Here is a 461,373-nt window from a genome sequence, read left to right as displayed (position 1 = left end):
CACGGGATAGAGCAGATCCACAGCGAGATTGATGATCACGAAGGCGAGCGCCGAGAGAACGACGATGGCCTGAAGGACGGCAGCATCCTGGCTGCCGACGGCGCGCTCGGTGAGGCCACCGATGCCGTTGAGTCCGAAGACGGTTTCCGTCACCACGGCCCCGGCGATCAGTTCACCGAAAAGCACGCCCGCAATGGTTAGTGTCGGAAGGAGCGCATTCTTCGCCACATGCCGCCAGAGGATCCAATGGCGATTGGCACCCTTGGCGCGAGCGACGCCGACGAAGGGCCGCGTCATCACCTCGTCGATAGTGCGAACAAGTACCTGGGCGAGTGGTGCAGAAATTGGCACCGCGAGCGTGACGACGGGCAGGATCAGTTCCTGCCAGGGCCCGGGATTGATGACCGGAACGAGCTTCAAGCGGAAGGAAAAGATCTGGATCAACATGATCCCAAGCCAGAAGGTGGGGATCGAGATGAAGAGAGAAGGGACGGATTGCAGCGCGCCGCGCAGCCAGGTGAACGGCGTCAGGCTGGAGAGGAATGCGATCACGACCGCCAGCACGGAGGCGAGCAGGAAGCCAAGCGTGGCAAGCTTCAAGGTTGCCGGCAGATGGGCTGCAAGCAGGGTGCTGACCGGAACGCCGGCCTGAACGGAGTATCCGAAGTTGCCGGTCAGGAATTTGCCAATCGTCTGCACGTACTGAACGAGAACGGGGCTATCGGCGGCATAGGATGAACGGATCTCGGCAACCTGTTGCGCCGTCAGTCCGAGATCGGGGTTTTGGAACTTGATGAGGATCGCGTCGCCGGGCATCGCCTGCAGCAACACGAAGGAGATCGTGAATGCGGCCCACAGGACGAAGAGCGCCTGTCCGACGCGATTAAGCAAATAGGCGGACATGATCCATTCCTCTGCATGCGAATTTCGGGGAGTAGCGGCCACCGCAGGCGCGGTGGCCGAGTGTCGATCAATGCTCGGCGAGCCAGGTGCTGTAGAAGCTCGGGCGACCGACTGCCTCGAAGGCAACGCCCTGGACATAAGGTGCGCCGGCGTAAGCCTGCGGCTCTTCAAAAATCGGGATGGCATACGCCTGGTCGACGACGTAGTCCTGGATCTCGCCGGCGATGGCGAGGCGCTTCGCACGGTCCGGCTCGGAGGCCAGAGCCTCAAGCAGGCCGTTCAGCTTGTCGTCGACGAAGCTCTGGACCTTATCGCTGAGCCCGCCCTTCTGGCGCAGCACGTCGCGGTTCTTCGGATAGTATTGGCTCTTGATCACGTCGGGATCGGCGCGGCCGACCATCGCCGGCGAAACCGGCGTCTTCAAGGGATCGAGATCATCGACAGTCCTGCTGCCGCTATCCCCGGCGAGCACATTGAGCTTTACACCCACCTTGCCCCATTGCTGGGCAACGAGCTGCAGCGTCTCCTTGTTCTGTGGCTGCGGCAAGGATTCATAGGCCGTCAACACAAGCTCCTTGCCGTCCTTCTGGCGCAGGCCATTGGAACCGACTGACCACCCGGCCTCGCTAAGCAGTGCCTTGGCTTTCTCCGGATCGAAGGCAAGCTTTGCCGAGATATCCTTGTAGCCGAGCGCAGAGGACGCGATGATCGAGGTCGCCTGCGGGTAGTTGGCCGAAAACAGCGTCGTGACGATTTCTTTGGCGTCGGTTGCATGCAGCAGTGCCTGGCGCACCTTCACGTCGGCCACGAGCGGATTGTCAGGCCTGAAAACGACGCTGTTGTTCACGCCGCGTGTCGATGGTGCATAGATCTGGTAGTCCTGCGCCTCGACCTGGCTCTCGTCATAGGCCTGGACCTGGCGGATGAAATCCGCCTGGCCGGCAAGCAGCGCGCCGATACGCACGCTGTCTTCGCCGGTGACGATATAGGTGATGCCGTCGAGATAGGCGCGGCCCTGATGCGCGAGCTTCACCGGTCCCCAGTTGTATTCCTCGCGCGCCTTGAGACTCAGTTCCTTGCCGATCGTCTCGCTCTCGACCACGAAAGGACCGGAGCCGATGATCCTGGTCGCATCGCCAAGCTCTTCGAAGGGGAGCGCGAGTGTGCTCGCCGCCACCAGACCGGAGCCGATAACCGATGTTCCCTGCAGGAAGCCCGGCGACGGCTTCTTGAAGTAGAATTTCACCGTCAAGGGGTCGATGACTTCGCTACGCTCGTAGTTGTTGATCACCTCGGAAACCGGGTGCTTCAGCGCTTTGTTGCCGAGACCGAAGACGTCGTAATTCTTGGCGACAGCCGCCGCATCGAGAGGCGTGCCATCGGAGAAGGTGACGCCGGGGCGGATCTTGAACGTGTATTCGGTCGCGGCCGCGTTGACCGTCCAGGATTCGGCGATCCACGGTTCGATCTCAAGCGTCTTCGGGTTCTGATAGGTCAGCTTGTCGGTGATCTGATTGAGGATACCGCCGTTCGGATAAAAGCCGCCTGCCGGGGGATAGAGATTGGTGTGGGCTTGCTGCTCCAGATAGACCAGGGTCCCGCCTTTGACCGGCTCCGTCGCGCCTTCGGCGCGAGCGCCGACATGGGGCAGGCCAGTCGCTGCGAGCGTCGCGAGGGTGAGCGCAAACCGTTTCAGTTTCGTCGTCATGAGAGCCTTCCTTCAAAAATCCGAAGGCAATCGTACGACTGTCACCGCCATTATCAATTAAATCTAGTAAATTAATATGCTATATGTTCTGCCGGATGGGAAAGAAGCATCTCGCTCGCAGGCAAGCCTGAGATAATTGTCCCCGATGCGGATTTTCACGTCGATATCGACCTGCGGCCGCGCGCATCACGTTTGTGGAAAAATGGGCTCCACGCCCACCCGCCACACACGCGACATGGATACGTGTTTGATTGCAGCCGGCATTGACAACCCCGTCATTATCCGTTGAAAAAACTCGGCAATTTCTTTGAACCTCCCAGGGATCGAAAAGCATCATGGAAAGCAACAAAGTTCTCGTCGTCGGCGGTGCCGGCTATATCGGCTCGCACACCTGCCTCGAACTTGCCAACAAGGGGTTCGAACCCGTCGTCTACGACAACCTGTCGAACGGTCACGAGGAATTCGTCAAATGGGGCGTGCTCGAAAAGGGTGATATCCGCGACCGCAAGCGGCTCGACGAGGTGCTTGCCCGCCACAAGCCGCGCGCCATCCTGCATTTTGCGGCGATGATCGAAGTCGGTGAATCGGTCAAGGACCCGGTCTCCTTTTACGACAACAACGTGATTGGTACCCTGACCCTGCTTTCAGCAGCACTTGCCGCCGGTGTCGAGGCCTTCGTCTTTTCGTCGACGTGCGCCACCTACGGCCTGCCGGAAAGCGTGCCGATCGACGAACAGCACCGCCAAGCGCCAATCAACCCCTATGGCCGGACAAAATGGGTGTGCGAGCAGGCACTGAAGGACTATGGCCAGTACAAGGGCCTGCGTTCGGTGATCCTTCGCTACTTCAACGCGGCCGGCGCCGATCCGGAGGGCCGCATCGGCGAGTGGCATGAACCCGAGACGCACGCGATCCCGCTTGCTATCGACGCGGCCCTTGGCCGCCGCCAAAGTTTCAAGATCTTCGGCACGGACTACGACACGCGCGACGGAACCTGCGTGCGCGACTATATCCACGTGCTTGATCTGGCCGATGCGCATGTACGCGCCGTCGAATATCTGCTTGCCGGCGGTGACAGCGTCGAGCTCAATCTTGGCACTGGTACGGGCACGACCGTCAAGGAGCTTCTGACTGCGATCGCCGACGTCTCCGGCCGCGAGTTCAATATCGATTTGGTCGAACGTCGCGAGGGCGATTCCACCACCCTTGTCGCCAACAACGACAAGGCCCGCGACATTCTCGGCTGGGTTCCGCAATACGATCTGCAGGATATCACCCGGACGGCCTGGAACTGGCATTCGCGTCGTAACCAGGGCGCCTGATGCGTTTAGGTGCGGCGTTTCAAGCGCCGCACCGAAAAGCCTTAAGCCGCCTGCTGCAGTGGCTTCGTTACGATCCGAGACCGCAAACGTCGCGTCAGCGGTTTTTCGAGAAGCAGATAGGCGGCGACGCCCAAGGTCGTCCCCGCTACGACGGCGACAAACGCCGATGGGGTGGGGTCCACACCCGCCATGGCACAGGCCTTCACCACAACCGATATGGCGAAGGTGTGCCAGAGATAAATGGAATAGGACGCATCGCCGAGAAGCATCGGCAGTCCACGCGGGCGGAACCATCCACGACCTTCGACGGCCAAGGTGCCGACGACAAGGATGACGGCCAAGGGCCCAAGCACGAACTCGTCGAAAGGCAACCGAAACACGGCTAGCGCCGAAAGGCCTGAAATCGCGATTGCGACGAGCAACAGGCCGCAATTGCTTCCCGGCACCCTGCCCCGCAGCCAGAGCGCGGCAATGATCATACCGGCCACGAATTCGAGAATGATCGGCCGGGTATAAGTTGCAAACAGCGCATTGTTACTGTCGATAGCAAAGCCCAACCCCACCAAAAGCAGGAAGCAGGAGGTGATCGCCAACAGCCGCCGCGAGCGCGGCAGCAGCAGGGTCAATGCGAAGACGGCGTAGAAGAACATTTCGTAGTTCAGCGTCCAGCCCTGGACGAGCACTGGCCAGACCTCACCGGTGCTGGGGGATGGCATCGGGACGAACACGAGCGACGCCACCACATGGCCGGGGGTGAGCACGAGGTTGGGGAAAAGCCCGGCAAGGCCGCCAAGAACCATGACGGCAGTCGCCAACCAATAGACCGGCGCGATCCTTTGAACGCGGTCGCGCAGGAAAGAGACCGGCGACATCGGCCGACGCTCGCTGAGCACCCACATGATGAAACCGCTGATGACAAAGAAGATATCGACGCCGGCAGCGCCAATCGCGAAATGATGCCCGGTGCGCTCGGCCGCATGAAAGACGACGACGCCGAGCGCGGCTACAGCACGCAGGTACTGGATCCCGTAGATTGTGGTCAACGAGCCTGCGTTGGTCCGATCCATCAGTACCTCAGCTGTGCCATGCTCTCAGGCACGATCCGCGCCCTGTGGACCTCAGCTAGGCGCGCTTCCGGTCGGGTTTGCGGCAAGGTCAGCTTGCCAGCGGCGAAATAGAGCAGGAAAGACCCGACATGGTAGGGATTCATGATGTCGATCTCGACGAAAGACCGCACCAGCAGCAGCATCGCGATACCAAAGAGCACCGAGGACTGGATGTCGTGGTCCTCCGTCAAGAGGCGCTTGATATGGCCGAGAACGGTCGCAAGCAGGATGCCCGATAGCAGGACAAGCCCGATCGCACCCGTTTCGACGATCGCCTCGATGAACGTGTTGTGGAAGTGGAAACCCGAGCGCGTCGAGATGAAGAATTCTTCCCAGAGGCGTTCGGCCTCCGAGAAGCCCTGAACCCAATAGGCCTGGTAGCCGACGCCCACCACCGGCGAGGCCATGGCTGCTTCTATGCCCTGCTGCCAGAGATACGTGCGCCCGGTCAGCGTCGAATCCTTGCCGAAAAGCCCAAGCACCAGATCGACGCCGCCGCCATAGATGCCGGCGACTGCAACCAATGCGCCGCAGATGACGGCGGCAAGAAACAGACCCTTGCGGTGGCCGGGCGAGAGCAGACCAACGATCCGCATGCCAAGCCAGAGGCCGATGATCACGGCCGTGGTCAACACGGATGTGGCCGATTGCGAAGCGAACAGCGAATAGGCCGCAAGCAGCCCGACCGCGCCGGATGCCAAGAGCCACGTGCGCCGCTCGCCAAGAGCTACAGGGGCAATGAAGGCGAAGTAGATGCCGAGCGAGGCGTAGAAGCCCAACTGGTTCTTGGAGGCGAATGCCCCGACAAAACTGTATGTGCCGTCAAGCGGATCGAGATGGTAGACACCAAAGAGCAGGGAATAGACGAGCACGATCCCGATGCCTGCGATCCCACCGCGCGTCAGCGTTCTGATGTCGATGAGCCTCATGGCGATCAGGGCACAGACGACATGCGACAGATACTGGATCCCGGTGCGCGCCGTCATCGAGGGTGCTGCCGACCAGAAGACCGACAGGCAGGCAAAGACGGCAAAGCCGAGAATCCACAGACGCTTACCATAATTGCCGAGCACGCGACGGTAATCGACGAGCACCAGCGGCAGCCACAGTGCGTAATAGAGCAGGATCGACGCCTGCCCGAAACGAGACGAATAGGCAAAGACGAAGAACGACAACGCGACCGCAACGGTGCCATAGGCACCATTACGGTCAGGCGATATCAAGCTCGACTTCGCAATTCTCACGCTCGATCCTACTGTGTCGCGAGGTTGGCGTGGACCTTGATCAGGTCGCCAGGCAAGACAGGCGTGTTTTCATCCGCAGCAATCTCGGTCGGTTTACCGTCACGCTCGCGGATGATCGAATAGGCAATGACGGCGTCCGCCGTATTGTCCTTCGATTGTGCCGCATCGGCCGATTGCAGCAGAGCTTCGGCCATCAGATCGCGGCTGGTGCCGAGCTTGATCTGGAGGGTGTCGAGTTCCGCTTCGGTGTTCTGGAGATCCTGCGCAAGCTGGGCATCCCAATCGTTGCGAAGATTGGTTTCGTCCTGCGCCGCCTTGCTAACGTCCTGCTTCGCCTTCAGCGAAGCCGTGTCGATGTCAAGCAGAGCAGATTGCAATTCTGCCACGCGCTGCTCCAGCGAGAGCTTGCGCTGGCTGAGCGCCAACCCCTTTTCTGCCAGGCTCTCGACCTTCTGACGGTCTTCCGCCGCGAGCTCCATCTGGCGGTTCTGCGTTTCCGACTTCTTTGCCAGCGACTGGATTTCGCTCTCCAGCAGTGCCTTCAAATCGGCGAGCGATTTCAATTGCAGCTTCTGCTTCCGGTCGCGTGAGGCCATCAGGGCCGTTTCATTCGCCAGAAGCTTGTCGATGCCAGGAACGCCCTGCAGATCCTTCGGCAACTCGACGCCCTGCTTTTCGGCCATCTCGGCCTGGAGGCGGGCGCGCCGGATCAGCAGCCTGTTGCGTTCGGCGGTCTGAACGCTCGAATCGCCGTGGGCGTTGATGTAGTCGCGCGCGAAACGTTGGCCGCTTTCGGAGCGACGCAATCCGCCGCCGAGGCTTATCGCCTTCAGCACGGTCAGATTGGGCGCGAAGGGATATTCGCCAGGCTTTTCGACCTCTCCGGAGAGATAAAGCGGACGGTATTGCGCGAGTTCTACCGAGGCGGACGGGCGGTCGCGCAAACCAAACAGGGTCTGCATCTTCTCGCTGATCGCTTCTCCGACCTCGGTGGTCGTCTTGCCCGCCGCCGGCAGATCACCAATGAACGGCAACGAAAGCGCGCCGGACGGCCCGACGGTATACTCGCCGGTCACAACCGACCAATCGCGCACCGAGCCTTCGGCGGTTTGCCACTCGGCGACGCGAATCTTGAGCTTGTCCATGGTGCCAAGCTGATATTCCTCGGCGCGCGCTTGAGCTGCGCCGAGGACCACCGCGGCAACCAGGGCCGTGTGGTGAAGGAAACGAGACACCTTGCGGGAAATCCGGGATTTCCCAGTCGGAGCGTGGTTGTTCATTTGAGCTTCCCGTTAAAAGACGCCGATCCCGCAGTCGACCTTTCGGCCGCGCGGGTGCGAGGGCGCTGATCCGTCAGTAGCTGCCGCGTGAGAAGCAAACGGCAGGAATGGTCTTCGCGACGATGGAGAAGTCGCGCAGCATGGACCAGTTCTGGACATAGTGGGTATCGAACGCGACGCGCGCCGCATAGGAAACGTCGTTGCGCCCGCTGATCTGCCACAGGCCGGTAAGACCGGGGCGCGACTGCAGATAGTAGACGGCAGCCTGGTCGTAGAGCTCCAGCTCGTCCTGAACCACCGGCCGGGGGCCGACGATGCTCATTTCACCCCTGATAATGTTGATGAGCTGCGGCAGCTCGTCGAGGCTCAGCTTGCGCAAGACGCTGCCGACGACGGTGACCCTGGGGTCATCTTGCAACTTGCGCGACGCGCGCCACTCCTCATATGCGGTAGGACTGTTTCTGAGATGCTCTTGCAGAATCCGATCACCGTCCGTCCGCATCGTACGAAACTTCAGGCAACGGAAAGACTTCCCGTTATGACCGATACGGCGATGGCCATAAAAGATGCTGCCGCCGTCGGAGAACTTAACAAGCGCAACCAGCATCAAAAAGAGCGGGCTCAGAAAGACGAGCGCCAGTGAGGCGGCAAAGATATCGAAGCCACGCTTCGTTATGCCACCCACGGGCGGGAGCGCTGCAGTCTCTGCGGCACTGAAAAACGGCGAACTGGCCGATCGAGTCGCAGACTTCATAGAGATAACTCCATTTACGTTGGCGAATGGTCGGTCCCTCGAAAGGGAACACTCATATTCAAGAAAGAGTGTGTGGTGAGAATTTGTCTTTTGGGGGCAAAATAATGGCGGGTACCCAGTATGCGCCCAACGGACGAATATCACTGATCTCTGATATGTAATATTACCGTCCCGCGGACCGATATATTATCAGACGGCAAAGTCTTACGTTTGGAGCTTTCGTGTATTGCATCGACGGCTCGCAATTTCATTGCCGTAAAGCGAATATATCTTGCTATCTGTTATGTTTGGCTTCATCTGCAAGCGCGAGTCTTGGCCCCGATGAAAATTGACAGGCGTCAGTCTTTCCAGCGAAATGCTGCATTGCGGCAAGCTTTTGCGCCGCACGCAGGGCGGGACACCAAAAATTAATTTCGTAACAAAAGGTGATCTCAATAGTTACCCGGGCAGCAACCAACAGTGGCGTGGCCATGATGGCGCGCCGAGAGGTGGAGGAAATGCCGTCGAATTGCAGCGCAAACCCGAGGCCCGAATCGGGTGAAGTAGAAAGGTGATCAATTTGGATCACATGCCGGTGTCCTAAACACGACATAAAGACTTTGACGGCACAGTTGCCGCAGGGCGCGGCGTTTGACGGTTGAAGCGAAACGGCGCTGCCAATATATTGGAACTCTGAGGAGGAAAGGCCGAACTCCGATGACAACACCGACGACAGAACCGGGTTCGAGGTAGCACCATGTACGCACCGCGCGCTCTTGTGAGCATGCTCGGCGCCTTGGCCGTGTTTGCGATCGTTACCTATTTCCTAAACGGATCGCTGGCGTCGACGCTTATCCAGACCCTGATATGCGCCGTCCTGATGCAGGTCGGCTATTTTCTCGCCGTGCTTTACCTTGTGTGGAAGAAGGCGCGGGAAAAGGAAAAACAGGCCTCCGAGATGGCGAAATTGGCAGGAGACGACAAGACAGCCGGAAATGCCGCGCCCCGCCCTCTCCAGCGCCCCGGACATTTCAATCGCTGATCACGACTGATCTTTCCGCTCGGCGGGCCACACCGAGCACCCGATAAAATCTCAGATTTGACGCGTTTGCGACACGATCGCCCTGCATGGTCCGGCCGTCGCCGCCCTGGCGACGTTGCGTGGCCACGGCTAACCCAGGAAGCGGCGCCACGCTGAAACTGAAACGCCGCAGCGCTCACAAAAGAATAGCGCGCTGCCCGTGAGACACGATGCTGGAGGCCCCCATGACCACAGACGTCTGCGTCATCATCGCCGCGAAGAATGCCAAAGCAACCATTGCACGAGCCGTTGCGTCCGCCTTGGCGGAACCCGAAAGCGCCGAGGTAGTCGTGATCGACGACGGCTCGACGGACCACACCGAGGCCGCCGCGCGTTCCGCTGACGATCTAAGTGGGCGCCTGACGATCGTGCGCTTCGAGGGTAATCGCGGACCATCAGCTGCCCGCAACCACGCCATTTCGATCAGCCGTTCACCGGTGCTTGCAATCCTCGACGCGGACGATTTCTTCCTGCCGGGTCGCCTGGGCCGGTTGCTCGCGGAGGATGATTGGGACTTTATCGCCGACAATATTGCCTTCATGGACGAGGCCGCAGCGACCGACGTCGCCCGGAAGATCGCAGACTTCGAGCCGCGCCCCAGCTTCCTCGGGCTTATCGACTTCGTCGAAGGCAACATCTCCCGACGCGGTGCGAAACGCGGCGAGGTCGGCTTCCTAAAGCCGCTGATGCGCCGCGACTTCCTGGAGAAGCACCGGCTCAGCTACCGGGAAACGCTCCGATTGGGCGAAGACTACGATCTCTATCTGCGCGCCTTGGCAAAGGGCGCACGCTACAAGGTCATCCGGAGTTGTGGCTATGCGGCGATCGTGCGCAGCAACTCATTGAGCGGGAGCCACCGCACCGAGGATCTCAAGCGCCTCTACGAGGCCGACCGGATGATCCTGACGACAAACACACTGGAGAGGGAGGCTGCCGCCGCGATCCGAAGGCATGAGCGGCACATCAAGGGCCGCTATCAGCACCGGCACTTTCTAGATCTGAAACGGGAATGCGGTGCGCTGGCCGCGGTCGGCTACCTGCTGCAACGACCCAATGCGCTCCCCGCCGTCACCATCGGCATCCTTTCCGACAAGACCGAGCGCTTCAAACAGCCGCGCGCGGATGCACCGGCCGCGCTCGGCGGCGCCGGCGGACTGCGTTATCTCCTTCCCGCAACTGCGGACGGCCGCGGGTAACCTTTCGTGCCACGGCACGGTTTCCGTGCCGTGGCGATATCGTCAGAAGTACGCCCGACGCACGGCCGCCAGAACCTCTTGAAAACGGTCCTTGCGCTCGGCAAGTCGGTCGTCGTTGCTCAATTGCGGCGTCGCTCGAAGTGCCTGCCACAGTGCGAGCGTCGAAGGGGCGGCTAAAACCTGCTTGGCGGCGCTGCGCAAGAAGGTCTGTCTCGGCTCTGCCGCCACCATAACATCGTGATCGACGGGCCGCAGGTGCGGGGTCTCAGCCACCGTCTGCGCCTCGAAGCCCATACCCCAGAAACGCTCGCCCTTGATCATGGCTTCGGCGCGGCTCGAAACCGGCACGTGGCGAGGCTTGTAGTGGACGCCGACAGTGCTTGCCCAGTCGTTCCACTTGAAACTGTTGATGCTCTCGGACGTCGTCACGGCCACCCACGGCACGCGAAACGCGTCCGCGAGTATCGCGCCATGCATCGATTCGGCGATGATGAGTTCCGACTGGGCAATCTCGCGGATTACGCTTTTGGCATCGCCGCGCGGGTCGATGTAGTTCAGGCCAACTGTACCGCAGGTGATCGGCCACATGCCGGCTATGGCACTTTCCCAATGCGGCACGAAGCTGCGTTTGTGAAGCTTCGGCAGGTTCTGGAACCCCGGCATCTCAGCGACCATCACGGCGGGATCGACGATGCCCAGTCCAGGCGCGATGCCGATCTTCTCCGCCGTCAGCGGTCCCCGAACACAGCGGATGTCCCACTCGTTCGGGTCGCTCATGTCTGGCAAAGTGCCATAGCCAAACCCGCTACCGATCACGAGCTTCCTGACGCCGTCGGGCAAAAGTGCCCGGTTGAGCACGGTGCCGACCCCGACCAGCAGAATTTCCGCGCGAACGTCGCGAAACCCCGGCAGCAGGAAATCCCAAAGCCAAAGATTGAGGTCGTCACCGAAATTGCCGTGTTGAGATTCCCAGTAATAGGGTTTCATGGGCAGTCCCTTCTTTCAAATGCTGAATATGTCCGGATGCCGCGCCAGGCGGCCTTTTTCTTCCTCCTCGAAGGAGCACCTCTGTTGATCAACGCGCGCGTGAAAGTTTGCCGACGGCGAGTTCCAACGCGCTTTGCAGGAGCCTTGGATCACGCAGGACCCACCGCGCCAGCAAACGGAACTGCGGCGACTTGCGTCGCTTGAGCCGACGCGCCTGGCTCCACAGAGCCTGGCGCCGCGCCGTATGTTGATAGGAGCGGATCGAGGCGATTGCCGTCGGTTTGCGTGAGAACCGGCCCTCGAGCGTTTCCAGAGCAACAAGGGTATTGAATTGCTGCTGCAGAAACTGCGGTGAATCGTTGTCGATTGAATGGAAGATGTTGATGCCCTCGCCGCGCTCGGCGCCCGCTTCGTCGCAAAGCACGACACGTTTGGCGGCAAGAATGCAATCGCAGAAGAACAGGACGTCCTCCGCCGCCAATCTCAACGCCGCATCGAAGCGGATCCTCTGAAAAAGGTTGCGCCCGATCACCATGCAAGAGAGATGCAGGAAGCTCCAGTTTCTGAGCATGACACTGGAAATGTCGGGAATTTCGACGACCAGCGGCGCCTCTTGCAACCTGACGACACTGTGGCTTTCCGTAAGTTCGGCAACATCGAAATGGTAGTAGAACGCCTCGCCACCGGTGATCGATGCCCAATAGCAGTCAGCGCCGAAGCGGCTCATGCTTTCATAGGCATTCTTCAGATGATCCGGGGTCCATTCATCGTCGGAATCAAGGAATGCGACGAACTCGGCATCGTCGGAAACATGGTCCAGTCCGGTGTTGCGCGCGCCGCCAGGCCCCTTGTTGGGCTGGCGAATCACGGTCAAACGGGCCCGATCATCCGCACTTAACGGCTTCAACTCCTCATCGATGGAATAGGGGGAGCAATCGTCTATCACCAGAACGTGGAAGTCCTGAAACGTCTGGGCAAAGACGGAGGCAAGTGCCCGCCGAAGAATACCCGGCTCCTTCTGATAGTAAGGAATAATAACAGTCAGCTTCGCCATCTTTTCGCCCCTGCGGTTTCTCTAATAGGGTCTTGCGTGGTCTCCTCCCACTGGGTCGCGGCCTTAGATCTAGCCCTACTCCTTTGTCGGAAATCCTTCAAAGGCATCATAGGATGCTCGCTATGCCCTCAACCGTAAATGCCAGATCCGTGACACGGAATGTCGGCTGGAGCGTCCTTTCAAAGACAGGTACTTTCGGGCTGAAATTTGTCACCGTGCCAATTCTGGCGCGTATCCTGACGCCGGAAGAGTTCGGGACGGTGGCTGTTGCGCTGACCGTCGTGCAGTTTCTGGCGATGATTGGCGGTGCCGGTCTCGCCTCTGCATTGATCGTTCAGCGCGACGAAGACATGGAGCTCATCCACTCCGCTTTCTGGGCCAATCTCGCTGTTGCGCTTTTGATGGCGCTGGCACTTTTCGTCTTCGCCGATCCGCTTGCGAGCCTGCTCGGGGCACCCGAAGCGGGTTATCTGCTCCGGATTATGAGCCTTTTGATCCCGCTTCAGCTCGGTGGAGACGTCGCCTATTCACTTCTCGCCCGGAGGATGAATTTCAGCAAGGACGCGGTCTGGACCATGCTCTCCGAAACCGTCGGGGCGCTTGTTGCCGTCGTCGCCGCCCTTCTCGGCTTCGGCGTCTGGTCCTTGTTGGCGCAGCTTTTCGTCTCTGCTTTCATCCGGCTTGCCGGCCTCTATGCGGTATCCGGCTATCTGCCCCGGCTCGTCTTTTCCCCACGCCGCGTTCTTACGCTGAGCCGGTTCAGTTTCGGCATGATGGGATCGGAGATTGCCAATTTCGTCACCTTCCAATCGCCCATGGTTGTGATCAGCCGGTACCTTGGGCTCTCCGACGCGGGCGCCTATTCGGCCGCGAACCGCTTCTCCAGCATTCCGAACCAGATCGTTCTTTCAGCCGTCATGGGGGTGCTGTTTCCCGCCTTCAGTCATATGGGCGAAGATCGCCAGCGGCGATCACAAGCGCTGATGGTGAGCACGCAGGTCACGACCGTGCTGTTGGCACCGATGATGTTTGGCCTCTGGGCGCTCGCGGAACCTGCGATGCTCGTGCTCTTCGGCCGACAATGGGCAGCGGCCTGGCCGGTTCTTGGGCTGCTTGCGTTGTCAAAGGGGCTTCTGACGCCCTGCAGCACCTACGTCCCCTACCTGAAGGGGATCGGCCAGGGGACCATCCTCTTCTGGTGGGCTATCATCCGCGCCGCGATGACGACCGCGGCTGTCGCCTACGGGGCAATCGGCGGTTCGCTCGTGGAAGCGATGATTGCACTCTGCATCGTCAACCTGGCGACGCTGATCGGATATTCCTGGGTGGTGTTTCGGGCCGATCGCCTGCCGTTCCTGCGCGGCTTCCTGATCTCGATCAGGCCGATGATCGCGGCATTCGCCATGGCTGTCGCCGTCAGGCTCTTGCTGGACTTTTACGGCGCGCTTGTGCCGAGCGCTGTTCTCCAGGTGCTGATTGGCACGGCAATCGGTGGGTCGATCTATCTCTTGTTGATGTTGCTCATTGAGCGCCCGTTGTTGGCGAAACTCTACGGCATGATCCGCAACCACGGTGCCGCTCGAGCCGCGCCCGCGGCAGCAGAATGACCGATTTTAGCGGCCGAAAACTGCCTCACCCTCGCCGCATTTCGGGGCGGCTGGCGCCTGTGTTGGCCGTTTGTCGCATGACAAAAGAGAAAAATAGAACAATTTTGCCGCGAGCCATAGCGCGAGACACAAGTAAAAGCATCAGCAAATAAGTAGCTGATAATATTCCGCAAGCGCCGATGGCATAGGCTTTTTTGCCCGGCATCGGCGCACAAATGGGCAAACATTCCTAGAATACGGGGGAAGCTGAATGTTGCGTCGCAACAAAGTGCGACCGATTCGTTTGTTGCGGCGCCATATTTTCATCCGTGCCCGGGCCTAGCCTTTAGCACAATGAATGCGGGCTCTGGTCTGCTCTGTTGAAACGGTCGCCTGGAAATGGCGCTGGCAGATAGGGGTGACGGACATCGTGGATGTGAACGCGAACATCTCGTCGCGGATCAATCTGATGCGCATCGTGCTGATCTCCGGCATCGTCTTTGTGCATGTGCCGCATGATCCGGCCACGAGCCCGTATGTCGGTACCTATGGGGCGCTCGACTGGCTGCGCGTCTTTCTTGGCGACAGCCTCTTTCGTGTCGGCGTCCCGTGCCTCAGCGCGATCTCCGGCTATCTCTTGTTTCGCCGTGGCATCGACAGCTTCGACTACGGCAAGACGCTCAAGACCAAGGCCAGAACCGTCCTGTTGCCCTTCCTCCTTTGGAATATCGCTTTTCTCGCGTTGGCCTTCATTGCGCAAAAAAAGGGTATCGGCTTCGGCTACTTGCCGGATGTCGTGGACGCAAACGTTCGCGAATGGCTGAACCTCGCCGTGGCGCTTGAGGATCTGCCAATCAACGTTCCGCTCTACTTCCTGCGCGACCTGCTGCTTTGCATCGTGCTCTCACCTGTCTTGGCTTGGCTGATCAAGCGCTATCCAATGCCGACGCTCGCAGTACTGTTCGCCTATGCCGTGCTGCCGCTGCCAAACGGCATCTTCCTGAAGAAGTCGATCCTCTTCGGCTTCAGCGCCGGCATCTATATGAGCCTGCATCGCGTTGACGTTCGCAGCCTCGATCGCTTTTCGTGGGCGATCACGATTGCAGTCTTTGGCGCCTCCCTGCTGCTTTCGGTCGTGCTCTATCAATATGGACCCGACTTCCCGGTCTGGGTCGACATGCTGCGCAGCCTGACTGCGCTGTCCGGCATCCTCGGCTCCTGGGCCGTTTCCGAACTGCTGGTTCGCACGCGCTTCGGCGCATCTCTTGCGCGCGGCGGCGGGCTCAGCTTCTGGATCTTCTGTACCCACTATCCGCTGCTTGTTCTTTTCTGGATGATCTGGAACCGCACGGGCTTTGGATACTACCCCGCCTTTTACTACACGGTTCCGTTCATCACGATCGCAATCCTTGTCGCCGCCTACGGCCTTGCCGGTCGCAGGCTTCCGAACCTGACCGCAATCCTGACCGGCAGCCGCGCTTCCGCCGCCCGCGGCGCAATTGCGCGGCCGGCGGAAGCGCGCGCCGAACTTTCATCACAGCAAAGGACCTGACCATGAGATCTTCTGGACCTCACTGCCTCGCCCTGTTGAGCCTCCTCGCTATTGGCCTTGCCGGGCCAGTAAAGGCCGAGGCTACAGCAGAGGCAACGTCCTTCATCGACAACTTCGACACCCTCGACACCAGTATCTGGTACGTCTCTGACGGCTGGAACAATGGCGCCCATCAGAACTGTACCTGGTCCAAGAAGCAGGTGAAGGTCGAGAACGGCATAGCGCACCTCTCTTTCACGGAAGGAAAGCTTGGCGAGCGCAACTACGCCTGCGGCGAAATCCAGACACGCAAGCGCTTCAGCTACGGGACCTACGAGGCCCGTATCAAGACGGCTGACGGTTCCGGGCTGAACTCGGCGTTCTTCACCTATATCGGCCCGGCCGACAAGAAGCCGCATGACGAGATCGATTTCGAAGTCCTCGGCAAGAACCCTGCAAAGGTTCAGATCAACCAATATGTCTCTGCCAAGGGCGGCAACGAAAAGCTTGCCGACGTGCCCGGCGGCGCCAACCAGGGCTTCAACGACTACGCCTTTGTCTGGGAGAAGGAACGTATCCGCTACTACGTCAACGGCGAACTTGTCCACGAAGTGACCGATCCCGCAAAGATCCCAACCAACCCGCAGAAGATCTTCTTCAGCCTTTGGGGAACCGACACGCTTTCGGATTGGATGGGCGCCTTCTCCTACAAGGGACCATCGACAATGCAGATCGACCGGATCGCTTTCACCGCGCCGGGAGACAAATGCCAGTTTGCCGAGTCGGTCGCCTGCCGAACGAACTAAGCGGCACTCCGAAGCCGCATCCATAGGCGACGCATTCAAACCACGAAACGCAATGTTCTCCATGCTCGGCTTCGGCCGGGCAGAAAACCGGGTATTCATGCTGCAGGTACTCTATTTCGCACAGGATCTTGCCGACCCCGCCGTTCGCCGGCGCGTCCTGATGCTCCTTGCCGGGGGCGCAAGGGTCAAGCTTGCCGGGTTCCGGCGCAACGCCAACCCGCTGGCGGCGATCGAGGGCATCGAGCCCATTGAGCTCGGCACGACACATGACGGGCGTTTCGCCCAAAGGATCGGCGCGATTGCCAGGGGATGCTTTTCACTCAGGCAGGCGCTGCGCCATGTCGAGCGCCCGGACGTGATCATTGCGCGCAACCTCGACATGCTCGCGATCGCCAGGAAGGCTCTCAGTGTCTTCGGCGGTGACGTACCGATCGTTTACGAATGCCTCGACATTCACCGCCTGCTATTGCGCCCCGACATCGCGGGCAAGACGTTGCGGGCAAGCGAGGCGTTTCTCGGGCGTGATGCCCGGCTACTGATCACCAGTTCTCCTGCCTTCGTCGAGCACTACTTTCGGCCCCTGTCCGGCATCTCGGCGCCGACCATGATGCTGGAAAACAAGGTTCTCGAACTCGACGAGACCACGGCTCGACCGCTGGTTCCGGGCGCAACGCCTCCAGAGGATGGCCCGTGGCGGATCGGCTGGTTCGGGGCACTGCGCTGCCGCAAGTCACTGGCACTTCTGTCGGCGTTTTCCCGCAGGATGGAAGGACGCTTCGAAATCGTAATGCGCGGCCGGCCCGCCTATTCCGAGTTCGACGACTTCGAAGGCTTCGTGCGCAACGAACCCTTCATGCAGTTCCATGGGCCCTATCGCAGCCCCGAAGATCTTGGCGCCATCTATTCCGACGTGCACTTCACCTGGGCGATCGATTTCTTCGAGGAAGGCCAGAACTCGAAATGGTTGTTGCCGAACCGGCTCTATGAAGGCTGCCGCTTCGGTCGGGTTCCGATCGCGCTGCGCGGTACCGAGACGGCCCGCTTCCTGGCCATCCGTGGCCTCGGCATGCTGCTCGAGGAAGCGGCGCCGGAGGCTCTCGGCGCCCTGCTCGGCTCGATCGAACCCGAGCGCTATCTCGAGGCATCGGGACGGATCGCGACTTGCGCGGCTGATACCTGGATTTTCAACCGCAACGACTGCGAAAACCTTGTGCGCCGACTATCGGCGGTCACGTCGGCGGCTCCGCCGCGGATCGCGCCGAACCTTTCCCCAACTCCCCAGAAGGAAGGCGGATTGTCATGACCGAAAACAGGCTGGCTTCGACACGAACCCTTATCGTCATTCCCTGCCTCAACGAGGCCGAGCACCTAGAGGGTCTGGTTGAAGGACTACTGCCGGCAGCGGCGCGTCTCAACGGCGCCATTCTGATCGTCGATGGCGGCAGCACGGATGGCACGCGCGAGATTGCTGCCCGCCTCGTCAAGGCGAATGCCCCGATTCTTGCCCTCGACAATCCCAGGCGAATCCAGAGCGCAGCGATCAATCTTGCCGTCGCCGAACACGGAGCATCGTTTAATTACCTGATCCGCATCGACGCGCACGGGACCTATCCCGACGATTACTGCGAGCGCCTTGTCGAAGAGGCGCTCGATACCGATGCGGACTCCGTCGTCGTCGCGATGCAGACGGTCGGCTTCACGCCCTTCCAGAAGGCGACGGCCTACGCCCAGAATTCCAAGCTCGGCAATGGCGGCGCCAAACATCGGCTGGGCGCCACGAGCCATTGGGCTGATCATGGGCATCACGCGCTGATGCGCATCTCCGCCTTTCAGGCGATCGGCGGCTATGACGAAATCTTCAGCCACAACGAGGACGCCGAGTTCGACTACCGCTTCCGCCAGGCCGGCTATCGCATCTGGATGACCGATCGGACGAGCATGGTCTACTATCCACGCGCCAAGGTCGGCCCACTTTTTCGCCAATACTTCGGCTATGGACGCGGGCGCGCGCGCAATGTCCTGAAACATCGCGCCTGGCCGGACCTGCGGCAGCTTCTGCCGCTCGCCGTGGCACCCGTCGCGATTGGCGCCCTGCTCGCTGTCATCAACTGGCTCGCCGTCGTGCCGGTGGCGCTCTGGGCCGCGGCCTGCATCGGCTACGGCATGTGGATGGCCCTCGGGCAGCGGAACCCCTACGGCCCGCTTGCAGCCCTTTCGGCCATGGTGATGCATTTCGCCTGGTCGGCCGGCTTCTGGCGCGAGCTGCTTGCCTTGCGAAATCGGAGGGTGACGCCATGACCGAAACGCTCCTTCGAAAACATATCGATATAGCGGTGTGCACCTTCCGCCGTCCCGAACTTGCCGAAACGCTGCATTCGCTGGCGCTCATCACGGTACCCGCCGACGTCGACATCCGCGTCATCGTTGCCGACAACGATACGACCCCGAGTGCCGAGGCGCTGGTCAACCAGATGCGCCCGACCATGCCCTTCGAAATCCTCTACGTGCATTGCCCGGCGTCGAACATCTCGATCGCGCGCAATGCCTGCCTCGACAACAGCGCCGGCCACTATCTCGCCTTCGTCGATGACGACGAGACCGTGTCGAGAACTTGGCTTCTGCAATTGCTCGATACGGCTCTTACGACCGGGGCCGACGTCGTGCTGGGCCCGGTTCACGCCGAATACGCACTATCGGCGCCGAACTGGATGCGGCGCGGCGACTTTCATTCGACCCGGCCGGTGTGGGTCGATGGCGAAATCCGCACCGGCTACACCTGCAATGTCCTGCTCGATCTCACCCGCCCAGTCCTCTTCGGCAGGCGCTTCAACCTGGCGCTCGGCCAAACCGGCGGCGAGGACACGGAGTTCTTCCGCCATATGCATGCGGCCGGCGGACGCCTCGCCTATGCCGCCGATGCGCTGGTCTTCGAGACGGTTCCCGAAAGGCGCGCGCGCCTTGCCTGGCTCGCCAAGCGTCGCTTCCGCTCCGGTCAGACCCATGGGCGCCTGTTGAGTGCAAGCGGCCAACCCGGCAGGCAGATGGTGGAAATCGCCCGCGCGATGGCCAAGTCCGGGTATTGCGCTGCTGCCAGCCTGCTTCTTCTTGGATCGACCGTCGCCCGCTCGCGCTACGCGCTGCGCGCCATCATGCATGCAGGCGTCGCCAGTGGCCTTTTGGGCGTGCGCGAACTCCAGCAATACGGGGCTGCGACCGCCTGATGACGCTCCCCGCACCCAAGGTCAGCTTTGTCGTCGCAGCCTATAACGCCGCGGACACGATCCGGCGCGCTATCGAGAGCGCGCTGGCCCAGGAGAATGTCGATCTGGAAGTGATCGTCGTCGACGATTGCTCCACAGACGACACTTGTGCCGTGGTCGAAGAGATCGATGATCCGCGCGTGCGGCTGTTGCGGCTTGCGAAAAACCGTGGGCCCGGCGGAGCGCGCAATGCCGGGCTTGAAGCCGCACGTGGCGACTGGGTCGCCATTCTCGATGCCGACGATACGATGAGCCCCCGACGGCTCTCCCGCATGATCGAGCTGGCGTCGTCGGCGAGCGCTGAGATTGCCGTCGACAACATCGACGTCGCGAACCTCGACGGGCGCATCGAGCGGATGTTTCCCGAAGCCCTGCTCGAACACCACCGGATGCTGACGCTTGCAGCCTTCATACAATCCAATGTGCTTTTCCGCTCGACTTACAATTTTGGCTACATGAAGCCGATTTTCGAGCGCCGTTTCCTGGAGAAGCATCTCCTTCGCTTCGAGGAAACCATCCGGATCGGTGAAGACTACATCTTGCTGGCGTCTGCGCTCGCGCATGGCGGACGTTGCATCGTCGATCCCTCGGCCGGCTATTGCTACCACATTCGCGAGGGTTCGATCTCCCGCGTGCTCGAACGTTGCCACATCGAGGCGATGATCGCAGCCGACAGGGTCTTCCTCGCAAATCACTCGATCGATCCCGAAGCGATGACTATGCAGCGTCGCCGCGACAGGAGCCTGCGCGAGGCGCATGCCTTTGTGCGTCTCGTCGATCATCTGAAATCCAGATCGTTGGTTGGGGCCACCCTAGTGGCTCTCTCCAACCCCCGAGCGCTTCGGCACCTCAGGATGCCGATCGCCGTGCGGCTGCGCCGTTTGCTTACGCCATCCGCACGATTGAAGTCCGCCACTTCGACGGTGGCGGCTGAACGATCCACCTCGGGCAATAGCCCTCACGCACGTAAAGGATAAAGCTATGGACCGTATCAGGACCGTCAGGAAAGCTGTGATCCCGGTCGCCGGCAATGGAACCCGGTTCCTCCCCGCGACAAAGGCGATACCCAAGGAGATGTTGACGATCGTCGATCGTCCGGTCGTGCAATATGCGGTCGATGAAGCCCGCCAGGCGGGCATCGAGCACATCGTTTTCGTTACCAGCCGCAACAAGCAGGCAATCGAGGACCACTTCGACGACACGCCGGAACTCATCTCGTCGCTGACCCGTTCCGGCAAGGATGCCCAGGTTTCCGAGTTGGAGGAGATGCTGCCGCGCGCCGGCTCGGTCAGCTTTACGCGACAGCAGGCACCGCTTGGTCTCGGCCATGCTGTCTGGTGTGCGCGCGACGTGATCGGCGACGAACCCTTCGCGCTGCTCCTGCCCGATATGCTGTGTCACGGCCAGCGTGGCTGCATGGCTGGTCTGGTCGATCTCTACCATCAGACTGGCGGTAACGTCGTTGGCGTCGAACAATGCGCCCCGGAAGATGCCTCGAAATATGGCATCGTCGGTAAGGGTGCGACCGTTCCCTACGGTTTCAAAGTCACGAAAATGGTCGAAAAACCACGTGCCGGCGAAGCACCGTCAAATTTTTATCTGAACGGACGCTACATTCTTCAACCGGAGATCTTCGACATTCTCGCCCATCAGCAACGCGGTGCCGGGAACGAAATCCAGTTGACCGACGGGATGCTGAAACTCTCGCAAAATCAATCGTTTCACGCCCATCCCTATGAAGGGCGCACCTTCGACTGCGGCTCAAAGGAAGGCTTTATCGCTGCCAATGTCGCCTTTGCGCTCGCGCGCGCAGATCTCGGCGACACGGTCTATGCCTCGGTCAAGGACATGGTTCTGTCTCATGAAGGCCGCATCCGCGCGGCATAGAGCTGGTTTGGCGCCTCTTTCGAAAGAGGCGCCAGCCGTCGAACCAAAAAAGGGAAACGGACAGAGCGACCCAATGAATCAAAGAAGTCTCCCCTTCAACAGCGTCGTGCCGCGGGAAATGGAGGAGCCCGATAAATTCATCGACCTTGATCGGCTTTTCTCGGTCATTGTCCGCCGCGCCAGGCTGGTTGGCGCGTTCGTCGTGCTGTTCCTTGCGCTTGGCGCAGTCTATCTCGTGTTTGCGACGCCGTTTTATACGTCGATGACGCAGGTTCTCCTCGACGAGAACCTCTCGAAGTACGCCGAGGAGCAGGCGACGCCGCAAAACAGCCAGCTGCTCGACACCCAGATGGCGAGCGCCGTCGAGATCCTGAAATCCGGTGAACTTGCCTTGCGGGTCGTCGACAAGATGAAGCTCGACGACAACGACACGGTCCTCAATCCGCCGCGATCGCCCTTCGGGGTCGTGAAGGATTGGCTGAGGTCCGTGACCGGCATTTTTTCATTCGGCTCAGAGATCTCGGAGGAGGCTGCGCGCAACGGCCGGCGCCAGAAGGCGGCCGCACTTATCCAGCAGGGGCTGGCCGTCGAGCGCGTCAACAGAAGCTCCGTCATTTCGCTTGCTTACCGCTCAAGCGACCCTCAACTCGCCGCAGCCATCGTGCGCGGCTATGCGGATGCCTATCTCAACGATCAGCTGAACGCCAATTTCGATGCAACGGAGCGCGCCTCCGTCTGGCTGCAGGAGCGGCTTGCCGATCTCAAGCAACGCTCGCAGGCCGCTTCGCTTGAGGTCGAGAAATACCGCAGCGAGAACGGCCTGACGCTTGCCCGCGGCGAACTCATGTCCGAACAACAACTGGCGGACCTCAATAGCCAGCTCATCATCGCACAAGCCGACACGGCTAGCGCATCGGCGCGCTTCAAGCAGTTCCAGGCGATCGTCGACCAGGGGCCCGAAACCGCGGTCAAGAACGCCACGATTTCGGCCAAGGAGGGCGACAACTCCGTCATCCGAGAGCTGCGCACCCGCTACCTTGCGGTCAGCAAGCGCGAACAGGAAGTCACGCAGAGCTTCAGTGCCGACCATCCCCAGGCAGTGTCGCTGCGCAAGGAGAAGTCCGATGTCGGCCGGCAGATCTTCCAGGAGCTGCAGCAACTCACAGCAAGTTACCGCAACGAATACGAGGTCGCCCGATCGCGCGAGGCTTCGCTTCGTGAAAACATCGAAGGCACGACCGGCCGCAACTCGGATGCTAACCTTTCACTGGTGCACCTGCGCGAACTCGAGCAGAAGTCGGCAGCGCTAAAGACGCTCTATGAGACCTACCTGAACCGCTACGAGCAGGCCTCGCAGCAGCGATCCTTCCCGATCGCCAAGGCCCGGGTGATTTCCACGGCTGGCGTTCCGACCTCGCCATCCAGCCCGAAGAAGACCCTGGTGCTGGCACTTTCGGCAGTGCTGGGCATGATGGCAGGTGGCGCGTTTGCCGCGTTCCAGGAATTCCGCGAGCGAACCTTCCGGCTCGAAAGCGACGTGCGCTCGATCCTCGGACATAGGTCCTTCGGCTACGTTCCGCTGATCGGTCCACGTCAACCAACCACAACCGACCGGGTTCGCGCGCGGCTGATGAAGGGCAAGATGCCACCACCGACGACACAGGCCGCGATACCGTTCGAACGGGTCAGTCGCATCGTGCTCGACGCGCCACGCTCATCCTTCGCCGAGACCTTTCGCAACGCCAAGCTCGCCTGCGACCGGATGCTGCACGGCAACGGCTCGCGGGTGATCGGCATCGTTTCGGCCGTCCCGGACGAGGGCAAGTCGATCATCGCGGCCAACTTTGCCGCCCTGCTCGCCGCGAGCGGCAAGAAGACGTTGTTGATCGACGCCGACATCCGCAAACCGGGGTTGAGCAAGATGATCAACCCGCCAGCAAAGACCGGCCTCGTCGAAGCGCTGATTGGCGAATCCTCCTGGCCCGCCGGCATCAAGATCGACCAGAAGACAAAGCTGGCGATCTTCCCGGTCGGCGGGGAAGCTGGGGCAAAGAGCGAGCCCTATGACAGCCACGAGCTGCTCGCCTCGCCGGCGATGGCAGACCTCATCGAGAATGCCCGAAAATCGTTCGATTACGTGATCGTCGATCTCGCAGCACTCGCTCCGGTGGTCGATGCCAAAGCGTTCTCGCCGCTTGCAGATGGCTTCATCTATGTCGCCGAGTGGGGTCGAACGCCGTCGCGCCTGGTGCGTGACCTGCTCCATTCCGAGCCGCAGATCAACAGCAAGATCCTCGGCGTGATCCTCAACAAGACGGACATGGACGAACTGGCAAAGTACAGCGACTTCGGTGGCCCCGAGCATTATCGCCACCGTTTCGAGAAGTACTATGTCGAAAACTCCGCAACCTATCGCAGGACCGAGGCGGCCTGAGGCATCCTCCCCCCCGCCAAACTGAGAAGCCTCGGACAGGAGGCGGTTCGAGGCTTCTCAAAATGGATGGTAGTGGCTTGCAGGCTTGGGAATGTCATCCACCGATCGAGCGACACCCCCCCGCATCCCTACACAATGCCGGTCGCAACGTGTTGGCGCAAGCTGCCTTGCTTCACGCGCACGTTTCACGAAAGCGACAGCGCCTACGCTCAGTTGAGTATCGGCTGAGGAAAATCATGATTCCAGACGAAATTGCCGCAATGGCCTGGATGCTTTCAGCCCAACACCTGGCACGCGGACAACGTGACCCTACGTTGATGGTTGCGGAGGCGATTGCGTTAGAGCGGCAACGCTGTTTGGACATTGCCACTGAATGCTGTGGCGAAAACAGCGACATCGCCAGAGAGATACGATGCACTGGCAGTTAAGGCACATCTTTCCGATCGGCAAACGCCGAGGTTAAGTGGCTTTCATATCCTGACGCCGTTAGCCGTGAGGTGCAGTCCTATGATCGACTGGAACCACGTGCGCCCGGTGAGCAATGCACCGGCAGGAGGCGCACAGGCGACGATTTGAAAGGAAACAGCGATCGACCTCAATCCTTCCAGAAGAGCGGCGTCAGGATGACGAGCACCGTCAGGATTTCCAGGCGGCCGAGCAGCATCATAACCGATAGGAGGTAAAGGGCGGGGTCCGACAAGGTCGAGAAATTGCCGGCCGGCCCGATGATCGGCCCGAGCCCGGCGCCGACATTGGAGAGCGCCGTGGCAACGGCGGATGCGCCCGTGATGAGATCATAGCCGATCGCGCCCATCGCCAGGCTGCCGAACGCCCAGATGAACATATAGGCGGTGAAGAACATGAAGACCGCGCGCTGGACATCGATGTCGACGAGGCCCTTGCCGTAACGCACCGTGTGCACCGCATTCGGATAGATCAGCTTGAAGAGGCCGGCCCGAATGGAATTGAAGATAATGATGAAGCGGTAGGCCTTCATGCCGCCCGCCGTCGAGCCGGAGCAACCGCCCATGAAGGTTGCGGCGAAGGCAAGCGCAACGATGAACTCCCCCCACAACATGTAATCGTCACTGGCAAAGCCCGTCGTCGACAGGATCGACGAGACCGTGAAGAACCCGTGCGCAAGCGCATCGCTCGCAGCGACGCCATTGGCTAGTCGCTGATAGAGGCTTGCCGCCAGCGCAAGCACGGTCAGATAGGACAGGAAGACGATGATCTGCGGATCTTTCAACGTATCGAGGCGACCACGTACGATGAAGAGAATGAGCACCGAAAACGGCAGGCTGCTCAAGGTCATGAAGAACGTGGCGACCCAGAGGATCGGCACGCTCTTGAAGTAGCCAAGCGACGCGTCATGGGTGGAGAAGCCCCCTGTCGCGATCGTCGACATCGCATGGTTCAGTGCGTCGAAGCGGCTCATGCCGAGATAGGAGTAGATAATCGTGCAGGCAACTGTCAGCACCACGTAGATGAGGATGAAGGCGCGCGTGAAGGTGACGATCCTGGCGAAGGGTTTCTCGGTCGTATCCGAGGATTCCATCTTGAAGAACGACATGCCGCCAACACGCAGGTAAGGCATGACGAAAAGCCCGAGCGCCACGATCCCGATACCGCCCAGCCAATGCAGCAGCGAGCGCCAAAGCAAAATACCCGGGGGAGCAAAATCGAGACCGGTGATGACCGTCGAGCCCGTCGTGGTGATGCCGGAGACGGATTCAAACAGGGCCTTGGCGAAATCAAGGTTCAGCGATGAGAACCAGAAAGGCACCGCACCGACGAGCGAGATGACGACCCAGAGCAAGTTGACGACGAGGAAACCCATCTTGCGGCTAAAGGGTGGAGGACCGCCCTGCGTCGCGGCGATCGTCAGGAGCGATATCCCCCCGGTGATGAAGGCCGAAACAGCAAAGATCCGCCAATCCGGATGCCCATAGAACAGGTCGACCGCCGCCGGAAGAAGCATCGCCAGCGACAGGTAGAAGGCTGCCTTCGCAGCGATGTTGATCGCGGACTGGTAGAGAGTTGCATGCAACGGTCGACGGGCCTCAGTGCGTTGTCCCGAAAGCCCGAATCGACTTTTGGGATAGGCAGCCATTCAATCTGAAAGACGCGCGATTCGCACCCGCCACGCCTGACACACTCGTCGGGCATCGAATATGCGCCATGTCTTGTCGTATATTCTGCGTACGTCTTCACTGCCGGCGGAGGGACGAGCCGCTGCAAACACTGGTGCTCTGCGGTTTCCACAGCCGTTCTGCGGCATTTTGCCCATTCAACTCTAACTCACGAAAAGATCAGGGCTTTCGGGCGCGACAAGTCATCACCTTGACTTATTTCGGCGTGTAAAGCCTGCTTCATCCATTCCACACGTAACTTTGAGCACGACCGATGACACCCGCCCGTTTCACCCAATGCCTTCTCGTTCTTCGTTGGACGCCGATCAATCTGGCGAGCGCCCTCCATTGCAACCTGGCGTGGATCGAGGCGATGGAGACCGGCGAAGAGAAGGTGCCGGACGAACTGGCGAACTGGCTCGAGACGCTGGCGCGGGCCCACGAAGAGCTCGGCATCCCCGTCACCTACCGCGGCAAGGGCTTGGAGCCGGCGGCCAGCCGTACGGCGCGCCGCTGACGGACGCGGTCGGGCATTGATCCAATAGGCACTCTGCGCAGTGGGGTTTAGTTATCCCTTGGAGTGATGGCCAAGGCACCAGCCGGGCTGAGCGTGCCGCACCGCCAGAGCCGATAGGCCTGCTGCGTGTCCCAGTCATAGTAGTATGCCGCATCCAGTCGTTTGGCCCTGGCCATATCGGAAAAGACGGTGCGCATCGCGGCCATCGCGCCTTCGCGCTGGCTGTCGTCGACAGGACAGGTGCGCGCGGTGTTTGCGATCCCCCACTCCGTCACCCAGCATGGCCGGCCGCTTTCCGCCGGCTCGCAGAATTCGAGGAGCTTGGTGACGACGGATTTGATCGCTTTCGGATCCTTGCGGGCGGGGTAGATGTGAATCCCATAGGCATCGACATGCTGGTCCATTCCTCGTTCCCGCAGAAGTGTTATCACCTCAGCCGGATCGATCCGCTCCATGCCTTGTCGGTCCGCTTCCTTGGCGCTCATGTCGGAGAGGCCGGCAGAAACGATGACGGCGTCGCCGCTCTTGGCACTTTTACGCACCTCGTCCCGGGTTATCTGGAGCACCTCGATGTAGCGGTCGAGGCCTTCTTCGAAGGCTGAGCGATCCGTGAGATCGGCAACGGTGCGTGGCGTCTGCTGCCCAGGCTTCGGATAGACGGCAAGGTCGCCGTTATAGCCGGCAAGGTTGATCTCGTTTCCAGGCTCCACCGCTTCGAGGCGAACACCGAGCCCATCCAGCCGCGTGAGCGCTTCGCGAAGGCCCAATCGGTATCGGTCGAGATCCAGATCGGACAGGCGGTTGATATCCCAGATGCGTCCCTGGCCGCTCCTCGGCCGAACCGCATCGGCATAGTAGCTTTTGTTCGAAAGCTGGATTTCAAGCAGGATATGCAGTCCCAATCGGCTGGCCATGGCGACCGCCTCAATGCTCTTTTCGACCGGCCGCGACAGGGAAAGGCGCACATGGGTGGCGCCGCTACCGGCGATCTCCTTGAGCACGCGCTCCTGTTCGGCCTGATCGAGCCAGGCGAGGTTGAGCCGATTGACGCCGTAGCGCGCTAAAGCCGCGTCTTCGGCCAACGCTGGCGATGCGCAAGCGATTGCCGCCAGGCAAAGCTGGCCGGCAAGGAGCAGCGCCCATGGCGCTGCTCTCATCCTGCGGCGATTAGATGCCAACCTGTTTGAGCGCACTTTGGAAGTTCGCCTCGCATGCCGAGTACCGCTCGGTGACGGCTTGTGCATCGATCTTGGACAGGAAGTTGGCAAGATGGGCGCGCTTGTCGCCTTCACGATTCCACACGCTCGCCTCGATATAGGGGAAGCCGATGAATTCAAGCATTTCCCGCATGCGGTCGTCGACGGCAATCATCAACGACGGCGTCCCCGCCTGCATACCGATGACGCAACCGTGGAACCGCCGGCCGATGCAGAGATCTCTCGACGACGACCAGGCGCGCCACTGGTTGGTGTCGAAGAACACCATGAGTTCGTTCTCTCTTTGCCACTTCTCCTGGTGCTTGTACTCGGTCTTGCCGGTGATGCGTCCGCTCGAGCGGTCATAGACCGGCGCGTTGTCGTCGACGGGAAGCGTCAGGTTATAGGCAACGACCTCGTCCTGGATAACGTAGCTTGCGACACTATCGGGCTTCAGCAGCGCGTGGGCATCGACGATCGTGTCGGCGACGCTGCCGAGATATCCTCCGAGCGCCAGCTTCTGGGCCGATGCCAGGTCCGCGTTGGCAAGAGACGTCAGCGAGCGTCGCATCTCGTTCGGTGCGAAGAAGAGCGACGGGCAGCCGGTCGGCTTGACGAACTTCATGCCCTCGGCCCTCAAGAACTCCGCGGTAAAATAGCCACGGGTCAGGAAGAAGCTCTCCTTCTGCTTCAACACCTCGAGGAACCGCAACGTGCCGGCCGGCAGGTTCTCCTTGAGCCCTTCGCGCTTCTGGATGCCGATGCCCATCACCAGCACGGGCATCTTCAGTTTCTCGAATACATCGGCTTCGAGATCGGCGGAATATCCCGGGCGCAACAGGTTCGCCGAGGCGAACACGCACATGTCGAATTCCTTGTTCAGGGCATCATAGACATCGTTGGCGCCGCGGCTGTTGACCAGGTGCCAGAAGGGCACATAGGTCACGTCATGTCCGCGCAAGGCGTAAGCTGCGCCCTCGCCGATCAGGTAGTTACCGGTGTTGGCGATCTTTTTGACCTGGTCGATCAGTTCCTTCTTGCTTCGGATATCGTCGAAGTAGGGCTTGTGATGGACCGTCGCACCGGAAACACGCGAGACGGTACGCTGGAGATAGGACGGGATTCCGGTGAGCAGGATACGCATCGATACACCTGGTTTGTGGGCTGGCCGACTAAGTTGACAGAAAGCGAGTGCGGGATGAGGAGGCGTCTGTGCGGTCTTCCTCATCCCGCCCGAAAGTTATGGAAATGACCGCATTCGTGCCTCGGGTGGGGCGCACCCGAGGCGTCAGCGATTTATTGGCCGATACCGATTTCGCGCAGCACCGAACGGAAATTGCGTTCGCGATCGGAGTAGCGATCCACCAATTCGGATGCGTTCAGCCCGGCCAGATGGCTGGCGACGAATTCCGCCCGGTTTTCGGCTTTTTCGAGTTCCTGCACCTCGACCGACGGCAGGCCGGTAAAGCCCAGCATCTCGCGCATCCGGTCGTCGACCGCCACCATCAGGCTCGGCACACCCGCCTGCATGGCGATGATCGAGCCGTGGAACCGTCGACCGAAGTTGAAGTCCATGTGCGAGGCCCAGGCGCGCCACTGGTTGGTATCGAAGAAGGTGCGCACGTCGAACGGCACCTTCTGGCGCTCAGCGCCCGGAAAGGCGAGATCGCCAAGCATTTTACCAGAGCAGGAATCGAAAACTCTGCCATCGGCATCGGGCTCGACCTTCATGTCGAAGTGCAGGAATTCGTCCTGGATGACGTATTGCGGCTTTGCCCCCTCGGGGTTCAGCGCAATGGCATCGACGATGCAATCGTGATTGGCACCGAGATAACCCGAGAAGATCGTCTTTGCCTGGCCGATCTTGACGTTTGGCAGCTTCTTCATCGACGCGCGCATGTTGTTCGGTGCGAAGTAGACGGAGGGGCAGCCGGTCGGTCGAACGTATTTGAAGCCCTGGTCCTTCAGGTAGCCGGCCGTCTCATAGCCGCGGGTCAGGAAATAGTGTTCACGGTCCTTGAGCACGTCGAGCAGCCGCTTGGTTCCCTCCGGCAGGCCGGTTTCCAGGTCCTTGCGGTTCTGATGGCCGATACCGAGCATGACGATCGGCATCTTGAGCTTGCTCAACACATCGGCTTCGGCATCCGCCGACAGACCCTTGCGCAGGAGATTTGCGCAGGTGAAGACGCAGATGTCGAAGTTGTTGTTGAACTCGTCGAAGCCGCTGCCGTTCTTGTGGGCGTTGTAAAGATGCCAGAACGGGATCTGCTTGGCATGCGGAGCGATGGCACGCAGAGCTCCCTCACCGATCAGATAGTTGCCGGTGTTGCTGATGTTGCGAAGCTCCTGAAGAAACTCGTCCTTCGATTCGGGCTGTTTCTGCCGTTCCGAATAGGAAACCGACAGGCCATTCGCGCCATTGGCGAGGCGCGTATAATGACCAGGAATGCCCGTCAGGAGGATTCTTGGACGCATGCGTAAGTCCCTTCTAGTTGAAAAGTCGCCCGGCGCGCTCAAACTGCAGCTGCAACGCCGGTATTGGATGTCTCACGCACACGAATGACCTTGGCGCGCGAAAGAGATGAATTGCTCACGGAGGTGTCGCACCAGCCAAGGAACTCCGCGAAAGAGTTGGGCCAGGCACGGCGCGCCGCCGTTCTGAGGCAGCCTTCCATGATGGGGGCGAGCAGGTTGCGGTCACGGGCGACCTCGGTGATCGCTTTCACCATGTCCCGCACCACCTGCGGGTCAGAGGGTGCGTCGATCAGGATGCCGTCCTCACGGTCAACGATGAGTTCGTCGACGGCCCCGACGGCGGTCGCGATCGGGACGCATCCAAGCTGCTGCGCTTCCGCGATCATCAAAGGCGCACCTTCCCAGCGCGACGGCATGACCAGCACGTCTGCCCAACCGAGCGCCTTGATCAGATCTCGGCTGGCAAAGACTGGCGGGCGCACATCGACGCCAAGCTCCTTGAGGCGGTCCGTCCAGGAGAAGCTGGCGTCGGCGAGAATCTCGCCGCCGATCGCCCGCGCGTCGAACAACACATGTGCCGCGCGCAGCTCGGAAATCGTCGCAGCGAGCCGGTCGATGCCCTTTTGCTGGTCGAGGCGGCCCATGTAAAGAAGCCGCAACCGGTCGTCCTTGCGTTCGATCCGCCGGACCTGCAACACCTCTGCAAGCACCTTGGGCGGCACGGAGAAGCTTGCACCGTTCGGAACGGCAAAGATCTTCTCGAGTGGAACGCCGAAGCTGTGCAGATAGAACTTGAGCTGTTCCGAGCAGGTCAGGAAAGCATCGTAGCAGTGCTCGTGCGCGATCGCTGCAAAAGGCTGTCCAGCCGGCCGCTTGAACGGCGTGTTGTCGACGACATGCAGGTAGCACGCCGTGCGCGTGCCTTCGGACCGCAGCCGGGCGATCAGCGGATGCATCGCCATGACGTGGTTGTTGATGACGAGATCGAAGCCCGAAAGCTGGCCCTTCAATGCGCCCCAGTCGACCTCGTGATGTTCGGCGATGAAGTCCTGTCCCAGGAACGAGCCGGAACCGCCCCAGGCCGGAATGCCCTGATCCCAGAAATGCACGTAGTCGAAGCTCGCGTCGAATTCGTCGATCACGTCCATCCGGCTGGTGCCGAGCACGAACAGGTGCGTCTCGTAACCCGCGGCGCGCAACTCGCGGGACGCAGCATAGATAACTTTTTCGGCGCCACCGAAGGAGGCGTTCGGCACGAGTAGTGCTGCCGTCTTCTTTCCGGCCTCGCTGTGCCCGAGCGGCAGCACCGGCGAGCCGCCGATCTCCGTGCGCAGGGCTTTATGCAAATCGGAATAGGGCATGAGCCGCGGCGGGCGCCAGGTCCAGCGGCGGCCGGCGGTGCGGCGCAACGGGCTGGTGGCGATTGCGTTGACGCAATTGATCATCACCTGTTGCGGGGTGATGAGCGTGCGGCGCGGTAAAGCCCTCGGGAACGGGAAGCGTACATTGAGGACCGCCGATGTCGGCCAGACCTGCTGGCTGCCGATCGAGGCGAACCAGTCGAGCGCATTGTTGCGAATGACGTCGCGCAGGAGCGCCGTCGAAATAAAGATGAGATCGGGCTGGCCGACGTGCTCGGATCCGGCATCGAGGAACGTCGGCTCGATCTTGCGTTGCGTGGCGTCGTTGCCGAGGTGGACGAAGACGACGTTTGCCTTCTCGCTCAACCGTTCCAGATGGCAAAGCACGTTCGGCAACATGCGCGAGCGCAAGAGCAGATCGATCGTCGCGCCGCTGCCGGCCATCACGAATGGCGGAAAGTGCACGTTGTCCGGCTCGCCGGTGTTTGCCCAGAAGGCCGGAATGATATCGTCGAGACGCAACCTCTTCGGCTGCTTGGTCGGATCGGTGAAGAACGAGATCGCAGCGTCTTCGGTGCGCGCGAAGAGATAACGGGGGCACTCCTCGTGTTCGAAGTCGACGAGCATCGGCCGCTGGAACAGCGCCCTGTGGCGCTTCCTGAGGAAGCTGACGGAGGTCGCACGGTCGCGGTTGGCTTCCTTGAAGCGGCTTTCCGCCCGCAGGCGATATTCGAAGGTCGTCTCGTGGCAAGGCGTGCCGACGAAGCCGTGCTCCACGCAGGAAAGCCAGAACTCCCAGTCCTCGAAACCGTTCTGCCGGTCATCGTTGAAGCGAACGCCCGCCCGAAAGACGTCGATGGAGATCATCGAGCCGGTGTCGCAGATGTTGTCGGTGATGCAGTGAACCAGCCTGGAATAGTGGTTGCCATAGTGCGCCCGCCAGCTTACCGAGAAGGTATCAATGTTGGTATAGACCCAGCCCGCGCCGCTTTCACGCAGTTGGCGGTAAAGGGTTTCGATCGTGCCCGGCAGAACGCGATTGTCGGCATCGAGAAAATAGACGGCCTTCGCTTCGGGCAGGTTTTCGAGCACATAGTCGATGGCGCGATTACGTGCGCCACCCGGCCCCGCATTGCGGCCGAAGACCACATGGATGTCGGGATAAGCAGCGGTGAACAGCAGTAGTTGATCGAAGGTCTCATGCCGCGGGTCGCCGTCGACCGAGACGACGATGGCGATCCGGCAATCTGAAAGCGCCGAAGCCAGTGCGGACTCGATTGCCTCGAGTGCCAGTGCCGCATGCCCGTAAAGCGGCATGGCAATCGCGATCAGGTCGCGTGGATCGCTATTGCTGAACATGAGACGCACCACCCGACTGCTTTACCATCCGGAAGCCCGATACCTTTAGCCAGGAAAAATCGACGGAGTCGGTCACTGCCCGACTGAGGATCATCAGATCCATGGGCTGACGCACCGGCTCGTCTAATTGGAAGTTGATGTTGATCGGCTGCTGGTTCGTGACCTCGCGCCATCCGCTGAAGAATGCGGAAGGCTTGACCGAGCCCTTGCGGGCGAGTTCGGCGACTTCCGAGCGTGGGTTCGAATTCGCTGGAGCGAGCAGGAAACTGACGGCCGCTGGCGCTCCCTTCGGGTGATCGACGATGGCGCTTGCTGAAAACGATATGGTTCCCGGCTCAATCGCGCGACCGATCGCGCCGGCCGACACACCGCTCGCCAGCGGATGGCAGACTACTGCGTTGTCGTGCTCAAGGAAGCGTACCGTTTGAAACTCAGGAACGACCGGGGTGACGGAGACGTCAACGATCTGGCTGAGCAGATCCACCGACAGCCGGTAATCCTCGATGAAGTGACCGTCGAGCAGTGCCGTCGGCGCGATCATGTTGGGCATGCGTGTCGGCTTGACGCCGGGAAGGCCCGTGTAGACGCGAAACGCGAGCGGACGCAGATCAAGGTCTGCGTGACGCGTTTCTGAGCGTGCCGTGTAGTGCTCGCTGGCAATGGGGTAGCCGAGCGAAAGGCCAATGGTTTCCGAGCCGGTCGTCGACACCCTCACCCGCACGGTTCTGGCACCGCCGCCGCAGGTGCGCGGCAAGGCGAAGAAGTTCCAGGTTGGAACCAGCTGTGAAAACGGAACGGACCATTCCGCAACGCCCTCGCCGCTTTCGACATAACTGAGGACAACGACCAGTTCACCACCGTCTCTCGGAACGGAATTGAAGTGGAGCGCGATGCCTGCGACGCCATGACTGGAAACCGGCAGGAGCTGCTCGACAAAAGCATTGGCGATCAGATGGCCGATGCCTTCATCCTTGGGGTCGACATAGGGATCGTGCGCAAAGACCTCGGTGACCGGCTCCCAATTGCGGGCCTGGAAGGCGTCTTCGAGCGCACGATAATTTTCGAGCAGCGTTTCGCGCTCGCGGCGCAACAGAGCAAGTTCCGACGTGATCGCACTCGAAAATCGCGCAAGGCGCCCGACACCGCCATCGACCAACGCCTGAATGATGGCGGCACTTTCTGCCGCGGTGTGCGCACTCAACCGCTTGACCGGGAAATCCGGCACAGTGCCAAGCGCACGCAAGGACACGAGCCTTTCCGCAAGGTCCTCCTCCCCCTCTTTCGAGAAGGCGAGCCCGATCAGCGGGAATACGTTTTCGAGAGTGGTCTGGGCCCGATCGCCCGTGGGAAGGAAATGAACCAGGTGCTCGATGCCGCTACCTTCGACACTCGCCCTGTCATGATCAGATGCCACCACCAGCTTTCGCTTCGCCTGCGAATACCTCACGCCAGAAGACATCAACTCTTGCACGCGCCACCCTCAAATATGAACAAGTTCCCTCTGAAGTTGAATTCGCCGAAACGAAATACATCGGCGAATTCAAGATCATACGAGAAGCATATCAAGGTTATTTGCAGTGCACAATAAGTGATATTTGCGTTTTTCGTGAAATAATACTTCAGATTTTGAAGTATTATGCAGATGAAACCAGTGAGATATTAGAGGTAGAAGCACTGTTTGTCGCCTTGTCCAGCAACATCACCTGCCGCGCGATACAATCGCCCAACCGGAACCGCTGTTCGATCGTCCGGCGGGCAGCCGCGCGCATGTCGGTATACTTTTCCGGGTGACGCAACGCATCGGAAACAGCACCTGCGAGCGCGTCCGTATCGAAGAATGGCACAAGCACGCCGTTGCGTCCGGAACTCACGACTTCCTGCATCGGGGCCGTGTCCGACCCGATGACAAGTGCGCCGCAGGCCATGGCCTCCAGCACCGACCAGGAAAGAACGAACGGATAGGTCAGGTAGATGTGCGCCGCCGAAATCTGGAAGAGCTGTCGCAACACGGCATGCGGCACCACGCCCGGAAACAGGAACCTGTCGGCCGGCACATCCAGGGACTGAAGCAGGTGCTCCCGCCAGGAGCCTCCGCCAGGCGGCGGAGCGCCGTAGCTGACGCCATCGCCGCCTACGAACACGAAGAGTGCATCGGGATGTGCCCGCGCGACTTTCGCCGCTGCCGCAAGCGCCTGCGGAAAGCCGCGATAGGGCTCAAGATCGCGGGCGACGAACGTGACGATCGGCGGAGCGCCGGCCTTAAGCACCCGCCCATCGGGGAGCTTGAGAGAGGCCGATGCATCCGGTCGGAAGACGCGCGTATCGACGCCCTCATGGCAAACGGCGATGCGTCCGCGATGTTCGGCCGGATAGAGGCTCCTTTGCCAATGGGTCGGACTGATACCCCCATCCATCGCCTCCAGCGACAGGAGCTGGGCCATATTGCGCAGGCGCAGCCGCTTTCGCGTGTCCGAATCGGGCTGGTCGTCCGGGGCAAAACCGATGTCCGCCCCGTCAGCGCGATAGAAGAACTCGCAGTAGCCGAGCGCTGGAACGTTCGGCAGCACGTCCTTGACGAACATCATGCTGCCCCAGCCCGTGTGCCCGACGATGACATCGGGCACCTGGCCCTGCTTCGCCATCGCCTCAAAGGTCTCAGCGACCCGGTGACCTATCCGGACATGATGGTCCGGGACACTCAGATGCCTTGCCATTTGCGCGTTGGCCCGTGGCCCTGGCTCGGCTCTGTGGCGAACGACCCGCGTGGACGGAATCCGTTGATCCACGGTTTCCGTCACCAGGGTCACTTCATTTCCGGTTTGCGCCAAATGAGCCGCGAGCGCGGCGAACTGGCAGAAGCCGCGCCGGTGTACAAATGCTACGTGCATGTTCCTAGCCTTTTACCGATGAAAGGACAGCGTTCGCGCCGCGGCTCAGATGCCGTAGCGCGTCGCATTCCCCCAAACCAGCTCAAGCCGGTGCAGCGTTTGAAATGCGGTTTCGAGATTGCGCCGGTCCTGCTCACCGTGGCTGAGCACCCGCTCATAGGCACCGGCAGCCTTCCTGAGTGATTCGCAGAGCTGCCTGCCTTTTTCCGAAAGCCGAATGCGCGCCGAGCGCCGGTCACGCTGCGATGCAGCCCGGTCGATATATTCCCCATCGCCCAGTTGCTTCAGATAGTAGGACACGTTGGAACCGACATAGTGGCCGCGATCCAAAAGCTCGGCCACGGACACTTCGGCATCGCCAATCGCGAGCAGGACCATGGCTTGCGCCGGGCCAATGTCGTCGACACCAAGCTTCGTCAACTCGGCGCGCAACAGGCCGGTAAACCGCCTGCTTGCTCGCTCCATCATCCGCGCAAGCTCGAAATAGCTGACCATGGAGGCTTCGCTCTCCTGGCCAATATCTTCGTGTTCAGCGGCACCACCAACTGCGTCATCCCCGGGGCGGATGGCAACAGCGCCGCCGAAATCTGCGAACGGATAGAGAATCTTTTGATTCATCCCTCTCTCCAACTAAGCATTACTACAATATTCAAAAACTACTTCAAATTTTGAAGCAATTTTTGGCCCCCTTTACTCCCCCCGAATACGACTATCTTGAGCATTCCACCATTATTGTGTCACACTTATCACGGCAACACTGTGATTTAAGTGATAACAAACAAAATAGCTTCCTCAAGACCCCAACGAACTTATCCAGAAAATCGCCACGCGTGACAGCAAACGAGGCAATATGATTAGCAAGAACCAAATTGGGCCAAAGACGGCGCAAAATGGAGCAAACGATCCACGGCTGCTTATTTTGAAGGCACGCCGCGTGTTCGTTTTGGCACTTATTTATGCAGCGCTGCTGAGCGCCTGCATCGGCATCTTGCAGCTCTCCACGCCGCTTTACATGATGCAGGTCCACGACCGGGTCCTCAACAGCCAGAGCATGGACACGCTGACCATGCTGACGATTCTGGTGATCGGCGCGCTCATCATCTATGGCGTGCTCGAATACATCCGGGCGCTGACGTTCCAGGCGATGGGCAGTGCGGTCGTGCGTTGGCTGAACCTGCCGGTTCTGACAGCAGCGGTACAGGCGGCGGCCGATCAAGGGCTGACCCGCGCGACCCAGTCACTACGGGATCTGGCTGAACTGCGCAGCTTTCTCACGACCTCCGCCGTCAGTGCGCCGCTTGATGCCGCCTGGTCGCCGATCTTCCTCGGTGTGCTCTTCGCGTTGCACCCGATGTTCGGCCTTCTTGGCGCCATTTCGATTGCCCTGCTCGTGTGTTGTGGATTGCTGACTGATTTGCTGACTCGCCGGCTGATGAAAGAGGCCAATCAAGCCAATATCGAGGCGGTCTCGAAAATTGGTGCAAGCTTGCGCCACGCCGAAGCGATTGAGGCAATGGGCATGCTCCCGGCTCTCGCCCGCCGGTGGCGGGCGGCACAGCTGCATGCGCTGGATGCGCTCGAGGTCAGCGGCAGCCGAAGCAAGGCGATGGCCTCCATCACCCGCTCGATACGCTTCATGATCCAGGCGGCAGCGCTGGCGACAGGCTCGATTCTCGTGATGAAGCAGGAGATCTCTCCCGGCGCGATGATGGCGACAACCATTCTTGTCGGCCGCCTTCTCGCCCCATTTGATTCGATGATCGAAAACTGGCGCCAATGGGTGCTCGCGATTGCAAGCTGGCGCCGGATCGAGGCGGCACTCAAGGAAGATCTCGCCGTCCGCCAGACGATGCCGCAGCCTCGCACGCAAGGCGATCTCGTTGTCGACAAGCTGGTCTATGCCGCTCCCGGTCTCGATGTGCCGATCATCAAGGGCATCGGATTTTCGCTTTCGCCGGGCGAAGTGCTCGGCATCGTCGGGCCGTCGGCTGCGGGCAAGTCGACGCTTGCCCGTCTCCTTGTCGGCATTTTGAAGCCGACCACGGGCGGCGTCTTCCTGGATGGCAACAACGTCTATCTATGGGAGCGCTCCTCGTTCGGGCAGATGACCGGCTACCTGCCGCAATCCGTCTCGCTGCTCGAGGGCACTATTCGCGACAACATTTCACGCATGGAGGAAGGCGAGCCTCAAAAGGTGCTCGAGGCCGCTCGCCTTGCAGACGTGCACGACATGATCGGTCGCCTGCCGCTCGGCTATGATACACCTGTCGGCGATGGCCATCTCACACTCTCCGGCGGCCAGCGGCAACGCATCGCGCTTGCCCGCTGCCTGTACGACCGCCCTCGCCTGATCGTCCTCGACGAGCCGAACGCCAACCTCGACTCGATCGGCGAGCGGGCATTGATCCGTGCGATTGACCGCGCCCGCAACGACGGCGCGATCGTCATCATGATCGCCCACCGGCCAACCATCATGCAGGCGGCAGACAAACTGCTCGTCCTTGAGAACGGTCGGATTACACAGTTTGGACCGCGCACCGACGTGGTCGCATCCATGACCCCCGGCGAACCGAGACGGGAAGGCGTTTCCGCATGACAAACAAGCCAAAACTGCCGATCGCGCGCGATGCGCGGAGCGTGATCACGACGGGTGGCCGGGAGAACCTCCCCGCCATCATCGACAGACCCAATCCTCTGCAGGGGCTCGACACCGATCTGGAAAAGAGCGCAACGGCTCCATTGCGCGGCGTGGTTCTGGCGGGCCTCACGACCATTCTCGTCGCCTTTGGCGGGTTTTTCGGCTGGGCCTTCTCGACGGAGCTGAGCAGCGCCTCGGTCGCAAGCGGCACCATCGTGGTTGATTCGAAGCGCAAGACCGTCAGCCATTTCGAGGGCGGCATCTTGAACCGGCTCCTGGTCCAGGAGGGTGACCGTGTCGTTGCCGGCCAGCCGCTGCTCAAGCTTGAGGACACGCGCGCCCGCTCTGACCTTCAGGCGCTGCAAAGTCGCCGCATTGGCCTGATCGCAAAACTTGCGCGCCTGCGGGCGGAGCAAACAGGATTGCAATCGATCGCCTTTCCGAACGACCTGACGGCAACATCTGACGCTACGGCCGAAGACGCGATCAAGGCCGAAACGAACTTCTTCGACAGGCGGCGCGAAGCCAAGACCGGTCGCCTGGAGGTTCAGCGCAAGACGATCGAGGAGTTTTCCGAAAAAGCGAAATCACTGGCGGAGCAGATCCGCGCAACCGATCGCCAGATCGAACTGATTACCGAACAGCGCACGTCAATCGCGACGCTGGTCGAGAAGGAATACGCGCAGCGCTCGAAGCTGATCGAGATCGACGCCAAGCTCAGCGAATTGGCCGCAACCCGCGGCGAGCTCGCCGGCAACAAGGCCCAATCCGAAAAGGCGGAAGCCGGCGCTGAACTCGGCTTGACCGGGATCGAGAATGAATTCCAGTCGGAAATTGCCGGAGAAATCACCACGGCCCGACTTGAACTTTCCGATGTTGACGAGCGAATGGTGGCCGCCAAGGACGTCCTGACGCGCCTCGACGTCCGCTCGCCTCAAACGGGCATCGTCACCAATATTCAGCTCCGCACGCCGGGTAGCGCCGTCTCGGCCGGCCAACCGCTGCTCGACATCGTGCCTGAGGACGAACCGCTTCTCGTCGAGATGCATGTCGGCACGCGCGACATCGACAGCATCGATATCGGGTCGAAGACGCAGATCCGGCTGACGGCCTACAATCAACGCACGCACCTGCCTCTTGACGGCGAGATCAGCTATGTCGCGGCCGACCAGTCGGTGGATGAGAAATCGAACGTCTCCTACTACGTGGCGCGTGCCCGCATTGCGGCTTCGTCCCTTAGTGCGAACCCCGATATTCGGCTTTATCCCGGCATGCCTGCCGAAGTCCTGATCGTCCACAAGCCACGCTCGGCGATCGACTACATGGTCTCCCCAATTGCCGACAGCCTGAACCGCGCATTTCGCGAAGACTGAACCAGAGCGTCAAACAACACTCCAAGCCGGCGAAATTCAATTTCGCCGGCAATTTATTTCTAAATTTGAATTGAATTCCAAGTAATAACGAAGATACTTACCCCTTATATCCCAGGGATAATCATCAAAATGACACACAATATACATCTGCGGTAGCAGTTTATAAGACAGTACATCTGTATTTATTTTGTTTTTGCTGTTGCCATATGTTTTTTTGCAGTGCAATGTCGCCGCGCTCATCCAAGGTTTGAGGCCAGAGATGGGCGTAAGCAACAACTAAGAGGAGTAGCATATGGCCACGTTGGAAGGCGGCGCGTATGACGACGCCCTTTTTGGCTCCAGGTTTGGCGATTTCATTCATGCCCATGGCGGCGATGACTTCGTGACCGGAGGCAATGGCAACGACACGATCTTCGGCGACGAAGGTGATGACCTGCTGTTCGGCGGCAACGGGAACGATACCCTGTTCGGCGGCTGGGGCAGCGATGTTATCCATGGTGACAACGGGAACGATGTCCTGTTCGGCGGCCATGGCGACGACCTGCTCTACGGCGACAAGGGTAACGACATCCTCATCGGCGGCGACGGCAACGACCTGCTCATGGGCGGCAAGGGTAGCGATATCCTGTTCGGTGGTGCCGGCAACGACATCATCAACGGCGGCCAGGGCGACGACGTCATGACCGGTGGTACTGGCAGTGACGTCTTCGTGTTCGACGGCGGTGGCGGCAATGACGTCATCCTCGACTTCACGGCTGGCGAAGACCTTCTCCAGATTTCGAAGCATATCAACGGCCTCGATATCTCGTCTCCGGAAGATTTGGCATCGCGCGTCACCCAGGTTGGCGGCAATGTCGTGATCGACTTTGGCCATGGCGACACGCTGACGCTCGTCAATGCGGACGCCGACGACATCCAGGCCAACCCGAACCACTACTTCACGATCCATTGAGATTGACCGGCGCGCCCCACTTCCTCCCGTGGGGCGCCCTCCCTTTTCGTCCTTCAGGAGTAGCGCGTGACGGCAGACGACCGTATCAGGAGCCACAGCCCGGAATTCGCAAGTGCTGTGGCATTCAGGCTCAGCCTTGATGTTGCTGTGCTGATCTGGGACGCACCCGCAGACCTGCCGGCGAAAACCAAATACGCGCTTTCTGCATCGCGATCCCTCGTCCCTCTTGTCAGCATGACCGTTTCGCGGGCTGACGGTGGCCAACGGGTCTTTTGGGCCATGCGTCCCGGAAACGAACGCGAGCTTGCGGAAATTGCGGTCGATCATGACGTCCTTCACACGGTCGTCCTCGAGCCTGCTGCCAGGCTCCCGTTCCTCGATATGGCCGCGCAGTTCGCGAGCCTCATGCCGGAGGGACGCTTCAAGTTTCTCAACACGCTGCTTACCGTCTGGCGCAGCGCATTCCGCCTTTCCCGCGACGAGTTTTTTACCGGCCTGGTCGATGATGCGATCCATGCCCTGAACCTTGGCCACCGCCCCGCTGCGATCGCGTGCCGGCTTGCCCATGGCCGCTATGTGGCGGAAACGACCGTCGCCGCCGAATTTGGCGAGATCAGCGCGATCTATGCACTCAGCGCCGACGCAGTCCTGCCCTTGCCGCAGCAGTTTGCCATCACCGGTCGGGCCGAGCGCGGCTGGCGCCGCTGCCACTTCGTGCTTGAAACGCCGCGGGCGCCGCAGGCGCTCTCTCTGATGATCATGGGCAAGCGTGGCGTTGCCATCCGCGAGGTTGCCCATCGCGGCGCGCGCTATCCGAGCGTCCAGGAGTGGTGGCCCGAACATGGCGCCGCCCCTGGTCTCAGGGAATTTGTCGTTCGTTGTCTCTCTGCGATCCCTGAAAACGGGACGGCGCTCGCAACCGACCTGCAGCTTCGTTCGCCATTGCCGGCGCGCCAGGCCGGGAAATCGCCGCTTCACCCCGGTGCGGAGATAGACCTGGCGCTTGCTCTACCCGATGGGCTGCTAGTCGGTGGCTGGTTTCGTGACCCGTCCGGCGTGCTATCGGGCATCGACTACGTACAGGAAGACGGCACCACGTTGCCGCTTGACGGCAACTGGTATGAATTTCCCGGCTGGGCCCGTGGTGCGGAAGAAGGTTCCAAGACCGATGTAACGGGCTTCGTCAGCTGGCTGCCGATGCGCGAGCCGCTCGGCGCCCTGCTTCAGCCCCGTTTCCAGATGCGACTTGTCTCCGGTGCCACCAAATCGCTGGTGCCGAAGCCGCAACCCTTCGACCCCGCAACACAGCGCAACCGCATCCTCAGGGCCGTTCCGCCACAGCACGCCATCGATGCGGCGTTCCGAACGATCCTTGCGCCGGCGCTCAAGGACGTGGAGCAAAGACTGGGAAAGACGATCAGGGTCGATCAGACGAAGGACTTCGGGCCGATGCTGGAGGCGCCTCTGGTCTCGATCGTCGTGCCACTCTATCGCGTTCTCGATTTTCTGCGCTTCCAGCTCTCTGGCCTTGCGACCGACCCTTTTGTCGCCGCCAATGCCGAGATCATCTATGTGCTGGATTCCCCTGAGATCCACGACGAGACGGAGCACCTGCTAGGCGGCCTTCATCTGCTGCACGGACTTTCGATGAAGCTCGTGGTGATGAACCGCAACGGTGGATATGCCCGTGCATGCAACGCCGGCGCGCGCTATGCCCGCGGTGCGGTCGTCGTCATGCTGAACTCGGATGTCGTTCCCTGCGGGCCGGGCTGGCTGGAGACGCTTGCACTCCCTGTGCTCAAAGAGAAGTCGCTCGGCGCCATCGGTCCGAAACTCCTCTTCGAGGACGGTTCGCTGCAGCATGCGGGTCTCTATTTCGCCCGCAACAAGCAGGACATCTGGCTGAACCACCATTTCTACAAGGGCATGCCCGGCGCCTATGCGCCCGCGCAACAGGCGCGAACTGTGCCGGGCATTACCGGCGCTTGCCAGGTGATGCGTCGGGAGGTCTGGGAACTCGTAGGCGGCTATGCCGAGGACTTTGTGATCGGGGACTACGAAGACAGCGATCTCTGCCTGAAAATCCGGCAGGCCGGCTTCGACATCGTCTATGAACCGGCTGCCTGCCTCTACCATCTCGAACGGCGGTCGATCAGCCGCAGCCAGGATTACACGCGCGGCGTCGCAAGCCAATACAATGCATGGCTGCACACCGAGCGCTGGAACGAAGACATCAGCACGCTGATGCCAGCCTACCTCGGCGCCGAAGAGGCGGCAGCGTCGAGCGGTCTCAAGTCTGCCGCCAGGAGCGCCGCATGAACCAACCCGCACTTCGCCACGCAGACAGCCTGCAAACGGCCTGGCAGCCGAATGAGAACCGCATCGACGGGATGCTTCAAACGGTCCTGAATAATCGCTTCCTGCCACAGCCCGACAGCAACAGCGTGTTTGTCGGAGACGGCAATTACCGGGCGGTTGGCGCCGAGTTTCTCGGCCATTTCATCCGCATGGGCGGATTGCGGCCCGAAAACAGCGTGCTCGATATCGGGAGCGGTATCGGCCGGATGGCGGTTCCGCTCACGCAGTATCTCGAAGCCGATCGCGCCCGCTATGTCGGCGTCGATCCGGTCGAAGGCGGTGTTGCCTGGTGCCGCAAGTCCGTCACCCCGGTCTACCCGAACTTCACCTTTGAGCACGTGGACATTGCCCATGAGCTCTACAATCCCTTGGGCAAGATCAACGGCAAGGCGCTGAGGCTCCCCTATCCGGACCGCACGTTCGATTTCGCAATCATGACGTCGATCGTCACCCATCTGCCGCCCGATGAAGTGCTTGTCTATTTCAGCGAGATCAACCGGATGCTGAAGCCGGGTGGCCGGCTCTTCGTGACGGCGTTCGTGGTCGATCAGGTGGCCGCAAAAAATGAAAACGGCAGGCGGGATCCACGCCTCGGCTTCAACCGCAGCGGCGATGGTCCCTGCTGGTTCGTGCCGGGCCTGCCGCCGCTCGCGGCCGTCGGTTTCGATGACGGCTTTCTCGATCGGGCGCTCGAACGCGCGGGCTTCTCGACCATCCTGAAATCACTCGGCCATTGGCGCGGCCAGGATGCCGGCCATTACCAGGACGTCTTCGTTGCCGAACGCCGGGGTGCAAACGGATGAAGAAGCGCATTCTGGTTGCCGCGCACAATCATCCGGCACTCCATCCGGGCGGTACGGAGATTTTCGCGCACGACCTCTTCCGCGCCTATCAACGCGCCGGCCACGAGGTGCTCTTTCTCGGCGCCACCAATCAGATTCACCGGCAGGTGCGCCCAGGCACGAGCTTCCAGGCGATTGGTCCTGAGGGCGACGAGGTGCTGCTGTGGTCCGGTCATTTCGACCGCTTCTTCATGAGCCAGATCGACGTCTATGGCGTCGTGCCTGATCTGACCGAGCTCTTGCGAGATTTCCAGCCGGATGTGGTCCACATTCACCACCTGCTGCTGCTCGGCGCCGAGTTTCCGCACATCGTGCGCCGGACCTTGCCCGAGTGTCGCATCGTGATGACGCTGCACGACTACTACCCGCTTTGCCACCATGACGGGCTGATGGTGCGAACCAGCGGCAAGGAGCTTTGCCACAAGTCGACGCCCGACCGCTGTCACGCCTGTTTCAAGGATATTCCGCTCGACCGCTTCGTGCTTCGCGAACAGCATCTGAAAGCGCTCTTACGCACCGTCGATCGTTTCGTATCGCCCAGCCAGTTCCTGCGGCAGCGATACATCGACTGGGGCCTCGATGAAGAGCAGATCGATGTGATCGCCAACGGCCTGCCGCGGCGGGACCTTCCGACCCGGAAGGATCGACAGGAAAACGACCGGCCGATCTTTGGTTATTTCGGCAACCTCAATCCCTGGAAGGGCATCACCGTGCTGCTTGAGGCCGCACGACAGCTTATCGACGAGGGCCTGCGCTTCGAACTCAGGGTCCACGGCGGCGCACCGTTCCAGAGCGAAGGTTTCAAGGACGAGATCGCGCGCCTCTTCAAAAAGACGGCCCCCATCGTCCAGCAGCGCGGCGCCTACCGGCGCGACGACATTGCCGGTCTCATCGCCGCGGTCGATTGCACCGTCGTGCCGTCGATCTGGTGGGAAAACGCGCCGCTTGTCATCGGCGAGGCGCAATCCCAGCGCAAGCCAGTGATCGCGAGCAATATCGGCGGCATGGCCGAAATGGTCCAGGACGGCGTGAGCGGCCTGACCGTTACGCCCAACGACCCGCGTGCGCTGGCCGCCGCCATGCGTCGTATCGCGGAGAACCCGGATCTCAGGCGTCGCCTTTCGGCAAACGCCCGCAAACCCGACGATATCGACGCAACTGCCCGCCGCTATCTCACGCTCATCGACAAGATAGAGCCGGCACGAACTGCCGCGGCCTAGAGGAAAAACCATGTCTGTAGCAGCCGACAAGCCAGATGTCGCACCGGAACAAAACAATGCCAAGCCCCTGAAGGGCCGGGTAGACGCAATCGACCAGGGCCGCGTTTTCGGCTGGGCATTCGATCCTGAGACGCCGGAAAAACGGCTCGCCATTCGCGTGCTGCTCGATGGCAAGGTGATTGCAGAGGCACTGGCCGACCGCAACCGGTCCGACCTCAAGCGAAACGGGATCGGCGATGGCAACCACGCCTTCGAAATCGCGTTGCCTGACATGGCGAGCGCCCGCACCGGTGAACTGGTCGTCATGGCCACGACGGAAAAAGGCGGCGAGCTGCCGCTTCGCGTCCCAAAGCCGGACGAGCAGGCGGCCGAAGCCCTGATCGCCGCCCCGCTGGCAAAGGTCCTCGACAAGCTCGACGTGTTGATGGCGGCACAGCGTCAACTCCAGGTCTCACAACGCTCAGCCATCCGGCAAAAGCTCGATGAGGCCGAGGACGGTGAAGCGCCCGGGCTTGCGGCTGTCAGCGACGACGTCGCCAGCCTCCGCACGGAAATCACCCAACGATTGACCGATCTGGACGTGCACCTGATGCGTCTCGATGGGGTTGTGGCCGGCATGGAGAAGAGCCTCAATGCCTTGAAGCAACGCTCGAACGGAGACTTGAAACCGGCGTTCCTGCTTCTCTTCGTACTTGCGGGCTTTACCGCAGGTGCGATCCTGACGCTTCTTCTCCGGAGCTGAGGGCGTCTCATGCCCAATCCGGAGCTTTCCCTTTCGCCGAGCCCTGCGCCACTTGCCCGGATCATGCGCAGTGGACGTGTCGTGGTGTGCCCGATCGACGAGGCGCTGCTATTGGTAATCGGTGCCGGCGGCCCGATGGCCGATCAACTGCCGGTCGAGCTCGATGAAGACCCCGAGACCCGGGCGATCGCTGCCATCATCGGCTGGCGGCTTTCCGCGCCACAGTCATCGGCCACCCACGGTTTCGCCGCGCTCATCCCCGTCGATCGTACGCGTAGCATGCCGGCAACGCTGCGCTTTGGAAAGGAAGGCGGCGGCAAACGCTACATCGCTGCGCCTCGCACCGTGTCGACAGGTGATGTCGCCTCGATGCTGAAGGAGCTCGCCGGCCCGCAGGTCATCCACGTGCTTGGACGCCTCGTGGACGTATTGGTGAAGCCGCCGCTCGATCCGGGCAAGCTCACGACAATCACAGCCCTGCTCAAGGCGGGAACTGCGAAAGACGGCTACATCGAACTGCTCGCTGAAAGCCACGATGGTGCGATCGCACTCAAGGGCTGGGCGCACGACATTGCCGCCGGCGTTGGCCGGATCATCATCCGGGCGGAAAACGCGTCGGTCGCTGAGTGCAGCGTCGCGGTTTTTCCGCGCAACGACGCACCGGAAGATGCCACCGGCTTTCTGGGCCTGCTATCTGCGGATGATCTGCCGCGGGCGCGCGACATCCAGGGCATTTTCTATCGTGGCCGAGGCGCCTGGCGCTATGCGGCCGTCCATGAGCGCAAGTTCTTAGCACCTCCCCTTGAAACGCCCGGTCATATTCGCGCGGTACTGCTCCAAAGCCAGAGCTCGCCACAGGTGCTGTTGCGCCTGCGCGAGGCGGCCAACGGCTTTGACGGCACAGAAACGATCTCAAGTCTCCCTGTCCCTGTCAGGCTCGGGGTTGACGCGCTCTATCAGGCCGATGAAGGCACCTTCCTGATCTCGGGCTGGATGCTCGATCCTGACGATCATGTGCAGAGCGTTCGGCTGCGCAGAGGACGGGGAGAGGCGCGACTTGACGGCGCCTGGACCCGAACCGAGCGGCTGGACGTCGAAGAGGCCTTCGTCGACCGGCCGGAATTCAAGGGGGCGATATCCGGATATCGCCGTTCGCACGGTTTCATCGCCTTCGCGGACGGCCTCGTCGACGATCCGGCAGCACCCTTGTATCTTGAAGTCACCCTTCGCGATTCTCGCCGCGCCTATATGCCGCTTCACCCCACACGGCTTTCGGCCAGGCATTCGGCGCTGCGGCTGCTGAACGCGATCGATCCGACCAGTTGGGCCCTGCCCGATATCGTCGATCGCCAGATCGTTCCGTTCATCACTGCAGCGCGCGCTGACGTTCCGACCATTGAGACCGTCATCGACATTGGCCGCTTCGGCGAGGCTGTGGGACCGGCGATCCTTGTCGCCGTGGGCGAGGTCGAGGAGGATTTCGCCGCCCTGTTGGGGCTTCTGGCACTCGATCCGGATACGCGGCAGGCGCCGATCGTGCTCGTCCTGCAGTCGGAACAGTTTCGACGGCGCGCCGCCGGCATCCGGCGGCTTGCAGAATTCTATCGCCTGCCGCTGCGTCTGGTCTCGGTCGAGGGTTCGAGCGATGCAACCGACCTGGCACGGACTGCGGCGCAGGCAATCGACAATGAAACCGTCATATTGCTCTCTGCGTCCCTGACACCCGCCAATCCCGGCTGGTACCAGACGCTTGTTGCAAACCATGAGACCAGGAGCGGCAGCATCATTTCGCCGACCCTTGCCTATGAGGATCATTCGATCCGCTGGGCCGGCAGTTCGTCGCTCGATCGTGCGGATCCTCTGCAGACGAGCCGTTATGCCGGTTATCCGGTCGGCGCTGTCAACCGCCTGAAGCTGACGCGGGTTGCATCCGCATCGCTCGAATGCTGCATCATGCCCCGCAAGGCGCTTCTCGATGACACCAGTGCTGCGCCCGCCTATCTCGGTGCGTCTCTCAACGGGCTGGATCTCGCCTTGCGGCTGAGCCGCAGGGGCTACGAATCCTATTGGCTGCCCGTCCTGCAGATGCTCGGTTCGGATGAGGCGTCCGGGACTGTTTCGGCAGCCACGGCCAGATACGTGGAACGTGTCGATCAGACGCTATTCCGTGGCCGCTGGATGCAGACTGTCGAGACAGAAAACACGCCCCACAACGAGGTTTCGGCATGAGCGACAAACTCCGCGCGCTGGTGATCTCGCACGGCCACCCGACCCATTCCTTGGGCGGTGCCGAGATCGCTTCCCATGGCTTGCACAAGGCGCTGAACGGCCTGCCGGGAATTGAATCGATCTACCTTGCCCGCGTCGGCAATCCCGTGCCGCGCCACGGTGCGTCGGCGCTGATGAGCCTGCGCCTGGCGATGGACGAAGTCCTCTACCACGCCGAGGACTTTGATCATTTCTTCCTGTCCAACGGCGATACCGACGCGATCCGCCGCGACCTCTTGCGCTTCGTAGGGGACATCAAGCCGGACATCGTCCACTTCCACCACATCATCGGATTCGGGCTGGAAGCGCTCTTTGCTGTGCGCGACGCCCTGCCGAAAGCGCGCATCGTCGTGACCTTCCACGAGTACCTGCCGATCTGTCACAACCACGGACAAATGGTAAAGCGACCCTCGGGCCAGCTTTGCAATGGTGCTTCGCCGATCAGCTGCCACACGTGCTTCCCGGAAATCCCGGTGTCGCGGTTCGTTCGCCGCGAGCAATTCGTGCGGGGCATGCTGAACCTTGCCGACGCCTTCATCGCGCCGAGTGCGTTTCTCGCCAATCGCTACGTCGAATGGGGCATCGCCGCCGAGAAGATCTTCGTGATCGAAAACGGCATCGTGATGGGTGAAAAGACGCCAGCGCGCGAATTGCCGGCGCCGACGGCGCGTCGCAATCGTTTTGCCTATTTCGGGCAAATGACCCCCTTCAAGGGCGTTCACGTGCTGATCGACGCGGTATCGCGCGTGCCCGAAGATGTTTGGGGCGACGATTCCACGCTGATGATCTTCGGCGGAAACCTCGAGCGACAGCCGACCGAGTACCAGGACCGGGTCGCCAAACTGATCGAGGACGCCGGCCGCCGCGTCCGCTTTTATGGCGCCTACCAGAACCAGGACATGCCGCGGCTGATGCGATCGGTCGACTGGGTGGTGATGCCTTCCGTCTGGTGGGAGAATTCCCCGATCGTCATCCAGGAGGCCTTGCACCATGGCCGGCCGATCCTGTGTTCCGATATCGGCGGCATGGCCGAAAAAGTCCGCGACCGGCTGGACGGCTATCATTTCCGCGCCGGAAGCGCACAAGACCTTGCCGATCGGCTGATCGATGTGCTGAGCACGCCAAGGTCATGGGAGAATCTCAGGGCAACCCTCAGGCGGCCGATGAGCCATGTCGACTGCGGCCGCGAACATGTCGCGCTCTACCGGAAACTGCTCAAGGAAGAGCAGCCGGCTCACCCAAGTTCTGCTGTGGCCTGAGTAGTACCGCGCGCAGCCCCCATCACTCATCCGGCTACCGCGAACGACGAGCTTTCCGCCTTGATGGTCATTCCATTGCATATATTAAACAATGGAATGACGAGGATCTTTTAAAATTCAACTTGAATGGTGAAGCCGGTACAAGGCTAAGACACGGATTAGGTGCCACTCGGGTCCCACCACTGGTGGAAGTGGTGAACCGGTCCCCGCCCCTGCCCGATCTTGAGCGCCGATGCAGCAACAAGCGCCTCATGCAGATAGGTCTTGGCGGCGATAACCGCATCTTCAAGTGTCTGCCGATGGGCGAGACCTGCCGCGATCGCGGCCGAGAGCGTGCAGCCGGTGCCATGATCATTCCTGGTTTCAACCCGCGGACGCGACAAACGTAAAGACGTATCCCCGCTGAAGAGGATATCAGCCGCTTCGGCGCCCTTGGCATGCCCGCCTTTCATCAGCACGGCGCGTGCACCAAGCTTCAGGAGCATCTCCGCCTGGCGGGCCACCTCCGTCTCGCTCTCGGCAACGCTGCAACCCGTCATCAGCGCCGCTTCGGGCAGGTTCGGCGTCACTATGAGGCCAAGCGGCAGCAATTCCTCCTTGAGCGTCGCGATCGCACCGGGACGCAACAGTACGTCACCCAAGGTGGCGACCATCACCGGATCGATGACAGCCATCTGCCCATGTCGTTTCAAACCGGACGCGATCGCCGCAATCGTCTCCTCCCGCGACACCATGCCGATCTTGACCGCGCCAACCGCAAGATCCGAAAACACCGCGTCGATCTGGGCTGTGACGACAGCCGAAGAGATATCCTCGACCGCCGTTACCCCTCTGGTGTTTTGCGCAGTGATGGCCGTGATCACGCTGGCGCCATAGACGCCGAGCGCCGAAAACGTCTTCAGATCCGCCTGGATACCGGCGCCACCGCCGGAATCCGAGCCAGCAATCGTGACGGCGATGGCGGTCATGCCCGCCTCCACCAGCTCAGGCACGCACGAACTGAGGTGGGCCTCGACGGATCGAGCCCTTGGGCCGATCGTCTCGCCTCCCAGAATTCTTCGTCGCTACATTCTAAACGGCGTACTGGCACCAACGATCCCCCGAAACCTATATCACGGAGATCCAGACGAACGGCGAAGACGCGGGAGTGCCAGATTAGCCCTTGCCGTTCCTACGCCGGTATGATCCGGATCAGGTTCAAGGGTCTGGCTCATTACCATCTCAGCACCGTCCGATGCGCCCCTCGGCGAGATGGATCTTGGTGAGTAAGAACAGGGATGTCAATTGCCCGCGGCCCTCAGTTGGATGTTAAGCTCTGTAATCACACGGTGAAGCGGCGTCTGCATTGAAGGGAGGTGGAGAGTGAAGGGCGCGCGCCATAGCCTATCACTTAATAGCTATGAGCTTTTTAGGGAGCCGCTCAAGTTAGGCGCTTCTACTTGATGTGTCCCGGTCGCGCCAACGACCGGGCAATGTCGATGATGTCATCGCGAGATGCGGTTGGATCCTCTTTATTCCAGGCGACACCAAGCCCGATCTTGAGATCGACGCCGCGCACGGGTATAAGCTCGAAATTGCGATTCGGCAGTTCCTTCGTCCATTCCGGCGCGAAACCGATCCCAAGACCGGCTGAGACGAGCGACACCAGCGAGAAGGTATCGTCACCGCTATAGGCGATGTTGCCGGTCAGACCATGGGTCTCGAACATCTCGGAGAAATAGCGCTCGGAATAGGAAAGGTTCTGACGGGAAAAGGCGATGATCTTCTCTGAGCGAAGGTCTTCGATATCGATCTCGCTTCGAAGCGCCAGCGCGCTCGTCTTTTCGACCGCCAGCAGATAGCGCTCGTGCGCGATCGAGAAGAAACGCAAGGAGCCGATGTTTTCGACCGGACGGATGAAGCCGAGGTTGATCTGGCCGTTCTCGATCGACCGGATGATGTCACTGGTCGAGCCGCTCGTCACATGCAGCGCGACATCGGGAAACTTCCGGCCAATGCGCGCGAGAAACGCCGGCAACACCCCGATGGTCGCCGGATAGACGGTTCCGATCTTGATCGTGCGCGCCGCCTTGCCGGCAGCAGACCGCGCCACATCCATCGAAAGTCCGACATCGCCAATGATCCGCACCGCCCGATCGTAAAAGAGCTCCCCCGCCCGCGTCAGCTCGACCCGCCGCGTCGACCGCTCGAGCAGCCGGACACCCAACTCCTTCTCGAGCGCCTGGATGTGCGCGCTCAACGCCGGCTGGGCGATGCACATTCGCGCAGCTGCCCGATTGAAGTGCAGCTCCTCGGCCACAGCCACGAAATAGGAAAGCTGACGTAGTTCCATGTTCGGCTCCGCTCCCTAACGCCGGTTAACATTACAATTTGCACTACACTATGTTCCTATAGCACTCCATATCGTTCGTGGCTATATTTGTGTCTCTAGGGAACAATTTGTTCCCATGGAGACGCTCGCGAGACGATTGCAAGAACGGGCCCGGCAATTGGGCATTTCGAACGCCGAAGCAGCGCGGCGGACCGGGCTCGATGAACGTCGCTACGCGCACTACGCCTCGGGCCGCAGGGAACCGGACCTAGCAACACTTGTGAGGATTGCGGACGCTTTGGGGGCGTCGCCGAACTGGCTCTTGGGAGTGACCCTCAGCACTTCGGTTGACCCCCAGCTTGCGGCCCTTGTGGAGCGCTTTGCAAATGCCACCAACGGGATGACCAAAGGAGAGATTGAACTCTGCGTCATTCAGGCTGAAGCCATCGTCGCTGCCAAGGCGCGCAGGTAACCAATTCCCGTGGACTGCATGCGAAGGCGCGTCCAAAGTGAACGGCCACGTTGTCGCGTCGCTCGCATTCTCGCCTTGCGCGAGGTCTTCAGAGTCGCGCTTGCGCGTCTAGCCCGACTCTGGCGCAAGTTGCTAATACAGCCACCAATCGTAGTGCATCAAAGTACAACTTGTAACACTTGATCCGAATGTCGAGCCAGCAGAGGTATGCATCAGGCAGAGATTGCCGGTTCGCGGGCGCCTGCCCAACGCGCCCGTCGCACTACCAGCGCATGCTCGCCTTTTCGTGGCTACTCCCGCCCAGTTTATTGCAGTTTATTGCACAGCTCCGCGGCAAGGTAGCCGTCCATTAGCGTTGGTTTATGGAAAAACCTTGCACAACGACAATGCCAATCTGAACGTCAGCTTACGGGGGTGAGGTATTCATTGCCCACATTGCCGGTTGACTGACGGTGGTCCTGTCAATCTATGCTCGCGTTGAAGCCGTCCTTTTGGGGTAACTTCGTGTTCACGCCAGAAGGCGCGCCTCGTGCATGAGAGGAACATTTCTCTGTTATCAACACTTCTTCATACTGTTGAGATTGAGCGATCGCGCTCGACAACTTCTAAGCGATCTGGTTGCAGACATTGCCCTTGATGTTGCAGCTTGGATCGACAGCAGAGAGGAGCGACGAAGGCTCCGCAACCCAACGCTCGATCGAAGTCACCCCAGCGATGCCTGTAACTCCCACAAGGACCATCAGGGCTGGCGCATCACGCAGTAGCGATCGTTGCCGACGTAGCGGAATTCTGCGGTGCTGATGGCGCATGTCTCCCCCTATGCCATCGCGGTTGCAAAGGGATTGAAAGGCAAAGTTGCAAACGCGCACAAGTAACACCTAACATAGATAACCCTTGTAGTTCCGAATGACCGCCCCCAGGCCGCTGAACACGCCTCGTTGACTCTCGCGACAACGAGAACATAATAACAACATTCAAATGAAGTACCGAAAATGTGCGACCGAAGGCAGCTCAACAAAAAAGACCGAAAGCGGCCCTGTCACGCACCTCTGCGAGTATCCAGGCTGCAAGAAGTGGGGAGGTTTCGGCTTCGCCAGCGGGAGAGCGGAGCCGAACTGGTTCTGTTTTGAACACCGACCTGAATCGAAGAAGGCCAATGCCTAAGGGCGGCGCATGGTGGCTGTCCGAGCTCGTCTTCAAGGTGCAGATCGAGTGTGAATGCGGGCTCAAGAAGCGATACGACGCCAAGGCCCTCCTGGATCGCATTGGCGATCAGTCGATGCCAGCGCTTCTACCCCGGCTTGCTCGCGCCAATGGCTGGACCAAGACGGAAAACCAGTTCCGCGATCGCTGCAAGCTTCACTACACCCACATTTTGCCGTCGGAACAACCTGCCTCCCGACGGCCCCGGCCGGCAGTAGCGCGGCGCCGGCCGGGAAGCCAGAGGAAATCACCTTCGCCAATCTACCCGAATGGTACGACCTATTTTGCCATTGCAAACGTTGCGGGTGCGTGCGCCGAATAGACCGATATGAACTCGCTCGCCGCTTCGGCAAGACGCAGTCGATTCTGGGCCTGGAGAGGCGCATGCGTTGCAGGACCTGCCGGAACAGCGACGGCAATACGATCAAGGTCGGAAAGCTCAAGCGCTAAGCGTTGGCGTCCAGTCGGTGCGGCGCCACTGAAATTTCGGCTGGTAGGGTTCGGTTATGGGTTGTACAGCTCCCGTGCGGCGGCTTTGCAGATCTTTCGCCAAACGCTTCCGCCAAGTAGGGGTATCCGGAGCAGTTCGGCCGATGGCACATTCTTCAAATCTTCTGCCGTCTCAAATCCGAGGATTTTGAGTTCCTGAAGGAGCCAAGGGTGTAAATTCAAGTCTGAGAGCTTTGTGGTCATGCCCGCATCAGATCAGGCTTCTGCACCTCGCGCAATTTGTAGGATTCGACATATCTGCGCGGAACCAGTCGCCACGATGGCGGTTTACAATACGAGCCCGAGTGGTCCCCTTCCCCCAGCTAGGGTTCGTTGGAACAGTACCTCTCTCTTTGGCCCCTCGTGACGGGGGCCATTTCTTTGAGGAACCTTTCGGACGGCACCCCGTTATTACGCTTACCGATGATCCAGGATCCCTCCGGGTCAAGGTGGAGCTCCATCGACGTAAACGGGCGGAGGTGGGGCTCTTCTTTTGCCGCACTTCCTGCAGTCGGTTTTGCTACGTTAAAACTGCAACTTCTGAAATATACTTGAACGAGTGCAGAACGGTCGCGGCACGAAAGAGGATCGAATGGCTGCCTATCACCCAAGCGATGGATGAACATACGTGAACGTCCAGCTAAGCCACTGGGCGGGCAGAGTAATTGTCAATCTAGGACTTAAGTCTGACTCTTTTGAAAATGGTCCGAATTGCGTTGCCAAACCTAAGTGGCTTTGCCATTGCTAGTTGAGCGTCAAACCGCACCATTGACGCTAGGCCTCCAGAGCGCGCTACCCGCCCCAAGCACTGCCGCGCTCTGGGGGCCGCTGCGTCAGTCGGTCCGCATTGACGCCAGGTGGCAGCGATGTACGCTGCCAGTCATGTCCCTCACCACCGCCTTCATCTCCGAGCTCGTCTGGGCGGCCAACCAGGTCGAACACCTGACCAACTTCGAAAAGCGCCGGCTGCTCGAGCGTGCGGTGGTCACCATCCGTGAAATGCGCGAACAAGTTGGCATCCCTCAGAGCAAGACCGAGGTGGACCCGGTGATCGACCTCCAGACGACTGCGGTGGGCATCGAGCTTCGCACGCATAATCAGGTAAAGGCCGCGCTTCTTGATGCGGCCGACATGATCCGGATTCTGCGGATTATCCTGGATGGGAAGGAGTGAAGGTCGGCATCATTGGAAGCGAAAGCGAGGAAGCACGTGCTGGGAGGCCTCATGAAGCTCCCAGGTCAGCGTCGAGCGCATTGCCTCAATTGGGCGCGTTCCAGCCCTGTCGATCAGAAACTGTAGCCACCAAACTCGATTTCTTCGCCGAAACGGTCGATAACCATCGCCTTTAACTCATCATCATAGAACTCTCGGTAGCTACGTTTGCCGCTGGCGTTCCGGTGGTTCAAAGAAATATATGGCAAATTCAGATCTCGACAGAGTGTTCCAAAATCCTCCTGAAGGGCCTCAAATCTCAATACGCGGTCGATATCTCCGTCCAGCTCGCCTTTGTCTGAAAGACATGCCATCTCCCGGAAAGTCCCCTCTGTCTCAATGATCCGAATGAATTCATCCCGATTGAATTCAGGAGACGCTCCCTGGGCAATTCGGTGTGGAGAGAAGTAAGCGCTGACAAGCCTAGCATATGGGTTTCTTAAAACGGAGAATTTAAACAGTCTTTCAAATACATCCTTCGGGATTCGCTCTCTGTACTGACGAAGCGGTGTGTGTTTATTTGTCCCGTAGCGGCGACTGAAAATACCAAACCGGTCTACACCATCCTGAAACGATGAATCTACTGTCTTCTCGTCCTCCGACAACGACAAGAGTGCTTCGTTGATTGAATTACCCCCGCTTTTCCCGCGGTGAATAAACAAAAAATTGTATTTCTCTGAAATCATGCCGGCTTTCCCCTCAAAATTGAGGGGACGCTAACTCATCCCGCGCATTGGAGCAACTATCGCCTCGGCTGCCCTCCTCCGCTCTTGTTAGGGGTGCGAAACCAGGCCCCATAAGCAGCGCCGGAACAATAAGAAACAAGCGATCTGCAGCAACAAAAAAGGCCCTCCCCAATTAAGGAGAGGGCCTTGATTAGTTCGACGTTCGGCGGCTGGAAGTTCTGGTCTCGAATACGCGATCCATACGCTCCGTCAGCCCTTCAATGCGGTTGCCGACACCTTCGATGGCGCGAAGCAGTTGCGCGGTCTGCTCCTGAAGTCCAGCCTTAGTGGCGAACGTTTCAGAGACATGCAACTTGTACGCAGCCAGATCAGCGCTCGCCTTCTCAGCCTTGTCCTCGGCCGAGTTGATCTTGCTCTCGACGCGCCACCACACACCCGAGATCGCGCCGAAAACGGTGATGATGAAGCCTACGAGCTCAGCGGTGATGTTCATGGACGGACCCCAGATTGCGGATAATGATACGTTGTGCTCTCATTGATCGTCGCAACTTCTGGAGACGTTTCGTGTTCGAACAGCAAGAGATCGGAATCCCCTGCCCCGAGTGCGGCGAGAAGACCGAAAAGAGCATCGCTTGGATAAGGTCGAACGATAACTTCGTTTGCGATGGTTGCGGATCCGCTATCAACGTCGAAGCGGACAAGCTCCTCTCCCGAATCAAGAAGGCCGAGCAAGCCGTCGCGAACTTCAGGAAGTCGCTTGGCAAGCCCGGAAAGCGCCGATAGCTGGGCCGGCAGTCCGCCAGCGTCCAGTATGAAACTTACAGCTTTGGTCGCCATCAAACACCACCCCGCAGTGCGTCGTCACGATCGACTGTGAGCGCAACGAATGGCCCACGGCTTTCGTGATTGACTGTATAGGTTTCTGGCTCTCGGTCAGAACTTCTGCTTTGCCCGCTTCGGCATAAAGTAGGTTCGGATATTGACGAGTGCTTCGGCGACGTCAGCAGCATCCTGGCGGGTCGCTTTCCGTTTTGCCTCGCCGAGCCTGCGGATGGGCGCGACGATATCGCCAGTCCCGGCATGACCTCGAAGGACCGGCTGCCAAAGCCTCGGCGCGTACCTTGTTCCTAGCAGAAAGCAGAGGTCCCAATCGAATGGATCAAAGGTCTGATCATCGATCCTGGTGAACTTGGGCCGGTGGTCTTTCGGTGTTTCGGAAAGGCTGGCCGAGATGCGGTTATATTCCGCAACGATCGTCTGCACGGCCCGATGTTCGGTTGTTTCCATCGGCATATTCAGGGCCTCTGGGCCGGTTAGCTCCGGGATCCACTGACGTGGGTCGATGAACTTTGGGCCGATGATGAGAGCCGTGAGATAGCCATCGAGACCGCTCATTGACCAGATTGGCGATGCCGGACGACGTGCCCTGATAAACGCCTCGAACGCCACATCATCAAGCTTCGGTCGTGCGGTCGTCGTCCCCTGGCTGTTGTGCGTCATGCCGCCCGTCGCTCCTGCTCTGTCAGCGCCTCGCGCTCAGCCTTCCAGTTCCACGGCAAAAGGCCCTCCATCTCGCTGGCTTTCACTTTGCCGGAGATGATGCGTTCCAGCACATCGGCTAACCAGGCCTCGGGGTCAACACTATTGAGCTTTGCTGTGTTGACGAGCGATGCCAGGACCGCGAAGGTCTTGCCACCGCGCTCATTGCCCACGAACAACGAGTTCTTCCTCGTCAGGGCCACCGATTTCATCGAACGCTCGACCACATTGGAGTCCACTTCGATCCGACCATCCTCCAGGAAGGCTGCCAGCCCGCTCCAGTGATTGAGCGTGTAGGAGACGGCCCTGCCCAGCGCCGATTTTGCCGACACCTCGTCGCTCAGTTCGGTGAGCTGGACCTTCAGTTCGCTCATGATGGGTGCTGTCTCGCGGCGCCGTACCGTAAGCCGGGTCTCGGCACCTTCGCCGCGCAGTTTCGCCTCGATGCGATAGACCTCGGCGATCCTGGCCAAGATCGACAGCGCCTCCGAGGAGCCGGTCAGCTTGACGACATCGACGAACTTGCGTCGCGCATGGGCAATGCAGAAGGCCAGCCGCATGGGGGCGACATTGCTCTTCCCCCGGCGTTTGGCCAAGGTTTTATAGGCTTGATAGCCATCGACTTGAAGCACGCCGGCAAACGACGACAATTGCCCCTCGACCTCACGAGCGCTGCGGCTTTCGGCAAAGATATAGGCCACTGCCGGCGGCGCCGGACCATTCCATGGCCGATCGTCGACCGCCTGCGCCCAAAGTTGGCAAAGCTTGGTGCGTTTGCGCCCCGGATCGAGCCGCGGAAGCGGCGTCTCGTCGCAGAACACCCTCGGCTGGGAGCGGATGAAGGCGGTAAGTGCGTCGTAGAGAAGCTCGAGCCACCAGGCGACCCGCGTCACCCAGGCGCCAAGCGTGCCGCGATCGATGATCACGCCGCAGGAGGCAAGCATCTGCGCCTGGCGATGCAGCGGCAAATGCCAGGCAAACTTCGAAACGGCGACATGGGCAGCGAAGGCTGTGGTCACCATGCCGCCGTCCATCACACGCGCCGGCGCGGGCGCTTGCACGATGACGCTTTCGCAGGCCCGGCAGGCATAGCGCGGCCGGAGCGTCCGTTTGACCCGGACAACCGCCGGCACGATGTCGAGCGCCTCGCTGACATCCGTGCCGATGCAATGCAGTTCGAACGAACAGCACGGGCAAAGCTTGCTCTCCGGCTCGATGACCTCGTCATACCGCGGAAGGTGCTTGGGCAAACGGCCGATGTTACGCGACGGCGCCCGTCGAGCCTGCGTTGTCTCCTCGGCGACGGGCGCAACATCATCATTGGCCGCCTCGGGAATGTCGCTGAGATCGCCAAGATCGAGCGTCACCTGCGCCGGGTCGAGCGTCGTCATTTTCTCCGATTTCGGCCCAAAGAGCTGCTGCTCCAGGAAGGCAACGCGCGCCTTGAGGTCGGCATTCTCTGCATCGAGCGAGAGAATGATCCGGCTCAATTGCGCGGCATCCTGAGGCAAGGGGTCGGGTCGAAGCGGCATGGCAGACCCTACCATACAGGCCTGAATCTTCAAGCAAAACCAATAGGATCAGCCTGCTTTCGTCGGCCGCTTTACGGCGTTTCGTTTGACCCGCGTCCAGTCAATGCCGGCAAGCAAAAGCGAGAACTCCTGGCTACTCATTTGCATCCCGCCATCGCGGATCGGCGGCCAAACGAACTTGCCCGCCTCAAGCCATTTCGTCGCCAGGATCATGCCTGATCCGTCCCAATAAATGCAGCGAAGGCGATCGAGACGCTTGGCGCGGAACACGAACACGTCGCCACAATAGGGATCAGCCGAAAGCGCTGACGCCACCAGGGCCACCAGACCATTCATGCCGCGCCGGAAGTCGACCGGCTGTGTCGCCACCATGATTTTCACGCCATTCGGCGAAAGTCCGATCACCGGCGTGCTCGCAAAGCCGCCACCATCGCCTGCGCCAACTCGGGCGCCACCGAGCCGATCACGGTCATGCGTGCCCCGGCAAACTCGATCTCAATACGACCCGCGGCGTAGTGGGCGACATCCGATGGCGAGCTCTCGGGAGACGTTCGATCGCCAACCACCGTCACCGGCACGAACATGGCCTGCTGCGCGCAGGTCTTGGCAAAGCGACGAAAGGTCAGCCCAGCTTCCCGACGCCAGACGTTCAGCAAGCCGCGATTGACGCCCCAGCGCCGGGCAACGGCCGAGATGTTCACGTCGGGCTCTGCGCTTTCCGCAAGGATCCGCGCCTTCTCCTCGTCAGTCCAATTCCGCCGCTGGCGTCGACCGGTGATCACCTCGATCCGACGATACTTTCCCTCATGCCTGGCTTCATGCATGCCTTCATCCATGACTTCAAGCATGGCATCAGCGCGATCTCCAACCATCCCGTTCCGCTCCTATCGATGAAGGAGCTTATCTCGCGGCCTCAATCACAAAAGGAAAGGTGGGATGTTCGTCGCGCTCACGATCGACTACGAAATCGCGCAGCGCCAGGTGCCGGCGATAGCACTCCAGCAGGCGCCGGCGGTCAGTGATCCACAGCCGCTCAAGTTGCGCCTGCGCAAGAGCGCCCTCGCCCAAGGGCGGCGCGGTCGTAGCCGCGGCTGTCGATGGCGCTATAGATGAGCCAGAGCGCGAATACGGCAGCCAGTGCGCCAAGCACATAGCCGGCGGGCTTACTGAAGCCAATCATGCGCGCAGCCCTTCAAGGCATAGCTCGAGTTCGCCCATGCGGTTCGCGTCGCCGAACTCGCGCTGAAGCTTCAGCACGCGCACGACCTTGCCGCCTGCACGATTGAACCGTGTCACCGCCTCGCACGCGCCGCGGTGGTCGCCGGCCTTGGCCAGAAGTGCCGCAGTCGAGTTGCAAATGGCGCCGACGCCGACGTTGTAGGATGCCGACAGCAGCGACGCCTGCAGGCTAAGCGGCAGGCCGGTGTATCCAGCGATGCACTTCGTCAGTGGCTGATAGAAATCCTGCTCGACGCGATTCAACAACATGGCGTCGCACTCGGCATTAGTCTTGACCATGCCAGGCTTCACGCCCTTGGTCTCGCCGTCGCATATCGTCCAGACGCCGACGATGTCAGGGTACGCCTTCAGCGACCGCTCCTCCCACGGCTGTATCAGCGCCGTGATCGCAAGCGAAATCGCGCCGGCGGCGCCCGCAAGCGCCTTCGCGGCTCGTTTACTCATTCAGGTCTCCTGTGGTGGTCGGTAGCGTATCGACTGGTAGCGGTCCCGAGATAGACGGATGCTCCACGCATAGCGAAGCACCGCCCGCTAGTTGGCGATCGGGGTCATTGTGATTTTCCTTGTGGGAAAGGGCCAAAACGCAGATTTGAATAAGCGTCGACTAATCGACTCTCGGTTGCTGTCCTGCTCTATGTGCTCACTGGCAAACATCAGTGAGGTCTAAAATGTTGCTATCGAGGGAAAAACGAATCCTATTTGTAAAGGGCGTTAAGGTCGCCGGCACGTCGCTTGAGGCGCTGCTCGCGCCCCAACTCGAAGGCAGTGCGGTTGTTACGCCGATTTTCCCCCCTGGGCCGGATAGCCACATCCCGCGAAACCACGACGGTTTCTTCAACCATATGACCGCCCTTCAGATCCGCGACGTCTTGGGGGATGAGTTCTTTACCTTGACAAGGTTCGGCGTCATCCGAAACCCATTCGAGAAGATCCTCTCGTTTTACTTCATGCAGCTGGACCGCAGCGGCTCGTCCTATTCACTGGATGACGCCATTTCCGACTGTCAACCGGAACAGTCCCGCTACTGCGACGAGAGCGGGAATCTGCTCCTAACCGACGTCTTGCGCTACGAAAGCCTTGCAAGTGATCTTCCGCGCTTTCTTAGCCGTTTCTCGCTCTCGGCTGATGGCTTTGGGGATATCGGCCTCAAGCGCGAACATCGCCGCAATTACAGCGGACCTCCGGTGCGATTCACCGACGACCAGTGGGAACGCGTTGCGGAGAAATTTACGTTCGACCTGTCTTTCTACGATGAAGAAAATCGCAGCTATTGGCGGACAACAGCTGCCGCACCGGCGGCAAATGTTTTGGTAGCTTCGTAGATCTGTAGGGCGTCTTCAGAGTTGAACTTTCTGTCAGGGTGCATGGTTGGATTACGCCAAGCATCCTTGACGCATCGGAATGCAGCCCGACCTCGGACCATGCAGTCTTTTCAGAACCAGACATCATCTTGATTTTCGTATCGAGTACCTCGGTAGCCTTACTCCACACGATCGGTTCTCATACCTTGTTCAAGATGTCTCCACCCGCCTCGGCGACGACCTTACGAAGAATGAACTCCATGGCCCGCATCAAATGAAACACCGCCGCGGTATTGCGGTTGAATGCCAGACATCGGCCCGCTTCTGCCAGATCGTCCATAGCATCAGGAAACTGACCCCCGGTCACTTCCCTGAACGCAGTCGACGCCCTCTCAAAGAGCACAACCTCTTTGGCATTTAGAACGAACACGCTCGGAAGGGCGTCTATGTCGAGGTAACCCATCGCCACGGCAGGCTTGGAGCCAAACGCGCCCCAATTTTGCGCTAGCCATTTCCGCCCTGCGGAGCCCAGATGACCGTCGTATTTGGGGATCAGATTGGCGTGCAAAATGGCCTGAATCCGACCCTTCGTTCGGACAAGCTGCGCCAGCACACCCATGCGCTCGGCAATTTGTCGCCGCCGCACTGTCGTACTATCGTCGGCCACCCATACCTCCGGCAGCAGGCCACCGGCGTGGAGCCTTGCTAAGGTGGCGGCGTCAACTTTGTCTGACTTGACCCGAGCCCAGGCGATGGCCTTCACGAGACGGGGAGTTCGCCACAATGACGCGTTTCACATATGGCCGTAAGAGCCGTTCGACCGCCGTGCTGTTACCGGTTGCCTCGATCACGACCTCGTCGTCCCCTCTTAGTGACGCCGCAAATCGAAGAAATCGATCTCGGACGAGTTCGACGCGCCGCTCGCTGACGATGCTGCCGTTGTCCAAAATCGCGACTTGGGCGAACGAACGATGAATGTCCATTCCAACCACGCGCATGTTTCATCTCCTTCCGGTAGTGGGAGCCGGTGGAAAACACGACATCTACGGATTCGCACTCGCAGCGCAGCCGGGCAAGTCGTAGGGGCGGCCAAGTAACAACTCGAGTTCGCAACTCACTGTCAGGACGGCCTGCCACCGTTTCATGCTCCCAGCGCCCCTATCCCGGTGCCCGATCGTACCTCATGTATTTCTTCGGATCACCGAGGGCGCCGCAAACACCATACCCTTTGACAATGCTGCCGAGCGGGCACTGCGAGGCTTTGCACTTGGAAGGAAGTCATGGCTCTTCGCACGGGTTTAACGGTTTAACTTGTCATCGCCCCGACGCACCTTTGTACCTCCTGGGCGCGGCGGCAGAAGAACCCTGAGCATTGAAGACCTTAGCGCTATGCTGGCCACTTGCGCTACGCAAGAGATCTTCACGCCCCACGCCAGACGCGGGGAGATGGCGCGCACGATCTCGCGATCATGCTGGAGGCGATCACGCGATGAACAATTCGACGTTGGGCGCGAAGTCAATGAGCCCAGCGCGTGATAGCCGGGTGGCAATCTCTAAGCCTGGTCATTCAACCCCATGAGCGCAGCACCAGTAAGACCGTAAATGCGGCACGGTCAAAGGCACCAGCATCCCTTGGTGAAGTTACAGGCTGCAATGCCTCTATTGCCGAGGCTACTATTTCTGCAGGAGCCATCGGAAAGTGCGCTCTAACCCCTCTTCGAACTGCGTCTGCGGCTCCCATCTTAGCGACTGTCGCGCACGGCCCACGTCAAGTACGCTGATAGGGACATCAACCATACGCCCTTCGCGGCGGATCACCCGACATCGCCTGCCCGTGACAGTTTCCAAACTTTCGATGACTTCATTGATAGTACGCGCGACTCCGCTTCCAATATTGAATATTTTGTCCTCACCGACGTGCTTTGCGGCTAGAACCAGCGCGTCGGCAACATCCTCGATATAAACATAATCTCGCGCGACGCTACCGTCGCCCCATACTTCCACCGGTTGATCTGAAAGCATCCGACGGAGGAACGCCGCAATGACACCTTGATTTTTAGATGCTACTTGGAACGGCCCGAATGGATTTGCAATTCTCACAACTCGGTAGTCGATCCCGTAGAGGTAAGAGTATAAGTGAAGGTAGCGCTCAACCGAGAGCTTAGAGATTCCGTACGACGTCAAAGGCCAACAAGAAGCATCCTCCGGGGTCGGAAGTATCTCGGGAATTCCATATATTGTACCGCCCGAGGAAGCAAAAATGACACGTTTAACATTCTGCGCTCTGCACACTTCCAGCATTTGAAGGGATCCGGTGACGTTCAACCTGACATCCGCCACCTTGTCGACGTTCGCGCTCGCGGGCGTCGTAGCATTCACAAGATGAAAGACAACATCACAACCCTCAATCGCCGCGGCTAAACTTGATGGGTCGTTGAAATCCCCTTGAAACCAGTCCACATCCTTCAATACCTCTGGGAAGCTCTGGCGGCGTCCAAACGCTTTCAAACCTGCGACCTTACCTTTCAACTTCCGACATAGATGGGTACCTATAAAGCCACCTCCTCCAAGAACGACACATCTCATGTCTGATAAGGGACCAAATTCCATTTCTTGACCTATGCTAATTGTTGTGCGGTATTGCTCGATGGCGTCGCAGCGCGCAAGTTGTGCTCGCAATCTTGCGCTCGAAACATAGACTATCACGTTTTCCGTGCATTAGCCCGGCGGTCCGTGAGAGTTGATATTCCTAACCCAGTTCCGCATCAAACGAAGAGTGCCATCGCCCAAACGAGCAGCAGCCGAGTGCGAGCCGACGTCACTATAGAAGCAAACCATGAGACGTTGTGCCTGCGTGCTCGAAATAAGGTGTGCGTCAAGGAGACCTAAGTCGCAAACTATCGGCTCCGACGAATGCATCTTTGCGGCACCTGCCGATCTCGTTCAATGCCCTTCGAATGAGTTTCATGTCTTGGTTAGTGAACAATAGCTTAATCCTCGAAGCGTCTGCGATGGGCTACCGCAAACTGACTGCTAAACGATTAGGCATGGGCAACTTTAAGCAAAAAACTGGAGTAGAAAACCACCTTGTCGGCGATGGCAAATATCGCCGGTTTGGCTGCAAGGCAATACCTACAGAATGGAGTGCCCCCCATTTCGCCAGACAAGTCAGCTATTGAGACAATGCTTTGATGAATTCCCTTGGGGATGCCATTTTCAGCGCTGAATGCGGATGGATTTCGTTGTAATCCTCGATCCATCCATCGATGTTCCGGAGCGCTGTGTCGGCGTCGGGAATGGGTGAGATACGTATGTAGTCGCGTTTCAGGGTTTTGACGAAAGCCTCCGACATACCGTTTGATTGAGGGCTGGCGACCGGCGTGAAGCACGGGACCAGATTGAGGGCCTGAGCAAACAGCCTGGTTTCCCTTGCTGTGTAGGCGCTGCCGTTATCGGACAGATGTTCGATGGCATGTGGGGCACGCGTGCCACCGAAGCGTTTCTCGACTGCTTCCAACATCATATCGCGGACGTCAGAACCGGAGATCCCGGCATTGGCGACCGCCGCCCACGAGATGATCTCTCGATCAAACGCGTCGATGATAAAAGCAAGGCGGACCACCTCGCCATTCCAGCAGGTGAACTCCAGGCCATCGGAGCACCAACGAAGGTTCGACCGCATCACCATGACCTTGCCGTCGTGGACGCGGCCCTTGCGCACGGCGGTGTGCTTCTCAAGGATCATGGCGTGGTTGGCCATGATGCGGTGGACCCGCTTGCGGTTGACGACCGGCTGATCGGCGGCCCGCCGCTGCCTGTTGAGAAGGGCAGCGATCCGCCGATAGCCATAAGTTGGCCTGGCATCCACCAGCTTGCGAATGGCAGGCAGCAGCTCGGCATCGTCCGCTTTGAGGTAGGGTCCGCGAGGCTTGGACTTGCCCTTCAGACGTTCGGAGAGATTAGAACGCGACACGTGTAAGGCCTCCGCCACCGCCTTCATCGGGAACCGCCCTTCGGCAACAATATCGGCCGCGATATCGGTTTTTTTGACTGGGCTTTGGAAAGGGCTTCGCGAAGAATCTCGTTCTCCAGCGTCTTGCGTCCGAGAATGCGCTCAAGCTCGCGCACTCGATCTTCCAGCTTCTTCACCTCAGAATTGCCGATTACCGGCTCGTCGGAGTCCACCGCCACCGCACCTCCCTCGCTCAAGAGCCGACGCCAGCGATAGAGAAGGTTTGGCGCAACTCCATGCCGCCGAGCCGCAGAGGAAACCGTCTCCCCTGGGGCATAGCTCTCCTCGATGATCTGTGACCTGAGACCCTGATCTTCCTCCAAATTTTGGTAGAGTCCGTCACGGCGAGGAGACGGGCATGAAGCATTCACGGTTCACGGACGAACAGATTATCGGGATTTTGAAGGAGCAGGAGAACGGCTTGAAGACGGCCGATGTCTGCCGCAAGCACGGTATATCCGAGGCGACCTTCTACAAATACAAGGCGAAGTTTGGCGGCATGGAGGTTTCCGATGCCCGCAAGCTGAAGGCTCTGGAAGATGAGAACGCCAAGCTGAAGAAGCTGTTGGCCGAGACCATGCTCGATAATGCCATTTTGAAGGATGTTGCCGCAAAAAAATGGTGACGCCCGATGTGAAGCGGGATGCTGTAGCTCATGTCTGCGAGAAGCATGGTGTGAGCCAGCGTCGGGCGTGCGAGGTTTTGTCCATTGATCGGTCGAGCGTGCGATACCGCAGCATCCGGCCCGATGACGGTCATATCCGTGAAGCTATGAAGATGGTGGCGTCCGAGCGCCGTCGTTTCGGTTATCGGCGCATTCACGTCATGCTGGATCGGCAGGGGATCGTCATGAACCTGAAGAAGCTCCGGCGTCTCTATCGGGAAGAGAAGCTGACCGTGCGCAAACGTGGCGGTCGCAAGCGTGCCTTGGGCACGAGACGGCCTTTGGCATTGCCGTCGCGTCCCAATGAGCGCTGGAGCCTCGACTTCGTCAGCGACGCTTTCACGGATGGTCGTCGCTTTCGGGTCCTGGCTGTCGTTGACGACTTCACCCGCGAATGCCTGGCGCTGGTCGCCGACACATCGCTCTCAGGGGTGCGGCTTGCACGGGAACTGGATGCCATCATCGCCCGGCGCGGAAAGCCACGGATCGTTGTTTCCGACAACGGCACGGAGATGACGAGCATGGCCGTTCTCAAGTGGTGCCAAGGCACGCGCGTCGAATGGCATTACATCGCACCAGGCAAACCGATGCAAAACGGTTTCGTGGAAAGCTTCAATGGCAGCTTCCGTGACGAATGCCTCAACGAAACCCTGTTCTCATCGCTGGCACAAGCGCGGATAGACATCACCGAATGGAAGGAGGACTACAACCGAAATCGACCACATTCCTCTCTGGGCAATATCACGCCCTATGAGTTCGCAATGAAAATCGTTCTGGAAAAACAGGCCGCATGAGGCCAGATTGAAAACCCAAGACTCTCCCGAAAACTGGAGGGAACAAGGGTCTCAGGTCATCTGCAGTTTGCGTTCCGTTGTCCAGCGCCGCCGCCGGACGTCACCGATCATCAGGTCAACCTGTCGAAACTCGTTAGACATAAGCCTATCCTCAAGCCTGTGCTTGAGCCTTCCTGCTTATGCTGAGTGTCCGGTCGAAAGTGGGGGCAGTTCACAGAAACGTATGCGACGTCCACGCCCCATCGCTTTTTCGGTTGCAGCGATCTGAGGTTATCTACGAGCCGTCAAATGAGCTCACCGAAGAGTACCTGACGAGCTCATTGTGAGGCCTTGATGCGGGCGGCATAGGCCCATGGCATCAGGGCATCGATGTCTTTGGCGAGGTGGCCGTTTGCGAGGCGGGTGAAGAGGTCGCACAGATAGGCGTAGGGCTCAACGCCGTTCATTTTACAAGTGCCGATCAGGCTGGCAAACCGGGCCCAATTGCGGCCCCCTTCATCGTGCCCCGCAAAGAGCGCATTGCGGCGGTTCATGGCCGGTCGGCGGATCGCGTTTTCCACCAGGTTGGAGTCGATATCGACGTGGCCGTCGTCCAGGAACCGCCGGAAGCCGTCCTGTCGCGTCAGCATATAGGCCAGGGCTTTTCCGAGGTCAGACTTGCGTGAGACGCGCTTGGCTTGCGCTGCCAGCCAGGTGAAGAACTCGTCCACCAGCGGGAGGGACAGGTCCTGTCGAACTGCCCGGCGATGTCCGGGATCTGAGCCCCGGATACTGTCTTCGATCTTGTAGAGCGCGGCGATCTGCACCAGCGCCTCGTCGACGATGGGCGATCCGCTCTTTGGCGTGGCCTTGATCAGCTTTCTGCGCCCGTGCGCCCAACAGAAAGCCAGCTTCAAGGGATCGCCACCCATCCGGTCCGACGTGGCGAGGTGAGAGTAACCACCGTAGGCATCCACCTGGATTGTGCCGTTGAAGCCGTCGAGGATTTCAGCGGCATATTCGCCTTTACGCCCGGGCCGGTAATGGAACACCACGCCCGACGGCGCGGAGCCATTCCAGCCGCGATCGTCACGCAACACGGCCCATAGATAGCCGGTCTTCGTCTTGCCTCGCCCCGGATCCAACACCGGAGCCGTGGTCTCATCGACATAGAGCCGCGTGCTTTCCCACAGCAGCCGTTTTGCCATGTGGTCGACCACCGGTGCGATTTCGCTGCCCGTCCTGCCCATCCAATCGGCCAGAACCGTGCGGTCTATCGGCACCCCGTGTCGCGCCATGACCTCGGCCTGCCGGTTGAGCGGCATATGTTCGGAATGCTTGGAGACGGCAATCTCAGCCAGAAGGGCTTCCGTCGGCCAGCTCCCTTCCAGCAGATGCGCCGGCGCTCTGGCCTGGACGACGCCCGTTCGACCCTTGGGGCAGGCGTATTTCGGGCGGATCGTGACGATCACCTCGTAGCGCGCCGGAATCCGGTCGAGCCGTTCCGTCCGGTCTTCGCCGATCCGGACCATATTGCCGCAACCGCAGGGACAAACGATGCTCTCGGGCTCGATCACTCTCTCGACCCGCGGCAGGTGTTCGGGCAGTGCACGGGCCTTACGCTCCTTGCGAGGAACGGCCTTGTCCGGATCGGATGCGCTGGCTTCGATCTTTTTCTCGACGGCGGCGATCCGCGCCTGTGTTTCGGCAATTGCCGTTTCAAGGTCTTCCAGCGCCAGTTCCATCTGCGTCGGATCGAGCTTTTCCGATTTCGGCCCGAACTTCGTGCGCCGATAGTCGTGAACCTGACCTTCAAGCTTCTCGACCAGTTCCTTCAGCTCGGCGATGAAGGCGTCCTTTTCGGCAACCACAGCCTGCTCATGCTGACGTGCAGCACGCTCGACCGACAGTTCGAACTGCATCGCCGCAAACGCCTTCACCACCTCTGGCGGAAGGTCCGGAAACAGGCTGAGATCAAGGGGCGACGACATGCGGCCTTATAGCAAGGCAGCACAAAAAAGCCAAATAAAACAATGCAAAGACCGTCGGATATTCACCCTGCCGCCGACGGCGCGATCACCCGTTGCGCCATGACTCGCCGCCAGTCGAGCCCCTCGAACAAAGCCTCGTATTGCCCCCTGGAAAGGCGCATCGTCCCATCCTGCACCTTGGGCCAGGCAAAGCTTCCATGTTCAAGAATTTTGTAGGTCAGCACCATGCCGGTGCCATCCCATACCAGGATTTTCAGACGATCACCGCGCTTCGACCGGAAGATCACCGTCACCCCGGAATGCGGGTCGAGCTTCAACTCGGTCTGCACCATCAGAGCCAGCGCCTGATGCCCGCAGCGGAAGTCCACCGGCCGCGTTGCAATCAGGATCGGCAGTCGTTGGCCCGCGACGATCATGCCGTCCCTCGCATGGCGCGCACCAAAGCGGCCACACGTTCAACCGGCACATCGACGGGAACCCGCATCACAACGTCCGGGCCGATCGTGAGCGTCAAGACTGACGAAACCGCCTCCCGCAGTTTCGGCGGCGCCAAAACATTCACCGCCTCGCTCGGCTCTGCCGCAATCGCCAAAGGCACAAATGCAGGCTCGGCATCGCCGCTCTCCGACAGGCCCGGCATAGACTCAAAAGGCAGCGTCAGAATGCCCTCGCGCACTTGCCGGCGCCACAAGGAAAGCTGGTGCGGAACAACGTCATGACGGCGCGCGACATCAACAACACGAACACCAGGCTCAAGGCTTTCCGCCACGATCCGCGCCTTCACATCATCTGGCCAACGCCGGTTTCCGCGGCGCGGCTCGACAACTTCGTAGCGCCCAACAAATCCATCATCTGCCATGCAAATCTCCAGATAGTCCTGGAAACCTTCTCGCACGCCCGGCCAGCCTCAAAATACAGCCTATCCAATGGGGCGGAGACGGCGCTTACACAGAAACTACGTTTCGTAGCCACGGCTCGGCCACAGATGTCTGCGCCGTTAAGCGCTACGAACCTTCCAATGAAGAGATCTTATGGCTAGCGTCAGCGCCGACGCCGAGCTCTGCTTGGCTGATGATGCACGCTTCTTCAGCTTATGCTGTCTTTAACGCTGGCGATGAAGAGCGAAAGTATCCCCCACGCAATCAAAAAACCAGCAAAGGCCAGCGCCGTGTACGGCAGAGTCCTCGGATAACTTGCGCTGTCCGGTTTAGAAGGGCGCACGACGGTTACAAGATACAAGTCCTGCTGCTCCAACTTCTGTCTTACGCGCTCATAGCCGCTACGCGCTAGTTTATACATGTATTCTGAGAATTCCGATTGAATCGTCAGCAGCTCGAAATCCCTGAGTTGCGACGAGACAGTACCTGCGGCTCCATGCCCTGTTAGCATTGTGTTGAGCTTTTGAAGCTGGGCTTCGACGGCCGATAGCCGGGCACGAATCTGAATTTCACCTGGCTTGTTCGCCAACCGCATGGATGCCGACGTGGCGAGTTCGTTCTCTAATGCAGTTTTCTGTAGAGTAAGTTCCGATATCAACTTGAGCGTTTGCTTCGCAGTTTCGACGGGATCGATCGTCTGGTTCGACTGCTGAAACTTTAGCATCTCTGACCTTGCCTCAGCCAATGTTCTGCTGGCAAAATCGACCTCCTGCTTTGCCCGCATCACCGCATCATTCTTGCTTCGAAGTGAAATTGCGTTAATGAGCGACTCGCTTCTTTGGATAATGTCTGACGCCAGTGAAAAAGATTCGTTGGGCGAATAGGCTCGTACACGCAGAGTGAGGATTCCCGACATTGAATCGACGGACGCGGTAACGCGTGATTTCCAGTATTGCCACATCTGCTCCAAATTTTCGTCCGCCGCCAACCTCGACAGTACGTCGATATCGGCCCTACCATATAACTGTAACAGCTTCTCTCTGCCGCCGACATCCTCAATGACTGATCTGCTTTTAATGTAATCCATGACTATCATCGAGTTTTGGGCGCTGTCTCCGGATCTGCCTATGCTTAGCTGCCCAAGGATCGAACTCCCGGTTTTTTCAACGCCTGCCGGCTGGATCGCATCACGAACAGTAAGCTTCGCCTCCGACACGAACACACCGGACGCTATGAAGGCGAAATAAATGAAGGTGGCCACGGTCGGCGCCAAAACGAAGAGCAGGAAGCTTTTGAAAAGGAGCCCACCTCCCCGGCCAAACGCTGCGACGTCCGCCGAAGGCACAAGCCCTGAACCAATCCTTTGGAGGGGTCTGGCGACCGCCATTCCCAAAGTACTGATCACTGCGCTTACCCGGCGCACTTCTTTGCCGACTGGGGTCGGCTTCGGACCTTGGTCGACGTCGGTGTTAGCGCTGATGGAGTTCCTCAAAGATCTCAACAAAGGCGCCTTCCGTGATCGTTCACTATTGGTCACGGCTACCCTCGAATACAATTTGCGCTTCGCCATTTCCCGTCTGATCGCTGAGGGCCACCGCGATGGCCTCTGATGCGAACGAATACAATGCCATATCTTCATCTAATATGTCCGCAATCATTCCAATTTTCCTCAGAATGACCGCGAGATCGTTAACTCCCGGCACGCTCTCAAATTGGACGCGATCGAAAATTGGAACGCCGATCAAAGTATCCGCCAAGACTGCGAAGTCGGCTAATCGTTCGCGCGTTCCAACGAGATCAAAGTGCGAGAGATTGTCCAGTGCTATACTTACGTTTCGCCGCTGGACCTCTTCTTCAGGGTAGCAGCCGAAAGCTGCAGTCATCGGCGATCGCAGAAGGTTGTACTGCTCCGGCGCCAAGCCTCTGAAAGCAGCCAGGATCGATCGATCATCCTGGAACTCCACAGTCTCCACGATATCCAGCAAAACGGAATGATGTTTCAAAAATGGATGCAATCCAGCATTCTTGGACCACTTCTTCATGTGCGCCAAAGTCAACAATCGTTCGGCAAGTTCCTCAAATGGATCCCTTAAGATGGCGGTTGTAAGAAAGCCGCGCTCCCTCAACGGACTACCATGTCGTTGCCAATTAGGATAACCAGAAATGAACAAAGATTGCGCATGCGCTCCAATTATTGATGAAGTAGTTTCAAGAGAAAAGCGCTCGATTGCCGGATAGGTCAGATCGAACAATGCCATCATTTCTTTCAACAATTTAACTTGCGGAAATGCGCCAACTTCCATCAACAGGAGCTTTTTCGGAACCGCTGCTCCAAACACATTCCGGCGGAAAATAGCAAGGTTGCTTTCGGCCTCGACAAGCGTAATTTGCGGAACATCGGGAAGGTCGTCTATCAACGATCTGTCGATCTGGAAACCGGCAAGGCCGGTGCTGTGAAGACCATGGTCCTTTAGGTCCGGGCGGAGCACGTTTGCCCTAAAAGGGATGGGTTCGCGACCTGGAATCTTGATGACCACCTCCGGCACCAAAGACGGATTATCCAATACGATCCAACCTGCGATCATGTCCCCCTGATCGGTATCAATAGCGAAGTACATTTGTTGTCGCTCTATTTGGCCATATGGTCGCGCACGAGGAATGTTACTCCGACCGATACGGCAGTTAGAATCGCAGATATGGCTGAGATGCCCAGCCACATCAAAAACCTCCGAGGATAAATCGCCTCGTCGGCCAGCGACGGTTTCACATAGGTGAGAAGGTAGGAGCGTTGGCGCTCCGTAGTAAGGCGCGCAGTCTCGTAAGATGCCATGGCGCCTGCATATTCTTCCTTGGCGATGGAGAGCTCGATCTCTTTTTCCTGCATCTTGGTGGCAATGTCAGCAAGACTTGCCCTCTGGGAGCGATCGGAATCGATTCCTCCGGCCATCGCTTTTTCGTATTCGCCAATCTGCGAGCGCAAGGCGTTAGCCCGGTTGACCAACGGCTGCATCTGTGGTGCATCAGCCGCGGTTGTTTTGATGATTAACTCCTGTTTGGCCAACTCCAAGCGCAAATCCGTGAGAAGCTCACTGTAAGCCTTCGCGGTCATGCCGACGTCAAGGATGCCGGCGCTATTCCGGGCATCCCGCAACTCGGACACCATTCGCTGTAGCTTTTCGCGCTTTAGCCGGAGTTCGCTCTCCGTTCTGGCGAGGGTGTCCATCTCACTTTTTCGCGTGAGTTGGTTCACCATCTTCTCAGCTTGCAGAATGACGCTGTTCGTCAATGCAAGGCTTTCTTCGGGAGTAAACGCACGTAAACGAATTGTGACCAGGCCAGAGCTTCGGTCGACCGAAACATCTAACTGCTTGCCCCAAAACTTGATCAATTCTTCCTCAGAATCCGCAGGAGCAAACCTTGCGAGAAAATCGTACTGCGGCCTCGAAAAAATGTCTCGCAGAGGATACTGATTGCCAAGAGCCTCCACCATCGAGCTACTCTTCACGTAGTCAGCTATTATAAACCCGTCTCTTGCCTGTCCGGTATCGATGAAGGACGAGAGCGCTGAAAGGCCGACCACGGATGCATCGCTGCCGGATCGTACAGCAAAGCGCGCCTCAGTGACATATTGATCAGCTGCGACCAGACCGTAATAGATACTCGCGCCAAATACCGGAACAAGGAAGGAAGCGGCAAAAAGCAGCATCAAAAGCGCGTGAAAATAGCGGTCACTTTTGCGCGCTCGAAAACCACCCCCCCCCCTAAGAACGGGTTGTGGCGCGCGCGCCTTTCTTGCCGCCTTTCGCAGTTCCCGTGATATAGCCTCGGTCGCATCTCGGTGGAGGGCAGTTCGCTTCTTAGCATCTAGCAGAGATGTCTCCGACATCAAGAACCACTCCGCCTATTGATTGAGTTTCTTATACAGTTCAATTGCATCATCTATATTCGAGAATTCGTACATTACACCATGGGCGAGGACTACCGCCCGTTTGCAATAGCTCTTAATTGTTTCCATGGAATGCGATATCATAATGATATCGGATTTTGTCCTGCGCTTATCGAATTCTGCCTGACAACGCGCCTGGAAACGCGCGTCCCCAACAGCCGTAACCTCGTCAATCAAGTAACACTCGAAATCGATCGCCATTGACAACCCAAAGGCGAGCCGCTGCATCATTCCGGAGGAATAGGTGCGGAAAGGCTCATCGATATAAGCTCCGATTTCCGCAAAGTCTTCGACGAAATCAACGACTTTTCTTGGTTTCTGGCCGTAAATACGCGCCACAAACTCAACGTTTTCTCGCCCCGTCAACGCCCCGTGCAATCCGCCCGCAAACCCGAGCGGCCACGACACCCTTGCCTTGCGTACAATCTTACCCGAGTTTGGCAACTCAGTACCGCCAAGCAATCGCATCGTGGTAGACTTTCCCGCGCCGTTAATCCCCAGGATAGCATAGGAAGTTCCGGCACGGAATTCAGTCGATACGTGGTCTAATATGATTCTAGGCCGACCATTCGTCCGATAGAACTTAAATACATTGGATAAGCTGATCATGATGCGAGCAATTTTCCGCGAATGAAACGCTCCCCGAGCAACCCCAAAAACAGGCAAACTGTGGCAAGGGAAACCAAATAGCCTTTTGAAAGCAATTCATCACCATATCCTTCGTAGTATGCAGATCTAAGCCATTCGACACACTGAAAAATTGGATTAAACCACATAATATTCTGGACTGACGCTGGAAACGTACTTGGAAGAACAAATATACCCGCAGTAAGATATAGGGCCAACATTACCACGATGAACAATATACTCCAAAATTTCACAACCGACGATATAATCGTATTCAATATTCCAACCGATATCGCGAAATAGACGGTGGCCAAAATCGCCGTAGCGCCGGTTTCAACATCCAATGGCGTGAGGTCGACCCCGGCAAGGAAAGCGCAAAAACCAAACAGGAAAACAACAACGAACGCGGTCAGAAATTCAACGATTGCTCTCGAAATCATCAAATCTAAAGCCTTGACGGCTGGGAAAAGAAACAAAGGTTTGTTGCTGTCAATCGAATATCCCATCATGCGCGAAGGATACAAGCACAAGACGTAGGGCACGACCCCGGTCGCGATGAAAACTGCCGGATCGCCCCCCAAAGGCATTAACTTGTTGACATAGGTCATGACAACCACAATCCCGCTGAGATGCACTAGCGGCCAGGCTATCGCGATCAGGTATCCCAAATAGGAGCGCCCGAATCGAGTTCGCATGTCCCTTAACATGAGAGCGTAGATGACGGTCCACTTGGCGCGAAGCGTCTGCGAAATCATTGGGCTTCCTCTCTGGCTGAATGGGTACAGCGCAAAACTCGCCGTTGCTCGGTTACCTACCAATCGTTCCATTTTATGGCGAGCAGCATCACCCACGAACTTTTAGCAGACGCTGACCAACCCGCAAGGCTCATAGTCTGGGATAGACTTGGTAAACCTGGACTACGGCAAGTCGCGCAAGCTCCAAAACGACCCCACACGTTCAGGTACTCCCCTCGAACACCACGTTCGAATCCCTTTGAGCTACACCCTCTCCAAAACGCAATAGACCAAACGCCCTCGCCCAAGCCGAACCGTGTCCGTCGGGGATTTTCTGCACGAAACATGCGGCGCACCTCAACGGCGCGGTTCCACACATGCGGCTTGCCACTCGGCGGGCCCGGTCCGTCCCCGTGTTGCACACGTTGAAACGCCATCTCGACGGCACGCTCGCCCGCATCAGCGGCAAGAGCGAGTTCGCCAAGGCGATCCGCTGTGCCGCGTTCCGCTGGTAGGCATTCACCGTCTATGCGACTTACGGCCGCCTCGAGATTGCCAACCTGACTTTGATCATGGTGATTCTGCAGGACTCGCAAAATGGAAGCACCTTGGGCGGCTTCGCCCCGGTCAACATCGAGGAGGTCTCCCTTGATCCCGAAGAGGTTTGGCCTAACGTCAATCCGCTGCGATTCACCTCGCGAAAAAATAGCCTGTTCGCCTGCAGCGATGGCGGGGACGAACCCGGCGACGCTAGCCACCCTATTGCAGACACGTAAAACGCATAGCGCCGATCCACTCGACTGGCGGGCGGAGCGACTGACCTACTTTGCTCAAACCGTAAGCATCCGGCGAAGGCCGCAGGCTGAAGGCTTTTGGATTTTTCGGCGTGATTTGCGGTCCGCGTTGCGGCCGGATGGCCGGCATCTTCAGGCCGCGTGCATGTGCGCCGCTGGCGACGCGCTCTTCCAATTCCAAGGCAAGAACTCATCGATCCGATGCGCGGGATAACCGGCGATGCGGTGAAGTACGTCGGCGAGCCAGGCTTGCGGATCGACGCCGTTCATCTTGGCCGAGACAATCAAGCTGTACATGGCGGCGGCGCGCTGGCCACCGCGGTCCGATCCGGCGAATAACCACGATTTCCTACCCAAAGCTATGCCGCGCAGGGCGCGTTCGGCGGCATTGTTCGAGAGGCAAACACGCCCGTCATCGAGGAAGAGGGTGAAGGCCGGCCAGCGGTTCAGCAGGTAATCGAAGGCCTTGGCGAGATCATGATCGCGCGACAGCTTGGCACGCTGAGCCTTCATCCACGCTTCCAGCTCCAGGACCAAGGGTTTGCTGCGCTCCTGACGAACCGACTTTCGGAACTCCGCGCTCTGACCGTTGATGTCGCGCTCGATGTCGAACAGGGCATCGATTCGCTGCACCATCTCCAGGGCGATCGGCGAGATGACAGCCGGCGTCTTGCCCTGCGCTCGTCGGCGCGCATTCGCCTCGACGTCGGCCATCGCGTAGAAGGGCCGCCTCGCATGGACCCAGCAGGCTGCTTCCGTTATCGGGCCGGGCCGTCGATCCGGAAGATAGAGCTTGGTGTATCCGCCATAGGCGTCCGCCTGCAGAATGCTGCTATAGCCGGCGAGATGCGCCTGCGGGTGCTCGCCCGCGCGGTCACGGGAATAGTAGAACATCGCCGATGGTGCAGCCGTGCCGCCGAACGGGCGATCGTCGCGGACATAGACCCAACTTCGGGCAATATCGGTCTTTCCTGCCGCCAGGACCGGAACCGTCGTGTCGTCACCGTGCAATCGCTCCGCCGCAAACGTATGGGCTTCGATCCGTTTGAGGAGCGGAGTGAGTGCGGCACAGCAAGCTCCGATGCTGTCGGCCACCGTCGACAGGCTGAGCGGAACGCCTTCGCGTTCGAAGCGCTCGACCTGACGGTTGAGCGGCAGGTGCTGGCCGAACTTGTCGAACAGGATCATCGCCAGGAGATTGGGGCCGGCCCATCCACGCGGGATGGCATAGAAAGGGGCCGGCGCCTGGCTGATCTTTTCGCAATCGCGGCAGGTGAACTTCTCGCGCACCGTCTGGATCACCTTCCATTGGCGCGGAACGACCTCGAGGGTCTCGGTGATGTCCTCGCCCAGCTTGCGCAGTCGGTCGCCACCACAGCACTGGCAGCTCACGGGACCGGGCACGACGACGCGTTCGTGCGGAAGATGCTCGGGCAAAGGCTTCTTCACCGGCCGGTTGCGGGTAAAGCCGGCGACATTGACGGTGGCCGCCACCGCCATTTCGGCCGCGAGTTCGTCCTCGGTCGCCGCCATCTCCAACTCCGCCAGTTGGAACTCCATCTGATCGATCAGCCGGGCGCGACGCTCTGCCTTCGGGCCGTAAAGCTGCCGCTCGAGTTTTTCGATGCGCAGCTTCTGCCGGGCAATGACAGCAAGATCGTCGGACGCTTTGGCTTTGGCAACGGCAAGTTCAGCCTCGATCTGGGCGCCCTTGGCGCGTGCCGCGATGAGCTCTGCTCGCAGGGCGGCAACATCGTCGGGAAGCAAATCGGGGCTGTTTTCCATGCCCGAAGTGAATCACAGAAGCCCTGATTTGCCTAGCATTTCAAAGAACTTGTTGCGGAGTAATCGCCCTTCAGACGGTCACCCGGCACTGGTCGGGCGCCAGGTCTGTTGCGGGTTTCGCCAATCAATCCCCTCCAGCAGATAGGACATCTGACCGGCGGTCAGCGCGATCGCACCATCCTCCGTCGCCGGCCAAATGAAGCGGCCGCGCTCGAGCCGCTTCGCGTACAGCGATAGGCCGATCCCATCATGCCAAAGGGCCTTTATCAGTCGGCCGCTGCGACCGCGAAAGACGAAGACGTCACCCTTAAACGGATCGCGGCCGAGGCCCTCCTGCACCAGCAGTGCCAGACCCTGCATGCCCTTGCGCATGTCGCAGTGACCGCTCGCGATCCACACCCGCACCCCGGAACTGATCGGGATCATTTGAGCGCTCGCATGACCGCGGCTGCCAGCTCGCATGGCGCTGCCGCGCCAATCCTCACCTTCACGCCACTCGGGAAGTCCACGCACACGGCCGGCTCGGCCGCATCACCATTGTTCGGAACGTCAACGAGCTTGGCCGGGACGAACGCCGGACCGGCTTCCGGCGCCAAAGCTTGCCGTCGCCAAGTATAGATCAGCCCAGTCGCAACCTCGAAACGGCGCGCGACTTCGCAAACCACCGCGCCTGGCGCGAAAGCCTCGGCCAGTATCTGGGCGCGATCTTCCAACGACCATCGCCGACGCCGCTCCGGCCCCGTCAGCAAAACTGCATGTCCCATGCTCAATGCACTCTTAAGTCCACTCTTAAGAGTGCAGACTCACGGGAGACGCGGAACTTCGCAAGGCGGTTCACGCCGGAGGGATACCTCAAACCCGCCCTTGTGCCCTCAAAACTCAGGTCTGGCGCCGTCAGCTAACCGCGCATCAACCAGGAGATCGCAGGTTTGAGCAATCACCCACTGCCACCGGTCCACATCGCCAAAAGTATGCTCGCGTTGTCCGCCCCTCGGCCCCCCCGATTAAACCATCAAACTTGCCCGGATGAATGCTTTAGTAACACCAAACCTAAAAATTGGTACATCCTGCCGCGGCGTAGCGACAGAGATAGGTGATGTCAAAAAAATGCCGAGGGCGGCGCGGCGCCGGCGGACTTCGAACTACTCACCATGGAAGCGTCCCGTTCTTTTGCGTAAACGTGCCAAGTCAACCCTTAGGTTGAAAGACAAATTTGCACGTCTAAGTTCACACACATTAAGACACCTTCTTTTCCAGGTAGGTGTATATCTGCACAGCCAACTCGTCCGGATCCGTTCCAATGGTCTTCAGATGCACTTCCGGGCCATCCGGACTTTCATAGGGAGAGCTTATACCCGTAAAATTTCCGAGTTCGCCCCGCATTGCCTTCTCATACAGTCCTTTTGGATCACGCCGCGCGCATTCTTCAATCGGAGTATCCACAAATACTTCAATGAACTCTCCCTCAACTGCGAGCGAGCGAGCGAGTTCTCGCTCGGCGCGGAAGGGAGAAATAAAGGACACAATTACAATCAAACCGGCGTCGGCCATCAATTTTGCGACTTCTGCAATCCGCCGAATGTTCTCCACACGGTCTTCATTTGTAAAACCGAGATCCCTGTTAAGTCCATGGCGAACGTTGTCACCGTCAAGAATATAGGTGTGGCGCCCCTGAGAGTGTAGGATTTTCTCGAGTCTGTTGGCTATCGTGGACTTGCCCGAGCCGGACAAACCGGTGAACCAGACTATTGCCGCTTTTTGGTGCTTCAACGCTGCCCGAGCAGCGCGGTCAATCTCCAGCTTTTGCCAATGTACATTCTCAGCCCTGCGAAGTGCAAAGTCAATCATACCTGCACCGATTGTACGGTTACTCATCCGATCAATTAGGATAAAATTGCCCGTATTTCGATTTTCGGTATAGGGATCAAATACAATGGGTGCTCTCGAAGCCACGTTGCAGACCGCGATACCATTCTTATGTAGGGCCTTTGCGGCCAGTCGCGTGAATGTATTAACATCGACCTCGTATTTGAGGGAGGTTATTGTTGCCTCAACGCTATCTGTCTCGTTGCACAGTATGTAGCTACGGCCTGGTATCATTGGTGTAGCATCGAACCAGAGAATATGGGCTTGGAACTGGTCTGCGACGGTCGGACGAGCACTCGCCGCCACCAACATATCACCGCGAGACACATCGAGTTGGTCTTCGAGGACCACCATTACGGCTTGTCCTTCCCCGGCGCGTTTGAGCGATTGTCCGCGCGTGACGATCTCCTTAACCCGAGAACACTGCCCAGATTTAGCGACGCTCACCATGTCACCAACGGCGACGAAACCACCCGCGACCTGACCGGCGAGGCCCCGAAAATCGAGGTTAGGCCGGCTCACATACTGAACAGGAAGTCTTAAAGGCTTGCTCAAGTCAGACGCCTCAATCGAAACCGACTCCAAGTAATGAAGTAAATTCGGCCCCGTGTACCAAAGCATATTTTCTGATGAAGTCGCTATGTTGTCGCCAAACCGCGCAGAAAGCGGTATTTGAGTAATTGCGGAAAATCCCAGGTCCTTGGCGAACTCGTTATATTCACCTGCAATTGTTTCAAACACGCCTTGATCGTAACCAACTAGATCGATTTTGTTAACTGCGAGAACGACTTGACGGATGCCAAGCAGCGAGACGATGTGCGAATGTCGTCGAGTTTGCTGAAGTATTCCCTTTCGAGCATCAACAAGTAGTACAGCTAGATGCGCTGTGGACGCACCTGTTGCCATGTTACGAGTGTATTCTTCGTGGCCTGGCGTATCAGCGACGATGAACTTGCGGCGATTAGTCGCGAAGTATCGGTATGCGACATCTATTGTAATGCCCTGCTCCCGTTCCGCCTGCAGTCCGTCGAGTAGGAGTGAAAAATCTAGGTCCTCACCCGTTGTGCCGTGTTTGCGGCTGTCTTGTTTTAGGGAAGCAAATTGATCATCTAAGATTTGATTGGAGTCATAAAGAAGGCGACCGATTAAAGTCGATTTCCCGTCATCGACAGATCCGCATGTGATCAGCCGTAGCAACGGCATTCCTTCCTGCGCGCGAAAAGGATCGAAAGTGCCAACGGCTCGCGTTGCGCTGACCATCAAAAATATCCCTCGCGTTTCTTCTTTTCCATCGAACCGACCTCGTCGTTGTCGATTTTCCGCCCTGCGCGTTCTGAGGTGCGTGTAGTCAGCATTTCTTGTACAATGTCCTCCGGCGTCGCGGCCTCGGAGTCGATGGCAGAGGTGAGCGGATAGCAACCAAGAGTCCGAAAGCGTACCATTCGCTGTTCTATTCTTTCGGTACTCTCAATTGGCATGCGGTCGTCGTCGACCATAATCAGCGAGCCATCGCGCACAACGACGGGCCGGCGAGCCGCGAAGTAGAGCGGCACAACCGAAATGCGCTCCTTCAGAATGTACTGCCAGATGTCCAGTTCAGTCCAATTGGACAGCGGAAAGACCCGGATCGTTTCCCCCGGAGCTACACGGGTGTTGTAAGTCTTCCACATTTCCGGACGTTGGTTCTTGGGATCCCAAGTATGCGCCGCACTTCGGACTGAAAAGATTCGCTCCTTCGCTCGAGATTTTTCTTCGTCACGCCGGGCACCCCCGAAAGCGGCGTCGAATCCATATAGGTCGAGGGCTTGGCGTAGCGCGACCGTCTTCATAATATGTGTGTGAATGCTGGAGCCGTGTGTAAAAGGCGAGATACCTTGCTCGATTCCTTCCTGATTAATATGGACCAGAAGGTCGAAGCCCAATTCCGCTGCCATGCGATCCCGAAAGGTAATCATCTCTCGGAACTTCCAAGTCGTATCGACGTGTAGCAACGGGAAAGGCGGTTTGGCCGGATAAAAGGCCTTTATAGCCAAATGGAGCATAACTGAGGAATCTTTGCCGACCGAATAGAGCATCACGGGCTTTGACAACGTCGCAGCGACTTCCCGTATGATGTGAATGGCCTCCGCCTCCAAGTATTCCAGGTGGGTAAGTTTAACTGCTTTTGGCAAGGGTCAACACTCCTCCACGCTCAAGCCGCGTCTGTTAGCCATTCCGAGTCGCCCCAAAAGCATTGGGATCAGAATTCCAATTGACGGTTTTGGAATTTACACGGCGACCAATAGCCGAATGGGCTGTGCGGGTGAAGTGTCTATCAGCGTTCAAATTACAATGGTGAATGATCGATGACGGCTTCGGCGATCGGTCGTTACACTGGGCTGCGTAATTCGAATCGTGTCGAGAATGGGGGAATCAGGCGAATCGAAGAAAGAAGCAAGGCGTTTGGCAAAAAATGCAAACGCCCGCTCTAACGAAACGGCGTCTGCACCTCGCCTTCGTCCCGGTCCGTAGTTAGATCGCTGGGGAAGGGTCCGGCCGAATATGATTGCAAATATTCCGCTGTCCCCTGTCAACCGCACCGGCCTAATCAGACACAATATCGTCATTGTTTGCGCCCACCTGCTCCTCGACAGCAAATTGCTTAGATACGCTGCAATCGACCCACCCGTCGTATCCTTGCTGCAGGGCTTTTAGCGGGAAAGGTGTTGTCCTCAATAACAGGATCTGGATCGCACCTCAGTTTGGTCTGATTAGCGACCTGCTGGCTGTTTTGTAAGGGTCTGAGATTTCGAATTGACCGCGACCTGCCCATCGGAGTACTCGTTTGCGCCTCGTCCTCGCTGGTTGGCCGTAGCTCGTACGCCCCGCAGTACTGTAGAGTGAAGCGTTCAAGTTCCGGGACTGGCTACGTCCCAAGCGAACCGCAGAGGTAGTAATGATCAAGCTCTCCATGCATCGCTACATAACGAAGCCCGCAAGGATAAAGTCCGCCTTTAGGCGCCTCGTGTGGAATTTGGTCGGCCGTACTTCGCGGGGGGAATTGAGGGCAATTCGTGACACGGGTCTGCTCGATCCCGAATTTTACCTCACAAAAAACCCCGATGTTGCGGCGTCAAAGATTGATCCCGCGGTCCACTACCTCAACTTCGGTTGGCGCGAGGGCCGAGATCCGTCCGCGCGCTTTTCCACTAAGGACTATTTGGCCGAGAACCCTGACGTCTCTGCCTCTGGCATAAACCCACTGGTGCACTACTCCGTCTACGGGAGATGGGAGAAACGAAAGATAGGTAGTCGCCGCATTGGTGGAAGTGGGCCAAGCGGCTTCACCCCAAGTAAAGGACTAGGAAAGTACGCAAATCCAAGTGGCGGAAAGACCGCCAAAGCTGTTTTCGTCGTGCACGATCTAAACGTAGGCGGGGCTCCAAACCTATTGGCGAGCATCGCACGTTGGTTTCAAAGTTATACGAGCTTTGATGTCAGAATTGTAGCCATGACAGGCGGCCCGCTAGCGTCCAAGATGGAGAAAATTGCGCCGCTTTACATCGTCGGAGCGAAGGATATCCACGATCACTTGGTAGATAATATTCGAAGCGGGCTGATGGGTTTCCTAGGAGATGAACCTGCATTCACTTTCGTGAATTCAGTGGTTGCCGGAGAATACTTAAAAATAGATCCCTATAACGCGCCAGTCTTTTCTTACATACACGAGATGCCGGCTATCCTGAAGCTGTTCGACGGTAAGCTGCGCCGGGTTCTTCAAGGCTCAGATCACGTCTTTTGCGGCGGCCATGCGGTTCATAGCCATCTCTCGCGAATGGATGGGATTGCTGATGTCAAGCTCTCGAACGTCCCTGCCTTCGTCGATGAGCCGGGTATCAACTCTCTCCTGTCGAAAACTGACAAGAGCATTGTTCGCAAAAGACTGGGCCTTAGTTCTGAAAGCCGACTGGTGGTCGGCTGTGGTGTTGCTCACTGGCGGAAGCAACCGGACGTTTTCGTTCGGATGGCTGCCCAGATTGCGTTGGGCCGTGCACGTGATGTGCGCTTCGTTTGGGTTGGCCATGGGGAGGATATCCCAAAACTAAAGAAGCTCGCGCGTAGGCTGGGTGTTGCAGATCGTGTCGACTTTGTTGGCCATCGAGAGGATTTCCGGGACTTCCTTCAGGCGGCAGATGTTTTCGCTTTACCCTCTTCTGAAGACCCCTTCCCACTTGTGTGCCTTGAGGCGGGCCTTGCAGGAACCCCCTCGGTAGTATTCCGTGAAGCAACCGGTATGACCGCAATGATTGAACCTGAGGGCCAAGCGCCAGCGGGCATCGCGGTCCCTCTCGGGGATGAACCGGCCTTCTTCGAAGCAGTAGAGCAACTTCTGCTAAACGAAAATCTTCGGTTGGCAATGGCAAATGCCGCCAGAGAAAGAATACTCTCATCTTACGTCACTGACGTGGGCTGTTCCACGCTACTAGCAACCATTCGACAGGTAGCAAACCTTGCACCAGCGGTGTCCGTCATCGTCCCTAACTACAATTGTGCGCCATATTTGAAGCAACGGCTTGATAGCATCGCTAGCCAGACATTTCGCGATGTAGAGATAATACTCTTAGACGACGCCTCTACGGATAATAGTCGCCAGATATTGACGGAGTTCGCGAATGCACACGTCGAGGCGCGGTTACATTTGGCCGAAACAAACGGCGGCTCCGTGTTTAAGGCATGGGAGCGTGGTATCGAACTAGCCCAAGCCGACCTCGTATGGATAGCCGAAGCTGACGATTGGTGTGAACCCGATTTTCTAATGAAGGCTGTCCAGGCATTTTCTCCTTCCGGTGTGCGCCTCGTTCACGGCCGATCAATTCCAGTCGACTCTGGAGGGGTGGTCGCAGGTGATTGGAACGCGCTTTACCTCGATCGCATTTCTCCTGGTCGTTGGACGAGTTCTTTCACGGCCCCTGCGTTCAAGGAAGTCCACTCGACATTAGGTCGAGCCAACACAATTCCAAATGCTAGCGCTGTCGTCACGCGCCGTTCAAGCGCTCAACGAGCCGTAAGGATTTCTGCCCAGTTTAAACTTGCTGGAGACTGGGCATTCTATCTGTTAGCGGCGGCCGGCGGACGTATCTCGTATTGTCATGAGGCAGTGAATTATCACCGGCGCCACGATACAAGCGTAACGGCTAGCATAGAGGGCAAAGAGCCGTACTTTCAAGAACTTAAGACTGTCGGTTCGCTGATTGATAGCGTCTACGGGGTAAATGCATCCCGACGTGCCGCATTTGAGAAGCATATGGAGCAAGAGGCCAAGCGATTTGGTTGGAGAGGACCTTTGCCAGCGCCGCGGGCTTTGCACGGAATCTCAGAGTCTCGTGACCCTGGGGTCCTCTACTGTGTGGGTGATTTGTCGGGAGGCGGGGCACAAATGTTTGCCGCCCGGTTTGTAAACCACTGGACTGCGCTGCCCGCTCCCGCTGTATTGTTCGTTGCGGAACACGAGATCGACAACCCCGCAACCATTAGGAGCGTCTCTCCAGAGGTCGCCATTATTACCAAGAGTGACATAGATGAAGCGGGCGGCATCATCGCATTGATGGACGACTGGGGACTCGATCTCGCGGTAAGTGGGCATTGGTGGGGCGATAGGGCGATAAGTAGAATGATCTCGGAGGCGCCGCAAACAATTCCGTGGATAACCATTATGCACGGGTGCCACGAGAATGTTCTCAGCAGCCCCAAGTCGTTTCCGACTCTGCGCGACGATCTGCGGCGTGCTGAAAGCTACTGCGATCACTGGGTCTGGACGGCAGAGAAGAACAAGAAGATATTTGATGAGGGCCATGTGACGCCAAGGCGAACTTCCCATATCATAAATGGATTTGCGCCCACTTCTCAGTTTCGTCGAAAGCGGTCCGATTTGGGAATTGCGGATGACGCCCTCGTTTTCACGTTGGCGAGCCGCGCGATCGAATCCAAGGGATGGAATGTTGCTTTATCTGCGTTCAAGGAGTTGCAGCGATCGTCAGGCCACATCGTCGATTTGCATCTGGTGATGATTGGCGACGGCCCGGTTGGCGACGCGTTGAGATCAAAGGCCTCATTGAAGGGCCTCCATCTGCTAAGACATACCTCTCACTTGGCGGATTACATCCATATGAGCGATGTATGCCTGCTGCCTAGCTGGTTTCCAGGAGAGTCGCTTCCCCTCGTGCTCATCGAGTTTCTGGCGCAGGGAAAGCCGGCAATAGTATCCGACATCGGCAAATGCGCGTGGGCAATTGGTGAGGATACCCTGGAGCCTCCGGCCGGATTCGTGGTTCCAAGAGAAAGTACGACAGGAAAAGTTCCAGAACGAGCGCTCGTAAACGCCATGAACCGATTTATTGCTCAGCCCACACTCAAAACGGCTTTAAGAGAACAAGCTCGCCAAGCATTCTTGAAATTCGATATGGATCAAATGATTGAAGCATATCGCAAACTAGCGAAGGATCTTGTAGAAGGCGGCGCCAAGGAAATCTCGTTGCCAAGCTATACCACAGATTTCGCCCAGAGAGATTGAAGACATCCCGGAGAAGAAGCGTGTCCAGCGCCTACGAAGACGTTCTATTCGACCCAGCGCTCAATCAGAACTGGCACATGCAATTCAGCGAAAGAGCTGCGTTGTTGCACGTGCTTTCGCGCCTACGGCCGGAGATTAGCATCGAGATCGGTACGTTTCAGTGCGGAAGTCTCCGTCCGATTGCTGCAGCCAGCAAGCGTGTGTTCACGTTCGACATCGATGAGAACCAGCATAGGATCAGCCCACTTTTTCCTAATGTGACTTTCGTAACTGGAGATTCGGCAACGACGCTTCCTCCGATTATCGACCAGTTGAATGAGGGACGTGAAGACGTCAATTTCATTTTGGTAGACGGCAGCCATGAAGAATCCGGCGTTAGGAGCGACTTGCTCCAATGTGCTCGCTATGTGCCAAAACGACGGCCAACTATGATTCTTGCTCACGACAGCGCCAATCCGATCGTGCGAACAGGAATATTAACTGTCCCTTGGAACGATTTTCCCCATGTACACACGGTCGACCTCGATTTTGTGCCCGGCATGCTCTACGACAGACCAGATATCAACGGGCAGATATGGGGGGGACTTGCGGCTGTTCTGATGATGCCTGAGCGGCGCGAGGGGCAAGTCATGATAACCACTCAGTTCGAACCATCGCGGCAAGCGTTACTGGAAAAATCTGTATATCGAAACTCAAATACGAATACATAATTCCAAACTGCTGGCGTCCGAGGACGCATAGACACTGCAACTCACAGTGACCTGAAGTTTAGGGCAAATCTTCTCGCGTCCGCCCCAAGGAGTATCAAGATGAAAGGCATAATTCTCGCAGGAGGATCCGGCACCAGGCTCCACCCGGCAACCCTGGCAATTAACAAGCAACTGCTTCCGGTCTATGATAAGCCGATGATATACTATCCACTTTCCATTCTTATGATGGCTGGAATTCGGGATATCCTCCTAATCTCCTCACCCGACCACATCGGCAGTTATCAGCGATTGTTTGGCGCCGGAGAAGCCTGGGGCATTCGCATCTCCTATGCCGTCCAACTCAGCCCCGACGGACTTGCCCAAGCGTTTACCATTGGCGAGGAGTTTATCGCTGGCGACAACGTGGCGCTCGTCCTGGGTGACAACATTTTCTTTGGCGCAGGGATGAATGACCTGCTTGCCCAGGCAAGCGCGCGGAGAACGGGAGCGACTGTATTCGCTTACGAAGTTGACGACCCTGAGCGGTATGGCGTCGTGGAGTTGTCGGAAGATGGATATGCAATTAGTCTTGAAGAGAAGCCGCTGCACCCAAAGTCACGTTTTGCAGTGACCGGCCTATATTTCTATGACAATCGTGTTGTCGATTACTCGAAGAGTTTGAAGCCGTCAGCGCGTGGCGAGTATGAGATTACCGACCTCAACCGTATCTACATGGAGGCCGGGTCTCTGTTCGTAGAAAAGATGTCAAGAGGGTTTGCCTGGCTTGATACGGGCACTCACGATAGTTTGTTGGAGGCTGGGGAATTCGTGCGGGTGATCCAGCATCGACAAGGAACAAATATCGCGTGCATTGAAGAAGTTGCTTACCTCCAGGGCTTCATCAGCAGGGAGCAATTGATAGAGCAAGGCGAGCGCTTCTCGCGCACCTCATATGGTCGCTATTTGCTTAAGATCGCGGGTTGAGATCATTGGAGAGCTTCGCGTTTGGCTGAGCCGCTGCCCATTGCGCGGTCGAGCGCGGCAGCAGAGCAATCAAAGAAATTCATGAGGGTAAGCCGTCCAAACGTGATGGCGTCAAACCTTCATTTTGTAACAGGAGACTGTCCTGCCTGATGAGCCCGTTTGTCGCCCCGAGATAGACTGGCGGCAGTCATTTCAAACCTGTTGCTTGGGGATTTTGCGGTTGAACTCAGCTAGTGAGGCTGCTAGATGCAGCAACTACTGCAACAACAAGATATCCCAAGGAAAGCCTGACCGAGCTCGCCTTCTGAATATGGCGTATCTCTTTCTCGGTCCGCAAAGGCAAAAAGTGACGGATACATCGGTCAGCTTGAGCCGACTGGATGGCGGGCACCTAGCCGAATGAGGAGATTCACGCTTCCGGCAAGCAAGCGTTCAAGTGGTGCTGACCGTGTGTGATAGCAAGTTGGGTGGCACTGCCATCTGCCTGACACTAAAGAGCGTTGTGGAAAAGCCGCACCTCTTTAGCAAACTACAGCCTGAGAGTACTTCGCCGTACCCTGGAGAGGGTGCTTGAAGTTTGAACCATTGTCTTGAGTGTGCGGAAGATGAAATTTAAAGACAGCGATAACAGTACCAGTGTAGCACCTCTTCTTTTTGTACACTCCCTATTTCGGTCGGGGAGCACATATTTTTTTAACGCTATCAAGCGGACTGAAAAGTATTACCCCTACCACGAGCCCTTTCACGAAATAATTGGTCACTTGGATAATTCATGGTCCGCTACTTCCGATCGATCGGACCAGATAAAAGCCGGCCTACGCCATAATTTCATGAAGGGCGGCTACTTCGATGAATACTCGAGGATCCTCCCATATTTGAAGAAATATTACAGCGAGCGCCTCAGCTATGAATATTTCTTTCTCGATCGCAGGGCTCTCGCTGAAGATCTGACCACCTACATCAAGACTCTCATTAACGCCGCCCCGCGCCGTCCAATCCTGCAATGCACGAGAACTATTGGGCGCGTTCAGTGGCTCAAGTCGAACTTTGAATCCAAGCATATATTCCTACTCAGAAATCCCTGGGATCAGTGGTATTCATATAAAGTCGACAAATATATATCTTCAACACCCCAGATTATTGTTTCCCAGTCAGACACCCCCGAAGTACTGACTGACGTTGCAAGCCACCGAGGCGTACTTCCGCTGCAAGGGACAAATGTCAACGAAAAGCTAGCGTTTGCCTACACACACCCACTTCCTCCAGAGTCCGACTACGCGTTATTCTTTGCGGTGTGGGCTTATTCTTTTGTGTTGAGCAAACGCCACTGCGACGTTATTGTTGATATGGATTCGATATGCTCAGATCCCGCTTATCGAGGCGCCGCGCTCCAAGCGTTGGCTGAAGTTGGGCTCGAGGGAATCGACCTTTCCGATGCCGATCTTCCCACCGCCATGTTTGAGCCGCGAGAACAGCGGTTCTACGAGCTGGTTGAGGATCAAGTTTTGGAAGTGTTCCGGAACCATGATTTCAAAGCAGAGGAAATCGGGGAAATCCGATCCTATATCGATGGCCGGAGGACGGCGTCGTTCTGCGGCGCAGGGTCGGCAAATGAGGCTGCCCGCATTCGCGACGTCCTCTTGGCAGGAGATCGTCATATCGCCTCGGTCACCGCTGGGCTGACAGAAGCAGTTAGAATTCGTGACGGTGAGATTGCCGAAGCTGCCCTAGATATAAGAAGTACCCGCGAAGAGGTTGAATCGCTTCGCGCCCAAATCGGCGACACGCTGGACAAATATCAAAAAAGCGTGGAAGACGTGCAGGTATATTCTGATTTATACAACTCAAAAGCGATGGAGCTGGCCGCTGCGCAGGGCGAATTGGATCGCTTGAGCGTATTTGAGAGCGCGCTAGCCTCGCAAGGGGAAGAGTTGGCGAAGGCGCACAATGCTGTCTCGCGCCTGGAAGAAGAGAGGACTCGATACGAGAGCCTCGTGCGAGAGTTATCGTCATTGCGTGATGAGGCCGACGTCCAACACAAGACGCTAGCTGCGGATCACGACGCGTTGTCAAAAGAATTGGCCAATGCCAAAGATGAGCAGTCGCGGCTTGAAACTGCGCTGTCGCAGTCGGAGAACGCATTGTTGCAGTCACGACAGCAAAGTAGCGCACAGGACCGCCTTGAAAGGCTACTACAGCAAGATCTAGCTGCTGCAAATCAGGTAGTTGAAATCTATCAGAATCGCGTCGCCACAGAGATCGAGAGGGATATTCGACGCCAGCGCGGCGTGGCAGGACGGATGCTAGGGTTGGTGCGTGGTGGTCGGCCCGACCGGTTCGGACGCATGGATGCCGACGCCAGGAAGATCGAAGCCTTTCTCGATCAGTTTTCCGACGCCCAGCTCGGTGTACCGCGCAATGGAAGGCGCCAGCGGATCCTGCGTTATCTGGCAGGAGTCACGTCTGTCGTCGATGATTTTCCTATATTTGATCGTGGCATCTATGAACTTCTTTATCCCGATGTGGCTTCGTCGAAATTGGATGCTTTCGTGCATTTCATAGATTTCGGCCGCCGCGAAGGCCGAATAGTGCACCCAATCATAGACCGCGACTACTACGTTAACCAGTATCCGGAAGTCGGAGTTCTGGACATGTCGGCAGCCGAACACTTCGTTCGATTTGGAGCTGACAAGGGATACAATCCCTGCGCCCTGTTCGATGTAAAGTGGTACCACGAAAGATATCCGGATGTGAAAGTGTCGGGTTGCAACCCGGTGCTACACTTCCTCCGACACCCTCGCTGTGCTCCGCATCCACTATTCGATGCAGACCACTACCTTTGGATCTATCCTGATGTGGCTGCCAGCAAGCTTAACCCGTTGACCCACTATTTGATTTATGGGGCCGGAGAAGGTCGCAATCCCAGTCCGTGGTTCGATTCCCGTTTCTATATGAAACATAACCCCGACCTGCCGTCTAATATGAATCCCTTGTCTCACTACGTAGTAGCGGGCCACAAAGAGGGACGGCGTCCAAACTCCGATTTCAACCCCGCACGGTATATCGAAATTGCGGGTGATCTCGGAGGTCGCAATGTGCTTGAACATTACATTTACGTTGGCCGCTTAGCAGAACAGTCCGCTCCCATTTCGTCGTCAAGACGCGTTGGTGTGAGCGTTCCCAACCTTGAAGTCACTACGCTGACCGCGAGTGCAAATGCCCCCGATGCCGCGAGGCGCAAGATAGTACTCATGGTCAACACCTTCTATCCACATCCAGATGAAGATGCTGGATCAATGGAACAAGTCAGTTTTGCCCGCATATTTCAAAGCCTCGGCTACGAAGTCGCCTACGTTGGCCTGCTCGACTTTGCTACGAAGGACAGGTATCGGGATGATCTAGAGGCTATGGGCGTTCATTGCGTCTCATCTGATCATTATAGCAATCTCGAAGAATATCTCTTCCTAAACGCCGAATTGCTCGAAATTGCGTTTATGTCCCGCGTCCACTGGGGTGGCGCCTGGATAGATCGTGTAAGGCTCTTCTGCCCTAACGCCAAAGTCATCTTCAACACGGTTGACTTGCATTATATCCGGGAAGAGAGGCAGGCCGCCTTGACAGGGGATGCTGCAGGTCTTGCCGAAGCGCAAAAAACAAAGGAAGCGGAATTTAAATGCATTCGCTCCGCCGACCTTACCATTGTGCTGTCCACGACAGAACTGGATATTCTGAACAAAGAAATTCCGGGCGCCGCGGTCACGATCGTGCCGATTATGCGCGAAATCGGGGAATATGATTTCGCAGATTTTTCCGAACGCCGAGATATCGCCTTTATAGGTGGCTTCCAACATCAGCCGAACGTAGATGCCGTAGAGTATTTCCTCTCCGAAGTTTGGCCGCTAGTACTTAGGAATCTGCCAGACTTGCGTATCCGGATCATAGGTTCTCACCTACCTGAGGCACTATCTAGCCGCCCGGACAGGAACGTCGAATGGGTCGGCTATGTGCCGGAGATTGACCCTGAGCTAGACCGCTTGAAGTTGACGGTCGCCCCGTTACGGTACGGGGCAGGTGCAAAGGGCAAGGTGGTTTCGAGCCTGGCACGTGGTGTGCCTTGCGTCGCTAGCCCGATCGCCGCTGAAGGCATGGGGTTCGAAGATGGGTTGAACATCGTTGTCGGCAAGACGCCGGCCGAATTCGCGAACGCAATCACCCGTTTATACGAGAATCCAGCACAGTGGGACCGTCTGTCGCGCGAAGGCTTTGCCCTTATCCAGCGGGACTATTCGCTCGACACCGGCGCGCGCATCGTGAAGGAACTCTTGGCTCAAAATTAATTGGGCCCTTAAGAGGGCCGCACGCCAATCGAAAGAATACGAGCATGCCAATGAAACGCCAACGCCCAAGCATCGCGGTTGTCATCCCCCTTTACAATCACGCTGATTACATTTTGGCTGCCCTACAAAGTGTGTCGGATCAGACGCTTTGCCCAGACGAGATCATCGTGATTGACGATGGTTCCAAGGATAACGGCTACAAGATCGCTCGTGATTTCCTAAAGAACGCACCCGGCGCGACAGTCCTGAAACAGAAGAACCAGGGTGCCCATAACACGATCAACCGCGCGATAGGGATGGCGAAGACCGACTATATCGCCGTTCTGAACTCGGACGATATTTTTAAGCCCCAAAAGCTTCAACGTTGTATCGAGATGTTCATGTCTCGACCGGACATTGGCCTTATTGTCGGTGAAGTTGCCATCATGGATTCCGAGGGCGTCGAGGTTACGAGCGGGATCACGATTGATTGGTTGGACAGGGCCAAGCAGTTCCTAACACAAAGCGGCAACTTGCCGATGTCATTGTTGCATGAGAATTTTGCAGCCACTACTTCGAATTTTGTGTTCTCAAAGGAGCTTTGGGAGCGCAACGGCCATTTTCAGCCCCTGCGTTATTGCCACGACCTTGATTTTCTTATGGCATCGTCCAGAAATTCCGATATTTACTTCGATAAAGGCTTCGAACACATTGTCTATCGCGTTCATCCGACGAACACGATCAAAGAGAACATCAACAAGGTCCGCATTGAAATCGCGGGCGTAGTTACACAGGCGTTGGATCGTTTGAGCCTCAGGCTCCCGGAAGAGTATTTCAATTCCGCGTCCTATTCAGACCTGCAAGTGCTGCTCGCGACAAAAAATCTTACCAGCCTAATTGCATCCTTCGTGCCGGTAAGGGGCGACTTCAGCCACCGGCATGACTTTTACGAACGGATCACCTCGGCAGAATACTTTGCGAGCTTTGAACAGGTTCTGAACAATCAGATCCCTACCCCTTTGCCTGCGATTACCACAAAGGTCGGGCTCACCGAGCCGTTGGTAGCCGCGATAGAACTGTCAGGCTTCGACAAAGGCGGTCTTGAAAAAGTCGTTCTTGATTGCGCCTTGGAGTTCCAAAAATTTGGGATTACTCCCCTTATCTTTTCTGTCAACAAGGTCGGCCATCTAGGCGAAGTCGCCCGACGACACGGTGTGCGTGTTGTACAGTTGCCAGAGCAGGATCGCGACAAATTCTACAAAGACATTCTCGTTCGGGAAAATGTCAAAATCTCCATGTCGCACTTTTCCTCTGCGGGATACAAAGTCTTCCGCGAACTGGGTATTCCCAACATAACATTCATCCATAATGTCTATGCCATGCTTTCCGGCGAAGCACTTGCCAACTTTTTAGCCAACGACATTTTTGTTGATCTGTATATATCAGTTTCACAGAAAGCGACGGACTACGCCGTTGGGAAGCTTGATATCAGCGCAGCAAAAATTATCACTGTTCCCAACGGCCTGATTATCGAGGAACATGATGCGAACTTTCGCAAATCTTCACCCGTTCCCCGCGAGAGCCTCGGGTTGAAGCCTGAAGACTACGTATTCCTGAACGTCGCATCCTACAACCTACATAAGGCACACTACCTCATGGCCGACGCCATGAAGCTCATCCTGAAAAAGCGCGACGACATCAAGATTGTCTGCATTGGCAACGAAATATACCCGCCGCACGTAGCTCAGTTGCGCCACGACCTTTCCGATTGGCAATTGGACAAACATATTCTCATGCCCGGGTATTTTTCGGACATCGGACCGTTCCATAAAATGAGCGATGCATTTCTTCTGCCGTCCTTAATCGAAGGCTGGAGCATCGCCATGAATGAGGCCATGTATTACGGCAAACCGATGATTCTCACTAACACGGGCGGTGCGCCGGAAGTCATCGAGAACAACGACATCGGAATTATTATCCCGAACGAATATGGTGACACCCTGAATTTGGACTCACCACTACTTGACAGGATAGGCTACGAGCAGCGCCAATTTAGTACGGCGCCCTATCTTGCCAATGCGATGGTCCAATTCGCGTCAAACAAGGAGTATTGGGCAGCTTCTGGACGTGATGGGTATGTTAAAATTAAGGAAAAATTCGACTTCACGCAAACTATTGGAAAGTACATTTCAATAATCGAGGGAATTATCAGATAACGAGGGAGATTATGCTCCAATATATACAGAAAAGCCTTATTCCGGCATTTCTATTTTACCTGGGAAATCACCTGTTCATGAACTGGACGCCATATTTTTTAAGAATATGGTACCTAAGAACTTTTTGCAACGTACGTATTGGCAAAGACACCAGCATTGCCATGGGTTGCTTCGTTACTGGATACGAGATTAAGATTGGCGACAATTCTGTCATAAATCGCTGTACGTACCTGGACGGCCGAGGCCCCCTCTATATCGGCAACAATGTCAGTGTCTCGCATCATACCCTTATTCATACCGTTACGCACGTTGTGAACTCTCCTTACTTCCATGCCGTGGCCAAGCCGGTTGTCATAATGGATGACGTCTGGATCGGAGCTCGGGCGATTGTTCTTCCCGGAGTTACCGTTGGAAGAGGCGCCGTGATTGGCGCTGGAGCGGTCGTAACGAAGGATGTACCGGCCTACGCAGTCGTGGCAGGCAATCCGGCTCGCAAGGTAGCAGAACGCTGTCGTAACCTTGAGTACAAGATGAAGTACTTTCCGCTTTTCGACACCGATATTCAGTGAAGGTCTCATGACATTGATTATTGCCGGCGCCACCGGCTACGTGGGCGCAAGACTTTACGAGAAGGCCTCGAGAACCTTCGAGGTTATCGGGACGAGTTCATTGAGACGATCCGGTCTCCCGCACCTGGATCTGCAGGCGCCCGGGGACTTTGATTACGGCCTCATAAAGGCTAAGGACGTGATTGTTGTAGCGGCAGCCATATCCGCGCCAGATGTTTGCGCGTCACAATATGACTACGCCTATTCGGTAAATGTCACGGGAACATCGGAATTTATCGAAAGGATCTTTGAGCGCGACGGCAGGATTTTATTCCTCTCAAGCGATACGGTATATGGCAGCTCGGAGGAGCCGGTTACGGAAACCTCCCCATGTCATCCCGCTGGAGAATACGGGATAATGAAACATGATCTGGAAAAGCGCTTCCTTGGTGATACGCGCTTTAAAGCGCTCCGATTGTCATATGTGTTTTCCCGCGAAGACAAGTTCAGCAAGTATCTGGAAAATTGCGCGAAGTCGGGCGCCAGGGCGGACATATTCCATCCTTTTTTCCGGAGCGCCATATACCGAGACGATGTGATAGCAGGTATATGCTCGCTTGCGCGCGATTGGGATCGGTTTGAATATCCAGTCGTCAATTTCGGCGGCCCGGAGATGGTGTCACGCAAAATGATAGCGGACAGCTTGCAAGCCTTGGCTCTCCCGGCACTCAGGTATGATACAACCGAACCGGCCGAACATTTCTTCCGGAACCGTCCCCGCTATATAAATATGAGGTCGGATTTATTGCCAACCATCATACCCAATGCTACACACACGATAAAACAAGCGATCATCGCAGACTACGGGCATGAAGTATAAAACATGAAAAAGCGCGCTTTTATAACCGGCTTCACAGGCATGGTCGGCTCACACTTGGCAGACTTCCTGCTAGAAAACACAGACTGGGATATATATGGCTTGATCCGGTGGAGAAGTCCTCTGGACAACATTGCGCATCTACTTACGCGCATCAACAATAAAGACCGTGTACACTTGGTTTATGGCGACTTGCGAGATTCGCTGTCTATCGATCATGCGGTTAGGGAAGCAGAGCCAGACTTCGTGTTCCACTTGGCGGCACAGAGCTATCCTAAAACCAGCTTCGAGGCTCCAATCGAAACCTACGATACCAATATCGAAGGCACGGAGCGTCTCCTTTCCGCATTGCGCAAGCATGCCGCGGGTGCGATCATCCATGTGTGCGCTTCGTCGGAGGTCTTCGGTCGGGTACCAAAGGAAAAACTTCCAATCGACGAGGAATGTACGTTCCATCCGGCATCTCCATATGCCATATCGAAGGTCGGCACAGATCTCATCGGTCGCTATTATGGCGAAGCCTACGGCATGACGGTTATGACCACCCGCATGTTTACACATACCGGCCCCCGTCGTGGTGATGTTTTTGCGGAATCGACATTCGCGAAGCAAATTGCCATGATCGAAGCTGGCATTATTCCACCAGTGGTAAAGACCGGGAACCTGAACTCACTGCGGACATGGGCAGACGTTCGCGACGCTGTGCGGGGTTACTACATGCTGGTAACCATAAACCCAACTCCCGGGGCATACTATAACATTGGCGGCCCCTTCACTTGTTCTGTGGAGGATATGCTGAAGACGCTGATTTCAATGTCCACGCTCAGGGATTCAATTCGCATAGAAACTGATCCTGCTCGTCTACGTCCTATCGATGCCGATCTTCAGGTGCCGAACACCACCAAGTTCAAGGCGGTCACAGGGTGGGAACCATTAATTCCATTTGAAACGACGATGCTTGACCTTCTCAACTATTGGCGCGAGCGCATCGGCCAGGGAGAACGATTCTTGGTTCGGTAAACAAGGTTGCGAAATCCGTTTCACAGCTGGCATTGGCTTTTGAGATTGATCGGCAGAGTCTATCAACCGGCATAAGGGTTGGCACACGATGTGCTGACGACCCCAGCCGTGGGACAACGGGTTTTCGAACTGCGTCTTCAAGGTTCGTTGACGAAGGCGCAGACTCGCATGCGAACACCATTGGCAAGATCGATTTCGATCACGTGCGGTGGTGTAACGTCGGCCCTTTAGTCAGCAAGGCCGATTTTGGCTGCGCCGAACTTCTCCACTGAGGGAAAGGTAGCGGCGGGGCGACCGGTATTGTCATCACTGGTCCTTCGTCATCGCCTCCGCCAAACAGCCGGAACGGAGTCCAGGGTGAGTTTCGGCAGAAGACAGGAATCCTGTGTGTTGCCGATGTGGTAGAAGGGTTGCGGGCGGGAGGCCGTCGGTGGCTGAGAATAGTGGCACGCAAAAACCAAACATGTAATAGAAGCCTCTCAAACGAGGGGGCGAAATTAATGCGTGACGACCTAGGCGCCGGCACTTCGGATCTGCTTCAGCAGACATTGCAGGCTGCGGTTCAAGATCAACGGACAGTTGATGAAGAAGGGCGCAGCACGGCGCCGCTGCTCGATGGCATGTCGTTCTACGAGAGTATCCGGCATCATGACGACCGGGGAAGCGTAACCGAACTCTTCGACCCACGATGGGGATGGCATCCCGATCCACTCGTCTTTTCTTACGTATTCACGGTCCGTCCTGGAATGGTGAAAGGATGGGGCCTGCACAAGCAACACGAGGACCGTTACTTCGTTTTGAGTGGCGAATTGGAGCTCGTACTATTCGATCCGAGGCCAGAGTCGAGCACGTGCGGCAAGGTCTGCAAGATCTACCTGTCCGGTAGTCAGCCGCGCCTTGTCAACGTGCCTAAGTTCGTTTGGCATGCTGACCGCAACATCGGGTCTTCGGACGTCGTGGTAGTGAATTTTCCAACGATCCAATACGACCATTCGAAGCCTGATAAATACAGACTTCCGCTAGATACCGACTTAATTCCATACAGCTTTGGGGATGCCAAGGGATGGTAAGCGGGCCGCTCGTCTCGATTTTGATGCCCACGCATACCCGGGTGGATGTGATTGGATTCGCGATCCAGTCGGTGCTGGCGCAGACGATGGGCGACTTCGAGCTGCTTGTGGTAGGTGACGGGTGTGTAGCCGGCACCGCGGAAGTCGTCGCAAGCTTCGACGATCCTCGCATCCGCTTCTTCGACCTTCCTAAGGCGCCATACTTTGGCTACGCAAATCGAAACGTTGCCCTCCGGGAGTCCCGAGGAAAGTACATAGGCTTCGCGGCCGACGACGACCTCCTGTTCCCCGACCATTTGGAGCGGCTGTTAAGCGGGCAGGACGCGGGCGGCGCACTGGCGTATAGTCAGGCGCTTTGGGTGTCTACCGACGGAATCGCCGCTCCATTTCTGACGAACTTAACGGCTACCGATGAGCTGAACACTTTTTTGCAACAACGGAACAGCATTCCAGCGAGTTGCTTTCTCTACCGAGCCGATGGCCTTCCGGTCCGAGATGTTTGGCCTGAGGATGTTGCATCGGCCGCTGATTGGCTTCTCTGGGGAAGAATAATTCGAGAGAACTCAAGTCGGCCCATTTTCTATTGTCGCACACCAACTGTCCTCCACTTCAGCGCCAAGAGAATGACGTCTCGGTATGCGCGAATGCCCGAGTTCGCGACAGCGTTGGATATTGCTGATCGCGCGTGCTGGTGGCCAACTCCGTTGCGCGTTTCAATTCCGGACGGTGAAACTGAACAAAGCATCTACGCCGACCTGATGCGTGCGGATCCGCAGGGGTGGAGCGATATAGTTCGGAGCGCGACAAACGATTTGATCGCGCGGCTGGCCTGGGAAGACATTCAGATTGTGCGGCCCGCGTATGCGGAAAATGAGGGGCAATTATCTGCCGTTCGAGCTGAACTCACTGAGCTCCATGGCCAACTATCAACAACACTCGAAGAGCTCGCGGAGGCGTTGGATCTTGCCAATGCCTTCAAGCACGACTTTTCGGTGCTGGAAGACAAGTCTCATGCCCTCAGGCTCGCAAATCAGCAAACGAATGAGCTTCTTGCTGACGCCAACGCCAGAGTTGTGGAAAAGTCGCATGAGATTGACGCAATGCGGTCAACCGTGGCTTGGAAGCTTCATGAGTCGCTCCAGCGCGTGCTTTCACGCTTTCGCTTTTAGTGACACAGCCCGTGACTCCGTCCCATCCAAGATGATCCGAAGGCAGGAACCTGAAACGATTGTCTCCGCGCCTGTATGTTAAGATTTTCCGGAACTCGGCGCTGTCGTCTCCCAGGCGGAGGTAAACATGGACAGCGGTGTCCGAATATTTCCGCAGTCCTATGGCAGACCCGAACATTGAAAGCTATATCGAGCGCTTTGCCCGCTATGACCGAGCGGATGAATGTTTACCTGGGGCCTGGGAGCATCTTTGCAAGGAGGCGATGAGACTGATGGATCGGCCGACCTCGAACCATCACGAAGGCGTCAGAATCGTAGCTTAGATCCACGGGACGACCTGGATCACGCCCCAAATGTACCAACCGACACCCTGGCGATAACTCCCCTTGAAACGACCTCCCGCTTTGACAATGATCTCTGCGTTCCCGCCGCCAACGAGACGATTGGGGCCGTTGCCGCCAACGTCATTCCAATCGCAATTCAGGATCACGTCGGAGACGTTGACGTATACCGTTATCTCTTGCTTGTCGTAGCCGCCAGTGATCGCATTCAATGTCCCGCCGCCGTTAAGCAGGAAGGTGTCGTTCCCAATAGCTGAAAAGTTAGGAGTGGATTTGCCGATCGCTGACGTTTTGTATTTCGATGCCTTCACGGCCATGCCGGACGGATAGTCACCATTCAGAGGGCGTACGCTGTCCACGCTAACGGTGGATAGATCACCAACCACTTCACAATTGCTATATGTCGCGTACCCATCGGCGCCGCTTTCGATGCCGACGCCATAAATGCAATTGACGGCTCGGATATCGAGCCTGATGTTCACGAAATTGACGATGCCCCTGAACGTCAGGGAAACTGAACCGTAGGCGGCCGTTGCGTTGGCGGGAGTGCTACCGCCAGGTGTCGTGACCATCGTCACGGTATTGCCGACCACGGTCCCGACATAAGCGTTTGCTGGCATGCCTATGCCCGTGATCTTCTGTCCGGGCTCCAGAAAGAAGCCTGTGCCGCTATTGACCGTAACCGAGTTTGATCCTTTCGTAATGGAGCAATTTCGCACGGCTGGCCCGGTGGCCGAGAAACGCGCAGCCTCGTCGTTCTGGTTGTTATAAACCTGCGCACGGATATCAATGTTCGCGAGTGTCCCGCCGAGGTCTAGGCCGATTTGGATACCTTGATGGGTCGGGAACCAGACTTGAATGTCCGCCACCATATCGCTCGAAACATCAAAGCCGAAAAGGCCAGCATACCAAATCTGACCCTGCGCATAGATGTTCGTGCTTTCAGCGTCCAAGAGTGAACCATCTTCACCGATACCAAAACCGTCGAACGCGGCGTTGCGGTTATCGTAGAGCAGGAAGTTCGTCCACCGCGCCGTATGGTTTCCAAAATGCCCGAAGAGGAATCCGCCTTCTCCCCCGCCAATGCTCCCAGGTCCGTTGTAGATGCGATAGGGTGGCACCCCCTTGTTTGCTTCAAAGCCGTCACCCACGACATTGAAACAATGACCGACGAATATCCCTACCCAACCTGTGCGATATACGCTCAGTCCACTGTGATCCAGGCTGGTGACGCCTTCCAAATTGGCGCCTGACCAACCGCAGTTTTCAATTCGACCGCGCACAGCGATATCTGAGTTCGCCCACGCTCCACCGTTCCGGCTGATGTCAATGCCGGTGAACGAGACGTTTTCGATGGTGGCATCAAAGATGAGGTCATTGACAGCCGCAGCGTTGCGGGCGCCATAAAGCCAGAAATTTGAAGTAGTGATCGAGCTGCCATCGAATGTAATGCCGCTATCCACGCGAAAGTCTGAGCAAAGGCGAATCATCATGTTCAACCCATCGCCGGCCGCGCTGTCGTTGAACTTGTCGGCATCGCTGTTGAAGATCGCTTTGAAGGTGCCGTGGCCGATAAGCCGGGTGCCCGGGACAGGTAGAAGCCGGCTCTTGGTCAGATAGGTGTACTTCAGGGTATCGATGATACCGCCGGTCGCGAGTGCAGAGTTGATGTAGCTCGTCAAATCCTGAGTATTCGTCCCGGCGATGATGCACGCGTGGAGATCGAAGGGAATGAAATCAAGCAACGATTTCCGCTCGCGTGCCTTGTCCAGCGCGGTCCGCACCACAGCGCCAGCTTCAGCCCTGACGAAGCCGATCTCGGTACCGGACGCCCCAGGCTGCAGCGCCCTATCAGCTTTGAACCCTTGCTCTGCCGTTGCGAAGCCCGCATGGTTGATGAACTCGGCCGGATCGACGTTGGCGAGTCTCCCTCCGCGCCAACCCAGAACGCGATTGTCCTGAGGGCCGGGCACCGCAGCCGGCGGGTGATGGAACTGCACCTTAAGGGCGCGATCGAGATCGCGACGCAGTTCCTGCAGCACGGTTGCCTGTTTTGACAGCTCCTTCTCCAGAGCCGTCATGTCGAGCATGGTTCCCTTCTTGACGCCGACGGCGCGTTCGGCCACTCGCTCGGACGAGACCACGAATTCCGTTGTCGCAGGCACGTTCGCCGCAAACGTGATCGTGAAGAAGTCGAAGGAAAGCCCGCCAACCTTGGCAACAGTGACCGCCTCTCTCTCAAAGGCAGCCGCAGCGCTGCCGCGCGACCAGACGACCACGTCCTCGGTGTCGAAGATCTGAAACCCGTCGAAGGGCCCGTATACCTTGCCGCCGTTGCCGACGAGCACATCAGTCTGCCGAGAGCTGCGGGGGATGGGATATGGATTGGTCATGGCCGTCCTGCCGAGATCATCGATCAGGTCAGAATAGAAAGACGCACCATTGGTTAAATGCGCGGCGCTATTGTCCGCCGCCGCCAGCATTCCAACCTGAAGGAAAGATCGCCGCCGCATGAAACCTCCTGTTACCTCCAACTGCTGCAGGCAACACGAGATTCGTGACAATGAAAAGGCTAATCCGTCTGACGGAACCCCATTTCGCCGGGCTCCGACCAGAAACGCGACTTGCCTTTCTGCGTCTTGAAACTCTTGTCCGCGTCCGGATCCGTTAGCCACTGCAACTGGTCGACGAAGGCGCGGCGTTGCCTGGTGCGCATCGGCGGGTCGTGGCCGACATATTTCTCGACCCTACGGCCGAGCTTCTGATCCCCTCAGCCCGGGACGATCGCGCGGATGGTCTTGAGCGTGAGATCCGTGGTAGCGCCGATGACGGCGCTACTGTTTCCGCACAACTGGTCGGCCAGGCTCTGCCTGAAGCGGTTTCGACCTTGTTGACGAAGTCTACGAAGAGCCCGCCGCAGCCACCCTTTATGAAGCGATGCGCCAATAAGCCGGATATCCGTCTTGTCCTCAGGATCCCTGCCGTTCAGAACGTTACTGATCTGCCTTTAGACGCTGTCTCCCATCACCGACGGCATCGCCACCGAGGCGAAGTGCAAGCACCGTAGGCGATCTTGCCCCCTTGGGGCGGGCAAGCATCGCAGAAAGGTAGATCACAGAAATACGGAGGGCTGATCGCGCAACGGTCGCTCGATTAGCCAGAAGAGCAGGCTAGTCGAAGCCATACCACTTACGTACTCACCCTGGGGGCGGGCGCGCTCTCTGCATAACGTCCGCTTCGAGATAGATCCAACACCGTAGAAAGCTCCATCAGGCCACGTGCCATCGCCAAGATCGACGCCCAAGCTCAATAGGGTCGAGCCGTCGGTCTAACTGACTGATAATGTCCGTGGAAATCAATAGCTATCTCAACAGCAAGATCAATCAATGTCTGGCCCGCAGGGGCGGTGGCCTCAGAAGGCCGCCTACACAGGAACAATGAGCGATCACAATTGATCTGCAGCGCGCCAGGGCATCGTATATCGGAACTGCGTGGAAACGGCCCAGATCACAGTGCGCCTGTCCCATGCGCAGCCGTTTCGCTTAACCTCACATAAACCGGCGAAAATGTCGATCTGGACCGCCTGAAAGCCAATAGTCAACGCTTGCTGAATACGCTTCAGTGACGGAATTGTTTTGACAATACTGCGCTGAAAGGACAGCACAGTATTCAGTGCTATGACCGCGATGGCCGGATTTACTTTGGACCCCCTCAAGCCCGAGACAGAAAACACTCTTGCCTTATCCAATCCTATGCTTGCTATCAAAAGGCAGGTAACGCCAGCTTGCCAAACCCTCCAATGTTAACTTGCAAAGGGTTGGGCGCGCGTTTGTGTGGGCTGCAATGGCTGCCTCTAGGCGCGGCCGGGCATCGGGATCAACTATGAACATCGCAAATCCCCCCCCTCCGGCGCCAGATAGCTTGCCAGCAAGTGCGCCATTGTTCAACGCGACTTCGAAAAGCTTTTCGACGTCCGGCGTTGTCACGCTGGCAGATGTGCGCTTTTTTGCCTCCCAACCAGCTGCGAAGATTTTTGCAACCATGCCAAGATTGCCAAAAAGCAGCGCTTCCTTCATCCGCGATGCCTCTGCCTTAAGCTCATGCATAGCGTCAAGTGACTTTCCACCCGAACTGACGGATTGCGATTGTGACAATATGATCTTGTCGGACTCGCGCGACACCCCGCTAAAAGTCAACAAGATCGACGATTCCAGCTCGTTGTGAATATGTGAGCGGATACGAAGCGGATTCACGATTACCCGCTCGGAGGCCAAAAATTCCATAAAATTGAAGCCACCAAAGGTGGCCGCATATTGATCTTGCCGACCGCCTGCCAATCCAAGGTCGATGCGCTCGATATCAAATGCCAAACGCGCAATTTCATATTCACCAAGTGGCAAATGAAGCCAGTTCTGAAATGCACCGACCATCGCAACAACAAGCGCAGATGACGAGCCCAAACCCGAACCCATCGGCGCATCAACATGCGTGGTCAGCGTAATTGCAGTCGGACCGATACCAAACTGCTCCATGATGCGCTGATAGACCCCCCGATGCAACTTCAGCTTAGCCGTTTCCGGAATCTTGTCAGAAACGTCAAAGGTCTCAGAGAAGCCCAGATCCACCGAATCGAAGACCACCTTGTTGTCAGTGCGGAAGCGGATACTAGCATAGGCATAGCGATCAATTGTGACATTGATGATGGCACCGCCATATGCATCTGAATAGGGCGACACGTCAGTCCCTCCCCCTGCGAGTCCAAGGCGAAGAGGGGCACGCGCGCGTATAACGAGATCGTTCATGTTTCCTACCGGCCGTCAAAAATCAAGTTTGAGAGTGTTCAGGTTGCCGCCTGTATACAGCAACCCCATTATGCCAGCAGCTTCTGCCGCCGCTACGTCGGTTAATTGGTCGCCGATCATGACAGCCTGATCAATATCGAGGTCGTGGTCAGAAATTGCCTTGATAATCATGCCGGGATTGGGTTTTCGGTCGGGATGGTCTGCGTGCCAGTAGCGATCGATTGAGGCGTCCTTGTGGTACGGGCAGTAGTAGAAGGCGTCTACAAACGCCCCGTTTTCATAAAGGCATTCCTGCATATATCGATGGAGGACATGGACGTCCGCCTCGGTGTAGAGGCCTCGTGCTACTCCGGCTTGGTTGGTAATGACAATCACGGCGCGACCGATGTCGTTGGCGCGCCTTATCAGCGAAATGGCACCTTCCACCCACTCGAAATCCTCGATACGGTACAGATAGCCTTTGTCGATATTCAAGACGCCATCGCGATCCAGGAACAGAACCTTGCGCCTGCGCTCAGGGAGTTCGCGCCGCGCCATCTGCAAAGTATCAGGCAAGCCTATATCCAAGAAATAACCTGTCGAGACGACACCGCCAAGTTTTCCCTCTTCCGCAAGCAATGGAAACAGGTCGCTTTCGATCGATGACGCCCCTTCAGGAAGTCGATCTATCGCGGTCTTTCTTAGGGAGTAAATACCACCATTGATGAGACCGGCGACGGGTTTCGTCGCGACGTGCTTCTCGGCAAACCTGACGACCCCTCCCTCGGCGTCAAGGCTAACCTGCCCATAACGACTGGAGTCAGCGACGTGCCTTAACGCCAGAACCCCTTCTGTCGTCGCATCGACGTGTACCCGATGATCGACGGCGCGCATGTTGATGTCGAAAAGTGTATCCCCATTCGCAGCCATAAAGGTGGGTTGCAAATGATCATAGGCAAAACGGAAAGCACCACCAGTGCCCATGGCTTCCGGCTCTATAAGCACAGTTATCCGCGCCGCGCCTATGATTTTCCCATGGTATCGTTCGTAAACCTGTTCGCCTAAATAGCCCGCCAGCAACAATATATCGACGAACCCTTGCCGGACGGCGTTTTCTAGAAAATAGTCAAGAAACGCCCTCCCTTCATTAATTTCCAACAAAGGTTTAGGTGTGATTTTCGTTGCCTCGCCGAGACGCGTGCCACGCCCTCCGACGAGGACGACAAGCTGCTTCGAAAACATAAGGTTGTTCCTTGGTCGTCAGGCGGCAATCCTGAAAAGTTGGTCAAACGCGCATACAATGTGGTAAAAGGAGCTTGCTGGCGCGTCCTCTTCGACCCAGGTACCATCTGCGTTCAGTCTGTCGTGCCATATACCCGCCACGGGGGCATTCAGATAGGCGCACAAGCCGTTGTAAGCCCTGACGATTTCTGACGCTTCGCCTTCTGATCCTAAGCGTTGATACCGCGCGACCGCAGCTTTCAATCGCTCAGTCTGGGGCCACAGCCTTGCTCCTCCGTCGCGAACGGACCCGTCGAGATAAACCTCGTTTATCGCGACGCCTCTTTCTTCGTTCACGCCAAAACGTCGAGCGAAATTGACTAGGCTGTCCGAAATCGCTGCTCCGTGTCCGTTTGGAAGTCCCACCTCAAACAGCCAAGCCCACTCCAGGCAATGTCCGGGTTCGACGATATCGCCTTCGCCCTTGGGTAAACGAAGCCAGTTCTGATCGAAATATTCTGTGACCGCCCCTGTCGAAGGTTCTTGGAAACGCACTAGGAAGAGATGCTGCAGGCGTTGAATCAGGTCCTCCCATTCCCGCCTGCCAGTGACTTCGTAGTTGACCACTGCCGCCTCGAACATGTGCATATGCGGGTTCTGTCTAAAGGGGGGACAAGGAGTGAGTTCGCCTTCCCAGAACCCGCCTTCCGGACGCCACCACTCCGCCATCATACGTGTAAAGACATCGTAAGAGAGGTCACTCAGTTCGGACCGCTTTAGCACGCGTGCTGCGTGTGCCAGAGCAAACAGACCGAAGGCATGGTCGTAGAGATCCTTGGCGCGACTGATTACCTCGCCGCCGGAATTGAACAAGTGAACAAAATAGCCGTTGTCGCCGACCGCTTTTTGCAGAAACTGACTAACAGCGCCCTCGAGAACAGGTTGCCAAGGGCCCTCCCAGCCGAGACTCCCAATGACGCTGAAGCAATAGATTTGCCGTGCCTGAACCCGCATACGACGATTCATGGTAGACGCAGGCTTGCCGTCCAATTTCATGCGTTCGGCAAACATGCCGTCACTCAGGACACCGGCAGTTGCCCACAACGGGGCCGCATGCGTCAACAACCACTCACGGGCGTGCGCCTGGACGCCTGCAATGGAAGTATGGGTGCCAAGCGAAAATTTCGTGGAATCACTTGCGTTATGCTGCATCGTAGTCCGCATTTGACGGAAATATCCTCGCAGGTCGAGAGTTTGTATGGTCCATCTAAAACTGCTATAACCGGTGAGCGCAAAAAGAGCCATACCACAGGCCGTCTGTCACGCGAGCCAAACTGAATTAGGTCGCTTGCCAATGTTCGCCTTCTAGTAGATCTACAGTCGGCCGCTCCGGCTCGTCACCCTGCACTTGCGATGCGCGTTTCGAGCGTCCGAAAATGCAATGCCCTCATGGCCGTCCGTACCCTCGCCAGCTAGGAAAAGCACCAGATAACTCAGGCCAAAACAGACCAACTGAAGTGGCGCAGCACCTTAGTTTTTACAGATTCTCGCTCGGTCCAAGGTGTGCCTTGGCGCTGCAACGTATGCCGCGTCACTATCAAAGGAACATCAGGGCAATCGGCGAACTTCAAGGCTGCTCGTACCCTCTTCCCTATTCTCCACTTGAAATAGACTCAACTACCGGCTTCAAAGCGTCAACCCAGTTGCGCGGCTCCAACGCAAAGTCTCGCCGCACCTTTTCAGTTGAGAGTCTGGAGTTCGCCGGGCGGCGAGCAGGCGAAGGGTATTGACTTGTGGCGATCGGCTCCAAAGAAGGGACCAAAAATCCAGCGTCCTTGCGCTGCCTGAAAATTTCCTGTGCAAATCCAAACCAGGTTGTCTGGCCGGAGTTAACGAAGCCGTAGGTTCCGGTAGGAGCATGCGAACGCTCAATCAACAAATTAGTGATAGTCGCGACCGCCATCGCAATATCAGAAGCTGCCGTCGGAGAACCAATTTGATCATCAACCACCCTGATCAGTCCTCCTTGCGCACCCAATCGTAGCATTGTTTTGACAAAATTTGTTCCATGGGCGCTAAAGACCCATGCGGTTCGGAGAATGACGTGCCGAGGATTTCCGGTCCGAACGGCTTGCTCGCCCGCCTCTTTGGAGGCTCCGTAGACACCAAGCGGCGCAACCGAGTCCCCCTCAAAATAGGGACCATTCTTGACCCCATCAAACACGTAGTCCGTGGAGAGGTGCACGAGCGGAATACCGATTCGCTTAGACGCGGCGGCAATTGCAGCAGGCGCCAAAGCATTGACCTTCCAAGCCGTCACGACGTCGCTTTCGGCGCGATCTACCGCTGTATAGGCACCCGAGTTTATAACGGCGGAAAAGTCGCCCGTCGAAATGTATTGGTCGATGCTGTCGCAATCGGTGAGGTCCAGTTCATGCCGGTTCGGTGCGACCAGTTGAATATCTTCTGGCCACGGATACCGTAGCAATTCAGTCCCGACTTGCCCAGTGCCGCCAGTAATGAGGATCCGCCGATTGCTCATGCGCCTAGCCCTCGCCGCTTCGCGGCCTGGTCGCGAGCAAGCACCCCAGTCCACCACTCACGGTTGCCAAGATACCACGCCACCGTCTTTTCAATTCCGCTTTCAAAGCTCTCAGCCGGTTTCCAGCCGAGCTCGTTGCCAATCTTTGTTGCATCGATCGCGTATCTCTGATCGTGACCGGGGCGATCGGCTACGTAGGTAATCTGCCCGGCGTAGGATTGACCATCGTCGCGCGGATTCAAGCGGTCCAAAATTGCGCAGACCGTTGTCACGACATCGAGGTTGCGACGCTCAGAGTTGCCGCCAACGTTGTATGTCTGCCCCACAGCTCCCTTCTCAAACACGCATTGCAGGGCACGAACATGGTCTTCCACATAGAGCCAGTCGCGCACGTTCGTGCCGTTTCCGTAGACGGGAAGTGGTTCGCCGGCGAGGGCCTTCACGATCATCAGCGGAATCAGTTTTTCCGGGAAATGATACGGGCCATAGTTGTTCGAGCAGTTGGTGATTAGGACGGGCAGACCATAGGTGTGTCCCCAGGCAGAAACAAGATGGTCCGAGCCGGCCTTGGACGCAGAATAGGGCGACCGGGGATCATAAGGTGTCGTTTCGGTGAAATATCCCGTCTCGCCGAGAGAACCGAAAACTTCGTCCGTCGATATATGATGGAAGCGGAATGCCTGACGGCGATCAGCTGGGAGCTTCCGCCAATAGTCCAAGGCAGCAGCCAACATAGTGTACGTGCCGACAATATTGGTTTGAATGAACGCACCAGGGCCGTCAATCGATCGATCAACGTGCGACTCTGCTGCCAAGTGCGTAACGACATCAGGTTGGAATTCCTCGATGGCAGCGGCCACCGCACGCTCATCGCAAACGTCGCCCTGCTTGAAGCGATACCGCGGTGATGAGGCGACGAGTGATAACGACGTCAATGTACCGGCATAGGTAAGCTTGTCGAAATTCAGCACCTCATGATCGGTGTTCCCAATGAGGTGCCGAACGAGAGCCGATCCGATAAAACCGGCCCCGCCTGTGACGAAAATGCGCATGGTCAGTCCTTCTGAAACTTACATTTCGACCAGTTCAAGCGGATCGCCGTCGTAGTCGAAAGGGCTGTCAAAATCACGCAGCAGCGGCTGGCGCTCATCCTTGGGGCTCAAGAGTGGCGGAACGCCATCGGGTAGAGGCCATTCGACCCCGATCTCAGTGTCATTCCAGAGGATTCCACCGTCGTTCTGGGCTGAATAAAGATTGGAGACTTTATAGGTTACTTCGGAAGAGGGTTCGAGTGTCACGAAACCGTGGGCGAAACCAACGGGGACATAAAGCTGGTTTCCGTTTTCCGCAGATAGCGTCGCGCCAACCCACCGCCCGAAGGTCGGCGAATTCCGGCGGATATCCACGGCGACATCGAAAATCCGACCGCGAATGCACCGAACGAGTTTCGCTTGTGCGAAAGGTGGAGTCTGAAAGTGCAAGCCTCTCAATGTCCCGGCGGGAACCGAAAGCGAGTGATTGTCTTGAACGAAGCGGTCTCCGATACCATAACCGTCGAAAGTCTTCTCGTTGTAGACTTCAGTAAACCATCCCCGATCGTCCCCAAATCGCTTGGGACGAAGTAACATAACCTTGGAATTCATTCGCGATACCCTGCATGCACAGAGGGCCACCGGCCCAGCAAAATATGCGACTTCGCATCTACGCTTGTCGCTGCTTAAAGAGCTCAAGACCCGTATCCGCTGCGGCGGTCATTTGCAAGACCGCTTGCCGCGTGGCAGCCGAAGCCTTTCGGCGCAACTCTAAGTCGTCAACAAGTCGTTCCACCGTGCGACGCCAAGTATCAATGGCGTACGGCATTCTTAATTCGCTGGTGTCGGTCGCCGACGAACCATATGCCTCCCCCTCGGAGAACACCCCTGCCGCCCTATATCGCGCTACGTCAATCCGCTTGGTCGGTGCGCGACTGTCGTTCGCTTGCGAAGGTCCTAGTGGAACAAGCATGATATCGATGCGCCGGACGTTCGCGTCGGCCAGATACTCCATCCATGGCATTGGTTCCCGGACCTGCACGCGTTCGAGGCCCTGCCAGATTGCCCTAGCGCGCCGATCGGCAAATACTTCAAACCGAACCTGCGGCCTTTCCCGAAGAACTTCAACAATGATTGGCCTGAGGAAACGATGCTCCTCCAGGTGCACCCCGGTCGCATGATAGCCGATCAAGACCTCCTGGTTTGATTGATGATACATCTCTTCATTACCTCGCGCCGCCTGCCAAAGCGCCAAGGGTGGCGCCGGCGGCAACACCACGGCCTTCGCCCCCGCCAGTCGGGACGCGAGGTGCGGCGTCGAAGCCCAGACGATGTCGAGATGGCGGTTCAGGCGTCCGAGTGGCCAAAGAGCGCGATACCAAAGGAATACCCGATAGAAGAAGTCCGCGTCCGTGCCGGTCACAACCGCGGGAATGTCATCGTCGAGGAACAACCCTACACCGGAGAGGCGCTCTTTGCTTCTCTCGATCCAGCGCAGCACGTTAGGCGATGCATAACGACATAGGATGACGAAGGTCCCGTCGGCTTCAAGCGAAGGAACTTCACCGCCTCTGATGTCGGCCACTTGATACGGTGGCATGTCCCGCGCCCCAAGGCGCGCGGCTAGGTAGTAGTCGAACGTCGGGTTCGGTATGCGTCCGAAAACGATGATCCGCTTCACCGGCAATCTCGGATAACCGGAGGCCCCTTCACGCAGCTGCGGCTTAGGCAACCGCCGCTCGATCCAGCGGGCCAGACGATCGCGCACTCTGCTCAAACTCCCGACCTCGGAGCGAGATTTCTCGGATGCGCTTCGAGAACGAACTCTTCGGCGACCAGTGAAAGGTTCGGATTGTGGTAGAGGTCAGCTTTCAAGATATCGCCCCAGCGCTCATCCATAGTTCGCTCCTCGCAGGCGAGGCGTTGAAACTTCTGCGGCGTATCGTCGGCGCCGCGCGAGACGCTCTCTCTATGCAACATCGCCGCCGCCGGCGTCCAGACAATACGGAAGCCTGCGTCTCGTAGTTTCAGGCAGTAGTCCACATCGTTGAACGCGACCGTCAGTTTCCGCTCGTCCATACCGCGAAGGCGGTGCCATAGATCCTTTCGTGTCAACAGACAGGCGGCGGTCACGGCCGACATATCACGACGTTGGCTCAGTAGCCCGTTGTCACCGTCGCCCTTCGGGTCGAGAAAGTGGAAGCTGTGTCGCGCGACTGTCCCCGCCCCGAGCGTCACGCCGCCATGCTGGACGAAACCATCGGGAAACAGCAGCAAATTTCCTGCGGCGCCGACCGTCGGATCATCGAGCTCGCCTGCCAGGCACTCGAGCCAATGGCAATCAATCGGCTCAACATCATTGTTCAACAAAAGGATGAGGTCGTGCCGGGCGGCATCGACGCCGATATTGCAGGCGCGGGAGAAGTTGAAGGCTCCAGCAAGAGGTATCCGACGGATGCGTCCGGACTGCTCATAGCGCGCGAACAAGTCCAGCGTGGCTGGTTCAGCGCTATCATTGTCGATGACGATGACGTCAAGGTCGGCCGGTGCCGTGTTTTCGAAGAGACCTTTCAGACAGGCCTCCAGCAAATCGGCCCTGTCGCGCGTCGGAATGATGACGCTGACCGCCGGGCGTTCGCGTCTCGGCTGAAAAATCGTGTCGTGACGGTCGCTCCGACGGCAAGATAGCCCCCGATGCAGCAGCACTCTCGGCAGATGCATGATCGCACCGGACGACACCTGCGCCATCGCGAGGACAATTTCGGCTGTGGATGCGCTTTGCAGAGAAACGCCATCCGGGATGCAGGCTAGGCGAAGAAGGGCGCCTTCCAGGGGAAGCCATCCCGAGCGAGCGAGTGGTTCATTCCAGGCTGGTTTGAAGAAGGGGGCGGCTCGTGCGCCGCGGGCGTCGATATGGTCTTCGTCGCAGTAAACGACCGCGACATTTCTAGAGAATGCAAACGGACGCGCCAATCGCTCCAAGGCCTTTGGGGCAACGCGCATTCCCGCCGGAAGCCGTAGCCATAAGAGCTCGTCGCTCGCCTCGCCCGGCTCCAACAACTGTTCGATCTCTGCCGGAGACGCTTCATGGAACTCTCGCCATGTCTGGGCTTCAAGCGATTGTCTGGTCTCCGCGACAGCGGCCGCATTGGTGCCTTCGATCGAGACGAGAATCCGTGGCCCTCGGGGCCACGCACGCGCATCGTCTCCCGTCTCGCCTGCCTCCGCCAGCGCTTGGGCTTCGACCCAGTCACTATAATCTGGGCCGGAAAGGGCGTCGCATTGCCGCACGAACCGAAACTCGGCTCCCTTTCGGTTGCCAGCGAGGAACAGTCTGACAATCTGCAGGAACGCTAGGGTCCGCCGGAATGCGATCAAGAGTGCCGCCTCGGTGAGGGACAGACGTCGAATATTGATCTGCGGTTCAGTGCTTGCTGTGTCGCTTGCTGTCGCGACGTCGGGCACCAAAGCGACTGCCTCAAGCTGCACCGGCGTCCAACCGTAGAAGCGCCCTCGCCCTCGCCGATCGAGCAGGAATGAACGGACGACCGTATCTGGTGTCCTGTCACGACGCTTGAAGGCGAGCTGTGGCCGGCGACCAAGGCGGTTATCGGGATCGTAGACTGAAAGCGTAATCGGTCGATCCGCGTAGTGTGCGGCGCCTCGCCTCAATGCGACTTCGATTTCGTCATGAGATGGCTCGACCATCTGCTCCAATCCATCACCGCCTGGCGGGTATTCACTTCCCAGTTGAGCCATTGCCATCGCAGAAAAATGGATTGGAACGCAAGCCGCCTCAATCGGCAGCAGTGGTCTCAGCCGCTCCCGTCACGCTCGGCGCCTTACGCAAATTCAGCGCCGGCGCCTCGCCTTCCAGCACCTCCACACGCCGATCATAATTCGGCGCAATCGTGCCCATTACCCGATCCCAGAACGAGAAATAGTTCGCGTAGTTGTATTTGAACTCCGCGTGGTGCTGGTCGTGATAGGTCGTGCAAAGCATCGGCCAGGGATAGCGTGCGGTGCGCGAGGCGAAATATTCAAAGCCCGCGTGGCCGAAGGTACCGTTGATCTGGTCGAAGAGCCGGTGCGCCAGAAGAATGATCGGCGGGAACGGCACGAGGAAGGTGATGACGGCGTAGTAGCCCTGCGACAACGCCGTATCCACAAGCCCGATCGAATCATTGCTCCACACGCTCGGCGCGACGCTGCGGTGGTGGAGCAGATGGTACTTATAGAAGAGCTTGGTGTGCAGCAGCCGGTGGGCGAAGTAGAACCAGGCGTCGAAGAGCACCATGCAGAGCAGGAAAAGCGGCACTGCCGTCCACCAGCTAAAATCCCAGGGCGAGAAGAAGGTCCAGCCCTGGTGCTGGGCGAAGAGACCGATTGCGACGGACGTGCAGGTGACAAGGATCGAGGCTATGCTCTGGCGGATTTCGATGGCCTTGCGCTTTTCACCGCGCCGCCCCTTCTGGATGCGGCGTTCAGGATTGCGGTCGTTGAGCCAGGTGATGCCATAGCCCAGAATGAAATAGACCAGCACCGTTGCCGCGTAGATTGCGGTCAGCAAGGCAACAAAGGTGAGGCTGTCCTCGAGAAGGGCGCTCAAATCGAAATCCGCTTGTGGAGGGAAGTTACGTTTTGCGCGGGACTATACCAACCGCCCTCCCCGACGCAAGCGCGTCCGGCGCTAATTGCGCTCCAGCTCGGTCAGAAACGTTCTGAGCTCCGCCCGATCGATGCCCACGAGTTGCCGCTGCTCCGGATAGGCGCCGGACCGAACATCCTCGGCGAACTCGGTAAACGCCCCGATCCGCTCACCCTGGAGGCGATCATATTCAGCCGCGAAGTTGCGATAGGTCTTGGCGTGGCGCGGCACATGGCCACGGTTGCTGCCGAGCACGTCACTCGCGAAGAGATATTGGGCGTCGCAGCCGGAACCCGCCCCCATCGAAAGCATCAGCATCGAAGTTCGGGCGCTGATCGCCGATGCGACGTCGCCGGGCACGACCTCGATTTCGGCGGCAAAGGCGCCAGCCTCCTCAAGAGCCTTCACCTGCCGCCAGATCTCGAGCGCGCTTGCCGCGGTCTTGCCGACCGCGCGGAAACCACCGGTCCAGGTGGCCTTGGAGGGGATGAGCCCGACATGGCCGCAGACCGGAATGCCCTCTTCCCGCATGCGCCTGACAGTCGAAAGACCGGCGGCGCAATAGACGGCATCGCCGCCGGCCTTCAGCGCCTTGAATGCCGCGCGGATGTATTCTTCCGCGGAAACGTAGTCGCCATATTCCAGACCTGGAAACGCAAAACACGTCGGTGCCACCTCCCGAAACTGTGGCCCCAGAAGCGCCGGCGGCACGGAGACGAGGTCGATGCCGGCAGCTTCCGCCGCTTGCGCCTCGTCAAGCGTTTCCACACGCAACATGGTGAGTTGGCGCTTGCCCTTCATCGAAAGGAGGTCAGCAACAGTCGGGCGGCGGCTTTTCATGAGAAGTCTCCGATATCAGTGAACACGTGTGGGAGGCGCGATAGGCACTCGCACTAGGCGGCAAGCAGGGCCTTGAGTTTGCTTTCAGGCGAAACGAGCGCCTGAGGGTCGGGCCGCTTTCCGGCCGCGATCAACATTTCGGCAAGCCGAATGTCGCGCGCGACGGCATTGCCGGGGCCGATGCCGGAAGCGGCAAGCAACCGCCCGGTGTCGTCCAGATGAAAAAGAATGAAGGCTCCGTCGGCGATATCGCGCCGCACCGTTACGGTCGCGCCGTCTGCAAGTCCGGCAATCTGCAAAGTCAGGTCATATTGGTCGGACCAGAACCAGGGCACGCTGGTTATCGTTTCGTTCGCACCCAGCAGATTGCCGGCGACAAGTGTTCCCTGGTCCTGCGCATTGCGCCAGGCCTCGAGACGCACCCGGCGGTCGCCATAGTGACAGATCGGATAGGAGCAGCAATCGCCGGCCGCGAAGATGTCGGGATCCGACGTCCTGAGCGTCGCGTCGACGGCAATACCATTGTCGACCACAAGGCCAGCGGCTTCTGCCAGCTCCGTATTCGGCGCTGCACCGATGCCAACGACCAGGAAATCTGCATCGACCGATTGTCCGTTCGCAAGCAGGATCAGCACGCCGTTCTCGTCGGCATCGATGCGATCGATTTTCGTGTCGGACCTTATATCGACGCCTTCCGTGCGGTGCCGTTCTGCCACGACAGTCGCGATCTCGGCCGGAACGCCGCGCGAAAGGATGCGTGGCAGCCCTTCGATCAGGACGACGTCGGCGCCGAGGCCGCGCGCCGTTGCCGCGAGCTCCAGCCCAATAAATCCGCCGCCGATGATGGCGAGCCTCCGCCCGGGCGTAAGTTCGCGGCGAATTTGCTCGGCGTCAGCATGCGTTCTGAGGGTGCGAATGCGCCGAGATCCATCATCGGTTCCGGGTATCGTCCGTGCGCGGGCGCCGGTCGTCAGCAAGAGCCGATCGTAGGAAATGCTGCCGCCGTCGATGAGTTCGACGCGCTTGGCGACGCGGTCAATGGCCTTGACCGGGCTGTCGGTCAGCACCGCAATCCCAGAGGCCGCATAGCGCTCGGCATCGGCGACATATTTCGGTTGAACCTGCTCCTTGAGACCGTCCTTCGAAAGCGGTGGCCGCTCATAGGGAAGATGTGGTTCGGCGCCGATCAACGTGATTGAGCCGACGTAGCCCTTCTCCCTCAGGGCAAAGGCGGCTCTTGCGCCGCATTCGCCCGCACCAATGATGACTACTCCACTCATCTCAACCTCCCTGCCCGCTCCCGCCGAACTATTCCTGTTGAAGTCGCCATCAAGCGATCGCGATGAACACGCTTCCTGCCTCAACCTTCACCGGATAGGTCTTAAGGTTGACGCAGACCGGAGCGCCCTTGGCCTGGCCGGTCTTGTAGTTGAAGCGACCGTTGTGCTTCGGACATTCGATGATGTCGTCCATCACGAGACCGTCCGACAGATGGATGTGCTCGTGCGTGCAAAGCCCGTCGGTTGCGAAGTACTCGTCATCCGGGCTCCGGTAGACCGCGAAGGTGCGCCCTTCATGATCGAAGCGGATGACGTCTTCCTCGTCGATTTCATCGGCCGCGCAGACTTCAACCCAGTTTCCGCTCATGACTTCCTCCCATTTGCTAAGTTCGTTGGTTATTCCGCTGCGTGCACGATCGCGTCGCTGTGAAACTCTTCCCGATAAGGCTTCGCCGTCGCCGGCAACTCGCGCTTCAAGAAATAGTCTTCATTGCGCAACTGCCGCAGGAAGGCCGGGATCATCTCTCGATAGCCGTGCAGCATCGACGGGTTCGGCCCCGGCAGATCGTGCTTGATCATGGCGTGAAGCTTCGGAAGCGCGTGATAGGGCACCATCGGGAACATGTGGTGCTCCACATGGTAGTTCATGTTCCAATAGACGAAGCGGCTCACCGGGTTCATGTAGACCGTGCGGCTGTTCAGCCGATGATCGGTCACGTTGTCGGCAAGACCGCCATGCTGCAGCAGCCCGGTCAGCACATGGTGCCAGGCACCGTAGAGCCGCGGCAGGCCGATCAGCATCAGCGGCAGGATCGAGCCTAGGTAGAGCGAGAGCGCGATGGTTGCGGCGTAGATAGCGAACCAGACGCGAGCAACGAGGATCGCCTTCGGTTGTTCCATTTCCGGGATGAACGTCGCTTCCTCGGCACTGATGATGCCAAGCGTGTTGCGAACCATGTCGACGATCGCGTGCCAGACATCGAGAATGCCGAAGAAGTTCAGTACGAGGCGCAGGAGATCCGGCGGCCGCATGACGGCGATTTCAGGATCGCGACCGACGATGACCGTATCGGTGTGGTGGCGCGTGTGGCTCCAGCGCCAAGTCACGGGATTGCGCATGATCATGAAGCAGGCGATCTGGTAGACGGCGTTGTTCATCCACATCGTCTTGAACGCGGTGCCATGCCCGCATTCGTGCCAACGGCTGTCAGAAGCCGAACCGTAGAGAACGCCGTAGGCGAGGAAAAACGGCACGGCCCACCAGGTGCCCCAGAAGGTGACGCCGAGCCCACCGAAAAGAACGAGGCAACCGAGCCAGATCGCGGTGTCGCGAATGGCGGGACCGTCCTCACGCTTCATCAGTTCCTTCATCTGCTTGCGCGGAATTTCCGTGTGATACCACTCGGCAGCCGAGAGGCCATTGGCGACAGCCGCCTGGGCGTCGCGCCCAAGGAGACTGTAATCTCGCTTCGTTGGAACCATCGCCATTTGCTCTCCTCCCTGCGATCCGGCCAGTTTGGCCAGGAACGTCCGATGTCGTGCAATGACGATAGGTTGACTTTTGCCAGGTCTCAATGCAGCAATGATATATTCTCTCAAATGATGGCATTCACAGCAAATCATTCGTGATGCAAACCTATCAGGAGAAGCGATGAGCAACCGTCCGACCATTGCCGACCTTGCGCGGACCGCCGGTGTCAGCGTCGCGACCGTCGATCGCGTCCTGAACGGACGGCATCCGGTGCGAGAAGAGACTGCACGACGTGTCTACGAGGCAGCCAAATCCATAGGCTACCATGCCGTTGGCCTCATCCGGCAGCGCGTCTTCGAAGACCTGCCGCAATACAGACTTGGCTTTGTGCTGCAGAAACCGGAGCAGTCCTTCTACAAGGCCGTTGCCAAGGAGATCGAAAACGCGGCGCTTTCGCTTTCAAACGCGCGCGTTTTCGCCCAGGTCGACTTCGTAGCAAATTCGACGCCGACGGCGATTACGGAAAAGCTTCGTGCGGCTGCGGCGCGAAACCAGGCGATTGCGCTCGTCGCTCCCGATTATCCGGCGGTAACGGCCGCAATCGAGGAGCTGAAGGAGCGCGGGATCCCCGTCTTCTCGTTGCTTTCCGATTTCGCAGCCGGTGTGCGTGAAGGTTATGTCGGGCTCAACAACCACAAGGTCGGTCGTACGGCGGCGTGGATGATCGCCAAGGCGGCCAAGCGCCCCGGCAAGGTTGCGGCCTTCGTCGGAAGCCATCGCTTCCTCGGCCATGAACTTCGAGAGATCGGGTTCCGCTCTTATTTTCGCGAGCATGCACCGGAATTCGAAGTGCTTGATACCATGGTCAATCTCGATACGGCCGAGATTACGCACGAAGCAACGCTGAACCTTTTGCAACGCCACCCGGATCTGATCGGCTTCTACGTCTGCGGGGGGGGCATGGAAGGTGCGATCTCGGCCATACGCGAGGAAAAGCTCGAGGGTAAGCTCATCGCCGTGGTCAACGAACTGACGCCGGAGTCCCGGGCGGCCCTTGGAGACGACGTCGTCACGCTCGCGATCTCAACCCCGACGGCGACCCTTGCACGCGACACGATCAATCTGATGATCCAGGCCATCGACAAGGGCCCGACGGGCGCCCCAGGGCAAACCTTCCTTCCCTTTGATCTTTTCACGCCTGAAAACATCTAGCCGCGAATGATAGATTTCCGTCATTGACGAAAGGCAATCTTGCAGGAATGCAAGTCCTTTGGGCCACTCGCTCTTTAACTGTCCTCCAGCCGTTGGTGAAATGTCAGCGACGCTGTAAATGGAATGAACGTTCTATTTGCAACGCATGACCCATCCCACTGGAGGAGACATTCCCGTGACAACCCTGCCCTTCGCCCTCAATCATATGACGACGCCCGGCCTTCCGCTCGGCACCTTCTTCGAACTTGCCAAATCCCTCGGGATCTCCTCCGTCGAAATCCGAAACGACCTTTCGGGCAATGCCATCATCGATGGCACGCCCGCAAAGGATGTAGCGGCACTCGCCAATCGCAATGGCATTACCATTATTTCGATCAACGCGTTGCAGCGTTTCAACGAGTGGAATCCGGGTCGTCAGAAAGAAGCGGGAGAACTGATAGCCTATGCTCGCGACTGCGGCGCCAAGGCCCTCGTGCTCGTGCCCGTCAACGATGGCTCTGGCCAGGCGGACGGAGAACGGCAGGCAAACCTCCGCGAAGCGCTTACCGTGCTGAAACCGATGCTCGAATCGGCAGGAATCATCGGCCTTGTCGAGCCGCTGGGCTTCGAAATCTGCTCGTTGCGCTCGAAAACCGAAGCTGTCGAGGCGATAAAAGCAATTGGCGGAGAAAAGACCTTCCGGCTGGTCCACGACACGTTCCATCATCATCTCGCGGGCGAGGCCGCAACCTATCCTGAAATGACCGGTCTTGTGCATATTTCCGGCGTTACCGACGGTCGGGTGGCCGTTTCCGATCTCCGCGACTCGCATCGCGTTCTGGTCGATCAGCACGACCTTCTCGACAATGTCGGCCAGATCCGTCGCCTGCGTGCCGAGGGCTATGCAGGACCGCTTTCCTTTGAACCGTTTGCCGCCGAAGTTCACGCGGTCGCGGATCCGGCTGCGGCGATCCGGCAGAGCGTGGACCACATCCAAACCCGGATCTGACCCTCTGCGGCGGACAACGGGAAAACGATGCGGGGCGCCGCAACAGGTCTTGACGGCGCCCCTATAAAATGGAATACATATTCCGTAATCGCAATTTACTGGTTCGTTTATTCCGTTTTATCGAGAGCGTAGCGGGAGTGGCGCTTTCGGCGTGAATGAGCGCAATCCGACAAGGATCGCGCTCCCGGCAGGAGAAGGTGTCGCCGGGCACCATTGTGGAGGAGAAAGACAATGAAGAAATTCGTGCTGGGTACAGCGCTGGCTGTGATGATGTCGACGGCCGCTCACGCCGAGACCATCGGCGTGTCGATGGCCCTTTTTGATGACAACTTCCTCACGGTCTTGCGCAACGGCATGTCCGATTACGCCAAGACGCTTAACGGCGTTGAGCTGCAGATCGAGGACGCGCAGAACGACGTTTCGAAGCAGCAGAGCCAGATTCAGAACTTCATCGCAGCCGGCGTGACCGCAATTATCGTCAACCCGGTTGATACCGACGCAACGGCAGCCATGTCGAAGATTGCAGCGGACGCCGGCATTCCGCTCGTTTACGTCAACCGCGAGCCGGTCAACGTCGACACCCTGCCGGAGAAGCAGGCTTTCGTCGCATCGAACGAGCAAGAATCCGGCACGCTGCAGACGCAGGAAATCTGCAAGATGCTCGGCGGCAAGGGCAAGGCCGTCGTCATGATGGGCGAACTGTCCAACCAGGCCGCCCGCATGCGCACGAAGGATATCCATGATGTTCTGGCGACCGACCAGTGCAAGGGTATCGAGATCGTCGAAGAGCAGACTGCCAACTGGTCGCGTACGCAAGGCTCCGACCTTTTGACGAACTGGCTGTCGGCGGGCGTTGAATTCGATGCCGTCATTTCGAACAACGACGAAATGGCGATCGGCGCGATCCAGGCTCTGAAGGCCGCCGGCCGCTCGATGGACTCCGTTGTCATCGGTGGCATCGACGCGACGCAAGATGCACTCGCAGCCATGGCTGCCGGTGACCTCGACGTGACGGTGTTCCAGAATGCCGCCGGCCAGGGCAAGGGTTCGGTCGACGCGGCGCTGAAGCTCGCCAAGGGCGAAGCCGTCGACAAGAAGGTCTACATTCCCTTCGAGCTGGTGACCAAGGAAAACCTCGACACGTATCAGACGAAGAACTGATCGCCTCTATCGAGAGCGCGGGAGACCCCGCGCTCTCGTTCAAATGCAAGTCCCGCCGCAAATGCTGCGTCCAATGGACATCGCATGCGGCAAAATAGGCTGGTCACCCGCCAGCGATGTGGACTTTCCGCGACAGCCGGAAACGATGGGGGAGGCAAGGAACATGACGCTCAGTCCGACAACGATGGCAGCCGTGCGCGCCAGCGGCGCGGTGCCCAAGGCTGAATATCTTCTTTCCGCGGAAGGCATCCGCAAGGAGTTCCCGGGTGTCGTCGCACTTGACGATGTCGAGTTCAAGTTGAAGCGCGGCACGGTCCATGCGCTGATGGGCGAGAACGGCGCCGGCAAGTCGACACTGATGAAGATCCTCGCCGGCATCTACACACCCGACAAGGGCGAAATCCGGTTGAAGGGTGTCGACATCCGGTTGAAGTCGCCGCTCGATGCGCTCGAAAACGGCATCGCGATGATCCATCAGGAGCTCAACCTGATGCCGTTCATGACGGTGGCGGAGAACATCTGGATCCGCCGCGAGCCGAAGAACCGCTTCGGCTTTGTCGACCACGGCGAGATGAACAGGATCACGGCCCGGCTGTTCGACCGCCTGAAGATCAAGATCGACCCGGAAATCGAGGTCCGCCACCTATCGGTGGCAAACCGGCAGATGGTCGAGATCGCCAAGGCGGTCTCCTATGAATCCGACGTTTTGATCATGGACGAACCCACCTCGGCACTGACAGAACGCGAGGTCGCCCATCTGTTCGAAATCATTCGCGACCTGCGCGAGCAAGGGATCGGTATCGTCTACATCACCCACAAGATGAACGAACTGTTCGAAATTGCCGACGAGTTCTCGGTGTTCCGGGACGGCAAGTTCATCGGCACGCATGCCTCGAGCGACGTCACCCGCGACGACATCATTCGCATGATGGTTGGCCGCGAAATCACCCAGATGTTCCCGAAGGAAGAAGTGCCGATCGGCGACGTCGTTCTTTCGGTCAAGAACCTGGCGCTCGACGGAGTGTTCCGCGACGTAACCTTCGACGTGCGCGCCGGTGAAATCCTCGGCATTGCTGGTCTCGTCGGCTCCGGCCGTTCGAACGTCGCTGAAACGCTTTTCGGCGTGACGCCTGCAAGCTCAGGCACGATTTCGATCGACGGCAAGACGCTTTCGGTCGACAGCCCGAACACGGCGATCAGGAACCGCATGGCGTTCCTGACCGAAGACCGCAAGGAAACCGGCTGTCTGCTGATCCTCGACATCCTCGAAAACATGCAGATCGCGGTGCTTCAGGATCGCTTCGTCAAGGGCGGCTTCGTTACCGAAAAGCAGATTACCGCAGCTTGCGAAGAGATGAGCCGCAAGCTGCGCGTCAAGACACCGAACCTGCAGGAGCGCATAGAAAACCTTTCAGGCGGCAACCAGCAGAAGGTGCTGATCGGCCGCTGGCTGCTCACCAATCCGCGCATCCTGATCCTCGACGAACCAACACGCGGCATCGATGTCGGCGCCAAGGCGGAAATCCACCGCCTCGTCACAGAACTCGCGCGAAACGGCGTCGCCGTCATCATGATTTCTTCGGAAATGCCAGAGGTGCTCGGCATGAGCGACCGCATCATGGTCATGCACGAGGGCCGTGTCACCGGCTTCCTCGACAGGGCGGAAGCAACCCAGATCAAGGTCATGGAGCTCGCCGCGAGCTGAGCGGGAAGCGACCCGACGAAAGGGAGGAATGAAAATGGATACCAATGTCGCCGCACAGGGCGCGAGCACATCGTTTGCCGGCGCTAAACGCCGCCTGCCCCCCGAATTTAACATCTTCCTCGTATTGATCGGCATCGCGCTGGTTTATGAGGTGTTGGGCTGGATCTTCGTCGGCCAAAGCTTCCTTATGAACCCGCAGCGCCTGACGATCATGATCCTGCAGGTTTCGGTGATCGGCATCATCGCCGTCGGCGTCACCCAGGTGATCATCACGGGCGGCATCGATCTTTCGTCCGGCTCCGTCGTCGGCATGACCGCGATGATCTCGGCAAGCGTCGCCCAGGCATCCACCTGGCCCCGCGCACTCTATCCGTCGCTGACCGACATGCCGGCGATCGTTCCGATCGGCCTTGGCATCGGCATCGGCTTGCTCGCCGGCTTCATCAACGGCCAGCTCATCGCCCGCACCAAGATCCCGCCCTTCATCGCGACGCTCGGTATGATGGTGTCGGCACGCGGCATCTCCAAGTGGTACACCAAGGGCCAGCCAGTCTCGGGCCTCACAGAGCAGTTCAACTTCATCGGTACCGGCATCTGGCCCGTCATCGTCTTCCTTGCCGTCGCGATCATCTTCCACATCGCGTTGCGCTATACCCGCTACGGCAAGTTCACCTATGCGATCGGCGCCAACGTCCAGGCGGCACGCGTCTCGGGTATCAATGTCGAAGCACATCTGATCAAGGTCTATGCCATTGCCGGCATGCTGGCGGGCCTGGCCGGCGTCGTGACCGCTGCCCGCGCCCAGACGGCACAGGCCGGCATGGGTGTCATGTACGAACTGGACGCCATTGCCGCGACCGTCATCGGCGGCACCTCACTGACCGGCGGCGTCGGCCGCGTCACCGGCACGGTGATCGGCACGATCATCCTTGGCGTCATGACCTCAGGCTTCACCTTCCTTCGGGTCGATGCCTACTACCAGGAAATCGTCAAGGGACTGATCATCGTCGCCGCAGTCGTCATCGACGTCTATCGACAGAAAAACCGCAAGAAGGCTTGATCCTCCAAAGAAAAACTCTCCTCCCAGTGAAGCCAACTGGCCGGGTTGATGAAAATCATCCCGGCATTTTGTTTTTGAATGGCAGGTATTTCTCCTGGCTTGGAGCGTTTTCCACATATGCTTGGCACGCAGAGCTGCCCCAGCGTGGGCGCTCTGGCAAGATCTCCGCCAATGCACTATATGCCAGACGTCCAAAACTATCGGAGACTTATCATGTTGTCGCAGCGCAAGCTTGCGAGCCAGTTTCAGCCGCGTTTCGTTTTCCAACTCTGGAGCGCGATGCTGCGGGTACAGACCCGCGAAACAGCTTCCCTCTTCGGCCAGCGCGGCCGCTAAGCAAGACAATCAAAAGTGCCGCAGCCATTTGCGCGTGTCGCCTTGACCGCCTGCAAATGGCTTTTGCTCATCCGGCCCGCAACCGCGGCGCCGCAAAGAGCTGGTGCGTGACTAGCCCGCTGGAAAGAGGATGGTCACCTTGAGGCCTTTTCCATCAGCGCCCTCGCCGAGACGGGTCGTCGCCCCGTAGAGTTCGGCGATTTCCTCGACGATCGGTAGCCCGAGCCCTGAGCCCGGCGCTTCGCTGCCTCCGCGCTCAAAGCGCCGCAGGACCTTCTCGCGCAACTCGGCCCGAATGCCCGGGCCATTATCCTCGACGATGAGCGACACCGATCCTGTGTCTGCGAGAACGCGCGTCGTCACTTCGGCGCCTGGGCCGGCATAGAGCAAGGCGTTGCCGATCAGGTTCTTGAGCATCTCGGCCACCAGCAATGGCTCGGCGCGAATGAACGCTTCGCCCTCGCCCTCAAAGCCGAGATCGATATCGGCCTCTCCCGCCGCCGGTACGTGTTCCGCCGTGATTTCCCGTGCGAGCTCGACAAGATCGACACGTTCGAGCATTCGGGCCTCGTTTTTGCCGGCTGCGTCAATTTTCGCCATCAGCAGCAATTGCCCGAGAATGCGTTCGGCATTGGCGACCGCTTCGTCGGCTTTCTTCACCGCGCCATGCGTTTCCTCGATCGACCCTGCACGCTGCGCCAAAGCGAGTTGGGTTCGAATGATCGCAAGCGGCGTGCGGAGTTGATGGCTGGCGTTGCCGGTAAAATTGCGCAACGCATCGAGCGCTGACTGCAGGCGTCCCATGAAAGAATTGACGGTATCGACGAGCCCTTGGACTTCGTTCGGCACTCGTTCGCCAATCGGATGGAGATCATCCGGATTACGCTCGGCGATCGCATCTCCGAGACGATAAAGCGGGCGTAGCGAAAATGTGACGGCGATCCAGACGATCACCGCTGCCCCCGCGATCATCATGCCGAGGCGCAGCGCCGAGCGAAAGAGGATGGTCTGCGCCAGTTGCCGCCGCGCGATCGTCGTTTCGGCAACGGTCACGACAAAGGGTACCGAATTGATCCCGGTCGAGGCTGAACGGCGAAGCGCTGCGATACGGATCGGTTCGCCGCGAAAGGTCGAGTCCGCAAACGTCGTGGATGTCCCGGGCTCCTCCGCAAGCGACGGAAGCGTCTGGTACCCCGTGATGAACTGGCCCGGCGGTCCGTCGACGCGATAGAAGACGCGGTCTTGCGCCGCAGAGGTCAACATCTCCAGCGCAACATAGGGAATATCGACCTCGAGCGAGCCGTCTTCCGCAACGACCACGCGCTCCGCGATCGCCAATGCGGAACCGGCGAGCACGCGGTCGGAAACGACGTTGGCGGTGGTGACCGCCTCTCGATAGGTGTCCACGAGCGCAATAATGCCGATGACGACCGTCGAGATCAGCAGCCAACCAAGCAGGCGCCGGCGGAGGCTGTAGACCGTCCCTCTCATTCCGGCCCCGCCATCTTGTCGAGGTAATAGCCGATGCCGCGGGCGGTGCGCACGGTGAGGCCATGCGGCGCCAACCGCTTGCGCAGCCGGCTGACATATTGCTCGATCGCGTTGGGGCTCAAGTCATCGTCAAAGCCGGTCAGCGATTGCATGATCGCGTCCTTGGCGACCACCTTGCCGGCCCGCATGAACAGAAGTTCGAGTAGTCCGAGTTCGCGTGCCGGGATCTCGATGGGCACTCCGCCCGACGAGAAGCTGCGCGTATTGAGATCGAGCGAGACATTGCCATAGCTGACAGTCGACGCCCTGAGGCCCGCCTGCCGGCGCAGCAACACGCGCACCCGCGCTTCGAGTTCGCCGACGTCGAACGGCTTGATCATGTAGTCGTCGGCGCCGAGATCGAGCCCCTTGATCTTTTCCTCGGGCGCACCCCTGGCCGTCAGGATCAAGACTGCAGCGCGGTTCTGCCGCGCGCGCATCGCCCGCAACACATCGAGCCCGTCCATCTCCGGCAGGTTGAGGTCGAGAATGACCAGATCGAAGGTTTCAGTTGCTGCGACCGCATGCGCCGACGCGCCATCGCTGACAACGTCGACGGCATAGCCGCTGCCACGCAAAATGGCAGACAGGCCCTCGGCCAGGTCCTGATTGTCCTCAACAAGCAAGATACGCAAATATCGTCACTCCCCGAACCACCTTATCCGCGGACGCCTTGCTTGTGAACGGTGACACACTGAGGCATTGTGGATTCATGCGGTTCTTGATTTCTCTTCTTTTTTTCGCGCTTTGTCCGCGGCTGCTCCTTGCGGCGCCGATCATATTTCCAGCCCTTTCCGGCAACTCCGATGCACGCACGCTCGTGGTCTATTCGTCGCTTGACGAGCCTCTCGCAAAGCCGATGATCATCGGCTTTCAGCGGGCCAATCCGGATGTCACTGTGCGCTACGAAGACATGCTGACCGGGGAGATCTACGACCGCATCGTCAAGGAGACGGATGCCGGAATGAAAACGGCGGACTTCGCCTTTTCTTCCGCCATGGACCTGCAAGTCAAGCTCAGCAACGATGGCTATGCCCAGCGTAGCGACCTGCCCATGAGCGATCGTTGGCCCGCCTGGGCGAACTGGCGAAACACGGCTTACGCGCTCACCTTCGAGCCGGCCGTCTTTGTCTATCACAAGCCAAGTTTCACGACAGAAAAGCCGCCGGCCACACGTGCCGAATTTGTCGACTACCTGAAGCGCCAGGGAGCCAACGTCTTCGGCCGTATCGGAACCTACGACATCGAGCGCTCCGGCGTCGGCTTCCTTTTCATGTCACGCGACCAGGAGCAGTTCGGCGATATCTGGGACGTCATCCAGGCGATGGGTGCCGCCGGCGTCAAGCTCTATTCCACCAGCGAAGCCATCCTTGAGCGTGTCGCCGACGGTCGCTTCGTGCTCGGCTATAATATTCTCGGCTCCTACGCGGCGGACTGGGCGGCACGCCATCCGGATGTGGGCATCGTCTTGCCGAAGGACTACACGGTGGTGATGTCGCGAATTGGTCTTGTTCCCCAGGCGTCGGCCTCTCCAGACCTCGGCCGCCGCTATCTCGAATTTTTCATGTCCAAGGAAGGGCAGACGATCATGGCCCGCGAACTGCAGATCGCCGCCGTCAGCCCGGAGGTCGCCGGAGAAAACACCGCAAACACCATGCAAGAAATGCTTGGGGCTCAATTGCGTCCGGTTCCGGTCAGTCCTGGACTGATGGTCTATCTCGACCAGGTGAAGCGAACGCGTCTGATCGCCAAATGGAACGAGGTCCTGCGGCTCCACTGAGATCAAGGCGCGCCAACTGGGCGGCGCCTTGATCGGGGACTTTAAATCTTCTTCCGGGATCGGCCGCCGCGTTCGGCTTGCACCGACAGATTCGAGTCCACGGCTGCCTGAATGAGGGCCTTCAAAGCGTCTTCGTCGATCTTTTGGCCCTCATGGATATCGATCGCCCGACGGGTATTGCCGTCGAGGCTTGAATTGAAGAGACCCGCGGGATCTTTCAGCGACGCGCCCTTGGCGAAGGTCATCTTGACCACTGCCTTGTAGGTCTCGCCGGTGCAGATGATCCCCGCATGCTCCCAAACCGGAACGCCTCTCCACTTCCATTCCTCAACAACCTCAGGATCGGCCTCCTTGATGAGCGCCCTCAATCGGGCAAGCATCTCTCCGCGCCAGTCATTCAGTTCTGTTATTCTGGCATCGATCCGGTCGGAGGCAGGCGCTGCAGTCTTCGCCATCGTTTCCGTCGCCTTCTTCATGTCTCTGGTTCTCCATGCCGGAACACCGGTATCACACGCCACGGACGATACCACCCCTTGTTCCCATGGGGTGCTGCCAGCATCGCCCCTCACATGCGTTCACCGGGCAATTGGCTCGCCTGTTTCACCCAATCAATGAATTGGTCCTCATCGATCACACGCAGTCGTCCGTGTGACGCCCTCCCTTGAGTCGCGCTTAGACCTAGCCTTGGCGATCTCGGAGTTGGCTGCCTTGCTCATTGCTCCATCCTTTCGAGCAGGTCGAGGGCCGGTCGGGCGGGACACTACCGCGGCTTGCTGTCCAGGCGGCATGAATGCCCTCATACGCGGAACCAGTCCTGCGGCCCCGGGGCCTCGATTCGTCATCCTCCCGGACGATCGCCCCCTCCCAATTCGATCATGCAGGCTGACAATGACACTGGCCCTCTCGTCAGCGTGCCCAAGAGCCTAAGATTTCGTAAACACCACCCCTCGAAAAGCGCATTCGGGACTTGATGTCAGCTAAATGTCAGCTTTCTATGTTGCCTTAGGGTCACTGGCACCCGTGGAGGCGGGTCGCCAGTTGCGCACTGGGAGGAAGCCACCATCTTGGTCAAGCGACAAGGGTCGAAAGAACCCGTCGCGTCTTCCCGTTCGCACGCAGAAACAACGTGCGCGGTGAAAACGCGCCTCACGGAGGACTGACCTTGAAACACTTTTTCCTCGCAACGATTCTCGCCGGCGCCATGTCGCTGCCGGCAGTTGCCGCTGACTACACCATCATCGCGCCGGCAAACCCGGGCGGCGGCTGGGATCAGACGGCTCGCTCGCTCCAGACGGTCATGCAGCAGGAAGGCATCTCCGGCAACGTCCAGGTTCAGAACGTACCGGGCGCCGGCGGCACCATTGGCCTTGCCCAGTTCGCAAGCCAGCAGAAGGGCAACGCAAACGCCCTGATCGTCGGCGGCTACGTCATGGTCGGCGCGATTCTTACCAACAAATCCCCGGTCACGCTCAAGGACGTCACCCCGATCGCACGCCTCACCGGCGAATACGAAGCGATCGTCGTTCCCGCATCGTCCGAGATCAAGACGATGGCTGACCTCGTCGAAGCGCTGAAGAAGGATCCGGGTGCGGTTTCCTGGGCTGGCGGCTCGGCCGGCGGTACCGACCACATCGCCGTTGGCCTGATCGCCAAGGCTGCGGGCGTCGACCCGACCAAGATCAACTACATCGCCTACTCGGGCGGCGGGGAAGCGCTTGCCGCGATCCTCGGCAGCCAGGTCACCGCAGGTGTCTCAGGCTACGGCGAGTTCGAATCCCAGGTCAAGGCCGGCACGCTTCGCCTGCTTGCCGTTTCCGGTCCTGAGCGTATCGCAGGCGTCGACGCTCCGACGCTGAAGGAATCCGGTCTCGACGTCGTTGTCGAAAACTGGCGCATGGTCGCAGCTGCTCCGGGTCTTTCCGACGAGCAGAAAGCTGCCGTTTCGGCCGACATCGAAAAGCTTGCCAAGTCCGCAGGCTGGCAGGAAGTGCTGAAAACCAAGGGCTGGCAGGACAGCTATCTCGCCGGTGACGCCTTCAACACCCAGCTCGACAAGGATGTTGCAGCCACCGAAGGTGTTCTCAAGGACATTGGGCTGGTGAAATGAGCAAGGGGCATCACCCTTCAACCGCAACGCGTCGCCCGGATCGGGCGGCGCTCTTCATCGCGGTGGTCCTCGCCGCTATCGCTGGACTCATTTTCTGGGATGTGTCGCGCCTGGCTGGCGCTGCCGGCTACTCCCAGGTCGGGCCGACGACGGTCCCCTATGCGATCGCCTTCTGTCTTCTCGGTCTTGCGATCTGGACAGGCTTCGAGGCGTTTCGAGGCGACTTTCCGGAGCGTGAGCAACAGGAGGTGGCCCCTGTCATCTGGATCGTTGGCGGCCTTGCTGCCCAGATGCTCCTGCTGAACGTCGCGGGCTTCTCGATCGCCACTGGCATCCTGTTCGCACTGACCGCACGTGGCTTTGGCAAGCGCAAGCTCTGGGTCTCAATCCCGGTCGGCATCGCGATCTGTTATGTCGTGTGGGTCATTTTCGCCAAGCTCCTGCAACTGTCGCTGCCCGCAGGGCCGCTTGAACGCCTGTTCTTCTAAGAGGGCCGACGACCATGGCTACTTTTGAATTCCTGATGCAGGGACTGCTGGTTGCTGCGCAGCCAATGAACCTGCTCTACGCTCTGATCGGCGTCACGCTCGGAACTGCTGTCGGCGTTCTGCCCGGCATCGGCCCGGCGCTGACCGTGGCTCTGCTGCTGCCGGTCACCTATCGGCTCGATCCCGGCGGTTCTTTGATCATGTTTGCCGGTATCTATTACGGCGGCATGTATGGCGGCTCGACGACGTCGATCCTGCTCAACACTCCCGGCGAAAGCGCGTCCATCGTGACTGCACTCGAGGGCAACAAGATGGCACGTGCCGGACGCGGCGGCCCGGCGCTGGCGACAGCCGCGATCGGCTCCTTCGTAGCCGGCCTCATCGCGACGCTCGGCCTTGCTTTCATCGCGCCCTATATCGTCAAACTGGCCCTGGTCTTTGGTCCGCGCGAATACTTCGCCCTGATGGTGCTGGCATTCGTCACCGTCTCGTCGGCATTTGGAGACTCTACCCTTCGCGGTCTGACGTCGCTCTTTGTCGGCCTAGCACTTTCCGTCGTCGGCATCGACCAGTTGACCGGCCAGGCGCGCCTCTCCTTTGGCGTTCCGGAACTGCTTGACGGCATCGAAGTCACGACGCTTGCCGTTGCCATGTTCGCCATAGGCGAAACACTCTTTATTGCCGCCCAGGGCGACAAGGGTCCCGACAAGGTCGAGGCCGTGCGCGGCTCGGTCTGGATGAACGCCACCGACTGGGCGCGTTCGTGGAAGCCTTGGCTGCGCGGCACCTTCATCGGCTTCCCGATCGGCGCGATGCCGGCCGGTGGCGCCGAGATCGGCACCTTCCTGTCCTATGCAGCAGAAAAGCGTCTGACGAAGCATCCGGAAGAGTTCGGCAATGGTGCAATCGAGGGCGTCGCTGGCCCCGAGGCCGCCAATAACGCGTCGGCCGCCGGCACGCTCGTTCCGCTGCTGACGCTCGGCCTGCCGACGACTGCAACGGCTGCAATCATGCTCGCCGGCTTCCAGCAATACGGCCTGCAGCCAGGCCCATTGCTGTTTGCGACCAATCCGCAGCTCGTCTGGGGTCTCATCGCCAGCTTGCTCATCGCCAACTTCATGCTGCTGGTCCTGAACCTGCCACTGATCGGTCTCTGGGTGAAGCTGTTGACAATCCCGAAGCCGTGGCTCTACGCCGGCATCCTGCTGTTTGCGACGCTTGGAACCATCGGCGCCAACCCGTCGGTCTACGAACTCGGCATGCTGCTCGCTTTCGGCCTGCTCGGCTACGCCATGCGCATCTTCGGTTATCCGATCGCCCCTGTTGTTGTCGGTCTGATCCTCGGCCCGCTCGCCGAACAGCAGCTCCGCCGGGCGCTCGCGATAAGCCAGGGTGACTTCAGCGTGCTGTTCACCTCACCGATCGCCGCTGTGCTCCTGGTCATCGCTGCCGCCGCACTGATCGTACCGCTGATCCTCAGGGCCCGCGGTCGTGGCGAGGTTCTCTCGCAACTGGCAGCCAACGAAGACTAAGCCATTGGGGCACCGGCTCCGGAATGGCCATTCTCGGAACTCTTCGAAATAGCGACTCCTCCCAAGGAGTATCCGCAGGCCTGGTCGGTTTGACTACCGACCGGGCCTGCTTTATTTGCATGGCTGCGGTGTCTAATTGTGCATTGCAAAAAGACCGTAGAGACCCCATCTTTTGCTCATCAGAGAGAAAACGGAAGCGAGCAAGAAGATGGCCACTACAACTTATCACAAGGGTTTCATCGGTCGTGCATTCGCAGTTCTCGGCGCTGCTAGCGCTGCCGCCGCCGCTGTCGAAGGTCACCGCCGCCCGAAAGCAAGCGACCTGCGCACCCTCGGCATCGACCCGGCAAACTTCCCGGACACGCGCCGCGGCTAATCAATTCCAGCGCGCCTGACGCGCGCCCTATCCTCCCAAGGGTAAAAACGGCTCGGGATCGAAGGATCGCCGGGCCGTTGATATGTCAGGAATGTGCGTCACTCACTCAGCGGGGGGGGCGTCAAAGTTGCAACGCGGTGACGGCGCGCACATAACGACGTGCAGAATTACGTCGCCTCATCTCTTCGCGCGATAGATCAATACCGGTATCGTCGAATGAGCCAGCACCTTGGCAGCTACGCTGCCGAGCACCAGGCTTCCGACGCCACTACGACCATGCGATGCCATGATGATAAGATCGGCATCTTTATGTGTAGCCTGGTCGATGATAGCGCGGTAGACCTCGTGGCTGCTGACCTGCTCCGTCTGGCATGCCACGCCTTCCGCTTCTGCCTTGCGCGCCAGAGCCGCCAGCATTTCCGCAGCATGCTTACGGGCCAGCGCCTCGTATTCGTCGCGCGTACCCGAAACTTGCTCGGGATCCACTGAAAACAGATTGAAGGGCTCGGTAACGGCAAGGATGGTCACATTTGCGCTGACCTCCTTCGCAAAAGTTATGCCTGCATCGACCGCAATTGTTGCCAAGGGCGAACCCTCGGTGGGTATGAGAATATTGCGAAACATAGGATCCTCCTTCTCCAAGTTTCATTCAAGCCTACTGTCGTCAGCGGCTTCTTCCTTGATCCCGATCAACGTCCGGATTTCAGCAAGTTGGCGTCGAGTGAAGGCCTAAAGGGGTGCCTTGCCATCGCGAGGATAAAGCGGCCCGCGATCGTGAGATCGTTCAGGGTCTTGCCCTTGATGAGGTCGCTTAGCGAGATTTGCCGAAACGGAAGAAGTCCTGCATTCGCCGGCGCAGGATGTAGGACCAGGGCACGTCAGCATCGATCGCCTCGTAGCCCGCTTGCGTCAACGAGAATTCGACACGGCCGTCGTCCAGTTCTGTTCGCGTAAGGTATTGCATGTTCAGGGCGCGAAAGACCGCCGGATGCAGTTCCCGTGGCCAATAGATTTCGTCTGCCGGCACCCGGTAGGCACCAGCCTCGTAAAGCTCCTCAAGCACATTCCTTAAATCACTGGCCAGCATTGAATGCTTTATCGGGCGTGGCGCGCGGTTTGGCAATGCGCGCAACACCCAATAGACAGGCCGAGGTCTCCGGCGAACGATCGCGCCATCAGGACCTTTCGATGTCCGCCATTATCCTTTGGGGCCAAGATCGGAGCGCCAGGGGGCGGAGTCGTATCTGAGGCATTGACGGAGGCTCTTACCGATTAAGGTCACTTGGTGAATTTTGAGAGGCATGGCGACGAATATGAAACCGCGACGCGACATTTCGCTCCATCGAATGATGCGCACTGCTCCTCACATTGACCAATTCTCGCCTCAATCGCACAATCTGACGCACCTGCGTCAGTTGGCTGAGGTTGGAGACCAGCGCCTTGCTCCTGTTTGGCCGCGTGACAAACAACGCTACGTAGCGTGGTACAATCTTTGGCAGCGAAGCGTCCACGGCCGCAGCCTATTGTGCGCTTTGTGCCTGGACCGATGGCCGACACTATGGCTTCTGGTTCGAAGTGTTGCTCCGATTGAGAAAGCGCTGGCTTATGTAGCCCGCGGCTACATCCTTGGCGTCGGCCCTTTCCGGCCACCGCTCTCGGTCGTGCCCCGCGGAACAAAGCCCACGGAAAAGCCGAATAGGCTACCGATCCTCTGAAGTGTCTCGACGGTTGGATTAGCCTTCCCCGTCTCGATCTCCGCGACCTGCCGCTTGGTAATCCCGGTGAGCGTTGCGAATTGCGCTTGTGTCAATCCAAGCGATTTACGGATCTCGACCACCCCATCCGGGAATCGGAGCTCCCCGGACGCAGCCCTTTCACGGAGGCGGGCGCGAAGCACGCTGATCTCGTCCTTCGTCGGCTTCTTCCACCTCGGCATGTCCGACTCCCTTCATCCTCGGCGCGGTCGTTCAGCCGCACGCGCCGATAGCTCTCTTGGCAATGACGGACGCGTTTTGCATCGCCCGGTCGATGACCTCCTGCGGAATCCCGAATTCGCAAATGCGATCAACCACGTCGATCAGGCGCTCGCCAAAATCGACGATCTCATCCAGCAACCCGTCAGCGGTCTCGGGACTTCCGGGAAAGACGGCTCGGCACACCTCCGCCCAGTCTGGCGCTGTGTCGCGATGCATGTCCCGCATGACTACCCAACATCGACACGCCACCCAGCGGCCCTTTCTAGATCGCGGTGTTCCGACCGTGATTATCCGGATTTCCGAATGCCTGATTGGCGATGTCGCGCTTCACGTATTCGGCGATATCCCCGTATGGATCGGTCGCGTATTTCCGCAGGACATCGATATAGTCCTCATGGTTCGCCAGGTGTCCGTACGCCGCGACACCGATTGCAGATACCATGCTCTCTTGACCGTATCGAAGCATCGCTCCATCCGTGACCTCGCGGTCGAACCGGGGGATCGTGAGAACGCCCTCGGCGTATGTCGACGGCTCACGAACCTTGAGGCTGAGTTCACGGGCAATGACAGAGTATCCAGCCTCGGCTTCGAGGATCAACCGGTCACGCTCTTCACGGCTCCTGAGGAGCTTTACAATGACATGACGGACTGCCTCTTCGTCTTGAACGAACGCGTCAGCGTAGTAGAGACCATCGTTAGCCATTGTCAGTGCAACCTTGGGCCATTCCCCCTGAAGTCCGCTCGAACCCGACGCGATCATTCCGAACCGATCCACGATTTCGATAAACCGTTCGGTCCTGCCGAGGATATCGTCTTTCGTAACTCCCGCTCGTTGTACCGCGGCCAAGCGCTCCCGCTCGGCGACAGGGGCTTCGCGGACGCGGATGTTTCCGATCGGATTGCCGGCCGCACGCATCAGCAACGGAACGTCCGACGCGCGATCGTCAACACCCAGCCGCATGTGTTCCGCCAGCTTCCGGCGCGCGTGGCCCTGGGGCATTAAGTCCAGTAGAAACGGCGGCCAGGTCGGGAGGTACCGGTTCTCCAAATCGACCGGATATCGGACGGAAAGCGCACGGGCATCATGGATTTCTCCGTAGGCGTTGCGGCGAATGCAACGAAGTAGTCAAGGTCGTGCTCGACGACAGAGGGGTCGAGATGGCCTCTGTTTTCTTCGAGCAGAGTGAGGCGCGCACTCGGCCGCCACTCTCCCTGCCAGAACGTCTCGATCGTCAAATCCACGTAATGGACCCCTTTGCTGGGTTTTTAATAGCACTTTCCTAGCTTAATACAACCATTAAAAGGGTTTATAGATTCTATCGACCTGTTTCTTTTGTTCCCAGATTGGAGTACGCCTCGATCCATTCGCTATCTCAATCGTCGCGAATCGGTGGAAATGTCGCCGTCAGACTAACTGGGGGTCCGCGGTGCGCCCTCACGACAAGACAGCCGCAACCGGAGAGGCAACTACCTTTCAGATTCAGAAGGGTTCGCTTCCAGGGAGTAACCCATTGATCTCACCGTGCGAATGATGTCCGGTCTATAGCGATTCAACGCCCGCCTTACATCGTTGTGGAGGCCTTCGACGCGTTACTGCGCATTGCACAGAATTGGCGTCGCGCCACCCCCAAGCTCCCGTAGCATTGGTCATCCGTTGGACGTGATATAGATTTCTGTTGCGCGAAACCGACCATCCTTTCGGGTGCATTGGACAATGACGTCGATCGATATCCTCAACAAGCTATCGATGTCTTCGCGATCCAGATTGCGTCCGCCTTCGGATTCCTTCACGAGAAGCGTCAACTGTTGCAAGGCGAGCTTGGCGGAATCGGCATGCACGGTGGTGATCGATCCAGGATGGCCGGAGTTGACATTGCGGACGTAGTAGAAGGCCGTCCCGTCACGCAGCTCCTGCAGCAGTATTCGGTCCGGCCGCATCCGGAGACTGGATTCTAGCAGGTCTCTTGGGCCTGCACCCGAGAGTCCCTGAGCGCCCTTCGAATAGAAAAGGCGTACGTGGTTGGGCTGCGGGATAACCAGTTCGGGAGTGTCCTCGATCGAAATGATCCGCTCATGAATTGGAATGTGCTTGATCAACGCTTTCGACAGTGTCGTCTTGGCTGATCCGGTTGCACCGGAGATGATGATGTTCTTTCGAGCGATGACGGCTTCGCGCAGAAAATCCTTGAAGCGACCGGCTCGGTACAGCGCCAGCAAATCAGGGTCCTGCGTCGTGTTGTCGTCGTCCGCTGCTCGCGTCTCGGAGAAAAACTCTCTGTCTTCCAGATCATCGAGCGTGAACGTAACCGAAGACGGCTTTCGTATGGTGATGCTGACCGTGTTCCTGGTGGTGGCAGGCGGAATGACGATCTGGATCCGTTCGTCCCCCGGTAATGTTGCCGACAGGATCGGCCGCGTTTCATCGATAGACTGATGGGAAAAACTGGCCACGGCTCGGGCAAGGCGCAACAGCCTTTCGAAGGATAGCTCCGGCAGATCATGGGTCCGCCAACCGCAGGAACCTTCCGTCAACACCTGCCCGGGCCGATTGACGATCACTTCGTAGAGCGAAGGATCATCGAGGAACGGCGTCAACGGCAACAGCAGCTCACGAACGACTGCTGCGTCAGGACCTTCGGTCATCGGCCCAGCCTATTTCGTAACGAGCGTCGACTGTGAGCTGAAGTCCCCGAGTACCGCCCTGTCGAGGACCTTGCTCTTCGGCTCAGTCACCCGCAGCCTGTAGACACCGGAAAAGTCGAGATCACGCGCCACGAAGATCGTGACAAGCTCGCCCTGATGTTTGTTGAGCGTCGGAGGAATGTTGATCGATTGCTCGACAGCAATGGCTGCCGCTTGCTGGCCCGCGCTTGTCGTGTTCTCAGCGTCGACGTCGCTGTCCCGCAGGCGGCTTTTGGCATAGCTCGTGGCGTCGCCGACGATGGACAGGAGAAGCGCACTCCCGAACCGCTCCCACCAGTGGGTGTCGACATAGCCGTCGACGCCAGCCCGGCCGAGCGCATCTGTCGCCGGCGAAGCTAAAGTGACGATGACGCCGTTCGGGGTCTTCGCACGGTTCCAGAGCACGAAGAGGCGCTTCTGTCCTCGCTGGAGGCCGCCGCGGTACTCGCCGACTACCTGCGTGCCCTTCTCCATCAGCACGACCCGGCCACTGTCCGAGAGGACATCCCGGCTGATCACGCAGCTTGTGAAGCCGGGCTGATCAGATGCCATGGCAGTTTCCAGGACACAGGGTATCGAGGTTCCCATAGCAGCTATGAAGTTCCGATTGCCCAGCGTGCCGGCGCGCGAGCCCTCAATCTTGGTCGGCCGTAGCAGCCCGGTGAACCGCTGTTCATCGGCATTGGCCGCATTCTGGCCCATCGTGTTTCCATCAAGCTGCAGGAAATTGCTGTCCGTCGACATGGCCGGATCCATAGTCTCACGGTACGATGTCGTGTTCTTCTGCCCGCCGCTGAAGGCCATGACGGGTGCCCGGCGCGCTGAATCGAGCAGTGGATCTTCCTCCTTCGCCTCTTCTGCGACGACAGGGGTCGGCAGCTTCACTGCCGGTACCGACTGAATCGGTTCCACTTTCTCCTTGGCCGGTTCGAAGTTGGTCGTCTGCCGAATAACCACCCGCTCGGCTCGAGCATTTTGCTGTTGTTGCTTTTCCCCACTCATCGACCAGAACGCGAAGGCGACGAAGGCAACGACAGCGAGCGCAACCGCGCTGCGCTTCAGAACGGGATTGCTGTCGATTCGTCTGCCGGTAACTGTCTCGGCCCGCTCGCCCGGTATCCGGTTTTCGTCTTCCTGAACCATGACAGCCTCCAATGAAAGAACGCAAGGGGCACAGCGCCGCCATTTGGGGCTTTTCCTTGGGTTCGGTTGTAATTTGATGGGCATTCGCGCCCCTTCGTTAAATCTCTCTCGTCCGCAGGACGGTGCTGTCCTTCGGTTCTTGAACCATTCTCCAATCCGTGACCCTGACGTACACGGCTTCGGTCACACAGTGGCGTTCGGCTCCCGGTTTCCATTCTTCTAAAGAGCGCAGCCCAGTCCTGCTGGGCTCGCTAGGCTGTCATCAGGACAACCGGGATATAGTCGACGCGCCTTCCATAGTGCTGGTGCCGCGAGGCTCGTAAGCGCGCTGGTCACGCAGGATCTGGAAGGCGATCGCCAAAAGCTTGCGCGCGATGGCCACACGCGCTTTGTTCACTCCTCTGATCTTCAGATGCTCGTATTGGGCGCGCAACTGCGCATCACTGGCGATGGCGGGAGCGACGGCTTCAACGAAAGCCCAGCGCAGCCACTTGTTACCCTGTTTGATGATCTTGCCGTGAAAGGTCTTGCCGCCGCTCGAGTAGGTCGAGGGTACAAGCCCGGCATAGGCGATAAGCTTCTTCGGGGTGCGGAACCGCGATATGTCGTCGATCTCCGCGTCGATCAGCCTTGCGAAGAACTCGCCGATACCAGGGACTGTCTTCAGCAGCTTCACATTGGCATTGGCCTTGGTCATCGCCCGGATCGTCGCTTCCGACTGCTTGATTCGCTTATTGATGTCACCGATGAAATCGAGGCCACGATCGATCTGGATGCGGTCGATCTCTGAGACGTTGACCTGCGCCAGCTGGCTGCGGCCGGCCCTGCCGAACAGGTCCCCGAGCGTCGTCAGCTGTGCCGTCTGTTCCGGATAACGATCAAACACCGTGACGATGCGGTTCTTCGTCATCGTGCGCAGACGCACGTAAAACATCCGCTCGCGCAGCGCGACGCGCAGCTCGCGGGCCTTGTCGCTCGGTGCCCAGGCCTGCGGCACCAGGTCGGCCCGCAGCAGATGCGCCAAGACCGTCGCGTCGATCTTGTCGGTCTTGATCTTGGCGTCGGCGATCGCCTTGACCTTCAACGGATGGGCGAGAACGACATCATCACAAATGTCGTCGAGCCAGTCGTAGATCACCATCCAGTTGCGCGTCGCCTCGACCACCGCATGGCTGTTCTCAGGGTAGCGTTCGAGAAAGCTGCCCGGCGACTGGCGATCGTTCTTCACCCGACCGGATCTGAGCGTCTTGCCGCCCGAATCCTGCACCACCAGATGGCTGTAGGATTTGTGGTAGTCGACCCCGATATGGTAATCATAGGACGCAGTCATGCTTCCAACTCCCGTGTTGAGATCTGCAAAACCCCAACAGGATAAGCCGAAAGGCTGGAAGCGTGACTGTCCCTCGATCATCGTCGCCATCTCAGCGATCCCTTCTCTCAGCGGACGCGGTCTCTTTCATGCCACCTCCTACTGCGCCGCGACTTCGGTCTTCACGACGCGCTCGACGGACGGCGAGGTCGTGTTGGTGTCCGGATTAATGCCGGCTCGATCGTAAGCCTCGTTGAAGACGCAGAGCACGTCCCCACCCCTCCGCAGGATGAACTTCCGGCTGATCGCATGGACTAGGACAAGATTGCCATCTACGGATTTCGGCACCAGGCTTTCACTGCCATCCGAGTTCTCGATGTAGATCACGGGCATTTCCTGATTTCCGACGAAGGCAAACGTAGTGACCTTGCCATTGTCGTAGACCGAGTGCGGCTCCACCGCCTGAGAGCCTTGCGCCGAGTAGCGCCAATTTCGCGGACCATAGGCCTCATGAATGGCCAGCACGTCGTCGGCCTCCTTCGCCTGCGCAGCAATCGCTCGGGCCGCCGCGGCCTGACGCCGCCGTTCAACTTCGTCGGCCGGATAGCGGTATTTGACGTAAAAGTAAGTGTTTTGACCGACCTCCACCTTCCCATCCCGTACCGTCAGCTCCATCTGGTAGCTTCGGGTCGATCCGTCGCGCCGGGTGGTGACGACAGAAATATTGGTGACCGGCTGATTTTCCCGCGGTTTGAGAAACAGGATGTTGCCCGCCGGCGCGACCTCCCAGGCGACGCTGTTGCCAAGCGCAACATGCGCTATCTCCTCGTCGGCCGCGAACTCCACCTGCACCGACGAACGCAATGAGCCGATGATGCGAGTGATGTTGTAGGGCTGGTAATCGACGAAACGGACGCGGCTATCCTGCGAGGCGCCGCGGGGGATTTCGAGGGCAAGCGCCGTGGAGGCGGAGGCCGTAAGGAGAATGGTGGCGATGAAGATAGTCCGCATCAGTTGATGGCCTCCGGATCGGCTCGGTATTCGCTGACTGCAAAACCGAGGGGATTCACCAGCCGATCCGTCGACGACATCGGCGCGTTTGCATAGGAGAATGTGAGCGTCGCAACCCAATGGGTTGTCCGGACTTCTTCCCCGCGGGTGATCAAGCGCATGTAGCGGACGGATACGACATGCGGATTGATCAGCGAGATCGAGGCGATGCTGATGCGCGCAGTAGCGCCGCGACCATAAGTGTTCTGCGGCGACTCCGGATTGCTACCGCGATAGAGCGCCGAAAAACGAGTTTGCTCCGGCGGGGTCGACAGCAAGGCGACAGTGCGGAAGCTCTCCTCCGCCTCGCTCCAGACGTAACCCTCCCGCGCGCGGACATATTTCGCGGCGAAGTATTTGGTCACGGCCTCGTCATACGTGCCGGCCGTCGATGTCAGCGCTGAGACTACGTCGACGATGCCAGTCGAATTATCGACCCGCACGACAAACGGCTCGACCGTTTTCAGTGGTGTAAGGCCGGCGACGGCGAAGATCGAAGCGCCCGCAAGGATGCCGGCTATGATGGCAACGGACCAGGCGATGCGTGCCGAGCGTTCGACCTGGATCATGCGATCCTGATCGAAGCGCCGCGCCCTCTCGAAATATCTCTTGAGTTCGTCCCCCGAGACCATGGCGTCAACCCCCGCAAGGACGATAGGATGCATCGAAGCCGAGATGGGCGAATGCGGGAGGTTCCCTGCTCTCATCGACATAAGCGGTGGCGACGGACGGAGCGGCCGCCTGTCGCGCCTCCGAGTGCTTCTGTTGAAGGTTTTTATTGTCCTGCCACTCCCACATCGAACGATTGAGGGGCCGGCGTGAATAGCCGTCGCATTTCGGGAGCGGATAGGTCAGCGACGCGCAGCCACTTAAGGCGACCGCCATGCAGAGCAGCGGAAATGTTCTGAGCATTCCTGAAGAGCCTTTTCCTTGTTCGTGCGAAAAGCGTCATGATCCGGAGCCTTTCGAGGTGAAGGTTCGCCCGACGGCGCGGACACCGCGCCCGGCCTCACGGGCGGTATGGGACGCCGCCCAGGCGAGCGTGCTTTCGTGGGCGTCGCGTGCAGCGCCGTAGCCGTAGGTCAACGACGCGCCGCCGGCGGCAAGCGCTGAAGCGATGTTCGGAAGCTGATAGAAGACATAGAGAGCGGCGAGGCAGATGGCGCACAGCGCGGTTGGACGCATCAGTACGTCGCTATATCCTTGAATAGCTGTGAAGGTTGTATCTATGCAGGTGATCAGCAGAGAGCCGACCGCGACGACGAGCACCTGCAGGATCACGAAGTTCGCAAGCTGTCCGATCCAGGCCTCGGTGAAGCGTCGCGTCGTCTGGAACATGGCCAGGGCCACGAAGATCGGCCCGATCGCGAGCACGATGGCGAGCGCCAGCCGCGCATAGAGCGAGACGATATAGCCGATCGCCGCAACGATGAAGCTCGCGCCAATGACCATCATGCCGCCGATGCCAGTCACGACATCGACCGGCCAAGAGGCGCGGGCCCAGATCTCCTTGGCACACGCGTGCCCCTTGTCGAGCAAGCTGTCGAAGGTCGAGGCGCTTGGTGCTGCGCCGGCGTTCAACGCCTGCGAAATCTCCCGCGGCAATCCCTCGAAGAAGATGTTGGTGACATAAGTCTGGTATTTGTCGGCGTGCCTCACCAGCATCACGATGATGGCGAGCTTGATCGCCCGAAATGCGAAGTCGACGATCGGTTCCTGGACCGAGCCGCGGAGCACGAGATAGCCGTAAAGCACGACATAGAGCGTGATCGCTGCAGTCAGGGGCCCCGAAATCCACTCGGAGATGTTCGAGGTCCCGTCGGAGACGAAGGTCTCCAGCGGAGCCTTGAACTGCTCGTCGACGAAGGCAAAGACCTGATACATGCCTCAATCTCCAAGTACCTTTCACATCCGTTTAAGACGGGCCTTGAAGTCTGCGGCCGCTGCGTTTTGGCAATTCGGGGTATTGCCTAATTCACCAGGGTTGTTGCGACACGCCGCGATGATTTGGGACAGCAGGGCCTCGTCGGCGATGAGTTCGTCGACAGTGTGGGTTCGCTCGGCTTGCTCGGTGCAGCTGACCAATAGGACAGCGAGAAGAAAGACAAACTTCTTCATTGCAGCGCCGCCCCCATTGCATCCATGCGCTGGCGCCAGTCTTCCGCCTTGCGCTGCTCGTCGACCTGTGCCTGGGCTTGCTGTACCATCCGAAGGGCCTCCATGCGCAATATATCGGTCTGGAGGAAGGCTGTTTCGGCCTGAAGTCGCGCTTGAAGGTCGGCAATATCCTTGGCGTCACCTGCCGTCGAAATCTTCTCGCGCAGTTGGTCAATGCCATCGACGCGCTTGACCGCGGCATCGTAGATATGCTGCGCTAGGCTCATCTGCCCGGCATTCTTGTTCTGGATGCGCGAAAGCTCCTGTGCATAGAAGTCATCTGCGCTGGTCCGATAGGCCGAATTTTCATCAAGGAACTTTGAGGCCGTATCGCCGAACCCGCCCGTGCCGCTTCCCTTGAACAGTCCCTCCATAACGCTAAAGTCCTCGGGCAGCGCCTTGCGGACGGCAGGATCGTTCAAGACGCCGGCAACATCCGCCATGTCGGTGATCTTGTTGAGCGAGCCGTAGAGCTGCTGCGCCTGCCCGATCTGCTGGTTGAGCGCATCAAGCTGGGCTTTCAGTTGCGCGATACTCTCGAGGTGCTTGGCGATCGCGGTCCGGTCGATCACCGGGATCCCCTGCCCGGCTGCCGTGCCGGCGGAAAGGATGAGCGCGGCGGCTATTGCCGCGCCGTGAATTCGATAGGAAGCCATTAGCTCAAACTCCTTCGTTGCTGAAAAATCGGAAGCCAATCCGCGGGCCGGTTGCCGACCTCTGCGCGGATCGTATCGGCGAGTTCGACATTCGCAGTGCGGCCGGAGAGGATGGCGAGCTCGTCGTCGAAACCGCCGAGGTTCAGTTCGGCGACGACGCTGTTATGCCCCTGCTTCAATATGAATCGGCGGCTCTCGACGGAGAGCTCGCGTGCAATGAGTTCGTACTCTCGCTCGGTGAGTTTGAAGCCGTCGACATAGTCGGCGTGGTTGCCGCGGGCATTCGGCAGGAAGATCTGCGTCGGGCATTGCTCGATGATCGTATGCGCAATCGGCGAGACGATCGCATCGCGCGGGCTCTGTGTAGCAAAGAGCATAAGGCCGTTCTGCTTGCGAATCGTCTTGAGCTTGTTCTGTGCGAGGTCGCGAAACCCGTCGTCCTGGAGCGCCTTCCAGAACTCATCGATAACGATGATGATGCGCCTGCCATCGATCATCTGCTCGACCCGGTGGAAGAGATAGGCCATCAGGGGCGTGCGGATTTCCTCGTTATCGAGGAAGTCGGTCATGTCATAGCCGACGAACTTGCCGCCGACGCCGATGTCCTCAATGATGTTATCGAAGACCCAACCGAGCGGCCCTCCTCTCTCCCACCGCCGCAGCCGCGCGGCAATGCCTTCGGGATCGGTGTTGTTGAGGAATGTCCTGAGAGCGCCGATCGTCCGGCGCTCCACCGGCAAGTCGGCAAGGCCGTCGATGGCGGAGGCGATGTCGCGGAGTTCGGTCACAGTCAGCTCCCGTGTTGCCGAGCCGACAAGCCTGCCGACCCAGCGCGTGAGAAACACCTTGTTCTCCGGCGTCAGTTCAAGTGCCTTCAGGGGAGCGCACCCGGTCTGGATCCCATTCTTGAGCGGCAGATAGGTGCCGCCGGCGGCGCGCACGTAGAGATCCGCGCCCCTGTCCTTGTCGAAGAACACAACATGCGGGTCATGTTTCTCGAGCTGTGACAGCAAGAAGTTCAAAAGCACGGTCTTGCCGGCACCGGACGGTCCGCAGACGAAGGCGTTGCCGAGATCGCCATAATGGAAATTGAAGTAGTACGGTGACCCCGACGCCGTCTCGAAAAGGGCGACGGCAGGTCCCCATTCGTTGCCGTCCTTCCGACCGATCGGGTAGGAGTGGAATGGCGCGAGCGCCGCGAAGTTGCGGGACGTGATCGCGCCGGACCGGGCGCGAAAGCGGAAATTACCCGGCAACTGCGCCCACCAGGCAGCCTCAAGGCCGAGATCCTCCCGCGCAACAACTGCACCACCACTGGTCAGACCAGCGCGTGCCTTGGCGAGATTTCCGGTCAGCTCCTTCATTGACGGAGCAAAGACGGCAAGCGTCAGATGGTGTTCGCCAAGTACGAACCGATTGGACTCCAGATCGTCCATCGCTTCATCGATCTCCTCGATCTGCGAGAACGCCTTGTCGCCGCTGCTGACCATCTGGTTCTGCTTGCGGCCCATGATGACGCGGGCGTCCGCCTTCGACACGAAGGAGAAGGATTGCGCCAGAACAACTTCGAAAGGACTGGTGAGCACACTGTCGAGCATGCCGGTCCGAGTTCTGGCCGGATATTCCTTGAAACTCAGCATGCCGGCAAAGCGACTTTCGGCCTCGTGGCGAATCTCGACCGTCTCGCGGCCGAAGATGATCCGGTCGGAGTAGATCACCGAGGCGATGCGACCCTCTGTCAGTGGAACCGGCTCCCGCCGGCCGCCGACGAGCTGGTGCAGCACCTCGCTCGGCTCCGAGAACAACAGACCTTCATGCTCGTAGAGGGACAGCACGCGGGGCTCGAAGCGTTTCAACGCCGCCGTAACGTCGACGACCTTGTCTCGAAGCTGCTTGAGGGCCTCCTCATCCAATTCGACGCCCGCCCGACGGGACCGCAGCAGACGCGACAAGAATGTCGCTGCCCTGTCGGCCGGATCGCGGGCCGGAGACCAGTGGATGGTAAGATAAAGATCGTTGCGGAACAGATCTTCGCCCACCATGCGCTCGCGGTATTTGTCGTTGAGCGCGGCCGAAAATGCGGTCGCGAAAGCGCCCACGGGATAGTCGCCGTCCCGGCGGCGAATGAGATGGGTCCACAAGGCGAGCCGCTCGTCGGCGATGTTCCGATAGAGCGTATTGAGGTCGCGGTTGAGAGCGTTCAGGTCGAGGGCGTCCGCGGTCTCGAAAGAGACGCCCTCTAGCGCGATCATTACCATCAGTGCCCGGGAATCGAGCGCGATTGTCGACTCGTCGACGTGGCGGACGTAGGGGATGAAGGCCTCAGGACCGAGTTCGCGAGATCTGAGTATGGCGAGGTTAGGCAAATCCGAGATCCCTTTCGTCGTATTTGCGCGCGAGCTTTAGGGGGCTAAGCGTCGCTCCGCCCCAATAGCCGCTGTTGCGGGACCGACCGCGTGTCTCCACCCAGGCCAGCAAGATGCGGAACATGCTGTGGTCGTGTTTGACGAGTGCGCGGAACAGCAGATGGAAGACGACGCCGACGAGCGCATAGGCGATCGAGCCTGCGACGATGTAGAGGATGGTCGTAAGCATGATATTCATGCCCATGGCTTCCATCGTCACGCCGGCGATCATCGCCGGGCGGGTGCAGGCGATGAACAGCGTGTCTTCCTCAAGGATTGGCCGCGAAGTCGCCATGGCGTCAGCTTCCGACGATGGTGTTCACGAGTTCGGTAGCGCCGAAGATGCCACCGATGCCAATGATCCAGAACCCTGCGCGCCTCAGATCCATGTAGCCGAACATCCAGGCAATGCAGATCACGATCACCGCGATGACGGCGAGCAACTTGGCGATGTTGCCGGTCAGCATGTCGACGATGTTCTGCAGCACTGTCTCGATACCGGCGGCCTGCGCGAAGGCAGGTTCGACCATGAATGCCACGATGGCCGCTGCCATGACGGCGGATGCGGCGATCGGGCGGATACGGGCACTGAAAGTCATTCACTCTCCTCCATTTGATTGTCCTGAAACACGAGGACGGAGGACCTCCGTCTCGAACTGAAAACGTCCCAGGACGGCACCGACACCGTTTGATCAGCCTGGGCCTCGTCCTTGTCGGAATCGACGATCGCCTCGACAAGACGCGCTTCGTTGAGCCCCCTCTCCTGCCCGCCATCTCCGAGCACGAGAGTCTTGATGGTTCCGGCGAGCCGCCTTCTTTCCTGGCGGACCTGTTCGTCGTACTTGACCATCGCGCCGATGGAGGGATCGTCCCGTCCGTAGTAGGACTGCAGCATCACCTGTTCGGCCCGGTTCGGGTCCGCACCGGCTTTCACCGCCAGGCGGTAGTATCTGTCGAGGAGCGTCGCCGTGGCCCGAAGGTTGAGGCACGGGTCGAAGGCGTCTGAAATCGAGAGCTTGAGCTTGCGGAGTTCTTCGATGCCGATGCCGCCGAGACCGAGCTGGATACCCTGGCGACCGGCAGCCAATGACGTAGCGATTGCGATCGCCTCCACCTTGGTCGTGGGCTGCTCCGAGAGAGGCGCGCCGCTGTTGACCCGGATGGCGAAGGGTTCGAACCGGCTTTCAAGGCTGACGACGGCGGCGAGTGTCTCGGCAGCAACTATTGGTGCGCACGTTGGCGCTAGATCCAGGAAAGCAACGGGCATAGTCAGTACCAGACTCTTTGCTTGCCAACACCGTCGATGGTCACGTCGATGTAATGGGGTTGCGGGCGGATGTTCGGTCGCGTCGTCACATAGCGCCGGCATTGCGTCCGGTCGTCCCGCCGCCGCCAGGCTGCCGACGTGGTTATCCGATCATCGTTGGAGTAGCATTCAGCGTCCGAGACAGTCTGTGGCGGGGTCGAGATACAACTCGCTTCGAGCCCGCGATCTCCATACCGCGTTGTCAGGCGATAACCGTCATTGCAGTAGTAAGGCTCGAATCGAGGACGCGAGGTCTGAAACCCAACGCCGCTGCAGGTGGGAAAGGAGCGCCCTTTTGCAAGTGAGCGCCAGAGCCTGTGGATTGGCGGCCGGCACTCCGCATATTGCGTTGGACCGCTCGGATTGGAAAGACACAGGATAACCTGGCAACCCCATTCAGCCGCTCGCGCTTTACTGTCGAAAACGAGATAGAATGACGCTACACTGGCTGCAGCGACAAATGCCCGTGCAAGAGACTTGTTCATGACCACCACCTTCACCGACGCGATTGTGTCCACCCCTAACAAGCGTCACAATTCCGCGACGCTTTTTACACTCATATATATGACAGTATAAAAAATGACAAGCGCACTCAATGCTCATTGGCAGAGCCAGCTGTTTTCGGCTTACGCTCTGCAAGAAGTTTTCGACAAACCGGTGGAGGGAGAGACGCCACAATCGCGTTTGAAGCAGGTCGGGATGATGACGGTGCTCTATATGATGCATCAAAACCACGAAAAGCTAACGCTCTCGAATATAAGCCAAATTACCGGCCTAACCCGAAATGCAGTGGCGGAATCGATCGATCCGCTCATTGAGCGAGGCATATTGAGTGAAACGATTGTGAAGAACTCGATGGGACGAGGAACTGCGAGGCAGTTTGAGTTCTGCCCGGACGTTTTCGATCGCCTAAGGTTGAGTCCGGAGCAGCAAAAACCTTGAACGTAGTGATTTTTTTGCGACACTAACAGCGGCACACTACGGCGGCGTTGAGCTAGTCCGGGCTGACCTTTGCTTCTGACCATTCGAAAGGCGTGGCAACCTCGAGCAGCTTCGTGGCTGTCAAGAAGGCGTCAATATGGAGGGTCAAAAACTTCAATTCGGCCATCCGAATCTGCTTCCCGACGGCCGACGGGCGAATGTTGCATCGCATTGTTCGCTTACGAACGCAGACCCCCAAAGAGGTAGTTATTCCTTAGCCGTGTGCAGCAGCCCTTCCAGTAGCGGTCGCAGTTTGTGCTTGCGCCGGTGCTGTTCGATGAGCCCTTCAAGGTGCTCAAGCCACTGGTCGGACCGTCCGCAAACCTTATGCGCGCGTGCGGCAATGCCGAGCCACAGCGCGGCCGTCTCATAGCGACTTGATCTTCCCTCAGACATAATCGGATCGGCCATGCGGCACGCAAGGACAATCACCCAATCGGAGTGATCCGCCAATGCGCGTTCAGCAAGCCGACCCAGCGTCGGGTCACGCGGACTGAAGAAGCGCGTTTCCTGCGGGTTTATGCAAGCAACGGCGTCGGCGACCAAGTCCTCGTCGAGCAGAATTTCGATCCGCTCATTGGCATAAGGTGCCGCCCTCAGCGCCGCAAGCAGCGTTCCGCGCAATTTCAGCCATTCCGACGGAGACGCTAGTTTCTCGGCCATACGGAAATCTTCACGTGAAAGGCTCTCTTCGAAGGCTACGCGCGCTGCCCTGAGCATCATATCCCGGTTGGCCGCCTCATGAGCCGCCTCGCGCAGCCAGCGGGCCAGCATTGCCCGGTCCGTTCTGTAACGCCAATTTTCGCCACCTTCGCCGCGCCCGTCTCGCGACAGCCCCCAGGCGGCAAGGTCGATGGCGGCTTCCACCCGGCCGACAGCAGCGGCAGCCTCGGCAAGCCGCAAGATGTCACCATGCGTGGTTAGGCGCAAATGGGCGAGCGCGACCGCCTCATCGACGCGCCCCGTCTGCGCCAGCTTCACACCATGGTCGCAATGGAATCCCGCAGCACGGGAAAGGTTGAGGAAATGCTCACTGCGTCCCATTGCTTCGAGCGCGGCGAGTCGAGCCTGCGTCAGATGGCCATCGAGCGGATCGCTACCTCCCCCGGGCGGCCAGCTCTGCCAAAGCCCTGCGAGCGTCGCCTGAAGGCCCGGCTCGTCCCAGCCCTGCATGCAAGCTGCAATCGCAGTAGCAAAGGCATCGTCGGCGCCAAATTTTGCGAGTTCGCCCTGCCAGTCGGCCAGTTCGCCGGCGAGGTCATCGCGCGCCTCCTGTGAGACACCATCCATGAGGGCGGCTTGAGCGATCAATTGATCAAGCCGGGGAAAGAACTCGTGCAGGGTTTCATCCCAATCGGCGTTTTCCGGCCAATATGCGGCCAGCCCCGAGGCCACGGGCTTCAAGATCGTCAGTGCATAGGCGCCGCGCCCTGCGGCAAGAAAGGGTCCAGCCTCGTCAATCAGTTGTTCGAGTGCCGCTTCATCGATACCCGCAGCCCGTTCGCCCCAGCTGTGCCGATGCCGCCCCGAACCGGTCGAAGAGAAAAGCGCTTCGGCGCGACGACGAAACGGCACCGGATCGAGCAACGCGCTTGCCTCGTCGGCCACCGAAACCGCGAATTTGGCATCCAACCAAAGGGCAAAGCCCTCGTCCCTCTCTGCGCGTTCGAGCACAAGCGCCTCAAGCCGTTCACGCGAAATCGTCCGTAGAATCTCTGCGCGCTTGATGTCCGCCTGCTCCATCGGTACTCCTCAAACTTCGACTTCAGATGCTCCCCGACAACACGCCTGGCTTCAAATCAGCTTCAGCTTCGTTGCGAGCGCCGTCGCCTGCGGAAGCGAGTAGGCATTGAGCTTCCTGCGCGCATTATTCATGTGAAAATTGACGTTCCAGTAAGTCATGTTCTCGATGTCGGCGATTTCTCTCATGGACTTGCCCTCGGACGCCCACTTGAGCATAAGCGCCTGTCTAGCGGTCAGGCCGATGCTCGGTTTTGCTGTGGGTTCAATGTCCGTTTGCTCGATCCGCACATGAAGCTGGGCGACCGCCATGGCGGCAGCAACCGGATCAATATCTCGTTTGAACGAGAGGTAGGACTTGTGGGAGGCCATGGTCAGCATTGCCATGCGCCTGAATGCAGTCGCGACAGGAATGGTGATGCCCGACCGAATGCCGAAACCGGCGGCATCCAGATAAAATTGCCGAACACGCCGCGATCTGACAGTCCTTGAATTTTCGGAAGACCAGGTGAACGCTTTCATCGTGGCCCTGGCAATCTGGATTATCGGATCGATCTCGTTGAAGCGCTTGGAGAAATACCAATCCTGCCATTCGGGATGATAATTCGAAACGGCGAATGTTCCGATCGGTTGAAGATTAAGATAGGCATAATACTCGAAGCCGAGTTCTTCAGCGAGCTCGGTGAGCGCTTCGTTGAACATCTCCTTCGTGCGTGCCACGGTGGAAACATCGGTTAGCTTCTGAAACCAGCTCTTCACCTTTTCCTCCTTTTTCCTCTCGTCTTACCGATCCGGCAATGATTCTGGGCCTTTTGGAAAGCCGCCGGCAACTTGTGCTCGTGCCTCGACCCGCCTTCAGTGTGAAAGCCCACGAACCGTCATCGCCAAGCTCTGGCGGCCTCCGCTGCCCTTATCTATCCTACTCGCCATGCGCCGGAAGACCGCGCTTGGTGTTGTTTCTTCCGAAATGGTCGCCCACAGCTTTAAGCGATCTCGATGCCGCTGCCAGCGTGCGGGCAATTTCTACAATCTCTTCACGGTTCGCAGTAGGATCCTCCTTGTTCCAAGCAAGCCCCATGCCGATCGTGAAATCCACCCCCTTCACTTCTCGAAGACGAAACGACTGGTGGGGCAAGTCCCTGGTCCATTCCGGCACGAAACCCACCCCCATCCCAGCAGCGACCAGCGAAACCAGGGAGAGCGTGTCGTCGCAACTACAGGCAACCTGATCGAGAAGGCCAAATTTTCTGAACTGCTCGAAGAAGTACTTTTCCGTGTAAGATAGATTTGAGCGGGAAAAGGAGATGATCCGCTCCCGCTTCAAATCGCTCATCGTGACGGTTTCCGCAGTTTCAAGCCGGCTACCAAGTGGCACCGCCAGAAGATATCGTTCGTTGGCGATGCTCTGCCAACGGAGAGAACCGATGTTTTCGACCGGCCGGATGAAGCCAAGGTTGATACGGCCCTTCTCCAAGTCGCGGATGATTGCATCCGTGGAACCGCTGCTCACGTGAATCTGAATATCGGGAAACCGCTTGCCGAGCTTGTTCAGAAAGAGCGGCAAGACACCGAAGGTCGCGGGATATATGGTCCCAATGGTGATCCGATCGACATTCTTGCCCGCAACGGCCCGGACGACAGCGGAACTGCTTTCGATCTCCCGCAGAACACTGATGCACCGCTCGTAAAAAACTTCGCCGGCTTTGGTTAGTTGAACACGACGCGTAGAGCGGATGAGAAGCTGCACGCCGAGCTCCTTTTCCAACGTTTGTATCTGCACGCTAAGGGCGGGCTGCGCCATGGAGAGCGTCGCCGCGGCGCGACCGAAATGCAACTCCTCAGCCAGGGTTGCAAAACACCTCATCTGACGGAATTCCATTTGCCTGTCCTCTGCATCCACGCTAGCCAATCTACAAGGACACATATCATTCATTAATCGCAGAATTAGATCAATCTGTTATTTTTTAATAACGCGAAACCCATGAATTCGTGCAGTAGACGGCGAATCGTCTTTATCCTATCGATTGAGTATGAAAACGAGCCTGGAACATCTTCCCGAGAAGAAGCAGCGCGAGCTTGCTCGCGTCGTGGAGATCATTCACGAGGAGTTTGCCGATGCGCTCGAGGGTGGCTCGGCCGACTTCAAGAAGCGCGGGCGGATCCTGAAGATCATCCTCTTCGGCTCCTACGCCCGCGGCACCTTTGTTGACGAACCGCATACGATGAAGGGCTATCGCTCGGATTATGATATCCTCGTCATCGTCAATTCCAAGAAGCTCGCAGAACCGGAATATTGGGACAAGGCGACCGACCGGTTGATGTGGGACAAAGGAGTCTCGACGCCGGTGGGGCTGATCGTCCATGGCGCCCGGGAGGTGAATAACTTCCTTGCGGACGGACAATACTTCTTCGTCGACATCCTGCGCGAGGGCATCGTGCTCTACGAACTCGACGACCGCCCACTGGCAGAGCCGAAACGACTCTCGCCTGCCGACGGGCTCAGGGTGGCAAAGGAGCATTTTGAAAGGCATTTCGCGAATGCAACGGACTTCGTGGATGGCAGTCGTTTCTACCTCGGCAAATCAAATCTCGCCCTCGCAGCTTTTGTCCTCCATCAGGCTGTTGAGACGGCATATTCGTGCCTTCTCCTGACGCTAACCAACTACAGCCCGCCGTCGCACAATATCAAATTTCTCCGCGGTCTCGCCGAGGATCGTGATCAGCGGCTGGTCGAAGCCTGGCCGCGCGATCAGCACCGCTTTAGCGCCTGGTACAACATTCTCAACGAAGCCTATGTGAAGGCACGTTACTCCAAGCACTTCGAGGTCACCGAAGAGGCGCTCGCTTGGCTTCTCGAGCGAACCGAACATCTCCACCGCCTCGTCGAGGCGATCTGCACGGAGCGGCTGGCGGAATTGGAATGGGGCTCAGCCTAGCTTCCACATGTCTGCATCTCGGTACGGCATGGGTTGAAATGAGCTCAGGCGCGATCGACCTCGGGGTAGCATCGCTCGAAGGCGCCCTTGACGATGCCCGAGACGTCGTTGTCATCGTCGATGCCGTCGGACGCCCCACATTTGTGCGGCGTCCATAGTGCCGCGCCTCAGGACTTCGTCAGCGACGAGGTCCTGAGAGACGTCCTGTTTGCAGGATGCATCAATTAGCCACCCGCCTGGTGCAGTGGTTCTCTCGCTTGATGCAGGCGATCTCCACTGTCGAGCACTCGGCAATGCCGTTCACGACAACGCAGTGTGAGCATTGATCGGTGAACTCCAGGCAATCCGGATTGGCCTTGATGAAATCCTTAAGGCTGGCATTCTCGGTCGACTGCGGCTCAGGAACAGCATCCGCGCCGGGTGTATCGGCCGCGTGAGCGGTCGCCATCCCCACCATGGCAAGCGCCAGGCAAAGGGCGACTCGAAAGCTGGAGTGCCTCATCCCCTGGTCCTCCTAAGGGCAAATCAATGCACGGCGCGAAACGGCTCTCCGTCCGGGACTGCACATTTTCAGAGAGTGTCGTCACAACGGCCGTCGCGCAAGCGGCCGTCCGTCACCGCACTCACCCCAGCTGATTGCGGATCGCCCGCACGAAGACCTTGGCGCCGATGCCGATCAGATCATCCGGAAAATCATAGTCCGGATTGTGCAGCCGCGCGTGGTCTTCGCCGGCGCCCAGGAAAAACATCGCCGATGGCGCCACCCGGCCGAACAACCCGAAATCCTCGGACCCCTTCATCGGCAACACGCCCTCACCGCGATCGTGGCTGACGCCCTCCTCGTCCATGGCCCGCTCGAGCGCGCTCACGGCGACTTCCGCATTGCTGCACTGGTGGAACACGTCCTCATAACCGATCGTCACCTTCAGCCCCGCAGCGTCCGCCTCCTTCGCGACCAGCGCCTCGGCGCGGGCGACGAGATCGGCCATACGTTCGTCGGTGAGCGTGCGGAGCGTCGCCCAGATCTCGGCATAGCCGGGGCTGATGCCGAAGGCCGCCTCGCCGATGCGCGCATGCGTCACCGTCACCAGTGTATAGTTTTCATCAAGCGGCCCGTTGTTGCCGAGCGCCGTCAGGCCGGAAAGCAGCGCGGCAACAGCAAAGGTCGGCGCAATGCCGTCCTCCGGCGTCGAGGCATGCGCCGTCTTGCCGGACAGCGAAATCCGCATGCCGCGCGAGGCGCAGTTGACCGGTCCGGTGCGAAGGGCCGCGTGGCCAAAACTTAATCCCGGAAAATTGTGCAGCGAGAAGACCAGGTCCGGCCTGATCTCGGCAAATTTCGGATCGGCAAGCACGGCCGCAGCACCCGCCCCGTTTTCCTCCGCCGGCTGGAACATCAGGATCGCGCGGCCCCTTGCCGGGCGCTCGCGTCCAAGCCCTTTGGCCAGCGCCATCAGGATCGTCATGTGCCCATCATGGCCGCAAAGATGCCCCTTGCCCGCGATCTGCGACCGGTGGCCGATTTCCGAAATCTCCTCGATCGGCAACCCGTCGAGCTCGGCCCGCACCATCACCGTCGGCCCCGGCTCTTGGCCCTGATAGATCGCCGCCACCCCATGCCCGCCAAGGCCTGTCATTACCGCATCCGGCTTCGTCTCGGCCAGAGCCTTGAGGATCGTTTGTGCCGTCTCCCGCTCCTCCCCCGAGACTTCCGGCCGCCGGTGCAGCTCGCGCCGAAAGGCCGTCAATGCCTCAAGTTCACGGTCGATCAGAAACATTCACGCCCCTCCGCTTCTTTATCCGGATAGAAGCTCCAGTTTCCGGCTCCACTGCTCACGCCTCTGGACAACGCATGATCCTGGCCTTCAACAGTCTCCCAGCCACGACCTTAGACCATCTTCGCTATTGAAAGAGAAGAGCGAAAGACGTCCTTGGACACAGCTGCAGCGGATCGACTTCAGTACCATCTTGCACTTGCTTTGCCGATCGCACTGGAACGTGTTCGCCCCAGTCGCAATCAAGAAACTGGTTGCTCGAAACTGCGCCCAAAGTACGCACGGCTCTCGGTCTTCAAGTGAAGCCTCCAACTTGTCGCGTTGAATAGTCGGTTAGGCGGCTTCAGACGCGACACGTCTTTCGTCAAACTGCACAGAGCTTGTCGCGCAAGCTGCGTCATATCCGGTTGAATGGCGTACCACACCCCAATTGCTGCAAACTCCAACTTCCCCTACATTGACCAAGTGGTAAAAAAGACGCACGCAAAACGCGCAATCAATCAGAGGGGAACTTAATGCAAAGCGATTCCTTCAATTTTGCCATTTCCAGAAGAACCCTGATCAAAGCTGCCGGCGCCTCCGCCGTGGTGGCGGCGACGGGTCTGCCGAGCCGTCTGCTCGCCGCGGATCCGATAAAGGTGGCGGCTATTTATACCGTTCCGGTCGAGCAGCAGTGGGTCAGTCGTATCCACAAGGCGGCGAATGCAGCCAAGGAGCGCGGCGACATCGAATATGTCTATTCGGAAAACACCGCGAACAACGATTACGAGCGCGTCATGCGCGAGTATTGCGAGGCGGGTCACAAGTTGATCCTGGGCGAGGTTTTCGGCGTCGAGGATGCTGCCCGCACGGTTGCCAAAGACTATCCGGATGTTGCCTTCCTGATGGGCTCGAGCTTCAAGCCAGATGCCGCCGTTCCGAACTTCTCGGTTTTCGACAACTATATCCAGGACGCATCCTATCTCTCCGGACTTGTCGCCGGCGCAATGACGAAGTCCAAGAACATCGGCATGGTGGGAGGTTATCCGATCCCAGAGGTCAACCGGCTGATGAACGCATTCATGGCCGGCGTGAAGGAAGTGGCCCCGGATACCAAGTTCCAGGTCGCCTTCATCGGCTCATGGTTCGATCCGCCAAAGGCCAAGGAGACCGCATTCGCCCAAATCGATGGGGGTGCGGACCTGCTGTATGCCGAGCGTTTCGGTGTGTCCGACGCCGCCAAGGAGAAGAAGGTCCTGGCCATCGGCAATGTCATCGACACCCAGGCGGACTATCCCGACACCGTTGTCGCGTCCGCATTGTGGCATTTCGAACCGACGCTCGACAAGGCGATCAGCCAAGTGAAGGCCGGCACTTTCAGGGCCGACGACTACGGCATCTATTCCTTCATGAAGAATGGCGGCTGTTCGCTGGCGCCTTTCGGCACCTTCGACAGCAAGGTTCCAGACGCCACCAAGGCCAAGGTCGCGGAGAAGGAAAAAATGATCAAGGACGGCTCGTTCACCGTCGAGATCAACGACGCCGAACCGAAGTCGACCTAACCCTCCTTCCTCGCGTTCGTGGGAGAGATGGTCGGAATGCCGGATGAGGGGTTACACTTCGCCGACAGCGACCATTCTCTCCCTGGACGGGAAAGGAAGCTCCCCCCACAACGCCACTTCCGGTCGCCGACGTGTCAAGTAAACCCGCCCTTCGTCTTTCACGCATTAGCAAGCGTTTCGGCCCGCTCAGGGCCAACGACGCCATTTCCTTCGACCTCAAGCGGGGCGAAGTCATTGCGCTTCTCGGGGAGAACGGTGCGGGTAAGACGACCCTGATGAACATTCTCTTCGGCCACTACGTCGCCGACGAAGGAACCGTGGAGGCCTTTGGCAAGCCGCTTCCGCCAGGAGATCCGCGCGCCGCCATTGATGCCGGCATCGGCATGGTCCACCAGCACTTCACCCTCGCCGACAACATGACGGTGCAGGAAAACATCGCCCTTGGCACGCAGAGCCTTTGGCGCCTGCGGCTCGACCGGGCCGCAGCGCGGCGGCGCATTGAACAATTGTCCGCCGATTTCGGTCTCACCGTCGATCCCGCAGCCACCTTATCCAGCCTTTCAGTCGGTGAGCGCCAGCGGGTCGAGATCCTGAAGGCCCTTTATCGCAAAGCCCGGATCCTGATTCTGGACGAGCCGACGGCCGTCTTAACCCCCGCCGAGACTGAGGCACTGTTCCGGACGCTGAAGCTGCTCGTCGTCAAGGGCCTATCGATCATCTTTATCTCTCACAAATTGCACGAAGTGATGGCTGTCAGCGATCGTGTGTTGGTTCTGCGTTCCGGCCAGCTCGTCGGCGAGCGCGAAACAAGTTCGACTGATCGCAAAGAACTGGCAGCTCTCATGGTTGGGCAGGAGATCAAGCCAGCGGACGTGAGCCCATTGAAACTGGGAGCACCGCTGCTGGCGCTCGAGCATGTCTCCGCGACGCCGTACAACGGGGCGGGCCTCGACAAGGTGTCGCTCACCCTCACGGCCGGTGAAATCACCGGCATTGCCGGCGTTGCCGGTAATGGTCAGGCTGTCCTTGCTGCCCTTATCGCCGGCATACGGCGTCCAACCAGCGGCAGCATTTCCATCGCGGGGCAGGACGTCACCGACTGGTCGCCACGCGCCGCCCTCGCCCATGGCGTGGCCCGCATTCCGGAAGATCGCCACGCGGTAGGCAGCATCGGCGACATGAGCGTGACGGAAAATGTCATCGCCGAACGCTACCGAAGCCCTCGGTTCAGCCACCTCGGCTTCCTAAATTGGAAGGCCGCCGGGCGTTTCGCCGAGAAACTCATTGCCGACTACGACGTCAAATGCCCTTCGCCCGAAGCACGCGTACGCCTACTCTCGGGCGGCAATATGCAGAAGCTCATCCTCGGCCGGGCACTTGATGGTAACCCGCAGATCATCCTAGCAAGCCAGCCAACACGCGGCCTGGATATCGGCGCCGTCGCCTATGTTCACCGCATGCTGCTTGAAGCGCGAGATCGGGGCGCCGCGATATTGCTGATTTCGGAAGACCTCGAGGAAGTCCTGGCATTATCCGACCGCATCCTCGTTATGTTCAAAGGGCGTCTTTCCACGCCGTCTGCAAGGGGCGAACACAACATTCGGGAACTGGGGGAACTGATGGCAGGCCACAGCTGGGAGCGCGGCGATCATGCGGCTTGAACCGAAACCCGCGTCGTCCTTGGCGATCACCTTGCTATTTCCGCTGGCGGCCGCAGGCACCACGCTGGTGCTGACGTCGATACTGGTTCTCATCGCCGGCGCTTCCCCACTGTCCGTCTTCTATCTTGTGGCGAAGGGGGCGGCCGGCTCACAGTTCGCCTTCCTGGAGACCTTGACCCGGGCGACGCCACTGATCTTCACGGGTTTGGCGATCGCCGTCGCCTTTCGGGCAAAACTCTGGAACATCGGCGCCGAAGCCCAACTCTACATCGGTGGCGTCGTCACCGTGGCGCTGGGAACCGGCGCACTGCCCCTGCCTTCGGTCGTGCTCATCCCGGTAATCATGGTCGCCGTCATGGCCGCAGGCGCCTTGCTTCTCCTCGGCCCAGCCGTGCTGAAGACGCGTTTCGGTGTCGACGAGGTGGTCACCACGTTGCTGCTCAACTTCATCGTCCTGCTGTTCGTATCTATGCTACTCGAAGGTATGCTCAAGGATCCGATGGGGCTCGGCTGGCCGCAATCGCAGAAGGTCATTGCCGAAGCGCAACTGCCGCGCCTCATCCAGGGCAAGCGCCTGCACTGTGGCTTCGTCATCGCCCTTGCTTCGGCCGTTCTTATCTGGGTCGTCATGAAAAAGACGGTTCTCGGCTACGAGATGCGCGCCGTCGGCTTCAATCCCGAGGGCGCTCGTTTTGTTGGCATTCTGGTCGACCGCACACTAATGAAGACGGCGTTGCTTTCGGGGGGATTGGCCGCTCTTGCGGGTTTTTCCGAAGTCTCTGGGCTCAAGGGCAACCTGACGCTCGACCTGTCGCCAGGCTACGGCTACAGCGGCATCGTCGTTGCCATGCTTGCCATGCTGAATCCGCTGGGCGTCATCGCCTCGGCCATCTTCGTCGCCGGCATCTTCGTCGGCGCCGATGCCATGAGCCGAGCGGCCAAGGTGCCGAGTTACATAGCCGACGTCATGGTCGCCACCTCGCTACTGACCATGGTTGTCGCGATCCTTCTGACGCGATTCCGGATCAGGTGGAGGTGACATGGACGCGCTCGAAATCCTCTTCACCGCCTCTTTCTGGGTTGCCGCAATCCGCATAGCATCCCCGCTGATCTTCGCGACCATGGGCGAGTTGATCTGCGAGCGCGCGGGCGTTCTTAACCTCGGCATCGAGGGGATCATGACGGCAGGCGCTTTCGCCGGCTGGTTTACCGTATATTCTGGCGGCGATCTTTGGGCCGGCTTGCTGGTCGCTGCCCTTTTCGGTGCCATGTTCGGCCTGCTGCATGCTACGCTCACGGTACCACTCGGCCTGTCGCAACACGTCGTTGGCATCGGTATTACGCTACTTGCCACGAGTCTTACCTATTTCATCTATCGCCTTGCGCTGCCCGAGGTGACGTCGCCGCCCAAAATCGAGCCGTTCCAGCCCCTGCCGATCCCGGTTCTGTCCAGAATTCCGGTCGTTGGCGAGGCACTGTTTACCCAGACGCCACTGACCTATCTCGCATTCATGTCGGTCGCCGCCGTTGCCTGGATCCTCTATCGCACGCCCATCGGTCTCGCCGTTCGTGCTGCCGGGGAAAATCCGTCAGCGGTCGAAGCGCAGGGCATTTCGGTCACTGGCATCCGCATGGGCGCCGTCGTCGTCGGTAGCGCGCTGATGGCGGTCGGCGGCGCCTTTCTCACCACCTCCGCTTTCAACTCGTTCTTCTTCCAGATGATCAATGGACGCGGCTGGATTTGCATCGCACTGGTCGTCTTTGGCTCGTGGCGGCCAGGAAAGGCGCTGATCGGCGCCGTCCTCTTCGCCGCCTTCGATGCCTATCAGGTTCGCCTGCAGCAGATATCGGGTGGCCTCGTGCCCTATCAGGTTTTCCTGATGATGCCCTATGCGCTGTCGATCCTGGCGCTGATCCTGGTCGCACGTCGTGCCGCCTATCCCAAAGCTTTGATGATCCCGTACCAGAAAGGCGAAAGATGAGTTTTGACCTGATCGTAAAAGGTGGCACGCTGCCCGATGGAAACGTCGCCGACATCGGCATCAAGGGCGATAGGATCGCCGCGATCGAGCCACGCATCGATGCAGAGGCTCGTCGCGTCATCGATGCCTCCGGCGACCTCGTCAGTCAGCCCTTTGTCGATCCGCATTTCCATATGGACGCAACATTGTCCTACGGCCTGCCACGTATCAATGCCTCAGGTACGCTGCTCGAAGGGATCGCGCTGTGGGGCGAACTCAAGCCGCTCCTGACCCACGAGGCCGTCAAGCAGCGGGCGCTGGCTTATTGCGACTGGGCGGTCTCGATGGGCCTCCTCGCCATCCGCACCCATGTCGATACCTGCGACGACCGTCTTCTTGCGGTGGAAGCGCTGCTGGAGGTCAAGAAGGAGATCGCGCCCTATATCGACCTCCAGCTTGTCGCCTTCCCGCAGGACGGGTTCTATCGCTCGCCGAATGCGCGCGAGAACACCATCCGCGCCCTCGACATGGGCGTCGACATCGTTGGTGGTATTCCGCATTTCGAGCGGACCATGTCCGATGGCACGCGTTCCGTTACCGAACTATGCGAAATCGCGGTCAAGCGCGGCCTGATGGTCGACCTGCATTGTGACGAGACGGACGACCCGTTGTCGCGCCATATCGAGCAGCTTGCCTATGAGACCCAGAGGCTCGGCCTGCAAGGCCGGGTGGCTGGCTCGCACCTCACCTCGATGCATTCGATGGACAACTATTACGTCTCGAAGCTGCTGCCACTGATTGCAGAATCCGGTGTCTCGGCAATTCCCAATCCGCTCATTAACATCATGCTGCAGGGGCGGCACGACACCTATCCCAAGCGCCGTGGCCTGACGCGAGTGCCCGAGATGCTAAAGGCCGGCATCCGCACCGGCTGGGGTCAGGATTGCGTGCTCGATCCCTGGTACTCCCTCGGTACAGCCGATATGCTCGACGTCGCCTTCATGGGATTGCACGTGGCCCAGATGTCCTCGCCCACAGACATGCGCACCTGCTTCGACATGGTCACCAAGATCAACGCCGAAATTATGGGCCTCGATCATCTCGGTCTAGCCGTGGGCAAATCCGCAAGCCTCGTCGTACTCGATGCGGGCAACCCCATCGAGGCGGTGCGCCTGCGCGCTGAGCGGATTTGTGTCGTCGCGAAGGGCAAGGTCGTGGCCGAACGCGAAAAGCGCGATACGGCCCTGTCCATCAAGGGCCGACCCGCGACCATCAACCGCCGCCACATCCTGCCACGGCAATCGTGAGTTACGAATAAAATTCGTCAGGCGAGCAGCCAAAGTAGCTACGCCAGGATCTCTTCCGCATTGGCCCAAAGGCCTCCAAGGGATCGATCAACGATGTCGGCGGAGAATTTTGACTTCTCCCTGAGCGGGAAATAAGCTAAGATTCAACCTGCTCGATATGAGTGGCACCGTGTGTTTCCGGACGACGCGATCTTCGCTGTGAGACCGTCCGGCCACATTTCCCCTGCCGGACTCTCAAAGGAGAGTCGCCATGTCGAAGCCATTGAAGAATATACTGGAACCGTCAAACGAGGCGGATGCGCAACATGACGTCGCGGTGGCGGCGGCTGTGGAACTTGCAATGGAGTTTTACGGCTGCGACGCGGTGACCGCCGCGGCCAAGCGCGCGTTCGAGGCCAGGGACCTCAATCGCGAAAGCCATTACCGGTTCTGGCTTCATATTTTCAAATCCCTGAAATCCAATCCAAACCTGATCAACGAAATCTGCCAGCCGGGGTGACGGAGCGGCTGCCTGTGGCAGCGCGTATAAACCCAACGCTCGGATTCATAGAGCTTGAGGCACTCAAGACCGAATCCGATGCAAGCCGTCCGCCAGCTCAGCGAATGCAACACCATTGATATGATTTCCGTATCAATACCGGGAAATCAATATTGGAGATCGCAAGACTGGCGGGCGCAATGTCACCGAACCGACAACACCAACAAAGGGGATCGTCATGAGGTACACTGCGCTGTGCGCGCCCGCGATCGTATCAATGGTTTTGGCTGCGAACGGCCACGCCGAAACGCTCATCGTCAACAGCTATGGCGGGCCGTACGAAACCATCATTCGGGAGCGGATCATTGAGCCTTTCGAGTCCAGGTTCGGGATCAAGGTAATCTACGACGCCGTCGGTTCGGCCTCCCAGGATTACGCCAAGATCAAGGCCACCAACGGCCGCCCTGGCTTCGATGTCGTCGTAATGACCGCTTCCCAATCGCTCGAAGGGTGCAAGGAGGGCCTGCTTGAGGAATTCTCACCAGAGGAAGTTCCCAATCTTGAGCATCTGTCATCGGTGATTGCCGGCGTTGCTGGTCCCTGCGGCGCGGTTCACGAAGTGCAGTATCTCTCGCTTCTTTACCGGACGGACAAGCTGGCAGGGCGTCCAAATTCCTGGAACGCGCTCTTGGATGATGGCCTCAAGGGCAAGATCATCCTGCCGACATTCCAAAACGTGATGGCCGCCTACCTGATGGAGATCTTCTCGGTCGCCCATGGTGGAGATCTGCTCGAGAACGTCGATCCCGGCTTTGCCGCCATGGCCAAGCTCGCCGGGCAGTCGATCGGCTTTGAGCAATCATCCTCGGTCATGGAAACGTACCTCAAAGGGGGCGACGTCTGGGCGATGCCCTTCTGGAACGGGCGCGCGCAGCTGCTCGTCGATAGCGGTTTGCCGGTCGACTATGTTCTGCCGAAGGAAGGCTCGATCCCCTTGGTCGCAACCCTGAACGTGCCGAAGCACGCGGCGAACCGAGACGCCGCTCTCAAGTTCGTCAACTTCTTTCTCGAGAAATCCAGCCAGGAGGCATGGGTCACCGGCTACAAGGTCGGCAGCGGTAGGATCGACATCGAGGTGCCCGCCGATATCCGTGCCAAGCAGATCACCACCGAGGCGGATCTGAAGGCCCTTCTATTGCCCGATCTCGCTGCGGTCGCGACACGGCTCTCCGCCTGGGGCGAACGATGGGAACGTGATGTCGTCGCGGCGGCCAAGTGAGGTAGATCATGGCCGTCATAATTTGCTCCACTCCGACAAAGCCGCTGCGCGCTGTGGTCCCTGTCAAGGGACTTCTGCCGCTCATAGCCCCATCGCTCGTCCTGGTGCTCTTCTTCGCGATTCCGATGGGCATGATGATCGGGATCAGCTTTCAAAGTCAAACGGAGGGCAGGCCGACACTTGCGAGCTATAGCCGCTTCTTCAGCAACGACCTGGTCCTTGCGGGCCTGGCCCGCACCGTCGTGATGTCCGGCCTCGTTGCGCTCTGCGTGACCGTCCTAGCCTATCCCCTCGCCTACTATCTGGCACGCGCCACGTCGCGCTGGCGAACGTTCATCTTCGCGCTTGCCATTGCGCCCGAATTGGCGGGGGTCGTGCTTCGCACCTATGGCTGGCTCATCATTCTCGAAGATCGCGGCTTCATCAATTCCGCGCTGATATGGACCGGATTGATCACGGAACCCTTGCCCTTGTCGAAGAACCTTTTCGGCGTCGTGGTTGGGCTTACTCACGTCATCCTGCCGTTTGGCGTGCTGTCGCTTCTGACGAGCCTCCAGGGTATCAACCCCAATCTGGAAAAATCTGCGCAAATTCTTGGCGCGTCACGTCTTGCTGTTATCCGGCACATCATCCTGCCGCTCTCCGTGCCGGGAATCGTAAGCTCTTTCTTGATTGGCTTCACCATGGCCGCAAGCGCATATGCGACCCCGGCCCTCCTTGGCGGCGCCGGCTTCAAAGTCATGGCCACAATGGTCTACGAGCAGGTGCTGTTCTATCTCGACTGGCCCTTCGCGGCGGTGATGGCGAATGTTCTGCTCATCCTGATGCTGGCCGCCGGCTTCATCGGATCCAGGCTGGAGTCGCGCCTCCACCAGAAACTTCACCTTTAATGTCGGGAGGCTCCAATGAACCGACTGCTCACATATCTATTCAGGACGGCGCTTGCCGCCATTCTTGCCTTCATCACCCTTCCGCTGATGGTGGTCGTCGCGGCCTCTTTCAGTCCAACTTCGACCGTGACGTTCCTGCCAAGCGAATGGACCTTGCAATGGTACGCTGCGCTCTGGGACAGCCGTTGGCTCGATCCGTTTCTACTCAGCGTCGAACTTGCCGTCATCGTGTCGCTCGCAAGCGGACTGCTCGGCGTCCTTGGGGCCTACAGCGTCGCCTACGCAAAATGTCCGGGGCACACCGCCATCATGGCGTTCCTCTTGTCACCCATGTCGGTCCCGCAAATCGTCAAGGGCGTGGCAGTCGTCCTGTTTCTGTCCTCGATTGGACTTTACGATCTGCTCGGAACGCCCGGCCTTGTCATGGCTCACATCATCCTGACGTTGCCCTACGTCGTGCGCATGGCGGCCACCGCGATGTTCGGTTTCGACAAACGGCTTGACCGCGCGGCACGCATACTGGGCGCCAGTGTCACGCAGAGGATCCGATATGTGCTGTTGCCGCTGATCCGCTCCGGCCTCTTCTCGGGGATGACTTTCGCCTTCATCATTTCCTTCAACAACATCCCGCTCTCCGTTTTCCTGGTCAGACCCGGCCAGACGACACTTCCGATTACCGTCATCAACCATCTCGAATACAGCCTGGATCCGGTGCTTGCGGCAGTGAACGTGGCGTCACTCCTCTTCATCCTTGGCGCAATCATCCTTTTCGAAAAGATCGGCGGCTTCTCCGCCCAATTTCACGGGGGTAGCAAATGACCACCATCGATATTGAACTCCTTTCCGTCAGCAAGCAGTTTGGTGCAAACCGCATCGTCGACGATATCAGCCTTGCCATCCCGAAGGGAAAATTCGTCAGCATTCTTGGCCCGTCCGGATGTGGCAAGACAACGACCCTGAACATGATCGCCGGATTTGAAGCGCCCTCAAGCGGGCAGATCCGAATTCGCGGCCAGGATCAGGCAGGCGTCCCGCCGGAAGTCCGGAAAATCGGGCTGGTCTTCCAGAGCTACGCACTCTTCCCGCATATGACGGTCGCCCAGAATGTCGGCTTTGGCCTAAAGATGCAGGGCCGATCCCGCGAGGAAATCACCGATGGCGTGTCACGGGCGTTGAAAAGTGTCCACCTCGAAGGCTTTGAGGATCGCTATCCGAAGGAACTGTCGGGGGGCCAGCAGCAACGGGTCGCGGTCGCTCGGGCGATTGCTCCCTCACCGTCGGTGCTGCTTCTCGATGAGCCGCTCTCAAACCTTGACCTCAAGCTCCGGGAAGCAATGCGCGTCGAACTGAAAGAGATCCAGGAAGATCTCGGCATGACCTTCATCTATGTCACACATGACCAGGAAGAGGCGATGGCCATGTCCGACCGGATCATCGTCATGCAGGGCGGAGTGGTGGCGCAGGAAGGAGCGCCTGCGGACATCTACGGTCACCCGAGAACCTCCTTCGTGGCGGACTTCATCGGCAAGTCCAATATCCTCCCGGCATCCGCAGAGACTGGGACCGATCGGAACCTGAAGGTATCCCTCGGCGCGGGAAAGGCGGTGCTCACAGCCGCGCGGGGAGACGATGTTGCTCCTGACAATGTGCGCTTCTGCTGCATCAGACCGGAGGCCGTCAGGCTCGCAGATGCGGCAGGGGCTCTCGACGCACCGTCAAACCGCCTGACAGGCACCGTCCAAAAGGTCGTCAATCTGGGTGCCTATCTCGAGGCCTGGATACTCGTCGATGACGGGATCACCTTGAAGTCCATGATCCGCTCGACCCGCCTCGATAAGCTCGCGGCCGGCTGCCGAGTAGACCTCGCCATCGCCCATTCCGCTGTCCAACTGCTGGAGCAATAGCGACATTTATTATCATCCATTATCAATGCGAAAGAATTGATATTGGAATGTCGATTTATCACTCCGCTAAGCTCGACGTGATCCCGAACCCGGGATCTTCCCACACGGAGGCGAAAGATACACATGAAAACAAGAGTTTCGGCAATCCAGAATGACAGCAACGTCTGCGCAGACATCGTCGGGTTCGATTTCTCCGGCTACGACGACGCGGACATTGCGGCGGTTCGATCCTACTGGCTGCAATATGGCATCATCCGCTTTCGGGCGACCGATATCACAGACCAGCAGCAGGTCGACTTCTCCCGCCACTTCGGTGATTTCGTCATTCATCCCAAGCAATTGCAGGAAGGCGGACACCCGATCCATCGCGAAATCCTGGTGATCAGCAATGTGATGAAGGACGGCAAGCCGAGTGGCGCGCTCGGCAACAGCGAAGCGACGTGGCACACAGACACATGGTTCTACGAGCGCCCACCTGCCGGCGCCATCCTCAGGGCGATCGAGGTTCCCCCTTCCGGCGGCGACACGTATTTTCTGTCAACCTACCAGGCTTTCGAAACGCTCCCCGAGGAGCTGCGCAGGGCCGTTGAGGGGCGGCAGATCTTCTTCCAGAATGTCTACGACAAGACGGGCAAATTGCGCCTCGGGAAAAGCGAACCGACGAGCACGGATTTTCGCGAGTGGAGCGGCGTCGTCCATCCGTTGGTCAGAACTCATAGCGAGACCGGCCGCAAAGCACTTTATCTTGGTGGGACGTCAGAAGGGTCGTGGATCGTCGGCATGCCGCTCGATGAAAGCAATGACCTGATCTCAAGGCTTTGGGAGCACACCACCAACACGCCTGAAGTCTTCGTCCAGAAATGGAGCGTGGGCGACATCGTGATGTGGGACAACCGTTGCACGATGCACCGGCGCGATTCATTCGACCCGAATACCATCCGGATTATGCATCGGACGACGACATCCGGCGAGCGCCCGGTCTGATTTGTGAACCATAGGGCAGATCGGAGTTTCGTCGATGACCCAGTCATACAAGATTAAGAAACAACCTGAAGCGATACCAGACACACTGCGAACACTGCTGGAGGGTGTCGAAACCGCAACCATCGGCCACTTCGAATATCTTGGATTTGTTGGGGCAGAAATTGCGCCGGTCTTTCCGGCCAAGGCCATTGGAACGGCAGTCACGGTCGCCGCGCCCGGCCGCGATGGAGCCGTCATCTACACGGCAATCGATCTGCTCCGCCCGGGAGATGTTCTCGTCATCTCCCGGGTCGATCGGGACGACGTTGCCTGCGTCGGCGGCGGTGTCGTTGCTGCTGCCCGAGCGCGTGGCGCCGTCGCCATTATCGTCGATGGTCCTTGCACCGACATCGAGGAGATCCGCACCAGCCGCTTCCCGGTCTGGTGTCGCGGAGTCTCGTCCAAGACGACCAGCCGCCGGCACCAGATCGGTGGCGCGATCAATGTCCCGATCGCCTGCGGCGGGGCTGCCGTGCTGCCCGGGCATGCGGTCCTGGCAGATACGGAGGGTGTCTTCGTTGCCGATCCCTCCGATATGCGCCGCATCGCCGACGTCGCCCTCGAGCGCCAACAGCGTTCCCTAAAGCTCCGGCCCTACCTTGAGGCCGGCCATTCCATCTTCGAATTGGATCGGATCGTATAATGAAGATTTCCCTCGTCCAGATGAACTCCCAGCCCGATCGCGACAGCAATTTGCGCGCGGCCGAGAGCCTGATGCTTCAGGCAATCGCACGCGATACACCCGATCTCATCGTTCTTCCGGAACATTTCGACTGGTCCGGCGGGGCGGCGGCAGAGAAACTGGCGGCGGCTGATTATATGCCGGGCGGCGACGCCTATCGCATGTTGCAGGCGGTCGCCGCCCGGCAAAAGGTGTGGATCCACGGCGGTAGCTTGCTCGAAAGGGTCGATGGAAGTTCGAAGATCTACAACACAACGGTCGTCTTCGACCCAGAGGGTAACGAGGTCGGCCGCTACCGCAAAGTTCACCTGTTCGACATCGAGACGCCAGATGGCAAGATCTACCGAGAATCCGCCACCGTTGCGCCTGGAGAGAGCCTGTTCGTCTATGAAGCCGGCGGTTTCAGGATCGGCTGTGCCATCTGCTACGACCTTCGCTTCCCCCGACTCTTTGATGCGCTCGCAGACGTCGGCGTCGATGTGGTCATTCTACCCGCGGCCTTCACGTTACAGACGGGAAAGGACCACTGGGAAGTGCTCTGCCGTGCGCGCGCGATAGAGCAACAGGTCTATTTCGTCGCCTGTGGTCAGTGGGGAGGCTACACTGCAGCGGACGGAGATCGCCGTTTCACCTACGGCAACTCTCTCATCTGCGACCCCTGGGGACAGGTCATAGCCCGCGCCGTCGATCAGGTCGGCGTGGTTTCCGCCCACCTCGATCTCGACCGCGTGGCGGCAGTTCGCAAGCTCATTCCCGCCGCGTCGCACAAGGTTTCGTTTGTCGATCAGGCACGCGTCTACCGAGGTAGCAGCTGCGGTGAGCGCTGCAACTCCTCCTGCATCTCGCTTGTGCAGACCTTCGGGGCACCAATTTCTTCTAGTAGCACGTAGACAACGCCCCCCTGAAAATGGACCTCCAATCTCCATCCTCGGGTAATCGGACACCAGATATGACCGCTTTTGTCACGCAAACGCTCGGCAGCTATATCGCCGAGGAGGCACTCGCCCGTGTTCCCGGCGACGTCATCGACAAGGCCAAGCTTTGCCTCCTGGACTCGCTTGGCTGCCTGTTCGGAGGGCATCAGCTGCCGATGGCTGGCATGCTGGAGGTACTGCGGGCGGACGGCGAGGTCGCCCCCTCCTCCGGCACACCTGTCAGCGGCTGTGCCGCACCGGCGGCTGCCGCCTTCGTCAAGGCAACTTTGATCAATGCGCTCGACTTCGACGACATCTACGAGAAGGGCCACCCTGGAGCCACGGTGATTGCAGCAGCCTTATCGGTCGCTGAGTACACGAAGTGTTCGGGCACAGAATTACTCGAGGCCGTGATCGCCGGCTATGAGGTGAGTTGCCGCGTTGGCATCTCGCTGGCTCACGTCCAGCCCAGAAAGGCGATTCACGGCCATGGGACTTGGCAGATATTCGGTGCAGCAGCCGCGGCCGCGAAACTCATGCGTCTCGACGCCGGGCGAGCGGCGCATGCAATCGCGATCGCCGCTGCGAATGCGCCAGTCGCGTCCGTCATGAAGACCGTCTACGGAGACACGCCATCGATGGCGAAGAACAACTTCGGCATGGCCGCGCAAATGGGCGTCTTGGCCGCGCGCCTTGCCGCTGCCGACTACGAGGGGCCTTTGGATGTTTTCGAGGGGGAGACAGGTTTCTGGCGGATGGCGGGCGCCGACGAGTGTCGTTTCGATCGATTGACCAACGGCTTGGGTGGCGCCTACGAAATTCTCCGGGTTGGCTTCAAGCCCTTCAGTTGCTGTCGGCTCATCCAAAGCAGTGTCCAAGCCAGCCGCGACGTCGTCCGGATGGCCAGCATTGATCCCGCCGACGGCTTGCATGCCAAGCTAGTCGTGACCGCACCTCCGATCGTATGCGAACCGCCATTTAGCGAAGCGCGTCCGCGCCACATGTGGGCAGCGCAGTTCAGCGCACCGCACGCTATCGCTATGGCAGTGTTCGGCGTTGAGCCGGGTCCCGACTGGTTCGTGGATGACTGGCTCAATGACGAGATCGCCGGGCGGTTCCAAGACAGTATCGAGCTGAGGCCACATACTATCCACGCCTCACCTCAAAGCGTTCACGCCGCAAGCGCTTACTTGCAGTTGCGCGACGGGCAGAGCTTCGAAAGGCACGTAGACGTTGCGGAGGGAGAGGCAAGTAACCCCATGCGGAAATCAGCTCTCGAGGCCAAGTTCCTGCGGCTTGCAAGCCCTGTCGTGGGAGACAGCGGTGCTTGCGAAGCCATTGATAACGTGTACGCGCTGGATAAAGCGGGATCGCTCCGGCCGCTTCTCCGTTTATTGGTCAGCTGATACCGGCATGTTCCGGCATGCTAAGCCTGCAACCGCAAATCAGCACTGCGGGGACGGAGTTCCCCACCGCCCTTCCCGCTGACCTGCATCACGACCTCAGCGAAGACGTGCGGGCAGCCAAATTCTCCAGTCATTCGCTGCGCGCCGCTTGGCCTCGTCGGCCGAAGTCGACAAGCGCCACGTGCAAAAGCAGTTTGGCCATGCGCGTGCGGAAATGAACCACAGGTACCACCGCCGACGCGACCGATTTAGGGTCAATCTGACGAAGGCCTCCGGGCTGTAGGAATCTTACCCCGCCAGCATGCGCGCGAGCATATTTCTGATGTGGTCCTGCGCGCCATAGAAAATTGCCGCGACAACGATTGCGCGGCTATGCTCCACCGGAAGAAACCAAATAGCCGCCTTGTCCCGCCGAAGAAACCGGATTCCGGGATGATTTGCAAATGCTGCCGCGGCCGCTCCCATCCCCATCCCGCCAGGTGTCGCGGCTGCGCGCGCCTCTCCCCACTGCTCGCGGCGCGAAATCTCCAGGTCACAATCTACGGTTCGGCTCTTAGCGCCAGAAGTCGTTCATCAAAAGACGACAAAAATGTATCCGAACCTTTCCTTTAATCCCTGCGCTCCAGATGGGAAATTGCTCCCCGTCGCATGACGTCGACAATTCCACGGAGAATGGTGATGGAGAGCACACCCAGATACATTTCACTTGCGGAAATGAAGCGCCTCGGCGTCCGTCTCGAGGCATCCGCGCTCCACGATGCTGCCAGGGCAGCTTGGTCCGACATCCGCTTGGGCCGGGCCCATGGCCTGAAATCTGTTTTGTCCTTTCCCGAAGCCGACTTGTGGAACCAACCCCAGTTTGAAGCTTACCGGGATACGTTGCAAGGCGAGCGATTAGGCTGGAAGCTCTCTGCGCTCTCCAGCGTCGGGACCAGATACGCCGCCGTCAAGGTGGTCGGTGCCAATGCGATAAACCGTCGATTGGGTCGGCCTCGTTCGACGTCGACGATCCTGCTGCTCGACAACTTCACGCTGCGCCCGCTTTGCGTGATGGACGGAACCGATATCTCAGCCGCAAGAACGGCAACCTATGCCTCAATGGCGCTTGAACTTTTCTTTCCCAAAACAGAAGAACTTTCCGTCTTCCTCTTTGGAGCAGGCCCCATCGCCGAGCAGATCATCAGAGTGCTCGGTCATTTCGGAGCCGGCATCGTCTCGAAGATATTCGTGCGCAGCCGCTCAGGCGCTTCCGCGCACCAACTCGTTAAAAGACACAGACAGCCGCCCGGAATTCGGCTTGAAGCTGTCGCGGATAATCAGAGGCTGCGTGATTGCCGGTTTGTCATCACCGCTACCAATGCCAGCGCACCGGTGTTTGATACCGCAGAGATTTGCGCAAATGCCGTTGTCCTGCATCTTGGGGGAGACGAGACGCCATCCGGCCACATCCAAGAAGTTCTTCGGTCCGGACTGGCGCTCTGTGACGACATTTCCATGGTGTCGCGGCGAAACTCCCAAAGCCTGGCGCTCTACTTCTCACGCAAGGGATCAACATTGGAGCAGCTTGGCCCAGTGCTCGGTGTCTTGAACTTAAAGGATTTCTGCGACGCGGGCGGCGGATCGGAATTCCCGATCCTCATTACGTGCGTGGGCCTGCCTATGCTCGACCTTTACGTCGCCGCTCATGTTTACGAAACCTGGTTCTCGGCAGATGTTGGCACGGCGTCATCCGTCCACTCATCTAACACAAACTGATGGCCGGCAGCCCAAACTTTACGGAGGGCACGGATGTATGTCACCGAAACCTTCTCAGAGTATCTGGCGACCTATTCTTCCGCTGCTCTGCCGCCCGATCTGAGGTTAAGTGCGGCCTGTTGCATTGTGGATGCAGTCACCGCGTACGTCGTCGGCTGCGATGTTCCAAGTGCTCGCGCAGCCCGCGAGGTCGCAAGGTACGATTTTAAAGCCGGTCGCGCATCGGTCTGGTTTACGGGGGAAAGTCTCGGTGTCATTGCCGCGGCGTTCTGTAATGCGGCATCCGTCTCCGCACTCGATTTCGACGACGGTCACCGCGCCGCGCGTGGTCATCCCGGCGCGGCCGTGATACCGGTAGCACTCTCCGTGGCATCTACCATCGGCGCATCCGCCGACGACCTCCTAACTGCAGTCGCTCTCGGATACGAGACCGGAATTCGCATTGCCGTGGCGCAGAACCCGCAAGCGATCAAAAGCCGGCAATCGGGACGTTGGACCGGCTACGCAGCTGCGGCCACGGCAGGCCGCCTCTACAGAACCGCCCCCCCGGCACTCGCCCACGCACTCGCCGTGGCCGGAGTGCTCGCACCGAACCAGGAGGCAAACGGAAGCTCCGGCTATGCTGACCTCACCGGGAACGACGTCAAGGAGGGTATTCCCTGGAGTGTCGTGACGGGCCTGACCGCATTGCGCCTCGCAGAGGGGGGATTTACCGGACCGCAAGATTTGCTCGATCATACGTCGCACTTCGACTGGAAGAGTATGATCGCGCACTTGGGTGATCCAACGGAGATCTCGAGGGTCTATTTCAAACCCTATTCCTGCTGCCGCTACATCCATCCCGCTCTTGATGCCTTTGCTGCGCTTTCGGAAGTTGCTGACATCAGGACTGAACAAATCGCATCAATCGAAGTTCAGACCTTTCAATGGGCTCTCCGACTCTCAAACACCGTGTCTCCCAGGACATTGACGGAGATCCAATACAGCTTGCCCTATTGCATGGCGATTGCTGTTGTTGACGGGCCTGCGGCACTGGCGCCAGTCGGTGATGCGCAGCTGGATAGGCCCGACCTCCTCGAATTCGCCCGCAAGGTTCATCTCTCGGTCAATCCTGAGATCGACGCACGCTTTCCGACAGACACCCTTGCGCGGGTATGCCTGCAAATGATCGACGGCAGATTGATCACCTCTAAGGTAACCTCGCCGCGCGGGGACAAGGCGCGCCCCTTAGTCTGGGAAGATCTCATCAATAAGTTCTCGGCAACAACGCGGGGCAAGCTTTCTCCCAAGGCACAAAATACTGTCCTGCAGGCTTTTGAGGCTCTGAAAAAAGGAGATGCTGCTCCCCTCCTCCAGCGCCTGAGGATGCGATTGATCGACTGACATGTCGACCACTGCCCCCTGTGTCAGTCGGATCATCCGTCGGCGATATCTCGTAATTGCGGCCGCGGCTGCACATCGTCGGCGTCGGCGCGAGAGCCAAGCTCTGGCAGAAGCCGTCAGACAAGACGGCCATTCCTGACAACTATACAGCCTCCAATCACGACATGCCTGACGCGGCTCAGATTAACGTGGTCGACAACGATCAGGTCTGCACGCTTGCCTTTTTCAATCAGCCCGCGGTCACCGGCCATTTGAGTGAAGACGCGCGCGACATTCCCGGTCGCAAGGGCAACGGCCTCTGCCGCAGACAACTGCTTCTTTCTGACCACCCGCTGGATCGCTTCAAGAATTCCATCCCAATGCCCGCCGGCAAAATCGGTCGAAATCGTATCGACACAGCCCGCGTCGATCAGCGCATCGAGGTTGGAGGGATCGTTGCGCCAGCGGGTCCCGATACAATCCAATGTCGAAACATCGATGATAGCCCCCTTTCGTCTCAGGTTCTGAGCAATCGAGACTGCCTCGTCCGGAAGAAAGCTCGGGTGATTGCTATGACCGGCGACGAAACGTGCCTTCGGGTGCTTCTCGACCACGGCGATCAAACGCTTCGCAGATGGCGCCGCGTTGTGGAAGATCGCGGGATATCCGACCCGCTCGGCTTCGCGGGCGATTTGATCGAATCCGGCCAGCGAGAGGGCAACCGAAGGCATCACCGATTGCGTAATGATGTCGCGAACGCGATCCGCTCCGGTGACCCCGGAAAGACCGCAACGCTCCAGCTCGTCGATCAGTGTCAAATTCGCTAGGCCGTCTACCGGATCGAGATAGCGGCCAAGGACGGCGCTCTTCAAGCGCCTCGCGGCTGCGGGCGTCACTTCGACCCCGAACTCCTGCAAGAACGCTTGCGGGATGAACCTGTATTCTTGCGCGCCACCACCCAGTGTCTGCCCGCCACCTGCCTCACCAAGCGCGACCGCGCCGGAGGCCAACAGGTCATCTATCGTCGCACTCAGGTGCCGTGCCGAAAGTCCCTTGCCGTCGACCACAAGCGCCGCCTCGATGTTTTTCGGAGTGTGAGCCGTGGAAATGCGGATATCCATTGCATGAGGTTCAGCCTCGTTGACATCTACTTCGTCAGCCATGGCCAGGCCGCAGACGTTGAGAAGGGTCGTTGTTCCCTGAAGAAGATGGCGGTTTCGGAAGTAGGCGACATCTTCGCCTTCAAATGGCTTCGAACCGCTCGGCATGGAAGGCCCCCGAATACATCCATGCGCATGTGCGTTTATGAGACCTGGCATAACGATGCCGCCGGCTGCATCGATGGTTTCTCGCGCCGCGATTTCAGCGCCTGCGGCAACCTCCGCGACTTCGATACCGGCGATCCTTCCCTTCCGGACATAGACGGCAGCCCGTTTGTGAAACGTCTTGCCGTCGCCGGTGATTAGACCCCCATTTCGGATTACCAGATCCATGACAGATGTTCCTTTTCGTCAGCCGGGATGCTGTCCTAGTCGCCGGTCCCTTCGCCCGGCCGATCCGCCTTGTGCTGCGATTGCTCCTGACTGGAACCATCGAGCATGTAGCCGGACGATCGAACCGTTCGGATGAGATCAGGGCCACCGGCCACGCTAAGCGCCTTGCGCAGTCGACCAATATGGACATTGACCGTCTTGAGGTCGACGAAACGACGCTCGGGCCAACCAGCTTCGATGAGTTGTGCGCGACTGCACGTCTGCTCGCGGTTCTCCATCAGGAACTGAAGCAATCGGAATTCGATCGGTCCCAAGTGGACGTTGATGCCCAAACGCCTGACGCTGTGCCTGTTGGTATTCAGTTCAATTCCTGCACAGGCGAGAATATGACCGTCGCTCGCCATTGGACCCGACGCGTGCGGAAGGAGGATACGGTCGCAAAGGAAGCTGAGTAGCTTGGAAGGAGCAATCGGTCTTACGAAATTCTCGTCAATACCGGCCTTCAGCAGATCGATAAACCGACTTTCCGCACCAGGTCCAATCAATCCGACCGTCGTGATCCCGAATGTCCGCGGCTCCTGTTTCAGCTTTACACAGGCTGCAGGAGCCCAATCTTCTCCCGATCGACAATCGAGAAGGATGGCTCCGACATCGTACTCGCCTGCAAGATGGACAATCTCCTCGACCCCGGAACCAAGAATGACCTGATATCCCTCGGATTCCAGGATATGGACGAGCAGCAAGTAGTAATCTGGATCGGTCGAACCAATCAGGATCTGGCGCCGCGCTGAACTCAAAGACTTCTCCTCTTTAGGCTTTACGTCTGTTGTTGATCACAGCACGAATCCGAGTGAGACTTCCGACATCTGCAGAAAGAACTCCTGCTACGGCCATCGTGTTGCCAATGGAGCACGGCCGGCCAAGGCGCCGCATTGGCCACTCAGCGCGTTTCAGAATGCGCTCGAAACGCAAGTCAGTGGCCGTGACGACCTCGCGGTAGCCGTTCGCCATCGACCACTCGATGATGCCGGCGAACATCTTCAGCGTGGTCCTGTGGAGATGCCCCTGCGTCCTGCCTTCGTCGAGCGCAGTGTCGACACAAAAGCGCGAGCTTTCGACCATGCCCGCGTGAGCGTCCAGCCGTCGCGATGAGAGGAGTTGCGGGAAGGTATTGGCGAGCATCGTCGGCCCGGTGGCAGGGAGAAGCCTCGCGCAACCCGCTACCGCACGCGTGGCCGTGACAGCCAGGATATAGGTAGGATTGAATTGATCGTAAGCATCGGATTCACGACCGTCCCTTATGTCTACATCCCAGCCCAGCCTGTCGCCAAAGACGCGGGCACGCAACCGATGCATCGAGTCGATCAGGTCCGCAAATTCTCCGCGCCCTGCGGCAGGTACATCCAGTATCTCCATCACCAATCTCCGAAGAAATCTCCGTCGCTGGCTACTGGACACGAGTTTTGCCGCTCGGACGACTAATAGAATCAGCAGTCGTGTGCTCGCCCCAACCGTGCATGAATATCGCAGATGTGAGTAGTTCGATGACGAGCGAACTGCGTCGCACCGCCGAAATAGGTGCGAATCCACACGTGAAGCAACAGGGCGCGGAGCCGCCGAAGAGCCGATTTCCGGGCTTGGATGGCGCAGATTGGAGGCCACGAATTTCAATGTACAAGCACACCGCCCAAGCCTACGTACCGGTCCCGCATCCGGAACGGGTCGCGGAAACGGTCTGCGCGCGTTCCGGAGACTATTGCCGCTCGATCGACGATATGGGCGCCGATAGGTTGCTCGACTTCGGCGACGCGCGTGCGATCCTGAGGCTGACGGATGAAGGTCTGCACCTCCAAGTCGACGCGCAGGACACCATCACCTTCTATGGCATCAGGACACTTCTGCTGGGAAGCCTGTGCGCCGTCGCGAAGTTTTCAGGTGAAAACGTTGAGTGGCACTCGGCCGGCAGCGTGCCTTTCGGCGCGATGTAAGGATGCCGCGCAAGCGGTGGCCCGCCTTGGACCTTTGCGGGTACCCTTTAGTCGCTCAGCATGGTTGTCCGCACGGGTTCGCAGTTCTGGCAAAGCGCCCTTTCCCGCATAGCCCCATTTTCGGTCCCCGACGGCAGACAATATCCTCGCCACCATCAGACGTCTCTGCGGCAAATCTTCGAAATCAGAAAGTGCATTTAAAATCATACATTACCGCCTCACTCTGATGTAACGTGAACACGGCAATCGATGAGAAAGGGCTTTGCGACAGATAGCGCGCACGGCATCGGGCTCTATTGAATTCGCAGCCCTCGCTCGCGCTCCACGCGATGAGACTGGATTCTCAGAGGCAAATGCACTAAGTATAGCCAAGTTAGCTAAACGGAACTCCCATGCAAGTTACAATCCATAACGCCAAAACGAATCTGTCCAAACTCATCGAGGCGGCAAAGGCTGGCGAAGAAGTTGTCATCGCGAAGGGCAAGACCCCTGTTGCCCGGATCGTTGCTATTCCACAAAGCAAGTTCACCGTCGGGCTGCTGAAGGGCAAGGTCACAGGGCAGGGACCGGATTTCTTTAAGCCGATGAGTGAAGATGAACTCGCTCTTTGGGAAGGCGCGGTGTGACAGCTGTGCTTCTGGATACCCATGCTTGGGCATGGTCACTAACGGGCGATATGCGCCTGTCCACCAAGGCAACCGCTCTCATCACGGAGGCTGACAGCGTTTTTGTCAGCCCCATCAGTTTCTTCGAGATTGGGCAGAAAGTCCGTATCGGCAAGTGGCCGGAGATGGAACCATTCATCAATGACTTGCCGAGCTTGCTGGCTGAACAGGGTGGCAGAGTTGCGGCATTGGCGCCGGAAGTGTGTTTAAAAGGGGCGACCCTCGCCTGGGAGCATCGCGACCCATTCGACCGATTGCTGGCGGCGACCACGCTCGCTCTTGGAATCCCGCTGATTTCAGCGGACGAAGTTTTCGACACGCTCCCGGATATTAGCCGATTGTGGTGACTTCTGCCCCAGACGTCTCTGGTCCGATGGTACGCCTCCAAACATGATCGAATCAATTACTTGACGGGCAGTTGGCAGCGCCACCCCGCTTCACCGAAGAGCAGGGCCAGTACCTCGCCTTCATCTGGGCCTATAGCCAGATCAACGAACGTGCGCCGGCCGAGCGTGACCTGCAACGCTATTTCGGCGTCCCCCCCACCATCTGTCCACCAAATGATGCTCACCCTCGAGCGGGCCGGCTTAATCCGAAGGAAACCCGGCGTGGCCCGAAGCATCGCACTGCTCGTCAATCACGCCAGCCTACCCGCGCTGCAACCCAACCAACCCGTCAAATCCTCTGTGCAGAGGTACTAAGGCCTGAAACCTTGCCGCTTTTCCTGGGAATAGATGCCGGCGAGATTGATGCTCCCAACTCAGTGGCAAGGAATGTTCAGCAATTCGGAACATCCTTCGCTGTGCTCGGGCGGCGGTGCGGCCGAGATAGATCGTGTTCCGGTGCACAATGGCGCCGATGTGCGCGAGGATCGTAAGATGGCGACCGCCGCGCGAAATGCCCGCTTCAGCATGAGCGCTGACGCAAATACCCCCTTTGACACAATCTGCAAACCAGGCCACCAACGTCGCGCATGCCGGGCTTGGTCATCTCTTCAGCGTTACGGTGAAGTTGGCTAACGCAATCTGATCCTTGATGACCGCCCGGTGGCGATCTCAGTACGGCCGATCGATCGTAAAGGGTTCATGTTCAGCTTGCGCTTCTCCTTCTGCCTTCTTCAATGCGCTCCGCTAATTCAACGGGCGCGGTCGATGACGCGCCGCTCACGCTCCGAAATGATCTCCTGACTGCCCTGCACGCGAACCGTCTGCTGCAAGACCTGCAGCCGATCCCGCATCGCCTCCAACGCGCGGCGCTGCACCGGCGACACGCGATTGATGACGTCCTTCTCGCCACGCAGGATGGCGTTTCTGCCGAAGCGCTCGTCGAGCGCCCGGCTGACGGAGACGAATTCTTGGGCGATGCGCGGATCGAGAAAACCCGCGGCAATCTCGATCTTGCCCTCCCTCTTCTTCATCTCGGTCGTCAACTGCCGCAGCGCGCCCTCAGCCTGCTGCGACAGACCGGGAATAGCGACCGCCATACGCCGGCGCTCGTCGGCAATAGCCTGGGTTTCAGCCTCAAGCGCAGCGGCATAAGACGCTCCGAGGGAACGGACACGGCTTGTCGCTTCGGGCAGAGCCTGAAGCGCCGCCTTCCGCTCGCGGCCGACAGCAAGCAACTTGTCAATGATGCGATCGGAGCCACGCAGCGCGCCATAGGCCGCCGGATCGTTGCTGACGGCTGCGGCAACCCGCTCGCCGGCAAAGCCCTTCACGACAAGCTCCTCGATCTTGGCGACCGCGCCGGCCGGATCGCGCCAGATGCGCACTGCCGCCTCGGCGAGGACGGCGCGATGATGATTGTAATGGGGAACGGCAAGCGCCCTTTCCCGCGCTTCATCGGCAATCGATGTCTTGAACTCCGTGACGGCGGCAAGCATGGGCAACAGGGGCACTGTCTCCTTTCTGAACTCGACACTTGCGCCGGCGACGATTTTCGAGCGATCCTGCTTTTCTGCGAAATGCTGCTCGTCGCTGAAACGCCTGACCCCCTCGAACAGGCGCACTAGCGTTTCACGGTGGTCAGTGGTGAGATCTGCCGGCATGCGCTCGGCAACATTTCGCTCGGCGATCGGATCGGCCTTCGCGGTGAAGGCAGACCAGCCAAAGCGTGTGGTCAAAGCCTCGTTGACGGCCTTGACCTCCTGAACAAGCAAATGGTCCTCCACGGCATAGGCGAAGGCAGTCTTGTAGGCATCGGCCCCGCCGCGCTCCCGGACCGCCTCGACTTCGACGAGACGCGCCATCGCCTGTTTCGAAAGCGCGGGAATGAACAATGACATATCAGCGCGCCGCTGTCGCTCGCGGATGGCGAAGCGCTCGGCCTGCCTGCGGAACTCGGTTGCGTGCGCGCGCGCCAACGGCAGCAGCTCCGATAAGGCGGCCATGGCAGCGTTGCGCTCGTCGCGGGCGGCGCGGCCATCGATCATCAGATTGGATCCGCACAGGCGGCCAAGGCGGTCGGGCGCCAGGGCAAGATCTTCTGCAATCTTGCGCGGCTCGACGCCCGCACCCGACGCCAGAGCGTTGAGCGCCGACAGCGCGCCATCGGGGTCGCGATAGATTTTCTGCAGCACTGTCCGAAGTATTTCCTCCCGCTCCTTCCACCGTTCCGAGGAGAGCTGCGCAAGACGCGCATCCTCTTCAACGCTGCGGGGGAATTCGGTGGCGGGTGGAATCAAATAGTTCCCACCCAACGGGTTACCGGCGGCGAAGGCTTCTCTGCGTTCCTCCCTGTAGGAGACGCTCCGTTCCCGTTCGATCGCGAAATCGAGCGCAATGCTCGCCCTCTCCCAGATCTTCGCCAGCTGCGACCGCTTCTCCGCAAGCCACGCCGACCGTCGCACCGCGACCTCCTCTAATTCCAAAGTGACCCGGGCGAGCGTCTCGATGCCGCGCCGCCGGGCAAAATCACGGACATGCTCCCGATAGCCTTCCTCGCTTTCGAAATCGAGCGTCGTTGTCTTGGCGCCAGATCGTCCAAGGCGCTCAACAAGCCGCTTGAACACATTCGGCCGATGGCTTTCTTGCTCAATCCTAGCCTTGCGCGCATCGGCAGTTTCGACTTGGGTTCCAGTCCAGACGTTGCGCTCGACCTGACGTTCCTCGAGGCGCTTCTTGCCGGTCTCTTCATCTATGACGGACACCTTTACCGTGACCGTTTCGACGCCATCTTTGCGGAGCGTCACGGTATCGCCTGTTGAGATTCCACCCTGCTCAAGTGCCTTTGGCAGGCTCACGCCCCAAAGTCGGTGAACGGTTCCGTCGTCCGTCTTAACATCGGCGTACGGGCTTTCCTTTGCATCACCATCCTGCGGCCGGAACTTGGCCCACCCGGTGTCCACCAATTCACCGGTGACGCCGGATGCGTGATCGACACGCGGCCTGCGCCCCCATTCCGGCTTCGGTTCAAAATTCTCCCGCGCAGCGTAGAGATCGGCGCGGTTCCGATGCCGGGTCATCGCCACATAGGTCAGATGCCGGTCCATCATTCCGGTGGCGAGCACGAAGGTCCGATCGATGGTCGAGCCTTGAGATTTATGGATGGTCGCGGCATAGCCATGATCGACATTGCGGTAGCTGTCCTCGCTGATCACGACGTCGCGGCCATTATCGAGATGCACCGTCAGCAGCGCGTCTACGCGTTTGTCGCCAGTCGAAATGACCGTGCCAAGCATACCGTTCTTCACATATTGGGGACCAAGCCGCCTTGCGCGCGGTTCGAGGAAGCGGGCGTTTTCGAGGAAAATGACCCGGTCGCCGGCGGCAAACTCGCGAAGTCCACGTGCCGTCTGGAATTGCCGCGCTCCTGTCAGCGCGCTCTCGTCGATCATAACCTTGCGTAAGGCCTCGTTCAGCTTCCGAACGTCATTGTTGGTGTGGGCGAGAACAAGCAGTTCGTCACCGCGAAGACGTTCCGCACGTTCGCCCGCAGCCGATTTGTGCAGCAGTTGACGACGGGCATCGGCCCAATCGGCAACCATGCGGTCGATGATCTCGGCCCGGGTTTCGGTCTCGACAATACGGCCCTGCTGGGCGTAGGCGTCGAGGCCCTCTTCGACCTTGCCGCGGGCGAATAGTCGGGATGCCTCGCGCGCCCACGCATCACGCTGGCGGCGCACACCGGCAAGTTCCGCAAAGCCGATCCGTTCTGTGATTGCCCTGAACGCCGCACCCGCTTGGATCGGTTGTAGCTGCATTGCGTCACCGACGAGCACGACCTTCGCTTCTGCCTGCTCGGCAATTCTCAGGACGCGCGCCATCTGCTGCGAGGAGACCATGCCGGCCTCGTCGATCACCAGCACATCGCCACGGCTGAGCTGCTCACGCTCAGCGGCCCAAGCTAATTCCCACGAAGCCAGCGTGCGCGACCGGATGCCGGAACTGTCCTCCAACCCTTCGGCGGCCTTGCCGGCAAGGGCCCCGCCGATCACCCGCCGGCTCTCGCTTTCCCAGGCAACGCGTGCGGCAGCAAGCAGCGTCGACTTGCCCGCCCCCGCAAGACCAACGACGGCGGCGATGCCGTCGTCACGCGTGACATGACGAACGGCATCGACCTGCTCGGAATCGAGCCTGAAGGACTTTTCCGGATCGGCCGTTTCAATGCTTCGGACGGCGGCGGAGACCTTGGCAGCGCAGACGGCGAAGCCCGTTCGCACTGACAGAACCTCGGCAGACTGCGCCATATCATATTCGAGGCGCAGGATTTTCCGCGTGGTGAACACCGCCGGCTCTGTCGCCTTGCCCGTTTGGGTGTCGACCTGCTGCGGCTTCAGCAACACGAGATCGCCCGAAACCATAAGCCGCGCGCGGATATTGGCGAAGTCCACTGGATCGTCGACATAGCGGTGCAGCGCCTTGGCGATATCGCGCTCATCAAAGGTGGAGCGTTCGTTGCCGAGCTGCTTGAGGAGAAGCTCCGGATCGGCAAGCAGCCGGTCGGCCATCTCCTGCCGCCGCGCCAGATCAGCCGGCGCGAAATACATCTCGACACCCTTGCGCGCGAGCGCCGCCTTCTCCGGACCGAGGTGTTTCTGTGCGATCCCTTCGAGGCCTTGCTCAGCATAGGAGCGGCCGTCGAGACGGATCTCATGGCCGGCCAGCGCCAGGTGACGGTTGACCGTTTCCGACCAGGCGACCTTCCATGCCTTCATGGTTTCCTTGTCGCCGGCCCAGAGCTTGTAGACGATCTTGCCGTTCGGCCTGTTCGGCGTGACGACACGCAACGGCTCCCCGTCATCGCCCAGGACCGGCACCTTCTTCGGCCCAAACCCCTCCTCCGTGAGGGGCCTGAGCGCCGTCATCAGATGGATATGTGGATTGCCGTCCTTGTCGTGAAACACCCAGTCGGCGATCATTCCTTTCGACGTGAAGTTGTCGCGGACAAATTCACGAACGAGCGCGGTATTCTCCGCTCGCGTCAGCTCTTCCGGCAAAGCAATGATCAACTCCCGCGCAAGCTGTGCGTCCGCCCGCGTCTCAAACGCATCCACCGCATTCCAGAACGCCTCGCTTGCCGCGGCGACGGTCTTCCCCGCCATCGCCGCCCGCAGCCAGCCCGGGATATCGTCCGGCAGCGCCAGTTCCTCATGCACCAGCTCCGACGCGCCGCCACGGTAGCTGAAGGACGTTCCGGCCTGCTCGTCCGTCATCCGGGCGCGATGGCGGTAGGCGGCGGCCGAGACAATACTGCGTCCCGCTCCCCTGCCGATAACCTGCGCTCTGACGAACATGATCGCCACGACTGTCTCCGTCCTCCGAGCAAGTCGCGCCAGCGACGTATATTGCGCCCTCAAACCGGTCGGACCGAAGGACCGATGCCGCGTCTCCGGACGGCGGCCGACGGTCGGAATTCCGGCCGCAACGTTTTCGGGATGGTGCACACTAACCTAGTTTACTATCATTTTACAGACAGTATAATCGACGCAAGTCAGATTTCTCAAACACGGAAGGACACCATGATGGCGACAAAATCATCGATTTCCGATATCGACGCCCAGATCGAGAAGCTGCGTGATCGTAAACGAACGCTGATAGTAAAATCCGCTGAGCGGTTTGCGCGTGCCGCAACAAAATCAGGTCTGGCGGAAATGGAGATCACTGACGAGGAACTTGACGCGGTCTTCGGGGAGATCGCTGCTCGATTTCGCAAAGGAGAGAAGGAAGGGGCCTTTGGCTCGACTGCTTTGCCGCGTCGACAGGCAAGTGGCGGGTCTGGAACGACGGCGGAGGTTTCTCATGACGAGTGAACGAAAGCGCGAGTCCCGCGAGAAAACCCTGCTCGGTGGCATTGTTGCGAGAGCGGGTCTCACGAAGGCCGACCGGGCGTTTCTACTCGGCGGTCTCATCGAACTTGCAAGCGTCGTGCCGGGCACTGCCGAGCATCGGCGCCTGCGCGATATCGGTGAGGAAGCATTCAAGATTCCCGCGTCAAAGGACGGATCACCTCGTATCGCGGAGACGGCGTAATGGCACTGAAGTCAAAACCGCATCCGAGCCTTTTGCTCATTCTCTTGCCCGTCGCTGTCACCGCCTTTGCGGTCTATGTCGTGGGCTGGCGCTGGTCGGTGCTCGCCGCCGGACTGTCCGGGAAGGCGGCATACTGGTTTCTACGAGCCTCACCGCTAGTACCGTTTTTGCTCGGGCCGCTCGCAGGCCTGTTGACCGTTTGGGCCTTGCCGTTGCACCGGCGAAGGCCGGTAGCCATGGCGAGCCTCGTTTGTTTTTTGACAATCGCCTGCCTTTACGCGCTGCGTGAATTCGGCCGACTATCCCCATCCGTGGAAAGCGGCGCGCTATCATGGGATCGGGCGCTGTCCTATCTCGACATGGTCGCTGTCGTCAGCGCAGTCGTTGGCTTCATGGCCGTGGCTGCGGCCGCGCGCGTTTCCGCTGTGGTCCCCGAACCGGTAAAGCGCGCCAGGCGCGGCGCCTTCGGGGACGCGGATTGGCTGCCTATGTCGGCGGCGGGAAAACTGTTTCCGCCGGACGGCGAGATCGTCGTCGGTGAGCGCTACCGCGTCGACAAGGACATCGTCCATGAACTGTCCTTCGATCCAAATGATCGGGCGACATGGGGCCGGGGCGGCAAGGCCCCGCTGCTCACCTACAAACAGGATTTTGACTCCACGCATATGCTCTTCTTCGCCGGCTCGGGTGGATACAAGACCACAAGCAATGTCGTGCCGACGGCACTGCGTTATACCGGGCCGCTGATCTGCCTCGACCCTTCCACCGAGGTCGCGCCCATGGTGATCCAGCACCGAACCCGCGTGCTCGACCGCGAGGTGATGGTGCTTGATCCGACGAACCCGATCATGGGCTTCAACGTGCTCGACGGGGTCGAGAACTCGCGACGAAAGGAAGAAGACATCGTCGGCATTGCCCACATGCTCTTGTCGGAGAGCGTGCGCTTCGAAAGCTCGAGCGGTTCCTACTTCCAGAACCAAGCACACAATCTCCTGACCGGCCTGCTCGCGCACGTGATGCTGTCGCCGGAATATGAAGGGCGGCGAACCTTGCGCAGTCTTCGGCAGATCGTCTCCGAGCCGGAGCCCTCGGTGCTGGCGATGCTGCGCGACATTCAGGAGCACTCGCAATCGGCCTTCATCCGCGAGACCCTCGGCGTTTTCACCAACATGACCGAGCAGACGTTTTCAGGCGTCTACTCGACAGCATCGAAGGACTGCCAGTGGCTGTCGCTCGACAGCTACGCCGCACTCGTCTGTGGCAATGCTTTCAAATCGAGTGACATCGTCTCGGGCAAGAAGGACGTCTTCCTCAACATCCCGGCATCGATCCTGCGCTCCTATCCGAGCATCGGCCGCGTGATCATCGGCTCACTGATCAATGCCATGATCCACGCCGATGGCGGCTTCAAGCGTCGCGCGTTGTTCATGCTCGATGAGGTCGATCTTCTGGGATACATGCGCGTTATGGAAGAGGCGCGCGACCGCGGCCGAAAGTACGGCATCTCAATGATGCTGATGTACCAATCGGTCGGCCAGCTGGAGCGGCATTTCGGGAGGGATGGCGCGACGTCGTGGATCGACGGCTGCGCCTTCACGAGCTATGCCGCGGTCAAAGCGCTGGACACGGCGCGCAACGTCTCCGCCCAATGCGGTGAGATGACGGTCGAGGTGAAGAGGAGTTCCCGTAACGTTGGCTGGGACACAAAAACCGCCAGGGCCCGCCAATCCGAAAGCGTAAATTTCCAGCGCCGGTCGCTGATCATGCCACACGAAATCACCCAGTCGATGCGCAAGGACGAACAGATCATTATCGTGCAAGGTCATAGCCCGATCCGTTGCGGGCGCGCGATCTATTTTCGGCGGAAGGATATGGATCAGGCAGCTAAGGCAAACCGCTTTGTCCAGGTTTAACGTTCCACGCCAAGCCGTACTCATGCTTACTGCGCCGGCCGAACGCGGGCGCATCGAGGCTGGGAAGGAGACCCGTTCGAACAGAGTTGTGCATGACCGTCTACGACGTCTACGGCGAAGTAACCCAGAAAGGGGCATCCGGCTTGAGAGACGGCAGCGCCAGCCGATGCGAGCCAAGTTATGTTCGAGACGCGAGCGGAAATGTCCTTGGGGGGTGGGGCGAATGTCGTTATCTTCAGCGAACGGCTCGAAGGCGAGAATCGGATCGAAGTCAATGAGCCCGAGGGTAGTGTCCCGCGTAATCGGTCGAGTTGGGACCGGTGAACCCCAAATAGATAGTCCGTGAAAATTCGGGGCCCCTTATGCCACTGAGTTAGCGGAACACGTTGCCTTCAATGCACGCCGCTTGGCACCGATGTCTTTTCTGCCAATGAGAACCGTCACGGAAACTGGCGTTTGTTGCATGCGACTTGATATAACCGACGACCCGTCCCGGTAGTGACGTGAGGCGACCTGCTCCACCTGCGAAGGTCGTCCCGACGGCAAACGAAGCCGAAGCCCTGCGGATCAATCGTAACCAACGTCCTGCCGTTTCCTGAAGAGCTGACCATCCGCAAGACCGCGCAATTTGCCTTGTACCGAACTATTCAGACCTCAACGAGCCCCGTCCGACCATTCGACAGGATGCAGACTGTCCCAAAGCGCGCCGTCAGCGGTCTAGACATAGCTATGGCCTCCCTTAGAAGGGAGGCTTGGCATCGATGCGGCCCTCCTGTTCGGCGATTGCCACTTCCAATTCCGCCAGTGCCAGTTCGAGCTCCGCTGCGATCTGAGCGCGCTCGGCCGGGTCGCAGCAGTTCAGCTCGCGGCGCAGTTCCTCGATTTGGTCTTCCAGTGCAACCGTCATTGCCGTCATCTCCTTGGATAATGTGAAAGATGGCGCCCGGTGGTCGCGAGGATCGGGCTGGGTCAAGGATCGCGGGACGCGACCGGCGGAGCCGGCGGGCGGGGGAGCCAAAATGCGAAGCATTTCGGGGGGACCACTCGTCCTTGAGGCGGCAGGATTGCTCGTGACAGACTTGGCTCCCTGAGCAGATAGTTTTTGATCTCGTGTGGCAGGGGTAGCGGACCCGGTGCGGGCTCGATGCCCGCACCGGGTCCTATCGACCATGAACAGTCCGCTTGGGCCGAACGCGTTCAGGGCGCCGGTCCCGATTGGTCGCGACCGGCGTTGGCGGATCAGTTCGGATTATTCCAGAGGATCACCTTGCGGTTCGGATCACCGCCCGGCGCCTGCGCAAGGTTACCGAAGATCACTCCGATCTCCGGAGCCTCCAGCTTCACCGAGAGGTACTCCTCTCCGGTCTGGCGGGCGATACGGTTCCAGGCCGCGCCGATTTCAAAGCCGGTCTTGCGGTGAATGACGCGGTAGTCGGGGGCTTCTTCGCTTGCCTTGTTGGCGTTGGGGATGATGGCGATAGGGGCGTTGACCCGGATCGTGGCGAAGACGCCCTCGAGAGTGCCATCGGTCTTCTGCGTCAGAGCTGCGATCGTGGTTGCCATGGTATTGTCTCCTTCGGTTGCTCGGGACCATTCCCGATGACGCGCGAAGAGACGGCCGATCTGCTGCGGTCATCTCGCACGAAAATTCTGCGAAAATTCTATTTTCCGCAAATAGGCGGGCGCGCTTCGTCCCGCTTGCCGGAAGAAGTGCAAGAAGCCCGCATGAAGAATCCAAATCGAATTTCGCTGAATTTTCGTGCGAGACGTACCCCTTTAGGGGTTGACCGCGAAAGCAGGCGGTCGACTAAAGGGCGACATAGAAACGGGAATGGTCTTGTTGCAACCGAAGCCGGTGACAGACCGTTCAGGCCACCCGGTTCGGCACTGTTTAAGACCGCCGGCACATTGCAACGTGGGCACATCACATCGGTTTGCGCTGTGCCCCCTCGCCCATCTCTGCCAATCGAAAGCAGCAAGGAGCGTCGACTGCCGCCACATCTCTCGGGTGCACGTTGAGACGACAGCGGTGGACCATATTGCCGGAAAGCCGTACTGCAATATCTCGAGACGCTAGGCCCCGCCGAGATCGAACAAGTCGATCTTCGACAATCTTGCCGCCGTCCGGTCTTGGCAGGAGCACAGTCCCCCGACAGATTACCCGTCTGCTTCGATCAGTCGGTCCTGAGCAATCCGGGCTGGCATCGCTTGACGATATCCGGGGTCGCCGACCTGCCTGATCGCCGAGGGCGTCACGCTTCTGGATCTGCAACGCTTTCGAGCCCAGCGCGGTATATAGCGCCGAGCAGTGAAGCTCCTGCCCGCGAGAACTCACCGAACGCAAGGGATCGTCAGGTCGTCAAGGCGCGAAGACTGGTGCAGGCTTCGTGCAGTCGGCTCGCCGGCGAAACAGTGCCCGCTCGGGCAGATCGCCGGATGCGAGTGACCCGTCCTTCCTGGACTGAGGGTCAAAAAGCCGTATATACGCCTCTGTAGATACATAACGGAGGCGACCATGCCCCATCTTGCACGGGTATTCCATTTCGGAAACTCCCAGGCCGTCCGCCTGCCGAAGGAATACCGCTTCAACCTCGAACGCGTAGAGATCGCGCAAGAGGGCGATGCTCTCATTGTCCGCCCGCATATCGAGGCGGGCGAGCCGTGGTCGTCGCTGAAGGCAGCGCTGGCCCGCGGCATGAGTGAAGACTTCATGGAGAGCGGGCGCGAGCAACCGCGCTATCGTCGTCAAGGTTGAGCGCTAACGACGAGGTGACAACCCGTGACGTCGGCAACACGCTGTGCTGTTGTCGGTTCACTGCGCTTTAGCTGTGACAGATGCAGCCGACGGGCCGTTTTGTTTAAGCGTATTCGCATTGTCTCTGTCCGACATGACGCCCGGAGAGCGCTCGTAGCCGAGCGTGTTTCCGCCGATATCTTCGGACGCGTGCTTTCGCAGAAAAACATCTTCCTCCACCGTTGTTGCACGGCGTCCCACTCTATACTATCATATTTCAGATAGTCTGCACGACAGATCCGTGCTACATCGTGACCGACCCTTACAGGCCCCTTGGATGGGCGGCGGAGATGCAACGTGCGACGGTTTCTGATCGGCGACAGGTCGTTCGAAGAGGAATCGAACGAATTCCAGGCTATTCTTCCACGTGCTTACGAACAGGGGCTCCGGCCGCATTGTCAGTGCAAGGAGCCGCCGGTTCCGATGTATATCGCGCAACTTGAGGGCCAGCATTTCGTCAAACGCATGCCGCTTTCCGGGCGCGATCACGACCCGGCTTGCCCCTCCTACACCCCCCCTTACGAGTTGTCCGGCCTCGGTCCTTTAATCGGCAATGCCATCCAGGTCGATGCGAACGGCCGCGCAATCTTGAAGATAGATTTTTCGATGACGAAGAAAGGTCCGCGACCGGCCGCATCTCAATCGGCGGGTCCGTCAGAGCGCGCCATTCGCAGTGAGCCGCAGAAGCTATCGTTGCGCGCAATGTTGCACTACCTGTGGGAAATGGGTGAATTGACCGAATGGCGTTGCTCCTGGGCCGGAAGGCGCGGCTGGGGTCGGGTCCGCACGAGCCTCATGAACGCCGCGTCGCAAATGACGACTCGTGGCGGTCAGCTCAGCGATATGCTGTTTGTGCCGGAAACTTTCCGTCAGGAGGACAAGGAAGCAATTGCCGCGCGCCGAGCGACCGCACTTGCCGGTGCGCTAGCGTCCGGGACAGGACCGCGCAAACTGATGATCGCAGTGGCGGAAGTGAAGGAGTTCATACCCGCACGCGTGGGGCATCGGATCGCGCTTCGGCATCTACCCTTTCCCCTCATGCTTGAACACGAAGCATGGAAACGGCTCAACGCCAAATACGAAACGGAACTGGAGTTATGGCGTTCGAACGATGAGCTGCATCTCGTTATGATTGCGACATTTGGGATTGCGGCATCCGGGGTCGCTGCCGTCGAAGAAGTGGCGATGATGGTGGTGAACGAGAACTGGATCCCATTTGATAGCGTCCACGAACGGTATCTCCTGGAGAAACTGGCTGCGCTGCGACGCAAGTTCGTCAAAGGGCTACGCTTCAATCTCCAGCAGGAGCAACCAATCGTGTCGGTCACCTTGCCGGAAAAGCGGCCCTCCCCGGTCGCGATGTTCATCATCCCGGCCGGTGCAAGTGGGGACTACCAGCGGGCATTGGCGGAAATGATCGAGGCGAGACCAGAGATGACACCTTGGATTTGGTGCATCGCCGAGGGGGACATGCCGAAATTGCCGTGATCGCCAGACTGCAGGAGGGATGGTTATTGTCTTTGTTCAGAGCAAGCTCGTTAGATGGTGAAGGAAGCAGCAAATGAAGGCGTTCATTTCGTAAAGTTCAAAAACAGGCACTGCCTTTCCGGTAGCGCCGCTCAATCTGGTCGAAATCAATCTCAGTCAAACGATAGATGCAGATTCTACGGACAGAGAAAGCGCACGGCGCCACGAGCCACAGCCCATTGCATCCTCGGCAACTTCTTTTCCGCTAAAGGCTGCCAGAAAGCAGAGGCCGTCATGCGGCGAGCCAACAGAGCTCGCTTTGCCGGACGTCCTTTCTGGCCGATTGCCGCGCTGTCGGCAACCGGCAATTCGAAAACTGCTTCCCTGCCGCCGCGGCCGGCCCTCCCAAGCATCACCTCGCAACTTTTCGCTCGCAAGGTGATGATCCTTGGCTGTTCTTCTTGAAAGGGGCGCCTATGCGGCGCCCCGGGCCTCATCCTGCTGGGCCTGTTGTGCATGCATCCAGTCGGCGATCTCCTGGGCTTTGCTGGCGGCAGTGAAGATTGCGCGCCTGTCGGAATTCATCACCTCGATCCACGAGGCAATGTAGCGGGCATGGTCGGGCCGCGGCTCGACGCTGAGGCCCAAGTCGGCGCAAATCATCGCACTCAAGAGCTCGACCGTGCATTCCTCCATCGCATAGGCAGCCGTCCCAAAACGTCCGGAGAGATCGCGGCCCAGGCGGTGGCTGGCGCCAGAAGCATGCCCGCATTCATGGAGCAGCACGGCGTAGTAGGCGACCGCGTCGCGGAAGCACGCGAATCTTGGCATCTGCACCTGGTCCGTAGCCGGGCGGTAATAGGCCTGCGAGCCGCCGTGGCGGATGTCGATGCCGAGAGCCGCGCAGAACCGTTCGGCCCGATCGATCCGCTCAGCCTCGGCCAACACCGGCATCACGGGCGGTGTGTAGCCGTCGACTTGGGCGCAGTTAAAAACCGAATAGCCGCGAGCGAACATGCGGCGTGCGGGCTCGTCAGTTTCGCGATCGCCGTCTTGGTCATCCGCTTTGTCGCGATCGCTGGCCTTCCAGAACACCACAAGGTGGCCGTGCTCGCCCTTGCGAACCTGGGCGCCGAGCGCCTGCCATTGGCGGTAGGTGCCCCAGATGCCGGTGGGGTAGCCCGCCGCGTGCGCCGCGGCCCAAAGTGAGAGAATGTTGATGCCGCGGTAGGTCTTGGTTGAGGCGATATTGACGGGTGTGGTGATGGCCGATCCGTCGTGATGCCAAGGCATCCGGTAGTCGCCAGCGCCGGCCTCGATGGCAGCGATAATCTGGCTGGTGACGCGCTCGTAGATATCGACGGGTGTTTTGCGTGTGCGATCTGTGGTCATGGGTGCCTCCTTCAGTTCGCCCTCTCCGTCGAGGGCGAGGCGGCAGGGGCAGACGCGGGGAGCCTGCCCGTCATACCCTGTTCTCGGTGCTGGTGCGGAACAGGGTTGACGGGCTGGTAGCGTCTGCCACACCCGAGCCCTGCCTCGACGGGCGAGCTTAAGGAGGCGCATGCCATGATCGGCCGCGCGGAAGAAAACGGCCGGGATGATGCGCGCCTCTCAGCCAGCGTCGTCTCGTGGCGCGATTCAGGGGGAAACCCCGGCGTTACCGGAATGGGCCAGTGCCGCAGATCCTCTCGATGACGGCATTCCGGCCGGCGTCCTGCAGCGTCAGCACCTGGCTGTACGGGGCGGGCGTGTGGACGAGGCCGCGCAATTCGGCGATCTCGGTCCCGCGCATGGCTCGAAGCTCGGCTTGAGCGCGCGGACGCGCTCCTTGAGGGCTTTGAGTAGTGATCGCCGTGGGCGGGATTCGGCAGTGCGGAACTCGGCGAGAAGGCCGACCGCACTATTCGCCGTCGCCCGGCTGACGGCGGCTTCGTACGCCAGATTGGAGACGGTGAGCGCCTCATCTGTGCGCTCGGGGCGGCCATCGAGCAGCCGTGCCATCGCTGCCCGCAACGCCGCCTCGCTCTTTGCGCCGAGCGCGCTCATGCTCCGCCCTCTATCTGGGGAGCAATCAGCCGCCACTTGCGTTCATTGTCGCTGCGGCGGCTTCGCGTTGCAACGGCAACAAGGCCTGATTGCATCGAACGATACCAAAGAGCTAATTTACTCAACCAATGAGGGTATTAATGCAAATTATACTATTGAAACAATTCAATTTGTCCTGCAAAATATGGTACATGCATGAAATGCAGGACAAAATCCAATGGTTGAGTACACATCCCCGTATTCAGATGAGCAGCAGCGTGTTCTGATCAATATCGAACAACACTATGATACCTGGATGGCAGCCGAACGTGCTGCGACAGCACTCCCATATGGAATGAAATGGGCGGAAAGATCGGGTAAGGAGTACCTCTATCAGGTCTTAGACCGCATCGGTCATGCCAAGAGTTTAGGCCCGAGGTCGCACGAGACAGAGACTGCCATGGCGAACTACACGTCATCCAAAACCGAGATCAATGAGCGTCGGCAAGCCAGTGCTCAGAAGCTCACAGAAACTTGCGCTCTTTATCGCTCCTTGCGTCTGCCAATGATCCCATCCGAAGCAGCCAAAATTCTCCGCGAGGCGGACCGGCGATCTATGCTCGGCAGCAAGTTGCTTGTGGTGGGCACGAATGCGATGCCTGCCTACAGCATCGAGGCGGGTGGTGAGATCAATGACGCTCCGACCGAAACCGACGATTTCGATATGGCGTGGTCAGCCCTCGTCAAAGAGGACGCAGACCTAGGCGTGATGGCAATGTTGAAAGGGGTGGACAGCACCTACACCGTGAATACAGAACGAACCTTTCAGGTTAGGAATTCAAAAGCATTTGAATTTGAGCTACTGGCCGCCCCGTCGACGGTAGGCAACATGATCAGCAATGACAGGCCCAGCCCGTTGCCGCTAGAGGAACAGGAGTGGCTGCTGTTAGGAACGCATCTGAGCCATGTTGTCGTTGCCCGTGATGGGACTCCCGCTCGTTTGGTAGTACCCGATCCTCGGTATTTCGGCTTGCAAAAACTTTGGATGTCGGTGCAAGAGAAGCGCGACCCACGGAAAAAGCCGAAGGACCGCAGGCAAGGCATGGCAGTGTTGTCGGCAACGAAGGCGGCAATGCCGCATATTTCAATGGATGAAGAATTCGAGAAGACGGTTCCAGCAGAACTCCAACCTTTCTATGAGGCGTGGAAGGTGAACTATATCGAGCCACCAACGCCCCGCTGGAGGTAGCATCGTGCGCTACGATCAAAGTCACAAAAATCCGCGCATCTGGCATTGACGCAGCAGAAACCTTTGATCTGGTCCGATGCGAAACGTTTCCGATCGTAGCTTTCTTAATGGAGACTCTGGTATCTTGTCCAAATCTTAATCTACTCAAGGCTTTAAACCTTGAGTAGATTCTGCTTAATTTTGATTGGGAAAGTTCAAAAGCATGTGGCCAACAGCACCGACGGACGCGTCCGCCGGGTCCATTGTCACATCTTGAGATGTTATCAGGCGCGCAGTCGCTGCTCAGAATCCTTCGTTTCCACCTGCTCCAGTTCGCGTTCGCGCTTGTTGTAGCGGATCGACGACCAAAGCGAGATGCCGATGAGCGCCGCACCACCAAGGCCGGTAATCACTTCCGGAATGTGGACCAGGGTCTGGAAGTACATCACGACCGACAGGATCAGGATCGCATAGAATGCGCCGTGTTCGAGGTAGCGGTACTCGCTGAGCGTTCCCTTCTCAACCAGCATGATCGTCATCGAGCGCACATACATGGCGCCGATGCCGAGGCCAATTGCGATGACGAAGAGGTTCTGCGTCAGGGCGAAGGCGCCAATGACGCCGTCAAACGAGAAGCTTGCGTCAAGCACTTCGAGGTAAAGGAAGGCGCCGAAGCCGCCTTTTGCCGCCGCACTCATGGTTTGTTGTGAGGCATCGAGCAAGCCGCCGACCACCTCAACCACGAGGAACGTCAGAAGGCCGTAGATCGCCGAATACACGAACGTGTGGACCTCTGCTGGTTCGAGCAGCGTCGAAAAGCCAAGAATAAGGGCGAGAACGAAAGCGATTTCGATGCCCTTGATGGTGGCAAAGCGCGCCATTTTGCTTTCGACCCACTTGATCCAATGCACGTCCTTTTCATGGTCAAAGAAGTAAGTCAGGCCCACCATCATCAGGAAAGTTCCGCCGAAGGCTGCGATCGGCAGATGCGCGTCGTTCATGATGCGCGCATATTCTTCAGGCCTACTTGCGGCGAGAACGATCGCTTCGATCGGGCCGATCTTCGCCGCGATAACGACGATTAGCAGCGGGAACACGATGCGCATGCCGAAGACGGCGATGATGATGCCCCAGGTCAGGAAGCGATGCTGCCACTCGGGCGTCATGTCCTTGAGCTTGTTGGCATTAACGATCGCGTTATCGAACGACAGCGAGATCTCGAGCACCGCAAGCACGGTGCAGATGAAGAAGACCGAGGCCATACCGCCGATGGTTCCGGTCGATTGCCAACCGAGCCAGGCGCCGAGCACCAGGCCCACCACTGTGACAATGAAGGCCCATTTGAAATAGCCGAGTGCGCTCGTATGCGATTGAGGCTGTGTCATCGACGGGCCTCCTTCGCGCGAACGACGCCGGATTCGGTGAAGAAATGTGGCTTTAAAACGGAAATGCGCACGGCCGAAGGGGCACATGCGTGAGGCATGAGATCAGTTTTCATTGGAGCTAATCCGCCGGCTAATTTGCTGGCGGTACCGACATCACGAGAGCGCCGTAAAAACTCTCGCCAGAGGGGCCCGGCACCAGTGTTCATCCCGCGTGCGATGTCTTAAGGGCGGGACCGCTTTCTAATTAGCAGCGTGCGGTGGAACGTCAAGAGGGCGCCTCTTGCTTTGGTGCGCTGTTCGCGCAACGGCGAAATGTCCCGGCTCCTCCAAGGCAGCAAAGTGCCCGCGCCTCAAGGCGCGAAACGTTCTCGGGCGGAGGTGCGGCGTCAGCTTGTCTTGGCCAAGGTGGTTGGACCCGCGCACCACGCAGCGCCGCCGATACCGGTCTTGATGAACCCCTCTTGCTGCTGCGTCTCTCAGATCACAATGCCCTTTGCCATTATAGCGCGAATTATCCGTTGCCGACCCATTGGACGATGCATAAGCTCTGAAGGCGGCGCGGCGTTCAGCCAATGAGGTTACGGATGCCGCTACAAGCCGCCTCAGAGAAACTCCCAAGGGCCAAGAACAACAACCATGACAGTCGCCATCCCCACCATGACGCGTCCCAAGACGCATCTTGCCGTGCTGGTCATTCTGGGTCTCACCCATCTCCTCAATGACCTGATGCAGTCGCTGATCCCGGCCGCCTATCCAATCCTGAAGGATGCCTATGCACTGGACTTCGTGCAGATCGGCATGATCACCATGACCTTCCAGATCGCCGGGTCGCTGCTGCAGCCGGCAATCGGCATGGTGACAGACAAACATCCGGCGCCCTATTCGCCTGTCGTGGGGATGATGTTTACGCTCTCGGGACTAGTGAGCCTCGCTTTTGCCCACAGCTATGCGGTGATTCTCGTCTCGGTCGCCCTGATCGGCATTGGATCGTCCATCTTTCACCCGGAAGCGACACGCATGGCGCGTTATGCCGCAGGCGGCCGGCAGGGATTGGCACAGGGATTGTTTCAGGTCGGTGGTCAGGCGGGTGGCGCGCTCGGCCCTGTCTTCGCTGCGTTGATCATTGTTCCCTGGGGACAGCCGAGCCTCGCCTGGTTTGCCGTTCTCGCGTTGATGGCCATGGCGCTTCTGGTTTGGATCGGCAGCAAACAGCGCGAGATCAGCGCGGCATTCATGGCGTTGCGGGCAGAAGGCAAGAAGGCGGGTGGCGCCGTCCGTCACGCGCCAGCGACGATCGGGGTAGCGCTCGTGGTCCTGACACTGCTGATGTTTACCAAGAACGCCTATGGCGAAAGCTTCCGCTCATTCTACACCTTCTATCTCATGGAGAAATTCGGTCTCTCCATCCCGTCCGCGCAGATGATGCTGTTCATCTTCCTTTTGGCGTCGACCGCGGGCGCGCTGATCGGGGGCATCGTCGGCGATCGCATCGGGCGCTACCGCATTATCTGGATCTCGGTTCTCGGGCCGCTTCCGCTGACGCTGATCCTGCCCCATGTCGATCTCTTCTGGACCGGCGTACTGACGGTGATGATCAACCTGATCATGGCGAGCGCTTTCGCATCCATCCTGATCTACGCCATCGAGTTGCTGCCGCACCGTATCGGCCTCATCGGCGGTCTGTTCTACGGCTTGAATTTCGGTCTTGGCGGCATTGCCGCAGCTCTTCTTGGAATCCTGGCCGATCGCTACGGCGTCGAAACGGTCTACTACGTCTGCTCGTTCCTCCCGCTTGCGGGGCTTCTCGCATGGTTTCTTCCGAAGATTGAAGAGGGCCACCACTGAAGACAACGCAGCGCTGCGTCTTGTGACGAGCCCCGTCGGATCCGGCTCAAGCTCACGAAAGGCCCCGGGGGCCGGCACCTCCTTCATCGGAAGACGCCTTGATCCCCGACCTCCCCATCCCGGAAGGGGAGGCCGGGGGTTCACGATTGCCAGTCGTGTTCGACCGGCGGGGCGAAGCGCACCCAGACCCATTCATTCGTAAATCTTATGATTCCATATGCACACGGCAATGGATCAACCGGGCGGAATGTGTCATGGCGTGCGCAACTTGCTGAAGGCCCCAACATGACCGTGATCACTGCCCCCCTAACCGCCCCGAACGCTGAGCGAACCGGCGTCCTCATCATGCTGCTCGGCATGCTGATGTTCTCGCTGAACGACGTCATGGGGAAATGGCTGGTCGCAACCTATTCCGTCAGCCAATTGATGGTTATCCGTAGCATTGCAGCACTCCTGTTCCTGTCGCCCTTCATCCTCAAGCGTGGTCTGCGCTCGATGTTCAAGGTGGAGCGGCCGGGTCTGCAGGCGCTTCGCTCGCTGCTTTTTGCCATCGATGCCTCCGCCTTCTATTTCGCCGTCGCCTATATGCCCCTTGCCGATACCATGACCTACTGGCTGGCGGCGCCGATCTATGTGGCTGCCGCCTCGCCGTTCCTGCTGGGCGAAAAGGTTGGCTGGCGGCGCTGGACCGCGATCCTCGTCGGCTTCGCTGGCGTGTTGGTTGCGCTCGAACCCTCCAAGGAGAGCTTCAGCCTGCCGGCGCTGATTGCGCTTGCAGGCAGCACTGCTTTCGCCTTCGCACTGATGCTTGGCCGTACGCTGCGCTCGACGCCAGACACCACTCTCGTCTTCTGGCAGATCGTTGGCGCGTTGATCTTCTCGCTCGTCGGCGTTGCCGCCAACCCTTCCGGCTGGGCGCCTGTCGATGGCGAGGCGCTCGTGCAACTCGGCATGCTCGGGATCGTTGCGATGCTGGCGCACATCCTGGTCAACCGCTCGCTCAAGCTTGCCGATGCCGCCACCGTCGTGCCCTTGCAGTACACACTGCTTTTCTGGGCCGTGGTCTTCGGCTGGTTCTTTTTCGGCGACACCCCCCGCCCGACCGTGATCGTCGGGGCGGCATTGATCGTCGCCTCGGGCCTCTTCATCTTCTTCCGTGAGCAACAACTGAAGAAGCGGCAGGCGAAGGCCTGAGCAATCAGGCGGGGTTTCGTTGAGCATCACACTCTGCTACCCGCCCGCAACAAACGCTGAAAGAGAGGCAGATGGCTAAGGTGATCCATTCGATGATCCGGGTTCTCGACGAGCAGAGGTCGGTCGATTTCTATCGCCTGGCCTTTGGGCTTGAGGTCGCCGAAAGGCTGGACTTTGAGACCTTTACCCTCGTCTATCTCAGCAATGAGGAAAGCGAATTCGAGCTCGAGCTGACGATCAACAAGGATCGAAGCGAGCCCTACGCACTCGGTGATGGCTATGGCCATCTGGCGCTCTCGGTCGACGATCTCGATGCAGAACATCAACGTGCCGCCGATGCGGGGCTCGACCCGGGCAAGATCGTCGCATTCAACCGCGATGGCGCACTGCTCGCGCGTTTCTTCTTCCTGGTCGATCCCGACGGCTACAAGATCGAGGTGCTTCAACGCCACGGGCGTTACAAGTGACACTTCAGCGAAACTGGCAATCAACCAAAACAATACCGGTTATCGCGCCTATCTATTTCGCTTATAGGCCAGAGCGACATAGTCTTCCCCAGAAGCATCAAGAATGATGCAAACAAAGGGGAACGCGAATGAAGAAGCAGATTGCAGCAGCCATCCTGGCCATCATGGCAGCGACCGCGTCGTCGGCTCAGGCCGCAGAAAAGATCAAGATCGGCACGGAAGGCGCCTACCCTCCCTTCAACTTCATTGATCCAGCCGGCAAGATCGGCGGCTTCGACGTGGATATCGGGCTTGCGCTCTGTGAGCACATGAAGGTCGAGTGCGAAGTCGTCGCCCAGGACTGGGACGGCATCATTCCCGGTCTGCTTGCCAAGAAGTACGACCTGATCATCGCCTCGATGTTCATCACCGAAGAACGCAAGAAGCAGGTCGCCTTTACCAATCCCTACTATCTCGCCGCAATGACGCATGCGGCGCCTAAGGGCTCCGGTATCACCGAGTTCACCAATGAGGCCCTCAAGGGCAAGGTGATCGGCGCGCAGTCCGGTACCACCCAGGCCGAGTACATCACCGCCACCTATCCCGATGCCGAGATCAAGCTCTATCCAACTCAGGACGAAGCCAATCTCGATATGGTCAATGGCCGCCTCGACCTGCAGGTCGGTGACATGCTGCCGCTGTTCGACTGGGTGACGAAGAACGCAGATGGCAAGAACTGCTGCGAACTCATCGGCGAACCGATTACCGACAAGAAGTTCGTCGGCGATGGTGTCGGTATCGCCGTTCGCCAGGAGGACAATGACCTGCGCGAAAAGCTCAACAAGGCGCTCGACGAAATCCGTGCCGACGGCACCTACAAGAAGATCAACGACAAATACTTCTCGATCGACGTCTACACGATGAAGTAAGGGCCTGGCCTGGGCCAATTCCTTGAGAAATCCGACCGCGCCCCTCATGGGCGCGGCCGGCATATAGCAATCACGCGTCGCACGTTGGCGCGTGACCACGCCTAGTTCAGGATGGTGACTCCAGAGCACGTCGCCGTCCACACCCTCAGAGCCTGAATGGTAGATGGGATCCGCGGTTGGCGGATAGAAAAACAGGCGCTAAACCTCGTTCCTGAGCGATCTGATTTCACTTCGACCGGGAAACAATAGGGACCGAGGGGTTGGCATGTTTAATCTCACCGGAAAGACGGCGCTGGTCACCGGCGGTGGTCGCGGGCTCGGCCTTGAAATGGCAAAGGCACTCGCCGGAGCCGGCGCTGCGGTTGCGATCAACGGTCGCAACCGCGAGACACTTGAAGCTGTGCGCGGGCAGCTTGCCCAAGATGGCATCGCACTGGATGTCGCTGCGGGCGATGTCGCGACGGATGCGACACAGATCGTCGACGCGGCTGTAGCAGGGAAAAGGCAGCTCGACATTCTGATCCATGCGGTCGGCGAGCGCGACCGGCGTGGTACCGATGCCATGGATCCCCCCTCCTTCGCTGCTCTGATCAACGCGGATCTGACAGCCGCTTACGGGATGGCGAAGGCTGCGCTTCCCTACCTTCGCCGCTCCGTTGCCGGGCGGCTGATCTTCGTTACCTCCATCGCCGCCTTCGCCGCGCGCCCCGGCGACCCAGCCTACACCGCCGCAAAAGGCGGTCTTGAAGCGCTGACCCGTTCGCTTGCAGTCGAACTCGGCTCCGACACATTGACAGTCAACGCGATCGCGCCCGGCTGGTTCGCGACGGAAACCAATGCGGCGCTGGCCGGCGATCCGGCGCTCCAGGCATTCGTTGACATCCGCATCCCGCTGAAACGCTGGGGCCGACCGGAAGAGATTGCGCCAGCGGCCGTGTTCCTGGCTTCGCCCGCTGCAAGTTTCGTCAACGGCATCACACTGACAGTCGATGGTGGCATGACCGTACAAATGTAGCCGGCGTTCGCCCCAAGGCAGCTTTATGGCCCGCTGCCCTCATTCGGCAATCCTTCTGCGAGAAGCATCGCGAGACTGGAGGCAGCCTTGTCTGCCTTCGGCTTCAGCCGCAGGCTGAACTCCGCCTTCGGCAGCGCCGGCAACGAAAGAGCTTGGGGCGCGATTGTGACCCCCTCGCCGACAAATCGCGCAGTCCGCGCCGTGATCGCGATGCCGCTGCGGACCGCGGCACGTAACCCGGAAAGGCTCGGACTCGTCGCAGCGATACGATAGGCACGCCCGGCCTGATCAAGCGCACTGGTGGCCGCAGAGCGGAACCCGCAGGGCGGGTCGAGGACCGCGATCGGCAATTCACCACCGGTGGGAACCGGATCGGCGGATGCTGATAACCACAGCATCGGCTCGCTCAGCACCGCAATCTCGTCTGGTTGCGCCCCTTCCCGCATGACGACGAGGACATCGACCGTTCCCTGGTCGTAAGCTGCAGTCAACTCTCGCGACCGCCCGACCCGGAGATCGAGGCGCACGCGCGGATGCGTGCGCGCAAACAGGCGTAGCAGTTCGGGCAGGTTACTGTCGGCAAAGTCCTGGGTGCAGCCGAGCGTCAGGCGACCGTCGGCCTTGGCGCCCTTGAGGCTGAGCCACGCATCCCGATGGACCTCGAGTATCCGCGTCGCATGAACGCGCAGTTCCTCCCCGGCCGGTGTCAGGACACGTCCTCTTCCCGATTGAGCAAGAAGCGGCTCTCCCACCATCGCCTCCAACCGCTGCATCTGAGCGGTGACCGCCGAAGCGGTGCGGCCCACCGCGCTGGCAGCATGAGATAGCGAACCTCCTTCGGTAAAGGCAAGGAACGTTCGGAGCAGGTCAGGATCGAAGGCTTGCATCACTTCAATATATTTGAAGTGTTCATATAAAACAATTGGATTTTTTCTCATCAATGTAAGTGGCAAATTGAACTCAGCAACGGATCACGATCACCAAAGGGAGCCTTCCATGCCTATCATCAATATCACCGTCAGCGGCAAAGCCGACGCGGCCCTCTCTTCGAAGATCGCAGCCGCGGTCAGCGAATTGACGGCCACACACCTGCGCAAGGACCCGACGATAACCGCGATCGCCGTCGCCTACATCGATCCCGTCCATTGGTTCGCCGGCGGCAAATCGCTGGCAGAACAGGATCTGAACAGCTTCTGGCTCGACATCAAGGTCGTCGACGGCACCAACACGAAGCCCGAAATGGCCGCCTATCTGGAAGCGATATATGGCCGCTTCGAACAACTGCTCGGCAAGCTGCATTCCGAGAGCTACATTCTCGTGCACGAAGTGCCGGCCGCTGCCTACGGCTATGGCGGCAAGACGCAGGAGTTCCGGTACATCAGCGGGAAGCTGAAAGTCACCGCATAGCTGCAGACACCCTCTCATATGGACGCCCTCCGCACAGCCCAGGCTTGCGCGGAGGCGTCGACCCGTTTCAGCACTCAGACAAGCGCAAGCGCAGAGCAACTGTTGGCCGGAAGGAACAATCCTTCGACCAGACCGGTTGACGCTGAACCGATACCAATAGCGCGGGGCCGCGGCGCTGAACCTGACAGTGGCTGCACCTAGGATGAGCGCATCCAACGCGCCTGCTGTGCACGATCAACGAAAGTCCCTACCTATTGCCGCGCATTTGCATTGAAGACTTGGCGGCGTCCTTCTGTGATCTCCAAGTCACGCACAGCCGACTTCGCCGCATCGAGGTCTGCTTGCATCTGCAACACTCTCTTGTTCATGTTGAGTACTGCTGTCGAAACCACGACAATATCGGCGATCACGATGACGCCCGCCCCGGCCAAGCCTCCGATACCAAACAGGATCAATGCGGCAGCGCCGATAAGGACTGCGATCGCGCCGCGTCTGAGACCGCGGCCGCCCCTTAAGAAGAGGAGTGCCGGAAAGGTCGCCAGCAGGACCTCCACGACCCCGGACTTTTCTGCAATCGCCTGCGAAGCAAATTCGATGAGCGTATCCATAGCTACCCGCGGCTCGCTGAGACAATTCAAGTCTGTAGTTTGATCAACCGCGAGTTCCACGTCGAAACACGTCGGTGCTTTCATTGAAGGGCATTCATCAAAGCATCATCGCAAATTGCTAAGGTGCGAGGGCGACGGCCTTTGGCCGCTGGACAAGCCTGCACTGGCTTCACGATTACCATTTTGAGGCGCCGGTCGTCAGCAGTCTCATCCGTGTATGGCCTCAATGCACCTACCACAATAGCGGTACGCGCTATTCGCCTTTTGGCGTTGTCTTCGGCCAAAAGTGCTGACCGCCTCATCCAATGCTTCAACATCGTACGCACTAGTGCTGATGGCACGAATATTAGCGAACCTGATATGTTCTCGGTCGGCCGGCAGTTTGATCGGTCAACGGCGGAGCAAGTTCACTTGGACGTGTAGCAATTTGGGGCCCAAAACCCCAGCTTGCCGCGTGTAAGTGCGACTGACCGTTAGCTCCCTAACGTTCAATACTGCAGGCTTTCCGCTGGTGCAGCACCGGCGGACCTTATCATTGCGGATATTTGAAGGGATTTGAAGATGCAGAGCTCGACCGACCGTGTGATCGTAACACCGGAACCGGCGCTGCTCGATGTGAGGGAAATCATCGATTTTCTTCGCCGGCGTTGGAGGTTCATCTCGTGTACTGCCGCGCTGACGCTTGCAGTATTCGTTGCAATTTCGCTCGTAATCACACCGTCATATACGGCCTTTTCCAGGATTCTGCTCGACGCTCCCAAGGACTACATCTTGTCTCAGGATGCAGGGCCCGAACTGCGCGACAATTCCACCTTCATCGAAAGCGAAATTGCCGTCCTGACGTCCGCCTCACTGCTGGAGAAGGTTGTTGAAAGCGAAGGATTGGCGGAAGAAGACCCCGATCTTGGCGCCGGCGCCCTGGCATGGCTGGAAGGCGCGCTCGAAGTTTCGCGCGTCGGACTGGCCGATGTCATCGAACTGTCCGTCACCTCGCATGATCCGGAAGAGGCAGCCCGTCTCGCCAATGCTCTTGCCGAGGTCTACGTGCAGGACCGCATCGCCTCCCGGTATGAGGGCGCCAAGAAAGCGTCCACCTGGTTGAGCGAGCGGGCCGGAATTCTACGCGAGGAGCTGAGCCGCTCGGAAAACGCTGTCCAAAAATTCCGTGCCGAGCACAATCTCCTGGCAACGCAATCAGGAAGCCTGACCGGGCAGCAATTGTCCGAGTTGAACATAGCTCTCATCAACGCCCGCGCCGAACTGGCAACAAAACGCTCGAAGTTCGAGCAGGCAGAAAAAATCCTTCGCACTGGCGGCGACGCCCAGACCTTGCCGGACGTGCTGCAATCCGATGTCGTGAGCGCGCTTCGCACTCAGGCCAGCGTGATGACGCGCAAAGAGGCAGACCTGCGCCTGCGCTACGGCGAACAGCACCCGGAGGTCATGACGGTTCAGGCGGAACGCCGCGATATTGAACAGCAGATCTCCGCCGAAACTCAGCGTCTTATCGGCAACCTTAGAAACGAGGTGGAAGCCGCGGAAGCGCGCGAAGCTGCGCTTTCTCGGGCGCTCGCATCAGTCTCTGGCCAGTCGGCGGTCGAGGATCAGGTTGGTGTGCAGTTGCGCGATCTGGAGCGGATCGCGGCCGCAAACAAGGAACTGTTCCAGACATTCCTGTCGCGGGCCAAGATCGCCGAGGAAAAATCGACGCTGCTTAGCAGTGGTGTGCGCGTGATTACGCATGCTGGTGTCCCGCTCGCACCGAGCTTTCCAAACAGGCCACTTTTCGCGGCCGTGGGTCTCGTTTTTGGCGCCGCGTTGGGGGGCGCCGGCGCCCTTGTACGCGAGCTGTTTGCTTCCGGCTTTATGGCAAGGCGTCAGGTGGAAGAAACCTTGTCTTTCCCAGTTCTGGCCTCCCTGCCCAGAATGACGGAATGGTCGAGGACGAAGTCGAGGGTGCAGCCGGTTGCATATCTGGAGCACCGTCCGTTGTCGCGCTACAGCGAAGCCGTGAGAAGGCTGCGCCTGGGGCTGGGCGGGATATCCGAAGAGGATCACTCGCGATCAATCACTCTTGTCACCTCGGCCATGCCTGGAGAAGGCAAGACGACCCTTGCCCTGAGCCTCGCTTATTCCGCCGCTGCCGATGGTGAACGCGCGCTGGTAATCGATGCCGATCTTAGGGTTTCGGCGACCACCGCTTTCTTTGGGATGGCGGAGAATGTTGGCCTGGTCGATCTTCTGACGCTCCCCATTGATCCCGCCAAGGCAATCCACCTGGATGAGCGGTCCGGCATTCATGTTCTGCCGGCCGGCGGGAAGACCCTAAATCCACCCGCCCTTCTCGCCTCCGCACGCATGCGGGCGATCCTCGAAGAGTTCCGGAGCACCTATGACACGGTGATCATCGATGCCCCGCCGGTTGGACCCGTGGCCGATGCCGCCATTCTGGCGGGCCATGCCGACAGGGTGGTTTTCGTCGTGAAATGGCGTGACACGTCGCGCGAAGCCGTCGCCGAGGGCATTCGATATCTCGGCAACCGATCCAAGATTTCCGGAATTGCTCTGACGATGGTCGATGGGCCGAAGCTACCCAAATACGGTCGCTACGCGTCTCTCGACGGCAACGGATACGACAGCCGCTACTTAAATTGAGAAATGGGAGCACTGCGATTTAGCGGTGAATATATTTCGCCGCCAACAACATGGTTAACGCTCAAACAACATCGATGAAAAACAAGATAATTGGATAAAAATACAAAGCCTTACTGTCTGTAATTCGAACATTTTCAATAATATACAAAACAGAGGTGTAGAAATGCTGACTGACAACTCACACGGCGGTTCGCCTGTAGCGCTGATGGACGATAAACACGATACTGAGCTTGAACGCTGGTACGTCGTGCAGACACATCAACACTGCGAAAGCCTGGCTGAAAGACATTTGTCATCACAAAACTTGCGGACCTACCTGCCGAAAAGGCATCGAACCGTTCGCCACGCGCGCACCATTAAGACCGTGTGCTCGGCCTATTTCGACGGCTACCTCTTTGTCTCGCTGGACATTCAACGGCAACGATGGTCGCCCATCAATTCGACCGTTGGCGTACGCAAGCTCGTCATGAGCGACCGCAAGCCGATACCCGTCCCTTTCGGGATTGTCGAAGCTTTGATCATGGCAACCGACGAGAACGGCTTCCTGCATCCAAAAGATATATTTGAGACTGGGAAAACAATTAAGGTTTCTAGCGGGCCATTTGCGGACCAACTAGGAATACTCGATTATGTAGGCCGGTCTGGTGCTGTTCGCGTCCTGATGGATATTATGAATCGCGCCGTTCCGATTTATATAGACAGAGATAAATGCGTAGTATTAAATTGAGTTTGGACGTTTGTTCTGCGTACCTGTTTGTTATCCTTCTTATTAAGTAGAATTTATACGTAGGTTATGAGTCCGATCGACTCACCTTCGGTGCGGTAGCCTGCGAAGAATTGGCCGAAGCCAGCGTTGGCTCGAACGTCCCACAACATCACATCATGGATTTTCAATTATGACGCTCCCGACAATCGATTGCGACGGGCTCCCTTGGCCATGCCCAACTGGGCCGAGAGGGTCGAACCACACTTTCTCAAAGGTGTCTGCGGCGCCGAAAGGCCGTCGTGAACCGTTGCGGTGGCTCCCATGAGCTCACAGCCTATGTCCGCTTGGCAAGGAAACATCGTTGCGAGGGATTCGACGCCGTCTACGGCGAACGGCCTGGACCAGGCGACTGTGTTGCGCAGCGACCCAACTTCATGCGCATCGCAGCCTCTGGTTCCGCCGCTGGCGGCTGCTGCTGAACTCTTTGCAGCACTGGATGCAGCTTCCATCCGATATGGACTGATCCAAGACATGGCAAGCCTGCCGGAAGCGCTCGCCGGCCGTGACGATATGGACATGTTGCTCGACAAGCAGGACTATCCGGCCTTTTGCGCGATCATGGCTCGATTGCACGGCCTGCGCAGCGTCAGCCTCTCCTGCTACGACAATTCCTGCGCCGGCCGGGAAGACTGGTTTGTCCCTGACTTTTCACGCAGTGCCTATCTTCATATCGATCTTCATGTTGGCATCCGCGTCGGCTGGGAGTTCCGCAAGCGTTATCTGGCGTTCGATTACGCGACAATCGAGCAATGGGAGCGCCTGTCTATCGCTGGGGTATCCGTACCGGTCGCCTCGCCGGAGGCTGAGATCGGATTGGCGATCGGCCGTTTCGCCTTTCGTCTGCGAGCGTGGCCGTGGACTAAATGGCTGGCTTTACCTGGCGACTGGGGTCAAAAAATCGCGCAACTGCCCTTTCAATCGGGCAAGCCGGGAGAATGCGTCATCGAATATGATGGCGGCCGTAACGGCATAGTAACCTGCAGAATACGGCCGAGCGAAAGCGGCATCGAGGTGCATCGCGCTGATCTGGCGCGGCTGAGGCGCTCGATCCGTCACCGGTGCGGGTTTTCGAGCGCAAGCGGTCTGGCGGATGCAACAATCCACGGGATCCGCAAGGCTTCCTATCTTTCGTTGAGGGTCCTTGGACGCCTGTTGCCGGGTAGCGTTCCGGCCAAAAGGCGCGCATTGACCGGAGGGCTCGTGGTGGCTCTCGTCGCACCGGACGGACTTGGCAAGAGCACTCAGACCAATCTTTTGGCGCGGACCTTCGCTTGGAAGTTCGGCTGTGCGCAGGTTTATGTTGGCACCGGAGAGGGAAATGGATGGTGGTTCCGCAAAGGACTGCAGAGCCTGCTTGCCCCCCGCAGACGCCATTTCAAGGCGATGATCCAGCGTGATCGGAAGGAGCCACGCGGCGGGGCGAAGAGCAAGGCACTCGCGGCCGGCCTGGCTCTGTGGGGCGTGCTCATTGCGATCGAAAGATACGGGGTCGTCAAGCGCGCGCATCGGTGGGCGACACGCGGCCTCATCGTCGTCTGCGATCGGTGGCCACAGACGCTTCAAAAGGGCTATCTGGACGGGCCGATGATCCCGTCGAACCTGCCCGCCGTTCCAGGCCTTGCCGCCCTCGCCCGGTTCGAAGAAATGCTTTACCAGAAGATGAACGAGTGCAAGCCAGACCTGACCCTTCACCTCGTATCGGATTTCGCGGTCTCGCAGAGCCGAAAGCCTGGCGAAATCAGCAAGGAAGGTTTTGAGGCGCGGATGTCGTTGATGGCCGAGCTTCGCGCGCTCGACAAGGACATCAGGGTGGTCGACGCAAGCGCCAATACCGAGACCATCAATCGAAACCTTTTCAAGCAAATCTGGCTGTCCCTGTAGCCGCCCTCTTCCTCCCGACAACCCCGGACAGACCAAAACGCGTATCACGCCTCCGGCGGGGACCCACTCCATGTTCCCTTGGATCGTCACAAGGACCCTACGCGGGCAAACGCCGCCGTTTCCCAGACCATGACCCCCGTCTGCAGGATCAGCCAGCAGTCATTCATGTCGCGGAGATACACAAAGATGAAGATCGTTCACGTGTTAACCCGCCTGTATCGCGCAGGTTCGGAGGAAAATACGCTGGCCTGCTGCCACGCTCAGGTGAAACACGGCCATGAGGTCTTGCTCGTTCATGGCAACGAATACGATCCCAGCCTGCAGGCGTCGGTCGCCAAGACCATGCGCGTCGTTGGCCTTGACGCGCTTGTCCATCCGATATCCCCCTCCAACGATTTCGCGGCCCTGAGGCAGCTCAGCCGTTTCTTCCAGGAATTGCGCCCCGATGTCGTCCATACCCACCAGAGCAAGGCCGGCATCATCGGTCGGCTCGCCGCCAGGCAGGCGAATGTTTCAGGCATCATCCATGGCGTCCACATCATACCTTTCGTGCAGGTCGGCAGCGCGCAGAAGATGACGTTCCTGGCGGCCGAACGGCTGACGGCCAGGTACACCCGTGCCTTTATCGATGTCAGCCAGTCGATGCGCGATATCTGCATTTCCCACCGTATCGGCAATCCCGCCCAGCACCATGTCGTTCATTCTGGCTTCGACCTTGCCCGCTTCTCCCACGCAAAGTGGCCAAAGGAGGCGCCGCGGCTTCTTGGCATTGCCCCCGGCGAACCCAAGCCACCGGTCGTCTTGATGCTGGCGGCGCTCGAGCCCAGAAAGCGCCATATCGAGTTCATTGAAGAATTCCCGCAGGTTGTCCAACGCGTTCCCGACGTGCGGTTGATCCTCGCTGGCGAAGGGTCGGCACGTCCTGATATCGAAGCTGCCATTGCGCGATCGCCGGTGGCGAAGAGTATCCACCTGATCGGATATCATTCCGAGCCGGAGCAACTGATCAGCTTGGCCGATGTCTGCGTGCTAACGTCGATGCGTGAAGGACTGCCGCGCGTTGTCATGCAATACCTGGCCGGCGGCCGGCCCTGTGTCGTGTCAGAGCTGCCAGGGCTCGGCGAAGTCGTCAAGCACGGGGTTAACGGCGTCGTGACGCCGGCGGGTGATGTGGGCGCAGCGGCAGCAGCCGTTGCCGATCTTCTCCAATACAAACCGCTTCGCGCCCATCTGGCCGAAGGAGCAAGACGCACCGATCTCACATCCTGGGGGATTGAGGCGATGTGCGACAGCGTCGAGACGGTCTACCAATCCGTTCTCGCGACACCCCTTAAGCACCGGCCTGCCGGCGCGCAGGCTTACCACTAGCGACCGCAACAGCGCAGAAAGCGCTCGCAGACTTGATGCAACGACCACGACGCCGCCGTCTCTGCCAGGTCCGGCGTCCACTCCTTTCTTTCAAAGGCAATAGGTGCGTCCCGTTTCCCCTGGGGAGAGATATCGTGACTCAAATACCCGCCTCATCCACCCGTCCCTGGCACAGGGCAATTTCGCTCCCGATGGAGCAAGTCAAGAACCGCTACGTGCTCAGATGCCTGTTGTGTTCCTTGGCGATGCTCAGCGACCTATGCATGATCGTTGCAGCAGCGATCGCGGCCGACCTCGCCACCGTCGAGCTGACCGGCTTCGCCCACGGCCCGAAGCTTGCCTATGTCGTCTTGCCCACCTACCTGGTCGCGGCCTGGAACCTTGGCGCCTACCATTTGCCGACCTTGCGTTCGGCCGAGAACTCTATCAAGAGCTGCCTCGCCTCGCTGGCTGCGGCAACCGGCTTCTCGCTGTTGGCTGCGCACGCCTTCAATGTCATCGGCAACTTTTTGTCGCGAGAAACGCTTCTCTTTCTCGGCCTTGCAGCCGTTGGCCTCACAGTCCTTCATTACGGCATAGCGGCGGGATTACGTCGGCGAGAGGATCAGACGGAGACAAAGGTCGTTTTGCTCGGCGACGACAGTGTGCGTTCAAATCGCCAGCGTAAAGTCGCAGCGACGATCAACGTGAGGACATGCGACTGGCATCCGGTGGAAACCGACCCGAATTTCCTCAATGATCTGGCGCTGGCCGTCGCCGACGCGGACCGGATCGTGCTGTCGTTCAAGGCTTTCAAGGAACAGTTGAAATGGGCGAAGCTGCTCGGCGAACTCGGATTTGAAACCGAGTTGCTCGAACCAGGTCTCGCTGGCCTGAAGCCATTGGCACTGCGCTATCTCGACTCTACTCCAACGCTGGTTGTTTCCACGGGACCGCTGACACTGCACAAGCGCGCCTTCAAACGGGCGTTTGACCTGATGCTCGTGCTCCTGGCCGCGCCGGTGATGGTACCCCTCGTCGCCGTTATCTCCATTCTCGTGCGCGCGGACTCGCCCGGTCCAGTGTTCTTCGTGCAGAAGCGCATCGGCACCAACAACAGATACTTCAATTGCATCAAGTTCAGGACCATGCGTACCGACGTGACAGATGCAGCCGGCAATCACCTTACCGAGCGGGACGACCCCCGGATAACACGGCTCGGGCATTTGCTGCGCCATACCAGCCTTGACGAGCTGCCGCAGCTTTGGAACGTTTTCCTGGGGCAGATGAGTCTCGTCGGTCCGCGGCCGCACGCGCTTGGCGCCTCCGCCGAGGGCGCGCTTTATTGGGAAGTGGTGCCGGATTACTGGCATCGTCATTCAATGAAGCCAGGCCTGACGGGTCTTGCCCAGATCAGGGGCTATCGGGGCCCAACCGAAAAGCGATGCGACATCGAAGGCCGGGTCGCAGCCGATCTCGAATACATCCACACCTGGTCGCCATGGCTGGATGTGAAGATCCTGTTCAGGACGATGCGCGTCCTTGTGCACAGCAATGCATTTTGAAGTGTTTCGAGTATCGTCACGCCGAGAGCGTTGACGAAGGAGGAGGCGATGAAACGGTGTGTCGATCCAACCTATGTCTCAGTTCCATTCGGACCCGAGGACCGGGTCTTCCGTCGAGCTGTCAACGGGATTGATTGCGGCCGCCTTCTGCTGCAAATCCTCGCGCTCGCAATCAGTTTATTCGCCGCGAACGTCGCCCGCGCAGACGGGTATCTCCTCGACACCGGCGATGTGGTGCGTGTCTTGGTCTTCGGGGAGCCGGCCTATCCTTTGGAGGTTGTCGTCGACGATCGCGGCTCGATCGCGCTTCCGCTACTCGGAGACGTTCGGGCGCGTGGCCTGACGGCCGCCGCCCTATCCCAGGATATCCGTAGCGCCTACCAGCAACGGAAGTTGATCCTCGATCCCTACGTCAAAGTCGAGATCGGGCAATACCGGCCGTTCTTCATATCCGGCGCCGTCGCCCATCCCGGCTCCTATCCGTTCCAGCCGGGAATAACCGTCCGGCACGCCTTGGCTCTCGCCGGCGGCTTCCGTCCAACGACTGCCGGGGAGACCGTGCCGGCGTTGCAGATCGCGGACCTGCGCAGCGAGCGGGCAAACCTGATGATCGAGGAGTATCGCCTGAAGGTTCGCCTTGCCCGGCTTCACGCCGAGAGCAAACTCGTCGACAGCATTCCTGTCCCGACCGATCCTCCGGCTGAACTTGGCCAGAGCTTGATCAACGAGATCGTAGCAACCGAGCAGGCACAGCTGACGGCTCGGCTAACCGCATTCCGCGACGACATATCGTATCTTCAAGCCTCTCTTGCACGTTTGAAGAAGGAAGCCGAAATGTTGGCCGGCGCCAAGGGCGAACGGCAGCAGACGGTGAAGAGCCAGCTCGACGAACTGGAATCGGTCAGGACCCTGCGCCAGAAAGGTCTGATCACCAACTCGAATGTGATGGCATTGGAGCGCGCTCACAACAACTACCGTCTCGACCTCGCCCAATTCGAAATGCAGCAGACGCGACTGCAGCAGGATCTTCTCAACATGGAAAGCGAGCTGCGCAAGAAGCACCAGGAGCACGAGTTCCAGTTGATTTCGGATACGCAGGAAACACAGGTTCAACTGGCGAAGCTGGCAAGCCAGCTACGATACCTGTCGGATAAACTGCTTTTCGTCTTCGAATATGGCGAGCATCGGACACTCGAAGACCTGCAGGGCTCCGTAAAGATCCTGATCTTCCGGCGCGGCCAAAAGACGGGCCAGGAAGTTGCCGCAGACGAGAACACGGACGTCAATGCCGGTGACGTCATCGAGGTCTCGGTGGTGGCGAGCAAGGGCTTCTATTCGTCGGCGGCGTCCCGTCCAGACCCGGCGGCCGACATGGAGAAGAAAGCCTTCTGAGGTGAAGCTGAGCCAGTATCCACCGTTTCAGCGGCCGATTCACGCGTTTTGCGCCTTGGGGGCAGCACCAGAAAACCGGTCAAGGAACCCAGCTGCACGGTCATAATGGCGAGCAACGTCAGCAAAATCACAGGGAGAACACTGACGATTTCCCGATATTGCACCAAGTAAATCGGTGCGCTCAGCAATACGACCACGGACGAAAGGAAGATCCAGGCAACCCGCCTGAAGCATCCTCCGAAGAAACCAACCGTCAGAAGGATTGCGAGCTCTAACACCGGTCACTCCTCACGCTGAGCTCTTCATCGAAAGCCACAGTCTGAGTCTGGCGCAAATATCGCAGCAACGATCGACGAACACAATGACAGTATTACAACAGTCTCACAAGTTTCGGCATGCCGATCGTTGCTTTCCAGCCCTTTGTGCGGCCGGGATGGGCTAGACATGGTTTTCAGCGGGCCAAATATTGCCGGCATTCTGACCCTCCTTTCCGGTGCGGCCGTCGTCTTTGGGGGAAGTCGCATGCGTGCAGCTCCTCGCCGCCAAGCCGCACCGGCGAAACAGGCGCATCTCTTGCGCGGGCAGCGGCGCCAAACACGCCCAAGCCCCGCCCCGATCACAAGCTTGCAGGTGCTCGGCGCGTTTCTGTTCGCGCTCGCACTTGGCCGGTTCGCGTTCGAATTCTTGCCGACCAGCAGCGCGTGGAAGACGGCACGGACCGAGCTCTCCGTCGTTCCGTGGCGCGCCTGGATGGAGAGCCTCAACGCAAGCGCCTTCATCATACGAGATCAGCTGACCAAGCTGACCGGTATTGCCGTGGATGGCACTCTACTTTGGATGGCGATCACGGCACTTGGCCTGCTGCTGATGATTGTCCCACGGCGGCGAAGGGTCAAACTGGCCGTTGCCAACACGTCGCGGGCCATGCTTTTGGCCGCTCAGCGTCCCGCGCCTGGTACGGAACTAGCGAGCGGTTTGCGTTCCTGCCGTAGCGCACTTGTAGGTGTCGCGATCTTCAGCGGCGTCAGCAACATCCTCATGCTGAATGGCGCGATTTTCATGCTGCAAGTCTACGACCGCGTCCTGCCGAGCCGGAGCGTGCCAACACTTGTCGGCCTGTCAATGCTGGCCGCTGCACTCTTCCTTGGACAAGCGATCATCGATCTCCTGCGCGGCCGGATAATGACGCGGATCGGCGCTGAGCTGGACGAAGCAGTCTCTGGACGGGTGTTCAGCGCTATTGCGCGCCTGCCTCTCCTCGTCGGACAACAAGGCGAAGGTCTGCAGCCCCAGCGCGACCTCGACAGCATTCGCACCTTCCTCGCCAGCCCGGGTCCCAATGCGCTTTTCGAGTTGCCGTGGCTGCCCTTCTACATCGCGATCATCTGGGGTTTTCACCCGATCCTCGGATTGACCGCGATCGGCGGCGCGATCGTCCTGGTAACACTGACAATCACGACCGAGATGCTGACGCGAAAGCCTGCGAGCGCGGCGACATCTTCGGGAATCCGCCGCAACAACCTGGCGGAAGCCAGCCGCCGCAATGCCGAGGTATTGGCGGCCATGGGCATGCGTCGGCACATGCACGACCAATGGCGGGAAACGAGCCGCGAACATATCGTTCAACAGCAACGCGTCAGTGACGTCGTTGGAGGGCTTGGCAGCCTGTCGAGGGCGTTGCGACTGATGCTGCAATCGGCGATGCTGGGCATCGGGGCGTGGTTGGTGATCCATGGTGAAGCGACGGCCGGGGTCATTATCGCGGGGTCGATCCTCGCAGGGCGGGCCCTTGCACCTGTCGATCTTGCAATTGCCCATTGGCGCAACTTCATCTCGGCGCGCCAAAGTTGGCGCAGACTGAGCCAGTTGCTCGCGCGGCTGCCTGAGGAAGTCGCACCGATGGCTCTTCCCGCACCGCGCTCCAACCTCACGGTAGATAGGGTCGCCGTTAGCGCGCCCGGCACGCAACGGCTGATCGTCCAGGGCATTGAGTTCGATCTCAATGCCGGGGTCGGGCTTGGGGTTATCGGCGCCAGCGGCTCCGGAAAATCAAGCTTCGTGCGCGCCCTCGTCGGCGCCTGGCGACCGACCATCGGCCGCATAAAGCTTGACGGTGCGGCACTCGAACAATGGCCGCAGGGATATCTCGGGCGCTACATCGGTTACCTGCCGCAGGACGTTGAGCTTTTCGCAGGAACGGTGGCGGCCAACATCGCGCGCTTCGAACCGGATGCCGATGCCGATGCCGTTGTCGCTGCCGCCCGTGCTGCAGGTGTTCATGACCTGGTCGTCAGCCTGCCCAACGGATACGAGACCCAGATTGGCGAGGGCGGGGCAGCGCTGTCGGCCGGACAACGTCAGCGCATCGCACTTGCCCGCGCGCTCTATCGCGATCCATTCCTGATCGTCCTCGATGAGCCGAACTCCAACCTTGACGCAGATGGCGAGATTGCCCTTGGCGATGCCATTAGAAAGATCAAGGCCCGCGGCGGAATCGTCGTCATCGTCACGCATCGGCCGAACATCCTCGCCGCCGTCGACCTGGTGATGGAAATGAAAGAAGGGCAGATGCTGATGTTGGGCCCGCGAGAACGGGTGCTTTCCAAGCTGGTCCCGTTGCAACCGGCCAACAATGACGGCGTGAAACGCGTCGCCGCCCTGCCCAAACCATCGAATTGAAAGCCGAAGACAACTGTCGACTGTCAGATGAACGCGACACACTCCCACCGACGTTCCATTCGCCGCAACCTTCTGGGCGGGGTGACTGTCATCGCCCTGCTCTTCGGCGTCGTCGGTGGCTTTGCTGCAACCATTGAAATTTCAGGCGCAATCATCGCCCACGGCGTGGTGGTCGTCGCGTCCAATGGCAAGAAGGTCCAGCACCCGACTGGCGGCATCGTCAGCAAGATCCTTGTGCACGACGGTGCGCATGTTGAAGCCGACGATCTCCTCGTGCAGCTGAGCGACGTGGTGCCCCGCGCCAATCTGGCCTTCGTGACCAAGAGCCTGGACGAGCTCTACGCTCGAAAATCACGCCTTGAGGCCGAGCGCGATGGCGACCAGCAATTGAAACTCGCCCCGACACTCACCGCACGGATAAGCGAACCGGAGGTCGCGGCGCTGGTCGCAAGCGAGCGGCGATTGTTCGAGATACGTCGCCTCGAGCGGTCCGGAAACAAGGCGCGGCTTCGCGAGCGCATCGAGCAACTGCAAAAGCAGATCGAGGGCTACCTGGCCCAGGGCCGGGCCAAGAGACAGGAGATCGAGCTGATCAGCCAAGAACTTGCGGGTATTCGCGATCTTGTCGAGAAGAAACTGACGCCGCTGTCGAAGCTGACGGCCTACGAACGCGATGCGACGCGGATCGAGGGCGAGCGGGCGCAGTTGGTCGCCAGTACTGCCCAGGCGCGAGGCGCAATCGCCGAGGTGCTTCTCCAGATCCTGCAACTGGACAAGGAGTTTTCGAGCTCGACCGGCAGCGAGTTGCGTGACGTCGACGCCAAGATCGCCGAATTCGAGGAACGCGAGGTAACGGCCAGGGATCAACTGCTGCGCATCGATATACGCGCGCCAGCAAGCGGCACCGTCCATCAGTCTACCGTGCACACCATTGGCGGCGTGATCGGCGCAGGCGAGCCGATCATGATGATCATTCCGAATCACGATGTTTTGGCGATCGAGGCAAAAGTTGCCCCGCAGGACATCGACCAGGTTCGGGTTGGCCAAAGCGCCCTCCTTAGGTTTACCGCCTTCAATCAGCGCATTACGCCGGAGTTCCAAGGCGTCGTATCGCTGGTTGCGGCCGACGTCACGCACGACCAGCGTACGAACGAGAGCTTTTACGTCGCGCGGATCACGCCGACGCTCGATAGTCCGGCACACGCAAGTCGCCTGGCCCTCGTCCCCGGAATGCCCGCCGAAGTGTTCATCACGATCGGGGATCGGACCATGATGTCCTATCTGATGAAGCCCTTGTCGGACCAGATGATGCGCGCTTTCCGGGACCAATAGGCGCACCCCAGGCTGGGCCATCATTGCCGTTTTTAAAGTCCGGTATCTCCAGAGAACGAGGTTTGCCGTGATCGCGACCAAACTCAGGCCCCCGATTTTCCTGATCGGCAACTATCGGTCGGGAACGACCATCACACAGAAATTGATCGGCCTGCATCCGGACGTAGTGACCTGGTATGAGCCACGGACGCTCTGGCTCTACGCGGATCCCGGGCGTCAGAACGACGTGTTCACCGAGCGCGATGCGACGGAAAAGGTTATCCGCTACATCCGCGGCCGCTTCCTCGAATTTCAGGTGAAGAACGGCGGCCGGCAGATCATGGAAAACACCCCGTCCAACGTCCTTCGCACATCCTATGTGCACGAGATTTTCCCGGAAGCGACTTTCCTTTTCATCACGAGAAATCCGTTCTCCTACATCAGTTCCATGGAACTGAAGTGGCAACGAACGAAGACGATGAAGGGCATAAGGCGAACGCTTTCAACCACTCCGATAACGCAGCTTCACCACTATGCCGGCGTGTTCATCCGACAAATGTTCGCGAAGAAGATCCTGAGGAAGAAGTATGCGCCGATCTACGGACCGAAATACGAGGGGATCGATCAGGATCTGAAGGCACACAACAAGCTGACGGTGATTGCACGCCAGTGGGCACGCGGCAACCGCCGGGCCAGGGAAGATCTGGCCAGGCTCGGAGACGACCGGGTGCTGACCTGTCGTTACGAGGACCTGATGCAGGACACGGAAACGACCTTGCGCCGCATCTACGCCCACTGCGGCCTCGCCTTGAGCGACGACATCCTTCGTGCCGCCAAGGAAATGGTCGATCCAACCCGCCAGGAGAAATGGCTTCGCTTCGATCGCGAGCAATTGCGGTCGATCCTGCCGGAGGTCGAAGAAGAGATGCAGGTATACGGCTACGATATCCCTCTACCGCTTCGATGAGGGACGACCGTAGCAATATCGAGAGTTCGGTTCGTTCGCCTGGGGAGAGCAAGGCGTGAGTAACATCCGACAGGGACTGGCAAAGCGTAGTGTCGTGGGCATGTTTTGGACGGGGCTGTCCATGGGGGCGCTCGCTTTGGCGGAAGCTGCCGCGCTGCTTGTGCTCGCCCGACTGCTGTCTCCCAACGAATTTGGGCTTTATGCCGCCGCCCTCGTCATCATCAAGCTGGCAACCATCTTCGAAAACCTCGGCGTCGCGCCGGCAATCGTGCAGCGGCCCGAGCTTGACGAGCGTCATCTGCGGGTCGGTTTTACCCTGTCGCTGATCCTCAGCCTGCTGATTGCCGGGCTGGTCTGGGTTATCGCACCGGCGATCGCACATGCCATGCGGTTGGCCGAGCTCGCACCCGTCGTCCGCGCCACCAGCGTGGTGTTCCTGTGCCAGGGCGTGGCGCTGGTGGCGCAGGCCGTCGCCCAGCGATCGCTACGGTTCGAATGGCTGGCCGCCGTCGATGCGGCCACCTTTGCGGTCGGCTTCGTGATCGCAGCACCGGTCTTTGCGCTCGCCGGTTTCGGCATCTGGGCGCTCGTTGGCGCGCTGATGACCCAAAACCTGCTGCGCACGATCGTGCTGCTCATCGGCCAGCCGCATCCCAAACGGCTGTTGCTGGAGCGGCGTGCGATTGGCGAATTGCTCTATTTCGGTGGCGGTTTCACAGTAGCGCGCGTGTGCAACTACCTCGCAACCCAAGTCGACAAGCTCATCGTCGGGCGCACGCTCGGAGCGGGAGCGCTCGGTATCTATTCGCTTGCCTCACAGCTCATGACCACGCCGGCGGTCATCATCGGCCAGATTCTCGACCGGGTTCTGTTTCCAACAATGGCGCTCGTGCAGCAGGAGCCTGCCCGTCTCGCCCGCGCCTATCGCAGCGCGGTTGCCGCCTGCGCTCTTGTGGTGCTGCCGGCAAGCGTCGTCGTCGCGATCACGGCGCCCGAACTTGTTTTGGTCCTGCTCGGCCGGGGGTGGGACGCGGTCGTCGCTCCCCTCCAGATTCTGGCCGTCGGCATGTTGTTCCGTACAAGCTACAAACTCAGCGACTCCATCTCGCGTGCGACCGGTGTCGTCTACGCAAGGGCATGGCGGCAAGCGATCTTCGTGGTTGCCGTGGCGACAGGCGCGTTCTTCGGACAATTCTGGGGCGTGACGGGCGTGGCGGCTGGCGTCGTTGCGGCAGTCGCGACCAATTTCATGCTGATGGCGCATCTGAGCCTGCGCGTTACCGGCATCAGTTGGTCCGAGTTCATCGGGGCACATGCGCCAGCGTTTGCCTTGGCGAGCGTGGTCGGCGTCTGTTCCTGGATCACGGTGGATCAACTGCGCCAGGTTCACGTGACGCCGCTTATCCTCCTTCTCAATGTCGTGATTGCCGCCGGTGTGACAGGCCTGGTGTCATGCTGGCTGCTACCGTCACTGTTTCTTGGACGGGACGGGCAGTCGTTGCTTCGCCTGGTCGCCGGGCTCGCACCCGCTTGGCTGCGGCGAAGTCGACCAGGATAGGGAGGCACCCCTCCCACTATTCGGCGGCATGTGCCGACCGACGATGCATCAGCATTCTGAATTCCATCCCGCGAACTGATCGGGCGACGCCGCCTCCAACGACGTCGCTCCTTCGGGCGCGGGCTTCGGCATTCCCCATGGGTGCCCGCTTTGACAAGCACCCGCACGATCGTGGACCTGCAAAGGCCGGCTGAAACAGCCGCCTCGATAAAGGAGATACGACATGACCAGCTTGGCTCGGTTTCCTAGCGTCAAACAGCTCTTGGCAGATATCGACATTGACTACGGCCTCAAGGGCGATGGATTGACCGATGACGGATCTATGGCACTGACCGGCATCCCCACTCCAGATTCATTGGCTTCATTTCTGCAGAACATTCTGCGGGCGACGGTCTCGTTCGAGGGGATCGGCGACTGGGAGCTCCGGCCCATGGGCCCCAACGACGGCGCTGGAGGCGCGACGGCCCCTGCCGAAAGCGGAGTGACGAACCAGGCTGAAACCAGCGCATCACCAACCCTGACGTCCGACGGAGACGGCGAAGCCGCCAAGACGATGAGCGGTGAGAGTTTTGCGCTTTCGAGCAGCAGCACGCCGACGACTTTCGAGACCCGCGTGTCGGGCGCCGCCGATGACGCCGAGGAAAAGAGCTCGGGATCGATCTCCGGCAACATCAACGATCTGGAACTCGGCTTCGACGACAGCACGCGCCAGACGGTCGGATTGCGCTTTGCCGGCATCAACATTCCCAAGGGCGCGATCATCACCAACGCCTATATACAGTTCACCACCGACGAGGTGAGCACCGGGTTGGCTTCGCTGGTGATCCGTGGTCAGGATTCGGACGACGCCGCCGAGTTCACGACCGCAAAGTTCAATATCTCCTCGCGACCGATAACGGACGCATTGGTCAACTGGTCACCGGCGGACTGGACGACACGTGGCGAGGCCGGCACCGGGCAACGTACGCCGGACCTGAAGGCGATCATCCAGGAGATTATTGATCGTGGCGGCTGGGCGGCATTGAATGACATAGCCTTCCTGGTCACAGGGACCGGCACCCGCACCGCCAAGTCTTTCGATGGCAATGCTGGGGCCGCGCCGTTCCTGCACATCGAATATTACATCCCAACGGCAAGCGCCCCGGTCGCCTTCAATTCTCCGGTCGATGCCAACCCGTTAACCAACCAGATCGCGGAACTGGCGGCCGCCGGAACGGCCATCGGCATCACCGCTTCGGCAAGCGATCCCGACGCTGGCGATACGGTGAGCTATAGCGTAGACGATGCACGTTTCACCATCAACGCTTCGACCGGCGTCATTACCCGATCGGGCGTCGGTAGCCTCGACTTCGAGACCCAGACTTCCATCACTCTGACGGTGACCGCGACCTCATCCGATCAGAGTACCGCCACCCAGACTTACACTCTCAATATTCTCAACAGCCAGGAGCCTGTCGCCTTCAGCAACCCGGCCGATGCCGATACGGCCACAAATCAGATCGTTCAGAATGCAGCCGCGGGCACCAAGATCGGTATCACTGCTTCAGCGGCGGACCCGGATGCCGGCTCGACCATCTCTTACAGCCTGAACGACACCCGCTTCGCCATCGATGCGAACGGCGTCATCACCCGCTCGGGCACGGGTACACTCAATGCCCAGTCCCAGCCGTCGATCACCTTAACCGTCACCGCCACGTCGTCGGACGGCAGCACCGCCAACCATGACTACAGCGTCAATGTCACCTCAGGCACCCCCAGCCCACCCACGTCGGCAACGCTCGTGCATACCGTTCTGACCTCGCAGTGGTCACCGGCGAGCCCTGACCCGTCGGGCATCACCTACATCTCCCATCTCGGAACCTTGATGATTTCCGACGGTGAAGTCGATGAAATGTCGATATTCCAGGGCAAGAACCTCTTCGAAATGAGCCTAAACGGCAGCTTGGTCAGATCGCTTACCACCACCAGTTTTTCAGACGAGCCGAGTGGTGTTGCATACAACCCGACCAACCGGCACCTCTACTTCTCCGATGATACCGGCACGAAGAGCATCTACGAACTCAACCCGGGAGCGGACGGACTTTACAACACGGCCGATGACACCGTGACCTCGTTGAAGACGTCCGCCTTCGGCAGCTCCGACCCTGAAGGCATCGCCTACGACACCAAGCGAGGTGTCCTCTATCTCGCGGACGGGGCGGCAAAGATCTACACGATCAACCCGGGCGCAAACGGCAAATTCGACGGCGTGGCCTCGACCGGAGGCGATGACGTGGTGACGAGTTTTTCGATCGGGACCCTATCCAACGGGGATCCTTGCGTAGAGTACGACCCCGTTCACGACCTGCTTTATGTCGTCAAGTCGCGCACCCAGGTGGTGATGATGTCAACGACCGGGCAGCAGTTGGGCACACTCGATATTTCTTCGGCTAATGCCCGCAAGGTTGCGGGTCTGGCGCTGGCGCCGAGCAGCGACGATGCAAACCAGATGAGCCTCTACATCGTTGACCGCGGCACCGACAACGATTCCAACCCGAACGAGAACGACGGCAAGCTTTACGAGTTCCGGCTCGACCACTGGCTGCTCGCCTGACCGGGAAGAAAATTGCAGGATCGGCCACTCGGTCGAAACCTGAAACGACATCGCCTCGCAACCGTCGTTGCGAGGCGGCGTAGGGGCGACCGCGTCCACCGGCTAGCTCCGACTATCCGCAAGCCGCGGAAAGGAGGTTGGACATGTCGAAGTTGTCCCGCATTCCATTTGGGCTAGACGACCCAAAACTGCTCTCGATCGAGTTCGGATTGAGTTTTGGCGTCCACGGCTACCTGTTCGATAATGATGCCGAAGGTCCGATCTGGGCTGTTCATTCCGTCGGGATCGATCCACGATCGGCGACCCATCTTGGCTGGAGCTGGGACGAGGACGGGGCCGCCAAACGCGGTAGCCACGCCTCCGTTGGCAGCGCCGTTGAGAACCAGGGCTCTCCTCCGGACACCACCGGCAACACGGCGGCCTCCAGCAACGACGCGCCGGCAGATACGCTGCGCTCATCCAACGCAGCCACCCTGAACAGCGCTGCCGCCAGCACGCTTGCGGTCGGCCCGATTTTCGAGGCAAGGGTTTCCACAGCCGCCGATGACATCGAAGAAAAGAGCTCTGGCTCGATATCCGCCAACATCAACGATCTGGACATGGGCTATGACGGAACCACGCGCCAGACCGTTGGGCTTCGCTTCACGGGGATCGACGTTCCCCGAGGTGCGGTGATTACCAACGCCTATATCCAGTTCACCTCCGACGAGATTAGCAGTGGATTGGCGTCGTTCCTGATCCGCGGCGAGGACGCAGACGAGTCGGCCGCATTTACCGCGATCAAGTTCAACGTCTCCTCGCGCCCGACCACGGACGCATCCGTTACCTGGGACGTAGCAAGCTGGACGGTCCGCGGTGAAGCCGGCGCTGCGGAGCGAACGCCGGACCTCAAGGCGATCGTTCAGGAGATCATAGATCGCGGAGGCTGGGCGGCGCTCAATGACATGGCGTTCATGCTCACCGGCACCGGCACGCGCACAGCGAAATCTTATGAAGGCAGCGCCGCCGGCGCACCCCTGCTCCACATCGAATACTACGTTCCCGTCGCCGGCAGCCCGGTCGCCTTCAACACCCAGGCCGATGCGGATCCGGCCAACAACCAGATTGCCGAACTTGCCGCAGCAGGAACCGCGGTCGGCATCACCGCTTCGGCCAGTGACCCCGATGCCGGCTCGACCGTCACCTACAGTGTCAACGATCAACGGTTCGCCATCGACAGCAACGGCGTCATCACCCGGTCGGGCACAGGCACACTGGACTTCGAGACCCAGACTTCGATCACGCTGACGGTAACAGCAACCTCCTCCGACCAGAGCACCGCCACGCAGACCTACACCGTCAGCATCCTCAACAGCCAGGAACCGATCGCCTTCAAGACGCCGGCCGATGCGGATGCGGCCACCAACCAGATCGCCGAACTTGCCGCTGCAGGAACCGCGGTCGGTATCACCGCTTCGGCTGGCGACCCGGACGCCGGCTCGACTGTCACCTACAGCCTCAGCGATAACCGCTTTGCCATAGACGCCAACGGCGTTGTTACGCGCTCGGGCACCGGCACCTTGAATGCCCAGGCCGAGCCTTCGATCACGCTGACGGTGACGGCCACGTCCTCCGATGGCAGCACGGCAACTCAGGCGTTCACCCTCGGCGTGCTCGGGAGCCAGCAGCCCGTCGCCTTCAACGCGCCAGCCGACGCCGATGCGACCACCAACCAGATCACCGAACTCGCAGCAGCGGGCACGGCCGTCGGTATCACCGCATCGGCCAGGGATCCCAATCCAGGCGATACGATCACCTACAGCATTGACGACCCGCGCTTTACCATCGACACCAATGGTGCGATCAAGCGCTCCAACGTCGGTACGCTCGACTTCGAAACCCAGACTTCGATCTTGCTGACGGTAACGGCGACCTCGTCCGACCAGAGCACCGCCACCCAGAGCTACACCCTTAACATTCTCAACAGCCCGGAACCGGTCGCCTTCAAGACGCCGGCCGATGCAGATCCCACGACCAACCAGATTGTCGAACTCGCCGCAGCCGGGACCAAGGTCGGTATCACCGCTTCGGCCGGTGACCCCGACGCCGGTTCGACCGTCACCTACAGCCTCAACGATACGCGCTTTGCCATCGACAGCAACGGCGTCATCACCCGCTCCGGCGTCGGTGCGCTCGACTTTGAAACCCAGACCTCGATCACGCTGACGGTAACGGCAACCTCGTCCGACCAGACCACGGCCACCCAGGCCTACACGCTCAGCATTCTCAACAGTCAGGAACCGGTCAGCTTCAGAACGCCGGCTGACGCCGATACGGCCGCAGATCGGATCGCCCAGAATGCTGCCGCTGGAACCAGGGTCGGGATTACAGCCTCGGCAAGCGACCCTGACGCCGGTTCGACCGTGACCTACAGCCTTACCGACACCCGCTTTGCCATCGATGCAAACGGCGTGATTACCCGTTCGGCCACCGGCACGCTCAACGCCCAAACCGAACCGTCGATCACCCTTCACGTGACGGCGACATCGTCGGACGGCAGCACGGCGACGCATGACTACGCCCTCAATGTTGCCGCTCAAACAGGGCCGCAAACCCTCTACCGCTTTGCCATCTTCGGCGACTACGGTGATACCAACCTCAACGGAGAAAAGGCGGTTGCGGCGCTCATTCACAGTTGGAACGTCGATTTCGCCCTCACCGTCGGCGACAACGTCTATGCGCCGCAGACAATGGATGCGGCCATAGGTCAGCAATACCACGACTACATCGGCAACTATCAGGGCGCCTATGGCGCCGGCAGCGCCATCAACCGCTTCTTCCCGGTCCTGGGCAATCACGAATATGACGACGGAAACCTGACCAACTACCTGAATTACTTCACCCTGCCCGACAACGAGCGGTATTACGACTTCCAGATCGGACCGGTGCATTTCTTCGCGCTGAACAGCAACAAGCAGGATCCCGACGGCCGCAGTTCGACGTCGGTTCAGGGCCAGTGGATGCACGCCACACTTGATGCCTCGAACGCGAGCTTCAATGTCGCCTACTTCCACCACACGCCCTACAATCCAAGCGGCAGCACGACGACCATGCAGTGGCCCTTCGAGCCTTGGGGCGTGAACGCGGTGTTCGCCGGCCATCAGCACAACTACTACCGCGAAAACCGCGACGATAACGGCGACGGCGTCCAGCTTCCCTATACCACCACCGGGCTTGGCGGTTCGGGCCGCGATGTTCCCAATGTCGGCACCAGCCTCGTGACGGTCACCGATCAGGGCATGCTGATCGAATTCTACAAGGTCACCAGCTTCAACGGGACCACAGTGACCAGTTCGCTGACGGACTCATACTTCATCTCGACGCCCGTGGGCCGCGCCCCGACAATCGCCAATGGCGCTTATGTGCTGAACGGCACCACCGGTGCTGATTACCTCTGGGGGCTCGGAAGCAACGCGACGCTGACAGGCGGGCGCGGCAACGACACGCTGGTCGGCGGCAAGAACAGCAACCTCTTCGTCTTCCACACCGGCGATGGCAACGACACGATCTTGAACTTCCGGGCCGGCGCCAGCACCGGAGACGTGCTGGACCTGCGTGACTACGGTATCGACAGTGCCAGCAAATTCCAGCAGGTGGCCACAAACCAGGGCGCCAACGTCGTGGCGAACCTGAGCGGGACGGACCACCTGACGCTCGTCGGCCTCCACGCAGATCAGCTCCATGACGACAACTTCGTCCGCACAGGACTTCTTGTCTGAGTGACTGGATTTCATCGGCCGTCTGCGGCTGGTGAAATCCGCCCTCCAACGGAGGCAATTTCTTCCAAGGAAATCCCGTCCCCGACCGTCTCCCGCAATGGGCGCCGCGGCGGGTGTAGAAGCACCGGCTTTCACCGGCCGGTCCCACTTGTCCGCAAGCCGCGGAAAGGAGATTGGACATGTCCAAGCTGTCCCGCATCCCGTCCGGCCTCGACGACCCGAAACTCCTCGCAATCGAGTTTGCGTTGAGTTTTGACGTCGACGGCAATTACCTGTTTGACGATCTCGCCGCGGATCCGATCGTCTCCATCCGGTTGACGGCGGCTCACCCGCGTTCATTGAGTGACATGTATGGGAACTGGGGCTCTTCCACCTCCACCGATCGCAGCGACCATCTCTTCCCCATTGCAAGCAACGATGACCAAGGTTCTGTTGTCGACACGAACAGCGCAGCTACGCCTGTCGGCGGGGCCGGGCTGAAGGGAGACGCGCAAGAGAACACGCTGCGGCCATCCGGCGCGTTGGCAACGGGGCCGACGTCGGACGCCGCCGATCCCGGCACGGCGACAGCCAACAGCGCCACATTCGCCGCACTTGCAGCCGATCCAGTCTTCGAAACCCGGGTGGCCTCGAGCGCAGACGATGCGGAGGAACGGTCAAGCGGTTCGACGTCCCTGACCAGTAGCGACCTCGAATTGACGGTTGACGACGGTGTCGGCCAAACTGTCGGAATCCGCTTTACCGGCATCGATATCCCCAAGGGCGCAATCATCACCAATGCCTACATCCAGTTTACCGTCGATGAGGTAAGCACGGGGACGATCTCGCTCTTGATCCGCGGCCAGGACGTGGACGACGCTGCGGCCTTCACGACGGCCAAGTTCAACGTCACTTCGCGCCTGACAACCGACGCGTCCGTGGCCTGGGCACCTGTGGACTGGTCAACGCGCGGTGCGGCAGGCGCTGCGCAACGTACGCCCGACCTCAGTGCAATCATCCAGGAGATCGTCAGCCGTGACGGTTGGGCGGCGCTCAACGACATGGTGTTCTTGATCACCGGCACCGGCACGCGTACGGCAAGAGCCTATGACGGCAGCCCGACGGCTGCGCCCCTCCTGCACATTGAATACAGCGTACCGCCGACCGGCGATCCGGTTGTCTTCAATTCGCCTACCGACGCCGATCCCATCACAAACCAGATCGCCGAGCTCGCAGCCGCCGGCACGGCCATCGGCATTACGGCGTCGGCGACCGATCCCACCCCCGGCGACACCGTCACCTACAGCATCGACGACGCACGCTTTGCCATCGACGCAAATGGCGTCATCACACGGTCAGGCGTCGGCACGCTCGACTTCGAAACCCAGACCTCGATCACGCTGACGGTGACGGCCACGTCTTCGGACCTCAGCAAGGCAAACCAGACGTTCACAGTCAGCGTCCTCAACAGCCAGGAACCGGTCGCCTTCGCCAACCCGGCCGATAGTGACCCGACGGCCGACCGGATCGCCCAGAATGCCGCCGCCGGGACCAGGGTCGGCATCACAGCTTCGGCCGGCGATCCCGATGCGGGCTCGACCGTGACCTACAGTGTCAATGATCCGCGTTTCGCCATCGACGGTAACGGCGTCATCACCCGTTCCGCGATCGGAACACTCAATTCACAAAGCGAGCCGACGATTACGCTCCAGGTGACCGCGACTTCGTCCGATGGCAGCACCGCCATGCGCGACTACACCATCATCAACAGTCCGCCCGCCACCAACAGCATGATCTTCGAGAAGAGGGTTCTCGCCAGCCTCGACGATGTCGAGGAAGCGGCCTCCGGCGCGGTCTCGGCCAATAGCAGCGACCTGGAACTGACGGTCGACGGCGCCAAGGTGCAGACGGTCGGCATGCGCTTTACCGGCATCGACATCCCCAAGGGGGCGATCATCACCAACGCCTATATCCAGTTCACCGTCGACCAGGTGAGCACGGGGGCGATATCGTTGCTGATCCGCGGCCAGGATGTCGATGACGCCGCCGCCTTCACGACCGCTCAGTTCAATGTGTCTACCCGTGCCATAACGGATGCATCGGTCGCCTGGGCCCCGGCGGACTGGACGACGCGCGGTGCGGCGGGGCTTGCGCAGCGCACACCGGACTTGAAGGCGATCGTCCAGGAGATCATCGACCGGGGCGGCTGGGCAGCGCTCAATGACATGGTGCTCCTTGTCACCGGCACCGGCACCCGCACCGCACGAGCCTTTGACAGCAACGCCGCGGCAGCGCCGCTACTGCACATCGAGTATTACGTGCCGCCGGCAAGCGCTCCGGTCGTCTTCAACACGCCCACCGACGCAGATCCGGCCCTCAATCAGATTGCAGAACTGGCTGCCGCCGGCACAGCCATCGGCATCACCGCTTCGGCGGCCGATCCGGATGCCGGTTCGACCGTGACCTACAGCATCGACGATCAGCGCTTCTCCATCGGTTCGAACGGCGTCATCACCCGCTCCGGCGTCGGCACACTCGACTTCGAAACCCAGACCTCGATCACGCTGACGGTCACGGCAACATCGTCCGACCGAAGCACCGCCATGCAGACCTACACCCTGAACATTCTCAACAGCCAGGAACCGGTCAATTTCAGAACGCCGGCTGACACCGATACGGCCACAGACCGGATCGCCCAGACAGCTGCCGCCGGCACCAGGGTCGGCATCACCGCCTCAGCGAGCGACCCCGACGCCGGCTCGACCGTCACCTACAGTCTTGCCGACACACGATTTGCCATCGATGCCAACGGTGTCATCACCAGATCCGCCACCGGCACGCTCAATGCGCAAACCGAACCGTCGATCACCCTTCACGTAACGGCAACATCGTCGGACGGCAGCACGGCCACACACGACTACACCGTCAACGTTGCTGCCCAAGCGGGACCACAGACGCTGTACCGCTTCGCAGTCTTCGGCGATTTCGGCGATACCAGCCTCAATGGAGAAAAGGCGGTCGCAGCGCTCATTCATAGCTGGAACGTCGATTTCGCCCTCACCGTCGGTGACAACGTCTATGCGCCGCAGACAATGGATGGCGCCATAGGTCAGCAGTATCACGACTATATCGGCAACTATCAGGGCGCCTATGGCGCCGGGAGCGCCATCAACCGCTTCTTTCCTGTGCTTGGAAACCACGAATACAACGAGAACAATTTCACCAACTACTTGAATTACTTCACCTTGCCCGACAACGAACGGTATTACGACTTCCAGATCGGGCCGGTGCATTTCTTCGCGCTGAACAGCAACAGCCAAGAGACGGACGGCCGCAGTGCGACGTCGGTCCAGGGCCAATGGATGCACGCAACGCTCGATGCGTCGAACGCGAGCTTCAACATCGCCTACTTCCACCACACGGCCTACAATCCAAGCGGCAGCACCAGCACAATGCGTTGGCCCTACGAGCCATGGGGCGTAAACGCAGTCTTCGCCGGCCACGAGCACAACTACTACCGCGAAAACCGCGACGATAACGGCGACGGCCTTCAGCTTCCGTACACCACCACCGGTCTCGGTGGCGCGGGGCGTGACGTTCCCAATGTCGGCGCCAGCCTTGTGACGATCACCGATCAGGGCATGCTGATCGAATTCTACCACGTCACCAGTTTCAACGGGACCACCACTACCAGCTCGCTGACGGACTCCTACTTCATCTCGACTCCCATGGGTCGCGCTCCGACGATCACCAATGGTGGTTATGTGCTGAACGGTACGACCGGTGCCGATTACCTCTGGGGGCTCGGAAGCAATGCGACGCTGACTGGCGGGCGCGGCAACGATACGCTGGTCGGCGGCAAGAACAGCAACCTCTTCGTCTTCCAGACTGGTGATGGCAACGACACGATCCTGAACTTCCGCGCCGGTGCCAGCACAGGTGACGTCCTTGACCTGCGCGCGTTTGGCATCGACAGCGCCAGCGAATTCCGGCAGGTGGCAACAAACCAGGGCGCCAACGTGGTTGCCAATCTGAGCGGCACGGACCACCTGACATTGCTCGGCGTCAGGGCGGAGCAACTCCATGACGACAACTTCGTCCGGTCAGGCCTGCTTGTCTGAAAGAACTGACCTCTGCGACGTTCCGGCCGGTAAAGTCGCCCTCCGTTGCCAGCGAAACAATGATGAAACGAAAGAAGCCGGCATTTCTGCCGGCTTTTTTTCGATAACGAAGAGATTACCGCGTCGTATTAAGGCGCCCGCCTTCGCTCGTTGCGGGTCATTTCTTGTGCTTGCCAAGATCCAGGCTGGCGAGTTTCTTCACTTGGCCGCGCGGCCCCGAGTGGGCGTGCTTCTTGTCTCCCCATCCCTTTCCCGAGTGCGCCTTCTGTTTAGGGCGCGATCCACAGGACTTGGCAATGGCACGCGAGCTCAGGCTCGTACCAAGCAATAATGTTATTGCAGGCGGCGTTATTGAAGCAAATTTTCCCGCCTTCAAAAGAAAATTCCGACGCGCCTCAGATTCAGTGTTAAGCTGTTCCGGCATTTTTTCTACATCTTGGTGAGAATTTACAGACATGAAACTCCCCTTGTCGGCGCTTTTGGATTATTTTAATATATTATCATTTTACAAAAGACAACGCAACCGCCTGTTATTACGAAGAGATACTTCAGACCTTCGAGCGAAGATTTTTGTTTAGAAGAACGATCGCGATCCGGTGAGCAAGATGAACTGGATCGTGGCGCGCGAGGTCACGCACGCGGGAAAACCGCCTTGCGCCCCACAACAGGTTGCCAGCGAGGCGCAACGGCCAGCCCAGGATCGGATGAGACGAAGCAAACACCCGCCTCCAATGCTGAAACCGGATCAGCGCCCGCTCTCCGCATTCGCGCGGTATGCTCGTCCCGAAGAAGCGATAAAGGGCTAGCAACTGTGTATCGACGGCATTGCGCGCGCTCTTGTCCGGCAGGGACGCTCGAAGCCCAGCCCAGTCGACTGGTTCGCTTTCGGCAAGCTGCGCCAGGTCAAAAATGTGCCGGAGATCGATCCTTCCTCGCCAGTAGTCGCCTTCCTTGAGAAGGTCATGCGCGATCCAGTGCAGGCAGCGAGACTGAGGCGAAGGGATTTTCACCACGTAGTCGCCCTGCCGGACCAACTTGGGACGCGCAAAGCCATCCGCACGATACGATCGCAACTCCAGCACGCCGACGTCGAGATCGCGCACCAAGCCGCGGCCGTCGGTCAAGGGAACGTAGCCAAGCTCTTCCAAACGGGCTTGAGCCAATGCCTCGTCGCGCGCTGCAACCGCCAGGTCGAGATCACTCGTTATCCGGTCGAGCGCAACTTGGGAGCGAAACAGCGGAACGGCACCCTTCAACAGAACCGGAGCAACGCCAATTCCGTTGAGAGCAGCAACGGCTTCATTCAACTGCGACCGCAGCCGCACATTGCGCTCTCGATTGCAATCGCGGATAAACTGAAGATAGTCACGCTCATCACCCGGCACGCGCTCTAGGAGACCTGCCCGCTCAAGTGATGTGAACAAGGCCGGCGTAAGCAAGGTTTGGTTCGCCAGGGCAATCATCCCCTGCCAATCCGGCTGATCAACAATCCTGCCGCGCAGGCCCGCGATCAATGCGTCGAGCGTGTTCGAGGCGGGCTTCATGCGCATGCCCGCTCAATCAGCCCGACCGCTTCATCGAGCCCGGAATAGGTCAGACGATAGGCCTTCACGGCCCCTATGACACGAGCCAGCACGTCGAAGCCGGTGTCGCCAAGTTCCCCGCCGGGTGCGAAGGCGCCGCCAACAAGGCCTCTTAAGACATCCACCGGGTCGATCGCATAAAGGCCCGGCTGCGCAGCGCGATCTCGATGGAGGAGAATGACTGAGCCCACAGGCCAGGATTCAGTTGTCACGGAGGTGGATGCGTTCGGGGCGAGATAGCGCACACGCCGGTTGTCCGGGCGGCGGAAGGTCGGCGCGGCGTCGAGGTCCGGAAAGTAATCCGCAAGCAGCGGCCACGCGCCCGACTTGACGGCAGGTGCAAACGGGAGGCCGACACAGCGCCCATCAGCATGCAGCAGCGCGACATCGTCCGACGCGAAACCGAACCCGGCATGGACCAACGCCAAAGTCAGGGTTGTCTTGCCAGCCCCCGGCTCGCCGCAGAGAAGGACCAGGCGCTCGTTTTTAAGGAGCGCGGCCGCGTGAAGCGCCAGTTCGTAGGTGGCGGCCCTGAGGACATCGTTCAGCATTTCCCCCTTCAGGATTGTCGCCATCTCGTTTGGAGCAGACGCCACGATCCATTCGCCATTGCGAAACAGGTGGAGCCGGCCACCGTGCGCCACCAGCTGGAACACGACGTCGGCATCGCCCTCCCCGACCTCGAGATGCCTGAATGTAGCCATCGTCGGAAGGGCGTGGGCTTTGGGATAGAGGATGCGCGTGCTGCGACCGGCAACGCGCAGCGTCTGGCTCACATGCCCCTGTGCCGCAACATCGCGCGGCGAGATGTCGGGCCTGATCAATCCCAGACGCTGCCAATCCCCCAGCGCTGCCCTGACCTGTCCTTGCGCATCGCGGGCGCCGAAGCTGTCGCGCGCAATGCCGCGCGCGACAGCTTCGGCGGGCTTTCCTTCCTCCAGGAGCCGCCAGATATCGGCGGCGGTATCGTTGAGGGCGAAGATCGCGTGCTGCGAAGCACTGAACAGAACATTCTGCCCCCTAATGCGCACGAGCCGCGCCTGGGTAACGAAGCGCGCCGACGCACCGTCGCCCGGCGCTCGCAAATGGCCCTGCATCGGCATCCCCCCTCAACCCGCGGCACTGGCGGCCGCACACCCTCACTCGGCCGGCGCCCCGGCCAATCCGGCAAATACCTTGGGATCACGCACCATTCGCCAACGCAACCAGAGCCCAGTGCCAAACGAGGTCAGGATCGACGCCAGCACGAGGGCCGTGAACATCCGGCCGTCGATGATGCCAGCGGCGTGCGCCACGCTGGCAAGCACGATGCCTGGCCCGCCGCGCGTGTTCATGGCGACGCCATAGTCGAATGCCCTCGCCCAGTCGCAGTCGGCCGTTCTCGCGGCAAGCGTGCAACTCAAGAGCTTGATTGCCGTACTCATGCTGATGAACAGAACAGTCAAACCGGCATCGAACTCCTGCGCCAGGTTTAGCCGTTGCCCGACAAGTGCGAAGTAGATCGGGACGAAAAACCAAATCGCGATGTCGGCGATGTGCTGTTTGACAGGAGCGAGGTGCCGCGAGGGAAACCGGGCCATAACAAGGCCCGCAACAAGCGCTGCAAAAACGATGTTCACATTCAACAGGCTCGCCACGGCGACAAAGATCAAGCACAGCAACATGGTGTAGCCGGTAAAAGGTGCCTCGCTGAATTTGCCGATGATCCAGCGGCGGAGCGCCCTGACGACTGCGGGCGCGAAGAAGAGAGAGGCGAGCACGAAACCGAGCGTGATGGCGACCACTCGCCCAATGCCGACGGCATTCGCCGCCTCGCCATGCTGGACGGCGGTGGCGACGGCGAGGATCGTCCAGAGGATGAGATCCTGGATCGTGGCGGCACCGATGACGTTGCGTGCGAAAGGCGTTCCCATCAAGCCCAGATCGAGGAATATCCGCGAAATGACCGGGATCGACGTGACGGCGGCAGCTATGCCCATAACCAGTTTGAAGGCGAAGGGATCGCCAAGCTGGGTATCCGCGAAGAGCGAAGCGCCCGCATAACCGAACGCAAACGGGATCATCAGCGCGCCGACCACCAGCGCGACAACAATCCGGCCAGCTCCACCCACTCCCTCTGCCTGTACTTTGAAGCCGGCCGTGAACATCAGAAGGACGAGGCCGAACCAATAGAACGCAGTCAGCAGCGCGGTCTGCGCCGGGAAAGCCGCAAACAGCGACTTGTGTGCCTCGGGCGAAATCGCGCCGAGCACAGACGGGCCAAGCACGATGCCCCCGGCTATCTCGCCGATAACGCGCGGCATCTTCAGCCGCTCGAACAGTTGACCGCCAGCCAGCGCTGCAACGAGCAGCAACACCAGGGACAGGAAGAAACGAGCAGTTTCGGCATCGCTCATGACGCAGCCTCGGATATCGGCGCGACCGGACGGTCAACGATGGAGCCGCGCATGTCACGCACGACCGTCAATCCTGGTGTAGGTGGCGACGACACGGGCGGCCAGTTCATCGAGCGAGTGGAGTTCCGTATCGAGAACGAAGTCGGGGTTTTCCGGCGGCCGGTAGGTAGTGTTGTAGCCGATCAGGGTATCGATCTCGCCACGCATGGCCTTGCCGTAGAGGCCCTTCGGGTCTCTCTCTGCGCAACCCTGAATGGAGCAGGCAACATAGCCCGTCGTCAGGTTCCTTACATTCTTGCGCACATATTCGCGTGCATCCTCACCCGCGGTGAGCGCCGCGACGACCACGTTCAGGCCGGCCTCGGCCGCTTTGTTCGCCAGATGCGCCAGCACCGATACGACAAGGAGCCGGCTTTCTGCACCGAAGCCGAGCTGAGTACCGAAGAAGCCGCGTACCTCATCACCGTCGAAGAGAATGGCGGGAATCCCGGCCGTCCTCAGATCGGCGACCACGCGTGTTGCCAGCGTGGTCTTGCCGGCCGATGTTGGTCCAAGCAGCCATAGGACCGTTCCGGCCTGCGGAAGAGAGCGCACGTGCCGGTTTTCGGGCTGTAGATGTGTCCTTGTTTGCACAGTCTATCCTCCCCTTCCTGGCGCTATTCCTGGAACAGCGCGTGTTTCATCATCAGCTCTGCCCGAACGACATCCTGCACCTCGGAGCGCATCATCCAGTTCGGCAATGCTTCGCCCGCCTTCAGCGCGCGCCTGATCTCGGTACCGCTGATCGGGCTTGCTGTTCCGCAGGCACTCAAGTCGACATAGCGTTCGGATTGGGTGTCGTAACCAACCGCGTCGAAGAAGATCGGTTCGATGCCGATATCACCGAGTTCGTCGAAAAGCTCGCGACCGGCATTTGCTCCGTAGAAGTCGCCGACGCCGGAGTGATCGCGTCCGACAATGATGTGGCTACAGCCCATGTTCTTGCGGCAGAGCGCCGTGAAAACGGCCTCGCGGGGGCCAGCAAATCGCGGATAGGTGATGAAGCTTGACAGCACCACCTTGCCCGCCGGGTAAATGCCGTAGTCCAGCATGGCCTGATAGCCATCGAGGATCAGATGCGGCAGGAAGTCTCCGCGGCTGGTATGCCCGACAATGGGGTTGATCAACAGGCCATCGGCATAGGTGCGTTCCAGGGCCTCGAGCTGGATCATCTCGTGACCGCGATGAACGAGGTTGCGGCCGTGGAATGCGACCACCCGGTTCCAGCCCTTGTGAGCAAAAACCGTCCGGAGTTGCGACGGGGTCAGGTCATAACGCCGGCAGGGCAATTGCAGCGGCTGCACGAGCGTGACGTGGCCGGCGAGAAAATGACCACCGCGCGCGAGGACGCGAGCGACGCCGGGATGCTCGCTTGATGCCGTGCCGAACCATTTGCGCGCGAGATGCTCAGGTTGGAATTCGTAGGTTTCGGACACATCGAGTACGGAATGTGGCGATCCGCCTTGCGCGGACAACAGGATGCGGTCGCCCTTAGCGTAGCGGGTCGCTGTTTCTTTCGGCACGGCCAAAAGAACCGGCATTGTCCAGATTGGCCCGCCAGGCAGCCGCTTTTCCTCCAGAACGCTCTCCAGGCAGGCCCTGTCCATGAAACCGCGCAGTGGTGAGAAGGTGCCGCGAGCAATTTGCTCTACGTCGGTCAATTCTTCGTCAGCGACCATGATCGCCGGCAAATGCTTGATGTCGCGAATTTCGGCCGGGCCCACCGCCTGATAGACGAGGCGCCCGCCATGGGGCTCCACCCCCGGAGTGAGCGCCGATGGTCGCACGCGGATGGGCCGCCCGCCATTATTGGCGTTCCGCAGGAATTGCTGGGCGACCTTTGTCACCATCCGCGCGCAATTGACCGGATACTGACCGATCGCAGTCTCTGCCGCCAGAACAAGACCATCGGCGCCATCGGCCAACGTGTTATAGATATCGTTGACTTCGGCGCGTGTGGGAGTGGGCGCGCTGGTCATCGACTCGAGCAGGTTCGTTGCCACATAGGCCTTGGCGCCATGCGCCTTCGCCTGGCTGATGATCATTTTCTGTATTGCCGGGATCTGTTCGATCGGAACTTCGCGCGAAAGGTCGCCGCGATCGATGAGGATCGCCTGAGACCTTTCGGCAATGGCTGACAGATGACGCAGTCCACTGAGGCACTCTATCTTGGATATAATCGTCGCGTCGCTACCGGCATGGGAGCGGATGATATCCACGTCGGAGGCACGGTGGGCGAAGGAAAGCGCAAAGTGGCGGATTCCCATTCGCCGGCCGATAGCAATCGCGGCAATGTCCTTTTCCGTTAGCGGCGGCATCTCGATGGTACGCTGAACCGTCACGGCCTTGTTCTGCCCGATCTCTCCGCCGTTCAGGACCCGAAGAACAACCTCTTCGTCGCGCTTCTCAACAACCTGGGACAGAACCGCATTGAAGTCGATGCTGACGAAGTCGCCGACTTCGAGCTTGCTGACGATGTAGGCCGGGTAGAGGCTGATGGCGGACTGGTCACCCGAGACCGGCCGGGCATGCGCCGTCAAAAATCGATTTTCCCGCACGGTCACCTTGCCGTCGGCAAATGGCCCCGTGCGGACCTGGGCGCCTTCTGTGTCCAGACAAAGCGGTACGGATGTACGCTGCTTGATGAAGCCGATAATGCGCTCGATATCTTCGACCTTGGTGTGCGACAGGTTGAGACGCAGGAGCGATGTGCCTGTCCGCTCAAGCCAATGGATCACCCGGTCGTTGAGCGACGCCGGACCCAGAGTGCACAGCAGCTCGACTTGTCTTGCTTTCATGGCTTTCACCTCTGATCGGGTTCGATGCATTTAAGGATCATGAGCGCGCTTGTCAGATGCCCTGCCCGGCACATCTCGCGCATTCGGTTTGGAGCCGTCACAGTTCGTCATCGAAAAATCGGGGAACTTCCGGATGCGCGGTGATCCATTGCCGCCGGGACTTGTTCCAATAGTCGCGGGCGTCATTGCCCGTCAGCAACTCAAAGCCTGCGGATGGAAGCGGCAGTTCTGGCGGGATCGGTTCATCAGGTAGCCACAAAAGCATGTTGCCGTGGCTTTCAGACACTCTTTGCCAGGTTCGTTCCAAACGCCGAAATCCGCGCATCTTTGGCGAAGTAAGCGCGAACACCGAGTTCGTAATTTTCAGCTGTGGGGATACGTCGGAGGCTTTGACAGGCGCTTGGTGGACTATATCGCCTTTGGCAAGGTAAGCCTGCATGCGGATCAGTGATCGATCTACCGTCACGATCCCTTTGCTGCCATCGCGATCATTTGATGCCGGGTCGAGACTTATGCCCGAAAAGCAGCCGTCGAACAGGCAATCTTGAATGACACCGCCGAGAAGATAGTCATCTTCCACTGCATCGTCCCTGATCTCGCTCAGCCAGCAGCTCTTGAGGAGAAAGCCGTTCGCTTGGTCTGTCAGGCGAATGCCATCCCAACAACGGCGCGCCCGCAGGCCCTCGATTGTCGGCCGTGTCGTTCCGTCTTTGACGAGCAGGCCGGCACTGTTGCAGTAGGTGTGCGCCCAGTCCGTATCAAGCGGCACTTCGCCATTGATGCGCCCGCCGACGAAATGAACCTCGGGGCAATCGCGAAGGACAACCGGATAGGGGTTGACCGGCTGCATACCGATATCGCAGCCAAGGATTGCATTCGGAGCCGTGTTCCGGCTGTTGGCGACAGTGAAAAGTGCCCGCGTGGCATCAACGGTGGTTTCGGGCGGAAGATTGCGCAACGTCTTCTGCGCGTAGCCGAATTCGCCGCTTAGCACGACGCGTGTGCCTTCCAGATCGTCTTCGTCGACTGGTGCCCGCCGGTCGTCGCTCACGGCAGATCCGGTCAACAGTGCGAGGGCGGGACCAACGCCAGCAAGGCGCATGAATGAGCGGCGATCGAGGTTCATGTTTGGCCTCCCGGTTCGATGGCGCTATGCCGACGCTGGTAGGTCAGAAGCACTGCTTGCAACGTCTTGTCCGCCACCTCGTCCGGCGAGGCAGAGGCCATCATGTCCACGACTGCAAACATCGGCATGCCGCGCGCTGCGGCCTGTGTCTTCCAAAGGTCGGCCGCGATCGCACAATAGGCGCGTTCCGCCTTGGTCCAGAGCGACAGCTGGCCCGTTGAAGGCTCGCGTTGCAGCCTGGAGGCGCGATCATCCCTGCCTCGAACCCGATTGAGAGCAAGATCGGTGCTACCGCGCAAATCGACGAAGACGATATCGTCCAGCCCGATTGCAGACATGATATCCAGCCAGTGCTCTGAAGTACCCCTATGTCGGCTCTTCAGCAGAACGGACCAGAAGCCTTGCAGCAGGCCCTGATCAAGGATCGTGACGTCCACATCCTTCGATCGCTCTTCGGCAAGGTAGGCGGCGACCGACCACAGATTCCAAGTCCAGCGCATCAGGTCCGCAGGCGCCTCCTGTCCATCCTCGGCGACATACCTGGCAGTTCGCAACGCGATCGAGCGAAAGTCATGATTGCGCAATCTTGGTAGGACAAGGCTCAACCTGTTTAGCTGGCGCGCGACGAGCGGCTTGTCTTCCCACGTCATCCTCTTTTCATCGACGCGTGAACCGGTGCGCCGCAGCCTTTCAGCCAACAGATGGGATGCGGTTGTCTTCCCGATTCCCGGAAGACCGAAGAACTCGATGAAACGAATACCCGCTGGCAGCGGTCGAGTGCCGATAGCCTGCCGTTCGCCTCCAGACATCGCTTCCAGCCGCGGCGACCCCGTACGGTCCGTATCCAAGGCGGCCGCCCTCACGTTCCCAACGTCTGCGCAGCGCCCGGGATGGCCTCGTAGTAAGTCAAGCGGCGCTCACCGATCTCTGGCGTCGGCGATCGCTGCATGCTGCGATAGGCGATCAGCAGTGCCAGCGGGATCCAGAAGAACGGCGCCGTCGACGGGCCGAAGGAGTCGCTCATCTGGTTCGCCACAAGATAGTTCCAAACACAGACTGCAGACCCAAGCAGCATGGCGTTGGTGCTGGCGTACTTGCTCTTGCCTTGGCCCAACAGGGTGGGAACAACAGCACCGACGAGGATGACAACGACCAGCAACACCATGATGGTGATCAGTCCGACACCGGGAACACCCAGCGTGCGAAAATACTCGATGAACAGGTTGTGGCTGTGGGGGGCGATATCGCCGATCGGCTGGCCCGCGCCGACACCCGTGAACGGATGCGCAAGGCCCAGGTCAATCGAGATAGACCACAGCCGCTCGCGCGAGATCATCGAATGCGCCTCGCCGCCCGACAATTGGGTCATCAGCAGCCTGTGCGCACGTGGATTGAGGGATTGCAGGATGAACAGGGCCGCCTGGAGCACCAAGGGTGCCGCAATCACCCCCGCGATGACCGTCAACGGACGCTGTCTCCTGACTGCGAGATAGACAGCATACAAGGCAAAGAAAAGCCCGAGGCCACTGACGCCGACGACGAAATTCGTCTTGGAACCGGACTTCACCAATCCAAGCAGTACCGCAACCAGGCAGCCGGCGAGCAACATCCGGTGTTTTCGCGCGGTGACCAGCCGGGCGCCGACAAGTGGCAGGCCAGCCGAAAGTGCTATTCCCAACTGGTTTGCATGCTTGAAATAGCCTTCTGCCCTATCCGCGAACTTGGCGCCGCCGAGCCCGGCGATAACGATGCACGCAGTTGCGACGCTCATGATGATCATCGCCGAAACCAGCCGATCGATCAGAAGGCTGCCGTCCGGCCTGGCCGAGAGTGCAGCAATCGCAGGGATCGTGGCAAAACCGAAGATCTGCGCGAAGATCGCGCGCATGGTTCGCATCGGATTGTCGGCGTGGAGCATCGACAACAGGGACAGAATGATGATCAGGCCCGCTGTCGTAAGCAATGCCGTTGCCAAGGTCGCCTCGGTTCGGTGGATCCGCTTTCCGAGCGCGCCATACGATGCAATGCCCACCACAGCGCAAAACAGAGCCAACAGGAAGGAAAGCGAGCCATCCGTCCCGGCAATCCGCGTGGCGCCCGGAAACCAGATCGACCCAATCAACAACAGGAGGGAGACTTGCAGCAAAGTTCACCTGGGCGAAACAGGGGCACGGTAAAGTCAAACGACAGGGTGACGGGGTTCTGTTTGAACGACGGGAGGGCAGCGTCTCAGATAGCCGACCTTCTCAACAGCCGACGTCTAGCAGGAACTAGATTGTCATTCGATCGCTGTTCGGAAAATCTAAATACGCTACCGCACTGCAGGTGAGTATCCCCTGCATTTCCGGTGCGTTTTCGCTTTCGGCGCCAGCAGGATAACATTACCGCCAATGGCGCAACTGCTGAATTGCCAGAACCCTTAGAATAGGCGGTAGCCTTTACTTATGCAAGAGAACTACGTGCGAAACAGGTTCACAGATTGAAACGCAGCAAGTACGCATCTTGGTATCGTGCAGCGCACGCCGCGCCCGCGAATGTCTCGTCAGCGATGCCGACCGCTTGTGTCGTCTGTCAGACGGTCACCAGGAAACAGATCGTTTATCTTGTAAGCAACTTCGGTCCTGTTCGTGGCCTTGATCTTTTTCATGATGTTGCGGATATGAACCTTGACGGTGCTCTCGCGGAGGTTGAGTTCATAGGCGATGATCTTGTTGGCCTTTCCGCGCCTGAGGGCTTCCGCCACTTCAGCCTGGCGGGCTGTGAACATGCCAGCAAGCGGCCGCGCGGCCGTGCCGCTCGTCTCCAGCAACTGCCGCATGGCAAGCACGCTGCTGGCAGGAACGAATATGCCTCCCGCCAAAGCAAGGTAGACCGCCTCTATGCATACGTCGATGTTCACGGAAGAAGGAATATAGCCCTTCGCCCCACATTCGAGCGCCTTCATGATCTGACCAAGTTCGTCCGTGTCGGCCAATACGATGACCGGCGCTGGCTCGAATTCCGACGATAGCCTACGAACTTCTTCAGCGACGGCGAGCTCCGAGACCTTTCTGCTTCCTATGTTCAACAGTATCGCGGACAATCTGGGCCGTTGACCGCGTTGCTGCCGCCATTCCTCGATTGATCCAAGAGCCAGCACACGCATGTCCGATTTTTGAGCAACGATGCTCTGCGCCAGGCATTGCCGGTCAAGCGCACGTCCATCGATGATCACGAGCAAGCGTTCTTGCTGTGTTGACGGCGCTGGCGGATTGACGGCTTCGAAGTGTTCGCTGGACAAAGGTTGCGTGGTATTGCCAGCGAATTGCTTTGCGTTCGATGCCTTTGAGATCATAATTTCAATGCTCCCCGACCCGAAAATATTAAGACCACGCGCTGCAATGAAACCCTCAGGTTGCGCTACTCGGCCATACGATATACTTCGGAAATACTTGGAGAGCAAACTCGCGCATTAACTTGACTGCGGCTCTCCACTGTCGCGAAACACGCATACTCTACAGCGGTCGACAAATTGCAGCCTACTACAAAGGTCGTCTCTGGAATACGATCAAATTGGGCTGTTGCGAATGAAAATGGAAGTACGCCATCCGTATATGCTACGATGATTTAGGTATCGAATATCCCACCTACGTGGTATGCGGCGACAGGATGAGATGACCACCGAGGTGTGTCCATCTCAGCGACGCGCATTGCGTTTCGGAGCAAATTTTGACGTACCCCACGACGGGCCCCAAAGGCGCGTTTTTTTTGGAATCGCCTGCGTTTTGCTTGATTTTTTCGTGCTACACGGACGCTGTGCGACGTTTTTGAAAGTGGTTCACGCTTTCTCTATTCGCGTATGTCGCGGTCGTCTTCGCCAGCGATGTTCCCTCGATGGAGGCGACGCTTAGTGTTTTCATTCCTTCGTTCACCTTCGGCAGCAGCCATGGCGCTCGTCGCTGTCATAACGGTGTGCTCGCGGATCCCCTCATCGCCATTATGACGATAATGGCCGTTCACCGCGAAGTCCTCGTCGCCGGTTATAGCTTGAGCGATAAGGAGGCCGCCGATATCTGCGACCGCGCCGTCCAGGCTGATTGCGCGCACCGCAGACCGGCTACGGTTCATCGGTCGCTGTTGCTGCGTGGTAGGGTTCCAGGAAGCGATCGGCTGGCCCAGCCAGCCGCCATTTTAGCATTCCGTCGCCACAGGCGACGTCGACCGTCGCGCTCAGCGCCTGCGCCACACTGCGCCGCAGCACCACGGCTCCGAAACCGGATTGCGGAATGCTCGGACCTTTGCTTCCCGGCAAGACGTGTTCGTCCCAGGTGATCGAGAAGCCGCGGATCGGCCCCCTTTCTGAGAGCGTCCACCGCACGGAAATCAACCCGGCACCCTCTTTCAGCACGCCGCCGCGCAGCGAATTCAGCGCCAGTTCGTGGATCGCCATACCGAGATTCTCGATCGCGACGGGCACCAAAGCCAGAGACGGCCCGTTGACCTGATAGATGTCGCCCGGATGAAAGGGGGCCATCTGCGTCTCGACTAGATCACTGAGATCGGCCCCCTTCCAGTCGGCTGACGCAATCAGATCGTGAGAGGCTGCCAATGCCCAGATGCGCTCTTCGATACGTTTCTGGAAAGTTGCGGCATTGGATGCCTCGACGCGACTCTGCCTGATCATTGCAAGGATGATCGCATACTGGTTGCGAACCCGATGGTTGACCTCACGTAGAAGAAGGCGAATGCGGCGCTCCTTTTCTTTGGTAGACGTAATGTCGCGCGCAACCACCGACGCACCCACGATCTTGGCCACGCCGTTGCGAATAGGCGAGACCGTCAGCGAAACCGTCACATATCTTCCGTCCTTGCGTTGGCGCACCGTCTCGAACGGTTCAATCCGCTCCCCCTGCCTCAGGCGGCTGAGCAGTCTCATCTCTTCTTCGTGAAGATGCGCCGGGATGATGGTGAGGATGGAGCGGCCCATCATTTCGTCGGCCGGATAGCCGAAGAGCCGTTCCGCGGCACCGTTCCAGGTACGGACGGTGCCGTCCAGATCCTTGCTGACGATGGCATCGAAAGACGATTCCACGATCGCCGCGAAACGCGCCCGAAGGACATCGTCGGCGACTGCGTCCTCATCGAATGGCCGTGACGTCATCGGTTCTGCTCGCTTCCGTCCGGGCATTCATTTGCGGATTCATGTGCCCCGGCCCAACTAGTACGTCCGACCTCCCAAAATGTTCCGCTGGTGGCAACTCGAAGCCCGAACTCAGGGGCGTCAAACCTGGAAGTACGGAGTGTGGGCGAATACGACCGGCACACAGACAGGTGCCCCGGGGGCGGTGCTCCGCATTTTGCGGCTCACCGAGATCGGGCGGTTTTCTGTTCATTGCCGAAACCAGTGCCGCTCGCATCTTTCGAGACAGCCACCTATTGCCGGGGGCGCACCACCCCGGGAGGGCAATTTCCTCGCATCCCGCCTTGCCAAGCACGGCAATCCATCGTCACTGGCTTAATTTCATGAAGAGGTATAGATTGACCGGCCGGTCGCCGACCGATGGCCGACGATCAGGAACGACTGCGTGGGAGATAGGACAATTGAAGCTTGTCTTCCCGAAGAGGCTCCGCGGGTTGAAGCGAACATCAGCGATACCCCGCGTGAAACTGAAAGCGTCAACTGGAAGATGGGCCGGAACCACGGCCGCCAGGGAGGTTTCAATGCAGTGGGCAGGTAATGATCTCAATGGCCAATGGAATGCAACCGAGCTTGAAATGCTCCAGCGCACCTTCGACCGGGTCTGCCTGTGGCAGAACATCCCTGCGAACAGCCAGCGCGCCGGACGCCTGGTTCGGTATCTGACAGACCAGATTCGCGGCGGAATCTGCGACGAGGGTACCCTGTTTGAAAACGCCATGTTGCTGGAGCGATCGCGCTCGGAGGCGACATCCTTTCCGCGACGCGGTGCGCCGATGCGCGTGCTCAACTAGCTCTGCACAGTGGATGGACCCGTGCGAACTGGGGAATGATCTGCTTCGGCGGGAGCAGAAGGGTTAAGGCGTTTGGTCAGTTTGTCGATTTTGAAGGAACCTGAACGTCGGGTCGTCGTTGGTTGCCGACCTTTCAGTTCTCAGCAGACCATCATACCCGAACGATGGTGCGCCGCCCCGCCAAACAGTGGAGTGAGAGTAGGCTCGGACAGCAGGAACCCCTGAACGTGGGTTGCGCCGGCGGCCTGTGCAGCTTCGAACTGCGCGTAGGTTTCAACACCTTCGATGACCACTGTCCGGGCGACACAAGATGCCAGGCCGACCATGTGCGAAAGAAAGCGCTCCGCGGCCCCCGGGCCGCGGCGTAGGAAGAACCCGTCAATCTTCACGATGTCCACCGGCAAGGACAGCAGCGCCTCCGGCGTCGAGAACCCCGTGCCGAAGTCGTCAACGGCAATCCTGTAACCAAGGGCCTGCACACTTTGAAGAAACCGACCTACGGTCGGAAGAGCGGAGATCGGCACGCTTTCCGTCAACTCGAGGACGAGGCGCGATGCAAACCGCGCGTTTACAAACAACAGGTCGAAGAGAATGTCCCTGTTGCGTTCGTCGGAGATGCTCTGGACCGAGACGTTGCACCCGAGATCACCGGAGGGGTGGCATGCGAGCCAGTCAAACGCAAGGGTGAGCATATGCCTGTCGAGTGCGGCGATACGGCCCGCAGCCTCCAGATAGCCTATAAACTCGCTGGCTGTCGCAATCTCGCCATCCGGTCTGACGAGTCGTCCCAGGCATTCCGAATAGAGGACGCTGCCGACGTCGGCGACAGCATTGATATGTTGAAGTGAGAAGCCGACGCGCCCCTGTTCCACTGCGTCATCGAAGACTTCCGCAACACGATCAAACATTCTCACTCCGCCTGGTTGGCAGCCGGTCCGGCAACAAGGCCGACCGGCCGCCTGCTCTTGGCTTTACTGGGCGAGTTCTGCGTCCGGATCCGTCTCGTCCGCCGGCGCTGGCGGGAGTGTTTCGCGGATTTCATCGATCTTTCCGACCGCCGGGCCAACGCCGAGTATTCCCTTGGCTTCATCGACCATGTCGTCAGTCACCACCCCGTCCTTGGTGAACCCGGCGAGCGCATCGCGCAGCGCCTCGTCGCTCAGCGCCGGGTCCGTGGGAACGACATCCTCGCCGTTTTCAGCCTCGAACTCGGCGTACGCGATCGCATAGGCCCTAATCCCGGCCATCTTCGGATCGTTTGAATTGAGGTAAGCGTGGTAGTTGCGGTTGAGCGAGCGGAAGCCCGGAGTACCCCCGGGTGTCACAGGTTCGACCACCGGCACAGGTTCGACCACTGGAACAGGCTCGACCACCGGATCCGAAACCAGCGGCTCAGACTTGACCACCTTTTCAGCCTTCTTCGGTTTATGCGCCTTTTCCTTACCGCTCGAAACGTGGGATTTCTGCTGCGACTTCTCGCCGGACTTGCCCTTCGTCTCCGTGTTGCTGCCACGCGCGTTATCGGATTTGCCGTGGCCGGAGTTGCCATCGCGGTCATTACCGTGGCCACCGCCATGGTCGCTGCCACCACCATTGCCACCACCGTTGCCGCCACCATTGCCTCCCTTGGCATAGGCGGCGTCGACGAGACCAAAAGCAACGCCAGTCACAGGCGCGACAGCCAGCGTAAGTGCCATGATGCTTCGGGCGACGAGATGAGTCATAGCCATGATATTCTCCTTATTCCAACGTGCCGTTCACTTCCTTCTCGTGGACTCAAGCGAGCGGCGTTTGATGCCAAGACGATATCTGCGCCCTCGATACGGCGCCACCGGGCCCCGACCATTGCCTCCGCGCCCGGGACTTAGGTCTGAGCCGGGAGCATCAAAGGTCCGATCAAAACGTCCGAGGTGACCGCACCATTGACCGCACCTCCAGAGTGGATAGGTTGGACCAGCCTTGCTACAATCGTCGCGCCGTACGAGCCGGCGGCCGATCCGAGAGACCTGGTGCGCGTCAACAAACTCATCACCCGCTGGAATTCTCAATCTCTTGCCCGGCAGTTTCTGCTGATCGGGGGATTGGTCGCTGCTTGCGCCATGGTGTTGGTTGGCGCCTTCGTTTCGAACAGGATCGAGGATGCGGTCACCCGAAACTCAGCCGCGACTACGGCTCTCTATGTCGATAGCGTGATCGCGCCGCTGCTGCCCGACATGCAGAAGAACGAGGTGCTCGACGAAACCGTGGCTCGCGCGTTGGACGAGACGCTCGGCCAGGGTGCGCTGGGCGTTCGGCTTCTTTCGTTTCGCCTTTGGCGGTCGGACGGCACACTTCTCTATTCGAGTGATCGGGCCACTGTCGGCACAAAGGTTGAACTCAGCGGCGAGCTACAAACGGCATTTTCCGGAAAGATGGCCGCACGTTTCGATGAACAAGGCGATGTAGCGACTGACGAGGGTCGGAGCGTGCCTACGCTTGCAATCTACAATCCCGTTCTGCAGCCTTGGTCCGGGCAGGTCGTTGCCGTATCGGAGTTCCATGAGGTCGCCAACGACTTCCAACAAAGCCTCAATCAAGCGCGCATGCATACCTGGTTGGCGGTCGCAGCCTTCACTCTTGCCTTCTTTGTCGTGCTGTCGGCCATCGTACTTCGCGGAAGCAAGACGATCGAGAGCCAACGTCATGCCCTCAAACAACGCGTCGACGAGCTTTCGGCATCGCTCACACAAAATGAGACATTGCGTGGTCGCCTTCAGCGCGCTTCACAGCGTGCCACCGCTTTGAACGAGAGCTATTTGAGGCGCATCAGTGCGGACCTGCACGACGGCCCGGCTCAACTTGTTGCCTATGCCTCCCTAAGGCTGGACAGTGAAACGTTGAAGCGAGCCACCACGCCGGCCAGCACCCGGGAACGTGAGATTGGCACCATAAAGGCCAGCTTGGACGAGGCAATGCAGGAGATCCGCACGATCTGCGGCGGTCTGGTCCTGCCGCAGATAGAGACGGCGGACCTGGCCGATATCCTGCGACGATGTGTGAAGGCCCATCAGCAACGGACGGGTTGTCCGGTCGAGCTGCGCCTGACGAAGCCTCCGGAGCGCCTCTCGCAGGCCGCGAAGATATGTATCTACCGCTTTGTGCAGGAGACCCTCAACAATGGCTTTCGCCATGCAGGCGGCGTCGGCCAACGGGTGTCGCAGTGGATGGACGGCGACCGTGTCACGATCGAGGTCGTCGACAGTGGACCGGGCTTCGACCCTGACACAGTTCTGCCCACAAGTCTTGGTCTTGCCGGCTTGAGAGAACGGATCGAAAGTCTCGGCGGGACGTTCGAACTTAGAGCTGCGGCGACCGGTACCACCGTTCGCATGACGACCAGCGTCAAGGAGATTTGACAGTCATGGTGTTTCCAATTCGCGTTGCCGTGGTGGACGATCACCCCCTTTTTCGGGAGGGCGTGACCCGCAGCTTGTCGGAGATCGAAGGCTTTGAGATCGTCGCCGAGGGAAGCTCGAAGGACGACGCGACCCAAATTGTGAAGAGCCTCGGACCAGACGTCATGCTCATGGATATCTCCATGCCCGGTGGCGGCCTGGAGGCGATACCGGCGGTCTTGGAGATTGCCCCATCACAGAAGATCATCATGCTCACCGTTTCGGAAGACGGCGACGACGTGACCACGGCGCTCGACCGAGGTGCCACCGGCTATGTGCTGAAGGGCGTCGGTGCAAGGACGCTCGCCGATGTCATTCGCACGGTCGCATCGGGAGAAAAATACGTAGCGCCGACCTTGTCGGCGAAGCTCCTGTCCAGCCGGGCACCGGCGACATCAGGCAAGTCAGCCCTGGTCGCCAGCTTGACGCCTCGCGAAAAGGAAGTTCTGCAATTGGTGGCAGCCGGCATGAGCAACAAGCATGTTGCGATAGAGCTGGACCTGCAGGAAAAGACGGTCAAACATCATATGACGCAGATCATGACGAAGCTGGGGGTCGCGAACCGAACCGAAGCGGCCATGGTACTGCGCGATGCGCGCAAAGCGTGATCGGCGCTCGACGAGGACAGTACATCGGGACTTGTGTGCCCTTTTTGCCTAAAGCAGGGCCGACCACTGCTTAATGCAGGAACGAATCTATGCGCTTTCTATCGTTTGCAGTGGCGCGGCGATTGACGATGATACGTCCGCGGGCATCCTTCATGATGTAACGGCCATTCGCAATTTCTTCGGTAATGCCGCCTTCGTGGCGAATACCGACATCGTTCGCATTGGATTTTGCCTTCCCGCGGTCGGAACTGTTGGAACGCTCACTGCTGGAATTGGAGCGACCGCCGCCGCTTCCGCCGCCGTTGCCACCACCGTTCCCACCGCCTCCGCCGCCGCCGTTTCCGCCGCCATTGCCACCACCGTTCCCACCGCCGCCGCCACCGTTGCCATTGTTGGCGAAAGCGGCCGTCTTGACGAGCGAAAGCCCCGCGTCCGTCAAGACGGGGCTGTAGGGCAATGCGATGGAAACCGTGCAGACTGCGGGCCAGAAGGCCGTCAGAAAAATCCGACGCGTGATCATAATATCTCCTGGCGCTGTTTTCGTGCGCACTGCGCGCACGGCGCGACCGGTAACCAACTGACTGTGCCCTCGATCGAGACGCTCGGTCAACTCGCGTTAACAGAGATCGCCCAGCCGCAGGACCTTTTCCTCAGAGCGGTCGGACATTTGTCTTACCTGCACCAGACCAAGGTCCGAGAAGGCGATATGGCTGATGGCGGGTGCAGCGGCTCGGTTGTCCGGGACCTTTACAGCTACATCATTGACAACCACTGGGTCGGAACAAAAAGACGGCTCCAACGAGGGAGCCGGTGAGGTGAGGAATAAGGTCGAAGGCGCCTTCGACAATTGTTTCTGCGACAAAACACTCGGGCTCCGGCCCCCTCAATGAGCGCCGGCACCGCCAGCTGCGCCAAATCGAAGAGTGCCTTAAAGTTTAATGCAGCGTGAAAGTTTCGGCCATCGGACCTCAGTCCCACGCCTTCCGGCAAAGGTCTTAGTTGCGATGTCGTCCATCGCTTTCGTTCTCTTATTCGTTTCGGGGATCCCGACCTGGTCAGGAGCGCTTAAATAACAGCGCCATGGCGTTTTACGAGCCAGCGGCCGGTGCCAGTTGCACAAGACATATCTCTTGGCCCCGTTGTCGGGAACTCTGCCTCCATAGGACCTTAGTCTGACTTAAGCCGGCAAAGGTCTTACTTGGCTTGTCGCACGATTAAATCTCAGAATATCCTAATGCAACCATGGCGTCATCCACCGCCACGGCCGCAAAAGTGGTCCCAGAGTTGCCCGTGACGCCCTTCCGGGCCACTCTGGGCCACAATTAGCTGCTCGCAGGCGCATCAATTAAGAAGCGAACCTGCCCTTGTCATCTCTGCTTCCCGCAGGAGCATTTACGACCAAGGATTCAACCACTATCATGCACCTGCAACACTATCGATAAACCTAAGTGCAGCCGATCCGACTTTGAAGATCAACACCGCGTTTCCGATAAGTTCCGTCGTCTCGTAGAACCAGTACGTCGCATGCGAAGTCAAAGTCTACATCCAAAAAGCGTTTTGAACGAAGAGAGCGGGCGCGGGCCGGCTCATCCTGCGTGTGTTTGTGGTCATGGACCAGGAAGCGAGCCCAAATGAGCGAAGTCCGTTCGCTCGAACGCGCAGACATCCCGGCGATCGCGGGCATGTTTCAGCGGGTGTTCCGCAACGACCAGCGCACGCCGCCTCCCACGCTTGCCCCCTATATGCAGCATCTCTACCTCGATGCACCCGGCTGCGATCCGGAGATCCGCCCGCTGGTGCACGTCAACGACAGGGGTGTCATTTCCGGCTTTGTCGGCGTCAACGTCCTGCCGATGGTCCTGAATGGCCGCCGCCTGCGCGCGGCCATTTGCGGCTCTCTGATGGTGGAAGATCACGAGAACGACCCCCTGGCCGGCGCCCGCATCCTCAAGGCCTTTCTGGCCGGCCCTCAGGATCTCTCTTTCAGCGAGACCGCAAGCGACGTCTCCGCGCAGATGTGGACGCGTCTTCGCGGCGTCGTCCTGCCGCAATACAGTCTCGATTGGGTGCGGGTCATCCGACCGGCGTCCTTCAGCCTGAGCGTCGCGTCGAGCCGCATCAAGCTTGCGCGGCTTGCCGCACCCTTCGCGCAAGCCGCTGACAGCGTCTACCGCAAGTGGATGGCGCCTGGTGAGCAACGCTGGTCCGCAGTGTCGGCGACCGGCACCAACCAGACCGGTTTAACGACGCAGGAGACCGACCGCAACGGCTTTGCCGCTGTGGTCGATCGCTTCATCGCACAGTTTCCGCTTCGCCCCGAATGGGCCGAAGGGCAACTCGACTACATCCTCGGCGATGCGGAGCAAAAGCCCGAACAGGGCGAGCTCGTCTATGCCCTGGTCACCGCTCGCACCGGCGCGCTCGTCGGTACGTTTGCCTACTACGCCAAGGCGGGTGGAATCGGGCGGGTGCTACAGTTGCTGGCACTGCCGGGCCAAGCCGGCCCGGTCATCGACTGTCTCATCGATCACGCATCCAGGCGCGGGCTTCCCGGTCTGCGCGGTCGGACGCAGCCGGCACTCATGGAGGCAATGCTCGGACGCCGGATCGCCTTCCTGCACGTAGCCTCGGCCGTGCTCCACTCCCGCGACCCGGCAATCGTCCAGGCCTGCCGCGACGGACAGGGCTTCTTCAACGGAATTGCCGGAGAGCATTGGTGCCGACTGATCGCTGGCCACTTCGGCTGAAGAGCCGGCTCTCGCACCAAGTTGAAATCTTTCGTGCATAACGGTCTTGCCCGGTTAGTTCTGGATAGACCGGCGCCAAGCCGCGGAATTCTTGGCGCTCCGAAACCGGATCACGCCGATGCGTTGAGCTCTGACATGCGAGATTACTCGCAGCGACGGGTTAGCTTGGCGACAGATCACCGAACGCAAAGCGACAACGCGCGCGGAACGATCGTTCCGCCCCGTTAAAGTCCTTTTTCAAGCGTTCAGCGTATGCGCGTCTGAACGCGGACAATATTTATCTGTAGTTCGTGGCTCGTCGCATATCGGCCAAGGACCTTTATCAGACGCTGTTCCTCGGTCTTGTGAATGCCGGTGCGCCGACAATAATCCGCCACATCCCAGATATGCTTTGCCTGGGAATTATCGACTGTACGAACATCCGTGTGTTTCATTCTGCGCCTCCCCTTATCAGAGCAAAACGTTGCAAGGCTGGTTTGGTTCCGAAGGAAGCGATGAAATCCAGCAGCTGTTTCCGGCTATGCCCTAGTCGATTTTCTGCAGGATACGCCTGGCACGCTCGACGATCGGCGCATCTACCATCCTGTCGCCGACCAGGAAGGAGCCCCTGCCTTCAGCGGCAGCGACTGCCGCAGCGTCCAGCACGGAGCGGGCCCAGGCGACCTTTTCTTCGCTGGGCGAGAATGCTGCATTCATGATCGGCACTGCAGAGGGATGGACACAGGTTGCGCCGTCGAAGCCGTGGCGGCTTGCCTCGCGGGCAGCAGCTTCAAGGGTATCGCGCTGCTGATAGTCGGCAACGGTCGTCAAAGTGCCGAAGGACAACTTGCCTTCAGCCTTTGCCGCAAGGTGCACGAGCAGCTTCGGCAGTCTCAACACCTCGGGGAGCGGTTCGGCCCCCATGCTCGTAGCGATATCCTCGCCGCCGGCTATCAGCCCCAAAATACGATGACAGGCGGCAATTGATCTCGCGTCCAACACCGCGCCGGCATCTTCCAACAGCGCGACGAAGACAAGCGGTTCGCGCCCGAGTTCGCGTTCGGTCGCTTCCAATTGTTCGGTAAGCGCGTGCACCTGCTCCGGCGAACGAGCCTTTGCGATGAAAAGGCCGAAGGCTCCCGCGCGGCAAGCGGCCTCGGCATCAGCCTTCTGCATTTCCGGTTCTGCATTGATCCGTACGAACACCTTTGCGCCGCTTCGACCAGCCATGGGGACCGACTGCGCAAGTCCGGCACGTGCCGCCTGCTTTTCACCGTCGGCGACGGAATCTTCGAGATCGAGGACGATCGCGTCGGCACCACGTTCATGCGCCTTGGCGATGAAGCGTTCGGACGCGGCCGGGACATAGAGGAAAGACCGCAACCTCATGACGCCTCGCCCTTCAAAATGAGGGTGATTGCGCTTGCATCCAGCCCGGCTTCGCTCAGAACCTCGGCGGTATGTTCTCCAAGTGCGGGCGCCGGTCTTCGCCAGACACCCGGCGTTTCTGAAAGCCGCGGCACGATGTTGTGCATGGGCAGGCTGCCGAACTCCGCATCCTCCACGTCGACGATGATTTCGCGTTCGGCGAAATGTGGATCGGCAGCGGCATCGGCGATGTTGTAAATCGGCCCAACCGTCGCGCCGGCGTCGCGCATGATCTTCAGCGCCTCGTCGTGATCGTGCCCGGCAAACCAGCCGCCAACGGCCGCATCGACCAGGTCCCGGTTCTTGACGCGCTCCGAATTGGTCGCGAAGCGCGGGTCCCCGTTCATGTCGGCGCGACCGATGATCTCGAAAATCCGCCGGGCAACCTGGGGTGTCGACCCGGACAGCGCCACATACTTGCCGTCGCGGCAGCGGTAGACATTGCGCGGCGCCGCAGTGTTGGAGGCGCTGCCGACGCGTTCCTTGATCCTGCCGGTCGTCTGATAGATCGCTGCCTCCGGGCCGAGCACGGAAAACATCGGTTCCAGCAACGACAGGTCGATCACCTGCCCCTTCGCGTATCCGCGGTCGCGTGCAAGCAGCGCTGTCACAGTGGCGGAACTTCCGTAGACGCCGGCGATCATATCGGCGAGCGCCAGTGGCGGCAGCACCGGTTCGCGGTCGGCAAAGCCTGTGCGGTAGGCAAATCCGCTCATGCCTTCGACGATCGTCCCGAAGCCTGGGAATTGCGCGTAGGGCCCGGTCTGACCGAAGCCCGAGATGCGCACGATGATCAGGTTGGGGTTGCGGGCATGCAACTGTTCCGGCGACAGTCCCATGCGCTCCAGCGTTCCGGGCCGGAAATTCTCGATGAAGACGTCAGCCGTCTCGATCAACGCCCAGAGGGCGGCCATGGCCGCCTCCTGGCGAAGGTTCAGGACGACGGAACGCTTGTTGCGGCTATAGGTCTTCCAATAGAGCGACTGACCATCGTCCTTCCAGTCCCGAAGCGGGTCACCGGCCGGCGGCTCGATCTTGATGACATCGGCGCCGTGATCGGCAAGCTGCAGCGACAGCATGTTGCCGGCGACAAGGCGGGAAAGATCCAGCACCCTGGTACCGGCAAGCGGCCCCCGGGCAGCGGGATCGAACTGTCGCTTGGCAAATCCGCTCATCGAATGCGCTCCCCGGTGTCCTTGTCGAAGAGCAGAACCTTGTCGGCATCGATCGTAAGCATCACATCGTCCCCTGCCGAAAGCAGCCTGCCGCCGTGGACGACGACCGAGATATCTTCCCCACCCATGGCAACGACGATTTCCTGATCCTCGCCGGTCGGCTCGACCAGGCTGATGCGGCCCGGCACGCCCGCTGCTCCAAGCGTGACATGTTGCGGGCGGATGCCGCAGACGACCCGGGTCCCCGGCTGCACCTTCCTTCCAAGCGGCAGCGAGACGCCGCCGCGGGTCAATGCCGTCGAGCCTTCGGAGATCGCCTCGATGAGGTTGATCTCTGGCGAGCCGATGAAGCCGGCAACGAAGAGGTTGGCGGGGTCGTTGTAGAGTTCGAGAGGCGCGCCCGTCTGCTCTATTCTGCCGCCGTTCATCACCACGATCTTGTCGGCCATGGTCATGGCCTCGGTCTGGTCGTGGGTGACGTAAACCATCGTCCGGCGCAGCCGCTGGTGCAGTTTCTTGATCTCGCCGCGCATCTTCACGCGCAGCTTGGCATCAAGGTTGGAGAGCGGCTCGTCGAAGAGGAAGGCGCGCGGGTCGCGCACGATGGCACGGCCCATGGCGACACGCTGGCGCTGGCCGCCGGAGAGTTCCCGCGGCAGGCGGTCGAGCAGCTTTTCCAGGCCGAGGATTTCGGCTGCCTCGGTCACACGTTTCTGGATCTCCGCGTTCGGCGCACCGGCAAGCTTCAGCGCGAAGCTCATGTTTTCGGCGACCTTCATGTGCGGATAGAGCGCGTAGGACTGGAAGACCATGGCGATGTCACGCTCTTTGGCCGGCATGTCGTTGACGACCTTGCCGCCGATGGTGATCTCGCCGGCTGAAATATCCTCCAGCCCGGCGATCATGCGCAACAACGTGGACTTGCCGCAGCCCGAAGGGCCGACGAGCACGACGAATTCGCCGTCGCTCATATCCAGCGAGATGTTGTTGAGCACGGCGACACTACCATAGCTCTTGGCGACACTTCTGAGCTCTATCTCGGACATGTTTCCTCCCTTCCTTTCCGCGTCGCGCGCTCAGCGCTCGGCGACCTCGAGCCGACCGATCGACATGCGTCCGGCCGAGGCCATGCGCAGGCCGGCCATGCCGTAGCGCAACGTTGCATCCTCCGCCTTGAGCACCTGCTCGCCGTTAACGGCAAGCGTCAGTCTGCCGCCTTCGACAGTGAGGTCGACCGCGTAGCTCCGGCCGTATTCGATGCGGAACGGGCTGCGAGCGAGGATCTTCGTGTCGTGGTCTTCCAGAAGGATCACAGCTTCGCCATTCTCAAACCCGGCCGCATAGAAGCGGCTTGTTCCCTGAGCGCGCGCCACCACCAGATGCGAGGCTCCGGAGAGCGGCTGAACCTCCGCTTTTACGCTCACGTCACGGAGATAGGCATTGCCGGTCCAGGCATCCGCGTCGGTGGCGGTATGGGCATGGATGCGCCCCTGCTGCAGGCTCCAATGGCCGCGGTTCCAGGTGAAGCGGGTGATGCCGCCCCATTCATGGGCTTCCTTGGTCGGGTCGATGACGACGCGGCCTGTGCCAGACACGGAGAAATCGGCAAGGAACAGCCGGCCGAGGAACTTCAAGCGACCGAAATATTCGACCAGGATGCCGATCTCGTCGACCGCCTCGCCACTGCCATCGGGGATGGTGAACGCATAGTCCTGCCAGCCACTTGCCGAAGGGACGAGCCACGCGCCGGTTTCCTGGATGGCGCCGCTCATGGCGCGACGAACATAGGGTGCCACGCGCAGATTGCCGTCGCCGTTCCACGGGTCAAGCCAGAGCTTGAACTTCACGGTCTGGCCGTCGTCGGCGAGCGGCGTGAACATCGGACGGTAGCGCTCGTCGTCGAAGTCGGAGCGGCGATAGAAAGGCTTCCAGAAGATCCGGCCGCCCTGGCCACGTTCAAGCCGGTCGAGCAGGATTTCCAGCGCCCCCTTGGCATTCTCAGTATGGCGCTCCGATGATGCCTTGACGGCGATCTGATTGAACGGCTCGGTGCGGAAGCCATGGGTGGCGCCGGGAGCGTCGAAGTCAAAGCGCACGCCGCGGCGCTCGAAATCCTCGACCCACAGCGCCGGAACCTCCCGCCCCTGGAGACGGAGCGCCAGCACGGTCAGTTCGCGCGCAAAGGAAGGTATGTCGACGACGTTGATCGAACCGGTAACACCGGAAGCGACGACGAAATCGTTGATCGGCTTGCGGTACTTGTCCCAACCCGCTTGCACCTGCTGCAGGGTGCCGACGATTGCACCGGCATTGCCTGCATTGCAGTCGGTGTCCCAGCCCGCCATGGTCGCGATCTCGACGGTGCGCGGCAGGTCGCCCTGGCCATAGATCAGCGCCATGACGAGAACGCCGGCGTTCGGAATGATGTGGCAGACGCCCGGATAGCGGTCATAGCCCCATTTGGCGGTCAGCATGTCGCGGCAGGCGCGCCAATCATTCGGGGTGTGGTCGTGGAAACGGAGTACAGCGCGAGAAACCTTGGCATAGAGGGAATCCGCCGGGATCGTCGCCAGGCCCGTCTCGATGACGTCCTCGATGCTCTTGGCGATAAAGGCCTCAGCAATCGCCGCGGCGCAGAAACGGGCGCCATGCAGCCCCTCGCCGTCATGGGCAACGCTTGCGGCACGCGCGGACGCTTCGGCCGCCGCCTTCGGGTCGGCCGGATGCACCCAGCCCCAACTGTCGATGAAGATCTGACCGCCGATCTGCTCGGCAACCGTGGTGCCGTTCTGGGCGATCGAGCCGGACTGCGGCGCCGGGATGCCGGCCCGAAGGTTCTGGTAGGCGGTATGCTCGGTCGAGTTGCCGAAGCCGCCCCACCAATACATGCCGTGTTCCTCGGCCGCGTAGTTCAGCCAGGTCTTGCCGACCTCTTCGGCTGTCGCGCCGAGGCCATAATCGCGCAGCGCCCGGATGAAGTAGACCGGACCGTTGGTGTCGTCGTCGGCAGCGAAATTCTTGAAATCGCGCAGATATTCCGTCACCTCCCCATAGGTGTCCCGGATGCGTTCGTAGCTCCAGATCGTCGGCTCGACGGGCGCGCCCAAGCGCACGCCGATCGCCTTGCCAATGAAGCCGGAATAGATACGCTCGAAGATTTCTGTGGTGCTGAGCATCGGATACTTTCGAAAACTAGAGACTGGAAACCTGGGTGAGTTCGCAGGCAGCAAAGAGCCCCGCGCGCGCCTGCGCCCGCACTGTTTCTCGGCTGCGATCGGCCGTCTGCATTTTGGTCACCGTTTCGGTGAAGGCATCGGCCGATCGGAAGAGATCGAGCCTGTTGACGCGGTCGAGCTGGGAGGCCATCGCCAGGTCAATGATGCGCTCGCCATGCATGGCGCCGAGGATCGCACCGGCCATGACGCCGATCGAATCCGTATCGCGGCCGGAATTGATGCCGTCGACAATCGTCTTGTAGAAGTCCCCGTCATTGACGACGGCGAAGCCGAGCGCCAGCGGCAACTCTTCGATCGAATGCAGGCGCGACGGCTGGTAGGCGTCCGTGGCAAGGCCTGCCTTCTGCGGCGTATGCTGCACGTTGTCGCCCATCGGCGAATAGCGGGCGATGATCCGATGGAACTCGGCAACGACCGTCTGGTGCTCTGCGCCCCTCAATGAGCGCGCGGCGGCCACGATATCGGCGATCGCATTGCGCGTACCGTCCTTGGCAACGGCAAGCGTTTCCTCGATGACTGTGTCGAGCGAGGTTCCCGGTACGAAGGCGGCGGCAACGGCAGCTGCGAGCACGCCGGCGGCTTCGAGGCCGAAACTCTGCTGATGTCCGGAGGCAAAAGCGATTGCCTCGTCATAGGCAGCCTTCGGATCGCAGGCATTCGCCACGCCGACCGGCGCGATGTACATGGCTGCGCCGCAGTTCACCATGTTGCCGACCCCACCCTGTCGCGGGTCGCAACCGGAGAGCTGGTGGCGCTGGAAGATCCATTTTTCCGGATAGAACAGACGCTCGATCAGCATCGTTTCGCGCTGCAATTCCGGCACCCAACGCGGCGTCCAGGCGATCTCGCGCACCATGCCGGAAGCCATGTCCCAGGCATCGAGGTGACGCTTTACGTCGTCGTATATCGACATGACGCAGAGCGTCATCAGCGTGTCGTCGGTGACGATGCCGCCACCACGGACACGGCCGTTGCGGGCTGCTTCGCTCTGCTTCATCCGGTGCCACTCGGTATCGAGCGACGTGACCCGGCCATAGCGCTCGCGAATTTCCGCGGCGGAGAGTTTTTCGACCGGCGCCCCGATGGCGTCGCCGTAAGCGACGCCAAAGAGAAGCGCCCGGACCCGTCCCTTGAGGGAGAGCCCTGCAGCATCATTTGTCATTGAGAACCGTCCTTGCATATTCGGTCATTTTCTCGCCGCCGGCAGCGTTCCACTCCGAAACGAACTGGTCCCATTGGTCCATTTTCGCTTCGCCGGAGACAAACTTGTACACCCAGGCCCGGTAGACGTTTTCCGTAGCATCGATGTCGGTGGCGTATTCGGCAGGCCAGACGAAGGCGTTGTCCGGCTTGAAGTCGACCGAGATCGTCTTCAGCGATTGCTGCGCGGCCTCGCTCAGCCACTGCACCGGCGGCTGCCAGTTTGCGGCAACGAGGAAGCGGGCATACCAGGTGGCGAGCTTGTCGGTCGGTTTGATGGTCTCGCCGTCCTTGGTGTACTGCTCGCCTTCAAACCCGAGACGTTCGATCGCCTGGCCCTCGGGGCTGGCGATGAAATCGAGGAGCTTGACCACCTCTTCCTTGTGCTCGGAGGTCGTCGCAATGGCGAGGCCACGGGATTCCTTCGAAACGTCGAGTGCCATCAGGCCCTGGCCGGCTGGTCCCTTCGGCGGCGACAGCAGGCTCAGCGTCACGTCGGGGTGAGCCTGGCGCATCTTGCCGCCATAGATGTCGATGACCTCTGCGGAGGAGCCGAAGATCACGCCGGCGCGGCCGGAGTAGAACTTGTCTTCCTTCACGTCCCACTTGGTGGTGATGAACTCCGGGTCATAGAGCCCCTGCTCGCGCAGCGATGCGTAGAAGGCGATCTTTTCCTTTTCCGCTGCCGAGACGCGTGCATGGATCCATTCGCCGGCATCGTTCTTCAGCCAGGTGCCGGTCACGCCGAAGGCCTGGTTGAAAATCGCATCGAGCTCCTGGGTATTGTCGGCAGTGGTGACGCCGTAGCTGTCGGCCTTGCCGTTACCGTCGAGATCACCGTCCTTGATCGCCTTGAAGAGGGTGACGTAGTCGTCGGTGGTCTTCGGCGCCGCTACGCCCGCGTTCTCGAGCCAGTCTTTGCGAATGACCGGCTGTGGCATGCGTGGCGGGTAGACATAGAGCAGGTAGGGATAGTTCTTCAGCCGCTCGACATTGTGCGGGAAGAGTGCGTCCTTGAGATAGGTCGTCTTCGGCAGCCAGTTGTTCCAGTCTTCGAGAACGCCCTGTTCGGCCATCTTTGCGTCGCCGCCCTGGAAATAGATGAGATCGGGGATATCGCCTGACAGAAGCATGGCGCTGAGCTTGTCGGCGTAGCCCGAAGACGGCAGGTCAACGACCTGAATATGGATGTCGGTGCCCTTGGCCTTCAGCGCCTCCTCATAGGCCTTCATCAGCTTCACGTCGTCCGGATTGCTGGTTGTAAGGTCCTTCGAGACGACACGGATTGTCACCGGATCGGCGAAGGCGGGCATCGCCACACTCGCCATCAGCGCCACGGCGGTCGTTGCGCCAAGGATCAGTTTTCCAAGCATGTTTGTTCCTCCCAATATGCTTTGGCCATTTATGTTTCGGTTCGACATCGTCAGCCCTTCAGCGCACCGCTCATGGTGCCCTTGGTGAAGAACTTCAGGATGAGTGGGTAGATCGCCAGGATCGGCGCAATGGTGAGCAGGATCATGCCGGCCTTCAGCGCGCGAATGTTGATCTGGCTCGCGCCGGTGTAGTTATTGCTGTCGACCACGCCGACCATGGCGAGCTTGTCGCCCTCGACCACGAACTGGCGCAGCACCACCTGCAGCGGCCATTTCGATTGGTCGTTGAGGTAGATCATCGCCCGGAAGAACTCGTTCCAGTGGAAGACGAAGTAGAAGAGCGCAATGGTCGCGAGCGCCGATTTGGCGAGCGGCAGCGCCACGTACCAGAAGATCTGGAACGGATTGGCACCGTCGAGTTCGGAGGCCTCGATCAGCTCCTTCGGCACTTCCTCGAAGAAACGTACCAGGATGATCAGGTACCAGGCGTTGACGACCTTGAAGAGGATCAGCGACCAGTAGCTGTCGAGCAGGCCGAGGCGCTTGTTGATGAAGTAATCCGGGATGATGCCGGGCTCAAAGACGATCGTGACGAGCACGAAGACGAAGATGATACGCCGGCCCGGCAGACCGGGACGAGAAAGCGCCCAGGCCATCAGCGCCGTCAGCACGACACCGAGCACGGTGCTGACGAGCGTGATGAAGATCGAATTCAGGAGGCCCCGCTGAACGGCGGAATTGTTGATCAGCAGGTCCCAGACCTCGGTCGAGAACCCATTGGGGATCACCGTCAGACCGCTCATTCCCGCGACCTTGCCAGGGTCGGAGAACGAAATGGCGAGCAGGTTGAGGAGCGGCTGTACCGTAAGGACAACGAGGAACATGAGCGTCGAGACGATGATCGCATATTCGAGCCGCTCAAGCGGCGTTCTGCGGACGTTGTGGGCGGCCATCACCATACCCCCTTGCCGGTAAGACGTTTGGAAAGAAGGTGCGCTGCGACAATCATCAGCATGCCGAGCACAGCCTTGAAGAGGCCGGCCGCTGTCGCCAGCGAGTATTCGCCGGTCTGCAGGCCGATGCGGTAGACATAGGTGTCGATGATATCGATCTTGCTGCGAACGACATCGTTGGAGAAGTTGATCACCTGGTTGAGATCGGCATTCAGGAACATGCCGGCATTCAGGATGAAGAGCGTCGCGATCGTCGGCACAATGCCGGGAATGGTGACGTAGCGGATCTTCTGCCAGCGGTTCGCCCCGTCGATCTCGGCCGCATCATAAAGCTCCTGGTCGATGGCAATGATGGCGGCGAGATAGAGCAGGCTATCCCAGCCGGCCGACCGCCAGATCTCCGAGAACACCAGCACCCAGCGGATCGAGCCGGTGTCCGTCATGAAGGAGACGGGCTGCATGCCGAAGAAACCAATGATGTCGTTGACCGCGCCGTCGCTCGGCGAGAGCACTGCAATGAACACGCCAGCTATGACCACCCAAGACAGGAAGTGCGGCAGGTAGATTGCCGACTGGATGAATTTGCGGAAGGCGCCTCCGCGGATCTCGTTCAGCAAAAGCGCGACGATGATCGGCACCGGGAAGAAGAAGACGATCTTCATCGTCGATAAGATCAGCGTGTTCGCCAGCACCTGCCAGAAGATCGGCGACGAGAAGAGCGTCTGGAAATGCTTGATACCGACCCAGATATTCGGCGGGATGATGCGCAACTGCTCGAAAGCAATCTTGGCTTCCCAGATCGGGAAATAGTGAAAGATCACAAAGAAGATCAGGCCGGGCGCCATCATCAGGTAATAGGGCCACCATTGCCGCACACCCTTCGAGAGGCCCTGTCGAATTTTGGGAACGTTCCCATTTCGTGACATAGTTGCGTTCACCACAAGTTCGTTGCTTACCGCCATTGTTTACCTCCCTGCCGCCACGCGCACGGGTGCCAAGGCCGAAACGTCGGCAAGCGAGCCGCGCTCCACCAATCGGCACGGCAGATAGATCCGTTCGCGCTGACGCCCGCCGGCGATCTGGTCGATCAGGCATTCGACAGCACGAATGCCGATCTGCCGGCCGGGCTTTTCGATGGTCGTCAGGCCCGGCCAGGAAAAGGCGCCCGCCGGAATACCGTCGAAGCCCAGGATCGAGATGTCCTCCGGGCATCTCAGCCCCGCTTCACGAACGGCGATCATGGCCCCAAGTGCCATGAGGTCGTTGGCGACGAACACGGCGCGGTTTCCCCTCCACTGCTTCGTCAGCAACCGGGCCATCGCGCTGCGGCCGCCCTCGACCGTATAGTCGGACTCTTCGACGAGCAGCACTTCGGGATCGACATCGCGGGCGATGCAGTGCTCGTGAACCGAGCGCAAGAAGCGGGCGCGCGCGAGGCGCGACCGCGGGCCGAGCATCAAGGCCGGCGCCGGGTGTCCGCGCTCAACAAGAATATCCATGCCGAGCCGGACCGCCTGAGCGATATCAGAGCCGACGCTCAACGTATCGGGAAAGCGCTCGGCGCTGGAACCGATGAAGACGAAGGGCATGCCGAAACGGTCGAGATCGTCGAAATTGTCGGCAACTGGATTGATGATCGCTCCGTCGACACGGGCCCGGCGCAGGGCGCGCAGGTGCGTCGCCTCCTTGTGCGCATCCCAATCGGACGAGAAGATCAGAAGTGAAATATCATCCTTTGCCGCACGATCCTGCGCGCCGCGCGCAACTTCGGCCCAGAACGGGTTGGTGATATCAGGAATGACGATGCCGAGCAGGCCGCTCCGGCCCGAGCGCATGCCGACCGCAAGCTGATTGGGCTCGTAGCCGGTGGCGGCGACCGCCTTCAACACGCGATCGCGCGCTTCCTCGGAAATATTGGCGGAGCCGCCGAGAACACGCGCGACGGTGCTCTTCGAAACGCCTGCGCGTTTGGCAACGTCGATAATGGTCGCCCTTCGACCCGTCGTGTTGTTCATAAAGCTTCCTCCCAAAGATCAGGCAATGTCTCTCACACCATCACCCGAACTCCATGGGAACGTTACCATGATAAAAAACGCTTTGGCAAGACGCGGAAGAAAATATCCCGATCTTTGCGGCTGGCTCGCCAACTCCCGTGCGGGAAGGCCGACCATGGGCCGAAATCCCCATCGCCCGTTCACACACTGTCGAGGCGGAAGTCACGGCCCTAGCTTTGCAGCCTCTGACGGACATTGAGGACACTCGATGCTCCCTTCATGTCCTCAGGGCGTCTCAAGCTCCGACCGGGAGATGTGGCGGGCCTTCGTTGAGAGATAGACAGCGAGCAAATACCCTACGCCGCCAAACGCTCGGTTCGGCGGCGTATGACCACTCGTAGCGGCAAACTAGGCTGCCAGATGCTCGAACAGCCGGGCGACAGCCTCGGCGCCGGGGTCGACATGGCCCTCAAGCTGCTTCGCATTGATATAGGCGGCGCGACCGGCCTTGGCGCGTGTCAGGGTGGAGGTGAAATTCGCCCCCGTACGCGCGGCAGTCGCTGCGGCGACCACGCTGTCGCCGAGCGCATCGAGCGCCGGAGACAGCGCATCGATCATCGTTCGGTCACCGATCTTCGCGCCGCCGATCTCCTGCATGCGCGCAAGCCCGGTTCGAAGCGCTTCGCGCATCGGTAGACCACTGGATGCTCCGTCGCCGGCGGCTGCGAAGAAAATGGCAAGCAGGACGCCGGAGGAACCACCCATGGTCTGGCTCAGTTCCTGGCCGATCGCCCGCAGAAGCTGGGTATGATCGGAAAGTGGCAGCCGATCGATGGCGTTGATCAGCGCGCGTGCGGCTCCCGCGAGCGTCGAGCCCGTATCGCCGTCGCCGGACTTTGCATCGAGCGCATTGAGATCCTGCTCGGCGGCGATCAGGACCCGGCAGCAATCGATCAGGAACGCGCGCGTGGCGCCATGGTCGGATGCCATCGGCGTGATCGGCGTCAGGCCATCCGGCAAGGCGTTGATGGCGATCGGCCGAACCTCTGACACACCTGGCCAGGCTGCAATCGCCACCGGCGCTTTCAGGAGTTCAAGTTCTGCCTGATCGGCTGCAAAGACCGAGACCGAGAATCCTTGCATGTCGAGCGATGTCATCAGCGGCGCCGGACCGATCGCGTGAGTGATCTTATTGCCGACCGGCAGATTGATAAGGTCGTGGGCAAGCACCGACATTTCGAGCACCGACGTGCCGCCCAGATTGTTGATCAGTGCGACGTGCGGACCTTCACCCATGACCGCCGCCAGCCGTTCCGCCATGGTCGCAACCGACGAGCGGGCGCCTGCAAAGTCGATCTGCTCGACACCGGCTTCGCCATGAATGCCGAGGCCTAGTTCCGCCTTGCCCTCCGGTATCCGCTCTTCCTTTGGCGAACCCGGAACCCGGCAAGTGTCCAGCGACATGCCAATGCTGCGCGTGCCGGCAATGACCTTCTTGGCGGCGGCGGTCACCGTGTCGAGATCGGCACCGCGTTCGGCAAGTGCGCCGGCGATCTTGTGTACGAACAAGGTACCGGCAACGCCGCGCGCCTGCGGCAGGTCCGGTAGAGCTATATCGTCACCGACGATCACCATGCTCACCTTCAACCCGAAGGCACGGGCACGCTCGGCCGCAAGACCGAAGTTCAGCCGGTCGCCGGTGTAATTCTTGACCACGAGCAGGCACCCGGCCGGGCCCGTCACGGCGAGAATGCCGGCCAGCACGGCGTCGACGCTCGGCGAGGCGAAGACGTCGCCGCAGACCGCGGCCGTCAGCATGCCGCGTCCGACAAAGCCGACATGAGCGGGTTCATGACCGGAGCCGCCGCCCGACACGATCGCGACCTTCGATTTGTCCCAGTCGCTGCGCAACACGACCCGGATATGCGGATAGCCGTCAAGGCGAGTGAGCGCGCCGCCGGACAGGGCCAGAACGCCGTCGATCGCTTCGGTAACGACATCTTCCCGCTTGTTGATGAATTGCGCCATTTCGAGCTCCTTAAGCCAAACGCATGCCTGCCGCATCGAAGTAGAGCGGCTTCGAAGGTTGAATTTTGATCGTTTCACCGCCCTTGAGCGGCGTGTGGGCGTCCGTGACGGTGATGAGATCGTGTCTCCTGAAGGTCAGGTGCAGACGCGTCTGGTCGCCGAGATGTTCGACACGCTTGACCAGCGCATCCTCCCCCTCACCCTGCTGGATGTGCTCCGGCCTGAGGCCTATGCTGGCCGCGCCTGAGGGAGCGCCGGCGAAAATGTCGGCCGGAAGCACGTTGATCCGTGGCTGTCCGAGGCGCGTCGCTGCGTAAACGCTGACCGGCTGCTCGTAGACCTCGCGCGGCGAGCCGAACTGAACGAGCCTGCCCGCATTCAGCACGCCGACATGGGTCGCCATCGTCATTGCCTCGATCTGGTCGTGGGTGACATAGAGCAGGGTTGCGCCCGACCTTGCCTGAATACGCTTGAGTTCGATGCGAAGATCGGCCCTGAGCTTGGCGTCGAGCGAACTCAAGGGTTCGTCCATGAGGAATATCTGCGGGTCTCGGACGAGGGCACGCCCGATGGAGACACGCTGCATCTCGCCGCCCGATAGCGCGGTCGCCTTGTTGTCGAGCTTGTGCGCGATCTGGAGAACCTCGGCAACCTCCCTCACCTTTCGGTCGATCTCTTCCCTCGGCGTTCTCAACAGCGGAGATTTCAGCGGAAACTCCAGATTCTGACGAACCGTGAGATGCGGATAGAGCGAATACTGCTGAAAGACCATGGCGACGTTGCGTTCGGCAGGCGCCAGCCCTCTCACTGGTTGTCCATCGATATAGACCTCACCGCGATCGGGGGTGTCGAGGCCGGAAACCATCCTCAAGGTCGTCGTCTTTCCGGCACCAGTCGGCCCGAGCAGCACAACGAAAGAACCATCGGGGACCGTCAACGAAACATTGTCGAGAGCAACGGTGCCGGCGAACGTCTTCGTCACGTTTTCCAAGACGACTTCAGCCATGTCCCAGCACTCCTTGATTGCTGTCGGATAAAAGCACCTTGCCGGTTTCCGCGTCGAAAACCGAAAGCGTCCTCGCATCGAATTCGAGGCCGACCTGCTCGCCCTCATGCACCTGGTAGCCCGACGGAATGCGCGCCTTCAGGTCGCCGTGGCTCGTTGCGAGCGTCACGATCTGGGTGGTGCCGAGATATTCGACAGCACTCACGCGACCCCGATAGGCGCCCTCGCTGACGAACTTCACATGTTCGGGGCGGACGCCGAGCGTCAGCTTTCCGGCTCGTCCTTCGCGCGACGTCGGTACCTTGACCTCGATGCCGCCGAGATCGATGGCACCGCCGCCGACGCCGATCATCCCCTCGAATTCGAGAAAATTCATTGGCGGTGAACCGATGAACTGAGCCACGAATTTCGTTGCGGGCCAGTCGTAGATTTGCTGCGGCTTGCCGAACTGTTCAACGACGCCGTGGTTCATGACGACGATCTTGTCGCCCATCTGCATCGCTTCGAGCTGGTCATGGGTGACATAAACGGTGGTTGCGCCCATGCGGTCGTGCAGCGCGCGCAATTCTTCGGCCATGTGTTCACGGAACTCGGCGTCGAGCGCGCCGAGCGGTTCATCCATGAAGAAGGCCTTCGGGCGCCGCACGATCGCGCGCCCCAGCGCAACACGCTGGCGGTCGCCGCCCGAAAGGCCGCCGACCGGCTTGTCGAGAATGTTCTCGATCTTGAGAATGCGGGCGACTTCGGCGACACGCGATTTCACCTCTTCGCCGCGCAGGCCCTGACTGACCAGCGGATAGGATATGTTCTTGCGCACGTTCATATGCGGATAGAGCGCAAACATCTGGAAGACGAAGGCGATGTCGCGCTTGCTCGCCGGTTTCATCCCGACCTCTTCGCCATCGATGAAGATCTCACCGCTCGTCGGCAGTTCCAGGCCCGCCATCATGCGCAAGGTCGTCGTCTTGCCGCAGCCGGACGGGCCGAGCAGCATGAAGAATTCGCCATCCTCGATGGTGAAGCTCGAGGAGCGCACCGCGGTGAACGCCCCGAACTCCTTGCGCACGTTCTGAATTCTGATCTGGGCCATCGGCCTACTCCGGAAAATGGCTGACGATGATGAACATCACCGTGCCCAGCAAGGTTATGACGAAGGACCAGGAGTAGAGCACGAGAGCGAAGGGCTGCATCAGCATGAAGACGCCCGCCGCAATCAGGACCGATGCCAGCATTTCCCAGGCGCCACGGCGCAAGTGCAGCAATCCGTTGAAAAATCGTGTCATTTGCGTACAGCTCCGAAGGTGATGCCGCGCAGCAGGTGTTTGCGCAGAAGAATGGTGAAGACCATGACCGGCACGAGGAACAGCGTTGCCCCGGCGGCAACCGCCGGCCAGTCCTGGCCGCTGACGCCGATGATGGTCGGAATGAAGGGTGGCGCCGTCTGGGCGTTGCCCGAGGTCAACAGCACCGCGAAGGCGTATTCGTTCCAGGCAAAGATCAGGCAGAAGATGGCCGTCGAGGCGATGCCTGTGGCCGCCTGTGGCAGTACGACCTTGTAGAATGCCTGGAAGCGGGTGTAGCCATCGATGAGAGCTGCCTCTTCATACTCGACCGGGATCTCGTCGATGAAACCCTTGAGCAGCCAGACCGACAACGACAAATTGACCGCCGTATAGAGCAGGATCATGCCCGCATGGGTGTCGTTCAGCCCCAGCGACCGGAACATCAGGAAGATCGGGATGGCGACGGCGATCGGCGGCATCATGCGCGTCGAGAGAATGAAGAACAGCAGATCGTCCTTCAACGGAACCTTGAAGCGCGAGAAGGCGTAGGCAGCGGCCGTGCCGAGCACGATACAGAGCACGGTCGAGCCGAAGCCGATGATCACCGAATTGGTGAAGCGCTCGGCAAAGCGCGACGGACCGGAGATCACGAGGCCGTCCTTGCGAACCAGTTTGTCATACCAGGTCTGCGGCTCGCCCACCGCCTGCAATTGCTCCTCGGTAAGCCGGGTCCGCGTTGTGAAGACGTTGACATAGCCTTCCACCGTCGGCGTGAAGAAGGTCTTCGGCGGATAGGCGATCGCGTCGGATGGCGATTTGAAGCTCGTCGCAATGATCCAGACAAGCGGAAGGATGGTGATCAGCGCGTAGCCAACGACCAGGATCCCGGCGAACCACTTTTGCCGCCGCGACGGCTCGGTAACGGAATAGCTCATCGTTGTTTGACCTTGTTCAGGGCTTTGACGTAGATCGACGCCAGGCCGAAGACGGTGACAAAGAGGATGACGGCATAGGCAGAGGCGTAGCCGGTGCGCCACTTCTCGAAAGCTTCACGCTTCAGGTTGATCGAGGTGAGTTCGGTGATCGATCCCGGGCCGCCGCCGGTCAGCTGTACGACGAGGTCGAACATCTTGAAGTTCTCGATGCCGCGGAAAAGCACGGCGAGCATCAGGAACGGCAGCACCAGCGGGATGGTGATCGTCCAGAACTGCCGCCATTTGCTGGCGCGGTCGCATTCTGCCGCCTCGTAGATGCTGCTCGGAATGGAACGAAGGCCCGCAAGGCAGATCAGCATCACGAAGGGTGTCCACATCCAGGTGTCGACGATGATGATCGCCCATGGCGCAAGCGACACGTCGCCGATCATCGAGAAACTCGACGGATCAGCCCCCGTCAGGAAGCCAACTGCGTAGTTGAAGAGGCCGATTTGCGGCTGATAGAGGAACGTCCAGAAATTGCCGACCACCGCCGGGCTCAGCATCATCGGCAACACGATGATCGTGGTCCACAGATCGTTGCCGCGGAACTTCTTGTTGATCAGGTAGGCAAGAGAAAAGCCGATCAGCACCTGAAGAACGATCGTCCAGATCAGGAAATGGGCCGTTGCCTGCATGGTCAGCCAGATGTCCTTGTCGGACAGGATGCTCAGGTAGTTCTTGAGCCCGACGAACTCGACCTCGGCATTGGGGCGGTTGACGCGAAAGTTCGTAAAGCTAAGCCGGACCGTCCAGATCAACGGAAAGATGTTGACTGCGAGAAGCAGGACGATGGACGGGGCGACGAACAGCCAGGCCAGCGAGCGGTCAGACAGTCCTCGCACGCGCTTGGCAATGGCGTGCGGCGTCGCTCCGGCGACCCGGTCCACTGTTGATTTCAGCATGGATAATCCCTCATTTGACCGCAGCAACGGGCGTCGCGCCGGTCACGCAAAGGTCGCTGCAGCACTTTGAATTCCTGCATGTTTTCGCCCTTCGATCGGCTAGGCTCAAAGGTAACATGCGGTAGGCGGCGACAGAACCGGGGAAAATCCCCGGCTCCTTGTCGCGCCATGGCACACTGGGAGGTGCGCGGCCACGGCCTTGATGACGGTCAGTACTTGCCTTCGTCGTCGAAGATCTGCGTCCAATCCTTGACGAGACCGTCGAGCGCATCCTGCGCAGAGCCCTGGCCCGCAACCACATAGTCGTGGAAGCGCTTCTGTGTGGCCTGGAGCAGTGAGGCATAGGAGGGCTCCGCCCAGAAGTCCTTCACGATCGCCATGGAGTCGAGGAAGGTCTGGGCATAGGGCTGGCTTGTTGCAAAACCAGGATCTTCGACCACCTTGCGCAGCGCCGAATAGCCGCCCATCTGCCACCATTTCTGCTGGATTTCCGGCTGGGCGAACCACTTGATGTAGGAGAGCGCATCGCTCTGCTTCTCGGACGAAGAGACAACGGAAATGCCCTGGCCGCCGAGCTGTGCGAAGGCAACACCGTCGGGACCAGCCGGGTTCGGGAAGTAGCCAGATTTGTCGCCGCCGACATTGGCGTCGGCATTGATGCCGGGCCAGGTAAAGGCGAAGTTCATGTGGAGCGCGACCTGGCCTGACTTGTAGGCGTCGATGTCCTCGGACATGTAGGCGTCGGAATGACCCGGCGGAGTGCAGCAATCATAGAGCGCCTTGTAGAACTCCAGGCCCTTCACCGCCTTGGCTGAATTCACATACCCTTCGAGCTCGTACGGCTTGTCGGGGTTTTGATACTCGAAACCGAAGCTGTAGAGTACGTCCATGGCACCCATGGTGATGCCTTCGGATCCGCGCTCGGTGTAGATTGCGGCACCATAGACCGTCTTTCCGTCGATCTCGCGTTTCTGGAAGAATTCGGCGATATCCTTGAGCTCGGCAAAGGTCTTCGGCACGGCGAGATCGCGGCCGTACTTGCTCTTGAACTCTGCCTGCAACTCGGGGCGAGCGAACCAGTCCTTGCGGTAGCTCCAGCCGACGACGTCGCCGAATGCCGGCAGCGCCCAGTAATTCGGCGAGTTCTTCGGCCATTCGGCATAGCCGACAACAGTTGCCGGGATGAAGTCGCTCATCTTTATTCCTTCCTTGTCGAAGAAATCGTTGAGCTTGACGTACTGGCCGTTTTCCGCAGCGCCACCGATCCACTGGCTGTCGCCGATCATCAGGTCGCACAGCTTGCCGCCGGAGTTGAGTTCGTTCAGCATGCGGTCGGCAAAGTTCGGCCACGGCACGAACTCATATTTCATCTTGATGCCGCTCTTGGCTTCGAAATCCTTGCTCAGTTCGACAAGGGCGTTTGCCGGATCCCAGGCCGCCCAGCAGAGCGTCAACTCGGTGGCCTTTGCGTGGCCGGTGCTTGCAACGCTGGCGGCCAGCAGGGCGCCGAATGCGGCCAATGATTTGAAATGACGAAGTTCCATAGCTGGGGCCTCCTCCCCTTGCCTTCCGACCTCCATCGGAAGCTGAAAACGCCTGTGGCGATTAGCGGACGCAAATCGGCGGACCTGTGCGGGCGACTCCTTCGCATCGCTCTGTGGCCTCACGCATTCCTCTGGATGGCCACGCTATTATTCATATTGAGGTGCGCACCTCAATGCAAGCAAATTTTGAGGTGCGCACATCAATTCTTGCTTTTTGATTGCTTTTGTTGGAGGAATCGCCCTGAAGGATCGAGAGCAAAGAGAAGCGATAGAATGCGCCCTACCGCGAAAGACCTCGCAGAAGCCGCTGGCGTGAGCCTGGCCACCGTCGACCGCGTGCTGAACGACCGGCCGAATGTCAGCAAAAAGGCTTTCCGCAAGGTCAACGACGCCATCGAGCGCATCGGCTTCGTCAGGAACCCGGCGGCCGTCGCGCTCGCGCGCAACAAGACCTACCGGTTTCGCTTCGTCCTCCCCGTCTCGGGCGACCAGTATCTGAGCGAGCTGATCGGGCGCGTCACCGAAGCACGCGATGCGCTTCGCGCCGATTCCACCGAGGTTGAGGTGGTGCAGATCCCGATGGCTGACCCTCACCACGTTGCCAAGTATCTGAGCCTCATCGATCACGAGGCGGTCGACGGTGTCGCGGTGATGGCGCCGGAATCGCCGCAGGTGCGCGACGCACTCGTGCGGCTCGTCGAACGGGACGTAAGGGTTGTGCAGTTCCTGTCCGGCCAGGAACGGCTGGAAAGGGCCGACTATGTCGGTATCGACAACTTCGCGGCGGGCGCAACGGCCGGCAAGATTACAGGACGCTTCATCGGCAACCGGCCCGGCAAGATCATGGTCGTAGCGGAAACCATGATGGCGCTCGATAGCATCCAGCGTCGTTTGGGATTCGACAGCATCATCAACACGCAATTTCCGCATCTCCAGTGCCTGCCCTCGCTCGAAACCTATGCCGACGAGCAGCGCGCGGAGCTGATCATTCACCGAACGCTGCAGCACAACCCGGATACCCTGGCCGTCTACGTGCTGAGTTCCGAGGCGCGGGCGCCGTTAACAGCGATCTGGAATGCGCAGGGCTCGCGTCAACTCACCGTCGTTGCCCACGAGCGCACGCCCTTCAGCGAGCGGGCGCTGATGGACGAACGCATCGATGCCCTGATCGCACAGGATCCCGGCCATGCGGTGCGCAGCGCGCTGCGCATCATGCGCGCCCGCGCCGACCACCGTGAGCTTCTGGCCTCGCAAGAGAAGATCCGCATCGAGATCCTGCTCAAGGAAAATCTTCAGTTGCAGCCCCCTTAATAGGGGCGGCAGCCGAAGTGGTTTTCTGACACACACGCGTGGCAAGGGCCGGCCACGACCTCAAGAGAGAGCGCAATCCAGCCGATAGCGAATTGCTTCAGAACAGTTGAGCCAGCGTTTCGATGACCCGCGGCGTCGATACCCCCTGATTGCACTGGCGCGCCGGAAGCAGTGTACGGCATTGGCGGACCATTGCCGCTTGGGCGGCCTTGTTGAGCCGACCGTCAAGCGGACCGACCTTCACACCGCTTTGGCGCAGCCGTGTCTCCATGAGATAGGCGAAAAGTCGTGGGTTCGTTCTCGCCAGGTCCCGCACGACCCTTTGGCGCTCCGGCTGTGTAAGCGATGTGAACCTGCTGCTGAGTGCCTCAAACGCGTTTGCATTTGCCGTCGAGGCATCAAGCAGGAAGGTTTGAATGCTCTTTTCCGGACCGGACAGCAGATCTGCCGACGCAAGCAAGACCGACTTTGCCTTCGCGGTGTCCTTGCGTACGAGTTGCGTCCGACCGTCGCGCTTGCCATCACGATAGGTCTCGATCAAATCAATCGTCGCTATTCGATCGCCCTCTTTCGCGGCTTTCTGCAGGACGGCGATGGCTTGCTTGCTGCTGCGCGCGACGCCCTGACCGTAGAAGAGGGCCTCCGCGACGACGGACGATGCACCGACAACTTTCTCGTCGGCTGAGCGTTGCAGCAGGGCCATGCCCGCCGCGGCGTTCTTGCGGGCCTTTGTCGTCGCCTTGAAGCGACCGAGTGCCACAGCGGCGCCCGGGTCGCCCGTTTCGAAAGCCATCTGGTAGTACCTCTCGGCCTCCTTCGCATTGCGCGGAGCAAGGCGACCATTGTTATACGTGTCGCCGAGCCTCAGCATTGCCGAAACGCTGCCTTGCGCCGCTGCATCCCGATAATATTTCAGGGCCAGTTTCGGATCGAGCGCGGTCACCTGCCCGCCGCCGTAAAGATCACCAAGCGAGAGCAGGGCGGAGGCCGACCCGTCTGCCGCCAGCGCCGTCAACGCATTGACCGCCGAGGCGACGTCCTTCTTCTTGCCTTGGCCGCGAGCCTCCATCTCAGCAAGGCGTATCTTGGCATCCACATCGCCCTGCTCTGCCGCCAGGCGGTAATGCTCGAGCGCTGCGCCATAGTCCGCCTTGACATCCTCCCCCTCGACATAGAGGTCACCGAGGCGCAGATGCGCGCGGACCGATCCGAACTGCGTCGCCTTTTCGAGTGCCGAGACGGCGAGCGTCGGCTGCAAGGCGATGCGGCCGGAGAGGTAGAGTTCGGCGAGCGCCACCAGGAGATCCGGGCTCTCGCTCGCCTCGAGCGCGCGAAGCTCCGCCATGCCGGCGTTGACGTCGCGACCTGTGCCCTCGCCCCGAATTGTTAGTTCGGCGACGCGCAGCCGACCCTCCAGGTTCCCCTGGCCCGCCGCTGCACCGTAGGCCGTAAACGCCTTGGCCGGGTCTTTCGCCCGATAGCCGTCGCCAAGCCTCAACATGGCCCTCACGCTGCCCTGATCTGCGGCCTGCTGGTAATATTGTCGCGCCCGCGCAGGGTCGGCCGGCACCGTTTGGCCTTTCGTGTAGAGGTCACCCAAAGAGTATGCAGCGCCCGCTTCCCCCTGGGCGGCAAGCATCGCCAACTCACCGGCAGCCGTCCCCGCATCCGGAGCCATGCCCCGACCAAGCGCCTTCATTTCCGCCAGGCGCACCTTTGCCTCCAGGTTCCCTTGATCAGCTGCCTGGCGGTAGTGGTCGAGCGCAAGAGCATAGTTGACCGTTACCGCGTCCCCGGCAGAATAGAGGTCGCCGAGCCGTAAATGCGCTGGCACCGACCCCAGGCGCGCAGCGCGCTCCAGGGCTGCCATGCCAAGTTCCGGCTGCATCGGCACGCGACCGGACAGGCAGATGTCCGCCAGCGATTCCAGCACATTCGGATTGTCACTCTCGGCGAGCGAATGCAGCGTCGCAACACCTTGCGGGACATCGCGTACCGTTCCTTCACCACGGATCGTCAGCTCCGCAACACGCAGGCTGCCGTCCAGACTGCCCTTTTTCGCCGCGGCGCTGTAGGCGGCGAAAGCCTTGCCTGGTTCACGGCCCCGATAGGCGTCGCCGAGGCGCAGCAGTGCCGTCAAGCTTCCCTGTTTTGCGGCTTGCTCGTAATAGCGGGCCGCCTGAGCCGTATCGGTGGGCATTGCGCCCGCCCGCCCATAAAGGTCGCCAAGCGCGAGCGCGGCGCTGGCTTCGCCTCTGTCAGCAAGTGCTGCCAACTTTGTCCTGGCGGCCTCCGTGTTCTGTGCACCGCCCTGGCCTCTGGCCTGCATTTCCGCCAACCGGATCTTCCCCTCGACATTTCCCTGTTCTGCAGCACGGCCATAGTAGCTTTGCGCCAGCGGAAAGTCGGTTGAGGCAGCCTCGCCTTGCGAATAGAAGTCCCCGAGCCGCAGCAGTGCGGCGACATTGCCTTGTGCGGCCGCCTGTCGATAATAATCCGCAGCACGGGCGCGATCGGCAGGCACCGCCTCTCCCTTGCTATAAAGGTCGCCAACGGCAAGGGACGCCTCGGCCCCACCACTGGCGGCAAGGTCTTCAAGCTCCGTCTGCGCAGCGGAAAGATCCTGGGGAATGCCCTTGCCCTGCGCCCTCATCTCAGCAAGGCGAACCTTGGCCTCCAAATTCCCCCGCTCGGCCGCACGACGATAATGATCGAAGGCTGCCGCAAAGTCCGTCCCCACCCCTTTGCCTGCGTAATAGAGGTCGCCCAATCGAACATTGGCCGTCGTGCTGCCCTGCGACGCCGCCTGTTGGAAATACTGCAATGCTTGCGCGGCATCAGCAGGGAAGACCTTTCCATCGCCGTACAGATCGCCCAACGCCAGCGAAGCCTCCTGTCGGCCGGCAGCAGCCAGGCTTTTGAGCTCGGACTGGGCCGATACGATATCCTGCGGAACGCCAAGGCCCCGGGCCTGCATTTCTGCAAGCCGGACCTTCGCCTCGACGTTGCCCTGCCTTGCCGCCTGACGGTAAAAGTCCTGCGCGCGGGTGTAGTCAGTCATGGCCGTCTCGGTTCTGGAATAGAGCTCGCCGAGCCGTAGCATCGCCGTCACGCTGCCTCGCCCGGCCGCCTGTCGATAGTACTCAACCGTGCGCGCAGGATCGGCTTGCACCACATCTCCCTGGCGATAGAGCTCGCCGAGAGAAAGTGCGGCCACAGTCTCTCCCCGCTCGGCCAAGGCTGCCAATTCTTGCGTGGCCGATGTCACGTCCCTTGCCATGCCCTGTCCGCGGGCCTTCATTTCCGCAAGGCGGACCGTAGCCTCGATGTTCCCACGCCCGGCAGCCTGTCGATAATAGTTTTGCGCGAGAGCGAAGTCGGCCACTGGCGACCCGCTTTCGGAATAATATCCACCCAATCGGAGCAGCGCGCTAACACTGCCCTCCTGGGCCGCCTGCCGATAGTAGTGCAGCGCCCGCACCGGATCGGCCGGGACAATCTCTCCCGCGGCATAAAGATCTCCGAGCGAGATCGCTGCAGCCGTCTCCCCCCTGTCGGCCAGCGCCGTCAATTCACGCGTGGCGGTTGCCACATCGCGGTTGGTCCCCTGGCCCCGCGCCTTCATCTCGGCCAGCCGGATCTTCGCTTCGCTGCTGCCGCGCTCGGCCGCATGGCGATACTGTTCAAATGCTCCGGCGTAGTCCGTGGCCACGAGGCCACCGCCGGAATAGAGGTTGGCCAAACGAAGATGGGCAGTCGCGCTGCCCTGCGAGACCGCCTGCTGATAGTAATTCAGGGCGGCTGATGGATCGGGAGGGACGATCTTTCCCTCGGCATAGAAATCGCCAAGGGCGAGTGACGCACTGGCCTCTCCTCCCTTGGCAAGCGCGGCGAGTTCTGCGGTGGCTGCGGCCACGTCTTGCAGAAGGCCCTGTCCTCTTGCTTCCATCTCCGCAAGCCGGACCTTTGCCTCGACACTGCCAAGCTGGACGGCGTGGCGATAATAGCCGGCCGCGCGGGCAGGATCCGCGGGCACGACCGCGCCATTGCTGTAGAGTTCGCCGAGGGCGACGGCGGCGGCTTTCTCTCCGCCATCCGCCAAGGCGGTCAATTCGCTTGTGGCAGCGGCGAGGTCCTGTGTGATGCCTTGGCCCCGCGCCTTCATCTCCGCCAGCCGGACCTTAGCCACCAAATTTCCTCGGCTGGCAGCGCGGCGGTAGTGGTCAAGCGCTGCCGCGTAGTCCGTGGCCGAAGTGCTACCGGCAGAATAGAGGTCGCCCAGACGCAAATACGCGGTCATGCTGCCCTGGGTGGCTGCTTGGCGATAGTATTGCAATCCTTGGATCGGATTGACCGGCACGGCCTCCCCCCTGCCGTAAAGGTCGCCCAAGGCGAGAGCCGCAGCCGTCTCACCCCGCTGCGCGAGCTCGGTCAGTTCTCGTGTCGCGGCCTCCACGTCCCGAGCAACACCCTGCCCACGCGCCAGCATTTCAGCCAGCCGGATCTTGGCGTTCACGTTCCCCCGGCCGACCGCCTGACGGTAAAAGTCCTGCGCAAGTCCGAAGTTGATCATCGTCGGCTGACCTTGGGAATAAAAATCACCAAGCCGCAACAAGGCGGTCACGCTGCCCCCGTCGGCGGCCCGCCGATACTGGCGCAGCGCTTGCTCTGGATCGAACGTGACGACGCCGCCCCTGCCATAGAGATCGCCGAGGGCCAGTGACGCATCGGCCTCGCCCTCGGCCGCAAGCCGCTCGAGTTCCGCTTTCGCGGCGGCGATGTCCTGGTTGGACCCGCGCCCTCGCGACTTCATCTCAGCGACCCGTATCTTCGCGCCGACATTTCCTTTATCTGCGGCCTTGCGATAGAACTCCATCGCGTGGGCGTAGTCGGCAGCGGACCGATCACCTTCGGAGTAAAAGTCGCCGAGCCGAAGAAGCGCCGTGACGCTGCCTTGTGCAACTGCCTTCTGATAATAGACGACCGCTTGAGCCTGCTCGGCCGGCATCGCCTGTCCATCGCTATACAGATTGCCAAGCGACAGAGACGCGCCAGCGTCCCCCGCCGACGACAGAGCATCCAGCTCGGCTTTCGCGGCGGCCACGTCTTGCACGGTGCCGCGTCCCCTTGCCTTCATTTCCGCAAGCCGCACCTTCGCGCCAGCATTTCCTCTGGCGGCCGCCTGTTCGTAGCTTACTATTGCCGCCCGATAGTCGCCCGTTAGCGCGCCCTGCGTGGTGTATAGATCACCCAGCCGAAGCAGGGCCGTTATGCTTCCGAGCGCGGCAGCTTGTTGGTAATACGTGGTTGCGCGTGCCGGATCCGCCCTTGCGACCTCTCCGACGTAGTAGAGGTCGCCCAGGCTAAGGGCAGCGGCCGGTTCCCCACGTTCGGCAAGCGCCATCAAGGTACGAGTTGCCGACGAGACGTTCTGAACGGCGCCCTGTCCGTGAGCCAGCATTTCTGCAAGCCGCACTTGCGCGCCGACACTCCCCCGGCTGACGGAGCGGCGGTAATAATCCTGGGCGAGTGCATAATCTGGCTTGGCCGCCCCGCCCGCGGAGTAAAAATCCCCAAGTCGCGTCAACGCCGCAACGCTACCCTGATCGGCCGCGCGCCGGTAGTGGAGCCAGGCTTGGGCAGCGTCGCCAGGCATGACATCCCCTTGCGCGTAGAAATCACCCAGAAGAAGTGATGCCTCCCCCTCACCGTGGGCCGCAAGGTCTTCCAGTTCGACCTTTGCGGCGGCAACATCGCGCGTCATCCCTCGGCCCATCGCCTTCATCTCGGCCAACCGTACCTTCGCGCTGACGCTCCCCCTGGCGATCGCCGTACGATAGTATTCCACCGCCCGCCCGTATTCTGGTCGGGACAAATCGCCTTCCGAATGGAATTCGCCAAGCCGGAGCAAAGCCGTGACGCTGCCTTGAGCGGCCGCCTGGCGGTAATAGATCAGGGCCCTTGCAGGCTCGATCGCCAGCGCCCGCCCCTCGCCAAAGAGGTCGCCGAGCGCCAGAGAGGCACCAGCTTCTCCCGCACTTGCAAGCGTCATCAGCTCCGTTGTCGCCGCGGCCAGATCCCGCGGCATCCCGCGCCCCCTCGCCTTCATCTCCGCAAGCCGCACTCTTGCTCCGACATTACCGACCGCTGCAGCCTGTTCATAGCTTCTGACCGCTGGACCATAGTCGCCGTTCACCGCTCCCTGGTCCGCGTAGAGGTCTCCAAGCTGCATCAGCGCCGTCCCACTGCCTTGGGCGGCGGCCTGACGGTAATATTGCGCCGCACGAACCGGGTCGGCCGGCACGACATCGCCTTTCAGATAGAGACTTCCAAGGGAGAGGTCGGCAAATGGCGCGCCGAGATCAGCCAGAGCCTGCAGTTCGCTGATCGCCTTCGTCACATCGCGGCCCATGCCCTGACCGCGCGCCTGCATTTCGGCAAGCCGAACCTTGGCCTCCACATTTCCCTGTTCCGCAGCCAGGCGATAGTGAACGAGCGCGGCGGCGTAGTCCGAAGCAAGGACCGTTCCGGCGTAGTAAAGCTCGCCAAGCCTGAAGTGCGCCCTCGCGGAACCCAGGCCTGCGGCCTTGTGAAGCGCCGAAACCGCGAGATCCGTCTGTTCCGGTATGCGCCCGGAAAGGCAAAGCTCCGCCAATTGCTCGAGCACGCCGGGATTATCAGAATCAGAGAGCACGCGAAGGCTGGCCTCGCCTGCCGTTGCGTCGTGTTTTGTGCCCTCTCCACGGATCATCAGTTCCGCAACCCGCAACTGCGCCGCAGGGATTCCCTGTTTTGCTGCTTCGACATAAGCAGCAAATGCCTTCTCGAGATTGCGAGGCACGAGTTCGCCACGACTGTAGAGATCCGCGAGACCGATGAGCGCCCCTCTGTAGCCGTAAGTGGCCGCGCGCTCGTAAAGCTTAAGAACGCGGGAGCCGTCGGGATCTTCCTTGACGACTTCACTTGAGGCCTTCGGCTGCGATACTGCGACAATCGCATCCGGTCCGGCGTTGCGCAGCATGCTCTCGTATTCGCCAAGCAGCCGATCCACGGTTGCGGTGTCGACCCGGCGGGCCATATAGAGATCAGCCAGTTGCGCCAATGCTCGACCGAGGTTGGGTTGGAAAACACCCGACTGCGCTGCGTCTGTGCCGTCGCTTTGCGGTCGAAGACTGTTCGCGGAGGTTTCCGGCTCGGCGGCCGACGCCGACCCGGCCCAGAGAAGACCAACGGCGACAAGGCCGATCCAGCCCGGGGAACTCATCATGCCCCACTTTCTGACCCGGCCACGTCGCGTCTTGGAAACACCGACCGATGCAGGGCGCGCATGCGCCTTGCAGCACGCCAACCGGTGGCAATCAGCCGATCGACTGGCGGCGCAACGGGAAGCTGCGGCGTCTCGATCATATCCAAGAGCGAGTCCGGCGTCACTTCACTGGTGACAACAATGCGAGACAGCGCGAAGAGATTTTCCGTCTCATCGCTGAGCGCATGACGAACACGGCAGGCCGCAAGGTATCCAGCCTCTTTAGCAATCCTGCGCGTCTCTCGCGATGCGTAGCCATGAGGGTATGCAAACGTGGTAACCGCTGCGCCCAAACCGTCTTCCAGAGCCCTTTTGCTATCACGAAGCTCGCTCGTGGCCCTTGCGAAGGGCAGCGTATCGAGTTCGGGATGGCTCACGGAATGCGCGCCAATCTCGACACCTGCATCGTGCAGGTCACGCAACGCGCTCCAGTCGAGCATCGGGCGGTTGCCCTCACCGAGATCGGCAAGCCATCCTGCGGTCGCACCGACGAAACCGGTGGCCACGTAGAGTGTGGCGGCGAACCTGCGGTCGGCCAGAACAGGCATTGCGCCTTCTGCAAAGTCGCGAAGGCCATCGTCGAAGGTAATAACGCAGGTCCGCGGAGGGATCGGCTGTCCGCTGCAACGCAACAGCGCGAGGTCGCAAACCGTCATCGAGCGGTAACCGCGCTGCGTCAGGGCCTGGAGATGTGCATCCAACTCCGGCTCCGTCACCAGCCAGCGTCGGTAGGCCGAAGCGCAATCGCGACCGACACTGTGATAGACCAGGATCGGGATAGTTTGCATGTCAAACCTCTCTTTCGGCTGGTCGCCTCGCGTCAATGCCGGTTTGCGGCCGGTCGTCGCGCCGCCGTTTCGCGAGGCTGCGCAAATAGCCCGGTACACCCGCAAGGATGCCGAGGCGCTCCATCCAGACGAGCCGCAGCGGATAGTCGCTGGGTAGCCGCGCAGTCTTCTGCGACGTCGGCCCGGCCATGTGGAGGATGCCGGCTGGAAATGCGGCGGCAAGCCGAAGAGCCCGGCGCGGTTCGTCGACAACGATCTTCGTCAGATAGGCGCCGAGCCCCATGCCATAACAATAGGCCTGCCGACGCATGCCTTCTTCGCCACGGCGGTGGTGGTGCCAGATGATGCCCTGAGGCTGGTAGACAAGTCGGAAGCCGCCGTTGACGATGGCGAAGAACGCGGCAAGGTCATCGCCGCCGCGCGCCACCGTTCCAGCGCCAAGCGCCGCGTCGAAACCGCCGACCCGACGCAACGCACTCGCCCGGAAAGCCATGTTCGCACCCGAGCCGAACTGGCCGGCGGTGAAGGGAAAGAGCATGCTTCTGGGCCGGTTCGCTTCCAGATCGAAAACGCGGCGTTGCAGACCTTTCCCGAAGCCTCCGTGCCGTTCCGTCCAGACTTGCGCCCGAGTTTCGAGTTCAGCCGGCAGGATCAGACCCGTCACGCAACCGACTGCCTTATCCTCTTCCATCGGTGCTGCCATCGCCTCGACCCAATGCTGGTCGAGCACCACGTCGTCATCGGTAAAGAGAACGATGTCGCTCGACACGTAGCGCAGGCCGGTATTGTGCGCGCGTCCGAGCCCCGGGGTCGGCTCAAGCACATAGTGCACCCGTCCACGGTAACGCGTCGAAATCAGATCCACCGTTGCCGTCGAGGCCGGTGCGTTGTCTACCACAAGCACTTCGTCGGGCGCACGGGTCTGGTCAAAGAGCGACGCGAGGCAGCGATCCAGGCTCTCCGCGCGATCGCGCGTCGCAATCACCACTGCCACCCTTTCAAGCGCGGCCGTGCGGCAGGCCGCAACCGACGGCAAGGAGCGCGCGGCGCCGATCTCCAAGAGCAGATCTGCGGGTTCGATCACGGGGCCAGAATGCTGCAATTCGACAATTGCGAGCGGCTGGGCCCCAGAGCGGACCAGACAGAAGATGCCGCCATAGGACACGTCACCCGGCCGCGTGAGATCGATCGCCGGAAGCGGCTTAGTATAATCGACGTCGACAATCTTGACGGGGCGGAAGGGGCTTACGTGTCTGGAGAATTTTGCGGCGAGATAAGCTGCCGTCGTAAACATGAACCCCGCGACGATCGTGAACGCCCGCATCGGCCCCGAAGGATCAAGCCGCGTCACCATATCCGTCAGGCCGCGAACCACGCCGGCCGGCAAGGTGCGGGTGACATAGGCACGCTCGGCGCCAAGCTTCTCCTCCGCTCCTGCGATCTCGACCACCGCATTCTTCGAACGTCCTTCAGCCTGGCATCGTCTGCGGAAGTAGGCCCACCGCGTTCTTTCCGCGGTAACGTTGTGATGAACCACCGCTTGCGGATCGCAAAGAATGACTGCTGTGGGGAAGTGCCGGCGCGCGCGAATGCAAAACTCTGTTTCCTCGCACCCGGCGGCATCCTGGCCACTGCGACCGAGACCCTCGCGAAAGCCGCCAACGGCATCGAAGACCGTCCGCCGAAACGACATATTGCAACCGATCGGATTGCGAACCGGGCTCAGCGCGTTCGGGAGACCCTTGTAACTGCAGCCAACCACCCACTGGAACTCTTCGGGGAACCAGCGCGGTCGCTTGCCTGGCCAAAGCGGCAGCACCTTGCCGCCGACGCCGATAACCTGCGGGACGGCATAGTGTAGCGCAAGCCGTTCCAGCCAGTTGGCCTCGGCGACAGCGTCATCGTCGAGAAACGCAATGATGTCGCAGGACGCGGCGGTACGCACGCCGGTGTTTCGAGCGCCCGATAGGCCTCGCGCCCCATCATTGGCGACAACCTCGATACCGGCGTACGACCTACGCATCTCCCGCAGCAAGTCGTCGTTGTGGTCGATGACGACGATGAGCCGGTCGGCTCGCAGGGTCTGTTTCAATACCGAGTCGATAGCGTCGCCCAGTTGCGGGCGGCGCTCATTGGAATAAGCGCAAATCACAACCGCAATCGAAGACATGGCAGGCCTCAACCTGCCCGCTGAGTACGGTTTCTAACGACGGCACCAGCGCGACTGCGTTGGCTGAGGCCTAGCCGGGCAATTGTTTTCAGCACCCGCCAGCCATCGGGAATCGTGCGCAGGTTGCTGACACCATGGATCCGCGCATATTCTCGGCTTGGAAGTTCCGCAATAGCGAGGCCTGCCTGCAGTGCGCGGATGTTCATCTGCGTTTCGATCTCGAAACCGGTCGCGGATTCGACCCGCAAATGGGGTAGAACGTCACGCCAGAAGGCATTGTAGCCGTAGCAAAGATCGCTATAGCGGCCGCCGAAGCGCAGGCGCACCAGTTGCAGCAAACCCCAGTTCCCGAGGCGCCGGTACCACTCCATGTCACGCGTGTCGCCGCCCTGCAGGAAACGCGACCCCTTGACGAAATCGGCCCCCGCAAGCAACGCTCCCACAAAACCAGCCATCTCCTCCGGGTCCGCTGAACCATCGGCATCAAGAGTAATGAGGATGTCGCCGCGGGCCGCCGCGAAACCAGCGGCAAGTGCGACCCCTTTTCCGAGGCGCGGCTGTTCAATCACGACGATGTCGGGCATGAGTTCACGTGCAATGGCAACAGTTCCATCAGAAGAGTTGCCATCGACAAGGATGACCTCGTCTATCCAGGCGGGAATGCGTGGAAGGACGTGCGGTAGGTTTTTCGCCTCATTTACCGTTGGAACAATGACGCTGACCCTGGGGACGATGATGGCCCTGTCCATGCCGGACGGACGCAGGGCCGCTCTTAACGAATTGGGAAAATGCTCGCCCATTTTGCTTAAAAATCCTCCAACTAAAAAAAATGAAAACAATAAGCTTCCGGCCCCGGTCACACACAAGGCTTTGGAAGGGAAAAAGTTTGTATTTACTTGTACGTATTCAGTTTTATTACAATATTCTAACTTTGTAAACTACCACATGCTTTTCTTGAAAAAGAGCATTCTAGAGAACAAGTCGTTATTTTTTTTGAATTATTGGAAGAATGGCGGCACCATGCCCTTTTATTGCAGAATTATGTCATAGTATAACGCGCTGAATATGCCCACTCATGAAAATTTATGGGAAACATATTCTCTTGTTGGCTTAATTTCTCCGGCGATTTTATATTTGCACCCTATATTTTTTTCTGAAAAGCGACGCATTTTCCGTAAATCAAAACACAAATCACAATATCATGGATAACTTAAATACAGAGGCTCTCCGACGCTCCATGAGAAGCAAAACCACTTCGCGAAGGGCATCTGGGTGGGTCCGTCGACGCACGTTACCGTGATCGTAATATCTGCGTCACTCTTGCACTAGAGGATAGCTTGCGACGCATTCTGCGCCGTTCTGGCGCGAATGGACCGCATGCAGCACCTTGCGGCGCTGCGTAGAGACGCCTGACTAACTCATTGAAATTCCGTAATCGTGCGCACGTAACGGCTGTTCGCGATCGACAAAGACTGCAAGATTGATGGCGCATGAACCGGGAATCGCGTATGTTGCAAAACAACACATGATGTTGAGATCACGATGCAAATCAAAGGCAAGAGAGGCTGATGCAATCGGAAGAACATATCGCTAAGGCCGCATCAACGGATCCGGTTAAGCGGTGGATGAAACTGATGGCAGAATGGAACGCCCTCACCGCGGAGCTGAAAGAAGTGCGGCGTGCCATCGCGACATCGACCGACGAGGACCATGCCGCTTTGATCCGGGCCGAAGCTGCCCTCGTCACCAGAGGCCAATCACTTAAAGAAGAAATTGACGCGGCTCTGGGCGAGGCTGCCAGTCAGCGCCAGCCGGTCAATGGCCCGCTGATTGTCGGGACCCTTATCTCCCCGTCCAAAGGCGACCTATAGGTCGTGATGTTCGCCCCACGCACGCTCGCTGGTCAAGCAAGAAAGCTGACCAGTCGAAGGGTGGCCAAAATGGCGAATATCACCACGCAGACGCTGGTGATCCAGATGATGGGGCGCAGCCTGGATCGTGGGGTGCCGGCCTGCATCCCCACCTGAACGAGCAGAAGGCCGGCCATCGCGACGAGGCCGCTTCCAACGTCGAGCGGATTCGTATGGCGGAGCGTTTCGAGATTTGCAGGCGCTTCACGTATCCGAACATCAATCGGAAGCAGCCCTTCCTCATCCTTTCCGACGGCGACATTTACAGACTTCACCGTCTCAAGAGCCTCGATGTTACGGCGCAGTTGTTCGACCAGAGCGGCGCTGTATCGTTCGCCTGAGCGGAAGGGAACGAGGTCCTGGAGCTCGGACTCCATCCGGAGCGCGCCGCTAAACTGGACGGCACCGAAACGGGTGCGGGGACCCAGGTCGATATCGATAACCGCAGTCACGATCCCCTCGCCCTTGCGGACCCAGTCCGTTGCCCGCCGTCGTGCATGCGCGAAATCCTCCGCGCTGACCGTTTGCAGGATGCGCCGCGTGAATGACTCAGCAACGAAAGTCGTCGCAGGCTGCCCGACAAAGTCGTTGATGATCGAGGCCAGTCTGTCGACGACTTCGCGGCCCAGTTCCGACGGTCGGATTCCTTTCAGTTCGACGGATGTCACCCTGTAGAGATGACCAAGCGTCGGCCGAAGCACTATTCGCGTTCCCTGCTTCTCCTCAGTCATGTCCCCATCCAGATAGCCGAAACCAGCGATCACGCCTTGCAGTCGCGCCTTCTCGGTCGAAAGCGCCTCTTCTCGTTCGGACGGAGTGGCCTCTAGGTCGGCCAGTAGCGGCAGCTGGTATGCTTGTTTGAGGGCGTCGGCGAGATAGGGTACGTGAATTTCGTCGGTATCCAGAACGACAGACTGGGCCGCCGCCGGCAGGACGGCGGCCAACCATAACAAAGCAGCGCTCAGAAACCTGGTCATGCGCAATCTCGTTCCTTCGAGTTTGCGTCTCGCATCATACCTTCGCGATCGGTGCTGCATTCGCGGGCTCCAAGCATGGCCTGCCACATTCACACTTTCTGTATCAGTAAAGCACAAAATTGTGAGGATGTACGCCCCTCCACAGACCAATCTCAGGCATTTCATTTCCTGCTTATTCGTCTTATGCTTGCGAAAGCTATCAATGACGGACAAGAGGGAAGCGCTGGATCGGCTGTATGAGTTCAGAGACAGCATTGACGCAACCGATCGGCCCAAACGCCTTTGGCCACCTCATTGAATCCAGTGGGCCGGCTCCCGAAGCCATGTGGCTCAATCTCTACCAACGCGACCAGACGGCGGTCGCCAGCCAATCACCACAGTGGGCACAGGCAATCGCGGCCACCGGCAACTACCGGTGTAATCCGCTGTACTTCCAATTTGCCGACGGCAGTCATTCCGTGCTCCCACTGTTTGCCAGGGGCGTCGCCTCGCTGCGTTACGGTTGGTCGCCGCCGCCGGCCTGGGGGTTCGGCGGCCTGCTTTCCGACGAAGAGATCACGGCGGACAAGCTGCGTTCCGTGCTCGGTCAGCTTGAGACGCTGCCGTTTGTCGGGCTCAAAATCCGGCCGAACCCTCTCTCAGCGCGCCTTTGGGCAGAGGCTGCGCGACCGGGTTGGGTGGCCATTCCGCGTTCGGCACATGTCATCGACCTGTCAGGCGGCCTTGAGGCCGTACGAAGTCGCTTCCGTTCCAATGCAGGAACCAACATCCGACGCGCACAAAAATATGGCGTGGAGGTGGAAACGGGTAACAGTGCTCGGTTGATCGACGAGTTTTACGACCTGCTCGAACTTTCCTTGCTGCGTTGGGCGCGCAGGCAGCATGAACCGGCAGCACTTGCGCGCTTCCGCGGTCTGCGCCGCGACCCTCGTTCGAAGTTCGCGGCAATGGCCACCCACCTCGGCGAGGGCTTTCGCCTCTATGTCGCGCGCATCAAGGGCCGGCCCGTTGCCGGAATTTTGGTTCTCCTGCATCATCAGGCCCATTATACGCGCGGCGCGATCGACGAGGGGCTCGCCGGCGAAAGCCGCGCCACGTACCTGCTTCAGGCTACCGCTATTGAAGAGGCTTGCGCGCTTGGCAGCACGTATTATCACATGGGTGAGACGGGGAATTCTGCCTCTCTCGCGCAATTCAAATCTCGCTTCGGTGCGGTTGCCGTTCCCTATGCGGAATATCGATACGAGCGTCTTCCGCTCGCAGGAATCGGTAGCTTCGCTCGAAGTACCGTTAAACGCGTGGTGGGGTTTCGTGATGCATCTTAGGCAATCGGTCACCATCGCAGCCGTCCTTCTGTCCCTCTTTCTTCCATTACCTGCGGCACGTGCTGACGGACCGGCTCCGGTCGCTGACAAAGGTTCGTGGCGGCTGATATTCGAGGATAACTTCGACGGCCCCAAACTGGACCGGGGAAAATGGACCACCTGTTATTGGTGGAACAAGGACGGCTGTACCAATCTCGGCAACGCCGAACTGCAATGGTACCGGCCGGAAAATGTCTCGATTTCCAAAGGGCTCCTGCGGCTGACCGCTCGGCGACAAAAGGTCAAGGGCATCGAGGGGCGCACTTTCGACTATACGTCCGGCATCGTCACCACGGGACGCGACTACGACGAATTGCCAAGACCATCGCGAACGCGGTTCCGCTATGGCCACATCGAGGTCAAGGCGAAAGTTCCCGCGGGTAAAGGGTTCTGGGCTGCGATCTGGCTCCTGCCGGAGACACGGGAATCCCGGCCGGAGATTGATCTCATGGAGGTACTTGGCGATTCCGCCTCCACGTTGCGGATGCACTACCACTACGTCGATGCAGCCTCTGAGAAGAAGAGCGTCGGAAAGGATATCGAGACATCAGACTTGACGGCGAACTGGCACGTCTACAGTCTGACCTGGGACGCAGATAAAATCATTTGGTACCTCGACGGCAAGGAGGTCTGGCGCCACACGGATGCCGCAACGATTTCCAGCGAAGAGATGTATCTGCTCCTCAATCTGGCGGTTGGAGGAGAGTGGGCGGGCTCTCCGCCCAAGTCTACGAAGTTTCCCTCCACCTATCTCATTGACTACGTAAGAATCTGGCAGCGGGACGACGGCTGATGTTGCAGCGTAAAAACCAAGAGACCGCCGACTTCATATCACGTATATCGCGGGCGTATCCGGCGTTAGCGGCCCTTGCCCATTCGTCGCTTCTGAAAAACGGCTATGCCCTGGTCGCGAGTGCTGGTCTTACCTCGGTACTCGGGCTCGTTTTCTGGGGACTGGCGTCCCGCTTCTACTCGCCCGAACAAGTAGGACTTGGCGCTGCGCTGATCTCCACCATGCTGGCGCTTGGGAACATCTCCCAGCTCAACATGGGCAACTTTCTGAACCGCTATCTGCCGGCGAGCGAAAAGGACAGCGCGGTTCGTCTGGTGCTTTGGGCCTATGCGTTGGCGGTCGCGGCGGCCGCCTTTCTTTCCACGCTGGCCATCATCTTCATCTCCAGCGTCACACCCGAACTGAGTTTCCTAAGGGAACAACCCGTTTCTGCCGCCGCATTCGTGGTCGCGACGATCGCCTGGACGCTCTTTGCCCTGCAGGACAGCGTATTGGCCGGCTTGCGGCGCGCAACGGTCGTCCCGATTGAAAACGCCGTATTCGCCGTTGCCAAGCTGCTGTTGCTGGCACTCTTTGCAGGCTCATCCATCCTGGGCGCGGGACTGTATGCGGCGTGGATCTTGCCGCTTCCGCTCTTGTTGGCCGGCATCAATTGGCTGATTTTTATTCGCTTTCTTCCGCGGCACCGCACAAGCGGCGACGCCCAGAAACCCGACCGCCAGGCACTCACCCGCTATTTTGGCTGGGACTACCTGGGAACTCTCGCTTCGATGACGGCAATGGGGATCGCGCCACTCATTGTGCTCCACTACGGCGGCTCCGCCAATCTGGCTGTCTACTATATCAGCTGGGAAATCGTCTACGGCGTCTACCTCATCAGCCGTTCGATGGGCGTCTCTCTCCTGGCCGAGATCGCGTTCGACAAGACGAAGCTACATCGTCTCGCCGTCGATGCCCTCATCTACACCGTCGCGCCGTTGGCGGGCGTAGTATTCGTATTGCTCATTGCTGCGCCGCTGCTCCTGTCGGTGCTCGGCATGAATGCTTCAGGAACGAATTCGACGCTGCTGCGATTATTCGCCATTTCGTGCCTGCCTTGGAGCGTCGTGACGCTTATACTCGCCGTCGCGCGTGCGACGGGCCGGACACAGGTCGTCGCACTGGCACAAGTGGTAACGCTAGCCGTCGTGCTTGGGATTGGCACTCCGCTTGTCGTCGTCCATGGCGCAGTCGGGATGGCGGCAGCCTGGTTTATTGCCCACAGCATAACTGCTGTCGGCCTGCTGACAGACCTGTCGCGACGTCTCGGACCATCCGGCCGGATCGATCTGACACTGCGCTTGCTATCTTCGCTGGCGCGGATCTGGAGCAACATCGCACCTCGTCGGCATTCCTCACCGCCCCTCGATGCTTCGATTGCCAGCTTCTGCGCCGCGACGGGGCTTGAGGCACCGGATCCGCAAACCGTGCGCGAGTTCTACCGTGAGAGCGATGTGCGAACCGGCATGTTCCGGACGGCCGGCCCTCCCGCAGAATTGCTGGTCTTCAAGGCGTCGACTTCTCCAGAGGGACACCGCGCCGTCACCCGCCACATCAAAAGCAGCCAGGAGCTCGCCGCCAACGCCGCGCTTGGTCAGCTAGACTTCGCGGTTTCCACGATCGTCGCGAGTTCCATCGACGCATCCGGGGCAAGGCTCGCAGAACGCGCGCTGCCGGGCGAGGATGGTCGTTCGATTTTCGCCAAGTCCGAACAGTATCTTGCCGCGCTCACCCAAGCGGTAGACGCCATCCACACGATGCATTCGCGCACAGCAACGAAGCGGGTCATCAATGAGGGCTGGCTGGACGGCTGGCTCCACTTTGGATCCGACACCGTGTGCGCGTCGCACTCGCCACTGTTGGGCGAGCCTGGCCGCGCTGAGGCGCTCGCGGTCTTTCAAGCGCAGCAATCCCATTTTTGGAACGGCCGCTCGCTGCCCCTCGGCCTCGGGCATGGTGATTTCGCGCCAGGAAATTTGCTTTATACAATTGGTCCTGATGAAACAGATGTCCGGCTGAGCGCCATTATTGACTGGGAGACTGCCACCGAGGACACCCCACCAGGCCTGGATGCAATGTTCCTGCTGCTGACCGCACGCGCGGCGCGCAGCGGTGAGGACCTCGGTTTTGTCATTCGCCGCCTCCTTGAAGCGCCACTTCTCACTCCTGAGGAAATGACAGCTATGGAACCAATGCGTGCCACGCTGGAGGAGAGCTACGGCGCACTCTCGGATCCTGCCGTATTGCGCGCACTGTGTGGATTCGCCTGGTGGCACCACATCGCTACCAATCTGACCAAATCATCTTGCTTTGCAGACAAGGCGCTGTGGCTGGCGGTCAACATCGACCTCGTCCTAGCCTGGTACGGCGGCAAGGTGTCCGTAGCGCCGCACACGCTTGCAGTCGGCTGCCTCCGTCGGCAAAAAGGCAGTGCGAGTGCGACGTCACCCCACCCGGTCCCCGTCGGATCCACGAGGAAGGCCTAGAAAGCATGACCGTCCTTTCCCGCGTTGAAGACATTGCCTTGGATACAGAAGGGGAAGCGGTCTCCCAACGCCGGGCGCGGCGATTTGATCTGGCCCTTGCCGTCATACTCTCCGCTTCCGTCCTGCTCTGGGCCTTATCGCTGCCGGCGATCGACCCCGACCGCATGACCGACATCGGGTTGATTTCGGTCTTGCCTCGAAGCTTTTTTCTGTCACTGGCGCTACTGGCGGCTGGATTTGCGTGGCTGGTCTGCGGGGGGCGGACTACCGGCCCGCTTCCAATCCTCTATCTGGTCGCACTCGTGATCCTCCTGCACGGGACGCCACCGATCGTCTATGGAACATTGCGCTATTCCTGGGCTTGGAAACATCTCGGCGTTATCGATTACATCCAACGGTATGACGCGGTTGATCGGAATGCGTCCTTCCTCGCAGCCTATCACAATTGGCCCGGGCTCTTTGCGGCCACGGCTTGGCTTGCGGACCGCTTCGACCTGAGATCGGTCGACCTCGCGCCGATCGTCAGTTTTACCCCACCTGTGCTCACGCTTGCCCTGATCGGGGCGTTCTTGGGAATTGTCAAACGGCTCTCTGCGGACCGTCGCCTTCAACTGACGGCTTGCTGGATATTCGTCGTGGCCAACTGGGTCGGCCAGGAATATTTCTCGCCGCAAGGCGTCACGTTTCTCTGTTACCTCATCCTGATCGGGCTGTTTCTCGGGCCGTTGCGAAAACGGGAAACGACATGGGCGGCGCGAAGGCCTGGCTTTCTGCGTTTCATTGGTCCAGAAGCACTTCCAGCCGGTCTGCCTTCGTGGACGGGTGGCCGGTTTGCTCGTCCCCTTGCGGCCCTGCTCGCTATGACGCTGATTTCCGTGGTGGTGGTCACTCATCAGTTGACCCCGCTCATGATTATTCTCGCCACAGCAGGATTGGCGGTGCTCGGATGGCTTTCCCCGGCCTATCTGCTCTTTGCGATCATCGCCGAAATTGTCTGGCTTCTCTGGCCAGCGGCGCCCTTCGTCTACGAGCAGATTTTGAGCGAATTGGCCTCGATGGGTACGCTCTCTGAAGCGACGAGCAAGCTTGCAAATGTTGCCGACGTGAGCGCCGACCGCGCCTGGGTCGTCTTGCTCGGGCGCGGCCTTTCGGCCGCCGTCATTGTCGGCGCGCTCCTAGGCGGATCGCGGCGGATCTTAAATGGGCACTGGGACCTCACCGCCGCGGCACTCTTGCTTTCACCGATGCCACTCATAGCTGTTGCGTATGGCGGAGAGTCGATTTTCCGCGTCTACCTTTTCGCATCTCCCTTCCTTGCTTTCTTTGCTGCCACCGCGTTCTTCCCCTCAGTGCATGCTGGCAAGCCAGCCTACGTCTTTACGCCACTTGCAGCGGCCTTTTTCCTTTCGGCAATCGGCTTCCTTTTCGCCAACAATGGCAAGGATCGCGAATATCGTTTCGCGCCCGACGAGGTGGCCGTGGCTGAGTGGCTCTATAGCATAGCCCCCGAGGATACCCTCCTCATCGAAGGTTCGCGCAGCTACCCTTCACAGTTCATGAACTACGAAAATTTCTACTATTTGGCGATCTCGCTAGAGTCGGAGGCCACCAGAGCAGAAATCGTCGCCAACTCATCCGGCGTCTTTTTGCGATGGATGGACAACCCGCGCTGGCGCGACGCCTACGTGATCCTGACGCGCAGCCAGAAAGCGTCTCTCGAAGCCAACGGCCAAATGCGGCCGGGCGACTTCGACCGGATCGAGCACAACTTGCTTGTCTCACCGCGATTCAAGCTTGTGCGGGCATCGGCCAATGCGAAAGTGTTTCGTATGCTGCCCGCGACGTCGGACGGCAGCGCCCTTGGCAACCGGTACCATTGAGCCGGCTCAGCCAACATCTTAGCGACGGTTGCACCGAACTGCCTGTCTTGTGGTGAGGTCGCCCCAAAAAGACCGTGTCGCGCTATTGCCGCCCCGCCAGCAACTGTGCCAGCCCAACGCGAAGATCCGTGCGGCATCGATGATCGAGCTCCGCTTCAAGTGCGTGCGTGCACCCCTGGGAACGCCTGACTTCGCCGAGCAATCCATCCACGTGCGCGATGCCGCAACCAGACTTGGTCTCCTCGATCATAATTCGCGCGAGGTCATTGATCGATGTCTCGACGCCGCTGCAAACGTTCAAGACCCTTGCGCCATTCGCAGCCCGATCCGCCGACCGGATAAGCGCTTCGACCACGTCGCCGACGTAAACGAAATCGCGGGTCTGCGTGCCATCGCCATAGATCACGATGTCTTCGTTGTTTTTCAACCGCTGCACGAACTTGGTGATCACACCGGAATAGGGTGACTGCGGATCCTGGCCCGGTCCGAAGACGTTGAAGAAGCGAAGACCCGTCGTCGAGAGGCCGTAGACTTCATAGGCGGCCCGGGCATGCAATTCGCACGAGAGCTTGTCGGCACCGTAGGGCGAAAGTGGCACGCACTTGCCCTCCTCTGAAAGCGGGAGGTCCTGACTGGCCCCGTAAACGGCGGCTGAAGAGGCATAGACTATTGTCCGCTTGTTGCCGGAGTTCACAATCTCCTCAACCAGGTTCAGGAACCCGGTAATATTGATGGCGTGAGAATGCGTCAGCTGCCGATTGCATTTTTCGACCGAAGCGACCGCGGCCAGGTGAATGCAGGCATCGACGCCGGGAAGCGCGCTGCGAACCACCTGTCGATCCAGGATAGAGCCATTGATGAACTTGGCTGCGTTGGGCACATTGTCGCGCTTTCCTGAACTCAGGTCATCCAGCACCACAACGTCGCGTCCGGTTTCCAACAATCGTCGCGTCAGATGCGAGCCAATGAAACCGGCTCCCCCGGTCACCAAGATCGTCCTCAAACCGTTTCTCCCCATGACATCTGGTCTCGGCGAACTTTGTCGCGACATATTGCCAGAAAGAGCCCGCACTCACGAGCCGATTGCAAACGAACCAGCACCTCGTTGTCAACCGTGAGCTGACCGGCACTCTCCGTGTCTCAACTCAATCCTCCATTCTCGCTGCCAAGCAGTCAAGCCTCCGAAGCCCACGCGTCTATTCGCGCACAAGTAGCGGACGCTCCGGTTCGGTTCTCTGCCAAATGTGCACCTGTCCTGCCGCCGCCGGAGCGCGCCTCCTCTGCCCCACCAAACTTCACATCCGCTCCCGTGCTTAGGCTCGCTTTGTATCAACGAGGGGGAATCATTTTTGCTGGATATTGGGCCGCGGAGCCGCGAGATTGTTGCCAGGGCCCCCTTTCCTTAAATTAAAACATACGTAATATATACTATGGCGTAGTTTGTTCTGACGAAGTGATTTCTGGACTGTTAGTTTTTACGCGGCCGTCGCTTAAGTGTCGGATCCCGCACGAGTAATTTGCACGAGATGAGTTGCTTGTTCTTGCGTGTCCACTCTTTTTGCGTACTGGGCCAATGCAATACATTTACAACGACCGGATCACATCCACCATTTGCTATCGAGTTACGAGCCCCGCGCCACGTGATGCGTGGAAGCAATTGATGATTCACGACCCCGACGCGATGCCATATCAATCGCCGGAGTGGAACAATGCCATATGCGCTGAGGGTCGGCTCAAGGACATCAGCCGCTACTACCAGTTCGAAGACGGATGCCAGATTTTGGTTCCGCTCGTGACCATGACTGCCATCGGACCTGTGGACCTTGTTGCGGGATCGTATCCTGATGGTTGCGGAATGGGCGGGGCCGTGTGTTGCGACAACACAACCAGCCGCCACCTCAGGGAAGTCCTGAAAGACCTCATTGCGTTGCGTTTCCTCAGCATTCGTATCAGGCCCAACCCCTTACAGGGTAGCCGATGGTCCGAAGCGGCGGCCGGCCTGGGTCTGATGACGAAACCGCGCCGCGCCCACGTTATCGATCTGAAAGATGGATTCGATCACGTCTACAACAAGCTCTTCACCAAGGCGACAAGGGTGAGTATCCGCAAGGCCGAGCGGGAGGCCGTCATCGTCAAGAGCAGCAGCAGCGGCGAGTTGATCCCCCTCCTTCACAACTTGCTTAAGACCTCAGTCAAGAGGTGGGCCGAACAGCAAAACGAACCACTCTGGCTGGCGAAGTTCCGCTTCGGGAGACGCGATCCCATCAAAAAACTCTATCAGATCCAGGAAGCGCTCGGAGCGTCTTGCAAAGTCTGGGCAGCGTGGGTGAATGGACAGCCCGTCGCGGCGTCCCTGGTCCTGATGGGGAAGAATGTGAACGACTCCCGCGGCGCAATCGACCGGGTTGCACTGGGAACGTCGCGCGCCAACGACCTCTTACAAAAACTCTCCATCGAAGATGCGTGCCGGGCAGGCTGCCGTTTCTATCACCTCGGAGAGAGCGGCAATTCGGCTTCGCTTTCACATTTCAAAGAGCGTTTCGGAGCAGTGCACTACGATTATTCTGAGATATTCATCGAGCGGCTCCCAATTTCCCGGGCCGAATATCTGTTCAAGTCGGGCGTCAAGCGAGCAATTGGCTTCAAAGACTGAGGGGGCGCTCTTCTCGTTTCCACAGGGCCCCGCACGCTTGGCGAGATCGAGTGCGCTGGGGCTTAGATCGGCGGTGAAGTTTTGCGTCCGTGGTCAACATTGCCTGCCTGACCGCGAGCATGCCGAAAAGACCGGCATTTGGCCGACGCGTGGGTCCAGGTACCCCGAAGTGTTTTCCGAGGACCCGGAAGTCGTTGGCAGCCGGAAGATCTTGAGGGCTTGGTCAGCTTATATTCCGGGAAAAGCGACCTCGATATCGTCGCAAAGGGCGAGAACGCGGTCGACGCTCTGAAAATAGTCGCAGAATACTCACCCTAGGTGCTCGTGCTCGACCTAAGCATGCCGGGTGATACCGTTGCCGCCATCGAACTGATTGCCCAGAAATATCAGGGGACCCGGATCATCGTCTTCACGGCGAATACGAGCATCGAAACAGCGATCCAGGTACTGAACTATGGCGCCGGTTACGTGCTCAAGGGCAGCACCGCCAGCGATCTGCATCAGGCGATACGCACAGTCTGTGATGGCGAGACCTTCATAGTTCCTTCAGAGCGCATTGAACTTCGAAGACTCAATCTCCCTTCGTGGTAGCTCCAGAACTCGCTCACGAAGCGTTCGGCGCGAACGCTATCGAAACCTTCGCTGCGACGCCTAGGGATGATCACGCAAGCAGGCCGATTTGCGGCATTGTCCATTTGGGTGGTCCATGAGACGCTTCGCCGCTGCGGATGAGGCACCGTCCGTTATCGGGCGCGTCAGCAACCGATAACGCGTGCCCGCCGCGCTTGCGCGGATAGGAATGACGCGCATGGAATCTGCGCCCAACGCCTCGTCGTTTCTACTGGCGCGTTGAACGCTTCGTCCCGGTTCGCGTCGCGAGCACGTTGCGGATCGCAAAGCTCGAATGGATGCGTGAAACACCAGGGAGAGCTGAGAGGATTTCCTTGTGAATGCGCTCGAACTCGCCGGCATTGGCGACTTCGACGCGCAACAGATAGTCCGATCCGCCGGTCATCAGGAAACATTCCTTTATTTCGGGGTGCCTGCGGATCGCGGCCTCGAAGCGGTCGAGATAATCCTCCGTCTGACGGTCGAGCGTGATGTTGATGATCACCGCGATGGTGGCCTCGACGTTCGATGTATCCACCAGCGCGGTGTAGCCCCGGATAACGCCGGCCTGCTCCATCAGCTTTATCCGCCGGAGGCAGGCCGATGGCGAAAGGCCGACTTCGGCAGCCAGGCTCGCATTGCTGCGCCGGGCGTCGAGCCGAAGCAGGCGAAGAATATTGCGGTCTTTCGCGTCAAGTGCGGCCATGGCAGATTATTCCAATTTGTCTTTGTTTGTTTCAATGCTCACGATTTCTCACAACGATCAATCATTCTTTCCTCAGAAATTTCGCGATCGTTTCACTAATCTCCCGCCAACATGGGGAGGCTGGAATGGACGGGGCAATACAGGCAAGAAGGCAAGGGATGACGACCGCCGCGGGCGGCGCATCGGGCTACCTGACCATCGATCTAGCAGCCATTGCTCGCAACTATGAAAAGCTGGCGGCCGAGGTAGCGCCTGCGCGCGCAGCTGGTGTCGTCAAGGCGGACGCCTACGGGCTCGGCGCCAACCGGGTCGCCGCCAGGCTCTACCAGCATGGATGCCGTCACTTCTTCGTTGCCCAGTTCGTTGAAGCCCTGCGGCTGCAGCCAACTCTCGCAACTGACGCCACCGTCTATGTGTTGAACGGCCTACAGCCCGGCAATGAAACTGCCTGCGTCGAGCATGGCATCGTGCCGGTCATCAATTCGCTGGAGCAGTTGCAGCGCTGGAGCGAGACTGCGACGGCGCTCGGCCGCAGGCTGCCGGCGGTCCTGCAATTCGATACCGGCATGTCGCGCCTCGGCGTTCCGCCGGAGGAGCGCGCCGCCATTGCCAGCCTGCTGAAAGCGAGCGGCAGTATTGATGTCCAGTTCATCATGAGCCACCTCGCCTCGGCCGATGAGGCCGAGAGCGAGCAGAACGGAAGCCAGCTCTCCGAAATGAACCGCATCGCGGCCGAGTTCCCCGAGTTCGACCGTTGCTTTGCCAATTCGGGCGGCATCTTCCTCGGCAGACCCTATCACGGCGTCCTTGCCCGCCCCGGGATTGCTCTCTACGGTGGCGCACCGACCGCCAAACAGCCCAATCCGATGGAGCCCGTCCTGCGCCTCGATGTGGCCGTCGTGCAGACCCGCACCGTGCCCGCCGGCGCGCGCGTCGGCTACAGCGGCACCCACATCGCCGCGGGAGAAACCCGCCTTGCCACCATTGCCGCCGGCTATGCCGATGGCCTGCCGCGCAGCCTGAGCGACCGGGGCGCCGTCTATTGCGACGGCATTCGCCTGCCAATCGTCGGCCGTGTCTCGATGGACAGCATCACCATCGACATCTCCGCCCTGCCGGACGGCCGCCTGCAGCTTGGCAGCCTCGTGGAAGTGTTCGGCCCCAATCAAACGCTTGAAGACATTGCACGCGACGCCGGTACCATTTCCTATGAGATCCTGACCGGCCTCGGCCAGCGCTACGAGCGGCAATACCGCTGATCCTTTCTCTTCTTCCGTGGGGACATCATGAAAGTTATCGTTCTCGGCGCCGGCATCATCGGCGTGACCTCGGCCTACCAGCTTGCCAAGGCAGGACACGAGGTGACGGTCATCGACCGTCAGCCCGGCCCTGCACTGGAGACGAGCTTCGCCAATGCCGGCGAAGTCTCCTTCGGCTACTGCTCGCCCTGGGCCGCGCCCGGCATTCCGATGAAGGCGATGAAGTGGCTGTTCATGGAGCATGCGCCTCTGATCCTGCGCCCGAAGGTCGACACCGCCATGCTGTCGTGGATGGTGAAGATGCTCTCCAACTGCACGTCCAAGCGCTACGCCATCAACAAGAGCCGCATGTTGCGCCTCGCCGACTACAGCCGCATCTCGCTCGCCACGCTGCGCGCAGAGACCGGTATTGCCTATGACGAGCGAATGCAGGGCACGCTGCAATTGTTCCGCACGCAGCAGCAGCTTGATGCGTGCGGAAAGGACGTCAAGGCGCTCGCCGCCGACGGCATTCCCTACGAGGTGCTGGACCGCGACGGCTGCATCCGCGTCGAGCCGGCACTAAAGCACGTGCGCGAAAAAATCGTCGGCGGCCTGCTGACGCCGAAGGATGAGACCGGCGACTGCTTCAAGTTCAGCAACGCGCTTGCGAACAAGGCCGAAGAACTCGGCGTGCGCTTCAACTACGGCAGCATCATCCGTGGCCTCGACGTCGAGGGTGGCCGCACACGCGGCGTCGTGACCGCGCACGGAACGCTGCGGGCAGATGCCGTTGTCGTGGCGCTTGGCAGTTTCTCGCCGCTGCTGGTCAGGCCGCACGGCATCCGTCTGCCGGTCTATCCGGTCAAGGGTTATTCGCTGACGATCCCGATCACCGACGCCTCGCGCGCGCCGGAATCGACGGTGATGGACGAGACCTTCAAGATCGCCATCACGAGGCTCGGCGACCGCATCCGCGTCGGCGGCATGGCCGAAATTTCAGGCTACACCAACGATCTCGGCGAGCCGCGCCGCCTGACGCTTCAGCATTCCGTCACCGACCTCTTCCCCGGCGGCGACGTCTCGAAGGCCAGCTTCTGGTCGGGCCTTCGCCCGATGACGCCGGATGGCACGCCGGTGATCGGTGCGACGAAGGTCGAAGGCCTCTATCTCAACACCGGTCACGGTACGCTCGGCTGGACGATGAGCTCCGGTTCGGCCCGTGTGATCGCCGATCTCATCAGCGGCAGCAAGCCTGAGATCGACGCGACCGATCTCGCAATAGCTCGTTACACTTAAGCGGCTCCGTTCAACCACTTTCAAGGAAACAGATCATGATCCAGGAAATCCATACGAACGACGCGCCAGGCGCCGTCGGCCCCTTCTCGCAGGCGATCAAGGTCGGCAACCTGCTGTTCGTTTCCGGCCAGCTGCCGATCGATCCGGCAACCGGGGAATTCAACTCGGATGACGCAATCGCGCAGGCCGATCAGTGCCTCAAGAACCTTGCTGCGATCGCGGCAGCAGCCGGCACAAGCCTCGCCAACGCCGTCAAGACGACCGTGCTTTTGACCGACCTCGGCAACTTCGCCGAAATCAACAAGGTCTATGCCGGTTTCTTTGCTAAGCCATTCCCCGCACGCGCCTGCTACGAAGTCAGCGCGCTTCCAAAGGGTGCAAAGGTCGAGATCGAGGCAGTCATTGCACTCTAGGCGCCCCGCGTAGAAGACCTCGAGATTGGGTGGCTAACACCGCCCAGTCTCTCCAAGCGGCGTGGCTTGGGATCACGCCAATAGCGCTTGTCAGCACCCGGCGCGTTGTTGTTCGAGCCATTCCCCCATGACTTCGGCGAGACGCTGTGGCGCTTCCATGGGGACCATATGTCCGGTGTTTTCGATAATTTCAAAGCTTGAACCGATGATACCCTGGTCAAGCTCAAGCGCCTCGGTTCGAGACCTCAATCGGTCCAACTCTCCCGCAACGACGAGAGTTGGACACCGGATCGATTTCCGATCATCCCGTTCGTCTCGTCGATCGATCAGCGACTGACTGCGAAAGACGTCGCCTCCCAATCGCTGCCCTGCCGCCTGGATGCGCGCAACGATATCCGCCCGGTCGGCATTGTCAGAGTGCAGCGATGAGAGCACGGCGGTTCTGCTCAGCCCCTTGAAGACCGCACTGCCGGTCTGTTCGGCGATTGCCTTCTTCCGCTGAAGCTCGACATTGCTGTCGCCGCGTGCGGATGTTGCGATCAGGACAAGGGCTGTTACCCGGTCGGCCGCCTGCCGGACGATTTCCCGAGCCACGTAGCCGCCCATGGAAAAGCCGACCAACACAAACTCCGGCGGAGCCTGCGAGAGGGCACGGTGGGCCATCGCCGTTATCGAGCTGTCCTGCGAAAGATCAGCGTATGTGGCGGGGCCATATTCACTCAACGCCGGCACCACCTCGCCCCAGAGATCGGCGTCGAGCATGAAACCCGGTACCAGAAGCATCGCCACGTTCGTCACCTCGCCGTGCACGTCGGGTGACGGTATCGGAACGAAGAGGCGAGTCGTCAAGGAAGGACCTCGCTTCGAGCCGCAAGCCCAAGTCAAAGTCTGCTGCTTCTCCGGCAACAGGATCTTGCGCAGTTCCGGTCTTGAAAGACTTGCCGCTCGTATTGCAGACCACCCCATGGATTGGGCACAAGCCGGAGATCCAGCGGTGTTTTCAACCTGGTCGCAGGTGTATTCACAAGCCGGCATTGACGCTTAAACTGTGGGAATGCGACCCGGTCCGGACACTTGATGCGAAGGCGCCTTCCCCTCGCGAAGCTCAATCGCGTCCAGCGGCAGACTGATCCATGCGCATCTGGCGCAGCATGTTCCGCCCGGCGATGAGCATCTCAAACAGGAACGCCAACAGCGAGACGATGAGCGAGACGATCGCACCACCGAAGTACCAGAACAGATTCTCCTCGCGGAACCCGAACGCGAGCGCGCCGGCAAGCAGGTTGAGGATCGCGCAGCCGGTACAGATCGCGGCCAAGGTTCCCAAGACGACCGCTATCTCCAACGCAAGCGTCCGCCGGCGCAGATAGTCCAGCTGCATGCGCCGCGCCTCACCGTCCCCGTCCTTTTCCCCTACCTCGTTAACCCGGTCCGAGACCCTGCCGAGACGTGTCGCATAGACGTTTACAAAACCGGCTGTACCGGCAAGCAGGAAGACAGGTGCCAGCGACGTCTGGATGATCGAGGCCAAGTCGTTGACGATTGCTGGCGGTTCCATGAGTGTTCTTAATGACTTCCGTACAAGAGTAGTCGACTTGATGCGAGTAGCGCTCGGTCAACCTACAGCAGCGGCAAAAATAGACAATTTTCCGGCCCACAGCGCAGACGACGGTCTGCAGTTCCTTTGCCGAGAGCCGACTGCGTGCCTGCATATCCCGGCAGGCTTGTCATTTCATTTGGTGCGATGGCGAGCCGAACGGACGCTCTTGATGATCGCCACATGAGCGCTAAGGCACGCCAAAAATATCAGAACGAACAAGGCGAAAGCAGCAGACGAGCCGTCGACGACGGGCCAGCCGACCGGCGGAAGTTGAGCAAACGAACTACTGGCGAAACCCGCGCTGCTTTGCGATATCTGGAGCACAGCCAGCCCCGAGGCTACAAGAGCTGCATGCGCATGAATGAAGCGCAACTGCAAATATCGCTCAGGCCGAACCGCCAGATAACCGCCAATGGCCGCGGCGACTAAGAGCGTCAAGGTCACGCCCCAAAAGACTACATCGGAAGCGTTTACCAACGTGAGTATCAGCGTACGCGTCATCGGCAACATGGTCGTGTACAGGGCCCAGGCGAATGAGCTGGACGGCGCGTTGCAAAGCAGTGCAACGCTCAGTAGCGCGATGGCTGCGACCATGTAGGCGCCGCAGGGGCCAAGTCGAATGATGGTCAGCACGAACGCTCGCATGGCTCAAATCCTTCATCCCCGCCCACCCGATATGGGCGTGTCAGACAAAAAATATAAGATGATGCTTAATTGAGGCTTACGCGATTTGCGGAGTCGACCGGAATATCTCGCGGCTTCGCGCGACCGTCCTGGCCGGCGTCTGGCGGCTCTAACCCCTTGATTAGCAGAACTGAAAGGCGGAATTGTGGATACACACAGGAGCGGTCGTCAGGCATGTGTCTCTTTATTGCGACTCTTAAATTCAATTCTCTCTTTATTAGTTATTTTTCAGCAAGATTTCCGATGAGCTCATCCGTCGGCGAGGCTAGGATACCCGCAATTGGGGGAACGCAATGGAAATGTCTCGGAGCAAAACAAGCCGCATGACGATACTGTTCGCAGGGGCGCTGATGCTCGTCGGGTGCCAAACGGACGCACTCGACGATGTCGCTGCCTTTGGCGATAGCGCAAAAACGCTCAATGATGATTCGTCGGTTGCCTTCTACAAGGACGATGAGCTGGTGACCACGGGCAAGCTCCAGTTCCAGGAGAAGAACTACGGAAAGTCCTACGCGATCTACAAGCGGGCTGTCGAAGTCTTTCCGCGAGACCCGGCCGCATGGCTGGGGTTTGCGGCCTCTTCCGACATGGTCGGTCGCTTCGATACTTCGGATCGCGCCTATGCGCAGCTCTCCAAAATGATCGGCGGTACGGCCCTCTACTACAACAATATCGGCTATTCCCACCTGCTACGCGGTGACCTGCCCGGAGCGCGCACCTACTTCCTGAAAGCATATGAGATCGATCCCTCGAATGAGACCACGGCGAAGAATCTCGAGCTGATGAAGAACAGCGTCAAATACGCTCAGCGGTAACTTGCTCTCGCCCCCTCGCTTGGAGCCCCCGGCGGCTAACCGCATGAGGGCGACCACGCTTACGCATATTCTTCTGAGAATTCGAAACGCGAGGGCGCCGCCTCCCTGCACATAGCAAGAATCTGTTCGAGGCGCGCTCGACTTACCGCACCTTTCTTAGAACAAGCTTGCCATCCGCTGAAACAGTTCGCTCGTAGCGCGGTAGGTTGGAGATGGCCCCGCCCTGCGGATCAGCTGCGGCAAGCACCTCGTCAACGGCGGATTCAGGAGCGGAAACGGAATAGGAGGATGGCGATAGACGCTGGGTCACTTCCTTGCCTGGCGCGCTGATGATCATGCTGCCGCCGTCGGATGCGAACATGCTAGGTGTCATGCGACCATCGAGATCTGCGACATTTCTTTGGAGCTCTTCAACGGATTTGCGGACGGCTTCCATTTCGTCGGCCTTCGCCCCGCTGGCGATGTTTACTGCCTGCTTGCTGATCTGCTGCTTCAGTCCGTCGATCGAGCGTTTGAGCGCGGACAGGGTCTCGCGGCTTTCGCGGACGTCCGCGGCATTCTTTGCCGTGTAAAGCAGGATGCCGGCATTGAGTGGCAGCAGCATGAGCGCCAGCGCGATGATCGGCATGCTCCTCGTTCGGCTTGGCTCCTCCGCACGGCGCTCCTTATTCCGCGATTCGATGTCTGGCTCGATTTCGACATCGATATTCGAAATATGTGTCATCGAATTCCCTCCGTCACCAAACTGAGCCGCCCTGATCTTTATGTATCCCCGAAACCGAACCAGCCCCACCGGACCGCGCTCGCTTCCTTTGCGTGCTCTTCCTTTTGGGTGCGCTTGGCTTTCGTGCCGATCGACACCCAATAAGATTATTTCAGGCATTCCTTAACAAGACTGCGCCGCCCCAGCCGAGGCCGGCTTAATGTCCGGCCTCAATCCAATGTGAACACCCCTCCCCAAGCCCGGTCCAGCATCTCCAGCGACGCGATCTTCGGCAGGTCGTTGAACTCGCAATAGGAGGAAATGAAATCCAGGAGGTATTTGGGATGATAACAGGACGCCAAGGTATCCCCTCGGTACTTTCGGTCATAGAACAAGTGCAAATCAGCACCGATCAACTGTATCGCGGCCACGCGCGCGTAGGACTCGAAGATGCGAACATATTCATCCCGCGACGGGTTATTCACAAATATCTTATATTTGAGGCGCCGCAGGCCGGCTTCATCGGAAAGCTCCCGCGGGGGAATGTTGGTAGAAAAGACGACGAGCTCATCGAACGGCACTTTGAATTTCTTGCCGGTGTGCAATGTGAGGAAATCGTAGCCACGCTCGAGCGGAACAATCCAGCGGTTGATGAGCGCTTGTGGTCGGTCCTGCTGGCGTCCAAAATCGTCGATGATGAAGACACCGCCCGACGCCTTTAGGTGTACCGGCGCTTCGTAGACGTTGGCTCCCGGGTTGTGCGTCAGGTCCAGCAGCTCGAGTGTGAGTTCGCCACCGGTCTTGATGACCGGCCGACGGCATTCCACCCATCGCCGGTCGGATTTCGGATGCGGCCTTGTGGCCGGCCCATGCGCAGGCTGGTGCGTGGCTTCGTCGTAGAAGCTAATGACGTATCCGCCGACTTCTATGGCGTAGGGGACCCAGATCGTCTGGGTGAACAGCTCGGAAGTCCGCTCGGCAATGCTGGTCTTGCCGTTGCCGGGCGGACCATAAAGAAGGATGGAACGGCCCGAATTGACCGCCGGTCCCAGCTTTTCAACCAGAGCCGGTGACAGAACCAACCCGTCCAGGCTTCGGATCAGTCGTTCATGGGTAACGCGTTCATGATGGATGGACTGCAAGCCGATCTGGCGACAAAAAGCGTCGAGCGACACCGGGGTCGGGCCGATATACTCCGACTGCCGCAGGGCCACCTGCGCATAATCCAGCCCCTTGATCGAGAGCGCATAGCGAATGTCGGATTTGACATCTTCGCCGGCAAGGCCTCTCGCCTCGAGATAGGACAGCTTTACCAGCTCCTTGATGAGACTGTTCGTCAGCACCTTCGAAAGCTTCATTCGGTCGGAAAGATACGAAGCCGTAACCGTATCCTGCTCGGTTGCGCATTTCGCGGCAAGCCGCAATAGGAACGACAGATCCAACCCGGTGTCTTCGTGACTCAGCGGTGCCACCGGCATGCGCGGATCAAGAACGAGGGCGAAATCTTCCCGGTCCTGGCTGGGCGAATACTGCATGGCGGCCTTACTCCTACCTAGCCACCGGGCTTCAAACCGGTGAGAATGCCAAGAACGCGAAGTACGATCGGGGCGAGTACGATGATGAGACTGACGGGAAACAGAAAGGCACCGAGTGGCAACAGCATCTTGATCGGCAGAGCATTGGCCTTCTCCTCGGCCCGCACGATCCTGAGATCACGCATTTCCTTGCTGTAGACACGTAGCGCCTGGGTAACGCTCGTTCCAAGCTCCTCCGACTGACGGAAGAGTACGGCAAGAGCGCGCGCTTCATCAATTCGCAAGCGTGTTGCCAGATTGATCAGGGCTTCGCGCAGACGGCGGCCGCCGCGCACCTCCAGCATCATAATCGAGAGGTGCAGGCCAAAATCCTGACGCTTCTGGACGAATTCCCGGGCGACACGGTTCGCCGCCGCCTCGATGCTCATGCCTGCGTCAAGGCATACGATCAGCATGTCCATGAAATCGGGAAAGAGCCGTCGGTATTCCCGTTCCTTGGCGTCGCCACGCCGGTCGATGTAGATATTGACGAGTACGAACGCGACCCCCGTCACGATCATCGCCGCGAGCAAAACCGCAAGCCCCGACATCTCGGGGACGAAGCGGTTTAGGGTCCACGCACCGCCCACCATCACCACACCGCAGAGGATTGCACGCACCGCTTGAAACACGGTAACCGCTGTGGCACCGAAATATCCCGCCCGGATCAGCCGGTTCTGTGTTGAATTGGCATTTTGGTCTCGACGGGTGATTTCGAAGTAACGGCGGATGAGGCGGTTCTCCGCCTCCCCGAGGTCGCCAAAGGTGCCATCTCCGAGCTGGAAATCGTCGCCACCTCCCTTTGCAGCCGTCTCCGACAATCGGGCGCCGACAGCGCGTCGGCGTAATACCATCTCCGAAATAACGACGGAGAATATCATAACCGCGACGAAGACGACGATGTAGATTTCCAACTCGCCCATGGCGGCCTCAGTATTCGAAATTGACCATCTTGTAGAGAATGACGTTGCCCACCGCCATGATGGCAACGAGGACGGCGACGATGGTCGTGCCGTGGCCACTTGCCCAGACGGGATCAAAGTAAGTCGGTGCGAGCGCCTTGATCAGCGCGTAGAGAAGGAACGGATAGACCGACATGAAAATCGCGGTGATACGCCCTTCGGAGGAAATCGCTTTGACCTTGGCCTTCAGCATAGTGCGATCACGCAGGGTCTTCGAGAGATTTTGAAGGATTTCGACCAAATTGCCGCCCGTGCCCGCCTGGACGCTCAAGGCGATCGCCAGCAGGTTCAAATCTTCCGCCCCAACGCGTTGACTGAGATTGATGAGGGCGTGATCCAAGGTGGTGCCATAAGTCAACTCATCCGAGAGCAGGCCAAATTCCGTTCCAACCGGATCGGGTATTTCGCGCGCTACGAGCGAGATTGCCGCCGGCAGCGGATGACCCGCAGATAGGCTGCGATTGGCAACGTCGAGCGCTTCCGGAAGCTTGAGGGTAAATTTGCGGATCCGGTTCGCACGTTTGCGCCAAACGACAACAATCGGAATGGCGAGACAAACCAGCAGAAAAACCGGTATGCGGACGAGCGTGGTCGGGACCAGGAACTGAACAGCGAGCCAAACCAGTACTGCACCGGTGATCCCATAGAGGGCGAAGCGCTGGGCGTCGAACTTGACACCGGACTGCGCATAGTACTGCCGAAGACGTTGAACAAAAGGCAATGATCGCCAGTCTTCGTCGGCGCCGCGTGCCTTCAGCATCGCATGATAGGTCTTGAGGTGGTCCTCGCTTACATCAAGCAGGCTCAGCCGATCATTGACGGCACGCTGGCGTTCAGACTTGCGGAAGTAGCTGCGCAATACTGCCTCGACCGAAATCAGCGCGGCGATGAAAACGGCGGCGTAGAGGAGCAGAAGCGTCATGATTCAACCACCCCCGCATGAAGCGGTTTTCCCGGATCAAAGATCGCCGAGGGTATAGTGATCCCGAGTTCGGCAAACTCTTCCACGAAGCGGGGACGAAGGCCAGTTGCTCGGAATTCGCCGTGGATGCGGCCGCTTTCGTTCGTGGCAATGCGCCTGAACCGCATGATCTCCTGCATCTGCACCACCTCGCCCTCCATGCCGGTGATCTCGGAAATCGACACTACTTTCCGGCTCCCGTCGCTCAGACGCTGGACCTGAACAATGATGGTGATCGCCGAGGCGATCTGGGAGCGGATGCTGAGCTGCGACATGGGCATGCCGGCCATCCCAACCATCTGCTCGAGCCGGCCGACGGCGTCGCGAGGTGTGTTTGCATGAATTGTTGTCATCGAGCCTTCATGGCCGGTGTTCATCGCCTGCAACATGTCGAAGGCCTCTTCGCCGCGCACCTCCCCGACGATGATGCGATCTGGCCGCATACGCAGGGCATTCTTGAGGAGTTCGCGCTGACGCACTTCGTTACGGCCATCGAGCGTTGGCGGCCTCGTTTCCAGCCGTCCGACGTGCGGTTGCTGCAGCTGTAATTCGGCCGCGTCTTCGATGGTAATAAGGCGCTCCTCGACGGAAATCTGCGACGAAAGGGCATTGAGCAGTGTTGTCTTTCCCGAACCCGTACCACCGGAGATGATCATCGACACTCGGCCCTTGACCGCGGCGCTCAAGAGAATTCGCATCGCATTCGCCATTGCGCCGTGTTCGACGAGGCGCTCCAACGTCAATGGCTTGCGCGTGAACTTGCGGATCGACACCAGCGGTCCGTCGACCGAGATCGGCCGGATGGCGACGTTGACGCGCGATCCATCTTTCAACCGCGCATCGACGAGCGGCGTCGACTCGTCCACGCGGCGACCGACGGCAGAGACGATCTTGTTGATGACACGGAGCAGGTGATCTTCGTCTTTAAAGCGTACGGCCGTGTTTTCTAGTTTGCCACGCCGTTCGACATAGACGCTGTTGTAGCCGTTGATCAGGATATCGGCGACGGAGTCGTCGGCCAGCAGGGGCTCAATTGGGCCGAGGCCGAGCATCTCGTCGGTGATGTCACGGATCAGGTCGTTGATTTCCTTAGCATTCAGCGGGAAACTGTTGCGCCGAATATAGTCTTTGACGAGCGGCCTGATTTCGGTGGCGATTTCCTCGTCGTCCATCGTGTCGAGAATGCCGAGGTTGATGCGATCGAGCAAGTAGCGATGCAGATTGACACGCTCCGCCACCATGTCGAGGCCGAGCGACTCTTCCAGCCTGGCACTTGCCGCAGCACCTGCCGCCTCTGGACTGGGTATGGACGCGGTCTCCGCCACTGGCATCAAGGCAGGCTCAGGCGCTTTTCCAACGTTCTCGTCATCCGCCGGCTGCTGCTTGTAGAAACGACCAATGAACCCGGTTGCCATTGCTTGCTACCTTCTTCGACTATTTGACGATCACCGTTGCTCCGACCTTCACCCGCTCGTATAGATCGATGATGTCGGCATTGCTCATGCGGAAACAGCCTGACGACGCGAACCGCCCGACCGTGGACTGTTCGTTCGTTCCGTGAATGCGATAAAGCGTGTCGGCGCTCCCCCGGTATAAATAAATGCCGCGGGCGCCCAGCGGGTTGAACGGACCAGGAGGCACAAGCGCCGGCAGTTCCGGTGCGCGCGCCTTCATCTCAGCCGGCGGCCGCCAGTCGGGCCATTCCGCCTTTCGCCCGACCTTCACCACCCCGCTCCAACGAAAACCGTCGCGGCCGACGCCGATCCGATAACGGATCGCCCGGTTGCTTGAGATGACGAGATCGAGCGTCCGCTCTTTACTGCCGACGACAATCGTGCCGGTGGGATATCTTTTCTCGATCGCTACGACCGTGCTCGTTTTCGGCCCGAGATTGCGCGGCACCGTCCCGCCCGCCGATGTTCCGGTCGCAGCCGGCGTGAGCGCCAGCACACTCAGGAGCAAAACGGCCCACGTCGGCCGACCGCGACCGAAGCCAGCGCTGCTCCGGTCCATCGATCTGCTGCTGCGCAAGCTTTTCCTCATCTGACGAGGGCTCCAAGCTTGCCGATGGCACCGCAGAAGGGCGAGCGCGAATTGACCTCGTTGGGCAGAACGCCGCGGTTCACCGCCTCGCTCAGCGTGTCCCAGTCATATGGGATAATGTGCGCATGCGTATCCTTGAACACTTTGTCTACCTGTTCGCGACGCACCCCGAGGCTGAAGAGCTTGGTATGATACTTGTTGATGACCACCTGGATCGAGTCGGCATTGCCGCGCTGCCGCACGAGATCCACGAAAAGATCCTTAGCCTGATGGAGTGCCGGAATCGTCATTTCGGTGACGATAGAAACGCTGTTGACTGAGGCCAGCACCTCGCCCTTCCAGGGGGTTTCGTAGTAGGGAACGTCGATCACCAAGTGATCGCTCTCGAAGGCGGCGACATCCAGCATGCGCAGCACTAGCTCGGCTCCTTTGGCTTCGAGCAGAACGGACGGTTGCTTGAACGACAGCAGCGTGAAACCACCGGCGTGACGCTTGCGTACGAGATCGATGAATTCAAGATCGACACGCGCTGGATTGGCGATGACGGTCTTCAGATCGTAGTCGTTGAGAAGGTTGAGGTAGTACCCGAGCGATCCGGACGAGAAATCCAGATCGAACAGACCAACACGTGGCGCGACGCCTTTCCTCGGCTGCGCCAGCAGATGGGCAAGCGACGAGGAAATGACGCTCGCACCAGCACCGCCTACGGCAGCAACGATGGCATGAACGCGACTTTCGTTCCCGTCGACGCCTGGCGCATGGGTCGAGATCATCTCGATCAGTGCACGGCGTTCGAGCGGCTTTTTCAGCCAGTCGTCACCATTCAGCCGAAATAGCGGCCGCATTAGTTCGTCTGACAGAACCTCGGAAACGATCACCATCGGAATATTGCGATGGCTGGCACGAAACGCAAAAATCTCCGGCCGACAGAGCATGTCGCCGCAGTCGACGTCGAGCACGATCAGGTTAAACTGCGTCGGATCCACCCGCCCCGCCTCGGCAAGCGTGCTTAGTGCCAAGTGGTGCGCTTCATAACGCGATAGCGACCCGAACGTGTCAAGCATCAGGCTGGCCGCCGCCGCGTCGTCGGAAAGAACGAGGATTTTGTTGGTGGTTGCAAAGCTCATATGTGCGGTCATCTCGCTCCCCCACGCAATATTGAAGGACTCAGCAGCTTGAACATGTCTCGAGGTCTTCCGTGGTCAGTGTTACCGCGTGAGCGGGTACCTCGATCTGATCCAATCCCAGCAAAGCGCCGAGAAGTGGCAAGTCGAATGTCACGTCGCGCACTTCCAGCCGCATGGTCAGCACCGGTCCGTTCGGCCGCCCCCAGTAACCGAGCCCCGAACGCTGATAGGTCACCACCAGGTTTGCCGGCTGGATCCGCCAATTGAGATCGCAGATTCCCGGATTCGGGTCTCCCACCACCCCGCAGATACCGTCGCTTCCCATGACAATTCGGGTCAATGCGCCGCTGCAATTGGCAAGGTTCGGGCCGCAAGTGGATGATATCCCCGCGTCGTTCGGGGTCGCGTCGCCGTTGTTTAGAGGATTGTCGGCATCGGTCGGAAAAACCTCGGTGAAGTCGCTAGTAAGAGGATCGGACACAGCGGCAAGACGGGCACCAAATTGCAGCGCCTTCACGGTCTGGTTCCATTGCGACATCGCGTAACCGAACTCGACGAAGGCCGCAAACACTAGAAGTACAAGCGGTAGCGTTATTAGCCCTTCGGTGAGTGTCACACCGTTCTGATCCTTCCAGAAGTTGACGGGCGGTCGATGGGCTACCATCCGATAAACCTCTCTTCGTGGGAGGAGCTGATCGTGATTTGATCGATACCGAGCCAGGAAAAGATCGGCGAGTTCTGATAGACATGTGAGGTTTGCACCCTGATCGTGCCATCGGCATCGACGGGAACGATCGTGATATCGGCGAGGTCGGGACCCCAGCCGCTGACGCGTAAGGTAGCGCCGGCGGCGGGGCTCTGCGTCCCATAGAACGCGATCATCTTTGCAGTTGCCGCATCGCATGTCGGGTCGTAGGTCCCAGAATCCGGCCGACACCTCGCGAGGTAGCGGCCCGCATCTCTAAGCCCGGCGTCAATCTGCATTCGCTCCCAGAAAATGTTGCCGAACTCGAGAATACCGGCCGCGAATATCGTAATGAAGGGCACCGCAATCAGCGCTTCGGTCAACACGGCCCCGTCATCGCTCTGCCAGAAGCTGTGACGGAATCTATCAGAGATGAGTTTTCGCAGAGCGATAATCATCGGACAAGCTCCGCTTCTTCGCGCAGGAACTCGTCAAGCGTGCCGCGCCCACCCTTCCCAGTGATGTCGATCATCTCCAAAGAGAGATAACGTTCGCTATTTGCCTTAACCGCGGGCTTCGTCAAGAACATGCGTGCGAAGGCAACAGCTTGCGTGGCTTTGTGGCCGTTGAGGTGGCCTTGAGACGCTTCATAGCCGCAGTTAACGATTGCTGCGAAGATCTCGCGGCGATCGCCGTACTCGTCCGCGGTATAATTCGAGAGCGCTGGCCCCGTGTAGCATTGTCCGCCCGTGAGTGGTGTACCTTTTTCCCCGCTCGCTGAAGCATGGCTGATCAGCGACGGGTTATTGAGTTCGTAGCGATAGACGTCGTAGGCGGACGGTCGGCTCGGTGTCGAGGCACCGCCACTCGGATAGCTCGAATAGTTGCTAAGGACGGCTGTAACAGACGGTGCCGCGCCGCCCTGTGCGACATTCCAGTAGGTAGTGTAGTTCCAATTGTTGCCGCTGCTGATTTTGCCGCCTCCCATTGCCGTCATGGTTGCACCATAGCCAAGCGGCACCGCCTTCGTGACGTCCCCAATCGTGCCTCCCGACACTATCGGGTTGTAGGTATCGCACTGCTTATTGGCGTTGCCCGTTTGGCTCTGCGCTGATCGCACGTTTTGTGCCGGGCGATAGCGAGAGTCGTCCCGCACCTTGTTGAACGACGAGGAGTAGAAACCAAAGCGCGTATTCACGCCGTCCTCAACCGGCCCGGCCTTAGCACCCGTCTCGGTGTCGAGATTATCTTTTGTGTAACACGTACCTGGATTGCCTGTCGCAAGAGCCTCTGCCAATACAGATGCGCCATTACCCAATGGAGTTCTCAAAAAACCGAAATTGCCAGGTCCGGGATTGGAGGAGGCCGTGCTGTGAAGTTCGATCTGTACACCATAGAGATCGCCGGCGGAGAACTTATTGTGCAACTGCTCGGCCGCCTGTTCCCCGACGGCCGAACTGTTGTTACCTCCTGGCTCATAAGGATTGCAGATAAAAATCGGCGTAACATCGCAGGCACTGACACGATAGGCTGCCACCGCGTCGGCAGACACATTGATGGTACCGCGATTAAGTCCAACGGGCAGCGGGAAGATCGTCTGCATCGCCTGGTCCTTGGATCTCACCCAAGCATACCCTGCCTCGTTTGAGTCCGTCGTCACCATCGCCTCGGTGATCGGATCGTCGTCGTCTCCCCCGAAAGAGCCGTCACCGGGAATGCCTTTCAGAAACGTGACCGTTACCGTGCTGGCGGCATCATTTGCCGCGTCATAGGACACGGTGATATAAGAGCCGAGCGAGAAGTCGGCCCCGCCGCCACCAAAGGCCGCGGTGTTGGCCAGCTTTTCGATCGCTTCTTGCGCGCGCTCGATCGCATTGTCGCGGCCGTCGAGTTCGCGCGCTCCCGCCAGTGCCATGGCATCGACCGCATTCTGAAGGTCGGTATGAAGATTGGCATTGCGGCCGACATCGATGACGATAAGTGACATGCCGAGCAGCAGCGGCATAGCAATGAGCGTCAACGCGATGACGTAACCTCGTCGGTCTTCCCAGAACCTGTTGATTGCCCTGTTTAGCATAGATATGCCTCTCCGATCGCGGCGGTTCACCGACGTGTCGCGCTGTTCTATTTGCATTCCTTTCCGGCACTTCCGCCGTATCAATTTCCCACGCCCGTCAGTTGACGGACGCCGCCCCATTGCCGCCCATCTGCGCAGGCGCCGGAATGATCATCGCGGGCGGCCCCCCGCCCCCCTGATAACCGCGTATGGCTCTGCTCACCACCTTGCCGTCAGTCGCGATCCGCGTGTTCTGCGCCACCCGCGGGAACGGATCCTGAATGTGAATTGCTTTGTTGGCCTCAACGGCGTTTCCAAGCCCGAAGGTGATCGTATCCCTGTGGTTCATGTAGTCCGCGCAGCCGGACATAAGGCTTGCCGCCGCTAAAACCAGGATTGCGCGCTTACCTCTTAACAACAGCAAGGGCACCTCCCGTATCGAGATCCAGTCTATGGCCATAGGGCCCGGTGACGCCTTCGCCATTGCGGAATCGGCGAAGCATGTCTTTGTCGACCTCCAAAACACCGAGCGCAAAAAGCTCAGCGTCATTCGATGAACGCGTCTGATCAAGCGGAGTATAGAGCGCCTCGCCCGGTGCCGCCGGCCGCACGATGTGCGGAGTCACGACAATCACGAGATCGGATTCACGCTTCAGGAAGCTCGTGGAGCGGAAGAGCGCCCCGATCACCGGCAACTGCCCCAAGCCCGGAAGCTGCTGAATATCTTTCGAATTAATCGATTGCAGTAGACCGGCCATGGCAAAACTCTGCCCGTCGCGCAACGCTACAGTGGTCTTCGCGGCGCGTGAAATAAAGCCGGGATTGCCATTAACGTTGATCGATGTGTCGAGTTCGGAAACTTCCGGCTCAACCCTCAGGCTAATGAGCCCGCCGTCAAGGACTACGGGTGTAAATGTCAACCGCACACCGAAAGGACGATAGTCGGTCTGCGTCGCTACCGTCGCGCCGTTGGCCACGGTCGTCTGGATCGGCACTTCACCACCGGCATGAAAGCTTGCGGTTTCACCGCTCATCGCTATCAGGTTTGGTTGTGCGAGGCGTCGCACCAGACCCTTTTGTTCGAGGGCGTTGATGACGACGTCGATCTGGCCGCCGGAGATCTCGAGAACCTTCGCAATCAGTTGACCAAAGGGTTGCATGCCGGTCGCAGCGCCGGCCGCATCTGTCAGAGTACGGACCAGCGTGCCGTCCTTGACCCCGATGCCCTGGCTGGTCGTCGCCTTCCCGATGCCATTCCTGCCCGCCCCTGCCCAACCGATGCCGAGGTCGCGACCGGTTTGACGCGACGCCTCGATCACCCGAACTTCCAGCATAACCTGCTGGGAGTCGTTCACACGCAACTGGTTGAGAACGGGTTGGTCCGAATAGGACTGGGCGATTTCAAGCACGCGCTGCAGTTCCGTAGCATCGCGCACGATTCCAGTCAGACGGATACGATCATTGGAGTTGATCACCCGGACCTGTGACCCCGGCGAGGCCGAGCGGATCGCCGATGCCACCTCGCTGAAATCGCTGGCGACGCGGATGTCGATGACGCCCAGGAGCTTCTTGTCGTCGCCATAGACAGAGATGTTTGTCGCCCCGGTCTTCTTTCCGCGGATGAAAAGCGACTTGTCAGAGAGTGGCACCACATCAATGAGATCAGCACTTCCGATCACGAGATCTCCGAAAGGCTTGCCAGTCGCGATCGTTATCGTGTCGTTTGGTGGCAGCACCACCTGCTGAACCGACCCGCCAAGATTGATGAACTTCTCCTGCGCGTCCGCCGAACCAATTAGACCTGGAGCCCAAAAGCTGCAGGCCGAAACAAGCGCAACAGTGGCCGCCAAGGCCCTGCGTCTTGCCTTATTTTTTATGCTTCCCCTCAACATTTCGGCGTACGTCCCCCTCTCCTCGAAGTTGGCCCTACCCAGCAGGTAGGTTGAATTTCCCGTTACTGGATCTGCCCCACCCGGTATTCTTCCCGTTTGTTCGTGCTCCAGACACCGACGGTCGCCCACTTCGGCTCTGCCGGCAAGACCGGCTCGACATTTCGCTCGACAATTTGCACCTGTTTTTCGCGCACTGGCGTATTCATCTTGCTTTCGACGGAATTGATCCGGCCTCCGAGGTCCTCGCCGACCTTGCGGACCATGCGCTCAATCAGATCGAATCGCCCGTCGTCTGAATTTTGCGCGAGTTCAGCGGCGATGGGGCCACCGCCGAGATCCGCTACTGTAATCGGCCGGGTCTGCTCGACGGAAGCCGAGGCAATGTTACGAAGTGTGAGCGAGAGCGTGCCAATATTGGCACCAAGCGTCAGGCGCTGCGCCTCGTCGGTCGTCACCTCGAAGGTGACGGTTTTGACAACCGAAGGCTCGTCCTTACGCTCGTCAGCCGTCTGGTCGACGGCGAGCACCTTCACTCCCTGCAACAGAACGTCCACGGAAGTCTGCTCGCTGCCGCTCTTGGTGTTGCGGATCACGCGAGTCAGGAGTACGTCGACCCGATCCGAGGGGCGCACGAAACCGGCAACACCGAGCACGTCGTTGACACGGATAGAAACGGCCTTCATCCCCTGATCGAGGGCGGCCGAAAGGGTGGCGCGTTCGCCAGCGCCAGTGATCTTCGACGCCAACACAGGTTCGCCTGGATCTATCGCCTCCATGGCATAACGCGGCTCGTCCTTGTCGCCGAGAACCGCTTCGATCGCCAGGAAGGAACCCTCAGGCCTTTCCTCCGAGGGCCACGGAATGGCCTTGAGATTTTCTGGACGCACCCGATCGCCGAAGCGCATGCCCTTAGCGGCAACAACAAGCATCTTTTCCGAGGATTTCGCACCGCCGTTTGCCGCAAGCCGCGCCCTTTGATCAGCGAGATACGTGCGCGTGGCGAAAACCGCAGCGCCAGCTAGTAGAAGAGCGACAACGAGACTGATAATCGTCGAGGAGCGCATCGCCGATACTCCATACTTTATCAAAATAGCCTTATCGACAATTACTAAAATACGAGAGAGGGGTTAACAAACCCCCCTCTCTCGAACTCAGCATTACGGCGCGCCCATATCATTATTGGTAAAATACGTCGCCCACTCACCCCAGTAAGTATCAAGTTGGGTTCCGATGGTGCCTACCGAAAAAATTACCCCACCAACGAGAAGGCCGAGCAGAATAAGGTATTCAGTCAGCGCTACGCCGTCTTCTTCCCGCGCGAAAGCGCGGACTTTATTCAAAAGTGCTTTCATCGAGAATTACCTCCTACACAGTATACCTTTCGCGTGACCGCTTATGTTCCCCGGCCCCCGCCTGTCATCGAGACCGCCTCTTTGACTGAGATAATTAATAATCCCTTAATTACTATATCGTCAACTTCTAATACGATCGAGTCTGAAACATCTCCGGGGTATGGTTAAAATCGTAATCCCTCACATTTTAAGGGTATTTGAGACAAAGTTTACGGGATCGTGACATCACGCAATATTTCTTGAGTTTTTCCCTTCGTGACTTCTTAAACTAATCAGCGGAAGATCTGGGCAATCACTCGCGACATCAGGAATCGTCTGGAGCCAACGAAACATGAGCGATGCGATCAACATAATCCCATTGGTTGCTACGCTGGTTTTCTTCTACGCGGCTTGGAGCGACTTCCAACGCTGGCGTATTCCGAACGGAGCGATCCTCGCGCTCATCACCATCTACGCGCTCGGCGCAATCGTCCGGCTCACGACAACGCAGGACATCGGTGCGACGCTCTTCTCGCTTGACGGCATCGGCGGGGAGGTCGGCGCCGGTCTTTTGCTCTTCACCCTTGGCGTAGCCCTTTGGGCCTTTCGGCTGTTCGGCGCGGGTGACGCCAAGCTATTCCTGCCGATTGGCCTCTTCGTCGGCTGGCACGGCATGCTCCCGTTCGCCGTTTTCCTGCTGATCGGCGGGATCCTGACGATGGTGGCTCTGAGACTGCCGGTGCCACTGGCATTCGCGCACTATGCTGTGGCCATGCGCATCGAGGAGATCCGCACGAGCCGCAAGATTCCCTACGGCGTCATCATGGTCTTTGGCACGCTCGTCACGATGGCCCTCCGACACCGCCAGACCTAGAGGAGCTTGCCGAACCACTCCGGCTCGGTACGAGAAGTTCGCCAAGCACTCCAAACAACAGGCCGCCCCTCTCGGTTGATCGACCTATCGGCATCACCACAGCTTGGATAAGACACCACGGACGAGCACCAATCGGGCAAACGTCTGATACAGGGTCCGGCTGATTTCGCGGATCTGGTGCGCTGGCAGCGCCCGATCGGCTGATCGGTCGGCGGGTCGGTTGCCATCGAGTTCCCCGCTCCCTTCCTTGCCAGCGTTCCTTCAGACATGCCATCTAGACCTGATCAAATCGCGGAAAGACCGATTTGGATCGCGGGCAGCATCGCAGGCCCCACCGTCAGGCAGGATCACGCACTTCAGGAGAACTCATGTTTGACCATGTCAAATTCGGCGTCACCGACTTTGAAGCCAGCAAGGCCTTCTACCTTCGAGCACTCGAACCGCTCGGCGTAGCCATCATAGCCGAGGGCGAACCTTCGTACGGTGTCGAACTCAGTTCGAAGGGCAAGGCTTCATTGTGCCTGCACCAGACCGATGAGAAGCCTGCGCATCTTCATCTGGCATTCGCGGCCGAGACTCGCGAGCAAGTCGACGCTTTCTACCGTGCCGCTTTGGATGCAGGCGGCAAAGACAATGGTGCGCCGGGTCTGCGCCCGCGCTACCACGCGAACTATTATGCGGCCTTCGTGCTTTGCCCGGACGGGCATAACATCGAAGCGGTCTGCCACGAACGAGAAGCCTAACCAACGGAGCGGACGGCCCCGAACAGGCCGGAGTATCATCGGCTCCGCATGACCTGCGCCCGCAGGAGATGACGTAGGCGCCCTCCATGCTGACGGCACTGAGGGCCGACCATGAGATCGGCGGCGTAATGCCGCCGATCGTCAAGTTGGCGATGAAAACGACGCCGAAATGCGCGCGGTCGATGCCAACGCCGGGTTAATCTCTTGCGCTAGCCGGTAAACGTGTAATCGGCGATCGATTGAGGCTTCATCTCGATCGAGAACCCGGGCCGCTGCGGTGGCATGTAGGCGGCGTTTTCGATCACGCAGGGATCGAGGAAGTGCTCGTGCAGATGGTCGACATATTCGATCACACGGCCTTCCTTGGTGCCGGAGACGGCAACATAGTCGATCATCGACAGGTGCTGGACATATTCGCAAAGGCCGACGCCGCCGGCATGTGGCCAGACCGGCAGTCCGTATTTGGCAGCAACGAGCAGAACCGCCAGCACCTCGTTCAAGCCTCCCATGCGGCACGAGTCGATCTGGACGATATCGATCGCGCCCTCGGCGATGAACTGCTTGAACATGATGCGGTTCTGGCACATCTCGCCAGTTGCGACCTTCACCGGTCCGATCGCCTCGCGAATCTTGCGGTGCCCGGCGACGTCGTCGGGGCTCGTCGGCTCCTCGATGAAGAAGGGCTTGGCAAAGGCGAGTTGCTTGACCCAGTCGATCGCCTCGCCGACCTCCCAGACCTGGTTGGCGTCGATCATCAGGTAGCGGTCGGGCCCGATCACCTCGCGCGCGATCGTCAACCGCCGGATATCATCGGCAAGATCGCGGCCGACCTTCATCTTGATGTGGTTGAAGCCCTCGTCGATCGCCTCCTGAGCGAGGCGCCTGAGCTTTTCGTCGTCATAACCGAGCCAACCGGCCGACGTCGTGTAGCAAGCGTAGCCTTCCCTCTCCAGTGTCGCGATACGCTTAGCCTTGCCGGGCTCGGCCTTGCGCAAGATCGCGACCGCTTCGTCACGCGTCAGCACATCCGTCATGTACCGGTAGTCGACGATGTCGGCGATCTCTTCCGGCGACATGTCGGCGACCAGCCGCCAGACGGGCTTGCCCGCTTCCTTGGCGAGCAGATCCCAGACGGCGTTGACCACGGCGCCGGTCGCCAGGTGCATCGCCCCCTTCTCCGGGCCGATCCAGCGCAACTGGCTGTCACCCGTCAGGTGCCGCCAGAAGCGGCCGGGGTGGGCGAGGATGTCGGCGGTATCCTGGCCGACGATCAGGTGCCGCATGGCCTTGATCGCCATGCAGCAGATGTCGTTGCCCCGGCCGATGGTGAAGGTGAGACCATGGCCCGCAACACCCTCCCTGTCCGTGTCGAGGATGACATAGGCCGCGGAATAATCCGGGTCCGGGTTCATCGCATCGGAACCGTCAAGGCTCTGTGAGGTCGGAAAGCGCAGGTCGAAGACGCGCAGATCAGTGATGCGGGTCATGGTCACTCCAGTCTATGTATCAATCGTCCGCGCGAACGGACTGCTTCTGGCTGCCGAGACCCTCGATGCCGAGTTCGACGACGTCGCCGGCCTTGAGGTAACGCGGCGGCTTCATGCCCATGCCGACGCCGGGCGGCGTCCCGGTGGAGATGATGTCGCCAGGCTGCAGCGACATGAACTGCGACAGGTACGAAACGAGATGGGCGACGCCGTAGACCATGGTCTTCGTCGAACCGTTCTGCATGGTCTCGCCGTTGACCTTCAGCCACATCGGCAGTTTCTGCGGATCCGGCACTTCGTCCTTGGTCACAAGCCACGGGCCGGTGGGACCAAAGGTGTCGCAGGACTTGCCCTTGGTCCACTGGCCCTGGCGCTCGATCTGAAACGCGCGCTCGGAGACGTCGTGAACGACGCAGTAGCCGGCGACGTAGTCGAGGGCTTCCGCTTCGCTGACGTACTTCGCCTTGCGGCCGATGACGACACCGAGCTCCACTTCCCAGTCGGTCTTGGTCGAACCGCGCGGGATGAGCAGGTCATCGTTCGGGCCGACGATCGCCGAGGTCGCCTTCATGAAGATGATCGGCTCGGACGGCACCTTGGCGCCGGTCTCGGCGGCATGGTCGGAATAGTTGAGGCCGATGCAGATGAACTTTCCGGTACCGGCGACGCAGTGCCCGAGCCGCTGATTGCCGTCGACGGCCGGCAGGCCGGCGAGATCGAGCGCCTTGAGTTCGGCGAGCCTGTCGGGATCAAGCGCCGCGCCAGAGAAATCGGCGACGTGGCCCGAGAGGTCGCGCAAGGTGCCGTTTGCGTCGAGGATACCAGGCTTTTCCTGGCCCGGGAGGCCATAACGAAGGAGTTTCATGGATTTCTTTCCTGCTTCCTGTGTTGTCAGATGGTCCAACCGCCATCGATGGCATAGGCCTGGCCCGTCGTATAGGTCGCGCCGGCAAGATGGACCGCAAGGTCAGCGATCTCTTCCGGGGTGCCGAGGCGCCCCATCGGCTGGCGGGCGATGAAGGCGGCGCGCGCCGTCTCATAGTCACCCTGCGCGCGCATGCGGTCCTGCAGGGACGGGCTCTCGACCGTACCCGGGCAGATGGCGTTGCAGCGAATACCCTGCGACACATAGTCGGCGGCAACAGCCTTGGTGAGGCCAATGACGGCCGCCTTGGTGACGCCATAGGCGAAGCGGTTGGGCACGCCCTTGATGCTGGATGCGACCGAAGCCATGTTGATGATCGCGCCATCCTTGCGCGCCAGCATGCCAGGAAGCACCGCACGAATGGTGCGGATCATCGCCTTGACGTTGAGGTCGAGGGCGAACTCCAGATCCGAATCCTCCATCTCCAGGATCGAGCCGGCGTGAACGAAGCCGGCGCAGTTGAAGAGCACATCGACGGCGCCGATCTTCGCCACCAGCGTTTCGACGGCTTGTGTGTCGAGCACGTCGAGCCGGTGCGTTTCGACATCCGCCTCCTTGGCAAGCGCTGCAAGCGCGTCAACGTTGATATCGGTCGCGTGTACCTTGGCTCCTGCCCTGACGAAGGCGAGCGCCGAAGCGCGGCCGATTCCTTGGGCGGCGGCCGTAATCAGGACGACCTTGCCTTTAAGATCCGCTGTCATTCTCGATCCCTCATGCTTTGCGTTCGACGACCAGGATATGGTCGGCGGCGAGGACGACCTCGCCACGCTGGTTGATGACTTCTAACCGTTCCACCACGCGACCTGCGTTCGGCCGCTTCGGATCGTCCTCCTTGGCCGAGATCGTCACGCGGGTGCGGATCGTATCGCCGATATGGACCGGACGCACGAAGCGCAGACGATCATAGCCGTAGGAAAAGGCAACCGGATTGATCAGCGATGCGGTGAGACCGACGCCAATCGAAAAGATCATGGTGCCATGGGCGATGCGCTGGCCGCCCGGCAGGGTCCTGGCAAATTCCGCATCCATGTGGTGCGGAAAGAAATCGCCGGTGTGGCCGGCGTGAACGACGAAGTCGGTCTCGGTGATGGTGCGGCCTGTCGTCAGGCGCTCATGCCCCAATTCGTAGTCTTCGAAGTGGATGATCTGCTCTGACATGTCAGCGTCCCGGAAGTGGCGCGATCGCCGTTGCCGGCGCAGCACTTGATTGATAGGCGGCCTCGACGAGGGCCATCGTCTGCCAGGCGTCTTCGGCCGAGCCGATCAGTGCTTCGTCCTCGCCGGCTGCGAACCGCTGCAGGTTGGCCATGCGGTTGGCGAAGGCGTCGGGGAACCAGGCACCTTCAAGCGGCACGGCAACCCAGTCGGCAGCACCCGCCGGCCGGATCCAGAGTTCGTCGGGCTCGCCGCGCGGATAGTCGAGGTTGACGCCGAGCTTGACGTAGGCCGCACCCGAGGTGCCGGATATGCGGAATTCGCAGGCCTGGAACTTGCGGCCGAAATCATGGTCGTGATTGACCGAGAGCACGCAGCGCACGCGATCGCCGTAGTCGAGGATCGCCGCCGTGCGCGTCTGCGCGACCTCGTGGTTCGGATGGCCGATCGTCTTGGCATGCACGCCCAACGGATTGCCGAGCAGGCCGCGCACCAGATCCAGATAGTGGATCGAGTGCATGGCGATCTCGATCCGCGGCAGGCCTTTCAGGAACGGCCAAAGACCCCACGGGGTCGCAAGCGCCAGCCAGGCGTCGAAATCCACGACCTCGCCGAGATATCCCCTGGCGATCGCATCCTTCAGCGCCAGCATCATCGGCGCGAAGCGGAGCTGGAAGTTGACAGCGGCCTTAAGCTTGCGCGCGCGGCAGATTTCCAGAATTTCAGTTGCGGCTGTGAGATCCGACCCCATGGGCTTCTGGATCAGTGCGGCAGCCCCCACCGGCAACCGGCCAAGGATCGTGGCATGGGCGGCGGGCGGCGTCGCGAGGTCGAAGATGGCGCCCGGCACCGCAAGCGCTTCGTCTTCGGTCCGATAGGCGCGAATACCCCAGCTTTCAGCAAGCTGAAACGCCTTGGCATGGTCCGGATCATAAATCCCGGCAACCGGGAAACCGGCCTTGCGATAGGCTGGCAGATGCGCGTCGCCGACGATGCTGCCAGCGCCGAAGATGACGATCGGCCGCGGATTGCTCGGCTTCGGCCACCACTGCCTGAGTGTACCAGGATCGAAGTCATCAGCCATGATGGAAAACCTCTTCCATCATCGCCCACCACTCGCCTTCTTGTCTCGTCTCAAGCGGCTTCTGGCAAGGCATGCAGACCGACCACCATTTTTGGTTCTTCGGGTGCGCCGCCATCTTTGCCATGTCGGCTGCGAAGTCCGAGCCGACATATTCCCAGTAGCCGAACAGCAGGTTCTCGGGCTCCTTCAGGAAGATCGAATAGTTGGTGACGTTGCATTCGGAGATCAGCGCGAGGATCTCCGGCCAGACGGCGGCATGCAAGGCCTTGTATTCGGCGACCTTCGACGCTTCGAGGCCGATCACCATTCCCATGCGTTGCATGATGACCTCCCCTACTTGCGAAACTCGCGGGTGAATTCGTCGATCGAGCGGGCGCCAACGGCATCCCAGTCCCAGGAAATGCCGATGCCCGGTTCCGATGGCGCCATGGCGCGGCCGTTCTTGATCTCCATGCCCTTAGTCGTCAGGTCGTCGAGCTGCGGAATGTACTCGACATACTTGCCGTTGGGCACGGCGCAGACGAGGCTGACATGCAGCTCCATCAGGAAGTGCGGGCAGACCGGAATGTCGAAGGCTTCGGCCGCATGCGCAACCTTCAGCCAGGGCGTGATGCCGCCGATGCGGGCGACATCGACCTGCACGATCGAGCAGGCGCCCTTTTGCATGTATTCACGGAAATGGCGGATCGAGTACATGGATTCACCAACCGCAATCGGCGTCGGCGTCGAGCGCGTCAGCCGGATATGGCCGTCGAGATCGTCGGCTGGCAGCGGCTCCTCGATCCAGGCAAGGTCGAGCTCCTTCAACCGTGACGCCCGGCGGATCGCCTCGTCGACGGTGAAGCCCTGGTTGCAGTCGGTCATGATCTCGAAGCCGTCGCCGAGCGCCTTGCGCATCGCCGACAGACGATCATAGTCCTCCGAGCCGTGCGGCTTGCCGATCTTCACCTTCGAGCCGGAGAACCCCTTGGCCTTGGCGGCCAGCGCATCCTCGACCAGCGCTTCCTTCTCGATATGCAGCCAGCCTCCCTCGGTGGTGTAGAGCGGGCAACTGTCCTTGGCGCCGCCGGCGAGCTTCCAGAGCGGCAGCTTCTGCTTCCTGGCGCGCAGGTCCCAAAGGGCTGTGTCGACGGCCGCCAGCGCCAGCGCGGTAATCGCGCCGATGGTCGTCGCGTGCGTCGCAAACTCCATTTTGTGCCAGATCGCCTCGATGCAATCGGCATCCTCGCCAATCAAATAAGGCACCAGGTGATCGGAGAGAAGCCGCATCACCGACGAACCGCCGGTGCCGATCGTGTAGCTGTAGCCCGTGCCGGTCGCGCCATCGCTGTCGGTGATGGTGACGATGGGTGTTTCCTGGCTGACGAAGCTCTGGATCGCATCGGTCCGCTTCACCTTTGGCGGCAGGTCGACCATGCGCAGTTCGATTTTCTCAATTCTTGCCATGTCAGCCTTCCAGAGCCTTGCCGGTATCGATGTCGAAGAGATGGGCGCGTGAGAGGTCGAAACTCATGCGCACCTTTTCGCCCGAGCCAAGCGGACGCGGATTGAGCATGCGCGACACCCAGTCTCGACCGTTGAACTGGATGAAGACCAGTGTCTCGTTGCCGAGCGGTTCGGTGATCGACACCGGCAGTTCGACCTCGTGCACGGCCGCCGGGTCGCCGGCATGCAGGCCGTGGCCACTCGGATAGATATCGTCGGGCCTGAGGCCGAACGTCACCTTCTGGCCGGGGCGCAACGCCTTGGCGAAGCGCGGCGGGATCGGCAGGCGCGCGCCGCTTGCAAAGGTGAGTGCGCCGTTGTCGACGATCGCCTCGTCCATGTTCATCGGCGGCGAGCCGATGAAGCCGGCGACGAACTTGGTGGCCGGGCGCTGGAACACCTCTTCCGGTGTGCCCACCTGCTCGATGTAGCCGTCGCGCATGATGACGATGCGATCGGAAAGCGTCATCGCCTCGACCTGGTCGTGGGTGACGTAGATCATCGTTGCCTGCATACGGGCATGCAGCTTCTTGATCTCGGTGCGCACCTGCGTCCTGAGCTTGGCGTCGAGGTTCGACAGCGGCTCGTCGAAGAGGAAGACGTCCGGTTGGCGCACGATCGCGCGGCCCATGGCGACGCGCTGGCGCTGGCCGCCGGAGAGCTGCGACGGCCGGCGTTCGAGCAGGTGGCCGAGGTCGAGGATGGCCGCCGCCTCGTCGACCCGCGCCTTGATGTCCTCGGCCGATCGCCCGGCGATCTTGAGCGAGAAGCCCATGTTCTCGGCGACCGTCATATGCGGATAAAGCGCATAGGACTGGAACACCATGGAAATGTTGCGGGCGCGCGGCGGCAGGTCGTTGACCTTGCGGCCGCCGATCTCGATCGCGCCGTCGCTGACGTCCTCGAGGCCGGCGATCATGCGCAGCGTCGTCGACTTGCCGCAGCCGGACGGGCCGACGAGTGCGATGAACTCGCGGTCCTTCACTTCGAGATCGATGCCGTGGACGACCTCGAGCGCGCCGTAGCGCTTGACCAGTTTCCTGAGGGTGACAGGAGCCATGAACGATTATCCTTTCACCGCGCCGAAGGTGAGACCCGAGACGAGGTGCTTCTGAATGATGAAGGTAAGGGTCAGCGCCGGAATGATCATGACCACGGCCAGTGCGCACATGCCGCGCCAGTCGATGGTGAATTCGGCGGTGTAGTCGAGAAGACCGACCGGCAGGGTCTTGGAGTTGACCGAGCGGGTGATCTGCGAGGCGAGCGCGTACTCGTTCCAGGACGTCAGGAACGCAAAGATGCCGGCGGACGCAATGCCGGGACCGGCCAGCGGAAACTCCACTTGCCAGAAGGCCTGCCACGGCGTGCAGCCATCGATCTGGGCCGCTTCGGCCAGATCCTTCGGCACCTGGCGGAAAAAGCCGTCGATCAGCCAGATGGTGAAGGGCACGTTGAGCGCCACATAGGTCAGGATCAGCGAAAAGTGCGTGTCGATGATGCCGGTGCGGGCGTAGAGCATGAAGAGCGGCAGCGACAGCGCTATGCCCGGCACGGCCCGCGTCAGCATGAAGCCGAGGAAGATCGCCGATTTCGCCTTGAAGCGATAGCGGGCAAAGGCGTAGCCACCGGCCATGCCGATCGCGAGCGCGATTACCGTCGACGTCACCGAGATGATCAGAGAGTTCCGGAAATAATCCCAGACGGGAACGCCACCCTGCCCCGCGCCCGAGAACATGGCGCGATAGGCATCGAGCGAGATGCTCTCGGGGATCCAGACCGGCGGTTTTGCCATGATCTCGACGGTCGGTCGCAGCGACGACAGCACGATCCACAGACCCGGCAGGCAGATCACGGCCATGGCGAGAAACAGGCCGATCAGGTGCGCGACTTTCAGGAAGCGGCGGCGCAGGCGGTGCGAAGCGTTGATATCCATTACCACTCGGCTCCGATCTGCTGGCGCGCCGCGGCGAGCTTGCGGAAGAAATAGACGGTGAAGACGATCGAAAGCAGGATCGCGACATAGGCCATGGCGTTGGCAAGCCCCATGCGCGCGTCGGCATAGGCCGTGCGGCCGACGAGCGTCCAGAGAAGCTCGGTGCGCTTGGCCGGGCCGCCGTCGGTCATAATCTTGACGATGTCATAGGCCCGCGCCACGTCGAGCGAACGGATCGTCATGGCGATAAAGGCGAACGGCATGAGATAGGGCCAGGTGACGTAGCGGAAGGTCTGCCACGGCGTGCAGCCGTCGACATGGGCGGCCTCGACCGGGTCCTTCGGCATGGCGAGCAGGCCGGCAAGAATGAGGATCGCAAAGACCGCGGTCGAGGACCACACTTCGGCGATGATGATCGAGAGGAGTGCGAGATTGCCGTCGATCAACCAAGGGATCGCCTGGTCTGTGAGCCCCAGCGATTGCAGCGCATTGTTTACGAAGCCGATATTGTCGTTGAACAGGAACTTGAACTGGAAGCCGACCAGCACCGGCGAGAACATCATCGGAAACATCATCGCGGTGCGCAGTAGGCGCTGGCCATGGGTCGCCTTGTTGACGAGCAGAGCCAGGCCGAGACCAAGCAGCATCTCGGCGTTGAGCGCCACCGTGAGCAACAGAACGGTGCGGCCAAAGGCGACCCAGAACTCGGCATTGCCAAGAACAGTCGCGTAGTTGCGCAGGCCGACGAAGACCCACAGCGTCTCGGGCTTCGTCAGGCGAAACGGCGTAAAGCTCGAATAGAAGGAAAACAAGAGCGGCAAGACGATCACCGCCGCGAGCACGACGAAGGCCGGGAGCAGAAGCAAGGCCGGTGCTGACAATTTCTTGAGCTTCATCGGGCAGTCCTGAGGATGGCATGAAATGGCTGAGGCGGCACCGGCGCCTTCAAGGCATCGGCGCCGCCTCTTTGGTCACGTTCAGAGCTTGCCGGCGTCTTCCAGAATGCCGGTCGCCTTTGCGGCGGCGGCATCGAGCGCTTCCTTCGACGTCTTGTCGCCGAGGATGGCGGCCTGCAGTTCCGGATAGACGGCGTTGGAGATTTCGATCCACTCCGCCGTTTTCGGAACCGGGAAGGCGTGCTTGGCGGCTTCCTGGAATGCCTGCAGCACTTCGGTCTTGTAGGCGTCGCCCGCGGCTTCCTTGATGTTGTATTCCCAGACGGCAGTCCGGGTCGGCAGCGGGCCGGCAGCCGATTCCAGTTTCTGGCTGTCCTCGTTGGTCAGCCACCAGACGAGCGAGGCGGCCGCTTCCTTGTTGGCGCAATCTTCGGTCACCGAGAAGCCGTGATGGCCCGACCAGCCGGTGCGCTTGCCGGAAGAACCGGCCGGCTGCACCTTCACGCCGACATTGCCGGCGACCTTGGAGGACTTCGGGTCGTTGAAGAAGCTCGCCCAGCCAGGCCAGTCGAGATTGAGGGCGATCGAGCCCGAGGCGAAGCCCTGGCCGAGGTCATCCCAGAGATAGTTGGTCGTGCCCGGCGGCACCGCCTTGTCCTTGTAGAGCTTGACGAACCAGTCGAGCGCGCGCACGCCCGCTTCCGAATTGAAGGCAGGGCGGCCGTCCTTGTCGAGATACTCGCCGCCTTCAGCTACCAGCATTTCATAGAAGCGACCGTTGATCGCCTCTTCCTTGCCGGCAAACTGCGTGCCGTAGAAATTCGGCGGCGCGGCGAAGAACTCGGCCTGATCGCTGACCTGAGCCCAGGTGTCCGGCGGCGCTAGGTCGTAGCCGTACTTCGCCTTGAAGGCGGTCTTCTTGGCTTCGTCCTGGTAAAGGCTCTTCTGGTAGTAAAGGGCCGAAACGTCGAACTGGGCGCGCGGCAGCATCACCAGCTTGCCGTCGAGTGTCGAGGCATCGATCAGTGCCGGCACGAACTTGGCGATCTCATCCGGCGGCAGAAGCGCGAGCAGGTCGGTGTAGATGTCAGGATATTGCGGAGCGAAAGACGAATGGTTGGAACCCACGCACCAGCTGACGCCGCCGGTCGCGATATCCGACTTGATCTCCTTGTCGAGCTCGAAGTGGTTCTTCTTCGACAGGATGTTGACCTTGGCGCCGGTCGCCTTCTCCCACTCACCGATACGCTCGTAAAGCTTTTCGTATTGCTGTCCGCCGATCAGCTTGGCGTCGATCGTGACGCCTTCAAACTTGCCGGGCAGATCAGCGGCACTGGCCGCCCCCATCGCACAGGCAAGCATGACGACACCGGCAGAGACGCCGGCAAGCAGCCTTTCCATATCCACTCCTCCCTGGTTCATGCCCTCTTCCCGGCATGACGTTCTCATGTATGAGAAACTAATTCATATACAAACAACAAATTCATCGGGCGTCAAGGGAGAACTTTCCTTTGTCGGGGCCTTTGTCTGCGTATATGGATATGAATATTCACCAAGGAGGCTGCATGGACACCGAAGAGTCTGACCGCTATCGCGCACCCGCCCTCGACAAGGGGCTCGACATTCTCGAGTTGCTCGCCAGCGTCGACGGCGGCCTGACGCAGGCGGAGATTTCCAAGCGCCTGAACCGCAGCCCCAACGAGTTCTACCGGATGCTCGACCGGCTCGTGCGGCGCGGCTACGTCACCCGCATCGACGGCGATCGCTATTCCCTGACACTAAAGCTGTTCGGTCTTTCGCAACTGCATGCGCCGGTTCGCAGGCTCGCTTCCTACGCAACACCGTTGATGCGCGACCTGGCGCAGCGCTCGAAGCAGGCAAACCACCTCGCCGTGTTCGACCGCGGTTCGGCCGTGGTCATTGCCCAGCAGGAAGCGCCTGATTATTGGGGCATTTCGATCCGGGTCGGATCGCACATCAGCCTGTTCGATACCGGGTCCGGCCACATCCTTCTTGCCTTCCGCTCGGCCGAAGAGCGCGAGATGATGATCGCCGAACATGCCAAGAGCAAAGATGAGGTCGTACGCGGACCGGAATTTTACGCCCGGCTCGACCAGATCCGCGAGCGCGGCTACGAGATGATGGCAAGCGCACAGACGGCTGGCGTCTATAACCTCTCGGCACCGATCCTGGGCCCTGATGGTCGCGGCATCGCCGCGCTGACCGTGCCCTACATCGCGCTGGTCAACGCGCCCACGGCCCCGGATATCACCGAAACGATCGTCCTGCTCTTGAAAACCGCCGAGCAACTGTCGACGCTGGCCGGCTCGGACGTGGCCCCGACAACCGATTGACGACCGTCGATTGCAGCCTTACTTCTTATTTGAACAGGTCTTTCTTATGTGAGATGCCGTTTGGAGGAGGAGCGCCTTGATCATCGACACCCATCTTCACCTGATCGACAGGTCGAAGCTCACCTATCCCTGGCTCGCCGGCGTGCCGGCGCTTGACCAGGACTTCCTCTACGCCACCTACGAGCGCGAAGCACGGCGGCTCGGCATCGAGGCCTGCCTGCACATGGAGGTCGACGTCTCGCCGTCTGAGATCGAGAAGGAGACGGCAGAGATCGGACGGCTGGCGAGGGAGCCAGGCAGCCTGCTCAAGGGTGCCATCGCTGCCGGCCGCCCCGAAGACGATGGTTTTGCGGCCTACCTCGAACGCCAGGAAGCGAATGCCTTCGTCAAAGGTTTCCGCCGGGTGCTGCATGTCATGCCTGACGATCTGTCGGAACAGCAGACCTTTCGCGACAGCATTCGAAAGCTGGGCGGGCGCCGCTTTACCTTCGACCTCTGCGTCCTGCCGCACCAGATCCCGCGGGCGATTGCGCTTGTCGACCTTGCGCCAGAGGTCCAGTTCATCCTCGACCATTGCGGCGTTCCCGATATTCGCGGCGGCGCCGAGCATCCCTGGCGCGAGCACATGAGCGAGATCGCGCGACGGCCGAACGTCACGGCGAAGATCTCCGGCGTCGTCGCCTATGCCGACGAGGCCTGGCAGATGGAGACATTGCGCCCGTATGTCGAACACACGATCAGCGTCTTCGGATGGGATCGGGTGGTCTGGGGAAGCGACTGGCCGGTCTGCACCCTCGGCGGAAGTCTGTCGACCTGGGTCGGCGCCACCCACGCTCTACTTGAGGGCTGCAGCGCGGACGAAAAGCGCAAGTTGCTCTCCGGCAATGCGCGGCGAATCTGGAAGCTCGCCTAGCGCATGGTTCACATGGATAGTATCCGGCCCGAGACGATCGCCGTCCAGTTCGAACGCGAGTTCGTTGGGTTTTCCTAGGCCGTCGACTGTATGCGCGCCGGCGGAGATCCGGATTTCATCGCGCTCGTCGTGTGCTCGGACGTGCAGGAAGTCGACCCCCTGATCAACGATATGGTGGTCGCCGACATTGGCATCCGCAACATGCGGATGCACGTCATTCTAAGCCGACCCAAATGGTTTGCCGCCTAACCGCTCGAGGCGATGAAATGGAAATCCACGTCTTGAAGCGGGAAGCGAGAGCCTTCAGGACTTAAGCAAGCCAACCTTGCTGCAAAGTTGGGAAAGTATCAGCCGTTCGGCCCGTCTTTAAAGCGGACAGCGCGGAGTGGACGCGGTGGGGTTTCGAAAGCTCGAATTGGAGGTTTACCGGCACGGAATGGATCAGCTATCTCAAGCCCAAGAATAATAATGCTTCGACGATCGGAAGAGTAGACCGACTAAGCGCGTTCCCGACGATACATTATGCGATGCATGGAGCAGGACGCGAACTTGCCTGGCCAATGGGTGCTGATAGTTCACAAGTTGCGGTTAGAAGTTGAGCGCGCTTTTGAGATCATGTAACCCGACCATAAGCATCATTGGGTCCGATGGCGAGGGCAGGAAGCCGACCGCCTCATAGAAGGCCCTCGCGTCCTCGGAAATTGCATGCACCAGCACGCCGCGGATACCCAGGATCTCTGCGGCATTGAGCAGGCGAAAACCTGCGTCGCGCACTAACGCTCTGCCGATACCGCGTCCCTGATAGGCCCCATCGATGGCGAGGCGGCCAAGCACGGCAACCGGAATTGGATCAGGCATGTTGCGCCGAAACCGACCAGGTGCTTCCGGCTGCTTCACTGCGCCGGAGGCGAGTGCATAATAGGCGATGACGCGATTTCCTTCGCACACGACGAATGTTCGCGATGCGCCGCCAATCTGATTGGTACGGGCGCGGCGACGCAGCCAGTCGTCTAGTTCAGGCACACCGGAATTAAAGTCTGCCAGTTCGTGCTGATCGGCCAGTGGTGTCGGTGCGTTAAGACTCACGCCTCATCCCACGGCGCTTTGGTCGACATGGTGCGTTTCAGACGCTCATTTGTTTGCGCGGGCGCATCGAGCCGGGCAAGGTACTCGGCATAGATTTCGGGGCTGACCGTGAATACGGAACGGTCTAGCAGCACTTCCTCGGCGCGGCGCTCGGAAGCCTCAAGCATGAAGTCCGTGCGCGTCTTACCAAGCAACTCGGCGGCTCGGTCGATCAAGTTGCGTGTCGCAGGCTTGATTCGCATATTTAGCGGCACGCTTGCGTCCGGACTTTTACTCGTGTTCGAGGTGGCCATGGAAAACTCCTGTCTGCACTCATTTAGATAGCGTAACGACATCATCTTTACAAGGACCGTAAAGATTATGTCGTTACATATTGGTCGTGGGCTATCTCAGCAGCATGAGGTTCATTGCACGCCTTGATGGGAGTAGAACCGTAGCTTCGCGATTTGCGGCAGCCAACTAAGGGTCCCTGCCCATGGGCCGTGATAGCTGTCGGCGCCGTCGATGCGGTCGAAGCCGTGGGCGCCGAAGCAAGTGCCAAGGGCGAAAGCTTCGGCCTTGTCGGCGAAAGCGGCTCGGGAAAGACGACGCTCACCCGCTCGATCCTGCATCTGGAAACCCCGACCTCCGGCAGCATCGGGGTTCAGGGCTAGGTTCTCGGAAAACTGTCCGACGCCGAGCTGCGGCGCCAGAGTATCGATTGTGACGGTTTTCGCCCCCAAATCACCTCGTTTGGTGCCAAACACAACCAACAGACGCCAAACGCTCCGAAGACGGGACGGTTTGCGACCCTGCCGTCTGAGAACGTTTCTCAGTCATACGCAAGTCCAGGCTCCGACCAAGGTTGGCTGGCTTACGACTTCGTCGCGTGATGGCGTAAACGTGGTCGAAACACCGACCCGTCCATCGATCCGCGACCGAGACAAGGGCTCAGGTGGCGTCCGCTGCTTGAGCCAGTTCGTTCAACCGCTCCTGACAGATCGTCTCGACGAGCCGAAGAAGATGTTCCGTCCGCCCGAGGAGCCACGCGAGCCCTTCCTCGGTGATCTCGAACTGCTTCGAATAGCGTGCTTTCACATAGGCTTCGTTGAGAACGTTGTACCAAGCAGTAAAGCGATGTTGGTCGCGCGGCCAGGCGTCGACGAGCCGCTGATCCCGATCCTCGGCGAGACCTCGGAGAAATTTGAGGTTGTGCGAAGGCGGGCTGTAATTGGTGAGGGTAAGAAGCACCGTCGAATATAGTCGTTCGATAACCTGGTGCAAAGTAAAGGCTGCATCTTTTGCCCATCCCGGATCTCCCTTCAACTTGTGGAGATGGAATCGGGTTGTTTCTAATAGGCGTACCGAAGCGGGCAACATAGCCGAATAATGGTCAGCGGAGGTTCGGTAGCGCTCCACCGGGCTCAGCCGCCTTGGCTCGGCCAGTGGCCGGTCATCGAGTTCGTAGAGCAATATGCCCTCGCGCAGAATGTCGACGAAGAAATATTGCCCGTCCGCAAGGAAGTTGTTCACCTCCCGCGCGCCATGGACAATCAGCCCAACCGGCGTCGAGACGCTCTTGTCCCACATCAGCCGGTCGGTCGCTTTATCCCAGTATTCCGGTTCCGCGAGTTTCTTCGAATTGACGATGACGAGGATATCGTAATCCGAGCGGTAGCCCTTCATTGTGTGCGGCTCGTCGACATAGGTGCCGCGGGCGAAGGAACCAAACAGGATGATCTTTAAGATCCGGCCGCGCTTCTTGAAGTCGGCGGAGCCTCCCTCGAGCGCATCGGCAAACTCCTCGTGGATGATCTCCACAACGCGGGCAAGCTCGCGCTGCTTCTTCTCGGGAAGATGTTCGAGGCTCGTTTTCATATTCAACCGATAGGATAAAGACGACTCGTCGTCTACTACAGGATTTATGAGTAGGTCGCGCCCACACGCGGCGCCGCAGATCTCGATATGAAATCCAGCCGCTACGCGCTGCCCTTCATTTCCCCGGATCGAAGACCCTGCCGCTAAGCTGCGCAGCAGTCGCCGGCTGCTCAAGTGGGAGCAAAGCTCGCACCAAATAGGCGATTGAGATCGTCGACGACCTTTCGCGCCGCGTCCTTGCGCATGAGGCCGTCATTGATCCGATCCGAAGCTGCCTGCTGGAAGGCCATGTAGCCATCGTGCCTTGGGCGAACCCAGGCGGTTTCCAGCGTCTTGCGCGTTGCGCGATAAAAGTCGAACGTCGCGGCATTTACGGCCTCATCGTCCCAGGCGGCCGCGTGGCCGGGCTGTCCGCCACCTGAAGCATAGGGGCCGCGCTGGACTTCGCCACTCGCGACGAAATAGGCGAAATCGATTGCCGCATCGACCGCCTTGGAGAACGCCGAGACCGCAATTCCCGTCCCGCCGAGGGCCGAGCCGGAAGGTCCGTTCCGCCCGGCCACGGGAATATCGCCGAACCTGACGAGAGAAGATCGGAAACCGGGCATGGCGTAGCTGACATAGCCGTAGATCAGCGGCGCGCATACGGCCCTCGACTGTGGCTCGCTCATCGCCTCGAGCACTGCGATCGGATCCATCGAGAAGCAGGCCGGCTCGATCAGGTCCGTCAGCTCCCGCAGACGCTCGAAGGCCTCTACGCCCCCGTCGGTAGCAATCAGTTGCCCCATCCCGTCACTGCGGCAGGGATGACCGAGATTGGCCGAAAGCGTATAGAAGCACATCAGGGAATGCGGCGGGCGCATCGGCAGCGCGACCTTTCCCCGCCGCGCCATGACCAGCATTTCAGACCAATCCGCCGCGCGGTCGGCCCGGTCGGGTCGCCAGGCCTGGACCTGCGTCGCCGCGTCGATCGGGAAGGCCCATTGCCGGCCCTGCCAGGTGTAACTCGGATAGGAGCGACCGACGCTCGCCTGCGCCAGCGCGCGCCGCTCCGCCTCCCGGCCCGCAACATCGAGCGGCGCCAGGCATTTCTCCTTGGTGATCTGGCCGACATGCGGATGGTCGATGACGATGAGGTCATAGGCCCGTGCGAGTTCCTCGACCGGATAGGTCTCGAAATCCTGCAGCGAGCGCTTGTCCCATTCGACCGTAATGCCTGTGCGCTCCTGCCAGAGCCGCGAACAGGCGATCATCGGATCGTAGCCGCGCGGATGGCTCCAGGTCATGCCCTTCAATGTGATGCTCACAGGCCGAACTCCTCGCGGATCGAGACGCTGTGCTCGCCGATGCGCGGTGCGGCACGGTCAACCTGGGCGCGCTTGCCGTTGACCCGCAAAGGTGAGCGCGTCGTCAGGATCGAGACGTCGTCCTCGCGCACGACCGTCTGCAGCATATCGAGCGCCCGGAAGCCTTCGCTTTCGATGAGTTCATTCCAGTTGAGCACACGCGCGCACCAGATGTCGGCGGGCTCCAGCACACCGAGCCAATGGTCAATGGTATTATCGGCGATCCGCTTGGCGATCAGCGCCTTGATGCTGTCGCGCTCGGAAAACCAGGAGGCCGGATTGTCGCGATAGGCGTCGAGTTCGGGCATCTCCAGGAGATCGGCAAGCTTGGGGATCGGCGTCATGGCGATGGCGAGATAGCCGTCCTTGGCCGGATAGACCCCATAGGGCGCAGACAGATAGGCATGCGCACTGCGAAAGCCGGAACGCGTCGGCAGCCGGCGACCATCGTTCAGATGCGTCGTCAGCACTTCGAACTGGAAGTCGACGAGCGCTTCGAGCAGGCTGGTCTCGATCAGGCTGCCCTTGCCGGTAATGCCGCGGCGAACGAGGGCCGCAAGAATCCCTTGAGCAGCGGCGGCGCCGGCAAGCATGTCACCGATCGCAAGGCCGAAGGGAACCGGCCCTTGGCCCTCGTCGCCGTTCAGCCACATGACGCCCGAGCGCGATTGCGCCAGCAGATCCTGGCCGGGGCGCTTCACCCAGGGGCCCTCCTCGCCATAGCCGCTGATAGAGGCATAGACGATCTTCGGATTGATCGCCTTGACGGCCTCGTAGTCGAGCCCGAGACGCTGGATGACGCCGGGGCGGAAGTTCTGGATCAGCACATCAGCCTTGGTGAGCAACGCCTTGAGGGCCGCAAAATCAGCCTCGTTCTTGAGGTCGATTGCAAGGCTCTCCTTGGCGCGGTTGATGGCATGGAAAATCGTCGAGTCGCCGCCGATCTCGGTGTCGCTCAGATAGAGCCGGCGTGACAGGTCGCCCCCGTCGGGTCGTTCGATCTTGATGACCCGCGCGCCGAGATCCATGAGGCGCAAGGAGCAATAGGGGCCGGAGAGAAACTGGCTCATGTCGACGACGACAAGGCCCGAGAGCGGCAGTTCGTTTGGTTCGGTCATCGGTATCTTATTTCTCGGTCTTGCCGACGAAATCGGCGGGGTTCTTGTACTTCACGGTCTGCAGGTGCTCGCAATAGAGCACCAGTTCCCCCTCGCCCTTGAACACCTGGTAGCTGGCGCGGATAAGCCCGAGCTCCTTGTAGCGGGGGGTTTTGTCCATGTTGGTCCGGATCGTGTAGATCGTGTCGCCAATGAAGACCGGCTTGATGAAGCGCAGTTTGTCGTAGCCGTAGGAAAAGGCGTTGACGCAGTTGGTGGCGACCAGTCCGAGGCCGGCCGAGAAGACAAAGGCGCCTGCAACCAGGCGCTTGCCGAAAATGCCCTCCCGCTCGGCAAACATCTGATCCTGAACGTAAGGGTGGATATCAACCACCAACGTATTGAAAAGATTGCTGTCGCTTTCTGCAATCGTGCGACGCAGCGATCGGATGCGCTGGCCAACGGGCCAATCCTCATAAAACCAGTTTTCCGCGTTCCAGACCGGCAAAGCAGCATGGTCCTGCGGCATGTCGGTGGGGTACGTCGAGGAAACCCCGACTGTGGGCGTGAATTCATGCATGAGACGACCCTTGCGCAGTGAAGGCTAATGCAGCCTTTGGTTTCTGCCATCGACGCCCGCAAGCACTCAACTTTAGCAACCAAGACTTTCTTATATAAATACTCTACTCACATATGGATCATGATTTCAAGTGACTCGAGTATTCGACGGGTCCGGAACGCGCCACCGTGGCGCAACGCAATAGTGACGCCACAACGAGCCAATCCTCCCGGGCGTCTTTTCCGATCGCCGTGGCACACCAGTCTAACGGGCTTGCCGAGCGAGGGATTCCCCGAAACGATGTCGAGAACGGATTGCGCGTCCTGGTTCTTACGACCACAAGGATGTGTAGAAGGGGGCGCGAGTCTCGTTTTGAAGCCGGCGGCCGAGCTAAGCGTTTCGAGGATCGACAGTGACTGACCCTATATCATCCACCGCTTCACCGAATGCAGCGCTTCAGACCGCGATCAAGGTCAACATCGTCCTGATCGGCGCGGGCCAAGCTGGGCTGTCATCGGCCTATCACCTGATGAAGCTTGGCCTTCAGCCGGGCCGGAATTTCATTGTCCTCGACAAGAACGATAAACCGGGCGGCGCCTGGCAGCATCGCTGGCCGTCATTGACGCTGAGCACTGTCAACCGTCTCCACGACTTGCCGGGCATGGAGTTTGCGGAAGTTGTTCCCCTTGGAGAAACAGAGGCGCGGGCGTCGACCGCGGTTCCCAGCTACTACGCCGCGTATGAAGAAAAATTCCGGCTGCCGATCTATCGCCCGGTCGCGGTCAAGGTGGTCTGCGACCGTTTCGGACGACTTCGGGTGGAGACCGACCGTGAAACCTTTTCGGCCGAGGGGCTCATCAACGCCACGGGAACATGGGAGAGCCCCTCTATTCCCGCCTATCCTGGCGCCGACCGGTTCGAAGGACTGCAGCTTCACTCTCGTGACTATAAAACGGCGGACGCCTTTGCCGGCAAACATGTGATTGTCCTCGGCGGCGGTATTTCAGCGCTGCAGCACCTTGACGAAATCTCGCAAGTAACGACGACAACGTGGGTCACGCGAAGTGAGCCGCAGTTTCGCGAAAGACCATTCACTCTGGAAGATGGCCGCGCCGCCGTTGCTGCCGTTGAGGAAAGGGTGAGGAATGGCCTGGTGCCGGGCTCGGTGGTGTCCGTCACCGGCATTCCCTGGACCCCGGCGCTGCGAGCCGCCGCAAAACGCGGGGCGCTGGATCGCGTGCCCATCTTCAGCGAAATCCTTCCTCACGGCGTACGCTGGCCTGATGGAACGGAACAAAAGGCTGACGTCATTCTCTGGGCGACGGGTTTTCGCAGTTCACTCGACCATCTCGCTCCGCTGCAACTGCGCGGGGACGACGGCGGCATCGTGATGGGCGGACGCCTCGCGACGCGGGTCGAAAAGGACCCGCGCATCCATCTGGTGGGCTACGGCCCCTCGGCTTCCACGATTGGAGCAAACAGGGCTGGCGGCGCCGCAGCACGGGAATTGGCCACCCATCTCGGTCTGATCTGAAGCGGCAGCGATTGTTCCGGCAGCCCTTCTTGCTTGAAGCAATGCGACAAGCGAGCCGACTTCGCAGACCAACGGAGCCGTCTCGTGAGCTTTGGTTCGGGCGCGCGCGAAAAGACTATGCTAATCAAGCGGCGATCGATTCTGAGTTTGTAGTGTGATGAGCCCCAAGACCCGCGGCTATTTGTATGCCTTCCTCGCCATCTGCATCTTCGCAGGGCAGGATGCGATAACCAAGTATCTGGGCGATCGATATCCGGCGCTCTTCATAACGATGATCCGCTTCTGGGCATTCGCCCTCTTCGTATTTGCTTTTGCCGCATCATCTCCAGGCGGCATTCGCCGGTCCGTTCAAACACGACATCCGTGGCTGCAAGTTGTTCGCGGCCTGCTATTGGTTGCAGAGATCGTCGTCATCGTCTTTTCCTATGTTCACGCCGGGCTCGCCATGAGCCAATCGATCTTCCAGGCAACGCCACTGATCATCACCATCCTGTCGATACCTCTTCTGGGAGAGGTGGTCGGATGGCGGCGCGGAGCCGCGGTACTGATTGGACTTGTCGGCGTGCTGGTGATCATCAATCCGGTGGACGTTCATTTCGACATGTCGCTGCTTCTGCCGCTGGTCGCCTCCGTGCTGTTCGCGCTCTACAGCATCGCCACGCGCGCAGTGAGCCGAGAGGATTCAGCAGTGACGAGCCTCTTTTATGCAGGCGTGGTCGGAGCACTGGCGATTTCGCTGATCGGCCCGTTCTACTGGACCGAAGTCGTTCCCACCGATTGGTTCGCGTTGGCAGCCCTTTGCGTTTGCGGCACGCTCAGCCACTATTTCCTTATCCGAGCCTACGGGCTGCTGCCTGCCGCGGAAGTTCAGCCGGTTACCTATTTTCAGCTGGTTCTCAACGTGATGTTTGCCGTCCTGCTGTTTGGCGAAACGATCACGCACAATATGGTCATCGGGGCGCTGATCGTGGTCGGCGCCGGCCTTTTCACGATCTGGCGCGAACACCAGTTGGCCAAGCGCTCATAGGCCGCCCCTGCACGCGAGAACTCACGCTCTGTGACATTCACGCTGGTTCGCAGGCTCCAGGGACCCACGCGACGGAACAATTTCCACCTTCCCGTGTTGTCGGAGCAGCCCGATCGGATGGCAAGGTTCTCTGCGGATGGAGTATGCGATGAAATGGCTTCTCCCAGTCTTGTGTATTGCGGCGACCCCGGCCTATTCGCAGAGCCCCGACCTCGAGAAGACCTGCATGGCGGTCGCCAAGAATTTCTTCATGATCGACGCCCTCAATGTCGGCGTGGTCCAGTCCTTCCCCGAGATTGAGCCGCCCGGCGCTCGCTTCAAGTATTCCGAAAGGACCGACACCAAAAAGGCCGACATGACGGATACCTTTGAATGCGAATTTGACACTGCGAACGCGCCGAAGAAAATACTTCGCTTCTGCGTTTCGCGCATTTGCTATTCCGCCAATGAGGACGATCCCGAACGCAAGAGACGGTTTCAGGAGATGCAGGTTCTTTTGCAAAGAGCGAAAACCGCAAACTGATTTCCGCCTATGAGGCTGGCAGCGCTACTGTGCCTCGAGTTCAAACCCCGCGCACAGTCCATTTTCTGCAGCCAGAAGCAAAAGCAGTTCACGGAGCTTTGGCTGAGAAACTTCCTGGATCGCGGCTTCGAGAGGGGTCCATTGCAGTCTCCGGCTTTCCCTCTCGGGAAAGTCCCACAGAATTTCCTGGACTTCGAGCAAATGCACGTTGAGATGATAGCTGAGATCAGTGCTATCCTTCGTGTAGACGAACGAGCCTACAGCCTCGTTCGATACGCGCCCCCTAACGCCAGCCTCTTCCATCGCTTCGCGCGCGGCGGCGGCGCAGGCTGTCTCCCCTGCCTCTATACGGCCCTTCGGTATTCCCCAGCGGCCATTGCGGCGGCTGGTGACGAGCAACACTTCAGGCGAGCTATCTGAGGAGGTCCGAAAACAAATCGCGCCAGCCTGCTGGACACATGTCATTGAACGAGCAGCGTTTTGTGGCAGCGTTTCGCATACCAGCGAGAATTGCTCGGACATCGGTCTCTCGGGTTCGATGGATTGCAGCCGAATCTTGTCGCCGTTTATGACAGATATATGACGGCCCGTCTCGCAATGAGCGATTGCAAAATGAAACGGGCAAGACAGTGTAGACATGGCCACAAGGAGAAAGGTCGGGACAAGGGTGGGCAACAGGAACTGGATTGCGGGGCTCTCCGTCGCCGGGCTGATGCTGCCCGAAGCCGTCGCCTATGCCGGCATTGCCGGTCTCGCACCTCAGCACGCGGTCGTCGCCGCCATTGTCGGTTGCCTCACCTACTCCGTCTTCGGCAGAAGCCGTTTCGCCATCGTGTCTCCGACGTCGTCTTCCGCCGCGATTCTTGCGGCCACGATGGCGGCGCTACCCGGTTCGTCGGCTGACAAAATGGCGCTTGTGAGCGTGATCGTGGCGCTGACGGGCCTTTTGTTTGCCACAGCGTCTCTGCTGCGGCTTGGGAACCTCGCCGGCTTCATCTCCCGCCCGGTGCTCCGTGGCTTCGCTTTGGGCTTGGCGATCACCATCATCATCAGACAATTGCCCGCCGTGACCGGGGTTGACATACCGGCCACGGACATCGTCCATCAGCTCGCTGCGCTTTTCGCGGCGTTGCCGCAGTGGAATGCCGCGAGCGTCACAGTCGGGCTTGTAGCCCTCGCCGCCCTCCTGCTCTTGCGGCAGGTGCCGTTTCTGCCCGGGGCCTTCCTGGTGCTCTGTGCCGGCATATTGGCGTCAAGACTCCTCGACCTTTCGAGCCACGGCGTGGCGGTGGTCGGCCCGCTGTCCATAGCGCTGACCTGGCCATCGTGGTCGCTCATTCAATGGAGCCAGCTCAGGCAACTGGTGCCGTACACGCTCCCGCTCGTCCTCATTCTCTTCGCGGAGTCCTGGGGCACCATTCGTTCGTTGTCGCTGCGCCATGGGGAAAGTGTGACGGCCAATCGCGAACTGCTGGCGCTCGGTGCCGCGAACATCGCCAGTGCCGTCGCGCAAGGCATGCCCGTCGGCGCAGGATTTTCGGCCGGGTCCGCAGCAGAAGCTGCCGGCGCTGAAAGCCGGATGACGGCGTTCATCGCCGCGGTCGGTCTTGCCATCCTCGTCATCGTCGGCGCTGGCCTGGTGGAGAGCCTTCCGCAACCCGTTCTGGCGGCGGTGGTCATTGCCGCCTTGGCCCACGCCCTCGATCCCCGTCCGTTCCTGAGGTTGTGGAAGCTGAAGCATGACATCTTTATCGCTCTGGCTGCCGCAGTCGGAGTTATCGCCTTCGGCGTGGTAAACGGCATCACGATTGCCGTCGCGCTCTCCCTGGCCGCTCTGCTGCACAAGCTTTCCACTCCCTATGTTGCCACCCTTGGCCGCCTCGGTCAGGGGCATGACTTCGTCGACATCACCCGCCACGCCGATGCCAGGCCGATTCCAGGAATCTCCATATGGCGGCCGGCCCAGCCGCTTTTCTTTGCCAATGCGGATGCCATTCTCACCGAGACGGCGGCAAGGATCGGCCAGGATCAAACGGTGCGCGCCATCATCGTCAGCCTGGAAGAAAGTTTCGATCTCGACAGCACCGCACTCGACGCGTTGCTCGAATTCGACGCGCTGGCCCGGGCGCAGAACAAACGCGTGCAATACGCACGTGTACATGACCGCGTGCGCGATCTGATCGCATTGGCAGCTCCCGCGCTTCTTTCCTATCTCAGCTACAGTGTCGATGATGCGGTCGCAGCCGTGTCCAACCAGGATCTACCATGCCCTCGCCCGGAGCCGTTCAATGACGACCGTCTATGAGCCGCAGTTGCAACCGGTGGAGATTGCCGAACTTCGTCCGACCCAGATCACCGTTGGCCTGCTCGAGGTCGCCGACAAACGGCAGGAATGGCGCAGGAATGCAAAGAAGCACGGCCCGGAATATCTCGGACATCATATGGTGCCAGTCGTTCTCGGCCCGAAGGAGCGCGCCTATCTGGTCGATCACCACCACCTTGTGCGCGCGCTTTACGAGGAAGGCGTCGCCCATGTACTGACCAGCATCGTCTTCGACCTCAGCCATCTCCCCAAGGAAGAATTCTGGTCGGTCATGGACCACCGCCACTGGATGTACCCCTTCGACGCGCAGGGCCTGCGGCGATCCCATAGAGATCTGCCGAAGGCCATCGCCGGCCTCGTCGACGATCCCTACCGGTCGCTGGCAGGCGCGCTTCGTCGGGCGGGAGCTACGCCAAGGATATCACCCCCTACAGCGAGTTCATGTGGGCAAACTTCCTGCGATCGCGCGTCGACGCGAAGCTGATCGCAAGCGACATCGACAAGGCCGTGCGTGACGTGCTTAGCCTTGCGCATGGCAAGTCAGCCAGTTTTCTGCCGGGCTGGTGCGGTATCTCCGACTGACGGGATCTTCGCCAAAGCCTGGATCGCGATCGCTTCACGATCGGGCGCTTCGGATCCGCGGGGAATCTTCGTTGTAGTATTCCGTTAGTACCTGCTCGCGCGCCTGCCCTGCTAAGCTCCTCCCATTGGTTTTGGGAGGAACAGATGTCAGCTTCGAAAATTCTGATGATTACCGGTGACTTCACCGAGGACTATGAAACGATGGTCCCGTTTCAGACCTTGCTTGCCTGCGGGTACACCGTCCATGCCGCCTGCCCCGGCAAGAAAGCCGGAGAGACGGTCGCGACCGCCATCCATGATTTCGAGGGCGACCAGACCTATTCGGAAAAGCGCGGCCACAATTTCGCGCTCAACGCCACCTTCTCCAGCATTCGCGCCGAAGACTATGATGCGCTTGTCATCCCCGGCGGCCGCGCCCCGGAGTATCTGCGCCTCAACCCCGATGTCATCAAGGCGGTGCAGCATTTCTTCGAAGCCGGAAAGCCGGTGGCGGCCATCTGCCACGGCGCCCAGCTTCTTGCCGCGGCCGGCGTGCTGAAGGGGCGCACGTGCTCGGCCTATCCCGCCTGCCGCCCGGAAGTCGAACTCGCCGGCGGCATCTATGCCGATATCGCGATCGACGATGCGGTCTCGGACGGCAACCTCGTCACCGCACCCGCCTGGCCGGCGCATCCTTCGTGGCTGCGCCAGTTCATGGCTGTGCTCGACGCCTCCGCCCTGCTACAAACGGACGCCGCCTGAGGAAGCGGACAAGGGAGGTTCGCGATGTGCGAGTTGTTCATAAAGGCTGACGCAAGGCTCTGGGAAAGCACGAGCCGTTCGCTTCGCGTCGATGGCATGGTGACAAGCGTCCGGCTGGAGAATTTCTTCTGGACCAAGCTCGAGGAGATCGCCCACCGCGATCGTATGAACGTCACGCAGTTGATAACCAAGCTGCATCACGAGTCCATCGATGCCGGCCATGACCTTGGAAACTTCACGTCGTTCCTGCGGGTCTGCTGCGCGCGCTATCTCGACCTTCAACTGACCGGTGACATCCCGTCGGATGTCAGCCAACCGATCGCCGGCCTGAACGCTCCGGCGATCCTCATTCGCGAGCAGGAGAAATACCACTGAGCCAGCGGCCCTCGTCAGTCGAGGGCCGCAAAACACCACCGCACCCTCCGCCGGCTCGCGAGAAGCGGCTGAGGTCATTGCGGTGCGTCAGCGTTCTCGTTGCGAGTACCAGGCCGGCTGCAACGCTGTAGCTGGTCGCCTTTTAGACATTGGCTTGCCGCTGCGCGGCCTTGGCGTGACGCCGCCGATCTCGTGCCAGGTCCCGCTTGTCGCGACCGTCAGAACCGCCTGGAGGCAGAGCGCCGCCCCTGAAGAGAACTGCCACCAAAGCCGCACTCGGTTCCGCTTACATCGTTACGGAAGCATTCCGTTCGAAACACCGGGCGCTCTTCGGGCGCAAGCTGGTAGCGCAGCAAACCCTGGGCGCAGCCCGTGCCAAGCGGAAATCGGGCACCCCGCCCCTCCCGGTCGGCCGTTTCGGCAACCTCTCACCACCTCTTCAATTTCCGATTCGGCAACTTCTGGAAGAATTCGCGCCTAAAACAGGACATTTTAGACAAAAATTTCCATAGACGACTGAAATATTCTTGACACAATTCCGTTTCGGAAATTTACTCGGTTCACGAAGGCCGAAATGGAAACGGTGATGACCCAACGCTACCTCGTCGATGATCTGGACCGAGAGATTATCCGTTATCTTTCCGAAGACGGGCGCCTTTCGGCCGCCGAGATCGCCGGCCGGATCGGCAGCGTCTCGGAGCGCACGATCCGCAACCGCATCGCCGGCTTGCTGCAGGAAAAGATGATCGTCATTGGCGCCATTCCTGATCCAGTCGCGCTCGGACGCGACGTACAGGTCGAGCTTCTGATCGAGGTCGAGCCCGGCAAGCAGGAGGCGGTCGCCATCCTGCTCGCCGAGTATGACGAGATCGGCTACCTCGCCGCCACGAGCGGCACGGCGAACCTCAGCGCTTCGCTGTTCGTTGCCAACCACGCGGCATTGCTCGAATTCATCGATCAGGAGCTGGGCAAACTGCCAGGCGTCAAGCGCGTTACGAGCTCGGTCGTGCTGCGCCTCTACAAGGTATTCGGCACGAGGACGACCGCGATCAGCCGCGGTACGGACCTCGGCGGCAAGAAAAAGGGATAAACCATGCTTCGTATTGGAGTGGATGTCGGCGGAACCAATACGGACGCGGCGCTGCTGCGCGGCGCCGAGGTTCTGGCCACGGTAAAATCCTCGACCACCGCGGATGTGACGTCGGGCGTCAGCGCGGCGATCCGCACCGTGTTGGCCGAAGCAGGTGTTGCTGCCGGCGCGGTCAATGCGGTGATGATCGGCACCACGCACTTCCTCAATGCCATCGTCGAGGGGCGGCATCTTGAAAAGGTCGGCGTGCTCAGGCTGTGCGGCGCGGCGACGCGTTCGCTGCCGCCCATGATCGACTGGCCGGACACCCTTCGCCCGATTGTCGACGGCGGTGCTGCCCTGGTTGGCGGCGGCGTCAACTATGACGGTTCGGAGATTGCGCCGCTCGACGACCTGGCAATCCGCGCGGCGTGCCGGGATTGGCAGGCGCGAGGCATCTCCGCGATCGCGATCTGCTCGGTCTTCGCCCTGGTCGACCCGAAAATGGAAAACGACGCGGCGGAAATCGTTGCCGAGGAAATGCCGGGCGCGGCAATCAGCCTGTCGCACCGCGTCGGCCGCACCGGCCTCCTGCCCCGCGAAAATGCAACCATTCTCAACGCGAGCCTCCACACGCTCGGACGCGAGACGGTCGGCGCCTTCCGCGCGGCTTTCGCCGCCCTCGGCCTCACCTGCCCGCTTTACCTGACACAGAACGACGGCACGCTGATGGCGGCCGAATTTGCCGAACGTTATCCGGTCTTCACGATCGCGTCCGGACCGACCAACTCCATGCGTGGTGCGGCCTTTCTGACCGGGCTCTCCGATGCTGCGGTCATCGATATCGGCGGCACCACCACCGATATCGGCATGCTGGTCGCCGGCTTCCCGCGCACCCGCAGCGAGGGCGCTGAGATCGGCGGCGTGCCGACCAATTTCCGCGTTCCAGACGTCTACTCTTTCGGCCTTGGTGGCGGCAGCATCGTGCGCCCCGGTCCGTCTTCGACAATCGGCCCGGATTCGGTCGGTTTCCGCCTACCGGAAAAGGCCCTCTGCTTCGGCGGCGACACGCTGACGGCGACCGATATCGCCGTTGCTGCAGGCCTCGTCGACCTTGGCGAGCGCGGCCGCCTCAGCCGCATCACGCCGGAATTTGCGCAGCAGATGCTGGCGCAGATGAAGGCCAGCATCGAGACGGTGCTCGACCGCATGAAGCCAAGCGCCGATCCGATCCCCGCCATTCTTGTCGGTGGCGGTTCGGTGCTGGTCGAGGGGCTGCTCGACGGAACCTCCGTTTCGCTGAAGCCTGATCATTTCGGCTCTGCCAACGCCATCGGCGCGGCAATCGCGCAGGTGTCCGGCGAGGTGGACAGCGTGGTTTCGCTGGAAGGCACCACGCGGGAAATCGCACTGGAATCCATCGTCGCCGAGGCACGGGCACGCGCCGTCGAAGCCGGCGCGGATGCCGATACGACTACCCTTGCCGAAATTGAGGAAACGCCGCTGGCTTACCTGCCCGGCAATGCCGTTCGCGTCGCCGCGAAAGTGATTGGGGAGTTGCGGGCATGAAGTACTGGACGCTCAGCGAAGCGGATATCGATCGCATCGCCATCGGCTGCGGCATTCTGGGAACCGGCGGCGGCGGCAGCACCTATCACGGCCTGCTGCGCGCCAAGGCGCTCCTGCGTGAAGGCAAGCGCATTCGCATGGTGCGCCCGGCCGACATGGCGCCGGATGCCCAGATCCTGGGTCTCGGCGGTATCGGCGCCCCGACGGTGGGTATCGAAAAGATCCCCGAAGGCAGCGAGGGCGTCCGGCTTCTGAACGCGCTCGAGCGGCATCTCGGCCGCAAGGTCGATGCGCTGCTCGGCGACGAAGTCGGCGGCGGCAACGGTATTGCGCCGATGCTGACGGCAGCGATGGTCGACCTGCCTGTGGTGGATGCCGACGGCATGGGCCGGGCCTTCCCGGAAGTGCAGATGACGACCTTCTTCATCCACGGCCAGGCCGTGCAGCCGGCGGCCCTTGCAGACGCCGACGGCAACGTGCTTGTCGTCACCGACGCGACGACGCCGAAGATGCTGGAGAAGCTGCTGCGGGCCAGCACCATTGCCATGGGATGCACGGCGCTGATGACGACGGCGCCGATGTCGGGCGAATTCGTGCGCCGTTTCGGCGTGCCCCACACCACCAGCCAGGCCTGGAGCCTCGGGGATGCGGTGATGAACGCGCGGGCGGCCAAGGAGGACCCGGTCGAAGCCATCCTGAAGCAATCCGGCGGCGTGCGCCTGATGCGTGGCAAGGTGACCGATATCAGCCGCCGCGTCATGGCGGGGTTCACTCGCGGCAAGCTCACCGTTGCGGGCCTCGACGCAGACGCAGGCCGCACGCTCACCGTCGACATCCAGAACGAATACCTGATCGCGCGCGAAGGCGACGAGATCATCACCATGGTTCCGGACCTGATCTGCATCGTGGATTCGGAAACCGGTCGGGCGATCGGCACGGAAGAGCTGCGCTACGGCCTGCGCATCGACGTGCTGTCCATGCCTGCACCGGTGCTGCTGCGCAGCGAGATCGCGCTCGCCTCCGTCGGCCCGCGTGCCTTTGGTTACGATTTCGACTTCGTGCCGATGGGCGTGTCTGCGGATGCGCCTGCCGTACCCCATTACAAAGAAGACGCCTAAGCGTCCGCCCCTCCAGAACTCGATTGGGAGCCCGACATGAACCGCCGCAATTTCTTGAAAACCGCCGCCCTCACTGCTCTCGCTACAGCCGCCGCATCGCATTGGAATTTTGCCATGGCTGAGGGCACCAGCAGCATCTTCACGCTCGCCTATCCGACGAGCTTCCCGGACCTTGATCCGGCCACCTCGTTTTCCAACGATGGTGCAGTGCTCGCCAATGTCTACGAGGGATTGACGCGCTACATTCCCGCGACCGACAAGGCCGAAGCGAGGATCGACCCCCTGCTCGCCACCTCCTGGGAGGTGAGCGCCGACGGCAAGACCTGGACCTTCACGCTTCGTGAAGGCGTGAAGTTCCACGACGGCACGCCGCTGACCTCGCAGGCGGTGAAGGGCTCGATCGAGCGGACGAAGAAGATCGGCGGCGGCGCGTCCTTCATCTGGGGCCCGGTCTCCTCCATCGAAACGCCGGAACCTCTGAAAGTGGTCTTCCTGCTCTCCGAGCCGCAGCCACTGGACCTTATCGCGTCGGCCGGCTTCGCCGCCTGGATCTATGCCCCTTCCTCGCACGACAAGGAAACCACCTGGTTCAACGCCGGCAACGATGCAGGGACCGGGGCGTTCAAGGTTTCGCGCTATGAGCCCGGCCAGCGCGCCGTTCTCGACCGGGCCGAAGGCTATTGGGGCAAGGTGCCAGACGGCGCCTTCCAGACGATCTCGTTCGAGATCGTCGAGGATGCGACGCTCGCTCAAAACATGATCGAGAGCGGCCAGGCCGACTGGACCTACAGCCTCCCTTACGAAAATCTCGAGGCGTTGAAGTCCAATCCCGATCTGAACGTGGTCGTGAACCCTTCGTTCGAAACGCTGTTCGGCCTCTACAATGTCAAGCGGGCGCCGCTCGACAAGGTCAAGGTGCGTCAAGCCCTGTCGCTCGCCTTTCCCTATGACGACGTGATTTCCGCGGGAACGAGCGGGTTTGGCACCCGCGCCAAGGGCGTCGTCCCGGCCGGCATCTGGGGCCACGATGCCAATGCGCCCATCCCGAAGACCGATCTGGAAGCGGCAAAGGCACTGCTTGCCGAAGAGGGCGTCGAGCCCGGCCTGGAACTGGTCATGACCTATTCCACGTCCCAGGCGATCGAGGCAGTTGCAGGCGAACTCTGGAAGGCCAATCTGGAGACGCTCGGCATCACGCTGAAACTCCAGCCGATGGCATGGGAAGCGCAATGGCAGCTCGGCAAATCGAACCCAGAAGCGGCGCAGGACATTTTCGTCATGTTCTGGTGGCCAACCTTCGTCACCCCCTACGACTACCTCTTCAACCTGTTCCACAGCGAAGAGAAGCCGAACTTCAATCTCGGCTACTATTCCAATCCAGAGGTGGACGCCAAGATCGATGAAGCGGCGAAGCTCTCGGGCACGGATCGCCCGCGCGCCGAGGCGCTGTTTATCGAGGCGCAACGCAAGATCATCGAGGATGCTGCAGCCATCTTCATGCTCGACCAACCGAACGTCCACATCATCCGCGCCGACATCAAGGGCTACGCCGACAATCCGGCCTACGGTCACATCGCCTTTGTCAACGATCTGAGCCGGTAGGGCACGCGGGGGGTCTGATGGAACTTCTACGCTACATCCTGCGCCGCACGTTTCTCTCCGCCTTCGTGTTGGTGGGCGTGACCTTCCTGGTCTTCGTGGTGGCACAGGTCGTTCCGTCGGACCCCGCAGCCCTTTATGCGGGCCCGCGTCCCACGGCCGAGCAAATCGAGAAGGCGCGCCAGGAACTCAATCTCGACGCGCCACTTCCTGCCCGCTTCGCAACGTTCGCCGGTGCCATGGCCTCTGCCGATTTCGGCATCTCCTACAAGTCCAGGCGTCTTATCTCAGACGATCTCAGGGCCTATCTTCCGGCCACCCTGGAGCTCGCCATCTTTTCAACCGGCCTTGCGCTGCTGATCGGCATTCCATTTGGCGTCATCGCCGCGGCACGGCAAGGTGGTTGGGCCGACAGGTTCTGCAGTTTCGGCTCGATCGCGGCCGTCGCCATGCCGACCTTTTTCCTGGCCATGATCCTGCAGCTCATCTTTGCGCAATGGCTGGGCATCCTGCCGCTCTCCGGGCGACTTTCGAGAGAAATCGCGATCTCAACACCGCTGCCGATGGTGACCGGTTTCAACTTGATCGACGCGCTCATCGCCGGTCGCCTCGACGCATTCGGCGACGCTATGACGCATTTGATCCTGCCGGCTTTGACGCTCGCGTCCTACCCCGCCGGCGTCGCCATGCGGCTGACCCGCTCGGCGATGATTGAGATCCTCGAGCGCCGGCATATCGTTGCTGCCCGCGCCCTTGGCCTTTCCGAACCGCGTATCCTCTTCGGTCACGCGCTGCCGAATGCGATGGGACCGGCGCTGACGGTCATCGGCCTCTCCTTCGCCTATGCCCTGACCGGCGCGGTACTCATCGAGATCATCTTTGCCTGGCCGGGTCTCGGTCGGTATGTATCGGAAGCGATCCTTGCCAAGGACTTTCCAGTCATCGCTGCCGTCACCATGGTCGTGACCATCTGCTATGTCATGATGAACCTGCTGATCGACATCACCCAGGCCCTGGTAGACCCGCGGGTGGCGCTGTCATGAAGAAGCTCATCCAACGCCTCGGCTGGCCCGGCACCGTCGCACTTTTCATCATCCTCGTCTTCGTGCTCGTTGCGCTTCTGGCGCCATGGATCGCGCCCTACCCCTTGCAGGGGGCCGGCGGCCCCAATGTCGCCGCTAAGCTCTCACCGCCCTCCGCTAACTACTGGCTGGGAACCGACCATCTTGGCCGCGACATTCTGAGCCGCATTATCTACGGGACCCGGGTTTCGCTGACGAACGGCATGCTGATCGTCGCCTTCTCGTTGCTGATCGGCCTGCCGATCGGCCTTGCTGCCGGCTACTTCGGCGGCTGGATCGATGAAGCGCTGATGCGCGGTACCGACGTCTTCCTCGCCTTCCCTGCTCTGTTGCTGGCGGTGCTGATGGCTGCCGCCCTCGGACCGGGATTTCTGAACAGTGTCATCGCCGTGGCTGTCACCTGGTGGCCATGGTATGCGCGGCTCGCCCGAGCGGAGGTTCTGGTGCTGCGCGGGCAGCCCTATGTCGAGGCAGCGCAACTCTCCGGCGTCTCGCATTGGCGCATCATCCTGCGCCACATCCTGCCGGCGACCGGCAGGCCGCTGACGGTGCAGGCGGCACTCGATGTCGGGCCCGCCCTTCTCACGGCGGCCGCCCTCTCCTTCCTCGGCCTCGGCGTGCTGCCGCCGATCGCAGACTGGGGCCAGATGGTCGATGCCGGTCGAAAGTTCTTCCCTGCGCGCTGGTGGTATTCGGCGATGCCGGGCCTCACAATCTTTGTCATCGCGCTCGCCTTCAGCGTGCTCGGCGATGCGTTGCGCGACCGCAAGGGAGGGACTGACCGTGCCTCTGCTTGATATCCGCAATCTCTCGGTCAGCATCCCGACATCAGAGGGCGACGTTCACGCGGTGCGTGCCGTCAGCCTTGAGATCGAGCGCGGCGAGATCCACGGCGTCATCGGCGAGTCCGGCTGTGGCAAGACCATGACCGGGATGGCGGCACTCGGCCTTGCCCCGAAGGGCGCTCGTATCGTCGCCGACCGGTTCCATTTCGACGGCGAGGACCTTCGGGAGCATGCGGTCCGCTTGCGCGGCCGGCGGATCGGAATGATCGCCCAGGATCCGGCCGCCGCCCTCAATCCCGTGCTCAGCATCGCCACGCAGATGGACGATGTGATCCGCGCCCATCGAGACCGGCCGCACCGGTCCCGTCGGCTAGAGGCGATCGATCTGCTCGCCGCAACGGGGCTGCCCGATCCGGAAAAAGTGCTGTGCAGCTATCCGCACCAGCTTTCGGGCGGCATGCAGCAGCGTGTGGTCATTGCCCAGGCGCTGGCGACCGGCGCCGACTTCCTGATCGCCGACGAACCGACCACGGCGCTCGACGTCTCGGTGGGCGCGCAAGTCTTGGCTTTGTTACGCAAGCTGGTGACGGAACGCGGGCTCACCGTGCTGATGATCACCCACGATATGGACGTGATCGCCGAGGCTTGCGATCGCGCGACCGTCCTCTATGCAGGCCGCTCCGTCGAGACCGGCCCGGTCGACGCCGTGTTGCGACGTCCCGGCCATCCCTACACCCGCGCCTTGCTCGCTGCATTGCCCGACGCCGCACCGCACGGCGCACGGCTTGCCGCCATCGAGGGCTCCATACCAGCGCCGCGCTCGGCGATCGCCGGCTGCGCCTTTGCGCCCCGATGTCCCCAGGCGCTTCCGGTTTGCGCAGACACGCCACCGCCGGAGCGCAACCGAGCCGCGCATCGCTGGCTATGCCATCTGCCGGAGCACGCTGCATGACCACGCCCCCGATACTCGACGTCGATAACCTCGTTATCCGCTATCGCGCGGGCCTCTTCGCGGCTCGCCCAAAGCCTGCAGTCGACGGTGCGAGCTTCCGTTTGGCCAAGGGCGAGACCCTCGGCATCGTCGGCGAAAGCGGTTCCGGCAAGACAAGCCTCCTGCGCGCCATCCTTCGGCTCCTCCCGGTGGAAAGCGGTCAGGTCCGGCTTGAAGGCCAGGACTGGTTGGCGCTGAGGGGCAGTGCGTTGCGCCGCGAACGCCAGAAGATCGGGGTCGTGCTGCAGAACCCGTTCCTGTCGCTGAGCCCGAGACTGACGATCGCCGATATCCTTGCCGAGCCGATCCTGGCACAAGGCGGCAGGCAAGGCCCGGCCATGCGCAAGAAGATCGCGAACCTGCTGTCGGACTGCGGGCTGCCGGCTGATTTCCTCGACCGGCGCGCAGGCGAACTCTCCGGTGGCCAGGCGCAGCGCGTGGCGATCGCCCGTGCGTTGGCGCTTGAGCCGAACCTCCTGATCCTCGACGAGCCGACATCCGCGCTCGACGTCTCGGTGCAGGCGCAGATCCTCAATCTGCTCTCGGATCTGAAGGAACGACATGGACTGTCGATGCTCTTCGTCACCCATAACCTGAAGGTCGTGGCGCACGTCTCCGACACGCTTCTGGTCATGCGGCGCGGCAATGTCATCGAGTTCGGAAAAACCAAAGACGTAATCGGTTCGCCGGCCGATCCCTATACACGCGAACTGCTTTCGTTCGGGCGACGTGAAAGGCCTGCCTGAGTTGGGCCAGCTTCGCGCTAACGCCGAAGTGTCCGAGCACGTTTCGTTTCCGGAGATCGGTACAGGCGCCGCAGAACATCCGCCGACCCAATCCTACTGCACGAACGGCGGCCACCCTGCGGTGACCGCCGTTGCTATTGGCTGCCGTGCCGACCGATCGGCTACTTCGTGACCGTCAGCATGGCATGCATACCCGCCTCGAAGTGTCCCTTGATGTTGCAGAGCAAAACATAGGAGCCTGGCGCAAGCTTGGCCCTCATCTGGCCATCGGCACCCGGCTTCAGGTCAGACACCTCACCAAGACTTTTCAGCTGCTTTTCGTTGACGCGATGCTTGGCTGCGACGACATCGATCTTCTGGTCGGCCGATTTCAGCTTGATCAGCACCATCTCGTGCTCTTCTGTCATAGCGTCGTTGTGGACCACAAAGGTCGTCTCACCGGCCTTGATGGTCGATTGGTCAAGTGTCAGGGTCATCGAACCGCCAGCCTCGCCGCTCTCGACAACTCTGACGGTCGTCGCGGCAAACGCAGGCGACGCCAGACAGATCAAAGTAAGCACTGCTAGCTTGTTTCGGGTGAACCGCATTTTCAAGTTTCCCTTTTTGCTGACGTTACTGGCGAAATGCGCCGTGTCGAGGGACTGAGTGGCATCGCTGCCGGTGGATTTTTCCTTGTGCCAGGAGCAATCGCGCGCTCAGACCCAGCCTTCTAGCGGGGACCCGCAACCGGCAAAGCGCTGCGGTCCCGACGCCGTTCTATGCGATGCACCCTGTCCATCAGCTGTCTTGCGGCAGTTCTACGACGTCGACAGGCGCCTGAGCGACGGCGTGACACGTCGTCGGCTGGCTGGACGTCGCTTTCGGCGGCTACCTTCAGGACAAACTGGGCGGGTCGATAGCGCTTGTGACCAGATCTGCCTGATTAGCGCCGGCCACCACCACCACGACCTCCACCGCCGCCGCGCATAGCGCCCCCACCACCACCGCGGCCGCCACCACCGCCGCCGCGGATAGCTGCCCCCCCACCGCCACGCCCGCCACCGCTGTGGAAGCCGCCGCGGTTGCCACCCTGAAAGCCGCCGCCGCGATAGCCGCCGCCACCGTCAAAGCCTTGGAAATTGCGGCCGGACTCCTGATAGAGCCGGCCATAGTTGCGGCTGAGCTCATTCTGGTTGCCGAACTGTCGCCCGGCACGGTCGAAGGAAAGATGATCCGGTGCCCGCTGACGAACCTGCTGGTTGCGGCGTGGCGCTGGCCGCGTCTCGACCCTGTTCTGTATGCGTTGCGTGGCCTGTGGCCTGTTGGATGCTGCACGCTGACCCGCATTTCTGAGGTTCTCTCCCTCCGGTCGCTGAACAGGCTGCCAGCCATCCGGTGTGTGCTTCTGCCACTGCCCGTCCTGGCGGCGATAGACGCTACCGTCGCGGCCGGCATAGACATCGCCGCCCTTGCTGCCGACGATAAAGCCCTTGTTGCCTTCCGTGTTGCGCCAGCGCAGACCGCCGGCGCTGCCCGTTGTTCCGCCGCTGATACGCGCGAATTCTCCACCGTGCTTGACGGCAACGCTGCCCCAGGAACCGTAGACATTCTGCCCGCCGCGCGCGACCGCTGCATTGCCGGTGCGTGGATTGTAGGCGGCGATGAAGCCCCGTTCGCCGCCAGGTCCTGCCACAGCACCAGCACGGAACCGGGTCCCGGTGGCGGGATTATAGGCCGCACCAAACGCCAAACCCCTCTCGGGACCGTAGGCGTAGCCATAGCGGCCGAAGGTTCCGTAGGCCGGGTTGTACGAAGCGCCAAACCCATAGCTGATCGGAGGCGGATAATAGGGCCAATCGTCGTCGTAGTAGTCCCAATAGGGCGGATAATACCAACCCGAACCCCAGACGACGGTATCCCACGCGAGATACGTATAGAGGTAGCCGAGGGTATAGCCGTACCAGACGGCGTCCGGTTCCGTGTCGTAGACGCGGACATAGGTGGCGTTATAGACCGGAGAAGACGACGGAATGCCATAGATCTCATCGGCGACCGCGCGCGCAACCGCGAAAGGCCCGGTCGGCGTATCGCCGACAAACCAGATGCCGTCCTTGAGGACGAAATACTTGTCCGCCACCTTGATCACCTGCTCGTTCGCGTTGACGGCATAGAACAGGGACGTGCCTTCGATCGGCTCGAACTTCGGCTCGCCATTATAGTGTACGTCAACCTTCAACGACCCATCGGTCGAAACCCGCGCAAGCTTCGGAATGCTTGCCCTCAGACGCGCCATTGCGCTTTCGGAGGTGCCGGGGACCGAGGCACGCACTGCTGAGTAGGAGGCGTCTTCGGGCAAATTCAGGAAATCGTCCGGAAGATCGGGAGTGGCAAAACTCCAGGGGCCGTCAAGCGAGGCCGACGAAAACCACCTCCCCGACAGAAGGGTGTACCAATTCTTGCTGGCCCTATGGAAGAAGATCGAGCTGGTCGTATTGGAAACCCAATCAAGGCCAGTACCTGCCACCGGTTCGAGTGCCGGTTTCCCTTCAAAAATCAAGAGCTCCGCTGGCTTCTCCGAATAGAAAACCTTCGGGATCTCGTTCTCGTTGAAACGCGTTGGCGGAAGGGCAGCCTTTACCCCCTTCCAGTTCTCGATGTCAGGCAGTTTGGAAAACAGATCCGGAAGCGTCTCTGCCTCAACCCAACCGGTCTCCAATGTCTTCGAGGTGAGCCAGTTCTTGTCGCTTCGCAGATAGTAGTCGCCCGACTGCTCCACCTTAAACAGATCCCAGTTCGTATTGACCACGAACGACAGGCCCTCAACGCCCTTGACCGGCGCCGATACCGCCTTGCCGTCCGTCTGCAACAGGATTGATGGTGTCTCGCTGACAAAGATCGGCGGCGGATCAGCCTTGATAGCCGGGGCATCTGCAAGCCGCTCGAAATCCGCAAGGCTTGCGGCCAGGCGTTGCTGTGACACGACGATCGGATCGGTAGGAACAAGCTTTCCGATCTCGAGCGCCAGATTTGCAAGCTGCTCGCGGTCCAGCGACGAGAAATCGAGCCGCGTGGTTTTCACATCCGTCAGCGTGACGTTTTCAGTTGCTTCGTCAGCTACGGTCTTGGCTGAAAGCCCGATGATCCCGTAGATGGGCTTCGCATCGGCGGACGATTTGAGTTCGGTGGCAACCAGAGCCTCGAGCTCCTTGAAGTCCTTCCAGGATGTTATCTGCGGCTGAAAGAGCGTGATCGTGGCGCCCTTGTCGGTGTTGAACACCCTTGGCCAGGCTGGCGCGGTGGCGTCTGACTGGTTGAGATATTTGCCCGCAACGAAGCCATTTGCGCCAGAATAGCTCACGGCACACCAGGAGGCTTCTGCATCACACTCCTTGATATCGACTTCCTCGCCCTGAGGAATAACGCGTATTGCGTCAAATCCGGTGCCCGGGCCCACCCTGAAATTCACATTTGCCGTCAAGACGGCGGGATCAGCAAAAGCAAAGGTGGAGAAGAACGAAGCGATAGTTAGGTACGCAAAAATTCTGCGCATGACCACTTTCCCTCACTGGGGACCCGGTGTGTTCGCAGTCCTTGTCAGCTGGAAGTGCCACTGGAAACGGGCGCCGCCACAAGGACGTCTCGAATTCGCAGGCCATTGGTATCGTTCAGTATCAGGATCATTGCACATTCGATGACGAGTGCAACTGATCCGTTGCCAACTTCTAATTAGGCCGCCCATTGAACGACGCGCTCCCGCCACCTGAATGGCTGGCCCCATCAGGGTGGCCGCTGGATATCTTGATCCATGATGAAAGGCACTGTCGCCGGCACCGCGTTTCGCCTGGAGGCGTCGAGCTGCGAGATGTCTTTCCTCATCCCGCAACGCCGCCGTCAGATGGCTGAAACCGTGGGCGGAGCGGAGGCCAGTTCCTGTTGTCTTGCAACTCCGACGAGCCATTTGTGGAACTTCTGCCCAAACGGCTTTTCGAGCGCGGCTCTGTCCCAGGCTAGATAATAGCTTTCCGGTAGCTGCAGGCGAAGGTCGAAGGGCACCAACAGAGCTCCTGACGCAATCTCATCCTTGATCATGGAAACCTGCGCGAGAACAAATCCCCTGCCGTTCACCGCCGCATCGATGGCACTGCTCGACAAGGTGAAGGAAAGGCCAGAGAACGTCTTGCCACCATCTGCGTGCACCAGCGCGGCCCAATCCCGCCATTGCGGGGAAGCCTTATAGTCCGCCTCCCATTCCACATTGAGGAGCGGAAACTTCAGAACATCGTGCGGCGTTTCGAGGATGTGGCCGGCGATCAGCGCGGGCGAGCAAGCCGGCACCATCCAGTCCGTAAACAGCTTGGCCACGTGTTCGTGCACGTGCGATCGCCGCCCGTAAGTGATGCGGAAATCCACCTGCTCGATACCGATACGAGGTTCCTGCTCCTGACCGAGAATGCGTACGCTCGATTCCGGACAGAGCGATTGCCAGTCGAAGATCTTGCGATTGACCCACTTGTTTGCGACCGACGTCAGGGCGCTCAGAACGATGCTGGTCTCGTTCCTGGCGCGGGTAAGAACGTTGGCCGCATGGGAAAGCTGCTGAAATCCTTTCGCGACTTCGCGGTAATACAGCCGCCCCCATGAGGACAGTTCAACCCGCCGCCCGCGCCGCTCCAGCAGCGTCAAGCCAAGACATTGCTCCAGGTTTCGGACCAGTTGGCTGACAGCACCGGGCGAAACGCCGAGGTCTTCCGCGGCGGCACTGACAGAGCCACATCGACCGATTGCCTCAAAGGCCTGCAAGCCCCGCAAGGACGGGTTCGGCATCTCAAAATTCTCCTCAACCTGCCACTCCAATTTAGATTTTCTAAAAAAGAACGCAGGCGCTGGCAACTTGTTGGCACGAAGAAAACGTCGAACATTCGCTTAACAAAACGCAAGGAGAGCGAAATGTTTCTCAAGAATGCCTGGTATGTTGCCGCCTGGGACCACGAGATCGGCCGCGCGCTGAAACCGCTCACGATACTCGGCGAAAACATCGTCCTTTACCGCAAGCAGGACGGTCAGGCCGCAGCGCTTGAGGATGCCTGTCCCCATCGGAAATTGCCGCTCTCCATGGGGCGCATCAAGGGAGACGACGTGGAATGCGGCTACCACGGCCTCACCTTCGACTGTTCTGGGACCTGCACGCGGGTGCCAGGCGCCGAGCGCATCCCGCACGTCGCCAAGGTGCGCTCCTATCCGGTGCATGAACGCTACGGTTTGCTGTGGATCTGGATGGGTGATGCCGACCAGGCGGATCCGAAGGATATCTTCGAAGTCGAGCATTTCGACGACCCCGCCTGGGGCATCAATCGCGGCGAGTCGATGACGCTCAACTGCAACTACCTCTACATGACAGATAACCTGCTCGACCCGTCCCACGTCGCCTGGGTCCACCAGTCGTCCTTTGCAAGTTCGGCCTGCGAGGAGACACCGCTCGAGACGACCGTGAAGGACGATGGCGTCACCGTCTGGCGCTGGATGGTCGACTCCGAACCGGCCCCGTTCTACGCGCCCTTCCTGCAGTTCGAGGGCAACACGGATCGCAAGCAGCACTATGAAGTGCGCTATCCGAGTAACGCGATCATCAAGGCGATTTTCGCGCCAGCCCACACGGGTGGCGAAGGCCGTTCGCTTCCTGAGAACACCTTCCTCATGGACAGCTACAACTTCATGACCCCGGTCGATGAGAACCGGACCAAGTACTACTGGTTCCAGATGCGCAACTTCGCGCCCGATGACGAGAAGGTATCGGCGAGCTTCGCCAAATCCGTACGCGGCGCCTTTGAAGAAGACCGCGTGGTCCTGGAGGCGGTCCACCATGGAATGGCCAGCATGCAGACGCCGAACCTCGACCTGAAGATCGATGTCGGTCCGATGCGCTTCCGGCGCAAATTGGCTCAGCTGATTGCCGCAGAAACACAGGTCGATCCGGCGAGCGCGGCCGCAGAATAGGGTTTGATCCGGATGCTAGATGCCACGGCTTCACGTTTCCGTCCCTTCGAAGTCGTATCGAAGGTGCGCGAAAGCACCACCATCACGTCGTTCCGTCTCACCCCACTCGAACGTCACCATTGGCAGTCGTTCGAGCCGGGACAGTTCCTGACGATCCGTGTTCCCGACGGCAAAGGCGGACATGTCCTGCGCAACTACACGGTCTCCTCCTCCCCGCGCGAGGAGGGAACCTATCGGATCACGGTGAAGCGTGAGGCGGCGCCCGCGCAAGGCGTGCCCGAGGGATTGAGCTCCTGCTGGCTACACGACGAGATCGAGCCCGGCGCCGTTGTCGAGATCGACCCGCCACGCGGTGCATTCAAACTCGACAGCAGGAGTTCCCGCCCCGTCGTTCTCCTCTCTGGTGGCGTCGGACTGACACCAACGGTCTCGATGCTCAATATCCTGGCGCGGGAAAGCGACCGCCCGGTCTGGTTCATCCATGCCTGCGACAGTGCGGCTGTGCATGCGCTGCGCGAAGAGGTCGAAAATCTCGCGGCGTTGCGTTCCGGCATTACCATCCATTTCTGCTACCGCTTTGCCGAAGGCGCAGATCTGGAGGCAGCCCGCTGCCACTCGGCTGGCTTCCTGACGCGCGCCACACTTCAGAGCCTTCTGCCGCTCGACGACTACGACATCTACATGTGCGGGCCGCCACCCTTCATGCAGGCGCTCTTTGGCATTCTCACCGGCATTGGGGTGCGCAAGGAACGCATCGCCTATGAATTTTTCGGGCCAGCGAGCCTGTTGTCGGAGTCTGGGCAGACGACGGCGCGCCCCACGACGACGACCGCCGCGCAGCCAGCGGTCGATGCCGATGGCCCGCGCATCGTTTTAAAGAAATCGGGCCACAGTTTCGCGTGGGATGCAACAAGCGAATCCCTCCTCGCCTTCCTGGAGGCGCAGGGGATCGAGCCCGAATTCTCGTGCCGGGCCGGCGTTTGCAGAACCTGTGAACAGGGTCTCGTCTCAGGCGAGGTCGACTACTTCGAGGACCCTCTCGACGATCTGCCGCCCGACCGGGTGCTGTTGTGCTGCTCCAGACCGAGATCCTCGATCGTTCTCGATCTCTGACCGCTCAAAAGGGTGCCGTTTCAACCAGATGACCAAGCCGTGAAGGAAGATCCGTGACGAAACCGCTTCATACCGAGATCCCGCTCAATCCGCATGTGGCCGGCCTGCCAGCCTACAATGCCGGCATGAACATTGCTGCCGCACGGCAGCACAGCGGTCGGCACGACATCGCGGCCCTCGCCAGCAACGAGAACCCGCATGGCTGTTCGCCGCGCGTCGCAGCAGCGCTGGCGAACCTCGATCCCTCACGCTACTGCGACCCCGCCTGCACAACGCTGCGTGCGGCGCTCAGCCAGAAGCTCGGCATTTCCGTTGATCGCATCGTCGCCGGTAACGGCTCGGAAGAAATGATTGCCGCAGTCTGTCGCGCCGTCCTAAGGCCCGGCGCCGTCGTTGGCACGGTCTGTCCCGGCTTCGGACTTCACGAAATCGAGGCTCTGGCCAACGGCGCCAAAGTGGAGAAGGTTGCCATGCGGGCGGACCTGGACTTCGACATACCGGCGATCCTCGCCATGCTTGAGCGTGCGCCGGCGATCTTCTTCCTTTCCTCCCCTTCCAATCCCGTTGGCCCGGCGCTCGACCGCGCGAGCCTCCAGCGCGTTCTGGCGGCGGTCGGGCCGCAAACGCTCCTTGTACTGGACGAGGCCTACTTCGAATTCACGAACGGCGACATGCCCGACGGTCTCGCCACGCTCTCCGCCACAAACCTTTCCTGGGTAGTGTTGCGAACGTTCTCCAAGGCCTACGGGCTCGCCGGGCTGCGCGTCGGCTACGCGGTACTATCAGATCCACGGCTCGCGAGAGCAGTAACGGCGGCCAAGACACCGTTCAACGTCAACGTTGCCGCACAGGTCGCCGCCGTTGCCGCGCTGGAAGACGAGACATGGATGTCCTCTTCCGTTAACGCGCTGAAACTGGAGCGCGCGCGCGTTGCCGACAAGGTCGCCGCCATGGGACTTTCCGCAGCGAGGTCGCAGACAAACTTCCTGTTTATCGACGTTGGTCGGGACAGCCAGGCGGCCATGGAGCACTTCCTAACGCGCGGCATCATCGTCAAGCCATGGAAAGAGAAGGGCTACGGCACTTTCATCCGCGTAACGATCGGCACGCCGACGGAGAACGACCGCTTTCTCGACGCGCTTCGCGCCTTTGCCAAGGGGTGAAGCCCGCGGCCTCCCCCAACCCTCACACATAACAAAGGGGCGCGCAAAGCCCTGCGGGAACGAACAATGAGCGCAGACGCAAGTCTCTACACGATAAACCGGGAGTCCAGCCGTATGTCCCCATCAACGCCAGCTGGCCTTTTTGCCGGCGATTTCCCGGTCCTGCGCGCCCGGTTTCTCTCCGCTGCGCGCACCGCTGGGGCCAGTCTGGTCGAATATCTGCATCCGCTGCATGGCCCGAACGGCGAGCGCCTCGCGACCGACGTCGCCTATCTCGGACGCAACGATGCCAAGAAGCTCCTGGTGCTTGTCTCCGGCACGCATGGCGTCGAAGGCCCCTTCGGTTCGGCCTGCCAGACCGCCTGGCTTTCACAGAATTCGCCCTGGCAGCTTCCCGACGACACCGCCGTCCTGGCGATCCACCTCATCAACCCATGGGGTACCGCCTGGACGCGCCGGGTGAACGAAGACAACGTCGACCTGAACCGCAATTTTATCGACTGGCAGAAGGGCCCACCGAAAAACGAACGCTATGCCGCCCTGCACGGCGCCCTCGTCTGTCGCGCCTGGGAGGGCCCGGAGCGCGATGCCGCAGCACAAGCCTTCGAGGCCGCGAAACAACAGGTCGGTGGCTATGCCGGCATCGCCCCGATCGTGGAAGCCGGGCAATACGACTTCCCGGATGGCCTGTTCTACGGCGGCGACGGTCCCGTCTGGTCCAACCGGACGCTCATCGAGATCCTGTCGACGTTCGCGCAGCAAGCCGCCGAGGTGGTCGTGTTCGACCTGCACACGGGCGCTGGCCCATACGGCTACCCTGCACTCCTCTCCGTTGCAGAGAGTGATCACGCAGGCCTCGATTGGGGACGCCGCATCTTTGGTCCCGCGTTGTCGATCGTCGTTACCGGCGAGAACGCCACGACGGATACCGGCATTGCCGCGACTGCCACCGGCTATGTCTCGGCAGCCGTGCGAGGCGCGCTGCCGAAGGCGCGCGTCCTGCCACTGGTCGTCGAATGTGGCACGCTGGACGGCTCAGCCGTCTCGGATGCTGTCCAGGCAGACAACTGGCTTCACCTGTTCGGCAAGATCGATAGCCCGCATGGCGACAGGATCAAGAAGGACCTGCGCGCCGCCTTCATCCCTGAAGACGCTGACTGGCAGCGCACCTGTCTTGAGGCATCGCTGCGCCACTTCGACCGCGCTTTTGCCGACCTCAAGTCGGTCGGCGGCGCGGGCGCCGAACGGCCCGTCCCTGCAGCACCGGTTGTGACCGTCGTCGCCCACCCGGAAACGGGCGGCCCGAGACTGGCTGAAAGGCCGGCCATAGAAGTGCACGACATCCACAAGCGCTTCGGCCTCCTCTCCGTGCTCAACGGTGTCAGCGTCTCTGCGCAGCCGGGAGAAGTCGTGTCGATGATCGGCTCCTCCGGTTCGGGCAAGAGCACCTTCCTGCGCTGCATCAATCTGCTCGAACAACCGAACGACGGGCGCATCATCATCGACGGTGAAGAAATCCGCATGAAGAAGACGGCGGACGGCAGTGCTGCGCCGGCCGATATGCGGCAGGTCGAGCGCATCCGCTCGCGCGTCGGCATGGTGTTCCAGAGCTTCAACCTCTGGCCACACATGACGGTTCTCGAAAATATCATCGAAGCGCCGCTGCACGTCTTGAAGGACGAGCGCAAGGCCGCCGTCGACCACGCCCATGCGCTCCTGAAGAAAGTTGGGCTCACCGACAAGCACGCGCAGTATCCCGGTCAGCTGTCCGGCGGTCAGCAACAGCGTGCCGCGATTGCCCGCACGCTCGCCATGCGCCCCAAGCTCATCCTTCTGGACGAGCCGACCTCGGCGCTTGATCCCGAGCTCGTCGGTGAGGTGCTGCGCGTCATCCGGCAACTGGCCGAAGAAGGAAATACGATGATCCTCGTCACGCACGAAATGCAGTTCGCGCGCGAGGTCTCACACAAGATCCTCTTCCTCCACCAGGGAAAGGTGGAGGAACAGGGTAGCCCGGCGGATGTCTTCACCAACCCGCGCTCCGAGCGCATGCGTCAGTTCCTGGCCCGAACGCTCTGACATCCCGCCTAAATCACCCGTCCGGGGTCGTCTCCGGACGAGAGCCAACAAGAATGCTCAGCAAGGGGAACCAAAACATGAAGCTGAAAAGTCTATTGCTCGCCACATACTTCGCTGCAGGCCTCACCGCGGCCCAGGCAGCCGATGGCGAATTGTCGATCGGAACGGAGGGTGAGTATCCGCCATGGAGCATGGCTGACGCCGCTGGCAACGTCACCGGTTTCGACGCGGATGTCGGAAACCTGCTCTGCGCCAAGCTGGAAATGAAATGTCATTTCGTCGTGCAGGCCTTCGATGGCCTCATTCCGGCACTGAAGGCCAAGCGTTTCGACATCATCATTTCCGGCATGTCGATCACCGCAGAGCGCAAGAAGCAAATCAACTTCTCGGTCGGCTATGCGGAACTCGCCAACATGTTCGTGGTGAAGAAGGATTCCGATCTGGCCGGTGTCAAGGACATCGAGACGCTGCTGACTTCGCTCGACGGCCGTACGGTCGGCGTCCAGGCCGGAACGACCCATGCGCATTTCATGGAAAAGCGAGCCGCCTCGGCGGTCCTTAAGACCTATGACACGCTCGATCAGATGCAGATCGATCTTGCGAGTGGCCGCGTCGAGGCGGCGTTTGCCGACTCTTCCGCGCTCCAGGACTTCCTGGGACGCCCCGACGGCAAGGACTTCCAGTTCGTCGACGTCAAGGTGCTGAGCACCTTCGACCCGACGCTCGGCGAGGGCATCGGCGTCGGTATCGCGCAGGAGAACACCGAACTGAAGACCCGCATCGACAAGGCGCTTTGCGAACTGGTCGCCGACGGCTCGATCGGCAAGGCAAGCCAGACCTGGTTCAAGACGGACATCTCCCGTCCCTGCCAGTAACGACAACGGCATCCCCGGAGAAGGAGAGGCCCGCAGGTCGCTCCCTTCTCCGGGGGGTATCCGACAGGACAATGCGAAGGTAGGCGGGTTCGATGGCACTTGGATTTTGGCAGGTATGGGAAGGCGGCTGGATCTCCGCGATCCTGCGTGGGGCGGTGATCACAATCGCGCTTGGCATGGCGAGCATGGCCTTTGGCATCGTCATCGGCGTTGCCTGTGGCCTCATCAAATGGGCGCGGGTTTTCCCGCTGACACTTGTCGTGGACTTCTACACGTCGATCGTGCGCGGCGTGCCGGAACTTCTCATCATCTATCTCCTTTTCTTCTCCTCGGTCGAGTTCGTGGCCCAGGTCGCAGCGGCGTTCGGTTATGAAGGACTGGCCGGCAACGGTTACGCCTTCACCATCGCGGTCGTCGCGATTGCTGCCATTTCGGGAGCCTATTCGACGGAGGTGGTGCGCGGGGCGCTCGCGGCTATTCCCAACGGACATATCGAGGCGGCGCGGGCGCTCGGGATTCCGGGCAGACGCATCTTCCGCCGGATCATAGCCCCGCAGATGCTGCGGATTGCTGTGCCGGGCATGAACAATGTCTGGCAGACCACCATCAAGGATACTGCCCTCGTCTCCGTGGTCGGCTTACAGGAACTGATGCGTGCCGCCTTCGTCGGCGCGGGTTCAACCCGCAATCCCTTCATCTTCTATTTCATCGCCGCCCTCGTCTACCTTGCGATCACGCTGGTCAGCCAGGGTGGTTTCGACTGGATCGAACGCCTTCTGCGCCCCCGTACGAGGAAATAGGCCATGGATCTCGAACTCGCTTTCTTCGCAGTTCCGACCCTTGCCAAGGGACTGTGGCTTACCGCCCTCCTGACGGCCTCTTCGGTCGCCATCGGCTTTAGCATCGGCCTGGCGCTAGCGGTCATGCGCCTGTCGAAAAGCAAGGCTCTGAGCAGCTTTGCCAAGGGATACAGCACCGTCTTTCGCGGTACGCCGCTCCTGGTACAGCTCTTCCTCTTCTATTACGGCCTCGGCCAGCTTTCCTTCGTGCGGGACAATCCCGTTCTCTGGTGGATCATCGGCGATGGCGCCCACTGCGCGGTCATGGCGCTCGCGCTCAACACTGCGGCCTATACGTCGGAGATTCTGCGCGGCGGCCTTATGTCCATTCCGGGAGGGCTCGTCGAAGCGGCACAGGCCTGCGGTATGTCGCGGCTGCTGCGCTTTCGCCGGATCACCTTCCCTCTCGCGATCCGGCAGGCGCTACCGGCCTACGGCAACGAACTCGTCCTCGTCGTGAAGGGAACGAGCCTTGCCTCCACCATCACCGTTCTGGAAATCACCGGCCATGCGAAACGGCTGATGAGCCAGACCTATGCGATCCTCGAAATATTCGCCATCGCCGGGGTGCTCTATCTGCTGATCAATCTGGTGCTGATCACGTTCGTTCGGCTCCTGGAAGCGCGTCTCACAAGCTACCTGCCCCGATAGGCCAGACCGCCTGAAGTGGCTGAAAACCTTAAAAGAAAGAGAAATACGATGGATGTACGCGCCGCCGTAGCCGTTCAGGCAGGCAAGCCGCTCGAAGTCATGACGGTTCAGCTCGAAGGCCCAAAGGCCGGCGAAGTGCTGATCGAGGTCAAGGCCACCGGCATCTGCCACACCGACGACTTCACCCTGTCGGGCGCCGACCCGGAAGGCCTGTTCCCGGCGATCCTCGGCCATGAGGGCGCCGGCATCGTCGTCGACGTCGGCCCGGGCGTCACCTCGGTGAAGAAGGGCGATCACGTCATTCCGCTCTATACGCCCGAGTGCCGCTCCTGCCCGTCGTGCCTGTCGCGCAAGACCAACCTGTGCACCGCCATCCGTTCGACCCAGGGGCAAGGCCTGATGCCGGACGGCACCTCGCGTTTTTCGATCGGCAAGGACAAGATCCACCACTACATGGGCTGCTCGACCTTCGCCAACTACACGGTGCTGCCGGAGATCGCGGTTGCCAAGGTCAACCCGGACGCCCCCTTCGACAAGATCTGCTACATCGGCTGCGGCGTCACCACCGGCATCGGCGCGGTGATCAACACCGCCAAGGTCGAGATGGGCGCGACCGCGATCGTCTTCGGTCTCGGCGGCATCGGCCTCAACGTCATCCAGGGCCTGCGTCTGGCCGGCGCCGACATGATCATCGGCGTCGACCTCAACAACGACAAGAAGGCCTGGGGCGAACGCTTCGGCATGACCCATTTCGTCAACCCCAAGGAGGTCGGCGACGACATCGTGCCTTACCTCGTCAACATGACCAAGCGCGGGGCCGACCAGATCGGCGGCGCCGACTACACCTTCGACTGCACCGGCAACACCAAGGTGATGCGCCAGGCGCTCGAAGCCTCGCACCGCGGCTGGGGCAAGTCGGTGGTCATCGGCGTTGCCGGCGCCGGCCAGGAGATCTCCACCCGGCCGTTCCAGCTGGTCACCGGCCGCAGCTGGATGGGCACGGCGTTTGGCGGCGCCCGCGGCCGCACCGACGTGCCGAAGATCGTCGACTGGTACATGGAGGGCAAGATCGAGATCGATCCGATGATCACCCACACCATGCCACTCGAGGACATCAACAGGGGCTTTGAACTGATGCATTCCGGCGAAAGCATCCGCTCGGTGGTGCTATACTGAGCGCGGGTTGAGGACCACCTGCAAACTGCACATGCATTTCTCGCACCGCCGCGCCACCGGCCGGCGGCGCGCCAGTAAGCAGCCGGGCATCAAGCGCCGGTCAAAAAGGAGGAGAAGCCCATGCCAGGCATTGCCATCCATCCATCCCTCGACAGCGGGTTCAAGGCAACGAATGCCGCCTTTTCGGGCGGCACACTCGTCTGCAACTGCACGAGCAATCCCGTGAAGGTCCGCATCAACGGCGATATCGCGCACAACCATGCCTGTGGCTGCACCAAATGCTGGAAACCCGATGGCGCGGTGTTCTCAGTCGTTGCCGTCGCACCGACCGCCAATGTCGAGGTGCTGGAGAACGGCGACAAGCTCGCGGTGGTGGATCCTGATGCGCTGATCCAGCGCCATGCCTGCAAGGCGTGTGGCGTGCACATGTACGGCCCGGTCGAACGCGATCATGCGTTCAAGGGGCTTGCCTTCCTGCATCCCGAACGGTTCCAGGAAACGGGCTGGGCAAAACCCGGCTTTGCCGCCTTCGTCTCCTCGATCATCGAGAGCGGCTACGACCCGGCGAAGATGGATGGCGTGCGCAGTCGGCTGCGCGAACTGGGGCTCGAGCCCTATGACTGCCTCAACCCCGTCCTGATGGACGTGATCGCCACATGGACGGCGAAGAAGAGCGGCGCGCTCAAGTCAGCCTGAACGCCCTACCGCACCCACCTCAACCCTCTCCACATCCACCAGCAGGTCGCATCGCATGGATTGCCTAAAGCCCGAGTTCAAAGCCGAAATTCGCAAGATTGTCGGTGACGGAAATTTCAAGGACGGAGAGGCGATCTCCACGATCGACCACGGTGTCGCGCCCGAAAATCTGGGGGCATGCGCTGTCGCGTTCCCCAGAACAACCGACGAAGTTGCGGCGGTCGTCAAATGTTGCCGCGCCAGCGGCGTTCCGCTCGTAACCCACGGCGGGCGAACGGGGCTCGTCGGCGGCGCCATATCCAGGCCGGGCGAGCTGGTGCTTTCGACCGCACGCCTCAATCGAATTCTTCATATTTCGCCGATCGAGCGCGTTGCGGTCGTCGAGGCGGGCGTAACACTGCAGGCGCTGCAAGCCGCAGTTGCCGAACATAGACTTGAGACGGGGATAGATTTGCCTTCGCGCGGGTCGGCAACGATCGGAGGCATGGCGTCGACCAATGCCGGGGGTATCGCTGCCTTTCGGTTCGGGGTCATGCGGCATCGCATTCTCGGCCTGGAGGCGGTGCTTGCCGATGGTTCCATCTATTCGGACATGACGCGGGTCGTGAAGAACGCCGCGGGCTATGATCTGAAACATCTCTTTGTCGGAGCGGAAGGTACGCTCGGCATCATCACGCGCATTGCCGTCAAGCTTGAACCCCAGCCAGCGGCCACCGCCACAGTTCTGTTCGGTCTACCATCGGTGGCCGCGGCTCTCGCGGTTGTCCGTCGCGGCCTCGATGCCGAGTATGGTCAACTGCGTGCGGCGGAAGCGATCTGGAACGCTTACTTCCGCCTGACGTCCGGCCATCAGTCCTGGTCGGCCATGGACTACAGTCCCGACCATCCGATCAACCTGCTGGTCTCGCTGGGCGGGGCCGAAGAGGGAGCGTTACAGTCGGAACTGGAACGTATCTACGAGAACGTCATCGCGGATCATCCTGACGCCTCGGCGGTGATCGCTTCCTCGGGTGCGCAGGAGGCGGATCTTTGGCGACTGCGGGAAGACACGGATCTGATCTATCGAAAACATCCGAATGCGCCATCCTACGATGTCTCCGTCCCGCTTTCGGAAATCGGCTCCTACCTCGATCGCTGTCTTGCGGGCTTGAGAGAATTGGACCTTTCCCCCTACGTGTTCGGCCATCTCGCCGACGGAAATCTCCACATCGTGCTCAACGCCGCCGGCAGCGATATTTCGGCCGAAAAATCGAAAGCCATCGAGACGATCCTCTATGCGGATATCGGTGCGATCGGCGGAGCGTTCTCCGCAGAACATGGGATTGGTATCAAGCGCGTCGGGCAGTTGCTGGACACTTCAAGTCCAGCGAAACTGGCGCTGATGCATCGTGTGAAGGACACGCTCGACGCAGCCGCTATCCTCAATCCCGGCAAGGTTCTGCGCCTGGGTACCATCTAGCGAAGGTACCTACCTCTCATTCGCCGGAGTTGGCGCCTCTCACCGCCCCTCGCTGAGTTTCGGTTCGAGGCGGGCGAGATCAACGCGCCCGCCTCGAATTGGTCAAGCGCTTACTTGGCGATCGGTGCGTAGGCGCCGTTACTCCAGCGGTTGATGTCGTAGCTGGCATCCTTCAGGTCGCCCTTTGCGTCGAAGGCCACCGAGCCAACCACGGTGTCGATCGGCTGGCCGTTCTTCAGCGCCTCGGCGACCTTTGTCGGATCGTCCGAACCGGCACGCTCGATGCCCTGCGCGAAGGCCTGAATGACCGCATAGGAGAACAGCGTGAAGCCTTCCGGCTTGAAGCCGCCGGCCTGTATCTTTGCCACGGCTTCCTTTGCTTCAGGTTTGGCCTGGGGATCGGACGGGAAGACGAAGAGCGTGCCCTCGCCCGCCGCGCCCGCGACCTGCCAGAATTCCGGCGATGCGATCGAGTCCGGCATGATCAGCTGGAATTGATACTTCTGCTCGGCGGCCTGACGCAGGATCAGGCCGGCTTCCGGATGGTATCCGCCGAAATAGACGACATCGGCCTTGGCGTCCTTCAGTTTCGTCACGAGCGCGTTGTAGTCCTTCTCGCCCGCATTGATGCCCTCATAAAGGACTTCCTTGAGACCGCTCTCGTTCATCGTGGCGCGCACCGCATTGGCAACGCCCTGACCATAGGCCGTCTTGTCATGCAGGACGGCGACGTTCTTGCCGGCATATTCCTTGGCGATCCACGGGCCGATGAAGGCGCCCTGTGCGTCGTCACGGGTGTAGAGGCGCATGATGTTGGTCCAGCCCTTGTCCGCCGCGTCGTCCGTCATGACCGGATTGGACGAGGCAGGGCTCATCATCAGCGTGCCGTTTTCGGCATAGACCGCCGAGGCCGGAATGCTGGAGCCCGAGCAGGCATGCCCATCGACGAAGCCGATGCCACTTGCCGCGATCCGGTTGGCAACCGAGACGGCCTGCTTCGGATCACACTGGTCGTCTTCGAACTGCAGCTTGATCTGGCGGCCAAGCACGCCACCCTTGGCGTTGATGGCGTCCGCAGCCGCCTGAGCACCCTGCCGGAACTGGTCACCAATCGTGGCGAGGGGCCCGGTCAGGGGACCTGCCACGGCAAACGTCAGGTCATCGGCGCGCGCAGCCGTCCCCATAAGCAGGCCAAGGGCCGTGCCGATAATCAGAACTCTTCTCATGGTCTCTCCCTTCAAGTTGCCCGGCCTTATGCGGGGCACTCCTCCAAAATGAAATCTTCACCTTCACGTGCGGCCGCTTCGCTTGAAAAAAGCGGCTGGCATTCGAGCCATTCCCACAGATAGGCGGCAAGTCCCCGTTCGACGTGGACACGCAACGTCTGCGTGTCTCCATGGAAATAGACGCTGCAGGTCAGGCCGCAAAACTGCAAGGCGGCACAGGGGCCGGGATTGCCAGGATCAAGCGCCGTCGCCCGCGCCACGAGGTCCCGCACGCCTTCGCCGTGCGCTTCCAGGACGCGCTGCGCCGAACCGAGCGCCGTGACCCCATAGCCATCATCATGCCAGCCGACAGCACACTCGGTGGCCGGCAATCCGACTGCAAGCAAGCGGTCGCGGCCAACGCGCACGGCATAACGCGCGCCCCTGGCAAGACCCAGGGCGCCGACATCCTCGCCGAGACCATGGCGCTCGCGAAAGCGGTCGATATCGCCGCTGACGAGATGCTGCGTGAGGCCAGGGATGGCGCGCACCTCGATGGCTCGGCCTAAGAGGCGGGCGCAGTTCCAATCCGGTTCCGGCTTCCACTTCACCGAATTATCAAGCATGGAGACGACCTCCATCCGCATCGAAAGCGCAAGGGGCGACAATGCGGGCGCGACGCAGTTCCCGCAGATGCTGAAACTCGACGATCTCTCCCATTCGGGAAAGGCCACGCTCGATAAGCCCAAGTGCGATCGGCCGCTGCAACACAGGACTGAAGTAGCTTGATGTGACAAAACCGGCACTGCGGATCCCGCCCGAATGGCGTTCGATCCCGTGCGCGCCGGTCGGTAGCACACCCTTGCCGTCGACCGTTTCAAGCCCGACGAATTGACGGCGATCCGGACGCTGCGCATCCTCCGTGAGCAGCGAACGGCGGCCGATGAATTCGACCTTTTTCTTCTCAAGTGGCGCCGTCAGGCCGAAATCCATCGGCCGGCTTGTGCCGTCCGTATCCTTGCCTATGACGATGTAACCTTTCTCCGCGCGCAGGATCATCAAGGCTTCGAGGCCGAGCAACGTCGCCCCGAAGGCCGCGCCTTCCCGACGCAATCGCGCCCAGAGCCTGCCAGCATGGTCGGCTGGCACGGAAATCTCATAGGAACGCTCGCCGGTGAAGCTGATGCGCGCGACCCGCACCGGCACGCCTTCGGAGGTGCCGGACGCGACCGCCATATGTGGCAAGGCCATGTCGTCGAGCGAGACCCCAAGGCCTATCGTTTCCAGAAGGGACCGCGCGCGCGGGCCAGTGACAGTGAGCGTTGCCATCTCGGCAGTCGCATCGTGGATGAACACCCGCCGGCGGTCGAAGCGATCCTGTCGCCATTCCTCGAGGAGCGCATGGATCCCGGCGACATGGGACGATGAGCAGGAGACCATGAACCGGTTCGCGTCCAGCCGGACGAGAACCCCGTCATCATAGACATTGCCGGCCTCGGTCAGGATGAAGCCGTAGCGGCACCGCCCGACCCCAAGGGTCGACACGGTGTTGTAATAGATGAAATCAAGGAAGGATGCCGCATCCGGTCCGAGAACCTCGATCTTGCCCAGAGGCGAACCGTCGAAGAGCGCCACGCCGTTGCGAGCCGCACTGGCTTCTGCCTGGATATGTTCCTCCGGAGAACCGGCTCCATAGAAGGCCGGACGGAGCCAGCCGCCATATTCGCGAAACACCGCATCTTCGGCTCGATGTTCCTTTTCAAGCGGCAACCGGCGCAACGGGTTCATCCGTGTGCCCGAACGGGCGCCCGCAAAGGAGGCGAGCGGCACCGGGGTGAACGGCGGGCGATAGGTGGTCGTGCCGACCTCCGGAATACGTCTGCCGGTCAACTCAGCCATCAATGCCAGGCCGTTGACGTTGGAGGTCTTGCCCTGGTCGGTCGCCATGCCGAGCGTGGTGTAGCGCTTCAGGTGCTCGACCGAAACGAAATTCTCCCGGACGGCCAGTTCCACGTCCTTGGCCGTGACATCGTTCTGGAGATCGATCCAGACCCGCTCCTTGGCATCGGGTTTCGGCCAGGCAGCAACGATATCAAGGTCATCCTCGACATCACCAGCAAGCTCCGGTGGAAGCGAAAAATCACCCGCCGCAGCGCCGATCACCTCCACACCTGTGACCGGGCGGCCGGGCACGAAAGCGAGGATGTCGTCGCGCCAGTCGAGCTTGCCCTGCGCCTGGCAATAGAGATGCACGGTCGGCGTAAAACCGCCGGAGACAAGAACTGTATCGGCCTCTAGCGTACTGCCGTCCGAAAGCGCGACGGCGCTGACCGCCCCCTTGCCGCGCGCAGATCGAACCGTGAGCCCCCTCAATACGCGGGAGCCCGCCGGAGTTGGACCGTTCATCCGATAGTCTACGACGGTGACGTCGGCGCCGACGGCAGCGAGCGCCTCCGCCGTCTCATAGGCAAGTCCGTTGTTGGTCGCGACCACCACCTTGCGGCCGGCGGCAACGCCGAAGCGGCGAAGATAGACCAGTGCTGCCTCCGCAGACATGATGCCGGGCAGATCATTGTTGCCGAAGGGCAGCGGCCGCTCGATGGCGCCGGTCGCAAGCACGATCGATTTCGCGCGCACCCGGTAAAGCCGGTCCGGCGTACCGTCAGTGCCCCGTTGGTTCAGGCCAACCAGGCCGTGATCATAGATGCCGAAGGCCGTAGTGCCAGCCAGCACGATCGCACCGGCCCGTTCCAGTTCCAGAACGACATCCGCGGCCCAGTCTGCTCCCGGCTTTCCCTCGATCTCCCCCTTGCGGAAGAGCAGGCTGCCGCCGGCACGCGCACCGTCGTCGCAGAGCACGACGCGTCGCCCGGAGCGCAAGGCGCTACGCGCCGCGGCAAGGCCCCAAGGCCCCGCGCCGATCACCAGCACGTCGCAATGGTGGTTGATTTGCTCGGAAAGCCATGGCCCCTCGGCATTTGTGTCCAGAGTGCCGAGGCCAGCCATCTGCCGGATGCGCGGCTCGAACCGATGCCAGTCGGGAAACATGAAGGTCTTGTAGTAGAAGGCGGCAGGTATGAAGCGCGAGAACGCATCGAGGAAGGCATGACGGTCCTTCTCGGCGCTCGGATCGGCGTTGACGCTGCGGACCACCATGCCATCCTCGGCAAGGATCCGTGTCGCCCGGCTGTTCGGCATGCCCCCGGCAATGTCGACGAGCGCGTTTGGTTCCTCGACACCTGCGCCCCAGAGGCCGCGCGGGCGATGGTACTTGAAACTGCGGCCAACAACGGTCACGCCATTGGCCAGCAGCGCCGAAGCAACCGTATCCCCGGCAAACCCTTCGACCGCCCGACCATCGAAGGTGAAGCGCAACGGTCGTGTCCTGTCGATGGCCGTTCCGTCTTCAGTGCGCCATGCCGTCATCGCCGCCTCCTTCCACCAACGCCATCGACCGCATCACCCGGTGGTGAACGGTGTCGCGCTCCATGCGAAACACTTCGCCGCAGGTCAGGTGCATCCAGATTTCGTTTGCCGGCCCCTTCGGGTTGTTGCGCTCATGCAGATAGGCGGTCCATTGACCGTCGGTCACATCGCGAAAACCTTCCGGGCGCTGATTGCCGGCGTCGCCACCGAAGTGAAATTCGCTCTCGTTCCTTGGGCCACAGAACGGGCATGGAAAAAGCTGCATTCCGTCCTCCTAGTGCGCGATGCCGGAGCCGGCCGCTTCATCGATCAGACGCCCGCGCGCAAAGCGCTCAAGATCAAACGGGCGGCTGACGTCGTGGTGTTTTCCCGTGGCCAGCAGATGGGCAAGCAGCGTGCCGCCGGCGGGGATCGCCTTGAAGCCGCCCGTTCCCCAACCGCAATTCAGAAAGAGGCCCGGCAGCGGGCTCTCCCCAAGGATCGGTGACGAGTCCGGCGTTACATCGACGATGCCCGCCCATTGCCGCATCAACCGGAGCTGCCGGAAGCTCGGAAACATTTCGAGCAGGCCCGAAACGACGTGTTCGAGCACTGGAAGATTGCCACGCTGCCCGTAAGACGGGACCCGGTCGAGGCCGCCGCCGATCACGAGTTCGCCCTTGTCCGACTGGCTCGCATAGGTGCCGGTTGCAGGAGAGAGCACGACCGTGTCGAGCGCCGGCTTGATCGGCTCGGAAACACAGGCCTGCAGCGCGTAGGACGTGATCGGCAGCCGAAACCCTGCCTTGGCGGCGAGATGCGAGGAATTGCCGGCCACGACCATGCCGACGCGGTCTGCCCGGATTTCGCCGCGGCTGGTCCTCACGCCGCGGCAGCGACCGCCCTCCACGAGGAATTCCTCGACCTCACAGGACTGGATGATGTCGACGCCCAGCCGGTCGGCTGCGCGCGCGTATCCCCAGGCGACGGCGTCGTGTCGCGCCGTCCCGGCCCTTCCCTGCCAGACCCCGCCGAAGACCGGATAGCGCGCCTCAGGCGATAGATTGATCAGCGGCAGCACCCGGCGCACGTCCTCGACGTCGAAAAGCTCGGCGTCCGTACCGTTGATCTGCATGGCATTGACCGTGCGCGCGGCCATTTCCATCTCGGCCTCGCTGTGCGCCAAGGTGATGATGCCGCGCTGGGAGAGCATGATGTTGTAGTTGAGGTCGCGCCCCAGCGTCTCATAGAGGCGGAGCGCCATTTCGTAGAGCGCGGTGCTTTCGGGGAAAAAGTAGTTCGACCGGACGACCGTCGTGTTGCGCCCGGTGTTGCCGCCACCAAGCCACCCCTTCTCGATGACCGCAATGTTTCGGATGTTGTGGTTCTTGGCGAGGTAGTAGGCGGTTGCAAGCCCGTGACCGCCGCCACCAATGATCAGGATGTCATAGCGCGGCTTTTGCTCGGGAGAGCGCCAGGCCTTCTGCCAGCCTTTTTGGGCGTTGAGACCTTCCTTGAAGAGCGCAAAAGCGGAATAGCGCCGCGTCATCGGGAGGCACCGCCTCGTGAGCTCGCGGCATATGTCGGACCGGCTGACAAGGCTGACTGCTGCATTGAGATGCCCTCGCGGTGAAGGAACCGGCCCGCCAGAAATCCCGCGTGTTCGATCCACCTGCGCATCATTAGCGGCTCTAGACACAAATGTCTAGACACCTGTAAAATGAACAGCCGCTATATACAGCTCAACTTACGAAATAGGCATGTACATTGCCCCATCTGCACAAAACAATAGGTACAGACATGTCCACTCCAAGTTCAGCTCTCGGGCTGAACACGTCGCATGACGGCGGTGAAGGACTCGACTTCTTCTTCGGCAGGGAGCCGCCCGGTGAAGCTGAGAAGATAGGGGCGGAGCAACCGCAATCGCATTTCGCGGCCATCGCGTATGCCGAGCGTGAAGTGGCCCACTTGCGTGAAGTAGAGCACGCGGGCGCGGATGAACGCCTCTTCGTCGGGGTACCCGTATCGCAGAAACATGCGGGTGATTGCATCGATGCGTTGATCGTCCGCCTGGTCGACCACGCCGCGAACCACAGCGTCCACCTGGCCCCAGGATCTGACGGCCGCATCGAGCCGCGGGTCGAACAGCGACGGGTCGACCCAGCACTCGAAGATGTGGCAAACAGCCTTCGTTACGGTGGCCGCCGGACGCAACGACCGCTCGATAATCGGGCTGGTATTCTTTGTGAGCCAGTATTCCAGTAGTTCCCGATGCAGCGCCTGCAGATCGGCAAAAAACCAGTAGAAACTCGACCGGGAAACATCGAGCTTCTTGGCCATCACCTGGATCTTTACATTGGCGATACCCTCTTCGATCAGAGCGTCAATACCGGCATCGATCCAAGCCTCGCGCGTCATGCGGCCAGCCAGTTTCGCGGTTTCCTCTTTTGCCCCACGGGGCTTTGCTGCACTCACCGTCTCTCCTTACCCGTACTGCTTGGCAGTTTGCGGATCTGGTCGCTGATGTTGCCCAAAGCAGAAGAGATATCAAGTTGGTGGAGCACGCCTCAACTGGCTGAAATTCACCCGCGCGCACTCGGAAGATTCACCAGCAAGAGGCGAGCCTAGTCATACGTCTGTCACCGAAGCCCGCAATATCTCGACACCCTGCTCGCCTTGGTGGAATGAAAGCCAACCCATTGCTTCTGCAGTCGGTTCCGGTATCGAGTTTCAATATCGCAATCCGGCTGCACGGACTGGGCGGGGGCGGGACGGAAATCCGGGAGTTGTTGGTGAAAGCATCGGCGAAAACACTGCATGAACAGGTGACAAGACCTCCCCAAGGTACGCCGGCCGAAGTCTTCGGCGCCTTTTTGAAGCTCGGGCTGACATCGTTTGGCGGGCCGATCGCTCATCTTGGCTATTTCCGCGACGAATTGGTGGTGCGTCGCAAGTGGATCGACGAGGCCGGTTATGCTGATCTCGTCGCGCTTTGCCAGTTTCTGCCCGGTCCCGCCTCAAGTCAGGTCGGCTTTGCTCTCGGCCTCCTGCGCGGTGGCCCGCTCGGCGCACTCGCCGCCTGGGCCGCGTTCACACTACCGTCTGCCCTCCTGCTGGTCATTTTTGCATTGGCGGCCACGTCCTTTGATGGCCCGATTGGAACGGGCCTGCTGCACGGACTGAAGATTGTTGCCGTCGCGGTCGTGGCGCAGGCCGTGTGGGGCATGACAAAGAGCCTCACTCCGGATCGCGAACGCGCCAGCATTGCCGTTGCTTGCGTGTTGATCGTCGTGTTTGCGGCGGGAGCGATCGGGCAAATCGCGGCGATCACATTTGGCGCAATCGCCGGCACCGTGCTGTGTCGCAACGGCCCGGCGGCGGGATCCACACACTTGACTTTCCACGTTGGCCGGCCAGTCGGCATCATTTGCCTCGTAACCTTCTTCGTTTTGCTCGGTGCTCTCCCGATTGCTGCGGGCATCTCAAAGAGTTGGGGGCTGTTCGATGCCTTCTATCGGTCCGGTTCTCTCGTCTTTGGCGGCGGGCATGTGGTGTTGCCGCTGCTCCAGGCGGAAGTGGTCGCTCCGGGTTGGGTTTCCAACGATGCCTTCCTCGCCGGTTATGGCGCGGCGCAGGCAGTCCCAGGGCCGCTTTTTACCTTTGCCGCCTATCTTGGTGCGGTCATGGGGCCGGAACCCAACGGCATTCTCGGCGCAGGCATTTGCCTCGTTGCGGTTTTCCTGCCCGGCTTCCTGCTGCTCGTCGGCGCCCTTCCGTTTTGGGACAACTTTCGCAAACGGCCCATCGCTCAGGCTGCAATGCGCGGCGCGAACGCCGCCGTGGTCGGGATATTGGGAGCGGCACTTTACAGCCCGGTCTTTACAAGCGCCGTATTGAACGCCCACGATTTCGCGCTGGCGCTGACGGCATTCATCCTGCTCGTGGTGTGGAAGGCGCCACCGTGGGTCGTTGTGGCGTTGACGGCCGTAGGTGGCACTCTGCTGCGCTCTTTCTGAGTTTTGCAGGTATCCGGCGCCGCGACTTCCCCTGGCGGTTTCTTCGCCCGGAGGAACAAAGCTTTTTATGCGCGCTTTGCCCTTGACCTTGCCATCGTTGGAAGCACCACATTGGAACATGTCAGATCAAATGGAGTTTCCAGATGCACCATCTCAACATCCCCGACATGACTTGCGGACACTGCGCCGGCGCAGTCGAAAAGGCCGTGAAGTCGGTCGACCCCAACGCCAAAGTCGCTATAGATCTCGAGGCCAAGTCCGCGTCGATCGATTCGCAGATCGCCTCCGACGCCTTCGTTGCTGCGATCGAGGAAGCCGGCTACCAGGCTTCCTTCAAGAAATCCTGCTGCAGCCACGTCGGGTGATCCAAGCTTTGAGACACGCGCCTACTTCCGCCGATTAGTTGTCCTTCGCGCGGAACTTGGCGTGGCAGGAAGTGCAGACCTGCAGCATTGTGTGGAAGGCATGCTCGGCGGGCATGGACATCGGGTCGAGGGCCGCCGACTTTCTCTTGGCGAGCGGCCCTCCCATCTTCGTATCGCCGCCCCGCATCCGCATTTCAGGGGCAAGAACCTCCGGGTTGCGCTCCGCCGCAGCGGAGAGCGCCGCGGCGTAGGCGCCAAGCTCAGCCGCCAACGTGTCGAATGCCGGTCGCTCAGTGTCGATGTTGGCGGTGGCCTTCGAGCCCTCGGCGACGACAGGACTGCTGAACAGTTTCGATAGTCGTTCGCCTGAATGGGCTCGAATGGTTTCGGCAGCGACCTTGAACGCCTTCGCGTCGTAAGGTGATGTGTCTTTGAACATGGCATCGATGTTCTTGGCGGCAGCAGCCATCGCCTTCATATCCTGCTGCCTTTCATGGACGACGTCATCGCCAGCCTGTGCGGAAGCGGCCGAGAAAGCCACAACCGAAATCGCTGTGAAAATGAAACCTGACCATCTAACCGCATTCGGACACATTCGGCTGCAATCCTCCCGTCGCGAGCTGCGCACTTGTCGCCGTTTGATCAAGGTCAAGGCCAGATTTGCAAGCATCACGCACTGTGCTTGAATACAGCACGAGGTGTCGGACGAAAACATGATCGCCGCCAGCCAGACCGCCCGAAAGCACGCAACAGAATGGCTGGCCGTCCTGGTCGCTTTTCTGTTTCTGGTCGTGCCGATGGCTGAGGCGGCTCCCATCAAATGCGGGCCACATGTTGCCGGCAGCGAACATGTCATTTCTCCAAAGGGGCACGCCGATCTCCACACGGAGAAAGAAACAGGTGGCCAGAAAGCGTGCTGCAAACGTATCTGCAGCATGTGCTACGCGTTGTTCCCCGCTCCAGTTATCGGCGAACTCACCTTGAACTCGGACGGTCGCCGGGACATCGCTCCCCAACCGCCCATCGACGGCATCATCTCCCGACCCGCCATCGGCCCTCCTCGATCCATCGGATAAGCCAGGCCAGCCGCGTTCTGCGGCGGTCCTCCGCGGTCGCACCCGCGTGGCGCGACCTTCGCCGGTTTTGGCCGGCATGGAACAAGAGGTCAATGAACATGAAACGCCGTGAATTCCTGGGCGGACTGATGTCGGGCGTCGTGGTCGCCGCATCGGGTGCCATCTTACAACCAAACAAAAGCTGGGCTGATACCAGCAAGGCAACTGCCTCGAGCGCGGGCACCCGCTCGCTTGCGATCACGAAGCGTGTGATCGAGGTGAACGGCAAGGCCGCCGACGTCTTTGGGCTTGTCCAGCCGGATGGCGCTGTCGGACTGACGCTCGACGCCGACGCAACGTTTGACGTCACCCTTTCAATTCAAGGCGGGGAAGCAACGCTCATCCACTGGCATGGGCTCGCGCCGCCATGGAATATGGACGGCGTGCCGGACAACCCCGCAGCGCTTCTGAAGGCAACAGAAACCCGGCACTACGCGTTTCCGGTCGGGCCCGGCGGTACGCACTGGATGCACGCGCATACGCTGCAGGAGCAGAACCTGCTTGCCGCGCCTCTGATCGTGCAGAGCGCCGACGACCGCCAGCGCGTCGAGCAGGAAGTTGTCATCCTGCTGCATGACTTCTCCTTCACGCCTGCCGAAGAATTGCTCGCCAAACTGAAGGGATCGTCACGCGGTCACGGAATGGACCACGGTGCGATGATGCAGGGAATGGCGTCCAATATGCACGGCGGCCACATGTCCGGAATGGCAATGCCAGGTATGGCCGCCATGGATCTGAACGACATCGAATATGACGCCTATCTCGCCAATGACCGGACGCTCGACGACCCTGAAGTCGTCAGGGTCGAGAACGGAGGACGCGTCCGCCTGCGCATCATCAATGGCGCGACGGCCACCGCCTTCACGATCGACACCGGCGCACTCACCGGACAGTTGATCGCCGTCGACGGACAGCCGGTGCAGCCGGTTTCAGGGACGCGCTTCCCGATCTCCATGGGCCAACGGCTCGATATCCGCCTCGAGCTTCCAAAGTCCGCCGAGGCCTATCCGATCCTCGCGCTACGCGAGGGTGCCGAGCATCGCACCGGCATCATCCTTGCGCCGGCCGGCGCCAAGATCTCAAGGATCGCATCGCGTGGAAAGGATCGTGGACCGGTCGTTGGGCTAGAACTCGAACAGCAACTCGTGGCCGCCGTGCCGCTTGCCGTTCGTCCCGCCGATCGAAGGTTCGAGCTAACCCTGACGGGCAGCATGAGCGGCTACGACTGGCGGATCGAGGGCGGCGACAGCCTCAATGTCCGCGAAGGGGAAAGGATCGAGGTCGTCATGCGCAACATGTCGATGATGTCCCACCCAATGCATTTGCACGGGCACCACTTCCAGGTGGTCGACATCGGTGGGAAGGCATTCGCGGGCGCTGTGCGGGACACCGTTCTCGTGCCGCCGATGGGGAGCGTCAGCGTAGTGTTCGACGCCAACAATCCGGGCCGCTGGCCGCTCCACTGCCATCACCTCTATCACATGGCATCGGGAATGATGTCCTTCGTCGCCTACGCGTAACCAGCCTATGCCCGGCTGCCCCCGGGCGCCGGGCATTGGCTCCGTTATCGCGAGTACCAGTATGGAGAAATCCCATGGACGAGCATAAGCACCAGCACCGGCACGAAGGTCATGCGCATCACCACCATGCCAATCAAAACGCGGCGCCTGCCAAAGCCGAGGACAAGCCGGGCTCCCAACAGGATGGAGTGATCTACACCTGCCCCATGCATCCGCAGGTGCGCCAGTTCGGCCCCGGCAACTGCCCGATTTGCGGCATGGCGCTCGAACCGGAAATTATCACAACCGACGCGGGGCCAAGCCGTGAGCTCGTCGACATGCGGCGACGGTTCTGGGTTGGGCTGGTTCTGGTCCTGCCCGTGCTGGCGCTCGAGATGGGTGGCCATCTCACCAATCTGCACATGGTTCTCGGCGCGCAGGCGTCGAACTGGATTCAATTCATCCTGGCGACGCCCGTCGTGCTTTGGGCTGGCGCCCCCTTCTTCGAGCGGGCCTGGCAGTCGATCGTCACCCGGCACCTCAACATGTTCACCCTGATCGCAATGGGTACGGGCGTCGCCTGGGCCTACAGCGTAGTCGCCACGGTTGCACCCGGCCTGTTTCCGGCAACGTTCCGGTCCGGCGATGGGGCAGTTGCGATCTACTTCGAGGCGGCCGCCGTCATCACCGTTCTGGTGCTGCTCGGGCAGGTGCTCGAATTGCAGGCGCGCGAGCAGACGGGCGGTGCGATCAGGGCACTTCTCGACCTTGCGCCAAAAACCGCCCGCCGCATCCGCGGCGACGGCACAGATGAGGATGTGGAACTTGATGCCGTCGCGGTCGGCGACAAGCTGCGGGTGCGCCCGGGCGAGAAGGTCCCGGTCGACGGCACCCTCGTCGAGGGCCGCAGTTCGGTCGATGAGTCCATGATCACCGGGGAATCTATGCCCGTCACCAAGGAGGTCGGGGCCAGACTGATCGGGGGCACGATGAACCGGACGGGCGCCTTTGTCATGGAAGCGGGCAAGGTCGGCCGCGACACCATGTTGTCCCGCATCGTGCACATGGTTGCCGAAGCACAGCGCTCCCGTGCTCCGATCCAGCGGCTCGCCGACGAAGTCTCCGGCTGGTTCGTGCCGGTCGTCATCCTGATTGCCTTCATCGCCTTCACGACATGGATGCTGGTCGGTCCGGAGCCTCGCTTGCCTCACGGGCTGGTCGCCGCAGTCGCGGTGCTCATCATCGCCTGCCCCTGCGCCCTCGGTCTCGCCACGCCGATGTCGATCATGGTCGGTGTCGGCAAGGGCGCGGGTGCCGGTGTGCTGATCAAGAACGCCGAAGCACTGGAACGCTTCGAGAAGGTCGATACCTTGGTTGTCGACAAGACCGGGACCTTGACCGAAGGCAAGCCGAAGGTCACCGAAATCGTCGCCGTGGGCGATATGCCTGAGCACGAATTACTGCGACTGGCTGCCACGATCGAGCGACCGAGCGAACATCCGCTCGCAAGCGCCATCGTCGACGCTGCCAACGAGCGCGCCCTGGAGCTCGGGTCTTCCGAAGACTTCGACAGTCCGGTCGGCAAGGGCGTGACAGGTGTCGTCGACGGTCGCAGGCTCATCATCGGTAGCCACCGGATCATGTCCGAGGAGAAAGTGGATGTCTCCGCGCTCGCGCAGAAAGCAGAAGAACTGCGTGGAGAGGGAGCAACTGTCATATTCGTCGCCATCGACGGCCGCCTGGGCGGGTTATTTGCGATTTCCGACCCAATCAAGGCCACGACACTGGCTGCGGTCGACGCGCTGATCAAGGATGGCGTGCGCGTGGTAATGCTGACTGGGGACAATAGGACCACCGCCAATTCCGTCGCCCGCAAGCTCGGCATCAAGGAGGTCGAGGCGGAAGTTCTCCCGGAGCACAAGAGCGAAATCGTCAACCGCCTGCGCAAGGAAGGCAGGATCGTCGCCATGGCGGGCGACGGCGTCAACGACGCTCCTGCCCTTGCCGCCGCCGACGTCGGCATCGCCATGGGAACCGGCACCGACGTGGCAATCGAAAGCGCAGGCGTGACGCTGCTCAAGGGCGACCTGCAGGGCATCGTGCGGGCGAGACGGCTTAGCCACGCGACGATGGCGAACATCCGGCAGAACCTGTTCTTCGCCTTCATCTACAACGCCGCCGGCGTACCCGTTGCCGCCGGGGCGCTCTATCCCGCTTTCGGGCTGCTGCTGTCGCCGATCATCGCAGCCGCCGCCATGGCGCTTTCCTCCGTCAGTGTGATCGGCAATGCGCTGCGATTGAGGAGCGCGCGAATTTGAGCTCATAGATCGTCACCGGCGCCCCGGTTGGTAGAGCCACTGGACAACGGCTGCGGACGGAGCGCGCCCGCATGCCGTCTCCAGACATATTCCGGTGTCGTGAATGTCCAATTCGACGGGAAACGGCGTGCGTTTCGCACTCTTCTTTTTCAGGTCACAAGAGTTATCCTGTTTTCGAATATCGAGATTGCCAAGCAGGCCGGCACACGTATAGTTTCCATCTCTCCCGGCGGCTTCGTCGTCGCCTCCCACCGATGAAAACATCAATCTCAACGCCAGCCGCGCGTCGATCCGCCCCTCATCGTGCCGTTCTGCGGCGCCCCGATGTATGTGATGCGCGACCGTGATTTTGCCCTTCTCGCGCGCGAATGCGTGGCAGATGCTTTATGAAACCGATGCAAGGATAATGGACATGGAAACGATCTTTTCGCCAGTGCTGACCGTTTGCGGTATCGAGGAACTGCCGGGGCAGAGCGGCCGAAACGTGACCCATGTTCTGTCGATCGTCGATCCGGAACTCCCTGAACTGGAAGCTTTCGGCGCCTACGGCGAGCATCAACGAACGACGCTGCGCTTCCACGATATCATTGCGGCGGCGCCGAACCGGGTGATGCCCCGCCCGGACCACGTGGAAGCCGTCCTTCGCTTCGGCACAGATTTCCTGATGCGGCAGGACCGGGAAGCCGCGAGCCATGTGCTGGTTCATTGCCATATGGGCGTATCGCGCTCGACGGCGGCCATGCTGACGCTCATGGCGCAGGCGAACCCGGATGAGACCGGCGAAAGCCTCTTTGCCCGCCTTGCCGCCATCCGCCCGCAAGCTTGGCCGAATTCGCAGATGATTGGCTTTGCCGACGAACAGCTCGGCCGCCGGGGTGATCTCACTGCGGCGCTCCGCCGTCACTACGGTCGGCAGATCAAGAGCCGCCCGGAGTTTAGCGAGTGGATGACATCCCTCGGCCGCCAGGCTGAACTGCAGATGGCCGTCCACGACTAACCGCTGCGGCATCACCGGCAGCGGGGCTCGGCATCGATGTGTCGAGTTCTTCACTGAGCGTCGCAAACCAAGACACCGCGCGAGACGGCCCGCCGCAAGCCAAGGAAGCAGTTGCAGCGGGCTCTCATGTCCGCGGTCGCGCGATCGCGGATATCTGCAAGATAGGGCCATGGACGACCGACATCAAAAGGGAGCGGCATGATGAGCGAGCATGACGTCGAAGAAATCTCCGCACTGATCATCGCCAGCTTCCGCCAGTTGACAGGCAGAAGCCTGGGAGGTCCTTCCGCGGACGGCAGGTGGCTCTATGAATCCGCGCCGTTCGCCTTGCTCGCACATGACCGATCCGAGGATCCTCGCTTCATTTACGCGAACAAGACCGCCCAGGCCTGCTTCGGATACTCTTGGGAGGAATTCATCGGCATGCCGTCGCGCCTTTCTGCCGAAGCGCCAGACCGCGAGGAAAGGCAGCGCCTTCTAGACGGCGTCTCTGCCAAGGGCTTCATCGACAATTATCGCGGCGTTCGGATCGCGAAGTCCGGCCGCCGATTCTGGATCGAAGAGGCGACCGTTTGGCAGTTGGTGCGCCCCGACGGCGCCTGCGTCGGCCAAGCCGCCGTTATTCGCAGCTGGAAGGATCAGTAGGCGCTTCGGTTCTCATCTCGTGACAGCGGGAGGCACTTCTTCCCGTCTCCGAATAGAGAGATTGTCTACGCTCACCCCTATCTTTGGCCAAAGTCTCTGCCGCCCACCCCGGCAATAGACAATCTGTCGCCTTCCCTCTGGCATGTTTCCTCCACACAACAAGAGGAGGCCGCCATGACCGCCGTATTTGCCCGCACGACCTTTCACGACGCCCTCGCCCGCCTTGCCGATCCGCACCTGCTGCGGGCGCTTTCGTATGTCGGCGGCCGCTGGATCGCCGGCCACACCGGCGCCGGCTTCAAGGTGACGGATCCCGCCTCGTCGGCGACGCTTGCCTGGGTCGCGGCCCTTGATGCCGAGCAGACCGGAGAGGCCATCTCGGCCGCGAGCGACGCGCTGCCCGCCTGGCGCAGCATGCTGCCGCAACAGCGCGCAGCGATTTTGCGCACGTGGCATGACCTGATGCTGGAGGCGCGCGAAGATCTTGCGCTGCTGATGACGCTGGAACAGGGCAAGCCGCTTGCCGAGTCCCGTGGCGAGATCGACTACGCGGCGTCCTTCATCGAGTGGTATGCCGAGGAAGGAAAGCGCCTCAACGCCGAAAGCGTCACCAGCCACCTTCCGGGAGCCGAGATGATCGTGCGCCGCGAGGCCCTCGGCGTCGTTGGCATCGTGACGCCGTGGAATTTCCCCTCCGCCATGATCACCCGCAAGGCCGCAGCCGCCCTTGCTGCCGGATGCACCGTCGTTGCACATCCTTCCAGCGAAACACCGCTTTCAGCACTTGCACTGGCCGAACTCGGCGAGCGGGCCGGTCTGCCGGCCGGGGTCTTCAACGTGGTGACGGGAGACGCCGCCACCATTGTCGGCCGCATGAATGCCGATGCACGCATCCGCGCCATGAGCTTCACCGGGTCGACTGAGATCGGCAAGCTCATCGCGAGCCAGTCCGCATCGACCATGAAGCGGCTGGTCATGGAACTCGGCGGTCATGCGCCGTTGATCGTCTTCGCCGATGCCGACGTGGAGAAGGCAGTCGATATCGCAACCGCCGCAAAATTCGCGACCTCTGGCCAGGATTGTCTCGCTGCCAATCGCATCTATGTCGAGCGGCCGATCCTCAGGGCTTTTGAGGAGGCCTTTGCTGCCCGCATCGCACGCTTGAAGGTCGGCGCCGGGCTCGACCGCGACAGCGAAATCGGTCCGCTGATGCACGAACGAGCGATCGCCAAGGTTGAAGAGCAGGTTGCCGACGCGCTGCGATTGGGCGCCAAGCTCTCAGTCGGCGGACGGCGTCATCACGCTGGGCCGCTTTTCTTTGAGCCCACGCTCCTGACCAATGTGCCCGACGAGGCGCTGATCATGCGCGAGGAGACCTTCGGCCCGGTCGCAGCCGTGACCGCCTTCGACAAAGAGGACCAAGTGATCGCCCGCGCCAACGACACCGGCTATGGCCTCGTCGCCTATGTCGTCACCGAGAACGGCGCGCGCCAGATGCGTCTTGGGCGGGCGCTTGAGTACGGCATGGTCGCCATCAATCGGGTGAAGATCACCGGCGGACCAATCCCTTTCGGTGGCTGGAAGCAGTCTGGCCTTGGCCGCGAAGGCTCCCGCCACGGCATCGAAGCCTTCACGGAACTCAAATATCTCTGCATCGACACCGCCGCCTGAGCGCGGGCGCCACATTTCATCATACGCGAAAGGAAAGGCCATGCTCGATAGAAGCAACCAGCTCAGCGCCTGGGACCGTGATCACTTCTTCCACCCCTCCACGCATATGGGCATGCATGCGCGCGGCGAGACGCCGACCCGGGTCATCGGCGGCGGCGAAGGCGTCTACATTACCGACACCAGCGGCAGGACGAGCCTTGACGCATTCGCCGGCCTCTACTGCGTCAATGTCGGTTACGGCCGACAGAAGATTGCCGACGCGATCGCCGAGCAGGCGAAGAACCTTGCTTACTACCACGCCTATGTCGGTCACGGCACGGAAGCCTCGATCACGCTCTCCAAGATGATCATCGATCGTGCACCAGAGGGCATGAGCCGCGTCTACTTCGGTCTTTCGGGCTCGGATGCTAACGAGACCAACATCAAGCTGATCTGGTATTACAACAACGTCCTCGGCCGGCCGGAAAAGAAGAAGATCATCTCGCGCTGGCGCGGTTATCACGGCTCCGGCGTCATGACCGGCTCGCTGACAGGACTGCATCTCTTCCACAACGCCTTCGACCTGCCGCGCGCGCCGATCCTGCACACGGAAGCGCCCTACTTTTTCCGCCGCCCTGACCGCTCGATGGATGAGGAGCAGTTCTCGCAATATTGCGTCGACAAGCTCGAGGAGATGATCCTGGCCGAAGGCCCGGAGACGATTGCCGCCTTCATCGGCGAACCGATCCTCGGCACCGGCGGCATCGTGCCGCCGCCGAAGGGCTACTGGCTGAAGATCCAGGCCGTGCTTGAAAAATACGACATCCTGCTCGTCGCCGACGAGGTGGTGACCGGTTTCGGACGTCTCGGCACGATGTTCGGCTCCGACCACTACGGCATGAAGCCCGACCTCATCACGATTGCGAAAGGTCTCACGTCGGCTTACGCGCCGCTTTCCGGCACGATCGTCTCGGACAAGATGTGGCAGGTGCTGGTGCAGGGCTCGGACGAACTGGGGGCGATCGGCCACGGCTGGACCTATTCCGCCCATCCGATCTGCGCGGCCGCCGGCGTTGCCAATCTCGAACTCATCGACGAGTTGGGCCTCGTCGAAAACGCTGGCAGCACCGGTGCCTATTTCCGCTCCGAACTGATGAAAGCCCTCGGCGATCACAAGCATGTGGGCGAGGTGCGTGGCGACGGATTGATGGCGGCGATCGAGTTCGTCGAGGACAGGGACGACCGGATCTTCTTCGAGCCTGCAAAGAAGGTCGGCCCGCAGGTCGCGGCAGCCCTTCTCGAACGCGGCGTCATCGGCCGCGCCATGCCGCAAGGCGACATTCTTGGTTTCGCACCGCCGCTCTCCCTGACAAAGGAAGAGGCCGACATCGTCGTGAAGGCGGCCGCAGACGCGATCACATCCGTGCTCGGCTCAAAGTAGAGTCCGTCGAGCAGGAAACGTTGTTCAACGTCTATCTGGCGCGATCATGCGTTTCCGTTCCCTGCCTGCCCGGCCGCGCAAGCGGACCGGGCATAGGCTCGAGGAAAGCCCGGGGCCACGCACTCAATGTGGCCTCTGATGTCTCGGAGCGAAATGACCTCCGGTGCTCGCGTAGAAGCGAATTCCGGAACGATGGCGCGCCCGCGCGGACGCTGCAACTCGGTGGCTAGGACTACGACTACTCCTGGCTCTCTCGCTTCAGCAGATATTGAGCTGTGGTTAGATAATAGTTCCGGGCGGTGGCATTGATCTGCCGCTCGCCCAATTCGGTCAGCGTCTGGGCCTTGATCTCCTTGGCCGCCATGTTCACCGGGTCAACGGCCAGCACATGGTCGATCAATTCTGCCGCCCATTGAAATTCCCCGGCCTCGATCGATTCCCTGGCGCGGGCGATGATGTTCTCTACCCCACCTGCCATGTCGAGCATCTTTCGGGCCCGCTCCGCAGCCGGCAGGGGGTTCAAATTCGTGGCATTCCCATCGAACCATCCGACGTAATCGGCGTAAATCCCACGCACAGCCCAGGCGACAGTGCCATAGTACTCCTGCAGGTAAGGGCTGTTTGAGAGCTCCGGAGAGAGTTTCACCTCCTCAACAAGCTCGTCCGGCGTCTTGCCCTGTTTGATACCGGCCAGGGTCTGGTCGAGAACGGTCTTGATGCCGTTCCGGTAATCGGTGAGGGCCGTGCGGACCTCGCCCTTGCCGAGGATCGGGCGCATGTGGCCCTGGACCATATAGGTGGCGTTCAAGGCAAGCATTTTGTCGAGGCTTGCGATCCACGTCTCCGGTGGCCTCAGTTTCAGGCCACGGATCGGCGAGAGGTTCGGGTACGATTTCAGGAAATCGTCGCCGGGGATCAGAACGCCCTTCCCGGCGATCCAGATGGCTATGTTTTCAGGAGACTCTCCTGGCGTATGGATGAGCTGCATCTGCACCCCCGCCAGCTCTATGACCTCGCTCTCCCCTCTGAAAGTGAGGGTCGGCGGCAGGAACCCCTCCCTTGTATGCGGGGTCACGCGACCGTATTCAAGCTGCGTACCGGCGTTGATGAACAGATGGTCAGCGAGCTTGGTGCCGAAGGCATCACCGCCGTCGCGCGGTCCTCTTGCGAACTCCGGCCCGGATTCCACCAGCGTCTGATGGCTGACGATTTCGGGATTGTCGGATCCGGCAAACACGCTCGCACCGCCGGAATGGTCCGGGTGATTGTGCGTGTAGATGATGGCAAGGACCGGACGCACGAAGCGGTTCCCGAAGGCATCCACGATCGCCATCGCGTCAACGGGGTTTGCAGACGTGTCGACGATAACAGAGCCTTTGTCACCCTGGATCAGCGTGACGTTGCTCGCGGAATAGCCGACGGCCGCAAAGACACCGTCCGTGATTTCGATGACCTCCTTTCGGAATTCTGCGGAACTCGCACGCAATTGCTCACGCCCGGGGAATTCATCTGCAGACGCGGGCGACATCTGCCCGGGTGTTGAAGCGGTCATCAAGACTAATCCTAGTTCACGGCTCCACGAGCCTGCTGCTACGTTCAGGAGTGACAGCGACCAGCCGTCCATGGTTGCGGTTATGACTGCAACGCATCGACGTGATATTGGAATAACTGCCGGAAGTCCCGTCCTTCCTTGTGGCCGAGTTCTGCGCGGTAGGCTCAAACCACACTTGCTCGCGGCCGACCGTCCTGGCCAGCGGCGTACCCGTCGAAAGCTATCTTTCTTTGCGCTGGTTCAAACAGCTCGGCCCCACTTGCCTTTAGGCTTGAAATCAAGATGCCGGATGGTGGTTGCGCCGAGGCGGAAGGTGCCGCCCCGCAACTTTGGACGTGCAACATGGCAATGCAAACAGCGGACCCTGCGATGACATCGACATTGGCCCAAACCAAAGAGGACATCGACCGCGCGATCGCGCGCATGCATGGTGCTGTGTTGAGCAGCGCGATCGACTGCGAATGCCGAGACCGCGTTGGCGAGGCGCTGCGCGACCTCGAAAGGCTCGAGAGAGAGCGGATCGAGCGGAGCCTGCTGGCAGCAGCCGGCGAGCAGCGCCTAAGAATCGAGGCTCTTCTCGATCTGTTGAGTGACTTCGACCCGAACGAAAGAGATGCGCTCGACGACGGCACCATGGCGGAGGCGGGTCTGCTCTTTGCCGATATCGCTGCCGCCGCCGAGTTGGGTTCCTATCTGCTACGACAATCGCGCCAGGTTCGCCATTCAGCTGGCGTGGTAGAGGAGGCCACCAATCGTGCCACGGCCGGAGAATGAGCTTCGCACAGTGCGTTTTGGAGACTTGCAGCGAAGTGACAGCGCGCAGCGCAGCCTGTTCAGAGACGCGCTTCTGGACATCGCCATGTCCCAAACCGTTGCGCTCGGGGAAATGAGCTTGCTTCTCGAAACGCTAGAAGATGATAGAGGAACCGGCAGCCCTGACTGGCGCTGATGCGGCGAGCCTTTGTATCCCGGCAATTGGATACCCGGCGCCCGGCTGACTACGACTTCGCGACGGCGCCGAGCGCGTCCGCAAACTTTCTGACGGCACCCTCGATTTCGTTCGGTGTGTAGGCGGCAAAGCCCATCAGGAAGCCGGCCTTGGGTTCGCCATTTGCATGAAGCGCGGACAATCCCATTATCTCGATCCCCGCACGTCGTGCGACGTCAATGGCCGTGCGCTCCGGCATGTTGCAGGTCAGCACACAGGACATCTGCAGTCCGCCGATGGGTACCTGTGCTTCAACAAAATGCGACAGATGCTTGCCGACGAGGCTTGCCAGCACACCGAGCCGATCAGCGTAGGTGCTGCGCATGGTGCGGACATGCGCACCAAAATGCCCACCTTCCATGAACCGGGCGAGCGTCAGTTGCGCCAGCGGGGCGGAGTGCCCGTCAAGCAGCGTGCGCGCGACCGTCATCGGCTGCACCAGTTGGGGAGGCAGCACGACATAGCCGATCCGCAAGCCCGGAAAGAGCGATTTGGTGAAGGTACCGATATAGATGGTCCGGTCGTGCGGATCGAGGCCCTGCACGCAGGCCGTCGGTTTGCCGGCATAGTGGAATTCGCTGTCGTAATCGTCCTCGATGATCCATGCCTGATGGCGGTTGGCCCATTCGATCAACGCCAGACGGCGATCCAGCGTCAACGTCGCGCCGGTCGGGAACTGATGTGACGGCGTCAGGAACACGGCCTTGACCTTGCGTGTCTCCGCGGTGATCTGCTCGACGACGACACCCTGACCATCCACGCGCACGGGCAGACATTCCAGCCCCGCCGCATCGAAAGCCTTGCGCGCACCATAATAAGCGGGGTCCTCGATAAAGATCCGATCGCCGGGATCAAGCAGCATGTTCGCGCACAGGGTTAGCGCCTGTTGCGAACTCGTGAGGATCAGCACTCGATCGGGCGTCGCGCGCGCGCCGCGCTCGAGGTTGACATAATCGGCGATAGCGCTGCGCAGCGCTTCAGTCCCTTGCGGATCACCGTGAAGCAGCACCTGGGTCCCGTGTTCCCTCAAGACCTGTCGTTCCAGACGCTCCCAAAGCTGCAGCGGAAAACTGCGGGTCTCCGGCACGCCATGTGCGAAGGGGCGCGGCGCAAGCAACTCGCGCACGCCGCCGCTGCTGAACATGGCATTGCCGCGCTTGCTGAGGTTCGGCGTCTGGTTGCGCGAAAGCGGGTCTCGCCGGGAAATGCGGCGACCGGTCGCAAATTCCGTCATTTCGGCCACGAAGCTGCCGCTTCCGACATGGCGCTCGATGAAACCTTCGGCATGAAGCTGGCTATAGGCGGTTTCGATCGTGTCGCGCGATACGCCGAGCGACTTGGCGAGCGGGCGCGAGGCCGGCAGCGGCTTTCCCGGCGCGAGCACACCATCGAGGATCATCTGCCGGATCGCTCGCTGAATCCGCGCATGAAGCGGCATCGCAGCATGAGTGGGATGCGCGAGCCACGCCTTCACGGACTCCAGTTGCGAATGCTTGAACAAATGGTCTGAACCTGCCGACAAAAATGGATGGGATATTCAGGCCATTGGGCGGCTAAATGTCAACGCACTTCGTTGGCTATCCGCCCCAGTTTCAGGAGTCCGTCAAGACATGCTGTACCGTCCATCCTCCACCTTCATCCACTTGAATGACTTGACGCACCCCATCGTGGCGGGCCTGATCTCCGTCATCGTCAACTACGGCGGCACATTCATTCTGGTCTTTCATGCTGCCAAGAACGCCGGCCTCAGCCCGGAACTGACGGCGTCCTGGGTATGGTCCGTTTCCATCGGTGTGGGGCTGACCGGACTTTTCCTCAGCTGGCGTTACCGCGAGCCGATCATCACCGCCTGGTCGACTCCGGCTGCAGCTTTCCTCGTGACGGCACTGGCAACGACACCCCATGCCGAAGCGATTGGCGCCTACATGATCTCGGCGGCAGCTTTCATCGCCCTTGGACTTTCCGGTTGTTTCGAGAAGGTGATCCGGCTGATCCCGACCGGCATCTCCTCGGGTCTGCTGGCCGGCATATTGCTGCAGTTCGGGATCGGAGCCTTCGCCGGTGCGAGTGTCGACCCGCTGCTCGTCGGCCTGCTGATCGTCGCCTATCTCTTCCTGAAGCGTTTTTCCGCCCGCTACGCCGTGGTTGGCATTCTCGTTCTCGGACTTTCGTTCCTGCTCGCAGAAGGCCGGGTTGATCTGTCGGGACTGAAACTGGCGTTCGCGGCGCCCGTCTTCACCCTGCCGCATTTCTCGCTGAACGCGCTGCTTTCCATTGCGCTGCCGCTGTTTCTCATCACGCTGACAGGGCAATATATGCCGGGGATGCTGGTACTGCGAAATGACGGTTTCAAGACCAGCGCCAACCCTATTGTCACCGCGACCGGCCTCGGTTCGCTTGTCATGGCGCCCTTCGGCTCGCATGCTTTCAATATCGCCGCCATCACAGCGGCGATCGCCACCGGAAAGGAAGCGCATGAGAACCCTTCTAAGCGCTGGATCGCCGGGATCGCTGCAGGTTGCTTCTATGTGCTTGTGGGTGTCTTCGGCGTCACGCTCGCGGCCGTGTTCATGGCATTTCCCGCGACGTTCATCACCACGCTTGCAGGCCTCGCGCTGCTGGGCACGATCGGCGGAAGCCTCGCGGGAGCGATGGCAGACCCGAAAACCCGGGAGGCAGCGCTCATCACATTCCTGGCGTCTGCCGCCAACATCAAGCTGCTCGGTATCGGCGGGGCCTTCTGGGGCCTGGTGATCGGCCTCGTCGCCTACATCGTGCTGAACGGTCGCCTGCCGCGACGCGCCATGACCGTGAAGGAATGAGCCGCGAATTGACCTCCAGGCCCTTCGGTCATCTTGATCCCCAAAAGGTTTGGCAGGACCGGCCGCTCTGAAGCGGCCGATCCCTTGCTATCCGCTTAGATATCCCAATCCGATCCCAGCGCGTACGCCTCAATGGAGTCGATTTTCATCTCCGCCCCATCGGCAAAGTCGTCATTCGGCGTGTCGGCCATCCCTCCGACCGCGAGATTGACGAGCATGTACATCGGCTCGTGCATATCCGCCGGTGTGTCGGCGCGGGCGATCTCCGTGTCGTCGAAGTACCAGACGATCTCGTCTTCCGTCCAAAGCACGCCATAGTCGTGAAACCCATCGGTATCGGCGACCTGAACCCCGTCTCGGCTCACGGTATGTTCGCCGCCTTCATTGGAATGGGCGGTGGTGATGACGGTATTGCTGTCCTGCCCACGCATCTCGACGACGTCGAGTTCCGGCGGCCAGGAACCGTCGGCGGGTAGCAGCCAGAAGGCGGGCCAGGCGCCTTGATCGTCCGGCATGTCGGCCCGCATCTCGAAATAGCCGTAGGTCTGGGCGAAGGACGAATAGGTCGTCAGCATCCCGGACGTGTAATCATAGCCACCGATTTCGGACTGGATCTCTTCCGAGGCCCGTTCTGCGGTAATCGTCAAGACGCCGTCCTCGACCGAAAACGGGTTGGTCGAAGCGGTCGGCCCGTAGCTCGGATTGACGTACCACTGGAGTTCGCCGTTTTCCGTCAGCGTTGCGCCCTCCTCCGGCGCCCACCAGTATTTCGCATCCCAGACACCGCTCGTATCGCCGCGGAGTTGCAGCGTGTCGAAATCATCCGAGAAAGTCTGCGTCAAAGCGGACCGGTCGAGGCCCAGCTTGAACTGGCTCTCCTGCAATTGGTCGGCTGTCGTATCGGCGAAGACCAGGCTTTCGCCGTCGCCGAGATGAAGGCGGAGATCGTCCCCTTCCTGGGCAGAGTTGGCCAGGACCTCTTCGAACGAGGTGAACCCGTAGCCGCCGAGGCGGACGGTATCGTTGGAGCTGAAATCGGAAATGAGGTCGCTGCCGTTGCCATGCTCGAATGCGAAGGTATCGGCTCCACCGGCGCCGATGAGCACGTCATTGCCTGCTCGTCCGTCGAGGGTCTGGCTGCCTGAGCCGCCGGTGATGATGTTGTCGGCACTGTTGCCGAACGCATGACGGCCGTCGCCGGTGACGGTCAGGTTCTCGAAATTCTCCGGCAGGGCGTAGCTCATCCACGTATCGATCGTGTCTACGCCTTCGCCGGGGGCTTCTTCGGCCCGGTTCGTCGATGAATAGAGGTAGTAGATGTCGTCGCCCCTGCCGCCGATCATCGTCACGTCGACGGAACTGTCTCCCCAGATGGAATCGTTGGCGGGCGTGCCGTAAAGGGTCGGTCCGGATCCGGTTGCGGAAAACCATGCCGTCGAACTTCCGCTGTAATAGACCGGCTGTCCGAGGGCGTTCATGGCAGTTCTGCTCATCGAGAAGTCTCCTACTGGATTGCGTGCCCCTTCCCGATGAACACCCCTAGCATCTCTGACTGTGGCCTGTCGTCCACACCTCCAACTCTTTTGCCCCTGCGTAGTCTTCAGCTGTGAATGCAGCACCTGGCCGTCAACAGGCTGCCGAGGGGGCTCGAGGCGCCACTGGAAAGCAGCGGATGCGTTGGTGACACATCGTTTGGGATGGAGATACGAAACCGCACTGAGCGTGCAGTGTCACGATGACGAGAAATCTGGCCGATACCTCGAAAGGAGCCCTCTCGCTGCTTTGCCGATTGGCAGATATGGATTGTCGACGCGCCGAGAGTGTGTCAGCTTCCCGCTTGGGAGGCCGATCGATGATAACGCCACTATCGCATATGCGTGAGATAGAGCGTGTTGGCTTGGGCGCTGAGAGCCCGCGCGATGCACCGGTGGTCCAATCCTGGCTTCGCTGCCTCAATGATTACAAGCTGGATCCGACGATCGCGCAGGAAGCCTACATCGTTCCGGGGTCGAAGCTGCGCGAGCATCGCGAACAGGCTGAAGAACTGATCCGCATCGGTCGCTCGGGCCTTGAAGGGCTGTTCAACCAGGTCGCCGAACAGAACTACGTCCTGTTGCTGTCCGATGCGCGTGGCGTGACCGTCGATTTCATGGGAGACCCGACCTTCGACAACCAGTTGCGCAAGGCCGGGCTCTATCTCGGCTCGGAATGGTCGGAGAGCCGCGCGGGAACCTGTGCCGTCGGGGCCTGCATCGTCTCCGGCGAGCCGGTCATCATCCATCAGGACGATCATTTCGACGCCAGCCATATCGGGCTGACCTGTACGGCGGCGCCAGTATTCGACACGCTTGGCGACCTTACCGCCGTGCTCGACATCTCCCAGCTCCGGTCGCCCACCGCCAAGGCGAGCCAGCAGTTGGCGCTGCATCTGGTCTCCGCCACGGCGCGACGGATCGAGCTCGCCAACCTCATGACCCGTACCCGCAACGACTGGGTGCTGCGGCTGGCGCGGTCCCCGGAATTCCTTGATGTCGACCCGGACGCCGCCATCGCCCTTGATGGCAGCGGGCGCATCACCGGCATGACCCATGGTGGCTTTGGCGCACTCGCCCGCTCGATGAACATCCGCGGCCTCAGAACACGCGATTTCCTGGGCCTGCCTGTCTCGGAGGTCTTCGATATCGACGTGGACGACCTGCCGAATTTCATGCGCGGCCGGCCGAACGGCGAGCGCCTCCTTCGAGCCAAGAGCGGTCTTGTCCTTTTCGCCAGCGCCATCGCGCCCGTCGTCAGCCTGCGCACGCCTGCCGGGCCGGAGCCGCGCCTACCCCGGGCTTTGCGTGATCTCAGTCGCGGCGACGCCGCAATGGAACGGGTACAGACCCGCGCGGCCAAACTTGCGACCCGCAACATTCCCATTCTCATTCAAGGGGAAACGGGCAGCGGCAAGGAGTATCTTGCGCGCGCGATCCATGACAGTTGCGGCGGCAACGGCAACTTCGTCGCGGTCAATTGCGCGGCAATCCCGGAACATCTCATTGAGTCCGAACTCTTCGGCTACGCGCCCGGCGCGTTCACTGGCGCCAGCCAGAAGGGCAAGCGCGGCCTGATCGAGGACGCAGACGGTGGCACCCTGTTCCTCGACGAGATCGGCGACATGCCGCTCTCGCTGCAAAGCCGGCTGTTGCGCGTCCTCTCGGAAAATGAAGTCCAACCGGTCGGCGCACTCAAGGCCCGCCCGATCCACCTGCGTGTCGTCTCTGCCTCCCACCGCGATCTGGCTGAACTGGTGAAGGAAGGCCGTTTCCGGCAAGACCTTTACTATCGCCTGAACGCTGCGACCCTCGGCCTTCCGCCGTTGCGCGAGCGCCAGGATCTCGGCTGGCTGATCGACCAGTTGCTCGCCCGCATCGAGAAGGACAACAACGAGCCATACCGCATCGACAAGGCCGCGCGGACAGCCTTGCTGGCGCATGAATGGCCGGGAAATCTGCGTGAGCTTTCCAACGTCCTGCGGGTCGCCGCCGCGCTTTCCGAAGGGGGCCGCATCGATACCGAGTGCCTGCCGGAGCATCTCTTTTCCGCCACCGTCCGTTCGCTGCCGGGCGAAGATGATGCACTGCGCCAGGCGCTGAGAGACTGCGGTGACAACGTCTCGGCACTCGCGAGAAAGCTCGGTGTCAACCGCTCCACCGTCCACCGTCGCCTGAAGCGTCTCAACTGACGCAACGCCTGCAACACCTGTTGCGCGCCAACTGTTGCATTCCCCGAGGCTTTCGGCTGTGATCATTTTCAAGGCATTGATATCACTCACAAAATAGGCGACATAGCGATCTGGCATGCTGCTTGCTGCCCCTCCTGTGCAAGAACAACAGGAGGAAACTCAAATGAAAGCTCTGCGCTTTCACGCCGCCAGGGATCTGCGCATTGAAGAGGTCGAGGCCCCGCCTCAGCCCGGGCCGGGCGAGGTGCTGGTGGAAAATCGGTTCTGCGGCATCTGCGGCACCGATCTGCATGAATATGCCTATGGCCCGATCTTCATCCCGAAGGAGCCGCATCCCTTCACAGGTGCCCAAGGACCGCAGATCCTCGGTCATGAATTCGGCGGCGTCGTGAAGGCGATCGGCGAAGGGGTCAGCCATGTGATGCCGGGCGACCGGGTCTCGATCCAGCCACTGATCATGCCGCGCCGCGGCGACTATTATGCCGATCGCGGTCTGTTTCATCTGAGCGCCAACCTCGCACTTGCGGGCCTCTCCTGGCATTCCGGCGGGATGGCAGAAGCAGCCCTTCTCAACGACTACAATGTCCAGCCCATTCCCGATGCGCTCTCCGACGAAGAAGCCGCGTTGATCGAGCCGACCGCAGTCGCCGTTTACGCCTGTGATCGCGGCGGCGTCACGGCAGGAAACAGTGTTTTGGTCACCGGTGCGGGGCCGATCGGCATTCTCGTGGCCATGGCGGCTCGAGCCGCCGGCGCGTCGAAGATCTTCCTCTCCGACCTCAACGACACGCGGCTGTCGCTGGCGAAGGAAGCGCTCGGCGACGTTCGCACGATCAATCCGAAAACGGAGAAGGTCAGCAATGTCGTCCAGGCCGAGACCGAGGGCGGTGTCGGCTGCGACGTCGCGATCGAATGCGTCGGCAACGAACACGCGCTGAAGAACTGCGCGAGCGCCGTGCGCAAACAGGGCGTCGTCGTGCAGACCGGCCTCCATCCCGGCGAGAACCCGCTGAACTGGTTCGACGTGACCTTCAAGGACATCGATATCCGCGGTTCCTGGGCCTATCCGACCCACTACTGGCCGCGCGTGGCGCGCCTGATCGCGAGCGGCCAGATACCGGCCCGCCGCATCGTCACCAAATATGTCTCGCTCGGCGAGGCCGTTTCGGCAGGGTTCGACAAGCTGCTCGATCCCGCCGGTACGCAATTGAAAATTCTGATCGACCTCAAGCGTTAGGCCGATCCGCATTGCGGGGCGGTTGAGGAGCCGTCCCGTTTTTCATCACAGAGCAGGAGGATAAAGGATGCTCGAGAAGACCCCCACCACCCGCGTTCAGGCACTGCTTGATACCCTTGGCGCAGCACTCGAAACCGGCCGTATCGACGATGCGGTCAACCTTTTCGCCGAGGAGTGCTACTGGCGCGACCTCGTCGCCTTCACCTGGAACCTCAAGACCGTCGAAGGACGGGACCAGGTGCGCGACATGCTTGATGCCCAGCTCGCTTCCGCAAAGCCCTCCAATTGGCGCGTCGCCGCCGGCGAGGAAGCGACCGAAGCCGATGGCGTGCTCGAAAGCTGGATCTCGTTCGAGACGGCGACAGGCCGCGGCTATGGCCTCGTGCGCATCAAGAACGGTCTCATCTGGACGCTGTTGACGGCGCTTGCCGAACTCAAGGGCCACGAGGAGAAATCCGGCTTTACCCGCCCGCTCGGTGCCAAGCACGGCCAGAATCTCGGCGCGAAGACCTGGAAAGAGGAACGCGAGCATGAGGAGCGCACGCTCGGCTATGAGACGCAACCCTATGTCGTGATCGTCGGCGGTGGACAGGGCGGCATTGCGCTCGGCGCCCGGCTTCGCCAGCTGGGCGTGCCCACCATCATCCTCGAAAAGAACGATCGGCCAGGCGACAGCTGGCGCAAGCGCTACAAGTCGCTCTGCCTGCATGACCCCGTCTGGTACGACCACCTGCCCTACATCGATTTCCCGAAGAACTGGCCGGTCTTCGCACCGAAGGACAAGATCGGCGACTGGCTGGAATTCTATACCAAGGTGATGGAGCTGAACTACTGGACGCGCTCCACCGCCAAATCGGCGAAATGGGACGAAGCCGCGAAGGAATGGACCATCGTTGTCGACCGCGACGGTGAGGAAGTGGTGCTGCGGCCGAAGCAGCTCGTCTTTGCAACCGGCATGTCCGGCAAGGCGAACATTCCGGATTTCAACGGCCGCGACCGCTTTGAGGGTGACCAGCATCATTCCTCGCAGCACCCGGGACCGGATGGCTACAAGGGCAAGAAGGTCGTCGTGATCGGTTCGAACAATTCGGCCCATGACATCTGCGCCGCGCTCTATGAGGCGGGCGTCGACGTCACGATGATCCAGCGCTCGACAACCCATATCGTCAAGTCAGACACATTGATGGATATCGGCCTCGGCGGGCTTTACTCTGAACAGGCGCTGGCAAATGGCGTGACGACGGGCAAGGCGGACCTCATCTTCGCCTCGCTCCCCTATCGGATCATGCACGCGTTCCAGATCCCGCTTTACGACAAGATGCGCGAACGCGACGCCGACTTCTACGCAGCTCTGGAGAAGGCCGGCTTCCAACTCGATTGGGGCGCCGACGGCTCGGGACTCTTCATGAAGTACCTGCGCCGCGGATCCGGGTATTACATCGATATCGGCGCTTCGCAGCTGATCATCGATGGCAAGGTGAAGCTTGCTGCGGGACAGGTGGAGGAGATCACCGAAACCTCGGTAAAACTGTCCGACGGCAAGGAGATCCCGGCCGACGTCATCGTCTATGCGACGGGCTACGGCTCGATGAACGGCTGGGTCGCCGATCTCATCGACCAGGAGACTGCCGATAGGGTCGGCAAGGTCTGGGGGCTCGGTTCCGACACGCCGAAGGACCCCGGCCCCTGGGAGGGCGAACAGCGCAACATGTGGAAACCGACGCAGCAGGAGGCGCTGTGGTTCCACGGCGGCAACCTGCACCAGTCGCGCCATTACTCCCAGTATCTCTCGCTACAACTGAAGGCCCGATTGGAAGGCCTTCAGACACCGGTCTATGGCCTGCAGAGCGTTCATCACAAACGCTGACGAAAGCGAGCCGACGAGAGGGCAGCGTGCCTGCCCTCTCTCGCCTGGCCCGGCCTGAAGGCGTACGCGTCAGCCGAAAGGCTGCAGCTTCAGACAATCTAGCGGGCGCCGTCGCCGACGGAGGATCGTCGAGTGGGACGATGGCCAGAAACTTCGGCGCCAGCCTCGGGCAACAGCGCCAGAAAGCGCAGCGCCGAAACAAGCCCGATGGCGGCGATAAACAGGAACGCCGCACGGATATCGGGGAGCATGCCCGCGTCGCTTCCCCCTCCAGTCAGATAGGATGCGAAGCGAATGACCGCGGCCGCGACAGCAATGCCGAGCAGTTGCGAAAGTTGCTGGAGCATTGCTGAGATCGCTGTCGCGGCACTTCGCTGGGCGGATGTCACATCCGCGAAGGCGATCGTCGTCAGCGCGGTGAACTGCATCGAACGGGAAAGGCCACAGGCAATCAGCAGCGCCGAGACGAGAAGGCGCGGCGTTTCTCCGTCGACGAAGGCGAAGGCGCCGATCGTCAAGGCGGCGATCACGCCGTTGACGACGAGCAATCTGCGGAAGCCGAAGCGACGCAGAGCCGGCGTCGTCACGCTCTTCATCAGGAGGTTGCCGAGGAAGTAGACAAAAACCAGCGAACCGGTCTCCACGGCATCGAAGCCGAGACCGACCTGGAAGAGCAACGGCAGGAGGAAAGGCGTCGCGTTGACGGCGAGCCGCCCGGCCGTGCCTGCCGAGAGCGTCGCGAAGGCGAAGGTCGGGATCTTCAACACTGCTAAATCGAGCAGACCATGCGGCGCGCGCCGAAGATGGCGGACGGCAAAAAATCCAGCGAGCATGCCGGCAGCCAGAAGGCCAAGCGTGCCGGCGCCACCCGTCGATGAACTGGAGAGCTCCAGGCCAGCAAGGGTCAGTGCAAGTGCGCCGCCGGTCAGCACGAAGCCGATGACATCAAAGGGCCGCGCACCTTCGGCCGGCACGCGCGGCACAAAAAAGGCAACGAGCACAACGCCGAGTATGCCGAGCGGCAGATTGATGAAGAAATTCCACTCCCAGCCGGCGTGAGTGGTGATCCAGGCACCGATCAGCGGACCAATGACGGGCGCAATCAACGCCGGCCAGGTGATGGTGGCAATCGCCCGCACCAATTCCGCCTTGGGCGCATCGCGCAATACCAGCTGACGTCCGACCGGCGTCATCAGCGCGGCGGATGCGCCCTGGAAGAGCCGCGCTGCGGTGAATTCGACAAGCGATCCGGAAAAGCCGCAGGCGACCGAGGCGAGCGTGAACAACCCGATGGCGGCGAGAAAGACCTCCCGTGCGCCAAAACGTTCGGCGAGCCAGCCGGCCGGCGGAATGAACACGGCCATGGCCAGAAGATAGGCAGTAAAGCCGATGTTGAGCGTCACCACATCCGTCGCGAAGGCCTTGGCCATGGCCGGCAGCGACGTCGCGATGATCGTGCTGTCGAGCATCTGCATGAAGAAAGCCACGGCCACGACGGCCGGAACAATGCGTGTTCGGTGAAATGGAAGCGGAGAAGAGGAAATGGACGACATCACGAAAGAAAATGCGAAAGCGGCGGCGGAACTGCGCCGCCGCCGAACCTACAGGATCAGTTGCTGGCGGCAACCGTTTTGAGCGCCGCTTCGTAGAAGGATCGGTCGATCCAGGTCTCGTAGATGACCTTACCCTTCAGCAGCCCGGCATCCGCCATGAAAGTTTCCTCGCCCTGTCTTTGCCGGCATCAAGCAGATCGAGCGCGCCGTCGATCTGATCCGGCGCCGCAATACGGACAACCCCTATATCGAGTGCGTTCCCTTACGCGGTGGCGACCTTGTCTGTATCGCGCCGGCAGGGCATCGCTTCGCCGCGAAACAAGAGGTCGAGCCCGCCGATATCGACGGCGAGCCCTATATCGGTTTTGCCGCCGACAACCGCATCCAGCAGAAGATCGAGAGCACGCTTGATGGCTATAGGACCCGACTGAATTACATCATGGATAGAACCCTTGCGCCGGCAGTGTGTGAAATGGTCGCCAACGGGCTCGGGATTGCCATCGTCGACCCGGTGTTCGCCTACGGCCAGCGCGATCACCTGACGATCCGACCCTTCCGCCCCAACATTGCATCTGATCTCAGCCTCTGCTGGCTTCGCGACACAAAGAACCGCCATCTCGTCGATGCCTATGTCGAGGCGACGCGCGCCACCGCGCAGGAAATGCAACTCGGGATGAGGGTTGCCAGCCAGGCGACGTAGCCAGATGCAAGCTCTCAGGCCGTCGGCGGATCGCCGACGGCCTGAGAGGGTTTTGGTTCAGACAAGCTTGATGAGAGCGACGCCGGCCAGCAGCAGCGCCACCCCGGCAAGACGCAAGCCCGACACCGGCCGCTGCGGAAGGCGGAACCAGCCGTAACGGTCGACGAATACGCTTGCGACCTGCTGACCTGCGACGGTGAAACCGACGGCAGCGGCAGCGCCGATCACCGGGATGGCCGTAAACACCGTGGTGACATAGGTCGCTCCGGCGAAATCGCCGAGCCAACCCCACCACGGCATGGTCTGCACGCCGCCGATATTGGGACGAGGCGTTTTCTGCCTGGCGAACGCCACCAGCATCACCGCTGCCATGGCGAGCGTGGCGACGAAAAACGAGATCGCGCCCACCGCAAACGGGGCACCGCCGAGCTCCTGGCGCAGCAGCGCATTGACGGCCCCCTGGACCGGGAGGACCGCGCCGGCCACAAGTGCCAGGGCGATCCACCCAAGCTGGTCCGCTTTGAGGTTGTCCTTTCCGCCCTGTCCGAACACGACCATGCCGACACCGAGAAGCACGACAAGCGTGCCGGCCGCTGCTCCGGCCCGAAGCCCGGTTTGCGTCACACCAAGCAGGCCGAAGCCATCAAGTGCGAGAGAGGCGAGCATCTGCCCGGCGATAAAGAGGCCGACCGATACCACTGCGCCAAGACGAGGGAATAGAACGATCGTCGAGACGACATAGACGGCCGAGGCAGTGCCTCCGATCAGATGCCACCACTCGGCCTGCGGAATGGCGCCGAGTACGGCGAGAGTTCCGGTGAACAGGGCGACGAGAAACAGCAAACCGGTGCCAATTGCAAGCTGGAGCGTGGTGGCCGCGAACGGAGAGCCGACCGCTTTCGAAAGTTGCGCATTGGCGCCGGCTTGAACGGCGAGCAGACCGCCCGCGACGAGAGCCAAGGGGACGAACAGGGTCTCCATGACGGAACCTCCTTGAGAATAGCGTTGAAGATGGATGGGGGAGAAGAGATCAGGCGCTGGTTTTCTCGCGAACCGGCAGCCGTGGCACGACCAGTCCACGCAAGACGGCCGGGCGTGCCCCGACCGCCATGTACCAACGGGCGAGATGAGGTGTTGCGTCGAGCGAAAGCCCGAGCTTTGAGAGACCGGCATGGATCCATGGCCAGATCATCACGTCGGCAATGCCGTATGCCTCGCCCGCGATGTGGGAATGGCGCGTCAGTTGCCCCTCAAGCACGCGATAGACACGGTTTGCTTCCGTCTCGAAGCGCCCGATGACGTAGGGGATCTTCTCTTGCGCGAAGACCTTGTAGTTCCACAGTTGCCCCAAGGTCGGGCCGACATGGGCGGCCTGGAACAAGGTCCAGCTTTGCACCTGGATGCGCTCCGCATCGCAGCCGGGCAGGAGCACACCGGAGCGCTCGGCCAGATAGTGCAGGATCGCGCCCGACTCGAAGACGGTGAGCCCCTTATCGGGATCGACGATGACAGGAATCTTGTTGTTGGGGTTGAGGGCCAAGAACTCCGGCTTCTTCTGGTCTCCGGCCTCGATATCGACGAGGTGAACGTCGTAGGGCAGCCCGGTCTCCTCCAGCATGATCGAGGCCTTGTGACCATTCGGCGTCTGGTAGGTGTAGAGTTGGATGGGGGTCATCTTGCGTAGCTCCATCGACCGGCCCGTCCGATCGTGGCTACTTAGTTAGATCGTGCATTCTCGCAGCGCGATCTGTTGCTTTGCCGTATTGTACTGCATATTTGCACACCAACCAGGACGCGCAGGTCAACACCAGCGCGGCTGGTTATGGGCCGGCGTTGCCGATCCGATCGAAAATTGAGGGAACGGCGCTGCAACTTCGCGCGCTCGATGCGCTAACACCGTTGTAGGTTCGCACCATCATGCACAGCCACCACCGTATCGACTGGGAAGATCTCCGTTTTGTCCTGGCGGTCGCGGAGGCAAATTCTCTTGCCGCTGCCGCCCGCGCGCTCGGTGTCAATCACACCACCGTGCTCCGGCGCGTCGGATCCTTCGAGCAGAAATTGGGGGTCCGGCTGTTTGATCGCCTCCCATCCGGCTACACGCTCACGGCCGGGGGCGAGGAACTGCTGGCGGTGGCGCGGCAGATGGCTGAAACGGTCACTGAACTCGAGCGGCGCCTGACGGGGCAGGATCTGCGTCTGGAAGGGAGCCTGCGGATCACCACAACCGATACGCTGATGGCCTCGATACTGCCGTCGATATTGGCTGCCTTCCGACAACGACACCCCGGCGTCCTGCTCGAAGTGAGCACGTCGAATGCTCTCGCAAATCTCTCCCATCGCGATGCAGACGTCGCCATTCGCCCCGCGGTCGATTCACCGGATGCCCTCGTCGGTCGCCGGATCGCGAGTGTTGCTTTCGCCATCTACGCCGCGCCTTCCTACCTCCAGGAATGTCGCGTTGCGTCAGTCGACGAGGTCGATTTCGCGAGGGAACGCTGGATCGGCCTCGGCGATGCGCTTGCTTCCACAAGTGTCGCCCGATGGATGCGCGCGGCCCTGCCTTCCCCGGCGGCGCTGCGCTGCGACTCCCTGGTTGCGGCACGTGAAGCAGCAGTCGCCGGCATCGGCCTTACCGCTCTGCCCTGCTATCTCGGCGACACGACGCCCGGCCTGATACGCATCGGCGCACCTGTTGCTGACATGACGAGGGAGCTCTGGCTTCTCACCCACGAGGATTTGCGCCGAACGGCCCGCGTCAGCGCCTTTACCGAGTTTGCAGGCCAGGCGCTTGCGAAATACCGTCCGCTGTTCGAAGGGCACCGTCCCGCCGAACCGGCCCGTTAGGAAATGCGATTGGCCTCAAGGCGTCTGCGGGTAGGACGGAGAGGTTCATGCGACGCCGAAATCCTCGAGCGGATCAGCCCTAGCCGACGCGACAACGCCTGGCACCTGATCGAGCGGTCCAGACATACGGCGGAGGCACCTGGCTAGTTCAAATTGGCTAATCGCTGAGCTTCGAAATGGCTAATCGCTAAACCTTGACGCGAATGCGTGCCTGGAGTTCAATTTCGACTGAAGCGCAATGCTTCGAGGCCGCCAGACGCTCTGACAAGGGGAAGTAGCGGCCTCAACCATGCGACGACGAAGCGTCGCTTTCCGCGGCAGCAGCCTGCCTCTTCCATGCGCAGCTTCTAGGCCCCACTGGCTTTCCGAACGTTGGCGAGAAGCCTGGGGCTTAACTTTTCTGATCCCGCTCTCACCGAATTGACGCCAAGCTCCGGCGCTTTTGCCCGAAGGACCTCTCGCTGTGCGGCCAGATACAGCGCTTCGGCCGGCAATACGTCCCCTAGTGGACGCTGGCGATCTTGACGGCGTGGGCGAAATCCTCCGCCACCAGTTCGCTGATCGCGATCAACACCTCCTCCACCGAAAACCCGGAGTCGATCGTCTCGCGGATCAAAAGTTGGAGGTCAAGTTCAACGACGTCCCGGCAATCTTCGAGCCGTTCCTCAGATACCGTGATGCTCTGCAGTTCTTCCATCGCGAGACTCCTCTTGACGTGGATTCTGCTGGTTGCTCTCGCTAGCTTGTTCGCACGACCTTCCAACCCTTGGGAGGAGGTTTGAGTTCCGGCGAGAACTCTTCGAAGAGATCAAAGAAAGAGATTCGCTGCAACGCCTTGCAGTCACATGAGCCGCCTACCGGTCGCGGTACTCCTGACGGCGTGACCGGTCTGCATCTCTCGTCGGCTCGTCCGATCCTTCCCAGCCAAAAACGCTGCGACCGCCGAACTCTTGCGATTGGCGAAACTCGCCGGCCACGATTTCCTTGAGGTCCGGGCCGGTCACGTATTTCTCGAACTGGCGGGCCTGGTCATCGAGGCGCTTGAGGACCTGCATCTCTTCGTCGCGGCCGAGCTTCGCTTTCGACACGGCGGACTTCATCACCCGGATCGTCTCGTCATAGACTTTCAGGGGGACCGGAAATGGGTGTCGATCCTTGCCGCCGTGGGCAAGCGAGAAGCGCGCCGGATCCGCGAACCGGCATGGCGCACCGTGTACCACTTCGGCCACCATCGCCAGCGCCTTGACGGTCCGCGCCCCAACGCCCGGCACCAACAGGAGATGCTCGAAATCTTCTGGACCACGGTCGGCAGCAGCAGCAAGCGTGGCATGCAGGCGTCTCATATTGACGTCTTCCTCGCGCACATCGTGATGCGCCGGCATGATCAGATGCGGCAGCATTGGCTGCGCGCTTTGCTTTGCCGCGCGCCTTGGCTCGATGGCCGCGACCTCACGGACGATCCGATCCGGTCCGAGCGAAGCCAGGAGATCGAGCTGGCTATTGCGCGAGGCTGCAGCGCGGCGGTCGGCAAGATTGACGATCTCGCCCTGCCCTGCACCTTCGATTGCCGCGTGGGGCGAACTCACGAAGCTGGTGATCCCCTCCGAAAGCCAGTGATAGCGCCTGGCCTGCCGCTTCTCGCCGTTCATGCCCTGTTGCACGATGACCCATTTGCCGTCGTCGGTGACGATAAACCCGTGCAGGTAAAGGTCGAAGCCGTCCTGCACCGCCGCACTGTCGACCTTTGCGACGAGCCGGCTGATTGTCGCCAGGCCGCCTCCATCGAGCCCCACCCGCTCACCGATCGCAATCAGTTCGCCGGGCGTCTCCCGGGAATTCCGCCCTCGCCCGCCGCAGACATGAATACCGAGTTCGCCTGACAGAGGTGACAAACCGCGCTTCAGAGCGCCTATGACGCTGGTGGTGATGCCCGAAGAGTGCCAGTCCATGCCCATGACGCATCCGAAAGACTGAAACCAGAATGGATGCGCCAGCCGCCGAAGAAACTCGTCTCGACCATATTCGATGACGATCGCCTGGGTGATGATCGCGCCAAGTTTCGTCATGCGCTCGCCAAGCCACCGGGGAACCCGGCCACCGTGAAGCGGAAGATCTGCACTGCCTGCTCTTTGAACCATCCGGCCCTTATACACTGGCAGATGGTGCAGTCACACAGGAAAGTTCCCCAAACGTTCTCATTTGCACAGCCTGCCGGCGAGACCGCGGTCGCAAACCGAGCCGCCATGACCAGGCCTTGCTTTCAGGAAGGCTCGACTGCGCCGGCTTGAACAATACCCAATTGCACCATCAACACTACCTTTGCGCTTAAGATAGGGTTCAGCAATCGACGATATGCTCCGCACCAAATGGCATTTGAACAGGGTGCAGAATGAGCGAGTTCCAAAACAGAGCTGTTCGATTGATGGTTGCCTCCGCGGGAGAGGCATCGACCAGCGATATCTCCGTGCGCCGCACGAACGTTCTGACGACAGCTCTGGAACTCTATGTTGCCTTGGGCGGATCGCGCGAGCAGCTTGAGGCCACCGTCGCGAAACAGGAAAGCGACACGCCGAGACGCATTGATCTAGTAATCGGCGAACTGATGATGGAAATGGCAACCATAAGCCACATTCACGACATCGATGTCATGCAGGCAGCGCACAATGCCCTCGACAGCGGCGTTCGCGATACGACGTCCGTCTGAACTTCGCCCACCCCGGGGAGTTTCACCTTGTTCCACGCCTTGCGTCGCGCGGCGATGGGCAGCTAGAAGCGGGCAGCCAGGAAGTTCAATTTGGCGTTCAGCCAATACCGGGCATGTCTGGTCGCGGATTGAACCTCATGCCCAAGCGCCTGGGTGTAGCGGCCTTCACACATCGTCGTGTCGACCACCCACAATCCGCCAGCGTAAATTGCCATCAGCAGGAAACCGCGCATGGCGGCGTAGCATGCACATGCGATATTTCTAAATTATTAACAACGGAATTGGCTTGCGATGAGCGCCGAGCAGATAGCCGCCAGTCGGCTACCGCACACGGCCGCGACGTCCAAAAAGGAGCCTCCACCGGCGAGGCGGAGGCCCAGAGTCAGGTGCTTGCGATTGGCCGCTGCAGCGGGGACTGCAATCTCGGCAGCAATCGCAATCAGAAAAGGCTGACAGAGGCTTCAACCGAAGGCAATGAACCTAAATGGACTATTGGATAACCAACCGGGGCTAGAAGAAATGTCTCCGCGGCGGTAGCAATCAAACACCCGCGCGGCGATCACGCCCCGCGCGAAATTAGGCCGCACCTCGGCGATCACGGCCCAAGGTTAATCTGATCGCTCAGCGTGACCCTCTCGAAGTCACTGATCAGAATATCGACACGCACCTGCCAGGTGCCCGGCAACGGTATGTTCATGTGCTCGATCCGCCAATCTGCGTCGCCGCGCGGCGATGCCGCACGTTTGAACGGCTCGATGCCGGCATCCGGCTTGGTTAAGACGAGTGTCACCTCCTTGGCGGCAAGCGGTGCAAATTCGCCCGTAGCAACGTTGATCGATACATCGACCTCACCCACCCGTCCGGGCAGAACCTCGACCAGGGCCATCGCCTTCTCCGTGTGGATGTGAACGCTTGCAGGCTCAGCCGTCAGAGCCAGCAACGCACGCGGCGGCGGCGTGAGGCGCCAACAGGAAACGGCACCGAAGATCAGGAAGACGATCAGTGTTTCCGCGGCGATCGAGCGCGCAAGCCACTTCGCCGATGCCCGATCGCCAGCCATCACCGGTTCCGTCATGCGCCAGCGATTTGCAAGCGCCAAAAGAAACAAGCCGACCATCAATGCCAACTTGACCATGAACACCTGGCCATAGGCGGTATCCACCAGCGCTTGCGGCCGCTCCACCTGCACAAAGGCCAAGATGCAACCCGCCACGATAAGGACTACGAGCACGTAAGGGATGAACGCCGAGAAGCAGCCGAGTGCCTGACGGGCCATCGGATCTTTCCGCCGCAACGCCAATCCCAGGGGAGCCAGCGCTCCGACCCAGAGACTTATCGTGGCGACGTGGAGGAAGACCGCCGAGCGCATCAGCCATTGCGGCTCGGCTGTCGATGCATGGCCGCTCAGCGACAAGGCGACGGATGAGGCAATCAACGCGGCGAGAGAGGACAGCCGAGCATACCGACCCTCGGCCCGGTGAGCGATTGTGGCCACGCCAAAAGCAATGAAGGCGGCAATGGCTGTACCACCGAAGCTCGTTGCCATGGCCGTGGACCAAACGACCGGCTCGACTATTTGCGCCACGGAAACGCCCAGCGCATCCAGCCCCTGAAAGCCCACTGCGGCAAGTGTGCCAAGAAGCCCTACACCGAGTGCTGCTGCAACGAGGCTACGCCCTGATCGCAAGCCACAGAGACACCAATGGCGCGAAAACACACCGCCGACGCCGATGAACAGTCCCACGTAGAGCGCGAGCTTCGACAATAGAACTCCGGCGCGTACGGCCCAGTCGATCTTGGCTTCCGTCATCAGCGGAGCGGTGCTGGCGGCGCCCACCGAAAAGACGACCGATCCACCGATCGGATGCCCGTCGGCGGAGGTCACGCGCCAACTGAGCACATGCGTGCCGTACCCAAGATCGGTCGGCGCAGCGATCTCGACCACGCGATCCTTCAGCTCGAACCGCGTGAGCGGGATCGCCGTTCCGTCTGGTCTGACGAGCTTCAAGGACAACGGCGAAACCGGCTCGCTGAAGGTCAGCGCGTAGACAGATGGCGCGGTGCTGACGACCGCGCCATCCTGCGGTTCACTTGTGTTGAGCGATGCGTGGGCGAAGGCGACGGCGGCCTGCATGAGAACCCCGCCGAGCGCGATCACCATCAGCCTCGCAAGACGAGTGAAGCTCGATGGTACCTGCATCATGCGTGCCCCCCGGTCACCTTGCCTTCACCGCGACGCGCCGCTCAGTGCCCGTTTTTCTTTTCAAGCAGCTTGATGCCGGGCGCCGGATATTCGAGATCGTCACTCGACTTGCCTTCTGCCGGGATCTCGATCCAACGCTCGGTCGCGCCATCAGGGCACTCCTGCACCAGCGGCACGTAGAGTGTCTTTCCGACCGGCAGGCCCTCGGTCAGAAACGCGCGGAAGACAAACTCCTCATATTCGTCGTCGGAAAGGCTTCCGCCCTTCCAGACAACCTCCTTCACGCCCTCCTTCATCGGGGTGCCGAAGTAGTCATAGGACTTCTCGTAGGCTCCCTTGATCTTCTCAACCGTCCAGCCCGGCTTCGGCATCGGCTTTGCCGCAATCATGCCTTCCGGGATCTGAACACGCAGTGCGATGGTCGGCTTGCCCTCGCAGCCGTGCGGGACGCGGATGACGGCCTTGTAGGACGCGCCGACATGCGCCTCCGTTGTTTCGAGCGTAGAGTGGGCAAAGGCTGCCGTGGCGCTAATCGCGATGAAGGCAGCGGTGGTGATCAGTTTCGACAACATAGGACTATTCCTTTGAGATTGTTGGCTTGTGTTGGGTCGCGGGAAATCCTCCCGCGGCTGTCAGGGATTGGATGCGGTGATCCGGAAAAGGTTGCCGACATTCTTCGTCGGCGGCGGGCAGCGATCGCACAAGACGGTCGGTGTACGGGTCCCCGCTGGCTCAAGACCGGCCTGCAGTCAGGCTTGGAGCACACGAAAGAGACGTCGGGATGCGCCGAAGATGGTCGCGATGCCCAGGCCTACGCGCGGGAAGGATATCCCTGCCCCAGACATAGGCTGGCGCGAACGCGACCGATCAGGCGTGCAGTCGTGGGGGCCCGCGGGGATAGCCGAGGCGATGTTCACCCGTCGGCGACGGATCTGCCGCGGACCAGAACCGGTGTGCTGCGGACGCGACTTGCCGGGTAATAATTTCGCCTGACTGCGGAGCAGCCGCCAGGACCTGCGAACACATGCAACATCCAAGAAGGCAGCAATCGGCGGCCTTGCCATGGCCGCCGTCGTGATTGCCGTTGCTGGCGTGATCCGCGCTGATGCACAGGGCATTGCCGAAAGCGTCGGATTGCGAGAAAGCAGGCATCGAGCTGAAGGCAAATGCGCCGACGACCGATTGCAGCACGAACAGGCAGGCAGCGATAAACGCCAGTCCCCATCCGTTGCGTCGCCTCACCACAATCAAGCTCCTTCTGCGCTGTCTCCGAGAATGTCCGGAGCCACCGCATAGCTAGCCTCCGCGCCCGCCCCCTTCCTTGCTCCACAGCAAGCACCCGCGTGAAATCCGACGTTCCGGACAGTCGAGCGCCGCTATCCTTCGGGCTCCCGGCAAGACAGACCTGCCGCAACCAGGGAGCGCGCCGCCACCTGACAGCGTAATCAAACTTTCATTTTTCCATCATGCAGATTGGCACGGACTGTCACACTCAACTGTTAGCAAGCGCCCGGCTTCATTCGTGCCACCGATCCTGGTGTCCGCCAATCTGCAAGGAGCGTTTTGAAAATGAGAGTCTCCGTCACTACGTCCGTATTCATCGGCCTGATGGCAAGCGTCGCGTTTGGCGCGTCGGCGGCGGCAGCCGAAAAGACGAAGTTCGAATTCTGGTACGGCCTTTCGGGCGATCTTGGCGAACGTGTCCAGGATGCCTGCAAGAAGTTCAACGACAGCCAGTCCGCGTTCGAGATCGTCTGCACCTCTCAAAACGGGTACGACACGACCCTGCAGAACACGATTGCCGCCTACCGCGCCAAGAAGCAGCCAGCGATCACCCAGATCTATGATGCCGGCACCCTGGACATGATGCTGTCCGGCGCATTCGTGCCTGCCAAGAAGCTGATGGCCGACAACGGCTACACGATCGACTGGAACAATTATTTCGGCGGCATCGCCAACTATTACGCCACGGCAAAGGGCGAGCTGAATTCCTTCCCGTTCAATTCCTCCACCGCGATGTTCTATTACAACGCCGACGCGTTCCAGAAGGCCGGCATCGACTTCAAGCCGGACACCTGGGAACAGGTCGAAGAAGCGGCCCGCAAACTGAAGGCAGCCGGCTATGAATGCCCGCTCGCCTTCAACTTCGACACCTGGCCGCTGATGGAGCAGTTCTCTGCGATCCACAACCAGCCGCTCGCCACCAAGAGCAACGGTTACAACGGTCTCGACGCCGAGCTCGTCGTCAACAAGACCAAGTTCGTCGATCACGTGAAGTTCTTCAAGAAGATGGCCGACGAGAAGCTCTTCGTGGTCAAGACCAAGCAGCTCGGCATGGACATCGTCCCGGCTTTCACGTCCCAGACCTGCCAGATGATCCAGACCTCGATCGCCGACCACGGCACGATCGGCAAGACCCTTCCCGAGGGCGTGAAGTGGGAAGTTGCCATGTTGCCCGTATGGAAGGGCACGGAGCGGCAGAACTCGCTCGTCGGCGGCGCATCGCTCTGGGTGCTCGCCGGTCGCCCGGAAGCGGAATACAAGGGTGCTGCCGCCTTCCTCAACTACCTTGCGACCCCGGAAATGGCCGAATGGTGGTCGACGGTTACGGGCTACATCCCGGTGACCAAGACCGGCTTCGACGCGATGAAGGCCAATGGGTTCTACGACAAGGCACCCTACAAGGGACGTGAGCTCGCCATCCAGAGCCTGTCCTTCACTCCGACTTCGGAAAACACCCGCGGCATTCGCCTCGGCGGCTTCACGCAGATCCGCAAGGAATTCGCGACCGCCCTCGAAGCGATCTTCATGCAAAACGCGGACGTGCAGGCCGAACTCGACAAGACGGTTGAACGCGGCAACGCCGTTCTGCGCCGCTTCGAAAAGACCTACGCCGGACAGACCCTGAACTAAAAATCTGATCCGCCCGGAGCCTGCCGCAATATCGGCAGGCTCCCTTCTCTATTCTTGCGCATCGGAAATTCGACATATGGACAAGCGTGCGGCCTTTCGCAGCTGGTGGCTGCCCAGCCTCTTCGCCCTGCCACAGATCATCTTGATCCTGCTCTTTTTCTATTGGCCGGCGGTCGCCGTTTTGCGATGGGCCTTCACGCTGGAGCCGCCCTTCGGCGGCGCCGCTGAATTCGTCGGTTTTGCCAATTTCCAGGAAGTGTTCGCCGATCCGCTCTACTGGAACTCCGTTGGCGTCAGCCTGGCATTCGCTCTGTGCGGCACGCTTGCCACCATTTTCGTCGGTCTTGTTCTTGCCCTTGCCGTAGACCGGCAGTTGCCGGGCTCCGCGCCGTTCCGCTTCCTCTACATCCTGCCTTACGCGATTGCGGGACCGGCGGCGGGCATGGCTTTCCGTTTCATCCTGTCGCCGGAGCGCGGACTGATGGCATCGGTCAACGCCGCCTTTCCTGATTTCTGGAACCCGGCAAAGTATGGCAGCCACGCCCTTATCCTCGTCATCGTCGTCTTCGCCTGGAAATGGGCGGGCTACACCTTCATCTTCCTGCTCGCCGGCCTGCAGTCGGTCCCGCGCTCGCTGATCGAGGCTGCCGCGATGGACGGCTGCGGCCCGATCCGCCGCGCGGTCGACATCCAGATTCCGCTCTTGGCGCCGACGCTCTTCTTCCTGCTGGTCATCATGATGACCGAAGGTTTCGTCGGTGCCGATACCTACGGCATTGTCGCCCGCACGACCGACGGCGGCCCGAACCACGGCACCGACGTGATGGTCTACCGCATCGTCGAAGAGGCGTTCCGCGGCTTGAACTACTCCGGCGCCTCGGCCCAGAGCCTCGTGCTCATCGGCCTCATCATGATCTTCACCTTCATCCAGTTCCGCTTCATCGAGCGCCAGGTCCATTACAAGTGAGGCTCCCATGATCCAGCGGACCCCTTTCGCCAACGCGCTGACCTATGGCGTGATGATCTTCGGCTTCCTGCTGCTGATCGGCCCCTTCATCGTCATCGTGTCGGGCGCCAGCCAGACATTCCAGCAAGTCAACGCCATACCCTTCAGCTTCGTGCCGCAGGATCGCCTTTTCGAGAACATGGGCGCCGCCTGGTCGCGCGCCAACCTCGGAACGGCGATGCTGAACAGTTTCGTCATGGCGAGCCTCGTCACGGTCGGCAAGGTGGCGTTGTCGGCGCTGACGGCCTTTGCCATCGTGTTTTTCCGAACACCGCTGAAGGGCTTCTTCTTCTGGATGGTGTTCATCACCCTGATGCTGCCGCTCGAAGTTCGCGTGGTACCGACCTATGCGGTCGCCGCCGATCTGTTCCAACCGATCCGGCTGCTGATTTCCGCCATCACCGGCTTCGAGGTTTCCGTCGACTGGAACCTGCTCAATTCCTATGCCGGCCTCACATTGCCGCTGATCGCTACCGCGACCGGAACGTTCCTTTACCGGCAGTTCTACCTGACGCTGCCCGACGAACTGGCGGAAGCAGCGCGCATGGACGGGTCGGGTGCGATCCGCTTTTTCATCGATATGCTGTTGCCGCTCTCACGCACCAACATGCTGGCGCTGACGACAATCATGTTCGTCTATGGATGGAACCAGTATCTGTGGCCGCTGCTGATGGTGACGGACCCTCAATACAAGACCACGATGATGTCGCTGGTTGCGCTCCTGCCGTCCGACAATGGCACACCGGACTGGAACGTCACGCTCGCCGGGTCGCTGATCATCATGCTGCCTCCGCTCATCGTCGTTGCCGTGTTGCAGCGGTGGTTCGTGCGCGGCCTCGTGGCCACGGAAAAATGACCCCGCTTTCCCCAAACAGTACAGACAGAGAGGTCCGCGCCCATGGCTGACATCGCAATTCGCGCCGTGCGTAAATCCTACGGGAAGAACCCGACCCTGCACGGCATCGACCTTTCCTTCGCGTCGGGCGAGTTCGTCGTGATCCTCGGCCCGTCCGGCTGCGGGAAATCCACGCTTCTGCGGATGATCGCCGGGCTCGAAGAAATCACCGCAGGTGAGATCGCGATCAACGGCAAGGTCGTCAACAGGCTCGAACCGCGCGAACGCGGCTGCGCCATGGTGTTCCAGAACTACGCCCTCTATCCGCACATGACCGTTGGAGGAAACATCGGCTATGCCCTGAAGGTGGCCGGTGTGGCGAAGGCGGAACGTCTGCGCCGGATCGAAGACACAGCAAAGATCGTCGGGCTTTCCGATTATCTCGATCGCAAGCCCGCAGCGCTTTCCGGCGGTCAGCGGCAGCGTGTCGCCATGGCGCGCGCGATCATTCGCGAACCCAACGTCTTTCTGTTCGACGAGCCACTGTCGAACCTGGACGCCAAGCTGCGCGTCACCATGCGGGCAGAGATCCGCAAGCTGCATCAGCGCCTCCAGGCAACGTCCATCTTCGTCACGCATGATCAGGTGGAAGCCATGACGCTGGCCGACAAGCTGGTGGTAATGAACAAGGGTGTGGTCGAGCAGGTTGGCCAGCCTCTCGACATCTACCATCGTCCGGCAAGCATCTTCGTCGCCTCCTTTATCGGCTCGCCGGCAATGAACCTGTTCAATGCCACGGTCGACGTTGACAACGCCTGCCTGGCCTTCGGCGGCACGAAAATGTCGATCGACAGGGGCCTTGCGACGCGATTGGGCGCAAGGCAGATCACGGTCGGCATACGCCCCGAACAATGTGTCGTTGCGTCTGAAGCAAAAGGCGTCTCGATCAAGGTGGATTTCATCGAGGAGCTCGGCTCCGGCCGCGTCATCCACTCGGAACTGAATGGCTATCCCTTCGCCGCTTGCGTTGACGAGCATATGCGCGTGCGTCCGGGCGAGCGGATCACCCTGGAGCTGCCTCTCGCGCACTTGCATCTCTTCGACCAGGAGACCGGCCGACGGATCGAGATCGATCTGGAACCGCGCGCAATCAGCGCTTCCGCCAGCCAACCGACACTCCAAGCCGTCTGATCACTTCAATAAATCAGGAGAAACCGTGATGAACCACATCATTTCCGCCGTAGGATTCTGCAACCGAACGGGCAAGGGCGACCTTTCCAGCCTTGATGCCTCCTTGCGCGAAATCGCCGAGACTGGGGCCGACGCCTGCGAGATCGGGATCTATGGCGAAGAAATCGTCAGTGGCGGCCGCATCATCGAAGACCGCGTCCAGCGCGTCGCCGAGATCAGCGAGAAGTACAGCTTCAAGAAGCTGTCGCTGCACGGCCAGATCGTATCCAACTTCATGGATCGTCAGCACCACCATCTGCAGAAGAAGGTCGTGCGGGCGATGCTCGAACTGTGCGATCGGCTTGGAGCGGGTATTCTCGTCCATCACTCCGGCGCAGCGCAGCTTGCTTCCGGAGAAAATGGCGCCGATCTCGACAGGATGGAACGCGACGCCCTCGCCGAGATGGCGGAAATCGCCAAGGGATACGGCGTTCGCATCGCACTCGAGAACATCTTCACCACGGAAGCCGGCCAATATCGGCAAACGCCGAGCCAGGTCGCCGAAACGGTGCGGGCGATCGGTTCGAACAATGTCGTCGCACTGATCGACTTCTCGCACGCCTATATCGAGGCCACGCATCGCGGGCTGGATTTCCGGGACGAGCTGAGGGCAATGGCACCGGTGACTGGCCACCTGCATGTTCACGACAGCTTTGGCCTGCCCTATTCCATGAACCGTTTCTATCATCCGGCGGAGGCGACCGCGCTCGGCATCGGCGACCTGCATCTGCCGATCGGCTGGGGCGACATTGCCTGGGATGACATCTTCTCCGAACTGACTTTCCTTCCGGATACGACACTGATCATGGAAATCGGTGCCGAGCGCTTTGCCGACCAGCAGCCGGCCAGCCTGGAACGAGCAAGGCGCCTCGCCGCCGCGGTCGGACTTCGTTCCGCTGCCTGATGTTTCCGATTGCCCCGCCGCACTCCTGGCGGGGCAATCGGATCTTACGCGCTTGGAAGGCCTGCGCGCGACAGCATCTCCAGGAAGCGTGCGTGATGATGGTCCTTCACGTAGCGCGGCACAAAACCCGGGCAGACATTGCCGAGATTGAGATGCGGTAGCTGGGACAGGCAATGGTGCATCGCCCGAGATGCTTCTTCATTGTTTCCGGTAGCGGCAGCGGCCGCGGCCCAATAGAGAGCACCGCGAACGAAGCCGGGTTTTGTCCTGACGACCTTGCGGGCAACCTCGAGGGCACGTCGATCCTTGCCGCCGGCAAACAGCGCCACAGCCATACTGTGGTGGCGCCAGAAATCGATCACGTCATGGGCGCCGAGCCGGATCGCTTCGCTGGCCTCATGCAACGCCTCATTCACCTGTCCTCGCAGGGCATAGAGCTCCGCAATATCGCCGCGAGCACTGGGATAGCTCGGATTAAGACCGATTGCATGGCGACACTCGATAATCGCCTCATCGATCCGACCGTCCGTCAAAAGAGCGAACGAGAAGATGACCCTGGCAATTTCATCGTCGGGCACCGCCCGCACCGCTGCTTCCGCCAGATCCAACGCACGCTGCACATGTTCCCGCCGCGAGGGAAGCGCGCCAAAGGCAAGAGCCATGGTGGTTGCGACGGACAGCGTGCGCTTTGCACGGGCGTTGTCCGGTTCGATTGCGAGCGCCATCTCGACAAGCTCTATCGCGGTCAACAGTGAATCCCGCGTCATCTCGAAGTATTTCATGAGGGCTTCATTCACGAGCCTGCGCACTTCTGAGCTGCCGGGCGGGCTCTTGTCTCGAACTTTCCAGTTCGTCATTTGAAGCTCGAGGATCACAGCCAGCACAACCGCTTGCGCGATCCGATCTTGGAACCTCAGTGCATTCTCCGAGTGCCCATCAAATTTTTCGGCCCAGACGTTGTGACCGCCGGAAACGTCGACAAGCAGGACGTTCACTCGCAGGTCGTCGCCGGATCTCTGAATGCTGCCGCTGAGCACGTAACGCGCCCGGAGAGGCGTTTTCGGCTCGTCGCCTGGGACATTCTTCTTCCGGGGCAAGGGTCCGGAGAGCACGACATACTCGGCAACCGCCGTGAGCGCCGTGGCGATATCCTGCACAAGCCCCTTGGCGAAATAATCGTCGCCCCCGTCACCGGTCAGATTGACGAATTCGGCCACGCTGATCGATGGACTTCCATGGTGCTGGCCAGTCGCTCCCCCATTTGCGGACCGCAGATGAACGGATCTCGGGTCGGGCGACGATATGGCGTGCGAAAGCGCTCGGGTTTCTGGACTAACCGCGACCCCGAATTCCTTCTTCAAGACGTTGCTGCACACCTCGTACGTGCGCATCGCCTGATCACGACGGCCGCAGCCGATAAGCAATTCGATCTTCAGCCGATAGGATGCCTCTCGCGTCGGCTCCATGGCCAACAGGCGATCAGCCAGGATCAATCCAGCCTCGGCATCCACGAGACGCGCAAGCTTTTCAAACGCCTCGATGGCACGGGTCAGCAGCCTCTCTCGCTCGGAGGAGCGCCCAGTCGTCGAACGAGTTGCCGTCAAGATAGAACCCATCGAGAAACGGCCCGTTATAGACCGCCAGGGCTATTTCAAGCTCCTGTGGCGAGCGGGCAATCAGTCCCTCTTCAAAGTCATCGACGTCAATGTCGATGGCGTCCGCTTTCAGCCCGATCGTATCATTCCGGGCTTGGATCAGATCCACGCCCGCCTGTCTGAAATCTCGCCGCAACAGGCTGAGCGCCTGCCTCAGGCTGTTGCGCGAATGGTCGTTGTCGCTGTTCCTCCAGAGCAGATCGGCCAGCTTCTCCCTTGAAGCAGCCATACCCGGACAACGGGCAAGATAAGCAATGATGGCCGGGCCTCTTTTGCCGGTCAAAGAGACCTGACCTCGCTGCTCCTCTTCGATCCGGAAGCCGCCGAGCAAAGAAAGTCTGAGTCTGGCCATGCTGTGATCGGTCGTCATCGGGCTTGTGGCCCCGTTAAATAACGAAACGCTAATTCAAAAATAACGCTAGCGTCAACCAAGCTGCCAACCAGTCAAGCTCCGCCGTGACGGTCGATCAACTAAGCGTAGAAAGGTGCCGGCCACGGCGCCGACGGAACCAACTGACCAGGGGCGATCAATGGGGGTCTACGGATTCTTGAGACTGGCGGCAACGCTCGCAGCGTCACTGTTCGGGACGCTCGCGGCACAGGCCGCGGACACGGGTGTCGACGTCGACGTCGCCATTGTGTTCGCGGTCGATTTTTCAACTTCGGTCGATCCGGACACTGCCGACCTGCAGCGCAACGGACATGCCGCGGCACTCACCTCGCCGGAGATCGTTGCCGCCATCGGCCGCAACTACTTCGGCTGCGTTGGCGTCGCTTACTTTGAATGGGCGAGCCCTGGACGCAGAAGGATCGTGCTGCCCTGGACCAGGATCTGCGGGCTGGAAGATGCCGAAGCGGCCGCTCGGGTGATCAGAAGCAACGGCGATACCGGCTTCAGTCGCGGTGGCAGGGGCGGGACATCCGTGTCCTCAGCCATCGACGTCGCGAGCCTGCTTCTCGACCAGTTTCCGGGAAATGCCGACCGGAAGGTCATCGACATCTCCGGCAACGGCGAGAACAACGATGGGCTTCCCGTTCAATCAAGCAGGCGGAACGCAATTGCAAAAGGATACACCATCAACGCGATAGCCATCCCGACAGACAGTGAAAATCCCGGCTACCACCTTGCGTCCTATTTTGCCGACAATGTCATTGGCGGTTCCGGAGCCTTTGTCGTGACGCCAACGAGCCTACGCGACTACGCGGCCGCCCTTCGGCGCAAACTCGTAACGGAAATCAGCATGAACATCGGCCCGCAGTTCCCGCCAGAGCCGCAATCGGCGGGGAAACACCCGAAGTCGGCAAAGAGCCGCATCGAGTGAATGGCGGTCGCGACTCTGGACACGCTGCCATGAACCGCCCCGCAATCCGGCGGCATTCTATATTGCGCACAATGATTGAAATAAATGTATGCAAAACAGCGCATATTCTGTCGACATTACCTTCCCTTTCGCCGACACTTGCGAAATAACTTCGCCATCGAAGGCATTTCCAAGACGGGGTGGGACAGCATGGACGGGACACTAGCAAAGCGGAACAGCAACTTATTCGACAGGCTCGAAGGGATCATCAATCGGCTGCCTGAACCCTTCACGCTTCTGTTGGCGCTGGCGGTGCTGACGGCGCTCGCATCTTTCCCGTTGGCTCAAGCGGGCGTGTCGCTGGCCTTTTCGACGGTGGATCCGGCCACGGGCCAGGCCGTTGCGAAGACGGTTGCGATCGAGAACATCCTCACTCCCTCCTACTTCGCCAACCTGATCGTCGAGTTCCCGAAGCTCCTAGTCGGCTTCCCGCCGATCGCCCTGACGCTCGTCGTGATGATGGGTATTTCGGTCGCCGAGCATTCCGGCTTCCTGTCCTCGGTCATTCGCGGGCTTTTGCGCCGCGTTCCGAAGTTCGCAATCATCAGCGTCGTTTCGTTCGTGGCGATCAATGGCGACCTCTTCGGCGACGCGGCAATGTTCGTGCTGATGCCGCTTGCGGCGACGCTTTTCCATCAGATGGGGCTCAATCCCTGGCTCGGCATCATCCTTGTTTTCGTCGGCAACACCGCCGGCTTTTCCGCTTCGCTCGTCATCAATCAAACGGATACGGTGCTCTCGGGCATTACCGCGAGCGTCCTGCCGCCGGAGGCGGCGACCAACGTCTCGCCGATCATGAACTGGTATTTCAACGCGTTCAGCGCCTTCACGGCAACGGCTGCGATGCTGTTCATCACCTACTTCTTCGTTCCCGCCAAGCTCGCGCCGAACCGGGTGAGTGAGCTGGAAATCGAAACGGAGGTCGTTGAAGAGCCCGGCACCGGCCACGGCCGCGAAGGGCGAGGCCTTGTCGCAGCCGGCGTCTTCACCGTCCTCTATCTCGGCCTGATCCTCGCATCCCTCTTGCCCGAAGGTGGGGCGCTTCGGGGCGAAGGTGGGCAGATCGTGCCGAAGTCACCTTTCATGGGCGGCATCGTCGTTCTGATCTCGCTCTATTTCGCGCTGTCGGGCATCGCCTATGGCTGGGCCTCCGGCAGGCTGAAATCGCTCGGCGAAGCGGCGGAATGGATGAAGAACGGCATTTCGTCCATGTCCTATTTCCTCGTGGTTTCCGCAGCGGCGGTGATCTTCCTGAAACTCTTCAACGACAGCCATATCGGCGAATACATCGGCAGTTATGGTGTGGTGATGCTGCAGGGCATGCAGGCGTCGCCAGGCGTTGCGATCTTCCTCTTCCTGCTGCTCGTCTCGGTATCGAACCTCTTCATCATCTCCGGCAGCGTTCTGTGGATCATGTATGCGCCGATCTTCGTGCCGCTGATGCTGGCGCTCGGCTACAGCCCTGCGGCGACCCAGATGATCTATCGCATCGGCGATGCGCCACTGAACGCGATCTGCCCGGTCAACCCCTTCCTCATCCTTGTGATCGGCCTGCTCAACAAGTGGCGGCCGAAGGGTACGGAGGCGGTGAAGGTCGGAACGCCGCTCATGCTGGCGATGCCCTATGCGCTTGCCATCCTCGCGGTTCTCGTGCTGCAGCTCGTCTTCTGGGTGCTGTGGGATCTTCCGCCCGGCCCCGGCGCAACGCTGATGGCACGGTGAGTCGCCATGCGCTTTCTCAGTGAAACCAAGGTCCTGGCGTGCCACGAGCTGCGCCGCGAGGGCGCGCGCCGCTGGCTGCGGCTGGAGATTGCCGGCCTTGGCGCAGCTAGCCCCGGCGACACCGTGCTCTTTTCGGAAGATGGCCACAGCCCCCGCTGCCGGATCGCAACGGTCGATAGATTTTCCGGTGGCCGCGCCACGCTGGTCGCGAAGTTCGAGGCCGACGATCTTGCGCCGGCGGCTGGCGACGGGCTGACCGTCTGGTCGAACGAAAACCCTGCCGTCTCCGTCGGGGCCGGGTCGCTCATCGTGACCACCCCGGCTTTCCTCTACCGCATTGCGCCTTTCGAGCAGTGTGGGGCCGAGGTGTTCGTCGAGGATGCCGGCATGGACCTGTGGCAAGACTTGCGCCGGCGCGTCGAAAGCGGCCTTGCGTGGAGCTCCGTCTTCCTCGCGCTGGAACCCGTGCGGCTTCAGGCCTTTGCCGCCGAGTTCCCCGACGCCAATCCTTACCTTTTTGCCAACATGGAGATGAGCTGCGGCATCGGCGCCTGTCGGAGCTGTCATGTCACCGTTTCTGACAACAAGGACGGCGAGGCGAGCTGTCGCGTCGGTCCCTGGTTCGCGCTGCAACGGGTCAACCTCGTGCGCCTGCAATTCGCCTCCGCCCCCTTCATTTGAGGATCCCCGCCATGGACCTTTCCGTAACCGTGCCGATGGGCGCAGGCAGCGTGACCTTCAAGAACCCGGTCATGTCGGCCGCGGGCACCTTCGGCAACATCGTCGAGTATCTCGACGTCTTCGACATCACCCGGCTCGGAGGCGTCGTCGCCAACTCCTTCCTTCCCTGGCAGGGCGAGCCGAACCGTTGCCGCCGCTTCGCACACACGGAGAACGGCTATCTCTCGGCCTTCGGCATCAACAACATGACGCTCGACCGCTTCATTGCCGAGGTGCTGCCGCGTCTGCCGGCGGAAGATGTTCCGGTCTTCGTCAACATCAAGGCACCGACGCGCGCGCAGCTCGTGGACATGGTCCGCACCTGCGTAGAAAGCGACCGCATCGCCGGCGTCGAGGTCAATGGCAACTTTCCTTATGCCGGCCGTGACGAGCCCTCCTACTGGGACAATCCTCAGCAAAACGAGGAGATGTTCTGCGCGCTTTCGGCCGCGGCAGAGGGCAAGGTGCTGCTGTGGTCGAAGGCGGCCACGTCCGCCAAGATGATAATCGAGGACTTCGTGTCGGCCTCGGAGCGCGGCGGTGCGGATGGAACGGTGCTGTTCAACGCCATTCCCGGCGCGCGGATCGATATCGAGCGGCGTGCCTTCGTCTGCGGCTCCACTGGCTTTGGCGGTTACTCCGGCTCCGGCGTGAAGCCGTTCGCGCTTTGGCGCTGCGTGCAGGCAGCACGTGTCGCCACGCGTCCGGTGATCGCTTCGGGCGGTATCACCACGGCGAAGGACGTGGTCGAGTTCATCATGGCGGGCGCCCATCTCGTGCAGATCGGTGCGGCCAGCATGAGCCGACCGGATTACTTTCCTCGCCTGCTCGATGATCTTTACGCGCTGATGGAACGCCTCGGCGTGCAATCGCTCGATGAGATTCGCGGATGTGCCCGCGCGGAGGCCGCGCCCGAGACCTGAGCCGCGGGATGGATGAGCCTCGTCCGATCGGAGTGAGCCGGCCTTCCACAGCGCCCTATCGCATTACCGCGAAGATTAGGCCTTCGACATCCGTGATCTCGGCGCAGCATCCCTTTTCGTGCGGTGAGTGCCGACGCAAATCATTCGGCCGCGCGTGTTTCCAACCTCGTCGGAGGACCTAGCGAGCGGCCGCGACATCACCCGATTTGTCGCGCGGGTAGGCGTAGGCCCCCGCTTTTGAAGTCCGAAAGCCGCCACTCACCAGTGCCTCGGCGAGCTTGACGGCGGCCACCACCCCATCAATGACGGGTACGCCAGCTTCGCGGGAGAGCCAATCGCACAGCTCCGCCATCCCGGCGCAGCCAAGGACGATGGCGTCGACGCCATCCTCGCGTATCGCCGCGCGCGCTTCGCCGAGCAGTTTCGTCCGAGCGCTTTCCGGGTCGGCTTCCAGAGCCAGGACAGGCAGGTCGACTGCGCGCACACGGCGACAGTGCGGAGCAGCCCCATAATGTTTGATTAGATCCTCGATCACCGGGACCGACCTCGGCAGGGTGGTGATCACCGCAAACCGGGTCGCTACAGTCATTGCCACCTGTATCGCTGCCTGGCAGATACCGATGACCGGGCCGGTTGCCACTTCGCGCGCAGCCGCAACGCCGGGGTCATCGAAACAGGCAATCACATGCGCCAACGCACCCCGCTTCTCCGCGGCACGGATCGCCGCCAGCATTGCCGGAACGGCCATCGCCTCGTCCGAGTAGCCTTCGATCGAGACGGGCGTGCCGATTGCGGTCTCCGCATCGATGACGGAGCCTTCCGAACGCACGGCTTCGGCCGCCCTTGCGATCTGATCGGTCATTGATGCGGTCGAATTCGGATTGATGACGTGTATGCGGATCATCGGGCGGCCCTCTCCGGCCTCGGATTCACCTGCGCGTGCTCGAAAGGCAGCAATTCGTCCGGCTTCTTAAGCTCGAATTGTCGGTCCGAAGTGATGTAATTGTCGGCATGCAGCCGTGCGATCGGTTGATAGGTCTCGGGGTTCGCATAACGCCCCTGCGGATCGAGGCACCGGTCCTGAATATGCATGTGCACGACCGTGCCAATGACCAGCACGCGCTTGTGATAGTCGAGGATCTGCTCGACCCTGCATTCAAAGCTGCAGGGGCTTTCGGCGATACGGGCGGCGTCGATCTGGTCGCACGCTATCGGCGTCAGGCGCGCGAAATCGAGTTCATCGACTTCCGAGGCGAAATTGACGCCACAAACGATCATCGCATTGGCGAGCGCCATGTCGACCATGTTGACGACGAATTCGCCGGTTCGGCGGATGTTCGCGACAGTGTCCTTCTCGTCGCCATTACCGCGGTTCTGAATCCCGAGCACCACCAACGGCGGTTCATGGGAGAACACGTTGAAGAAGCTCATGGGCGCTGCATTGTTGTGTCCGGCTGGTGACCGGGTACCGACAAGCGCGATGGGGCGCGGACCAATGAAGTTGGTCAGCAGTCGATAGCGATCGGGAGGTGGAAGCGTGGTGAAGTCAATGTTCATGTCCGGATCTCTTGCTCGCCTGTTGAAGAATTCGGCAAAGGACCCCGACGCCCGGCGGGACGACATTCGGGGCGGCAGCGCGCACGCCCGCCGTTGGTCACAATGGGGAACGACGTCGGTGGACCGCAGAGGGCGCCCAAAGGCAATGATGGCTCAAGCGCGCAAAGACGACCGAAATCGGCATAGCTCCTTCGGAGGGAACGATAGATCCTCAGGAAAGCATCGCCGGCCTTCCAGCCCGCGACAGGTGCGACGCGCATACTGCCCTCCCCGACAGTGCAAATCCTTGAGATCAAGCTATATCGCATCCTTTATTCCGTCAATATCGTATCCAATAATTGCATACAATATTAGAGGATATGCCATACCTCCAGCAGACAAGCTAGCCGCCGCAGGAAAGTCGATAGGAATATATTATAACGAAATCAATATATTGCCTGAATAATACTACAGATGAAGCGAGCAGGGACGAACGCACAGCACTCCATCCACCGAACAGATGTGGAGGGACTTTCCTTCTTTTCGCGCCGGATCAATTGCATACAAAACGTGCGGACACGCATTCCCGAACGCGCGCTTTCGCAGGCAGGCTGCGGCCTGAAGGACGGTCCGGCCTAAAGGCCCTCTTCCCTCGCATAGGCGGCCAACAGATCCGGCAAGCCGTCCTCAACGTTGCTTTTCAGCAGAGCCCGGGCCGTGATGGCTCCGATATGGTGGCCCATCAGTTCGCATGCCTTTTCGCGATCGTTCCGCGCAAGGGCGGCGATCAGGGCGCGGTGCTCGGATACGGCGCAATCGGAAGAATGGGGGCGCCCGTAGAGCGACAGGATCATCGACGAGCGCGAAACGAGTTCCGTGACATAGCGCAACAGGATCGCGTTCTCAGTCAGTCTTGCGAGCAAGACGTGAAACTCGCCAGCGAGTTGGATCGAGGTCGATGGATTGCTGACCCTTGCCTTGTCCTCGGCATCGACATGCGCCTCAAGCTCCTTGATCTTCGGCGCAGTCAGCCTGCCGATGAGGCTATCGACCACCAATGTCTCCAGGGAACGCCGCACCGCAAAGATATCATGCCCATCCTCGAGGCTGGGATGGCTGACGCAGGCACCCTTGTTCGGCCGCAGTTCGACCAGGCCCTCGCCATTCAGCCGCGCCAGCGCCTGGCGGACGATCGTGCGGCTAACGCCGAGCCGCTCGCCGATCGAATCCTCCGGCAGCTTCGTTCCCGCAGCAAACGCCTGGTCGAGGATCGCACGCTTCAGGATGCGGTAGACCACGTCTGACTTGGGAACCGCGGATTTTGGATTGCTGTCGCTGGGCTTGGTTGTCATGGAGAACCTGAAATGACGAGGCGTGCGGTCGAAAGAATCTGCCAAGGGATGGACCGTCAACAACTATCATCCCCCTATCCGAACGGCAAAGGCGCAGCCGACCGTATCGACCGGTCGGACTGTCCATCGCCAGCCCGCTTGCCGCTCTCGTCGACAAGGCGTCACTCGATCGCCGGCAGGTCACCATTCAGTTGGCCACCATCCACGACGACGCGGCCGCGCCGGATAACGGTGCGCTTGTGCGGGGTTAACGCGACCGCTTCCGCCAATGTTCGCGCCGGCACCAGCACCAGGTCGCCGAAACAACCTGCGGAGAGACCATAACCGGCAAGCCCGATGCCCTCGGCACCACCGAAGGTGCAGACCCGGGCCGCATAGTCGAGATCGGCATCGTTTGCCATGCCATTGCGCTGCGCCAGGTACTTCGCCCGCTCCAGCATGTCGCCATTTCCATAGGGCTCCCACGTGCCTTGAATACCGTCGGAACCGGAGGCGACCGTGAGACCACTCGCACGCATCAACCTTAGCGGCAAAGCGGGCGCCGATGGACTTCCTACGGTCATCACTGCGATGCGCTCGGCAGCCAGCCGTTCAACCAACCCAGCCTGTCGCGAGGCGTCGAGCATCCCCAGGCAGTAGGCATGGCTGACCATGACCCGCCCTTGCAGCGACAAGGCGCGCGTGCGCTCGATGATGAGCTCAAGGCAAAATGCGCCGAGGTCGCCCGGTTCGTGCAGATGGATATCGATCGGTTTTGCATGACGATCCGCAAGGGCGAAGATGGCGTCGAGATGGCGCACCGGGTCGCGTTCGATTGAAGCAGGGTCGATACCGCCGACGATGTCGGCGCCGGCCTTCAGAGCCGCGTCCATCAGCTCGCGTGTTCCTGCGCGCGGTAGCATACCGCTCTGCGGGAAAGCCACGATCTGAACGTCAACCAGATCGCGCATCGCCTCGCGCGTTTCGAGGACGCCTTCGATGTTGGCGATGCCGATCTCTGTGTCGACATCGACGTGGCTTCGAATGTTCAAAACGCCATAGACGAGCGTCTGCATGATCTGGCGAGCCGACTGCCGGCGAGCGTTGATGCCAAGGTCGCGCTTGGCGTTGCGATCGGCCAGGATTCGGTCATTTCGGGTCGGGCCAACGCGATTTTCGAACCAATCCATGCCGATAAGTGTCTTGTCGAGATGCGTATGAGCCTCGACAAGACCCGGCAGGGCGACGTGTCCGGCCGCATCGATCTCGGCCGCAGCGCCGGCGCTATCGTCCGTGACGAACCGGCCGTTACGGATGTAGAGGTCTTCGCGCGGGCCGCCGAAGGGACGGGCATTGCGGATGCATAGGTCTGCAGTCACCTTGAGATCCTCGTTGATGCCTGTGCTTACGTACGATCGCCTAGCCCGCGCGGGCCATCGCGAGATCAAAGGCGCGCAAGGCACGATCGAGAATCGCGTCTTCGTCCTGACCGACAAGGCGCCGCCCGCGCATCAGAATTCGTCCACCGACAATCGTCGTGTCCACGTCGGCCCCGTTGGCAAAGCGCGTGATGCGCTGCACCGGATCGTGCGGCGGCCAGAGATGGGGCTGACGCATGTTCAAGAGCAGGATATCGGCGCGCTTGCCGGCCTCAAGCGACCCGAGTTCGTCTTCCATCATCAGCGCGCGTGCGCCCTCGATTGTTGCCATCTCAAGCAGTTGTAGCGGCGGCAAGACAGCATCATCAGCAAAATGGCGCGCGTGGTAACGGTGCGCCTGAAACATGTTGCGGAACATGTCGAAGGGCCGATCGGGGGCGGCAGCATCGGTGCCAAGCGATACGGTTACGCCCTCCTCCATCAGTTCCGGCGCCGGGCAGCGACCATAGACCGACATCAGCGCACTGGGATTGTGTGCGACCTTGGCGCCGGTCCTTTTCAGCACTGCCCGGTCGGCCTCGGTCAGATCTATGCAGTGGGCAAGCAGCGAACGTTCGTCGAAGAGGTCAAGCCGCGCATCGTTGGTGGCGATGGATCCGTCGCGATGACCGTCCTGTATCAGGAGTGTCCCTCGCTGACGCGCACGTTCACGCACTTTGCATGCGATCTTGTATACCGTTTCATCGCGCAGCTCCTGCTCATCAAATACAGGCAGGGAAAAGACGACCTTCAGCCGCTCGTCACGTCCCGCCCAGGCATCGACCAACTCCGCGGCCACGTCGATTTGCCGGTCCTGGTCGACGACGATGTCGCTGTGGGATGTCGGCGTATACTGCCGATACACATGCATTTGCCCGGGACGGTTCGGGCCAACGGCCAAAACTTCGCGCACGCCCATGGCGGCAACCGAGGAAAGGTGTGCTTCGGCCGCATCCGGGGCCTCGCTGCGCATGATATCCGGGCCGCCGCCAAACAGCAGCGCGGCAGTCGTCGTGCCGCATTTGATCCTTTCGGCCGCCGACAGCGCCGCTTCCGCCGCCCAGAATTCGGGATCTGTCGCGGTTGCGTAGATACGGCCGGTCACGGACATCCAATCCTCGGCCTCGCTGCCCAACCCCTTGGTCAGCATATGGCCGGCATGGGCATGCGTGTCGATCAAGCCGGGCATCGCGACCATGCCAGCGGCATCGATGCGCTCGGCGTGCGTTTCTCCAGCGTGACTTCCCTCGCCGATCGCGGCGATGCGCCCGTCCTCGACCAGGATATGGCCGCGCCCCAGAACGCGCCGTCCTGAATCCATCGTGATGATCGTGGCATTTTCAATCAGCAGTGCGTTCGTCATGGGCGTCTCCCTCTCCGGCTGCCGGGTTTGGCGTTCTTTTTTGACAAAGCGCCGCCAAATCGACTTTCGCCATCTTGATATTGTTTGCATCAGATGTACACTATTTTTGGGAACATTCGTATCCAATAGAAAAGACAATGTGTATACGTTAAACGGGAGAAACCAGTGAAGACCTCTATAAAGACCCTTTTGGCAGGACTCGCCTTTCTGGCGCCGCTGTCTCAACCGGCATTCGCCGAAACGCTGCGGTGGGCCTCATCCGGCGATGTCATTTCCTACGATCCGAACGCCCAGGTCGACAGCTTCACCCAGAGCGTTCATCACATGGTTTTCGATCCTTTGGTGCGCCGCAACAAGGATCTGAAGCTGGAGCCGGCGCTTGCCACGTCCTGGGAAGTCGTCGAGCCCACGCGCTGGCGCTTCAAGCTGCGCCAGGGCGTGAAGTTCCATGAGGGCCAGCCCTTCAATGCCGACGACGTCGTGGCGACGATTAAGCGCCAGATCGATCCCGGCGCGCGCAACCGCGAAAACCTTTCCACCGTTGTCGGCGTCGAGAAGGTGGACGAGTATACCGTCGATCTCATCCTGCGTGCGCCTTATCCGCTGCTCCTCAACGATCTTGCCGCCATCTACATCATGAGCAAGCCCTGGATGGAGGAGCACGACGCACTGAAGCCGGGCAATGCCTCGACCGGCGTCGTCACCTATGCCAGCAACCATGCCAACGGTACCGGCGCCTTTAAGCTGAAGGCCTACGAGCCCGACGCGCGCTCGGTTTTCGAGGTGAACAAGGAGTGGTGGGACAAACCGCAGCATAATCTGGACGAGGTGGAATTCCGCCCGATCGCCTCCGACGCCACCCGCGTTGCGGCACTGCTGTCGGGCGAAGTCGACATGATTGCACCGGTTCCGCTGCAGGACGTCGATCGCATTGCCGCAACCGACGGTCTGAAAGTCGTCGAAAACCCGTCGCTACGCACCATCTTCTTCGTCTTCAGCTACAGGCCGGAACTGCATGCAACGCCGGGCCAGCCCAATCCGCTGCGCGACGTGCGTGTGCGCCAGGCACTTTGGCACGCGATCGACACCAACACGATCCAGAAGCGCCTGATGCGCGGCAAGTCCCGCACGGCCGGCATGCTCGTCGCACCGGCAGTGACCGGCTACGACGAGGACATCGACGTGCCGCTGCCTTACGACGTTGCCAAGGCCAAGGCGCTTTTGGCCGAAGCCGGCTATCCGGATGGCTTCAAGACCGGCCTTGCCTGCCCCAACGACCGCTATATCGCTGACGAACAGATCTGCCTTGCCGTTGCGTCCATGTGGGCACAGATCGGCGTCCAGGCCAATGTAAGCGTCGAGAGCAAGACGACCTACTTCCCGCGCACCGACAAGGGCGAGTTCGACGTCTATCTTCTCGGTTGGGCCTCGTTGCCGCCGATGGACGGTTTCAGCCCGCTGCAGGCGCTGCTCGCCACCAATGACGGCACCTTCGGCGGCAGCAACGCCGATGGGCTCACCAATCCCGAGATCGACAAGCTGGCCTATGCTGCTTCGACGGAACTCGACGAAACCAAGCGCGTCGAGGATCTGAAGCAGGCGTTCCGCATCACCCATGACCAGGTCCTCTACCTGCCACTGCATCAGCAGCCGGTCGCATGGGCGATGAGCAGCAAGGTCGACATGCCGCAGTTCCCGGACGAGTATGTCCGTCCGTGGTTCGCTCAGATCAAGAAGTAGTCGGGACTCTCCCAAGGCCAGTCCTGGCAAGCGAAAGCGAGCCGGGACTGGACCGCAAACCGGGTCAACCCCTCCAGGACCGGCAACGGAACGGAGGATGCGGGAGCGCATAAACCCGGTGGCCGCCCTTTGGGCAACATCGCTCCCGGTAAGGACTATCCGATGATCAGACTTCTTTCAGTCAGGCTGCTTCAGGCCATCCTCGTGATGGTCGCGGTGACGGCCATTGCCTTCGTCATGTTCCGCTTCGTCGGCGATCCGGTCGCCTCAATGGTGCGTGAGGGTGCGACCCAAGCAGAAAAGGACGCAGTGCGCGTTGCGCTCGGCCTCGACAAGCCGGTCCTGGCTCAGTTCGTCAAATTCGTGGGTCAGGTGCTGACCGGCGACCTCGGCACAAGCTATCGCTACCAGCAGCCTGTGACGACCCTGTTGCTCAGTCGCCTTCCCGCCACGCTGGAACTGGTGATCGTTGCCACCGTGCTGGCCCTGTCGCTCGGCATACCACTCGGGGTGCTCTGCGCGCTGAAGCCGCACGCCTTTTTCTCGCGACTGACCCAGTCAGCGACCCTTGTCGGCATTTCCATGCCCACCTTCGTCACAGGCCTGCTGCTGATCCTGGTTTTCGCGGTAAACCTGCGATGGTTGCCATCGTCCGGACGCGGAGACCTCGTCGACATCGGTTTCTGGCAGACCGGCTTTCTCACGCTTTCGGGCCTGAAGTCACTGATCCTGCCCTCGATCACGCTGGCATTGTTCCAGCTCACGCTGATCATGCGGCTGGTGCGCTCGGAGATGATCGATGTCTTGTCGTCGGACTACATTCGCTTCGCCTTCGCACGCGGCCTGCCGCGGACCTACATCTATGGACGGCTCGCGCTGCGCAACGCACTGATGCCGGTCGTCACCGTCACGGGCTTGCAGATCGGGCAACTCATCGCCTTTGCGATCGTCACCGAGACGGTGTTCCAATGGCCCGGCATGGGCCTGCTGTTCACCAATGCTGTCGGCTATCCCGACGTGCCGGTGCTGGCCGCATACCTTCTCTTTGTCGGCTTCCTGTTCGTCATGATCAACATGATCGTCGACATTCTCTACACCTTCATCGATCCGCGCCTGAGGACACGATAATGGCTACGCAATCCCTGATGCGTCGGCTTCCGCCGGTTTCCGTGATGATCGCCAGCCTGGTGCTCGTCGTCATGCTGATCCTCGTGATCTTTGCCCCGCTGATCGCGCCGATGGACCCGCGCGACGTCGCATCCTATTCGCTGATGGACATGGAAATTCCCCCTGTCTTCATGGAGGGTGGGGATTCCCGCTTCCTGCTCGGCACCGATAACCAGGGACGTGATCTCGTCTCGGTTATCCTGTTCGGGCTGAGGATCTCCGTCGTCATCGGCCTCGGCGCAGTGGTCTTTGCGGCCGTGCTCGGTGTCGTGCTCGGCCTCGTTGCCGGCTTCTTCGGCGGCGTGGTCGATGGCGTCGTGATGCGCATCGCCGATATCTTTGTCAGCTTCCCCACCATTCTCGTGGCACTGCTCATCAGCGGCATTGCCCGCGCGCAGTTGAGCGCCGAGACGATGCTCGCCTGGGCGCCGCTGGTGCTGATCTTCTCCATCGCCATCAACGAATGGGTGCAATACGCGCGAACCGTGCGTGCCTCGACCATGGTGGAGATCGCGCGAGACTATGTGCGTGCCGCCAAGGTCATCGGCCTGCCATCCGCCCGGATCATGGGCCGCCACATCCTGCCGAACATCATGAGTTCGGTGATGGTCATCGCCACGATCAACCTCGCTGGCGCGATCCTGACGGAGGCGACGCTCTCCTTCCTCGGCGCAGGCATGCCGCCGACCTATCCTTCGCTCGGCACGCTGATCCGCATCGGCAACCAGTTCCTGTTCTCCGGACTCTGGTGGATCGCAGTCATGCCCGCGACGGTGCTCGTCGTTCTCGTGCTCGCCGTCAACGTGATCGGCGACTACCTGCGCGACCATTTCAACCCGAAACTGATGGCTCGATGAGATGACCGACAAAACGCGCCCCGTCCTCGACATCCGCAATCTTCGCGTCGAATATCCGCTGGCCAACGGCGACACGCTTGTCGCCGTCAAGGACATCGATCTCTTGATCCGGCCCGGCGAAATCCACGCCCTCGTCGGCGAATCCGGCGCCGGCAAGACCACGGTCGGCAACGCGCTGATGGGCCTGTTGCAGGCCCCCGGCAAGATCGCCGCCGGTTCGATCGTCATCGCCGGCAAGGAGATCAACCTGCGCACCGGCCGCACCGAAGGCATTGTGCCCGGGCGCGATGTCGGCGCGATCTTCCAGGATCCGATGACGAGCCTGAACCCGCTCTTCACGGTGGAAAGCCAGTTGTGCGAAGGCATGCTCACCCATCTGAAGCTCTCGTCCCGGGAGGCGAAGGCCCGCGCGCTGGAATTGATGAAGGCTGTCGGCATTCCGGAGCCGGAGCGCCGCCTCGGCAGCTATCCGCACCAGCTTTCCGGCGGTCAGCGCCAGCGCGTGGTCATTGCCACAGCACTCGCCTGCAATCCGCAGCTGATCGTGGCCGACGAACCGACGACAGCACTCGACGTCTCGGTACAGGCACAGATCCTCAAGCTCATCCGGGATCTTGCCGACCAGCGGGGCGTCGGCGTGCTGCTCGTCACCCATAACATGGGCGTCGTCGCCGAAATTGCCGACCGGGTTACCATCATGCAGAACGGTGCGGTCGTGGAAAGCGGTCCGACGCGCGAGGTGCTGATGGCACCGAAGGCGCCCTATGCCCGCACACTGATCGCGGCCGTTCCGCCCATCGACACGCGGCTCGAGCGTCTGCCGGTGCCGAGCGAAGAAACGCAGGTGACGCTTGAGGCGCGCGCCACGGTGCGCCGCAAGAGTGCAAGGAGCGAGACCGGCAGCCGCGACGAGCTGGTGCTCTCCGTGCGCGATCTTGCCGTGGAGTACGGGGGGCGCAGTTTGTTCCCCGGCCGCAAGGCGTCGGTCTTCAAGGCCGTAAAAGGCGTTTCGTTCGATGTTCGCCGCGGCGAGATTTTCGGCCTCGTCGGCGAATCCGGCTGCGGCAAGACCACCGTTGCCAACACCATCGCCGGTCTTGTCACCCAGAACGCAGGCTCCATCGATTTTCAGGGCACGGCGCTCGGCGGTCGACGTGAAAAATCGATCCGCCAGTCCCTGCAGATGGTGTTCCAGGATCCCTATTCGGCGCTCAACCCGCGCCTGCGGATCAACGCCGCCATCGCGGAACCGATCCTGTTCTACAAGCTGGCCTCAAATGCGGATGAAGCCAGGCAGGACGCAAAGACGTTGCTCGAAGCGGTCGGCCTTCCCGCCGACGCAGGGGCGCGTTTCGCGCACGCCTTTTCCGGTGGCCAGCGCCAGCGCATCGCCATTGCCCGCGCGCTCGGGCCGCGCCCGTCGCTGCTCATTTGCGACGAGCCGACCTCGGCGCTCGACGTCTCGGTACAGGCGCAGCTTCTCAACCTGCTGAAAGATCTGCGCGACCTCGCCGGTCTTTCCATGCTGTTCATCAGCCACGACCTCGCGGTGATCCGCCAGATGTGTGACCGCGTTGCCGTGATGAAGGCGGGGGAGATCGTCGAGCTCGCCGATACCGAAGCCCTCTTCACCGCGCCAAAACACGAGTACACACGCGAACTCCTCCGCCTGGCGCCCTCGGTGGAGCGCATCATGGGGCGGGAACTGGCTTCGGCGTAAGCGTGTATGGCAAGGCCCCTGCCGACATTCCTCGCCACCGGAAGCCCAACGGGATTGGGGACCTGTCGCCGACATCCTTTTTGACCCGCCACTGTCCCGGCTTGCGCTGGTGACCTTGGCGGGCTGCCCATCGCGTACGACTGACGCGCCACCGCGCAAGTGCCCCTTCGGGCCACAAACAAGAAGACGACCTAAAGGAAATCCGCGATCATGCCCCAATCATCCCAGCCCACGACGGGCCGCCAATGGATGCTGCTCATTCTCGTCGTGCTGGTTGCCGTCAATCTGCGGCCATTTCTCACCGCTCCCGGGCCCGTGCTTTCCGAGATCGTCGCCGATACCGGAATGGGATATGGCAGCCTGGCCCTGCTGACACTGCTGCCGATGATGCTGATGGGCGTGGGCGCCTTCGTATCCCCATCGCTGCAAGCCTTGATCGGCACGCGGCGCGGCATTCTCATTGCCTTGCTTGTGCTGACAACCGGCTCCCTGCTTCGTCTCGTCGCACCGGGCGGCATAGCGTTGGTGATGACGGCAGCCCTTTGCGGCGCCGGCGTCGCCTTTATCCAGGCGGCTTTCCCCGGGATCATCAAGGCGGAGTTTCCGCGCAGCATCCCCGTGGTCACCGGCCTCTATTCCGCCGTCCTGATGGGCGGCGGGGCGCTGGGCGCGCGGCTGACACCATTCCTCGTCAGCGCCGGCTACGGCTGGCGACCGGCTCTTGCCTGGCTTGCGGCACCGGCGCTTGTTGCTCTCAGTGCCGCGTGGTTGATCCTCTCGGATGCGCGCAGCGATCGCCCGGATAAGGCGCTGACCGGCCGGCTGCTCCGCCGGCCCCGCACCTGGACGCTCATCCTCGCCTTCGGCCTGGTCAATGCCGGCTACTCGTCCGCAGTTGCTTGGCTTGCCTCCTACTACCAGTCTCTCGGCTGGAGCAGTGGAGATAGCGGCAATCTCGTAGCGCTGATGGCGATCTGTCAGGCGGCGGCCGCCCTCGGCCTTCCGGTGCTAGCCCGCCGCAGCATCGATCGCCGCGCCTTCCTGCGCTTGACGCTGGCAATGCAGGCGATCGGCTTTGCCGGCCTCGCGTTCCTGCCCCAGGCCGCGCCGGCGATCTGGGTTGGCCTGTGCGGCGCTGGCCTCGGCAGCAGCTTCTCGCTGGCGATCGTCACCGCTCTCGATCACTTGCCGCGCCCGCACGAGGCCGGCGTGCTTGTGGCATTGATGCAGGGCGGCGGCTTCCTGATCGCGTCTCTCGGCCCCTTTGCCACTGCATTTCTTCACGACATCAGCGGCAGCTTCGCCCCTGGGTGGACGTTGCATCTCGCCTGCGTCGTCGGCGTCTTCTTCCTCTATATGCGTTTCAACCCGTCACGCTACGCGCAGGCGATGCAGTCGCCGATCTGAGGGACGTATTTCCTCACTCCTTGGGCAGCCTCGTGAGAGTTGGCCAGAACACGAGACGCATCACGTGGCGCAGGCGTCTTCGTCCTGCGCCACCGCTGTTCCCGCACGGCGCTGCCAAATCACTAGACATCCTGCCATTTTGTATGCAATTCGAGGAGACAATTGCTACGGCTTGGAGTGACCAGTATGGCAAAGAAAGAAGGCGAAGGCGGCGGCGGCCGCGCTCAGGCCGTTCACCGCGTCCTGAAACGCGCAATCCTTGATCAGGCGCTGTCTCCAGGATCGAAGCTGCCGGAAGATTCGATCGGCGAAAGACTGGGCGTCAGCCGGACCCTGGTTCGCGAGGCGCTGGTTCGCCTCAGCGAGGAAGGGCTGGTGGAGTTGCGGCCGAACAGGGGCGCCGTGGTTGCGCGGCCAACCCTTGAGGAAGGGCGCAATCTGTTCCTGACCCGAATGGCGCTCGAACGACTGGTGGTTGAGACGCTTTCCGGAAAACTGACCAACGAGCAGATCGGCATTCTCTCGTCCCATATCGCCGCCGAGGATGCGGCGAAGAAGGAACGCGCTCCGTCGATCCGTCTGGCGGGCGAATTTCATACGCTGCTGGCGCAGATGACCAACAACGCCAGCCTTATTCGCTACGTGAACGAACTGGTCGCCCGCAGTTCCCTGATCCTTGCGCTCTACGGCCGACCGCATTCTTCGGAATGCGCTGTATCGGAACACCAGGAACTGCTCGACAAATTGATCGCCGGCAAGACCGACGAGGCGGCCGCCCTGATGGCGCATCACCTCGATTCGGTGACGACCCGTGCCCTGCTTCCGACCGACGGGGACAGAAACATCAAGGAAGTACTGTCCGCCTACGCCGTGGCCGAGGGTCTCGCCTAGACGCAACGCTCCCGGGTGTCCGGGAGCTTTACGCGACAGTCGGCACGCGAAACACGCCTTCGCCGCCCGCGCCAACGGCCTTGCAGCAAATCGACGCTCGGCAAGACACGGCCGCAGCCCGGCTCGTGATGACGAACGTCGTCGTGGCATCCAAACGCAGAGCCTATCAGGCTTCGCCAACACCACCCGACACGAGACGCCCCTTGTGGAACGTAGCACTCCTGGCGGGTGTCCGAGCTACCGCCTCTGCCGAGCAGCTCGCTCCGACGAGCGTGAACGAAGCCTCATCGCCGACCTTGGGCCAGGCGCGATTGCCTTTGTCGTCGAGGGGCAGGATGCCGCCAGTGGCGATAGACATGGACCGGGAGAGGCGGAATTCGTCCGACCCGCGATAAAGCTGCGCGTAGAGATACGCCTTTTCCAGCATGTCCCCGCTGCCGAATGGCGACCAGTGGTCGATGACGCTGTCGGTTCCGGTCATGACGAAAACCCCCTTCTGCGCCAGTTGCGGCAAGGGCATCATCAGCCCACCGATCGGCACCGTCGAGGCAATCGAGATCTTCTGTTCCGCCAGGCGTGAGGCCGTCTCTTCCAAGGCCTCCGGAGTAAGCGTGGTCAGCGCGAAGGCGTGGCTGATCGTGACCTTGCCGCGAAGCGTGGGGTTTTGCTCGACGGTATCGATCATGTAATTGACCGCAGCGACGCCGGCGGGGCTGGTTTCGTGCAGATGGATGTCTACCCCCTTGCCGGTATCCATGGCGATCTGGAACATGGCGTCGAGTGACTTTTCCATGGCACCATCGACATTCGTCGGATCCAGGCCACCAACATACTGGACGCCCATCTGCATGGCTTCACGCATCAGGCCATCGACCTTTGAGTGAAGCAGGCCGTGCTGGGGGAAGGCGACGATTTCACACACGAAATCGTCGCGATGGTTTTCCAACGCCTGCTGCAGGTGCTCAAGGCTTTTGAGACCACTGACCGGATCGATGTTGCAATGGCTGCGCGCGACGGTGCTTCCCTTGGACTGCAGGAGGGCGATCAGGCCCTCCGCACGCTCGCGCGAGGTCGGCAGCAATTGCGGAAGCAGCTTCTCCTCAAGCGCTATCATATCCATGATGGTTTTGCCCTGACGCGGGCGCGGCGCCTGCCAGGGGCCACCATAAAACGTCTTGTCGAGGTGGATGTGCATATCGCGCATTGTCGGCAGCAACAGTTGCCCATGCACCTGATAGTGCGGCACACCTTCGGGCAGGCCCGCATTCTGCGGATGCAAGGCGACAATCGCGCCGTCCTTGATTTCCAATGCGTAGAGCGCAGTCCGCGTGGCGACGACGATATCGCCGTCATACTCGAAGCCCTCCTCCAACCGCACGCCGGTCAGGATGTAGTGGCGATCCGCAAGCGTCTTGGTGCGCGTCTCGCCGGTGTTCTGACCCGCGCTGGCTGATGCCTGGCGAACCGCTCCGCCGGACAAGCCGGCGACAGCGCATGCGGTCGTCAGCGTCCCGGTCCGGCTGAGAAAGGTCCTGCGGCTTTGCGGTAGCATCTGTTCCAACATCGTTGCGTGGCCTCATCATCATCTGGGTTAGGGCCGCCAATCTACCGAACGGCGCCGCCGCATGGCAGCGACATTTACCAATGCTGGCTATTCGATTTACCAATGCAAGCGCGCGATTACGTGGCAACCGCAAATGACAAAGAGGTGGACGCATCCCCTTTATCGCTACCGCCGCAGGTCGCAATACTCGACGAGGCGTTCCGCAAGCGCCAGTGCTGCAGGGCTGGCATCGTCGCGGTAAAACAGCGCCAGTTCAAAGTCATCGACGGATGGCAGACGCTCGGCCTCGCCCAGCACGCGGTGGGACGGCAGGCGGCAGCTCGCAGGCAGCAGACTGACACCGAGCCCGGCAGCCGAGGCGGCAGCGAGTGCTGCAAGACTGGCGCTGCTGTAGCTGATGCGCCAGCGAATGCCGAGAGTGTCGAACGCCTGGCACAATTCCTCGCGGTAGAGACCATTCAGCGGGAATACAGCCAAAGGCACCGGAACCTTTTCGATCGCCGGGCGCACGAGACTATCCAGCCACAGCAACGGTTCCGGCCTGGCCGCGCGCGGCTGTTGCTTGCGGCGCTGCTTGACGAGAATGAGGTCGAGTTCCCCGTCCCGATAGGCGAGTTGCAGATCGGCGCTGAGCCCACTTGTCACGTCCAGCCGCAGGTGCGGATGCTGGCTGTTGAAAGACGCCAGAAGATCGGCCGTCGGCACCATGAAATCCTCGGGCATTCCCAAGCGAAGCACGCCGTCACGCCATGGGCCCGCCAAGGCGTCATGTGCCTCTTCGTTCAACGCGATGATGCGACGCGCATAGCTCAGCAACTTGACGCCTTCCTCTGTCAGTTGCACCTGATGCGACGATCGTTCGAAAAGCGCTTTCCCGAGCATCTCCTCCAGTCGGCGAATTTGCTGACTGACCGTCGATTGGGAAAGGTTCACCCGCTCGGCTGCGCGGGTGAAGCTGTTGCTTTCGCAAATGGCCACGAAGCTCAGCAACAGCTGGGGATTGAACATGGGATAGCGGCTCATTCGTCCCCCAAAGCTGAAGCCGATGGCGACGAGAATGACGGCTCGCAAACGGATCGCCACACCGTGCGATCACCAGACGGTCCAGGTCAAGCGTCGCATCAAGATTGAATGCGTTGCATTTGTTATCGTGTATACAATCTGCATGCAAAAGGAAAAGTGCAGCGTTCACCGGGTTACGATCACCGGCCTCCCCTTGAACCGACCCGCGAAGCCCTGGAAGTCGCCAGGTCTGCACCCGACCGCAGCGTTTGGAGCGGGAGATCGGCGTTTTCATCCCGCAACCCTGCTTCATTCGCTAACGCAATGGTTTCCATCGGTTTTCTTAATTTCCGAACCAGCGAGAACTTCCCTATAGCCGAGCCCATGTCGCGCTCTCCGATCGCGAATTGCGCAATGCGGCGGCGGCGAACATCGCATTGGCACCCCAAACGCCGCAACGAGCCGCTGCCTCTCGAAGAAGCGGTCTGACCCGAGGGCGCATGGCTGCCTGGAAAGGTGCAATGTGATGACGCAAGAACTGGACAGCGCAGCCGGTTCCGACACGATCCCAAGCGAGCGCCCCTCGAAATGCGCCCCCCGCGCCGGCTTCCTGGCCAGGATCGCGTCGTCTCTTCTCCTTTATCCGGGGTATCGAAGGCTCTGGATATCCAACCTTTTCTTCTTCGGCGGCCTCTGGACCCAGACGCTCGTGCTCGGCTGGCTGGTGTTTGAGATCACCCGCTCGGAGTTTTCCGTCGCGCTCTTCACCGCGGCAAGGCTTGGACCGATGATGCTTGGTCCTCTCGCCGGCGTGATTTCGGACCGCTTCGACCGACCCAGGCTGCTTTTGGCTGCGTCCGGCTGGGCTTTTGCCGTCCTCAGCCTGATTGCGCTTCTCGTAGCGCTCGACAAAGTAACCTTCTGGGGCCTCGTCTTTGGCGGCTTCTGCCTTGGCCTGGCGCAATCCCCATCCCAGCCGGCACGTTTTGCGCTGGTCGCCGATCTCGTCGATCGCGAAAAGCTCAGCAACGCGAATGCCTTGAACTCGCTTGTTCTGAGCCTGACGCAGATGATCGGACCGGCGCTCGGCGGAACAATGATCGTAGCATTCGGAGCTGCATCAGCGCTCGCCATCTCCGCCGGCTGGTATCTCGTTTCGTTCGTAGCGCTCTGGCCGATGAGGAACCTGAAGAGCAGCCGCCAACCAGGTCGAGAGGAAGGCATCGCTAGCCTTGTGACGGCAGGCTTTCGCACCATCTCCGGGAACGCCCTCCTCCGGTCCGTGCTCGGCGTCACATTCCTGGCCAATATCCTGTTGTGGCCGATCTACCAGGGCTTCATGCCGGTTATCGCCAAGGAACATCTGGACCTCACACCACAGGGGCTTGGCCTGTTACTGGCATGCGCGGGTACCGGCAGCCTGGCTGGCGCGCTCGTCATCGCCAGTCTCGGAGACTTCCGCTACAAGGGCGGCCTTTTCCTGATCGGCACGGCGATCTGGGGCGCTCTTTGGGCGACCTTCGCTCTGTCGTCGTCGTTGCCACTCTCGTTTGTTCTCATGGGGCTCATCGGACTGTCTGCGGCACCGTTCGGTATCCTGCAAACCACGCTCATGCTGATGATGACCGAACCGCACGTGCAGGGACGCGTGATGGGCATTCAGGAATTGACCATCGGCGTCATGCCGGTTTCGAGCCTGCTGCTCGGCTCGGCGGCAGAAATCATCGGTATCGCCAATGTGGCGCTGATCAGCGGGACGCTGTTGGCCATATCGCTCACGCTCCTGGCTCTGCGCGTTCCGGCACTGCTACGCTACAGCGGCCACAACAACTGAATGCCCCAACGGAGGCAGCCGTCGCGGCGGAATGTCTATTTGCGATCAGCGAGGTCGGCGGCTTGCCGCTTCGACAAATGCGTCAAATACCCGAGCGCCCGGATGGCTATCGGCGTCCAGCAATTCCGGGTGCCATTGCAGCCCCATGGCAAAAGGCTGCGTGCCGATCTCGATTGCCTCGACGACTCCATCTGATGCCCGGGCCGTCACGGTCACTGCGCCGGAAACCTCCACAATCGCCTCCCGATGAAACGTGTTCACGGCGAATGTCTGCGCGCCGAAGATATCAGCCATCCTGGTGCCGGCAACGACATGCACGTCGTGTGACACACCGCCCTGGTCGTGATTGAGGGCCCCCGGCCAAGACGAACGGACATCCGAGACCATCCGGCAGCCGTTCAGGCACCCGAGCATTTGCATGCCATTGCAGATTCCCAGCACAGGTTTGTCGCGTGCAAGGAACCCTTCCATCAGCGCCCTATCGACGGCAAGGCGATCAGATGGCGGATACTGGGATTGGTCTCCTTCGACGTACCAATCCTTCGGAAAGTTGATACGGCCGCCGACGCTCAGGAACCCGTCAAATTCCTCGACGACTTGGCCCACCATGTCGGGGATGTACGGGATACCGAAAGCAAAGGCGCCGGCGCGACGGAGGGCGGAAAAGTAGTTCCGCGAGGTATCGTAACGCCCGCCACCTGAACTGGTGTTTTCATCCATGATCACGGCGATCTTCGGCATGCGGCCCATTGGTTTGTCCCGGGTTCTAGAAATTCTACGTACATCTATCCCGTTCGGATCGCATGGGTAGCCATTTTCAGACCGACACCACGTCTATTTTGAACGAGATTTTGCTGAAAGCGCTCCACGGGCTAGGCCAAAGCCATCCGAACCCTATGGTTCCCGCCGATCTCGATCAGCTCGGATCGAACAGGGGCGGTAAAGACATCCGGCGCGGTGCTGCCATCGGAAACGAAGCTGCGGCCGAAAAGTTGCGGCACGGTGGCGTCGCTCCCCTGCTTGGCTGCCGGGTTCAGCGCCGCATCCGGATCGGGAATGGCCGCGATCAACCGTCGCGTATAGGGATGGGTGGGCGCTTCGAAAATCTCGCGCCAGCCGCCCTCTTCCACGATCTCGCCGAAATACATGACCAGCACCCGGTCACTCATGTGCTCCACCACGCTCAGATCGTGGCTGATCATCAGATAGGAGAGGCCGAGCTTTTCCTGAAGGTCGAGCAACAGGTTGATGATCTGGGCGCGGATCGACACGTCGAGGGCGGAGACCGGCTCGTCGAGTACGACGATCTCAGGCTCGAGGATCAGCGCGCGGGCAATACCGATGCGCTGGCGCTGGCCGCCGGAGAATTCGTGCGGGTAGCGCCCCGCCTGCTCGGGCGTCAGGCCGACATTCTTCAGCATCACCTCGATGCGACCCTCGATTTCCGAGGTGGCGGTGATGCCATGCAAACGCAGCGGCGCGGCAAGCGAGGTGCGCACGGACTGGCGCGGGTTGAGCGAGGCATAGGGATCCTGGAACACCATCTGCACCGCTTTCGCCCTGTCCATGCGGTCCGGCGCGCCGGGGCCGGCAAGCGGCTTTCCGCGAAAGCGGATCATGCCCTCGGTCGGTTCCTGGAGGCCGAGGATGGATAGCGCCGTCGTCGACTTGCCGCAGCCGGATTCACCGACGATCGACAGGCATTCGCCCTTGGCCAGTTCGAAGCTGATGCCGTTGACGGCGTGAAGCGTGCGCCGTCCGGTGCCGAGCAGGCCACCGCCGGAAATGGGGAAACGGACGTGAAGATCGTCCACCTGCAACAGCGGAGCGGTCATGGCTGGCTCCCTTCCAGTTCACGCGGTGCGATGAAGCGGCTCTCTGTCAGCTTCGAGCGGTCGGAAATGATGCTGTCGATATCGACGAGCCGCTGCCGCCCTTGTTCACTGCGGCTTCCAAGGCGCGGCAGGGCGCCGAGCAGGCCGCGGGTATATTCATGCCGCGGACTTTCGAACAGTGCCCGCGTCTCGTTCTCCTCGACGAGGCAGCCCGAATACATCACGCCGACGCGCTGGCAGATACTGGCGATGACGCCGAGGTCATGGCTGATGAAGAGCACCGCCGTACCGCGCGCCGCGCAGAGTTCCTTGATGAGGCGAAGCACCTCGGCCTGCACGGTAACGTCGAGCGCGGTCGTCGGTTCATCGGCAATCAGCAGGTCCGGGCTGCAGGCAAGCGCCATGGCGATCATCACGCGCTGGCGCAGTCCGCCCGACATCTGATGCGGGTAGTTCTTCGCGCGGCGATCGGGATTGGGCACGCGCACGTTCGCAAGCGCCTCGACGGCAAGCTTTTCAGCTTCCGTCCAGCTTTTTCCCTGATGCAGCACGAACATTTCCGCAATCTGCCGGCCGACCGTCGAAAGCGGGTTCAGCGCGGTCATCGGCTCCTGGAAGATCATGGCGATGCGGTTGCCGCGCAGGCGCCGCATCTCACGCTTCGGCAACGCCAACAGGTTCTGGCCCTTGAACAGTATCGCCCCGCCCGAAACGGCGAGCGGCCTTTTCAAAAGCCCCATGACGGCGAGCGATGTGACCGATTTTCCGGAGCCGGATTCGCCGACGAGACCATAGGCTTCTCCGGGCATGATCTGGAAGGAGACGCCCTTTAGCAGCGGATGAACGGAGCGGCCGAGCGAAACGCCGAGGCGCAGATCCCTGATGTCGAGAAGCGGCTGGGTCATGGCTTGCGCGTCCTCATATGCGGATCGAGGCTGTCACGCAGGCCATCGCCGAGAAGGTTGAAGCCGAGCACCGATAGAAAGATGGCAAGGCCGGGGAAAAGCGCTGCCCAGGGCGCGAGCTGGATGAGCTGGCGCGCGTCGGTCAGCATCGAGCCCCAGCTCGGGAACGGCGGCTGGATGCCGAGACCGAGGAAGGAGAGCGCCGCTTCCGACAGCACCGCCGAGCCCATGCCGAGCGTCGCCATGACGAGGATCGGCCCCATCATGTTGGGCAGGATCTGCGTGAACATGATGCGCAGGTCGCCATAACCAAGCGTCTGGGCTGCCTGCACGTAACCCTGCGACTTCAGCGAGAGCGTCGAGGACCGTGCAATACGGCAGGTCCAGCTCCAGTTGGTAAGACCGAGCGCAATGAGCAGCGACGGCAGGCCGGGGCCGAGCACGGCCATCACCGCGAGTGCGAAGATCAACGAAGGGATGGCGAGCATGACGTTGGTCAGCCCGTTCACCAGATCGTCCCACCAGCCGCCCCAGTAACCGGCCGTCATGCCGAGCGTGACACCGATGATCGAGTTGATCACCTGCGACACGATGCCGACGGTCAGCGAAATCTGGGCACCGTAGAGGATGCGGGTATAGACATCCCGTCCCTGCCCATCGGTGCCGAACCAGAAGGTGGCGTCCGGCGGCAGTTCGGAATTCATCAGATCCGCATCGAGCACCGGATCGAAAGGTGCGATCCAGTGGGCGAGGATACCGGCGAAGATGACCAGAACTGTCAGCGTCGCACCGAGCCAGAAATTGAAGCCTAGGCGCACGCGCGTCACCCCTGCTTGATGCGCGGATCGATCGCGGCATAGACCAGATCGACGGCGGTGTTGATGATCAGGAACCAAAGCACGATGACGAGGATCGTTCCCTGCACCACGGGAATGTCACGGATCGCCACGCTATCGACGAGCAGCGAGCCGATACCGGGCCAGGCGAAGAGCTTTTCGATGACGACGGCCTGGCCGATCAGCGAGCCGAACTGCAGGCCGACCGTGGTGACGATCAGCACCAGTGCATTGCGGGCCACATGCCAGCGCACCACCTTGGCCTCGCTCATGCCCTTGGAGTGGGCAGTGCGGATGAAATCGGCGTTCAATACGTCGAGCACACCTGCCCGCGTGGTTCGCGCGAGCAGCGCCAGCGGCGTGACGCCGAGGGTCACGGCAGGCAGTATGAGGTTTTGCAACGAGCCGTCGCCATAGCCAAAACTGGGCAACCAGTTCAGCTGCAGGGCGAAGAGATACATCATCAACAGGCCGAGCCAGAATTGCGGCATGGAGAGACCTGAGACCGCGCCGATCATCGTGACCGTATCGAGTATGGAACCGGGCCGGAGTGCGGCGAGAAAGCCAAGCGGCACACCGACGACAATGGCAAAGACCATGGCGGCGACGGCAAGCTGAAGCGAGGCGCCCATGCGGTCGTTGATGAGGTCGACGACCGGCTGGCGCGTGCGGAAACTGGTGCCGAGATCGAACCGCGCGAGATCCGTGACATAGGTCACGAAGCGCTCCATCAACGGCTTGTTAAGCCCGAACTCCTCGTTGAGGCGAGCGATCATTTGCGGATCGGCGGCGCGTTTGCCATCAGCAAAGAGGCTGGCCGCGAAGGTACCGGGAACGACGGAGAAGATAACGAAGATCAGCAGCGCCACCACGACGATCGTCGGGACGACCTGCAGGACGCGGCGCAGGGTAAAACGAAGCATGAGCGGTTCCATTTTGGCCACCCGGACGGGCGGGACAACTGATGTGTGGGGCGGCCGAAGCCGCCCCGAACCTCTCAGGGCTTACTTGCGCGCATCCGGCGCCGTTTCGTCGATCCAGATCTCGTCATAGGGCTGGACCGCCAGTTCCGTCGCGTTCGGTACAAGGCCGTGGATCCATGGCTGGTAGGCCATGACAGCCTTGTTGTAGTTGAAGAACCAGACCGGCGCGTCGTCCTGCACGATGTTGTTGGCCTGGCGTAGCAGGTCGTTCTGCTTGGCCGGGTCGCGTTCCTGCTGGGCTGCCTCATAGAGCTTGTCGAAGTCCGGGCTCGCATAGCTTGCATAGTTGCAGGCGGACTGCGCCGTCTTGGAATAGTAGCAACGCAGCGCGTTCAGCGGATCGGGACCGGAAAGGTTCGACCAGATGAAGGCCTGGAAGTTGTTCGACGTCACGGCATCGCCGAGCGCAGAGCTTTCAACCGGCTTCGGCTTCACCGTGATGCCGACCTTCTTCAGCATCGGCAGGATGGCTTCGACGATCGGAACGCCCCAGCTCTCGTTCGGGCTCGCCGTCACTTCGAATTCGAAGCCATCGGCATAGCCCGCTTCCGCCAGCAGGGCCTTCGCCTTTTCCGGATCGAAGGCATAGGGCACCTTGTCCTTGTCGAAAGCAGGCGAGGAAATCGGCAGCCAGCCGGCGGCAGGATAGGCCTTGTTCTTGACGAGGCGCTCGATGATCAGCGGTGCGTTGATGGCATGGTTGATCGCCTGACGGACCCGCTTGTCCTTGAACGGTTCGAAGGCGGGGTTGAAGCCGATATTGCGCGTATAGACCTCGGCGACCTCGAGCAGGTGGTCCTTCAGGGCGTCCTCGCCCTGATAGGCCTGGTACTGGGTGGGGCCGAGAATGGAGACGTCGATTTCCTTGTTGCGGAACGCGACGTCGCGGGCGGCGTCTTCGGCCATCAGCACGATATTGATGCGGTCGAGATAGGGCTTGCCCTCTTCGTAATACTTGTCGAACTTTTCGACGACGACCTGCGAACCCGGCACGTGCTCCTTGAAGACGAAGGCACCGAGGCCGACGGGGGTCTTGGCGAAGCTCGATTCATCCTCGACATTGGACGGATAGATCACCGTCGTATTCTGCATCAGCGGAAAGCCGGGATTGATCGGGCCTGTGTAGGTGATCTCCAGCGTGTGGTCGTCGATCTTCTTGAGGCCCGAAATCTCCTCGGCCTTGCCGGCGATGAACTCTTCCGCGCCCTTGATGACGGCAATGTAGCTGGCGCCCGGGAAGGCGTTCTTCGGGTTGGCGATACGCTTGTAGCTATAGATGATGTCGTCTGCCGTCAGCGGCTTGCCGTTGTGGAAGACGGCATTGTCGCGCAGGTGATAGGTGTGCACCGTGCCGTCTGCGGAGACGTCTTCCGAGCTTGCCAGTTCCAGCACCGGCTTGTTCTGGTTCGAATCCCAGCTATAGAGCGCGCGGTGGATGGCTTGCGTGATGAATTCTTCCTGTGTGTTCGGGCTCGCCTGAACGTCGAGCGTGGCGAAGCTCGATCCATAGGGGGCGGTGAAGACGAGCGTTCCACCATGGCGTTCGCCGGCGGCCAGCGCCCCGGTAGCAACCCCCAGGCTGAGCATTGCGGCCAGTGTCAGTCTTTTCAGCATGCTGTTTTCCCTCTCGTGCCGTTTTCGGCTTTGTTTCTTTCAGTCCGGCAGGCCGTCAGCGCGCGACATGCACGACGCGGCCTGCAAGCAGGGTCATCAAGCAACGCGTGCCTGAGAGAATGGTATCCGTAGGCGCCTCCAGGAGGTCGTTATCGAAGACTGCGATGTCGGCCCATTGGCCCGGCACCAGCCTGCCCTTCACGCCCTCTGCCTTCTGCGAATAGGCGCCGTATTCCGTAAAGGCCTGCAACGCCTCCTCACGGCTCAGCTTCTCCGCCTCCGCCATCACCGTGCCCCTGCCGGTTTTGCGCGTGATCATGGCGTGAAGGTTGGGGAAGGGATCGGGCGAGCAGACGGGCGAATCCGAGCCGGTCGACGGCTTGAGGCCCATGCGCATCCAGGTGCCGATCTGGTAGGAGGCCTTGCCGCGCTCCTCGCCGAGCACGGAGACGTAGCTGTCGCCGAAATCGTGGATGAAGGCCATCTGCGGCGCCGGCAGGATGCCGGCCGCCTTCATACGCGCATCTTGCCCGGGAGACGAGAAGCCACAATGTTCGATGCGGTGACGCCGGTCCGGATCGGGATTGGCGGCAAGCGCCTTTTCATAGGCCGTGACAAGCTGTTCGATCGCGCCGTCGCCGATGGCGTGGCAGGCCATCTGATAGCCACGGTCGTGGCAGGATTTGACGATCGCCTCGACCTCCGCATCGGGCAGCATCTGCACGCCGATATTGTCGGGCTCGCCCAGATAGGGTTTCGACATCCAGGCGGTGCGTCCGCCAGCCGAGCCATCGAGAAAGATCTTCACGGCTCCGACGCGCAACATATCGTCGCCGGCGCCGGATATGAGACCCGCGCGCCAGGAATCCTCGACGATCGAGACACCGGGATCGCCGAGCAGCGTCAGCCAGACGCGCACCGGCAGGCGACCGGAAAGCTTGGCCATCTCATAGGCCTGGATTTCGGCAAAGCCAGCGAGTTGGCCGACGGCCGCATCCATGCAGCTGGTGATGCCGAGCGAGAGAAGATAGCGCCCTGCCCGCTCGATGCCGTCGATCAGCTCCTCCGTCGTCACCTCGGGCATGGCACCCTTGATGAGGTTCTGCGCGTTTTCCGCAAGGAAGCCGTTGAGGCGGCCGTCGGTCGTGCCGATCACGCCGCCATCCGGTACCGGCGTTGCCTCTGTGACGTCGGCCAGCCTCAGCGCCAGCGAATTCGCGATGGCGACATGGCCGCAGGCGCGCGTCAGCAGCACAGGATGATCCGGCACGGCCCGGTCGAGCTCCTCGCGGGTCGGGTGCCGGCCGATATCGAGCTTGACCTGGTCATAGCCCCGCGCGCGCACCCAGCCGCCCTTCGGCGTGGCTGCGGCGCGCTCGGCGAGCTTTTCGAGCAGAGCGGCAAGCGTCGGCGCGGCGGCAGGCGTCGTATCGACCCAACCCATGGTAATGCCGGTCGAGATCAGGTGCAGGTGGTTGTCGATGAGGCCCGGACTGGCGAAACGGCCTTCGAGGTCGATGACCTCGGTGTGCGGCCCCTTGAGGCTCAGCATGTCAGCGTCGCTGCCGGTGGCCAGAACCTTGCCCTGCCAGATGGCAAGAGCCTCGCTGATCCCCTCCTCCCTGCCCCGCCAGATGCGGCCATTGCGCAGAATAAGATCAGCGTGAAGCTGGAAGGCCATTAACAATCTCCCTTTTGTTATCAGCCTGATTTCGCAGCCTCCTCCGCTGCACTGAAATCAGAACTGTTTGCCTTGGGCACAACCTGAAAGGTTTGATTGGGTTTGGCCAATTCGCTTTTAGCAAAAGCCGATGCAATATCGGCATAGCGATTTCATTCCAACAACTTATGATCGCCTACAACTCTAACGCACAGGGGAGCGGGGCATGGAGATCAAGTGGCTGGAGGACTTCGTGACGCTCGCCGACACGTGGAGCTTTTCGCGCGCTGCCGAGTTGCGCAACGTCACGCAACCGGCCTTCAGCCGGCGCATCAAACAATTGGAGGGTTGGCTCGGCGCGACGCTCATCAGCCGCGCCACCATGCCGGCGGAACTGACGCCGGCGGGTCGCAATTTCCTCCCGATTGCGCAGGAGGCGATCCGCACCTTCTACGCGGCGCGCGAGTCGCTGCGCCCGTCTCACGAAGAAGGCCTCATCCGCTTTGCCGCACTCCACACGCTGACGGTAACAATCTTCCCACGCTGGCTCAAACGCCTGGAGAAAACTGGCGGCGCCTTCAGCACCTCGCTGATGCCCGATCGCGGCGGCATCGAGGCCAACCTAGAGGCCCTCATCGGCGACGAGGCGGATTTCTTTCTGACGTATGCTCATGCGGAGGTGCCCTTCCACCTCGACCGCGGACAGTTTTCGTCGCTGACGATCGCGCATGACCGGCTGATCCCGCTCGCCGCCGCAAATGTTTCCATCGCCGGTGGCACGCTGCCCGGGTTGCACATTCTCGAACGCGCCGTCGCGCAGCCGCGGCTCGCCATCCCCTATCTGAGCTACGGGTTCAATTCGTTTTTCGGTGTCGCCCTGTCACGCCTGATGCTTCGCCGCCCACCCTTCCGGCGCCGCACCACCCATGAGAACACGATCAGCGCCGGTCTGATGAACATGGCGGTGACCGGTGCCGGCGTCTGCTGGCTGCCGGAGAGCCTTGCGCGCGATGTGATCGAGGCCGGGGGCCTGGTGCCCGCCTCCGCGGATCCAGGGTGGAATCTCGACCTCGAAATTCGTCTCTACCGTCACACCGCGACGCGCAGCCGCAGGGTCGAAGACCTCTGGCAAACAGCAAAGCTGCTCCTAGAGCGCGAACGCGCCTGATCAGGCTTTCAGAAAGACCAGCGCGCGCAGGATTTCCGCAAAATCCGCGTGCTTGAAGGCGACGGCGCGGGGACCGTGCGCATAGGCACCGGGATACCAGCCGGCACGATAGGCATCCGTCGGATTATTGAACTCGATCACGACCTCGTAACGCTCTGCCCTTCTCGGCAGGACCTGTGCGAAATCGCCGGAAAGCGCCTCTGCTACGCCTTCGCGAATGAGCCGGCGCGACCATGCCGGGGCGATCGACGTCGTTGAACGACCTTTGCCCTCCAGCGTTTCCACGGACTTCAGCCCTGGCACCATGGCCCGTGCTTGCGCGCAAATGCCCGCATCGCCGGCAAGGAAGACCGATGGCACGCCGTAGCCGGAGGCACAGAGCGCATTGACGGTAAACTCCGACGCGACCTCACCATTGAGGAGCAGGCGCGAGATACGCATGGTGGAGGTATGGGCAAGCGGATTGTCCTCGCTACCGGCTTTGGAGTGATAGCCCGTATAGATCGCCGCGGCGAAGCCGGCATCGAGGCCGAACATCATCGCATCCGGATGGCCAGACCAGCCGCGCACGATGCGGACGTAATCCGGCAGGCGATCGAGAATGAGGTTGCGGCCGCTGTCATGGGCGTCCTTCACGACAACTTCGGTCGCGCCCGCGGCGCGCGCGCCCTCACAGGCGGCGACCACCTCGGCGGTCATCAGGGCACGGAATTCGGTCCAGTCGGCATGGGTGCGCTCGGCCTCGTCCCAATGTGCGATGCCCGCGGTGCCCTCGATATCGGCGGAAATGAAGACTTTCATGGGCGGTTCCTCCTTCGTTCAGTCGGCAAGTGCCGAGTTGTGCGGTCGTTCCGGCAAGCGTGGCGGGGGTCCGAGCAGTGCGCCTTCAGTTGCGGCAACCGCCAGGTCTCGGCGGCCGCACTGGGAGCAAGATCGATCGGCCTCTCGGAGAGGTACCGCTGGCTGGCGGCCACCATCTGGTTGCCTGTCGTTGGCACCGACATTGGTGCAACTCGCCACCACTGACCAATTCAATTTGGGCAAAACTCTATGCAAAAACCGCCTGATCCCCGTTATTTCAATGCGTTACGGATCGCCCTCACGGACAGCCGTCAAAGCTCGGTCGGCAGACGACCGAGCTTTCGCTGCTCCCCAATCGGTGGTGGCGCTGCCTCGCTGGTTTAAAGAAGCTCGCCCATCGACTGTAGCAGCCGGTCGATCTGGTGAGGTGTGTGCTCGGAAAACACCGCAAGCCGCATGGTCGACACGTCTGGCGTATCGGAATAGCCACCCGGCTGCTGCACCCTGACGATGATGTCGCGCTCGGCAAGACGATCGCGCAATTGTTCGAGGTCGGTGACACCCTGGATGGTAACGATCGGCACCGGCGTGTCGGCGACTTCGAAACCCAGTGCCCGCAGCCCGCCGCGCATATGCCTGACGTTGCGGACGAGGTTGGCGCGCTTTTCCGGCGTCGTTTGCAAAACCCGCAACGATGCGGCGGCCGCGGCCGCAAGCCCCGGAGGCGCCGGCGAAGCACCGCGCATGATCATGGCATTGCCCGCTATCTTCGCGGCAAGATCCGTACTGCCGGGGACGATGCCGCCAAGCGCACCGAAGGCCTTGCTCATCGTGCCGGCGAGGTAGTTGCCGCCGCCTTCGAGCCCCGCATGTTGCAGCGAGCCACGCCCGGTCTCGCCGAGAACACCGACGCCGTGGGAATCATCGATGCAGAGCAATGCGCCGTCATAGCGCGCCATCGCCTGCCGGAAGTCGGCAAGCGGTGCCAGCTTTCCCGAGGACGGGAAGACACCATCCGTCAACACGGCAGGCCGTTCACCGGACTTCACATGCAGTGAAAGCTGCAACGCGAGATCCTCCGGGTCGGCATGGCGAAACTCATGGATCCGCTTGCTAAGCGTCGGTATGGCATCGCGGGTGCTGTAGTGGGTCGCGGAATCCATCAGAATGACATCGAAGTCGTCGCGCAGCCCCTGCAGCAATACCATGGGACTGGTGTAGCCGGAGATCATGTAGACGACCTCCTCCGTGCCGAACCAGTCGCGCAACCGCTCCTGCAGATCGGCATAGACCTGCATGTGGGCAAGCGTGCCCGGACCCATGCCGTACTGCCGAGTGGCGTTGCAGGCCGCCTCGATCACTTCGGGGTGGCCATGCAGGCAGAAGTACGAAGTACCGCAGTAATAGTCGACCTCGCGCCCGCCGATGAACATGCGGGCGCCCAGGGGTGACTCCATCTTGATCGGAGCGGTCATGGTCCGGGTCACGCCGCTTCCGCCTGGGATGGGTTGCGCCGCTCCAAGAACATCGGCCCGACACGAATGCCGCGCTTGCCGTTATCGTCGACAGCATCGAGTTCGAGGATCTCGTCCTCGTAGAGCCGCCCATGCATGCGGAAGCGCCCCTCATCGACCGGTTCGCAGGTGTGGGTGCAGAAATACTCGATCAGGCACTTCAGCCCGCCATGGCTGTAGGTCAGGTAGGTGATGTTGAAGTCCGGCCCGTACTCGCCGAGATACGGCGCGATCTCATCGGGCACAGTCTCGTCGACAACTGCCTCGATGCGTGTCCAACTCGCATCCTTCCAGACGAGTTTTCCGACATCCGGGAAGGAGAGGTTCATGTGGGCGTAGTCCGCGCCGCGCCCGTAGATGCGGCCGTCGATGACGAAGTCGTTGCCGGCAACCGGACGGATCCGGTGCGGCACACCCTCGCCCATCAGATAGATCTTGCCGTCCCTGGACTTGACCTCGACGATCTCCTGCGTGGCGTCGTCCCGGTAGTAGCCCGGCAGGGTCTTGAACTGGCCTTCGGAGATCTCCGGCGGGCGCTGCACCCGCTCCGGCATCTTACCCATCTTGCGCTCGGCAAGCACGATGCGCACGCCGTCGACGCCGAGCCGCGACGCGATCTGATTGGCAAAATCGAGCGTCGCGAAAATCAAGACGCCGACGCCGGCGGAAGGCAGAAGCATCATCTGCGAAGCATAACCATAGACCGCACCGCCATGACCGACCGAGGTCCAGCCGTCGACGTCGCCGGAACCAAAGCAAAGGCCATAGCCGTTGAGCGTCCTGTCGTGGCCGGCCGGACGCTTGCCGAACGGCGTCCACATTTCGCGCAGCGAATTCGGCGAGATGATGGAATTGCCTTGCGCATCGAACCCGCCGCGCAGCAGGCATTGAGCGTAACGCGCCATGTCACCGGTGGTGGAAAAGATGTTGCCGGCCGGCGAACCGCCGAGACTGAAGACCGGGGCCGGTGTGTCGCCATCGAGCGTCCACATGTCGGCCGGCGCAAGCCGCTCGCGAATGCCGGGCGCCATGCCGCAGGAGGAATTGTCCATGCCGAGCGGCTTCAGGATGTTGGCGGCGACGTAGTCCGAGTAGCTCTGGCCGGTCACCGTCTCGATCACCCGCCCGACGACGGCGATGCCGGCGTTGGAATAGTGCATCATCCCAAGGCTCGGATCCTGCTTCAGAACAGAGCTTGCAAGCTCATTGACCGTATCTTCGAGCGGCGGCCGGGTGGCGTCGAGATAGTGGCCGCTCTTCGGCTCGCGCACGAGACCGGCGGTATGGGTCATCAGCTTGCGCAGGCTGATCACCGAACCGTATGGCCCACCTTCGGCACCGGCAAACGGATTTTCCGGCTTGAAGCCGGGCAGATAGGTGGAGACATCGACATCGATATCGACCAGCCCCTTTTCAACCAACTGCATGATTGCCAGCGAGGTGAACGTCTTGGTGATCGAACCGATGCGGAAGCAGGTGTCCTTGCCCATGGCGAAATGGCGGTCGTGGCGCTGGACATGGCCTTCGGCAAGTACGCCGTCGCGGTCGACGAGGGCGTAGGAGATCGACGGGATCGCCTTGTCCTCGACCTCGTAGCGGATCAGATCCTCCAACAGCTCGATGGAAGCAGCAGACAGAGAGGACATGGAAAATGCTCCTTGGGTCGTAAAAGGATTGGGTCTCAATGGGAATGTCGGGGGTCGAGCATGTCGCGCAGCGCATCACCCACCAGGTTCCACGACAGCACGAAAAGGAAGACGGCCGCGCCGGGGAATGCCAGCGTGTACCAGAACTGGAAGGGGTTGCCGGGCTGGCCGACGATCCAGTTGCGCGAATAGGCAATGAACTGGCCCCAGTCGGCATAGCCTTCTTCGGTGCCGACACCGAGAAAGCTGAGTGCCGAGGCAGACAGCACCATCGAACCGGTCGCCATTGTCGCCAGCACCAGCACCGGGAACATCGCATTGGGCAGGATATGCAGCACGATCAGCCGCAGATCGCTGGCGCCATAGCTCCTTGCCGCATGGATATAATCCATCTCGCGGATCCTCAGGATCTCGCTTCGCACGATGCGGGCGTAGCTCATCCAGCCGAACGTCGTGAGCGCGATGGTGATCGGCACGATACCCTTGCCGAGCAACGCCGTCAGCACCATGGCCGCGATCAGGAACGGGACGGCCATGAACACGTCGACGATGCGCATCAGCACCTCCTCGATGACGCCGCGATAATAGGCCGCGACTGCGCCGACGATGGTCCCGATCAGCACGGAAATCGCGACGACCCCCAGCCCGATCTTGAATGCCGTGCGCGTGCCCCAGACGACACCGTAGAAAATGTCGTACTGGCCTTGCGTAGTGCCGAAGACGGCCTCCGGCGAAGGCGGCTGCGGCGTTGCCAGGAAGCCTGCGCGCGGCGTGTCGTAAGGCGAAAGCTGGAAGCTCTGCGGCGGCGCCAGGACGGGCGCGAAGACGGCGATCAGCACGAAGGCGAAGAGGATCACGACACCGAACAGCGACACCGGATTTTTTGCGAGGTAACGAAGAAACTTCATTGCGTCTTCACCCTCGGATCGAGCAACGGATAGATGAGGTCGACGACCAGATTCATGACCACCAGAACGACCGCGAAATAGAGGCCGAAGCCGAGAACGGCAGGGAAGTCGAGATTGGCGGCGGTCTTGGCCGCGAACTGGCCGAGACCAGCATAGTCGAAGATGGTCTCGGTGATGACCACACCGCCCATCATCACGGCGAGCTCCATGCCGGCGATGGTTGCAAGCGGCAGAAGTGCGTTGCGCCTGGCGTGATGCAATTCGACGACGCGGCGCGGCAGGCCCTTGGCACGGGCCGTGCGAACGTAATCCTGGCGCAGCGTTTCCAACATCGAGGTGCGCATCACGCGCGTCATGCTCGCAACGTTGACATAGGTCAGCGTGATAACGGGTGCTGCGAGGTGGCGAAGCGCATCACCGAAGATTGCCAGGTTGCCGTTCAAGAGGGCATCGACGGTGTTGGCGCCGGTGTAGCGGACGAACTCGCCGGAGCTGACCACGGTCTGCGCCCACTGGCTGAGCCGCCCGGGCGGAAACCAGTCGAGTGCCGAATAAAAGATCAAGAGCATCAGCAGGCCGAAGACGTAGACGGGGAAAGACCAGCCCAGAATGGTGAAGATGCGGATGACGTGGTCCGGCCAACGATTGAGATAGATGCCGGCACGCGAACCGAGGAAGACGGCAAGCAGCAGGCAGGGAACGAAGGCGAGCACGACCAGTTCCAGCGTCGCCGGAAACAGCGACATCAGCGCCGTCGACACCGGCTGGCGGGCCGTCTCGGACCAACCGAGATTGCCGCTGAGGACGCCGCCGATCCAGCGGCCGTACTGGGAATAGAAGGGATCGTTCAGCCCATACTGCTCTATCATCCGGCGGATGCTCTCCTGACCGCCCTTGAGATAGTCGGGTGACGGCGCGTAGGCCGCCAGTCTCTGCGTCGGCGAGAGCGACATCTGCAGCGCGAAGATCATCAACGACAGCGCGAAGAGGACGATCGGCAGCATCATCAGTCGTCTGAGTGCGTAATTCAGCACGGTTCACACGTTCCGATTTCAGGGAGAATGAAACAAGGGCATGCCGGGCGGGATAGCCGCCCGGCATGCCCTGGCCAATCAATCGTTGGCCTTGGTGACCGGGTAGAAGTCCCAGGCGCCGTAGAGGATCATGTTGTCGACATAACCATCGATGTTGCTGCGGGTGACGACATAGCCGAAGTCCTCCCAGAGGAACTGGGTGGTGGCGTAGTCGTACGACATCTCCTGCAGCTTGGCGTAGATCGGCTCGCGCACGGCGGGGTCGACCGAGGCCCAGGCTTCGTCGAGCAGTGGCTTGAACTTCTCTGCCATCAGGTCGCGGTAGCCCTGGCCGACCATGCCGCCGACGAGGCCCGTCGGCGATAGATAGTAGCTGGCCGCGCCGAGCGGGCCGCCCGGATCGGAATAGTCCGGCCCCCAGCCCATTACCGTCAAGGGAGCGGCCGGCTTTTCGCGGTTGTTGAGCTTGTCTGAGACCGAGGCCCAGGGCAGCGCCTGGATCTGCATCTTGAACTTCGGATTGATACGCGACAGGCCCTGCTGCAGCGCCGAAAGTGCCGCCGTCAGTTGCGGATTGCCCTCGGTCACATAGGCGGTGAAGGCGAAGCCGGTGTCCCAGAGTTTTCCGCCGAACGCCTTCTTGAAGTGTTCCTCGGCCTTGGCCGGATCGTAGCTGTAGATGGGCGAGTCCGGGCGGTAGCCCATGATGCCGCGCACGGTCGGCCCGCGCGACTGCACGGTCTTGCCGAGCAGGACCTGGTTCAGCAGCGCGTCGTAGTTCTGGGCGTAGTTGAAGCCCTTGCGCACGTCGATGTCGGCGAAGAAGTCCGGCGGAATGCCCGCACCGTCCAGCTTGCCGCTGCCGATGGCCGGATTGTCGTTGTCGTCGAGCGGCCAGGCGAAAAAGATGCCGCGCGAGAACACTTTCTGCAGTCCGTCGATGACCTTGACGCCTTCGGTCTTGCTGAGTTCGTCGATGAACTCGACCGGGGCGGTGACGAAATCGGCGTCACCGGACAGAAGCTGCAGGCGCCGCGTCGTCCATTCCGGCACCGTGCGCATGACCACGCGGTCGAGCTTGGCCGGCCCCATGAAGTAATTGTCGAAGCGCTTCAGGGTGATGCGCCGGTCGGTCCGATCCCACTCCTCGAGCATGAACGGCCCGGTGCCGTTTTCTTCGGCAAACAGCGGATTGGCGCCGAGTTCGGGACGGTAGTGAGCTTTCCAGGTGTCGGCCGAACCATCCCAGCCGCCGACCGACCCGACCCATTCCTTGTCGAGAATGGAGGTGCCGAAAGGCAGCGCGATCACACCGAGTGTTGCCGGAAACGACTTGGGCAGCTTGAGCGTGACGTTGTCACCATCGACGACGATCTGCGACGCGAGCTGGTCATAGACCTTGCGCAAGACCTCGGGGCTGGCGTCGTTGATGGATTTGACCTCGCCTTCGGTCTCTACCCACTTGGCGATATCGGTGTATTTGCCGGCGGTGATCACCTCGGTGATCGCGTTCGACATCCACGACTGCCCCTGAAGGATGGCACGCAGCAGCGAATAGCGCACGTCCTCTGGCGTGATCTGGCCGTAACCGGGCTCGATCGTCGCCTTCTGCGCGTCGGTCAGCTTGTCGTAGTATTCCCAGGTGACTTTGCCGTCGGCGCCCTTGATCCCGACCTTGTGGGCGAACACACCCTTGCGGATCGGGAAGGTGTAGCTGACAGAGCCGTCAGTGCCCTGCTTGATGAGGCCGTTTTCAAGCGACGGCACCTCGGTCGAGAGTGACGGCACGAACTCTGAAATCTTCGAACCGTTGAAGTTCAAAAGACGGCTGTAGATGTTGAGCGAGCCGTAGGAGCTCGGCGTGTTGGCGATATAGGCCGGATCGAACGACTGGATGTCGTCGGTCCACATGAAGACGAAAGTGCCGGGGTTTTTGGTCTCGGCCATAGCGGGCGCAGCCGCGATGCCGAGCCCGAGGCAGAGAGCCAGGGCTAAGGTGCGTTTCATCGTTGTTCCCATTTGGTGGAGGCGGAAGTTTTTCTTCTCGTTATGGGGGAGGCTAGAAGAGCCCTTGCACGTCTGTCCAATGTGTAATTAGGATAGACTATGCAAAACACGCATGAGGGCCGGCATGGAACTGCAATGGCTTGAAGATTTTCTGGAAATTGCCGCGACAAGGAATTTCTCGACGGCGGCGACGGCACGCAATATTTCGCAACCCGCCTTTAGCCGTCGCATCAAATCGCTCGAGAACTGGATCGGTGCGGACCTGATCGACCGCAGCACCTATCCCGTGCAATTGACGCGGGCCGGCACGATGTTCCTTCCGGGCTGTCAGCGCCTCGTGCGCGAGGCCTACCGGCTGCGCACCGATTGCCGCAATGTCGCCGGCGAAAGCTCGGCCATGCTGACGTTTACCTCGCTGCATACGCTGGCGATGTACTTCTTCCCGAAGTGGATCGGCTCACCGCTGATCTCGCGCATGCCCCTTCGCACCAGCATGCATGCCGCCGACTTCCTTGAAAGCATCGATCACCTTTGCTCGGGTCAGTGCGATTTCGCCATCACCTATGTGCATCCCGATGGCCCGCCGGTGCTGGAAGGCGGCCCGTTCGAATCCCTGCAGATCGGCAAAGACCGGCTCATCCTCGTGTCTGGGACCGACGAAAATGGCCGCCCGCTGTTCGACATAGACGTATCCGAAACGACGGAAATCCCCTACCTCGCCTATTCCTGGAGCGACGGCTACATCGGCAAGCTCGCAACCCTGATCCAATCGCGCTGGCGCCGTCCGCTCAATCTCAGCACCGTCTATCAGTCAGGCCTCGCCGACGGCCTGAAGCACATGGCCGTCGCCGGGCGCGGGGTGGCGTGGCTACCGCAGATCTGCGTGGCAGAAGCCATGCGGCAGGGCCGCCTTGCCCAGATCGGCGGGCCGCAGATGTCGCTCGAAATGGAAATCCGGATCTTCAGGCGCGCCGGTCCCGGCAGTCCCGACAGCGATGGGTTGTGGCAGCATCTGAAACAGTGCGCGGCGCTGCCGCAGTACAAGAGCGGCTTCGATGTCGACATCGACGCCGCCTGAAGCGTCGTGGCGCTCAATGGCCGCGGATCGCCACCTATGCGAAGACAGGCGATGCAATGCACGAAACGCATAGTTTCGATTGCCACATTCGTGACACATTGATTTCACTCGTTTTTGTGACACAGGCGGAAAGCGCCAGCGCCACGCTCAGGCCCTAGTGACCCCGGCCAGCGGGATCACCATGCCATTCAACCATATTGACAGGATGCAACCTCGTTGCGAGACCTGATGGGCAACGTCCCCTCGCAATCGGGTCCATGTGCTGATGTTCCTGTCCAAATCCGCAACACCTGAACTGCCCGAGGATGTCATCCTTTCCGTGGAAGACCTCAAGGTCTGCTTTGCCGCCCGCACCCGCGCCGAGCTGCGCGCCGTACGGGGCGTCTCCTTTCGCATAGCGCGCGGCGAGACCGTCGCACTGGTCGGAGAATCGGGGTCCGGCAAATCGGTCACGGCCATGACGATCATGCGGCTAACCGAGTATGACGGCGCAAGCATCACCGGCGGACGTGTGCTGATGCGCTTGAAGGACGGCAAGGTCGCCGATCTTGCGACGCTGTCGGAAAAGCGCGTCGAGGCTCTTCGCGGCGCGGACATCTCGATCGTGTTCCAGGATCCGATGTCGAGCCTGAACCCGGTCTTCACCGTCGGCGACCAGATTGCCGAGGCGGTGATCCATCACCAGGGCAAGACGCCGGAGGAAGCGCGCCAGGTCGCGCTCAACACCCTCAAGCTGGTCCGCGTGCCCGATGCGGAGCGCCGCCTCGACCAATATCCGCATCAGCTTTCCGGCGGCATGCGCCAGCGCGTCATGATCGCGATTGCCCTTGCCTGCCGCCCATCGCTGATGATCCTCGATGAGCCGACGACCGCGCTCGACGTGACCATTCAGGCGCAGATCCTCGACCTGGTCCGTGCCCTGCAACGCGAGATCGGCATGTCGGTGCTGTTCATCACCCACGACATGGGCGTGGTTGCCGAAGTCGCCGACCGGGTCTGCGTCATGCTCAAGGGCGAGATCGTCGAAACGGGCTCGGTCTACGACATCTTCGCCAAGCCGAAGCACGCCTATACGCGCGCCCTGATATCCGCCGTGCCCCGCCTCGGCAGCATGGCCGACAAGGATGCGCCGGAAAAATTCCCGCTGCTGGTGTTTGAACCGGAGCAGCAACTCGCGGAGGCGACAGAATGAACGCGTCTGCCCAGATGACGGACGCCCGGCGCCCTCTCGTCGAGGTGCGAAACCTGGTGACGCGCTTCGACCTCAAGGCGGGGCTGTTCGGCCACGTCTCCGGACGGGTGCATGCGGTGGAAAATGTCTCCTTCGACATCTTTCCGGGCGAAACCCTGGCACTGGTCGGCGAATCCGGTTGCGGCAAATCGACGGTCGCCCGCTCGATCATGCAGCTCGATCGGCCGCGGTCGGGCTCTGTCCGGTTCGACGGAACCGAGCTGATCGGCGCGCCGCGCCCCGTCCTTGCGCGATTTCGCCGCGAAGCCCAGATGGTCTTCCAGGATCCGTTCTCCTCGCTTAACCCGCGCATGACGATCGAGCAGTCGCTGATGGATCCGATGCGGGTTCACAAGCTCGGCTCGACCGAGGCCATGCGTGCCCGCGCCGCCGAACTGCTGGCAAAGGTAGAGCTTTCGCCGGAACACCTTGAGCGCTATCCGCACGCGTTTTCCGGCGGCCAGCGCCAGCGGATCTGTATCGCCCGCGCACTTGCGCTTAATCCGCGCCTCATCGTCGCCGACGAGGCCGTCGCCTCGCTCGATGTGACGATCCAGGCGCAGGTCATCAACCTCCTGATGGACCTGCAGCGCGAGATGAAGATCGCCCTCCTGTTCATCAGCCATGACATGGCCGTAGTCGAGCGCATCGCCCACCGCGTCGCCGTCATGTATCTCGGCGAAATCGTCGAGATCGGCGATCGCCGCTCGGTGTTCGGCAACCCGCAGCACCCCTATACCCGCAAGCTCTTGTCGACCGTTCCGATCGCCGATCCGACGCGCCGCCCGGAAGGACGCCAGCCGATGTCCGACGAAATCCCGAGTGCGGTGCGTGCGCCGGACTTCGTGCCGCGCGAACTGCCGATGCGGCAGATCTCGTCGACCCATTACGTGCGGCAGGTCGCAACCGGCTGACGACAGCCGCAATTCCCCATATCCAGATCAGAGTATCCAACATGAGCACTTTCGAAGTGACGCAATCGGCTGCGAGCGCGGTCGGAACGGCGTCGGCAGACATCGACAACAGCGCAAACGAGGTGAAGACCGAGGGCTTCCTGCGTCCCGCGGCCGCCGAGCAACCGACACCCTATATCGAGGTCGACGAGAGACGGCTTACCCGCAACATCAATGCCATGCAGCAACGCGCCGATGCCGCTGGGGTAACGATGTTTCCGCATGTGAAGACGCACAAGAGCCTCCACATCGCACGCCAGCAACAGGCCGCCGGCGCACGCGGCATCACCGCATCCAAGCCCAGCGAGGCGCTGATCTTCGCCGAAGCCGGGATCCCCTCGATCATACTTGCCTATCCGATCGTCCGTGCCGCATCGCTCGATCGCTTGCTGCCCGTTGTAAAGGCACGGGGCGTAGAGCTGCGCACGATTGCGGCGAGCGAGACGGGGGTCGACGCGCTGTCGGAAGCTGCCATCCGACACGACGTCGAGATCGGCGTGTTCCTCAAGGTCGACGTTGGCCTTGGTCGCGTCGGCATCAAGCCGAGCGATCCGGCAGCACTTGAGTTGTGCGCAAGGGTCGCCGCCGCCAACGGCCTGCGTTTTGCCGGCCTGCTTTCGCACGCCGGCCATGCCTATGCGGCCGCGCAACCACACGCCCTGGCCAAGATCGCCCGCGACGAGGCGACAGACCTCGAGGGCCTCGCCTCCCGGCTCCGCCAACGCGGAATCGCGGTCGACTGCATTTCCGTCGGCGCGACGCCAACCTGCCTCGGTGCGCCGCTGCCCCGGGAGGTCGATTGCATCCGACCCGGCAACTACGTCTTCCTGGACGGCACCGCCCTTAGGCTTGGTATCTGTACCGCCGACGACCTCGCGCTTTGCGTCGTCGCCCGCGTGGTTGCGTCCAACGACACGCACTTCATCATCGACGCCGGTTCGAAATCGATGAGCTCCGATCGCGGCGCACATGGCATGGGCGGCGCAGGGTTCGGCACTGTCGTCAGCGCCGAAGGCGACGACGAAACCAGAATGTGGACGCTCGAACGCTTGTCCGAAGAGCATGGTTTCGTTCCCTTCTCAGGGCATCCCCTGCCGCTCGGCAGCCGCGTGCGCGTGTTCCCCAACCACTCCTGCGCCTCGATCGCCAATTTTGACAGTTTCGTCTTGCGTCGCAGCGATGGTGACGCGCTCCGCCTGCCCTTGGATGCCCGCAGCGGTCAGACCTGACGCGCGTCGCCGGCTCCACCAACCTCAACTCTCTCCCTCGCACGGCCTGCACATCCCAACGGGAACCGTGATCGTTTTGCAGCGTTTCCTGTTCCACCGGTGCTTTCGGACGCTGGACCGCACGAGGGCCCTTCGATCGCACAGATCACAGGTCAGAGCAGAGGGTAGATGACGATATGGGTTTGGTGCAACTCGGCCGGGCTCGCCTTGCGTTGGTGCTTCCACGGCATCGCGAACTCTTGCGCATGACAAAGAACCAGCAGCTCTACGACCTTTTCGAGGCCTATGCGCGCGAGTCGATGACGCTCGACAACCTGTTGCGGGAACTCCCGCGCCGGGAAAAGCAAGTCTCCGAACATCAGCAAGTCTGCCTGGACCTGCAGGCTGAAGTGGTAACGCTGCTGACACGGCTCAAGGAGCCGCTCACGCCGGGAGCATTGTAACATTGTAACATTGCACCGCGACAGCCCCGGACGCGTGGGGCCCAGCGCCTCACGCCTCTAGGCCCAGGCATAGTCTGCCCTTATTTCCCGGTCTTCAGCCGGAATTCGCCCCACGGCCTCCTGATCTCAGCCAAACGAGTTCCTATATTACAGTTCCATCGCCGGCGGTTCGTTCCCCGTGAGCGGAGATGAGACCAAGGCGTATTTACCAATCGAGGAATTCTGGATGACCAAGAGAGCTGTTCTGGCCGGTGGCTGTTTCTGGGGGATGCAAGACCTGATCCGCAGGCTTCCGGGCGTCACGGATACGCGTGTCGGCTACACCGGTGGCGACGTACCCAACGCGACCTACCGCAACCACGGCACCCATGCCGAGGGCATCGAGATCCTCTTCGATCCCGAGAGAACCAGCTACAGGCGGATTCTGGAGATTTTCTTCCAGATTCATGACCCGACGACGAAGAACCGCCAGGGCAATGACATCGGCATGTCCTATCGGTCGGCAATCTATTACGTCGACGACGAGCAGAAGCGTATTGCCGAAGAGACCATCGCGGACGTGGAAGCATCAGGCCTGTGGCCAGGCAAGGTCGTGACCGAAGTGGAGCCAGTGGGAGACTTCTGGGAGGCCGAGCCGGAGCACCAGGATTACCTTGAGCGCTATCCCAACGGCTACACCTGCCATTTCCCGCGCCCGAACTGGGTGCTGCCTCAGCGGTCAGCGGCGGAGTGAGGGATCGTTCGGGCGCGTGAGCCCCGCGTGCATAGCTCGTGGTCGTGGAGATGCCGTACAAAGCTTAGGCCCAACCGGGTAGGATGGGCCCTTGGCCGAGAACAAGGCGCGTGTTGGGCTTAGAGGGAGCAATTGCTCGCGGCGGAGAACCTCGACCACGATCCGGGAGACTGTCTGCAAAGTGCTCACTGGCAGCCGTCGATAGCATAGCGACGACGCTTGGCTTCAACCGACTAGACGGGAAAGACCTTCGCACGGCGGAGCGTCACAAATCCATCGTCGCCGGATTTGACGGTGCGTTCCGGTTCCAGATCGAGTTCCAGATGAACGCCGTCCCGGGTGGCCGCAATCACGCGGCGACCGCCAGGCCTGTCCATGACCCGGCCGATGGTGGCTGCGATGCCGCTCCCCTCCGGCGCCCAGTCGAGATCACCCGGACGGGCATAGAGTTCAGCCTTGCCATCTGCCAAACCCGAAGCATCAATGACCGCGCCATCGGCATAGGCCTTGCCATCACGTACCTCCGCGGCAAGCATGTTGGCATCGCCCAGGAACTTCATGACAAATGCCGACTTGGGGTCGCGGCAAACCGCCTCCGGCGTTCCCTGTTGAACGATGTGGCCATCCTTGAGGATCACGACACGATCGGCAAGGTCGAGAGCCTCTTCCTGGTCGTGGGTGACGAACAGCGTTGTGATGCCGAGGGTTGTGTGGATCTCGCGCAGCCATCGGCGTAGTTCGCGCCGGACGTTGGCATCCAGGGCCCCAAAAGGTTCATCGAGCAGAAGCACTTTCGGATCGACCGCAAGGGCTCGGGCAAGGGCAACGCGCTGGCGCTGCCCTCCGGAAATCTGCGCCGGAAACCGGTCACCCAGTCCTTCGAGGCGTACCAACCGCAGGAGTTCCGCCACCCGCACTTGGATCGCTGCCTTCTCGCGCTTGACCTTCGACACGTCCATGCCGAAGGCAATGTTCTCAGCCACGGTCATGTGCGGAAATAGCGCATAGTGCTGGAACACGAAGCCGACACCTCGGTCACGCACCGGTATGTCGGTCGCATCCTGATCGCCGAAATAGATGTGGCCGCCATCGGCAAATTCGAGGCCGGCGACCATCCGCAGGATCGTCGTCTTGCCGGAACCGGACGGACCGAGCAACGCAACAAGCTCGCCGCTTTCAACCTCCAGGGAGACGTCCTTGACGGCGCGGAAGGTTTGGAAAGTCTTGACGACGTGTTCAAGGCGGATCTTCATGCTGCTTTCTCCGCAGGATTGACTGCCGGACGGACACGGCCCGCCCCGCGGCGCTCCAGCGCCACCTTGGCGATAATGGTGAAGACGGCGATGAGCGCCAGAATGGACGCCGACGCAAAGGCGCCTGCGGCTTGGTAGTCGTGGTAGAGCAACTCGATATGGAGCGGCAGCGTGTTGGTTTGACCGCGGATGTTGCCCGAGACAACCGAAACCGCGCCGAACTCTCCCATCACGCGTGCATTGCAAAGGACGACGCCATAGAGCAGCGCCCATTTGATGTTCGGCAGCGTGACCGAAAAGAAGGTTCGCCAGCCGGATGCCCCGAGCGAGGTCGCGGCCTCTTCGAGGTCCCTGCCCTGGGACTGCATCAGCGGGATGAGTTCGCGCGCCACGAACGGCGCGGTGACGAACATCGACGCGAGAATGATGCCGGGGATCGCGAACAGGATCTTGATGCCGTAGGCATCGAGCGTAGGACCGAACAGGCCCTGCAATCCGTAGACGAAGAGGTAGGCGACGCCCGCAACGATTGGCGAGACCGAGAACGGGATCTCGATGACGACCAGCAGGAAGGCTTTACCGCGGAAGTCGAATTTGGTGATGGCCCATGCCGCGGCAATGCCGAAGGCGGTGTTGACCGGTACGGCGACTAGGGCCGCGAGCACCGTCAGCATGATCGCATGCCGCGTGTCGGAATGAAGGATCGTGTCGCGATAAACCTGCCAGCCCTTGGCAAAGGCTTCGACGCCGATGATCAGGAGCGGCGCGAGGATGAGGACGGCGCCGAGGATGAGGACGATGCCGATCAGCATGCGGCGGAAAAATGGTGCGTCGCCGACCCGCGGCGGGGTACGTCCGGTTCTCATCATTCCCATGCTCAGCCCCTCGCCGTGTAGCGCAGCGCGCGCGCCTGCAGCCAATTTGTGATGCCGAGCATGAGGAAAGCCGCGAGCAACAGCACGGACGCAATCGCAGCGGCCGCCTGATAATCGTACTCTTCCAGCCGAATGAAGATCAGCAGCGCGGTAATTTCCGTCGACATCGGTTGGTTGCCGGCAATGAAGATGATCGCGCCGAACTCGCCGAGGCAGCGGGCGAAGGAGAGCGACACGCCTGCGAGAAGGGCCGGCGTGAGCAGCGGCAGGATGACCTTGCGGAAAATCGCCCAATCCGAGCCGCCAAGCGATTGGGCCGCCTCTTCCAGCGACGGGTCAAGATCTTCCAGGACCGGCTGCACCGTGCGCACGATGAAGGGCAGCGACGTGAAGCACATGGCGATCATGATGCCGAGCGGGGTATAGGCGACCTTGATGCCGAAATCGCTGAGAATGGAGCCGAACACGCCGTTTGTCGTGAAGAGTGCCGTCAGCGAAATGCCGGCGACGGCCGTGGGCAGTGCAAACGGCAGATCGACCATGGCGTCGACGATGCGTCGCCCCGGAAAGCGATAACGCACCAGGACCCAGGCGAGCGCCAGACCGAAAAAGAGATTGAAGAAGGTCGCGGCAAGTGCGGCAAACACGGTGACGCGATAGCTCGCGAGAGCCCGTGATGACGAGACAATCTGCCAGTAATCAATAGGGCCAAGGCTCGCCGCCTTGAACACGAGTGCTGCCAGCGGCAGGACGACGATCAAGCTCACATAGAGCAGCGTCACACCCAGCGACAGGCGTAATCCGGGCAAGACATTGCGTCTCAAGCGGTCATTTCCTTGTCATGTCATGGGGAAACCCGGCGGACGGATCGTCTGCCGGGCTGGCTGAAGGCGAGAGCAGGTAGCGCTTAGCGGCTGCCGTAGAGCTTGTCCAAAACCCCGCCTGAGGAAAAGTGCTCGCTCTGGATCTTGCTCCAGCCGCCAAAGACGTCATCGACGTTGACGAGGCGGATGGCAGGGAACTGATCCTTGAATTCGCCGGCGACCCTCTCGTTGCGGACCCGGTGGCCGAACTCAGCGGCGATGCGCTGCCCCTCCTCGGTGTAGAGGAAATCGAGATAGGTTTTGGCAAGAGCTTCCGTGCCGTGTTTTTCGGCGACCTTGTCGACGACTGCGACCGGAAACTCGGCAAGCAGGCTGACAGACGGGATGACGCTCTCAACCTTGTCGGCGCCATACTGCTTGACGATGCTGCGGGTCTCTGCCTCGAACGTGATCAGAACATCGCCCGTCTCGCGTTCGACAAAAGTGGTCGTGGAGGCACGACCGCCCGTAT

406 protein-coding genes, 4 pseudogenes and 1 riboswitch (2 of these 411 only partly in view) are annotated in these 461,373 nt (G+C 60.3%); of the genes and pseudogenes, 191 read left to right on the top strand and 219 right to left on the bottom strand.

Annotated elements, in window-relative coordinates:
• Both PWG15_RS24950 and PWG15_RS24945 read right to left on the bottom strand, forming a co-directional pair.
• On the bottom strand, window positions 1-903 hold the 5' portion of the coding sequence (locus PWG15_RS24950) for an ABC transporter permease (protein WP_275026769.1). It extends 42 nt beyond the left edge of the window; the window shows 903 of its 945 coding nt (coding positions 1-903); the start codon lies at window positions 901-903; its stop codon lies beyond the left edge, outside the window.
• 67 nt (window positions 904-970) lie between these two features.
• Window positions 971-2,611 carry a TIGR04028 family ABC transporter substrate-binding protein gene (locus PWG15_RS24945; protein WP_275026768.1) on the bottom strand — a complete coding sequence of 547 codons (1,641 nt, stop codon included), beginning with the start codon at window positions 2,609-2,611 and terminating at the stop codon, window positions 971-973.
• A gap of 335 nt (window positions 2,612-2,946) precedes the next feature.
• Here PWG15_RS24945 and galE point away from each other — a divergent pair, with 335 nt between their 5' ends.
• Entirely contained in the window at window positions 2,947-3,933 is a 987-nt protein-coding gene (galE, locus tag PWG15_RS24940; protein WP_275026767.1) for a UDP-glucose 4-epimerase GalE, read from the top strand.
• Between the two features lie 41 nt (window positions 3,934-3,974).
• On the opposite strand, the gene PWG15_RS24935 is transcribed toward galE, so the two are convergent.
• The 5 genes from PWG15_RS24935 to PWG15_RS24915 form a co-directional block, all read right to left on the bottom strand.
• On the bottom strand, window positions 3,975-4,976 hold the full coding sequence (locus PWG15_RS24935) for an acyltransferase family protein (protein ID WP_275027202.1): 1,002 nt from the start codon (window positions 4,974-4,976) through the stop codon (window positions 3,975-3,977).
• Window positions 4,977-4,999: 23 nt separating this feature from the next.
• Window positions 5,000-6,283: an O-antigen ligase family protein gene (locus PWG15_RS24930; protein ID WP_275026766.1), complete on the bottom strand. Its 1,284-nt coding sequence runs from the start codon at window positions 6,281-6,283 to the stop codon at window positions 5,000-5,002.
• 8 nt (window positions 6,284-6,291) lie between these two features.
• On the bottom strand, window positions 6,292-7,563 hold the full coding sequence (locus tag PWG15_RS24925) for a polysaccharide biosynthesis/export family protein (protein ID WP_275026765.1): 1,272 nt from the start codon (window positions 7,561-7,563) through the stop codon (window positions 6,292-6,294).
• 73 nt (window positions 7,564-7,636) lie between these two features.
• Complete coding sequence (locus PWG15_RS24920) at window positions 7,637-8,317, bottom strand: sugar transferase (RefSeq protein ID WP_275026763.1); 681 nt, start codon at window positions 8,315-8,317, stop codon at window positions 7,637-7,639.
• 274 nt (window positions 8,318-8,591) lie between these two features.
• On the bottom strand, window positions 8,592-8,885 hold the full coding sequence (locus tag PWG15_RS24915; protein ID WP_275026761.1) for a hypothetical protein: 294 nt from the start codon (window positions 8,883-8,885) through the stop codon (window positions 8,592-8,594).
• Between the two features lie 168 nt (window positions 8,886-9,053).
• Here PWG15_RS24915 and PWG15_RS24910 point away from each other — a divergent pair, with 168 nt between their 5' ends.
• Entirely contained in the window at window positions 9,054-9,338 is a 285-nt protein-coding gene (locus tag PWG15_RS24910) for an exopolysaccharide production repressor protein (protein WP_275026760.1), read from the top strand.
• A gap of 224 nt (window positions 9,339-9,562) precedes the next feature.
• Window positions 9,563-10,573: a glycosyltransferase family 2 protein gene (locus tag PWG15_RS24905; protein WP_275026758.1), complete on the top strand. Its 1,011-nt coding sequence runs from the start codon at window positions 9,563-9,565 to the stop codon at window positions 10,571-10,573.
• A 42-nt stretch (window positions 10,574-10,615) separates the two neighbouring features.
• Here PWG15_RS24905 and PWG15_RS24900 read toward each other — a convergent pair whose 3' ends face one another.
• Window positions 10,616-11,560 (bottom strand): polysaccharide pyruvyl transferase family protein, encoded by a 945-nt coding sequence (locus PWG15_RS24900; RefSeq protein ID WP_275026757.1) that lies wholly within the window; start codon window positions 11,558-11,560, stop codon window positions 10,616-10,618.
• 88 nt (window positions 11,561-11,648) lie between these two features.
• Entirely contained in the window at window positions 11,649-12,614 is a 966-nt protein-coding gene (locus tag PWG15_RS24895; protein ID WP_275026756.1) for a glycosyltransferase family 2 protein, read from the bottom strand.
• Window positions 12,615-12,736: 122 nt separating this feature from the next.
• Between PWG15_RS24895 and PWG15_RS24890 the strand changes: the two genes are divergently transcribed.
• The 9 genes from PWG15_RS24890 to PWG15_RS24850 all read left to right on the top strand — a co-directional run bounded on the left by PWG15_RS24890 (window position 12,737) and on the right by PWG15_RS24850 (window position 24,118).
• Entirely contained in the window at window positions 12,737-14,221 is a 1,485-nt protein-coding gene (locus PWG15_RS24890; RefSeq protein WP_275026755.1) for a lipopolysaccharide biosynthesis protein, read from the top strand.
• Between the two features lie 409 nt (window positions 14,222-14,630).
• Complete coding sequence (locus PWG15_RS24885; RefSeq protein WP_425536831.1) at window positions 14,631-15,752, top strand: acyltransferase family protein; 1,122 nt, start codon at window positions 14,631-14,633, stop codon at window positions 15,750-15,752.
• 2 nt (window positions 15,753-15,754) lie between these two features.
• Window positions 15,755-16,537 (top strand): endo-1,3-1,4-beta-glycanase ExoK, encoded by a 783-nt coding sequence (locus tag PWG15_RS24880; protein WP_425536811.1) that lies wholly within the window; start codon window positions 15,755-15,757, stop codon window positions 16,535-16,537.
• 97 nt (window positions 16,538-16,634) lie between these two features.
• Window positions 16,635-17,840, top strand: a complete 1,206-nt coding sequence (locus PWG15_RS24875; protein ID WP_275027199.1) for a glycosyltransferase family protein — start codon at window positions 16,635-16,637, stop codon at window positions 17,838-17,840.
• Window positions 17,837-18,835, top strand: coding sequence for a glycosyltransferase family 2 protein (locus PWG15_RS24870; protein ID WP_275026753.1), 999 nt, complete (start codon window positions 17,837-17,839; stop codon window positions 18,833-18,835). Before PWG15_RS24875 ends, PWG15_RS24870 begins: the two co-directional genes overlap by 4 nt.
• Complete coding sequence (locus PWG15_RS24865) at window positions 18,832-19,758, top strand: glycosyltransferase family 2 protein (protein WP_275026752.1); 927 nt, start codon at window positions 18,832-18,834, stop codon at window positions 19,756-19,758. The genes PWG15_RS24870 and PWG15_RS24865 overlap by 4 nt, the downstream gene beginning before the upstream one ends.
• Entirely contained in the window at window positions 19,758-20,774 is a 1,017-nt protein-coding gene (locus tag PWG15_RS24860) for a glycosyltransferase family 2 protein (RefSeq protein WP_275026750.1), read from the top strand. Before PWG15_RS24865 ends, PWG15_RS24860 begins: the two co-directional genes overlap by 1 nt.
• 4 nt (window positions 20,775-20,778) lie before the next feature.
• Window positions 20,779-21,684 (top strand): UTP--glucose-1-phosphate uridylyltransferase, encoded by a 906-nt coding sequence (locus tag PWG15_RS24855; RefSeq protein WP_275026749.1) that lies wholly within the window; start codon window positions 20,779-20,781, stop codon window positions 21,682-21,684.
• Window positions 21,685-21,757: 73 nt separating this feature from the next.
• Window positions 21,758-24,118, top strand: a complete 2,361-nt coding sequence (locus PWG15_RS24850; protein ID WP_275026747.1) for a succinoglycan biosynthesis protein ExoP — start codon at window positions 21,758-21,760, stop codon at window positions 24,116-24,118.
• A 595-nt stretch (window positions 24,119-24,713) separates the two neighbouring features.
• Here the strand turns inward: PWG15_RS24850 and PWG15_RS24845 are convergent.
• Window positions 24,714-26,168 carry a TrkH family potassium uptake protein gene (locus PWG15_RS24845; protein WP_275026745.1) on the bottom strand — a complete coding sequence of 485 codons (1,455 nt, stop codon included), beginning with the start codon at window positions 26,166-26,168 and terminating at the stop codon, window positions 24,714-24,716.
• Between the two features lie 356 nt (window positions 26,169-26,524).
• Here PWG15_RS24845 and PWG15_RS24840 point away from each other — a divergent pair, with 356 nt between their 5' ends.
• A complete protein-coding gene (locus PWG15_RS24840) occupies window positions 26,525-26,767 on the top strand; it encodes a hypothetical protein (RefSeq protein ID WP_275026743.1) in 243 nt (80 codons plus the stop codon).
• Between the two features lie 47 nt (window positions 26,768-26,814).
• Here the strand turns inward: PWG15_RS24840 and PWG15_RS24835 are convergent, their stop codons facing one another.
• The 7 genes from PWG15_RS24835 to PWG15_RS24805 form a co-directional block, all read right to left on the bottom strand.
• A complete protein-coding gene (locus PWG15_RS24835) occupies window positions 26,815-27,924 on the bottom strand; it encodes a glycoside hydrolase (protein WP_275026742.1) in 1,110 nt (369 codons plus the stop codon).
• A gap of 10 nt (window positions 27,925-27,934) precedes the next feature.
• Window positions 27,935-29,107 (bottom strand): galactoglucan pyruvyltransferase, encoded by a 1,173-nt coding sequence (locus PWG15_RS24830; protein ID WP_275026739.1) that lies wholly within the window; start codon window positions 29,105-29,107, stop codon window positions 27,935-27,937.
• 152 nt (window positions 29,108-29,259) lie between these two features.
• Window positions 29,260-30,438 carry a polysaccharide pyruvyl transferase family protein gene (locus PWG15_RS24825; RefSeq protein WP_275026734.1) on the bottom strand — a complete coding sequence of 393 codons (1,179 nt, stop codon included), beginning with the start codon at window positions 30,436-30,438 and terminating at the stop codon, window positions 29,260-29,262.
• A 38-nt stretch (window positions 30,439-30,476) separates the two neighbouring features.
• Window positions 30,477-33,158 carry a glycosyltransferase gene (locus PWG15_RS24820; RefSeq protein WP_275026732.1) on the bottom strand — a complete coding sequence of 894 codons (2,682 nt, stop codon included), beginning with the start codon at window positions 33,156-33,158 and terminating at the stop codon, window positions 30,477-30,479.
• Window positions 33,145-34,617, bottom strand: coding sequence for a DUF6212 domain-containing protein (locus PWG15_RS24815; RefSeq protein ID WP_275026731.1), 1,473 nt, complete (start codon window positions 34,615-34,617; stop codon window positions 33,145-33,147). Before PWG15_RS24815 ends, PWG15_RS24820 begins: the two co-directional genes overlap by 14 nt.
• Window positions 34,618-34,792: 175 nt before the next feature.
• The gene (locus PWG15_RS24810; RefSeq protein WP_275026730.1) at window positions 34,793-36,046 is read right to left on the bottom strand and encodes a glycosyltransferase family 4 protein; all 1,254 of its coding nucleotides are present in this window, start codon (window positions 36,044-36,046) and stop codon (window positions 34,793-34,795) included.
• Between the two features lie 45 nt (window positions 36,047-36,091).
• Entirely contained in the window at window positions 36,092-36,664 is a 573-nt protein-coding gene (locus PWG15_RS24805; protein WP_275026728.1) for a MarR family transcriptional regulator, read from the bottom strand.
• 232 nt (window positions 36,665-36,896) lie between these two features.
• Between PWG15_RS24805 and PWG15_RS24800 the strand changes: the two genes are divergently transcribed.
• The 9 genes from PWG15_RS24800 to PWG15_RS24760 all read left to right on the top strand — a co-directional run bounded on the left by PWG15_RS24800 (window position 36,897) and on the right by PWG15_RS24760 (window position 49,698).
• The gene (locus tag PWG15_RS24800; protein ID WP_275026726.1) at window positions 36,897-38,642 is read left to right on the top strand and encodes a type I secretion system permease/ATPase; all 1,746 of its coding nucleotides are present in this window, start codon (window positions 36,897-36,899) and stop codon (window positions 38,640-38,642) included.
• Window positions 38,639-40,057, top strand: coding sequence for an HlyD family type I secretion periplasmic adaptor subunit (locus PWG15_RS24795; protein ID WP_275026725.1), 1,419 nt, complete (start codon window positions 38,639-38,641; stop codon window positions 40,055-40,057). Before PWG15_RS24800 ends, PWG15_RS24795 begins: the two co-directional genes overlap by 4 nt.
• Before the next feature lie 292 nt (window positions 40,058-40,349).
• Window positions 40,350-41,009: a calcium-binding protein gene (locus tag PWG15_RS24790; protein WP_275026724.1), complete on the top strand. Its 660-nt coding sequence runs from the start codon at window positions 40,350-40,352 to the stop codon at window positions 41,007-41,009.
• Between the two features lie 66 nt (window positions 41,010-41,075).
• Entirely contained in the window at window positions 41,076-43,328 is a 2,253-nt protein-coding gene (locus PWG15_RS24785) for a glycosyltransferase family 2 protein (protein WP_275026723.1), read from the top strand.
• Complete coding sequence (locus tag PWG15_RS24780) at window positions 43,325-44,170, top strand: class I SAM-dependent methyltransferase (RefSeq protein WP_275026722.1); 846 nt, start codon at window positions 43,325-43,327, stop codon at window positions 44,168-44,170. Before PWG15_RS24785 ends, PWG15_RS24780 begins: the two co-directional genes overlap by 4 nt.
• Window positions 44,167-45,429, top strand: coding sequence for a glycosyltransferase family 4 protein (locus PWG15_RS24775; protein ID WP_275026721.1), 1,263 nt, complete (start codon window positions 44,167-44,169; stop codon window positions 45,427-45,429). Before PWG15_RS24780 ends, PWG15_RS24775 begins: the two co-directional genes overlap by 4 nt.
• Window positions 45,430-45,439: 10 nt before the next feature.
• The gene (locus tag PWG15_RS24770) at window positions 45,440-46,171 is read left to right on the top strand and encodes a hypothetical protein (RefSeq protein ID WP_275026720.1); all 732 of its coding nucleotides are present in this window, start codon (window positions 45,440-45,442) and stop codon (window positions 46,169-46,171) included.
• A 9-nt stretch (window positions 46,172-46,180) separates the two neighbouring features.
• Window positions 46,181-48,400, top strand: coding sequence for a hypothetical protein (locus PWG15_RS24765; RefSeq protein ID WP_275026718.1), 2,220 nt, complete (start codon window positions 46,181-46,183; stop codon window positions 48,398-48,400).
• The gene (locus PWG15_RS24760) at window positions 48,397-49,698 is read left to right on the top strand and encodes a glycosyltransferase family 4 protein (protein WP_275026717.1); all 1,302 of its coding nucleotides are present in this window, start codon (window positions 48,397-48,399) and stop codon (window positions 49,696-49,698) included. Before PWG15_RS24765 ends, PWG15_RS24760 begins: the two co-directional genes overlap by 4 nt.
• Window positions 49,699-49,856: 158 nt before the next feature.
• Here PWG15_RS24760 and thiD read toward each other — a convergent pair whose 3' ends face one another.
• A complete protein-coding gene (gene thiD / locus PWG15_RS24755; protein ID WP_275026716.1) occupies window positions 49,857-50,666 on the bottom strand; it encodes a bifunctional hydroxymethylpyrimidine kinase/phosphomethylpyrimidine kinase in 810 nt (269 codons plus the stop codon).
• A gap of 183 nt (window positions 50,667-50,849) precedes the next feature.
• Window positions 50,850-50,952, bottom strand: a riboswitch (TPP riboswitch).
• A gap of 181 nt (window positions 50,953-51,133) precedes the next feature.
• On the bottom strand, window positions 51,134-52,030 hold the full coding sequence (locus tag PWG15_RS24750) for a LysR family transcriptional regulator (RefSeq protein WP_275026714.1): 897 nt from the start codon (window positions 52,028-52,030) through the stop codon (window positions 51,134-51,136).
• Window positions 52,031-52,145: 115 nt separating this feature from the next.
• Between PWG15_RS24750 and PWG15_RS24745 the strand changes: the two genes are divergently transcribed.
• The 4 genes from PWG15_RS24745 to PWG15_RS24725 all read left to right on the top strand — a co-directional run bounded on the left by PWG15_RS24745 (window position 52,146) and on the right by PWG15_RS24725 (window position 55,346).
• Window positions 52,146-52,481, top strand: a complete 336-nt coding sequence (locus PWG15_RS24745; RefSeq protein ID WP_275026713.1) for a helix-turn-helix domain-containing protein — start codon at window positions 52,146-52,148, stop codon at window positions 52,479-52,481.
• A 978-nt stretch (window positions 52,482-53,459) separates the two neighbouring features.
• Window positions 53,460-53,645 (top strand): EsV-1-7 cysteine-rich motif-containing protein, encoded by a 186-nt coding sequence (locus tag PWG15_RS24740; protein ID WP_275026711.1) that lies wholly within the window; start codon window positions 53,460-53,462, stop codon window positions 53,643-53,645.
• Window positions 53,638-54,006 (top strand): hypothetical protein, encoded by a 369-nt coding sequence (locus tag PWG15_RS24735; RefSeq protein ID WP_275026710.1) that lies wholly within the window; start codon window positions 53,638-53,640, stop codon window positions 54,004-54,006. The genes PWG15_RS24740 and PWG15_RS24735 overlap by 8 nt, the downstream gene beginning before the upstream one ends.
• Window positions 54,007-55,055: 1,049 nt before the next feature.
• The gene (locus tag PWG15_RS24725; protein ID WP_275026708.1) at window positions 55,056-55,346 is read left to right on the top strand and encodes a hypothetical protein; all 291 of its coding nucleotides are present in this window, start codon (window positions 55,056-55,058) and stop codon (window positions 55,344-55,346) included.
• 113 nt (window positions 55,347-55,459) lie between these two features.
• On the opposite strand, the gene PWG15_RS24720 is transcribed toward PWG15_RS24725, so the two are convergent.
• The 7 genes from PWG15_RS24720 to tnpA (PWG15_RS24690) all read right to left on the bottom strand — a co-directional run bounded on the left by PWG15_RS24720 (window position 55,460) and on the right by tnpA (PWG15_RS24690) (window position 60,014).
• The gene (locus PWG15_RS24720; protein WP_275026706.1) at window positions 55,460-56,071 is read right to left on the bottom strand and encodes a sulfotransferase family 2 domain-containing protein; all 612 of its coding nucleotides are present in this window, start codon (window positions 56,069-56,071) and stop codon (window positions 55,460-55,462) included.
• Between the two features lie 190 nt (window positions 56,072-56,261).
• Window positions 56,262-56,564 (bottom strand): hypothetical protein, encoded by a 303-nt coding sequence (locus PWG15_RS24715; protein WP_275026705.1) that lies wholly within the window; start codon window positions 56,562-56,564, stop codon window positions 56,262-56,264.
• A complete protein-coding gene (locus PWG15_RS24710) occupies window positions 56,561-56,908 on the bottom strand; it encodes a hypothetical protein (protein WP_275026704.1) in 348 nt (115 codons plus the stop codon). The genes PWG15_RS24715 and PWG15_RS24710 overlap by 4 nt, the downstream gene beginning before the upstream one ends.
• A gap of 96 nt (window positions 56,909-57,004) precedes the next feature.
• Window positions 57,005-57,571 carry a UPF0149 family protein gene (locus tag PWG15_RS24705; protein ID WP_275026702.1) on the bottom strand — a complete coding sequence of 189 codons (567 nt, stop codon included), beginning with the start codon at window positions 57,569-57,571 and terminating at the stop codon, window positions 57,005-57,007.
• On the bottom strand, window positions 57,568-59,142 hold the full coding sequence (tnpC, locus tag PWG15_RS24700; RefSeq protein ID WP_275026701.1) for an IS66 family transposase: 1,575 nt from the start codon (window positions 59,140-59,142) through the stop codon (window positions 57,568-57,570). Before tnpC (PWG15_RS24700) ends, PWG15_RS24705 begins: the two co-directional genes overlap by 4 nt.
• A 48-nt stretch (window positions 59,143-59,190) precedes the next feature.
• Entirely contained in the window at window positions 59,191-59,547 is a 357-nt protein-coding gene (tnpB, locus tag PWG15_RS24695; protein WP_275026700.1) for an IS66 family insertion sequence element accessory protein TnpB, read from the bottom strand.
• Window positions 59,544-60,014, bottom strand: coding sequence for an IS66-like element accessory protein TnpA (gene tnpA / locus PWG15_RS24690; RefSeq protein ID WP_275026699.1), 471 nt, complete (start codon window positions 60,012-60,014; stop codon window positions 59,544-59,546). The genes tnpB (PWG15_RS24695) and tnpA (PWG15_RS24690) overlap by 4 nt, the downstream gene beginning before the upstream one ends.
• A gap of 64 nt (window positions 60,015-60,078) precedes the next feature.
• On the opposite strand from tnpA (PWG15_RS24690), the gene PWG15_RS24685 reads away from it, so the two are divergent.
• A complete protein-coding gene (locus PWG15_RS24685) occupies window positions 60,079-60,255 on the top strand; it encodes a hypothetical protein (RefSeq protein WP_275026698.1) in 177 nt (58 codons plus the stop codon).
• A gap of 63 nt (window positions 60,256-60,318) precedes the next feature.
• On the opposite strand, the gene PWG15_RS24680 is transcribed toward PWG15_RS24685, so the two are convergent.
• Window positions 60,319-60,825 (bottom strand): lysozyme, encoded by a 507-nt coding sequence (locus PWG15_RS24680; RefSeq protein WP_275026697.1) that lies wholly within the window; start codon window positions 60,823-60,825, stop codon window positions 60,319-60,321.
• Between the two features lie 224 nt (window positions 60,826-61,049).
• On the opposite strand from PWG15_RS24680, the gene PWG15_RS24675 reads away from it, so the two are divergent.
• Window positions 61,050-61,703, top strand: a complete 654-nt coding sequence (locus PWG15_RS24675; RefSeq protein WP_275026696.1) for a hypothetical protein — start codon at window positions 61,050-61,052, stop codon at window positions 61,701-61,703.
• A gap of 178 nt (window positions 61,704-61,881) precedes the next feature.
• Here PWG15_RS24675 and PWG15_RS24670 read toward each other — a convergent pair whose 3' ends face one another.
• Complete coding sequence (locus tag PWG15_RS24670; protein ID WP_275026695.1) at window positions 61,882-62,349, bottom strand: hypothetical protein; 468 nt, start codon at window positions 62,347-62,349, stop codon at window positions 61,882-61,884.
• Between the two features lie 52 nt (window positions 62,350-62,401).
• Window positions 62,402-62,680, bottom strand: a complete 279-nt coding sequence (locus PWG15_RS24665) for a hypothetical protein (protein ID WP_275026694.1) — start codon at window positions 62,678-62,680, stop codon at window positions 62,402-62,404.
• Between the two features lie 232 nt (window positions 62,681-62,912).
• Between PWG15_RS24665 and PWG15_RS36590 the strand changes: the two are divergent.
• Window positions 62,913-62,975: pseudogene (locus PWG15_RS36590) on the top strand (IS66 family transposase); the annotation flags it as partial.
• 381 nt (window positions 62,976-63,356) lie between these two features.
• On the opposite strand, the gene PWG15_RS24660 reads toward PWG15_RS36590, so the two are convergent.
• Window positions 63,357-64,211 carry an NAD-dependent epimerase/dehydratase family protein gene (locus PWG15_RS24660; protein WP_275026693.1) on the bottom strand — a complete coding sequence of 285 codons (855 nt, stop codon included), beginning with the start codon at window positions 64,209-64,211 and terminating at the stop codon, window positions 63,357-63,359.
• Window positions 64,212-64,648: 437 nt separating this feature from the next.
• Here PWG15_RS24660 and PWG15_RS24655 point away from each other — a divergent pair, with 437 nt between their 5' ends.
• Entirely contained in the window at window positions 64,649-64,861 is a 213-nt protein-coding gene (locus PWG15_RS24655; RefSeq protein WP_275026691.1) for a hypothetical protein, read from the top strand.
• On the opposite strand, the gene PWG15_RS24650 is transcribed toward PWG15_RS24655, so the two are convergent.
• Window positions 64,855-66,017 (bottom strand): IS3 family transposase gene (locus PWG15_RS24650; RefSeq protein WP_425536810.1). Its coding sequence is split into 2 segments (ribosomal slippage): window positions 64,855-65,735 and window positions 65,735-66,017, totalling 1,164 coding nucleotides; the frame shifts between segments, so codons are not numbered across the junction. The two genes, PWG15_RS24655 and PWG15_RS24650, sit on opposite strands and share 7 nt — an antisense overlap.
• A gap of 35 nt (window positions 66,018-66,052) precedes the next feature.
• Here PWG15_RS24650 and PWG15_RS24645 point away from each other — a divergent pair.
• Window positions 66,053-67,152 (top strand): IS3 family transposase gene (locus tag PWG15_RS24645; protein WP_275026689.1). Its coding sequence is split into 2 segments (ribosomal slippage): window positions 66,053-66,314 and window positions 66,314-67,152, totalling 1,101 coding nucleotides; the frame shifts between segments, so codons are not numbered across the junction.
• Between the two features lie 317 nt (window positions 67,153-67,469).
• Here the strand turns inward: PWG15_RS24645 and tnpC (PWG15_RS24640) are convergent.
• The 8 genes from tnpC (PWG15_RS24640) to PWG15_RS24605 all read right to left on the bottom strand — a co-directional run bounded on the left by tnpC (PWG15_RS24640) (window position 67,470) and on the right by PWG15_RS24605 (window position 75,328).
• Window positions 67,470-69,122, bottom strand: coding sequence for an IS66 family transposase (tnpC, locus tag PWG15_RS24640; protein WP_275026687.1), 1,653 nt, complete (start codon window positions 69,120-69,122; stop codon window positions 67,470-67,472).
• Window positions 69,123-69,184: 62 nt separating this feature from the next.
• Complete coding sequence (gene tnpB, locus PWG15_RS24635; RefSeq protein ID WP_047637286.1) at window positions 69,185-69,538, bottom strand: IS66 family insertion sequence element accessory protein TnpB; 354 nt, start codon at window positions 69,536-69,538, stop codon at window positions 69,185-69,187.
• Entirely contained in the window at window positions 69,535-69,981 is a 447-nt protein-coding gene (tnpA, locus tag PWG15_RS24630) for an IS66-like element accessory protein TnpA (protein WP_275026686.1), read from the bottom strand. Before tnpA (PWG15_RS24630) ends, tnpB (PWG15_RS24635) begins: the two co-directional genes overlap by 4 nt.
• A gap of 227 nt (window positions 69,982-70,208) precedes the next feature.
• A complete protein-coding gene (locus PWG15_RS24625; protein WP_275026683.1) occupies window positions 70,209-71,537 on the bottom strand; it encodes a KpsE/RkpR family capsule polysaccharide export protein in 1,329 nt (442 codons plus the stop codon).
• Entirely contained in the window at window positions 71,527-72,618 is a 1,092-nt protein-coding gene (locus PWG15_RS24620) for a hypothetical protein (RefSeq protein WP_275026682.1), read from the bottom strand. Before PWG15_RS24620 ends, PWG15_RS24625 begins: the two co-directional genes overlap by 11 nt.
• 11 nt (window positions 72,619-72,629) lie before the next feature.
• Entirely contained in the window at window positions 72,630-73,886 is a 1,257-nt protein-coding gene (locus PWG15_RS24615) for a KpsE/RkpR family capsule polysaccharide export protein (protein ID WP_275026681.1), read from the bottom strand.
• 15 nt (window positions 73,887-73,901) lie between these two features.
• On the bottom strand, window positions 73,902-74,555 hold the full coding sequence (locus PWG15_RS24610) for an ABC transporter ATP-binding protein (RefSeq protein WP_275026680.1): 654 nt from the start codon (window positions 74,553-74,555) through the stop codon (window positions 73,902-73,904).
• Entirely contained in the window at window positions 74,552-75,328 is a 777-nt protein-coding gene (locus PWG15_RS24605) for an ABC transporter permease (protein WP_275026679.1), read from the bottom strand. Before PWG15_RS24605 ends, PWG15_RS24610 begins: the two co-directional genes overlap by 4 nt.
• Window positions 75,329-75,684: 356 nt before the next feature.
• Here PWG15_RS24605 and PWG15_RS24600 point away from each other — a divergent pair, with 356 nt between their 5' ends.
• Both PWG15_RS24600 and PWG15_RS24595 read left to right on the top strand, forming a co-directional pair.
• Entirely contained in the window at window positions 75,685-75,822 is a 138-nt protein-coding gene (locus PWG15_RS24600) for a hypothetical protein (RefSeq protein WP_275026678.1), read from the top strand.
• A 57-nt stretch (window positions 75,823-75,879) separates the two neighbouring features.
• Window positions 75,880-76,083, top strand: a complete 204-nt coding sequence (locus tag PWG15_RS24595; protein WP_275026677.1) for a hypothetical protein — start codon at window positions 75,880-75,882, stop codon at window positions 76,081-76,083.
• Window positions 76,084-76,233: 150 nt separating this feature from the next.
• On the opposite strand, the gene tnpC (PWG15_RS24590) is transcribed toward PWG15_RS24595, so the two are convergent.
• From tnpC (PWG15_RS24590) to cysD, 5 genes are all read right to left on the bottom strand, one after another.
• On the bottom strand, window positions 76,234-77,886 hold the full coding sequence (tnpC, locus tag PWG15_RS24590; protein WP_275022363.1) for an IS66 family transposase: 1,653 nt from the start codon (window positions 77,884-77,886) through the stop codon (window positions 76,234-76,236).
• 78 nt (window positions 77,887-77,964) lie between these two features.
• Window positions 77,965-78,312, bottom strand: a complete 348-nt coding sequence (gene tnpB / locus PWG15_RS24585; protein ID WP_040679045.1) for an IS66 family insertion sequence element accessory protein TnpB — start codon at window positions 78,310-78,312, stop codon at window positions 77,965-77,967.
• Window positions 78,309-78,650: an IS66-like element accessory protein TnpA gene (gene tnpA / locus PWG15_RS24580; RefSeq protein WP_275026675.1), complete on the bottom strand. Its 342-nt coding sequence runs from the start codon at window positions 78,648-78,650 to the stop codon at window positions 78,309-78,311. Before tnpA (PWG15_RS24580) ends, tnpB (PWG15_RS24585) begins: the two co-directional genes overlap by 4 nt.
• Window positions 78,651-79,122: 472 nt before the next feature.
• On the bottom strand, window positions 79,123-80,955 hold the full coding sequence (gene cysN / locus PWG15_RS24575; protein WP_275027198.1) for a sulfate adenylyltransferase subunit CysN: 1,833 nt from the start codon (window positions 80,953-80,955) through the stop codon (window positions 79,123-79,125).
• Between the two features lie 56 nt (window positions 80,956-81,011).
• Entirely contained in the window at window positions 81,012-81,923 is a 912-nt protein-coding gene (gene cysD, locus PWG15_RS24570; protein WP_275026674.1) for a sulfate adenylyltransferase subunit CysD, read from the bottom strand.
• A gap of 764 nt (window positions 81,924-82,687) precedes the next feature.
• Between cysD and PWG15_RS24565 the strand changes: the two genes are divergently transcribed.
• The 10 genes from PWG15_RS24565 to PWG15_RS24520 all read left to right on the top strand — a co-directional run bounded on the left by PWG15_RS24565 (window position 82,688) and on the right by PWG15_RS24520 (window position 99,191).
• Complete coding sequence (locus PWG15_RS24565) at window positions 82,688-86,302, top strand: glycosyltransferase (RefSeq protein ID WP_275026673.1); 3,615 nt, start codon at window positions 82,688-82,690, stop codon at window positions 86,300-86,302.
• A gap of 20 nt (window positions 86,303-86,322) precedes the next feature.
• Window positions 86,323-87,012: a class I SAM-dependent methyltransferase gene (locus PWG15_RS24560; RefSeq protein WP_275026672.1), complete on the top strand. Its 690-nt coding sequence runs from the start codon at window positions 86,323-86,325 to the stop codon at window positions 87,010-87,012.
• A gap of 99 nt (window positions 87,013-87,111) precedes the next feature.
• Complete coding sequence (rfbA, locus tag PWG15_RS24555) at window positions 87,112-87,975, top strand: glucose-1-phosphate thymidylyltransferase RfbA (RefSeq protein WP_275026670.1); 864 nt, start codon at window positions 87,112-87,114, stop codon at window positions 87,973-87,975.
• An 875-nt stretch (window positions 87,976-88,850) separates the two neighbouring features.
• Window positions 88,851-92,312, top strand: coding sequence for a glycosyltransferase (locus PWG15_RS24550; RefSeq protein WP_275026668.1), 3,462 nt, complete (start codon window positions 88,851-88,853; stop codon window positions 92,310-92,312).
• A gap of 50 nt (window positions 92,313-92,362) precedes the next feature.
• Entirely contained in the window at window positions 92,363-94,507 is a 2,145-nt protein-coding gene (locus tag PWG15_RS24545; protein WP_275026667.1) for a glycosyltransferase, read from the top strand.
• 77 nt (window positions 94,508-94,584) lie between these two features.
• On the top strand, window positions 94,585-95,076 hold the full coding sequence (locus tag PWG15_RS24540; protein ID WP_275026665.1) for an acyltransferase: 492 nt from the start codon (window positions 94,585-94,587) through the stop codon (window positions 95,074-95,076).
• A gap of 7 nt (window positions 95,077-95,083) precedes the next feature.
• A complete protein-coding gene (locus tag PWG15_RS24535; protein ID WP_275026664.1) occupies window positions 95,084-95,935 on the top strand; it encodes an NAD-dependent epimerase/dehydratase family protein in 852 nt (283 codons plus the stop codon).
• A gap of 3 nt (window positions 95,936-95,938) precedes the next feature.
• Complete coding sequence (locus PWG15_RS24530) at window positions 95,939-96,952, top strand: GDP-mannose 4,6-dehydratase (protein WP_275026662.1); 1,014 nt, start codon at window positions 95,939-95,941, stop codon at window positions 96,950-96,952.
• Between the two features lie 500 nt (window positions 96,953-97,452).
• On the top strand, window positions 97,453-98,022 hold the full coding sequence (locus PWG15_RS24525) for a polysaccharide biosynthesis C-terminal domain-containing protein (protein WP_275026660.1): 570 nt from the start codon (window positions 97,453-97,455) through the stop codon (window positions 98,020-98,022).
• A complete protein-coding gene (locus PWG15_RS24520; RefSeq protein ID WP_275026659.1) occupies window positions 98,016-99,191 on the top strand; it encodes a glycosyltransferase family 2 protein in 1,176 nt (391 codons plus the stop codon). Before PWG15_RS24525 ends, PWG15_RS24520 begins: the two co-directional genes overlap by 7 nt.
• Before the next feature lie 319 nt (window positions 99,192-99,510).
• Here PWG15_RS24520 and PWG15_RS24515 read toward each other — a convergent pair whose 3' ends face one another.
• From PWG15_RS24515 to PWG15_RS24445, 15 genes are all read right to left on the bottom strand, one after another.
• Window positions 99,511-102,045: a hypothetical protein gene (locus PWG15_RS24515; protein ID WP_275026658.1), complete on the bottom strand. Its 2,535-nt coding sequence runs from the start codon at window positions 102,043-102,045 to the stop codon at window positions 99,511-99,513.
• Between the two features lie 59 nt (window positions 102,046-102,104).
• A complete protein-coding gene (locus tag PWG15_RS24510) occupies window positions 102,105-102,248 on the bottom strand; it encodes a hypothetical protein (RefSeq protein WP_275026657.1) in 144 nt (47 codons plus the stop codon).
• A gap of 1,024 nt (window positions 102,249-103,272) precedes the next feature.
• A complete protein-coding gene (locus tag PWG15_RS24505) occupies window positions 103,273-104,334 on the bottom strand; it encodes a GHMP family kinase ATP-binding protein (protein WP_275026656.1) in 1,062 nt (353 codons plus the stop codon).
• 15 nt (window positions 104,335-104,349) lie between these two features.
• On the bottom strand, window positions 104,350-105,555 hold the full coding sequence (locus tag PWG15_RS24500) for an HAD-IIIA family hydrolase (protein ID WP_275026655.1): 1,206 nt from the start codon (window positions 105,553-105,555) through the stop codon (window positions 104,350-104,352).
• Window positions 105,556-105,573: 18 nt separating this feature from the next.
• Entirely contained in the window at window positions 105,574-106,746 is a 1,173-nt protein-coding gene (locus PWG15_RS24495) for an AGE family epimerase/isomerase (RefSeq protein ID WP_275026654.1), read from the bottom strand.
• Between the two features lie 439 nt (window positions 106,747-107,185).
• Complete coding sequence (gene rfbD, locus PWG15_RS24490; protein WP_275026653.1) at window positions 107,186-108,076, bottom strand: dTDP-4-dehydrorhamnose reductase; 891 nt, start codon at window positions 108,074-108,076, stop codon at window positions 107,186-107,188.
• Window positions 108,073-109,128 carry a dTDP-glucose 4,6-dehydratase gene (rfbB, locus tag PWG15_RS24485; protein ID WP_275026652.1) on the bottom strand — a complete coding sequence of 352 codons (1,056 nt, stop codon included), beginning with the start codon at window positions 109,126-109,128 and terminating at the stop codon, window positions 108,073-108,075. Before rfbB ends, rfbD begins: the two co-directional genes overlap by 4 nt.
• Window positions 109,129-109,146: 18 nt before the next feature.
• Complete coding sequence (rfbC, locus tag PWG15_RS24480; RefSeq protein WP_275026651.1) at window positions 109,147-109,719, bottom strand: dTDP-4-dehydrorhamnose 3,5-epimerase; 573 nt, start codon at window positions 109,717-109,719, stop codon at window positions 109,147-109,149.
• 58 nt (window positions 109,720-109,777) lie between these two features.
• Complete coding sequence (locus PWG15_RS24475; RefSeq protein WP_275026650.1) at window positions 109,778-110,875, bottom strand: glycosyltransferase family protein; 1,098 nt, start codon at window positions 110,873-110,875, stop codon at window positions 109,778-109,780.
• Between the two features lie 5 nt (window positions 110,876-110,880).
• Window positions 110,881-112,815: a glycosyltransferase family 2 protein gene (locus PWG15_RS24470; RefSeq protein ID WP_275027197.1), complete on the bottom strand. Its 1,935-nt coding sequence runs from the start codon at window positions 112,813-112,815 to the stop codon at window positions 110,881-110,883.
• An 88-nt stretch (window positions 112,816-112,903) separates the two neighbouring features.
• Window positions 112,904-113,716, bottom strand: a complete 813-nt coding sequence (locus PWG15_RS24465; RefSeq protein WP_275026649.1) for a sterol desaturase family protein — start codon at window positions 113,714-113,716, stop codon at window positions 112,904-112,906.
• Between the two features lie 81 nt (window positions 113,717-113,797).
• Window positions 113,798-114,595 (bottom strand): 3-methyl-2-oxobutanoate hydroxymethyltransferase, encoded by a 798-nt coding sequence (locus PWG15_RS24460; protein ID WP_275026648.1) that lies wholly within the window; start codon window positions 114,593-114,595, stop codon window positions 113,798-113,800.
• 53 nt (window positions 114,596-114,648) lie between these two features.
• The gene (locus tag PWG15_RS24455; protein ID WP_275026647.1) at window positions 114,649-115,875 is read right to left on the bottom strand and encodes an NAD(P)/FAD-dependent oxidoreductase; all 1,227 of its coding nucleotides are present in this window, start codon (window positions 115,873-115,875) and stop codon (window positions 114,649-114,651) included.
• Window positions 115,876-115,924: 49 nt separating this feature from the next.
• A complete protein-coding gene (locus PWG15_RS24450) occupies window positions 115,925-116,242 on the bottom strand; it encodes a MocE family 2Fe-2S type ferredoxin (protein WP_275026646.1) in 318 nt (105 codons plus the stop codon).
• A gap of 29 nt (window positions 116,243-116,271) precedes the next feature.
• Window positions 116,272-117,363 carry a fatty acid desaturase family protein gene (locus PWG15_RS24445; protein ID WP_275026645.1) on the bottom strand — a complete coding sequence of 364 codons (1,092 nt, stop codon included), beginning with the start codon at window positions 117,361-117,363 and terminating at the stop codon, window positions 116,272-116,274.
• A gap of 163 nt (window positions 117,364-117,526) precedes the next feature.
• Here PWG15_RS24445 and PWG15_RS24440 point away from each other — a divergent pair, with 163 nt between their 5' ends.
• From PWG15_RS24440 to PWG15_RS24415, 6 genes are all read left to right on the top strand, one after another.
• Window positions 117,527-118,558 (top strand): LacI family DNA-binding transcriptional regulator, encoded by a 1,032-nt coding sequence (locus PWG15_RS24440; protein WP_275026644.1) that lies wholly within the window; start codon window positions 117,527-117,529, stop codon window positions 118,556-118,558.
• 175 nt (window positions 118,559-118,733) lie between these two features.
• A complete protein-coding gene (locus PWG15_RS24435) occupies window positions 118,734-119,546 on the top strand; it encodes a TIM barrel protein (RefSeq protein WP_275026643.1) in 813 nt (270 codons plus the stop codon).
• A 231-nt stretch (window positions 119,547-119,777) separates the two neighbouring features.
• Complete coding sequence (locus tag PWG15_RS24430; RefSeq protein WP_275026642.1) at window positions 119,778-120,707, top strand: sugar ABC transporter substrate-binding protein; 930 nt, start codon at window positions 119,778-119,780, stop codon at window positions 120,705-120,707.
• Window positions 120,708-120,870: 163 nt separating this feature from the next.
• Window positions 120,871-122,412 (top strand): sugar ABC transporter ATP-binding protein, encoded by a 1,542-nt coding sequence (locus PWG15_RS24425; protein WP_275026641.1) that lies wholly within the window; start codon window positions 120,871-120,873, stop codon window positions 122,410-122,412.
• 34 nt (window positions 122,413-122,446) lie between these two features.
• On the top strand, window positions 122,447-123,472 hold the full coding sequence (locus tag PWG15_RS24420) for an ABC transporter permease (protein ID WP_275026639.1): 1,026 nt from the start codon (window positions 122,447-122,449) through the stop codon (window positions 123,470-123,472).
• Window positions 123,473-123,685: 213 nt separating this feature from the next.
• Window positions 123,686-123,808, top strand: coding sequence for a hypothetical protein (locus PWG15_RS24415; RefSeq protein ID WP_275026638.1), 123 nt, complete (start codon window positions 123,686-123,688; stop codon window positions 123,806-123,808).
• A 111-nt stretch (window positions 123,809-123,919) separates the two neighbouring features.
• Here the strand turns inward: PWG15_RS24415 and PWG15_RS24410 are convergent, their stop codons facing one another.
• Complete coding sequence (locus tag PWG15_RS24410) at window positions 123,920-125,299, bottom strand: sensor histidine kinase (RefSeq protein ID WP_275026635.1); 1,380 nt, start codon at window positions 125,297-125,299, stop codon at window positions 123,920-123,922.
• Window positions 125,296-125,973, bottom strand: coding sequence for a response regulator transcription factor (locus PWG15_RS24405; protein WP_065774164.1), 678 nt, complete (start codon window positions 125,971-125,973; stop codon window positions 125,296-125,298). The genes PWG15_RS24410 and PWG15_RS24405 overlap by 4 nt, the downstream gene beginning before the upstream one ends.
• Window positions 125,974-126,050: 77 nt before the next feature.
• Here PWG15_RS24405 and PWG15_RS24400 point away from each other — a divergent pair, with 77 nt between their 5' ends.
• Window positions 126,051-127,118, top strand: a complete 1,068-nt coding sequence (locus PWG15_RS24400) for an ABC transporter substrate-binding protein (RefSeq protein WP_275026633.1) — start codon at window positions 126,051-126,053, stop codon at window positions 127,116-127,118.
• A gap of 41 nt (window positions 127,119-127,159) precedes the next feature.
• On the opposite strand, the gene PWG15_RS24395 is transcribed toward PWG15_RS24400, so the two are convergent.
• Window positions 127,160-127,594: a DUF1801 domain-containing protein gene (locus PWG15_RS24395; RefSeq protein WP_275026632.1), complete on the bottom strand. Its 435-nt coding sequence runs from the start codon at window positions 127,592-127,594 to the stop codon at window positions 127,160-127,162.
• A 686-nt stretch (window positions 127,595-128,280) separates the two neighbouring features.
• Between PWG15_RS24395 and PWG15_RS24390 the strand changes: the two genes are divergently transcribed.
• The 4 genes from PWG15_RS24390 (at window position 128,281) to PWG15_RS24375 (ending at window position 131,621) form a co-directional block, all read left to right on the top strand.
• Window positions 128,281-129,225, top strand: a complete 945-nt coding sequence (locus PWG15_RS24390; RefSeq protein WP_275026630.1) for a Bug family tripartite tricarboxylate transporter substrate binding protein — start codon at window positions 128,281-128,283, stop codon at window positions 129,223-129,225.
• Window positions 129,222-129,713 (top strand): tripartite tricarboxylate transporter TctB family protein, encoded by a 492-nt coding sequence (locus PWG15_RS24385; RefSeq protein WP_275026629.1) that lies wholly within the window; start codon window positions 129,222-129,224, stop codon window positions 129,711-129,713. Before PWG15_RS24390 ends, PWG15_RS24385 begins: the two co-directional genes overlap by 4 nt.
• A gap of 14 nt (window positions 129,714-129,727) precedes the next feature.
• The gene (locus PWG15_RS24380) at window positions 129,728-131,245 is read left to right on the top strand and encodes a tripartite tricarboxylate transporter permease (RefSeq protein WP_275026627.1); all 1,518 of its coding nucleotides are present in this window, start codon (window positions 129,728-129,730) and stop codon (window positions 131,243-131,245) included.
• A gap of 208 nt (window positions 131,246-131,453) precedes the next feature.
• A complete protein-coding gene (locus PWG15_RS24375) occupies window positions 131,454-131,621 on the top strand; it encodes a hypothetical protein (RefSeq protein WP_089045897.1) in 168 nt (55 codons plus the stop codon).
• Window positions 131,622-131,798: 177 nt separating this feature from the next.
• Here the strand turns inward: PWG15_RS24375 and PWG15_RS24370 are convergent, their stop codons facing one another.
• From PWG15_RS24370 to PWG15_RS24280, 19 genes are all read right to left on the bottom strand, one after another.
• Window positions 131,799-132,245 (bottom strand): universal stress protein, encoded by a 447-nt coding sequence (locus PWG15_RS24370; protein ID WP_275026624.1) that lies wholly within the window; start codon window positions 132,243-132,245, stop codon window positions 131,799-131,801.
• Between the two features lie 187 nt (window positions 132,246-132,432).
• Window positions 132,433-132,708: a hypothetical protein gene (locus tag PWG15_RS24365; protein ID WP_275026623.1), complete on the bottom strand. Its 276-nt coding sequence runs from the start codon at window positions 132,706-132,708 to the stop codon at window positions 132,433-132,435.
• A 531-nt stretch (window positions 132,709-133,239) separates the two neighbouring features.
• Window positions 133,240-133,557, bottom strand: a complete 318-nt coding sequence (locus tag PWG15_RS24360; protein WP_275026622.1) for a type II toxin-antitoxin system RelB family anti-toxin — start codon at window positions 133,555-133,557, stop codon at window positions 133,240-133,242.
• 31 nt (window positions 133,558-133,588) lie between these two features.
• Window positions 133,589-133,735, bottom strand: a complete 147-nt coding sequence (locus PWG15_RS24355; protein ID WP_275026621.1) for a hypothetical protein — start codon at window positions 133,733-133,735, stop codon at window positions 133,589-133,591.
• 124 nt (window positions 133,736-133,859) lie between these two features.
• Entirely contained in the window at window positions 133,860-134,558 is a 699-nt protein-coding gene (locus PWG15_RS24350; protein ID WP_275026620.1) for a HipA domain-containing protein, read from the bottom strand.
• A 686-nt stretch (window positions 134,559-135,244) separates the two neighbouring features.
• Window positions 135,245-136,240 carry a P-type DNA transfer ATPase VirB11 gene (gene virB11, locus PWG15_RS24345; protein WP_275026619.1) on the bottom strand — a complete coding sequence of 332 codons (996 nt, stop codon included), beginning with the start codon at window positions 136,238-136,240 and terminating at the stop codon, window positions 135,245-135,247.
• Window positions 136,241-136,249: 9 nt separating this feature from the next.
• Window positions 136,250-137,422, bottom strand: a complete 1,173-nt coding sequence (gene virB10, locus PWG15_RS24340) for a type IV secretion system protein VirB10 (RefSeq protein WP_275026618.1) — start codon at window positions 137,420-137,422, stop codon at window positions 136,250-136,252.
• Window positions 137,423-137,684: 262 nt separating this feature from the next.
• Window positions 137,685-138,752, bottom strand: coding sequence for an IS110 family RNA-guided transposase (locus PWG15_RS24335; protein WP_275026617.1), 1,068 nt, complete (start codon window positions 138,750-138,752; stop codon window positions 137,685-137,687).
• 138 nt (window positions 138,753-138,890) lie between these two features.
• Window positions 138,891-139,742: a P-type conjugative transfer protein VirB9 gene (gene virB9, locus PWG15_RS24330; protein WP_275026616.1), complete on the bottom strand. Its 852-nt coding sequence runs from the start codon at window positions 139,740-139,742 to the stop codon at window positions 138,891-138,893.
• On the bottom strand, window positions 139,742-140,413 hold the full coding sequence (locus PWG15_RS24325) for a VirB8 family type IV secretion system protein (RefSeq protein ID WP_275026615.1): 672 nt from the start codon (window positions 140,411-140,413) through the stop codon (window positions 139,742-139,744). Before PWG15_RS24325 ends, virB9 begins: the two co-directional genes overlap by 1 nt.
• A gap of 4 nt (window positions 140,414-140,417) precedes the next feature.
• A complete protein-coding gene (locus PWG15_RS24320) occupies window positions 140,418-140,693 on the bottom strand; it encodes a hypothetical protein (protein ID WP_275026613.1) in 276 nt (91 codons plus the stop codon).
• Window positions 140,694-140,729: 36 nt separating this feature from the next.
• Window positions 140,730-141,665 (bottom strand): TrbL/VirB6 family protein, encoded by a 936-nt coding sequence (locus PWG15_RS24315; RefSeq protein WP_275026612.1) that lies wholly within the window; start codon window positions 141,663-141,665, stop codon window positions 140,730-140,732.
• Window positions 141,666-141,686: 21 nt separating this feature from the next.
• Window positions 141,687-141,899 carry an EexN family lipoprotein gene (locus PWG15_RS24310; protein ID WP_275026611.1) on the bottom strand — a complete coding sequence of 71 codons (213 nt, stop codon included), beginning with the start codon at window positions 141,897-141,899 and terminating at the stop codon, window positions 141,687-141,689.
• Window positions 141,896-142,594, bottom strand: a complete 699-nt coding sequence (gene virB5, locus PWG15_RS24305) for a P-type DNA transfer protein VirB5 (RefSeq protein WP_275027196.1) — start codon at window positions 142,592-142,594, stop codon at window positions 141,896-141,898. The genes PWG15_RS24310 and virB5 overlap by 4 nt, the downstream gene beginning before the upstream one ends.
• Window positions 142,594-144,960, bottom strand: coding sequence for a VirB4 family type IV secretion/conjugal transfer ATPase (locus PWG15_RS24300; protein WP_275026610.1), 2,367 nt, complete (start codon window positions 144,958-144,960; stop codon window positions 142,594-142,596). Before PWG15_RS24300 ends, virB5 begins: the two co-directional genes overlap by 1 nt.
• On the bottom strand, window positions 144,953-145,294 hold the full coding sequence (locus PWG15_RS24295) for a VirB3 family type IV secretion system protein (RefSeq protein WP_275026609.1): 342 nt from the start codon (window positions 145,292-145,294) through the stop codon (window positions 144,953-144,955). Before PWG15_RS24295 ends, PWG15_RS24300 begins: the two co-directional genes overlap by 8 nt.
• Window positions 145,295-145,298: 4 nt before the next feature.
• Complete coding sequence (locus PWG15_RS24290) at window positions 145,299-145,598, bottom strand: TrbC/VirB2 family protein (RefSeq protein WP_275026607.1); 300 nt, start codon at window positions 145,596-145,598, stop codon at window positions 145,299-145,301.
• Window positions 145,595-146,266, bottom strand: a complete 672-nt coding sequence (locus PWG15_RS24285; protein WP_275026606.1) for a lysozyme family protein — start codon at window positions 146,264-146,266, stop codon at window positions 145,595-145,597. Before PWG15_RS24285 ends, PWG15_RS24290 begins: the two co-directional genes overlap by 4 nt.
• 2 nt (window positions 146,267-146,268) lie before the next feature.
• Entirely contained in the window at window positions 146,269-146,790 is a 522-nt protein-coding gene (locus tag PWG15_RS24280) for a hypothetical protein (RefSeq protein WP_275026605.1), read from the bottom strand.
• 94 nt (window positions 146,791-146,884) lie between these two features.
• Between PWG15_RS24280 and PWG15_RS24275 the strand changes: the two genes are divergently transcribed.
• A complete protein-coding gene (locus PWG15_RS24275) occupies window positions 146,885-147,247 on the top strand; it encodes a MarR family transcriptional regulator (protein ID WP_275026604.1) in 363 nt (120 codons plus the stop codon).
• A gap of 246 nt (window positions 147,248-147,493) precedes the next feature.
• On the opposite strand, the gene PWG15_RS24270 is transcribed toward PWG15_RS24275, so the two are convergent.
• The 3 genes from PWG15_RS24270 to PWG15_RS24260 all read right to left on the bottom strand — a co-directional run bounded on the left by PWG15_RS24270 (window position 147,494) and on the right by PWG15_RS24260 (window position 150,905).
• Window positions 147,494-149,029, bottom strand: a complete 1,536-nt coding sequence (locus PWG15_RS24270; RefSeq protein WP_275026603.1) for a hypothetical protein — start codon at window positions 149,027-149,029, stop codon at window positions 147,494-147,496.
• A 51-nt stretch (window positions 149,030-149,080) separates the two neighbouring features.
• Entirely contained in the window at window positions 149,081-149,785 is a 705-nt protein-coding gene (traR, locus tag PWG15_RS24265) for an autoinducer-binding transcriptional regulator TraR (protein ID WP_275026601.1), read from the bottom strand.
• Between the two features lie 160 nt (window positions 149,786-149,945).
• Window positions 149,946-150,905, bottom strand: a complete 960-nt coding sequence (locus PWG15_RS24260; RefSeq protein ID WP_275026600.1) for a LysR family transcriptional regulator — start codon at window positions 150,903-150,905, stop codon at window positions 149,946-149,948.
• Window positions 150,906-151,056: 151 nt separating this feature from the next.
• Between PWG15_RS24260 and PWG15_RS24255 the strand changes: the two genes are divergently transcribed.
• Window positions 151,057-151,962, top strand: coding sequence for a nucleotidyltransferase and HEPN domain-containing protein (locus PWG15_RS24255; RefSeq protein WP_275026599.1), 906 nt, complete (start codon window positions 151,057-151,059; stop codon window positions 151,960-151,962).
• Window positions 151,963-152,182: 220 nt separating this feature from the next.
• Here the strand turns inward: PWG15_RS24255 and PWG15_RS24250 are convergent, their stop codons facing one another.
• Together PWG15_RS24250 and PWG15_RS24245 are read right to left on the bottom strand one after the other, a co-directional pair.
• Complete coding sequence (locus PWG15_RS24250; protein ID WP_275026598.1) at window positions 152,183-152,464, bottom strand: hypothetical protein; 282 nt, start codon at window positions 152,462-152,464, stop codon at window positions 152,183-152,185.
• A gap of 121 nt (window positions 152,465-152,585) precedes the next feature.
• Window positions 152,586-153,740, bottom strand: coding sequence for an amidohydrolase (locus PWG15_RS24245; protein WP_275026597.1), 1,155 nt, complete (start codon window positions 153,738-153,740; stop codon window positions 152,586-152,588).
• A 512-nt stretch (window positions 153,741-154,252) separates the two neighbouring features.
• On the opposite strand from PWG15_RS24245, the gene PWG15_RS24240 reads away from it, so the two are divergent.
• The 15 genes and pseudogenes from PWG15_RS24240 to PWG15_RS24170 form a co-directional block, all read left to right on the top strand.
• The gene (locus tag PWG15_RS24240; RefSeq protein ID WP_275026596.1) at window positions 154,253-155,278 is read left to right on the top strand and encodes a BMP family protein; all 1,026 of its coding nucleotides are present in this window, start codon (window positions 154,253-154,255) and stop codon (window positions 155,276-155,278) included.
• 131 nt (window positions 155,279-155,409) lie between these two features.
• Window positions 155,410-156,939 carry an ABC transporter ATP-binding protein gene (locus tag PWG15_RS24235; protein ID WP_275026595.1) on the top strand — a complete coding sequence of 510 codons (1,530 nt, stop codon included), beginning with the start codon at window positions 155,410-155,412 and terminating at the stop codon, window positions 156,937-156,939.
• A complete protein-coding gene (locus PWG15_RS24230; protein WP_275026594.1) occupies window positions 156,929-157,978 on the top strand; it encodes an ABC transporter permease in 1,050 nt (349 codons plus the stop codon). Before PWG15_RS24235 ends, PWG15_RS24230 begins: the two co-directional genes overlap by 11 nt.
• Before the next feature lies 1 nt (window position 157,979).
• On the top strand, window positions 157,980-158,921 hold the full coding sequence (locus tag PWG15_RS24225; protein WP_275026593.1) for an ABC transporter permease: 942 nt from the start codon (window positions 157,980-157,982) through the stop codon (window positions 158,919-158,921).
• Window positions 158,918-160,207, top strand: coding sequence for an amidohydrolase family protein (locus tag PWG15_RS24220; RefSeq protein ID WP_275026592.1), 1,290 nt, complete (start codon window positions 158,918-158,920; stop codon window positions 160,205-160,207). The genes PWG15_RS24225 and PWG15_RS24220 overlap by 4 nt, the downstream gene beginning before the upstream one ends.
• A 250-nt stretch (window positions 160,208-160,457) precedes the next feature.
• The gene (locus PWG15_RS24215; RefSeq protein ID WP_275026591.1) at window positions 160,458-160,706 is read left to right on the top strand and encodes a Y4oE-related protein; all 249 of its coding nucleotides are present in this window, start codon (window positions 160,458-160,460) and stop codon (window positions 160,704-160,706) included.
• A gap of 217 nt (window positions 160,707-160,923) precedes the next feature.
• Window positions 160,924-161,964, top strand: coding sequence for an ABC transporter substrate-binding protein (locus PWG15_RS24210; protein WP_275026590.1), 1,041 nt, complete (start codon window positions 160,924-160,926; stop codon window positions 161,962-161,964).
• Window positions 161,965-162,089: 125 nt separating this feature from the next.
• On the top strand, window positions 162,090-162,854 hold the full coding sequence (locus PWG15_RS24205; RefSeq protein ID WP_275027195.1) for an ABC transporter permease: 765 nt from the start codon (window positions 162,090-162,092) through the stop codon (window positions 162,852-162,854).
• Between the two features lie 15 nt (window positions 162,855-162,869).
• Window positions 162,870-163,673 (top strand): ABC transporter permease, encoded by an 804-nt coding sequence (locus tag PWG15_RS24200; protein WP_275026589.1) that lies wholly within the window; start codon window positions 162,870-162,872, stop codon window positions 163,671-163,673.
• Entirely contained in the window at window positions 163,670-164,758 is a 1,089-nt protein-coding gene (locus tag PWG15_RS24195; protein ID WP_275026588.1) for an ABC transporter ATP-binding protein, read from the top strand. Before PWG15_RS24200 ends, PWG15_RS24195 begins: the two co-directional genes overlap by 4 nt.
• Window positions 164,759-164,881: 123 nt before the next feature.
• Window positions 164,882-165,742 carry a TauD/TfdA dioxygenase family protein gene (locus PWG15_RS24190; RefSeq protein ID WP_425536809.1) on the top strand — a complete coding sequence of 287 codons (861 nt, stop codon included), beginning with the start codon at window positions 164,882-164,884 and terminating at the stop codon, window positions 165,740-165,742.
• A gap of 34 nt (window positions 165,743-165,776) precedes the next feature.
• Window positions 165,777-166,424: an RraA family protein gene (locus tag PWG15_RS24185; RefSeq protein WP_275026587.1), complete on the top strand. Its 648-nt coding sequence runs from the start codon at window positions 165,777-165,779 to the stop codon at window positions 166,422-166,424.
• Window positions 166,424-167,353, top strand: coding sequence for a carbon-nitrogen hydrolase family protein (locus PWG15_RS24180; protein WP_275026585.1), 930 nt, complete (start codon window positions 166,424-166,426; stop codon window positions 167,351-167,353). Before PWG15_RS24185 ends, PWG15_RS24180 begins: the two co-directional genes overlap by 1 nt.
• A gap of 59 nt (window positions 167,354-167,412) precedes the next feature.
• Window positions 167,413-168,783: an MmgE/PrpD family protein gene (locus PWG15_RS24175; RefSeq protein WP_275026584.1), complete on the top strand. Its 1,371-nt coding sequence runs from the start codon at window positions 167,413-167,415 to the stop codon at window positions 168,781-168,783.
• A gap of 86 nt (window positions 168,784-168,869) precedes the next feature.
• Window positions 168,870-169,066 (top strand): annotated as a pseudogene (locus tag PWG15_RS24170) (integrase); the annotation flags it as partial.
• A 5-nt stretch (window positions 169,067-169,071) separates the two neighbouring features.
• Here PWG15_RS24170 and PWG15_RS24165 read toward each other — a convergent pair.
• Window positions 169,072-169,218, bottom strand: a pseudogene (locus PWG15_RS24165) (type II toxin-antitoxin system RelE/ParE family toxin); the annotation flags it as partial.
• Between the two features lie 243 nt (window positions 169,219-169,461).
• On the opposite strand from PWG15_RS24165, the gene PWG15_RS24160 reads away from it, so the two are divergent.
• Window positions 169,462-170,538 (top strand): ornithine cyclodeaminase, encoded by a 1,077-nt coding sequence (locus PWG15_RS24160; protein WP_275026583.1) that lies wholly within the window; start codon window positions 169,462-169,464, stop codon window positions 170,536-170,538.
• A gap of 33 nt (window positions 170,539-170,571) precedes the next feature.
• The gene (locus tag PWG15_RS24155) at window positions 170,572-171,921 is read left to right on the top strand and encodes an MmgE/PrpD family protein (protein WP_275026582.1); all 1,350 of its coding nucleotides are present in this window, start codon (window positions 170,572-170,574) and stop codon (window positions 171,919-171,921) included.
• Window positions 171,922-172,037: 116 nt separating this feature from the next.
• On the opposite strand, the gene PWG15_RS24150 is transcribed toward PWG15_RS24155, so the two are convergent.
• Genes PWG15_RS24150 through traI form a run of 3 tightly spaced genes read right to left on the bottom strand, consistent with a single transcriptional unit; the run spans window position 172,038 to window position 174,809 of the window.
• Complete coding sequence (locus PWG15_RS24150; RefSeq protein ID WP_275026581.1) at window positions 172,038-173,393, bottom strand: amidohydrolase family protein; 1,356 nt, start codon at window positions 173,391-173,393, stop codon at window positions 172,038-172,040.
• A 35-nt stretch (window positions 173,394-173,428) separates the two neighbouring features.
• The gene (locus tag PWG15_RS24145; RefSeq protein ID WP_275026580.1) at window positions 173,429-174,190 is read right to left on the bottom strand and encodes a winged helix-turn-helix transcriptional regulator; all 762 of its coding nucleotides are present in this window, start codon (window positions 174,188-174,190) and stop codon (window positions 173,429-173,431) included.
• A gap of 13 nt (window positions 174,191-174,203) precedes the next feature.
• The gene (gene traI, locus PWG15_RS24140; protein ID WP_275026579.1) at window positions 174,204-174,809 is read right to left on the bottom strand and encodes an acyl-homoserine-lactone synthase; all 606 of its coding nucleotides are present in this window, start codon (window positions 174,807-174,809) and stop codon (window positions 174,204-174,206) included.
• A 128-nt stretch (window positions 174,810-174,937) separates the two neighbouring features.
• Between traI and rctB the strand changes: the two genes are divergently transcribed.
• The 3 genes from rctB (at window position 174,938) to PWG15_RS24125 (ending at window position 176,393) form a co-directional block, all read left to right on the top strand.
• On the top strand, window positions 174,938-175,381 hold the full coding sequence (gene rctB / locus PWG15_RS24135) for an SMa0974 family conjugal transfer regulator (RefSeq protein ID WP_275026578.1): 444 nt from the start codon (window positions 174,938-174,940) through the stop codon (window positions 175,379-175,381).
• 392 nt (window positions 175,382-175,773) lie between these two features.
• On the top strand, window positions 175,774-176,007 hold the full coding sequence (locus tag PWG15_RS24130) for a type II toxin-antitoxin system Phd/YefM family antitoxin (protein ID WP_058323408.1): 234 nt from the start codon (window positions 175,774-175,776) through the stop codon (window positions 176,005-176,007).
• Window positions 176,004-176,393, top strand: coding sequence for a type II toxin-antitoxin system VapC family toxin (locus PWG15_RS24125; RefSeq protein ID WP_058323407.1), 390 nt, complete (start codon window positions 176,004-176,006; stop codon window positions 176,391-176,393). Before PWG15_RS24130 ends, PWG15_RS24125 begins: the two co-directional genes overlap by 4 nt.
• Window positions 176,394-177,181: 788 nt before the next feature.
• Here the strand turns inward: PWG15_RS24125 and traA are convergent.
• Window positions 177,182-181,789, bottom strand: a complete 4,608-nt coding sequence (gene traA / locus PWG15_RS24115) for a Ti-type conjugative transfer relaxase TraA (RefSeq protein ID WP_275026577.1) — start codon at window positions 181,787-181,789, stop codon at window positions 177,182-177,184.
• Window positions 181,790-182,008: 219 nt separating this feature from the next.
• Between traA and PWG15_RS24110 the strand changes: the two genes are divergently transcribed.
• The 3 genes from PWG15_RS24110 to traG are packed head-to-tail and all read left to right on the top strand — an operon-like array spanning window position 182,009 to window position 184,429.
• Window positions 182,009-182,296, top strand: coding sequence for a TraC family protein (locus tag PWG15_RS24110; RefSeq protein WP_275027193.1), 288 nt, complete (start codon window positions 182,009-182,011; stop codon window positions 182,294-182,296).
• Entirely contained in the window at window positions 182,286-182,516 is a 231-nt protein-coding gene (locus tag PWG15_RS24105; RefSeq protein ID WP_275026576.1) for a conjugal transfer protein TraD, read from the top strand. The genes PWG15_RS24110 and PWG15_RS24105 overlap by 11 nt, the downstream gene beginning before the upstream one ends.
• The gene (gene traG, locus PWG15_RS24100) at window positions 182,516-184,429 is read left to right on the top strand and encodes a Ti-type conjugative transfer system protein TraG (protein ID WP_275026575.1); all 1,914 of its coding nucleotides are present in this window, start codon (window positions 182,516-182,518) and stop codon (window positions 184,427-184,429) included. The genes PWG15_RS24105 and traG overlap by 1 nt, the downstream gene beginning before the upstream one ends.
• 739 nt (window positions 184,430-185,168) lie before the next feature.
• Here traG and PWG15_RS24095 read toward each other — a convergent pair.
• Together PWG15_RS24095 and PWG15_RS24090 are read right to left on the bottom strand one after the other, a co-directional pair.
• Complete coding sequence (locus PWG15_RS24095) at window positions 185,169-185,336, bottom strand: hypothetical protein (protein ID WP_275027301.1); 168 nt, start codon at window positions 185,334-185,336, stop codon at window positions 185,169-185,171.
• 332 nt (window positions 185,337-185,668) lie between these two features.
• A complete protein-coding gene (locus tag PWG15_RS24090; protein ID WP_275026574.1) occupies window positions 185,669-185,992 on the bottom strand; it encodes a DUF736 domain-containing protein in 324 nt (107 codons plus the stop codon).
• A 952-nt stretch (window positions 185,993-186,944) separates the two neighbouring features.
• Between PWG15_RS24090 and PWG15_RS24085 the strand changes: the two genes are divergently transcribed.
• The 3 genes from PWG15_RS24085 to PWG15_RS24075 all read left to right on the top strand — a co-directional run bounded on the left by PWG15_RS24085 (window position 186,945) and on the right by PWG15_RS24075 (window position 189,155).
• The gene (locus tag PWG15_RS24085) at window positions 186,945-187,184 is read left to right on the top strand and encodes an antitoxin (protein WP_275026573.1); all 240 of its coding nucleotides are present in this window, start codon (window positions 186,945-186,947) and stop codon (window positions 187,182-187,184) included.
• Window positions 187,185-187,520: 336 nt separating this feature from the next.
• Window positions 187,521-188,711 (top strand): DUF1173 domain-containing protein, encoded by a 1,191-nt coding sequence (locus PWG15_RS24080; RefSeq protein WP_275026572.1) that lies wholly within the window; start codon window positions 187,521-187,523, stop codon window positions 188,709-188,711.
• Between the two features lie 54 nt (window positions 188,712-188,765).
• Entirely contained in the window at window positions 188,766-189,155 is a 390-nt protein-coding gene (locus PWG15_RS24075; protein ID WP_275026571.1) for a hypothetical protein, read from the top strand.
• 9 nt (window positions 189,156-189,164) lie between these two features.
• Here the strand turns inward: PWG15_RS24075 and PWG15_RS24070 are convergent, their stop codons facing one another.
• Window positions 189,165-190,082, bottom strand: a complete 918-nt coding sequence (locus tag PWG15_RS24070; RefSeq protein WP_275026570.1) for an ArdC family protein — start codon at window positions 190,080-190,082, stop codon at window positions 189,165-189,167.
• A gap of 265 nt (window positions 190,083-190,347) precedes the next feature.
• Window positions 190,348-190,482: a hypothetical protein gene (locus PWG15_RS24065; RefSeq protein WP_275026569.1), complete on the bottom strand. Its 135-nt coding sequence runs from the start codon at window positions 190,480-190,482 to the stop codon at window positions 190,348-190,350.
• A gap of 471 nt (window positions 190,483-190,953) precedes the next feature.
• On the opposite strand from PWG15_RS24065, the gene PWG15_RS24060 reads away from it, so the two are divergent.
• The gene (locus PWG15_RS24060; RefSeq protein WP_275026568.1) at window positions 190,954-191,964 is read left to right on the top strand and encodes a GSU2403 family nucleotidyltransferase fold protein; all 1,011 of its coding nucleotides are present in this window, start codon (window positions 190,954-190,956) and stop codon (window positions 191,962-191,964) included.
• Window positions 191,965-192,227: 263 nt separating this feature from the next.
• Here PWG15_RS24060 and PWG15_RS24055 read toward each other — a convergent pair whose 3' ends face one another.
• Complete coding sequence (locus tag PWG15_RS24055; protein ID WP_275026567.1) at window positions 192,228-193,328, bottom strand: DUF475 domain-containing protein; 1,101 nt, start codon at window positions 193,326-193,328, stop codon at window positions 192,228-192,230.
• 636 nt (window positions 193,329-193,964) lie between these two features.
• Here PWG15_RS24055 and PWG15_RS24050 point away from each other — a divergent pair.
• The 5 genes from PWG15_RS24050 (at window position 193,965) to PWG15_RS24030 (ending at window position 198,757) form a co-directional block, all read left to right on the top strand.
• The gene (locus PWG15_RS24050) at window positions 193,965-195,173 is read left to right on the top strand and encodes an MFS transporter (protein WP_275026566.1); all 1,209 of its coding nucleotides are present in this window, start codon (window positions 193,965-193,967) and stop codon (window positions 195,171-195,173) included.
• A gap of 285 nt (window positions 195,174-195,458) precedes the next feature.
• Window positions 195,459-196,367, top strand: coding sequence for a DMT family transporter (locus PWG15_RS24045; protein ID WP_275026565.1), 909 nt, complete (start codon window positions 195,459-195,461; stop codon window positions 196,365-196,367).
• A gap of 71 nt (window positions 196,368-196,438) precedes the next feature.
• Window positions 196,439-196,834 (top strand): VOC family protein, encoded by a 396-nt coding sequence (locus PWG15_RS24040; protein ID WP_275026563.1) that lies wholly within the window; start codon window positions 196,439-196,441, stop codon window positions 196,832-196,834.
• 128 nt (window positions 196,835-196,962) lie between these two features.
• Entirely contained in the window at window positions 196,963-197,742 is a 780-nt protein-coding gene (locus PWG15_RS24035) for an ABC transporter substrate-binding protein (RefSeq protein ID WP_275026562.1), read from the top strand.
• A gap of 265 nt (window positions 197,743-198,007) precedes the next feature.
• Window positions 198,008-198,757 (top strand): SDR family oxidoreductase, encoded by a 750-nt coding sequence (locus PWG15_RS24030; protein ID WP_275026560.1) that lies wholly within the window; start codon window positions 198,008-198,010, stop codon window positions 198,755-198,757.
• A gap of 23 nt (window positions 198,758-198,780) precedes the next feature.
• Here PWG15_RS24030 and PWG15_RS24025 read toward each other — a convergent pair whose 3' ends face one another.
• Window positions 198,781-199,644, bottom strand: a complete 864-nt coding sequence (locus PWG15_RS24025; protein WP_275027192.1) for a LysR substrate-binding domain-containing protein — start codon at window positions 199,642-199,644, stop codon at window positions 198,781-198,783.
• Between the two features lie 109 nt (window positions 199,645-199,753).
• Between PWG15_RS24025 and PWG15_RS24020 the strand changes: the two genes are divergently transcribed.
• Entirely contained in the window at window positions 199,754-200,164 is a 411-nt protein-coding gene (locus PWG15_RS24020) for a tautomerase family protein (RefSeq protein WP_275026559.1), read from the top strand.
• A 251-nt stretch (window positions 200,165-200,415) separates the two neighbouring features.
• Here the strand turns inward: PWG15_RS24020 and PWG15_RS24015 are convergent, their stop codons facing one another.
• Window positions 200,416-200,856, bottom strand: coding sequence for a hypothetical protein (locus PWG15_RS24015; RefSeq protein ID WP_275026558.1), 441 nt, complete (start codon window positions 200,854-200,856; stop codon window positions 200,416-200,418).
• 477 nt (window positions 200,857-201,333) lie between these two features.
• Between PWG15_RS24015 and PWG15_RS24010 the strand changes: the two genes are divergently transcribed.
• The 6 genes from PWG15_RS24010 (at window position 201,334) to PWG15_RS23985 (ending at window position 210,378) form a co-directional block, all read left to right on the top strand.
• Window positions 201,334-203,427 carry a GumC family protein gene (locus tag PWG15_RS24010; RefSeq protein WP_275026556.1) on the top strand — a complete coding sequence of 698 codons (2,094 nt, stop codon included), beginning with the start codon at window positions 201,334-201,336 and terminating at the stop codon, window positions 203,425-203,427.
• 163 nt (window positions 203,428-203,590) lie between these two features.
• Entirely contained in the window at window positions 203,591-204,154 is a 564-nt protein-coding gene (nusG, locus tag PWG15_RS24005) for a transcription termination/antitermination protein NusG (protein WP_275026555.1), read from the top strand.
• Window positions 204,155-204,664: 510 nt separating this feature from the next.
• Window positions 204,665-206,074: a nucleoside/nucleotide kinase family protein gene (locus PWG15_RS24000; RefSeq protein ID WP_275026554.1), complete on the top strand. Its 1,410-nt coding sequence runs from the start codon at window positions 204,665-204,667 to the stop codon at window positions 206,072-206,074.
• 186 nt (window positions 206,075-206,260) lie between these two features.
• On the top strand, window positions 206,261-207,442 hold the full coding sequence (locus PWG15_RS23995) for a glycosyltransferase (protein WP_275026552.1): 1,182 nt from the start codon (window positions 206,261-206,263) through the stop codon (window positions 207,440-207,442).
• 263 nt (window positions 207,443-207,705) lie between these two features.
• Window positions 207,706-208,986: an exopolysaccharide biosynthesis polyprenyl glycosylphosphotransferase gene (locus tag PWG15_RS23990; protein ID WP_275026551.1), complete on the top strand. Its 1,281-nt coding sequence runs from the start codon at window positions 207,706-207,708 to the stop codon at window positions 208,984-208,986.
• A 48-nt stretch (window positions 208,987-209,034) separates the two neighbouring features.
• Window positions 209,035-210,378: a polysaccharide biosynthesis/export family protein gene (locus tag PWG15_RS23985; protein ID WP_275026550.1), complete on the top strand. Its 1,344-nt coding sequence runs from the start codon at window positions 209,035-209,037 to the stop codon at window positions 210,376-210,378.
• On the opposite strand, the gene PWG15_RS23980 is transcribed toward PWG15_RS23985, so the two are convergent.
• Entirely contained in the window at window positions 210,318-210,656 is a 339-nt protein-coding gene (locus PWG15_RS23980; RefSeq protein ID WP_275026549.1) for a hypothetical protein, read from the bottom strand. The two genes, PWG15_RS23985 and PWG15_RS23980, sit on opposite strands and share 61 nt — an antisense overlap.
• A gap of 646 nt (window positions 210,657-211,302) precedes the next feature.
• Between PWG15_RS23980 and PWG15_RS23975 the strand changes: the two genes are divergently transcribed.
• The 7 genes from PWG15_RS23975 to PWG15_RS23945 all read left to right on the top strand — a co-directional run bounded on the left by PWG15_RS23975 (window position 211,303) and on the right by PWG15_RS23945 (window position 227,344).
• The gene (locus PWG15_RS23975; RefSeq protein WP_275027191.1) at window positions 211,303-213,057 is read left to right on the top strand and encodes a type I secretion system permease/ATPase; all 1,755 of its coding nucleotides are present in this window, start codon (window positions 211,303-211,305) and stop codon (window positions 213,055-213,057) included.
• A gap of 27 nt (window positions 213,058-213,084) precedes the next feature.
• Window positions 213,085-214,389: an HlyD family type I secretion periplasmic adaptor subunit gene (locus PWG15_RS23970; RefSeq protein ID WP_275026547.1), complete on the top strand. Its 1,305-nt coding sequence runs from the start codon at window positions 213,085-213,087 to the stop codon at window positions 214,387-214,389.
• A 67-nt stretch (window positions 214,390-214,456) separates the two neighbouring features.
• Window positions 214,457-215,335 carry a sulfotransferase family protein gene (locus tag PWG15_RS23965; protein ID WP_275026546.1) on the top strand — a complete coding sequence of 293 codons (879 nt, stop codon included), beginning with the start codon at window positions 214,457-214,459 and terminating at the stop codon, window positions 215,333-215,335.
• Between the two features lie 55 nt (window positions 215,336-215,390).
• Window positions 215,391-216,893 carry a lipopolysaccharide biosynthesis protein gene (locus tag PWG15_RS23960; protein WP_275026545.1) on the top strand — a complete coding sequence of 501 codons (1,503 nt, stop codon included), beginning with the start codon at window positions 215,391-215,393 and terminating at the stop codon, window positions 216,891-216,893.
• Window positions 216,894-217,116: 223 nt separating this feature from the next.
• On the top strand, window positions 217,117-219,486 hold the full coding sequence (locus PWG15_RS23955) for a putative Ig domain-containing protein (RefSeq protein ID WP_275026544.1): 2,370 nt from the start codon (window positions 217,117-217,119) through the stop codon (window positions 219,484-219,486).
• A 143-nt stretch (window positions 219,487-219,629) separates the two neighbouring features.
• Complete coding sequence (locus PWG15_RS23950; RefSeq protein ID WP_275026543.1) at window positions 219,630-223,244, top strand: metallophosphoesterase; 3,615 nt, start codon at window positions 219,630-219,632, stop codon at window positions 223,242-223,244.
• A 179-nt stretch (window positions 223,245-223,423) separates the two neighbouring features.
• Window positions 223,424-227,344: a metallophosphoesterase gene (locus PWG15_RS23945; protein ID WP_275026542.1), complete on the top strand. Its 3,921-nt coding sequence runs from the start codon at window positions 223,424-223,426 to the stop codon at window positions 227,342-227,344.
• 157 nt (window positions 227,345-227,501) lie between these two features.
• On the opposite strand, the gene PWG15_RS23940 is transcribed toward PWG15_RS23945, so the two are convergent.
• From PWG15_RS23940 to PWG15_RS23885, 12 genes are all read right to left on the bottom strand, one after another.
• The gene (locus PWG15_RS23940; RefSeq protein ID WP_275026541.1) at window positions 227,502-227,801 is read right to left on the bottom strand and encodes a hypothetical protein; all 300 of its coding nucleotides are present in this window, start codon (window positions 227,799-227,801) and stop codon (window positions 227,502-227,504) included.
• Between the two features lie 91 nt (window positions 227,802-227,892).
• Window positions 227,893-228,894, bottom strand: a complete 1,002-nt coding sequence (locus PWG15_RS23935) for a nucleotidyltransferase family protein (protein ID WP_275026540.1) — start codon at window positions 228,892-228,894, stop codon at window positions 227,893-227,895.
• Complete coding sequence (locus PWG15_RS23930) at window positions 228,885-230,024, bottom strand: PqqD family peptide modification chaperone (RefSeq protein WP_275026539.1); 1,140 nt, start codon at window positions 230,022-230,024, stop codon at window positions 228,885-228,887. The genes PWG15_RS23935 and PWG15_RS23930 overlap by 10 nt, the downstream gene beginning before the upstream one ends.
• A gap of 42 nt (window positions 230,025-230,066) precedes the next feature.
• Window positions 230,067-231,323, bottom strand: coding sequence for a cation:proton antiporter (locus PWG15_RS23925; protein ID WP_275026538.1), 1,257 nt, complete (start codon window positions 231,321-231,323; stop codon window positions 230,067-230,069).
• Window positions 231,324-231,377: 54 nt separating this feature from the next.
• Complete coding sequence (locus PWG15_RS23920; protein ID WP_275026537.1) at window positions 231,378-231,917, bottom strand: adenylyl-sulfate kinase; 540 nt, start codon at window positions 231,915-231,917, stop codon at window positions 231,378-231,380.
• 62 nt (window positions 231,918-231,979) lie between these two features.
• Entirely contained in the window at window positions 231,980-234,160 is a 2,181-nt protein-coding gene (locus tag PWG15_RS23915; RefSeq protein ID WP_275026536.1) for a pyruvate kinase, read from the bottom strand.
• 97 nt (window positions 234,161-234,257) lie between these two features.
• A complete protein-coding gene (locus PWG15_RS23910) occupies window positions 234,258-235,286 on the bottom strand; it encodes a hypothetical protein (RefSeq protein ID WP_275026535.1) in 1,029 nt (342 codons plus the stop codon).
• A complete protein-coding gene (locus PWG15_RS23905; protein ID WP_275026534.1) occupies window positions 235,283-236,134 on the bottom strand; it encodes an AAA family ATPase in 852 nt (283 codons plus the stop codon). The genes PWG15_RS23910 and PWG15_RS23905 overlap by 4 nt, the downstream gene beginning before the upstream one ends.
• Before the next feature lie 11 nt (window positions 236,135-236,145).
• Window positions 236,146-237,261 carry an O-antigen ligase family protein gene (locus PWG15_RS23900; RefSeq protein ID WP_275026533.1) on the bottom strand — a complete coding sequence of 372 codons (1,116 nt, stop codon included), beginning with the start codon at window positions 237,259-237,261 and terminating at the stop codon, window positions 236,146-236,148.
• A gap of 567 nt (window positions 237,262-237,828) precedes the next feature.
• Complete coding sequence (locus tag PWG15_RS23895) at window positions 237,829-238,620, bottom strand: helix-turn-helix transcriptional regulator (protein ID WP_275026531.1); 792 nt, start codon at window positions 238,618-238,620, stop codon at window positions 237,829-237,831.
• Between the two features lie 494 nt (window positions 238,621-239,114).
• Window positions 239,115-239,393, bottom strand: coding sequence for a hypothetical protein (locus PWG15_RS23890; RefSeq protein WP_275026530.1), 279 nt, complete (start codon window positions 239,391-239,393; stop codon window positions 239,115-239,117).
• Entirely contained in the window at window positions 239,383-240,426 is a 1,044-nt protein-coding gene (locus PWG15_RS23885) for a PAS domain S-box protein (protein WP_275026529.1), read from the bottom strand. The genes PWG15_RS23890 and PWG15_RS23885 overlap by 11 nt, the downstream gene beginning before the upstream one ends.
• 560 nt (window positions 240,427-240,986) lie before the next feature.
• On the opposite strand from PWG15_RS23885, the gene PWG15_RS23880 reads away from it, so the two are divergent.
• Window positions 240,987-241,256: a hypothetical protein gene (locus PWG15_RS23880; protein ID WP_275026528.1), complete on the top strand. Its 270-nt coding sequence runs from the start codon at window positions 240,987-240,989 to the stop codon at window positions 241,254-241,256.
• A 140-nt stretch (window positions 241,257-241,396) separates the two neighbouring features.
• Here PWG15_RS23880 and PWG15_RS23875 read toward each other — a convergent pair whose 3' ends face one another.
• Together PWG15_RS23875 and PWG15_RS23870 are read right to left on the bottom strand one after the other, a co-directional pair.
• Window positions 241,397-242,164, bottom strand: a complete 768-nt coding sequence (locus PWG15_RS23875) for an EAL domain-containing protein (RefSeq protein WP_275026527.1) — start codon at window positions 242,162-242,164, stop codon at window positions 241,397-241,399.
• A 63-nt stretch (window positions 242,165-242,227) separates the two neighbouring features.
• Window positions 242,228-242,986, bottom strand: coding sequence for a hypothetical protein (locus PWG15_RS23870; RefSeq protein ID WP_275026526.1), 759 nt, complete (start codon window positions 242,984-242,986; stop codon window positions 242,228-242,230).
• Window positions 242,987-243,223: 237 nt separating this feature from the next.
• Between PWG15_RS23870 and PWG15_RS23865 the strand changes: the two genes are divergently transcribed.
• The 4 genes from PWG15_RS23865 to PWG15_RS23850 all read left to right on the top strand — a co-directional run bounded on the left by PWG15_RS23865 (window position 243,224) and on the right by PWG15_RS23850 (window position 248,045).
• Entirely contained in the window at window positions 243,224-244,651 is a 1,428-nt protein-coding gene (locus PWG15_RS23865; protein ID WP_275027190.1) for a sensor histidine kinase, read from the top strand.
• A gap of 5 nt (window positions 244,652-244,656) precedes the next feature.
• Window positions 244,657-245,298: a LuxR C-terminal-related transcriptional regulator gene (locus tag PWG15_RS23860; protein ID WP_275026525.1), complete on the top strand. Its 642-nt coding sequence runs from the start codon at window positions 244,657-244,659 to the stop codon at window positions 245,296-245,298.
• A 73-nt stretch (window positions 245,299-245,371) separates the two neighbouring features.
• A complete protein-coding gene (locus PWG15_RS36485) occupies window positions 245,372-246,112 on the top strand; it encodes a hypothetical protein (RefSeq protein WP_342457067.1) in 741 nt (246 codons plus the stop codon).
• Window positions 246,113-246,929: 817 nt separating this feature from the next.
• Window positions 246,930-248,045 (top strand): hypothetical protein, encoded by a 1,116-nt coding sequence (locus PWG15_RS23850; protein ID WP_275026523.1) that lies wholly within the window; start codon window positions 246,930-246,932, stop codon window positions 248,043-248,045.
• A gap of 245 nt (window positions 248,046-248,290) precedes the next feature.
• Here PWG15_RS23850 and PWG15_RS36480 read toward each other — a convergent pair whose 3' ends face one another.
• The 17 genes from PWG15_RS36480 to PWG15_RS23770 all read right to left on the bottom strand — a co-directional run bounded on the left by PWG15_RS36480 (window position 248,291) and on the right by PWG15_RS23770 (window position 267,123).
• On the bottom strand, window positions 248,291-248,479 hold the full coding sequence (locus PWG15_RS36480) for a hypothetical protein (protein WP_342457066.1): 189 nt from the start codon (window positions 248,477-248,479) through the stop codon (window positions 248,291-248,293).
• Window positions 248,480-248,570: 91 nt separating this feature from the next.
• Window positions 248,571-249,413, bottom strand: coding sequence for an HpcH/HpaI aldolase/citrate lyase family protein (locus PWG15_RS23845; protein WP_275026522.1), 843 nt, complete (start codon window positions 249,411-249,413; stop codon window positions 248,571-248,573).
• A complete protein-coding gene (locus tag PWG15_RS23840; RefSeq protein WP_275026521.1) occupies window positions 249,410-250,627 on the bottom strand; it encodes a CaiB/BaiF CoA transferase family protein in 1,218 nt (405 codons plus the stop codon). The genes PWG15_RS23845 and PWG15_RS23840 overlap by 4 nt, the downstream gene beginning before the upstream one ends.
• On the bottom strand, window positions 250,624-251,673 hold the full coding sequence (locus PWG15_RS23835; RefSeq protein ID WP_275026520.1) for an ABC transporter ATP-binding protein: 1,050 nt from the start codon (window positions 251,671-251,673) through the stop codon (window positions 250,624-250,626). The genes PWG15_RS23840 and PWG15_RS23835 overlap by 4 nt, the downstream gene beginning before the upstream one ends.
• 30 nt (window positions 251,674-251,703) lie before the next feature.
• Window positions 251,704-253,803 (bottom strand): ADP-ribosylglycohydrolase family protein, encoded by a 2,100-nt coding sequence (locus PWG15_RS23830; protein ID WP_275026519.1) that lies wholly within the window; start codon window positions 253,801-253,803, stop codon window positions 251,704-251,706.
• A gap of 16 nt (window positions 253,804-253,819) precedes the next feature.
• Window positions 253,820-255,025, bottom strand: a complete 1,206-nt coding sequence (locus PWG15_RS23825; protein WP_275026518.1) for an ADP-ribosylglycohydrolase family protein — start codon at window positions 255,023-255,025, stop codon at window positions 253,820-253,822.
• Window positions 255,015-256,436, bottom strand: a complete 1,422-nt coding sequence (locus tag PWG15_RS23820) for an extracellular solute-binding protein (protein ID WP_275026517.1) — start codon at window positions 256,434-256,436, stop codon at window positions 255,015-255,017. The genes PWG15_RS23825 and PWG15_RS23820 overlap by 11 nt, the downstream gene beginning before the upstream one ends.
• Before the next feature lie 50 nt (window positions 256,437-256,486).
• Complete coding sequence (locus tag PWG15_RS23815; protein WP_275026516.1) at window positions 256,487-257,389, bottom strand: carbohydrate ABC transporter permease; 903 nt, start codon at window positions 257,387-257,389, stop codon at window positions 256,487-256,489.
• Window positions 257,389-258,315, bottom strand: coding sequence for an ABC transporter permease (locus PWG15_RS23810; protein ID WP_275026515.1), 927 nt, complete (start codon window positions 258,313-258,315; stop codon window positions 257,389-257,391). The genes PWG15_RS23815 and PWG15_RS23810 overlap by 1 nt, the downstream gene beginning before the upstream one ends.
• Before the next feature lie 39 nt (window positions 258,316-258,354).
• Window positions 258,355-259,404: a LacI family DNA-binding transcriptional regulator gene (locus PWG15_RS23805; protein WP_275026514.1), complete on the bottom strand. Its 1,050-nt coding sequence runs from the start codon at window positions 259,402-259,404 to the stop codon at window positions 258,355-258,357.
• A gap of 387 nt (window positions 259,405-259,791) precedes the next feature.
• Window positions 259,792-261,411 (bottom strand): dihydroxyacetone kinase subunit DhaK, encoded by a 1,620-nt coding sequence (locus PWG15_RS23800; protein ID WP_275026513.1) that lies wholly within the window; start codon window positions 261,409-261,411, stop codon window positions 259,792-259,794.
• 10 nt (window positions 261,412-261,421) lie between these two features.
• The gene (locus PWG15_RS23795) at window positions 261,422-262,417 is read right to left on the bottom strand and encodes an ABC transporter ATP-binding protein (RefSeq protein ID WP_275026512.1); all 996 of its coding nucleotides are present in this window, start codon (window positions 262,415-262,417) and stop codon (window positions 261,422-261,424) included.
• Complete coding sequence (locus tag PWG15_RS23790) at window positions 262,410-263,507, bottom strand: ABC transporter ATP-binding protein (protein WP_275026510.1); 1,098 nt, start codon at window positions 263,505-263,507, stop codon at window positions 262,410-262,412. The genes PWG15_RS23795 and PWG15_RS23790 overlap by 8 nt, the downstream gene beginning before the upstream one ends.
• Before the next feature lie 4 nt (window positions 263,508-263,511).
• Entirely contained in the window at window positions 263,512-263,700 is a 189-nt protein-coding gene (locus PWG15_RS23785; protein WP_275026508.1) for a hypothetical protein, read from the bottom strand.
• Complete coding sequence (locus PWG15_RS23780; RefSeq protein ID WP_275026507.1) at window positions 263,697-264,635, bottom strand: carbohydrate ABC transporter permease; 939 nt, start codon at window positions 264,633-264,635, stop codon at window positions 263,697-263,699. The genes PWG15_RS23785 and PWG15_RS23780 overlap by 4 nt, the downstream gene beginning before the upstream one ends.
• The gene (locus PWG15_RS23775) at window positions 264,632-265,579 is read right to left on the bottom strand and encodes a carbohydrate ABC transporter permease (protein WP_275026506.1); all 948 of its coding nucleotides are present in this window, start codon (window positions 265,577-265,579) and stop codon (window positions 264,632-264,634) included. Before PWG15_RS23775 ends, PWG15_RS23780 begins: the two co-directional genes overlap by 4 nt.
• Window positions 265,580-265,788: 209 nt before the next feature.
• Window positions 265,789-267,123 (bottom strand): ABC transporter substrate-binding protein, encoded by a 1,335-nt coding sequence (locus PWG15_RS23770; RefSeq protein ID WP_275026505.1) that lies wholly within the window; start codon window positions 267,121-267,123, stop codon window positions 265,789-265,791.
• Between the two features lie 273 nt (window positions 267,124-267,396).
• On the opposite strand from PWG15_RS23770, the gene PWG15_RS23765 reads away from it, so the two are divergent.
• On the top strand, window positions 267,397-268,434 hold the full coding sequence (locus PWG15_RS23765) for a LacI family DNA-binding transcriptional regulator (RefSeq protein WP_275026504.1): 1,038 nt from the start codon (window positions 267,397-267,399) through the stop codon (window positions 268,432-268,434).
• Window positions 268,435-268,531: 97 nt separating this feature from the next.
• Here PWG15_RS23765 and PWG15_RS23760 read toward each other — a convergent pair whose 3' ends face one another.
• From PWG15_RS23760 to PWG15_RS23745, 4 genes are read right to left on the bottom strand one after another with little or no spacing between them, the layout of a single operon-like run.
• Complete coding sequence (locus PWG15_RS23760) at window positions 268,532-275,701, bottom strand: tetratricopeptide repeat protein (RefSeq protein WP_275026503.1); 7,170 nt, start codon at window positions 275,699-275,701, stop codon at window positions 268,532-268,534.
• Window positions 275,698-276,564 (bottom strand): polysaccharide deacetylase family protein, encoded by an 867-nt coding sequence (locus PWG15_RS23755; protein ID WP_275026502.1) that lies wholly within the window; start codon window positions 276,562-276,564, stop codon window positions 275,698-275,700. Before PWG15_RS23755 ends, PWG15_RS23760 begins: the two co-directional genes overlap by 4 nt.
• Window positions 276,530-278,698 carry a glycosyltransferase family 2 protein gene (locus tag PWG15_RS23750; protein ID WP_275026501.1) on the bottom strand — a complete coding sequence of 723 codons (2,169 nt, stop codon included), beginning with the start codon at window positions 278,696-278,698 and terminating at the stop codon, window positions 276,530-276,532. Before PWG15_RS23750 ends, PWG15_RS23755 begins: the two co-directional genes overlap by 35 nt.
• 8 nt (window positions 278,699-278,706) lie before the next feature.
• Entirely contained in the window at window positions 278,707-279,537 is an 831-nt protein-coding gene (locus PWG15_RS23745; protein WP_275026500.1) for a glycosyltransferase family 2 protein, read from the bottom strand.
• 729 nt (window positions 279,538-280,266) lie between these two features.
• Between PWG15_RS23745 and PWG15_RS23740 the strand changes: the two genes are divergently transcribed.
• The gene (locus tag PWG15_RS23740) at window positions 280,267-280,569 is read left to right on the top strand and encodes a hypothetical protein (RefSeq protein ID WP_275026498.1); all 303 of its coding nucleotides are present in this window, start codon (window positions 280,267-280,269) and stop codon (window positions 280,567-280,569) included.
• Between the two features lie 32 nt (window positions 280,570-280,601).
• Here PWG15_RS23740 and PWG15_RS23735 read toward each other — a convergent pair whose 3' ends face one another.
• Entirely contained in the window at window positions 280,602-281,585 is a 984-nt protein-coding gene (locus PWG15_RS23735) for a BamA/TamA family outer membrane protein (RefSeq protein WP_275026497.1), read from the bottom strand.
• A gap of 254 nt (window positions 281,586-281,839) precedes the next feature.
• Here PWG15_RS23735 and PWG15_RS23730 point away from each other — a divergent pair, with 254 nt between their 5' ends.
• From PWG15_RS23730 to PWG15_RS23715, 4 genes are read left to right on the top strand one after another with little or no spacing between them, the layout of a single operon-like run.
• The gene (locus PWG15_RS23730) at window positions 281,840-282,910 is read left to right on the top strand and encodes a GNAT family N-acetyltransferase (RefSeq protein ID WP_275026495.1); all 1,071 of its coding nucleotides are present in this window, start codon (window positions 281,840-281,842) and stop codon (window positions 282,908-282,910) included.
• Entirely contained in the window at window positions 282,900-283,742 is an 843-nt protein-coding gene (locus PWG15_RS23725) for a glycoside hydrolase family 16 protein (protein ID WP_275027189.1), read from the top strand. The genes PWG15_RS23730 and PWG15_RS23725 overlap by 11 nt, the downstream gene beginning before the upstream one ends.
• Window positions 283,742-286,267, top strand: coding sequence for a phosphotransferase (locus tag PWG15_RS23720; protein WP_275026494.1), 2,526 nt, complete (start codon window positions 283,742-283,744; stop codon window positions 286,265-286,267). Before PWG15_RS23725 ends, PWG15_RS23720 begins: the two co-directional genes overlap by 1 nt.
• A 5-nt stretch (window positions 286,268-286,272) precedes the next feature.
• Window positions 286,273-288,147 carry a hypothetical protein gene (locus PWG15_RS23715; RefSeq protein WP_275026493.1) on the top strand — a complete coding sequence of 625 codons (1,875 nt, stop codon included), beginning with the start codon at window positions 286,273-286,275 and terminating at the stop codon, window positions 288,145-288,147.
• 82 nt (window positions 288,148-288,229) lie between these two features.
• Here PWG15_RS23715 and PWG15_RS23710 read toward each other — a convergent pair whose 3' ends face one another.
• The gene (locus tag PWG15_RS23710; RefSeq protein WP_275026492.1) at window positions 288,230-289,150 is read right to left on the bottom strand and encodes an NAD-dependent epimerase/dehydratase family protein; all 921 of its coding nucleotides are present in this window, start codon (window positions 289,148-289,150) and stop codon (window positions 288,230-288,232) included.
• Window positions 289,151-289,807: 657 nt separating this feature from the next.
• Between PWG15_RS23710 and PWG15_RS23705 the strand changes: the two genes are divergently transcribed.
• Together PWG15_RS23705 and PWG15_RS23700 are read left to right on the top strand one after the other, a co-directional pair.
• Complete coding sequence (locus tag PWG15_RS23705) at window positions 289,808-290,800, top strand: GNAT family N-acetyltransferase (RefSeq protein ID WP_275026491.1); 993 nt, start codon at window positions 289,808-289,810, stop codon at window positions 290,798-290,800.
• A gap of 318 nt (window positions 290,801-291,118) precedes the next feature.
• Entirely contained in the window at window positions 291,119-291,391 is a 273-nt protein-coding gene (locus PWG15_RS23700; RefSeq protein ID WP_275026490.1) for a response regulator, read from the top strand.
• A 247-nt stretch (window positions 291,392-291,638) separates the two neighbouring features.
• Here the strand turns inward: PWG15_RS23700 and PWG15_RS23695 are convergent, their stop codons facing one another.
• Window positions 291,639-292,115 carry an Lrp/AsnC family transcriptional regulator gene (locus PWG15_RS23695; RefSeq protein WP_275026489.1) on the bottom strand — a complete coding sequence of 159 codons (477 nt, stop codon included), beginning with the start codon at window positions 292,113-292,115 and terminating at the stop codon, window positions 291,639-291,641.
• 125 nt (window positions 292,116-292,240) lie between these two features.
• On the opposite strand from PWG15_RS23695, the gene alr reads away from it, so the two are divergent.
• The 3 genes from alr to PWG15_RS23680 are packed head-to-tail and all read left to right on the top strand — an operon-like array spanning window position 292,241 to window position 295,065.
• On the top strand, window positions 292,241-293,374 hold the full coding sequence (gene alr / locus PWG15_RS23690; RefSeq protein ID WP_275026488.1) for an alanine racemase: 1,134 nt from the start codon (window positions 292,241-292,243) through the stop codon (window positions 293,372-293,374).
• Window positions 293,375-293,401: 27 nt separating this feature from the next.
• Window positions 293,402-294,652, top strand: a complete 1,251-nt coding sequence (locus PWG15_RS23685; RefSeq protein ID WP_275026487.1) for a D-amino acid dehydrogenase — start codon at window positions 293,402-293,404, stop codon at window positions 294,650-294,652.
• Between the two features lie 35 nt (window positions 294,653-294,687).
• Window positions 294,688-295,065, top strand: coding sequence for a RidA family protein (locus PWG15_RS23680; protein WP_275026486.1), 378 nt, complete (start codon window positions 294,688-294,690; stop codon window positions 295,063-295,065).
• A 90-nt stretch (window positions 295,066-295,155) separates the two neighbouring features.
• Here PWG15_RS23680 and PWG15_RS23675 read toward each other — a convergent pair whose 3' ends face one another.
• The 3 genes from PWG15_RS23675 to PWG15_RS23665 form a co-directional block, all read right to left on the bottom strand.
• A complete protein-coding gene (locus tag PWG15_RS23675; RefSeq protein ID WP_275026484.1) occupies window positions 295,156-295,914 on the bottom strand; it encodes an alpha/beta fold hydrolase in 759 nt (252 codons plus the stop codon).
• 256 nt (window positions 295,915-296,170) lie between these two features.
• Complete coding sequence (locus PWG15_RS23670) at window positions 296,171-296,623, bottom strand: DUF2721 domain-containing protein (RefSeq protein WP_275026483.1); 453 nt, start codon at window positions 296,621-296,623, stop codon at window positions 296,171-296,173.
• A gap of 174 nt (window positions 296,624-296,797) precedes the next feature.
• Window positions 296,798-297,310, bottom strand: coding sequence for a hypothetical protein (locus PWG15_RS23665; protein WP_275026482.1), 513 nt, complete (start codon window positions 297,308-297,310; stop codon window positions 296,798-296,800).
• 362 nt (window positions 297,311-297,672) lie between these two features.
• Here PWG15_RS23665 and PWG15_RS23660 point away from each other — a divergent pair, with 362 nt between their 5' ends.
• Window positions 297,673-298,164 (top strand): tetratricopeptide repeat protein, encoded by a 492-nt coding sequence (locus PWG15_RS23660; RefSeq protein ID WP_275026480.1) that lies wholly within the window; start codon window positions 297,673-297,675, stop codon window positions 298,162-298,164.
• Between the two features lie 142 nt (window positions 298,165-298,306).
• On the opposite strand, the gene PWG15_RS23655 is transcribed toward PWG15_RS23660, so the two are convergent.
• The 14 genes from PWG15_RS23655 to PWG15_RS23590 all read right to left on the bottom strand — a co-directional run bounded on the left by PWG15_RS23655 (window position 298,307) and on the right by PWG15_RS23590 (window position 311,519).
• Window positions 298,307-299,047: a hypothetical protein gene (locus tag PWG15_RS23655; RefSeq protein WP_275026479.1), complete on the bottom strand. Its 741-nt coding sequence runs from the start codon at window positions 299,045-299,047 to the stop codon at window positions 298,307-298,309.
• A gap of 50 nt (window positions 299,048-299,097) precedes the next feature.
• Window positions 299,098-300,402: a DUF8689 domain-containing protein gene (locus PWG15_RS23650; RefSeq protein WP_275026478.1), complete on the bottom strand. Its 1,305-nt coding sequence runs from the start codon at window positions 300,400-300,402 to the stop codon at window positions 299,098-299,100.
• A 17-nt stretch (window positions 300,403-300,419) separates the two neighbouring features.
• The gene (locus tag PWG15_RS23645) at window positions 300,420-301,364 is read right to left on the bottom strand and encodes a type II secretion system F family protein (RefSeq protein ID WP_275026477.1); all 945 of its coding nucleotides are present in this window, start codon (window positions 301,362-301,364) and stop codon (window positions 300,420-300,422) included.
• Between the two features lie 7 nt (window positions 301,365-301,371).
• A complete protein-coding gene (locus PWG15_RS23640; protein WP_275026476.1) occupies window positions 301,372-302,325 on the bottom strand; it encodes a type II secretion system F family protein in 954 nt (317 codons plus the stop codon).
• The gene (locus PWG15_RS23635; RefSeq protein WP_425536830.1) at window positions 302,322-303,695 is read right to left on the bottom strand and encodes a TadA family conjugal transfer-associated ATPase; all 1,374 of its coding nucleotides are present in this window, start codon (window positions 303,693-303,695) and stop codon (window positions 302,322-302,324) included. The genes PWG15_RS23640 and PWG15_RS23635 overlap by 4 nt, the downstream gene beginning before the upstream one ends.
• A 103-nt stretch (window positions 303,696-303,798) precedes the next feature.
• Complete coding sequence (locus tag PWG15_RS23630) at window positions 303,799-304,377, bottom strand: L,D-transpeptidase (protein ID WP_275027188.1); 579 nt, start codon at window positions 304,375-304,377, stop codon at window positions 303,799-303,801.
• Window positions 304,378-304,403: 26 nt separating this feature from the next.
• Window positions 304,404-305,546, bottom strand: coding sequence for a pilus assembly protein (locus PWG15_RS23625; protein ID WP_275026474.1), 1,143 nt, complete (start codon window positions 305,544-305,546; stop codon window positions 304,404-304,406).
• Between the two features lie 28 nt (window positions 305,547-305,574).
• Window positions 305,575-306,198, bottom strand: a complete 624-nt coding sequence (locus PWG15_RS23620; RefSeq protein ID WP_275026473.1) for a TadE/TadG family type IV pilus assembly protein — start codon at window positions 306,196-306,198, stop codon at window positions 305,575-305,577.
• Window positions 306,192-306,674 (bottom strand): TadE/TadG family type IV pilus assembly protein, encoded by a 483-nt coding sequence (locus tag PWG15_RS23615; protein ID WP_425536829.1) that lies wholly within the window; start codon window positions 306,672-306,674, stop codon window positions 306,192-306,194. Before PWG15_RS23615 ends, PWG15_RS23620 begins: the two co-directional genes overlap by 7 nt.
• The gene (locus tag PWG15_RS23610) at window positions 306,674-308,296 is read right to left on the bottom strand and encodes a TadE/TadG family type IV pilus assembly protein (RefSeq protein WP_275026471.1); all 1,623 of its coding nucleotides are present in this window, start codon (window positions 308,294-308,296) and stop codon (window positions 306,674-306,676) included. Before PWG15_RS23610 ends, PWG15_RS23615 begins: the two co-directional genes overlap by 1 nt.
• Before the next feature lie 97 nt (window positions 308,297-308,393).
• Window positions 308,394-308,699 carry a hypothetical protein gene (locus PWG15_RS23605; RefSeq protein WP_425536808.1) on the bottom strand — a complete coding sequence of 102 codons (306 nt, stop codon included), beginning with the start codon at window positions 308,697-308,699 and terminating at the stop codon, window positions 308,394-308,396.
• Window positions 308,680-310,167, bottom strand: coding sequence for a type II and III secretion system protein family protein (locus tag PWG15_RS23600; protein WP_275026469.1), 1,488 nt, complete (start codon window positions 310,165-310,167; stop codon window positions 308,680-308,682). Before PWG15_RS23600 ends, PWG15_RS23605 begins: the two co-directional genes overlap by 20 nt.
• 62 nt (window positions 310,168-310,229) lie before the next feature.
• Complete coding sequence (gene cpaB / locus PWG15_RS23595) at window positions 310,230-311,231, bottom strand: Flp pilus assembly protein CpaB (RefSeq protein WP_275026468.1); 1,002 nt, start codon at window positions 311,229-311,231, stop codon at window positions 310,230-310,232.
• Between the two features lie 93 nt (window positions 311,232-311,324).
• Window positions 311,325-311,519 carry a hypothetical protein gene (locus PWG15_RS23590; RefSeq protein WP_275026466.1) on the bottom strand — a complete coding sequence of 65 codons (195 nt, stop codon included), beginning with the start codon at window positions 311,517-311,519 and terminating at the stop codon, window positions 311,325-311,327.
• A 331-nt stretch (window positions 311,520-311,850) separates the two neighbouring features.
• Between PWG15_RS23590 and PWG15_RS23585 the strand changes: the two genes are divergently transcribed.
• Both PWG15_RS23585 and PWG15_RS23580 read left to right on the top strand, forming a co-directional pair.
• Entirely contained in the window at window positions 311,851-312,372 is a 522-nt protein-coding gene (locus tag PWG15_RS23585; RefSeq protein WP_275026465.1) for an A24 family peptidase, read from the top strand.
• A gap of 368 nt (window positions 312,373-312,740) precedes the next feature.
• Window positions 312,741-313,115 (top strand): VOC family protein, encoded by a 375-nt coding sequence (locus PWG15_RS23580; protein ID WP_275026464.1) that lies wholly within the window; start codon window positions 312,741-312,743, stop codon window positions 313,113-313,115.
• Between the two features lie 209 nt (window positions 313,116-313,324).
• Here the strand turns inward: PWG15_RS23580 and PWG15_RS23575 are convergent, their stop codons facing one another.
• From PWG15_RS23575 to PWG15_RS23525, 11 genes are all read right to left on the bottom strand, one after another.
• Window positions 313,325-314,602, bottom strand: a complete 1,278-nt coding sequence (locus PWG15_RS23575) for an L-fuconate dehydratase (RefSeq protein ID WP_275026462.1) — start codon at window positions 314,600-314,602, stop codon at window positions 313,325-313,327.
• 19 nt (window positions 314,603-314,621) lie between these two features.
• The gene (locus tag PWG15_RS23570) at window positions 314,622-315,467 is read right to left on the bottom strand and encodes a fumarylacetoacetate hydrolase family protein (protein WP_275026461.1); all 846 of its coding nucleotides are present in this window, start codon (window positions 315,465-315,467) and stop codon (window positions 314,622-314,624) included.
• A gap of 26 nt (window positions 315,468-315,493) precedes the next feature.
• Complete coding sequence (locus PWG15_RS23565; RefSeq protein WP_275026460.1) at window positions 315,494-316,228, bottom strand: SDR family oxidoreductase; 735 nt, start codon at window positions 316,226-316,228, stop codon at window positions 315,494-315,496.
• A gap of 10 nt (window positions 316,229-316,238) precedes the next feature.
• Window positions 316,239-316,685, bottom strand: a complete 447-nt coding sequence (locus PWG15_RS23560) for a MaoC/PaaZ C-terminal domain-containing protein (protein ID WP_275026459.1) — start codon at window positions 316,683-316,685, stop codon at window positions 316,239-316,241.
• Between the two features lies 1 nt (window position 316,686).
• Window positions 316,687-317,766, bottom strand: a complete 1,080-nt coding sequence (locus PWG15_RS23555; RefSeq protein ID WP_275026458.1) for a Gfo/Idh/MocA family protein — start codon at window positions 317,764-317,766, stop codon at window positions 316,687-316,689.
• Window positions 317,759-318,088, bottom strand: a complete 330-nt coding sequence (locus PWG15_RS23550; RefSeq protein ID WP_275026457.1) for an L-rhamnose mutarotase — start codon at window positions 318,086-318,088, stop codon at window positions 317,759-317,761. Before PWG15_RS23550 ends, PWG15_RS23555 begins: the two co-directional genes overlap by 8 nt.
• Before the next feature lie 11 nt (window positions 318,089-318,099).
• Complete coding sequence (locus PWG15_RS23545) at window positions 318,100-319,212, bottom strand: mandelate racemase/muconate lactonizing enzyme family protein (RefSeq protein WP_275026456.1); 1,113 nt, start codon at window positions 319,210-319,212, stop codon at window positions 318,100-318,102.
• 1 nt (window position 319,213) lies between these two features.
• Complete coding sequence (locus PWG15_RS23540; RefSeq protein ID WP_275026454.1) at window positions 319,214-320,311, bottom strand: ABC transporter ATP-binding protein; 1,098 nt, start codon at window positions 320,309-320,311, stop codon at window positions 319,214-319,216.
• Window positions 320,312-320,317: 6 nt separating this feature from the next.
• Window positions 320,318-321,184, bottom strand: a complete 867-nt coding sequence (locus PWG15_RS23535; protein ID WP_275026452.1) for a carbohydrate ABC transporter permease — start codon at window positions 321,182-321,184, stop codon at window positions 320,318-320,320.
• Window positions 321,184-322,080, bottom strand: coding sequence for a carbohydrate ABC transporter permease (locus tag PWG15_RS23530; RefSeq protein ID WP_275026450.1), 897 nt, complete (start codon window positions 322,078-322,080; stop codon window positions 321,184-321,186). Before PWG15_RS23530 ends, PWG15_RS23535 begins: the two co-directional genes overlap by 1 nt.
• Before the next feature lie 81 nt (window positions 322,081-322,161).
• Window positions 322,162-323,481 (bottom strand): extracellular solute-binding protein, encoded by a 1,320-nt coding sequence (locus PWG15_RS23525; RefSeq protein WP_275027186.1) that lies wholly within the window; start codon window positions 323,479-323,481, stop codon window positions 322,162-322,164.
• A 164-nt stretch (window positions 323,482-323,645) separates the two neighbouring features.
• On the opposite strand from PWG15_RS23525, the gene PWG15_RS23520 reads away from it, so the two are divergent.
• The 3 genes from PWG15_RS23520 (at window position 323,646) to PWG15_RS23510 (ending at window position 325,596) form a co-directional block, all read left to right on the top strand.
• Window positions 323,646-324,434, top strand: a complete 789-nt coding sequence (locus PWG15_RS23520) for an IclR family transcriptional regulator (protein WP_275026448.1) — start codon at window positions 323,646-323,648, stop codon at window positions 324,432-324,434.
• Window positions 324,435-324,510: 76 nt separating this feature from the next.
• Window positions 324,511-325,347: an amidohydrolase family protein gene (locus PWG15_RS23515; RefSeq protein WP_275026446.1), complete on the top strand. Its 837-nt coding sequence runs from the start codon at window positions 324,511-324,513 to the stop codon at window positions 325,345-325,347.
• Window positions 325,348-325,437: 90 nt separating this feature from the next.
• Entirely contained in the window at window positions 325,438-325,596 is a 159-nt protein-coding gene (locus PWG15_RS23510; protein WP_275026444.1) for an Lrp/AsnC ligand binding domain-containing protein, read from the top strand.
• Between the two features lie 339 nt (window positions 325,597-325,935).
• Here the strand turns inward: PWG15_RS23510 and PWG15_RS23505 are convergent, their stop codons facing one another.
• Window positions 325,936-326,433 (bottom strand): GNAT family N-acetyltransferase, encoded by a 498-nt coding sequence (locus PWG15_RS23505; RefSeq protein WP_275026442.1) that lies wholly within the window; start codon window positions 326,431-326,433, stop codon window positions 325,936-325,938.
• Window positions 326,430-326,726: a type II toxin-antitoxin system TacA family antitoxin gene (locus tag PWG15_RS23500; protein ID WP_058321439.1), complete on the bottom strand. Its 297-nt coding sequence runs from the start codon at window positions 326,724-326,726 to the stop codon at window positions 326,430-326,432. Before PWG15_RS23500 ends, PWG15_RS23505 begins: the two co-directional genes overlap by 4 nt.
• 189 nt (window positions 326,727-326,915) lie before the next feature.
• On the opposite strand from PWG15_RS23500, the gene PWG15_RS36585 reads away from it, so the two are divergent.
• Window positions 326,916-327,086 (top strand): ATP-binding cassette domain-containing protein, encoded by a 171-nt coding sequence (locus PWG15_RS36585; protein WP_275026440.1) that lies wholly within the window; start codon window positions 326,916-326,918, stop codon window positions 327,084-327,086.
• Between the two features lie 277 nt (window positions 327,087-327,363).
• Here the strand turns inward: PWG15_RS36585 and PWG15_RS23490 are convergent, their stop codons facing one another.
• The 4 genes from PWG15_RS23490 to PWG15_RS23475 form a co-directional block, all read right to left on the bottom strand.
• Window positions 327,364-328,290 (bottom strand): nucleotidyltransferase and HEPN domain-containing protein, encoded by a 927-nt coding sequence (locus tag PWG15_RS23490; protein WP_275027184.1) that lies wholly within the window; start codon window positions 328,288-328,290, stop codon window positions 327,364-327,366.
• A 170-nt stretch (window positions 328,291-328,460) separates the two neighbouring features.
• Window positions 328,461-329,597, bottom strand: a complete 1,137-nt coding sequence (locus tag PWG15_RS23485; protein WP_275026439.1) for an ABC transporter substrate-binding protein — start codon at window positions 329,595-329,597, stop codon at window positions 328,461-328,463.
• Complete coding sequence (locus PWG15_RS23480) at window positions 329,594-330,754, bottom strand: CaiB/BaiF CoA transferase family protein (RefSeq protein WP_275026438.1); 1,161 nt, start codon at window positions 330,752-330,754, stop codon at window positions 329,594-329,596. Before PWG15_RS23480 ends, PWG15_RS23485 begins: the two co-directional genes overlap by 4 nt.
• A gap of 7 nt (window positions 330,755-330,761) precedes the next feature.
• Complete coding sequence (locus PWG15_RS23475; protein WP_275026437.1) at window positions 330,762-331,313, bottom strand: MaoC family dehydratase; 552 nt, start codon at window positions 331,311-331,313, stop codon at window positions 330,762-330,764.
• 403 nt (window positions 331,314-331,716) lie between these two features.
• On the opposite strand from PWG15_RS23475, the gene PWG15_RS23470 reads away from it, so the two are divergent.
• The 3 genes from PWG15_RS23470 (at window position 331,717) to PWG15_RS23460 (ending at window position 334,376) form a co-directional block, all read left to right on the top strand.
• Entirely contained in the window at window positions 331,717-332,826 is a 1,110-nt protein-coding gene (locus PWG15_RS23470; RefSeq protein ID WP_275027183.1) for an NAD(P)-binding domain-containing protein, read from the top strand.
• 157 nt (window positions 332,827-332,983) lie between these two features.
• Window positions 332,984-333,853: a DMT family transporter gene (locus PWG15_RS23465; protein ID WP_275026436.1), complete on the top strand. Its 870-nt coding sequence runs from the start codon at window positions 332,984-332,986 to the stop codon at window positions 333,851-333,853.
• 226 nt (window positions 333,854-334,079) lie between these two features.
• A complete protein-coding gene (locus tag PWG15_RS23460) occupies window positions 334,080-334,376 on the top strand; it encodes a hypothetical protein (RefSeq protein WP_342457064.1) in 297 nt (98 codons plus the stop codon).
• 24 nt (window positions 334,377-334,400) lie between these two features.
• On the opposite strand, the gene PWG15_RS23455 is transcribed toward PWG15_RS23460, so the two are convergent.
• Complete coding sequence (locus PWG15_RS23455) at window positions 334,401-334,898, bottom strand: NUDIX hydrolase (protein ID WP_275026435.1); 498 nt, start codon at window positions 334,896-334,898, stop codon at window positions 334,401-334,403.
• A gap of 190 nt (window positions 334,899-335,088) precedes the next feature.
• Here PWG15_RS23455 and PWG15_RS23450 point away from each other — a divergent pair, with 190 nt between their 5' ends.
• The 12 genes and pseudogenes from PWG15_RS23450 (at window position 335,089) to PWG15_RS23395 (ending at window position 347,356) form a co-directional block, all read left to right on the top strand.
• Window positions 335,089-336,681: a SulP family inorganic anion transporter gene (locus PWG15_RS23450; RefSeq protein ID WP_275027181.1), complete on the top strand. Its 1,593-nt coding sequence runs from the start codon at window positions 335,089-335,091 to the stop codon at window positions 336,679-336,681.
• Window positions 336,665-337,281 (top strand): annotated as a pseudogene (locus PWG15_RS23445) (ParB-like protein). The gene PWG15_RS23450 and the pseudogene PWG15_RS23445 overlap by 17 nt, the downstream one beginning before the upstream one ends.
• 144 nt (window positions 337,282-337,425) lie before the next feature.
• A complete protein-coding gene (locus tag PWG15_RS23440; RefSeq protein ID WP_275026433.1) occupies window positions 337,426-338,022 on the top strand; it encodes a DJ-1/PfpI family protein in 597 nt (198 codons plus the stop codon).
• A gap of 24 nt (window positions 338,023-338,046) precedes the next feature.
• Complete coding sequence (locus tag PWG15_RS23435) at window positions 338,047-338,397, top strand: ribbon-helix-helix domain-containing protein (protein WP_275026431.1); 351 nt, start codon at window positions 338,047-338,049, stop codon at window positions 338,395-338,397.
• 586 nt (window positions 338,398-338,983) lie between these two features.
• Window positions 338,984-339,487, top strand: coding sequence for an Lrp/AsnC family transcriptional regulator (locus PWG15_RS23430; RefSeq protein WP_275026430.1), 504 nt, complete (start codon window positions 338,984-338,986; stop codon window positions 339,485-339,487).
• Between the two features lie 3 nt (window positions 339,488-339,490).
• A complete protein-coding gene (locus PWG15_RS23425; RefSeq protein WP_275026428.1) occupies window positions 339,491-341,035 on the top strand; it encodes a hydantoinase/oxoprolinase N-terminal domain-containing protein in 1,545 nt (514 codons plus the stop codon).
• The gene (locus PWG15_RS23420; RefSeq protein ID WP_275026426.1) at window positions 341,032-342,153 is read left to right on the top strand and encodes a DUF917 domain-containing protein; all 1,122 of its coding nucleotides are present in this window, start codon (window positions 341,032-341,034) and stop codon (window positions 342,151-342,153) included. Before PWG15_RS23425 ends, PWG15_RS23420 begins: the two co-directional genes overlap by 4 nt.
• A 36-nt stretch (window positions 342,154-342,189) precedes the next feature.
• Window positions 342,190-343,755, top strand: a complete 1,566-nt coding sequence (locus tag PWG15_RS23415; RefSeq protein WP_275026424.1) for an ABC transporter substrate-binding protein — start codon at window positions 342,190-342,192, stop codon at window positions 343,753-343,755.
• Window positions 343,756-343,772: 17 nt separating this feature from the next.
• Entirely contained in the window at window positions 343,773-344,795 is a 1,023-nt protein-coding gene (locus PWG15_RS23410) for an ABC transporter permease (RefSeq protein WP_275026423.1), read from the top strand.
• Window positions 344,792-345,631 carry an ABC transporter permease gene (locus PWG15_RS23405; protein ID WP_275026421.1) on the top strand — a complete coding sequence of 280 codons (840 nt, stop codon included), beginning with the start codon at window positions 344,792-344,794 and terminating at the stop codon, window positions 345,629-345,631. The genes PWG15_RS23410 and PWG15_RS23405 overlap by 4 nt, the downstream gene beginning before the upstream one ends.
• Window positions 345,618-346,571, top strand: a complete 954-nt coding sequence (locus PWG15_RS23400; protein ID WP_275026420.1) for an ABC transporter ATP-binding protein — start codon at window positions 345,618-345,620, stop codon at window positions 346,569-346,571. Before PWG15_RS23405 ends, PWG15_RS23400 begins: the two co-directional genes overlap by 14 nt.
• Window positions 346,568-347,356 (top strand): ABC transporter ATP-binding protein, encoded by a 789-nt coding sequence (locus tag PWG15_RS23395; protein WP_275026418.1) that lies wholly within the window; start codon window positions 346,568-346,570, stop codon window positions 347,354-347,356. Before PWG15_RS23400 ends, PWG15_RS23395 begins: the two co-directional genes overlap by 4 nt.
• 161 nt (window positions 347,357-347,517) lie before the next feature.
• Here the strand turns inward: PWG15_RS23395 and PWG15_RS23390 are convergent, their stop codons facing one another.
• The 3 genes from PWG15_RS23390 to PWG15_RS23380 form a co-directional block, all read right to left on the bottom strand.
• Window positions 347,518-347,943: a plastocyanin/azurin family copper-binding protein gene (locus PWG15_RS23390; protein WP_275026416.1), complete on the bottom strand. Its 426-nt coding sequence runs from the start codon at window positions 347,941-347,943 to the stop codon at window positions 347,518-347,520.
• 335 nt (window positions 347,944-348,278) lie between these two features.
• The gene (locus PWG15_RS23385; protein WP_275026415.1) at window positions 348,279-350,885 is read right to left on the bottom strand and encodes an SH3 domain-containing protein; all 2,607 of its coding nucleotides are present in this window, start codon (window positions 350,883-350,885) and stop codon (window positions 348,279-348,281) included.
• Window positions 350,886-351,226: 341 nt separating this feature from the next.
• The gene (locus tag PWG15_RS23380; RefSeq protein WP_275027180.1) at window positions 351,227-352,159 is read right to left on the bottom strand and encodes a LysR family transcriptional regulator; all 933 of its coding nucleotides are present in this window, start codon (window positions 352,157-352,159) and stop codon (window positions 351,227-351,229) included.
• A 123-nt stretch (window positions 352,160-352,282) separates the two neighbouring features.
• Here PWG15_RS23380 and PWG15_RS23375 point away from each other — a divergent pair, with 123 nt between their 5' ends.
• The 10 genes from PWG15_RS23375 to PWG15_RS23330 all read left to right on the top strand — a co-directional run bounded on the left by PWG15_RS23375 (window position 352,283) and on the right by PWG15_RS23330 (window position 363,380).
• Window positions 352,283-353,329, top strand: a complete 1,047-nt coding sequence (locus PWG15_RS23375) for an aromatic ring-hydroxylating dioxygenase subunit alpha (RefSeq protein WP_275026414.1) — start codon at window positions 352,283-352,285, stop codon at window positions 353,327-353,329.
• Between the two features lie 12 nt (window positions 353,330-353,341).
• Window positions 353,342-354,442 carry an FAD-binding oxidoreductase gene (locus PWG15_RS23370; protein ID WP_275026413.1) on the top strand — a complete coding sequence of 367 codons (1,101 nt, stop codon included), beginning with the start codon at window positions 353,342-353,344 and terminating at the stop codon, window positions 354,440-354,442.
• A gap of 125 nt (window positions 354,443-354,567) precedes the next feature.
• Window positions 354,568-355,605, top strand: a complete 1,038-nt coding sequence (hisC, locus tag PWG15_RS23365) for a histidinol-phosphate transaminase (protein WP_275027179.1) — start codon at window positions 354,568-354,570, stop codon at window positions 355,603-355,605.
• A 114-nt stretch (window positions 355,606-355,719) separates the two neighbouring features.
• Window positions 355,720-357,684, top strand: a complete 1,965-nt coding sequence (locus tag PWG15_RS23360; RefSeq protein WP_275026410.1) for a DUF2817 domain-containing protein — start codon at window positions 355,720-355,722, stop codon at window positions 357,682-357,684.
• Between the two features lie 77 nt (window positions 357,685-357,761).
• A complete protein-coding gene (locus tag PWG15_RS23355; protein WP_275026409.1) occupies window positions 357,762-358,559 on the top strand; it encodes a transporter substrate-binding domain-containing protein in 798 nt (265 codons plus the stop codon).
• A 92-nt stretch (window positions 358,560-358,651) separates the two neighbouring features.
• On the top strand, window positions 358,652-359,359 hold the full coding sequence (locus PWG15_RS23350) for an ABC transporter permease (RefSeq protein WP_275026408.1): 708 nt from the start codon (window positions 358,652-358,654) through the stop codon (window positions 359,357-359,359).
• Window positions 359,360-359,362: 3 nt separating this feature from the next.
• Window positions 359,363-360,049, top strand: coding sequence for an ABC transporter permease (locus PWG15_RS23345; protein ID WP_275026407.1), 687 nt, complete (start codon window positions 359,363-359,365; stop codon window positions 360,047-360,049).
• Between the two features lie 48 nt (window positions 360,050-360,097).
• Window positions 360,098-361,225 carry an S-(hydroxymethyl)glutathione dehydrogenase/class III alcohol dehydrogenase gene (locus tag PWG15_RS23340; protein WP_275026001.1) on the top strand — a complete coding sequence of 376 codons (1,128 nt, stop codon included), beginning with the start codon at window positions 360,098-360,100 and terminating at the stop codon, window positions 361,223-361,225.
• A gap of 120 nt (window positions 361,226-361,345) precedes the next feature.
• Window positions 361,346-361,921: an S-(hydroxymethyl)glutathione synthase gene (gene gfa / locus PWG15_RS23335; protein ID WP_275026405.1), complete on the top strand. Its 576-nt coding sequence runs from the start codon at window positions 361,346-361,348 to the stop codon at window positions 361,919-361,921.
• Window positions 361,922-361,976: 55 nt separating this feature from the next.
• Window positions 361,977-363,380 (top strand): FAD-binding oxidoreductase, encoded by a 1,404-nt coding sequence (locus PWG15_RS23330; protein WP_275026404.1) that lies wholly within the window; start codon window positions 361,977-361,979, stop codon window positions 363,378-363,380.
• Window positions 363,381-363,490: 110 nt separating this feature from the next.
• On the opposite strand, the gene PWG15_RS23325 is transcribed toward PWG15_RS23330, so the two are convergent.
• The 6 genes from PWG15_RS23325 to PWG15_RS23300 all read right to left on the bottom strand — a co-directional run bounded on the left by PWG15_RS23325 (window position 363,491) and on the right by PWG15_RS23300 (window position 370,465).
• Window positions 363,491-364,606, bottom strand: coding sequence for a branched-chain amino acid ABC transporter substrate-binding protein (locus tag PWG15_RS23325; protein WP_275026403.1), 1,116 nt, complete (start codon window positions 364,604-364,606; stop codon window positions 363,491-363,493).
• Window positions 364,607-364,632: 26 nt separating this feature from the next.
• Window positions 364,633-365,211, bottom strand: a complete 579-nt coding sequence (locus tag PWG15_RS23320) for an aminomethyltransferase family protein (RefSeq protein WP_275026402.1) — start codon at window positions 365,209-365,211, stop codon at window positions 364,633-364,635.
• Window positions 365,204-368,011: a 2Fe-2S iron-sulfur cluster-binding protein gene (locus PWG15_RS23315; protein ID WP_275026401.1), complete on the bottom strand. Its 2,808-nt coding sequence runs from the start codon at window positions 368,009-368,011 to the stop codon at window positions 365,204-365,206. Before PWG15_RS23315 ends, PWG15_RS23320 begins: the two co-directional genes overlap by 8 nt.
• Window positions 367,992-368,276: a sarcosine oxidase subunit delta gene (locus PWG15_RS23310; RefSeq protein ID WP_275026400.1), complete on the bottom strand. Its 285-nt coding sequence runs from the start codon at window positions 368,274-368,276 to the stop codon at window positions 367,992-367,994. The genes PWG15_RS23315 and PWG15_RS23310 overlap by 20 nt, the downstream gene beginning before the upstream one ends.
• 9 nt (window positions 368,277-368,285) lie before the next feature.
• Window positions 368,286-369,539 (bottom strand): sarcosine oxidase subunit beta family protein, encoded by a 1,254-nt coding sequence (locus tag PWG15_RS23305; protein WP_275026398.1) that lies wholly within the window; start codon window positions 369,537-369,539, stop codon window positions 368,286-368,288.
• Window positions 369,540-369,805: 266 nt separating this feature from the next.
• Window positions 369,806-370,465 carry a TetR/AcrR family transcriptional regulator gene (locus tag PWG15_RS23300; protein ID WP_275026397.1) on the bottom strand — a complete coding sequence of 220 codons (660 nt, stop codon included), beginning with the start codon at window positions 370,463-370,465 and terminating at the stop codon, window positions 369,806-369,808.
• Between the two features lie 317 nt (window positions 370,466-370,782).
• On the opposite strand from PWG15_RS23300, the gene chrA reads away from it, so the two are divergent.
• On the top strand, window positions 370,783-372,006 hold the full coding sequence (gene chrA / locus PWG15_RS23295) for a chromate efflux transporter (protein ID WP_275026396.1): 1,224 nt from the start codon (window positions 370,783-370,785) through the stop codon (window positions 372,004-372,006).
• 143 nt (window positions 372,007-372,149) lie between these two features.
• On the top strand, window positions 372,150-372,371 hold the full coding sequence (locus PWG15_RS23290) for a heavy-metal-associated domain-containing protein (RefSeq protein ID WP_275026395.1): 222 nt from the start codon (window positions 372,150-372,152) through the stop codon (window positions 372,369-372,371).
• A 34-nt stretch (window positions 372,372-372,405) separates the two neighbouring features.
• On the opposite strand, the gene PWG15_RS23285 is transcribed toward PWG15_RS23290, so the two are convergent.
• Window positions 372,406-372,966, bottom strand: coding sequence for a cytochrome c (locus PWG15_RS23285; protein WP_425536828.1), 561 nt, complete (start codon window positions 372,964-372,966; stop codon window positions 372,406-372,408).
• Between the two features lie 118 nt (window positions 372,967-373,084).
• Between PWG15_RS23285 and PWG15_RS23280 the strand changes: the two genes are divergently transcribed.
• The 7 genes from PWG15_RS23280 (at window position 373,085) to PWG15_RS23250 (ending at window position 382,036) form a co-directional block, all read left to right on the top strand.
• Window positions 373,085-373,447: a hypothetical protein gene (locus PWG15_RS23280; protein ID WP_275026393.1), complete on the top strand. Its 363-nt coding sequence runs from the start codon at window positions 373,085-373,087 to the stop codon at window positions 373,445-373,447.
• A 98-nt stretch (window positions 373,448-373,545) separates the two neighbouring features.
• Complete coding sequence (locus PWG15_RS23275) at window positions 373,546-375,006, top strand: multicopper oxidase family protein (RefSeq protein ID WP_275026392.1); 1,461 nt, start codon at window positions 373,546-373,548, stop codon at window positions 375,004-375,006.
• Window positions 375,007-375,080: 74 nt separating this feature from the next.
• The gene (locus PWG15_RS23270) at window positions 375,081-377,303 is read left to right on the top strand and encodes a copper-transporting P-type ATPase (RefSeq protein ID WP_275026391.1); all 2,223 of its coding nucleotides are present in this window, start codon (window positions 375,081-375,083) and stop codon (window positions 377,301-377,303) included.
• A gap of 412 nt (window positions 377,304-377,715) precedes the next feature.
• Window positions 377,716-378,300 carry a tyrosine phosphatase family protein gene (locus PWG15_RS23265; protein WP_275026390.1) on the top strand — a complete coding sequence of 195 codons (585 nt, stop codon included), beginning with the start codon at window positions 377,716-377,718 and terminating at the stop codon, window positions 378,298-378,300.
• Between the two features lie 198 nt (window positions 378,301-378,498).
• A complete protein-coding gene (locus PWG15_RS23260; RefSeq protein ID WP_425536807.1) occupies window positions 378,499-378,945 on the top strand; it encodes an MEKHLA domain-containing protein in 447 nt (148 codons plus the stop codon).
• 174 nt (window positions 378,946-379,119) lie between these two features.
• Window positions 379,120-380,616: an NAD-dependent succinate-semialdehyde dehydrogenase gene (locus PWG15_RS23255; protein WP_275026388.1), complete on the top strand. Its 1,497-nt coding sequence runs from the start codon at window positions 379,120-379,122 to the stop codon at window positions 380,614-380,616.
• Window positions 380,617-380,656: 40 nt separating this feature from the next.
• Window positions 380,657-382,036, top strand: a complete 1,380-nt coding sequence (locus tag PWG15_RS23250) for an aspartate aminotransferase family protein (RefSeq protein WP_275026387.1) — start codon at window positions 380,657-380,659, stop codon at window positions 382,034-382,036.
• Window positions 382,037-382,274: 238 nt separating this feature from the next.
• Here PWG15_RS23250 and PWG15_RS23245 read toward each other — a convergent pair whose 3' ends face one another.
• Window positions 382,275-383,660: an alkyl/aryl-sulfatase gene (locus PWG15_RS23245; RefSeq protein ID WP_275026386.1), complete on the bottom strand. Its 1,386-nt coding sequence runs from the start codon at window positions 383,658-383,660 to the stop codon at window positions 382,275-382,277.
• A 270-nt stretch (window positions 383,661-383,930) separates the two neighbouring features.
• Here PWG15_RS23245 and PWG15_RS23240 point away from each other — a divergent pair, with 270 nt between their 5' ends.
• Window positions 383,931-384,362 carry a hypothetical protein gene (locus PWG15_RS23240; protein ID WP_425536827.1) on the top strand — a complete coding sequence of 144 codons (432 nt, stop codon included), beginning with the start codon at window positions 383,931-383,933 and terminating at the stop codon, window positions 384,360-384,362.
• Between the two features lie 224 nt (window positions 384,363-384,586).
• Here the strand turns inward: PWG15_RS23240 and PWG15_RS23235 are convergent, their stop codons facing one another.
• Window positions 384,587-386,077 (bottom strand): MocR-like pyridoxine biosynthesis transcription factor PdxR, encoded by a 1,491-nt coding sequence (locus PWG15_RS23235; RefSeq protein WP_275026384.1) that lies wholly within the window; start codon window positions 386,075-386,077, stop codon window positions 384,587-384,589.
• Between the two features lie 109 nt (window positions 386,078-386,186).
• Here PWG15_RS23235 and PWG15_RS23230 point away from each other — a divergent pair, with 109 nt between their 5' ends.
• Window positions 386,187-387,398 (top strand): benzoate/H(+) symporter BenE family transporter, encoded by a 1,212-nt coding sequence (locus tag PWG15_RS23230; RefSeq protein ID WP_275026382.1) that lies wholly within the window; start codon window positions 386,187-386,189, stop codon window positions 387,396-387,398.
• Between the two features lie 95 nt (window positions 387,399-387,493).
• Here the strand turns inward: PWG15_RS23230 and PWG15_RS23225 are convergent, their stop codons facing one another.
• Window positions 387,494-388,891 carry an endo-1,3-1,4-beta-glycanase EglC gene (locus PWG15_RS23225; protein ID WP_275026381.1) on the bottom strand — a complete coding sequence of 466 codons (1,398 nt, stop codon included), beginning with the start codon at window positions 388,889-388,891 and terminating at the stop codon, window positions 387,494-387,496.
• Window positions 388,892-389,250: 359 nt separating this feature from the next.
• Between PWG15_RS23225 and PWG15_RS23220 the strand changes: the two genes are divergently transcribed.
• The 3 genes from PWG15_RS23220 (at window position 389,251) to PWG15_RS23210 (ending at window position 394,226) form a co-directional block, all read left to right on the top strand.
• Window positions 389,251-391,122, top strand: a complete 1,872-nt coding sequence (locus PWG15_RS23220; protein WP_275026380.1) for a sigma-54-dependent Fis family transcriptional regulator — start codon at window positions 389,251-389,253, stop codon at window positions 391,120-391,122.
• 163 nt (window positions 391,123-391,285) lie between these two features.
• Window positions 391,286-392,359, top strand: a complete 1,074-nt coding sequence (locus PWG15_RS23215; RefSeq protein ID WP_275026379.1) for a 2,3-butanediol dehydrogenase — start codon at window positions 391,286-391,288, stop codon at window positions 392,357-392,359.
• A 67-nt stretch (window positions 392,360-392,426) separates the two neighbouring features.
• Window positions 392,427-394,226 (top strand): NAD(P)/FAD-dependent oxidoreductase, encoded by a 1,800-nt coding sequence (locus PWG15_RS23210; protein ID WP_275026378.1) that lies wholly within the window; start codon window positions 392,427-392,429, stop codon window positions 394,224-394,226.
• A gap of 98 nt (window positions 394,227-394,324) precedes the next feature.
• Here PWG15_RS23210 and PWG15_RS23205 read toward each other — a convergent pair whose 3' ends face one another.
• Window positions 394,325-395,779, bottom strand: coding sequence for an MFS transporter (locus PWG15_RS23205; protein WP_275027178.1), 1,455 nt, complete (start codon window positions 395,777-395,779; stop codon window positions 394,325-394,327).
• 187 nt (window positions 395,780-395,966) lie between these two features.
• Between PWG15_RS23205 and PWG15_RS23200 the strand changes: the two genes are divergently transcribed.
• Window positions 395,967-396,479: a LysR substrate-binding domain-containing protein gene (locus PWG15_RS23200; RefSeq protein WP_342457071.1), complete on the top strand. Its 513-nt coding sequence runs from the start codon at window positions 395,967-395,969 to the stop codon at window positions 396,477-396,479.
• 57 nt (window positions 396,480-396,536) lie between these two features.
• Here PWG15_RS23200 and PWG15_RS23195 read toward each other — a convergent pair whose 3' ends face one another.
• Window positions 396,537-397,460, bottom strand: a complete 924-nt coding sequence (locus PWG15_RS23195) for a DMT family transporter (RefSeq protein WP_275026377.1) — start codon at window positions 397,458-397,460, stop codon at window positions 396,537-396,539.
• Between the two features lie 49 nt (window positions 397,461-397,509).
• Complete coding sequence (locus PWG15_RS23190; protein ID WP_275026375.1) at window positions 397,510-398,154, bottom strand: glutathione S-transferase family protein; 645 nt, start codon at window positions 398,152-398,154, stop codon at window positions 397,510-397,512.
• Window positions 398,155-398,396: 242 nt separating this feature from the next.
• Here PWG15_RS23190 and PWG15_RS23185 point away from each other — a divergent pair, with 242 nt between their 5' ends.
• Window positions 398,397-399,326 (top strand): LysR family transcriptional regulator, encoded by a 930-nt coding sequence (locus tag PWG15_RS23185; protein ID WP_275026373.1) that lies wholly within the window; start codon window positions 398,397-398,399, stop codon window positions 399,324-399,326.
• A 502-nt stretch (window positions 399,327-399,828) separates the two neighbouring features.
• On the opposite strand, the gene PWG15_RS23180 is transcribed toward PWG15_RS23185, so the two are convergent.
• Both PWG15_RS23180 and PWG15_RS23175 read right to left on the bottom strand, forming a co-directional pair.
• Window positions 399,829-400,023, bottom strand: coding sequence for a hypothetical protein (locus PWG15_RS23180; protein WP_275026371.1), 195 nt, complete (start codon window positions 400,021-400,023; stop codon window positions 399,829-399,831).
• A gap of 157 nt (window positions 400,024-400,180) precedes the next feature.
• Window positions 400,181-401,464 carry a DUF763 domain-containing protein gene (locus PWG15_RS23175; protein ID WP_275026370.1) on the bottom strand — a complete coding sequence of 428 codons (1,284 nt, stop codon included), beginning with the start codon at window positions 401,462-401,464 and terminating at the stop codon, window positions 400,181-400,183.
• A gap of 251 nt (window positions 401,465-401,715) precedes the next feature.
• Here PWG15_RS23175 and PWG15_RS23170 point away from each other — a divergent pair, with 251 nt between their 5' ends.
• Together PWG15_RS23170 and PWG15_RS23165 are read left to right on the top strand one after the other, a co-directional pair.
• On the top strand, window positions 401,716-402,030 hold the full coding sequence (locus tag PWG15_RS23170; RefSeq protein ID WP_275026369.1) for a hypothetical protein: 315 nt from the start codon (window positions 401,716-401,718) through the stop codon (window positions 402,028-402,030).
• A gap of 137 nt (window positions 402,031-402,167) precedes the next feature.
• Window positions 402,168-402,530 (top strand): hypothetical protein, encoded by a 363-nt coding sequence (locus PWG15_RS23165; RefSeq protein ID WP_275026368.1) that lies wholly within the window; start codon window positions 402,168-402,170, stop codon window positions 402,528-402,530.
• Between the two features lie 95 nt (window positions 402,531-402,625).
• Here PWG15_RS23165 and PWG15_RS23160 read toward each other — a convergent pair whose 3' ends face one another.
• The 3 genes from PWG15_RS23160 to PWG15_RS23150 form a co-directional block, all read right to left on the bottom strand.
• The gene (locus PWG15_RS23160; protein WP_275026366.1) at window positions 402,626-404,233 is read right to left on the bottom strand and encodes a copper resistance CopC/CopD family protein; all 1,608 of its coding nucleotides are present in this window, start codon (window positions 404,231-404,233) and stop codon (window positions 402,626-402,628) included.
• 41 nt (window positions 404,234-404,274) lie between these two features.
• Complete coding sequence (locus PWG15_RS23155; protein WP_275026364.1) at window positions 404,275-404,805, bottom strand: YcnI family copper-binding membrane protein; 531 nt, start codon at window positions 404,803-404,805, stop codon at window positions 404,275-404,277.
• A gap of 295 nt (window positions 404,806-405,100) precedes the next feature.
• The gene (locus PWG15_RS23150; protein ID WP_275026363.1) at window positions 405,101-405,475 is read right to left on the bottom strand and encodes a hypothetical protein; all 375 of its coding nucleotides are present in this window, start codon (window positions 405,473-405,475) and stop codon (window positions 405,101-405,103) included.
• Between the two features lie 327 nt (window positions 405,476-405,802).
• On the opposite strand from PWG15_RS23150, the gene PWG15_RS23145 reads away from it, so the two are divergent.
• The 5 genes from PWG15_RS23145 (at window position 405,803) to PWG15_RS23125 (ending at window position 411,121) form a co-directional block, all read left to right on the top strand.
• Window positions 405,803-407,146, top strand: a complete 1,344-nt coding sequence (locus tag PWG15_RS23145) for an extracellular solute-binding protein (RefSeq protein ID WP_425536806.1) — start codon at window positions 405,803-405,805, stop codon at window positions 407,144-407,146.
• 76 nt (window positions 407,147-407,222) lie between these two features.
• Complete coding sequence (locus tag PWG15_RS23140; RefSeq protein WP_225110883.1) at window positions 407,223-408,113, top strand: carbohydrate ABC transporter permease; 891 nt, start codon at window positions 407,223-407,225, stop codon at window positions 408,111-408,113.
• A 7-nt stretch (window positions 408,114-408,120) separates the two neighbouring features.
• The gene (locus tag PWG15_RS23135) at window positions 408,121-409,008 is read left to right on the top strand and encodes an ABC transporter permease subunit (RefSeq protein ID WP_275026360.1); all 888 of its coding nucleotides are present in this window, start codon (window positions 408,121-408,123) and stop codon (window positions 409,006-409,008) included.
• A 42-nt stretch (window positions 409,009-409,050) separates the two neighbouring features.
• Entirely contained in the window at window positions 409,051-410,178 is a 1,128-nt protein-coding gene (locus tag PWG15_RS23130; protein WP_275026359.1) for a sn-glycerol-3-phosphate import ATP-binding protein UgpC, read from the top strand.
• Window positions 410,179-410,206: 28 nt separating this feature from the next.
• Window positions 410,207-411,121 carry a sugar phosphate isomerase/epimerase family protein gene (locus PWG15_RS23125; protein ID WP_275026358.1) on the top strand — a complete coding sequence of 305 codons (915 nt, stop codon included), beginning with the start codon at window positions 410,207-410,209 and terminating at the stop codon, window positions 411,119-411,121.
• Between the two features lie 44 nt (window positions 411,122-411,165).
• Here PWG15_RS23125 and PWG15_RS23120 read toward each other — a convergent pair whose 3' ends face one another.
• A complete protein-coding gene (locus tag PWG15_RS23120; protein ID WP_275026357.1) occupies window positions 411,166-412,725 on the bottom strand; it encodes a BTAD domain-containing putative transcriptional regulator in 1,560 nt (519 codons plus the stop codon).
• Complete coding sequence (locus PWG15_RS23115) at window positions 412,649-413,146, bottom strand: AfsR/SARP family transcriptional regulator (protein ID WP_275026356.1); 498 nt, start codon at window positions 413,144-413,146, stop codon at window positions 412,649-412,651. Before PWG15_RS23115 ends, PWG15_RS23120 begins: the two co-directional genes overlap by 77 nt.
• A 160-nt stretch (window positions 413,147-413,306) precedes the next feature.
• On the opposite strand from PWG15_RS23115, the gene PWG15_RS23110 reads away from it, so the two are divergent.
• The 4 genes from PWG15_RS23110 (at window position 413,307) to PWG15_RS23095 (ending at window position 417,502) form a co-directional block, all read left to right on the top strand.
• Entirely contained in the window at window positions 413,307-414,098 is a 792-nt protein-coding gene (locus tag PWG15_RS23110; protein ID WP_275026355.1) for a DUF1194 domain-containing protein, read from the top strand.
• Between the two features lie 189 nt (window positions 414,099-414,287).
• A complete protein-coding gene (locus PWG15_RS23105) occupies window positions 414,288-415,859 on the top strand; it encodes an AbgT family transporter (protein WP_275026354.1) in 1,572 nt (523 codons plus the stop codon).
• Between the two features lie 6 nt (window positions 415,860-415,865).
• Entirely contained in the window at window positions 415,866-416,540 is a 675-nt protein-coding gene (locus tag PWG15_RS23100; protein WP_275026353.1) for an iron-sulfur cluster-binding protein, read from the top strand.
• 11 nt (window positions 416,541-416,551) lie between these two features.
• The gene (locus PWG15_RS23095; RefSeq protein WP_275026352.1) at window positions 416,552-417,502 is read left to right on the top strand and encodes a beta/alpha barrel domain-containing protein; all 951 of its coding nucleotides are present in this window, start codon (window positions 416,552-416,554) and stop codon (window positions 417,500-417,502) included.
• A 178-nt stretch (window positions 417,503-417,680) separates the two neighbouring features.
• Here the strand turns inward: PWG15_RS23095 and PWG15_RS23090 are convergent, their stop codons facing one another.
• The 5 genes from PWG15_RS23090 to PWG15_RS23070 all read right to left on the bottom strand — a co-directional run bounded on the left by PWG15_RS23090 (window position 417,681) and on the right by PWG15_RS23070 (window position 423,375).
• Window positions 417,681-418,403, bottom strand: coding sequence for an aspartate/glutamate racemase family protein (locus PWG15_RS23090; RefSeq protein ID WP_275027173.1), 723 nt, complete (start codon window positions 418,401-418,403; stop codon window positions 417,681-417,683).
• Window positions 418,403-419,059, bottom strand: a complete 657-nt coding sequence (locus tag PWG15_RS23085; RefSeq protein WP_275026351.1) for a flavin reductase family protein — start codon at window positions 419,057-419,059, stop codon at window positions 418,403-418,405. The genes PWG15_RS23090 and PWG15_RS23085 overlap by 1 nt, the downstream gene beginning before the upstream one ends.
• Before the next feature lie 614 nt (window positions 419,060-419,673).
• A complete protein-coding gene (locus tag PWG15_RS23080; protein ID WP_275026350.1) occupies window positions 419,674-420,390 on the bottom strand; it encodes a GntR family transcriptional regulator in 717 nt (238 codons plus the stop codon).
• A gap of 161 nt (window positions 420,391-420,551) precedes the next feature.
• Window positions 420,552-421,748 carry an amidohydrolase gene (locus PWG15_RS23075; protein ID WP_275026348.1) on the bottom strand — a complete coding sequence of 399 codons (1,197 nt, stop codon included), beginning with the start codon at window positions 421,746-421,748 and terminating at the stop codon, window positions 420,552-420,554.
• A 40-nt stretch (window positions 421,749-421,788) separates the two neighbouring features.
• Window positions 421,789-423,375: an amidohydrolase family protein gene (locus tag PWG15_RS23070; RefSeq protein WP_275026347.1), complete on the bottom strand. Its 1,587-nt coding sequence runs from the start codon at window positions 423,373-423,375 to the stop codon at window positions 421,789-421,791.
• Here PWG15_RS23070 and PWG15_RS23065 point away from each other — a divergent pair.
• The 6 genes from PWG15_RS23065 (at window position 423,316) to PWG15_RS23040 (ending at window position 430,932) form a co-directional block, all read left to right on the top strand.
• Window positions 423,316-424,890 (top strand): ABC transporter substrate-binding protein, encoded by a 1,575-nt coding sequence (locus PWG15_RS23065; protein WP_275026345.1) that lies wholly within the window; start codon window positions 423,316-423,318, stop codon window positions 424,888-424,890. The two genes, PWG15_RS23070 and PWG15_RS23065, sit on opposite strands and share 60 nt — an antisense overlap.
• A gap of 162 nt (window positions 424,891-425,052) precedes the next feature.
• Window positions 425,053-426,018 (top strand): ABC transporter permease, encoded by a 966-nt coding sequence (locus PWG15_RS23060; RefSeq protein WP_275026344.1) that lies wholly within the window; start codon window positions 425,053-425,055, stop codon window positions 426,016-426,018.
• Window positions 426,018-426,914 (top strand): ABC transporter permease, encoded by an 897-nt coding sequence (locus tag PWG15_RS23055; RefSeq protein ID WP_275026343.1) that lies wholly within the window; start codon window positions 426,018-426,020, stop codon window positions 426,912-426,914. Before PWG15_RS23060 ends, PWG15_RS23055 begins: the two co-directional genes overlap by 1 nt.
• Before the next feature lies 1 nt (window position 426,915).
• Window positions 426,916-428,634 carry a dipeptide ABC transporter ATP-binding protein gene (locus PWG15_RS23050; protein WP_275026342.1) on the top strand — a complete coding sequence of 573 codons (1,719 nt, stop codon included), beginning with the start codon at window positions 426,916-426,918 and terminating at the stop codon, window positions 428,632-428,634.
• 210 nt (window positions 428,635-428,844) lie between these two features.
• The gene (locus PWG15_RS23045; RefSeq protein ID WP_275026341.1) at window positions 428,845-430,041 is read left to right on the top strand and encodes a cyanate transporter; all 1,197 of its coding nucleotides are present in this window, start codon (window positions 428,845-428,847) and stop codon (window positions 430,039-430,041) included.
• Window positions 430,042-430,227: 186 nt separating this feature from the next.
• On the top strand, window positions 430,228-430,932 hold the full coding sequence (locus PWG15_RS23040) for a GntR family transcriptional regulator (protein WP_275026340.1): 705 nt from the start codon (window positions 430,228-430,230) through the stop codon (window positions 430,930-430,932).
• A 166-nt stretch (window positions 430,933-431,098) separates the two neighbouring features.
• Here PWG15_RS23040 and PWG15_RS23035 read toward each other — a convergent pair whose 3' ends face one another.
• Complete coding sequence (locus tag PWG15_RS23035) at window positions 431,099-432,496, bottom strand: amidohydrolase family protein (RefSeq protein ID WP_275026339.1); 1,398 nt, start codon at window positions 432,494-432,496, stop codon at window positions 431,099-431,101.
• Between the two features lie 165 nt (window positions 432,497-432,661).
• Window positions 432,662-433,519: a LysR family transcriptional regulator gene (locus PWG15_RS23030; RefSeq protein WP_275026337.1), complete on the bottom strand. Its 858-nt coding sequence runs from the start codon at window positions 433,517-433,519 to the stop codon at window positions 432,662-432,664.
• 505 nt (window positions 433,520-434,024) lie between these two features.
• On the opposite strand from PWG15_RS23030, the gene PWG15_RS23025 reads away from it, so the two are divergent.
• Window positions 434,025-435,332 (top strand): MFS transporter, encoded by a 1,308-nt coding sequence (locus PWG15_RS23025; protein WP_275026336.1) that lies wholly within the window; start codon window positions 434,025-434,027, stop codon window positions 435,330-435,332.
• Between the two features lie 45 nt (window positions 435,333-435,377).
• Here the strand turns inward: PWG15_RS23025 and PWG15_RS23020 are convergent, their stop codons facing one another.
• The 7 genes from PWG15_RS23020 to PWG15_RS22990 all read right to left on the bottom strand — a co-directional run bounded on the left by PWG15_RS23020 (window position 435,378) and on the right by PWG15_RS22990 (window position 443,186).
• On the bottom strand, window positions 435,378-436,082 hold the full coding sequence (locus tag PWG15_RS23020) for a gamma-glutamyl-gamma-aminobutyrate hydrolase family protein (RefSeq protein ID WP_275026335.1): 705 nt from the start codon (window positions 436,080-436,082) through the stop codon (window positions 435,378-435,380).
• Between the two features lie 122 nt (window positions 436,083-436,204).
• The gene (locus tag PWG15_RS23015) at window positions 436,205-437,167 is read right to left on the bottom strand and encodes an ATP-binding cassette domain-containing protein (protein WP_275026334.1); all 963 of its coding nucleotides are present in this window, start codon (window positions 437,165-437,167) and stop codon (window positions 436,205-436,207) included.
• On the bottom strand, window positions 437,164-438,072 hold the full coding sequence (locus tag PWG15_RS23010; RefSeq protein ID WP_275026333.1) for an ABC transporter ATP-binding protein: 909 nt from the start codon (window positions 438,070-438,072) through the stop codon (window positions 437,164-437,166). The genes PWG15_RS23015 and PWG15_RS23010 overlap by 4 nt, the downstream gene beginning before the upstream one ends.
• Window positions 438,069-438,890 (bottom strand): ABC transporter permease, encoded by an 822-nt coding sequence (locus PWG15_RS23005; protein ID WP_275026332.1) that lies wholly within the window; start codon window positions 438,888-438,890, stop codon window positions 438,069-438,071. The genes PWG15_RS23010 and PWG15_RS23005 overlap by 4 nt, the downstream gene beginning before the upstream one ends.
• 5 nt (window positions 438,891-438,895) lie before the next feature.
• On the bottom strand, window positions 438,896-439,831 hold the full coding sequence (locus PWG15_RS23000) for an ABC transporter permease (protein ID WP_275026331.1): 936 nt from the start codon (window positions 439,829-439,831) through the stop codon (window positions 438,896-438,898).
• A gap of 81 nt (window positions 439,832-439,912) precedes the next feature.
• Complete coding sequence (locus PWG15_RS22995; RefSeq protein WP_275026330.1) at window positions 439,913-441,505, bottom strand: ABC transporter substrate-binding protein; 1,593 nt, start codon at window positions 441,503-441,505, stop codon at window positions 439,913-439,915.
• 55 nt (window positions 441,506-441,560) lie between these two features.
• A complete protein-coding gene (locus tag PWG15_RS22990) occupies window positions 441,561-443,186 on the bottom strand; it encodes an amidohydrolase (protein WP_275026329.1) in 1,626 nt (541 codons plus the stop codon).
• 205 nt (window positions 443,187-443,391) lie between these two features.
• Between PWG15_RS22990 and PWG15_RS22985 the strand changes: the two genes are divergently transcribed.
• Window positions 443,392-444,333 (top strand): LysR family transcriptional regulator, encoded by a 942-nt coding sequence (locus PWG15_RS22985; RefSeq protein ID WP_275026327.1) that lies wholly within the window; start codon window positions 443,392-443,394, stop codon window positions 444,331-444,333.
• Here the strand turns inward: PWG15_RS22985 and PWG15_RS22980 are convergent, their stop codons facing one another.
• The 6 genes from PWG15_RS22980 to PWG15_RS22955 form a co-directional block, all read right to left on the bottom strand.
• Window positions 444,334-445,134, bottom strand: a complete 801-nt coding sequence (locus tag PWG15_RS22980; protein WP_275026326.1) for a M55 family metallopeptidase — start codon at window positions 445,132-445,134, stop codon at window positions 444,334-444,336.
• A gap of 380 nt (window positions 445,135-445,514) precedes the next feature.
• Window positions 445,515-446,621, bottom strand: a complete 1,107-nt coding sequence (locus PWG15_RS22975; RefSeq protein ID WP_275026324.1) for an aminotransferase class I/II-fold pyridoxal phosphate-dependent enzyme — start codon at window positions 446,619-446,621, stop codon at window positions 445,515-445,517.
• On the bottom strand, window positions 446,618-448,294 hold the full coding sequence (locus tag PWG15_RS22970; RefSeq protein WP_275026323.1) for a serine hydrolase domain-containing protein: 1,677 nt from the start codon (window positions 448,292-448,294) through the stop codon (window positions 446,618-446,620). Before PWG15_RS22970 ends, PWG15_RS22975 begins: the two co-directional genes overlap by 4 nt.
• Window positions 448,295-448,329: 35 nt before the next feature.
• Window positions 448,330-449,202, bottom strand: coding sequence for an ABC transporter permease (locus tag PWG15_RS22965; RefSeq protein WP_275026322.1), 873 nt, complete (start codon window positions 449,200-449,202; stop codon window positions 448,330-448,332).
• Window positions 449,199-450,071: an ABC transporter permease gene (locus tag PWG15_RS22960; RefSeq protein WP_275027171.1), complete on the bottom strand. Its 873-nt coding sequence runs from the start codon at window positions 450,069-450,071 to the stop codon at window positions 449,199-449,201. The genes PWG15_RS22965 and PWG15_RS22960 overlap by 4 nt, the downstream gene beginning before the upstream one ends.
• A 243-nt stretch (window positions 450,072-450,314) precedes the next feature.
• Window positions 450,315-452,243: an ABC transporter substrate-binding protein gene (locus PWG15_RS22955; protein ID WP_275026321.1), complete on the bottom strand. Its 1,929-nt coding sequence runs from the start codon at window positions 452,241-452,243 to the stop codon at window positions 450,315-450,317.
• A gap of 124 nt (window positions 452,244-452,367) precedes the next feature.
• Between PWG15_RS22955 and PWG15_RS22950 the strand changes: the two genes are divergently transcribed.
• From PWG15_RS22950 to msrA, 6 genes are all read left to right on the top strand, one after another.
• Window positions 452,368-453,321 carry a LysR family transcriptional regulator gene (locus PWG15_RS22950; RefSeq protein WP_275026320.1) on the top strand — a complete coding sequence of 318 codons (954 nt, stop codon included), beginning with the start codon at window positions 452,368-452,370 and terminating at the stop codon, window positions 453,319-453,321.
• A gap of 265 nt (window positions 453,322-453,586) precedes the next feature.
• Entirely contained in the window at window positions 453,587-454,513 is a 927-nt protein-coding gene (locus PWG15_RS22945) for an ABC transporter ATP-binding protein (RefSeq protein WP_275026318.1), read from the top strand.
• Complete coding sequence (locus PWG15_RS22940) at window positions 454,510-455,466, top strand: ABC transporter ATP-binding protein (RefSeq protein ID WP_275026316.1); 957 nt, start codon at window positions 454,510-454,512, stop codon at window positions 455,464-455,466. The genes PWG15_RS22945 and PWG15_RS22940 overlap by 4 nt, the downstream gene beginning before the upstream one ends.
• 41 nt (window positions 455,467-455,507) lie before the next feature.
• A complete protein-coding gene (locus PWG15_RS22935) occupies window positions 455,508-456,734 on the top strand; it encodes an alanine racemase (protein WP_275026314.1) in 1,227 nt (408 codons plus the stop codon).
• A 245-nt stretch (window positions 456,735-456,979) separates the two neighbouring features.
• Complete coding sequence (locus PWG15_RS22930; RefSeq protein ID WP_275026313.1) at window positions 456,980-457,177, top strand: hypothetical protein; 198 nt, start codon at window positions 456,980-456,982, stop codon at window positions 457,175-457,177.
• A gap of 226 nt (window positions 457,178-457,403) precedes the next feature.
• Window positions 457,404-457,910, top strand: coding sequence for a peptide-methionine (S)-S-oxide reductase MsrA (gene msrA, locus PWG15_RS22925; RefSeq protein ID WP_275026312.1), 507 nt, complete (start codon window positions 457,404-457,406; stop codon window positions 457,908-457,910).
• Between the two features lie 233 nt (window positions 457,911-458,143).
• Here msrA and PWG15_RS22920 read toward each other — a convergent pair whose 3' ends face one another.
• From PWG15_RS22920 to cysP, 4 genes are all read right to left on the bottom strand, one after another.
• Complete coding sequence (locus tag PWG15_RS22920) at window positions 458,144-459,163, bottom strand: sulfate/molybdate ABC transporter ATP-binding protein (protein WP_275026311.1); 1,020 nt, start codon at window positions 459,161-459,163, stop codon at window positions 458,144-458,146.
• On the bottom strand, window positions 459,160-460,038 hold the full coding sequence (cysW, locus tag PWG15_RS22915) for a sulfate ABC transporter permease subunit CysW (RefSeq protein ID WP_275026310.1): 879 nt from the start codon (window positions 460,036-460,038) through the stop codon (window positions 459,160-459,162). The genes PWG15_RS22920 and cysW overlap by 4 nt, the downstream gene beginning before the upstream one ends.
• A gap of 2 nt (window positions 460,039-460,040) precedes the next feature.
• Complete coding sequence (cysT, locus tag PWG15_RS22910; RefSeq protein ID WP_275026309.1) at window positions 460,041-460,862, bottom strand: sulfate ABC transporter permease subunit CysT; 822 nt, start codon at window positions 460,860-460,862, stop codon at window positions 460,041-460,043.
• An 83-nt stretch (window positions 460,863-460,945) separates the two neighbouring features.
• On the bottom strand, window positions 460,946-461,373 hold the 3' portion of the coding sequence (gene cysP, locus PWG15_RS22905; protein WP_275026308.1) for a thiosulfate ABC transporter substrate-binding protein CysP. It continues 559 nt past the right edge of the window; 428 of the gene's 987 nt are visible here — the last part of the coding sequence; the start codon falls outside the window, past its right edge; it ends in the stop codon at window positions 460,946-460,948.

It is taken from the genome of Ensifer adhaerens, from assembly GCF_028993555.1.
GTDB lineage: Bacteria > Pseudomonadota > Alphaproteobacteria > Rhizobiales > Rhizobiaceae > Ensifer > Ensifer adhaerens_I.
The sequence above is the reverse complement of the archived record's forward strand: the minus strand, read 5'-3'. Positions and strand labels throughout refer to the sequence as shown.

Excerpts from the sequence above, each read along its gene's own strand:
- PWG15_RS24655 (WP_275026691.1), top strand. The coding sequence starts at position 64,649 with ATGTCTTGGTTAGTGAACAATAGCTTAATCCTCGAAGCGTCTGCGATG.
- PWG15_RS23105 (WP_275026354.1), top strand. The coding sequence starts at position 414,288 with ATGGACGGGACACTAGCAAAGCGGAACAGCAACTTATTCGACAGGCTC.
- PWG15_RS24620 (WP_275026682.1), bottom strand. The coding sequence starts at position 72,618 with ATGTACTTCGCTATTGATACCGATCAGGGGGACATGATCGCAGGTTGG.
- PWG15_RS23815 (WP_275026516.1), bottom strand. The coding sequence starts at position 257,389 with ATGGCCGCCCACAACGTCCGCAGAACGCCGCTTGAGCGGCTCGAATAT.
- tnpC (WP_275026701.1), bottom strand. The coding sequence starts at position 59,142 with ATGCCGCTTCGACCCGACCCCTTGCCTCAGGATGCCGCGCAATTGAGC.
- PWG15_RS24850 (WP_275026747.1), top strand. The coding sequence starts at position 21,758 with ATGAATCAAAGAAGTCTCCCCTTCAACAGCGTCGTGCCGCGGGAAATG.
- PWG15_RS23520 (WP_275026448.1), top strand. The coding sequence starts at position 323,646 with ATGGACACCGAAGAGTCTGACCGCTATCGCGCACCCGCCCTCGACAAG.
- traG (WP_275026575.1), top strand. The coding sequence starts at position 182,516 with ATGGCACTGAAGTCAAAACCGCATCCGAGCCTTTTGCTCATTCTCTTG.
- PWG15_RS23205 (WP_275027178.1), bottom strand. The coding sequence starts at position 395,779 with ATGTCGTCCATTTCCTCTTCTCCGCTTCCATTTCACCGAACACGCATT.
- PWG15_RS24070 (WP_275026570.1), bottom strand. The coding sequence starts at position 190,082 with ATGACCACAGATCGCACACGCAAAACACCCGTCGATATCTACGAGCGC.
- PWG15_RS23490 (WP_275027184.1), bottom strand. The coding sequence starts at position 328,290 with ATGAAAACGAGCCTCGAACATCTTCCCGAGAAGAAGCAGCGCGAGCTT.
- PWG15_RS23385 (WP_275026415.1), bottom strand. The coding sequence starts at position 350,885 with ATGCGCAGAATTTTTGCGTACCTAACTATCGCTTCGTTCTTCTCCACC.
- PWG15_RS24065 (WP_275026569.1), bottom strand. The coding sequence starts at position 190,482 with ATGCGCGGGACCGAGATCGCCGAATTGCGCGGCCTCGTCCACACGCCC.
- PWG15_RS23635 (WP_425536830.1), bottom strand. The coding sequence starts at position 303,695 with ATGCCAGTGGCGGAGACCGCGTCCATACCCAGTCCAGAGGCGGCAGGT.
- PWG15_RS24210 (WP_275026590.1), top strand. The coding sequence starts at position 160,924 with ATGAGGTACACTGCGCTGTGCGCGCCCGCGATCGTATCAATGGTTTTG.
- cysN (WP_275027198.1), bottom strand. The coding sequence starts at position 80,955 with ATGCCGTTGCTACGGCTGATCACATGCGGATCTGTCGATGACGGGAAA.
- tnpB (WP_040679045.1), bottom strand. The coding sequence starts at position 78,312 with ATGATCCCGATCAGTTCCGGGGTGCGGGTGTGGATCGCGAGCGGTCAC.
- PWG15_RS23705 (WP_275026491.1), top strand. The coding sequence starts at position 289,808 with ATGATTCACGACCCCGACGCGATGCCATATCAATCGCCGGAGTGGAAC.
- PWG15_RS24155 (WP_275026582.1), top strand. The coding sequence starts at position 170,572 with ATGTATGTCACCGAAACCTTCTCAGAGTATCTGGCGACCTATTCTTCC.
- PWG15_RS24445 (WP_275026645.1), bottom strand. The coding sequence starts at position 117,363 with ATGGCGATGGTTCCAACGAAGCGAGATTACAGTCTCCTTGGGCGCGAC.
- PWG15_RS24870 (WP_275026753.1), top strand. The coding sequence starts at position 17,837 with ATGACCGAAAACAGGCTGGCTTCGACACGAACCCTTATCGTCATTCCC.
- PWG15_RS23330 (WP_275026404.1), top strand. The coding sequence starts at position 361,977 with ATGGATTGCCTAAAGCCCGAGTTCAAAGCCGAAATTCGCAAGATTGTC.
- PWG15_RS23315 (WP_275026401.1), bottom strand. The coding sequence starts at position 368,011 with ATGACGGCATGGCGCACTGAAGACGGAACGGCCATCGACAGGACACGA.
- PWG15_RS24040 (WP_275026563.1), top strand. The coding sequence starts at position 196,439 with ATGGCTAAGGTGATCCATTCGATGATCCGGGTTCTCGACGAGCAGAGG.
- PWG15_RS23930 (WP_275026539.1), bottom strand. The coding sequence starts at position 230,024 with ATGCAGGGCCATTTGCGAGCGCCGGGCGACGGTGCGTCGGCGCGCTTC.
- PWG15_RS24375 (WP_089045897.1), top strand. The coding sequence starts at position 131,454 with ATGGCCACTACAACTTATCACAAGGGTTTCATCGGTCGTGCATTCGCA.
- PWG15_RS24530 (WP_275026662.1), top strand. The coding sequence starts at position 95,939 with ATGAAAAAGCGCGCTTTTATAACCGGCTTCACAGGCATGGTCGGCTCA.
- PWG15_RS23095 (WP_275026352.1), top strand. The coding sequence starts at position 416,552 with ATGGACCTTTCCGTAACCGTGCCGATGGGCGCAGGCAGCGTGACCTTC.
- PWG15_RS23825 (WP_275026518.1), bottom strand. The coding sequence starts at position 255,025 with ATGACAAATGATGCTGCAGGGCTCTCCCTCAAGGGACGGGTCCGGGCG.
- PWG15_RS24130 (WP_058323408.1), top strand. The coding sequence starts at position 175,774 with ATGCAAGTTACAATCCATAACGCCAAAACGAATCTGTCCAAACTCATC.
- PWG15_RS23435 (WP_275026431.1), top strand. The coding sequence starts at position 338,047 with ATGTGCGAGTTGTTCATAAAGGCTGACGCAAGGCTCTGGGAAAGCACG.
- PWG15_RS22945 (WP_275026318.1), top strand. The coding sequence starts at position 453,587 with ATGTTCCTGTCCAAATCCGCAACACCTGAACTGCCCGAGGATGTCATC.
- PWG15_RS24605 (WP_275026679.1), bottom strand. The coding sequence starts at position 75,328 with ATGATTTCGCAGACGCTTCGCGCCAAGTGGACCGTCATCTACGCTCTC.
- PWG15_RS23830 (WP_275026519.1), bottom strand. The coding sequence starts at position 253,803 with ATGCTCAGCACCACAGAAATCTTCGAGCGTATCTATTCCGGCTTCATT.
- PWG15_RS23355 (WP_275026409.1), top strand. The coding sequence starts at position 357,762 with ATGAAGCTGAAAAGTCTATTGCTCGCCACATACTTCGCTGCAGGCCTC.
- PWG15_RS24760 (WP_275026717.1), top strand. The coding sequence starts at position 48,397 with ATGAGCGACAAACTCCGCGCGCTGGTGATCTCGCACGGCCACCCGACC.
- PWG15_RS24535 (WP_275026664.1), top strand. The coding sequence starts at position 95,084 with ATGACATTGATTATTGCCGGCGCCACCGGCTACGTGGGCGCAAGACTT.
- PWG15_RS24150 (WP_275026581.1), bottom strand. The coding sequence starts at position 173,393 with ATGGATCTGGTAATCCGAAATGGGGGTCTAATCACCGGCGACGGCAAG.
- PWG15_RS24505 (WP_275026656.1), bottom strand. The coding sequence starts at position 104,334 with ATGAACGATCTCGTTATACGCGCGCGTGCCCCTCTTCGCCTTGGACTC.
- cysW (WP_275026310.1), bottom strand. The coding sequence starts at position 460,038 with ATGGGAATGATGAGAACCGGACGTACCCCGCCGCGGGTCGGCGACGCA.
- PWG15_RS23340 (WP_275026001.1), top strand. The coding sequence starts at position 360,098 with ATGGATGTACGCGCCGCCGTAGCCGTTCAGGCAGGCAAGCCGCTCGAA.
- PWG15_RS23185 (WP_275026373.1), top strand. The coding sequence starts at position 398,397 with ATGCACAGCCACCACCGTATCGACTGGGAAGATCTCCGTTTTGTCCTG.
- PWG15_RS24815 (WP_275026731.1), bottom strand. The coding sequence starts at position 34,617 with ATGTCTTCTGGCGTGAGGTATTCGCAGGCGAAGCGAAAGCTGGTGGTG.
- tnpA (WP_275026699.1), bottom strand. The coding sequence starts at position 60,014 with ATGGTTGGAGATCGCGCTGATGCCATGCTTGAAGTCATGGATGAAGGC.
- PWG15_RS23695 (WP_275026489.1), bottom strand. The coding sequence starts at position 292,115 with ATGGCCGCACTTGACGCGAAAGACCGCAATATTCTTCGCCTGCTTCGG.
- PWG15_RS23770 (WP_275026505.1), bottom strand. The coding sequence starts at position 267,123 with ATGGAACTTCGTCATTTCAAATCATTGGCCGCATTCGGCGCCCTGCTG.
- PWG15_RS23290 (WP_275026395.1), top strand. The coding sequence starts at position 372,150 with ATGCACCATCTCAACATCCCCGACATGACTTGCGGACACTGCGCCGGC.
- PWG15_RS24565 (WP_275026673.1), top strand. The coding sequence starts at position 82,688 with ATGATCAAGCTCTCCATGCATCGCTACATAACGAAGCCCGCAAGGATA.
- PWG15_RS24910 (WP_275026760.1), top strand. The coding sequence starts at position 9,054 with ATGTACGCACCGCGCGCTCTTGTGAGCATGCTCGGCGCCTTGGCCGTG.
- PWG15_RS23320 (WP_275026402.1), bottom strand. The coding sequence starts at position 365,211 with ATGCTTGATAATTCGGTGAAGTGGAAGCCGGAACCGGATTGGAACTGC.
- PWG15_RS24880 (WP_425536811.1), top strand. The coding sequence starts at position 15,755 with ATGAGATCTTCTGGACCTCACTGCCTCGCCCTGTTGAGCCTCCTCGCT.
- PWG15_RS24400 (WP_275026633.1), top strand. The coding sequence starts at position 126,051 with ATGCGGTTCTTGATTTCTCTTCTTTTTTTCGCGCTTTGTCCGCGGCTG.
- PWG15_RS23915 (WP_275026536.1), bottom strand. The coding sequence starts at position 234,160 with ATGAAAGCAAGACAAGTCGAGCTGCTGTGCACTCTGGGTCCGGCGTCG.
- PWG15_RS24610 (WP_275026680.1), bottom strand. The coding sequence starts at position 74,555 with ATGATCAGCTTATCCAATGTATTTAAGTTCTATCGGACGAATGGTCGG.
- PWG15_RS23680 (WP_275026486.1), top strand. The coding sequence starts at position 294,688 with ATGATCCAGGAAATCCATACGAACGACGCGCCAGGCGCCGTCGGCCCC.
- PWG15_RS23940 (WP_275026541.1), bottom strand. The coding sequence starts at position 227,801 with ATGTCTGTAAATTCTCACCAAGATGTAGAAAAAATGCCGGAACAGCTT.
- PWG15_RS24495 (WP_275026654.1), bottom strand. The coding sequence starts at position 106,746 with ATGCAGCATAACGCAAGTGATTCCACGAAATTTTCGCTTGGCACCCAT.
- PWG15_RS23875 (WP_275026527.1), bottom strand. The coding sequence starts at position 242,164 with ATGTTTGATCGTGTTGCGGAAGTCTTCGATGACGCAGTGGAACAGGGG.
- PWG15_RS23525 (WP_275027186.1), bottom strand. The coding sequence starts at position 323,481 with ATGGAAAGGCTGCTTGCCGGCGTCTCTGCCGGTGTCGTCATGCTTGCC.
- PWG15_RS23110 (WP_275026355.1), top strand. The coding sequence starts at position 413,307 with ATGGGGGTCTACGGATTCTTGAGACTGGCGGCAACGCTCGCAGCGTCA.
- PWG15_RS23665 (WP_275026482.1), bottom strand. The coding sequence starts at position 297,310 with ATGCGAGCGTTCGTGCTGACCATCATTCGACTTGGCCCCTGCGGCGCC.
- PWG15_RS23415 (WP_275026424.1), top strand. The coding sequence starts at position 342,190 with ATGAACCGCCGCAATTTCTTGAAAACCGCCGCCCTCACTGCTCTCGCT.
- PWG15_RS24310 (WP_275026611.1), bottom strand. The coding sequence starts at position 141,899 with ATGAAGAAGTTTGTCTTTCTTCTCGCTGTCCTATTGGTCAGCTGCACC.
- PWG15_RS24290 (WP_275026607.1), bottom strand. The coding sequence starts at position 145,598 with ATGACTTTCAGTGCCCGTATCCGCCCGATCGCCGCATCCGCCGTCATG.
- PWG15_RS23565 (WP_275026460.1), bottom strand. The coding sequence starts at position 316,228 with ATGACAGCGGATCTTAAAGGCAAGGTCGTCCTGATTACGGCCGCCGCC.
- PWG15_RS23970 (WP_275026547.1), top strand. The coding sequence starts at position 213,085 with ATGAACGCGACACACTCCCACCGACGTTCCATTCGCCGCAACCTTCTG.
- PWG15_RS24185 (WP_275026587.1), top strand. The coding sequence starts at position 165,777 with ATGACCCAGTCATACAAGATTAAGAAACAACCTGAAGCGATACCAGAC.
- PWG15_RS24215 (WP_275026591.1), top strand. The coding sequence starts at position 160,458 with ATGTCGAAGCCATTGAAGAATATACTGGAACCGTCAAACGAGGCGGAT.
- PWG15_RS24765 (WP_275026718.1), top strand. The coding sequence starts at position 46,181 with ATGCCCAATCCGGAGCTTTCCCTTTCGCCGAGCCCTGCGCCACTTGCC.
- PWG15_RS23425 (WP_275026428.1), top strand. The coding sequence starts at position 339,491 with ATGCTTCGTATTGGAGTGGATGTCGGCGGAACCAATACGGACGCGGCG.
- PWG15_RS22965 (WP_275026322.1), bottom strand. The coding sequence starts at position 449,202 with ATGAAGTTTCTTCGTTACCTCGCAAAAAATCCGGTGTCGCTGTTCGGT.
- PWG15_RS23620 (WP_275026473.1), bottom strand. The coding sequence starts at position 306,198 with ATGGTAGCCCATCGACCGCCCGTCAACTTCTGGAAGGATCAGAACGGT.
- PWG15_RS24820 (WP_275026732.1), bottom strand. The coding sequence starts at position 33,158 with ATGTTCAGCAATAGCGATCCACGCGACCTGATCGCGATTGCCATGCCG.
- PWG15_RS24455 (WP_275026647.1), bottom strand. The coding sequence starts at position 115,875 with ATGAGTGGAGTAGTCATCATTGGTGCGGGCGAATGCGGCGCAAGAGCC.
- PWG15_RS24920 (WP_275026763.1), bottom strand. The coding sequence starts at position 8,317 with ATGAAGTCTGCGACTCGATCGGCCAGTTCGCCGTTTTTCAGTGCCGCA.
- PWG15_RS23850 (WP_275026523.1), top strand. The coding sequence starts at position 246,930 with ATGAGCGAAGTCCGTTCGCTCGAACGCGCAGACATCCCGGCGATCGCG.
- PWG15_RS23480 (WP_275026438.1), bottom strand. The coding sequence starts at position 330,754 with ATGACCGAACCAAACGAACTGCCGCTCTCGGGCCTTGTCGTCGTCGAC.
- PWG15_RS24335 (WP_275026617.1), bottom strand. The coding sequence starts at position 138,752 with ATGACTGCGTCCTATGATTACCATATCGGGGTCGACTACCACAAATCC.
- PWG15_RS23395 (WP_275026418.1), top strand. The coding sequence starts at position 346,568 with ATGACCACGCCCCCGATACTCGACGTCGATAACCTCGTTATCCGCTAT.
- PWG15_RS24370 (WP_275026624.1), bottom strand. The coding sequence starts at position 132,245 with ATGTTTCGCAATATTCTCATACCCACCGAGGGTTCGCCCTTGGCAACA.
- PWG15_RS23085 (WP_275026351.1), bottom strand. The coding sequence starts at position 419,059 with ATGAACATTGACTTCACCACGCTTCCACCTCCCGATCGCTATCGACTG.
- PWG15_RS23370 (WP_275026413.1), top strand. The coding sequence starts at position 353,342 with ATGCTAGATGCCACGGCTTCACGTTTCCGTCCCTTCGAAGTCGTATCG.
- PWG15_RS23165 (WP_275026368.1), top strand. The coding sequence starts at position 402,168 with ATGCCCAAGCGCCTGGGTGTAGCGGCCTTCACACATCGTCGTGTCGAC.
- PWG15_RS22960 (WP_275027171.1), bottom strand. The coding sequence starts at position 450,071 with ATGATAGAGCAGTATGGGCTGAACGATCCCTTCTATTCCCAGTACGGC.
- PWG15_RS23840 (WP_275026521.1), bottom strand. The coding sequence starts at position 250,627 with ATGAGCGGATTTGCCAAGCGACAGTTCGATCCCGCTGCCCGGGGGCCG.
- PWG15_RS23625 (WP_275026474.1), bottom strand. The coding sequence starts at position 305,546 with ATGACCGCACATATGAGCTTTGCAACCACCAACAAAATCCTCGTTCTT.
- PWG15_RS23045 (WP_275026341.1), top strand. The coding sequence starts at position 428,845 with ATGCCCCAATCATCCCAGCCCACGACGGGCCGCCAATGGATGCTGCTC.
- PWG15_RS24225 (WP_275026593.1), top strand. The coding sequence starts at position 157,980 with ATGGACGCGCTCGAAATCCTCTTCACCGCCTCTTTCTGGGTTGCCGCA.
- PWG15_RS23465 (WP_275026436.1), top strand. The coding sequence starts at position 332,984 with ATGAGCCCCAAGACCCGCGGCTATTTGTATGCCTTCCTCGCCATCTGC.
- PWG15_RS24270 (WP_275026603.1), bottom strand. The coding sequence starts at position 149,029 with ATGGAGCAGGCGGACATCAAGCGCGCAGAGATTCTACGGACGATTTCG.
- PWG15_RS23990 (WP_275026551.1), top strand. The coding sequence starts at position 207,706 with ATGATCGTTGCAGCAGCGATCGCGGCCGACCTCGCCACCGTCGAGCTG.
- PWG15_RS24425 (WP_275026641.1), top strand. The coding sequence starts at position 120,871 with ATGACGCTCAGTCCGACAACGATGGCAGCCGTGCGCGCCAGCGGCGCG.
- tnpB (WP_047637286.1), bottom strand. The coding sequence starts at position 69,538 with ATGATCGTCGCGGGCCAACGACTGCCGATCCTGATTGCAACGCGGCCG.
- PWG15_RS23740 (WP_275026498.1), top strand. The coding sequence starts at position 280,267 with ATGCAATCGGAAGAACATATCGCTAAGGCCGCATCAACGGATCCGGTT.
- PWG15_RS23685 (WP_275026487.1), top strand. The coding sequence starts at position 293,402 with ATGAAAGTTATCGTTCTCGGCGCCGGCATCATCGGCGTGACCTCGGCC.
- PWG15_RS24250 (WP_275026598.1), bottom strand. The coding sequence starts at position 152,464 with ATGAGGCACTCCAGCTTTCGAGTCGCCCTTTGCCTGGCGCTTGCCATG.
- alr (WP_275026488.1), top strand. The coding sequence starts at position 292,241 with ATGGACGGGGCAATACAGGCAAGAAGGCAAGGGATGACGACCGCCGCG.
- PWG15_RS24260 (WP_275026600.1), bottom strand. The coding sequence starts at position 150,905 with ATGGAATTCCGTCAGATGAGGTGTTTTGCAACCCTGGCTGAGGAGTTG.
- rfbC (WP_275026651.1), bottom strand. The coding sequence starts at position 109,719 with ATGAATTCCAAGGTTATGTTACTTCGTCCCAAGCGATTTGGGGACGAT.
- PWG15_RS24905 (WP_275026758.1), top strand. The coding sequence starts at position 9,563 with ATGACCACAGACGTCTGCGTCATCATCGCCGCGAAGAATGCCAAAGCA.
- PWG15_RS24460 (WP_275026648.1), bottom strand. The coding sequence starts at position 114,595 with ATGAAAAGCCGCCGCCCGACTGTTGCTGACCTCCTTTCGATGAAGGGC.
- PWG15_RS23210 (WP_275026378.1), top strand. The coding sequence starts at position 392,427 with ATGCTCGAGAAGACCCCCACCACCCGCGTTCAGGCACTGCTTGATACC.
- PWG15_RS24795 (WP_275026725.1), top strand. The coding sequence starts at position 38,639 with ATGACAAACAAGCCAAAACTGCCGATCGCGCGCGATGCGCGGAGCGTG.
- PWG15_RS24045 (WP_275026565.1), top strand. The coding sequence starts at position 195,459 with ATGACCGTGATCACTGCCCCCCTAACCGCCCCGAACGCTGAGCGAACC.
- rfbD (WP_275026653.1), bottom strand. The coding sequence starts at position 108,076 with ATGAGCAATCGGCGGATCCTCATTACTGGCGGCACTGGGCAAGTCGGG.
- PWG15_RS24895 (WP_275026756.1), bottom strand. The coding sequence starts at position 12,614 with ATGGCGAAGCTGACTGTTATTATTCCTTACTATCAGAAGGAGCCGGGT.
- PWG15_RS24200 (WP_275026589.1), top strand. The coding sequence starts at position 162,870 with ATGAACCGACTGCTCACATATCTATTCAGGACGGCGCTTGCCGCCATT.
- PWG15_RS23655 (WP_275026479.1), bottom strand. The coding sequence starts at position 299,047 with ATGCCTGAAATAATCTTATTGGGTGTCGATCGGCACGAAAGCCAAGCG.
- PWG15_RS24095 (WP_275027301.1), bottom strand. The coding sequence starts at position 185,336 with ATGACGGTTGCACTGGAAGACCAAATCGAGGAACTGCGCCGCGAGCTG.
- PWG15_RS23500 (WP_058321439.1), bottom strand. The coding sequence starts at position 326,726 with ATGGCCACCTCGAACACGAGTAAAAGTCCGGACGCAAGCGTGCCGCTA.
- PWG15_RS23845 (WP_275026522.1), bottom strand. The coding sequence starts at position 249,413 with ATGAGGTTGCGGTCTTTCCTCTATGTCCCGGCCGCGTCCGAACGCTTC.
- PWG15_RS23790 (WP_275026510.1), bottom strand. The coding sequence starts at position 263,507 with ATGGCCCAGATCAGAATTCAGAACGTGCGCAAGGAGTTCGGGGCGTTC.
- PWG15_RS23175 (WP_275026370.1), bottom strand. The coding sequence starts at position 401,464 with ATGGTTCAAAGAGCAGGCAGTGCAGATCTTCCGCTTCACGGTGGCCGG.
- PWG15_RS24085 (WP_275026573.1), top strand. The coding sequence starts at position 186,945 with ATGCCCCATCTTGCACGGGTATTCCATTTCGGAAACTCCCAGGCCGTC.
- PWG15_RS24180 (WP_275026585.1), top strand. The coding sequence starts at position 166,424 with ATGAAGATTTCCCTCGTCCAGATGAACTCCCAGCCCGATCGCGACAGC.
- PWG15_RS24415 (WP_275026638.1), top strand. The coding sequence starts at position 123,686 with ATGTTGTCGCAGCGCAAGCTTGCGAGCCAGTTTCAGCCGCGTTTCGTT.
- PWG15_RS24275 (WP_275026604.1), top strand. The coding sequence starts at position 146,885 with ATGACAAGCGCACTCAATGCTCATTGGCAGAGCCAGCTGTTTTCGGCT.
- PWG15_RS23255 (WP_275026388.1), top strand. The coding sequence starts at position 379,120 with ATGACCGCCGTATTTGCCCGCACGACCTTTCACGACGCCCTCGCCCGC.
- PWG15_RS23190 (WP_275026375.1), bottom strand. The coding sequence starts at position 398,154 with ATGACCCCCATCCAACTCTACACCTACCAGACGCCGAATGGTCACAAG.
- PWG15_RS24035 (WP_275026562.1), top strand. The coding sequence starts at position 196,963 with ATGAAGAAGCAGATTGCAGCAGCCATCCTGGCCATCATGGCAGCGACC.
- PWG15_RS23135 (WP_275026360.1), top strand. The coding sequence starts at position 408,121 with ATGATCCAGCGGACCCCTTTCGCCAACGCGCTGACCTATGGCGTGATG.
- PWG15_RS23160 (WP_275026366.1), bottom strand. The coding sequence starts at position 404,233 with ATGATGCAGGTACCATCGAGCTTCACTCGTCTTGCGAGGCTGATGGTG.
- PWG15_RS24825 (WP_275026734.1), bottom strand. The coding sequence starts at position 30,438 with ATGCGTCCAAGAATCCTCCTGACGGGCATTCCTGGTCATTATACGCGC.
- PWG15_RS24810 (WP_275026730.1), bottom strand. The coding sequence starts at position 36,046 with ATGCACGTAGCATTTGTACACCGGCGCGGCTTCTGCCAGTTCGCCGCG.
- PWG15_RS23820 (WP_275026517.1), bottom strand. The coding sequence starts at position 256,436 with ATGCTTGGAAAACTGATCCTTGGCGCAACGACCGCCGTGGCGCTGATG.
- PWG15_RS24510 (WP_275026657.1), bottom strand. The coding sequence starts at position 102,248 with ATGCGCACCAGGCAACGCCGCGCCTTCGTCGACCAGTTGCAGTGGCTA.
- PWG15_RS22970 (WP_275026323.1), bottom strand. The coding sequence starts at position 448,294 with ATGTCCTCTCTGTCTGCTGCTTCCATCGAGCTGTTGGAGGATCTGATC.
- PWG15_RS23545 (WP_275026456.1), bottom strand. The coding sequence starts at position 319,212 with ATGGCAAGAATTGAGAAAATCGAACTGCGCATGGTCGACCTGCCGCCA.
- PWG15_RS24030 (WP_275026560.1), top strand. The coding sequence starts at position 198,008 with ATGTTTAATCTCACCGGAAAGACGGCGCTGGTCACCGGCGGTGGTCGC.
- PWG15_RS22940 (WP_275026316.1), top strand. The coding sequence starts at position 454,510 with ATGAACGCGTCTGCCCAGATGACGGACGCCCGGCGCCCTCTCGTCGAG.
- galE (WP_275026767.1), top strand. The coding sequence starts at position 2,947 with ATGGAAAGCAACAAAGTTCTCGTCGTCGGCGGTGCCGGCTATATCGGC.
- rfbA (WP_275026670.1), top strand. The coding sequence starts at position 87,112 with ATGAAAGGCATAATTCTCGCAGGAGGATCCGGCACCAGGCTCCACCCG.
- PWG15_RS23550 (WP_275026457.1), bottom strand. The coding sequence starts at position 318,088 with ATGCAACGCATGGGAATGGTGATCGGCCTCGAAGCGTCGAAGGTCGCC.
- virB5 (WP_275027196.1), bottom strand. The coding sequence starts at position 142,594 with ATGGCTTCCTATCGAATTCACGGCGCGGCAATAGCCGCCGCGCTCATC.
- PWG15_RS23580 (WP_275026464.1), top strand. The coding sequence starts at position 312,741 with ATGTTTGACCATGTCAAATTCGGCGTCACCGACTTTGAAGCCAGCAAG.
- PWG15_RS23585 (WP_275026465.1), top strand. The coding sequence starts at position 311,851 with ATGAGCGATGCGATCAACATAATCCCATTGGTTGCTACGCTGGTTTTC.
- PWG15_RS24385 (WP_275026629.1), top strand. The coding sequence starts at position 129,222 with ATGAGCAAGGGGCATCACCCTTCAACCGCAACGCGTCGCCCGGATCGG.
- virB11 (WP_275026619.1), bottom strand. The coding sequence starts at position 136,240 with ATGACCGAAGGTCCTGACGCAGCAGTCGTTCGTGAGCTGCTGTTGCCG.
- msrA (WP_275026312.1), top strand. The coding sequence starts at position 457,404 with ATGACCAAGAGAGCTGTTCTGGCCGGTGGCTGTTTCTGGGGGATGCAA.
- PWG15_RS24675 (WP_275026696.1), top strand. The coding sequence starts at position 61,050 with ATGTTGCTATCGAGGGAAAAACGAATCCTATTTGTAAAGGGCGTTAAG.
- PWG15_RS23325 (WP_275026403.1), bottom strand. The coding sequence starts at position 364,606 with ATGAGAAGAGTTCTGATTATCGGCACGGCCCTTGGCCTGCTTATGGGG.
- PWG15_RS24440 (WP_275026644.1), top strand. The coding sequence starts at position 117,527 with ATGAGCAACCGTCCGACCATTGCCGACCTTGCGCGGACCGCCGGTGTC.
- PWG15_RS23100 (WP_275026353.1), top strand. The coding sequence starts at position 415,866 with ATGCGCTTTCTCAGTGAAACCAAGGTCCTGGCGTGCCACGAGCTGCGC.
- PWG15_RS23310 (WP_275026400.1), bottom strand. The coding sequence starts at position 368,276 with ATGCAGCTTTTTCCATGCCCGTTCTGTGGCCCAAGGAACGAGAGCGAA.
- PWG15_RS23890 (WP_275026530.1), bottom strand. The coding sequence starts at position 239,393 with ATGAACCGTAGCCGGTCTGCGGTGCGCGCAATCAGCCTGGACGGCGCG.
- PWG15_RS24900 (WP_275026757.1), bottom strand. The coding sequence starts at position 11,560 with ATGAAACCCTATTACTGGGAATCTCAACACGGCAATTTCGGTGACGAC.
- PWG15_RS23240 (WP_425536827.1), top strand. The coding sequence starts at position 383,931 with ATGGCAATGCAAACAGCGGACCCTGCGATGACATCGACATTGGCCCAA.
- PWG15_RS23785 (WP_275026508.1), bottom strand. The coding sequence starts at position 263,700 with ATGACACGATTTTTCAACGGATTGCTGCACTTGCGCCGTGGCGCCTGG.
- PWG15_RS24175 (WP_275026584.1), top strand. The coding sequence starts at position 167,413 with ATGACCGCTTTTGTCACGCAAACGCTCGGCAGCTATATCGCCGAGGAG.
- PWG15_RS23720 (WP_275026494.1), top strand. The coding sequence starts at position 283,742 with ATGTTGCAGCGTAAAAACCAAGAGACCGCCGACTTCATATCACGTATA.
- PWG15_RS24740 (WP_275026711.1), top strand. The coding sequence starts at position 53,460 with ATGAAGTACCGAAAATGTGCGACCGAAGGCAGCTCAACAAAAAAGACC.
- PWG15_RS23375 (WP_275026414.1), top strand. The coding sequence starts at position 352,283 with ATGTTTCTCAAGAATGCCTGGTATGTTGCCGCCTGGGACCACGAGATC.
- PWG15_RS36485 (WP_342457067.1), top strand. The coding sequence starts at position 245,372 with ATGCAGGAACGAATCTATGCGCTTTCTATCGTTTGCAGTGGCGCGGCG.
- PWG15_RS24255 (WP_275026599.1), top strand. The coding sequence starts at position 151,057 with ATGAAAACGAGCCTGGAACATCTTCCCGAGAAGAAGCAGCGCGAGCTT.
- PWG15_RS23380 (WP_275027180.1), bottom strand. The coding sequence starts at position 352,159 with ATGCCGAACCCGTCCTTGCGGGGCTTGCAGGCCTTTGAGGCAATCGGT.
- PWG15_RS23750 (WP_275026501.1), bottom strand. The coding sequence starts at position 278,698 with ATGTCTTCGATTGCGGTTGTGATTTGCGCTTATTCCAATGAGCGCCGC.
- PWG15_RS24025 (WP_275027192.1), bottom strand. The coding sequence starts at position 199,644 with ATGCAAGCCTTCGATCCTGACCTGCTCCGAACGTTCCTTGCCTTTACC.
- PWG15_RS24060 (WP_275026568.1), top strand. The coding sequence starts at position 190,954 with ATGGTTGAGTACACATCCCCGTATTCAGATGAGCAGCAGCGTGTTCTG.
- PWG15_RS24105 (WP_275026576.1), top strand. The coding sequence starts at position 182,286 with ATGACGAGTGAACGAAAGCGCGAGTCCCGCGAGAAAACCCTGCTCGGT.
- PWG15_RS23780 (WP_275026507.1), bottom strand. The coding sequence starts at position 264,635 with ATGAGCTATTCCGTTACCGAGCCGTCGCGGCGGCAAAAGTGGTTCGCC.
- PWG15_RS23305 (WP_275026398.1), bottom strand. The coding sequence starts at position 369,539 with ATGACGCGGCGCTATTCCGCTTTTGCGCTCTTCAAGGAAGGTCTCAAC.
- PWG15_RS23460 (WP_342457064.1), top strand. The coding sequence starts at position 334,080 with ATGGCGGTCGCCAAGAATTTCTTCATGATCGACGCCCTCAATGTCGGC.
- PWG15_RS23270 (WP_275026391.1), top strand. The coding sequence starts at position 375,081 with ATGGACGAGCATAAGCACCAGCACCGGCACGAAGGTCATGCGCATCAC.
- PWG15_RS24500 (WP_275026655.1), bottom strand. The coding sequence starts at position 105,555 with ATGTTTTCGAAGCAGCTTGTCGTCCTCGTCGGAGGGCGTGGCACGCGT.
- PWG15_RS24525 (WP_275026660.1), top strand. The coding sequence starts at position 97,453 with ATGCGTGACGACCTAGGCGCCGGCACTTCGGATCTGCTTCAGCAGACA.
- PWG15_RS23450 (WP_275027181.1), top strand. The coding sequence starts at position 335,089 with ATGCTGCCCGAAGCCGTCGCCTATGCCGGCATTGCCGGTCTCGCACCT.
- cpaB (WP_275026468.1), bottom strand. The coding sequence starts at position 311,231 with ATGCGCTCCTCGACGATTATCAGTCTCGTTGTCGCTCTTCTACTAGCT.
- PWG15_RS24805 (WP_275026728.1), bottom strand. The coding sequence starts at position 36,664 with ATGAATCAAAAGATTCTCTATCCGTTCGCAGATTTCGGCGGCGCTGTT.
- PWG15_RS23260 (WP_425536807.1), top strand. The coding sequence starts at position 378,499 with ATGATGAGCGAGCATGACGTCGAAGAAATCTCCGCACTGATCATCGCC.
- PWG15_RS24470 (WP_275027197.1), bottom strand. The coding sequence starts at position 112,815 with ATGGTCGAGCCATCTCATGACGAAATCGAAGTCGCATTGAGGCGAGGC.
- PWG15_RS24195 (WP_275026588.1), top strand. The coding sequence starts at position 163,670 with ATGACCACCATCGATATTGAACTCCTTTCCGTCAGCAAGCAGTTTGGT.
- PWG15_RS24875 (WP_275027199.1), top strand. The coding sequence starts at position 16,635 with ATGCTGCAGGTACTCTATTTCGCACAGGATCTTGCCGACCCCGCCGTT.
- PWG15_RS24240 (WP_275026596.1), top strand. The coding sequence starts at position 154,253 with ATGCAAAGCGATTCCTTCAATTTTGCCATTTCCAGAAGAACCCTGATC.
- PWG15_RS24665 (WP_275026694.1), bottom strand. The coding sequence starts at position 62,680 with ATGCGCGTGGTTGGAATGGACATTCATCGTTCGTTCGCCCAAGTCGCG.
- PWG15_RS23115 (WP_275026356.1), bottom strand. The coding sequence starts at position 413,146 with ATGACGACCGATCACAGCATGGCCAGACTCAGACTTTCTTTGCTCGGC.
- PWG15_RS24860 (WP_275026750.1), top strand. The coding sequence starts at position 19,758 with ATGACGCTCCCCGCACCCAAGGTCAGCTTTGTCGTCGCAGCCTATAAC.
- PWG15_RS23870 (WP_275026526.1), bottom strand. The coding sequence starts at position 242,986 with ATGGCTATGACTCATCTCGTCGCCCGAAGCATCATGGCACTTACGCTG.
- PWG15_RS23025 (WP_275026336.1), top strand. The coding sequence starts at position 434,025 with ATGACGCAAGAACTGGACAGCGCAGCCGGTTCCGACACGATCCCAAGC.
- PWG15_RS22985 (WP_275026327.1), top strand. The coding sequence starts at position 443,392 with ATGGAGATCAAGTGGCTGGAGGACTTCGTGACGCTCGCCGACACGTGG.
- PWG15_RS24685 (WP_275026698.1), top strand. The coding sequence starts at position 60,079 with ATGTTCGTCGCGCTCACGATCGACTACGAAATCGCGCAGCGCCAGGTG.
- PWG15_RS24780 (WP_275026722.1), top strand. The coding sequence starts at position 43,325 with ATGAACCAACCCGCACTTCGCCACGCAGACAGCCTGCAAACGGCCTGG.
- PWG15_RS24245 (WP_275026597.1), bottom strand. The coding sequence starts at position 153,740 with ATGTTTCTGATCGACCGTGAACTTGAGGCATTGACGGCCTTTCGGCGC.
- PWG15_RS24160 (WP_275026583.1), top strand. The coding sequence starts at position 169,462 with ATGGAGAGCACACCCAGATACATTTCACTTGCGGAAATGAAGCGCCTC.
- PWG15_RS23030 (WP_275026337.1), bottom strand. The coding sequence starts at position 433,519 with ATGAGCCGCTATCCCATGTTCAATCCCCAGCTGTTGCTGAGCTTCGTG.
- PWG15_RS24325 (WP_275026615.1), bottom strand. The coding sequence starts at position 140,413 with ATGGTCTCGGGGGACGAACTCAAGAGATATTTCGAGAGGGCGCGGCGC.
- PWG15_RS23590 (WP_275026466.1), bottom strand. The coding sequence starts at position 311,519 with ATGAAAGCACTTTTGAATAAAGTCCGCGCTTTCGCGCGGGAAGAAGAC.
- PWG15_RS23860 (WP_275026525.1), top strand. The coding sequence starts at position 244,657 with ATGGTGTTTCCAATTCGCGTTGCCGTGGTGGACGATCACCCCCTTTTT.
- PWG15_RS24720 (WP_275026706.1), bottom strand. The coding sequence starts at position 56,071 with ATGATTTCAGAGAAATACAATTTTTTGTTTATTCACCGCGGGAAAAGC.
- PWG15_RS23055 (WP_275026343.1), top strand. The coding sequence starts at position 426,018 with ATGGCTACGCAATCCCTGATGCGTCGGCTTCCGCCGGTTTCCGTGATG.
- PWG15_RS23245 (WP_275026386.1), bottom strand. The coding sequence starts at position 383,660 with ATGGACGGCTGGTCGCTGTCACTCCTGAACGTAGCAGCAGGCTCGTGG.
- PWG15_RS24010 (WP_275026556.1), top strand. The coding sequence starts at position 201,334 with ATGCAGAGCTCGACCGACCGTGTGATCGTAACACCGGAACCGGCGCTG.
- PWG15_RS23660 (WP_275026480.1), top strand. The coding sequence starts at position 297,673 with ATGACGATACTGTTCGCAGGGGCGCTGATGCTCGTCGGGTGCCAAACG.
- PWG15_RS24840 (WP_275026743.1), top strand. The coding sequence starts at position 26,525 with ATGACACCCGCCCGTTTCACCCAATGCCTTCTCGTTCTTCGTTGGACG.
- PWG15_RS24055 (WP_275026567.1), bottom strand. The coding sequence starts at position 193,328 with ATGACACAGCCTCAATCGCATACGAGCGCACTCGGCTATTTCAAATGG.
- PWG15_RS23350 (WP_275026408.1), top strand. The coding sequence starts at position 358,652 with ATGGCACTTGGATTTTGGCAGGTATGGGAAGGCGGCTGGATCTCCGCG.
- PWG15_RS23530 (WP_275026450.1), bottom strand. The coding sequence starts at position 322,080 with ATGAAGCTCAAGAAATTGTCAGCACCGGCCTTGCTTCTGCTCCCGGCC.
- PWG15_RS22920 (WP_275026311.1), bottom strand. The coding sequence starts at position 459,163 with ATGAAGATCCGCCTTGAACACGTCGTCAAGACTTTCCAAACCTTCCGC.
- PWG15_RS24680 (WP_275026697.1), bottom strand. The coding sequence starts at position 60,825 with ATGAGTAAACGAGCCGCGAAGGCGCTTGCGGGCGCCGCCGGCGCGATT.
- PWG15_RS23345 (WP_275026407.1), top strand. The coding sequence starts at position 359,363 with ATGGATCTCGAACTCGCTTTCTTCGCAGTTCCGACCCTTGCCAAGGGA.
- PWG15_RS23835 (WP_275026520.1), bottom strand. The coding sequence starts at position 251,673 with ATGTCCGAGATAGAGCTCAGAAGTGTCGCCAAGAGCTATGGTAGTGTC.
- PWG15_RS23600 (WP_275026469.1), bottom strand. The coding sequence starts at position 310,167 with ATGTTGAGGGGAAGCATAAAAAATAAGGCAAGACGCAGGGCCTTGGCG.
- PWG15_RS23610 (WP_275026471.1), bottom strand. The coding sequence starts at position 308,296 with ATGCTAAACAGGGCAATCAACAGGTTCTGGGAAGACCGACGAGGTTAC.
- PWG15_RS23180 (WP_275026371.1), bottom strand. The coding sequence starts at position 400,023 with ATGGAAGAACTGCAGAGCATCACGGTATCTGAGGAACGGCTCGAAGAT.
- PWG15_RS23775 (WP_275026506.1), bottom strand. The coding sequence starts at position 265,579 with ATGCTGAAATCAACAGTGGACCGGGTCGCCGGAGCGACGCCGCACGCC.
- PWG15_RS24000 (WP_275026554.1), top strand. The coding sequence starts at position 204,665 with ATGGCAAGCCTGCCGGAAGCGCTCGCCGGCCGTGACGATATGGACATG.
- PWG15_RS24835 (WP_275026742.1), bottom strand. The coding sequence starts at position 27,924 with ATGAGAGCAGCGCCATGGGCGCTGCTCCTTGCCGGCCAGCTTTGCCTG.
- PWG15_RS23195 (WP_275026377.1), bottom strand. The coding sequence starts at position 397,460 with ATGGAGACCCTGTTCGTCCCCTTGGCTCTCGTCGCGGGCGGTCTGCTC.
- PWG15_RS23015 (WP_275026334.1), bottom strand. The coding sequence starts at position 437,167 with ATGACCGCTCCGCTGTTGCAGGTGGACGATCTTCACGTCCGTTTCCCC.
- virB10 (WP_275026618.1), bottom strand. The coding sequence starts at position 137,422 with ATGGTTCAGGAAGACGAAAACCGGATACCGGGCGAGCGGGCCGAGACA.
- PWG15_RS23230 (WP_275026382.1), top strand. The coding sequence starts at position 386,187 with ATGCTGTACCGTCCATCCTCCACCTTCATCCACTTGAATGACTTGACG.
- PWG15_RS24600 (WP_275026678.1), top strand. The coding sequence starts at position 75,685 with ATGCGGCTTGCCACTCGGCGGGCCCGGTCCGTCCCCGTGTTGCACACG.
- PWG15_RS23995 (WP_275026552.1), top strand. The coding sequence starts at position 206,261 with ATGAAGATCGTTCACGTGTTAACCCGCCTGTATCGCGCAGGTTCGGAG.
- PWG15_RS24075 (WP_275026571.1), top strand. The coding sequence starts at position 188,766 with ATGGTGAAGGAAGCAGCAAATGAAGGCGTTCATTTCGTAAAGTTCAAA.
- PWG15_RS23640 (WP_275026476.1), bottom strand. The coding sequence starts at position 302,325 with ATGACGCTTCTGCTCCTCTACGCCGCCGTTTTCATCGCCGCGCTGATT.
- PWG15_RS23265 (WP_275026390.1), top strand. The coding sequence starts at position 377,716 with ATGGAAACGATCTTTTCGCCAGTGCTGACCGTTTGCGGTATCGAGGAA.
- PWG15_RS24945 (WP_275026768.1), bottom strand. The coding sequence starts at position 2,611 with ATGACGACGAAACTGAAACGGTTTGCGCTCACCCTCGCGACGCTCGCA.
- PWG15_RS23170 (WP_275026369.1), top strand. The coding sequence starts at position 401,716 with ATGAGCGAGTTCCAAAACAGAGCTGTTCGATTGATGGTTGCCTCCGCG.
- PWG15_RS23390 (WP_275026416.1), bottom strand. The coding sequence starts at position 347,943 with ATGCGGTTCACCCGAAACAAGCTAGCAGTGCTTACTTTGATCTGTCTG.
- PWG15_RS23945 (WP_275026542.1), top strand. The coding sequence starts at position 223,424 with ATGTCCAAGCTGTCCCGCATCCCGTCCGGCCTCGACGACCCGAAACTC.
- PWG15_RS23215 (WP_275026379.1), top strand. The coding sequence starts at position 391,286 with ATGAAAGCTCTGCGCTTTCACGCCGCCAGGGATCTGCGCATTGAAGAG.
- PWG15_RS23405 (WP_275026421.1), top strand. The coding sequence starts at position 344,792 with ATGAAGAAGCTCATCCAACGCCTCGGCTGGCCCGGCACCGTCGCACTT.
- PWG15_RS24450 (WP_275026646.1), bottom strand. The coding sequence starts at position 116,242 with ATGAGCGGAAACTGGGTTGAAGTCTGCGCGGCCGATGAAATCGACGAG.
- PWG15_RS23060 (WP_275026344.1), top strand. The coding sequence starts at position 425,053 with ATGATCAGACTTCTTTCAGTCAGGCTGCTTCAGGCCATCCTCGTGATG.
- PWG15_RS24715 (WP_275026705.1), bottom strand. The coding sequence starts at position 56,564 with ATGAACATCACCGCTGAGCTCGTAGGCTTCATCATCACCGTTTTCGGC.
- PWG15_RS24515 (WP_275026658.1), bottom strand. The coding sequence starts at position 102,045 with ATGCGGCGGCGATCTTTCCTTCAGGTTGGAATGCTGGCGGCGGCGGAC.
- PWG15_RS23535 (WP_275026452.1), bottom strand. The coding sequence starts at position 321,184 with ATGGATATCAACGCTTCGCACCGCCTGCGCCGCCGCTTCCTGAAAGTC.
- PWG15_RS24745 (WP_275026713.1), top strand. The coding sequence starts at position 52,146 with ATGGAGACGCTCGCGAGACGATTGCAAGAACGGGCCCGGCAATTGGGC.
- PWG15_RS24865 (WP_275026752.1), top strand. The coding sequence starts at position 18,832 with ATGACCGAAACGCTCCTTCGAAAACATATCGATATAGCGGTGTGCACC.
- PWG15_RS23795 (WP_275026512.1), bottom strand. The coding sequence starts at position 262,417 with ATGGCTGAAGTCGTCTTGGAAAACGTGACGAAGACGTTCGCCGGCACC.
- PWG15_RS24285 (WP_275026606.1), bottom strand. The coding sequence starts at position 146,266 with ATGCCCGTTGCTTTCCTGGATCTAGCGCCAACGTGCGCACCAATAGTT.
- PWG15_RS23280 (WP_275026393.1), top strand. The coding sequence starts at position 373,085 with ATGATCGCCGCCAGCCAGACCGCCCGAAAGCACGCAACAGAATGGCTG.
- PWG15_RS23540 (WP_275026454.1), bottom strand. The coding sequence starts at position 320,311 with ATGGCTCCTGTCACCCTCAGGAAACTGGTCAAGCGCTACGGCGCGCTC.
- PWG15_RS24365 (WP_275026623.1), bottom strand. The coding sequence starts at position 132,708 with ATGCTGGCCAGTGATTTAAGGAATGTGCTTGAGGAGCTTTACGAGGCT.
- PWG15_RS24925 (WP_275026765.1), bottom strand. The coding sequence starts at position 7,563 with ATGAACAACCACGCTCCGACTGGGAAATCCCGGATTTCCCGCAAGGTG.
- hisC (WP_275027179.1), top strand. The coding sequence starts at position 354,568 with ATGAACATTGCTGCCGCACGGCAGCACAGCGGTCGGCACGACATCGCG.
- PWG15_RS24890 (WP_275026755.1), top strand. The coding sequence starts at position 12,737 with ATGCCCTCAACCGTAAATGCCAGATCCGTGACACGGAATGTCGGCTGG.
- PWG15_RS23080 (WP_275026350.1), bottom strand. The coding sequence starts at position 420,390 with ATGACAACCAAGCCCAGCGACAGCAATCCAAAATCCGCGGTTCCCAAG.
- PWG15_RS24230 (WP_275026594.1), top strand. The coding sequence starts at position 156,929 with ATGCGGCTTGAACCGAAACCCGCGTCGTCCTTGGCGATCACCTTGCTA.
- PWG15_RS23455 (WP_275026435.1), bottom strand. The coding sequence starts at position 334,898 with ATGTCCGAGCAATTCTCGCTGGTATGCGAAACGCTGCCACAAAACGCT.
- PWG15_RS23805 (WP_275026514.1), bottom strand. The coding sequence starts at position 259,404 with ATGAACAACACGACGGGTCGAAGGGCGACCATTATCGACGTTGCCAAA.
- PWG15_RS24315 (WP_275026612.1), bottom strand. The coding sequence starts at position 141,665 with ATGTATCAGGTCTTTGCCTTCGTCGACGAGCAGTTCAAGGCTCCGCTG.
- tnpC (WP_275026687.1), bottom strand. The coding sequence starts at position 69,122 with ATGTCGTCGCCCCTTGATCTCAGCCTGTTTCCGGACCTTCCGCCAGAG.
- PWG15_RS23645 (WP_275026477.1), bottom strand. The coding sequence starts at position 301,364 with ATGGGCGAGTTGGAAATCTACATCGTCGTCTTCGTCGCGGTTATGATA.
- PWG15_RS22990 (WP_275026329.1), bottom strand. The coding sequence starts at position 443,186 with ATGGCCTTCCAGCTTCACGCTGATCTTATTCTGCGCAATGGCCGCATC.
- PWG15_RS23895 (WP_275026531.1), bottom strand. The coding sequence starts at position 238,620 with ATGATCTCAAAGGCATCGAACGCAAAGCAATTCGCTGGCAATACCACG.
- PWG15_RS23050 (WP_275026342.1), top strand. The coding sequence starts at position 426,916 with ATGACCGACAAAACGCGCCCCGTCCTCGACATCCGCAATCTTCGCGTC.
- PWG15_RS23575 (WP_275026462.1), bottom strand. The coding sequence starts at position 314,602 with ATGACCCGCATCACTGATCTGCGCGTCTTCGACCTGCGCTTTCCGACC.
- PWG15_RS23285 (WP_425536828.1), bottom strand. The coding sequence starts at position 372,966 with ATGTGTCCGAATGCGGTTAGATGGTCAGGTTTCATTTTCACAGCGATT.
- PWG15_RS23000 (WP_275026331.1), bottom strand. The coding sequence starts at position 439,831 with ATGCTTCGTTTTACCCTGCGCCGCGTCCTGCAGGTCGTCCCGACGATC.
- PWG15_RS24520 (WP_275026659.1), top strand. The coding sequence starts at position 98,016 with ATGGTAAGCGGGCCGCTCGTCTCGATTTTGATGCCCACGCATACCCGG.
- PWG15_RS23155 (WP_275026364.1), bottom strand. The coding sequence starts at position 404,805 with ATGTTGTCGAAACTGATCACCACCGCTGCCTTCATCGCGATTAGCGCC.
- PWG15_RS23475 (WP_275026437.1), bottom strand. The coding sequence starts at position 331,313 with ATGCATGAATTCACGCCCACAGTCGGGGTTTCCTCGACGTACCCCACC.
- PWG15_RS24280 (WP_275026605.1), bottom strand. The coding sequence starts at position 146,790 with ATGAACAAGTCTCTTGCACGGGCATTTGTCGCTGCAGCCAGTGTAGCG.
- PWG15_RS24190 (WP_425536809.1), top strand. The coding sequence starts at position 164,882 with ATGAAAACAAGAGTTTCGGCAATCCAGAATGACAGCAACGTCTGCGCA.
- PWG15_RS23560 (WP_275026459.1), bottom strand. The coding sequence starts at position 316,685 with ATGTCAGAGCAGATCATCCACTTCGAAGACTACGAATTGGGGCATGAG.
- rctB (WP_275026578.1), top strand. The coding sequence starts at position 174,938 with ATGACGAGCGAACTGCGTCGCACCGCCGAAATAGGTGCGAATCCACAC.
- PWG15_RS23225 (WP_275026381.1), bottom strand. The coding sequence starts at position 388,891 with ATGAGCAGAACTGCCATGAACGCCCTCGGACAGCCGGTCTATTACAGC.
- PWG15_RS23130 (WP_275026359.1), top strand. The coding sequence starts at position 409,051 with ATGGCTGACATCGCAATTCGCGCCGTGCGTAAATCCTACGGGAAGAAC.
- PWG15_RS23010 (WP_275026333.1), bottom strand. The coding sequence starts at position 438,072 with ATGACCCAGCCGCTTCTCGACATCAGGGATCTGCGCCTCGGCGTTTCG.
- PWG15_RS23955 (WP_275026544.1), top strand. The coding sequence starts at position 217,117 with ATGACCAGCTTGGCTCGGTTTCCTAGCGTCAAACAGCTCTTGGCAGAT.
- PWG15_RS24220 (WP_275026592.1), top strand. The coding sequence starts at position 158,918 with ATGAGTTTTGACCTGATCGTAAAAGGTGGCACGCTGCCCGATGGAAAC.
- PWG15_RS23220 (WP_275026380.1), top strand. The coding sequence starts at position 389,251 with ATGATAACGCCACTATCGCATATGCGTGAGATAGAGCGTGTTGGCTTG.
- PWG15_RS23570 (WP_275026461.1), bottom strand. The coding sequence starts at position 315,467 with ATGAAACTCCTTCGTTATGGCCTCCCGGGCCAGGAAAAGCCTGGTATC.
- PWG15_RS24800 (WP_275026726.1), top strand. The coding sequence starts at position 36,897 with ATGATTAGCAAGAACCAAATTGGGCCAAAGACGGCGCAAAATGGAGCA.
- PWG15_RS24320 (WP_275026613.1), bottom strand. The coding sequence starts at position 140,693 with ATGCTCAGAACATTTCCGCTGCTCTGCATGGCGGTCGCCTTAAGTGGC.
- PWG15_RS24205 (WP_275027195.1), top strand. The coding sequence starts at position 162,090 with ATGGGCATGATGATCGGGATCAGCTTTCAAAGTCAAACGGAGGGCAGG.
- PWG15_RS24855 (WP_275026749.1), top strand. The coding sequence starts at position 20,779 with ATGGACCGTATCAGGACCGTCAGGAAAGCTGTGATCCCGGTCGCCGGC.
- PWG15_RS23630 (WP_275027188.1), bottom strand. The coding sequence starts at position 304,377 with ATGGACCGGAGCAGCGCTGGCTTCGGTCGCGGTCGGCCGACGTGGGCC.
- PWG15_RS22950 (WP_275026320.1), top strand. The coding sequence starts at position 452,368 with ATGGAACTGCAATGGCTTGAAGATTTTCTGGAAATTGCCGCGACAAGG.
- PWG15_RS24615 (WP_275026681.1), bottom strand. The coding sequence starts at position 73,886 with ATGTCGGAGACATCTCTGCTAGATGCTAAGAAGCGAACTGCCCTCCAC.
- tnpA (WP_275026675.1), bottom strand. The coding sequence starts at position 78,650 with ATGGGACATGCAGTTTTGCTGACGGGGCCGGAGCGGCGTCGGCGATGG.
- PWG15_RS24595 (WP_275026677.1), top strand. The coding sequence starts at position 75,880 with ATGGTGATTCTGCAGGACTCGCAAAATGGAAGCACCTTGGGCGGCTTC.
- PWG15_RS23035 (WP_275026339.1), bottom strand. The coding sequence starts at position 432,496 with ATGTTGGAACAGATGCTACCGCAAAGCCGCAGGACCTTTCTCAGCCGG.
- PWG15_RS23725 (WP_275027189.1), top strand. The coding sequence starts at position 282,900 with ATGCATCTTAGGCAATCGGTCACCATCGCAGCCGTCCTTCTGTCCCTC.
- PWG15_RS24705 (WP_275026702.1), bottom strand. The coding sequence starts at position 57,571 with ATGACGCACAACAGCCAGGGGACGACGACCGCACGACCGAAGCTTGAT.
- PWG15_RS22995 (WP_275026330.1), bottom strand. The coding sequence starts at position 441,505 with ATGCTGAAAAGACTGACACTGGCCGCAATGCTCAGCCTGGGGGTTGCT.
- PWG15_RS24090 (WP_275026574.1), bottom strand. The coding sequence starts at position 185,992 with ATGGCAACCACGATCGCAGCTCTGACGCAGAAGACCGATGGCACTCTC.
- PWG15_RS23950 (WP_275026543.1), top strand. The coding sequence starts at position 219,630 with ATGTCGAAGTTGTCCCGCATTCCATTTGGGCTAGACGACCCAAAACTG.
- PWG15_RS24725 (WP_275026708.1), top strand. The coding sequence starts at position 55,056 with ATGTCCCTCACCACCGCCTTCATCTCCGAGCTCGTCTGGGCGGCCAAC.
- PWG15_RS23440 (WP_275026433.1), top strand. The coding sequence starts at position 337,426 with ATGTCAGCTTCGAAAATTCTGATGATTACCGGTGACTTCACCGAGGAC.
- PWG15_RS23760 (WP_275026503.1), bottom strand. The coding sequence starts at position 275,701 with ATGATGAGTTCCCCGGGCTGGATCGGCCTTGTCGCCGTTGGTCTTCTC.
- PWG15_RS23650 (WP_275026478.1), bottom strand. The coding sequence starts at position 300,402 with ATGCAGTATTCGCCCAGCCAGGACCGGGAAGATTTCGCCCTCGTTCTT.
- tnpC (WP_275022363.1), bottom strand. The coding sequence starts at position 77,886 with ATGGAAAACAGCCCCGATTTGCTTCCCGACGATGTTGCCGCCCTGCGA.
- PWG15_RS24410 (WP_275026635.1), bottom strand. The coding sequence starts at position 125,299 with ATGAGAGGGACGGTCTACAGCCTCCGCCGGCGCCTGCTTGGTTGGCTG.
- PWG15_RS23510 (WP_275026444.1), top strand. The coding sequence starts at position 325,438 with ATGCGCGCCGGCGGAGATCCGGATTTCATCGCGCTCGTCGTGTGCTCG.
- PWG15_RS24015 (WP_275026558.1), bottom strand. The coding sequence starts at position 200,856 with ATGAAAGCACCGACGTGTTTCGACGTGGAACTCGCGGTTGATCAAACT.
- PWG15_RS24430 (WP_275026642.1), top strand. The coding sequence starts at position 119,778 with ATGAAGAAATTCGTGCTGGGTACAGCGCTGGCTGTGATGATGTCGACG.
- PWG15_RS24750 (WP_275026714.1), bottom strand. The coding sequence starts at position 52,030 with ATGGAACTACGTCAGCTTTCCTATTTCGTGGCTGTGGCCGAGGAGCTG.
- PWG15_RS23145 (WP_425536806.1), top strand. The coding sequence starts at position 405,803 with ATGAGAGTCTCCGTCACTACGTCCGTATTCATCGGCCTGATGGCAAGC.
- rfbB (WP_275026652.1), bottom strand. The coding sequence starts at position 109,128 with ATGCGCATTTTCGTCACAGGCGGGGCCGGTTTTATCGGATCGGCTCTC.
- PWG15_RS24395 (WP_275026632.1), bottom strand. The coding sequence starts at position 127,594 with ATGAAGAAGGCGACGGAAACGATGGCGAAGACTGCAGCGCCTGCCTCC.
- PWG15_RS24110 (WP_275027193.1), top strand. The coding sequence starts at position 182,009 with ATGGCGACAAAATCATCGATTTCCGATATCGACGCCCAGATCGAGAAG.
- PWG15_RS23670 (WP_275026483.1), bottom strand. The coding sequence starts at position 296,623 with ATGGAACCGCCAGCAATCGTCAACGACTTGGCCTCGATCATCCAGACG.
- PWG15_RS36480 (WP_342457066.1), bottom strand. The coding sequence starts at position 248,479 with ATGAAACACACGGATGTTCGTACAGTCGATAATTCCCAGGCAAAGCAT.
- PWG15_RS22935 (WP_275026314.1), top strand. The coding sequence starts at position 455,508 with ATGAGCACTTTCGAAGTGACGCAATCGGCTGCGAGCGCGGTCGGAACG.
- PWG15_RS24830 (WP_275026739.1), bottom strand. The coding sequence starts at position 29,107 with ATGCGTATCCTGCTCACCGGAATCCCGTCCTATCTCCAGCGTACCGTC.
- PWG15_RS24775 (WP_275026721.1), top strand. The coding sequence starts at position 44,167 with ATGAAGAAGCGCATTCTGGTTGCCGCGCACAATCATCCGGCACTCCAT.
- PWG15_RS23885 (WP_275026529.1), bottom strand. The coding sequence starts at position 240,426 with ATGACGTCACGGCCATTCGATGAGGACGCAGTCGCCGACGATGTCCTT.
- PWG15_RS24710 (WP_275026704.1), bottom strand. The coding sequence starts at position 56,908 with ATGGCGACCAAAGCTGTAAGTTTCATACTGGACGCTGGCGGACTGCCG.
- PWG15_RS23275 (WP_275026392.1), top strand. The coding sequence starts at position 373,546 with ATGAAACGCCGTGAATTCCTGGGCGGACTGATGTCGGGCGTCGTGGTC.
- PWG15_RS24360 (WP_275026622.1), bottom strand. The coding sequence starts at position 133,557 with ATGCCGAGGTGGAAGAAGCCGACGAAGGACGAGATCAGCGTGCTTCGC.
- PWG15_RS22955 (WP_275026321.1), bottom strand. The coding sequence starts at position 452,243 with ATGAAACGCACCTTAGCCCTGGCTCTCTGCCTCGGGCTCGGCATCGCG.
- PWG15_RS24380 (WP_275026627.1), top strand. The coding sequence starts at position 129,728 with ATGGCTACTTTTGAATTCCTGATGCAGGGACTGCTGGTTGCTGCGCAG.
- virB9 (WP_275026616.1), bottom strand. The coding sequence starts at position 139,742 with ATGCGGACTATCTTCATCGCCACCATTCTCCTTACGGCCTCCGCCTCC.
- PWG15_RS23735 (WP_275026497.1), bottom strand. The coding sequence starts at position 281,585 with ATGACCAGGTTTCTGAGCGCTGCTTTGTTATGGTTGGCCGCCGTCCTG.
- PWG15_RS23020 (WP_275026335.1), bottom strand. The coding sequence starts at position 436,082 with ATGGGCCGCATGCCGAAGATCGCCGTGATCATGGATGAAAACACCAGT.
- PWG15_RS23880 (WP_275026528.1), top strand. The coding sequence starts at position 240,987 with ATGCAGTGGGCAGGTAATGATCTCAATGGCCAATGGAATGCAACCGAG.
- PWG15_RS23985 (WP_275026550.1), top strand. The coding sequence starts at position 209,035 with ATGAAACGGTGTGTCGATCCAACCTATGTCTCAGTTCCATTCGGACCC.
- PWG15_RS22980 (WP_275026326.1), bottom strand. The coding sequence starts at position 445,134 with ATGAAAGTCTTCATTTCCGCCGATATCGAGGGCACCGCGGGCATCGCA.
- PWG15_RS24540 (WP_275026665.1), top strand. The coding sequence starts at position 94,585 with ATGAACTGGACGCCATATTTTTTAAGAATATGGTACCTAAGAACTTTT.
- tnpA (WP_275026686.1), bottom strand. The coding sequence starts at position 69,981 with ATGGCAGATGATGGATTTGTTGGGCGCTACGAAGTTGTCGAGCCGCGC.
- nusG (WP_275026555.1), top strand. The coding sequence starts at position 203,591 with ATGCTGACTGACAACTCACACGGCGGTTCGCCTGTAGCGCTGATGGAC.
- PWG15_RS24735 (WP_275026710.1), top strand. The coding sequence starts at position 53,638 with ATGCCTAAGGGCGGCGCATGGTGGCTGTCCGAGCTCGTCTTCAAGGTG.
- PWG15_RS23250 (WP_275026387.1), top strand. The coding sequence starts at position 380,657 with ATGCTCGATAGAAGCAACCAGCTCAGCGCCTGGGACCGTGATCACTTC.
- gfa (WP_275026405.1), top strand. The coding sequence starts at position 361,346 with ATGCCAGGCATTGCCATCCATCCATCCCTCGACAGCGGGTTCAAGGCA.
- PWG15_RS24790 (WP_275026724.1), top strand. The coding sequence starts at position 40,350 with ATGGCCACGTTGGAAGGCGGCGCGTATGACGACGCCCTTTTTGGCTCC.
- PWG15_RS23975 (WP_275027191.1), top strand. The coding sequence starts at position 211,303 with ATGCTTTTGGCCGCTCAGCGTCCCGCGCCTGGTACGGAACTAGCGAGC.
- PWG15_RS23555 (WP_275026458.1), bottom strand. The coding sequence starts at position 317,766 with ATGGCTGATGACTTCGATCCTGGTACACTCAGGCAGTGGTGGCCGAAG.
- PWG15_RS23925 (WP_275026538.1), bottom strand. The coding sequence starts at position 231,323 with ATGAGCGATGCCGAAACTGCTCGTTTCTTCCTGTCCCTGGTGTTGCTG.
- PWG15_RS23910 (WP_275026535.1), bottom strand. The coding sequence starts at position 235,286 with ATGAACCTCGATCGCCGCTCATTCATGCGCCTTGCTGGCGTTGGTCCC.
- PWG15_RS24295 (WP_275026609.1), bottom strand. The coding sequence starts at position 145,294 with ATGGCGACTTCGCGGCCAATCCTTGAGGAAGACACGCTGTTCATCGCC.
- PWG15_RS24050 (WP_275026566.1), top strand. The coding sequence starts at position 193,965 with ATGACAGTCGCCATCCCCACCATGACGCGTCCCAAGACGCATCTTGCC.
- thiD (WP_275026716.1), bottom strand. The coding sequence starts at position 50,666 with ATGACCGCCATCGCCGTCACGATTGCTGGCTCGGATTCCGGCGGTGGC.
- PWG15_RS23040 (WP_275026340.1), top strand. The coding sequence starts at position 430,228 with ATGGCAAAGAAAGAAGGCGAAGGCGGCGGCGGCCGCGCTCAGGCCGTT.
- PWG15_RS24020 (WP_275026559.1), top strand. The coding sequence starts at position 199,754 with ATGCCTATCATCAATATCACCGTCAGCGGCAAAGCCGACGCGGCCCTC.
- PWG15_RS24350 (WP_275026620.1), bottom strand. The coding sequence starts at position 134,558 with ATGCGGCTGGGTGTTGACGATCGCGCGTCGGACGTTCCGTTGCTGATG.
- PWG15_RS23430 (WP_275026430.1), top strand. The coding sequence starts at position 338,984 with ATGACCCAACGCTACCTCGTCGATGATCTGGACCGAGAGATTATCCGT.
- PWG15_RS24545 (WP_275026667.1), top strand. The coding sequence starts at position 92,363 with ATGAAACGCCAACGCCCAAGCATCGCGGTTGTCATCCCCCTTTACAAT.
- PWG15_RS23410 (WP_275026423.1), top strand. The coding sequence starts at position 343,773 with ATGGAACTTCTACGCTACATCCTGCGCCGCACGTTTCTCTCCGCCTTC.
- traI (WP_275026579.1), bottom strand. The coding sequence starts at position 174,809 with ATGGAGATACTGGATGTACCTGCCGCAGGGCGCGGAGAATTTGCGGAC.
- PWG15_RS23800 (WP_275026513.1), bottom strand. The coding sequence starts at position 261,411 with ATGGCGCAATTCATCAACAAGCGGGAAGATGTCGTTACCGAAGCGATC.
- PWG15_RS23765 (WP_275026504.1), top strand. The coding sequence starts at position 267,397 with ATGCGCCCTACCGCGAAAGACCTCGCAGAAGCCGCTGGCGTGAGCCTG.
- PWG15_RS24770 (WP_275026720.1), top strand. The coding sequence starts at position 45,440 with ATGTCTGTAGCAGCCGACAAGCCAGATGTCGCACCGGAACAAAACAAT.
- PWG15_RS23360 (WP_275026410.1), top strand. The coding sequence starts at position 355,720 with ATGTCCCCATCAACGCCAGCTGGCCTTTTTGCCGGCGATTTCCCGGTC.
- PWG15_RS23125 (WP_275026358.1), top strand. The coding sequence starts at position 410,207 with ATGAACCACATCATTTCCGCCGTAGGATTCTGCAACCGAACGGGCAAG.
- PWG15_RS23715 (WP_275026493.1), top strand. The coding sequence starts at position 286,273 with ATGACCGTCCTTTCCCGCGTTGAAGACATTGCCTTGGATACAGAAGGG.
- PWG15_RS23420 (WP_275026426.1), top strand. The coding sequence starts at position 341,032 with ATGAAGTACTGGACGCTCAGCGAAGCGGATATCGATCGCATCGCCATC.
- PWG15_RS23810 (WP_275026515.1), bottom strand. The coding sequence starts at position 258,315 with ATGTCACGAAATGGGAACGTTCCCAAAATTCGACAGGGCCTCTCGAAG.
- PWG15_RS22930 (WP_275026313.1), top strand. The coding sequence starts at position 456,980 with ATGACAAAGAACCAGCAGCTCTACGACCTTTTCGAGGCCTATGCGCGC.
- PWG15_RS23140 (WP_225110883.1), top strand. The coding sequence starts at position 407,223 with ATGGACAAGCGTGCGGCCTTTCGCAGCTGGTGGCTGCCCAGCCTCTTC.
- PWG15_RS24420 (WP_275026639.1), top strand. The coding sequence starts at position 122,447 with ATGGATACCAATGTCGCCGCACAGGGCGCGAGCACATCGTTTGCCGGC.
- PWG15_RS23935 (WP_275026540.1), bottom strand. The coding sequence starts at position 228,894 with ATGCGCATGAAGCCCGCCTCGAACACGCTCGACGCATTGATCGCGGGC.